Genomic DNA, 461373 nt, shown 5'->3' on the forward strand with positions numbered 1-461373 from the left:
CGGGAAGACGACGCTGCTGAGCGCCCTGCTGGGGCTGGTCGGGCCCAGGGAGCGGATCGTGCTCGCGGAGGACTCGGCCGAGCTGAGGCCCGATCACCCGCACGTCGTACGGCTGGAGAGCCGGCCCGCGAACCAGGAGGGCGCCGGGCTGGTCACGCTGGAGGACCTCGTACGGCAGGCGCTGCGGATGCGGCCGGACCGGCTGGTCGTGGGGGAGGTGCGCGGGCCTGAGGTCCTGGACCTGCTGGCGGCCCTCAACACCGGCCACGAGGGCGGCTGTGGGACGGTCCACGCCAACGCCGCGTCCGGCGTGCCCGCCCGCCTCGAAGCGCTCGGTACCGCCGCCGGGCTCGACCGGGCCGCGCTGCACAGCCAGTTGGCGGCGGCCCTGTCGGTCGTCCTGCACCTCGTACGGGACGGGAGCGGGCGGCGCAGGATCGCCGAGGTGCACGTCCTGGAGCGGGACCCCGCCGGGCTCGTACGGACCGTGCCGGCGCTGCGGTGGGGCGCCGAGGCGTTCGTCCAGGAGACCGGGTGGGCGCGGCTGCGGGAGCTGCTCGGGGGTGAGGGCGCGTGACGTCGGCGTACGAGCTGTCCCTGGGCGCGGCCGTCGCGTGCGCCGGGGTCGTGTTCTGGACCGTCGGGGAGCAGCGGCAAGGGGTCCGGCGGGCTCGGCTGCTGCTCGCCGGGGGCGGGGTCGTCGTGGACGGAGGGTGGGACGCCGGGCGGGAGTGGCGGCGGGTGCGGGAGCGGTGGCGGGTCGAGTGGTGGGCGCCTGTCGTCGGGGTCGCCTTCGGGGTGTTCGGGGCATCTGTGCTGCCGGTGCTCGCCGGGGTCGCCGCGGTGCCGCTCGTACGGAGGCTGCGGCTGGCCGCCGAGGCTCGCCGGGAGCGTGAGAACCGGGTCAACGCGGTGATCGGGCTGTGCTCGGTCCTCGCCGGGGAGGTGCGGGCGGGGCGGCAGCCCGGGGAGGCGCTGTCGCTGGCCGCGCGGGAGTCCGCCGGGCTCGACGAGGCGCGGGCGGGGGTGCTGGCCGCTGCGCGGTTCGGCGGGGATGTGCCGGCCGCCCTCGCGGTTGCCGCTCGGCAGCCCGGCGCGGAAGGGCTGCTGGGGCTCGCCGCGTGCTGGCGGGTCGCCGTCGACCAGGGGGCCGGGCTTGCTGCCGGGCTCGATCGGGTGGAGGAGGCGTTGCGTGCGGAGCGGGACCAACGGGCGGATCTGCGGGCTCAGTTGGCTGGGCCTCGGGCGACTGCGGTGATGCTGGCGGGGTTGCCGGTGGTGGGGTTGGGGCTGGGGGCGGCGGTCGGGGCGGATCCGTTGGGGGTGTTGCTGCACTCCGGGGTGGGGGTGGGGTGCCTGGTGGTGGGCGGGGTGTTGGAGGCGGCGGGGGTGTGGTGGGTGGCTCGGATCGTTCGGGGGGCGGAGGTGGGGTGAGGGGTGCGGGCGGGGCTTTGGGGCGGGGTTCGGGTCGGGAGGTGATGGGGCGAGAGGCCGGTTCGGGTCGGAGGTCGGGAGGTGACGGGATGCGGCAAGTCGGTTCGGGATGCGGAGGTTCGGGAGGTGAGGGCTGTGCGGGCGGGTGGTGGTCGGGGAGTTTCGGAGGGGTTCGGAGAGAGGCGGTGTGACGTGTCGGGCGTGCTGGGGTTCAGGCGGTTCGTGGGGTTCGGAGAGGTGGTGGCCGGGTGAGTCAGGAAGTTGTCCACAGGCTGGGGGTGGCCCTTGGGGTGCTTGCGGTGCTCGGGTGGGGGCTGCGGGGTGTGGAGAAGGTTCGGCGGGAGCGGAGGGTTCGGCGGCGGCTCGCGGAGTTGATGGCTTTGCGGATGGTGGCCGAGGCGAGTGTGCCGAGGGTGCGGGTGTGGGAGCTGGGGCGGCGGTGGGGGCTTGAGGCGGGGGTTGTGGGGGTCGCCTGGGTGCTCGTCGGTGGGGGGCTCGGGGGCGTGCTCGGGGTGGTGGGGGCCGTCGGAGTGTGGCGGTGGCGGCGGGGGCGGGAGAGGAGCGCCGGGGAGCCTGGGGAGGTGGTCGATGCGGTCGCTGCGGCTCGGCAGCTTCCCTTGGCCGCAGATCTGTTGGCCGCGTGCGTTGCCGCCGGGGCCGGGCCTGTCGTCGCGGCTCAGGCCGTGGGGGAGGCGCTGGGCGGGCCCGTCGGGGAGGGGCTTGCCCGGGGGGCCGCCGAGGTGCGGCTCGGGGGTGAACCCGGGGACGCGTGGGGGCGGTTGGCCCGGGTGCCGGGGGCGGAGGGGTTGGCTCGGCTTCTTGAGCGGGCCGATGTGTCCGGGGTGCCTGCGGCTGTGCCTGTGGCGCGGCTTGCGGCGGACGCGCGGGCGGAGCGGTTGCGGTCGGCCACGGCTCGGGCCCGGCGGGCGGGAGTGTTGGTCACGGCTCCGGTGGGGCTGTGCTTTCTGCCGGCGTTCGTGGTGATGGGGGTGGTGCCGGTGATGGTCGGGCTGGCGGGAGGGGTGATGGGCGGGTGAGCGAGGTGGCGTGAGGGTGGAGCGAGTGGTTGAGAGCGGTGTGAAGCGATGAGAGATGGACTGTTGGAGGTCGGGATGTATCAGGTTGGGATGGGTCGGGTCGGTGCGAGTTCGGTCGGGGTGGATCAGGCCGAGAGGGATCAGGCCGGTGCGGGGCAGGGTGGTGCGACTCTGCTCGGTGCGAGCCGGGTCGGTGCGAGTCAGGTTGGGGCGAGCCCGGTTGGGATGGGGCAGGCCGAGGTGTGGCGGGCTGTGTGGGCTCGGGTGCGTGGGTGGGGGTGTCGGGTGCGTGCCCGGAGGAGTGGGCGGGATGCCGGGATGGCCACCTCGGAGTACGCGGTTGGAATCTTGGTCGCCGTTGCGTTCGCGATGGCCTTCTACAAGGTCGTGACCAGTGACGCCGTGTCCGGGCAACTGGCCGCGATCGTTTCGAGGGCGCTCAGTGCGACGGTGTGAGCGGGATCGGGGGTTCGTCACCGCCGAGGCGGCCGTGGTGTTGCCGGTGCTGGTCGCGTTTGCGATGGCGTTGGTCTGGGGGCTGCTTGCGGTGGTCGTGCAGATCCGGTGTGTGGATGCGGCGAGTGCCGGTGCGCGGGCCGCTGCGCGGGAGGAGACCGAGGAGGTGGTCGTCCGGGTGGTCCGGGCGACCGCCCCTCGGGGCGCGCGGGTGTCTGTCGGGCGGGAGGGGGATCAGGTTCGGGTGGTCGTCGTTGCCAAGCCGGTCGGGTTCGGGGGGTTGCCGTTCGAGGTGCGGGAGGAGGCTGTTGCCGTGGCTGAGGGGGTGGGGCGGTGAAACGGGGGTCTCGGGATCGGGGGTCCGCGAGCGTGTGGGGCGTCGTGGTCGTCGCCGTGCTGTGTGTCGTGTTCGGGGCGGTGCTGGCGTTGGGCCAGGCCGTCGTCGTACGGCACCGGGCGGCCGGTGGGGCGGATCTCGCGGCGTTGGCGGGGGCGGGAAGGGCGCTGGAGGGGGCGGAGGTGGCCTGTGAGCGGGCTCGGGGGGTGGCTCGGGCTCAGGGCGGGCGGGTGGTGCGGTGTTCGGTGACGGGGGGTGTCGTGGATCTGACGGTGGTGGTGGGGGCGGGGCCGTTCGAGGCGGAGGGGCGGGCACGGGCGGGGGTTGTGGAGGAGGGGGGTGAGTAGGCGCGGGTTCGTCGGTGCTGGTTGCGCGCACGCGGCGGAGCCCAGCCGACTCGGGCCCGCCGTCAGCCCTTTCGCGTGCTGGTCGCGCGCACGCGGCGGAGCCGGTACATCGATACAGCCCGCGCCCCTCGGGGGTGACCGCATCCCGCGATGTTCAGTGCTGGGGGTGTTTGAGGCGGGGCGGTCGGGTCGTGGTCCGGTGCGGGTTCGTCGTGGCTTGTCGCGCCCGCGCGGCGGGAGCCGCACATCGGTACAGTCCCGCGCCTCTGAGGGAGTCGGTGGCTTCCCGCGATGGAGGGGGTCGGTGCGGGGCTGTTGTGGTTGTTCGCGCCCGTGCGGCCCTGCACCCCAGAAGGGATGGCTGCTCCCCGCGTTGTTCGGTGCTGGGGGTTGGGCGAGGCGGGTCGGGTGTGGGTCCGTGGTTGTTCGCGCTCGCGCTGCGGAGCCGCGCATCGGTGCAGCCCCGCGCCCCGAGGGAGTTGGACCGTTCGCCGTTCAGCCGCCCGCGCCTTCACGCCCCCATTTCGCCCCGCACGCCCCAACCTCACCCCTTCGCGCCCCCGTCCACCCCTTCACACCCCCGCAGCAGCTCCCCCAACAGCCGTATCGCCCCCCGCTTGTGCAGCGGCTCGTTGCCGTTGCCGCACTTGGGGGACTGGATGCAGGACGGGCAGCCCGCCTCGCAGGGGCAGGCTCTGATGGCCTCCAGGGTGGCCGTCAGCCAGGTGCTCGCCGTGTGGAAGGCGCGTTCCGAGAAGCCCGCGCCGCCCGGGTGGCCGTCGTACACGAAGACCGTCGGCAGGAGCGTGTCCGGGTGCAGCGGGATCGAGACGCCGCCGATGTCCCAGCGGTCGCAGGTCGCGAAGAGGGGGAGCATGCCGATGGAGGCGTGCTCGGCGGCGTGGAGGGCGCCTCCCAGGATCTCCGGGGAGATGTTGGCGTGGTCGAGCTGGGACTCCGTCACCGTCCACCAGACCGCGCGGGTGCGCAGTGTCCGGGGCGGCAGATCCAGCTTCGTCTCGCCCAGCACCTCGCCCGTCAGGACCCTGCGGCGCAGGAACGACACGACCTGGTTCGTCACCTCCACCGAGCCGTAGTGCAACGTCCCCTCGCCCCAAGGGATCTCGGCGTCGACGGACAGCACCGCGACAGCCGTCGTATCCCGGGCGATCGTCGAGTACGGCGGGTTGGCCTCCTCGACCAACGCCGTGGAGTCGTCGAGATCCAGCGCGCGCACGAGATACGTACGGCCCTGATGCAGGTGCACGGCCCCTTCGTGGACGCTCGTGTGCGCGGACCCGGCGTCGACGGTGCCCAGGAGCCGCCCCGTACCCGCCTCGACGATCTGGACCGGCGTACCCCCCTCGCCCCGGATGTCGGCGAGGTCGGCGGCCCGTTCCCGGCGTGTCCAGTGCCACGCCTTGGTGCGCCGGCGCAGCAGCCGCGCGGCCTCCAGCTGGGGGAGGAGATCCTTGACGGAGGGGCCGAAGAGCGAGAAGTCCTCCTCGGTGAGCGGAAGTTCCGAGGCAGCCGCACACAGGTGAGGCGCCAGGACGTACGGGTTGTCGGGGTCGAGGACCGTCGACTCGACGGGCTGGTCGAACAGCGCCTCGGGATGGTGGACGAGGAACGTGTCCAGCGGATCGTCCCGCGCGACGAGGACCGCGAGCGCCCCCTCACCGCCCCGCCCCGCACGCCCCGCCTGCTGCCACAGGGACGCGCGGGTGCCGGGGTACCCGGCGATGAGGACGGCGTCGAGCCCGGAGACGTCCACGCCCAGCTCCAGGGCCGTCGTGGCGGCAAGACCGAGCAGCTCCCCGGAGTGCAGCGCCTGTTCGAGCGCCCGCCGCTCCTCGGGCAGGTACCCGCCCCGGTACGCGGCCACCCGCCGCGCGAGCGACCGGTCGACCTCGGAGAGCCGCTCCTGGGCGATGACGGAGATCAGCTCGGCCCCGCGCCGGGAGCGCACGAAGGCGACCGTACGCGCCCCCTGGACCGCGAGGTCGGTCAGCAGGTCGGCGGTCTCGGCTATCGCCGTACGCCGCACCGGCGCGCCCTTCTCGCCGTGCAGGTCGGTCAGCGGCGGCTCCCAGAGGGCGAAGACCAGCTCGCCGCGTGGGGAGGCGTCGTCGGCGACCTCGACGACCGGCAGGCCCGTCAGGCGCCCGGCGGTGACCGCGGGCTCGGCGGCGGTCGCGGAGGCCAGCAGGAACACCGGGGAGGAGCCGTACCGCGCGCACAGCCGCCGCAGCCGGCGCAGGACTTGGGCGACGTGGGAGCCGAACACGCCCCGGTAGGTGTGACATTCGTCCACCACGACGTACTTCAGGGACTTCAGGAACGAGGACCAGCGCGGGTGCGAGGGGAGGATGCCGCGGTGCAGCATGTCGGGGTTGGTGAGGACGTACGTGCCGTACTGGCGGACCCACTCCCGCTCCTCGACCGGAGTGTCACCGTCGTACACGGCAGGACGCACCGCGGTGCCGAGAGGTTGTGAAAGTTCCTTCACGGATCGGAGCTGATCCGCCGCCAGCGCCTTCGTCGGCGCGAGGTAGAGAGCCGTCGCGCCACGGCCGTTGGGGGCCTCGGAGCCGTCCAGGAGGGCCGACAGGACCGGTACCAGATAAGCCAGCGACTTGCCCGAGGCGGTGCCTGTGGCAACGATCACCGACTCGCCGTCCAGGGCGTGTTCGGCGGCCAGCGCCTGGTGCGCCCAGGGGTGTTCGATGCCGTACTCCCGTACGGCCGCGACCACTTCCGCGCGGATCCGGTGCGGCCAGACGGCATGACGGCCCGCGCGCGGGGGCAAGTGCTCCGTATGGGTGATGCGCGAGGCACGGTCGGACCCCGCGGCGAGGCTGTGCAGCAGCGCCTGCGGCGAGGGTCGATCGGATCGGTGATTCTTGGCCATCGGCACCGAGTGTGTCACCGGCGTGACGGACAATGGAGCGAAGGCGTCGTGCACGCCTGCCGGTAAGTGATTGAATGCCATCGCGGCTGGCGAACCGTCCAGGGGCTCCTGCCTAGGTGTCCCGAGGGGCGACCGCTCGATAGCAAGGTGCTGGAGGATCCGTGGACCTGTCCCTGTCGACCGAGACCATCGGCGATCGCACGATCGTCAAGGTCGGTGGCGAAATCGACGTATATACCGCGCCCAAGCTGCGCGAGCAGCTGGTCGAGCTGGTGAACGACGGGAATTTCCACCTCGTCGTGGACATGGAGGGCGTGGACTTCCTCGACTCCACCGGGCTCGGCGTTCTGGTCGGCGGCCTCAAGCGTGTGCGTGCCCACGAGGGCTCGCTGCGCCTGGTCTGCAACCAGGAGCGCATTCTGAAGATCTTCCGGATCACGGGGCTCACCAAGGTGTTCCCGATCCACACCTCGGTCACGGAAGCCGTCGAGGCCACCGACTGACCTCCGCCCACCAGCGGTACGACGAACTGAACAACCGGGGGGACCGGGCCGCCGTACACCGGCGGTCCGGCCTTCCCACAAGCACGTCCGTAGTTCCGAGGGGGACGCATGGCCACCGTTGAACTCCGCTTCAGCGCGCTGCCCGAGCACGTCAGGACCGCCCGACTGGTGGCGGCAGCGGTGGCGCGCAGGGCCGGAGTGGACGAGGCCGTACTCGACGAGGTCCGGCTCGCCGTCGGCGAGGCCTGTACGCGCGCGGTGGGGCTCCACCAGAGCGCGGGCCTCACCGCACCCGTACAGGTCGCGCTGATCGAGGAGGAGAAGCAGTTCTCCATCGAGGTCGGCGACGAGGCGTCGGTCACCGCCCCCGGTGACGGGTCGCCGGGCGGCGCGGAGACCGAGGAGGACGACATGGGCCTCGCGGTCATCAGCGGGCTCGTGGACGACGTCCAGGTCACGCCGGGTCTCATCCGGATGACGTGGCCGACGACACCGGCGTAATACGACAGCAGTGCTGAAGGGCCCCCTGAGTGGGGCCCTTCGGCATGTGCGGACCCGGTGATTAACACTTACAGTGGATTCGTCAAAAGAATCTTAATGCCCCCGTCGCATTACTTGACGCGGCGGCGAATTCTGCCTGCCGCGCACTGTATTGATCGGGTTCCGGTACCTACAATCCGTCCACATCTCAGGAGCTCAGCCCAAACGTCAAGGAGGACGAATGGCGGAGCTGACCGACGGAAATCGTGTCCTGGTGGCGGTGATCGCTGTCGTGGCGCTCGCCGCCCTGGTGGTCGCGGGTGTGCTGGTGCGCCAGGTACTGGCTGCCGGCGAGGGCACCGACAGCATGAAGAAGATCGCGGCGGCGGTCCAGGAAGGCGCGAACGCGTATCTCGCCAGGCAGTTGCGCACGCTCGGTGTATTCGCGGTGATCGTGTTCTTCCTGTTGATGTTGCTCCCCGCCGACGACTGGAATCAACGGGCCGGAAGGTCGGCTTTCTTTCTGGTCGGCGCGGGGTTCTCGGCGGCCACCGGCTATATCGGCATGTGGCTCGCGGTGCGCAGCAATGTACGGGTCGCGGCGGCGGCCAGAGAAGCGACTCCGGCCGAGGGGGAGCCGGAAAAGGATCTCACCGCCGTATCTCATAAAGCGATGAAGATCGCATTCCGTACCGGCGGTGTGGTCGGCATGTTCACCGTCGGCCTCGGCCTGTTCGGTGCCTCCTGCGTCGTCCTCGTCTACGCGGCCGACGCCCCCAAGGTCCTGGAGGGCTTCGGCCTCGGCGCCGCTCTCATCGCCATGTTCATGAGGGTCGGCGGCGGCATCTTCACCAAGGCCGCCGATGTCGGCGCCGACCTGGTCGGCAAGGTCGAGAAGGGCATCCCGGAGGACGACCCCCGCAACGCCGCGACCATCGCCGACAACGTGGGCGACAACGTCGGCGACTGCGCGGGCATGGCCGCCGACCTCTTCGAGTCGTACGCCGTGACGCTGGTCGCCGCGCTGATCCTCGGCAAGGCCGCCTTCGGCGACGCGGGGCTCGCGTTCCCGCTGCTCGTCCCGGCGATCGGGGTGGTCACCGCCATGATCGGCATCTTCGCGGTGGCCCCCCGCCGCACCGACCGCAGCGGCATGAGCGCCATCAACCGCGGCTTCTTCATCTCGGCTGTGATCTCCCTCGCACTCGTCGCCGTCGCCGTCTTCGTCTACCTGCCGGGTTCGTACGGCGACCTGGACGGCGTCACCGACACCGCGATCAGCGGCCGGGGCGGCGATCCGCGGATCCTCGCGCTGGTCGCCGTCGCGATCGGGATCGTGCTGGCCGCGCTCATCCAGCAGCTCACCGGCTACTTCACGGAGACCACCCGCAGGCCCGTGCAGGACATCGGCAAGACGTCCCTCACGGGCCCCGCGACGGTCGTCCTGGCCGGGATCTCCATCGGCCTCGAATCGGCCGTCTACACCGCCCTCCTGATCGGCCTGGGGGTCTACGGCGCGTTCCTGCTCGGCGGTACGTCGATCATGCTCGCCCTGTTCGCGGTCGCGCTGGCCGGGACGGGGCTGCTGACGACCGTCGGCGTCATCGTCGCCATGGACACCTTCGGGCCCGTCTCCGACAACGCGCAGGGCATCGCGGAGATGTCCGGCGACGTCCAGGGCGCGGGCGCGCAGGTGCTCACCAACCTCGACGCCGTCGGCAACACCACCAAGGCCATCACCAAGGGCATCGCCATCGCCACCGCCGTACTCGCCGCCTCGGCGCTCTTCGGGTCGTACCGGGACGCCATCACCACGGGCGCGCGGGACGTCGGCGAGAAGCTCAGCGGGGATGGCGCGCCGATGAGCCTGATGATGGACATCTCGCAGCCCAACAACCTCGTCGGGCTGATCGCCGGCGCGGCCGTCGTCTTCCTGTTCTCCGGGCTCGCGATCAACGCCGTGTCCCGGTCGGCCGGTTCGGTCGTCTACGAGGTGCGGCGGCAGTTCCGGGAGAGGCCCGGGATCATGGACTACACGGAGACACCCGAGTACGGCCGGGTCGTCGACATCTGTACCAAGGACGCGCTCAGAGAGTTGACGACGCCGGGTCTGCTCGCCGTCATGGCGCCCGTCTTCGTCGGGTTCACGCTCGGCGTCGGGGCGCTCGGCGCGTACCTCGCGGGGGCGATCGGGACGGGCACGCTGATGGCCGTCTTCCTCGCGAACTCCGGGGGCGCCTGGGACAACGCCAAGAAGCTCGTCGAGGACGGCCACTACGGCGGCAAGGGCAGCGAGGCGCACGCCGCGACCGTCATCGGCGACACCGTCGGCGACCCCTTCAAGGACACCGCCGGGCCCGCCATCAACCCCCTGCTGAAGGTCATGAACCTCGTCTCCCTGCTGATCGCTCCCGCCGTGATCAAGTTCTCGTACGGCGCGGACAAGAGCGTCGGGATACGGGTGCTGATCTCGGTGCTGTCCCTCGCGGTGATCGTGGGCGCGGTGTACGTGTCCAAGCGGCGCGGGATCGCGGTGGGGGACGAGGAGGAGTCCGAGGAGGCGACAGGCGCGCACCATAGGGCGGCCGTTACGTAAGTTCTGTACAGAACGTCGTCCCTATAGGGCGGGCGGTCCGTGTGTGGGCCGCCCGCCCTTGCGCGCCGTGAGGCTTCTCTCCCGAGAGCGGGGGAGCGGGTGTGGGGGACAAAGGTCCCGATAGCCCCCTATAGAGGCCGCTCTCCCGACGGTGAGGGTCCGGTCGGCGTGTATGTTTCCGTGGCCGAGAGCCAAGGAAGGGACCGATCCGGTGAACAAGAAGCTTGCGGCCGCACTGTCCGGCGGTGCGGTCCTGATACTGACGCTGTCGGGTTGCAGCAACCAGAAGAACAACGAGGTCGACAAGGACCTCGTCGCCTGGGCCGGGAAGCTCTGCTCCGACATCCCCGCCCTCAAGGCCAAGATCGACACGGCCGGCGCCTCCATCCAGAAGGTCTCCACCAACGGCCTCCCGCCGAAGGAGGTCCAGCAGACGCTGTCCCTCGCCTTCCAGCAGCAGGCCGACGGCTACAAGGGGCTCGCCGACGCCATCAGCTCCGCCGGGGCGCCGCCCGGGGTCGAGAACGGCGCCACGAAGCAGCAGAACGCCGTCACGGCGCTCACCTCGCTGTCCACGTCGTACGCCGGGCTCAAGACCAAGACGGACGCGCTCGACACGAAGAGCGAGGCCAAGTTCTCCGTCGGGCTCGAAGCGGTGGCCTCCGACCTGAAGACGCTCAAGACCAGCGACACGGCGCTGACGGACCTGGAGACCGGGGACGTCAAGCGGGCGATGGTCGAACAGGACACCTGCAAGCAGACGGCGGCACCCTCGGCGCCGGCCGACGCGGGAACGCCCTCGGCTCCGGCGGCCTCGCCGTCGCCGTCGGGGTCCGCGACGGGTGCGGCCAAGGGGTAGCCGCCCCCGCGCGTGCGTACGGGGGACAATGAGCGGGTGAGTGAAGTCACCCCCTCCCCGCTGCCCTCGTCCGACCACGTCGATGTGACCGTCCGGCTGCGGGAGGCGCTGCTCGCGGCCTCCTTCACCGCCGACGGGCTCCTCGACCTGCTCGGCGCCCCCGCATACACGGCGCTGGCCCGCAGCGAGACGGTGCCCGCCCTGCGCGCGACACGCGGCGACACGCCGCTGGAGGCCCTCGTACGGCTCTTCCTGTTGCAGCGGACCGTGCCCCACGCGCGCGTGGCCAGCGTCCTGCCGGTGGACGCGTGCGTCGAGAGCGGCTGGCTCACGCGCGCGGGCGACACGGTCGCGGCGACCGTCGACGTACGGCCCTACGGCGGGCCCGACGGCGAGGACTGGTTCGTCGTGTCCGACCTCGGGTGCGCGGTCGGCGGGGCGGGCGGCATCGGGAAGCGGGCCGACGCCGGTGTCGTCCTCGGCGTCGGCGGCGCCTCCACGACGCTCGCCGGGATCACCGTCCGCACGCCCGTCGGCGCCGCGCTCGACCTCGGCACCGGGTCCGGCATCCAGGCCCTGCACGCCGCCCGGCACGCCACGCGCGTGACGGCCACCGACCTCAACCCGCGCGCGCTGCACATCACCGCCCTCACGCTCGCCCTGTCCGGCGCCCCGGCGGCCGACCTGCGCGCGGGCTCGCTGTACGAGCCGCTGCGCGACGACGAGTCGTACGACCTGATCGTCTCCAACCCGCCCTTCGTGATCTCCCCGGGCGCGCGCCTGACGTACCGGGACGGCGGGATGGGCGGCGACGACCTGTGCCGCGCGCTCGTCCAGGGCGCGGGCGTGCGGCTGAACGAGGGCGGGTACGCGCAGTTCCTCGCCAACTGGCAGCACGTCGAGGGCGAGGACTGGCAGGACCGGCTGCGCTCGTGGATCCCGCGCGGGTGCGACGCGTGGGTCGTCCAGCGCGAGGTCCAGGACGTCACCCAGTACGCCGAACTGTGGCTGCGCGACGCCGGGGACCACCGGGACGATCCGACGGCCTACGAGGCGCGCTACGACGCCTGGCTGGACGAGTTCGAGGCGCGCAAGGTGAAGGCCGTCGGGTTCGGGTGGATCACCCTGCGCAAGGCCGCCGCCGCCGAGCCGTCCGTCACCGTCGAGGAGTGGCCGCACTCCGTCGAGCAGCCCCTCGGGGACGCGATCCGCGCCCACTTCGACCGCGTCGACTACCTCCGCGCCCACGACGACGCGGCCCTCCTCGCCGCGCGGTTCAAGCTGGCCGCCGAGGTCGTCCAGGAACAGGTCGGCCTGCCCGGCGCCGAGGACCCCGAACACGTCGTCCTGCGCCAGCACCGGGGCATGCGCCGGGCCACCAAGGTCGACACCGTCGGCGCCGGGTTCGCGGGCGTGTGCGACGGCTCGCTGGCCGCCGGCGTGATCCTCGACGCGATCGCCCAGCTCCTCGGCGAGGACCAGGTCGTCCTGCGCGACCGCACGCCCGCGCAGATCCGGATGCTGGTGGAGCAGGGGTTCCTGGAGCCGGTGGCCGGGGACTGAGGCGGGGCGCTCGGCCTCGGCTGCGGCCCGCGCGCGGAAGTCGGCCGGAAAGGCACCCGCGCGCGGGTGGTGTGTGCCCGGCGTGTGCGTCGGTGCGCCGGGGTTCCCTCCGGGTCCGAGGGAGCGTCCGAGCGGTGTTCACCTGAGGTTCGCCGGGGTGCCGTCCGGGCGTGGCAGGGTCCGGCGCAGCCGCACGCGCGTGCGGGGCGACGAGGGGGCGTGGACGGGCATGGAGAGTGGGCCGGCGATCTTCGCGGGGGCGGTGTTCGCGCTGTTCGGGGGCGGGTTGTTGGTGTGGACGACCGTACGCGCGCGCCAGCGGCAGCCGGTCGCCCAGGGGGTCGGGCAAGGGGTCGCGGTGACGTTCGCCACGGCCGCCGCCGTGGCGTCGCTGGCCGTCGCGGCGTGGTGCCTCACGCGGGTCTGAGCGCGCGCACGGTGCGGCGCGGGGTCACCGCGCGCGGGAGCGCCGTACCGGACGACGGGGCGGGGCGGCGGTGGCCGTCCTGAATACGTCGGTCGGCACTCCGGGCGGCAGGAATGGCGGTAGTCGGGTTACCGTTCGAGTGGCCGTTGCGGGCTTTTCCCGTTTGACACGGGGGCGGGAGGTACCGTCACACTCCGCAGCGTCACCATGACCGTGCCCCGGGACGAAGCCTGGGGAGGCCCCCAGCGTCGATCCGGAGAGAAGAGCGAAGTTGTCCCCGACAAGCGAGACCGCGAAGGGCGGCAGGCGACTCGTCATCGTCGAGTCGCCCGCCAAGGCGAAGACGATCAAGGGCTATCTCGGCCCCGGATACATCGTCGAGGCCAGCGTCGGGCACATCCGCGACCTTCCGAGCGGCGCCGCCGAGGTGCCGGAGAAGTACACCGGCGAGGTGCGCCGCCTCGGCGTGGACGTCGAGAACGACTTCCAGCCCATCTATGTGATCAACGCCGACAAGCGCGCGCAGGTCAAGAAGTTGAAGGACCTCCTCAAGGAGTCCGACGAACTCTTCCTGGCCACCGATGAGGACCGCGAGGGCGAGGCCATCGCGTGGCACCTCCAGCAGGTCCTCAAGCCGACGATCCCGGTCAAGCGGATGGTCTTCCACGAGATCACCAAGGACGCGATCCGGGCCGCCGTCGCCAACCCGCGCCAGCTCAACCAGAAGCTCGTCGACGCCCAGGAGACCCGCCGCATCCTCGACCGCCTCTACGGCTACGAGGTCTCGCCGGTCCTGTGGAAGAAGGTCATGCCGAAGCTGTCGGCGGGCCGCGTCCAGTCCGTCGCGACACGACTCGTGGTCGAGCGGGAACGCGAGCGCATCGCTTTTCGTTCTGCTGAGTACTGGGACCTGACGGGGACCTTCGCGACCGGCCGCGCCGGGGACTCGTCGGACCCGTCGTCGCTGGTCGCCCGCCTCCAGACCGTCGACGGCAGGCGGGTCGCGCAGGGCCGCGACTTCGACTCCCTGGGACAACTCAAGAGCGAGCAGATCCTCCACCTCGACGAGGCGAACGCCCGCGCCCTGGCCGCCGCCCTGGAAGAGACCCGGTTCGCCGTCCGGTCGGTCGAGTCCAAGCCGTACCGCCGCTCGCCGTACGCCCCCTTCCGCACGACGACCCTCCAGCAGGAGGCCAGCCGCAAGCTCGGCTTCGGCGCGAAGGCGACCATGCAGGTGGCGCAGAAGCTGTACGAGAACGGCTTCATCACCTACATGCGTACGGACTCGACGACCCTCAGCGACACGGCGATCAACGCGGCCCGCGCGCAGGTCACGCAGCTCTACGGCGCCGACTACCTCCCCTCCGCCCCGCGCACGTACGCCGGCAAGGTCAAGAACGCGCAGGAGGCGCACGAGGCGATCCGCCCCTCGGGTGATCGTTTCCGCACCCCCGCGGAGACGGGCCTGACCGGCGACCAGTTCCGCCTCTACGAGCTGATCTGGAAGCGCACGGTCGCCTCCCAGATGAAGGACGCCACCGGCAACAGCGTCACCGTCAAGATCGGCGGCACCGCTGCCGACGGCCGGGACGTCGAGTTCACCGCCTCCGGCAAGACGATCACCTTCCACGGCTTCCTGAAGGCGTACGTCGAGGGCGCGGACGACCCGAACGCCGAACTGGACGACCGCGAGCGGCGCCTCCCGCAGGTCACCGAGGGCGACCCGCTGACCGCAGAGGAGATCACGGTCGACGGGCACGCGACGAAGCCTCCGGCGCGCTACACCGAGGCGTCTCTCGTCAAGGAGCTCGAAGAGCGCGAGATCGGCCGCCCGTCGACGTACGCGTCGATCATCGGGACCATCCTCGACCGTGGCTACGTCTTCAAGAAGGGCACGGCGCTCGTCCCGTCGTTCCTGTCCTTCGCCGTCGTCAACCTCCTGGAGAAGCACTTCGGGCGGCTCGTCGACTACGACTTCACCGCCCGGATGGAGGACGACCTCGACCGCATCGCGCGCGGCGAGGCGAAGTCCGTGCCGTGGCTCAAGCGGTTCTACTTCGGCGAGGGCACCGGCGCGGCGGGCGGAGCGGCCGACGCGGGCAACGGCGACGGTGACCACCTCGGCGGGCTCAAGGAGCTGGTGACCGACCTCGGCGCGATCGATGCGCGCGAGGTGTCGTCGTTCCCCGTCGGCAGCGGGATCGTCCTGCGGGTCGGGCGGTACGGGCCGTACATCGAGCGCGGGGAGAAGGACGCCGAGGGGCACCAGCGCGCGGACATCCCCGAGGACCTCGCGCCGGACGAGCTGTCCGTCGAGATGGCCGAGGAACTCCTCGCGAAGCCCTCCGGGGACTTCGAGCTGGGCACCGACCCCGTCTCCGGGCACCAGATCATCGCGCGGGACGGCCGGTACGGGCCGTACGTCACCGAGGTGCTGCCCGAGGGGACGCCGAAGACCGGGAAGAACGCGGTCAAGCCGCGCACCGCCTCGCTCTTCAAGTCGATGGCCCTCGACACGGTCACCCTCGATGACGCGCTCAAGCTGATGTCCCTCCCGCGCGTGGTGGGCGCCGACGCCGAGGGCGTCGAGATCACCGCGCAGAACGGGCGCTACGGGCCGTACCTCAAGAAGGGCACCGACTCGCGGTCCCTCCAGACCGAGGACCAGCTCTTCACGATCACCCTCGAAGAGGCGCTGGAGATCTACTCCCAGCCCAAGCAGCGGGGGCGTGCCGCCGCCAAGCCGCCGCTGAAGGAGCTCGGCGCGGACCCCGTCAGCGGGAAGCCCGTCGTCGTCAAGGACGGCCGGTTCGGGCCGTACGTCACCGACGGGGAGACCAACGCGACGCTGCGGTCCGGCGACAGCGTCGAGGAGATCACCCCCGAGCGCGGCTATGAACTCCTCGCGGAGAAGCGGGCGAAGGCGCCGGTGAAGAAGACCGCGAAGAAGGCGCCCGCCAAGAAGGCTCCGGCTAAGAAGGCGGCGGCGACGAAGACGGCTGCCGCGAAGAAGACGGCGGCCAAGAAGACGACCACCGCGAAGAAGACGGCGACGGCTGCGACGGCTGCGGCGAAGAAGAGCGCTGCTTCCCGGGCGGCTGCGGAGGACTGAGCGAGGGACAGGGTCCCGTGTCGCGCCGAGGGTGGCGTGGCGCGGGGCTCTGTCGTTTCCGGGTGCCGGGTGCCGGGTGCCGGGTGCCGGGTCGGGGTGCGGGGGAGTGGTGGGGTTTTGGTGCGGGTTCGGTGGGGGCCGAGGTCGGGCGAGAGTGGTCGTATGGGGTGGGCTGTCAGTGGGGGCGGATAGGCTGAAAGCATGACGCGAGCCGAGCAGCCGACGGGCCTTCACCCGGCAGAGAATGACGCCCTGGTGGTGGACTCACGCGAGCGCGCCGTGCGGGCGTTGCTCAGGCAGCCGCAGTTGCGGCGGTTGTGGAGTGCGCAGCTGGTGGGCGGGGTGGGGGATGCCCTCGCCGTCCTGGTGCTGGTGTTCCTCACGCTCCAGGCCGTCGTCGCCCAGGATTCGCTGGGGGGCGGGTACCGAGGGGCGGCGCTGTCCGTCGCGCTCGTGCTCGGCGTGCGCGCCGCGGCCACCGTCCTGTTCGGCGCCGTCCTGCTCGGCCCGCTGACCTCGCTCACCTCCCCCGACGGCCCGCTGGACCGCCGCTGGACGATGGCCGGTGCGGACGGCGTGCGCGCGGTGCTGCTGATCGTCGCGCCCCTGTGGATCGACTGGACGCCGGGCAACGCGCTGGTGCTGCTGCTGGCGACGGTCTTCGTGACCGGCATCGCCGAGCGGCTGTGGACCGTCGCGCGCGAGGGCGCCGCGCCCGCGCTGCTGCCGGCGCCGCCGCCGGAGGGGGCGACCGTACGGCCGCTCCCGGACCACATGGACGCCCTGCGCCGCCTGTCGCTGCGTACGAGCTTCGCGGCGATCCCGCTCGGCGGCGCCGTCCTGATCGCGGCCGGTCTGGTGAACGTCCTGCTGGGCGCCGGTGTCGCCTGGTTCGACCAGCACCAGGCGGCGCTTGCGTCGTACGTCGCGGCGGGCCTGTTCGCCGCGTCCCTGTCGGTCGTCTCCGCGCTGGAACTGCCCAAGGTGCGCACCCCGCGCGCGCGGTCCCCGCTGGAGGGCCTGCGCCGCCCGCGCGCGGGCACCGGCACCGAGACCGGCCGCACCGGCGCGATCCCGCTGCTGGTGACGGCCTGCGGCGCCGTCGCGGGCGCGATCGCCGCCGCCGTGGCGGTGTCGGTCCTCCAGGCCGTCGACCTGGGCGGCGGCCCGATCTCGTACGGCCTGCTCGTCCTCGGCCTGACCGGCGGGGTCGTCGTCGGCATCCGTACGGCGGCCAAGATCCTGCCCGCGCTGTCGCGCCGCCGCCTGCTGGCGCTGGCCATCGCGGTCACCGGCGTGGCGCTGCTCGCCGCCGGGCTCGTCCCGGACAACGCGACGGTCCTGCTGCTCGCCGCCCTCGCGGGCGTGGGCGCGGGTGTCGCCGCGAACACCGGGCACGCGCTGCTCGACCAGGAGACCGAGGACAGCCGCCGCGCGCGGGTCACCGAGCACCTCCACGCGGTCGTCCGGGTCTTCGTCGGGTTCGCCGCGCTGATCGCGCCCCTCGTGGCCGCGCTGATCGGCCCGCACCGCCTGGAGAGCGGCCGGTTCGTCTTCGTGCACGGTGGCGCCGCGTTCACGCTGATGCTGGTCGGCGCGCTGCTGCTGCCCGTCGCCGCGCTGGTCCTCGCCAAGGTCGACGACCGCTCCGGCGTCCCCCTGCGCCAGGACCTGCGCGACGCGCTGCTCGGCGGCTCGGAACCCGCCACCGCGCCCGCCACGACCGGCTTCTTCATCGCCCTGGAGGGCGGCGACGGCGCCGGCAAGTCCACCCAGGCCGAGGCGCTCGCCGAGTGGATAAGGGCCAAGGGCCACGAGGTCGTCCTCACCCGCGAGCCCGGCGCGACGCCGGTCGGCAAGCGGCTGCGCTCGATCCTCCTCGACGTCTCCTCGGCCGGCCTCTCGCACCGCGCGGAGGCGCTGCTGTACGCCGCCGACCGCGCCGAGCACGTCGACACCGTCGTACGGCCCGCTCTGGAGCGCGGCGCCGTCGTCATCACCGACCGGTACGTCGACTCCTCCGTCGCCTACCAGGGCGCCGGGCGCGACCTGTCGCCGGTCGAGATCGCGCGCATTTCGCGCTGGGCGACCGACGGTCTCGTACCGCATCTGACCGTCCTGCTCGACGTCTCGCCGGAGACCGCGCGCGAGCGGTTCACCGAGGCGCCGGACCGGCTGGAGTCGGAGCCCGCCGAGTTCCACGCGCGCGTGCGGTCCGGTTTCCTCACGCTCGCCGCCGCCGACCCCGGGCGCTACCTCGTCGTCGACGCGGGCCAGGAGCCCGAGTCCGTGACGACCGTCGTCCGCGCGCGGCTCGACCAGCTGCTGCCGCTGTCCGAGGCCGAGATCAAGGCCCAGGAGGAGGCGCGCAGGAAGGCCGAGGAGGACGCCCGGCGCAAGGCCGAGGAAGAGGCCGCCCGCAAGGCCGAGGAGGAGCGTCTGGAGCGCGAGCGCCAGGAGCAGCTCGCCAAGCTCCGTGCCGAGGAGGAGGAGCGCAAGCGGCGCGAGCTGGAGGAGGCGCAGCGGCGCGAGGCCGAACGGCAGGCCGAGGAGGCGCGCGTGCGCGCGGAGGAAGCGCGCAGGCGGGCCGAGGAGGAGCGGGTGCGGCTCCTCGCGGAGGAGAAGGCGCGCGCCGAGGAAGAGGCGCGGCGTGCCGTCGAGGCGGAGCGGCGTCGTCAGCAGGCCGAGGAGGAGGCGCGGCTGCGTGCCGAGGCCGAGGCTCGGCGAGTTGAGAAGCAGCGGCGGGCGGAGGAGGCGTTGGTGCGGGCCGAGGAGGCGCGGCGGGCTGCTGAGGCGGCGGCTGCCGCTGCTGCGGCCGGGCCTCGGACGCCGGCGCACGGTACGCCTGTCGTGGGCGGAGGGTGGCCTGCTGTCGGTGAGCCCGGGACCGGTGCGGGGGCGGTGAGTTGGCCTGCTGCGCGTGGGGGTGCCGGAGGGGCTTCTGAGGGGCGGGATGTGCGGACCGAGTCCGGGGAGTCGGCGGCTTGGCCTGTGGCTCGGGGTGGGTCTGGGACGGGGGCAGGTGCCGGGTCTGGGGTCGGTTCCGGTGCTGGTTCTGGTGCCGGGAAGAAGGGGGCTTGGCCTGCTCCTTCCGAGGCGGTCACCGTGCCTACGCCTGCGGTGACGCCGGAGGAGGCTGGGCGGGGGCGGGACGTCGAGGAGACGGCCGTGCTGCCGCCGGTTCGGCTGGTGAAGGACGACGTGGCTTCGGGGCCGGGTGACGTGACGGCCGAGCTGCCTCAGCCGTCCGCTTCCGCGCGGCCGTCCTGGGCTGTGGACGCGGATGCGGAGGAGACGGCCGTGCTGCCGCCGGTTCCTGGCGCGGGGCCTGCTGATCGGGTGCCGCCGGGGTTCTTCCGGGAGGAGCGGGAGGATCGTACGCGGGAGTTGCCTCAGGTGGACGAGAGCGGGGCGCCTCGTCGGCGGCCTCGGTCCGACTGGGCCGAGGAGACGCCGTTGGATGATCTGCCGTCGTTGGCCGATGAGTTGTTGGGGTCTCGGCGGGATGAGGACGAGGGTGGGCGTCGGCGGTAGGTAGGCGCATCACGGGGTGCCGCAACCTGTCGTACGGCGGGTGCGGCGCCTTCGTGGTTTCTCGAGCCCCTGAAGATGTGGGCTGGTCTTCGTTTGTCAGTGGCGCCACGCACAATGGAACCCGCAGCGCCGAGTGGGACGAAACGGAAGGCGGTCGGCCAGGTGAGTGTGTGGGACGACCTTGTCGGGCAGGAGCGGGTCAGTGAGCAGTTGGGGGCCGCTGCTCGGGACGCCGACGCGTTCGTGACCGCCGCCACCACCGGTGCGCCGCCTCCCGAGGCCTCCTCGATGACGCACGCCTGGCTGTTCACCGGGCCTCCCGGGGCCGGTCGTACGCAGGTGGCGCGGGCGTTCGCGGCGGCGTTGCAGTGCGTCAGTCCGGACCGGGCGCTGGGGGGCGCGCCGGGGTGCGGGTTCTGCGACGGGTGTCATACGGCGTTGATCGGGACGCACGCGGACGTGACGACCGTCGCCGCCGTCGGTACGCAGATCCTCGCGGAGGACATGCGGGACACGGTCAGGAAGTCGTTCACGTCCCCGGCGACCGGCCGCTGGCAGATCATCCTCGTCGAGGACGCGGAACGGCTGAACGAGAAGTCGGCGAACGCGGTGCTGAAGGCCGTCGAGGAACCGGCGCCGCGTACCGTCTGGCTGCTGTGCGCGCCGTCCCTCGAAGACGTCCTGCCGACGATCCGCTCCCGCTGCCGGCACCTCAACCTGAGTACGCCGTCCGTCGCCGCCGTCGCCGACATGCTGGTCCGGCGCGAGGGCATCGCGCCGGACGTCGCGGCCTCCGCCGCGCGCGCGACGCAGGGGCACGTCGACCGCGCGCGGCGCCTCGCGACCGACCCGGCCGCGCGGGAGCGGCGCGCGTCCGTGCTGAAGCTGCCGCTGCGGGTCGGTGAGATCGGCGGCGCGCTGAAGGCCGCGCAGGAACTCGTCGACGCGGCGGCCGAGGACGCGAAGGTGCTCGCCGAGGAGGTCGACGTGAAGGAGACCGACGAGCTGAAGGCAGCGCTCGGCGCGACCCAGGGCAGCCGGATGCCGCGCGGCACCGCCGGGGTGATGAAGGACCTGGAGGACAAGCAGAAGCGCCGCCGGACCCGTACCCAGCGCGACAGCCTCGACGTCGCGCTCACCGACCTCACGGCCTTCTACCGCGACGTCCTCGCCCTCCAGCTCGGCACGCGGGTCGCCCTCGCCAACGCGGACGCGGAGGACACGCTGGAGCGGCTCGCCCGGGAGGGGTCCGCGGAGGCTACGTTGCGGCGGATCGAGGCGATCGGGGCGTGCCGGGTGGCGCTGGACCGGAACGTGGCGCCGTTGCTGGCGGTGGAGGCGATGACGATGGCGCTGCGGGCGGGCTGAGGTTTTCCGGGCCTGCCTCGATCGCCTTGACGTCACCGTGAGTTGACTGACTGTCACTCGTACGGGGTGAATCCCGGGCGAATCGTGTTCGTGTCGTCGCTCAGCGTTACTCTCGGTGTATGAGTCTCAGCCGCCTCCTCCGACCGCCCACCGCCCTGATCGCGTCGCTCGCCTCGGCGGCGCTGCTGCTGAGCGGCTGTTCCACCGGGGGTGCCGCCTCGGTTGCCGACGCCGCGCGGGCCGAGCTGGTGGCGCTGCCGAAGGCCACGCCGGCCGAGCTGTCGTCGTACTACGGGCAGAAGCTGCGGTGGCGCAGCTGCGGGGTGCCGGGCTTCGAGTGCTCGACGATGAAGGCGCCGCTGGACTACGCGAAGCCGGCGCAGGGGGACGTGCGGCTCGCGGTGGCCCGGAAGAAGGCCACGGGTCCGGGCAAGCGGCTGGGATCGCTGCTGGTCAACCCCGGCGGGCCGGGCGGCTCGGCGGTCGGCTACCTCCAGCAGTACGCCGGTCTCGGCTACCCGGCGCCGGTGCGCGCGCGGTACGACATGGTCGCCGTCGACCCGCGCGGGGTCGCCCGCAGCGAACCCGTGGAGTGTCTCGACGGGCGCGCGATGGACGCGTACACGCAGACCGACACGACCCCCGACGACCAGCGGGAGATGGACGCGCTGGTGGGGGCGTACCAGAAGTTCGCGGAGGGCTGCGGCGCCGACGCGCCCAAGCTGCTGCGGCACGTGTCGACCGTCGAGGCCGCGCGCGACATGGACATCCTGCGCGCGTCGCTGGGCGACCCGAAGCTGACGTACGTGGGCGCGTCGTACGGCACGTTCCTCGGCGCGACGTACGCGGGCCTGTTCCCCGACCGGGTCGGCCGCCTCGTTCTCGACGGCGCGATGGACCCCTCCCTGACCGCCCGCCGGATGAACCTCGACCAGACCGCCGGCTTCGAGACGGCGTTCCAGTCCTTCGCGAAGGACTGCGTACGGCACCCCGACTGCCCCCTCAGCGGCACACCCGCGCAGGTCGGCGCGGGCCTGAAGGCGTTCTTCCGGCGCCTCGACGCGCACCCGATCCCCACGGGCGACGCGGACGGCCGCAAGCTGGGCGAGGCCCTCGCGACGACCGGCGTGATCGCCGCGATGTACGACGAGAGCACGTGGGAACAGCTCCGCGAGGCTCTCTCGTCCGCGATCCGCGAGAACGACGGCGCCGGTCTCCTCGTCCTCTCCGACAGCTACTACGAACGCGACTCCACGGGCCGCTACGCCAACCTCATGTCCGCCAACGCGGCGGTGAACTGCCTCGACCTCCCCTCGGCGTACTCCACGCCCGACGAGGTGCGCGCGGCCCTCCCCGCCTTCGAGAAGGCGTCCCCCGTCTTCGGCGAGGGCATGGGCTGGGCGTCCCTGACCTGCGCGTACTGGCCGGTGGGCGCGACCGGCACCCCGCACCGCATCACCGCGCAGGGCTCCGCGCCGATCCTCGTCGTCGGCACGGTCCGCGATCCCGCGACGCCCTACCGCTGGGCCGAGTCCCTAGCGGGCCAGCTCTCCGCCGGGCACCTCCTGACGTACGACGGCGACGGGCACACGGCGTACGGGCGCGGCAGCAAATGCATCGACTCGGCGATCGACACCTACCTCCTCACGGGAGCCGTCCCAGCGCCCGGCAAGCGCTGCTCCTGACCCCATCAGGGGTGGTCGGAGCACCCTTCGGAACTGTGTAGACTTAACCCCGTTGCTGACCGCACCATGGTGCGAACGGCGCGCCGCCTTAGCTCAGATGGCCAGAGCAACGCACTCGTAATGCGTAGGTCTCGGGTTCGAATCCCGAAGGCGGCTCAGATCAAGCCCAGGTCACATCTCTTGTGACCTGGGCTTTCTGTTTGAGTGCCGCGTGAGGCTCAGTCGCGGCGTCCCGCGCCATGCAGCAGCGTGTCGACGATGCGTGTGGCCAGGGCGTCCGGGTTCTGGGCGTCCTGGTCCTCGTGGGCGTCGGGGCCGTGCAGGGCCTCGCCGATGAGGGCGTAGTAGACGCGGCGGGTCCACTCCAGGTCTGCTGCGGGGTCGAGGAGTCCCTCGTGCTGGGCCCGGGCGAGGAAGGTCAGGGACCGGGCGTTGATCTCCGTCCAGACGTCCTCGGCGGTGTCGTTCTGGGCCAGGGGATTGCCGAGTGTGAATCGCCAGGCGCCTTTGACGCGCAGTGTGTTCGCGGTGGCGCGGTGCAGGGCGACCAGTGGGGGAGCGGTGTCCAGGTGGGCGTCGTCGATGGCGTCGGTGAGCTGCTGCTTCGCGGAAGCGGCCAGTGCCTCGATGAGGGCCTGGCGGTTGGCGAATCGGCGGTGCACCGTCGTCCTGGCCAGGCCCGCGGCCTCGGCGATCTGTTCCATCGGCGCGCCGGGGTCCTCGGCGAGCACTCTCTCGGCCGCCTCCAGGATCGCGCGCACGCTGCGTTCGGCATCAGCCCGCAGAGCTCGCCCCATGGCGTCTCCCTTCCCGTCGTTTCTCTGAAGAAGGTACTCCCGAGCTGCACCTTTTCCATAAACTGCGACAGTGATGTTGCGGTTAACTCGATAATGGGTACTCTGGAGATGCGGTTTCCGTCAGGAAGCGTGCAATCGCTGTGGACATGATCAGAACCTCAGGAGTCCGTGATGGACACGAAACGACCCGTAGCACTCGTGACAGGCGCGTCCTCCGGCATCGGAGAAGCCACCGCCCTCGCCCTCGTCGAAGCGGGCTTCGAGGTGATCGGAACCAGCCGGAACACCGCGAAAGTCGCCCCCCGGGACGGCGTGACCTTCCTCGACCTCGACGTGAGCAGCGACGACTCGGTCGCCACGCTGGTCCGACAGGTCATCGACCGGTTCGGCCGCATCGACGTCCTGGTCAACAACGCCGGCATCGGCTCGTCGGGCGCCACCGAGGAGAGCTCCCTGGCGCAGCACCGGCACGTCCTCGACGTCAATGTCCTCGGCGTCGTCCGCATGACGAAGGCCGTCCTGCCGCACATGCGCGCCCAGGGCCGTGGCCGCATCGTCAACCTGTCGTCGATCTACGGGTTCGTTCCCCAGCCCTTCATGGCCGCCTATATCGCGTCCAAGCACGCGGTCGAGGGGTACTCCGAGTCCGTGGACCACGAGGTCCGTGAACACGGCGTACGGGTTTTGCTCGTCGAGCCCGGCGGGACCAGTACCGCGTTCGAGGGCAACCTCGTGCAGCCCGACACCCCGCTGCCGGTCTACGCGGAGCAGCGGCGCACCGTCGACGAGGTGATCGCCGGGGCGGTCACCGGCGGCGATGCCCCCGCCGTCGTCGCCCGGGCCGTCGTCGCGGCGGCCACGGCGCGCAGGCCGAGGCTGCGCACCACGGCGGGACCGCTCGCCCGACGCCTCAGCCTGCTGCGCCGGGTGGCTCCCGCCCGGGTTTTCGACCGGCAGATGCGCAAGTTCAACGGGCTGACACTCGTGCGTACCTCGTGACGGCAGGACGCCCCGGGCCTCGCGCCGCTCAGGACGCCGTCCACGTCTGGTTGTCCCGCCCGTTGCACTCCCACAGCACAGCCCCCGTCCCGCTCGCGCCGCCGAAGATGTCGACGCACTTCGCGGACTCGGTGGCGACGAGCTGCGTACCGGTGAGGCGGAAGCGCTGGCTCGCGGAACCGGTGCAGGTGGAGAGCTGGATCTCGGTGCGGTCCTCGGAGGAACCGCCGGCCACGGTCATGCACTTGCCGGCGGCGCGGGCCGTTCCCTCGGTGAACTGCCAGCGCTGGGAGGCGGAACCGTCACAGGCTGACTGGAAGAGCTGGAGGCCCTCGGTGCCCGCTCCGCTGCTGAGACATTTGCCCGAGGCGGCGACGACCAGTGTGCGGCCGGGAGCACTGGGGGAGGGGGAGCCGGCGCTCGGGGCGGGGGCGGTGGCCTTGTTCTCGGGGGCGGAGTCCTGCTGTCCGCCCGTGGCGGAGGGGGAGGGGGTTGCGGACGGGGCGCGGCTGGGTGTCGGGGAGTCGGACGGTGAGACGGTGGGGGACGGGGACGACGGGGCCGGAGACGATGACGGGGCCGGGGTCGTCCCGCCGCCGGGGAGCGGATCGGCCGTCGCGTTCTCCGGCTCCTGGGCGAGGGTGAGGACCAGAGCGGCCGTGGCGAGTGCGACGACGACGGCTGTCACGGCCAGCAGGAGGGTGCGGCGCCTGGAGCGGTCCTTGCGAGGAGCGCCGAGGCCGGTGGTGACGTCCAGCTGAGGAGGGCCGGGGTCGGGAGGCACCTGAGTTCGGGCTACAGGCGTACGGTTCTCCGCCGCGGCCAGCAGCAACCGCTCGGCCTCCTCCCCCGACAGCCGGTCCTCCGGCTTCGGCGCGAGCAGCCCCCGTATCAGCGGCGTAAGACCTCCGGCGTCCCGCACCTCCGGCGGCGGCTCCATCGCGATGGCGTACATCGTCTCCGTCACCGACCGCCGCAGGAACGGCGACCGGCCGTCCACGGCCTGGAACAGCGTCGCGCCGAGCGCCCACAGGTCCGCCTCGGGACCGGGAGCCGCGCCCACCAGCCGCTCGGGAGCCATGAAGTCGACGGAACCGACGAGCTGACCGGTCCGGGTGAGCCCGGGAGTCTCGACGGCCTGGGCGATCCCGAAGTCGGTGAGGACGACCCGGCCCCCCTCGGTGAGCAGCACGTTCGCCGGCTTCACATCCCGGTGCAGCACCCCCGCGCCGTGCGCCGCGCGCAACGCCGCCAGCACGCCTGCGCCGATCCTGGCGGCTTCGGACGGTGCGAGCGGGCCCTTCGCGGCGACCAGTTCGGCGAGGGTGACGGACGGGACGTACTCCATGACGATGACCGGGCGGCCCTCGTCGTCCACGACGTCGTGCACGACGACGACGTTCGGATGGCTGATCCGCGCCGCGCTGCGTGCCTCCCGCCGGGTCCGCTCGTACAGCGTCGCCAGCTCGCTCTCGTCGAGATGCGGCTGCGGGTGCAACTGCTTCACGGCGACGACCCGCGCGAGCGACTCGTCCCGCGCCCGCCACACCGTGGCCATCCCGCCACGCCCGATGCGGTCGAGGACGCGGTACCGGCCGGCGATCAGCCGTCCTTCGTCGGACACCGTGATTTCCTCATCAGGTCGGGGGAGCGCTCAGGTCACGCCGGTCAACGCCCTTGCTCTGAGCCCCTGTTGAGGAGCACGTCGCCAGTCGATGGGGGCGATCCTACGGTGGATGTCGTACGCCGTCCGGCGGTAATGGCAGAGTGCTGAGCACATGGCGTGTGATTGTCTCCTGCCGGGACCGTCCCCGAGTGAGCCGTCCCGGACGGATGGGTAGAGGAATCGCGTCCAGGGGTGTCGTATGAGAGGCGTCGTATGAGGGTCGAACTTCCGCCGGAGCCCGTGCACTTCGTGAACCGGTATCGGGAACGGGAGCGTGTGGTGAGGGCGGTGGAGGAGTGGCGGGGGAGCGGTCGGCCGCTGGTGGTGGCGTTCAGTGGGCCGGCGGGGCTGGGGAAGACCGAGTTGGCGCGGCTGGTCGCGCGGACCGTGCTGGACCGGTATCCGGACGGGGTCCTCACCGTCGACCTCGACGACCATCGCGTGGGCGGCACCCTCGACCCCGGCGACGTCCTCGCCCAGCTGCTGCGCTCGTTCGGTGTCGAACCCGCCCTGGTGGAACCGCAGTTCAAGGCGCGCTGCCGCCAGTACTGGAACCTCACGGCGGACAGACGGTTCGTGCTGCTCCTCGACAACGCCCGGTACGCCTCGGAGGTCGTCCCCCTCCTGCCCGCGTCCGGCGCGTGTGCCGTCCTCGTCGCGAGCCCCGGCCCGCTGTACGGCCTGGAGGACGGCGCCGCCGTCGACCTCGCGCTGCCCCCGCTGGACGAGGACGCGGCGACGCAGCTCCTCGAACTCGTCGCCAGGGACCCGAGGTTGGCCGAGGACCCCGAGTCCGTACGGGCCCTCGTCCACCTCTGCGACGGCCTGCCCGCCGCGCTGCACGTCGCGGGCAACTGGATCCGCGCGCACCGCCTGCGCCCGCTCGCCCGCCTGCTCCCCGAACTGCGCGGTGAGTGGGACGAGAAGGGAGTACCCGGCGTCGAGCGCGTCTGGGACACGGCGTACGGCGGACTTTCGCACCCCGCGTCCCTCCTGTACCGCCTGCTGCCCCACCACCCCGGCCCCACCTTCACGCCGGCCTCCGCGACCGCGCTGCTCGGCCTCGGCGAGGACGCGTGCCACGCCGCGCTGGAGGAACTCCACCGGGCGGGGTTGCTGAACCTCGACGAGGGCACGCGCCTGCGGTTCCCCGGGCCGCTGCACGCGCACGCGCTGCGCCGGGGCCGCGCGGACGGCGAAGAGACCGACGCCGGCCGGGTGCGGGTCCTGCGGTGGTACGTACGGCAGGCCCAGCGGGCCGATCTCCTCGTCGCCGGGCGGCGGTTGACCGTCGGCGACACCTTCCCGGCGCTGCCGGACACGCCGGACGCCGAGGTCGACGCCGACTGGCTGTACGGCGAGCGGCACGCCCTCTTCGCGTGTCTACGGCTCGCGCACGCAAGGGAGTTGGACGCCGAGGCGGTCGCGCTCGCCGAGCCCGTCTGGACGTACGCGCTCGACCATCCCCACCAGTCCGACGTCGTCGAGGCGTTCCGGCTCGCCGTCGACTCCGCCGTACGGCATGGGGCGCGGGCCGACTGGATCGTCCGGACGCGGCTCCAACTCGCGCGCCCGCTCTGGGAGTCGGGGCAACTCGACGAGGCCGGGCGGGAGCTGGACGCGGCCGAGGCGGCGGCGGGGCTGCTCGGGGACGGGGACGCCAGACTCCGGGGGTCTGTCGCGGAGTCCAAGGGGATGCTGTTGGGAGTGCGGGGTGAATGGGGGGCCGCTGTGCGGGAGTTCGAGAAGTCGCTCGCCATCCATGCGGCTGTGCCCAATCCGTACGGTGTGCTGCTCCAGACCTATCGGATCGGTGAAGCCCGGGCGTGGCTGGGGGAGTTGGAGATCGCCCGGGAGTTGCTGACCGAGGCTCGCGCGGCGGCGGTCGAGCAGAAGAGGGAGCGGATCGCGGCGCGGATCTCCTTCGCCCTGGGGGGAGTTGTGCTGCGGCTCGGGGAGGTCGACGAGGCTCGGGAGCTGTACGAGGGGGCGTTGGGGCGGGCTCTTCGGCGCGGGTCCCAGTCTGAACAGGCGCGGGTGCATGGGGCGTTGGCGGAGTTGGAGGCGGGTGCCGGGCGGGAGGCGGAGGCCGCTGGGCATCGGGAGGCCGTGGAGAAGATCAGGCGGAAGAACGGGATCAGCCCAAAGTCCGCACCGTGAGGGCCCGCAGCTGAAAGGGGCCCGGTCATACGGGCGTTGCGGCTTCGGCCTCGGTCGCTCGTCGTACTCGTACCGTGAACTGCCGTTCCCCCACCAGGCAGTTGAACTCCACCGGCTCACCGTCCCAGCCGTTCGACCACACGTGTGCCGCCGACACCGCGACCGCCGGGTCGACGTACGTGATGCGGCCGGGGGCCTCGGTGTGCGGCTCTATCCGTACCACGTACGGGAGTTCGCGGTCCCGGAACCTCAACAGGCCCTCGCCGGTGGGGTGGACGACCCCGGCGGTGCGGCAGCCGGGGTACTCGTCCAGGGCGTGGCGGGTCCAGCCGTCGGACGTCCAGGTCGGGGCGCCGGGGAGGGGGCGGCGGTACAACACCCCTGCGGAACGGGTGAGTTGCTCGCTCGACGTGCCGTGTTCCGCCGCGAGGTGGTGGCCCGGCGGGCCGAGGCCGACGGGGTGGCGGGCGATGCGTACGCCGGTGGGGGTGAGGCCGGCGTGGGTGTCGAAGGCCGTCGGGAGACGGAGGGACGGGGCGGGGTCGGGGAGGAGGCGGACCCGGGGCACCGAAGGGGGCGGGGCGAGGTCGAGGAGGGCGTACAGCTCGGCGCGCAGGCGGTCCAGGGCGTGGCCCTGGTGCGCGAACGCGGCTTGTGTCGCTGGGAGGGTGGCGCCGGGGCGGTAGGCGCGGAGGGCGGCCGGGAGCGTCGTACGGCTCAACTCCGGTACCGCGCGCAGGAGTACGTCCATGGGGCTGCCCGGGATCAGCTCCGGGCCGCCGTCCGTCGCCGCGAGGACCGGGCGGTCTCCCAGGGATGCGAAGTACAGGGCCGTCGAGCCGTGGTCGGTGACCAGCGCGTCGGCGGCGATCAGGGTTGACGCCCACTTCTCGCGGGGCGCGGCGAGGATCATGCCCGCGTCGAGGGCGGGGGAGAGGCGTTCGGTGAGGTCGTACGTGCTGAGGCGGCTGTGTTCGTTGGGGTGCACGATCAGGGCCAACTGGTACTCGTCGTACGGGAGTTGGGCCGCGAGTTCGGCGGGGAGGTCCGGGTGGCGGGCCAGCAGGGACTCCTTGCCCCAGGTCGAGGTCAGGGCGAGGAGGGTGCGGGAGCCGGTGCCGAGCGCCGCGCGGTAGCGGTCGCGCAGGGGGCGGGAAGCCAGGAGGCGTTCGAGGGTGGGGTCTCCTACGACGCCGGCCCGCCTGGCCGCGTGCGGGTCGGCCGAGGCGAGGCGGGTGACCTGGCCGGGGTGGGCCATGGCGTGCAGGGCGATCGGGGCGCGGCTCAGGTAGGCCGGGTCCAGTCCCGACGCCGAGTCCGCCGAGCCCTCCTCGCGGATCGTCTTGCTGAACCCCGCGCCGTGCGGCAACAGCACGTGCGTACCGCTCAGTTGGCCCAGCTCGCCCTTCGGGCTGGCGGTGACGACAAGCTCGTACACCTCCTTGCGGGCCTGCTCCCACGGGACGGTCCGGCCGCCCAGGGCGTCGACGACGGCCAGCGCGTCCACGCCGAAGTCCGAGCCGGGGACGAGGGTGAAGCAGCGCGTGATCCTGGAGTCACCGGCGAAGACCGGGACGACATCCAGGAGCCGGTACAGGGCGACCGCGGAGCGGGCGGCGAACAGCACCCTCGTCATGCCGGGGTTTTCGCAGGTGGGGAGGGGCTCCGGGGGGCCTGCGAGGACGGTGGCATGAGTCGATCGTAACCCTCACCCTCGCGGCGGAGATCGGGAAAGATGACCGCATGAGCGAATGGGGAGTCGCCCTGATAGCCGCGGGTTCCGCGGTCGCGGGCAGCATCGTCACCGGTTGGTACGCCCGCGGCGCCGGCATCCGGCAGGCCGAGGCGGCGCGGCACGCGGGGGACCGCCAAGCCGAGGCGCTCCTGGAATCCGTACGGATCACGGTCCGCGCGGACGCCGAGCAGCGCGCCCGCGCCGAACGCCGCCGCGTCTACGCGGAGTTCCTCGCGGCGGCGGAGGCGAGGATCCTCACGGAGCGGACGGGGCGGGGCGGCGCCGAGGACGAGGCGGCGTTCCAGCGGGCCCTCGGCCTGATCCTCCTCGAAGGCCCGGCGCCGGTCGCGGAGGCGGCCCGGGGGATCGCCGGGGCCTTGCGTGGGCATGTGTCGCCGGACGAGTTGGAGGGGGCGAAGTCGGCGTTCATCGGGGCGGCTCGGGAGGCTTCGGGGGGTACGGGGTGACGGTGGCCGGAGGGGGCTGCGGGCTGCGGATGGCGTGACCGGGCGTCCGGCGGTGACCGGCTGGCCAGCGCGACCGGCCGGCCCCAGCCACCCGCCGTATCCGTACTCGAATCCGCCCCCGATCCAAACCCGTGCAAAAAGGAGGTAAAGCAACCCACTCGTCCGACAACGCGCGCCCTTGAGGCAACATCTTGGTGAACGGTCGGCGCCGATGGTGAGAATGGGTGCCCGGCCGGCCGGGAACAGGGACGTGGAACAGGGGAGTGCAGCCGTGGTGGAGCCGAGGATCGCGGTTGCCGTGGTGACGATGGGGAACCGGCCCGACGAGGTCGACGCCCTGCTGGAGTCCGTGGCGAAGCAGAGCCTCGCGCCCGCGCGGATCGTGATCGTGGGGAACGGCTGCCGGCTGCCGGAGTTCACGGACCGGCTCGCTCTTCCGGGTGAGGTCACGCTGATCGAACTGGACGAGAACCTGGGCTGTCCGGGTGGCCGCAACGAGGCGCTGGCGCGGCTGCGGGAGTTCGGTGACGTGGACGTCGTCGTGGATCTCGACGACGACGGCCTGCTGCCCGACCCCGACACCCTGCGCGGCGTACGGGACCTGTTCGCCGCGGACGACGAGCTCGGCATCGTCGGCTTCCGCATCGCGGACGAGCACGGGGAGACGGCCCGCCGCCATGTCCCGCGCCCCGGGAATCCGGACCCCATGGACGGCGGGTACGTCACCGGGTTCCTCGGCGGCGGGCACGCCCTCAGCATGCGGATGCTCGCGCAGACCGGCGACTGGCCCGCCGAGTTCTTCTTCGCGCACGAGGAGACGGACCTCGCGTGGCGGGCGACCGACGCGGGCTGGAAGATCCTCTACGCCCCCGAGCTGCTGCTCCAACACCCCAAGACGTCCCCCGCGCGGCACGCGATCTACTACCGGGTCACCGCCCGCAACCGCGTCTGGCTGGTCCGCCGCAACCTCCCCCTCCCGCTGATCCCCGTCCACCTCGGCATCTGGCTCGCGGTCACCCTCCTGCGCACCCGCTCCCTCGCGGGCCTGCGCGCATGGTTCGCGGGCTTCGCGGAGGGCGTCCGCCAGCCGGCGGGGCCACGGCGGCCGATGCGGTGGCGGACGGTGTGGAAGCTGACGAGGCTGGGCCGCCCGCCGATCATCTGAACGCCGGTCGAATGGACGCGGGTTGGCTGGACGGCGGTCGGCTGAGCTCTCGGCGTTCGCGCCCGGCCCGTACGAGCCCCGGGCATTCGCGCCCCCGCCGCCCGATGCCCCGCCCCCCGAGGGCCGTCCGCCGTGTCGGGGCGGCCGGTGTTCGGTCACCCGGCGGGCCGTTCCCGCTCCCCCCTCACTTCGCGTCCGCATAGCACTCCACCACCGCCGTGCTGAACGGGAACCTCACCGGCGTCTCCCCGAACGTCAGCCGGGCCGCCAGCATCGACGCCTCCCGGATCGCCGACACCACTGCCTCCGCCTCGTCCTCGGGACAGTGCACGATCACCTCGTCGTGCTGGAAGAAGACCAGTTCCGCCGCCATTCCCGCGCACGCCTGCCGGAGGGCGGCCAGCAGCAGGAGGGCCCAGTCCGCCGCGCTGCCCTGGACGACGAAGTTGCGGGTGAAGCGGCCCCGCGCGCGGGCGTTGGTCGAGGCGTAGCCCGGCACCCAGGCCGACGGGGACTCCTCGACCGGGATGCCCGCCTCGTCCCCTGTGCCCTCCGCGTCCTCGCCGGTCGCCGCGGGCGGGCACGTACGGCCCAGCCACGTGCGCACCAGCCGGCCCTCCTCGCCCGCGCGGGCCGCCTCGTCGACGTACTCCACCGCGCGCGGGAAGCGGCGGCGCAGGGCTGCGAGATTCTTGAGGCCGTCGCCGGAGGTCTGGCCGTACACCGCGCCGAGGACGGCGAGTTTGGCCTGGTCGCGGTCGCCGGAGAAGGCGCGGTCGGACACCTCCTGGTACAGGTCGCTCGCCCGGCCCGCGACCTCCATCAGCCCGGGGTCGCGGGAGATCGCGGCGAGGATCCTCGGCTCCATCTGGTCCGCGTCCGCGACGACGAGCCGCCAGCCGGGGTCCGCGACGACCGCGCGCCGGATCACCTTCGGGATCTGGAGCGCGCCCCCGCCGTTCGTCACCCAGCGCCCCGTGACCGTGCCGCCCGCGAGGAATTCCGGGCGGAAGCGGCCGTCGCGGACCCAGTCCTGGAGCCAGCTCCAGCCGTGCGCCACCCAGATGCGGTACAGCTTCTTGTACTCGATCAGCGGCGCCACGGCCGGGTGGTCGATGGTCTCGATCTCCCACCGCCGGGTCGACTTGACCTTGATCCCGGCCTGCGCGAACGCCTTGACGACGTCGGCGGGGAGGTCGGGCCGTACGCGCCTGCCGAACGCGGCGGAGACCTGGTCCGCGAGTTCGGCGAGGCGGCGGGGTTCGCCGCCGCCCGCGTACCGCTCGCCGAGCAGTTCGCCCAGGACGCTGCGGTGGACGTCCGCGCGCCAGGGCAGCCCCGCCGCGTTCATCTCGGTCGCGACGAGCGTCCCCGCCGACTCCGCCGCCGTCAGCAGGCGCATCCGCGCGGGGTGCTCCGCCAGGTCGTGGCGGCGCATCTGGTCCCGGTACACCTCCACGAGCTCCCCGACCGAGAGCCGCGCGCGGGCCTCGCCCGGCTCGAACAGGGAGGGCTGGGCGCCCGGCTCTACGGCCCGTACGGGCAGGTCAGCCGGTACGGCGGTGCCCCGCAAGCGCGCGAGCGCGGCCCACGCCGACTTCGGCGACCCGAACCTTCCCTCGTGCCCCAGCAGCAGGTTCTCGGCGACCTCCACGTCGTAACACCGCTCCACGCGGGCGCCTGCGGCGACGACCCCCGCGTACACCTCCGCGCTGCTCCGCCACACCCACCGCCCCACGTCCCCCCGCTTCCGCACGGCCTCCCCCACACTCGCCTCCCGCACGACGTCCCCCGTCAGCACGCCGTCACCCCCGAGGGGGGCGACCTCCACGCCACCTCCCTCGCCCGGCACCAGAACCCAGCGATCACTCATACGCCGAGTGTGGCAGGCGGGACTGACAACGCCGTGAAATGGGTGGTAACGGTAGAAAAGGGGGCGTCGGGTGGGTGGGGTGGAGATACGGACGGCGCTCCGTCGAGGGGCGCGAGGTCGGGTGGCCGTCGCTGGGCGCGGAGGGGGCGACTGTCCTGAGGGGGCAAGTGCCCGAGGGGGCGTGCCCGAGGCGACTGGCCCCGAGGTGACCGGCCCTGAGGCGGCCGGGTCCGAGGTGACCGGCCCGGAGGTGACCGGCCCGGAAGTAACCGGCCCGGAGGTGACCAGGGTCGAGGTGACCGGGGCCCGAGGCGGCCTGCGTCCGAGGCGGCCAGCGCCCGAGGATGCCTGCGTCACGACTCTCGCCCGTGCCGAGGAAGCCGAGGCATAGGCCCTTGCCGATGCCGAGGCCATCGGCGAATACCTCAAGGCCGAGGCCACCAGCCTCACCAGCGAGCTTGCCGCGACAGCCGTCCCCGGCATCCCCGCCCTCAGCAGCTCCGTACCGACCCGGCCCGGACGAACCCCCGGCCCGCCCCGAACCAGCCCGCCCCGTCCCCGGCCGCCCCTCCGGTCACCCCTTCTTCTGGATCGTCACCGTCGCCAGCACCTCCGCCACGAACCCCTCCACCCCCGGCTTCGTGACGCCCAGTCCGCTGAGAGGGCCCGCGCCGTTCTCGTGCTCAAGCAGCGCCAGCAGGATGTGTTCCGTGCCGATGTAGTTGTGGCCCAGGCGCAGGGCCTCACGGAAGGTGAGTTCGAGGACCTTCTTGCCCGCCGCGCTGTACGGCAGGAGGTCGGGGGACTCGGCGGACGCCGGGAGCGTCGCGACGGCGGCCTCGCGGACGGCCTCCAGGGACGTACCCTGCGCGGCCAGCGCCTTCGCGGCGATCGCCTCCGGCTCGGAGAGCAGGCCGAGGGTGATGTGCGCGGGGAGCGTCTCCACCGAGCCCGCGTTCTTCGCCTCCGTGTCCGCCGCGACCAGGACGTTGCGCGCGCGGGGCGTGAAGCGGGCGAAGTCGATGTCCAGGTCCTCCGAGTCCTTGGGGACGAAGCGTTTCTGGGCGGCCTGGCGGGTGACGCCCATGCTGCGGCCGATGTCGGTCCAGGACGCGCCGGAGCGGCGTGCCTGGTCGACGAAGTGGCCGATGAGGTGGTCGGCGACGTCCCCGAGGTGCTCGCCGGCGAGGACCGCGTCCTGGAGCTGGTCGAGGGGTTCGGGGTGGACCTTCTTGATGGCGACGATGAGGTCGTCGAGACGGACGGATGACGTGATGTTCTCGGGCTCGGTCATGTGTCAACCGTAAGTTGACACCCCTTGAGTGTCAACCTTGGGTTGACGATATTGAGCCACTACGCGCGCGGGCCGGAGAACGCAGAGATCGCGCTCCACGCGCGCGTGCACGGGAGACGACGCCGACCCGCCCTCCCGCGCGCGTGCGCCCCAGCGCCGTCGCCCTCCTACGCGCGCGTGCCCCCCAAACCCACCCCGTGACACCATCACCGAGTGAGCCAGCCCCACCCCACCCTCGCCAAAGCCCTCGCGACAGCCCTGTACGACACCACGGACGCCACCCTCGACACCGCCGCCTCCCTCCTCGCCGCCGACCCCACCACGGACCCCGGCCTCAAGGCCAAGGGCGAGGAGCTCCTCGCGACGGCCTGGACGAGGGGCTGGCAGCCCGCCGACCTCGTACGGCTCACCCGCCGCGACCTGGACGACGTACACGTCCGTCACCTCGCCGCCCTGATCCGCGCGCAGGCGGGTAACGACCGCGCGCGGGGTCCGCGTTGGAAGGCTCAGCTGGAGGCGCTCCCGGTGGAACCGGCGCCCCCGGCGGACAGGTTCACGCAGGCCACGGCGGTCCTGGAGCTGTACCGCCGCCTCCTGCGCCTGCCCACGCTGGAGCCCCTGACCGAGCCGCGCCGGCCCACCCGCGCGGGCGCGGACCGTACGCTCACCCGGATCCGCGCGCTGCTCGCGAAGGCGGAGGCGACGACGTACCCGCAGGAGGCGGAGGCGCTCACCGCGAAGGCGCAGGAGCTGATGGCGCGGCACAGTGTGGACGAGGCGCTGGTCGACGCGGCGGCGCCCGCGCCGGACGCGCCCGCGGCCTGCCGTATCGGCGTGGAGCCGCCGTACGAGCAGGCGAAGGCGATCCTGCTGGACGCGGTGGCGGAGGCGAACCACTGCCGGTCGGTGTGGAACGAAGGTTTCTGCTTCTCGACGGTGGTCGGTTTCGAGGCGGATCTGGAGGCGGTGGAGCTGCTCTACACCTCGCTCCTGATCCAGGCCCAGACGGCGATGGCCCGCGCGGAGGCGGCGCAACGGGCGTCCGGCCGCAAACGCACGAAAACGTTCCGCCAGTCCTTCCTCGCGGCCTACGCACACCGCATGGGCACGCGCCTGGCGGAGGCGACCCGCACACAGATCCCGGAAAACCTGCTCCCGGTTCTCGCGACGCGCGACGTAGCGGTGGTCAACGCGACGGACGAACTGTTCCCGCACACGGTCAGCACGAGGCTGCGGGGGATCACGGACGAGGCGGGATGGGTCGAGGGGGCGGAGGCGGCGGACCGGGCGAGGGTGGGGGAGTGGCGGGGGTTGCCGGGGGCGTGAGGGTTGCGCGGTGCGCGGGCCGTCAAGCGTGGCGCGAGCCTGCCAAAGCGAGGGCGCGAGCCCGTCAAGCGGGCACGAGCCCTTTAAGCGGGGGCGAGTCCATCAAGCGTGGCGCGCCTTGATGCGCCCGCGCACCTCGCCAGCGACTGCACGGCCCTCAAGCGGGGCCCAAGCCCGCCAAGCGCGGCGCGGCCGTGCAAGGCCGGGCCGCGTAGCGCGTGCCGCTGGGGGCCTGGCGCGAGTCGTCCCGCCGTCGGCCTAGCCACACCTCTACGCCCTCCGAGCCTCAGCTCCGACCGGGCAAGGCCCGGGCTGTGGAGCGCGTACCGCCGGGCCCGGCGCGAGCCGCCTCGCCGTCGGCCTCCGGCCCGACCGCACCCCTACGACTCCCCGAGTCTCAGCTCCGGCCCACCCGCCCCGAGCCCGCCAAGCGTGGCGCGGCCGAGCAAGGCCGGGCCGCGTAGCGCGTGCCGCTGGGGGCCTGGCGCGAGTCGTCCCGCCGTCGGCCTAGCCACACCTCTACGCCCCCTGAGCCTCAGCTCCGACCGGGCAAGGCCCGGGCTGTGGAGCGCGTACCGCCGGGCCCGGTGTGAGCTGCCCCTCGCCGTCGGCCTCCGGCACGACCGCACTCCTACGACCCCCGAGTCTCAGCCCCGGCCCACCCGCCCCGGGCCCGCCAAGCGTGGTGCGGCCGAGCAAGGCCGAGCTGTGAAGCGCGTACCGCCGGGCCTGGCGCGAGCCATCCTGCTGTCGGCCTCTGGCCCGACCGCGCCTTTACGACCCCCCTGAGCCTCAGCCCCGGCCGAGCAAGGCCCGGGCCGTGTAGCGCGTGCCACTGAGGGCTCAGCGCGAGCCGCCCCGCTGTCGGCCTCCGGCTCAACCGCACCTTTACGACCCCCGGTCTCAGCTCCGACCGGGCAAGGCCCGGGCCGTGTAGCGCGTACCGCCGGGGGCCCGGCGCGAGCCGCCCCTCGCCGTTGGCCCTCGGCCCGACCGCACCCCTACGACCCCCGAGCCTCAGCCCCGGCCCACCCGCCCCAAGCCCCCGTCTCAGTCCCCAGCCTGCTGGAACCCGCTAACCGTCGCGTCCGGCGTCTTCGTGTCCTTCAGTACGACATCCCCGTACGACCAGTCGAACTCCTTGCCCGACCCCTCCGCGAGTCCGAACTCCAGCTTCTTCGCCGCGATCGCCTTGTCGCCGTCACCGCGCGTGTACGTGATCGTGAAGGAGGCCGTGCCCTGGGCCGGCAGGGGCACCGTCTGGGCGACCGCCGCCGGGTCTTGGGGGACGGCGACGGACGTGTCGCCCGCCTTCAGCTGGACCTTGGGGAAGCCGGCCAGCGAGCACTCGGCGCCGGTGTTGGTGATCGTGAACGTCACGTTGCCGCTGTCCCCGACACCGGGAGCCGCGTTGACGGGGCCGGCCTGCGTGTCCAGCTTGTCGACGGCGCAGGTGGAGCCGCCGGCGGCAGGCGCGGACGCCGACGGCGTCGTACCGGAGTCGGCGTTCTTGTCGTCGTCACCGCCCCCGGAACAAGCAGAAAGTAGAAGGGCCGCAGAGAAAGCGGCGACGCTGAGGCGGAGCGGAACGGCGCGCATGAACTGATCCCTAGGAACGAGTGACGTTGCTCAGGGGGATCATCCCCTACCCCAGCCCCCCGGTCGGCACACCCGACGGCAGCACGCTCCCGTCCGCCTTGGTGTACGTCTCCTTCCCCACACTCCCCGTCCAGGTCACGACCAGTTTCTCCGCATCGACGGAGTCGACCATCCCGGTCGTACGGTCCTTGTTCCCGGTGAGACAGGTGAGGTGGATCATCCGCATCCCGGCCTCCTCACCGGCGGTCCCGTTGCAGACGGTGCCACCGGTCGCGTACAGCGTCGCCTTGCCGCCCTCGACCATGAGAACGACGGCCTGCCCACCGGCGCTACCGAGCCAGCTGCCGGCGAGGGGGGTGGACGCGGACGGAGAGGGGGCGGCGGTGGTGGTGGAAGCCGTCGACGGCTCGGGCGAGGGCGACGAGGAATCCCCGCCACCACTGCTGCACCCGGCCATGAGTACGACCCCCACCACCAGACCCACGCCACGCAAGCCCACTGAAGCCACCGCACACTCCAAGCGCTAGAAGCCGAGAACGACGGCAAGCTACCAGCCGCATCAGGCACGGGACTTGGAACCAACTGTGAGTGGACTTACCTAGGGGCGCGGGGCTGTGTCTATTTGCGGCTACCGCCGCGTGGGCGCGACCAACCACGACGGCGCCGCACCCGAAAGACCACCTACCAGGAACTCTTCCGAACCCCCGGCAGATACCCCGCATGCGCCTGCCCCCGCAAACTCACCCGAGACAACCCGAACGCCCGGAAATACCCCCGAGGCCGCCCATCCACCTGATCCCGATTCCGCACCCGAGTAGCACTCGCATCCCGAGGCTGCCGCTCCAACTCCCGCCGAGCCGCAGCCCGTTCCTCCTCCGAGGACGACGGCCGCCGAATGACCTCCTTCAACTCGGCCCGCCGCTCGGCATACCGAGCAACAACCTCCTGCCGCCGAAGATTCGCCGCGATCTTGCTCTTCTTCGCCATCAGACCCGCACCCCCCGAGCCCGAATCCGGGCCACCGCAGCCTCGACCCCGATGGAGTCGACCGTCTTGATCCCCTTGGTGCTCAACCGGAGCCGCACGTAACGGCCTTCACCCGGCAACCAGTACCGCTTCGACTGGATGTTGGGATCGAACCGCCGCGAAGTCCGCCGGTGGGAGTGCGAGATGCGGTTCCCGAACCCCGGCTGCGCCCCCGTCAGCATGCAGTGCGCCGACATGAGTGACCTACCTCTCTCGATCGACTATCGCTAATGGAATTCATTTTCAGTAAGATACCAGCATGGCACGCAACGAACTCCGCCCGGTCATCAAGCTCCGCTCCACGGCGGGGACCGGCTACACGTACGTCACCCGCAAGAACCGCCGCAACGACCCGGACCGTATGACCCTGCGCAAGTACGACCCGAGGGTCGGCCGCCACGTCGACTTCCGAGAGGAGCGCTAGAGACATGCGTAAGGCAATCCACCCGGCGTACGGGCCCGTCGTCTTCCGTGACCGTGCCGCGAACTACGCCTTCCTGACCCGCTCGACGATGACGAGCGAGAAGACGATCGAGTGGGAGGACGGCGCGACGTACCCGGTCGTCGACGTCGAGATCTCGAACGTCAGCCACCCCTTCTATACGGGTACGGCCCGAGTCCTGGACACGGCCGGCCGCGTCGAACGCTTCGAGAAGCGCTACGGAAAGCGGGCCGGCGCGTGACCCTGTCCGTGGCGATCGTCGGCGGGCTCCACACGGAGGCCCGCAAGGCGACGGTCGCCCAACTCCTCAGGGACGTACCGGGAAGCGTGGTCCTGCACCACGACCTCGCTACGGCGACGGCGGGCACGGTCATCCGCACGATCCACGACGAGACGGGCCTGGTCGCCGCAGGCGAGGCCCCGCTGTCGAACGACTGCGCCTGCTGCGCGCTGCGCGAGGACCTGGTCCCGGAACTCCGCCGCCTGGAGGACGCGGGCACGACGACCCTGGCGATCGTAGAACTCTGGGACTCGGTGGAACCGAAGGCGATGGCGGAGGTGGTGGCGGCCTCAGGCCTGACGGTCACCTCGGTCATCACGGCGATCGACCCGGCCCTGCTCATCCCATACCTGGGCAACGGCGACGACTTGTCGGAACGAGGCCTGGCGGCAGCCCCCACGGACCAACGCACGGTGGCAGACACGTTCGCCCGCCAACTGGAGTACGCCCCGGTCCTGGCAATAGTCGACTCCCCCGAAGCGGACGACGAGGACCGCGAGTTGCTGACCCAACTCCACCCAACGGCCCGCCAGGTCCCCGTGACGGGCGGCCACCTAGGAGGGGACCTGGCGGGCATCACGGACGAGGACTGGGCGAGGTTCCTGTCGGATGCGCAAGCAGATGCACCTGCACAGGACAACGAACCTCAGGCTGGCGCAGCCAGGGGCGCGGGGCTGGATCAATTTGCGGCTCCGCCGCGGGGCGCGACAAGCCACGACGACGCCGCACCAGCCGAAGCACCTCAGCCTGACGCTTTTAGGGGCGCGGGGCTGGATCAATTTGCGGCTCCGCCGCGGGGCGCGAGCAACCACGAACAAGCCGCACCCGCCGAAGCACCTCAGCCACCCACGGACCTCAGGGGCGCGGGGAACTGCGCGAACAGCCACAACGCACCCGCACCCGCCGAAGCACCTCAACCCACCCCCCTCGCCCGCGAAGCCCTCGCCGGCTTCGACGTAGAAGCCGCAGCCGCAGCCCAACACCCCGCCTCCGCCCTCCTCCCCTCAGACGCCGACAACCACGGCGTCTCCACCTTCGTCTGGCACAGAGCCCGCCCCTTCCACCCGGAACGCCTCTACGAAGCACTCGAAGACCTGACCTGCGCGGCAGCGCGCAGCAGGGGCCGCTTCTGGCTGGCTGACAAGCCGGACACCCTCCTCCACTGGGACGCGGCAGGCGGAGCACTCTGCGTAGAGGCCGCAGGCCCTTGGCTCGCGTCACTCCCGGACGCAGCCTGGGACATGGTCCCCCCGACCAGACGAGCAGCCGCAGCCCTGGACTGGCACCCAGAACACGGCGACTGCTGCCAGCACTTGGTGTTCACCTCCCCCGGCCTGGACCGCGACGGCCTCGAACACCTCCTGGAGCACTGCCTGTTGACGGACGCCGAGTACGAGGCGGGCCGCACGGCGTGGCAGAACCTCCCGCCCGCCTTCGACACCCTCCTGGAGATCTGATGCCCCCGCGCAAGCTCGACCGCAAGCCCCAGAAGCCCCGCCCCAATCCCTTGGACCAGGCGAAGATCACGTACATCGACTACAAGGACACCGACCTGCTGCGGAAGTTCATCTCGGACCGGGGCAAGATCCGCAGCCGCCGGGTCACGAGGATCACGGCCCAGCAGCAGCGCCAGGTATCGCGCGCGATCAAGAACGCGAGGGAGATGGCGCTACTCCCGTACGTGTCGAAGTAGTTCACGCGGAACCCCCCGAAGGGGCGGGTGGCTTACGGGAGTTGTCCCGTGAAGCCGCCCGCCCCTCGCGTCATCCCCGGCTACGACGGCCCCGGCACCCGCAGCCGGAAAGGCCCCCAAGTCCTAAGTACCCCACCCGACTTGGGCCCCTGCAACGGCCGTAGCCCGCGTCCGCACCCACAACACCCCCACCACGCCCGCACCTCGACGCACCCGGTTTCCCCACACCCGCGCCGTAGGGTGCCGCAAGTGGAGCCTCCCGGTCCGCCGGACGGTCGTGATCCGGCCAACAACCGGACTGGACCAATCGGTTGAAGACAGGAACACCGAGGCCCCGGCGTGCGTCTTGATAGATGGAGCGCCCTGGAACGTGCTCGGTAAAACGTGCGTCAAACCTGTAACCGCGACGGCACGCCGCGTGCACGTGCATCTGCTCACGCATCTGCACATGAACGGAGTTATGATCCGGACAGTTGACCACTGCACCAACGGCCGCAAGAGCCAGTGCACCAGCAGGGAGCGACCTGTGGACCACGACGTTGACGGGGGACGCGACGTGTACAACGGCATGACGGCCACGCAGTTGCACGGGGTGGCCTGGCAGAAGAGCAGGCACAGCAACTCGCAGGGAAACTGCGTGGAGTTCGCGCGCCTGCCCGGCGGCGACGTCGCGGTGCGCAACTCGCGCTTCCCGGACGGACCCGCGCTGGTCTACACGCGCGCGGAGATAGAGGCGATGCTGCTCGGCGTCAAGGACGGTGAGTTCGACCACCTGATCGCAGGCTGAGAGCGGCCGTTCCGGGAGACGGACGGCCGCTCTCCGTATACGACACGCCGGTGACGCGCGTAGAACTCGCGCGCCCGGCGTCGTACGTATCCGTACGTCACTCGGCGGGGGTGCCGAGCCCGAAGAGGGCCCACACGACCTTGCCGCCGAGCGCGCCGGCCAGCGGGTGCCAGCCCCAGCTGTCGGCGAAGGAGTCGACGAGGAAGAGGCCGCGCCCGGACTCCGCCGCGAAGTCGTCGGTCTCGCGCGCCTCGGGCGTCGTACGGCCCGGGTCGCGCACCGCGCACACGAGCCGTCCGGTCCACCGCATCAAGTGCAGCCGCACGGGCGGCTGGTGGTCGTCGGAGCCGTTCGACTCGGCCTGGGCGGACGGCAGTCCGTGCCGCAGCGCGTTGGTGACCAGTTCGGAGACGACGAGACAGATGTCGTCGAAGCGGTCGCCGACGTCCCACTGTCCGAGCGTGCGGCGGGTGAACTGCCGTGCCTCGCGCACTGCTTCGAGGCGGGCGGGCAGAGCGCAGGAGGCGGCGTTGGACACGGCCGCGGGATCCAGCGGCGGAAGGCCCTGCCGTAATGGCTTGAGCATGGTCGATCCATTCGTCCCCATGCGAGGCACTCCCGGGAATTCGCGTGTCGTTGCGATGCAGCGGTGGCGCGAGACCATGTTTTCGGATGCGACCGGCGGATGCAAGGGCAGATGCACGTGCACGTGACCGAAATGAGCCGCCCGTGGGGGTTGTTGGTCATTTTTTCCGCCAACTTCTCGCACAACTCTCCCTCCCGTCTTGCTTTCACACCCCCCTCCTCCGGGGTAACCCCACCTGTGAGCTTTGGCTTCTTTCCGTCTCTGTAATCAGGTGAGTACTGCTCGGAGTGTTTTAGTGGCAGACTTCGGCCCCTGGAGACGGTTGGGGAGGCTTGGCGAACGTGAGCGCGGGAGAGCCCGGATCGGTGGTGCGACGCATGCTGCTCGGCTCGCAACTCAGGCGGCTGCGCGAGTCGCGCGGCATCACACGCGAGGCCGCGGGTTACTCGATCCGCGCCTCCGAGTCCAAGATCAGTCGGATGGAGCTGGGCCGGGTGAGCTTCAAGACGCGGGACGTAGAGGACCTGCTGACGCTGTACGGCATCACGGACGACACCGAGCGCGCGGCCCTCGTCGGCCTCGCCCGGGAGACCAACGTGGCCGGATGGTGGCACAGTTACTCCGACGTCCTGCCGTCCTGGTTCCCCACCTACGTCGGCCTCGAAGGCGCCGCCTCCCTCATCCGGTCGTACGAGGTGCAGTTCGTGCCCGGCCTCCTCCAGACCGAGGCGTACGCGCACGCGGTCGTCGCGCGCGGCATGCGGGGCGCCTCGATCGCCGACATCGACCGCCGCGTCGCGCTGCGCCTGGAGCGCCAGAAGTACCTCGTCGCCGAGAACCCGCCGGACGTCCACATCGTCCTGGACGAGGCCGGATTGCGCCGTCCCTACGGCGACCGCGAGGTGATGCGCGGCCAGCTCCAGCACCTCATCGACGTCTCCGAGCGGCCCAACGTCCGCCTCCAGGTGATGCCGTTCAGCTTCGGCGGCCACGCGGCCGAGTCCGGCGCGTTCAGCATCCTCAGCTTTCCCGAGTCCGACCTCTCGGACGTCGTGTACCTGGAGCAGCTCACCAGCGCGCTGTATCTCGACAAACGTGAGGACGTCGCGCAGTACGAGCAGGTTCTGCGTGAACTCCAGGACGACAGCCCGTCGCCCGCGGAGAGCCGCGACCTCCTGCGCGGTCTGCTGCAACTCTCGTAACTCGCCCGTCAGTTGAACCGTCAGGCAGCACCCTCCGTGCGATAGGGAAAACCCTATAAACACCGCGCGGATGCTTGCCTGTTGAACATCTGCCCCTACAACGGCCCCTATTCGTCAGTACGATGACGTGTGATCAGCTTGAACGGCTGTTCGGGAGACGGATCGCGGGGGTCCGCCTCCACTGCTTCGGCCTGCTCCGGCTGCTTCGGCACTGCTTCGGCGGCAAGGATTGAGGGATCACATGTCGTCCTCCGACTTCACCGACCTGGCACGGCAGTTCATCGATGGCGAATGGCGTTCCGGCACGGGTTCCTGGGACATCATCGACGTCAATCCGTACGACGGGGTCAAGCTCGCGTCGATCACCATCGCGACGATCGACGAGGTCGACCAGGCGTACCGGTCCGCGGAGCGGGCGCAGCGCGAGTGGGCCACGACCAACCCCTATGCCCGCCGTGACGTCTTCGAGCGGGTCCTTCGACTCGTGGAAGACCGCGAGCAGTTGATCACGGACTTCATCGTCGCCGAACTCGGCGGCACGCATCTCAAGGCGCGCTTCGAGATCGGGCTCGCGAAGGAATTCCTGCGTGAGGCCGCGCAGTTGACGCTTCGCCTCGAAGGGCGGCTGCTTCCCTCACCCATCGAGGGCAAGGAGAATCGCCTCTACCGGGAGCCGGTTGGGGTCGTCGGCGTCATCAGCCCCTTCAACTTCCCGTTCCTGCTGTCGATCAAGCCGGTCGCGTCGGCGCTGGCCCTGGGCAACGCGGTGGTGGTGAAGCCGCACCAGGAGACGCCGATCGTCGGCGGCACGCTGATCGCCAAGTTCTTCGAGGACGCGGGGCTGCCCGCCGGGCTGTTGAACGTCGTCCTGACGGACATCGCCGAGATCGGCGACGCGTTCATCGAGCACCCCGTCCCCAAGGTCATCTCCTTCACCGGGTCCGACAAGATCGGGCGGCACGTCGCGACGGTGTGTGCGGCTCAACTCAAGCGGACGGTCCTGGAGTTGGGCGGCAACAGCGCGCTGGTCGTCCTCGACGACGCGGACGTCGACTACGCGGTCGACGCGGCCGTCTTCAGCCGGTACGTCGATCAGGGCCAGGTCTGCATGGCCGCGAACCGGGTCCTCGTCGACCGTTCCGTGGCCGACGAGTTCACGGAGAAGTTCGTCGCGAAGGTCAAGACGCTCAAGACCGGCGACCCCAGCGACCCCCAGACCGTCATCGGGCCGGTCATCAACTCCCTTCAGGCGAACGCGGTCACGGCCGCGGTGGATCAGGCGGTCGCGGAGGGCGCCACGGTCCTGGTCCGGGGTGAGACCACCAACAACCTTGTGGAACCGTCGGTGTTGACGGACGTGCCGAGCCACTCGGCGCTCCTGCACAAGGAGATTTTCGGCCCCGTCGCGCTGCTTGTCCCCTTCGACGGGGAGGAGGAGGCGATCCGGATCGTCAACGACTCTCCGTACGGGTTGAGTGGCGCCGTCCATACGGCCGACGTCGAGCGTGGGGTGACCTTCGCGAAGCGGATCGATACGGGGATGTTCCACGTCAACGACGGGACGATCCATGACGAGCCGCTGATTCCGTTCGGGGGCGAGAAGCACTCCGGAATAGGCCGCCTGAACGGTGAACCGACGTTGGACGCCTTCACGACCCTGAAGTGGATCTCGGTCCAGCGGGGCCGGAGCAAGTTCCCCTTCTGACAGCTCAGTTGTCGCCTTCGGCGTCGTAGGTCACGGGGATCCGCTCGCCCCGGCTCTCGGCGATCCGCCGCAGGTCGGTCATGGACTCACGCATCCGCGCGATCAGGAACCTCAACTGGTCCTCGGTGACCTTGCGGTCGCTCAGCAGATCCTTGGCGTGCTCCAACAGGTCGCCGGCCATACCGAGTTGAGCGGCCTCGACACGATCGGCGAGCCGGGAGACGTAACCGCCCTCGCGGGTGGTCATCAGGTAGCAGGGCTGGTTGAGGTCGTTGGCCCAGGGGAGGAGGCGGCGGACGGGCTCTTCGGGGGTGGCGGACATGGGGGATCTCGCTTTCTGTGGCGAACTGGTCACACTGTGCGGGGTGGAGAGCTAGCCTCGCTAGTCAAAAGCGGGTGACCCGGCGTTTGTCACGAAGGGGGCGAAGGGGATGGGTCGTAACAGGTACGGGGTGTGGCTCAAGAAGCGGCGGGAGGAAGTGGGCCTCACGCAGCAGGAGTTGGCCGACAAGGTGCATGTGAGCCGGACGTACATCGCGCATATCGAGACGGGGCGGAGGGTGCCCTCGGAAGAGGACGCGCGACGACTGGACCAGGCACTGAGCGCGCACGGAGCACTGACCGACTTCCGGCCGCAGGATGAGGGTGAGGTCGAGGAGTACTTCGCGCCGGTCCTGGAACTCGAACGACAGGCGGTGCAGATCTGGGAGTACGCGGAGGGGTTCTTCCCCGGTCTCCTCCAGACGGAGCGGTACGCGCACGCGCTTTTCGGGAGGGCGTTCCCTCCGATCACCGAGGAGGAGCGTTACAAGCGCGTTGTCACCCGCCTCGACCGAGCGAAGATCCTCGGGAACCCCACGACCCCCGTACTCTGGGCGCTGCTGGACGAGGGCCTGCTGCGGCGACCCATGGCCCCCGTCGACATCATGGCCGAGCAGATTACGCACGTCGCTGATCTCGCGGAGAGTGAGCGCATCCGAGTCCACGTGCTCCCGTTCGGCGCGGGTTACAACCCGCTGATGGGCGGCGCACTCACGCTGATGTGGTTCCAGGATCAGCCGCCGATGGCCTACACCGAGGGCCACGCGATGGGCCGGACGCACGACTCCCCGGCGGTGGTCCAGCGTTACCAGCATCGCTACGATCTTGCCCTGAGTGATGCCCTGCCGCTCAAAGAGTCAGTGGCCATGCTCAGGGCAACTGCTAAGGAGCACGAACATCGTGACTGACCAGACCTGGCGAAAGTCGTCCTACAGCGGTGTCGAGAGCAACAGTTGCTTGGAAGTCCTCGACGACCACCCCTCGGGCGTCCCGGTCCGCGATTCCAAGTTGGCTGAAGGCCCAGCTCTGTTGGTGGGGCCGTCGGCCTGGACGTCGTTCATCGCGTCGGTGAAGGAACGCACGAGCCACGCCTGACCGCACCTGGCGCAAGTCAACCTACAGCGACAACAACGCCGGTTCCTGCCCCTGGAAGTCCTCGACGGTCACCCCACCTCCGTCCCGGTCCGCGCCCCCACCCTCCTCATCCCGGCCTCCGCCTGGACCCCCTTCATCGCAGCCGTCAGGACTTCCCCCCTCCACCCCTGACCGCACACGCCCCCGTCCCCCCGGGCAGCCGCCGCCGATTCCGCGCCACCCACCCGTACACAACCCGCGCACACCTCCGCACCCCCGGCAGCCGCACCACCGCCCCCACCACCTGCCACCCCACCGACGCGGACGACCCCACATACCTCCCCAACGCCTCAGCCCCACCGGCGAGAACCACACCCCCGCGCATCAACAACACCTCCCGGTTGAGCCGTTCAAGCTGCGCCGAGGTCAACTCCCCGTCCAGGAACTGCCAGGGCACAGCCTCAACCACCGGCGAGGCCATCCCCCGCATCCGATCAACGGCAACCTGACAGAACCCACAGTCCCCGTCGTACACAAGCACCGGCATCGACATATCCCCGCCTCCTCAAGCCGCATCGGTCTGGTGCGCGGTGAACGACACCTGCGTATCGTCATCGTCGAGCGCGATGTTCAGCGTCGCGTCCAATGCCTTCGCCAGCTTGGCGAGCAGCGGCAGAGTGGGGACCGTGTCGGACCCCTCGATGCGTGAGACCTTCGCCTGGCTGAGTCCCGACCGCTCGGCCAACTCGCTCTGTGTGAGCCCGAGTTCGGTGCGCCGGTCGTACACGGCCTTCGCGAGCGCCATGGACATCCGGATCTCGTGCCGCGCCTCGGCGATATCTTCGGCCTCGGTGAACCCTTCGGTGAGCTTGCGTTCCCGCAACGTCTTCCAACGGCTGTGGCTCATCGCTCGACCTCTCCTCTCTCGATGACGCGGACGAACTCCTCGTGCGCGGGTCCATGCTCCGCCTCGCAGATCTTCCGCGCGAGCTTGGCACGCTCGACCTCGGCTTCCTCCCGCATCCGCGTCTTGCGGAAGACGGTCAGCAGGACGGCGGTGCGGTCGGGGGTGAGCCAGTAAGTGATCCGTATCGCGGCGCCGTCGAGGGTGGGCCGCAACTCCCGGACCCCGTCGCCGAGATGACGCGCGTACGGCTCACCCAGAGCGGCGGCGTACTCGGCGAGCAGCCCCACGTATTCGTCGACCTTGAGGAAGTGCTTGGCGGGGAGAGCTTCCAGCCAGGCCCGCACTTCCGGTTCCAACTCGATGGCGAAGAGCGCATCCACATCGCCACGCTATATGTCGTCGACGACATATTCAAGGCGGCTGGGTCGAGGCCGATCGAGACGTTCTCCGCCTCCGCGACCGGCTGTAGCGCATGGCGGCCAGGATCTGACCTATATCCCCCCTACCTTCAGAGATGTCAGGCAGAACCGCCCCCGGCGAAAGGCACCCCCCATGGTCACCCACGTCCCCTCCGAAACCCCCGGCGACGAGGTCGGCGCCCTCCTCGCGTTCCTCGAAGAGCAGCGCGGCGGCATCCGTCGGTCCGTGCTCGGCCTCACCGCGGAGCAAGCCGCCTCGAAACCCAGCGCCAGCGACCTCTCCCTCTCCGGCATCGTCAAACACGTCGCCGAGGTCGAACAGTTCTGGGTCGCCCTGGCGAAGGCGGAGGCGCCGGCCGTGCAGCGGGACGCCTCGAACTGGCACGAGTGTTTCCAGCTCGTCGGCGACGAGACCGTCGAGGGACAGCTCGCGTACTGGGAGAAGGTCGCCGCCGATACCGAGGCGTTCGTCAGGGCAGCCGACAGCCTCGACCGAACCTTCGCGCTCCCGGACCAGCCCTGGTTCCCGCCGGAGGGCCGCGTCTCCCTGCGCTGGCTGCTGCTGCACCTCATCCGCGAGACGGCAAGGCACGCCGGCCACGCCGACGTCGTACGGGAATCCCTCGACGGCAAGACCGCCTTCGAGCTGGTCGCGCTCGCGGCGAAAAGCTGACCCCATAACCTGGACCCCATGTCAGCGATCCGCCTCCTCGTGCTGAACGCCGTCCGTCAGCACGGCCGGGCCCACGGCTACCAGGTCCGCAGCGACCTGGAGTACTGGGGCGCGCACGAGTGGTCCAACGCGAAGCCCGGCTCGATCTACCACGCCCTGAAACAGCTGGCGAAACAGGGCTACCTGCACGAGCACGAGATCGCCCCCTCGACGGTCGGCGGCCCCCCGCGTACGGAGTACGAGATCACGGCCGCCGGCAACGAGGAGTACCTCCGCCTCGTACGCGACGCGCTGACCGCGTACGACCAGAAGACGGACGTCAAATCCGCGGCCCTCGGCAGCATGGTCGACCTCCCGAGGGCCGAGGTCGTCGCGCTCCTGGGGGAGCGGATCCGGCGCATCGCCGGCTGGCGGACGTCCGTGACGGACTACTACATCCCCGAGGACGGCCCCGAACCGCTCGGCCACATCGGCGAGATCATGAACTTCTGGATCCACACGGCGGACGGCGAGGCCGAGTGGACGAGGGGCCTGATCGCGCGGATCGAGAAGGGCGCGTACGTGTTCGCGGGGGAGGGCGAGCCGTTCGTGGGCGTGCTGACGGAGGGGCAGGAGAACCCGTACGCGACGGGGGAGAGGCACCCCGGGGACGCGCGGTAGCCCGACAGGAGCGTACGGATCTCCCTCAGGGCGCCCTGGCTAATCAAGTTTGACCAATCCCCCCGACCCCGCTACCTTCAACCGGCATCGACTAGTCAACCTTGACTAACAAGGGAGCCCCCGTGACCGACCCGGCGATCACCGTCGACGGCGCACGCAAGTCCTACGGCCCGAAACCCGCCCTCGACGGCCTCGACCTCACCGTCCCGCGCGGCGAGGTCCACGCGGTCCTCGGCCCCAACGGCGCCGGCAAGACCACCCTCGTCCGCATCCTCGCCACCCTCCTGCGCCCCGACGCCGGCCGCGTCGAGGTCGCGGGCCATGACGTCGTACGCCACCCCCGCGAGGTCCGCCGCCGCATCGGCCTCCTCGGTCAACACGCCGCGCTGGACGAGGACTTGGACGGCCGCCAGAACCTGGAGATGTTCGCCCGCCTCCACCACCTCGGCGCCCACCGCGCCCGCGCCCGCGCCGCCGAACTCCTCACCCGCTTCGACCTCACGGACACCGGCCGCAAACCGGTCACCGCGTACAGCGGCGGCATGCGGCGCCGCCTCGACCTCGCCGCGTCCCTGATCACCGACCCGGAGGTCCTCTACCTCGACGAACCCACGACCGGCCTCGACCCCCGGGGCCGCGCGGAGGTGTGGGCGTCCGTCCGCGCACTCGCCGCCGCCGGTACGACGGTCCTCCTGACGACCCAGTACCTGGAGGAGGCCGACCAGCTCGCCGGCCGCATCTCGGTCGTCGACGCGGGCAGGGTGGTCGCGCAGGGTACGGCGGACTCCCTGAAGACGGCGACGGGAGGCGACCGCATCGACGTGGTCCTGCGCGACGCGGGCCAACTCGGCGAGGCGGTCGCTGTGTTGCGGCTGACCGGCGTCTCGGTCGACGCGGACCGCCGGCTGCTGAGCGCCCCGGTGACCGACCGGATGGCCGCGCTCGCCGGGGTCGTACGCGGTCTGTCGGACGCCGGGATCGAGGCGGAGGACATCGCGCTGCGGCGGCCGACGCTGGACGAGGTGTTTCTGCACATCACGGGGGATGCGCGGGGGGTGAGCGGCGGGGGAGCGCCGCCGCCGAGCCCGACGTCCACCCTTGACGGCACGGAGGTCGCCGCATGATCTACGCCCTCACCGACTCCTGGACCATGACCCGCCGCGAACTCTCCCACTGGGCCCGCCAGCCCGGCCGGATCGTCGCCGGGCTCCTCTTCCCCGTGATGCTGCTCCTGATGTTCGGCTACCTCATGGGCGGCGGACGCGGGGTGCGTGGCGACTACCTCGACTACCTCCTCCCCGGCATGCTCGCCCTGACCATGGTGTTCGGCCTGGAGAACACGATGGTCGCGGTGACGCGGGACCTCGACAAGGGCGTCATCGACCGCTTCCGCTCGCTGCCGATGGCGGACGGCGCGGTCCTGGTGGGCAGGGCCTGTGCGGACATGCTCAGCTCGACGATCGGCGCACTGGCCCTGATGACCATGGGCCTGGCGCTGGGCTGGCGCCCCGACACAACGCCCTGGTCCTTCCTGGCGGCCCTGTCCCTCCTGCTACTCCTCCGCTTCGCGATGCTGTGGATAGGCATCCACCTGGCCCTGATCGCAGGCAAACCGGAAATGATCCAGACGGTCCAGATCCTGGTCTGGCCAATAGGTTTCCTCTCCAACGCGCTGGCCACCCCGGAGGCGATGCCGGGCTGGTTGGGCACAGCGGTGGCCTGGAACCCGCTATCCCAAACAGCAACGGCGGTAAGGCACTTGTACGGAACCCCAGGAGCGGAGGCCCCCCCACATGTGGACGGCGGTGGCATGGCCACTGGGCTTGCTGGCGGTGTTCTTCCCCCTGGCGGTGAGGAGGTTCGGCCGCATGAGGTAGGCGGGGTTGTGCTTTCCGGCGGCGCGAGGGACAGCCGCCACTCTCTTCGCCGACGGCTGGCCAGCACCTCCATGGACGCGAGGGAGATCCGCTGACTTTCCCCCGACGACTGGGTCGCGCCCGCAGAGACGCAGAGCGTGCCCGCTGACTCTTCCTCGAGAGCTGAGCTGCGCCCTCAGGGACGCAGGCGTGGCCCGCTGACTTTCCTCCGACGACTGGGTCGCGCCCGCAGAGACGCAGAGCGTGCCCGCTGACTCTTCCTCGAGAGCTGAGCTGCGCCCTCAGGGACGCAGGCGTGGCCCGCTGACTTTTCCCCGACGGCTGAGCCGCGTCCTCAGGGGTGCGAGGGTGGTTCGCCACTTCTCACCGACGGCTGGGCAGCGTTCTCGGGGGACACGGGAGCGATCCGCCGCTTTCTCCACCGACGGCCACCCAAGTCCCTTAGGGGCGCGGGGAACTGCGCGACAAGCCACGACGGCGCCGCACCCACCACACAACCTTTCGCCGCACCCCCCTCAGTGATGAAACCCAGTCGCCGCCCCCTTGTCCCGCGTCAGCGGCTGCGGCTGCCGCCGCAACTCCGGCACCAACTGACTCAAGTCCTCGAAGAACAACTCCGCCAGATCCTGGGAGAACCCGTTCCGGCAGACAACCCGCAGCACCGACAAGTCCTCCCGGTTGGCCGGAAACGTATACGCCGGCACCAGCCACCCCTTCTCCCGCAGCCGCCGGGACACGTCGAAGACGTCGTACGACGTGACGTGCTCGGCGGTCGTGAAGGCGAACACCGGCAGCTCGTCCCCGCGCGTGAGAAGCCGGAAATCCCCCAACGACTCGATCTTCCCGGCGAGGCCCAGCGCAACGTCCCGCGTGGACTGCTGAACCGCCCGATACCCATCCCTCCCGAGCCGCAGGAACGAGTAGTACTGGGCGACAACCTGCGCCCCGGGACGGGAGAAGTTCAGCGCGAACGTAGGCATGTCACCCCCCAGATAGTTCACCCGGAACACCAGCTCCTCCGGCAGCGCCTCCTTGTCCCGCCACAACGCCCACCCCACCCCGGGATACACCAGCCCGTACTTGTGCCCGGACGTATTGATGGACGCCACCCGAGGCAACCGGAAGTCCCACACCAACTCCTCGTCGAGGAACGGCGCGACCATCCCACCCGACGCCCCGTCCACATGCACCGGCACATCGATCCCGGTCTTCTCCTGCAACGAGTCCAGCGCAGCGCACAGCTCGGCGATCGGCTCGTAGGACCCGTCGAACGTGGACCCCAGAATCCCCACGACCCCGATCGTGTTCTCGTCGCACAACTCCGCAGCGGCCTCCGGATCAAGATGGAACCGGTCCCCCTCCATGGGCACCTGCCGAGCCTCCACCTCCCAGAAATTGCAGAACTTCTCCCAGCAGACCTGGACGTTCACCCCCATGACGAGGTTGGGCCGGGCGGAACCGGGATACCGGTCGGCGTTCCGCGCGGCCCACCGCCGCTTGAGGGCCATCCCGGCGAGCATGCACGCCTCACTGGACCCGGTCGTCGAACACCCCACCGCCGCGGAGGGATCCGGCGCGTTCCACAGATCCGCCAGCATCGCCACACACCGCCGCTCCAGCTCGGCGGTCCGCGGATACTCGTCCTTGTCGATCATGTTCTTGTCACTGCACTCGGCCATCAGCACACCGGCCTGAGGCTCCATCCACGTCGTGACGAACGTGGCGAGATTCAGCCGCGAGTTCCCGTCGAGCATCAGCTCGTCATGCACCAGCTGATAAGCGGTCGACGGCGGCATCGGCCCCTCCGCGAGCCGATGCTTCGGCGGCGCCTCGCTCATCCCGCCCACCGGATCGGCCTCCCCGAAGAACGGGTTCACCGACAACGCCCGCTCCTCGTGCTTCCTCGGCCCCTCATGCAACGCCATGTCCGCCTCCCACCAGCCCGTCTGCCCAATGAACGTTCGTCACGATTGCCCAGTTCCCGAAATCCACACTTGCACCTGACGCAACGTGAGGCCCCACAGTGAAACGCGACCGAGAACGAACAGGAGCCCGACGTGACGTACTCCGTAGGACAGGTGGCCGAGTTCGCGGGCATCACTGTCCGCACCCTCCACCACTACGACGCGATCGGCCTTCTCCCCCCGACCGACCGCACCTCGACGGGCCACCGCCGCTACACGGAATCCGACCTCGACCGCCTCCAGCGCCTGCTCTTCTACCGAGAGCTCGGCTTCCCCCTGGAGGAGATCGCCACGCTCCTGGACGACCCCGAAACCGACCCCGCGCAGCACCTGCGCCGCCAGCGAGATCTCCTCGCCGCGCGCATCACCCGGCTCCAAAAAATGGCCGAAGCCGTTCAACAAGCCCTGGAGGCACGCACCATGGGAATCAACCTCACCCCTCAAGAACGCTTCGAGGTCTTCGGCGACAAGGACCCCGACCAGTACGCCGACGAGGCCGCCGAACGCTGGGGAGGCACCGACACGTACGCGGAGAGCATGCGCCGCACGGCCACGTACACGAAGGACGACTGGCAGCGCCTGAAGGCCGAGATGGACACCTGGGAGTCCCGCTACACGACCCTGGTCGCGGCGGGCACGCCCCCGGAGAGCGACGAGGCGGTGTCCCTCGCGGAGGAACACCGCCTGCACATCACTCGGTGGTACTTCGACTGCCCGTACGAGCTGCACACGTGCTTCGCGGACATGTACGTCTCGGACGAGCGCTTCAAGGTGTACTACGACGGGATGGGGGAGGGCCTGGCGGAACACCTGAGGGCCGCGATCAGGGAGAACGCGAACCGACACGTGTCCTAGGCCCTGCCCTCACTCCCGCGCCAGCACCACCGCCGTCCCGTACGCGCACACCTCCGTCCCGACGTCCGCCGCCTCCGTCACGTCGAAGCGGAACGCCAGCACCGCGTTCGCCCCGCGCGCGCGTGCCTGCTCGATCAGCCGTTGCATCGCCTCGTTGCGGGTCTCCACGAGCGTTTTCGTCAGACCTTTCAGCTCACCGCCGATCAGCGACTTCAGGCCCGCCCCGATCTGGCTGCCGATGTGCCGGGAGCGGACCGTGAGGCCGAACACCTCCCCGATCACCTGATCCACCCGATATCCGGGCACATCGTTCGTGGTCACGACCAGTACGTCCGGCTGGGGCCCCTGCCCGCCGCCGTAGTCCTCGATACTCATGTCCACAGCTTTGCCCCAGCGCGCGCACAGTGCATCCTGGGTACCCGCCTGGAACCTGGCCCGGGGCGGCTGCGTTGATACGTTTGGGAGCGCAGTCCCGTCATCAGCCCCCGCCAGCTTCGTACCCTCACAGCAGGAGCCACATCCCCGTGATCACGCTCGCTCTCGGCCCCGAGTGGCTCAGCCCGGACTATCTGATCGAGACGTTCGCCCTGCCGGGCATTCTGCTGATCGTCTTCGCGGAGTCGGGCCTGTTCGCCTTCCTCCCGGGCGACTCCCTGCTGTTCACGGCGGGCCTCTTCGTGGCCCAGGGGAAGTACATCGACCAGCCCCTGTGGCTGGTCTGCACGCTGATCGTGGCGGCGGCGATCATCGGTGACCAGGTCGGTTACATGATCGGCAAGTTCCTCGGCCCGAAACTCTTCAGCCGCCCGAACTCCAAGCTCTTCAAGAAGGAGAACCTGGACAAGGCGCACGAGTTCATGGAGAAGTACGGTCCGAAGGCGATCGTCCTGGCCCGCTTCGTGCCGATCGTCCGCACGTTCGCGCCGATCGTCGCAGGCGCCGGTCGTATGAAGTACCGCACGTTCCTGTCGTACAACATCATCGGCGGCGTCGCCTGGGGCACGGGCGTGACCCTGGCCGGCTACTGGCTGGGCCAGATCGAGTTCATCCGCAAGAACGTCGAGTCGATCCTGATCCTGATCGTGCTCCTGTCGGTCGTCCCGATCATCATCGAGTTCCTGCGCGAGCGCTCGAAGAAGAAGCGCGCGGCGGCCCAGCAGCCCACCACCCCGCAGCCGCAGTTCCAGGCCCCCCAGCAGCACATGGACGACGCGACGACCCAACTGCGCCGCATCCCGCAGCCGGACGCCCAACAGCAGCCGTACGACAACGGAAACGCCAACGGCCAGTACTACGGCGGCCAGCAGCAGCAACAGCAGCAGTACGGCGGCGGCTACTACGACAACAACCAGCAGCAGTACCCGTACGGCCAGCAGCCCCAGCAACCGAACCAGCAGGGCTACTCGCAGAACGGCTACCCGCAGAACTGACCGGGCCCGGTCAGAACCCGCGCGTGCGCTTCGCGGACTTCCGCTTCTCCACGGAAACCCGCAGGAACAGCCGGGAAATCTCCGACCCGAGATTGACCCCGATGGCGATGGCCATGGCAAGCGCCGCCGCCTTCGACAACCCCACCATCCCCCGATCCACCTCGTGCTGCGCGATGGACAGCAGCCCGAAGTAGGTGGCGGACCCGGGCAGCAGGGGCCCGATCGCGGCGGTCGTGTAGGGCAGGGCGGACGTGAACCGGTAGCGCGCGAGAAGCTGCCCGAACAACCCCACCAGCCCCGCAGCAGCAGCCGTCGACACCACCGCCGACAGCTGCCCGGCGTGATGCATCGCCCCGTACACGCACCACGCCACACCCCCGTTGAGCGTCGCCGCGAGCACCGTCGACCGCTCCTGCTGCAACAGCACCGCGAACGTCAGCGACAGCATCATCGCCGCGCCGATCTGCCACCCGGGCCGGTCGGCGGTGACGAGCGCGGCGTCGGGATTGAGCCGCGCCCCGAGGTTGACGCCGATGTAGAGCACGGCGAGCACCCCGACGACGATGCCGACGAAGAAGTACATGACCTCCAGCAGGCGCGCGGCGGCGGTGATGTAGAACCCGGTGAGCCCGTCCTGCACGCCGGCGACCAGCGCGCGCCCGGGGAGCAGCGCGAACAGACCACCGGTGATGACGGCGGACGCGGCGACGTCCACGCGCGCGAGCGTGAGAGCGACGCCGATCGCCGCGGGCGGCAGCGCGGCGACGAGGAACTGGTAGAACTCCGGCAGCCCCCGCCCCGCGAGGAGCCACGCGAGCCGGTCCCCGAGGACGGCCCCGAGCGCGGCGGCGACGAACACGAGCGCGTCACCCCCGACGAGCACGGACGCGGCCCCGGCGAGCAGCCCACTCGCGGACGTCAGCACCCAGGTCGGGTACGGGTGCCGGTTGCGCCGCATCTCCGCGAGGCGCCTGTAGGCCTCCTCAAGGCTCAGATGGGCCTCGGGGTCACTGAGGTCCCCCACGAGCCGGAAAACGGCTGCCAGGCGCGTGTAGTCCGTTCCCCGGCGCCGTACGATCCGCGTCGCGGTCACCGGATCCTCGACGAGCGAGGGCTGGTAGGAGATCGATACGAGCGTGAAGGTGACGTTCGGCTCGCACCGGTCGAGCCCGTACGACCGGCAGACCGCGAACATCGCCGCCTCGACGTCCTCCGCGCCCTCGCCGCCGGCCAGCAGCAGTTCGCCGATGCGCAGAGTGAGGTCCAGCACGCGCGGGACGGCCGGTCCGTCGTCGTCCGTGTGCTTCGACGGCGTCTCCGGCGCGGGCCGCTCGGTCACCGGCATGCGCAGCATCGTGCGCATCCGGTCCTGCCAGGGCGCGTCCTTCGTGAGGCTGACGAGGGGTATCCCGGCGGGCGGGGTGAACGCGGGCGGCGCGCTGTAGCCGCTCGGCGTGCTGAACGCAGAGCCCTCCGGCTCACCGGACGGCTTCGGGGCGTCCAGACCCTTCGGGACGGCGAACTCCGAGGTCGTCTCCGACTCGCTCGCTCTGGGCGCGTCCAGTCCTACCGGGAGCGCGAACTCGGAGGTGATCTCCGGGTCGTACGCACTGCGCGCCTCGTCCGACCGCGGCTTGCGGTCCACCGTCTCCGACACTGAGAAACGCTCCCTGGAACGACACCTTCCGTCTCGGCCCTCAGTATGCGCACAGACAGACGAAAGGGCCGCACGCGTACGCACGCGCGCGGCCCTTCACCACGAGTCCCAGGGGTGCTCAGTGGCCGCCCTCGTCCTGGAAGCGCTTGTAGGACCGCTCGATCTCCGCCTCGGCCTCCGTACGGCCGACCCAGTCGGCGCCCTCTACGGACTTGCCGGGCTCCAGGTCCTTGTAGACCTCGAAGAAGTGCTGGATCTCCAGGCGGTCGAACTCCGAGACGTGGTGGATGTCACGCAGGTGCTCCACGCGCGGGTCGGTCGCCGGGACACACAGCAGCTTGTCGTCGCCGCCTGCCTCGTCCGTCATCCGGAACATGCCGATCGCGCGGCACTTGATGAGGCAGCCCGGGAACGTCGGCTCGTCCAGGATGACGAGGGCGTCCAGCGGGTCGCCGTCCTCGCCGAGCGTGTTCTCGACGAATCCGTAGTCGGTCGGGTACGCGGTCGAGGTGAAGAGTCGACGGTCCAGGCGGATCCGACCGGTCTCGTGGTCCACCTCGTACTTGTTGCGCGAACCCTTCGGGATCTCGATCGTGACGTCGAACTCCACCGGTTGCTCCTCCATGATCAGCACATACTTCGGGTGGTTAAGTGTCCCTCACGCCGACGTGTGATCGCGAAAGGGGCTGGTGGCAGTGCCGGAGCCAAGACCGAGGCAGGCCACGGGCCCCAACTCCGACGAGGCGGAAAAGAGGGTATCCGCCCTGCTCGCGGGGGCGGACGGGGTGGGTGGTTCGCGGGTTGACGAGGCGGATTCCCCGGTGACCGAGGAGGGTGGCGTGACGGGTTCGCCTGTCGACGAGGAGGGTGGGTCGGTGGGTTCGGCTGCCGACGAGGCGGATGGGCCGGAGAGTTCCCCGCAGGCTGAGGCGGAGCCGTCTGCTGACGAGGAGGCAGTGGGTTCGCAACTGGCCGAGGAGGCAGGGACTTCGCAGGCTGAGGCAGAAGAGCCGGCGCGTTCGCCTGCCGCCGAGGCGGACGGGCCGAAGCTCTCCACCCCGGCCGAGGCGGGTTCGCCTGCCGCCGAGGCGGGTGAGGCAGAGCGCTCATCCCTCACCGAGGCGGACGGGTCGGTGGAGTCCCCGCCGGTCGAGACGGGTGCGTCGGCGCGTTCGTCCGTCGGCAAGGCGGATGAGGCAGCGCAGGCTTCAGGGGCCGAGAAGGCTGAGGCAGAAGAACCGGTGGGTTCGGCTGCCGATGAGGCGGATCGGCCGGAGCGCTCCCCGCTGGCGGAGGCGGATGGCGCGGCGGGTTCAGCTGTCGGCGAGATTGACGAGGCTGTGGGTTCCCCGTCGGCCGAAGCGGATGAGGCAGCGCACCCTCTGCGGGCCGAGGCGCGCGAGGCGGTGGGCTCTTCGTCGGCCGAGACGGATGAGGCGGCGGGTTCGCTTCCGGTCCAGGCGGGTTCGGCTGTCGGTGAGGGGGCGCCGCTGGCCGAGGTGGGCGGGTCGGTGGGTTCGTCCGCCGGAGAGGCTGACCGGGCGGCGGGTTCGCCGCCGGTCGAGGTGGGCGGTGTGGCGGGTTCGGCTGCTGGCGAGGCGGATGGGGCCGTGGGTCCGGCTGTCGGCGAGGGGGACAGGGCAGAGGGCTCCCCGCCGGTCGCGGCTGACCGGGCGGTGGGGTCTTCGCTCGCCGCTGCCGTTGCTGCCGTGCGTTCGCCACTGGTCAAGGCCGCCGGGGTCGTGCGGCCCCCGCTCGGTAAGGCTGCCGCGGCCGTGGGGCCCGGACTCGGTAAGGCCGTTGCCGCTGTGCGGCCCGGGCTCGGTAAGGCCGTGCGTGCGGTGAAGCCGGGGGTTCGGGGGGTCTCGGCGTACGTCGTGACACTGAAAGAGGCCGTTCGGCCGCAGGCTGCCGACGTGTCGGCCCGGCGGACGCTGCGGTACTCCGCCGGGGCCGCCGGGATCGGGCTGGTGCTGGCCGTGGGGGCGGCGACCGTCGCGGGGCCCTGGGACTCCAGCGGGCAGCGGACCGCCGAGCGTGAGCGGGCCGGCGCGATCGCGGATCACGGGCGGGGCTCGGCCGGTACGACGGGGCAGGCGCCGAAACCCGCCCCGAGCGCCCTCTCCGTCCTCACGGGCCTCGGGAGCGCCGCGGGTACCGCCAAGGCCCCCGCGCCCGCCACAGGAGCCCTCACGGCCGTTCTGGGCCCTCTCCTCGCCGACCCGGCGCTCGTCCGGCACGCCGCGGCGGTCGTGGACGTGTCCACCGGCAAGCTCCTGTACGGCTCCGGCGCGACCACCCCGCTGACCCCCGCGTCCACCACCAAGATCGCCACGGCCGTCGCCGCGCTCTCGGCGATGGGCCCCGACCACCGCTTCGTCACCCGCGCGGCCCTCGAACCCGACACCCGCGAACTCGTCCTCGTCGGCGGCGGCGACCCGACGCTCACCGCACGCGCGGACGCACAGGGCTGGGCCAGCCTGCGCACGCTCGCGAAGTCGACGGCGGCGGCCCTCAAGAAGCGCGGCCTGACGGACGTGACCATCTCGTACGACACGACCCTGTACGTCGGCCCCGACCGCCACCCCATCGGCAAGAACCCCAACCTCGCGCGCGTGGTCGCCCTCACGGCCGACGAGGGCCGCCCGGACGACTCGACCAGCGGCGCCGTGGAACGCGTACCGGACCCGGCGCAGGACGCGACGGCGAAGTTCGCGGGCTTCCTGGAGGCCGAGGGCGTCCGGACGAAGGCCCCGGGCCCCTCGAAGGCGACGTCCCGCGCGCAGACGCTGGCGACGGTCAGCTCGCCCCCCTTGCCGGCCCTGGTCGAACGCATGCTCACGAACAGCGACAACGACATCGCCGAGGCCCTGGCCCGCCAGACGGCCCTGGCGACCGGCGTCCGTCCGGACTTCGCGGGCGCGGGCGAGGCGATCACGGCCCAACTGAAAAAACTGGGCCTCCCCGTGGCCGGAGTTTCGATCAAAGACGGAAGCGGCCTGGACAGATCCGATCGTCTGACCCCCGCCCTCCTGGCCGCCCTCCTGACGACATCGGCGAACCCCGCGCACCCGAACCTCCGCCCCGTCCTCACCGGCCTCCCGGTCGCGGGCTTCACCGGAACCCTGAGCACCCGCTACTCGAACGAGGCGGCAGGAGTGGTCCGGGCGAAGACCGGCACCCTGACGGGCGTCAACGCGCTGGCGGGCACGGTCGTCGACAGGGAGGGCCGCCAACTGGCCTTCGCGTTCCTGGCCTCGGACACGACGGACCCGGACGCGGCCCAGGCGGCCCTGGACCGAACGGCGTCGGCGCTGGCGAACTGCGGCTGCGCCTGAAGCCCGCCCGCAGCCCCCGGACCCGTACCCGCCCCCTCCACGCCCTGCCCGTTGTCGGACCGCTCACGTACGGTTGACGGCATGACGAGCATCGGTGCTTCTTCCGGGATGGTCGACTGGAATCTCGCGGTGGCGACCGCGACCCGCCTCGTGCGCCCCGGCCCAGAGGTCAGCCGGGACGAAGCGCGGCAGATCGTCGCGGAACTGCGGCGGTACGCGAAGGCGTCGGAGGGCCACGTCCGCGGATTCACCCGGATGGGGACGGAGGACGGGCACGACACCCCCGTACTGGTGGTGGACCGGCCGGGCTGGGTGAAGGCGAACGTCGCGGGGTTCCGCGAGGTCCTGCGCCCCCTGCTCGACAAGATGCAGGAGCGCAGGGGGAGTTCACCCGGCGGCGCGGTCCTGGGCGCGGTCGGCGGCAAGGTGACCGGCGTCGAACTGGGCATGCTGCTGTCGTTCCTGTCGTCGCGGGTGCTGGGCCAGTACGAGACGTTCGCGCCGGCGACGAGGGACCTCCCGGCGGGCTCGAACGGCGGCGGCAGGCTGCTGCTGGTCGCCCCGAACATCGTCCACGTGGAACGCGAACTGGACGTGGACCCGCACGACTTCAGGCTCTGGGTGTGCCTGCACGAGGAGACGCACCGCACCCAGTTCTCGGCCGTCCCGTGGCTGAGGGACCACCTGGAGGGCGAGATCCAGTCGTTCCTCGGCGAGACGGACGTGGACCCGTCGACGTTCCTGGAGCGCATCAGGGAGGCGGCGCAGTCGCTCGCGGGGGGCCGCCCGGAGGGCGAGGAGGACGACGGCGGACGCTCGCTGGTGGAGCTGGTGCAGTCGCCCGCGCAGCGGGAGATCCTGGCCCGGCTGACAGCGGTGATGTCGCTGCTCGAAGGGCACGCCGACTTCGTGATGGACGGCGTGGGCCCGGAGGTCGTACCGACGGTCGCGGAGATCCGCGAGAAGTTCCAGCAGCGCAGGGCGAAGGGCGCCTCCCGGCTGGACATCGCGCTGCGCAGGCTGCTCGGCCTGGACGCGAAGATGAAGCAGTACCGCGACGGCGAGCGCTTCGTGCGCGCGGTGGTCGACCAGGTCGGCATGGACGGCTTCAACCGCGTGTGGACGTCCCCGAACACGCTCCCCACGAAGGCGGAGATCGCGAAACCGGCGGACTGGGTGGCGCGCGTGCACCGGAAGGCCGATATGTGAGCTGACGGCAGGGAAACGCCGTAGCAATCACCCGTCCGAGGGACCGTGAGCCACCGGAAGGCGTGCAATGCTCAGGGAGCGGCCCGGCTCTGTCACCATCTACACACTCTGAGTGACATAGCTCGGGTACACCCCCCGAAAAACCTCATGAAGGGAACCGGACATGGGTCCCCATCCTGCGGTCGCGGCGATACGCCTGGCGGTCCGCCGCGTCCTCCACGACATCCTCAACGAGAACGAACACCCCGCGCCCCCCTCCCCACCGCTCGTGCTGGTGGCCTGCTCCGGCGGCGCCGACTCCATGGCGCTCGCCTCGGCGCTCTCCTTCGAAGCCCCCCGCCTCGGTCTGCGCGCGGGCGGCGTCACCGTCGACCACGGCCTCCAGACCGGCTCCGCCGACCGCGCGCACGAGGTCGTCCAGCGGCTGCGCGAACTCGGCCTCGACCCCGTCGAGTCGGCCGCCGTCACGGTCGGCCGCGAGGGAGGCCCGGAAGCCGCCGCCCGCGACGCCCGCTACAGCGCCCTGGACGACGCCGCCGTACGCCACGGCGCGACGGCCGTCCTCCTCGGGCACACCCGCGACGACCAGGCCGAGACCGTCCTGCTGGGCCTCGCACGCGGCTCCGGCATCCGCTCCCTGTCGGGCATGGCCGCGGTCTCGGGGGCCGGCGGCCGTTACCGGCGCCCCTTCCTCCAGCTCGACCGGCAGACCGCGCGCAAGGCGTGCATGGTCCAGTCGCTGCCCGTCTGGGACGACCCGCACAACGCCGACCCCGCCTACACGCGCTCGCGCCTGCGCCACGAGGGCCTGCCCGCCCTGGAGAAGGCCCTCGGCAAAGGCGTCGTCGAGGCGCTCGCCCGCACCGCCCAGCTCTCCCGGGACGACGCCGACGCCCTCGACAGCTGGGCGCGCCAGGCCGAGGCGTCCGTACGGGACGCTGCGGGCCTCCTGGAGTGCGCCAAGCTCTACGCCCTGCCGCCCGCCGTGCGCCGCCGCATCCTGCGTACCGCGGCCATCGAGGCGGGCGCCCCGGCCGGTTCCCTCTTCGCCCGGCACATCGAGGAGGTCGACCGGCTGATCACCGGCTGGCGCGGCCAGAAGGCCATCAACCTGCCGGGCAAGGTCGTCGCCCAGCGGCAGGGTGGCAGACTGGTCATCCGGCAGGGCTGAGAGACCCGCCCCTCCTGACGGGGGTGGTGGCCGGCGGGACGACCGACGAAAGTGATGCGGGTGGACGCGAACGACATGGGTGCCGACCTTCAGCAGGTACTCATCAGCAAGGAAGAGATCGACGCCAAGCTCGTCGAGCTGGCCGCGAAGATCGACGCGGAGTACGCGGGCAAGGACCTGCTCATCGTCGGCGTCCTCAAGGGCGCGGTGATGGTCATGGCCGACCTCGCGCGCGCGCTGTCCACCCCGGTCACGATGGACTGGATGGCGGTGTCCTCGTACGGCGCGGGCACCCAGTCCTCCGGCGTCGTGCGGATCCTCAAGGACCTCGACACCGACATCAAGGGCCGGCACGTCCTCATCGTTGAGGACATCATCGACTCCGGCCTGACCCTGTCGTGGCTGCTGTCCAACCTCGGCTCGCGCGAGCCCGAGTCGCTGAAGGTGTGCACGCTGCTGCGCAAGCCCGACGCGGCGAAGGTCGCCATCGACGTCGAGTGGGTCGGCTTCGACATCCCGAACGAGTTCGTCGTCGGATACGGCCTGGACTACGCGGAGAAATACCGCAACCTGCCGTTCGTCGGTACGCTCGCGCCGCACGTCTACGGCGGCTGAGAACCCCGTTCGACGGGAATACGGCGCGGTCGGGAACCCCGGCGGGATTCGCGCCGTTGGAGCATGCAGACGGCACTGCCGGAACCTGAGTGCGGCTGTGGCCGCCCAGGCTGGGGTACCGTCGGAAGAACTGTCTTATCAAACTCACTATGGCAGGAGGGACGGGGCGGCTCCGCTCCGTGTGGATGGACGTGAAGCGATACTTCCGTGGGCCGGTCATGTGGATCGTGCTGGCCGTCCTTGCCGTGGTCGTGTTGATGCAGGTCGTCGGCTCGTCCGGCGGCTACAAGACGGTGGACACCGGCCAGGTCGTCCAGGCGATCAACGACAACAAGGTCAAATCAGCCAAGATCACCACCGGCGACGAGCAGACCATCAAGGTCACGCTCAAGTCCGGCGAGAAGATCAAGGGCAGCTCGAAGATCCAGGCGAGCTACATCGGCGACCAGGGCGTGACCATCGCCGGCACGCTACAGAGCAAATACCAGGACAAGCAGATCCCCGACGGGTACACCGTCTCGCCGACCAAGCAGAACGCCTTCGTCGGCATCCTGCTCTCCCTGCTCCCCTTCGTCCTCATCGTCGTCGTCTTCCTGTTCCTGATGAATCAGATGCAGGGCGGCGGCTCCCGGGTGATGAACTTCGGCAAGTCGAAGGCCAAACTCATCACCAAGGACACCCCGAAGACGACGTTCTCGGACGTCGCGGGATGTGACGAAGCGGTCGAGGAACTGCACGAGATCAAGGAGTTCCTCCAGGAGCCGGCCAAGTTCCAGGCCGTCGGCGCCAAGATTCCCAAGGGCGTGCTCCTCTACGGCCGTCCCGGCACCGGCAAGACGCTCCTCGCGCGCGCCGTCGCCGGCGAGGCGGGCGTCCCCTTCTACTCGATCTCGGGTTCCGACTTCGTCGAGATGTTCGTCGGCGTCGGTGCCTCCCGGGTCCGTGACCTCTTCGAGCAGGCCAAGGCGAACGCCCCGGCGATCGTCTTCGTCGACGAGATCGACGCGGTCGGCCGCCATCGCGGCGCCGGCCTCGGCGGTGGTCACGACGAGCGCGAGCAGACGCTGAACCAGCTGCTCGTCGAGATGGACGGCTTCGACGTCAAGGGCGGCGTGATCCTCATCGCCGCGACGAACCGGCCCGACATCCTCGACCCGGCGCTGCTGCGCCCGGGCCGCTTCGACCGGCAGATCGCGGTCGACCCGCCGGACCTCCAGGGCCGTCTGGAGATCCTCAAGGTCCACCAGAAGGGCAAGCCGGTCGCGCCGGACGTCGACCTCGCGGCCGTCGCCCGCCGCACCCCGGGCTTCACCGGCGCGGACCTGAGCAACGTCCTCAACGAGGCCGCCCTGCTCACCGCCCGCAGCGACAAGAAGCTCATCGACAACGCGTCGCTCGACGAGGCGATCGACCGTGTGGTCGCGGGCCCGCAGAAGCGGACCCGGATCATGTCGGACAAGGAGAAGAAGATCACCGCGTACCACGAGGGCGGACACGCCCTGGTCGCGGCGGCTTCTCCGAACTCCGACCCCGTCCACAAGATCACCATCCTGAGCCGCGGGCGCGCCCTCGGCTACACGATGGTGCTCCCGGACGAGGACAAGTACTCGACCACCCGTAACGAGATGCTCGACCAGCTCGCGTACATGCTGGGCGGGCGCGCGGCCGAGGAACTGGTCTTCCACGACCCGACCACGGGCGCCTCGAACGACATCGAGAAGGCCACGGCGACGGCTCGCGCGATGGTCACCCAGTACGGCATGACCGAGCGGCTCGGCGCCATCAAGTTCGGCGGCGACAACAGCGAGCCCTTCCTCGGCCGTGAGATGTCCCACCAGCGCGACTACTCGGAAGAGGTCGCCGCCCTGGTGGACGAAGAGGTCAAAAAACTGATCGAGAATGCGCATAACGAAGCCTGGGAAATCCTGGTGGAGAACCGCGACGTCCTCGACAACCTCGTTCTCGCGCTGCTGGAGAAGGAGACGCTCGGCAAGGAGGAGATCGCCGAGATCTTCACCGCGATCCACAAGCGGCCCGCGCGGCCCGCGTGGACCGGTTCCTCCCGCCGTACCCCGTCGACCCGTCCGCCGGTGCTCTCCCCCAAGGAGCTGGCCCTGACGAACGGTGCGAACGGATCCTCGGCCGCGGCGATCACCGCCAAGGCATCGGTCGCCGAACCCGCCCCGGCGGTCGAGGCACCCGAGGACCGCACGGACGGCTGACACCGGGCCCGAAATGGATGCCGCACCCCCCAGGACCTAGCCTGGGGGGTGCGGCGTTTTTCAGCCGCAGGGCGCAGGCCCGCAGCTCAGACGCGTGACCCACACGCGCGACCCGCACAGGAACGAGGCAGCCACATGACCGACCCCGTGACACTGGACGGCGAGGGCACCATCGGCGAGTTCGACGAGAAACGCGCCGAGAACGCCGTACGCGAACTCCTCCTCGCGGTCGGCGAGGACCCGGACCGGGAGGGCCTGAGGGAGACGCCGGGGCGGGTGGCGCGGGCGTACCGGGAGATATTCGCGGGGCTGTGGCAGAAGCCGGCGGACGTGCTGACCACGACGTTCGACCTCGGGCACGACGAGATGGTGCTCGTGAAGGACATCGAGGTGATGTCCAGCTGTGAGCACCATCTGGTGCCGTTCGTCGGGGTCGCGCACGTCGGGTACATCCCGTCCGCCGACGGGAAGATCACCGGGCTGTCGAAGCTCGCCCGGCTCGTCGACGTCTTCGCGCGCCGGCCGCAGGTGCAGGAGCGGCTCACCACGCAGATCGCCGACTCGCTGATGCAGATCCTGGAGCCGCGCGGTGTGATCGTCGTCGTCGAGTGCGAGCACATGTGCATGACGATGCGGGGGGTGCGCAAGCCGGGCGCGAAGACCATCACCTCGGCCGTGCGCGGTCAGCTGCGGGACCCCGCGACGCGCAACGAGGCGATGAGCCTGATCATGGCGCGCTGAGCGGGCCTCCCGGGGTGGTTCAGGCCGCCGAGGGCTGGCCGTTGCCGTTCGCGCGGTCGTCGTCCTCCGGGAGGCGGCAGACGCGTTCCAGGAAGATCGCGGCCAGTATGACGGCGAGGCCCGCGAGGACCGAGAAGCCGGCGTAGATGGCCTGGTCGCGGCGGGCCGGGATGTCGAGGGACTCCAGCAGGAAGACGCCCACGCCGCCGTAGATCCCGGCGACGAGGGCGGCGACCAGGGCGCTCGCCTGGCCGAAGACGACCGCGCGGGCGGCCATCAGGAGGTCGACGCCCTTGGCGCCGGGGCGGCGCTCGCGCTGGGCCTTCAGGCGGGCGCGCAGCGAGAGTGCGGTGGCCAGCAGGACGGCCGCGATCAGGGCGAGCACGATGGGGGCGGCCAGCGGGACGCTGGGGAGGGTCCCGACCGAGTTCCAGAGGCGGGCGCCCGCCCAGGACAGGATCGCGGCGACGGCGAACACGCCGGCCAGCACCCTGATGCGCAGCTCTCTCACGGTGTCCCTTCGGCTCCCCCGGGGGTCCGCGGGAGCCTCCCGCGGACGCAGTGTCGTCACCGACCTTAACGACTACGCGGGCAGGTGGAGTTCCAGGTCCGCCCGGGGAACGACACCTTCCCGGCCGACCTCGCCGAGCAGCTCGGCGACCGCGCCGCGGCCCGGCAGCTTGGCGTCCGGATCGACGTCGTACCAGGGGGCCAGCACGAACGCCCGCTCGTGCGCGCGCGGGTGCGGGAGGGTCAGCTTCGGGTCGTCGTCGACGACCTCCGCGTACGTCACGATGTCGACGTCCAGCGTGCGCGCGCCCCAGCGCTCGGCGCGCACCCGGTCGAACGCCTCCTCCACCGCGTGCGCCCGCTCCAGGAGGGACGACGGGGGGAGCGTCGTCTTCAGGACGACCACCGCGTTGAAGTACGACGGCTGGCTCGCCGGGTCGACGCCCCAGGGCTCCGTCTCGTACACCGGTGAGACGGCCTTGATCCGGACGCCCGGGGTGTCCTCCAGGGCGTCCACGGCGCCCTGGAGGGTCTCCAGGCGGTTGCCGAGGTTGGAGCCGAGGGACAGGACGGCCCACTGGGGGTTGTGCAGTGTGGTGTCGGCGGCGTCGACCTGCTCGACGACGGACGCGGGCACCGGCTGGACGGTCGGGTCGGCAGGCGGCCTCATGCTCGGCTCCGGGTGATCGTGACGGTCACGTCGTCGAAGGGGACGGTGATCGGGGCGTCCGGCTTGTGGACGCGGACCTCGACCTCCTCGACCCCGTCGTGCTTCAGGCAGGTCTGCGCGATGCGCTCGGCGAGCGTCTCGATGAGGTTGACCGGCTCGCCCTCGACGACGGCCACGACCTCCTCGGCCACGATGCCGTAGTGCACGGTCTTCGCCAGGTCGTCGTCGGCCGCGGCCGGGCGGGTGTCCAGGCCCAGCACGAGGTCCACGACGAAGGTCTGGCCCTCCTCGCGTTCCTTGGGGAACACCCCGTGGTGCCCGCGGGCCTTCAGGCCGCTGAGCGCGACACGATCCACGCGAATCACTCCTGCAAGTCGTCGGTCGGCGGACGGCCGCCGCCCTGGTCGGGCGGCTCACCGGCCTCGGATTCGAATCTACCCGCGAGCACTGACAGCGCCGGTCCGCGGGGGACGCGGGGCCGGGCCGGGGCCGGGGGGACGCGTCACCGACTCCCTTGACCGACCCCGCCGCTGACGGGTCGGTAGCCGCCCCTACCCACGGGTTCGTGATTCCAACCACTTCTTGCTCCCTGTGGGGGGCGTGCGGGGGCGGATCCCGGTCAGGACGCCGGCTCGTCGTCCTCCTCGGCCGCGTCGTCGTCGTTCTCCGCGAGCACCGGGGAGGCGTGGTGGGACCACAGCTTCCAGCCGTCCGGGGTGCGCCGGAACACGTTCGTCGCGACGACGACCTGCCCCACCAGCGGTCCCAGCTCCTCCCCGGCGGCCGGTGCGGGGCCGCCGGAGAGGATGTTCTCCGAGCAGGTCACCAGGGCGGTGTCCCCGGTCACCGACACGTGCACGTCCGTGAGGAAGAACTGGATGTAGTCCGTGTTCGCCATGATCAGCGCGTACGACCGCAGCACCTCGCCGCGCCCGGTCAGCACCGGCCACCCCGGGTGCACGCAGGACACCACCCCGGCGTCCGCCGGGTCGTGGTACTCCTCGTCGACCCCCAGGTCCGAGGGGGTCAGCCAGAGCGCCGACACGCCCTCGAAGTCGCCGCGTTCCAGCGCCTCGTAGAACGCCGTGTTGGCGGCCTCGACCTGCTCGACGTCGGTGTGGGGCGCGCTCACCGGTCTCCTTCCGGGTGTCCGCTGCGGGCGCCCTCGACGGCGCGCGCGACGCGTACGGCGTCCGCCGTGGCCCGCACCTCGTGCACGCGTACGGCCCACGCGCCCGCCTGCGCGGCGAGCGCGGAGACCGCCGCCGTCGCCGCGTCGCGCTCGCGCGCGGGGGGCGGGCCATCGGGGCCGGCCAGGACGCGGCCCAGGAAGCGCTTGCGGGAGGCGGCGACCAGCACGGGGTGGCCGAGGGCGCGCAGGCGGTCGAGGTGGGCGAGGAGGGTCAGGTCGTGCTCGGCCTCCTTCGAGAAGCCGAGCCCGGGGTCGACGACGATCCGGTCCGGCGCGACGCCGCCCGCGAGAACGGCGTCCACGCGCGCGCGCAGTTCGTCCATGACTTCGGCCACGACGTCCTCGTACACGCCGTGGATCGTCGCGCCCTCCAGGAAGCCGCGCCAGTGCATGACGACGAAGGGGGCGTCCGAGGCGGCGAGGACGGGGATCATCGCGGGGTCGGCGAGGCCGCCGCTGACGTCGTTCACCAGGCGCGCGCCCGCGGCGAGGGCCTGCTCGGCGACCGACGCGCGCATGGTGTCCACGGAGACCACGACGCCCTCGGAGGCCAGCCCGCGCACCACCGGGACGACCCGGCGCAGCTCCTCGGCCTCGTCCACCCGGCGTGCGCCGGGGCGCGTCGACTCGCCGCCGACGTCCACCAGGTCCGCGCCCTCGGCGACCAGGTCCAGGCCGCGCTTCACGCCGGCCGTCGTGTCGAACCAGCGTCCGCCGTCGGAGAAGGAGTCCGGGGTGACGTTCACGACCCCCATCACCGCGCAGCGGTCCCATTCGGGGAGTCCGGTGACGCGCCCGCGTTGCTTGCTCATGCGTTCAGCGTAGGCCCCGGGGGGAGGCGGGAGCGCGGGTCGGGGTGGGGCGTGCGGGGGTGGGTACGTCGGGACGGGGCCGTACCGTCGTAACGCGAAACGGCGACGTCGCGACGAAACCGTATCGTCGTGACGCCGCCGTACCGTCGGCACCGTTGCGTCCTGTCCTACGCGGCGCGCACATCCCCCTCGGTCACGTGCGCACAGGGGCGCGCGGGCGTGGGGGAGCGGCGCAGGAAGCGGGGGAGGGGGATGGCCAGGTCGACGAAGCCCTCGGCCTGCATGGCGGCGATGCCGATGCGGGGGAGGTCGCCGGAATTGCGGTAGACGACGAAGCGGGGCTCCCAGCGGGGCTGGAACTTCGCGTTGAACTTGTAGAGGGACTCGATCTGGAACCAGCGGGAGAGGAACACGAGCAGCCCGCGCCAGGCGCGCAGGACGGGCCCGGCGCCGATCTTCTCCCCGCGCGCGAGCGCGGAGCGGAACATCGCGAAGTTGAGGGACACGCGCGTGACGCCGAACTTCGGGGCGGCCTGGAGGGCCGCGACGATGAGCAGCTCGTTCATGCCGGGGTCGGCGGAGCGGTCGCGGCGCATCAGGTCGAGCGAGGCGCCGTCGGTGCCCCACGGGACGAAGTGCAGGATCGCCTTCAGGTCGCCGTAGGAGTCGGTGATGTCGTCGGCCTTGTGCGCGGTCGCGATCAGGCAGTCGCCGTCGGAGGGGTCGCCGATGCGGCCCAGGGCCATCGAGAAGCCGCGCTCGGTGCTGGTGCCGCGCCAGTCGTCGGCGGCCCGGCGGATGCGCTCCAGCTCGGCGTCGCCGAGGTCACGGATGCGACGGACGCGGGTCTCGTACCCGGCGCGCTCGATGCGCTTGACCATCTGCCGGACGTTGCGCATCGCGCGGCCGGCCAGCGAGAAATCCGCGACGTCGACCACCGCCTCGTCGCCGAGCTCCAGCGCGTCCAGGCCGGTCTCGCGGGTCCAGACCTCGCCGCCGGTCTCCGAGCAGCCCATCACGGCCGGGGTCCAGGAGTGGGCCTTGGCCTCGTCCATGAACCGCTCGATCGCGCCCGGCCACGCCTCGACGTCCCCGATGGGGTCGCCGCTGGCGAGCATCACGCCGGAGACCACGCGGTAGGTGACGGCGGCCTTCCCGCTGGGCGAGAAGACGACGGCCTTGTCACGGCGCAGCGCGAAGTGGCCCAGCGAGTCGCGGCGGCCGTGCTTGTCCAGCAGCGCGCGCAGCTTCGTCTCGTCCTCCTCGGTGAGCTGCGCGGCCGGGTGCTCGGGGCGGAAGGCCAGGTAGATCGTGGTGAGCGCGGTCACCCAGCCCAGCGCGCCCAGGGAGAAGGCGACCGTCCAGGAGGTGTTGCCCGCGTAGTCCACCGGCCCCTCGAAGCCGAACAGGCCGTACACCACGTGCGTCAGCCGGTCGGCCACGCTCGGGTCGCCGACCATCCGCTCCGAGTGGACGCTGACGATGACCATGCCCAGAGCGAGGGAGCCCGCGCCCATGAGGATGAAGTTGGCCAGCGCCCGCCAGCGGCTGCGCGGATCGGGCAGCGCGTCGAACTGGTCGCGGTAGACGATCAGCGCGATCAGCAGCGCGACCGAGATGATCACGCCCACGGGGGAGTGGCGGTACGTGAACTGCGCCGCCGCGCCCGCCGGGAGCAGAGCCACCGCCGCGCGCCACGCGCGCCGCTTGCCGCGCTTCAGGCCGTGCGCGAGCAGCAGCAGCAGGATGCCCGCGCTGAGCGAGAGAGCCGCCGCGAACGGGCCGAACGACCCGGGCAGCACTTCCGCGAGCGTGTGCATACGGCTGTGGCGGAACCGCGGGAACACGCCCGCAGCGACGTCCAGCAGTCCTACGACGGCACACGCTCTGCCGACGAGAACCGGAACGGACTCGGGGCGCGGACCTCGCAGAACGCGCCGTACGCGACTTGATCGGATCGGAACCCCACCCGACATTTCCCCATCTTCCCTGACAGACATCGCATCCCGTAGTTCCGCGAGTGACTTTGATCCCGGTGCCGTAGGTGGCCGAACCGGCGACATTGCGCCCTCTAGGACGGTGTCTCGGGGAGAGAGGTTCACTCACATCCCCAAAGCGGCTCCAAAGGTCAGGGAAAGACCGGGACAAGCCCTCGCGAAGAAGTGTGGAAAGCGCGGGCGCCCGGCGAGGAAAGCGCAGGCAGGGAACGCCCTATGGGTCTTACGAGCAACAAGGTGCTGGTGCTGGCGATCGTGTGCGCCGCACTGCTGTTCATCGGCACGGTCTGGCTGTGGCCGCGGCTGGCACGGCGCGGGGTCGTCCCCGTCGCCGGGCGCGTCGGCCTGCTGCTCGCCACCCAGGTGGCGCTCTTCGCGGCGGTGGGCCTCGCGGCCAACCAGGCGTTCGGCTTCTACGCCAGCTGGGCCGACCTCTTCGGCAAGGAGAACGGCCAGGGGGTGGTCGTCGACCACGCCTCCGGCGGCGGCCCGGCCAGCGCCCTCAAGGTCCTCGACGAACAGCGCGTGGAGGGACCCGCCGGCGGCCCGCAGGCGCGCGGGCAGATACAGAAGGTCTCCATAGTCGGCCGGACGACGCACATCGCGTCCCCCGCGTACGTGTACCTGCCGCCGGAGTACTTCCAGCCGCAGTACCGCACGCGCGCGTTCCCGGCGGCGGTCGTCCTGACGGGGTACCCGGGTACGGCGCAGGCGCTCGTCGACAAGCTGGACTTCCCGCGCACCGCGCGGGACCTCGCCCGGGACGGGAAGATGCAGCCGATGATCCTGGTGATGCTGCGGCCGACCGTCGCGCCCCCGCGCGACACGGAGTGCGTCGACGTCCCGCGCGGGCCCCAGACGGAGTCGTTCTTCGCGAAGGACCTGCCCGTCGCGATCGCCTCGCACTACCGGGTCGCGAAGAAGTGGGGCGTCATCGGGGACTCCACGGGCGGGTACTGCGCCCTGAAGCTCGCGATGCACCACCCCGGGGTGTTCGCCGCGGGCGCGGGCCTCTCGCCGTACTACAAGGCGCCCATCGACCCCACCACGGGCGATCTGTTCCAGGGGAACGGGACGCTGAAGAACGAGGCGGACCTGAAGTGGTTCCTCAAACACCGTCCCGCGCCGGACACCTCACTGCTCGTCACCAGCAGCAAGGAGGGCGAGGCGAACTACAAGGCGACCCTGAAGTTCATCGATCTGGTGAAGGCGACGAACCGTACGCACATCTCGTCGATCATCCTCGACAGCGGCGGTCACAACTTCAACACATGGCGACGGGAGATTCCGGCCACCCTTCAGTGGGTCAGCGGGCGGCTGACACAACCGTGAGTCCCGCGCGCGGGCGCGCGACGGGCCTGCACGGGACGGCTGTTCAGGCCCTCGCGGCGCACTCCGACCGGAAATGATCTTGGATTTCGCCCGCCCCTCCGCACGCTCCGGCCGGAATTCATTTCTCCTGTCGTGCGAAGGTTTCGGGATGGCTGTGTTTTTACGGGGCGGGGCGCCAACGCATCCCTACGCGCGGTAAGTTTCTGGCCATGCCACGTGGACGTCACCGCCATTCACCGCCTTTGCACAGGCTGCTGCCCCCGTCGGCGATCGCTGGCGTCTCCCTCGTCTGCGCGTTCGGGCCCTGGTTGTTCTCCGATACGGCCGTACTGCGCGTGATAGCCGCGTTCGCCGCGGCCGTCGCCGTCGTCGGTGCGGCCGTCCTGCGGCGCTGGGACGCGCAGGCGGGCAAGACGGTCGCCGACCTCTCGCGCGCGCGGGTCAGCGACGAGTGGCGCTACGAGGAGCGGGTCGCCGAGCTGGAGACCGACCTGGAGGAGTCCCGCGAGCTGCGCGGCAAGCTGGAGCAACGCCTGCGCGCGAAGCGGGCCGAGCTGGCGGGGCTGCGCAATGAGCACGCGGCGCTGCTGCGGCGGTACGCGAACGCGGAGACCGAGCGGGCCAGTGCGCTGGAGGGGCGGCGGCGGTTGGAGCTGGAGGCGTTGACGCCGGTTGAGGGCGAGGGAGCTGAGGCTGAGGTTGCTGAGAGCGCCGTTGCCGTTGCCGTCGAGCCTGCGGTTCCGGGGCTGTTCTCGCCCGAGGGGTCGAAGCTGTTCCTGCGGGCTGCGGAGGCGCTGGGCCGGTTCGAGAGGCCGGGGGCGGCTGAGGGGGGCTCAGCGGAGGGTGCTGCGGGGGCTGTTGAGGCCGGTGTTGCCAAGGGGGCCGTCAAGGGCGGTGCTGGTGACGTGTTGTCCAAGGGTGGTTCGCCCAAGGCCGGTTCGCCGGTGAAGGGTGACGGGCCGTCGGGCGGTGGCTCTCCCCAGGGTGACGGTCCCGAGGGCGGCGAGCCCGTGGCGGAGGACGAGGGCGAGGGGAAGACCGAGGCGGCCGACGCGCAGGAGCACGCGGTCGCCGGGTCCACGGGGCGCGAGGAGCGGTACGAGGCACTCCGCGACGGAGTGTCCGAGGCGAACGGCATCCCCGCGCGGGACGACGCCTCCCAGGAGAGCACCTCTGCGGCACTGGACGTGCGCACCCGCGACGTCCCCGCGCGGGGGACCGACGCCGCTGCCGAGCCCGCGCGCGGAACCGTCGAGGTCCCGCAGCAGCCCGCCCACGCCCTCGAACCCGCGCACGCGACGGGCATCCCGCAGCAGACGTCCACCTCCGGCGAGATCGTCCGCCGCCCCGCCGGCCACTTCGCGGTGCCGACCGCCGTCGCCGTCGTACCCGGCGAGCCTGTCCGCCGCCCCGCGATCGAGGGCGGCTTCGACTTCTTCGGCACGAAGCAGGACGACGGACCCGCGGCGCTGGAGGCGGTCCAGAACGAGGACCTCGCCGACGTGGTAGGCCAGGAGGCCCTGGCCCTGCACAAGGCCGAATCGGAGGCGGAGTTCAAGCCCGCCGACGAGACGTCCCGAGCCGTGGGCCAGGTCGTCGACCTGACGTCCCACGACGAGACCGAGCAACTGGACCTCCAGGGCCTGCGCAGCGCGGCGTACTGACGGCACGTCGACGTTCACCGGGGGCTGTACGGACCGCCGACCAGCGGTCCGTACAGCCCCCGAGGCATTTCCTCAGGCCATCCACCGGTCCGGCGGTGCGTCGTGGCGGCTGGTGCGGGAGCGTTCCGACTGGTCGGCGAGGAGGGCGGCGGCCTCGTGGGCGTCTCTCAGGCGGGCGGAAACGGTCTCGTTCGCCCCGGTGTCCACGTGAACGCCGGCGAGCCGCCAGAGCCGCCCCCAGGGCCCTTGGGTGAGCCGTACGCTCTGGACCTTCGCGTGGGGGACGAGGGCGAGGTGGCGGCGGAGGATGCCGTGCCGGGAGGCGAAGACCTGGTCGGTGACGGCGATGCCGTAGCCGCGCCACCACCACGGCGCGATGCGGCCCGCACGTTTCGGCGGGCGGGAGAGGACACCGGGGACGGCCACGCCAGGAAGCACACGCGCGATGACGGCCTCGGCGGCGGCCCGCGGCGCGACTGGCACGAGCAGCGAGTTCGCGGACCCGGCGACGTCCAGCTCGACCCGTACCCACCCGAGCCGCCGCCACAGCAGGGGCTCGACGATCCGCACGGTCTGCACGCGCCCGGGCGGCACCGTCTCGTGGGACCGGTCGAGCAGCCCGTGGTCGAGCCGCAGCCCGTCGGGAGACTCCCCGACGGTCCAGTCGTACTCGGTGACGAACCGCCCCACGGTCCCCGCCCCGGCGGCCCCCAGCATCGGCAGCCCGGCGACGAGGGCGGTCCACCAGTTCGTCGCCATCCACAGAAACGGCACCAGCACCGCCGCCCCGAGCAGCGCGACCCACGTACCCCCCGACAGCAGGCGCGCGATCAGGAGGTCGCGCGGCGGCACCCGCAGCAGCTCGCGCGTGGGCGCCTCTCCCACCTCGTGCGCGGTCTCGGGCGCGAACCCGGCCGCGCGCGCGAGGAGTTCGGCCCGCAGCGCCCGCGCGTGAGGCTCCCCCAGAAACGCCAGTTCGTCCTTGTCGTCGGTCCCTATGACATCGAGCCGCAGCTTCGCGACGCCCGCCACGCGCGCGAGGAGCGGCTGCGAGATGTCGATCGCCTGCACCCGCTCCAGCCGGATGTGCGCGGTACGCCGGAACACCAGCCCCGTACGGATGCGCAGTTCGGTGTCGGTCACCGAGAAGTGCGTGAACCACCAGCTGAGGAACCCGTACAGCGCGGACGCGGGGACGACGACGGCGATCGCGATCAGCAGGGTCGTCGACGTCAGCCGGGTGAGCTGCTCCTGCGCCTGGCCGGGATCGTGGACCGCCCACCCCGCGAGGACGGCGACCGGCGCCCACGCGCGCCGGAACGGCGTCACGGGGTGCAGCCGGTGCTCGACGACCGGCGCGGCCGGTTTCTCCAGGCTCACGGCGTCCTGAGCGCCCGGCGTCGTCACAGCCCCGCCGATCGGGCCTCGCCCAGCTCGGTGAGCCGGTCGCGCAGCCGCTCGGCCTCCGCCGGGTCGAGCCCCGGGATGGTCGCGTCGGTCGCGGCGGCGGCCGTGTGCAACTGGACGCTGGCGAGCCCGAAGTACCGCTCGACGGGCCCGGAGGTGACCTCCACGAGCTGCATCCGCCCGTACGGCACGACGGTCTCCTCGCGCCACAGCACGCCCCGGCTGATCAGCAGGTCGTCCGCGCGCTCGGCGTACCGCCAGGACCGCCAGTTGCGGCCCAGCAGCACCCAGCCCCACGCGACGGCCGCGAGCGGCAGCACCGCGACCAGCGCCCACGCGGGGGCGACGAAGAGCCACAGGCACACCCCCAGGGCGACTGCGGCGCCCCCCAGCCACACCACCAGCAACAGCCGCCGCATCCGCAGCAGTCCCGGCGGAAGCCCGGTCCACGCCGGCTCCGCCCTCTCAGCGCCCCGCGGGCTCCCCGTCTCCATACGGCCAGCGTACGTAGGGGAGACTGGAACCATGACTCCTACGACGGAGACCACGGTCGGGATCGGCGGGGCGGCGGAGAGCACCGACATGGTGTTGAACATCGGCCCGCAGCACCCCTCCACGCACGGCGTGCTCAGACTGCGGCTGGTGCTGGACGGCGAGCGGATCGTCCACGCGGAGCCCGTCATCGGGTACATGCACCGGGGCGCGGAGAAGCTCTTCGAGGCCCGTGACTACCGTCAGATCATCATGCTGGCGAACCGGCACGACTGGCTGTCGGCGTTCTCCAACGAGCTGGGCGTCGTGCTCGCCGTGGAGCGCATGCTCGGCATGGAGGTCCCCGCGCGCGCGGTGTGGACGCGCACGCTCCTCGCGGAGCTGAACCGGGTCCTCAACCACCTGATGTTCCTCGGCTCGTACCCGCTGGAACTCGGCGGGATCACACCGGTGTTCTACGCGTTCCGCGAGCGGGAGGTCCTCCAGAACGTGATGGAGGAGGTCTCCGGCGGGCGCATGCACTACATGTTCAACCGGGTCGGCGGCCTCAAGGAGGACCTCCCGGCCGGCTGGACCTCCCGCGCGCGTGCGGCGGTCGCCGCCGTCCGCTCCCGGATGGACGTCTTCGACGACCTGGTCCTCGGCAACGAGATCTTCCGGGGTCGCACCCGGGGGGTCGGCGTCCTGTCGGCCGACGCCGTGCACGCGTACGGCGTGAGCGGGCCCATCGCGCGCGCGTCGGGCGTCGACCTCGACCTGCGCCGCGACGAGCCCTACCTCGCGTACGGGGACCTCCAGGACGTCCTGGAGGTCGTCACCCGGCGGGAGGGCGACTGTCTCGCCCGCTTCGAGTCCCTCCTGGAGCAGACCCACAACGCGCTCGTCCTCGCGGACGCCTGCCTCGACCGCATCGCCGCCCTTCCGCCGGGCCCGATCAACCAGCGCCTCCCGAAGGTCCTCAAGGCCCCCGAGGGCCACACCTACGCCTGGACCGAGAACCCCCTCGGCATCAACGGCTACTACCTCGTCAGCAAGGGCGAGAAGACCCCGTACCGGCTCAAGCTGCGCTCCGCGTCGTACAACAACATCCAGGCGCTGACGGAACTGCTGCCGGGGACGCTGGTCGCGGACATGGTGGCGATCCTGGGGTCGATGTTTTTTGTCGTGGGAGACATCGACAAGTAAGTCGGTTGGAAAAACCCGACCGACCCTCCCTAGAGGGCGAGTGGGTCCGGAATCCCGACCGACTGCACGAGCCAGCCGAAGTCGCCCAGCCCTCCCTGCGCGGTGAGTTCGGCGGCCTCCCCGACCGCCGCCAGCGCGCGCACGTACGCGGAGGGGTCGGTGGACGCCAGCGCGAGGGGCGGCCGTACGCCGGTGACGCCCAGGGCGCGCAGCGCGGCCCGCTGGGTGTGCAGCGCCGCCGGTACGGGTACGGCGTCCGCGCACGCGTCCAGCGCCACGTGCGCCGTGATGTCGCACGTCCCGTCCGGCACCGGGACGACCTCGCGCCCCGCGCGGAACCCGGTGAGCGTCCCGAAGGGCGGCCGGGAATCCACCGCGTGCGCGTAGTCCACCGCCACGGCGAGCCCCCGGTCGACGCGGGCGACGGCAGACGCCCAGGCGCGGTCCCGGGGGAGGCCGATCTCCGCGCGCAGGCCCTCCTCGGCGTCCAGGGGCCACCAGCGCGCCAGCCACTCGGCGTCCTCGCCGGACACGGGCGGGCCGAGGCATTCGGTGCCGTCAGGGCCGACGAGGACGACCCGGGGGACGCCGTCGGCGTCCGTCTCGACGACGTCCAGGGGCACGTTGTCCAGCCACTCGTTGGCGAACAGGAGCCCGGTGACGCCGCGCGGCGCCTCGGCGGTCCAGGTGATCCGCTCGTCCGTCCCTGGGGGCCGGGCGGCGATCTCGACGGCCCACGCGCGCGTGCGCGCCGCGACGTCGTGCGGCAGAGCCGCCAGCACCCCCGTCACCAGTTCGCCCCGGCCGGCGCCGACGTCCACGAAGTCCAGCGCCCGGGGCCGGCCGAGCGCCTCGTCCACCCGGGTCAGCAGCGCGGCCACGGAGCGGGCGTAGAGCGCCGAGGCGTGGACGGAGGTCCGGAAGTGACCGGCGGGGCCCTCGGGGCGCCGGTAGAAGCCCTCAGGGCCGTACAGGGCCCTCTCGGCGGCCGTCCGCCACCCGTGCCACGAGGCCGTCTCCACGCCGCTCACCTCCCCGGCCGCCCGCCCAGACTATGCGTACAGCTGATCACTCCCTCCACCTTGCGGAGTACGCGAGCGCTATACGGATCGGTCCTCCGGTTGACCCACAGGGGCATCACGCATCCCTACGCTGGGTTACGTGCAGCGCCTCTACGACTTCTTCCGCAGGCACCCGACCGGGGTGGACGGCTTCTGGGCCGTGGTCCTCTTCGGGTTCGCCATGGTCACGGAGACGGCACGCCACGAGGTCGGGCGCACGGACTCCCTGCCGGTGGTGGTGCCGACGGTCGTCGCGCTGTGCCTGGTGATGACCCTGCGCAGGCGGCTGCCGGAGGCCATGCTGGTGCTCGCGGCGGTCGCGGGCTGCGCGCAGCTCGTGCTGGGCGTCGGGGTCAACGTGGCGAACTTCGCGATGCTGATGATCGTCTACACGGTCGCGGCGGTCGGCGCCCGCTGGGCGTCGCGGGTGGCGCTCGCCATGGGCGTGTGCGCGGCGACGGCGGCGCAGCTGCGCTGGCCGGACGACGTGAGCGAGAGCGCCAACATCGTCACCGTCGTCTTCCTGACCGTGCCGTTCGTCCTCGCGTGGGTGCTGGGCGACTCGATGCGCACCCGGCGCGCGTACCTCGCGCAGCTGGAGGAGCGCGCCGCCCGTCTGGAGCGCGAGCGCGAGGCGCAGGCGAAGGTCGCCGTCGCCGCCGAGCGTGCGCGCATCGCGCGCGAGCTGCACGACGTGGTCGCGCACAACGTGTCCGTGATGGTCGTCCAGGCCGACGGCGCCGCGTACGTCCTGGACGCCGCCCCGGACCAGGCGAAGAAGGCCCTGGAGACCATCTCGTCGACCGGCCGCCAGGCGCTCGCGGAGATGCGCCGCCTGCTGGGCGTCCTGCGCACCGGGGAGCACCGGGAGGGCGGCGAGTACGTCCCGCAGCCGGACGTCGAGCAGATCGAGGACCTGGTCCAGCAGTGCCGGGGTTCGGGGCTGCCCGTCGACTTCAAGGTCGAGGGGACCGCGCGCCCGCTGCCGAGCGGCGTCGAGCTGACCGCGTACCGCATCGTCCAGGAGGCGCTGACCAACACGCGCAAGCACGGCGGCCCGAACGCGGGCGCCAGCGTGCGGCTGGTCTACTTCGACGACGGCCTCGGCCTGCTCGTCGAGGACGACGGCAAGGGCGCCCCGCACGAGCTGTACGAGGAGGGCGGCGCCGACGGGCAGGGGCACGGCCTGATCGGCATGCGCGAGCGCGTCGGTATGGTCGGCGGGACCCTGGACGCCGGTCCGCGCCCCGGGGGAGGCTTCCGCATCAGCGTGCTGCTCCCGCTCAAACCGGCGCACTGACACGCCCCGCTGACACCTGTCACGAACGCCCGACCCGAACGCATGGACATGGAAACGGAAGAGGACCCGATGGCGATCCGCGTGATGCTCGTCGACGACCAGGTGCTGCTGCGCACCGGGTTCCGGATGGTGCTCGCCGCCCAGCCGGACATGGAGGTCGTCGCGGAGGCGGGCGACGGGGTCGAGGCGCTCCAGGTGGTGCGGTCCACGGAGGTCGACGTCGTCCTCATGGACGTACGGATGCCGAAGCTGGACGGCGTGGAGGCGACCCGGCGCATCTGCGAGGAGCCCGACCCGCCGAAGGTGCTCATCCTGACGACGTTCGACCTCGACGAGTACGCGTTCTCCGGGCTGAAGGCGGGCGCCTCCGGGTTCATGCTGAAGGACGTGCCCCCGGGGGAGCTGCTCGCCGCGATCCGCTCCGTGCACAGCGGTGACGCGGTCGTCGCCCCCTCCACGACCCGCCGCCTCCTCGACCGGTTCGCGCCGATGCTGCCCAGCTCCGGGCGCGCCCCCGAGCACAAGGAGCTGGAGCGCCTCACGGAGCGCGAGCGCGAGGTGATGATCCTCGTCGCCCAGGGCCTGTCCAACGGGGAGATCGCCGCCAGACTGGTGCTGTCCGAGGCGACCGTCAAGACGCACGTCGGGCGCATCCTCACCAAGCTGGGCCTGCGCGACCGCGTGCAGGTCGTCGTCCTCGCCTACGAGACGGGCCTCGTGCGCGCGGGCGGGGGCCACGCCTGAGGGCGCTGCCCTCTGGCGTCTAGCGGAGGATGCCCTCCAGGAAGTCGCTGCCCAGGCGGGCCACCAGGGCGACGTCCAGCTGGTGCAGGACGTATCTGCCGCGCCGGCGGGTCGTGATGAGGCCGGCCTTCTTGAGGGCGGCGAGGTGGCGGGAGATCTCCGGCGCGGACATGGTGTGGATCCGGGCGAGTTCGGTCGTCGTGTACGCGCTGCGCGCGAGGTTGCGGCACAGCTGCATGCGGACGGGGTGGGACAGCGCGTTCATCCGCAGGGTGAGCAGCTCGACCGAGGGCACCGAGTCGGGGGCCGGGGAGTGGGCGGGGTAGTGCAGCAGGGGGCGCCAGCCCTCGCGGTGCAGGACGTTCAGGTGCGGGCGGCCCAGGCTCGTCGGGATCAGCAGCAGACCGGCGTCCCGCGCGGACGTACGGCTCTCGACGAGCTTGTCGACGACGATCCGCCCGCGCGCCTCGTCGAGCCGTACGGCGGGGGAGACCGCGGCGAGCGCCTCCGCGGGCCCGCGCCGGTGCAGGATCTGCGTCTTGTGCCGGGCGTCGGCGGCGAGCTGGTGGCTCAGCCGCTCCCAGGTCTCCGCGAAGAACGCCTCGTCGCAGTCCTCCAGGAAGCGCCGCAGCCACGCGCGCATGCCGAGCGGGTCGTCGAGCAGCCGGCGCGCGAACGCGAGCTGCCGGGGCCCGCGCGAGGCGGCCAGGTCCAGGACGCGGGTCCGCAGGACGGGGTCCGCGAGGACGCCCGGCGCCGGGCAGTCGCACGAGGGGCACGCGAACTCCAGCGCCGCGTCCACGAACTGGTCGTCCGACAGCTTGTCCAGCAGCGTCAGATCCTCGGCGAGGGTCTCCCCGGGGAGCGCGCCCGGGACGCCCGCGCAGGCGAGGAACAGGTCCGAGAACACCGTCCGCCACAGGAAGTCCGCCTCGCACATCCGGTCGGCCAGATGCGGATCGAGCGCCGCGAGGACGCTCCCCGTCCACCCCTGGATGCCCGGGTGGTGCCCCGGCTCCGACAGGGCGTGCAGCGCCATGCCGAGCTCGGCCAGCGGCGACGGGACGAAGGCCACCTGCTCGGGCCGGACCCCGGCGAAGTCGATGCTCACGCTCATGCGCCCATGGTGCACCCCACCACTGACAACGCCCCGCCGATTGACGCCGACCGTCAATCGGCGGCCCCCTCGGGCAGCCGCGCCACGAACTCGGCGACCGCCCGCTTCACGTCCTCCACGCCCCACGCGAGGCCCGCCTCCCGCACGGAGACCTCCGTGTACGACAGCCCGGGCCCCTTCTCGTCCCAGGGCGACGCGAACAGGAGCGTGCCGGTCTCCTCGGACTGACGCACCGCCGCCTCCGAGAGGGTGTCCGGGCCGTACGGCAGCCAGAGCTGGAACTCGTGGGTGTGCGGCACCCGCGGGTGCACGCGGAACCAGGGCACCCCCGCCTGCGTGAACCCCTCCCGCAGGGCGTCGGCCACCACGCGCGCGTGGGTGACGTACTCCGGCAGCCGGGGCAGCTCGCGGTCGAGGCCCGCCAGCGCGGTGAGGGCGGCGGGGAACTGGTGGAAGAGCGTGCCGCCGTAGCGGTGGCGCCACGCCCCGGCCTCCGAGACCAGCGTCTGCGGGCCCGCGAGGACGGCGCCGCTCAGCCCGTCGAGGGACTTGTACAGGGACACGTACACGCTGTCCGCGAGGGCGGCGATCTCCTCCAGGGGGCGGCCGAAGTGGGTGACCGACTCCCACAGGCGCGCGCCGTCGAAGTGCACCACCGCGTCGCGCTCGCGCGCGGCGGCCACTGTCGCCGTCAGCTCCTCCCAGGACGGCAGCACGAACCCGGCGTCCCGCAGGGGCAGTTCCAGCGCGAGCGTCCCGAAGGGCTCCTCAGCCTCGCGCACCTCCTGCGCCGTCGGCAGCCGGGGCTCGTCCGTCAGGTGCACCGGCCGCAGCCCGGTGACCTGGCTGAGCGCGTCCCGCTCGTGCACCTCCAGGTGGGCCAGCGGATGCACGGCCACCGAGCGCACGCCGGTACGCCCCGCCCAGCACCGCAGCGCGACCTGCTGGGCCATCGTGCCGGTCGGGAAGAACACGGCGGCCTCCATGCCCAGCAGCCCCGCGATCCGCTTCTCCAGGGCGGTCACGACGCCGTTGCCGTACACGTCCGCGCGCTCGTCGAGGTCGTACCCCTCGGCCGCCTCCTGGAGATGCGCCATGCGCTCGCGCAGGGAGGCCCGGGACAGGGGGCGGGACAGGACGTGTACGGCTTCGCGCTGGGCCGTCGTGCGCCGCTCGCGCAGCTGCTCGGCGGGGGACTCGTCGGCCTGGTGGCCTGGCGTGGAGGTCATGCCCGGATCATGCCGTGCGACGGCGTGTGCGGGCATCCGCAATATGCACAGCCTGTGGACAACCGGCCGCCCCGGAACAGATCGCGTTAACATGACGAGAAATCGTCCGGTACCCAGATGCGGACTGGAACGGGAAGGCCGCCGTCGCGTGACTACAGTGCACCAGCCAGACCCAAGAGACCGCCCCGCGCGGCTCACCGTCGGCGTCGTCGGCGCCGGCCGGGTGGGCCCCGCCCTCGCCGCGTCCCTCCAGCTCGCCGGACACCGCCCGGTGGCCGTCTCCGGCGTCTCCGACGCCTCGCGGGGGCGCGCGGCCCTCATGCTGCCGGACGTGCCCCTGACGACCCCCGAGGACGTCCTGAGCCGCGCCGACCTGGTCCTGCTGACCGTCCCGGACGACGCGCTGCCCGCCCTCGTGCAGGGCCTCGCCGACACCGGCGCGGTCCGCCCCGGCCAGCTCATCGCGCACACCTCGGGGCGCTACGGGGCACGGGTCCTCGACCCCGCCCTGCGCGCGGGCGCCCTGCCGCTCGCCCTGCACCCGGCGATGACGTTCACCGGCACGCCGGTCGACGTCCAGCGCCTCGCCGGCTGCTCCTTCGGCGTCACCGCCCCCGACGAACTGCGCCTCGCCGCCGAGGCCCTCGTCATCGAGATGGGCGGCGAACCCGAGTGGATCGCCGAGGAGAACCGCCCGCTCTACCACGCGGCCCTCGCGCTGGGCGCCAACCACCTCGTCACGCTGGTCGCCCAGTCCATGGAGCTGCTGCGCGAGGCGGGCGTCGAGGCGCCCGACCGGATGCTCGGCCCGCTCCTGGGCGCCGCCCTGGACAACGCGCTGCGCTCCGGCGACGCCGCCCTCACCGGGCCGGTCGCGCGCGGGGACGCGGGCACGGTCGCCGCGCACGTCGGGGAGCTGCGCAAGCACGCGCCCCAGACCGTCGCCGGCTACCTCGCGATGGCCCGCGCCACCGCCGACCGCGCGCTCGCGCACGGCCTGCTGAAGCCGGAGCTGGCGCAGGACCTTCTCGGGGTGCTGGCAGGCGGCGTCGGCCCGAACGGCACGCCCGGCACCGAAGGAGACGCCCGATGAGCCTCGCCCTGCTGCGCACCGCCGCGGAACTGGACGCCCGCGCCCGTACGCGTGCCGTCGTCATGACCATGGGCGCCCTCCACGACGGCCACGCCACCCTCGTCCGCGCCGCGCGCGAGATCGCCGGACCGGACGGCGAGGTCGTCGTCACCGTCTTCGTCAACCCTCTCCAGTTCGGCAAGGGCGAGGACCTCGACCGCTACCCGCGCACCCTGGACGCCGACCTGAAGATCGCCGAGGAGGCCGGCGCGGACGCCGTGTTCGCGCCCTTTGCCGACGAGGTCTACCCGGGCGGCGAACCCCAGGTCCGCATTAGCGCGGGACCCATGGGCGAGCGCCTCGAAGGCGCCGTACGCCCGGGGCACTTCGACGGCATGCTGACGGTCGTCGCGAAGCTCCTGCACCTCACGCGCCCAGGCGTCGCGCTGTTCGGCCAGAAGGACGCCCAGCAGCTCGCCCTGATCCGGCGCATGGTGCGCGACCTGAACTTCGGCGTGGAGATCGTCGCCGTCCCGACGGTCCGCGAGGACGACGGCTTCGCCCTCTCCAGCCGCAACCGCTACCTCTCGCCCCAGGAGCGCCGCACCGGACTCGCCCTCTCGCGCGCGCTGTTCGCGGGCCGCGACCGGCACGCCGCGCAGGAAGCCTTGCGCGCCCGCGCGCGGGAGGTGCCCGCCACCCAGGCGCGCGCACAGGCGCTGAGCGCGATCGGCGAGTCCCGCGCGGCGGCCGACACGCACGCCGTCGCCCAGGCCGCCGCAGGCGCCGCGGGCATCCGCGCCGCCGCGCGCACGGTGCTCGACGAGGCCGCCCGCTTCGATCCACCGCTCGCGCTGGACTACCTCGCACTCGTCGACCCCGCCGACTTCACGGAGATCGGGGACGACTTCACCGGCGAGGCCGTCCTCGCCGTCGCCGCCCGGGTGGGGACGACCCGGCTGATCGACAACCTCCCGCTGACCTTCGGAGCCGCCTCGTGAGCACCACAGGCATACGCCCGCCCGCCGCCCACCTCCCCCGCCTGCACGCACCCGCGCCGGGCTGGTCGATCGCCGCCGACGTCGTGGTCATCGGCTCCGGCGTGGCCGGCCTGACCGCGGCCCTGCGCTGCGAGGCCGCAGGGCTCAACACGGTCGTCGTCACCAAGGCCCGCCTCGACGACGGCTCCACGCGCTGGGCGCAGGGCGGCATAGCGGCGGCCCTCGGGGAGGGCGACACCCCCGAGCAGCACCTCGACGACACCCTCGTCGCCGGCGCGGGCCTGTGCGACGAGGACGCCGTACGCATCCTTGTCACCGAGGGCCCCGACGCCGTACGGCGGCTCATCGCGACCGGCGCGCACTTCGACGAGTCCGCCGAAGGCGACCTGGAACTCACACGTGAGGGCGGCCACCACCGCCGCCGCATCGTGCACGCGGGAGGTGACGCGACCGGAGCGGAGGTCTCCCGCGCGCTCGTCGAGGCCGTCCGCGCGCGCGGGATGCGCACCGTCGAGAACGCGCTCGCCCTGGACCTCCTGACCGACGCGGACGGCCGCACGGCGGGTGTGACCCTGCACGTGATGGGCGAGGGCCAGCACGACGGCGTGGGAGCCGTCCACGCACCCGCCGTGGTCCTCGCGACCGGCGGCATCGGCCAGGTGTTCTCCGCGACGACCAACCCGTCCGTGGCGACCGGCGACGGCGTCGCACTCGCCCTGCGCGCGGGTGCGGAGGTCAGCGACCTGGAGTTCGTCCAGTTCCACCCGACGGTGCTGTTCCTCGGCGCCGACGCGGAGGGACAGCAGCCCCTCGTCTCCGAGGCCGTACGCGGCGAGGGAGCGCACCTGGTCGACGCGGACGGCGTGCGCTTCATGACCGGCCAGCACGAACTGGGGGAGCTGGCACCCCGGGACATCGTCGCCAAGGGCATCATGCGGCGCATGCAGGAACTCGGCGCCGAGCACATGTACCTCGACGCCCGGCACTTCGGCGCGGACATGTGGGAGCACCGCTTCCCGACGATCCTGGCCGCCTGCCGCGCGCACGGCATCGACCCCGTCCAGGAGCCGATCCCGGTCGCCCCGGCCGCGCACCACGCCTCCGGCGGCGTGCGCACCGACTCCCGGGGCCGCACGACCGTACCGGGCCTGTACGCGTGCGGAGAGGTCGCCTGCACCGGCGTCCACGGCGCCAACCGGCTCGCCTCCAACTCCCTCCTGGAGGGCCTGGTCTACGCCGAGCGCATCGCCGCCGACATCGCCGAGGACCTCGCGCAGACCGGCCCCCACGCGCGCGTGCCCGCCCCCGTCGAGACCCCGCAGACCCCCGCGCACCCCCTCCTCGCACCCGAGGAGCGGTTCGCGATCCAGCGGATCATGAGCGACGGCGCCGGTGTGCTGCGCTCCGCCGCCTCCCTGGAGCAGGCCGCCGACCGGCTCGACGCGCTCCACGCGCACGCGCGGGACGCTCTCGACGAGAACGGCAAGACCGCCGAACCCGGCGTCGACACCTGGGAGGCCACCAACCTCCTGTGCGTCGCCCGCGTCCTGGTCGCCGCCGCGCGCCTGCGCGAGGAGACCCGCGGCTGCCACTGGCGCGAGGACCACGCCGACCGCGACGACGACGCCTGGCGCCGCCACATCGTCGTACGGCTGAACCCGGACCGCTCGCTCGCCGTGCACCCCACGGACACCGCCGACTTCCCCCCGACCCAGCGCCCCCAGGAGCAGTGACCGAAGTGAGCAACGACCTTCCCCTCGTAGAGAACGGCGGCTGCGGTGACGGCTGCGCGTGCGCGGCCGAGGGCGACGCCGAGTACGCCGAGTACCTGGAGTGCGGGCTCGACCCCGCGCTCGCCGCGCTGCTCACCAATGCGGGGCTCGACCCCGTCGAGGTCGAGGACATCGCGAACGTGGCGATCCAGGAGGACCTCGCGCACGGCGTGGACGTGACGACCGTCGCGACCATCCCCGAGGAGGCCGTCTCCACCGCCGACTTCGTCGCGCGCGAGGCGGGCGTCGTCGCGGGCCTGAGGGTCGCCGAGGCCGTCGTCTCCATCGTCTGCACGGACGAGTTCGAGGTCGAGCGGCACGTCGAGGACGGCGACCGGGTCGAGGCCGGGCAGACGCTGCTGTCGGTCACCTCGCGCACGCGCGATCTGCTCACCGCCGAGCGCAGCGCCCTCAACCTGCTGTGCCGGCTGTCCGGGATCGCGACCGCCACGCGCGCGTGGGCCGACGCGCTGGAGGGCACGCAGGCGCGTGTCCGCGACACCCGCAAGACGACGCCGGGGCTGCGGGCCCTGGAGAAGTTCGCCGTGCGCTGCGGCGGGGGCGTCAACCACCGCATGTCGCTCTCCGACGCCGCGCTGGTGAAGGACAACCACGTCGTGGCCGCCGGGGGCGTCTCGCAGGCGTTCAAGGCCGTCCGCGAGGCCTTCCCCGACGTCCCCGTCGAGGTCGAGGTCGACACCCTCCACCAGCTGCGCGAAGTCGTCGACGCGGGCGCCGACCTCATCCTGCTCGACAACTTCACGCCCGGTGAGTGCGAGGAGGCCGTCGGGATCGTCGGCGGGCGGGCGCTGCTCGAAGCGTCCGGGCGGCTCACGCTCGACAACGCGCGCGCGTACGCCGGCACCGGGGTCGACTTCCTCGCCGTCGGGGCGCTCACCCACTCCTCGCCGATCCTCGACATCGGCCTCGACCTGCGTGAGGCGGAGTGAAGCGATGCTTCTGACCATCGACGTCGGCAACACGCACACCACCCTCGGGCTGTTCGACGGGGAGGAGATCGTCGAGCACTGGCGGATCTCCACGGACGCGCGCCGGACGGCCGACGAACTCGCCGTCCTCCTCCAAGGGCTGATGGGCATGCATCCCCTGCTCGGGGACGAGCTCGGCGACGGCATCGACGGGATCGCGATCTGCGCGACCGTCCCCTCGGTGCTGCACGAACTCCGTGAGGTCACCCGCAGGTACTACGGGGACGTCCCCGCCGTACTGGTGGAGCCCGGCGTCAAGACCGGCGTGCCGATCCTCACCGACAACCCCAAGGAGGTCGGCGCCGACCGCATCATCAACGCCGTCGCCGCCGTCGAGCTGTACGGGGGGCCCGCCGTCGTCGTCGACTTCGGGACGGCGACCACCTTCGACGCGGTGTCCGCGCGCGGGGAGTACGTCGGCGGCGTCATCGCCCCCGGCATCGAGATCTCCGTCGAGGCGCTCGGCGTCAGAGGGGCCCAGCTGCGCAAGATCGAGGTCGCCCGGCCGCGGAGCGTCATCGGCAAGAACACCGTCGAGGCCATGCAGTCCGGGATCGTCTACGGGTTCGCCGGGCAGGTCGACGGGGTGGTCCAGCGGATGATCCGCGAACTCGCCACCGACCCCGAGGACGTCACGGTCATCGCGACGGGCGGCCTGGCGCCGATGGTCCTCGGCGAGGCGTCGGTGATCGACGAGCACGAGCCGTGGCTGACGCTGATCGGGCTGCGGTTGGTGTACGAACGGAACGTCTCGCGGATGTGAAAGGCACGCGCCACGCCTGAGGAATATGTCGAATTTGTCTGATTAGCGCGTATCGTTGCCGCATGCCCACGCCATACGGATCCCGCGGCGGCATGGCGTTCGGTGCGGAGGAGCTGCGTGTGCTCCGTCGCGCTCTCGCCCTCGCCCTTCACCCCGGTCCCGCCTCGGCAGAGGACATCCAGGACTGTCATCGGCTGGCGACGTCTCTCGACGAGGCGCTGCGCGAAGCCGCTCGGTTGCGGACGTTCCTGGTGGCCGACCTCGCTCGGTACCGGGCGGCGCTGCCCGGTACGGCAGCCGGGTACCTGACGTTGCTGGAGGAGGTGCTGGGCGCCGGGTACCGGCCCGAGCCCGACGACCTCGCCGCGCTGCGGGCCCTGCGGGGCAACCCGCTCGCGGCGACCCTCCTGAGCCGCTGCCAGGTGCTGGCCGAGCAGGACGTCCGCAGCCGGCTGGCCCGCAGGACCACCCGCCATGCCGTCCCCGCGCCGCTCACGCCCGCTCCGGCGGTCCCGCCCTCCCGTACCCGCCTCCTGGCCCTCCCGGGCGGCCTGTCGCCCGACGGCGGCTTCGAGGAGGTCTCGGGGGAGGAGCCGCCGGCCCCGCAGAAGCGCCCGGCGACCGGCCCGGCGGACGAGCCGGCCGAGCCCGCGGCCCCCGACCCCGCCCGGCGCCCCATCCCGACGCCCGGCGAGGTCTTCCCCCGCCGCAAGCCGACCCCGACCCCACCCCCGGCCGACCCGGAGGAGCGCCTCGCGGCGGGCTGAAGCCCCACCGGACGCGTTTTCCCGCCCCGCCCTCGAAACCCCGGCCCGTTCACGGCCGGCACGAGGGCGGGGTTCTTGTGTGGCGACTCCCGGACCGTCCCGGGAATGTCCGGCTCTGTCGTGCGGCCCGCGCGGGTGTGCGTGAGGTCCGTCCCTATAGGGCGTCGCGGCGGGGCGTCCTGCGGAACGCGTTTCGTTCTCTGAAGCGGCTATCCGTGTGTTTCGCGGCGGGCTCCGGCGCCGTTCGAGCGGGGCTATAGGCGGCGGTGAACGCGTCCGGCAATGCGGCGTCTTGCCGGGTTCCCCGGGATTCGAGGGGAGAAGCGAGGGCCGGAGTAGTCATCGAACGCTCACTGATCGTGGTGACCGGGTTCGCGGGAGAAATTGACCGGACCGTGCTCGCGGGAGCGCTCTCGGTGGGCGATGTTCGCGATCCGGCCGCGTTTGGGAGCCCTCCCGTTTCCCCGGCCCGGCTTCTTCCCGGCTCGGAATCGTCGGGGTCCGGGATTTTCCGGCCTCGGTTTTACCGGTTCCGGTCCCCTGGGGCCTGCATTTCCCGGGCATGAGGGTCACGGATTCCCTGGCCGGCCACGGCGCACGCGTGATCGCCGGGAACGCCGGACCGCACGGGCGGGGCCGCGAGGATACCCGGACGACCTTGAGCGGGGCTCGGAGTTTTCAAAAGCTCTGGAATGCCGCCCCGGGATCCGCCGATCCGCCGGACGGAACACCCCCGAGGGGTACGTACGGCCCCCACCTGGGCGTCCCGGCCTTCCCGACCCCGCCCGGATGTCCGCTTTCTCCGTGGCTACCCTGGATCCATGGACTACGTCTCCGCGCTCGTGCCCCCCGTCGTCATGGCCGTGCTCTTCATCGGCTTGATCCGCGTGATCGTGAAGACCCAGGGCGGGGCCAACAAGGCCAAGGAGGACGCGGCCGTCGACGCGGCGCTCGCGCGCGCGGAGGCGGCCCGGCAGGCGGGCGCCGGCCGCGCCGAGGACTGAGGGCACCTCACCGTCGTAAGCATCATTTGTTCTTGTGCCTCCCGAAAGATCCCGTTTCGGGAGGTGAATGACGGAATCTCCCGTTATTGTGCTGAGCGTGCCTCGCCCATTGGGAGAACTCGAAGACGCGGTCATGACGCGGGTGTGGAAGTGGAACCGCCCGGTGACCGTCCGGGAAGTCCTGGAAGACCTCCAGCAGGAACGGTCCATCGCCTACACCACGGTGATGACCGTTTTGGACAATCTCCATCAGAAGGGCTGGGTCCGCCGGGAGTCGGAGAGCCGGGCCTATCGCTATGAGGCGGTCTCCACGCGCGCGGCGTACGCCGCCGCCCTCATGAACGACGCGTGGAGCCAGAGCGACAACCCCGCCGCCGCCCTCGTCGCCTTCTTCGGGATGATGAGCGAGGAACAGCGCGAGGCCCTGCGGGACGCCGTACGGATGGTCCAGGGGCCGGAGACGCCTGCGCGCAGCCCCGGCGCGGCGGCCGAGAACGCCGGGCGATAGCGTCCGGCACATGTCAGCGCACAACCCTCCGGCGCAGAAGCCTCCCGTCAAAGCCATCACCGTCCGGCGCGCGCGGACCGGCGACGTCCCCGCCGTACGCACACTCCTCGACGACTACACGCGCGGGCGCATCCTCCTCGACAAAGCGACGGTGACGCTTTACGAGGACATCCAGGAGTTCTGGGTCGCGGAACGGGACGACAACGCCGAGGTCGTCGGCTGCGGGGCGCTGCACGTCATGTGGGAAGACCTCGCGGAAGTTCGTACTCTCGCCGTCCAGCCCGGCCTGAAGGGCTCCGGTGTCGGGCATCAGTTGCTGGAGAAGTTGCTGCACACGGCGCGCTGGCTCGGTGTTCGCCGGGTTTTCTGTCTGACCTTCGAAGTGGACTTCTTCGGCAAGCACGGCTTCGTGGAGATCGGCGAGACACCGGTGGACACCGATGTCTACGCGGAGCTGCTCCGTTCCTATGACGAGGGCGTCGCCGAGTTCCTCGGACTCGAACGAGTGAAACCGAACACCTTGGGCAACAGCCGGATGCTTCTGCATCTGTGATCGACCTTGCCCAAGGGTCCTATGTCCGAAACGCGCACGTTTCCGGTCGGGGCGGGGGGCCGGTCTCTCCCAGGGGTTTGTGTTTTCCCGGCAAAAGCGGTTTGCTTTCCGACGTACTGCGTAGTGCATATAACTAGGGGCGGTGAAACGGCGGACGCCGCAGAGCCTCGGCCCTCACGTTATCGATGAAAGGAATACCCGGTGGCACAGAAGGTTCAGGTCCTTCTTGTCGACGACCTCGACGGCGGCGAGGCGGACGAGACCGTGACGTTCGCTCTGGACGGCAAGACCTACGAGATCGATCTCACGACGGCCAATGCGGACAAGCTGCGCGGCCTTCTCGACGCGTATGTGAAGGGCGGCCGGCGCACCGGTGGCCGTGCTTCCGGCGGGCGCGGAAAGGCCCGTGCCGCGGCCGGCGGCAACCAGGACACCGCGCAGATCCGCGCCTGGGCGAAGGAGAACGGCTACGACGTCAACGACCGCGGCCGTGTTCCCGCGACCATCCGCGAGGCCTACGAGAAGGCCAACGGCTGAGCGCTCGCGCTCCGCAGGCGGACACGGTGCGCATGAGTCGCCAGCGTGTCCACCAGACGTACGAGACCGGGGGCGCCCTCATCGACCCCCGGCGCCGACATCGTCGGCAGCGAGGATTCCTCGCGACCCGGAACGGGGGGCCGCAGCCACACGGCGGCCCCCTGTACAGCACCCCGGCGCAGCGCCCCCGGCGGCAGCGGAGCGAGCACACTCCCGCCCGCCCCGACCGCGACGAGGTCCAGCGGCAGCGCGCCCCACTCCAGCCACCGCAGAATCCCCGGCACCTCCTCGGCCCCACCCGCCGCGACCAGGAACCCCATCCGGTCGCCGTGCACGAGGACGGGCCCCACGGAGGCCGGGCCCCCTTGAACCCCGTGCCTCCCCGCCGCCCCCGCCGTGAGGTGTTCCAGCGTCGCCAGCCCCGCCTCCCTCGGGACCTCCAGGACGTCGAAGTCGCGGCCCGTGATTAGTCGTACCGGGGATCCGGGCACTGTCGGCCAGCCCAGGTCGTTCTCGTACCAACCGCGGAATTCAGGGCGGGGACCGGGCGGACGGCGTGGGGAGGGGACCGTGGTGACAGAGGTGAGCGTGGGGCCGACGGGCGAGCCGGGCGTGGGGGGAGAGCCAACCATGACAAGTGCAACCGTGCGGAGGGGCCGCGAGTTACGCTGGGTGGCTCAGTGGCTGCGCAGTGTGCGCGAGAGGGGGGTGTGGGGCCATGCGGGCGGGCGCAAGGTTGTTCGCCCGTAGCGGAGGGAACCGGTGCGTACGGCATGGACTGTCGGTGCCGGCGGGTAAGACATCCCTAGTGGGAGGGGGCGACGCGCAGAAAAGGCCGTCCCGCGTTCGCCATCGGCGTACTGGCGACCGGGGTAAGTGCCTGGCCTGCGGGAACATCGTCTCGCACCATCAGGTTGGAGCAGATGTCGGCGTTAGGGGTCGGGAGACCGCACCAGGTCCCCGCTCCCGCGGAGGTGATCCGGACGGTGTCGGCAGTTGGAATGAGCGGTCCCCGCTTGCGGGACTAAGCTGCGGAAGGACAGCGAGGGGAGCGTCCCCTCATTGCCTGACCGCTCTGAGGAGCGATTAACGATGTTCGAGAGGTTCACCGACCGCGCGCGGCGGGTTGTCGTCCTGGCTCAGGAAGAAGCCCGGATGCTCAACCACAACTACATCGGCACCGAGCACATCCTCCTGGGCCTGATCCACGAGGGTGAGGGTGTCGCCGCAAAGGCCCTGGAGAGCCTCGGCATTTCGCTTGAGGCGGTCCGTCAGCAGGTGGAGGAGATCATCGGTCAGGGCCAGCAGGCCCCGTCCGGGCACATCCCCTTCACCCCCCGTGCCAAGAAGGTCCTGGAGCTGTCGCTCCGCGAGGCTCTTCAGCTGGGCCACAACTACATCGGCACGGAGCACATCCTGCTCGGCCTGATCCGCGAGGGCGAGGGCGTCGCCGCCCAGGTCCTCGTCAAGCTGGGCGCAGACCTCAACCGGGTCCGGCAGCAGGTCATCCAGTTGCTCTCCGGCTACCAGCAGAGCAAGGAGACCGCCACCGCCGGCGGCCCCGCCGAGGGCACGCCCTCGACCTCGCTCGTCCTCGACCAGTTCGGCCGGAACCTCACCCAGGCCGCTCGTGAGTCCAAGCTCGACCCGGTCATCGGGCGCGAGAAGGAGATCGAGCGGGTCATGCAGGTGCTGTCCCGCCGCACCAAGAACAACCCGGTCCTCATCGGTGAGCCCGGCGTCGGTAAGACCGCCGTCGTCGAGGGCCTCGCCCAGGCCATCGTCAAGGGCGAGGTGCCCGAGACCCTCAAGGACAAGCACCTCTACACCCTGGACCTCGGCGCCCTGGTCGCGGGCTCCCGCTACCGCGGTGACTTCGAGGAGCGCCTGAAGAAGGTCCTCAAGGAGATCCGCACCCGCGGCGACATCATCCTGTTCATCGACGAGCTGCACACGCTCGTCGGCGCGGGTGCCGCCGAGGGCGCGATCGACGCCGCCTCGATCCTCAAGCCGATGCTGGCGCGCGGTGAGCTCCAGACCATCGGTGCCACCACGCTCGACGAGTACCGCAAGCACCTGGAGAAGGACGCCGCGCTGGAGCGCCGCTTCCAGCCCATCCAGGTCGCCGAGCCCTCGCTGCCGCACACCATCGAGATCCTCAAGGGTCTGCGCGACCGGTACGAGGCCCACCACCGCGTCTCCATCACGGACGAGGCGCTGGTCCAGGCCGCGACCCTGGCCGACCGGTACATCTCGGACCGCTTCCTCCCGGACAAGGCGATCGACCTGATCGACGAGGCCGGCTCCCGGATGCGCATCCGCCGGATGACCGCGCCGCCGGACCTGCGCGAGTTCGACGAGAAGATCGCGGGCGTGCGCCGCGACAAGGAGTCCGCGATCGACTCGCAGGACTTCGAGAAGGCCGCCTCCCTGCGCGACAAGGAGAAGCAGCTCCTCGCCGCGAAGGCCAAGCGGGAGAAGGAGTGGAAGGCCGGCGACATGGACGTCGTCGCCGAGGTCGACGGCGAGCTGATCGCCGAGGTCCTCGCGACCGCCACCGGCATCCCGGTCTTCAAGCTCACCGAGGAGGAGTCGTCCCGCCTGCTGCGCATGGAGGACGAGCTCCACAAGCGGGTCATCGGCCAGAAGGACGCCGTCAAGGCGCTCTCCAAGGCGATCCGCCGTACCCGTGCCGGTCTGAAGGACCCGAAGCGTCCGGGCGGTTCGTTCATCTTCGCCGGTCCGTCCGGTGTCGGTAAGACCGAGCTGTCCAAGGCGCTCGCCGAGTTCCTCTTCGGCGACGAGGACGCGCTGATCTCCCTCGACATGTCGGAGTTCAGCGAGAAGCACACGGTCTCGCGGCTCTTCGGCTCGCCCCCCGGCTACGTCGGGTACGAGGAGGGCGGCCAGCTCACCGAGAAGGTGCGCCGCAAGCCGTTCTCCGTCGTCCTCTTCGACGAGGTCGAGAAGGCCCACCCGGACATCTTCAACTCGCTGCTCCAGATCCTGGAGGACGGTCGCCTGACCGACTCCCAGGGCCGGGTCGTGGACTTCAAGAACACGGTCATCATCATGACGACCAACCTCGGCACCCGGGACATCTCCAAGGGCTTCAACCTGGGCTTCGCCGCCACGGGCGACACCAAGTCCAACTACGAGCGCATGAAGAACAAGGTCTCGGACGAGCTGAAGCAGCACTTCCGTCCCGAGTTCCTCAACCGTGTCGACGACGTGGTCGTCTTCCCGCAGCTCACGCAGGCGGACATCCTCCAGATCGTCGACCTCATGGTCGGCAAGGTGGACGAGCGCCTCAAGGACCGCGACATGGGCATCGAGCTGTCCCAGGCGTCCAAGGAGCTGCTGTCCAAGAAGGGCTACGACCCCGTCCTGGGCGCCCGGCCGCTGCGCCGGACCATCCAGCGGGAGATCGAGGACACGCTCTCGGAGAAGATCCTCTTCGGCGAGCTGCGCCCCGGTCACATCGTGGTCGTCGACGTCGAGGGCGAGGGTGAGACCGCGACCTTCACCTTCCGCGGCGAGGAGAAGTCGGCGCTGCCCGACGTCCCGCCGATCGAGCAGGCGGCCGGCGGTGGCGGGCCGAACCTGAGCAAGGAGGCGTAAGCCTCAGCCTCCGGCGGATCAGCCGTACGAAAGGGGGGCCGGTGCTTTCGAGCACCGGCCCCCCTTCTCGCTGTGTCTACGAGAGCTGGCCGTCGTAGTCCGGCAGCTTGAACGTCTTCTCGGCGTGGCCGCCCGAGAGGTCGGTGGCGCTGTTGCCGATGTTCGCGATGATCGTGTAGCCCTTGTTCTCGATGTCGGCGCGCTGGGCGGTCTTGTACGCGGCGACGTCCTTGAAGAGGTCGAGGAAGCCGCGGACGTACAGGCCGGAGACCTGGTAGCCGACGTGCTTGAGGTTGTAGTCGGTGACCGCCTTGATGATGCCGGGCCGGGCGGTGACGAAGAACAGGGAGACGCCGTGCTCCTGCGCGTACTTCGCGACGTCCAGGACGGGCTTGTTGGCCGGCTGCGGGTAGCTGAAGCCGAAGTCGGTCTCCAGCGTGGTGTTGTCGATGTCGAGGACGATCGCCTGCTTCTCGCCGGACCCGGCGGCGGCGATACGGTTCTTCAGGTACGGCAGGGCCTGGTCCATCACGGCCTGGCAGTCGGTCTGCCAGGTCGCGTAGTCGACGTCCGCTGCTGCGGCGGCGACGGCGGAGGTGCTGGTGGCCGTAGCGGCCTGGGCGCCGGCCGGGACGGCGAGGGCCGTCACCGCGGTCGCCGCGACGACCGTCAGGCCGATGCGGCGCGTCCAGGTGCCTCTGGTCATGTGTGGGGTCCTCTCGCGTCCTTGCGCTGCCTTGTCGTGGGCATGGTGGTGGGTGGGAGTGGCTTGAGGGGAACCAGCGGGTTACTGGACGGTAGATGGTGCTGAGAGGCGCGTCACAGACCCGTGCGCGCATCGTGACCAGGGTCACAACTCGCCCTGGTCCGGGGTTCCTTGGGGCGGGAGGCCGGTGATGTGCCGCATAGGGCGCGCGTCACGTACTAGGCGGAATAGTGGCGCGGCGGGCTTGGGGGTTCTGTCCTGATCGGGGCTGTTTGTGGTGACGTACTAGCTTCTGTCGTAGGTCACCCGTTTGGGGGTCCGAGGGGGCGCGGGTTACCAAGGGAGGGTCCACCCGGCCGGGTCCGTACGGCGGGTGGCTTTTCTGTCCCCGACCTCACGAGGTACTCGATGTCCCCGCGCGCTTTCCTCCGCTCCCTCCGCACGTCCCCGCTCCGCACCCGCGTGGCCGTCGGCGCCACCGCAGTCGGCGCCGCGGCCGTGCTGGGGAGCGCGGGGACGGCGTCCGCCGCGACCGCGGCCTGGGTCGACCCGGTGAAGTCGTACACCCTCTCCGCGAGCTACGCGCAGTCCGGCAGCCTGTGGTCCGCCAAGCACAGCGGGCAGGACTTCGCGGTGCCGACCGGCACGGCCGTCGTCGCCGCGCACGGCGGTACGGTGGTCAAGGCGGGGCCCGGCGGTGCCGGGGACGGGTCCGCGTACGGCAACGCGATCGTGATCAGGCACTCCAGCGGGGTGTACTCGCAGTACGCGCACCTGTCGCGGGTCGACGTGAAGGTGGGGCAGACCGTCTCCACCGGCCAGCGGATCGGGCTGTCCGGCAGTACCGGGAACTCGACCGGGCCGCACCTGCACTTCGAGATCCGTACGACGGCGAACTACGGCTCGGCGGTGGACCCGGTGGCGTTCCTGCGTACGAAGGGTGTGACGGTCTGAGGCGTTGACCTCTGACGGGCGCTGATCCGAGGGGCTGATCCAGGGGCGCGTTTCCGGCGCCCCTCTTCAGCGTTTCGCGTTCTCGTGCGCCTGGGTCACCAGGTCCACCGCGACCTCCAGCACCGCCGCGCGCTTCTCCTCCGGCTCGCCCTCGAAGTCCTGGAGCAGGAACATCCCGGCGTGCAGTGTGAAGATCGCACTGACGCAGCGGACCTGTTCGGTCAGGGGCGCGTCGGGGTCGGTGATGATGTCGCGCAGGCCCCGCATGCGGTCCTTGAAGGAGTCGCCGATCTGGAGTTCGCGGACGGTCGCCTGGTTCTCCTGCATGAAGCGGAACAGGGGGGCGGCGTCGGCGAGGTGGCGGCTGTAGCGCCGGACGATCTCCCGCTTGGTCTCCAGGGTGTGCGGCTGCTGCGAGCCCCATTCGATCAGTTCCTGGATCGGCTTCGTCAGATCGTCGAAGATGCTGACGAGGATCTCTTCCTTCGTCTTGAAGTGGTAGTACAGGGCCGCTTTGGTGACGTCGAGGCGCTCGGCGATCTCGCGGAGCGACGTCTTCTCGTACCCCTGCTCGGCGAAGAGTTCGAGCGCGATGTCCTGGATGCGCTGGCGCGTGTTGCCGCGCCGCTGCTGCTTGGTGCCGTCCATGGTGGCGCCCATTGTCCAACTCCTCGCGCTTGCGTGAGAACCCGGGTGGTCACCCTGGCCGGATGGTTGCCTTGGGAGAAAACTTACTTGACGACCGGCTAGTTACGGGTCTACCTTCCCCAGTGTATCGAACTAGCCGGGCGGCAAGTAAGTGGCCAGCCGGGGGGAGTGGGAACCAATGGCGGACACACAGAGCGTCACACCGGTGACCGGGGACGCAGTACAACGGGCGGCGGGGTCGGCCGCCGCAGCCTCGGTGCCGGCGGCACCGCAGGACAAGCAGCCGAGAAGCGTACGGGTCGTCCTGCTCGCGCTCATGATCACGATGATGCTCGCGATGCTGGACAACATGATCGTGGGTACGGCGATGCCGACGATCGTCGGCGACCTGGGCGGCCTCGAACACCTCTCGTGGGTGGTCACCGCGTACACCCTCGCGACCGCGGCCTCCACCCCGATCTGGGGCAAGCTCGGTGACATGTACGGCCGCAAGGCCACCTTCATGACCTCCATCGTCATCTTCCTGATCGGCTCCGCGCTCAGCGGCATGGCGCAGGACATGGGCCAACTGATCGCCTTCCGGGCCGTTCAGGGTCTCGGCGCCGGCGGTCTGATGGTCGGCGTGATGGCGATCATCGGCGACCTCGTGCCGCCCCGCGAGCGCGGCAAGTACCAGGGCATGATGGCCGGCGTCATGGCGCTCGCCATGATCGGCGGGCCCCTCGTCGGCGGCACGATCACCGACCACTGGGGCTGGCGCTGGGCCTTCTACATCAACCTGCCGCTCGGCGTCGTCGCGCTGGGCCTCATCAGCGTCGTGCTCCACCTGCCGCGCAAGCGGTCGCAGGCGCGGATCGACTACCTCGGCGCCGCGCTGCTGACCGTCGGCATCACCTCCACCGTGCTGGTCACGACCTGGGGCGGTACGGAGTACGCGTGGACGTCCGCGCGGATCATGGAGCTGATCGCGATCGGCGTCGCCTCGCTCGTCGGGTTCGTGTTCTGGCAGAAGAAGGCGGCCGAGCCGATCCTGCCGCTGCACATCTTCCGCAGCCGCAACTTCACGCTGATGTCCGTCATCGGGTTCGTCACCGGGTTCGTGATGTTCGGTGCGACGCTCTTCCTGCCGCTGTACCAGCAGTCCGTGCAGGGCGCGTCCGCGACCAACTCCGGGCTGCTGCTCCTGCCGATGCTCGGCGCGATGCTCGTCACCTCCATGGTCGCCGGGCGGATCACCACCAGCACCGGGCGCTACAAGATCTTCCCCGTCGCGGGCAGCGTGCTGATGATCGTCGGGCTGTACCTGCTGTCGACCATGGACACCGGGACCTCGCGGCTCATGTCCGGGGTCTTCATGGCCGTCGTCGGGCTCGGCATGGGGTGCCTCATGCAGATCACGATGCTGGTCGCGCAGAACAGCGTCGAGATGAAGGACATGGGCGTCGCGTCGTCCTCCGCGACCCTCTTCCGGACGCTGGGTTCGTCGTTCGGCGTCGCCATCATGGGCGCGCTGTTCAACAACCGGGTCCAGGACGTCATGTCCGAGCGCGCGGGTGCGCTGGGGTCCAAGGTCACCGAGGCGTCCGCGCAGCTCGACGCTGCGAGCCTCGCGAAGCTGCCTGCCGCGGCTCGGGAGGCGTACCAGTACGCCGTCTCCTCCGGCAGCCACTCCGCCTTCCTCCTCGGCGCCGTGATCGCCGTGATCTCGCTGGTCGCGGCGGTCTTCGTGAAGGAGGTTCCGCTGCGGGGGGCCGGGGGGCCGGCAGCGGAGGACGGGCCGGCGAAGCCTGCGGCTCCGGTGGTGGAGCCGGTGTGACGCGGGGTGGTTCGACGCGGGTCGCTCTGTGATGCCGTTCGCGGTGTGACGCGGTTCTGAACGAAGGCCTTCCGGTTGGTGTCCGCCGCCGGGGGGCCTTTCGCGTTGTCGGGGGCGTTGGCAGGTGTTCTGCGTGGCGCCCCGGTGGTGTCACGGCAGCATCGGGTAGCTGCCCGTGTTCGTCGGGGCGTGTTCCGGGAGCCAGAGGACGGCTACCGCGCCCTCGGCGGGGATGTGGTCGGGAGCGGCCGGGGGGCGGACGTTGCGGAAGGTGAGGCGGGCGCCCAGGACGCGGGACTGGCCCGCGGCGATCGTGAGGCCGAGGCCGTGGCCCTGGACGGAGCGGTCGGTGCTGCCGGTGCGGAAGCGGCTCGGGCCGTCGGCGAGGAGCGCCTCGGGGAACCCGGGGCCGTGGTCGCGGACGCGGATGACCCGGCCCTCGACGGTGACCTCGATGGGCGGCTTGCCGTGCCGCGCGGCGTTCGTCAGGAGGTTGAGCAGGACGCGCTCCAGGCGCCGGGGGTCGGTCGTGACCTCCGACTCGTGCACCACCCTGACCCGCACCGCGGGGTCCTTCGCGGCCACCCGCCGGGTGACGAACTCGCCCAGCATGATGTCCTGAAGCTCCGCCCGCTCGGAGGCGCCGTCGAGGCGGGCCACCTCCAGCACGTCCTCGACCAGTGTCCGCATCGCCTTCGCACGGTCCAGGACCAGCTCCGTGGGCCGCCCGGGCGGCAGGAGCTCGGCCGCCGTCAGCAGCCCCGTCACCGGCGTCCGCAGCTCGTGCGCGATGTCCGCGGTCACCCGGCGCTCGGCCTCCAGCCGCTGCTGGAGCGCGTCCGCCATGGCGTCCACCGCGCTCGCGAGGTCGTCGGTCTCGTCCCGGACGACTCCGCCGATCGCGTCCCGCACCCGGACCTCCGACTCGCCCCTGGCCACCTGGTTCGCGGCGGCGGCAGCCTTGCGCAGCCGCCGTGACAACTGGCCGCCGATCAGCACGCCGAGCGCGCTGCCGCCGAGGACGACCGCTATCGAGCCGATGATCAGGGCCTGGTCGAGGTCGTTGAGGATGTCGGTGCTGCGGTCGGTGAACCCCGTGTGCAGGGAGAGCACCTTGCCGTCCTTCACCGGCACGGCAGCCCAGATGTCCGGTCCCCCGCCTCTGCGGTCGGAGACGAACGTCGCCCGCCGCCCTTCCACCACCTTGCCCCGCAGCTCCGGCGGCAGGTCCCGGTCGTTGATCTTGACGCCGGGGAAGTTCGGGCGGCCCGACACCTCGTAGTTGCGCTGGGCGATCTGGACCCGCTCGTCGGCCAGGTCGCGCGCGTTGTCCAGCATCGACACGCGCGCCGCGTTGTGCACGACCAGGCTCAGCACGATCGCGATCAACGCGCCCACCAGGGCGATCGCCGCGCTCAGCTTCCACCGAAGGCCCGTACGGATGTCCGCGCGCTCCCAGAGCGCCGACACCTGCTTCCGGATCATCCCCGCACCCCCGCCCCGCTCAGGCCTTCAGCTTGTAGCCGAAGCCGCGGACCGTCTCGATGCGGTCCTGGCCGATCTTGGTCCGCAGCCGCTGGACGTGGACGTCCACGACTCTGGTGTCCCCGCCCCAGCCGTAGTCCCAGACGCGCTCCAGGAGCTTGTCGCGCGACAGGACCGTCCCCGGCGCGGAGGAGAACTCCAGGAGCAGGCGCATCTCCGTCGGCGTGAGCGCGACGGGGACGCCCGCCTTCCTGACCTCCATGCCCTCCGTGTCGATCTCCAGGTCGCCGAAGGTCAGCACGCCCCCGGCGGCCGGGGCGTCGGACTCGGCGCGGTCGCCCCCGCCCGCGTGGCCGAAGCGGCGCAGGACCGCGCGGATGCGGGCGACCAGGACGGCGCCGTCGAAGGGTTTGGTCACGTAGTCGTCCGCGCCGGCCTCCAGGCCGAGGACGACGTCGATGGAGTCGGCGCGCGCGGAGAGCATGATCACCGGCACGGTCGACTCGTCACGGATGCGCCGGCACAGGCTCACGCCGTCCAGGCCGGGCACCATCACGTCCAGCAGGGCGATGTCGGGGCGGTCGGCCCGGAACGCGTCGAGGCCCGACAGGCCGTCGGGCATGGCGGTGACCGCGAAGCCGTCCCGCTCCAGGGCGAGCTGGGTGGCCTCGCGGATGACGTCGTCGTCCTCGACGAACAGCACATGTGTCTGGTCTGCCATCCGGGTGCTCTCACAGTCCTCGTGGGGGTCTCTTGTCGGTCGTACGTGCTCGGCGCGGGGCCTCCCACCAAGGGGACGCTCCGTCGGCCCGGTCCGTTCACCGGCGCTTTCACTCGTACATCGTTCCGAGCACCCCGATCGGTTCTCACCACCGGAGATTTTTTCGCCGACTTTGATTTCCGCAGGTCAGCGACGCGCCGTCAAGACGCCGAAAGTCCAGGAAGCATGGCCGGTCGGCGGTTGCTTCCCAGCTGATCGGCCATCGGGCGGCCCCGCCGACGCGCCCGGTGCCACCGCCTCAACCCCCACCCGGGGCAGGCGTGGCCTCCGTCCCCGTGTTCCCGTACTCCGTGTGCGTGCTGTATTTCTTCGCGAACTCGCTTGCGTTCCACGCGTACGTGATCACGGTCTCCCCGGACGGGTTGGAGACCGGGTCGTCCTTGGCGTACACCTGCTTCGTCACGACGAGATAGCCGCGGTCTATCTCGGCGTAGACGGGCGGCTCCTCGGCCTTGAAGACGTTCTGGTAGCGGCCGTCCTTCTCGTGGTAGACGTACGAGCCGACCCCGACCGCGTCCGTGCAGGTGAGGACGTTGACCACGATGTCGGTCGCGGCGCCGCCGGTCAGGTTGCCGTACTCCACGTCGACCGGGTACTGGTCGGCGACGCACGGCTTCAGCTCGCGCTTGACCTCGGTGGAGACCGCGGGGTCGTCCTTGACGAGGCTGACCGCGTCGATGTCCTTCGGGTCGGAGTAGCCGCCTGGCGAGGGCGTCGCCCCGACGACCGCCTCGGCGTGGGCCGGGCCCTCGTCGCGCGCGCCGGTGCCACCGGTCCCGCAGGCGGAGGCGCACAGGGCGAGGACGGCGAGCACGGACACGCCCGTGATCGCCGCCTGGAAGGTCCCGTGGACCGCAGGTGGTTCCGGCTCGGTCAGGCCGCCGCGCAACGCTCCCGCTCCTCACGCTCCAGCGCGCGTGCGTCCAGATCGCGCGCCTCCAGCTCCTCACGGAGCCGGGCGAGCGCCCGGTGCAGCGTGCTCTTGACCGTCCCGGCCGACATCCCGAGGGCGGCGGCCGTCTCTTCGGTGGACATCTGCTCCCAGTGTCGCAGGACCACGACACTGCGCTGCTTCGGCGCCAGCACCTTCATCGCGTCCATCAACAGGGCGCGGTCCGCGTGCTGTTCGGTGGCGTCCTCGACCGAGGCGTCCGGGAGCTGCTCGGTGGGCACCTCCTCCAGCTTGCGCGCCCGCCACCACTCCGTCCGGGTGTTGATCATGACTCGGCGCAGGTAGGCGTCCGCGAGGCGCTTGTCCGCGATGCCGTCCCAGCGGCCGTACGTGCGCGCCAGCGCCGTCTGGAGGAGGTCCTGGGCGTCCACGGGGTCCGGGACCAGGCGGCGGGCGCTGCGCAACAGCGCGTCCTGCCGCGTGCGGACGTACTCCTCGAAACCGAGCACCTCGCTGTGCGCCATGTCCAACCGCCTCCGATCCCCGTTCCGGCCGACTTACGTGCCGGTTTCCCGCTTGTGGTCTGTGGCCCCGCGTCTCGCCGGGGCATGGAAAAGAAGCTACGGAGCTGTTGTCACGGCACTGTGCGGAGCAGCCTGCGGCGAGCGCTCGGCTGTCCGTCGGTTGTGTAACGGACCGCGGATCGGATACAAGAAGTGGGGGTTTTGATGCGCCTATGTGGTGATTTGGGATGAGAATGGGTGTGACACAGCCGGAGGATCCGCTGTGACGCGGGGCCTCCGGCTGTGAGGTGACCGTGAATCAGATCGAGGGGTTCAGGTGCGCGGCAGGCGGTACAGGCCGCCCGCGAGCGGCTCCACCAGACCGTCCGAGACGAGGCCGTCGAGCGCCCGCGCGCGCTGCACCGGTTCGTGCCACACCCGGTCGAGCGCGGACTGCGGCACGGGAGCGTGCGCCTCGCGCAGGACGGCGAGCAGCTTGCCGCGCACCTGGCGGTCCGTCCCGGCGTACGTCTGACCCTTGCGCGGCGGGCCCTCGTGCTCCGGCTTGCCCGCGAGGCGCCAGGCGCAGCTCGCGGCGATCGGGCAGCGGTGGCAGGTCTCGTTGCGCGCGGTGCACACCAGGGCGCCCAGTTCCATGGAGGCGGCGGCCCAGCGCGCGGCCGTCGGCTCGTCGTCCGGCAGCAACGCGCGTGCGAGCTTGCGCTCGGCGGCCGTCGTCGCGTTCGGCGGGTACTGCACGCCGGTCACCGCGCGCGCGAAGACACGGCGGACGTTGGTGTCCAGGACGGCGTGCCGGCGGCCGTACGCGAAGGAGGCGACCGCCGCGGCCGTGTACTCGCCGATGCCGGGCAGCGCGAGGAGCTGTGTGTGGTCGGCGGGGACGTCGCCGCCGTGCCGTTCCGTTATGGCCACGGCGGCGCCGTGCAGGCGCAGGGCGCGGCGCGGGTAGCCGAGCCGGCCCCAGGCGCGCACGGCCTCGCCGGGGGCCTCGGTGGCCAGGTCGGCGGGGCGCGGCCAGCGGGCCAGCCACTGCTCGTAGACGGGCAGGACGCGGCTGACGGGCGTCTGCTGGAGCATGAACTCGCTGACCATCACGCCCCACGCGCCCGCTTCGGGGCGCCGCCAGGGCAGGTCGCGGGCGTGCTCGTCGAACCAGTCGATGACCGGGGCGTGCAGGTGGGCTCCGGTGCTCTCGACCGGCTGTTCCTCACGCGCGCGGGCTCTGGGGGGCAGGCTGTCGGCGGCGTCGGAAGGGGTGGTGTGCGGGGGCTTCGTGGGCGCAGTCATGGCTCTTCGATCCTGCCATGGGAAGGGGTGCACGCGTGCGTGCCGTCACCCGGGGGAGGGGCGCACGCGTACGCGCGCGGGGCGTCGCCCTCCGTCCCATGGCCAAAGGTGCAAGGGGTGCGATTGTGAACGAGTAGGGCGCCAGGGGGCGTTGCGGCGGGCGCGACCGGGATGATGATCCGGAAAAGTTGTGGTTCAGGCGGCGGGTGGGGACGGCGAACGCCGCGATCTCTCGTACAGTTTGCGCCGTGGGATCTCTGCGCAATCCGGTCGGGCCGCTTCCCTCCACCATCTACTGGCGACGGAGGGCCGTACTGCTGTCCGTGCTGGCCCTGTTGACGCTTCTGGTCGCCTGGATCGTCCTGTCGGGCGGCGGCGGCAAGAAGAACGGCGCCGAGGGGTCCAACGGCAAGAATCCCGCCTCCTCGATCACCCCGGGGCCGTCCGCCTCGGGCCCGGCGATCAGCCAACACCCGGGCGGACGCGACGAGTCGACGCCCGGCGACGCCAACGGGTCGGCCTCCGGCGGGAGTTCGGACGGCGGCGGCTCCGGATCGGACACCGGCTCCGGCGGCACGGGCGGCACCGCCACCTCCGGCGGCTCGGGCGACGACGGCTCCAACGGCAGTGGCAGCGGCAGTGCCGGCACCGCCCTCCCGGCAAGCACCGCGCTCCCCAACTGCACGGCCAGCGTGGTCACCTGGACCCTCAGCAGCGTCAGCAACACCTACTCGCCCGACCAGACGCCGACGTTCCGCCTTACCGCGCGCAACAGCTCCGGCAGCGACTGCAAGGTCGACCTCGGCCCGAAGAACACCGTCCTGACGATCACCCAGACCGACAGCGACGACACGTACTGGGCCTCCGACGACTGCCCCAAGGCCACCGGCAGCGCCCTGTACCGCGTCCCCGCCGGCGCCGCCTTCACGTACACCCTGAAGTGGGACCGCAAACCGAGCGCCCCCGAGTGCGCCACCCCGCCCGCCGGCCTCGCGAGCGCCGGCACCTACCTCGTCGAGGCGAAGGCCCCGGGATTCGCGAAGGCACAGACGTCGTTCGTCCTGGAGGCGGACTGACGGCTCGTCGCCACCGCGCGCGAGAGATCGTCGTACGACCGTCCAGGGGCCGTTTTCCGGGGCGCTCGCCCCTTATCGCCGGTGAGGGGCTCCCCGAGCCCCTCACGCGCCGTCAGACGTAGCGCTCCAGGATCGACGACTCCGCCAGCCGGGACAGCCCCTCGCGGACGCTGCGCGCGCGGGCCTCGCCCACGCCGTCGACGGCCTGGAGGTCGTCCACACTCGCCGCCAGCAGCTTCTGGAGGCCGCCGAAGTGCTCCACCAGCCGGTCGATGATCGCGCCCGGCAGCCGGGGCACCTTCGCCAGCAGCCGGAAACCGCGCGGGGAGACCGCCGAGTCGAGCGCCTCCGGGGAGGCCGTGTAGCCCAGCGCGCGGGCGACGGTGGACATTTCGAGCAGCTCCGCGTGGGTCAGCGCGTCCAGCTCGGACAGCGCCTCGTCGACCGTACGGGAACGTTTCGCGGTCGGCTCCGGGACGTAGTCCCGCACCACCAGCTCGCGCTCCGGCTCCACGCCCGCGATCAGCTCGTCGAGCTGGAGGGCCAGCAGGCGGCCGTCCGTGCCCAGTTCGACGACGTACTCGGCGATCTCCGTCGCGATCCGGCGGACCATCTCCAGGCGCTGGGCGACCGCCGAGACGTCCCGGACCGTCACCAGGTCCTCGATCTCCAGCGCCGACAGCGTCCCCGCGACCTCGTCCAGGCGCAGCTTGTAGCGCTCCAGGGTCGCCAGCGCCTGGTTCGCGCGCGACAGGATCGCCGCCGAGTCCTCCAGGACCCGCCGCTGGCCGTCCACGTACAGGGCGATCAGGCGCATCGACTGGGAGACCGACACGACCGGGAAACCCACCTGCTTGGAGACGCGGTCGGCGGTGCGGTGCCGGGTGCCCGTCTCCTCGGTGGGGATCGTCGGGTCCGGGACCAGCTGCACGCCCGCGCGCAGGATCTTCGACAGGTCCGAGGAGACGACGATCCCGCCGTCCAGCTTGCACAGCTCGCGCAGCCGGGTCGCCGAGAACTCGACGTCCAGCACGAACCCGCCGGTGCACATCGCCTCGACCGTCCGGTCGGAGCCCAGCACGATCAGGCCGCCCGTGTTGCCGCGCAGGATGCGCTCCAGGCCGTCCCGCAGGGCCGTGCCGGGAGCGACCGCGCTCAGCGAGGCGCGCATCAGGGCATCGGAACCGGCGTTCCCACCGGACTTTCCGGGAGCCGCCGCCCGGTCATTGGCTGCCACTGCACTCCTCCGGTCACAGGATCTGGGTGCTCCCGCCTGCGCACACGGTTCGTACGGACGGGCGAGACCAGGGCAAAGTCTACCGGCGGTCCTCCTCGCTCTGGGGGGCCTGTCGGCGACGCGAGCGCGGGAGCACGCGCAGGGCGTCCCCTATGTCGGCGACTTCCACGACCTTCATCCCGGCCGGGACCTTCCCCGGGTCGCCCGGCACCAGCGCGTGCGTGAAGCCCAGACGGTGCGCCTCCGAGAGCCTGCGCTGCACGCCGGTCACCCGGCGCACCTCGCCCGCCAGGCCCACCTCGCCGATCGCCACCAGGTTCTTCGGCAGCGGGGTGTCGCTCGCGGCAGACGCCAGCGCGAGGGCGATCGCCAGGTCCGCGGCCGGCTCCGACAGGCGTACGCCGCCCACCGTCGCCGAGTAGATGTCTCGCTTGCCCAGCGCGCTGATCCGGCCGCGCTGCTCCAGGACCGCCAGCATCATCGACACCCGCGACGTCTCCAGGCCCGACGTCGTCCGGCGCGGGGTGGGGATCTGCGTGTCCACGGTCAGCGCCTGCACCTCCGCGACCAGCGGGCGGCGGCCCTCCAGAGTGACCGTCAGACACGTGCCCGGCACCGGCTCGGCGCGGCGGGTCAGGAACAGGCCGCTGGGGTCCGCGAGGCCCGTGATCCCCTCGTCGTGCAGCTCGAAGCAGCCGACCTCGTCCGTCGCGCCGTAGCGGTTCTTGACGCCCCGCACCAGGCGCAGGCGCGCGTGCCGGTCGCCCTCGAAGGACAGGACCACGTCCACCAGGTGCTCCAGCAGGCGCGGGCCCGCGATCGCGCCGTCCTTCGTGACATGGCCCACCAGGAGCGTCGACATGCCGCGCTCCTTCGAGACGCGGATCAGGGCACTGGCCACCTCGCGCACCTGCGCCATGCCGCCCGGGGCGCCGTCGATCTCCGGGGAGGCGATCGTCTGCACCGAGTCCAGGATCAGCAGCGACGGCTTCACCGCGTCCAGGTGGCCCAGGACCGCCGCCAGGTCCGTCTCCGCCGCCAGGTACAGGTCGTCGGCCAGCGCGCCGATGCGGTCCGCGCGCAGGCGCACCTGGCTCGCCGACTCCTCGCCCGTCACGTACAGCGTGCGGTGCTCGTCGCTCGCCGACTTCGCCGCGACATCCAGCAGCAGCGTCGACTTGCCCACGCCGGGCTCGCCCGCGAGGAGCACCACCGCGCCGGGGACCAGGCCGCCGCCCAGCACGCGGTCCAGCTCCGGCACACCCGTCGTCCGCGCCGTCGCCTGCCTGCCGTCCACCTGGCCGATCGGCAGCGCGGAGGACGTCACCCGGCCCGGCGCCGTCGTGCGCACCGCCGGCGCGCCGTACTCCTCGACCGTCCCCCACGCCTGGCACTCCGGGCACCGGCCGAGCCACTTGGCCGTCTGCCAGCCGCATTCCGTGCAGCGGTAGGAGGGACGGTCCTTGGTGGTCTTCGTACGGGCAGCCATGGGAGGAACGGTAACCTCCGGCACCGACAGCGCGGCCGGCCTGTGGACAACCGAGGGCGCGAACCGGTCGCGTCACCCCGGGAAACGGCCACGGGAGAGCGCCCGGTGTCCCCTATTGAGGGATCGTTTCACCCGTATGGATTAAAAGGGCTCAAGGTTCGGGATCGGGGCGTCGCGAGGCGCCTACGGTCGCACGGGTGATGAGCACGAGTCCGGAGACCTCGCCCCGTACGACCGGCGCGCACCGGGAGCGACGGGAGGCGCGTGACCGTGAGGCGGCGCACACGCTGGCCGAGCGCCCGCCCGCGCGCTACGAGCCGTACCTCGACGGCCTGTTCACGTACTGCCTGGCCGTCCTGTGCGACCACGACGCGGCCGTCGCCACCCTCGGGGACGCGCTGGCCTTCGCCGAGCGGCGCGGGCACCGGATGCCGGACGAGGGCGGCGAGCTGCGGGCCTGGCTGTACGCGCTCGCGCGCTGGTCGTGTCTGCGGCGGCTGACGCAGGCCAAGCAGAAACGTCATGCCTCCGGGGAGCGGACCGAGGCGCCCGCGCCTGACGACGCCGACCACGCAGTCCGGGAGCAGCAGCGCCGCGAACTCGCCCTGCTCGCCTGGCCGGAGGCCGCCGGCACCAGCCCGGAGCAGCGCGAGGCGCTCGAACTCGCCGTACGGCACCGGCTCAGCGCGCCCGAGGTCGCCGCCGTCCTCGGCAAGGAGCCCGCCGCCACGCGCGAGCTGCTCTCCTCCGCCGCCTGCGAGGTCGAGCGCACGCGCGCGGCGCTCGCCGTCGTCGAGACCGGCGACTGCCCCGGCGTCGCCCGCCTCGCCGACGGCCACCACCTGGTGCTCAGCGCGGCCCTGCGGCGCGAACTCGTCCGGCACGTCGACGACTGCCCGCGCTGCCGGCGGGCCGCAGAGCGCGCCGTCCCCGGGCGCTGGCCCGGCGCGGCGGTGACGCCCGCCGAACTGCCCGTCCTGGAGGCGCCCCGTTCGGCGCTGTACGTCGCGATGTCGCACGTCTCGCGCGCGCGAGGCGTCGCCGCGCCCCGGTACGACCGGCGCGGGTTCCCCATGGACCCCAAGGACCGTGCCGCCCGGCGCGACCGGCTGCGCGCGCGTGCGGTGACGACGACCGTCGTCGCCACCGTCGTCGCCGCGCCGGTGCTCGCCCTGTGGGCCGCCTATCGAGGCGAGCCCCTCGGGGAGGGTGCCGAGGGCAGCGTCCCGCGCGCGAGCGAGGCGCAGCGGCCCGGCGCGCTCGGGGGTGAGGCGGGGGGCGACTACCAGAGCGCGGGCAACACGGGCGCGCGGTCCGGCGCTGATCGTGCGGACGGGGGGCGGCCCGACGTGTCCGTCGAGGTCATCAGCGTCACGGGCGCGGGCACGAAGGGGGCCGCGCGGCTCACCGTCACCGCCGCCGGGAGCGGCGACACGACCCTCGTCACGCTGACCGCCGCGCGCGACGGGGGGCCGGTGCGGTGGTCCGCCACGACCGGTTCCGCGTGGCTGTACCTCAGCAAGTCCTCCGGGACCCTCGACCCCGGTGAGTCGATCACCGTCAAGATCTACGTCGACCCTCTCCGCGAGCCCTCCGGCGCCTGGCACGCGCGCGTGGCGATCGCTCCGGCGGGCGCGATCGTCTCGATCACCGGGTACGGACCCGTCCCGAGCACCCCCGGCACGCCGCCCCCGTCGTCCGGCCCGTCCCCGACACCGACCGCCTCACCGTCGCCCTCGGCCACTGCGAGCACGCCGCCGACGAACTCTCCCGAACCGTCCCCGAGCGAGTCGTCCGCCGACCCCGGGAGCCCGTCGCCGTCGGAGGGCGGCGGGGAGCCGACGCCGGCGGCTTCGTAGGGGGCCGGCAGGGGCTCACCCGCCCGCCGTCCTCCCCGCGCGTACGCGCGATGCCCCCGACACCCGGCCCTCGCGCGCGTGTCCGCCCCCCTGCGCCCGGTTTGACGTAAATGTGGGCCGGGCTCGGGTGTGGGGTGCTGTGGTGCGGGAATTCGCAAGGAGGCGTATGCGCGCGGGGGAGAGGGGGACCGGTGGGCGGATGGTCAGGGGGTCGGGTCCGCGGGGTGGGGGGCCACCAGGGGGAGGTGGGAGGCCAGGCGGGCCTCGCAGAGCTCGACGAGGCGGTCGTAGCCGGCCTTGCCCATCAGCTCCGTCAGTTCGGGGCGGTACGTGACGTAGACGGGGTCTCCCGCGCCGTGCGCGGACGTCGCGGAGGTGCACCACCAGTGGAGGTCGTGGCCGCCGGGACCCCAGCCGCGGCGGTCGTACTCGCCGATGGAGACCTGGAGGATCCGGGTGTCGTCGGGGCGGTCGATCCAGTCGTACGTCCGGCGCACGGGCAGCTGCCAGCAGACGTCCGGCTTGGTCTCCAGGGGCTCACGGCCCTCCTGGAGCGCCAGGATGTGCAGCGAGCACCCCGCGCCGCCCGCGAAGCCGGGACGGTTCTGGAAGATGCAGGAGCCGTTGTACGGGCGCGTCTGGCGGGAGCCCTCGTCGTCCTTGGAGACCCAGCCGCCGCTCTGCCCCTCGGCGTGGTGCTGCCAGATCTCGGGCGTGAGCCGCGCCACATACCCGGCGACGCGCTTCTCGTCCTCGGCGTCGGAGAAGTGGGCGCCCAGCGTGCAGCAGCCGTCGTCCGCGCGGCCCGCCTGGATGCCCTGGCAGCCGCTGCCGAAGATGCAGGTCCAGCGGGAGGTCAGCCAGGTCAGGTCGCAGCGGAAGATCTGCTCGTCGTCCGCGGGATCCGGGAACTCGACCCACGCGCGCGCGAAGTCGAGCCCCTTCTCGTCGCTCTTCAGAGCCTGCTTCTTCGATGACTTCGCCGGCGAAGAACTCCCCGACGACGCGCCCGCCTTGTCGCCCTTGGGTGACTTCTCCGGCTTTTCCCGGTTCTCGCTCTTCGCCTTTTTCGTCTTTGGCACGGGACCAGGGTAAGTCGCCGCGGCCGTCTCACGGCACAGACGGAGGGACGGAGGACGGAGCCACTGGCAGTAGCGTTCTTTACATGAGACTCGGTGTCCTCGACGTGGGATCGAACACGGTGCATCTGCTGGTGGTGGACGCACACCCGGGCGCGCGCCCGCTGCCCGCGCACTCGCACAAGGCGGAGCTGCGCCTCGCCCAACTCCTCGACGCGGACGGGGCGATCGGCCCCGACGGCGTCGACAGGCTCGTCGGCGTCGTCCAGGACGCGCTCCAGGCCGCCGAGGACAAGGGCGTCGAGGACCTCCTGCCGTTCGCCACGTCCGCCGTGCGCGAGGCCAGCAACGCGGACGACGTCCTCGCGCGCGTGCACGAGGAGACCGGCGTCGAACTCCAGGTCCTGACCGGCGCGGAGGAGGCCCGGCTGACCTTCCTCGCGGCCCGCCGCTGGTTCGGCTGGTCCGCCGGCAAGCTGCTCGTCCTCGACATCGGCGGCGGCTCCCTGGAGATCGCCTACGGCATCGACGAGGAGCCCGACGCGGCCGTCTCCCTCCCGCTCGGCGCGGGCCGCCTCACCGCCGGCTGGCTGCCGGGCGACCCGCCGGGAGCGGAGCCCATAAGGGCGCTACGGCGCCATGCGCGCGCGCAGATCGCCCGTACGGTCGGTGAGTTCAGCCGCTTCGGTGCCCCCGACCACGTCGTCGCGACGTCCAAGACGTTCAAGCAGCTCGCCCGCATCGCCGGCGCCGCGCGCTCCACCGACGGCCTCTACGCGCAGCGCGAACTCAAGCGCGAGTCCCTCGAAGCGTGGGTGCCCCGGCTCGCCGGCATGACCGTCGCCCAGCGCGCCGAACTCCCCGGCGTCTCCGAGGGCCGCGCCGGCCAGCTCCTCGCCGGAGCCCTCGTCGCGGAGGGCGTCATGGACCTCTTCGGCGTCGAGACCCTGGAGATCTGCCCCTGGGCGCTGCGCGAAGGGGTCATCCTGCGGCGGCTGGACCACATGCCGGCGGTGTAGCGCGGGCGGGGCGCGTGCGGTGGTGCGAGGCGCGCGCAGTGCGTGAAGTGCGCCACCCTTGCTCCGCCCGGCTTCCCCGGCCGAAGGGCGCGCCTCGCGCACGCGCGGGTCCGTACGGCCGGCCCCTCTGTCCCTGTTCGGAGGGCGTCCGGGTGCCGGGACCGGCCTCACGCGTGTGCGCGTGGTCGGAAGCAGGGGCTCGCGGAGGGAGCCCGGGGACCCGGCCTCGGTGCCCGGCGGGGCCCCGTACGCTGTCCCTCGTGGCAGAACCAGTGGTGCGCATCCCGGATGCGAAGGTCGCTCTGTCCACGGCCTCGGTGTATCCGGAGTCGACGGCGACGGCCTTCGAGATCGCCGCGCGCCTCGGGTACGACGGGGTCGAGGTGATGGTGTGGAACGACCCCGTGAGTCAGGACGTCGAGGCGCTCAGGCGGCTCAGTGACTACCACCGGATGCCGATCCTCGCCGTCCACGCGCCCTGTCTGCTGATCACGCAGCGGGTCTGGTCGACCGACCCCTGGACCAAGCTCCAGCGCGCACGCGCGGCGGCCGAGAAGCTCGGGGCGAGCACGGTCGTCGTACACCCGCCGTTTCGCTGGCAGCGCCAGTACGCGCGGGACTTCGTCCAGGGGATCTGGCGGATGGCCGACGAGACGGACGTCCGGTTCGCCGTCGAGAACATGTACCCCTGGCGCTATCGGGACCGCGAGATGCTCGCGTACGCGCCCGACTGGGACGTCACCAAGGACGACTACCGGCACTTCACGATCGACCTCAGCCACGCGGCGACGTCCCGTACCGAGGCGATGGACATGGTCGACCGGATGGGCGACCGCCTCGGGCACGTCCACCTGGCCGACGGCCTCGGCTCCAACAAGGACGAGCACCTGGTCCCGGGCCGCGGCACCCAGCCCTGCGCGGAACTCCTGGAGCGCCTGGCCCTCACGGGCTTCGACGGCCACGTCGTCATCGAGGTCAACACGCGCCGCGCGATGTCCGCCGCGGAACGCGAGGCCGACCTGGCGGAGGCCCTCGCCTTCACCCGCCTCCACCTCGCCTCGGCGCTGAAGGTCCCCCGCAGATGACCGACGGCACACCCGCCCCGCCGCCCCCGGAGCGGCCGGCGGAACCGGCCACGCGCCTCACCCCGGGCAACGACCCCGCCAAGGCCCCTCAGGCCGCCCCAGACGCCCCGTCAGCCCCCGAGGCACCCCCCGGCACCCCGGCGTCTCCTCAAGCTGCTCAGCCCGCCTCAGACGCCCCGCGAGCCTCCGAGGCATCCGCCACCACCCCCGCAGCCCCCGAAGTCCCCCAAGGCCCCCCTGAGCCCCCCTCAACCCCCCGCCGCCGAGGCCGCCCCCGCCTTACCGAGGCCGCGACCGGTGAGACGCGGGAGAAGATCCTCGCCGTCGCCCGGGAGGAGTTCTCCGAGCGCGGGTACGAGAAGACGTCCGTACGCGGCATCGCCAAGGCCGCCGGCGTCGACTCCGCCCTCGTGCACCACTACTTCGGCACCAAGGAGCAGATGTTCGGGGCGGCGGTCGAGGACGCCGTCGGGCCCGTGCTGAACGCGCCGGACCTCCTCGTCGACGTCCCGCTCGAAGAGACCGGCGAGCGGTTCGCGCGGTTCGTGTTCGGGGTCTGGGAGAACCCGACGACCCGTACGCCGCTGCTCGCGATCCTGCGTTCCGCGGTCACCAACGAGACCGCCGCCGCCGTCTTCCGCCGCCTGATCGCCTCCCAGCTCCTGCGCCGCGTCGCCGCGCGCGTGGACCTGCCCGACGCGGAACTCCGCGCGGAACTCGCCGCCGCGCAGCTCGTCGGCTGCGCGCTGCTCCGGTACGTCATCAAGGTCGAGCCGCTCGCCTCGGCGGACGTGGAACAGCTCATCGCGCGCGTGGCACCCGTCGTACAGGGCCACCTGACCGCGCCGTGAGGCGCACCTGACAACCCCGCTCCACGCCCGACACCGCCCAGCCCCGAGATGTACATCCCGCATTCCGGACGCCCCGTCCCGCCCTCTGGATGACCGGCGTACGCTCGATGACAGCCCTATCTGCCTGAAGGAGCGAGCGACGATGCCCGAGCTGAGGTCCCGCACAGTCACCCACGGCCGCAACATGGCAGGCGCACGCGCGCTGATGCGGGCGTCCGGTGTACCCGGCGCGGACATCGGCCGGAAGCCGATCATCGCGGTGGCGAACAGCTTCACGGAGTTCGTGCCGGGGCACACGCACCTCCAGCCGGTCGGCCGGATCGTCAGCGAGGCGATCGTCGCGGCCGGCGGCATCCCGCGCGAGTTCAACACGATCGCCGTGGACGACGGCATCGCGATGGGCCACGGCGGGATGCTCTACAGCCTGCCCTCGCGCGACCTGATCGCGGACAGCGTCGAGTACATGGTCGAGGCGCACTGCGCGGACGCGCTGGTGTGCATCTCCAACTGCGACAAGATCACCCCGGGGATGCTGAACGCGGCCCTCAGGCTGAACATCCCGACGGTGTTCGTCTCCGGCGGCCCGATGGAGTCCGGCCGCGCGACCCTGGTCGACGGCTCGGTCCGCACGCTCGACCTGGTCGACGCGATCTCGGACGCGGTGAACGACAAGATCTCCGACGAGGACATCGCCCGCATCGAGGAGAACGCCTGCCCCACCTGCGGCTCGTGTTCCGGCATGTTCACCGCCAACTCGATGAACTGCCTGACCGAGGCGATCGGCCTCTCCCTGCCGGGCAACGGCTCCGTGCTGGCCACCCACACCGCGCGCAAGCAGTTGTACGTGGACGCCGCGCGGACGGTCATGGACATCACCCGCAGGTACTACGAGCAGGACGACACGACGGTACTGCCCCGTTCCGTCGCCTCCCTCGCGGCGTTCGAGAACGCGATGGCGCTCGACATCGCCATGGGCGGCTCGACGAACACGATCCTGCACCTGCTGGCCGCCGCCCAGGAGGCGGAGGTCCCCTTCGGCCTGGAGCAGATCGACGCGGTCTCCCGGCGCGTGCCGTGCCTCGCGAAGGTGGCCCCCAACGTCGCCAAGAACCGCACGTACTACATGGAGGACGTGCACCGCGCGGGAGGCATCCCGGCGCTGATGGGCGAGCTGCACCGCGCGGGCCTGCTGAACGAGGACGTGTACTCCGTCCACAGCCCCTCCCTGGCCGACTGGCTGAAGACCTGGGACGTCCGGGGCGGCTCGCCCTCCCCGGAGGCCGTCGAGCTGTGGCACGCCGCGCCCGGGTGCGTGCGCTCCGCCGAGGCGTTCTCCCAGTCGGAGCGCTGGGACACCCTCGACGAGGACGCCGAGGGCGGCTGCATCCGCTCCGCCGAGCACGCGTACTCCAAGGACGGCGGCCTGGCCGTCCTGAAGGGCAACCTGGCCGTCGACGGGGCCGTGGTGAAGACCGCGGGCGTCGACGAGTCCATCTGGACCTTCGAGGGCCCCGCGGTCGTCTGCGAGTCGCAGGAGGAGGCCGTCCAGAAGATCCTCCTCAAGGAGATCAAGGAGGGCGACGTCGTCGTCATCCGCTACGAGGGCCCCAAGGGCGGCCCCGGCATGCAGGAGATGCTCTACCCGACCTCGTACCTCAAGGGCCGCGGCCTCGGCAAGGCGTGCGCCCTGGTGACGGACGGCCGCTTCTCCGGCGGCACCTCGGGCCTGTCCATCGGCCACGCCTCCCCCGAGGCGGCCGGCGGCGGCACGATCGCCCTCGTCGAGGACGGCGACCGCATCCGCATCGACATCCCGGGCCGCTCGATCGAGCTCCTGGTGGACGACGCCGAACTGGCCCGCCGCGAGGCCGCCCTGAACGGCGTCTACGCCCCCAAGAACCGCGAACGCAAGGTCTCCGCCGCCCTGCGCGCGTACGCGGCGATGGCCACCAGCGCCGACAAGGGCGCCGTCCGCGACGTGTCCAAGCTGGGCTGACCGCTTTCGGTACGACTTTCGGTACGACGGACCGGGGCCCCCTTCCGCTTCTGCGCGAAGGGGGCCCCGGTCCGTCGTCAAGGGAGCGCCGGCGTCGCCTTACTGCCCCGGCGTGTCGTCCTCGGCCACCGAGAACACCGTCCCGTCCGGCGCGCCCGCGTACACGCGCCCGTCGACCGCCTGGGGCGCCGGCAGGGCGGCGGCGACCTCGTCGGGACGGCTGCCGGTGCGCAGGGTCGTCGTGCCGAGGAGGCGTCCCGCGCGCGCGTCGACGATCAGCAGCCGGCCGTCGGCGCCGCTGAAGTACACGCGCGCGCCGTCCGCCGCGAGGTCGGAGCCACGGCTCACGGACGTCTGGAGCGACCACACCTGCGTGCCCGTGCCGAGGTCCACGGCGGCCAGGGAGCCGTCGTAGCCCAGGAGGTAGACCTTCTCGCCGGCCACCGTCGCGCGCGCCTGCGTGAGGGCGACGTCCAGCGGCACCTTCAGGGACTTGCCCGTCGCTGGGGAGTAGCGGACCACTGCGCCGGTCTCGCCGTAGTCGGCGCCGCCCTTGAGGAGGACGAGGTCCTCGCCCGCGCGCCCGACCGGGGTGAGCGCGCCGGTCAGCTTGGCCTCCCAGCGGACCGCGCCCGTCGTCGGGTCGAGTGCGGTGACCCGCGTGCGCGTGCCGTCGGCGGAGACGTTCGCCGCGTACGCGAGCCGGTCGCCCCGGAACGACGCGAACACCGGCAGGCGCTGGCCCTCGATCCGCTTGGTCCACAGGTCCTTGCCGTTCGCGCCGTCGACGGCCGTGACCTTGCCGTTCGACGCGGTCAGCAGCAGCGCGCCGCCCGCGTGGCAGACGCCGGAGTACCCGGAGACGTCCCGCTGCCAGCGCGTCGCGCCGGTCGCCGGGTCCAGGGCGAGGGCGCGGCTGCCCGAGCGGGTGACGACCTGGACGAGGCCGCTCTCGACGACCGGTGCGCGGCCCGGGGTGTCGTCGGCGGCCAGCGCGTGCCGCCACAGCACACGGCCGTCGTTCGCGTCGAGCGCCGAGACCAGACTCCGCTGAGCGCACAGGAGCCGCCCTGAGGCGTACGTGCAGCGCGGGAGGGACCCCGAGTCGTCCGGCGCCGGTTTTGTCGCCCAGGGGGCGAATGCGGCCGTTCTGGAGGGTGTTGTGCGCGGAGCGGCGCTGCTCGTGCCGTCCACGATGCGCAGACCGACGAAACCGCCGCCCGCGAGGACGGCGACGGCGGCACCGGCGAGGATCACCTTCCCGCGTCTGCGCCCCTTGCGGGGCTCCACCGGGACCGGCTCGGGCGCGCGGGCCGGGGTGGGCGTCCCGGCCGTCTCGGGGTCGGTCTCCGGCACGCGCCTGCTCGGGACGAACGTCTGCGTGTCGTACGACGCCGCCACCGACCGCAGCTCGCGCATCAGCTCGTCCGGCGTGGGCCGGTCCTCGGGCTCCTTCGCGAGGCAGCGCAGCACCAGGGGCGCGAGGTTCTCCGGCACGCCCGCGAGCTCCGGCTCGTCGTGCACCACCTGGTACGCCACGATGTACGGGCTGTCCGAGTCGAACGGGCCGCGTCCCGTCGCCGCGTGCACCAGCACCGAGCCCAGCGCGAAGATGTCCGCCGCCGGGCCCACCTCGCGCGGGCGCCGGAACTGCTCCGGCGCCATGAAGGGCGGCGTTCCGATCAATTTGCCCGTCTCGGTGCGCAGTTCGCTGTCCTTCGGGCGCGAGATCCCGAAGTCGATCACCTTCGGGCCGTCCTCGGCCAGCAGCACGTTGCTCGGCTTGAGATCGCGGTGCACCACGCCCACGCGGTGGATGTCCCGCAGCGCCTCCGCCAGCCCAGCCATCAGTCTGCGCAGCTTCGGCGGGGGCATCGGGCCGTTCCGCTTGACCTCCTCGGCCAGCGTCGGACCGGGGATGAACAGCGTCGCCATCCACGGCCGTTCCGCGTCCGGGTCGGCGTCCACGACCGGCGCGGTGAACGCGCCGCTTACCCGCCGCGCGGCGCCGACCTCCTGCCGGAAACGGCTCCTGAACTCGGGGTCCTTCGCGAACTCGCCGTGTACGACCTTCACCGCGAGCTTCAGCCCCGACGTACTGCGCGCGAGGTGCACGACCCCCATGCCGCCCGCGCCCAGACGTGACTCCAGGAGGTAGTGGCCGGCGTACTCGGGAAGTTCCGCTTCCACGCCCGCTCCGCTGTCCCTCCGTGGCGCCATGGAACCACCCCCGTGCTGTCTCGGCGCCTGGAGCCTAGTCGATGACACGTACGGGACAGAGGCGGGCCGTTGGCCGAGGTGTACGAATCTCGTACGCGTGTTTCGAACGCCGATCCGCGGGTATCAACGGGGTCCCATGGTCGTCATGGGAATTCACGGGGATGTTTCACGGGGGGAGAGTTCTTCATGTCTGTCGACGAGGCCGCCGAGGCGGTGGAGACCGAGGAGCAGGCCGGTCTGGCGCAGGTGTACTACCCGGTCGCGCCGGACACCCAGCTCAACGTCCGCAACGGTCCGGGCACCAACTACTCCATCGTCAAGGTCCTGCCGCTCAACACGCGCGTGCCGGTCAACTGCCAGATCCCGGGGACGACGGTGTCCGGGTACTACGGCACCACGAACATCTGGGACAACATCGGGAACGGGGAGTTCGTCTCGGACTCGTACGTGAAGACCGGGAGCGACGGGTACATCGCACCTCGCTGCAACTTCTGAGCGGACCGGGGGAGTCGGGGGCGCGGCGGGGGTGAGCCGGAGGGTACGGGGGTGAGGCGGGCCGTCGGGGGAGGGGGCTGGGGCGTTCGCGGGGGCGGGCGGGTTGCGAGGCCGGGGGGCCTTGCTGGGCGGGGCTCGTTGCGAGCCCGGCCACCCGCACGCGTACCCGTCCACGCCGCCGCCTCCCCACCCCCGTACCCGCCCGCATCTCCGCCTCCCGGCCACGCCCTTGCCGCGCCCCGCCCGGAAGCCCGCCCCCGCCCGGCGCCATAATCGTCCCGTGAGCGACGAAAACGGCAGCCCGGACACGGGGGACCTCCCGGACGGGGGCGCGGGGCCTCGTCCCGAACCCCTGCGCTTCTTCGGCACGACGTGGGTGAACCACGACGACGGCTACACGGCACGCCGGATCGCCGTCGCCGTGGGCGCCCCGATCGTCACCGTCGCCGCCTGCTTCGTGCTGCGGTTCGCGTACGAGGGCCTCGCGATCGCCGACATCGGCCGCTTCGTGACCGTCCTGCTCGTGGTCATGTTCGCGGGGTGCAGCGCGCTGGCCTTCGGCCACACCTGGGACGGCTTCCGCAAACGCCCCGACCCCGCCCGCCAGTCCTCCCTCCGAGGCCTCCTGACGATCGGCTTCCTCGGCTCCCTCCTCGCGTACACGTTCCGCGCCTTCCAGGAGGCCCCCGGCGAACAACTCCACCGCGAGGAGTACGAGGCGGCACGCGAACGCCACGAGCGCCGAGCGGTACGCAGGACGGGGAACCCGGCGAAGAAACGCCGGAAGGGCTGAGGGGAGCGGCGGGGGCCACGCGGTTGCCGTCAGCTTTGCCTGCGAGGGGGCCTGGCTGAGAGCCGGGGGGGCAGTACTCAGGGCTTGAGCGGCGCGACGGTGCCGGTTCGGGAGGAGCCGGACCGACGGAACGCCTTTCCGACGACGGGCGGACGTCGCACGCTTGCTCGGAGGCCGCAGCGCTCCGCCGCGCGGGCGCGGAAGAGGGATGGCCGGCTCTCCGTCTACGCGTTCGCGTCCGCAGGACGGCGTGAAAGGCCGAGGGGACCCCTGAGGGCCAACACGACGAGGCCGCTGCGCAAGGCGCCCGCGCGCGTGAGTACGCCGCGCTTGGCGCGGGCGAAGTCCAAGGGCCGAACGAGGTCTCGCGCGCGCGTGCGCAAGAAGGAAGGAGGGACGCGGTACATGGCGCCGGTGCCCTCCAAAAACTCCCGCGCGCGGACGGTCGCCCAGCACGTGCCACGCGCAGGCAACGCAAGGGGAGCCTCCCGCGCGCGTACGCGGTGATGCGGAACAGCCTCGAAGGCACGCGGCTCTCCGCGCGTGCCACGCCGTCGATGACACCGCTCGCCCCACACATCCCGCACGCACATACGCGTCGGCCCTTCGACGACAGCCCCCTCCCACAAGCCCCCGGCGGCCGAGCCCCCGCTGTGCCGCCCGCGCCGGGGTGGTCGAACCGGAGGTAGCCGTCAGCCCGAAGCCCTCGCCCGCACAGACCGCCCGGCACCTCCCGCGCGTCACCGTCTCCCGACGAGTCGCCATCCCCTCCCACCCATGCGTGTATAACGCGGCATCGAGCCCTTGGCCCCCACGCGCGCATGCCCCATACACGCCGGCGCGCGCTCATCAGCGCGGACTCCACAGCACCCAAGCCCGCCGTACCCCATTTCCTGCTCCGGCACCGCCAAGCGCCCCCCGCTCACACCAAAACCCGGTTCCCCCCACCCCAACCCCCCAGCCACCATGGCCCCATGACCGCTTCCCCGCACAGCCCCACCCGAGCCCGCTCCTTCGACAGCGCGGCGGCGCAATACGCGGCCAACCGGCCCTCCTACCCGGCGGAACTGCTGGACACGATCGAGGAGTTGGCGGGACGCCGGTTCGTGGGGTCGATCGTGGGAGACGTAGGTGCGGGAACCGGTATTTCGACGCGAGTGTTGTACGAGAGGGGCGCGAACGTCGTCGGCGTGGAACCCGGCGACGGGATGGCGGCGGAGTTCCGGCGGACGCTGCCGGACGTACCCCTCGTACGGGGCGACGGAAACAACCTCCCTTTCCGCGACGGCAGCATCGACTTCCTCACGTACGCCCAGTCCTGGCACTGGACGGACCCGAACCGCGCGGTCCCGGAGGCGCTGCGGGTACTGCGCCCGGGCGGCGCACTGGCGTTGTGGTGGAACACGACGCCGTACGACGTCGCATGGCTGGCGGCGCAGGCGCGGCGCCTGGGGCGGCACTTCGGCATCGACGTCGAGGACGAGAAGGCCCGCGCGACGCGTACGGACCTGGCCGACCCGACCGGCACCCTCACCTTCACCCGCCGAACCATCCGCTGGAGCCGCAGCATCCCCCTGGACACACACCTGGCGAACATCGGCAGCCACTCGGCGTTCCTGGTCGACACACAGGAGCGCACAACGACGTTCCTCACCACCGAACGCGCCCACCTCCTGACCGAGTTCCCCGACGCCACAGTGGAGGAGACGTACGACGTAACCCTGCTCCTGGCCCAACGCACAACCACCTGACGCCCCCGGACCACACCACGGCCCCGAGACCCCCCCGCCGCACCCATACGGCGGGAGAGCCGCAACCGGCGAGCCCGCCCCTGCCTGACCCGTACGGCGGGAGAGCCGCAAACAGCGCGCCCACCCCCACCGCCCTCGTACGGCGGGAGACCCGCAACTGGCGAGCCTGCCCCTGCCTCCCCCTCCGGACGGCGGGTGAGCCGCAACCGGCGAGCCCGCCCCGCCTGACCGGCATGGCGGGAGAGCCGCGAACGGCGGGTCCGCCCCCGCCGCACCGGCATGGCGGGTGGGTCGCGTACGGCGGGGAGTGGGGTGTCGGGGGTGCGGCGCAGCCCGTCGCTTACGAAGACAGCAGCGCACGGCTCGGTCTACCCCACTGGCCAACACCACCCGCGACGGGCTCGCCGCACCCCGGCACCCCGGCACCCCGGCACCCCCGGCACCCCCGGCACCCCCGGCACCCCGACCCACCCACAACCCCCCGCGCCCCAGCGACGTACCGCCCCCTCACCCCACACCCCGGAAACCACCTCCCGCCGCCCCTCGACCCACCCCTCCAACGCAGCCGCACACGCATGATCCACATGCCGCAGCCCACCCAGCTCCAACCGCACCTCCCGATCCCCCGGCAACCCCTCCAACGCATCGAGCAACTTCGGCAACCGCAGAAACGTCGCATGCCCGACGACCCGAACCACCAGCCCCCGTCCCCCGATCCTCAATCTCGACCTGCACATGACTGATCTCCCAGGCCGTCTTGGCAACGGCAAGCGCCAGCCCGATCAGAACGCCCTCGAAGAGGTTCCCGAGGACGATCGCGACGGCGGTCACGGCGAGGACGAGAACCTCCCCACGATCCGTACGCCACAGCGCCCGAACCTGCCGCACGGGCAGCAGCCCGCACCCGGCGTGGATGAGAAGCGCCGCGAGGGCGGCGACGGGTATCAGCCCGAGCACGCCCGGTACAAAACAACAAAGAGCAGCAGCCAGACACCGTGCAGCACCCGAGACGCCCCCGTACGAACTCCCCAGAGGCCGTGCCCCGCACGATCACGGCGGCCATAGGCAGCGCCCCCAGCAGCCCGCACACCACGTTCCCCGCGCCCTGCGCCAACAACTCCTTGTCGTACTCGGCCCTCCCGTCGTGCAGCCGGTCCACGCTGAACAGCGACTCCGCCGAAGCGACCAGCGCGAACGCGACGACGGTCCCGACCACCCCGACCTCCGCAAGCCGCCCCACGTCGGCCAGCCCCGGCACCCGGACGGCCTCCCACACCCCCGCACCTCGACCCGCCGCACATCCAGCCCGAAACCACCGGTCACCGCAGCCGCGAGCACGACCGCCACGAGCGGCGCGGGAACAAGCCCGGACCCCGCCGCCACCGCCCCCACAGCAGCAGTACGACCAGGGTCGCACCCCCACTGACAACGCCCCGGGATCCGCCCGCCCCGGCAGCTCCACCAGCCCCGCGAGCCTGCCGAGCCCGTCCGACGGCGCGCCCACGTCCCCGAGCGCGTACACCTGCCCGGCGACCAGGACGAGCCCGATCCCGGCGAGCATCCCGTGCACGACGGCGACGGACACGGCCCGGAACCACCGCCCGAGCCGCAGCGCCCCGAGCCCCAGCTGAAGCACCCCGGCGGCGAACACGAGGACGCCGAGCACATGGAGCCCGTACGTGTGGACGGCCTCGTACACGAGCACGGTCAGCCCGGCGGCAGGCCCGCTGACCCGGAGACCGCTCCCCGGCAGCGCCCCGCGACGAGCCCGCCGACGATGCCGGTGACCAGCCCCAGCTCGGGCGGCACCCCGAGGCCAACGCGACGCCCACACACAGGGGCAGCGCGACGAGGAACACGACGAGTGAAGCGGACAGATCGGCCTTGCGTACGCCACGGCGCATCTCGGCAGCACCTCCGGTCGGCAACGGGAGACGCGTGGGCGCCATACCCGGGGAGGGGCACGGCAGCTTCGTACGAACGCCACGCGCGACCCGGAACCCCGCCGTTCCGCGCATGAATTCCATTGTCGGCAAGCCGAGTCGGCCGCGCACCGGCTCCCGGGCGGCGCGCGGGGTGATCGGGAGCGGGAAGGGCGCGCGAGTCCTTGACGACCCACCCCGCCGAGAGCATTATTCAGCACATGATGAATAAAAGCTCCGGCATCCCCGAAGCGCCACCCGACACCCCCGCCATCCACGCCGCCTCCCCTCACCGTCACCCGAGGCCCCCGCGAAGTCCTCCACGCCCTCGGCTTCACCGTCCCGCGAGGCCAGATCACCGGACTCCTCGGCCCCTCCGGCTGCGGCAAGACAACCCTCATGCGGGCGATCGTCGGCACGCAGGCCAAGGTCACCGGCACCCTGGACGTCCTCGGCCGCCCCGCCGCCACCCCGCGCTGCGCAGCCGCATCGGATACGTCACCCAAGCCCCGTCCGTGTACGACGACCTGACGATCCGGCAGAACCTCGACTACTTCGCGGCGATCCTCACCCCGGCCGCCCCGCACGCCGCCCGCCGCGCGGACGTCGACCGCGTCCTGGACGACGTCGACCTCACCTCCCACGCGAACTCCCTCGCCGGGAACCTCTCCGGCGGCCAGCGCAGCCGCGTCTCCCTCGCCGTCGCCCTCCTCGGCACCCCCGAACTCCTCGTCCTCGACGAACCCACCGTCGGCCTCGACCCCGTCCTGCGCCGCGACCTGTGGACCCTCTTCCACGACATCGCCGCAGCTCACGGCACCACTCTGATCATCTCCTCGCACGTCATGGACGAGGCCGAACGCTGCCACCGCCTCCTCCTCATGCGCGCGGGCGAACTCCTCGCCGACGACACCCCGGGCGCCCTGCGCATCCGCACCTCCACCGACACCGTCGAAGCCGCCTTCCTCCACCTGGTCGACGAAGCGACCGAGGCCGCCGCGAGAAAGGCACTGTGCGATGACCACGGCACCCGCACCCACCCGCGTCCTGACCGCCGCCCGCACCACCGCGACCGCCGCCCGCGTCCTGCGCCAGCTCCGCCACGACCCGCGCACGATCGCCCTGCTCCTGCTCATCCCCTGCCTGATGCTGGTCCTGCTGCGCTACGTCTTCGACGGCAGCCCCCGCACCTTCGACAACATCGGCGCCTCCCTCCTCGGGGTCTTCCCGCTGATCACGATGTTCCTGGTCACCTCCATCGCCACCCTCCGCGAACGCACCTCAGGCACCCTCGAACGCCTCCTCGCGATGCCGCTCGGCAAGGCCGACCTGATCGCCGGATACGCCCTCGCGTTCGGCGCGCTGGCCATCCTCCAGTCCGCGCTCGCCACCGGCCTCGCCGTCTGGTTCCTCGGCCTCGACGTCACCGGCAGCCCCTGGCTCCTGCTGCTCGTCGCCCTCCTGGACGCCCTCCTCGGCACCGCGCTCGGCCTCTTCGTCTCCGCGTTCGCGGCCTCCGAGTTCCAGGCCGTCCAGTTCATGCCGGCGGTGATCTTCCCCCAGCTCCTCCTCTGCGGCCTCTTCACCCCGAGGGACGCGATGCACCCCGTCCTCGAAGCGATCTCCGACGTCCTGCCCATGTCGTACGCCGTCGACGGCATGAACGAGATCCTCCGCCACACCGACCTGACGGCCGCGTTCGTCCGCGACGTCCTCGTGGTCGCCGGCTGCGCCCTGCTGGTCCTCGGCCTCGGCGCCGCGACCCTGCGCCGCCGCACCCGGTGAACCGCCGTGTTCCGCCAGCCGGACAGCGCTCCCCGCCCCCGCACCCGGTGCGAGGATGGCGGCATGAGCCAGAAAGTCGCAGTCCTCGGCACCGGAAAGATCGGCGAAGCCCTGCTCAGCGGGATGATCCGAGGCGGCTGGGCCCCGGCCGACCTCCTGGTCACCGCCCGCCGCCCGGAGCGCGCCGAGGAACTCCGCGCCCGCTACGGCGTCACCCCGGTCACCAACCCGGAAGCCGCCAAGACCGCCGACACCCTGATCCTCACCGTCAAGCCGCAGGACATGGGCACGCTGCTCGACGAACTCGCCCCGCACGTCCCCGCCGACCGCCTCGTCATCAGCGGCGCCGCCGGTATCCCCACCTCCTTCTTCGAGGAGCGCCTCTCACCGGGCACCGGTCGTCCGTGTCATGACGAACACGCCCGCGCTCGTCGACGAGGCCATGTCCGTCATCTCCGCCGGCACCCACGCCACCGACGACCACCTCGCGCACGCCGAGGAGATCTTCGGCGCCGTCGGCAAGACCCTGCGCGTCCCCGAGTCCCAGCAGGACGCCTGCACCGCGCTCTCCGGCTCCCCGGCGTACTTCTTCTACCTGGTCGAAGCCATGACCGACGCCGGGATCCTGCTCGGCCTCCCGCGCGACAAGGCCCACGACCTCATCGTCCAGTCGGCCATCGGCGCCGCCGTGATGCTCCGCGACAGCGGCGAACACCCCGTCAAGCTCCGCGAGAACGTCACCTCCCCGGCCGGTACCACCATCAGCGCCATCCGCGAACTGGAGAACCACGGCGTACGCGCCGCCCCTCATCGCCGCCCTCGAAGCGGCCCGCGACCGCAGCCGCGAGCTCGCCTCCGGAAAGAAGGACTAACCCTCCGAGGGAACGCCGGTGAGGATCGGTGCGGCTGCTCGACCCGGTTCGAGCAGCCCGATCGCACGGTAGGCGGCGTCCACCGTCGGCCGCGCCATGGCCCTCGCCCTCTCCGCCCCGTCCCGCAACACCCCTTCCACATGTCCTGGTTCCGCGCACAACTCCTTGTGTCTGGCCTGCACGGGCCGCAAAGTCTCGATCACAGCCTCGGCAGTGTCCGCTTTGAGTGCTCCGTACGACTTGTGAACGCCTGACAGATCCTCAGGGTTCCCGCCCGTGCACGCCGCGAGGATCTCCAGCAGATTCGCGACGCCGGGACCGCACGGTCGTACACGACCTCCCGCCCGCTGTCCGTGACGGCGCGCAGCACCTTCTTGCGGATCGTGTCGGGCTCGTCGAGGAGATAGACGATGCCCGGACCGAAATCGTCGGACTTCCCCATCTTCGACAGCGGATCCTGAAGGTTCATGACCCGCGCGGCAACCCCGGATGCGTCGCCTTCGGTACGACGAACGTATGGCCGTACCGCTGGTTGAACCGCACCGCCAGATCCCGCGCCAGCTCCACGTGCTGCGCCTGGTCGTCACCGACCGGCACCTCGTCCGTCCCGTACGCCAGGATGTCCGCGGCCATCAGCACCGGATACGTCAGCAGCGACAGCCGCACACTCCCGCCCCGCGCCTGCTCCCGCCGCGCCTTCTCCTTGTACTGGATCATCCGCCGCATCTCGCCGTCGGTCGCGACGCACTCCATGACGTACGACAGCCGCGCGTGCTCGTCGACATGGCTCTGTACGAAGAGAGTGCACAGCCGCGGATCCAGCCCCGTCGCGAGCAGCAGCGTCGCCGCCTGCCGGCTGAGCCTGCGCGCGCGCGGGATCGTGGTCCACGGTCAGGGCATGCAGGTCCACGACGCAGAAGACCGCGTCGGACCGGTGCTGGTCGGCCTCGGCCCACTGCCGCATGGCCCCCAGGTAGTTCCCCAGTGTCAGGTGCCCGGTCGGCTTGATCCCGCTGAAGACCCTCGTCATCCCCACTCCTCCTGATCCGGACCGCCGACCCGGTCGGCCCCCGCGATCCTGGAGAGGAAACGAGAACGGCCGCCGAGGCGGCGGCCGTTGATGCGTACGTGAGTACAGGCCGCCGTCAGGCGGCCCACCACTGCTGGGTGTACGTACGCGTTGTCATGGGGCTAGCGTACGCCTCCGGGGTGCCCTCGGGGAGGAGTTGACACCCCCGGAGCCGGTACGTAGTGTTCTCCGAGTTGTCCAGCGTGAGCGCCGACTCCGGTCGGTCCCCGGACAGCCATTCCACAAGTACCAACCAACACTCGACCTGGTGTCGTGTCTTTGGCGTGCGTATTTGCGAAATGAGGAATCCACGTTCGAAAGGGCGCGCCCCCGATTGGCTTCGGGGGGGAATCCGCTAAAGTCTCACTCGTCGGAACGGCCCAAGGGCCAGGAAGACAACCCCCGCTGACTGGGAATCAGACGCCGAAAGGATCTGATAGAGTCGGAACCGCCGGAAAGGGAAACGCGAGAGCGAGAACCTGGAAAGCACCGAGAGGAAATCGGATCGAGAAAAGATCTGATAGAGTCGGAAACGAAGGGAAGCCCGGAGGAAAGCCCGAGAGGGTGAGTACAAAGGAAGCGTCCGTTCCTTGAGAACTCAACAGCGTGCCAAAAATCAACGCCAGATTAGTTGATACCCCGTCCCTGGCCGATGGCCGAGGATGAGGTTCCTTTGAAACAAACACAGCGAGGACGCTGTGAACGGTCGGATCATTCCTCCGATCGTTCCGCTCTTCTGTGTTGTGCACCGGATTACCGGTAAACATTCACGGAGAGTTTGATCCTGGCTCAGGACGAACGCTGGCGGCGTGCTTAACACATGCAAGTCGAACGATGAAGCCCTTCGGGGTGGATTAGTGGCGAACGGGTGAGTAACACGTGGGCAATCTGCCCTTCACTCTGGGACAAGCCCTGGAAACGGGGTCTAATACCGGATATCACTCCTGCCTGCATGGGCGGGGGTCGAAAGCTCCGGCGGTGAAGGATGAGCCCGCGGCCTATCAGCTTGTTGGTGAGGTAATGGCTCACCAAGGCGACGACGGGTAGCCGGCCTGAGAGGGCGACCGGCCACACTGGGACTGAGACACGGCCCAGACTCCTACGGGAGGCAGCAGTGGGGAATATTGCACAATGGGCGGAAGCCTGATGCAGCGACGCCGCGTGAGGGATGACGGCCTTCGGGTTAAACCTCTTTCAGCAGGGAAGAAGCGAAAGTGACGGTACCTGCAGAAGAAGCGCCGGCTAACTACGTGCCAGCAGCCGCGGTAATACGTAGGGCGCAAGCGTTGTCCGGAATTATTGGGCGTAAAGAGCTCGTAGGCGGCTTGTCGCGTCGGATGAAAGCCCGGGGCTTAACCCCGGGTCTGCATTCGATACGGGCAGGCTAGAGTTCGGTAGGGGAGATCGGAATTCCTGGTGTAGCGGTGAAATGCGCAGATATCAGGAGGAACACCGGTGGCGAAGGCGGATCTCTGGGCCGATACTGACGCTGAGGAGCGAAAGCGTGGGGAGCGAACAGGATTAGATACCCTGGTAGTCCACGCCGTAAACGGTGGGAACTAGGTGTTGGCGACATTCCACGTCGTCGGTGCCGCAGCTAACGCATTAAGTTCCCCGCCTGGGGAGTACGGCCGCAAGGCTAAAACTCAAAGGAATTGACGGGGCCCGCACAAGCAGCGGAGCATGTGGCTTAATTCGACGCAACGCGAAGAACCTTACCAAGGCTTGACATACACCGGAAACGGCCAGAGATGGTCGCCCCCTTGTGGTCGGTGTACAGGTGGTGCATGGCTGTCGTCAGCTCGTGTCGTGAGATGTTGGGTTAAGTCCCGCAACGAGCGCAACCCTTGTCCTGTGTTGCCAGCGTGCCCTTCGGGGTGACGGGGACTCACAGGAGACCGCCGGGGTCAACTCGGAGGAAGGTGGGGACGACGTCAAGTCATCATGCCCCTTATGTCTTGGGCTGCACACGTGCTACAATGGCAGGTACAAAGAGCTGCGAAACCGTGAGGTGGAGCGAATCTCAAAAAGCCTGTCTCAGTTCGGATTGGGGTCTGCAACTCGACCCCATGAAGTCGGAGTTGCTAGTAATCGCAGATCAGCATTGCTGCGGTGAATACGTTCCCGGGCCTTGTACACACCGCCCGTCACGTCACGAAAGTCGGTAACACCCGAAGCCGGTGGCCCAACCCCTTGTGGGAGGGAGCTGTCGAAGGTGGGACTGGCGATTGGGACGAAGTCGTAACAAGGTAGCCGTACCGGAAGGTGCGGCTGGATCACCTCCTTTCTAAGGAGCATCTAGCTGTCGCAAGGCAGCCAGGGCCATAACGCAGGCGAACGTTCTGCGGTGGTTGCTCATGGGTGGAACGTTGATTATTCGGCCGGAACATCGGGTCGGAGGCTGCAAGTACTGCTCTTAGGGGCGTGGAAAGCATGATCTCCGGACGGGAGTCTGGTCGGGCACGCTGTTGGGTGTCTGAGGGAATGAACCCCCTCATGATGCCGACCCCGGTAAAAATCCGTGTGAGCGGGTTGTGACGGGTGGTTGGTCGTTGTTTGAGAACTGCACAGTGGACGCGAGCATCTGTGGCCAAGTTTTTAAGGGCGCACGGTGGATGCCTTGGCACCAGGAACCGATGAAGGACGTGGGAGGCCACGATAGTCCCCGGGGAGCCGTCAACCAGGCTTTGATCCGGGGTTTCCGAATGGGGAAACCCGGCAGTCGTCATGGGCTGTCACCCATACCTGAACACATAGGGTATGTGGAGGGAACGAGGGGAAGTGAAACATCTCAGTACCCTCAGGAAGAGAAAACAACCGTGATTCCGGGAGTAGTGGCGAGCGAAACCGGATGAGGCCAAACCTACGACGTGTGAGACCCGGCAGGGGTTGCGTCGTGGGGTTGTGGGATCTCTCTTTCACAGTCTGCCGGCTGTGAGGCGAGTCAGAAACCGTTGATGTAGGCGAAGGACATGCGAAAGGTCCGGCGTAGAGGGTAAGACCCCGTAGTCGAAACGTCAACGGCTCGTTTTGAGACACCCAAGTAGCACGGGGCCCGAGAAATCCCGTGTGAATCTGGCGGGACCACCCGCTAAGCCTAAATATTCCCTGGTGACCGATAGCGGATAGTACCGTGAGGGAATGGTGAAAAGTACCGCGGGAGCGGAGTGAAATAGTACCTGAAACCGTGTGCCTACAAGCCGTGGGAGCGTCGCTGTATGTGCTTGCACATGCAGTCGTGACTGCGTGCCTTTTGAAGAATGAGCCTGCGAGTTTGCGGTGTGTTGCGAGGTTAACCCGGGTGGGGTAGCCGTAGCGAAAGCGAGTCCGAACAGGGCGATTCAGTAGCACGCTCAAGACCCGAAGCGGAGTGATCTAGCCATGGGCAGGTTGAAGCGGAGGTAAGACTTCGTGGAGGACCGAACCCACCAGGGTTGAAAACCTGGGGATGACCTGTGGTTAGGGGTGAAAGGCCAATCAAACTCCGTGATAGCTGGTTCTCCCCGAAATGCATTTAGGTGCAGCGTCGTGTGTTTTTGCCGGAGGTAGAGCACTGGATAGGCGATGGGCCCTACCGGGTTACTGACCTTAGCCAAACTCCGAATGCCGGTAAGTGAGAGCGCGGCAGTGAGACTGTGGGGGATAAGCTCCATGGTCGAGAGGGAAACAGCCCAGAGCATCGACTAAGGCCCCTAAGCGTACGCTAAGTGGGAAAGGATGTGGAGTCGCAGAGACAACCAGGAGGTTGGCTTAGAAGCAGCCACCCTTGAAAGAGTGCGTAATAGCTCACTGGTCTAGTGATTCCGCGCCGACAATGTAGCGGGGCTCAAGCGTACCGCCGAAGTCGTGTCATTGCAGCATATAGGGCCAACGCCTGCTGTGATGGGTAGGGGAGCGTCGTGTGCCGGGTGAAGCTGCGCCGGAAGGCAGTGGTGGACGGTTCACGAGTGAGAATGCAGGCATGAGTAGCGATTCACACGTGGGAAACGTGTGCGCCGATTGACTAAGGGTTCCTGGGTCAAGCTGATCTGCCCAGGGTAAGTCGGGACCTAAGGCGAGGCCGACAGGCGTAGTCGATGGATAACCGGTTGATATTCCGGTACCCGCTGTGAAGCGTCAAACATCGAATCCAGTGATGCTAAGGCCGTGAAGCCGTTCCGGACCCTTCGGGGAAAGGAAAGTGGTGGAGCCGCTGAACCGATCTGGTAGTAGGTGAGTGATGGGGTGACGCAGGAAGGTAGTCCAGCCCGGGCGATGGTAGTCCCGGGGTAAGGGTGTAGGCCGAGTGGTAGGCAAATCCGCCGCTCATCAAGGCTGAGACCTGATGCCGAGCCGATTGTGGTGAAGTGGATGATCCTATGCTGTCGAGAAAGCCTCTAGCGAGTTTCATGGCGGCCCGTACCCTAAACCGACTCAGGTGGTCAGGTAGAGAATACCGAGGCGTTCGGGTGAACTATGGTTAAGGAACTCGGCAAAATGCCCCCGTAACTTCGGGAGAAGGGGGCCATCACTGGTGAGAGGACTTGCTCCTTGAGCTGGGGGTGGCCGCAGAGACCAGCGAGAAGCGACTGTTTACTAAAAACACAGGTCCGTGCGAAGCCGTAAGGCGATGTATACGGACTGACGCCTGCCCGGTGCTGGAACGTTAAGGGGACCGGTTAGTCACATTTCGGTGTGGCGAAGCTGAGAACTTAAGCGCCAGTAAACGGCGGTGGTAACTATAACCATCCTAAGGTAGCGAAATTCCTTGTCGGGTAAGTTCCGACCTGCACGAATGGCGTAACGACTTCTCGACTGTCTCAACCATAGGCCCGGTGAAATTGCACTACGAGTAAAGATGCTCGTTTCGCGCAGCAGGACGGAAAGACCCCGGGACCTTTACTACAGTTTGATATTGGTGTTCGGTTCGGCTTGTGTAGGATAGCTGGGAGACTTTGAAGTCCATACGCCAGTATGGGTGGAGTCGTCGTTGAAATACCAGTCTGGTCGTGCTGGATGTCTAACCTGGGTCCGTGATCCGGATCAGGGACAGTGTCTGATGGGTAGTTTAACTGGGGCGGTTGCCTCCTAAAGAGTAACGGAGGCGCCCAAAGGTTCCCTCAGCCTGGTTGGTAATCAGGTGTTGAGTGTAAGTGCACAAGGGAGCTTGACTGTGAGACCGACGGGTCGAGCAGGGACGAAAGTCGGGACTAGTGATCCGGCGGTGGCTTGTGGAAGCGCCGTCGCTCAACGGATAAAAGGTACCCCGGGGATAACAGGCTGATCTTCCCCAAGAGTCCATATCGACGGGATGGTTTGGCACCTCGATGTCGGCTCGTCGCATCCTGGGGCTGGAGTCGGTCCCAAGGGTTGGGCTGTTCGCCCATTAAAGCGGTACGCGAGCTGGGTTTAGAACGTCGTGAGACAGTTCGGTCCCTATCCGCTGCGCGCGCAGGAACATTGAGAAGGGCTGTCCCTAGTACGAGAGGACCGGGACGGACGAACCTCTGGTGTGCCAGTTGTTCTGCCAAGGGCATGGCTGGTTGGCTACGTTCGGGAGGGATAACCGCTGAAAGCATCTAAGCGGGAAGCCTGCTTCGAGATGAGTGTTCCCACCTCCTTGAGAGGGTAAGGCTCCCAGTAGACGACTGGGTTGATAGGCCAGATCTGGAAGCACCGTAAGGTGTGGAGGTGACTGGTACTAATAGGCCGAGGGCTTGTCCTCAGTTGCTCGCGTCCACTGTGTTGGTTCTGAAACCACGAACAACCCCGTATGGCCATATACGGTGCGGTTGATGTGTTTCATAGTGTTTCGGTGGTTATAGCGTGAGGGAAACGCCCGGTTACATTCCGAACCCGGAAGCTAAGCCTTACAGCGCCGATGGTACTGCAGGGGGACCCTGTGGGGAGAGTAGGACGCCGCCGAACAATCATTTGGGAAACCCCGCATCTTATGGTGCGGGGGTTTTCTGCGTTTAGGGTTGGTGTATGCGCTACGACCTGGTGATCTTCGACAACGACGGGGTGCTCGTCGACAGCGAGCCCATTTCCAATCGGCTGCTCGCCGAATATCTCACCGAGGTCGGGCATCCGACGTCGTACGAGGAGTCGATCCGGGACTACATGGGGTCCGCGATGCACCGGATTCACGATCTGGTGCTGGAGCGGACCGGGGAGCGGTTGCCGGAGGGGTTCGACGAGGTTTTTCATGGCCGGGTGTTCGCCGCGTTCGAGCGGGAGCTGAAGCCGGTCGCGGGGATCGTGGAGGTGCTGGAGCGGCTGGTGGCGGCGGGGGTGCCGTACTGCGTGGGGTCGTCCGGGAGTCATGAGCGGATCCGGGTGGGGCATCGGGTGGCCGGGCTCGACCGGTTCTTCGGGGAGGGGCGGGTGTTCAGCGCGGAGGATGTGGGGCGGGGGAAGCCGGCGCCGGATCTGTTCCTGTACGCGGCCGAGCGGATGGGGGCGGCGCCGGGGCGGTGCGTGGTCGTCGAGGACTCGCCGCTCGGGGTGCGGGCGGGGGTGGCGGCCGGGATGGACGTACTCGGCTTCACCGCGATGACGCCCGCCGAGCGGCTCGTGGGGGCCTCGCGGATGTATGCCGAGCCGGGGGAACTGGTCGAGCTGCTGCTCGGGTGAGGGCGGGGCCGTTGAGAGCTGAGCTAAATTCATCTTTGGCTTGATCTACCCATGAGTACGCCGGGGCCCTACGCTCGCCGCCATGACAGAAGTGCTGCGGCGCGGTAGGGCCTCGTTGGCGTTCAGCTTTTTTGCCCATGGGGCCGCGTTCGCTCTGCTGGTGACCCGGATTCCGGCGATCCAGGATCGGTACGGGATCTCCGACGGGCTGTTGCCGGTGTATCTGGCGGCCGTGCCTGTGCTGGCCGGGGTCGGGAGCGTGGCGTCCGAGCGGGTTGTGCGGCGGGCGTCGTCCAGGGTTGTCCTGCGGTGGGCCCAGCCTGTCGTTCTGCTCGCCCTGGTGGGGGTCGGGGCGGGGCACGGGGCCGTTCAACTCGCCGCCGCTCTTGCCGTGTTCGGGCTTTCGCTCGGGGCGCTCGACGCGACGATGAACATGCTGGGGGTGAGCCTTCAGCGGGCGTACGGGCGCAGCATCATGCTCAGTTTCCACGCGGCGTTCAGTCTTGGGGGGATCGTCGGGTCCTCGCTCGCCTGGGTCGGTGCGCACTGGGAGTTGGAGCTGTGGGTGCTCTATCTGCCCGTCGTCTGTGTGCTGTTGCCGGCCGCGCTGCTCGGGAGCCGGTGGTATGTCGACGGGCGTACGGGAGTTGAGGCCCCCGAGGAGGGTGCCAAGAGCGGGGACGGGCTCGCCTTCCGGGTGTTGCTGCCGCTCTGCCTCGTCATGGCGTTCGCCTATATCGGGGACTCCACCGTGTCCAACTGGAGTGCCAAGTACCTCCAGGACGTGCTGGGGAGTTCCGAGCAGCTCTCGACCGTGCCGTACAACGTCTACATGGTGACCATGCTCGTCGGGCGGGCCATCGGGGACTACGGGGTGCGGCGGTTCGGGGCCGTTGTCGTCGTGCGGGTCGGGGCCCTGGTCGCCGCCGGGGGGTTCGTCGTGGTCGCCGGGGCGCCGGGGGCCTGGGTGGGGATGGTGGGGTTCACGCTCGTGGGGGTGGGGCTGTGTGTGATCGTGCCGCAGACGTTCGCGGCTGCCGGGCGGTTGTTCCCCGGGGCCTCCGATGCCGCCGTCGCTCGGCTCAACATCTTCAACTACGTCGGGTTTCTGGTGGGTTCGCCGCTCGTGGGGGTGATCGGGGACGCCTGGAGCTATCGGGCCGCCATGCTCGTGCCCATGGGGTTGGTGCTGGTGACCGTCCTGTATGCCCGGTCGTTCGAGACGCGGGGGGACCGATACGGTGGCGGGCATGAGCGGGCGCGCACAGTTGATGTGGGATGAAGCGGTCACCGGGTACGACTTCGGGGACGGGCATCCGATGGATCCCGTACGGCTTGAGCTGACGCGGGGGTTGGTGGCGGCGCTCGGGCTGGACCGGGAGGTCGATGTCGTCTCGGCCAAGGCCGCCGGGGAGTCGACTCTGCGGCTTGTGCATCGGGAGGACTACATCGAGGCCGTGAAGGCGGCCTCCTTGGATCCTCGGGTCGCCGATCAGTCGTACGGGATCGGGACCGTCGACGATCCTGCGTTCGCCGGTATGCACGAAGTCAGTTCCCTCATCGCAGGGTTGTCCGTCGGGGCTGCCGAGGCTGTGTGGCGGGGGGACGTCTTGCACGCCGTCAACTTTGCTGGGGGGCTTCATCATGCGATGCCCGGTGGGGCCGCCGGGTTCTGTATCTACAACGATGCGGCTCTTGCCATCGCGCGGTTGCTGGAGCTGGGGGCCGAGCGGGTCGTCTACATCGACGTCGATGTGCATCACGGGGACGGGGTGCAGGCCGCGTTCTGGGAGGATCCTCGGGTTCTGACCATCTCGCTGCATGAACATCCTCGTACGTTGTTTCCGCAGACCGGGTGGGCTGAGGAGACGGGGGCGGCCGGGGTTGCCGAGGGGTCTGCTGTGAATGTGGCGTTGCCTGCGGGGACCGGGGATGCGGGGTGGGTGCGGGCGTTTCACTCCGTGGTGCCGGAGTTGGTGGCGGAGTTTCGGCCCGATGTGGTGGTCAGTCAGCATGGTGCCGATACGCATTTCGAGGATCCGTTGGCTCATCTCGCGGTTTCTCTCGATGCGCAGCGGGCTGTTCAGGTGGCCTGTCATGAGTTGGCCCATGAATACGCCGGGGGGAAGTGGGTCGCTTTGGGTGGGGGTGGGTATTCCGTCGTGGATGTTGTTCCTCGGTCCTGGGCGCATTTGGTGGGGATTGCCGCAGGGAAGGAGGTGTCGCCGGATGCGGTGATTCCTGAGGGGTGGCGGGAACAAGTCTTTGCTCGGACTCGGCAGTTGGCGCCTGCTCGGATGAGTGATGGGCGGTGGCCGGTGAAGTGGGCTTCCTGGGAGGCGGGGTACGACCCTGGGGATCGGGTGGATCAGGCGGTGCTGGCGGCTCGGCGGGCGGTGTTTCCGTTGCGGGGGTTGTTGGCGTAGAGATTTCCTCGCCCCCGCCGCCCCTACCCGTCCCATCCTCAAGGGGCGCTGCCCCTTGGACCCCGGGGTGGGTGGGGGAGGTGGGGGAAGCTGGCTGTGGGTGGGTGGTGATCGGCCCTGAAGGGGCCTCGTCCTCAAACGCCGGACGGGCTGAGAGCGCCGGGTGCGGTCTCGTTCTTGAGCGGCGGACCGGCTGGATGGGGATGGGCTGGGGTTCGTTGGTTGGGGGTCTTCGGGTAAGCCGGTGTGGGGTTACTCCAACCAGGTTGTGGGGGGACTGAGTTCCGGACGTGGGGGTGCGGGGTTCGGGAGGATTCTGGGGTGTTCAGTGCTGAGGAGCTTGCGGGTTATCTCGTTGATGTGGGGATTTCGGGGGCCGTGTCCACCACCCGGGAGCGGAGTCTGCGGAATTATCGGTTGTTCGGGGTGGGGGATCCTCGGGTGCGGTTGGGGGTGGTGACCAGGGGGGAGTGGGGGGTGCGGGAAGTGCTGGGGGTCATGGTTGAGGGGTGTGGGGTTTCGGACGATCTGCGGGTGGTTTCAGGGCAGGATTGGGTGGAGCCCCTGAAGACCGTCGCCGCGCTCGACGCGTTTGCGGATCGGATCAGGAATGTTGCGCTCTGTAACGGTGCCGTGTTGGTGGGGACGGGACATCCGGGGCGGTTAGGGGGGTTTTACCGGGGGATCGTGGACGCCTTGTCGACGGCGGGATGTGAAGTGCTCACACCTGCGAAGGGTCTCTCTGTCGACATAACGACCCGGTTCGGTCTACGCACGCACATCCTCCAGTACGTACGAGGAGTCGGCCGGCTCCTCGAACCGGGCGTCGAACGCGCCGGTTGCGCGACCGGCGTGCACACGCATTCCCCGCTGCCGGTTCGGCTCGCGCTGGAGGCCCTCGCGGCGTCCGGCGGGCGGCTGCCGGACCTGGTCATCGGGGACCACGGCTGGGTCTGCGGAGCAGGTCAGCTGGGGTTTGAGGCCATTGGGCTGGCCGATGCCGATGACCCCGCGGTGTTCGTGGGGCAGGCCGAGGGGATCGTGTCCGTCGCCGTTCCGGTTGATGACGGCGTGCGGTCCGATTACTACTTGCCGCTTACCCGCTACGTACTCAATCGAGCGTGTCTGTCACAGTAGGACTGCCTTGGGGTGCACCTCTTCCCCACTCGCATCACCCGCCCCTACATTGGGGAGTGAGCACGCAACGACGAAGAGTCACCGGAAGGGGAAGCCGGTGACCGTCGAGTGCGGAAGGTTCAGGTGTTGTCATGGCAGCTGATCGGCCTCTCAACGAGGTTGTGTTCCTTACCGTGGCGGAAGTCGCCGCGGTGATGCGCGTTTCGAAGATGACCGTGTACCGCCTGGTGCACAGCGGTCATCTGCCCGCGATCAGGGTGGGGCGGTCCTTCCGCGTCCCCGAACAAGCGGTGCACGAGTACCTCCGCGAGAGTTATGTGGGGGTGGAAACCGCCTGACGGCTGACCTGGGGGGGATCAGCACAGAGCACTTCCGATCTCCCCCGACCCCCTCGATTACGACCTCAGCGCGCGGACGGGTAGGCTGGCCCCTCGTAGGTCGTGTGGGCCCCGGCGCCCAGCACCGAGTGATGAGAAGTGAGCGAGGGTAAGTCGTGGGCTCTGTCATTAAGAAGCGGCGTAAGCGGATGGCGAAGAAGAAGCACCGCAAGCTGCTGAAGCGGACGCGCGTCCAGCGCCGTAACAAGAAGTAAGCCCGAGCGCTTACTAATTGAATCGGCGCGCGTCGCGTACGCGTGGTGTGGCCCCCATCGGATATTCCGGCGGGGGCCACCCGCATATCCGGCCATGCTTGCCTCGGGCAGTCATCACAGCGCAACACCGAACCGCTAGGTTGGCACCCAACACCAGGCCCTGGAAGAAAGGCGCTGATCTTGGGGAAGGTCGTGCTTGTCACCGGAGTGGCCCGCAGGCTGGGGGGACGGTTCGTACGGCGGATCCAGCGCGATCCCGGCGTGGACCGGGTGATCGGGGTGGACGTCGTACGGCCCGAGCACTCCCTCGGGGGCGCCGACTTCGTCCAGGCGGACATCCGCCAGCCGACCATCGCCCGGGTGCTGGCGGAGAGCGGCGCCGACACGGTCGTCCACATGGACGTGACCGGCACCCCTCTCGGCAGCGGGAGCCGGACGTCGGTCAAGGAGACCAACGTCATCGGGACGATGCAGCTGCTGGGGGCCTGTCAGAAGGCGCCCGGCGTCAAGCGGCTCGTCGTGAAGTCGAGTACGAACGTGTACGGGTCCGCGTCGCGCGATCCGGCCGTGTTCACGGAGTCGACGGCCGCGAAGTCGCTGCCGAGCGGCGGGTTCGCGAAGGACGCCGTCGAGGTCGAGGGGTACGTACGCGGGTTCGCGCGGCGGCGGCCCGATGTGGCCGTGTGCGTGCTGCGGTTCGCCAACATCCTCGGGCCCGGCGCCGAGACGCCGCTCGCCTCGTACTTCGAACTGCCCGTGCTGCCCACGGTGTTCGGGTACGACCCGCGGCTCCAGTTCGTGCACGAGGACGACGTCATCGAGGTGCTGCGGATCGCGTCGTACGACCCGGCGCGCGGGACGTTGAACAGCGGGACGTTCAACATCGCGGGGGACGGGGTGCTGCTGCTGTCGCAGTGTTCGCGGCGGCTCGGGCGGCCCACCGTGCCGCTGCTGCTGCCAGCCGTCACCTGGGCGGGGTCGCTGGTGCGCACGCTCGGGATGACCGACTTCTCGCCCGAGCAGATCCGGCTGCTGACGCACGGGCGGGTGGTGTCGACGACGCTGATGCGCGAGACGCTCGGGTTCTCGCCGGCGTACACGACCGCCGGGACCTTCGCGGACTTCGCGCGCAGCCAGGGGTCCGGGCTGCTGCCGCCGGAGCTGGTCGGTGACGCCGTCGACCGGGTCGCGGCGCTGGTCCCGCCGAAGACGCCGAACTTTCCGACGCCGAGCGCGAACTGAGGAGCGTGTCCACGATGGCGGACGCCAAGGTCATCCCGTTCGACGACGACAGGTCCCGTACGGGGACGGCGACGCGGCCCGCGCGGCGCCGGGGCGGGCTCGGGAAGCGGGAGGCGCGGAACGGCGAGGTCCAGCCCCTGCCCATCAGGGCTCCTGAGCGCGATGATGTTCCTGTGACACCACAGGAGCCGCGGTCCGTCGAGCGGCGTATCGCGGGCGGGCTGTCGTTCCTGCGGCGGCGGCTGACCGGGGAGTACGAGGTCGACGACTTCGGCTTCGACGAGGAGCTCACCGACCAGGTCCTGATGTCGCTGCTGCGGCCGGTGTACGAGAAATACTTCCGGGTCGAGGTGAAGGGCATCGAGAACATCCCCTCCGAAGGGGGTGCGCTGATCGTCGCCAACCACTCCGGGACGCTTCCGCTGGACGGGCTGATGATGCAGGTCGCCGTCCACGACAACCACCCCGCCGACCGCCATCTCCGGCTGCTGGCCGCCGACTTGGTCTTCGGCCTGCCGGTCGTCAACGAACTCGCGCGCAAGCTCGGACACACGCTCGCGTGCGCGGAGGACGCCGACCGACTCCTCGGCCAGGGCGAGTTGGTCGGCGTCATGCCGGAAGGCTTCAAGGGCCTCGGCAAGCCCTTCGGTGAACGCTACAAACTCCAGCGCTTCGGCAGAGGCGGCTTCGTCTCGACGGCCCTGCGCAAGGGGGCGCCGATCATCCCGTGCTCGATCGTGGGCGCGGAGGAGATCTACCCGATGATCGGCAACGCGAAGACCTTGGCGCGGGTCCTGGGCTTCCCGTACTTCCCGATCACGCCGACGTTTCCGTGGCTGGGCCCGCTGGGCGCCGTTCCGCTCCCGACCAAGTGGACGATCCAGTTCGGTGAGCCGATCCCGACGGACGGGTATCCGCCGGAGGCGGCCGAGGACCCGATGCTGATGTTCAACCTGACGGACCAGGTGCGGGAGCAGATCCAGCACACGCTGTACAAGTTGCTGGTGCAGCGCCGGTCGGTGTTCTTCTAGGCGGCTCGGCGAGTGGGTGCGGGGAGCCGCCGGACGGAGTTCGGCGCAGCCGTGCGAAGCCCGCGGAGCGGTGCGAGGGCGGCAGACAGGAGGGGCCAAGTTGCTGGTGCAGCGGCGGTCGGTGTTCTTCTAGGGCGGGTACGACGATGGGGCGCCCCGACTTCGAGTCGGGGCGCCCCATCGTCGTACTAGTCCACGTCCTCGCTGTCGATGCCCAGGCCGGGGAGGAGGCCGGGGACGAGCGGGGGGATCGTGACGTCGGGGGGTGTGGTGGGGAGGGCGGGGGTGGTGGGGAGGTTCTTCGGGGGGTCCAGGAGGTTGCCGCCGGTGTTGCTGTCGAGGAAGCCGTCGTCGGACGGGGTGGCGGGGGCGGCCGGGGTGGTCGAGTGGCCTGGAGTGGTGTGGTCCGGGGTGGAGTGGCCCGGGGTCGGGGAGGTGGGGGTGGTGGTGCCCGGGGTGGTGGTGCCCGGGGTGGTGGTGCCCGGGGTGGTGGTGCGGGGGGTCGTCGAGCCGGGGGACGGGGGTGGCGGGAGGAGCGACTGGAGGGGGGCCACCTCCTCGTCCATCGCGTCGAAGACCAGCGTGACCTGCTCGCCGACGTCCCCCAGCTGGACCGGGAGGTGGTCGCGCAGGGCGCCCCAGGTCTCGCGGTGGGACTGGGCGAAGGCGGAGAGGGCGCGCATCGGGCCCAGGGACTCCGGGTCGCGCTCGTACGCCTCGTGCAGGAGGCGGTGGCCCTCCGTCGCGTCGTGGGTCATGCCCGAGAGGGTGCGGCGGATCTCGCCCAGCGACTCGTGGTCGAGGTGGGCGCCCCGGCCCCGGTCGAGGAGGCGGCGCGCTTCGTTCAGGCGCGTCGACGCCTGGTCCAGGTACGCCTGGCCGCGCTCCGTGTCGTCGTCCGTCAGGTAGGTCAGCTTGAAGTCCTCGATGCCGCGCTTCAGGCCGTACAGCGAGTCGCCCGGCAGCGCGTCCGAACTCGCCGCCGCGACCCCGCCGAAGGCGCCCGCGGCGACGCCGACGCTCAGGCCGCCGGCCGTGAGGCCCTTGGCCAGGCGCCCGCGCGGGCGGAGCTTGCCCAGCGACCGGTGTTTCGCGGCGCGGTGACCGCGCTGTTCCGGTACGGAGGGGGCCTCACCCCCTTGCAGCATCGCTTCCATCGCGGCGACCAACTGCGCCCGGTGGACGACCTTGACCTCGGGGTCCAGCTGCGGCTTCGGCAGCTCCGCCAGGTCCGCCGTCAGGGACAGCAGCGTGTCCTGCTCGGTGCGGTCGGCGGCGGCCGGTGCCGGCGGTGATCCCTCGGGCTGCTCGGCCGCCGTGCCCTGGTCCGAATCCTCCAGGGCCTGGGCGAAGGCGTTCGCCCGCCGGTGTGCCGATACGTTCGCGATCACTGGCGGCACCTCCTCTCGTCATCACGGTCGACTCCCCTGGGGGTCGGAGGGTTGCACGTCCTCGACCGGTTCCCCACGATCGGGTGACCGGGGGCGGGCGGAACGTGACCACAGGGAGCCTGTATCCCGCTCAACGAATGGCGCGGCACTTGGGTTACGGACTGAGGATGATCGGATCGGGAAGTCAACGGACTTTCACTGAAAGTGAGTTGGCGGGAGGTTTCGGTTACCGGGCGTCTTCCGGCAGGAGCCGGGCGAGGGTACGGACGGCCCGGTACTGGAGCGTTTTGATCGCGCCCTCGTTCTTGCCCATCACCCGCGCGGTCTCCGCGACCGACAGGCCCTGGAGGAAGCGGAGCGTCACGCACTCCTGCTGCTGGGGGTTCAGGCGGCGCACCGCGTCCAGGAGCGCCGCGTTCGACAACGACTCCAGGACCGAGTCCTCCGGGGAGCGCTCGACCTCGTTCGCGTCGAGCATCTCTCCCGTCGTCACCTCCAGGCGGAAGCGGCTCGACTTGAAGTGGTCGGCTACGAGGTTCCTTGCGATCGTCACCAGCCAGGCGCCGAAGTCACGGCCCTGCCAGGTGAAGGTGCCGATCCTTCTGAGTGCGCGCAGGAACGTCTCGCTCGTCAGGTCCTCGGCGGTGGCCTTTCCGCCCACCCGGTAGTAGATGTACCGGTAGACCGTGTCGCTGTACTGGTCGTACAGGCAGCCGAAGGCTTCCGCCTCGCCGGACTGCGCGCGTTCCACCAGGTCCATCATGCGGGCGCTGTCGCTGTCCGCGGCGGGGCGGCGGGCGGCGGGTGCGGTCGTGCGACCGCGCCTGCCGACGGTGGTGCCGCCGTCGGCGAGCGCGTAGCACGCGCCGACGGGGGTGGCGGTGGCGAAGGCGGGGACGCCGAACGCGGGGGGGACACAGCCGCGCAGCGTTTCCTTTAGCGTCGCGATCGAATCGCGCAGCGTAGCCAGGCCCGAGGCGTCAACCCCGACGTGTGGGTACACGGGACTCCCAGAGGCAGAGCTTCCATCACGTGCAGTGCGGGACCGATCACCTGTTGCAGTGGTGGGCGGGTTCCGGAATGCGTTTGAGGAGAATAACGCTTCGTGAAGGCCCTGCTACGCCGAGTTGCTCAAAACTTCGATTACGTCGGGTTTGTGACCGATTGACGTCGAATCAAGTTCACTGTTCCGACCGGGGGTTGATCGAAAAAGATCGGCTTCGGGGGTGGTTCGGGGCGTGTTGAGCCGGGTGCGGGCAGCGTTGTGGCTTGTCGCGCCGTTCCCCGCGCCCCTAAACGCCAACTGCTCGCGCGTGGGATGCGAGTTGACGTTTGCTGGGGCTTGTGAGGGGTTGCTGACGGGACGGCTACGACGATTTTCGGGCCGTCGGATAATCGCGTGGGGTGTGGGGGGTGTTGTGGCTTGTCGTGCCCCGCGGCGGAGCCGCTGATGGATGCAGCCCCGCGCCCCTGAACGCCAACTGCTCTCGGGCGGGATGCGAGTTGACGGCTACGGTGATTTTCCGGCCGTCGGATAATCGCCTAGCTCGGCCGGTGTCTGAGCTTCAACTACCGCTTTCTGCGGCTCAATGCGATCGCCGCCGCCGTGCCGCCCGCCACCGCGCCTACGCCTGCCGCCGCCGGGATGCCTACGCGGGCCGCCTTGCGGCCTGTGCGGTAGTCGCGTAGGCGCCAGTCCAGTTTGCGGGCGTGTTTGCGGAGTTTGGTGTCGGGGTTGATGGCGTAGGGGTGGCCTACCAGGGAGAGCATGGGGATGTCGTTGTGGCTGTCGCTGTACGCGGCGCAGCGGGTCAGGTCCAGGGATTCCGCTGCGGCCAGGGCACGTACCGCTTCCGCTTTGGCCGGGCCGTGGAGGAGTTCGCCCACCAGGCGGCCCGTGTAGATGCCGTCCACCGACTCCGCGACCGTGCCCAGTGCTCCCGTCAGGCCCAGGCGGCGCGCGATGACGCGGGCGATCTCGATGGGGGCCGCTGTGACCAGCCACACCTTCTGGCCCGCGTCCAGGTGGGCCTGGGCGAGGGCGCGGGTGCCCGGCCAGATGCGGTCGGCGAGGTACTCGTCGTAGATCTCCTCGCCGATCGACTGGAGCTCGGCGACCCGGTGGCCCTTCACGATGGACAGGGCCGAGTCGCGGGCGTCCTGCATGTGCTCGGGGTCCTCGTGGCCGGCCATGCGGAAGTACGCCTGCTGCCAGGCGAAGCGGGCGAGGTCGCGGGTCTCGAAGAACTTGCGTTTGTAGAGGCCACGGCCGAAGTGGAAGAGGGCCGCGCCCTGCATGACCGTGTTGTCGAGGTCGAAGAACGCGGCGGCCTTGTCGTCGCCCTGGACAGGGAAATCGGGTTCCTTGTCCTCAGCGGTCTGCGTCTCCTCGTCCTCCTTGGAGGACTTGCGCGCAGCCTCAGCCGACGCTTCACCTGCCAACACGCTCCGTGCCGTGGCTGAGCGCCTACGGGGAGTGAGCCATCCGAGAGCGGCCATGTCGTGAGCATAGCCAGTCCATCGGACACGTTCCGGATCGGTGGGGTTCGGATGGTGTGAACTCTCCACGACCGCACCGTTAAAGAGCGCGGCGAGGGCCGGACAATGGGCCGTATGACTCCGCTCTTCCGGCGCAAGCCCGCCGCACCGAAGCACGTCACCCTGATCGGCAAGCCCGACTGCCACCTCTGTGAGGACGCCGAGGCGGTGGTGGCCAGGGTGTGCGGGGAGCTGGACGTGGTGTGGGAGAAGAAGGACATCCAGCAGGACGCCGCACTTCACGACGCCTACTGGGAGCAGATTCCGGTCGTTCTGGTGGACGGGAAGCAGCACACGTTCTGGCGCGTGGACGAGGCCCGGTTGCGGAAGGCACTGACCAGCTAGTCCAAAGACGTACGAATGTCGCTTAGGATCGATGGCCAGGTGGTCTTGGGGGCGGGATTCATGAGGAGCGTGAGCTGTTTTGCCCCCAGGAGTGAAACGCGTGACCCCGGTCACGTTGGCCGGGCAAATCGGACACCATCTTTGTGCACGCGTTCACAAAGACATAGCCTGCTTTCGACGGGGCGGTCCGGGGACGTACGACCGCCCAGAGCCCCGCGCAACCCGCAGGAGCACCGTGGCAACTGGCCGAACTCACCGACCGGCGACCCGTAGCCGAGGGATTCCCGAGGCCACTGTCGCCAGGCTTCCGCTGTACCTCCGTGCCCTGACCGCGTTGTCGGAGCGCTCGGTGCCCACGGTCTCCTCCGAGGAGCTCGCGGCGGCGGCGGGGGTCAACTCCGCCAAGCTGCGCAAGGACTTCTCGTACCTGGGGTCGTACGGAACGCGCGGTGTCGGCTACGACGTCGAGTATCTCGTCTACCAGATCTCCCGCGAGCTGGGCCTCACCCAGGACTGGCCGGTCGTCATCGTCGGCATCGGTAACCTCGGCGCCGCCCTCGCCAACTACGGCGGGTTCGCCTCGCGCGGGTTCCGTGTCGCCGCTCTCATCGACGCCGACCCGGCCATGGAGGGCCGCCAGGTCGCCGGCATCGCCGTACGCCACAGCGACGACCTGGAGCGGATCATCCAGGACAACGGTGTGTCCATCGGCGTCATCACCACCCCGCCGAGCGTCGCGCAGCAGGTGTGCGACCGGCTCGTGGCCGCCGGGGTGACATCCATCCTGAACTTCGCGCCGACCGTGCTGACCGTCCCCGACGGGGTCGACGTCCGCAAGGTCGACCTCTCGATCGAGCTCCAGATCCTCGCCTTCCACGAGCAGCGCAAGGCCGGTGAGATCGCCGAGAACGCGACCGCCGCCGCGCAGGGCGACTCCCCCGAGGGACCTGACGGGGACGTCCCCGCCGTGATGCCGGCATGAGTCTCCTCGTCGTCGGCCTGAGCCACCGCAGCGCTCCCGTGAGCGTCCTGGAGCGGGCCTCGCTCGGTCAGGACGCGCAGGTCAAGCTGCTCCAGGACACGGTCGCCGCGGACCCGGCCGCCGAGGCCGCCGTCCTCGCCACCTGCAACCGGATCGAGCTGTACGCCGACGTGGACAAGTTCCACGCCGGGGTCGCCGAGCTGTCGACGCTGCTCGCGCAGCACAGCGGGGTCGGGCTCGACGAGCTGACGCCGTACCTGTACGTGCATTACGAGGACCGCGCCGTCCACCACATGTTCTCCGTGGCGTGCGGGCTCGACTCCATGGTCGTCGGCGAGGGGCAGATCCTCGGGCAGCTGAAGGACTCGCTGGCCAAGGCGCAGGAGCTGCACAGCGCCGGGCGGCTGATGAACGACCTCTTCCAGCAGGCGCTGCGGGTCGGGAAGCGGGCGCACTCCGAGACCGGGATCGACCGGGCCGGACAGTCGCTGGTCACCTTCGGGCTTGAGCAACTCGCCCGCGAGACGCCGGTCGAGGAGTGGGTGCGAGGGAAGAAGGCGCTGGTCATCGGCGCCGGATCGATGTCCTCGCTGGCCGCCGCGACGCTCGCGCGCGCCGGGGTCGGCGAGATCGTCGTCGCCAACCGGACGCACGACCGCGCCGAGCGCCTCGTACAGATACTGGCCGACGGTACGGACGTGACGGCCCGCGCGGTCCCGATGGAATCGGTGCCGGGCGAGCTGGCACGGGCCGATCTGGTGGTCTCCTGTACGGGGGCGACGGGGCTGGTGCTCACCGGTGAGGACGTCGCTCGCGCCGTCGAGGGGCGTACGGAGGCGGTTGTCCGCGGCGCCGTACCCGCGCCGCGCGCCGTCAAACCGCTACAGACCGAAGAGTCCTGTCCCCTCGACCTCGGCGCCGTCCAGCAGGGCTTCTCCGTCGCCGGAGATGCCGCCGTCGCCGGGATGGACGCGGCCACGCTGGAGCAGCACGCCGCGTGGGTCGACAACGGGAGCGTGGACCGGCGGGCCGACAAGGAGGCCGAGCTGATCTCGGCGCTCGCGCAGACCGCCGCGACCGTCGGCCGCATTCCCGAGCGGCGCCGTCCCGAAACGGCGGACGTCGTCTCCGCCGAAGCCGAACCCGCACTGTGCCTGCTCGACCTCGCGATGCCCCGCGACATCGACGCCGCCGCCCACCGCGTGGGCGGGGTGCGGCTGGTGGACATCGAGTCGCTGGCCGAGGCCAGCGCGGACGCGCCGATGGCGTCCGACGTGGACCAGGTCCGGCGGATCGTGTCGGACGAAGTGAACGCCTTCGGTGCCGCGCAGCGCGCCGCGCACATCACGCCGACCGTCGTCGCCCTGCGGACGATGGCCGCCGACGTGGTGGCCGGCGAGATCGCGCGCCTCGAAGGACGGCTCCCCGGGCTCGACGACAGGCACCGGGCCGAGATCACCCAGACCGTGCGGCGCGTCGTCGACAAACTCCTGCACGCGCCGACCGTACGGGTCAAGCAGCTCGCGGCGGAACCCGGCGGCGCCGGGTACGCGGACGCGCTGCGCACCCTGTTCGACCTCGACCAGGAGACGGTCGCCGCCGTGTCCCGGGCAACGGATGAGAAGGACCCGGAATGAGTGACAAGGCGCTGAGACTGGGGACGAGGCGGAGCAGACTCGCCCTCGCCCAGTCCCGGCAGGTGGCCGAGGCGGTGAGTCAGGTGACCGGGCGTCCGGTCGAACTCGTCGAGATCACGACGTACGGCGACACCTCCCGCGAACACCTCGCCCAGATCGGCGGGACCGGCGTGTTCGTCACCGCGCTGCGCGACGCGCTGCTCGCGGGCGAGGTCGACTTCGCCGTTCACTCGCTGAAGGACCTGCCGACGGCGCAGCCCGAGGGGCTGACGCTGGCGGCCGTACCCGTGCGCGAGGACCCGCGCGACGTCCTCGTCGCCCGGGACGCGCTGAAGCTGACCGATCTGCCCCGCGCGGCGCGGATCGGGACCGGTTCGCCGCGCAGGGCGGCCCAGTTGAACGCGTACGCCCGTGCGCACGGTCTTGAGTTCGAGCTGGTCGCGATCCGGGGGAACGTCGACACCCGGATCCGGTACGTCCACGACGGTGAGCTGGACGCGGTCGTGCTGGCCGCCGCCGGGCTCAACCGGATGGGGCGCGCCGACGAAGTCACCGACTTCCTGTCGATAGACGCGGTTCTGCCCGCCCCCGGCCAGGGGGCACTGGCGATCGAGTGCGCGGCGTCCGACGCCGACCTCGTCGCCGCGCTCGGCGAACTCGACGACCCGTTCACACGGGCCGCCGTAACGGCCGAGCGGTCACTGCTCGCCGCCCTGGAGGCCGGTTGCAGCGCACCTGTGGGTGCGTTGGCCGACCTGCTGGCCGACGGGCAGATTGTCAAGGAAATGCGCCTGCGGGGGGTTGTCGGTACCACCGACGGTTCCCGTACGGTGCAGCTGTCCACCACCGGTCCCGTGCCCGAGACGCATGACCAGGCAACGACGCTCGGTCGCGAGCTCGCCGCCGAGATGCTTGCCCAGGGCGCGGCCGGTCTGATGGGGGAGCGAGCACATTGAGCCCCACCACCCTTCCCTCCGGCCTGGACCACGGGCACGTCACCTTTCTGGGTGCCGGACCCGGGGATCCGGGACTGCTGACTCTGCGCGCCGTGGAGGCGCTGGCGAGCGCGGACGTCCTCGTCGCCGAGCACGAGGTGCTCGACGTCGTCCGGACGCACGCGCGGACCGGCGTCTCCGTCGTGCCCACGGACCCCGCCCCGGGCACGATCGCACCACAGCCAACGGTAGTTGACAGCGCGTCAGCGACCGTGGCGCTTCCCGTGGTGCGGGATGCGGCACATCTTGTCATGGAGGCCGCGCGGGGCGGCAGGCGGGTCGTCCGTGCGGTCTCGGGCGACCCGGGACTTGATACGTACGCCGCCGCCGAAATGCTCGCCTGCGCTTCCGCGGGTGTGCCGTTCGAGGTGGTGCCCGGTGTGGCCGCCGCCGTCGGGGTGCCGGCCTATGCCGGTGTGCCGCTGCGGGACGCCCAGGGCGCGGACGTCCGGTTCGTGGACGCCCGTACCGCCTCCGACCGGTGCTGGACCGAGGTGGGGGCGTCCGACGGGACGCTCGTCGTCTCGACCTCGCTGGATGCCGTCGCCGCCGCCGCGGGGGAGCTGGTCTCCGCCGGGCGCAAGCCGGATACGCCTTTGACGGTGACCGTCGCCGGGACCACCACCCGGCAGCGGACCTGGTGCGCGACCCTCGGGACCATCGCGCAGACCCTCAAGCAGGCGAAGGTGCTGCCCTCGCCTGATGGGTGGCGGCCCGTGATAGCCGTCGTGGGGGAGCGGTCCGCTCCCGCCCAGCGGGATCAGCTCGCGTGGTTCGAGTCGAAGCCGTTGTTCGGGTGGAAGGTGCTTGTTCCTCGTACGAAGGAGCAGGCGGGCTCTCTCTCCGAGCAGCTCCGTTCTTACGGCGCTGTGCCGCACGAGGTGCCCACCATCGCCGTCGAGCCGCCCCGGACGCCCCAGCAGATGGAGCGTGCCGTCAAGGGGCTCGTCACCGGGCGGTACGAGTGGATCGCGTTCACCTCGGTTAACGCCGTCAAGGCTGTGCGGGAGAAGTTCGAGGAGTACGGGCTCGATGCCCGTGCCTTTGCCGGGATCAAGGTCGCGGCTGTGGGCGAGCAGACCGCCAAGGCGTTGATCGCCTTCGGCGTGAAGCCCGACCTGGTGCCCAGCGGGGAGCAGTCCGCCGCCGGGTTGCTGGAGGACTGGCCTCCCTACGACCCCGTCTTCGATCCGATCGACCGGGTGTTCCTGCCTCGGGCCGACATCGCCACCGAGACGCTGGTCGCCGGGCTCATCGACCTCGGGTGGGAGGTGGATGACGTGACCGCTTATCGGACGGTTCGTGCTTCGCCGCCGCCTGCCGAGACCCGGGAGGCGATCAAGGGGGGTGGGTTCGACGCGGTGCTGTTCACCTCGTCGTCCACCGTGCGGAACCTGGTCGGGATCGCCGGGAAGCCGCACAACGTGACGGTGATCGCCTGTATCGGGCCGGCCACCGCCAAGACCGCCGAGGAGCATGGGCTTCGGGTCGACGTGATGGCTCCTGAGCCGTCCGCGCAGAAGTTGGCGGAGGCGTTGGCGGAGTTCGGGGTGCGGCGTCGGATGGCCGCGCTGGATGCCGGGGACCCTGTTACGCGGCCGAGCGAGCGGCGGCCCGGGGGGCGGCGGCGCCGGGCCACCTGATGTGAAAGACGGCGGAGCGCGCTATTTCCTCGCGGGGGGCTGCGAGGGGGTGGGGCGCTCCGCCGTCGGCCTTTGCTGTGAGCGGCCGTTGACCATGGTCCGGGGTGCGCTTCGGGGTTGTCGTTGGCGAGGCGTCCACGGTTGGTTGGCGTGGCGTCCACCGGGTTGCGGCGGGAATGTGTGCTGCTGCAAGGTCGGGTCTCGTCAAGCTCGGCAACTCGTGAACGGGGAACGCTTTGCGCAAGAAACTGGCCGCTTTGCTCGGTACGGCGGTTCTGGCGGGCGCGGTGACGGTGGTGGGGCTGCCGGCCTCCGCCTCGGCCGCGACCATGCCGTCCGCGTGTCCGAAGGAGCTCATCCTGCCGGTGCCGGTGACGGAGAAGGCCACGACGAACGTCAACCTCCGCAGCGGGCCCAAGAGCGGCGCCACCTCGAAGGGACTGCTCACGAAGGGGACGAAGTTCGACCTGTACTGCTCGTCGGGCGGCTCGCAGTCCTGGGGGTACGGGAAGGTGCTCGCCGGGGCCAACAAGGGCAAGTGGGGTTGGGTCGCCGAGAGGTACCTGAAGCAGGTCTGAGATCGACACCGCGTCGGCAAAGGTGCTCCCGGGGCGGGCGTAGCTTAGGGATATGTCTACGTACGCTTCCTTTCCCGGCTCCCGGCCCCGGCGGCTTCGTACCTCTCCCGTGATGCGGCGGATGGTCGCGGAGACGCGGCTGCACCCGGCGGACTTCATCCTTCCCGCGTTCGTGCGGGAGGGGGTGGCCGAGCCCGTGCCGATCCAGGCGATGCCGGGGGTCGTGCAGCACACGCGGGACAGTCTCAAGAAGGCCGCCGTCGAGGCCGTCGAGGCCGGGGTCTCCGGGATCATGCTCTTCGGGGTGCCGGAGGAGTCGAAGAAGGACGCGTACGGCACGCCGGGGACCGACCCCGACGGGATCCTCCAGGTCGCCCTGCGCGACGTACGCGCCGAGGTCGGTGACGAGCTGCTGGTCATGTCCGACCTCTGCCTCGACGAGACCACCGATCACGGGCACTGCGGGGTCCTCGACGAGCAGGGGCGCGTCGACAACGACGCCACACTGGAGCGGTACGCCGAGATGGCCCAGGTCCAGGCCGACGCGGGCGCCCATGTCGTGGGCCCCAGCGGGATGATGGACGGCCAGATCGGCGTCGTCCGTGACGCGCTCGACCAGATCGGGCGGGAGGACGTGGCGATCCTGGCGTACACGGCGAAGTATTCCTCCGCGTTCTACGGGCCGTTCCGCGAGGCGGTCGGGTCGTCGCTGCGGGGCGACCGCAAGACGTACCAGCAGGACCCCGCCAACTGGCGTGAATCCCTGCGGGAGTTGGCCCTCGACGTGGAGGAGGGCGCCGACCTGGTGATGGTCAAGCCCGCCGGTCCCTACCTCGACATCCTCGCCCGCGTCTCCGACGCCGTCGACCTTCCCGTCGTCGCCTACCAGATCTCCGGTGAGTACTCCATGGTCGAGGCCGCCGCCGAGAAGGGGTGGATCGACCGGGACCGCGCGATCTTCGAGACGCTGACCGGGATCCGGCGGGCGGGGGCGCGGAACATTCTGACGTACTGGGCGGTGGAGGCGGCTCGGAAGCTGGAGGGGTGGCAGTGAGGTGAGTAACTCAACTGCCGTGAGCCGTTAGGTAGTTGGAGGAATTTTCGGCTCGGGGTGAGGAGACTGTCGTGCCTGGTGATGCGCTTGAGGTGGATCCCGCCGAGTTGCGGCGGCGGATCGATACGACCAAGGCGCATCCCGCGCGGGTCTATGACGTGTTCCTCGGGGGGAAGGACAACTATCCCGTCGATCGGGAGGCCGCCGCTGCGGGGCTTGTCGCCAATCCTCGGGGGTATCTCGATGTGCGGCACAACCGGGACTTCATGCGGCGGGCTGTGACTCGGCTTGTCGGAGAGGGAGTTCGGCAGTTTCTTGATGTGGGGACCGGGTTGCCCACCGGGGAGAACGTGCATCAGATCGCCCAGCGGGTGGTTCCCGAGGCTCGGGTCGTGTACGTCGACAACGATCCCGTGGTGCTCGCGCACGCGCGGGCGTTGCTGACTTCGGGGGCCGAGGGGCGTACCGATTACATCGACGCGGATCTGAGCGAGCCGGGGCGGATTCTTGAACTCGCCGCGCAGACGCTGGACTTCAGCGAGCCGGTTGCCCTTGTCCTCGTCGCCGTTCTGCACTTCGTCGAGGACGAGCAGGCCTATCCGATCGTGCGGGAGCTGGTGGAGGCGTTGCCTGCCGGGAGTCGGCTCGTGCTGAGTCATCTCACCGACGAGATGCATCCGGGGCCCACACGGGCGGTCCAACGGACGTACACCGAGCGGGGGTTCACGTTCGTGTTCCGGTCCAAGGCCGAGGTGGAGCGGTTCTTCGACGAGACGCCGGGGCTCGCTCTCGACTCGCCTCCCGGTGTCGTGCCGGTGCATCAGTGGCATCCGGGGGCCGCGCCGCTGCCGCCCGCCATCGAGGCGGAGGCGTTCGAGGCGCTGGACGACATCGAGAAGATCCGGTACCGGGACATCAACGATGTGACGGACGACGACATCAACGTGTACGGGGCTACGGGGACCGTCAGTCGATGACGTGCCGCAGGTAGGTGGCGGGGTCGTCGAGGTAGCGGCGCCAGTGGTCCACCAGCTCCAGTTCGGGCCAGGTCGTTCTGCGCAGGCCGTGTTCGCCGACCTCGATGATGTCCGCGCCGGGGAGGGCGGTCAGGAGCGGGGAGTGGGTGGCGCAGATGACCTGGCCGCCGGATCTCGTCAAGTGGTCGATGTGGCCCAGGAGTTCCAGGCAGGACGTGAAGGAGAGGGCCGCCTCCGGCTCGTCCATGACGTAGAGGCCCGCGTGGTGGAACTTGCCTCGGAACGCGGCGAGGAAGCCTTCGCCGTGGCTGACCTCGTTCGGGGCGAAGCCCTCTCTGTCCAGGGCGTCCAGCGCGGTTTCGGCGCGGAGGAAGAAGCCCCTTCTCGCCGACCAACTGGACATCATGCGGCGGCCGTTGGGGGTCGCGTCGAGCTTGAGGCGTTGGCCCAAGGGGGACTTGGGGCGGTGGCTGGCGTACTTCCAGTCGTGGGAGCCGCCCCAGGGGTCCAGGCCGAAGGACTCCGCGATGGCTTCGACGAGGGTGGATTTTCCCGAGCCGTTCTCGCCGACCAGGAAGGTCACCGGGGCGGTCAGGCGGAGGCCGGTTGCCAGGAGGTCTGCGACGCAGGGGACGGACCAGGGCCATTCGAGGGCGCCGGTGTCGTCCTTGTCGTCCGGGGTGGTGTGGGCGTACACGCGGTCGATGATCACGGGGTCAGTCCCACCAGAAGTGCCAACTCGGGGCGCCGATCAGGTCCTTGGCGTACGCCTCGATCGTGCCCGAGCCCTGCTCGATGTTGTCCGGGCAGAAGGCGTAGTGCTCGGCGGCGATCGCCTCCGCCTCCTCCTGCGTGGCGGGCGGGGCGGCGACCGAGACGGCCAGGGTGGCGAAGCCGATGGCCACGACGCGGGCGCCGAAGCGGTCCTCCCACGTGCGCAGGACCGCGCAGAGGCGGGCCACGTCGTTCTCGTGGTTGAGGGGGCCCGTCCAGCCGATCGCGGCCGGGATGTCGGCGGAGCGGCGCGCGGGGACGAGGGCGAGGTGGGGCGCGGTGAACCAGGTTCTGTCCTTCGACTCCGAGATGTCGTCCGCGAGTTGGGTGGCTCGTGTGTCGGGGTCGGCGGTCGGGGTGGTGGCGGGGGCGAGGCCGGGCCAGGTGTGGGTGAAGGGGGCGCGCGGGTCGGCGTCGTACTCGTCCTCCACGGTCTCCCAGAACTCCGCGAGGACGTCCTCCGCGTCGTGGTCCCCCGGGTACGACGCCGCGTCCGGGTCCAGTTCCCAACCCTGGCGCTCCTCCCAGTGGTTGGCCACGTCCACGAGTACCGGGAGGAGGCCCGCCTGGCTCGCCTGGGCGCCGAGCGCCGTCCAGTTGCCGGAGGACGAGGGCTGGTTCGCGTACCACAGCAGGGGCTGCGGCCAGTTGGCGTCCACCAGCTTGCCCGGCGGGAGTCGGAGGCCCAGTTTGCGGCCGCTCGGGTCCGACGCGAGCTGGGGGAGGGGGTTCGGGAGAGTCGCCATGTCTGTGACTTTAGGCGGCGGCACTGACAATCGGGGCGGGTGTGTCAGGTGAGGGGGGTTTCGGTGTGGAGGCCCTTGGTGTCCGTGCCGGTGAAGAGGGAGACGTGGCCATCCGCCCAGCGGACGATGACGTCGTTGGCGGTCGTGTTCGCGGTGAAGGCGCCGGCGGTGACCAGAGTGGCGTTCTTCCAGGGGGAGTTCGGGGGCTGGAGCTGGGTTTCTGCGGGGAGGGCTTGGGGCGTCAGGCCGGGGTAGAGGGTCGTCTCGCCGTCGCTCCAGCGGACGATGACGTCGTCGGTGGGGCTGCTGGTGACCGTGGCCGTGGTGAGCTGGCCTGCGTGGGGCCAGGTGGCGTTCTTGGCGGTGATCTGGGTCTGGTCGCTCAGGCCGTTGGTGGCGAGGTCGGCGTAGAGGGAGACGTGGCCGTCCTTGAAGGTGACGAGGAGGTCGTCGCGGTTGCCGCCGGGGGTGAAGCGTCCGCCGGTCATGAGCTGGACCGTGTCGCGCCACAACGCGGTCTGGGGCGGGGCGAGTTGTTTCTCGCCGTGGAAGCCCTGGGGGTCGACGGTCGGGTAGAGGGTCATCTCGCCGTCGGTCCAGCGCACGGCCAGTCCGTCGGTCTTTCCGCCGGTGTTGACGGTGGTGAGGGAGACGGCCTTGGCCCAGATGCTTTTGCTGGGGGCGAGTTGGTACTCGGCGGTGAAGGGGTGGGTGGTGTCGCCGCCCTGGTAGAGGGTGACCCTTCCGTCGTCCCACCGAACGATCAGGTCCATGTGACGGGAGCCGCCGGGGGAGCCGCCGGTGAAGTAGCCCGCCGTCATGCCCACCGCGTGCTTCCAGACGGCGGGGGCGAAGTCGGGCAGCACCAGGGTCTTGTACGGCGGTCTCGCGCCCACCGTTCGGTGCGCCGCCGCGTCGTTGAACAGGGCCTGCGCGTCCTTGCCGAACAGCGGGGCGTACGTCACCCAGTCGTCGTTCGCGTCGTTGCCGCCGCCGTTGTAGCCGCCGGTGGCGCCGATGACCTTGCCGGTTCCCCGGGTCGGGTCGTAGTCCTTGATCCAGGGGCCGCCGGAGACGCCGCCGTAGAAGCCCGTGCACGCCATCTTCAACTGGCCGTAGCCCGGCAGGCGTTGGGTGGTGACCGGGCAACGGATCGGGTTGTGGCGGGGGTTGACCTTCTCCGCGCTGGGGTAGCCGAGGACGGTCACGCGCTGCGTGTAGCCCGTGGCCGTCGCCGTGAACGTCAGCGCGCCCGTGACGTCCTCCAGGCGTTTGCCCCTGCTGTTGGGTGCCGTCTGCGTGAAGGCCAGGTCCAGGTCCGAGACCGGCTTCTTCGTGTTCGACACGTAGCGGGGGTCTATGTAGACGCGGGTGACCGGGAAGACGCCGTACGGCTGCGAGGCTGCGGGCTTGCCGCTCACGTATCTCGGTACGAAGATCCGGTGCGTGGCCTTTTGGAGGCCTGTGCCGCAGTGGCCTGCCGTCAGGACGATGTCCTTGGCGGCCGTGTGGACGACGCTGCCTGTGCAGAACGTGCTTTTGCCGCCCAGGGGTTTGCTGTCGAAGAAGAACGTGCCGACTGTGGGGTGGCCGGCGAAGTGTTCTGGGCGGGGGGTGCCGGGGGGTGGGGTGCTGTGGGGGGTGACGGCGTCGGTGTGTGCGTGGGGGGTGGCCGCGTCGGTGTGCGCGCGGGGCGCGGAGGGGGTGGCCGTCGGGACGGCGTCGGTCATGCGGTCCGCCGTCCAGTACTGCTCTTCTTCGCGCAGGCTCGGGGTGGCTGGGCGGGGCGGGGTGGTCCGGGGGGTGGTCTGTTGTGCCGTGTCCGTGGGTGGTGCGGAGGAGGCGGGGGCCGTGCTGAGCGCGGTTGCGCTCAGGGTCAGCGCGAGGACCGGGAGCCAGGCGTGTCTGGAGCGCAAGGGGACGTCTTTCGGTCTCGGGGAGGCGCCGGACGCGCCGTGCGGGGCCTGGAGGGGTGCCGAACTTCCTTCCGGGTTCGAGTGATTATAGGGTCGGTGTCGAGATTGGCTCCGTACGCGGGGTGTGCGGGGTTTCGGGCGTATGGAGAGCGGGCGGCGGACGTGAAAGTGATCGCGTCCGGTGCCGCGGTCGGACGGGGAATCATGGGCGGGTGGGCTCGACAGCCCCGGGCTTCGAATCCTGGCTGCCTGCACATGTGCTGAGGCGGACTACGACGTGCACGAAATGGCCATGCACCGTAGCGGTCGAGGCGTGAACACGCGTCTTGCGGCAGCCAAGTCGGGCACTCAACAGCGTTCGCTGTGGCCCGTCCGGTCCGTTGCCGATGGCGGAGCAGAGTCGCGCCGCAGGCCGCTTTGGATGTTCTTCCGCTCGGTGCGGAGTTTCTCCAGGACGCGGGCCACGTGCTTCTCGACGGTGCGGGGGGACAGGAACAGGGTCTGGGCGATGTCCTGGTTGGTGGCGCCGTCGGCGAGGAGCTTGGCGACTTCCCGTTCACGGGGTGACAGTTCGCTGCCGTAGCCGCGGCGTCCCGGTCGCCGCGATGTCTGGACACCGAGTTCGCGCAGGCGGCGCTGGCAGCGTGCGGCGTCGCCGGTCGCGCCGAGTTCGGTGAAGCCGTGTGCGGCGTCGGCCAGGTGCGTCGTCGCGTCTTCGGGAGACGAGGGGGTCAGGGCTTCGCCCCGGCGTTCGGCGGCCTTGGCGACCTCGTAGGGGCGGCCGATGTCCTGCCATCTGTGCTGTGCCTCGGCGAAGTGCTCGGCGGCCCGCGCCGGGTCGGTGGCGCGGAGCAACAGGCCTCGGGTCAGGGCCAGTTCGGCCTGGGCGGCCGGCGCGTCGCGGTCGTACAGGTCCGACTCGGCCTCCGCCACGAGTCGTTCGGCCGACGCGTGGTGCCCGCAGGCCAGCGCGGCCTCGGCCGCGACCGGGACGAGGTCCAGGGTCCGGGTCCAGGTCCTGAGTCCTCGCACCATCGACAGCGCGGGTTCGGCGATCGCCCAGGCCGCCTGTGGGTCACCCTCGGCGAGCCGGACCGCGGCGAGCGCGGCGGCGATCCTGATGCTCACGTCCACCTCGCTCGTGCCGTCGGCGGCTGTCGCCGCGGTGGCGAAGTGGTCGTGGGCCCGCCGTCCCTGGGCGAAGGCGAGGTGTCCCCGGCACAGAGCCCGGTCCACGTCGATCTGCTTCACGTCGGGGTGGGCCTGCGCCAGGGCCGCGTAATCCTCCTCCAGCCGGGTCCAGCGCCCGGCCAGCAGGTCCAGGCGCAGCTCCGCGACGCGGGGGAGGCACTCGATGCGCCCGTGGGTTGCGTGTTCGAGCAAGTCCTCGACCTCGCGCAGCAGAGCGCGGGCCCGCCGGTCGTGGCCGAGCTGGAGCGCTACCTCGGCGAGGGCGTACAGCGCGTAGGCGGCGTCGCGCGGCACCGCTCCGGCGTCGTCTCGGCGCGGCAGCTTCTCCAGCAGCGGCCAGACGGCGGGATCACCGTCCCGGGCCATCAGGATGAGCCGGTTGATCTGGACCAGTCTCCGGCTCCTCTCGTCGGCGCCGTCGCGGACGGTCCGCTCGGCTCGGCCCTGCCAGTCCCACGCGTGCGCGGCGGCACCGTCCCGCTCGTTGAGGGCCAGGTTGAACATCGCCATGGCCGCCTTGTCCGGCTGGGTGGCCGCCAACTCGTCGGCGGCGTGGGCGAGTTCGCGGAAACCGGCCGGGTCGGCGCCGACGTTGAGCATGACCAGACCGAGCCCCAGGCGGATCTCGCCCCGGGTGGCCTCCGGCAGCCGCGGATCGTCCAGCACCGATCCCAGCTCGCGGACGGTCACGGCGTAGTCGACGCCGTAGTTGACGATCCGGGCGAGCGTGAGCGCGGCCCGGGACCGCCGCTCGGTGTCCACGTGGGGTCGGTCCAGGACCCGGTGCAGGAGGGTGGCCGCGGTGCCGGTGTCGCCGAGCGCGACGGCCTGGTCGACGGCCTGCTCGATCTGGTCGAGCCACCCCTCCTGGTCGCCGGTGGCCAGCGTGTGGCGGGCGATCTGCACCAGCGGGAGGGGGGCGTGGGTCCGGAGCTCGTCGATGGCCCGCCGGTGCAGGCGGGCCCGGCGAGGCCACGGGATGTGCCGGTAGGCGACCTGCTGGGCCAGCACGTGACGGAAGCTGTAGCGGCCGGTGTCGGTCACGCGCAGCACCGCCGCCCGCAGCGCGTCGACCAGCCCCTCGGCCGCCGCGTCACCGTCCAGGCCGGCGACCTCGGCCAGCAGTTCTTCGGTGGCCGGTACGGCCAGCACCGCCGCCGCGTCCACGACCGCGCCGCCGATCGGCGACAGCGAGTTCAGCCGTTCGGTGACCGCTTCCCGCAGACCGGTGGGCACTTCGGCCCGCTCCAGCTCCCTGACGTCGCGACACGCCTGGTCCCGTAGCGTGATCAGGTCTTCCTCGGCGACCAGCGGCAGGCCCTCGCTGCGGCGGTGGAGCACGGCGCACAGCTCTGGAGTGGCATGGCTGCCCAGCGCCGCGCCGGCGAGATCCGCCACGTCGGTCTCGGTCAGGGGCGACAGCCGGATCACCGTGCCGTTGGTGCCGGGTGGCGGGCGGTAGGCGGCGCCCAGGGCCCCGGCCCCGGTCGGCAGGTCCTCGGCCCGGTAGGTGACCACCAGGACGAACCGGTCGGGCAGGTCGCGGGCGAGCAGCAGGAGCAGTTCGCGGGTGGCGTCGTCGGCCCAGTGCAGGTCCTCGACGACCAGGATCACCCGGCCGACCGCGTCGAGCACGGAGCGTACGGCCTGGATCAACTGGTGGCGCAGCGCACCTGGGTGGCCCGGTGTGGCGGGCGCCGGCGGTAGGCGGTCGGCCAGGTCGGGCAGCAGCGGGGCCAGTGCCCCGGCCGTCGGCGGCAGCCCGGTGGCCGGCAGCCACGGACCGACCTTGCCGAGCGCGTCCACCACCGGCCCGTACGGCAGGGGTTCGCGCAGTGGGCAGCAGAAGCCCGTCACCACCCGCCACCCCTCGGTCTTCAGGATCGCGGTGGCCTCGCGTACCAACCGGGACTTGCCCATGCCGGCCTCGCCCTCGATCATGACGACCGCAGGCGACCGTCTGGTGACGGTGAGTAGCAGATCGAGTTCCTGGCGACGGCCGACGAACCTGAAACCCCGGCCAGGACCGGGGGAACCTTGCTGGTCAGCCACCTGAGTACCGTCCCTTGCGGACACATCCTGGCTCGACTGGGTGACGGAAGGTGACCGGCGGAGGCTGGTCGGCCCGCCATCGTCGGCGGTACCCACTTTATTGCGGCTGCCTACCCATTCAATGCGTTTGTGACGCGTTCCTCATACCCGTCCTGAAGCGGCCGTCTACCCATTCAATGTGTCCCCCATTGTTTCGGCCTGCCCCTTATCCGCATCGTCGATGCCATCCACTCACTCCCCGACACGGAGAGCTCATGTTCAATCGAGCAGCAACGCGTCTGCCCCTATGGCGGATGCGCTACCGGATATCAGCACTCGCGGCGTTCCTCGCCGCCGTCGCGATCGTCCTGATCCAGACCGTCGCCTCGACCAGCCCGGCGCGCGCGGCGGGGTTCTGGGACTGCCCGCGAGGCTTCGGCAACTCCTCCTCGTGTTCCAACATCGTCAACAACGACACCGTCAACGAACGGCAGTTGCCGGCCCAGGTGTACCGCGGGGACTCGCGGACGCCGTACGAGATCTTCACCAACGGCTTCACGGCGGTCGGTACCAACTACGACATGCGGAGCCACCTGCAAGGCCGCGACGGCAGCGGCTACATCTCCACGAGCGCGGACCTGTCGCAGGCGGAACGCTTCGCCAGCAGCCAGGGTGGCCGCAATCTGGGTGCGGCGATGGCGAATCCCAGCTGCCGGACCGGCCGCCCGGTCGCGACGTGGACTCCCTTTCCGGGGATGGGCTGGACGCTGACCGGTCAGTGCACCAGCAGCTGGGTGGAGGCGGACACCTACGTGTACGTCATCGACTCCCACATGGCGCGGAACGCTCTCTACACCGACGACCAGGTGCGAGGAGATGTCGCGCTCCAGCGCTTCGGGGGCCAGCAGGAGTGGGCGTACATCCACCACATCGACCGCACCGCGATCATCGGCGTGCGCGTGTACCGCATGCGGGAGCGAGTCGTCAACGGCCAGCTCGACTACCGGAGCCGGACGTTCACGTACGACCGCTTCGTCGGCAATCCCCACCATGCCGAGGCGCGGGCCGCCTATGACCCGAGCTCCGACCCGGGCGCCCGCTTCAACAGGGACACCTACCTCGGCGTGCCCGCGATCGCGGCGAACCCGTACACCCGCGGCTGCAGTGCGATCAACCGGTGCAGGGACGGTAATGGCTGAGACCGGCTCGACTCTCGACACAGCCGGCCACGCAGACGACGCCGTGATCGCCCGCCCCTCGGACCCAAGGAAGATCATGCTGGAAAACGCATCAGCAGCGCCGCGCCGTATGCGCTCCGCGCTGCGGGAGCGGCCGGGCGCCGCCCTGCTCGCCGTCCTGTCGCTCGTGCTGGCGGGCGGGTCGCTGCTGCCGGCCGCCGCCGCACAAGCCGACACCGCCACTGCCACCGCCACTGGTTCCGACTGGGAGGAGGTGGTGGAACTCGCGGGCTACAACCACGCCCTGACCGCGTTCGACGACCCGAAGAGCGGCCCGACGATCATCTTCCCGTCCGACTACACCGGTGACATCAACAACCTGCAACACCCGAGCGACTGGACCGACTCCACCGGCGCCACGCCGACCAGTTGGCCCACCCCCGCGACCGCCAAAAGCGCCAGGTTCACGCAGGACCAGCTCAACAGCGTGCAGAACGCGGTCCTCGACGCCATCCAGCCCGGCGACGACACCACCACCTACTCCCTGGCCGCCGCCTACGACGGCGCGAGCGACCGGGTGATCGTGCAGACCAACGCCCCCTCGTCCGTCACCGACCCGCTGACCGCCAAGTACTCCGACCAGGTCGCCATCCAGGGCCCGCCCGCGAGCACCCCGCCCCCCATGTGCACGCAGCAGATCTCGCTCACGTCCAACCCCGGCAACACCCATGGCGCGACCGCGGCGAGCGACCAGTTGCAGGCCCTGGCCGACTACAACTGCGCCCTGTCCGCCTACCAGGACCCGAACACCGGCCCGGTGATCACCTTCCCGTCCGACTACGCCGGTGACACCAACAACCTGCAGATCCCGCAGCACTGGACCGACTCCAACGGCAACACCCCGACCAGTTGGCCCACTCCGACCGTCACCCGCAGCGCCAAGTTCACCGCCGCGCAGGTCCAGAAGATCATCGTCTCCGCCGTCGCGCAGATCGAGCCGGTCGGCTCGACGATCTACTACGCCGCCGCCCACTACGACGGGCTGAGCGACCGGATCGTGGTGGACACCGACGCCCCCTCCTCGGTCACCGACCCGCTGGTGGCCGCCTACCCCGACCAGGTCACCATCGCCGGCCAGAAGGCCCCGGCGATCCAGATCACCAACAAGCACAGCAGCCTCGACCTGGGGATCGACGGCGCCTCCACCACGCCCGGCGGCGCGGTCGTGCAGCAGAGCGCGGACACCACCGCCAACCAGCAGTGGCGGCTGATCGACGCCGGCAACGGCCAGTACAAGCTCAAGAACGTCAACAGCGGCCTGCTGCTCGGCATGGCCGGCGGCTCCGGCAACCCGGGCGCCAACGCCGTGCAATGGGGCGACGACGGCCACGACGACCACCTGTGGCAGGTGACCGACGCCGGCCACGGCTACGTCAAGCTGGTCAACGTGCGCAGCGGACTGCCGTTGGACGTCGCCGGAGCCTCGACCGACCCCGGAGCGAGCGCGCTCCAGAACACCGACAACGGGGCCGATTCCGAGCTCTGGCAGCTGACTCCGATCAGTTGACGAGTGGCGCCGAACCGGCACGGGTTGCGCGCATCTGTCGTGCGCGACCCGTGCCTTGGCGACGGCCTGGGGGTGGGTGGTTACGGGGTCAGCAGGGGGAGGGAGTTGAGGTGTTCCTCCGGGACGTCGAACGCGTCCGTGAGAGTTGTGAGGTGGGGGGCCAGGTACGTCGTGAGGGTTGCCCGGGCTGTTGGGAGTGCGCGGGTCTGGTCCGGCGTGAATGCGCCCTCCGCGAGGAGCAGGCCCTCGTACGGCTGGAGGTGGCGTAGGAGGAACAGGGCGTGCAGGGCGGTCAGTTCGGGGGAGTCCGCTCGTGTGCATGCCCTTGCGAACGCGTCCGACGCCTGGGCGAGTGCGTGCGTTTCCACCAGGGTCAGTGCCGGGAGCGCCGCGTTGTTCCAGCGGGCGAAGGCGCCGCCCTTGGTGCCGGGGGCGCGGAGGGCTGTGCGGGCCGTCTGGTGCCAGTGGCGTTCGGCGGTGGAGAGGGCCCTGCGGAGAAACGTTACGTCCGTTACGCTCTCGGCTCCCGTCGCCTTCGGCTGCTCCTCGGCGAGGTCGTGGGCGAAGAGCATCTCCGCGCCGGCCTTCGACCAGACGGCGAGGTTGTCGCCCTCGGCGGTGATCGCGCCCTCCGCGTTCGCGGGGTAGTCGGCGAGGCCGTTCACGGGGAACAGGCCGCGTGCGCCGCAGCGTTCGCGGCATTCCGTGACGATGTCGCGGGCTTGGTAGGTGATCCAGCCCTTCGCGATGGCCACGAGGCGCTCCGCTGCGGGGCGGTCGGGGGTGAGGGGGTGGGTGGGTGAGTGGATGGGCCACTGGTCCGCCTGGGCTGTGGCGGCGGGTGGTTCGGTGGATGAGTGGCTGAGCCTCTGGTCCGGTACGAGTGGTTCGGTGGGTGAGTGGTTCAGCCACTGGTCCGCCGAGGGCGCGGCGGCGGGTGGCTCGGTGGCCGAGTGGCTGAGCCACTTGCCCGCCGCGTCAGCCTTGCCCACCGCATCGACCGGCCCAGTGGCCGAGTGGCTGAGCCACTCATCCATCACCGCCCGGTGCAGGAACGTCATCGCGTACGCCGTTGCCACGCGGGCCAGCAGGCGGCTGTGGTGGGTGGTGTATGCCGAGATCGGGATGCGGGTGGTGCCGCCGGTCGGGGCCGAGACCTTGCGGTGTTCGGCGTAGCGGGCCGCTACCGTCAGGGCTGCTCGGGCGCCGCCCAAGGTGCTTGCGCTCATGCAGAGTTTGCCGGTGGTGACTCGGTCGATTGCTGTGAGGAAGCGTTTCCTTGGGCTGCCCAGGAGGCTCTTGATCGTGCCGTCGGGTTGTAGGCGGCCGTGGGGGCCCTGGATGAGGGACGTGCGGGGGAGGGGGACGTTTGTGAAGGTGGTGGTGCAGTGGTCTACCGGGCTGCCGATACGTTCCGGCAAGGGGGTGATCGTGATGCCGGGGAGGGGGGTGCCCGTTGAGTCCGTCAGGGGGGTGAGGAAGAGGAAGACGCCCTCGTCGCGGCCGTTCGTCAGGAGGCGGGCCGCTACTACCGCCGTTTTCGCGCCCCCGGCGGGACTCGTGTTCGGCATGAACTTTGCCGCGCCCGGGTGCGGGGTGTGGAGGGTGAACGCGTCGGTGGCGCGGTCGTACGTCGCCGTTGTTTCCAGTGCGGAGGCGTCGTTGCCGTGGGCCTCCTCCGTGCAGAGGAACGTTCCGGTGCGGGTGAGGTTCGTGAACGGGGTCAGGTCCCGGGGTGGGGAGTCCTGGTCGTCCAAGATGCTTCCGAGGAATAGGTTGTAGTGAATGCCCGCTACCGTTGCCGTCGCGCCGTCCACAACCGACGTCCACTCGTGCAGCGCGGCGAGGTGGCGGGGGTTGTTCGCCAAGTGCTCGGCGGGGAAGGGGAGTTGGTCGTGTACGTGGCGCAGGCGGTCGTATGTCAGCCGCCACCGTTCCTCGGTCGTCGCGTGGGGGCGGTGGCGGAAGACGGGGTGCGTGATGGTGTGGCGGTGGGTGGTGTGGACGCCGTCCTCGAAGAGGAGTTCTCGCAGCGTGGGGCGTGTTGTGGTGATCAACATGCCCCGTCTATCTGCGAGATGGGGTCTCAGGTAACGATCTTGCGGGTTACAGGTTGGTGGTGAAGGCGGCCCAAGTCGTGGGCGCGAGCTGGAGGGTGGGGCTCGCGGACTCGGGGTTCTTGGAGTCGCGGATGTGGATGGTGCCGGGGCACTCGGCCACTTCGACGCACTGGCCGCCCTCGTCGCCGCTGTAGCTCGACTTCCGCCAGGAGAGGGCGACTTCGAGGCAGGCGCCGCCTTCGCTGCCGCTGTACGTCGACTTGAACCACTGGAGTGCTTCGGTGCTCATTGTTCTCCTAGCAAGCTGTCCAGCATGCGCTTGGACTCTTCGACGTCGCGGGCCTGTGTCCGCAGCATCGCATATTTGCCTTCCAGGATGGACATCTCATCGGGGTCCGAAACCCAGTGACTGCCGCGCTGTCCCTCGGCGTACGCGAGGCGTTGGTGGTCCTCGGTTTCGAGGAGGGTGAACGGGCCGTTCAGTCCGGCGTGATGAGGGCTCGCCAGCGGCAGGATCTGGATCGTCACGTTGGGCCGGTCCGCGAGTTCCCGCAGGTGGCGGAGTTGCCGTTGCCTTATGGCCGGGCCGCCGACCATGATGTGCAGGATCGGCTCCCAGATGATGAAGCTCATCGTGAGCGGGGTCTCGCGCTCGAAGATCGCCAGACGCTCGACGCGGCCCGCCAACTTCGTCTGGATCTCCGCCTCGTCGTATGCGGGGGTGCGCTCCCGCAGGACGGCCTCTGCGAACTCCTCCGTCTGAAGCAGGCCGGGCATCACGAAACAGTCGTACCAGCACAGCACGATCGACGAGCGCTCGTGGTCGATGTACAGCTCTGCGTACATCGGGTACTGGTCGATCTCCGGCAGGTTCTCCGCGCCCTCCTCGAACACCCCTTTCGTTCCAAGGGCCTTGTCGAGCTTCCGGCCGATGTCCGGCTTCAGGGGCCGTCGGCCCTGCTCGATGGAGGCGATGGTCTCGTCGTCGACCTTGACGATCTCCGCGAGCTCGACCTGCGTGTAGCCACTCGCGCGGCGGGCGGCGGCGAGCTGCCTGCCCAGCATCTTCATCGAAGTCTGGTTCTTTGGCCTTGACGGCTTCCTCGGACTCATGTTGGCCTCTATCCCCCGGAGTTGGGCGCGGCTCACCCGTACACACCCGTACGAAATCCGGCGTACGGGCTGGCAGGGTGTTCAACCGTAGTGATCCCGCGCCACTCTCGCCCCGTGAACGGAACAACTCAACGGCCGTTGCTGCGAGAGAGGTGCTTCCGCCGTGACCGGCGGTCCGTGCCTGCCGCGCGGCGGTTCGCCTTGGAAACGCTTACCGGTTGGGGGCTCGCTTCGTCCGAGCGGGCCCATGATGTCCTGCTGTGCGTCAGCGAGTTGGCGACCAACGCGCTGCTGCACGGGGTGCCGAGGGGGAGGCAGTTCCTGCTGTCGCTCCGGCGGGACGGGGACAGTGTCGTCGTCGAGGTCCACGACAGCGGGGACGGGGTGCCGCGTATCGCGCAGGGGCGCGACGGGGACGAGGGAGGGCGGGGGCTCGTGCTGGTCGCCGCGCTCAGTTCGAGGTGGGGGGTGAGGGAGCGGGTGATCGGCAAGGTGGTGTGGTGCGAGTTCCCCTTGCGGTGCTGAGAGCTGCGGTGCGTCAGGTGCGGGTCTGCTGATCCTGGGCCGCCAACTGCGCCTTCAGCCACGCCGGTTCGGGGTTGACGTACGGGTGGTCCGCGATGAAGACCGTCGGGACCGTCTCGTTGCCGTCGTTCGCCGCCCGTACCGTTGCCGCCGCCTCGGGGTCGGTCCAGATGTTGACCCAGTGGACACGGTGGGCGTCGGGGCCGAGGCGGATGCGGAGGCGGGCGCAGTACTTGCAGCCGGGGCGCCAATAGACGATCGGGCGGCCGTCGTCGGCGCTCCGGGCTGCGGCCTCGGTGGTCGAAGTGGGGAAGATCAGCGGGGAGTTGATGACCGCGAGGACGGCGAACAGGAGCGCGAAGGCTATCGCCGCCACCGGATTCTCCCTCGTCAGCAGGCCTGTTGCCGCGGTCGTGCCGCAGATGGCCAAGAGGGCGGGGAGGATCCAGGCGCGGTTCATGAGGACGCAGGGTATCCAGCGGTCAGCGGGAGCGTTCCGCCAGGGTGAGCAGGAGGTGCGCGGACTCCGGATGGTGGAAGTCGGAGTGCGCGCCGGTGGGGTTGAGGGGGCTGCCCCGGTAGAGCCAGTCCGCGTCGACGTTCACCAGGCGGTGGTCCAGGGCGAGTTGGGGGTAGGGGACGGTCGTCCGCAGCAGCTTCGTACTGAACTGCGGTACGGGGGCCGCGCCCGCGCCCGAGTGGCCGATGCCGGGCGCCTTCTCGGCGCGCAGGTGCCAGAAGCCCGTCGCCCGGTCCCAGCGGGAGTGCGTGAGGACGAGGGGGCCGCGCAGCGGGGCGCCCGGGTGGGTCGGCGTGGGGAACAGGGTGTCGAAGTGGGTCGTGAACGCGTCGCGTGGGGCGGCCATTTGGAAGATCAGCATGCTGTCGACGGTGAACGGCCGGCGGGGGTCGTACGGGGTGCTCCAGCCCAGCGTCTTCGGTGGCTCGGCGGCCCGCTGCACGGCCTCGCACAGGAACCGGCCGCCGAAGGAGTGGCCCATCAGGTGGAGGTACTTGCCGGAACGGCCCGCGAGGACCGGGGGCGCCTTGGGATCGCCGCGTTCCCCGTCCAGATACCCCAGCAAGTGCCCTATGACGTACGGCGCGTGGCCCTTGCCCTCCGCGCTCATCGCGTGCGCGCGGTCGCGGATGCGGGTGTAACCGCCCTTGAGCTTCGAGAGACTTGAGGAGGGCCAGCGGACGACGACGCACCAGGGGCGGTAGCCGTCGGCCTTGAGGCCGGGGTAGCGGTCGGGGGATTTCGCGTACAACTCGACGGCCTGGCCCAGGAGTTGGGTCGCCGCTTTCGTCGCCTGGGCGGGTGGGGTCTGCCAGCCGTGGACGTAGACGTGGATGTCGGTGGCCCAGGTGGGGAGGGGGAGGAGGGTGGCGAGGTGGTCGGCCACGCGGTTGACGGGGACGGGGGTGCCCTTGCCCGTCGTCAGGCGGCCCTGTTTGTCGAGGTCGATCTCGGCGGGCTTCGGGGCGGGGGCGGGCTTGCGTCGTTTCACGAGGCCAGGTCCAGTCTGCTGTCGATGCCGCAGTTCAACCCGTACGTGAGAGCCAGCGGGTTGTGGTACTTCTCGGCGAAGTCCCGCACCAGGGACTGGCTGATCTCCCCGGCGGTGCGCTCACCCGCGAGGTACGACTCCAGGAACTCGTACGCGTACTCCGCCGCGAACACCTGCGGTACGTCGATCTGCGGGGCCAGCACCCCCACCGCGCCCATCTCGATCAGCTCCTGGCCGAGGTGCTTGAGCGCGCCCGGGGCGCCCGCCCGGCCGGTGTGGCAGGCGTTGAGGAGGACGAAGGGCTTGAAGCGGGCCTGCGAGGTGCGCGGGATGCCGAAGCGCCGGAACTCGACCGCGGGGCCGTCCACATGCTCGTCGTCGGTGAGCCGTACCGACAGGCACGTCCCCGAGGCGCCGTTGTCCGCGAAGTGGCCGTGGCACCAGAAGTACATGAGGTCCTCGGCGAGGATGCGCACGGCGAGCGCGTCGAGGAGTTCGCTGCCCTTGGTCCGTACGGTCAACCGGGTCCGGTTCTCCAGGAGTTGATGCACCTCGGGCGCCCGGCCCACCTCGTCCAGCGCCGTGTCCTTGTTGAGGCTGGTCGCCGCCCGGTCGCGCACGGCGAGCGGCGCGTGGTCCCAGGGATGCCGGTCGTTCTGCTCGACCTGGTGCCGGTGCCCGAGGAACGCCTCCCACGGGCTCCCGCACCCGCCCGGGTCAACTGCCAGCATCGGCCAGGGGAGTTGGACCTCGGAATCGAACGTCACGCGCAGCGGCTCGGGTCGGGTCAGCGCGTCCATGAGGAAGTCCCGTACGCCGGTCAGGCGCGGGTTGTGGCCGTGGAGCAGCTTCGTCAGCAGCCCGTACCCCTCGCGTGCGAGCCGCGCCACCAACTCGTCGGTGACAGGGGCGAACTTGCTGAGGTCGACGGTCTCGGTGAGCGGGTAGCCGCCGACCTGCTCGCCGTACGAGCCGTCCGGGCTCTGGTGGTGCACGACCAGGTCGCTCCACAACGCCCGCAGCCGCGCGCCCAGTTGCCACAGGACGGTCGCCGGGGTCTCCAAGTCGGCCCGGAACCAGCCCTCTTGCCCTTTCACAACGATCAGGAGCTGCTCGGCGCTGCGGTACGTCAGGATCACGCGCAGCTCGCCGTCGCCCTGTCCTGGTGGTTCCCCCGTGTAGCCGTGGGCCGGGTCGCGGACCGTCTCCACCGCCATGTCCACCGTCATCGAGCCGGGCCCTTCCTTTCCTCGCTGTCCTCGCTGACTGCGACCACCGTCTTGATCTCCTGGAGCGCGAACCCCGAGGCGTGGTCGTACATCGTGAAGTGCACCTCGTGGGCGCCGGGTTCACGCGCGGTCAGTTCGAAACGCAGGGCGCCGCCGGGCTCGTACTCCGCCGTCGGCGGGTCGACCGTCGCCTTCGTGCGGCAGCCCGCGATCACCATCACGCGCGCCAACTCCCGTCGGCCGCGCTGCCGTTCGAGGCGGAGTTCCAGGTGGGCTGGGGTGTTCGTGGCGGGCTCGTCGGTCAGGAGGGTGACGCGGGCGCGCCAGGCGGGGCGTGCCGTGCGCAGGCGCCAGGCGAGTTCCTGGACCGTGGGGTGGTCGGCGCCGAGGGCCTCCGCGTGGCGGGCGACGACGTCCTCGGGGACCTCGTCGATGCCCGACTCCAGGCAGGTGAAGGCGAGTTCGGCGAGGGCTTCGAGGGTGCTGGGATGGTGCGGGCCGAGGACCCGCGAGCGGCCGTCGTACACCGCTTCGAGGAGAGCCATGGCCTCCCGAGGGCTGTCCAGGGTGCGCGCGACCAGGACGGCGAGCGTGGGGAGCGGAGCCTCGTAACCGGTCGCGAAGACGTCCAGGAACCGGCCGAGGCGGACCGACTCCTCGTCGTCCTCCTGGACCGGACGGGATTCCTCGTGGACCCGTGCGATGTCCCGCGCGGTGTCGGGCAGGCCACCCGGGTAGTGGCGCAGCAGCTCCGCGAGGACCTCCGCCGCCTCCTGCCGCGCACCGTCCTGGAGGAGGGCGTGCGTGAGGACCGGGAGCAGACGCAGCGCGTACCAGTGGCCGGGGCCGAAGGTCCGGCGGGCGTGCTCGACCAGCTCGCGGGCTGTTCGCACGGCACGTCCCGGCACCCCCGCGTCGGCCGTCAGCCAGGCGAGGAGGCCGCGTACCCAGAAGACCCCAGGGTGTTCCTCGGGGAGTTCCGCCTCGCAGCGCGCGAGGTGCTCCGTCAGGATCTGGGCGGCGCGCCAGGTGTCTCCCGCCTGCCAGCAGGCACAGGCGAGGACGATCCGCAGATCGAGCGTCCTCGGATGGCTCTCCCCCCGCACCCGCTCGCTGTCCGCCAGCAGCGCCTCGGCCTCCCGCAGGCAGCGCAGCCGGTCCCCGGAGCGGCGCAGCGTCCACACCAGGGACCTGCGCAGGTCGAACACGTCGGCGTGATCGGCGCCGGAGGCCCGGGTCCAGTCGGCCAGCAGCTCCGTACTCTCCCGCAGAGCGAGCGCGGTACGGCCCTGCGCGGAGTGCACCTGGGCGAGCCGGCCGCGCGCGGTGAGGGTGTGCCGGTGAGCGGGGCCCAGGACCCGGGTGCAGTCCGCCACCAGCCGCTCGGCCGCCTCCTGGGTACGAGCCGCCTCCGCCGGACTCGACGACGTCCAGACGAGGTACTGGCGGACCCCGAAGGTGCGGATGTGGTCGGGACCGTGGATGCGCTCGTGGTCGGACAGCAGGGCCTTCAGGTCGCGCAGCGCTCCGATACGGTCCCCGGCGTACCGCCGGCTCTCGGCCAGGGAGATCCTGGTGGCGAGGGTGTCCCGGTGGTCCGCGCCCAGCACCCGCGTGCGGTCCGCCACCAGGTCCTCGAAGGCGGCGACCGCGCGCTCCAGATGGACCCCCTCCCGCAGCGCGGACGCCAGCGACGCGCGGGCCTCCAGCGCGAGATGGTGGTCCGGTCCGCCGAGCCGGGTACGGATCTCCACCAGCTCCTCGAACCCGATGATCGCGCGCTGGTGCTGACCCGACCGCATCCACGTGTGGGCGAGCTGCGCGCGGACCCCGACGGTCGTGACGTGCTCGCGGCCACGGACCCGGGACTGGTCGGCGAGCAGCGCCTCGGCCAGCGCCGCCGCCCGCTGGTAGGCACCCGCCACGCAGTGTCCCCACACCAGGTCGCCGCGGAACGTGAGCACGGACGGACGATGCGGACCGCCGCGCCGGACGGCGTCCGCCACGACGGCCTCCAGCAGGGCCAGGGACTCCGCGTGGGCGCCGGCGGTGCGGCGCACCAGGGCGAGGTCGCGGCGGGCCCGCAGCGTGCGCGGGTGGTCGGCTCCCCGCAGCCGGGTCCAGGACGCCACGGCCTCCTTGTAGAGGACGGCGGCCCGCGTGTGATCGCCCGCTGCCGAGCAGGCATTGGCCAGGTTCTCGCGGATCAGGAGAGTTTCCGGCGCCTCGGCGCCCAGGATGCGGCAGCGGTCGTCGAGCAGCGCGGAGAAGTCCGCCACGGCGTCCGCGTGGTCACCCGCGCCCAGCCTGGCCAGAGCGAGTCCGTTGCGGGCGTGCAGCGTCTCGGCGGCCTCCGCGCCGAGCACCCGGGAACGGTCGGCCACCAGGCCGGCGGACGCCGACACGGCCTGGCGGAACTCGCCGGCCGAGCGCATCACCCAGGCCCGCCAGCTCCTGGTGTGCAGGGTCTGCGGATGGTCGGGACCCAGGAGCCGGGCACGGTCGGCGGTCAGGGCGTCGAAGATCTCCGCAGCCTCCCGGTGGTTCCCGGCGGCCCGGTGCGCCTCCCCGAGCCGCTCGCGCGTGTAGAGGGTGGCGGGATGCGCCGCTCCCTGGAAACCCTCGCGGTCCGCGGCCAGTTGCTCGAAGAGGCGCAGCGCCGTGAGGTGGTCGTCCTCCTCCAGATACACCTCGGCGAGGTCCGACCGGGCGTTCAGGACGGTGGGATGGCCGGGACGCAGGAAATCGGCGAGATCCGCCAGCAGGCGCCGCAGCCCCTCGACCGCTCCACGGTGGTCACCGGCCAGCTGGCGGGTCCGTGCCAGGTACTGGCGGGCGTTCAGGCTGCGCGGGTGCGCGGGCCCCAGGACGCGGGTGCGGTCCTCGACGACCTTCTCGAAGATCTGGATCGCCCGCCCGTGGCTGCCGTTGGAGCGGTGGGCGAAACCCAGGTTGGCGTGGGCCGTGAGGGTGTCGGGGTGATCCCGGCCCTGCATGTGGGTACGGACCTCGACCAGCTCGGTGCGCTCCCGGATCGCCGCGCGGTGGTCCCCGGCCAGCTGCCGGGTGAAGGCGAGATCACCCCGGCAGCGCAGCGTCTCGACGTGGTGCTCTCCCCGGACCCGTACGAAGTCGGCGATCAGCTTCTCGTAGGCGGTCGCCGCCCGGCCGTGGTCGGCGCGGTTGCGGTGGGCCGTGGCGACGTCGTCACGGAAGTCGAGCGTCGCCGGATGGTCGGGGCCCTGGAAGCGGGCGCTGTCCGCGGCCAGGGACTCGAACTCGGGAAGCGCCTTGTGGTGCCCCTCCGCGCCGGCCAGGGCGTAGGCCAGCTGCTGACGGCAGCGCAGGGTGTCGGGATGGTCGGGTCCCTGCACCCGGGTGCGGTCGGCGACCAGCGCGCGGTACCGCGCCACCGCCGTACGCGGATCACCGGCCGCCTGGTGGGCGGCGGCCAGCCAGCCCCGGCAGTTCAGCGTCTCGGGATGGTCGGCGCCGCGCGCCTTCAGCCGCGCCGCCACGGCTTGGGCGTACAGGTCCAGGGCCTTGCGGTGATCGCCCGCGGCCTGGTGGGCGTAGGCGAGGTTGCTGAGGGAGGCGAGGATGTCGGGGTGGTCGGCGGGCAGGACCCGGGGGAGGACCTCGGCCAGGGCCTCGAACTCCCGGACGGCGTCCGCGTGACGCCCGGCGCTCTGGAGCGCGTAGGCCAGACTGCTGCGGGCGGTCAGCGTCTCGGGAGCCTCGGGGAAGTGCCGCTGCCGGTGGGCGACCGTCGCGGTCAGCTCGGTGACCGCCCGGGTCACCTCCCCCGCCTTGCGGTAGGCGTAGGCGAGGCGTTCACGGGCGGTGAGCGTCTCGGGAGCCTCGGCGCCGTGCAGCCGGTGACGGTCGAGATAGACGTCCTTGCACAGGCCCAGGGCCTTGGCGGGATCACCCGCCTTGGCGTGCAGCTCCGCCAGCAGGTCGCGGTCGGTCAGGGTGACGTCCGCGTCCTCGCCGTGCAGAACGGTGTCGGCCTCCACCACCTGGGTCATCAACGGGATCGCCAGGACGTGCTGTTCCCGGGAGATCAGCTCCGCCGCACCCTTGCGGTACATGTCCGTCACGCGGGGGTCGGCGGTGGCGGCCGGACCGGACTCGGCGAGCGCCTGGACGTGGACGAGAACCGTCCGCTCGGCCGACGGGTGGGCCGCGAGCGCGCGTTCCATTCCGTCACGGGCCGTCAACGCCCCTGGGGAGTCGGCGAGTTGGAGAGAGCTGCGGACCAGCCGGTGCAGGAGGAGACCGGCCGGGGTGGAGGTGATGAGGTGGAAGTCCGTCAGGGCGTCCAGAGCCGCCTCGACCTCCCGGCGGGGCTCGGGCCACTGGTCCAGGACCTCGCGGGGTACGGCCTCCGGCGCACACCAGGCGAGGGCGTGCAGGAGCGGCACCGAGAGCGGATGGTCGTGGCGGATGCTCTCCAGGCTGGTCCGCCAGATCTGGGCGATCTTCTCGCCGACCGGGTCGGTGTCGTCGTCGAGACCCTCGGCATCGGCCAGCCGGGAGCGGTAACCGGCCAGTCCGGTACGGGTCTCGCGGAGGTAGGCACCCGCCTGGGCCAGGGCCAGAGGGAGACAGCCGAGGTCCTCGATCAGGCGTTCCGCCGTCCTGCGGTCGGCGGGAGTGTCCTCGTCGAGTCCGGCCGTCCTGCGGAGCAGGTCGTACGCGTTCTCGGGGGCCAGGACGTCCAGCGAGATCAGATGGGACTGGTCCGGCCAGCCTCTGCGGTGCCGGGTGGTGACCAGCTGGTGGCCCCGGCCGAGGAGGCGGCCCAGATAGGGGGTGAGGTGCTCCGGCCGCTCCACGTTGTCGTAGATCAGCAGCCAGTCCGTGTGCTCGTGCAGCCAGAGCAGGGAGAACTCGGCGCACTCGTTCGGCGAAGCGGTACGGGACCAGGGCGGGTGGAGGTGGTGTGCCAGCTCGGCCAGGCCGGTGGCTGTCCGGGCCTCCGTCTCGGCGGGGATCCGCCAGATCAAGGAGTACGGGTCCGCGCGTCGCGCGTGCGCGTAGCGCAGGGCGAGGGTGGTCTTGCCCGTCCCCGCGGCGCCGACCAGGAGGGAGACGGCGTTGTCCCTCGCGGGAGACGGTCCGCCGCTCGACAGCAACGCGTCCTGTAATCGGCCGAGTTCGGTCTCGCGGCCGATGAAGGGCTCCGCCGGGAGCGGCGGGAGGTTGTGCAGGCCGGGAGGCGGCGAGAGACGCGCGGCAGCCTGGCGTACGGCATACGGGAGCACCGTCGCGGGCTGTTCGGTGTGCGGGTCGACGGGGAGCCGGGAGCCGTCGGAGTCGTGTTCCGACGTCGCGGTACCGCTGTACGGCACGGCCGGGCGCGCGGCTCGTTCGTCGACGGTGATGGCCATGTCTCCCCCGCATCCATCGCGCTGTCAACGGTACTTTGCCGCAGGGGAGTTGTCACCGCCGGTGACTTCGGGGAAACCCTTGCGGGAATCCGAGGGCACCGGCGGTGTGGAGCCTCAGAGCTTTTCCGGCGTCCTGATGCCCAGGAGCGCCATGCCCTGGTGCAGGGTGCGGGCCGTGAGGTCGATCAGGAAGAGGCGGTTCTCCTTCTGGGCCGGGGTGTCGGCCTTCAGGACCAGGCACTGGTCGTAGAACGTCGTGAGGTGGCTCGCCAACTGGTACAGGTACGCGGCGAGTTTGTGCGGCTCGTAGGACGCCGCCACCTCCAGGACCGTCTCCGCGAACTGGTCCAGGTGCAGGCCCAACGCCCGCTCCGCCGGGGCGAGTTCCAGGTCCGGGTGGGGCGTCGGGGTCGCGCCGTCCGCCTTGCGGAGGATCGACTGGATACGGGCGTACGCGTACTGGAGGTAGACCGACGTGTCGCCGTTGAGCGAGACCATCTGGTCCAGGTCGAACTTGTAGTCGCGCACGGCCGACGTCGACAGGTCGGCGTACTTGACCGCGCCGATCCCGACGTACCGGCCGTTCTCGACGATCTCCTCCTCCGTGAGGCCGATCTTCACCGCCTTGTCGCGGACGACGGCGGTCGCGCGGTCGACGGCCTCGTCGAGGAGGTCCTCCAGCTTGACCGTCTCGCCCGCACGCGTCTTGAACGGCTTGCCGTCCTTGCCGAGGATCGTGCCGAACGCGAGCTGGAAGGCGGTGACGTCGTCGCTGAGCCAGCCGGCGCGGCGGGCCGTCTCGAAGACCATCTTGAAGTGCAGCGACTGGCGCGCGTCGACGACGTAGAGGAGGTTGTTCGCCTTCAGGCCGAAGACGCGGTCGCGGATCGCCGAGAGGTCGGTCGCCGCGTAGCCGAAGCCGCCGTCCGACTTCTGGACGATCAGCGGGACCGGGTTGCCGTCGGGGCCCTTGATGTCGTCGAAGAAGACACAGAGGGCACCCTCCGAGCGGACCGCCACGCCGGACTCCTCCAGCAGGCGGCACGTCTCGTGGAGCATGTCGTTGTAGCCGCTCTCGCCGACGATGTCGGCGTCGCGGACCTCCATGTCCAGCTTCTCGAAGACGGAGAAGAAGTAGATCTTCGACTCGTCGACGAACTTCTGCCAGGTGGCGAGCGTGGCCGCTTCGCCCGCCTGGAGGTCGACGACCCTGCGCCGGGCGCGAGTCTTGAACTCCTCGTCGGAGTCGAAGAGTTTGCGCGCCGTCTTGTAGAGGCGGTCCAGGTTGGACATCGCCTCCTCGCCGGTGATCTCGCCGTCCTTGTGGTCCAGTTCGTTCGGGTGCTCGTCCAAGTACTGGATGAGCATGCCGAATTGGGTTCCCCAGTCGCCGATGTGGTGCCTGCGGACCACGTTCTCGCCGGTGAACTCCAGGAGTTGGACCACCGCGTCGCCGATCACCGCCGAGCGGAGGTGACCGACGTGCATCTCCTTCGCCACGTTCGGCTGCGCGTAGTCGACGACCGTCGTGCCCGGGTGGGGCGCGTACGGGACGCCGAGGCGGCCGGTGTCGTCCGCGTAGCGCGCCGCGAGGTTGTCGGTGATCGCCCTGTCCGCGATGGTGATGTTGAGGAAGCCGGGGCCGGAGACCTCGATGTCCTTGATGACGGCGGGAGCGGCATCCGGGGAGGCGTCGGGCGTTGTCAGGTTCGCGACCACCTGCGTCGCCAGCTCGCGCGGGTTGGCCTTCGCCTTCTTCGCCAGCGCGAGGACACCGTTGGCCTGGTAGTCCGCCCGGTCGCTGCGTCGCAGCAGCGGGTCCGCTCCGGCTGCCTCCGGCAGGGTGGCCGAGAGGGCGGACGCGAGGTGCTGCTGGACGGAGTCGCTCAGGGACGTGACCGAGGCCATGGGGTGGGTGCCGTTCTCCTCGTGGGGATGGATATACCCCTCCAGTATCCCATGGGCGGTAAAGCGATTTTCGGGACTCAGGGTCACCGGCGTAAGGAGTACATAAGCGTTCACTTCGGTCGATGTGTGGGTCTGGTGTACGAATCCAGGCGCCATTGCCTACTGATCAGTTGCGGACTGTCATGTTGACCATGAAGCCCCCCACCAAGAAACTCCGGGCTGCGCTGGTCACGGCCGCTGCCGCCGGGCTCGCTCTCGTCACCGCGTCCGGTGCCTCCGCTACGCCCTCGTACGCCTCGTACACCACCCCCTCCTTCGGTTCCGCGCATCGCGTGACCACCGCCGCCGACGGTCAGAAGTTCGACCTGCGACTCGGCGCGTTCAACACCTCGCTGCCCGCGTCGGGCGGGACCGTCGATGTCGCCGGGTACGGGTACAACCGGGCGCAGGGCATCTTCCTGGCCTTCTGTGTCGTACCCAAGGGTGTAGTCGTCGGGCACCCTGAGACGTACACCACCCTGCCCACGCCCTGTCTCGGCGGGCGGGAGTCGACCGACGGGTCCGCCCGTCGGATCACCGACACGGGTACGGGTACCCCCGGGGTCACCCTCCCCTACCAGGAGGGTGGGTCCTTCCTGACCGACCTCAAGATCAAGCCGCAGATCGCCGACGGCGTGACCTGCGGGGTGAACGGGGTGCAGTGCGCGATCGTGACGCGGGCCGACTTCACTGCCACGGCTGACCGGTCGTACGACCAGTACATCCCGGTGAACTTCGGCTGAGGTTTCCGCATCTTCATCGGCGTCCCCCTCGGGGGGCGCCGATACCCGTTTTCGTGGTTTGGGTGCCTCCTGGGAGAATGGGACGGTCAGCCGTGATTCCCCGAGGAATCCCAGAACACAGAGGACGTGCCGATCGTGGCTCAGAGCACCGAGACCACCGACTGGGTCTCCCGTTTCGCGGACGAGGTCATCGAGGAGTCGGAGCGTCGAGCCCCCGGCAAACGTGTCGTCGTCGCGTCCGGGCTCTCCCCCTCGGGGCCGATCCACCTGGGCAACCTCCGCGAGGTCATGACCCCCCACCTGGTCGCGGACGAGATCCGTCGCCGGGGGCGCGAGGTCCGTCACCTCATCTCCTGGGACGACTACGACCGCTACCGCAAGGTTCCCGCGGGGGTCCCCGGGGTCGACGAGACGTGGGCCGAGCACATCGGCAAGCCGCTGACCTCCGTACCCGCGCCCGCCGGATCGGCGTACCCGAACTGGGCCGAGCACTTCAAGGCGGCCATGGTCGCGGCGCTCGGCGAGCTGGGTGTCGAGTTCGACGGGATCAGCCAGACCGAGCAGTACACCTCCGGCGTCTACCGCGAGCAGGTGCTGCACGCGATGCGCCACCGCGCCGACATCGACGCGATCCTCGACCAGTACCGGACCAAGAAGGCCCCGGCCAAGCAGTCCCAGAAGCCTCTGGACGAGGCCGAGTTGGAGGCCGCCGAGGGGTCCGGCGCGGCCGGTGAGGACGACGGGTCCACCGGGTCCGCCGGGTACTTCCCGTACAAGCCGTACTGCGGCAACTGCGAGAAGGACCTCACGACCGTCACCGCGTACGACGACGACAGCACCGAGCTGACGTACACGTGCACCGCGTGCGCGTTCTCCGAGACCGTGCGGCTCAGCGAGTTCAACCGGGGCAAGCTGGTCTGGAAGGTCGACTGGCCGATGCGGTGGGCGTACGAGGGCGTCGTCTTCGAGCCGTCCGGCGTCGACCACTCCTCGCCGGGGTCGTCGTTCCAGGTCGGCGGGCAGATCGTCGGGATCTTCGGCGGGCAGCAGCCGATCGGGCCGATGTACGCGTTCGTCGGGATCTCCGGGATGGCGAAGATGTCGTCCTCCAAGGGCGGGGTGCCGACGCCCGGGGACGCGCTGCGGATCATGGAACCGCAGCTGCTGCGGTGGCTGTACGCGCGCCGTCGGCCCAACCAGTCGTTCAAGATCGCCTTCGACCAGGAGATCCAGCGGCTGTACGACGAGTGGGACAAGCTGGTTCTCAAGGTGGAGGACGGGTCGGCTCTGCCGGGGGACGTCGCCGCGTACTCGCGGGCCGTCGGTACGGCTGCCGGTGAACTCGGTGGTACGGCGCGGCCGTTGCCGTACCGGACGCTCGCGTCCGTCGCCGACATCACCGCCGGGCACCAGGACCAGGCGCTGCGGATTCTGTCCGAGCTGGACCCGGCTCACCCTCTGGTAGCACTCGACGACGTACGTCCCCGGTACGACAAGGCGGAGGCGTGGATCAACACGCACGTGCCCGCCGACCAGCGGACCATCGTGCGGGCCGAGGCGGACGTCGATCTGCTGAAGTCCCTCGACGAGGCCGCCCAGCAGAGCCTGCGGCTGCTGCTCGACGGGCTCGCCTCGAACTGGTCCCTCGACGGGCTGACCCACCTCGTGTACGGGGTACCCAAGGTGCAGGCCGGGTTCTCCGCCGACGCGACGCCGAAGGAACTGCCGGCCGAGATCAAGACGGCTCAGCGGACGTTCTTCGCGCTGCTGTACCACCTGCTGGTCGGGCGGGACACGGGGCCTCGGCTGCCTACGCTGCTGCTTGCCGTCGGGCAGGAGCGGGTGCGGGTACTGCTCGGGGAGTAACCGGGTAGTCCTTTGTAGCTAGCTCGCGCGAAAGGGAGCCTCCTCCGAAGAGGGGCTCCCTTTTTGCTGCCTTCTACGCGATGTGGTCGTCCATGACCTCCGCCGTGTGGCGGTTCTGGAAGCGCAGGACCATGCGCTTCGCCTCGGCGTCCGAGAGGGAGATGCCGTGGGTGGCCTCGACGTTGTCGCTGAACTCGCGGGGAGTGGGGTAGCTGCCGTCTATCGACTGCTTGAAGATGCCGTAGAACGACTCCTCGTCCGGCGCGGGAGGTTCCGTGCCGCCGCCCTCGCCGAGTTCGCGGGTACGGCCGGGGCCCGACGGGATCGGGAACGTGCCGGTCTCCTCGGGGGAGACCTCCTCCGGCGGGGGCTCCTGCTGGTACTGGGCCTCGTACTGTTCCGCCTGCACCTGCTGGGCGTACCAATCGGCGTACGCGGCCTCGGGGTTGTAGTTCGGGTCGTAGCCACCCTGGTACGCGACCTCGGCCGGGGCCTTCTTGAACCAGGGGCTCGCGTCGGGGCCCGACTCGGGCTGCTCGTCCGGGAGTTGCTGCGGATCCGGCTGCGAGGCCTGCTGCGCGTCCGGCTGTTGCTCCGGCTGCTGCTGCGGTGCCGCCGGGTTCTGCGACGGCTGCTGCTGCGCCGCCTGCCCGGGCTGCGGGCCCGCCTGCGCGGGGAGTTGAGGGCGCTGCCCCTCCGCCGCCGAGGCCAACGAGGCCGCCGTAGCCGGGAGTTCCTCCTGCTGGAGCACCGGCGCCGGGGGCAGCAGCCGCGGCTCTATGCCCGCCGCCGAGAGGCCCGCCGGGGCCGTCTCCGAGAGGGGCACGCCGTACCGCGCCAGGCGCAGCGGCATCAGGGACTCCACCGGAGCCTTGCGGCGCCAGGCACGGCCGAAGCGCGAGTGCAGGCGCGCCTGGTAGACGAGGCGATCCTGTTCGAGCTTGATCACCTGGTCGTAGGAACGCAGCTCCCACAGCTTCATACGGCGCCACAGGAGGAACGTCGGCACCGGCGAGAGCAGCCAGCGCGTCAGACGGACCCCCTCCATGTGCTTGTCCGCCGTGATGTCCGCCATCCGGCCGATCGCGTGCCGGGCCGCCTCGACCGCGACCACGAACAGCACCGGGATCACCGCGTGCATCCCGACACCGAGCGGATCGGGCCAGGCCGCCGCGCCGTTGAAGGCGATCGTCGCCATCGTCAGCAGCCACGCCGTCTGCCGCAGCAGCGGGAAGGGGATACGGATCCACGTCAGGAGCAGATCCAGGGCCAGCAGGACGCAGATCCCCGCGTCGATGCCGATCGGGAAGACGTAACTGAAGTTCCCGAAGCCCTTCTTGATCGCCAGCTCGCGGACCGCCGCGTAGGAACCGGCGAAGCCGATACCGGCGATGACCACGGCGCCGGCCACGACCACGCCGATGAGCACGCGGTGCATCCGGGTCAATTGGATCGGCGCGGCCACCCGTTACTCCCCTTCGCTTTCCTGTCGTTGCGCGCAACAGGGTGGCACATGTGTGCGTCGTACGTGTCGTCGGACCGTCAGCTCTTGACGGCGGAAGCGGACGCGGACGGGGTGGCGGAAGGCTTCGCCGGCGGGGTCGCCGCAGGTGAACTCGGCTGCACCGTACCGCCGTTGGCCTTCTTCACCGCCGCAACGACTTCCTTCGCCGTCTGCTGCGCGAGCTTCATCAACTCGGCCGGGTCCGGGGCCTTGTCACCCGCGAAACCAGCGCCGTTGTAGTCGACCGTGACGACGACGTTCTCGGTGCGCGTCACCACCGTCTGCTGCTTGAAGGCGCCTTCCTTCTTCTTCTGGTCATAGCTGACGGCCGTCGCCGCGTCCCCTATCCCGGCCGCCGCACTCGACTTGACGTTCGTCGCGCCCTGCACCGACTTCGCGTCGTCCAACTGCCGGGTGAAATACTTCTGCGCCTGCTGATCGGCGTCCCCGGCAACGGAGTTGGAGTCGAAACGCAGCAACGAGACGCTGAGCCAGCGGTACTGCGAGCCCTTCACACCGTTGTCGCTCAGGCTGTCCCAGGTGCAGCCCGAACGCGTGCCCACCTCGCCCGACGCCGACTTCTTGCCCGACTTCGCCTTCGGCACCGTGTCGTCGAGGGTGTCCTCCGACAGGGCCTTGCAGGCGTCCGGCAACGTGGCGTACACCGCCGCCTTCAGCGTGGGGGACGGGGAAGCGCCGTCCGACGGCGTCGTCGCCGTACCCCCCGAGGACGACTGCTGGGAGTCACCCGCGTTCGCGGCGCTGCCGCCACCGCCGCCCGAGTCCGAGGAGCAGCCCGCCGCGAACAGCAGCACCGGGAGTGCCCCTGCCGCGAGAGCGCGGCTCAGGTTCCGGGCGCGCTTCGTCCGCCGGTCGTGCTGGTCATCTCGCTGGGCTCGTCGCTGCATGGTTCCTTCACTCATGACGCTGGTGGTTCCTGCGGGTCTGAACGGGTCCGAGGGGCCACGGTACGCGGTGAAGAAGCTGTGCGGTCTCCTTTCGATCTCTTCGCGGACGGGCCTACGGCGGCTGCCCGGGCCGTCGGTCAGCCGAGCCTGTCGGCCAGTTGAGCCGCGAGTTTCCGGGCCTTGTCCTGCATTTCCTTACTGTCCGGGACCGTGCCGAGCGTCGCCGGCTGCTCCTCGTACTGGACCGTCACGATCACGTTGGACGTGCGGAACGCCACAGTCACCGTGCGCTGCTTCGCCGTCGAGCCGGAGCTCGTGAGGGCGTCGTCGACGAACGCCTCGTCGCCCAGGTCGTCCAGGACGCGGGGCTGTACCTCTGCGGTAGGGGTGGTAGGGGAGGGGGACACGCTCGTGCTGGGGGAAGCGCTGGACGTGGGAGTACCACTGGGGGTGGGGGTACCGGGGGTACTTGAGGGGGAGGCCAGCGTCGGGCTCGGGCTCGGGGACACCGGGGCCGGGAGGTCCGCCGCGATCTGCTTCTTCGCGAACAGCGCCTGCGCCTGTGTGTCGTCGCTCACCGCGTTGTCGTACGAGACCACACGCTCGAAGTCCACCGACAAGTGGTCCGTCGCCGCCGTCGACTCCACCTTCCAGCGACAGCCCACCCGGCGGTCCGTGTCGTACGTCAGGGTGGGGGTACCCGCGTACGCCTTCTGCTGCTGCGCCGGGTCCATGAGCTGCTTGATGCCCGGCAGGAGGGCGTCCAGCGTGCCCCGGGCGACCGCGCCGCACGCCTCCGGGAGCGTCGCGTACCGGCCCGGCTGCGCCGCCGCGCTCGTCGTACCGCTGTCGCCCGGGTTCGAGTTGTCCGTCGAGCCGCCGTCGTCCGAGCCGCCTGTGCAGCCGGCCAGCAGCGCCACGAGGAGGGCTGCCGCGCCGGGGACGTACGCCTTGCGCTGCACGGGGGCTCCTTAAGCGAGGGGTTGTGCCGGTGGGGGGTTCCAGTGTCCCCCGGCGGGAATTTCGGTTGCCGGGGGAGGGTGGCACCTGACGACAATGTGTATCGCACGCGACACCTCGGACGCCGGTCCGGCATCCGTTTCGTCGGCTCTGACGCCGGTTTTGCGTATCCGGTCCTGGGGCGTTCTTTGTCGTGTTCGCGCGCTTTTCTGTTGCTGGGGGAATGAGGAAGTCATGTCGTACGTGGAGATGCCGGGCGCGCGGGTGCCCATTCGGATGTGGACGGACCCCGCCGCCGTCGAGGATGTCGCGCTCCAGCAGCTGCGCAATGTCTCGACGCTGCCGTGGATCAAGGGGCTCGCCGTCATGCCCGACGTCCACTACGGCAAGGGGGCGACTGTCGGGTCCGTCATCGCTATGCAGGGGGCTGTGTGTCCTGCTGCTGTGGGAGTGGACATCGGGTGTGGGATGTCTGCCGTGAAGACGTCGTTGACCGCCAATGATCTGCCGGGGGATCTGTCTCGGTTGCGGTCGAAGGTGGAGGCGGCGATTCCGGTGGGGCGGGGGATGCATGAGGATCCCGTTGATCCGGGGCAGTTTCATGGGCTTGCCACTGCTAGGTGGGATGGGTTCTGGGAGCGGTTCGATGGGGTGGCGGATGCGGTGAAGTTTCGCGAGGAGCGGGCAATCCGACAAATGGGGACACTTGGGGCCGGCAACCACTTCATAGAGCTGTGTGTGGACACGGAGAGTTCCGTCTGGCTGATGCTGCATTCCGGTTCCCGCAACATCGGTAAGGAACTCGCTGAGCACCACATCGGGATTGCGCAGAAGCTTCCGCATAATCAGGGGCTTGTCGATCGGGATCTTGCGGTCTTTGTCTCCGACACTCCTCAGATGGCCGCCTACCGTAACGACCTCTTCTGGGCTCAGGAGTACGCGAAGTACAACCGGACGCTGATGATGGCTCTGCTGAAGGACGTCGTCCGCAAGGAGTTCAAGAAGGCGAAGCCGACCTTCGAGGCCGAGATTTCCTGCCATCACAACTACGTGGCGGAGGAGCGGTACGACGGGATGGATCTGCTGGTGACCCGTAAGGGTGCCATCCGTGCCGGCTCCGGGGACTTCGGGATCATCCCGGGGTCCATGGGTACGGGGTCCTACATCGTGAAGGGTCTCGGGAACCCGCTCGCCTTCAACTCCGCCTCCCACGGGGCCGGTCGGCGGATGAGCCGTAATGCCGCCAAGCGGCGGTTCTCCGTCGCCGATCTGGAGGAGCAGACGCGGGGGGTGGAGTGCCGTAAGGACTCCGGGGTCGTGGATGAGATTCCGGGGGCTTACAAGCCCATCGACCAGGTCATCGATCAGCAGCGGGATCTGGTGGAGGTCGTGGCGAAGTTGAAGCAGGTGGTGTGCGTCAAGGGCTAGGAACGGCGATGGGCGCGGCGATTGTGGGCCGCGCCCATTTCTGTCGCTCAGTCCGGGAGTGGCACGATGCCGTGCAGCAGTTTCCAGCGGCGGTTCTGGCAAGGGCTCTGGGAGTAGCCGAGTTCAGCTGCCGCGTGGACGATGGTGGGTGCGGTGAGGAGAATGCGGTCCATTTCGGGAGTCCACTCGATGCGTGGGGGCTTGATTTTCATGCCTGCCGGACGGGTCCAGGAACTGAGCGAATCTGCGGCGTTCTGCTTCCGCTCCAGTGAGAGACAATCGGGGTAGTAGAGGTCGGCTGCCAGCTTCTGGGCGTTTTCTTTGATGTAGAGGATGTTGTAGATGTCGTCGCGGGCGTTGCGTTTGAGGGTGCGTTCGGCTCCTGTCACGTCTCGTGCGTAGTCGCGCAGGTGGGACGCGATGGCGGTGCTCGCCGTGGTGAGGGAGACGAAGGGGAAACCCTGGCTGGTGAAGCCGACCGAGCCGTCTGCGTCGATGAGGCCGCGTAGGTAGTCACGGAGCCTTTTCAGCGTTGACGCTCCAGGGTGAGGATGGCTGCGGCGATGGCGGTCATGCGATTGGGGCTGCAGCGGGCCCGGCGGAAAATGCGCCAGGACTTCAGCCTTGCGATGCTCCGTTCGACCGGTGCCCGTGCCGCTGACAGCGCCCGGTTGATCGTCTGCTGGGTCGTGGTGAGGTCCCGGTTCGGGAGCCGTCTGATCGGTGTGGTCACCCAGGGGCCGGCGCCAATGTAGGCGCGGTCGGCGAGGATCGGAACGCCCTGGCGTTCGCAGATCCGGATGATGCGGTGGGTGCGGGCCGCGGTCAGGTCATGGGTGCGGCCGGGCAGCGCCGGCGAGATCCACAGCAGGTTGCCGGTGGGATCGGTCACGACCTGCACGTTCACGCCGTGGCGGCGGTGCTTCTGTGAGAAGTCGGCCCGGCTGTCGCCGACGCGGTCGCACTCGGCGAGGGTTCCGTCGAGCAGGACATGGTCGGGATCGGTCTCGCGCAGGACCCGCAGCAGTCCGGGAGCCCGGCCGGACAGGTGTTGGACGACGGCCTTGACGTAGGCGTGGGCGGTGCCGACGGATATACCGAAGCCGGCCGCGATCTGCGCGAGCGTGTCGTGGCGGCGAAGATAGACCAGGCCCACGAGGGCACGCTGGTGAGGCGGCAGCTTGCAGCGTCGGTCACCCTCACGGGTGACGATGAGCATGGATACCCACTCGACCAGAGCGTGCGGCAGGTCGAGTGCGGCAGGATGGGGAACCAACAGGGCTCCTGCGCCGATGGGTTGAGACTTCGAACACCTCCCTCAACGGCGCGGGAGCCTTGTGCGTTGCGGTCCTCATCCCGACTCGGCCTAGGCCGTTTCGTTTGGATCACCGGGCGGACCAGAGGAAGATGCCTGCGATGTGGAGTCCGGCCAGGTAGATGGTGGCGGTCTTTTCGTAGCGGGTGGCGATGCCGCGCCATTGCTTGAGGCGGTTGATGCACCGCTCGACGGTGTTGCGCTGCTTGTAGGTCTCGCGGTCGAAGGCCGGTGGCCTGCCGCCCCGGCTGCCCCGACGTAGCCGGTGTGCGCGCTGGTCGGCGGGGACCGGGATCACTGCGCGGATGCCGCGCTTGCGCAGGTGCTCGCGGATCGCGCGGGAGGAGTACGCCTTGTCGGCCAGGACCAGGTCCGGCCTGGTGCGGGGCCGTCCTCGCCGGCGGGGAACGCGCAGGCGCGCCATGACGTCGGTGAAGGCGGGTGCGTCACCGGCCTGGCCTGGGGTGAGGACGAACGCCAGAGGCCGGCAGCGGGCATCGGCAGCGAGGTGGATCTTCGTGGTCAGTCCGCCGCGGGACCGGCCGATGGCGTGGTCGTCGGGTTCGCCGGCCGGGGCCCCTTTTTGCGGGCCCCGGCTGCGTGCTGGTGGGCTCGCACGATCGTGGAGTCGACCGAGACGGCCCAGTTGAGGTCCTCGTCCGCGTCGGCCTGGGCCACCAGTGCGGTGAAGACCCGCTCCCATGTGCCGTCGACGGCCCACATCCGCAGCCGGTTGTAGACCCCTCGCCAGTTGCCGTACTTCTCCGGCAGGTGAACCCACTGGGTTCCGGTCTGGAACTTGAAGGCGATCGCGTCGATCACCTCACGATGGTCCCGCCACCGGCCACCTCGCTTCGGCGTCCGGTCCGGGAGCAACGGCTCGATCCGCGCCCACTGCGCATCAGTCAACGGCACACCCGGACCAACGACCGACTGATCCAAACGAAACTACCTAGGTCACTCGATCAGTGGCCACTCTGAAAGAGCTCACGGTGCTCGTAGCGACCGTTCGGCGGGGCTATCGTCTTCGACTTTCGGCCGTAGGGCAGGCCGAGCTTGTTCAGTTTGGTTCTGGCTTCCAGGGAGCAGAGGCTCCAGATCGCCGCGGTGTGGACCTCGGCGAAGTTTGTGGAGCGGGTGCGTTCCCTGATGCTGGTGTAGTAGGGCGTCAACTTCTGGAAGCTGCGGAGCAGTTCGATGTCCTTGGCGCTGATCTCGACGTGCAGGCGCCCCTTCTTGCCCGCTCCTTGCGCGAGGTGGCCGTCCGCCTGCAAGAAGCCGAACATGTACGCGTACTCGGGGACCGTGAGGTCCATGAACTGGTGGGTCGTAGGCTCGCACTCAGCCATAGGGAAGCGTCAACTCCCTTGCTGGTCAGGCACTCTGCCGGGGTGTTGCCCGGCTGAGGGCCGTCGATCTGGTGTTGTGTCGCGAGCCTAGGTCGACTGTTCTTGGGTCGATCGAGTGATCGACGCGATTCACCCGTTCGGGTTAATGGTGGGTCGTTTCTTCAGAGGAACGTCCAAGGGGTTACTTCGCGTGGCGTACGGCGTAGATCATGACGAAGGCGATGATGTGGATGACGAAGAAGAAGTAGGCGAGGTAGATCCAGACCTGGCGTTCGTTCTTCGTTTCTCGGGCTAAGGACTGTCCCGTAAATGATCTTCGAGCTGTCTCGGGCGTGGTTGGCCGTCGTGCGGGCCGCTCGTCTATCCGGCGAGGGCGAGGTTGTGTATCCGGGCGATGCCGAGCATGGCGTGGTGGACGCCATCGCCTTTGAGGCGGCAGTCGCGGAGGATCTTCCAGGTCTTCATGCGGGCGAAGACGTGCTCGACGCGGGCGCGGACCTGCTTGTGGGACTTGTTGTGTGCTTCCTTCCAGTCCGGAAGGTCTTCGCCCTTGCGCCGGCGGTGGGGCATGACGAGCCCGGTCCCGGGATAGCCGCCGTCGGCGATCGTCATGGTCTTGCCGACAGCGGCTTTGGCGCCGGATTCCTCCCACGCCTTGCAGTCGTTGCGGTTTCCGGCGAGAGGCCGGCCCACCACGACGACCAGGCGGGTGTCGGCGTCGATGACGACCTGATGGTTGGTCGAGTACCGGTAGTTCTTGGACTGCTCCGCGACCGTGTGGTCCCGGGTGGGGACCAGGGTGCCGTCCACGATGAGCACGGTGTCCTTGGCGAACCGCTTGCGGGGCTGGAGCGCGAGCATCGGCCCGAGGTGGTCGATGATGCGGTCGGCTGCCGACTTGGACACCCCGAAGAGCGGGGCGAGCTGGCGCATCGTCAAGTTCGTGCGCCAGTACGCCGCGACCAGCAGAGCCCGGTCCTCCAGCGGGAGGCTCCACGGCCGGCCCTTGCGGACCGCATCCGCACCTTCGCGCCGCAGTACGGTCACCAGCTTGCCGAACAGGCGGGGGCTCAGCCCGGTGAACGGGGCTATCCAGGACGGCTCCGACGCCGTGATCACACCAGACACATCAAGATCATCTCACCCGTGACCAGCAGTTACGGGACAGCCCTTAGGCGGCGGAGTTCTGCGGCGCGTTCCGGGGTGACCTCGGGGGTCGGTGCCTCGGGGGGTGATGTCGGGGCGTCCGGTGTGGGGTGGTTCGTGGGGCGGGGGTTCTCGTGGTCCGGCATCAGAGTTCCCGGTGGACCTTTGTGTTGGAGGCCTGGGCTCGGGGGCGGAGGATCAGGAGGTCTACGTTCACGTGGCTGGGGCGGGTGATCGTCCAGGTGATCGTGTCCGCTACGTCGTCCGCGGTGAGGGGTTCTGCCACTCCCTCGTACACCTTTGCCGCCTTTTCCTTGTCGCCGCCGAAGCGGGTCAGGGCGAATTCGTCCGTCTTCACCATGCCGGGGGCGATCTCGATTACTCGGATCGGTTTGCCGACGATTTCCAGGCGGAGGGTTTCCGCTAGGACGTGGGTGCCGTGTTTTGCCGCGACGTAGCCGGCGCCGCCCTCGTACGTGCCGTGGCCCGCCGTCGAGGAGACGATCACGATCGTGCCGTCGCCGCTTGCCTCCAGCTTGGGGAGGAGGGCTTGGGTGAGGTTCAGGGTGCCGATGACGTTCGTCTCGTACATCGTGCGCCAGTCGTCCGGGTTGCCGGTTGCTACCGGGTCGCTGCCGAGGGCTCCGCCGGCGTTGTTGACCAGGACGCCGATCTTCTCGAACGCCGTTGCGAATTCGTCCACCGCCGCGCGGTCCGTGACGTCCAGGGTGTACGCCGTTGCTGCGCCGCCCGCGTCCGTGATCTCCTTCGCCAGCGCCTCTATCCGGTCCTCCCTCCTCGCGGTGAGGACCACTCGGTAGCCGGCCTCCGCCAGTTTGCGGGCGGTCTCGGCGCCGATACCGCTGCTGGCGCCGGTGACTACGGCGATGCGGGATGCGGGGGAGGGCATGTACGGCTCCTGGGGTGGGGCGGGCGTGGCTCTTCCAGGGTAGGTGGGGGTGGGGGGTGGCTGTGTGGGGGTGTGTGCGGGTTCGTTGTGGCTGGTCGCGCAGTTCCCCGCGCCCCTGAGGTTGGTGGGGGTGAGTGTTGGTTCGTCGGGTGCGGGTCGGTGGGTGTGCGGCTGCGGATTGGTGGTGGGCGGTGCTCGTAGCTGAGTGGGGTGTGCTTCACCTGTTGGGCGGTGCCTGTCCTGTGGGGTCTGTGGGATACATCCCCGTACGACCTTCGGTGGACCGAGGAGTGATGTATGCGCAGGGTTCTGACGGCTGTGGTGGCTGCTGTGGTGGGTTCGGTGTTCGGGGGTGGGGTGGCTGTGGCTGGTCCTCAAGGGGGAGGGGTATGGGGGGTGGTTCCTGAGGCTGATCTCTCGTACCACGGGGCCGCTGTCATGGGTGGGGGGCGGATGGAGGTGCGGGTCGCTCCGCGGAACCATGGGCCCTCGGGGGTTGCCGACTCTGCCGTGCGGCTGCGGTGGTCCGTGCCGCTTGCCGCGGGGATGCAGGGGTTGCCCGGTGGGTGTGTGCGGGTGGGGACTGCCGAGGTGGTGTGCCGTACGGGGGCGCTCGCGGCGGATGCGGCGGGGGAGCGGATCGAGGTGGGGGTGCGGCTGCGGGGGCGGCCCGAGGAGGTTGTGCTGGAGGTGGAGACGGTGTGGAGCGGGGGGACGGTGGACCGGAATCGGGAGAACGATCGGCAGCGGGTGTTGGTGCTGGATACGGGGGACGTCTACTACTTCTGAGGGACGGGGGTACGGGGGTGGTGGGGCGCGGGTGTCCGGGCGCGGCGCCCCCGAGGTACGGCGTTCGCCGGGGTCCGGCGTTTGCCTGGTTACGGGGGTGTCTGGGCGTGGCGTCCCCGGGGTACGGCGTTCGCCGGGATCTGGCGTTTGCCTGGTTACGGGGGTGTCTGGGCGTGGCGTCCCCGGGGTACGGCGTTCGCTGGGATCCGGCGCTTGCCTGGTTACGGGGCTTGCGGGGCCGGAGTTCTGGGCGGGGCGAGGCGTTCGCCGGGGTGCGGCGCTTGCAGGGCCGGGGTGTCCGGGCGCGGCGCGCCCCTGGGGTGGGGGCTCAGGGGTGGGGCGCGGTGGTGTGCCTCTTTACGCCCCCTGCGTCAGGTTCTCGGCCTGCTCAAGGCTCCGCGTCGAGTTCCCGGCCTCGGGCTGTCCGCGTCAGGCTTCCGGCCTTCTCGGGCTGCCCGTGTCATGCTTTTGCCCTTCTCGGGCCACCTGCGTCAGGCTTCCGGCCCTTCGGAGCGCCCGCGTCAGCCGCTGGTTCCTCGGACCGCCTGTCTCAGTCGTCGGCCCTTCGGGCCGCCTGTCTCAGTCGCCGCTCCCTCGGGCCGCCCGCGTCAGCCGCCGGTTTCTCGGGCCGCCTGTCTCAGTCGCCGCTCCCTTGGAGCGCCCGCGTCAGCCGCCGGTTTCTCGGGCCGCCCGCCTCAGCCGCCGGCCCCCCGGACCGCCCGCCTCAGCCCCCGCCCCCTCAACCCGTTCCGTGGGTTTCCTCTGTGTCGTAGTTCTGGCGGGCCGCGTGGACCTCGTCCATGTGGGTTTCCGCCCAGGTTTTTACGGCCGTGAGGAGGTGGGCGAGGCTGTGGCCCAGTGGGGTCAGTTCGTAGTCGACGCGGATCGGGACCGCGGGGGTCAGTTCGCGGGTGAGGATGCCGTCTCGTTCCAGGGCGCGGAGCGTTTGGGTGAGCATTTTGGGGCTTACGCCGGCCAGTTTGCGGGCCAGGCCGCTGTAGCGGAGGGGGCCGGGGGCCAGCGCGCAGACGACCAGGCCGGCCCATTTGTCGCCGAGGCGGCCCAGGAGCTGGTTCGTGGGGCAGTCCTTGATGAACGCGTCGTACTCGTTGCGTGCCTGGGCTTGGCGCTGGGCCGCTGTCGTGGTCGCCATGGCTCACCTTTCGGGGAGGTACGCACTCCTGGGTAACTACTTCCCGTCGGATAGTAACTGTTCCTAGGGTCGTGGCAGCGGGTCGGGGGAGATTCCCCAAGTCGGCCTGGAATTAAGGGAGTTGCTGTCATGCGTGCTGTCGTGGTCCGGGAGTTCGGTGGTCCGGACGTCGTGGAGGTCGTCGAGACGGAGGTGCCCGAGCCGGGTGCGCGGGAGGTGCGGATCAGGGTGGCCGCCGCCGCGCTGAACCCCGCCGACGTCGCCGTACGGAGTGGGATGTTCGGGGGTGCCGGGAAGCAGGTGGGGCTCGGGTGGGACGTCGCCGGAGTGGTGGACGCGGCCGGGGTCGCGAGCGTGTGGGCGCCGGGGGACCGGGTTGTCGCTCTCGATCACGGGATCTCTCAACCGCTGGGCGCGCAGGCGGAGTTCGTGGTCGTCCCCGTCGACGCGGTCGCCCTCGCGCCGGCCGGGGTCGACGAAGTGCCCGCGTCCACGCTGCCGTTGAACGGGCTGACCGCACTCCAGGGCCTGGACGCACTGGAGTTGAGGGCCGGGCAGTCGTTGCTGGTGACCGGTGCCGCCGGGGGCGTGGGGGCGTTCGCCGCTCAACTCGCCGCGCATCGGGGGGTGTCGGTGACGGGGCTCGCGCGGGAGCGGGACGCCGAGTACGTCCGGGGGCTCGGGGGCGTGGAGTTCGCCGCTTCCGTGGAGGGCGAGTTCGACGCCGTGTTCGATACGGCCGTGCTGGGGGAGGCCGCGCTGGGGTGGGTGCGGGACGGGGGCGCGTATATGGGGGTGATGCCGCACGGCGAGCCCGCTTCCGTGCGGGGCGTCCGGACCTCCGCCGTGCAGGTCGTCGCGGACGGGGCGCAGTTGGCCGGGCTGGTGAAGCTGATGGAGGAGGGCGTGCTGACGACCCGGGTCGCCGGGACGTACCCGCTGGAGGAGGCGGGCGCCGCGCACGCGCGGTTCGCGGAGGGCGGGGTCGGGGGGAGGCTCGTGCTGGTCCCGTAGAGGGATGGTCGTACGACTTCAGTGCAGTGTCTGGACGTACGCCTCCGGGGGTACCCCCACGGTCTTGGTGAACGCGCGGATCAGGTGGGACTGGTCGGCGTAGCCGAGGTCTGCGGCGAGGGTGGGCCAGTCGGGGGCGTGCGCGGCCTGGTCGAGGGCCTCGTGGAGGCGGTAGCGGAGGATCGTCCACTTCGGGGTGACGCCGACGTGGGTGGCGAAGAGGCGCTGGAGGGAGCGGGGGGAGAGACCGGCGGCGTCCGCGACGTCCGAGACCTTGCGGAGCTCCCGGGTCTCACGGATCTGGGCGACGAGGCGGGTGGCCAGGGGGATCTGGGGGTCGGGGGTGAGGGGGAGGGCGAGGAAGTGGGCGTCGAGGACGGCGATGCGGGGGCCGTCGTCGCCGGGGGTGGTGAGGTCCAGGGCGGGGAGGAGGGTGGCGAGGGGATCGCGGAGGGCCTCTCGGGGTGGGTTCCGCGCCGCGTCGCGTACGGCCTCCGGCTCCGCTGCGCCCCGTACGGCCGCCTCGCGCACCGCCTCGGACGTTGCCTTGCGCGCCGCCCCATGCGCCGCCTCGGACGCGGCCTCGTGCCTGGCTTCGGACGTCGCCTCGGGCATTGCCTCGCGCGTTGCTTCGTGCCCGGTCTCGCGCGCCGCCTTCGATGTCGTCTCGGATGCGTCCTCGTGCCTGGCCTCGGACGTAGTCCCGGACGTCGTCCCGCGTGTCGCCTCGTGCCCGGTCTCGCGCGCTGACTTGGACGTCGGCTCGGACACGGCCGCATGTCCGGCCTCGGACGTCGCCCCGCGCGTCGCCTCATACCCGGCCTCCGACGTCGCTCCGCGCCCCGCCTCCGACGCCACCCCGGACACCACCCCGCGCCCCGCCATCCGCCCCGGCCCCCGTATCCCCCCTCCCGCCGCCTCCTCGACCGCCTCGTCCAGCGGCAGCACCCTCCCCGTCCACCACCCCGCCGCCACCCCCGGCGCGAACGCCCTGATCGCCCCCGGGCGGAACTTCACCCCGCACACCCTTCCCCTCCCCGTGAGGGTCCTGGTGTACAACCCCCGGGGTATGCCGGTCAGCTCCGCGTACGGGGCGCCCCCATCCTCGTCCCACTGGAAAGTGATGTTCACCGCCGGGTGCGGGATCACTCTGGAGGTGTACGGGGTGGGGAGGTCCCAGTCGATCAGCCAGTAGCGGTCTATGTACGGGCGGAGCGGGGGCGCCGGGAGGTGGCGGCGGAAGTGGACGTGGGTGAGGAGGGTCGCCGGGTCGACGATGCCTCGGGTGTCCTGGGGGGCCGCCATCGGGGCATCGTATGCCTGGGAATACCTCTGGAGAGGGACGCGTTCCGGCGGTATAGTTCAAGCGTCAACTACTTGGAGAGTGAGCGGGCATGCAGTTCGGGATCTTCACCGTCGGGGACGTCACGCCCGACCCCACGACCGGGCGGACGCCGAGCGAGCGCGAGCGGATCAAGGCGATGGTCGCCATCGCCCTCAAGGCGGAGGAGGTCGGGCTCGACGTCTTCGCGACCGGGGAGCACCACAATCCGCCGTTCGTGCCGTCCTCGCCGACCACCATGCTCGGGTACGTCGCCGCGCGGACCGAGAAGCTGATTCTCTCCACCTCCACGACGCTGATCACCACGAACGACCCGGTGAAGATCGCCGAGGACTTCGCGATGCTCCAGCACCTCGCCGACGGGCGCGTCGACCTGATGATGGGGCGCGGGAACACGGGGCCGGTCTATCCGTGGTTCGGGCAGGACATCCGCGAGGGCATCAACCTCGCGATCGAGAACTACGCGTTGCTGCGGCGGCTGTGGCGCGAGGATGTCGTTAACTGGGAAGGGAAATTCCGTACGGCGCTCCAGGGATTCACGTCCACGCCCCGGCCGCTCGACGAGGTGCCGCCGTTCGTCTGGCACGGTTCCATCCGGTCGCCGGAGATCGCGGAGCAGGCCGCTTATTACGGGGACGGGTTCTTCCACAACAACATCTTCTGGCCGGCCGATCACACGAAGCGGATGATCGAGCTGTACCGGGCGCGGTTCGCCCACTACGGGCACGGGACGCCGGAACAGGCGATCGTCGGTCTCGGCGGGCATGTCTTCATGCGGCGCAATTCGCAGGACGCGATGCGGGAATTCCGGCCGTATTTCGATGTTGCGCCGGTCTACGGGCACGGGCCCTCGCTGGAGGACTTCTCCACGCAGACCCCGCTGACCGTGGGAACGCCGGAGCAGGTCATCGAGAAGACGCTGCGTTTCCGGGAGTACGCCGGGGACTACCAGCGGCAGCTGTTCCTCGTCGACCATGCCGGGCTGCCGTTGAAGACGGTGCTCGAACAGCTCGACATGCTCGGGGAAGAGGTCGTTCCGGTGCTGCGGAAGGAATTCGCCGTGGGGCGCGGGGCGAATGTTCCCGAGGCGCCCACGCACGAATCGCTGCTGGCCGCGAAGAACGCAGCGAACAACACCGCGAACAACACCGCGAAGAACTCCGAGGAGGCCGCCGTATGAAACTCGTCGTCGTTTCCGCCGGGCTGAGCGTTCCCTCGTCCACCCGGCTGCTCGGGGAACGGCTCTCCGCCGCCGTCGAGCGGTCCGTACCCGGTATCGAGGTGGAATTCGTCGAGCTGCGGGAACTCGCCGTGGAGATCGCGCACGCATTCGTGAACGGTTTCCCGGGGACCGGGCTGCGGGCCGCGTTCGACTCCGTCGTCGGCGCCGATGCGCTGATCGCGGTCACCCCCGTCTTCTCGGGCTCGTACAGCGGCCTGTTCAAGTCCTTCTTCGACCTCCTCGACAAGGACTCCCTCGCCGGGAAGCCGGTCCTGGTCGCGGCGACCGGCGGCACGGCCCGCCACTCCCTCGTCCTCGACCACGCCCTGCGCCCCCTCTTCGCCTACCTGCGCGCTGTCGTCCTGCCGACCGGCGTCTACGCGGCCTCGGAGGACTGGGGCGCGGAGGGCCTGCCGGCCCGGATCGAGCGGGCGGCCGGGGAACTGGGCGCGCTGCTCCAGGGCTCCTCCGGGGTACGGCCGCCGCGGCCGAGGGACGAGTTCGCCATCGACGTACCGTTCGCGGAGCGGCTGGCGGCGCTCGGCGGGGGCGGCCCGGAGTGACGGCGGTCCGTGTTCGTCGTTTCGTCGTACGGACCGCGCGCTTCCGGAATTTCCGGGGTTCGGTTGTCTTCGGGACGGTGAGAGGCAGGTAAAAAGGGTGATCGTCATGCCGGTCGTCGCGGTGGGATAGGCGTTCGGCTTGGCAGACTGGGCGGGTGCCTCAGACCGTGTTGCTTGCCGAAGACGACCGAGCCATCCGCCATGCCCTGGAGCGGGCGCTGACGCTGGAGGGATATCAGGTCACGGCGGTGGCGGACGGGGTGGAAGCGCTCGCGCACGCGCACAAGTCGCCGCCGGACGTGCTGGTGCTCGACGTGATGATGCCCGGGATCGACGGGCTCCAGGTGTGCCGGGTGCTGCGGGCCGAAGGGGACCGGACGCCGATCCTCATGCTGACCGCGCTGGTCGAGACCGCTGACCGGATCGCCGGGCTCGACGCCGGGGCCGACGACTACGTCGTCAAGCCCTTCGACGTCGAGGAGGTCTTCGCGCGGCTCCGGGCGCTGATGCGGCGCAGCGGCACCGGCCCCGTCGCCCCGGCGAGCGCCGTCCCCGTGCCGAAGGAGCCGCCCGTGTCCGACCGGCACATCGAGGCCGCGGGGCTGCGGATGGACCCCCAGGCGCGCCGGGCCTGGCGCGGGGCGCGGGAACTCGAACTCACCCGGACCGAATTCGAACTCCTCGAACTCCTCGTCCGGAATTCGGGGATCGTTCTCGACCATTCCACTATCTACGACCGTATCTGGGGATACGACTTCGGGCCCGGTTCGAAGAATCTCGCCGTCTATGTGGGATATCTGCGGCGGAAACTCGACGAGCCCGGTGCACCTCAGCTGATTCACACCGTCCGAGGTGTGGGGTACGTCCTCAGGGAGGACTGAGTGGACCGGCTGCGCCGGCTGCTCGCGCACCGGCGTCCGGGGCTCGCCGCGCTCGGTACGACGTTCGCCGTGTCGTTCGCGGCGGTCACCGCGGTCGTGACGATGCTGGTCGGCATCCTGTCGTACAACGCCGCGGCGCGGCTCGTGCGGGTCGATCAGCAGACCGTGTTCAGCGAGGTCGTCCAGGATCTGCGTGACGAGGTCCGGCAGCAGAAGATGACGCCGGAGGACTTCTCGTCGTCGGCGCCCGGGCACGATCTCGTGCGGCCCGCCCGGACGAACGTGCAGGTGCTCGGGTCCGGTGGGCAGGTCGTCGATCCCGGGCAGCCGAAGTTGCCCGTCACCGATGCGGACCGGGAGATCGCGGTGGCCAAGGTCGCCGGAACTCTCGTCGAGCACAAGGACGTTGACGTCGGCAGTGACGTCTATCGCGTCGCCACCGTCTCCCTCGGGCGGGGCTGGGGTGCCGTTCAGGTCGCCCAGGAGTTCAGCGGTACCGAGGACTTGTTGCGCAACCTTCAGCAACGCACCTTTCTGCTCATGGGAGTTGTCGTCACCGCCGCCGGGCTGTTCGGCTGGTGGCTGGCTCGCCGGATCACCCGGAGGCTTGTCGTTCTCACCATGGCTGCGGAGGACGTCGCCCGAACTCGCCGTCTGGGTATCCAAGTTCCCGTCACCGGGTACGACGAGGTCGGGCGGCTCGGGCGTGCCTTCGACCGGATGCTCGGGCGGCTTGCGCAGTCCGAGGAGGATCAGCGGCGGCTCGTCCAGGACGCGGGGCATGAGTTGCGTACGCCGTTGACCTCGCTGCGTACGAATATCTCGCTGCTGCGGCGGATAGACGAACTCCCGCTCTCCACAAGGGAGGAGCTGGTTGCCGACCTTGGGCAGGAGGCGCGTGAGCTGACCGATCTCGTCAACGAGCTCGTCGATCTTGCGGCGGGGCAGTCCGATGCCGAGCCGCCTCAGCGGGTTGACCTTGCGGACATCGCGGAGGAGGTTGCCGGGGTTGTGCGGCGGCGTAGTGGGCGCGAGATCGTCGTACGTGTCAGTGGTGATACGAGCACCGATGGGCGGCCGGGGTCGCTTCAGCGGGCTGTGTCCAATCTGGTTGAGAACGCGACCAAGTTCGACCGGGACGGGAAGGGGCCGATCGAGATCAGCGTGACCGGGCCTGCGCGGCCCGGGACCGTGCGGGTGGAGGTGCTGGATCGGGGGCCCGGGATCGCGGAGGACGATCTGATGCGGGTGTTCGACCGGTTCTATCGGGCGGCTGATGCGCGGTCGTTGCCCGGGTCGGGGTTGGGGTTGTCGATCGTGCGGGAGGTGGCGTTGTCGCATGGGGGGACGCCGTATGCGCATCGGCGGGCGGGGGGTGGGTCGGTGATCGGGTTCACGGTCGGGGGTGGGTGAGGCGGTGTAGGGCGGCGAGTACGGGGGGTGCGAGCGTGTTCGGGTGGGTGGTGTCGTGCAGTAGGTGGTCCACTCCCGGTAGTGGTACGCGGCCCGGGCCGGTGGTCTGCGCTTGACGTAGGGCTGTGGTCAGGGCGTTTGTTGTGGTGCAGGGGATCTGGGCGTCGTTCGTGCCGCATGTCAGGAGCACTCTGGTTTCTGGGCGGAGTGCGGCTGCGGTGTCCGGTGGGTTGATGGCGTCGTCGGTCTGGATGAATCGGGCGCTTGGGCCCTGGAATGCCTCGAAGAGTCGGGCTATCGCGGGGGGTAGGTCGGTGGTGTCTACCGGTTGGTGTGTGCGTAGGGCTGTGATGGCGGTGTCGATGGCCGCGTCGATGGTGCGTTGCTGTTCCGGGGTGAAGTGGCCCTGGCGGGTTGCTTCGGCTACCTGGGACTTGAGTTGGAGTGCGATCAGGTCCAGTAGGCGGAGTGCCTGTGGTTGTAGGAGTGCGAGGCCCTCCGGGCGGGGGTGGACGGTGCTGCCCAGTAGGAGTGCTGTTAGCGCGCCCTCGCTGTGGCCGACGATCAGTAGCGTGTGCGGGTTGGTTTCCGGTTGGTCGCGCAATGTCTCGTAGGCGGTCTGTGCCTGGCGGATGAAGGCCGGGTAGTCGAGGGTTTCCGGGTGGGTCTGGTAGGTGCCGAGGCCGGTGCGGCCGGTGCCGTACTTGTCGAACCGGAGGGTGGCGATTTTGTCCCTGGCGAGGGCGTCGGCCAGTTGGGACAGGGTGTTCGGCGTGGATGCGGGGGGCTGGTTGCCGTTGCGGTCGGTGGGGCCGCTGCCGGGTAGGAGGAGGGCTGCGCGTAGGCGTTGGCCGGTGTGGTGTTCGGGGATGTGGAGGGTGCCGTATGTGGTGGTGCCGTCGGTTGTGAAGGTGATTTCGCGGGTGGTGGCGGGTACGAGGGTGGGGGTGGCGGTGGTGGGGTTGGTGCGGGTGCGTTGTGGCTGGTCGCGCAGTTCCCCGCGCCCCTTAGGTTGGAGGGGGTGACTGTGGGTTGTCGGGTGCGGGTCGGTGAGGGCTGAGGGGGTGGGTCCGGTGGGGCTGGTGCGGGTTTGTTGTGGCTGGTCGCGCTCACGCGGCGGTAGCCGCATGTCAGATACAGTCCCGCGCCCCTTAGGTTGGTGGGGGTGGATGTGGGTTCGTTGGGTGCGGGTCGCCGTGGGCGGGGTCGCGGTGGCCGAGATCGTCGTGGCCGGGGTCGCGGTGGCCGGGGTGGCCGTGGCGGCGGTCAAGGCCAGCACCGTTGCCGTTAAGAGGTGGAACATCGGGCCGCCTCCTCTCAGGCGAGAGCCTTTTCGATCAGGGTGACCGTTGCGCGAGGGTCGGCTACCTGGAGGATCAGGCGCCTGTAGCGCTCGTCGGCTAGTTCGATCACTATCGCCTTTGCGGGGTCCTTGACGTCCCAGAAGTTTTTTTCGCCGTCCTGGTGGAAGGTGCCTGCTGTGATGACGCCGGGGACGTGGGAGCCCGGTGCGCGGATTCCCTTGGGGTCCGTGGTGATGCCGGGGTCGGCTGTTGCGCCTCGGACGTTGGTCAGGGGGATCGTCAGGCTGCCCTTGAAGGCCCAGAGTTTGTCCAGGCCCTCGATCACCACGACCAGGTTGTCGCCGTCGATGCGTATCAGTGCCATGCCGGGTTCTCTTTTCAGGTGAGAGGGCCTAGGGCGCTTCTGATGGATCTCCGCGGCGTCGCGACGCCCGGCACGCACTCTCGCCGCACCGCGCGAAAGCCCCCGTAGCTCCGCTACGAAGACTTCCACGCGGCACACCGAGAGCACGCACCGAACGCCGCTCCTTCTCCCACGGATATCCATCAGAAGCGCCCTAGGTGCTGGGTCAGTGCGGTGGCGACGCCGGTGGGGGTGCCGCGTAGGAGGATGCCCAGTGCGGCGGCGGTGAGGGCTGCGGCCAGGTCGGTGGGGACGTCGAGCGCGTCGGCGATTGTTCGGTCGACTGTGGCCAGCGCGGTTGTTACCTCGGACGCGACCTCCTCGTCCACCGGGGCGCGTTCTACCGCTGCCAGGAGCAGCAGGCCGAGGTCTGCCGACGTGATGAGTCGCAGTACGGTCGCGGCGTCCGGTGCGTCGGCCAGGGCGTCGAGCAGCGGGCGGACGTCGTCGGTCAGGTGGCGGCGCAGGGCGATCAGGTAGAGGCCCCGTTTGCTGCCGAACGTCTTGTACAGGCTGTTGCGGTGTACGCCTAGGTGGCTGACCAGGTCGTCTACGGACACGCCGTCGTACGCGCGCCCGCCGAACAGGTTCACGGCGGCGCGTACCGCTTCGTCCTCGTCGAATGCTCTTGGCCTGCCCATGCCCCCTACGGTAGACAGTTGAGGAACGATCGGTCAAGAACGATCGTTCCTTAATTGGTCTCGTACTTGGGAGGGATGTGCGCGTGTACACCGAGGCGGAGGCCGCTGTGCTGGCGGCGGTCGATGAAGCGGCGTTGGGGCGGACCTTGATGGAGCTGGTCGCCGTGCCGAGTGTGACGGGGAGTGCGGCCGAGTCGGAGATCCAGCGGGTGCTGGCGCGGAAGCTGGAGCGGCTGGGGGCTTCCGACGTCGATCTGTGGGCCATGGATCTGGGGGAGTTGTACGCCGATCCGGGGTTTCCCGGGCTTGAGGTGGAGCGGGACGAGGCGTGGGGGTTGGTGGGGTACTTCGGGGGGCCGGGGGAGGGGGCCGGGCTGATACTTCAGGGCCACGTCGATGTCGTACCTGCGGGGGATCCCGGTGCCTGGGACGGGGACCCCTTCGTGCCTCGGGTGCGCGGGGATCTCGTGTACGGGCGCGGGGCCTGTGACATGAAGGCCGGGATCGCCGCGCAGCTCGCCGTGCTCGGGGCCCTGCGGGAGTCCGGGGTGCGGCTTCGGGGGCGGCTCGGGGTGCACTTCGTCGTGGGGGAGGAGGACGGGGGGATCGGGGCGTTCGGGACGTTGAAGCGGGGGCATACCGGGGGTGCCTGCGTCATCTCCGAGCCGACCGGGGGGACCATCGTCACCGCCAACGCCGGGGCGTTGACCTTTCGGCTCGCCGTCAACGGGCTTGCGGCGCACGCGAGTTCGCGGGAGCGGGGGGTGAGTGCGCTCGATGCGTTTCTGCCGGTTCACCGGGCGTTGGGGGAGCTTGAGGCCGAGCGCAATCGGGACGTCGATCCGCTGCTCGCCGAGTATCCGATTCCTTACGCGCTCTCCGTCGGGACCGTCCGTGCCGGTGACTGGGCCAGCAGCGTGCCCGATCTCCTGGTCGCCGAGGGGCGGTTGGGGGTGCGGCTCGGGGAGGAACCCGCGCTGGCGCGTGCCGCGTTCGAGGCGCGGGTCGCTGAAGTCTGCGCTCAAGATGCGTGGTTGAGGGACCATCCTGTGGAAGTCACCTGGCCCGGAGGGCAGTTCGCGAGCGGGCGGCTTCCCGCCGGGCACCGGCTCCTGGATCTCGTCCAGCGCGCCCACGCCGATGCGAACGGGGGTGCCGTACCGCGCGAGCGCGGGGCGACGTACGGCAGCGATCTCCGCCATTACGCCGGGGCCGGGATTCCCACGCTTCAGTTCGGTCCTGGGGACATCGGCGTCGCGCACAGTGCGCGGGAGGCCGTGTCGGTGAGGGAGACGGTGGGGGTGGCCAGGGCGCTGGCGCTGGCGGTGGTGCGGGAGTTGGGGACGGTGTGAGGGGCGGCGCGCACTCCGACTTACGGCGCCCAGTCCCACGTACCGCGCGCGCTCCGACGTACCGCGCGCTCCGGCGACGTACCCCGCGCGCATCCCGACGTACCCCGCCCAGTGCTACGTACCCCGCGCACCCCCCGTACCGTACGCACCCCGTCGTACCCGTGTAATACCCCCGAGCCACCCGCCTAGAAAGCCGCCGTCGACCCCATGGTCTGGGTACTAGTACCCGTACCCCCCGCAGACGTCCCCGCCGTCGTCCCCTTGCTCTCCGTCATGAACGTCTTCCAGCCGCCCGCCGGGGCTTGGCCGACGTCCAGGGTGCGCAGCTTCTCCAGGACCTCCGGCTTCTGGACGTCTATCCAGTCCGTGAACTGGCGGAAGGAGACCATGCGGACGTCGGCGCCCTTCTCCTTCTCCGCGGCGATGTGCTTGAACGCCTCCTCGACGGAGTCCATGTAGATGCCGCCGTTCCAGTGTTCGAAGTGGTTGCCGATGAAGAAGGGGGCGCGGTTGGTGGTGTACGCGCGCTCGAAGCCCTGGATGTAGGCGCCGGCGGACTGCTTGCGCCAGCCCGGGTAGTTGTGGGCCGGGGCCTTCGTGGAGTTGAGGGACTGGTTGGCCATCATGTTGTAGTCCATGGACAGGACCTCGAACTTGCGGCCGGGGAAAGGTATCGCCTGGAGCGGGAAGTCCCAGATGCCGTGTCGTTTCTTCGGCCAGACCTGGCGGCCACCCGGCGAGGACGCGTCGTAGCGCCAGCCCAGCTCACGGGCGGTCGGCAGCAGGTTGTCCTGGCCGAGGAGGCACGGCGTGCGCGCGCCGACGAGTTCCTTCTCGTAGTCGAACGGGAGCGACGGCATGTCGGTCCACCCCGTGTTCGTCCGCCACTCCTTGACGAACGCCTTCGCCTGGTCGATCTCGCTGCGCCACTGCTTGGGCGTCCAGAACTTCACCGAGCCGTGCGCCTCACCGCAGAAGTGCCCGTTGAAGTGCGTGCCTATCTCGTGCCCCTCCAGCCAGGCGCGGCGGACGTTCGTGAGGGTCGCCTTGACGTGGTCGTCCGAGAGGTAGCCGATGTCGGAGGCGCCGCGCCGGTTGTTCGGCGGCTCGTACAGCCGCTTCTTGCTCTCGGGGAGCAGATAGAGCCCGGAGAGGAAGAACGTCATGGACGCGCCGTGCTCCCTGGCGAGGTCCAGGAAGCGGGGGAAGAGGCCGTTGCCGACCTCGCCCGCGCCGTCCCACGAGAAGATCACGAACTGCGGGGGCTCCTGGCCGGCCTCCAGCGGCACGGGCTTGGCCGGCTGGTGCGGCTGCTTGCCGGTGAACGACGTCGAGCCGTCCCCGATCGGCCGCGCCGGCGCGCTGGGACTGGCGCTGCCCTTGGGGGAGCCGCTCGCGGAGGGGCCGCCGTCCCCGGAGTCGGATCCGGAGGAGGTGCCGCAGCCGGTCAGTCCCGCCGCCGCGGCGGCGCCCGCACCGAGTCCGAGGGCTCCCCGTCGGGTGAGATTGCGCATGGAGCTGTCCCGTTCGTCGCACTGTCTCTGGTGGGTCACTCATTCAGAGGACGTATCGAACGACGAGGTTCCCGGAGAAGTTCCGGGTTTGGTAACAGGAGCAACCTTTTTCGGCCGTTACCGCAAGAGGTGACAGCCGTTACCGCAAGATCCTTACGCGCCGAAGGCCTTGTCCTTACCCTTCACCGGCTTCGCACCCGCACGCAGATGCGCGGGCACCAGGTCGATCGCGGGCTCGGAGTACCCGACGGAGACGATGCGGTCCCCCTCGTACGTGAAGGTCGTCAGCGAGGCCAGCGTGCACTGCCGCTTGCGCGGGTCGTGCCACAGGCGGCGGCGCTCGACGTACGAACGCACGATCCAGATCGGCAGCTGGTGGCTGACCAGCACGGCTTCGTGGCCGCGCGCCTGGTCACGTGCCGCGTCCAGCGCGCCCTTCATCCGGACGACCTGGTCGACGTACGGCTCTCCCCAGGACGGCTTGAACGGATTGACGAGATGCGGCCAGTTGCCCGGTTTCTTGAGCGCGCCGTCGCCTACGCCGAACGTCTTGCCCTGGAAGAAGTTGCCCGCCTCGATCAGCCGCGCGTCGGACGCGAGGTCCAGGCCGTGCGCCTTCGCGATCGGGGTCGCCGTCTCCTGCGCGCGCTCCAGCGGGGACGCGACGACGTACGTGACGTCCCGGGGCGCGAGGTGCTCGGCGACCCGGTCGGCCATCTGCCGTCCCAGCTCGGAGAGGTGGTAGCCGGGCAGGCGGCCGTACAGGATGCCGTCCGGGTTGTGCACCTCGCCGTGCCGCATCAGGTGGACGACGGTGAGTTCCTTGGCTGTGCTCATGCTGCCGTGGCCTCCGCGGCTGCTCTGGCCGCCGCCGGGAGGGCGTCGGCGATCTTCTGTACGGCGCGCTCGTCGTGCGCCGTCGACACGAACCACGACTCGAACGACGACGGCGGCAGGTAGACGCCGTTCGCCAGGAGGGAGTGGAAGAACGCGGTGAAGCGGTACGACTCCTGCGCCTTCGCGTCCTCGTAATTGCGCACCGGGCGGTCGGTGAAGAACACCGAGAACATGTTGGAGGCGCTCTGCACGGTGTGTGCGACGCCCTCCTTGGCCAGGGCCTGCGAGACCAGTGCCTGGAGCTGCTCCGATACGGCGCCGAGTTCGGCGTACGCCGCGTCGTCCAGGAGCTTCAGCTGGGCGAGGCCCGCGGCCGTCGCGACCGGGTTTCCCGAGAGGGTGCCCGCCTGGTACACCGGGCCGGCGGGGGCCAGGTACGCCATGACGTCTGCGCGTCCGCCGAACGCCGCTGCCGGGAAGCCGCCGCCCATCACCTTGCCGAAGGTCATGAGGTCCGGTACTACGCCGTCTACGCCGAACCAGCCCGCCCTGCTCGTGCGGAAGCCCGTCATCACCTCGTCCGAGATGTACAGCGCGCCGTTCTCCGTGCACAGGTCCTTGAGGCCCTGGTTGAAGCCCGGTAGGGGGGGTACTACGCCCATGTTGCCCGGGGACGCCTCCGTGATCACGCACGCGATCTCGCCCTGGTGCAGGCGGAATGCCTCACGTACGGCGTCGAGGTCGTTGTAGGGGAGGACGATCGTGTCGCCGGCCTGTGCGCCTGTGACGCCCGGGGTGTCCGGGAGCGCGAAGGTGGCCAGGCCGGAGCCTGCCGCTGCTAGCAGCGCGTCTACGTGGCCGTGGTAGCAGCCTGCGAACTTCACGATCTTCGCTCGGCGGGTGAAGCCTCGGGCCAGGCGGATCGCGGACATCGTCGCCTCGGTGCCGCTGGAGACCAGGCGGACCTGTTCCAGGGGGGCGATGCGGGTCACCATCTCCTCGGCGAGTGCTACCTCTCCCTCGCCGGGGGTGCCGAAGGAGGTGCCCCTCGCTACGGCTTCCTGTACGGCGGCGATGACCTCCGGGTGGGAGTGGCCCAGGATCATCGGGCCCCACGAGCAGACCAGGTCCACGTACTCGCGGCCGTCGGCGTCCGTGAGGTAGGGGCCGGTGCCGGAGACCATGAAACGGGGGGTGCCGCCGACGGCCTTGAAGGCGCGGACGGGGGAGTTCACGCCGCCGGGGGTGACGGTGGAGGCTCGGGTGAAGAGGGCCTGGGAGGCGGGGGCGGTGTAGGGGTAGGGGGGTTCGGTCATGGTTGGGGGGTCTCCGGCTTGCTGGGGGTGGGGCGAGGTCGGGCGGGGTGAGACCTCCTCAGGGTAGGCCAGGGGGTGGGGGAGGGGGCGGGGTGTCCCGGGGCGGGGTTGAGGGCCCTGCGGGCGCGCGACTGGTTTGTGGGTGGGGTCGGGGTGCCGGGGTGCGGCGAGCCCGTCGCGGGTGGTGTTGGCCAGTGGGGTAGACCGAGCCGTGGGCTGCTGTCTTCGTAAGCGACGGGCTGCGCCGCACCCCCGGCACCCCGCTCCCCGCCGTTTGCGGCTCTCCCGGCGTGCGGGGCAGGCCGGGGCGGGCCTGCCGGTTGCGGGTCTCCCGCCGTACGGGTGTGGCGGGGCGGGCTCGCCGGGTGCGGGTCTCCCGTCGTACGGGGCCAGGCGGGGCGGGGGTTCGGTGGGGTGCCCTAAGGGTGTCGTCGGAGTGTTCCGTGTGGGCCGGGGCAGGTGTTGGCGGGGCCTCCGTCGCTGTATCTCCGGGCAGTGTTCGGGATCTGAGAAACTGGGATCTGATACATACAGCTCACACGGGCCGTACTGAACGGGGACCGGGACGATCCCGCGGACAGGATGTTTCACCGCACGTTTCGGCGGGCGGCCGTGGGGGAGGTCACTGACACGATGATCGGGTTGCGCGGGCGGTACCGCGCGTCCTAGAAAAGCAGTCGGGTGGAGATATGCATCGCGGTGGCGGACTGGGCGAGGGGACCGATGACCTGGGTCCTCGTCGTGCCCGGCGGGGAAGGCACCGGCGCGACGCGGAGGAAGCAGACGAAGCACAGCAGACATTTCAGGCACAGGGCGAGTCCGAGGAGATCGGTCGGCTGATCCGACCCCGGACCGACCGCCTCACGGCGGGGAGCGGGAACGGTGGTCGGGTGGGCGTGACGTACAAGTACTTCGGTGCCCCCGACGGCGCTACGGCGGCCCGCGTCCCCATCTCGATGCGCCCCGAGGAACTCGGCGGCGACGAGCTGGGCATGAACGGCATGTTCACGAAGATCAAGCCGGAGACGATGGCGGCGATGGTCCTCACGGGCATCGAGGGCGTCCCCCTCCACAAGGTCCCGCCGCTCGAACTCGTCGTCCTGCACCCCGACTACGCGGTGGTCAAGCTGCCGATGACGGTCGTCGATCCCCTGCGGGACATAGGCGAGGAGGCGGTCGGGGCGGCGGCCTTCATCTGGTCGACGGTTCCTGATCGTGGGGGGCCTCGGGATGCGTTCAATGTGTATCAACTGCTGCATGAGTGGCAGGACTTCAGCCATCGGTTGCATGAGGCGGGGCATCAGCCGTATTGCCTGGTGTGGCCCTGAGCGGTCGCCGGGAGCTGTTCGGTGGCTGTGAGGGGGCGTTCTGTCCCGGAAACCCCGTCTGAAATGCGGGTTTTCGGGTGGGAGGGGGGTGTGCAAGATCCTCAGAACGGGCATGCGAAACTTTTCACATGAGTGCCGCCAGCCGTGTGTTCCGGCGTTCGAACAGCGCCTTCGAGAAGAGGTTCCCGTCGCGTCGGGCCGTCCTGATGGCGGCCGGTGCCGCCGTGGGAGGGCTGGTGCTGTCCGCGTGTTCGTCGGGGGGGACGTCCGGCGGAGGCGGGGACACGCACTTCGTGATGGGGACCGACGGGATCGCCCGGGTGAAGGCGGGGCAGCGGGACGCGGTGCCCGACCTGTCGGGGGAGACGGTGGCCGGGCCGCGGCTCGACCTCGCCTCGTACAAGGGCAAGGTCGTCGTACTGAACGTGTGGGGGTCCTGGTGCTCGCCCTGCCGGGCCGAGGCGCCGGGGTTCCAGAAGGTGTCGGAGAGCCTCAAGAGCAAGGGCGTCCAGTTCGTCGGGATCAACACCCGGGACGCGAACAACGCCAACGCGCTCGCCTTCGAGAAGCAGATGGGGGTGACGTACCCGAGCCTGTCGGACCCGACGGGGAAGCTGCTGCTGCGCTTCAAGAAGGGGACGCTGAACCTCCAGTCGATCCCGTCCACGCTGGTCATCGACCGTGAGGGCAAGGTCGCCGCGCGCTCGCTGTCGCCGCTGAGCGAGGAGCGGTTGCGCGAGATGATCGACCCGGTGCTCGCGGAGAAGGCGTGAACACGATCGCCGTGGGTGAGATGAACGGGACCGTCCTCAACGGCGCCCTGATACTGGCGCTGCCGATCGCGTTGCTCGGCGGTCTCGTCTCCTTCTTCTCGCCGTGCGTGCTTCCCCTCGTACCCGGCTATCTGTCGTACGTCACAGGTATCAGCGGTACGGATCTCGCCGAGGCGCGCCGGGGGCGGATGGTCGCCGGGGCCTCGCTGTTCGTGCTCGGGTTCACGGTCGTGTTCGTGTCGAGCGGCGCGCTCTTCGGGTACTTCGGGGACACCCTCCAGGCCAACAGGGACGTCCTGTCGAAGGTGCTCGGCGTGCTCATGGTCCTCATGGGTGTGTTCTTCATGGGGCTCATGCCGTGGATGACGGCGCGGGAGTTCCGTATCCACAAGCGTCCGATCAGCGGGCTGGTCGGGGCGCCGCTGCTGGGGGCGCTGTTCGGGATCGGGTGGACGCCGTGCATCGGGCCGACGCTCGCGTCCGTGCTCGCGCTGTCCTCGCAGCAGTCCAGTGCCGGGCGCGGGGCGATTCTGACCGTCGCCTACTGTCTTGGTCTGGGCGTACCGTTCGTGCTCGCGGCGGTCGCCTTCCGCAAGGCGCTGGGGGCCTTCTCCTGGGTCAAGCGGCACTACGTCTGGGTGATGCGGATCGGCGGCACGATGATGATCGTGACCGGTCTGCTGCTGCTGACCGGTGTCTGGGACGGCATGGTGCAGGACATGCAGTCCTGGTCCAACGGCTTCGTTGTAGGGATCTGATCCATGGGCAAGACCGGTCCGACGCCGACGGACGAGGCTTCTGCGGGGGCTGCTTCTGCGGACGCCGCAGGGGTGGACGCCGCTTCGGGTGAGGCGGAGGCGGGGGCCGCCGCCAAGGACGCCGCCGCGCAAGAGGCCGCTTCGAGCGAAGCCCGCGAGGCCGCGAGCACCAAACTCTCCACCGCCCCCGAAGAGTCCCTCAACCTCCCCGCGCTCGGCGTCATCGGCTGGGCCCGCTGGTTCTGGCGCCAGCTCACCTCGATGCGGGTCGCACTGCTCCTGCTCCTGATGCTGGCGCTCGCCGCGATCCCCGGCTCGCTGATCCCGCAGACCGGCAGCGACGCGACGAAGGTCGCCGACTTCCGCAAGGCGCACACCACGCTGGCGCCGATCTACGACCGGGTCGGCCTCTTCCACGTCTACGGCTCGGTGTGGTTCTCGGCGATCTACATCCTGCTGTTCGTCTCCCTGATCGGCTGCATCGTCCCGCGCACCTGGCAGTTCGTCGGCCAGCTGCGCTCCCGGCCGCCGGGGGCACCCAAAAGGCTGACGAGACTTCCGGCGTACACCTCGTGGCGTACGGCGGCTAGCCCCGAAGAGGTACGCGAGACCGCGCTCGCCCTGCTGAAGAAGCGCCGGTTCCGCGCACACGTCGTCGGGGACGCCGTCTCCGCCGAGAAGGGGTACTTCCGGGAGGTCGGCAACCTCGCCTTCCACATCGCGCTGATCGTCCTGCTGGTCGCGTTCGCGTGGGGGCAGCTCTTCAAATCGGAGGGCAACAAGCTGATCGTCGAGGGCGACGGCTTCTCGAACGTGCTGCCTCAGTACGACGACTTCAAGTCCGGCAACCTCTTCGACACCGGCGAGGACCTGGTCCCGTTCAGCTTCGAACTCAAGAAGTTCACGGGTACGTACGAGCTGACCGGGCCCAACCGTGGTACCCCCCGTACCTACGAGGCAGCCCTCACGTACAGCGAGGGTGCGTACGGCAAGGACAAGCAGACCGTCGTCAAGGTCAACCACCCGCTGGAGATCGGCGACGCGAAGGTCTACCTCACCGCGCACGGGTACGCCCCCGTCGTCACCGTCCGCGACGGCAAGGGTGACGTCGTCTACAGCGACGCGATCCCGCTGCTGCCGCTCGACAACAACGTCACGTCCTCCGGTGTCGTCAAGGTCATGGACGGCTACAAGGACGCGAAGGGCAAGACCGAGCAGCTCGGGTTCCAGCTCTTCTTCCTGCCGACGTACATGAAGGGGAACGAGGTGGCGTCGGCCTTCCCCGCGCTGCTCAACCCGATCATGAACGTCGTCGGCTACCACGGTGACCTCGGCGTCGACTCCGGGATCCCGCAGAGCGTGTACCAGCTCGACAAGTCCCACATGAAGGAGTTCAAGGACGCGAAGGGCGCGCAGCTGCGGGAGAACCTGACGCCGGGCAAGACGATGACGCTGCCGAACGGCGCCGGGACCATCACCTACGAGGGCACCAAGGAGTGGGCGAACTTCCAGGTCGTCCAGGATCCGGGGGGCGGCTGGGCGCTGGCCGGGGCGCTCGCCGCGATCTTCGGTCTCGCCGCGTCGCTGTTCGTGCAGCGGCGCCGGGTGTGGGTGCGCGCGGTGGCCGGGCCCGACGGGGTGACGGTCGTCGAGATGGCGGGCCTCGGGCGGAGCGAGTCGGCGAAGGTGCCGGAGGAGCTGGGGGCGCTGGCGGACGGGGTGTACGCGCGGGCGCCGGGGGTGGCGGAGGACGAGGGTGAGGCTGACGGCGGGGCCGGGGCTGATGCCGGGTCCGATGCCGGCGCCGATACCGGGTCCGAGTCCCTCTCAGGTACTACCTCCACCGTCGCCGGCACGGCCTCCCCCTCAGGTACTACCTCCGAGGTCTCCCCCGACGCCGACGCCGACGCCGAGCCCGTGACCGCCGCCGAGCCCGCGACCACCCCAGATTCCGACGACCCCGACGTACCCCCTACCCCCCAAGCTGTCCCTCCCGAAGGGTCTGAGAAGTGACTCTCGCCGCCGCGACCAACGAACACCTCGCCAACATCAGCAACACGCTGATCTACTCCTCGATGGCCGTCTACACCCTCGCGTTCTTCGCGTACATCGCCGAGTGGCTCTTCGGCAGCCGCAGCAAGGTCGGCCGTACGGCCGCCGCGCTGACCCCGGCCGCCACCGCCGCCGCGAAGCAGGCACCGGCCGTCACGGTCAAGAAGGCCGGCGGGACCGCCGTACTGGAGCGGCCGGAGGTCGTCGTCCGCTCCGCCTCCGGCGCGCGCGACGTGCCGGACGGGCCCGGGGCGCACGGCGGGGACGAGCAGGGTGATCTCTACGGCCGGATCGCGATCTCCCTCACGATCCTCGCCTTCCTCGTCGAGCTGACCGGCGTGATCACGCGCGCGGCGTCGGTGGAGCGGGCGCCGTGGGGCAACATGTACGAGTTCAACATCACGTTCTCGACGGTCGCGGTCGGCGTGTACCTCACGCTGCTGGCGCTGCGGAAGAACGTCCGCTGGCTCGGCCTGTTCCTCATCACAACGGTCCTGCTGGACCTGGGACTTGCGGTCACCGTGCTCTACACGGCCAGCGACCAGCTCGTCCCGGCGCTGCACTCGTACTGGCTGTACATCCACGTCTCGACGGCCATCCTCTGCGGCGCGGTCTTCTACGTCGGCGCGGTCGCCACGATCCTGTACCTCTTCAAGGACTCCTACGAGAACAAGCTCGCGACCGGCGGAACGCCCGGCAAGTTCGCGAACTCGGTGCTCGACCGGCTCCCCGCGTCCGCGTCCCTCGACAAGTTCGCGTACCGCGTGAACGCGGCGGTCTTCCCGCTGTGGACGTTCACGATCATCGCCGGCGCGATCTGGGCGGGCGACGCGTGGGGCCGCTACTGGGGCTGGGACCCCAAGGAGACCTGGTCCTTCATCACGTGGGTCGGCTACGCCTGCTACCTGCACGCCCGAGCCACCGCCGGCTGGAAGGGCCGCAAGGCCGCGTACCTCGCCCTGCTCGCCTTCGGCTGCTGGCTGTTCAACTACTACGGCGTCAACATCTTCGTGACCGGGAAGCACTCGTACGCGGGGGTCTGACCGTCGGCTGCGAGGGGCCGGTTCCTGTGACTCAGGTCACGGGAACCGGCCTTTGTCGTACGACAGTTGAAGGGTGTGGACACGAATCTGCGAAGACGCATCCGCGCGGGGGACCACGATGCCTTCGGCGAACTCTTCGACGCCTGCGCGCGCTCCGTCTACAACCACGCGTACCGCCTGACCGGCGACTGGTCGAGCGCCGAGGACATCGTCTCGCTGACCTTCCTGGAGGCGTGGCGACTGCGGGAGTCACTCGATGGGGAGGGGGGTCCTGTACGGCCGTGGCTGCTGGGGATCGCGACGAACGTGGCGCGTAATACCCGTAGGACCGTACGGCGCCATGCCGCCGCGATGTCCCGTCTCCCGAGGGGCGAACCCGTGGCGGACTTCGCCGACGAGATCGCGGGCCGCCTCGACGACGCCGCCCAACTCGCCCTCGTCCAGGAGGCGTTACGGCGACTGCGGCGCCCCGAGCGGGAGGTGCTGGCCCTGTGCGTCTGGTCCGGCCTCGACTACGCGTCGGCGGCGCAGGCGCTCGGCGTACCTGTCGGCACGGTCCGCTCCCGCCTCTCGCGGGCCCGGAAAAAACTCGCGAAACATATGGAACTCCCGCACACCGAACGACAGATGAAAGGTGACCGCGCACCTGCGGTCGGCCCCTTGAAGGAGGGAAACCGATGACACAGCTTCCCGAGCGTGACCTTCCACCGGGCCGTCACCTACTCCTCAAGGAGCATCTGATGACCGAGATCCGTACGGAGCCGGCGCGGGCCGGCGTGAAGTGGCGGCGGCCCGCCTTCGCCGCCGCGGCCGTGGCGACCGCCGCGGCCATCGCGTTCACGGTCCTGCCGTCCTCCGGCCTCGGCTCCGGTTCCGGTTCCGGTTCCGGGGACGCCACGCCCTCGCCGCCCAGCAAGCAGGTCGTCGCCCTGCTGGAGGACATGGCGATGGCCGCCGAGTCGGGCACGCCGTACGGGGAGGTGCGCGACGACCAGTTCGTGTACGTCGAGAGTCGGGTGTCGTACTTCAGCGCCAGCGACGGCAAGATCACCGTCCCTCCGCTGCACCGGCAGGAGATCTGGACGTCGGTGGACGGCCTGCACACCGGGCTGAAGCGCGAGGCGGGGGAGAAGCCGATGGACCTCCCGCCGGACGTGAGGCCGGGCGGCCCCGGCTGGGAGGCGTCCGCCTTCTACAACCACCTCAAGACCCTCCCCGTCACCGCCGACCGGATGTGGGACTACCTCTACGAGACCGCGCCGAAGTACAGCGAACAGGAGACCTACCAGGCGATGTTCGTGCTGGCCGGCGACCTGCTGGTCAACTCGGTCATGCCGCCGGAACAGGGCGCCGCGCTCTTCAGGGCCGTCGCCCGTATCCCCGGCGTAACTCTCGCGGGGGACGCCGTCGACGCGGCGGGCCGCCCTGGGGTCGGCGTCTCCCGCAAGGACCCCGACAACCCCACCCGGGACGAGTGGATCTTCGACCTCAGGACCCACGCGTTCCTGGGTGAACGCAGCGTCGCCACCTCCGGCCACTCCGGCGTGAAGAAGGGAACCGTCACGAGCAACACGGCCGTCCTGCGCCGCGCGATCGTCGACAAGCCCGGCCAACGCCCCTGACCCCTACGACGGCGGCAGGCACTCCCTGGCCGGTGGTCTCCCCTCCGGCCAGGCGATCCGGACGAACCTGTTGCCGCCCCCGGCCGTCAGTTCCACGATCGGTACGGCCTTGTCGTACGGGTTCCCGTGTGCGTCGAGGCAGATCCAGCCGCTGGCGCCGCTCACCCGCAACGAGCCTTTCACCTGGGGCCATTGGAGGCCGACGTCCGTCAAGGGCGGGACTGTGCCGCCCTCCGGTGTGGCCTCGCGGACGCCCTTCACCGCGAGGGTCATCGCGTCGTAGCCGATGATCAACTGGCCGTCGTCGAGGGCGACTTCGCCGATCGGGCCGACGGGGGCGCGCTCGGCGCGGGTGATCAGGTCGGTGAGGGTCTTCATGTCGGTGGCCGAACCACCCGGCGTTGAAGGGGGAGTTGAGGTCCACGCGTCGGGGTGGGCGAGAGCCGAGTAGCGGACGGAGAGGTTGCGGGACAGGGCCCTGCGGTCGAGCCCCTTGTCGCCCTCCAGGTAGGACCCCTCGTCGCCGGTGAGGACCGTGAACCTGCGGTCCTGGCACCCCCGTCCCCCCAACGCGTTGATGAACTGCCGGAGTTGGATGTGCCGCCCGGCGAACAGGATCGTGTCGGTGCCGGGGGACGTGTCGCAGACGAGGTGGGTGATCTGCCGGAAGGTGTTCGCGGTGGTGCCCTCCTGGCTCCGGTCGGCGGGCGGCGTGAAGGGCTGGGGTTCGTAGGGCGAGCCCTTGATGAGCGCGGCGAACGAGTTCTGGAGGGTCCGGGTGTACGGGTCACCCGGCTTGTCGTAGACGAGGATCGCCTTCCCGGCCCCGACCTTCGCGAAGGAGGCCAGCGCGCGGGCCTCGTCCGTGTTGGTCGGCGAGACCCGCGCGAGCCCGGGGAAGGGGTCGCGCCCGCCCTGCCCGTTGGCGAGGTTGTCGGCGGTGATGGACGCGCCGACGACGGGGATGCCGCGCCGGGTCAGCTCGGCGACGGCGGCCTTGTTCGCGTCGGTGCTGGTACCGACCCCGGTGACGGCCCGCAGCCGGTCCCCGGACTCGGTCATCGCGGCCAGCCGGTCCACCATCGGCTCCCAATGCTCGCTGGTGGCACCGGGGTTGGCGAGCACCAGCCGGATCGCCGGAGTCTGCCCGTTGGCGGCGTGGTTGGCCTGCCACTGCGCCAAGTAGGCGCCCTGCAACTCGTGCTGGACGTCTTGCAGCGTGGACGGCGCGCTCGCGGAGAACGGCAGCATCAGCGCGACGGTGACGTACGAACCCTCCTTGAGGCGCTCGTTCTCCGCCGCGATCGCCCGTACGGAGTCCCGGAGTTGGGGCTTGCCGAAGTCGTACGCCGACGCCGTCACCCCGACGCACTCGGAGCTGCCCGCCGGCCGGGAGATCCCCGGCGCGCAGGAGCGGTTCTCCGACAGCAGCACCCGCGTACCGATCACGATCCCGGCCACCAGCGCGGCCGAGACCAGGATCGCGGCGTACCGGTAGAGCCGGATCTGCCAGACCTCGCGCAGCCACCGCACCATCAGACGTCCCCCTCGTCCTCGTCGTCGTCCTCGTCCGGAAGGCTCAACGGCCGCCCGGCCAGCGCGTCCGCGGGCCACGCCCGGGACGTCGCGAAGAGCAGCGCGCCCCCGGCGGGGCGCAGGTCGGAGAGCTGTTCCAGTTCGAACCTGAGCCGGTCGCAGACGCGCGGGTCGGGCAGCACGAGCGGATCGCTCACCTGCCACACCGCGTGCAGCAGCCGCCGTACCCGCAGGTGCAACCCGGCGTTCTCCGGGGGCAGTTGACCGACCGTGTCCCGGCGGCCCAGCGCGATCGCCACCCGCTGGTCCTCGGGCCCGAAGCGGGGTGCCGAGGCCACGAACCGCAGGGTGTCCAGCCAGGCGCGGACCGGCAACACGGCGAAGCCGTCCCGGAGTTCGGCGACCGCGCCGTCCGTGTCGCCGAGGGCGAGCTCGTGGTGGAGCCGGTAGACGGCGTGGTCGGTGGCGTAGTGCCGGATCAACACCTCATGCACGTCACGCCACTTGGTGAGCTGATGCAGCCGGAGCAGCAGCAGCGTACGGACGAACCGGTCGCCGACGAAGTGCCCCGGCTCCTGCGCGACCCCCTCCGCGAGGAGCCGCGCGCGCAGGGTCCGTACGCCGGACGAGCCGAAGTCGTCCGGGAGCCCGGCGGCGGCGAGCGCCACGGCGGAGTCGTGGTCGTGGGCTGCGGCGAGGACGGTCAGCTCGTCGAGGCGGTCGGCGGGGACGAGGCGGCGCAGGAGTTCGCCGTACGCGGGGAGGGGGTCCTCGTCGTTCAGGTGGACGGGCTCGGTGAGCAGGCTCGTCAACGAGCCCGCGTGGTCCGGGTGTTGGCGGGCGGCGGTCGCCGTGAGGACGATGCCGAGGGGGTTTCCGCCGGTCAAGCGGTGGGCGGCGTGGGGGAGTTGGGGCGGGTAGGGGAAGTCGTCGCAGACGGCGCCGACGATGTGGAGGGTGTCGTCGGGGGAGAGCGGAGGGAGCGGCACGGCGAGCGCCCCTGCCGCGAGCGCCCCTCCGAGCGTCCCCCCGCCGAGTGTCCCGGTCGACGGCGCCCCACCTCCCGGCGCCCCGACCGCTCCCACCCCCGCCGCCCCCGACACCCGTGCCACTTCGGCCAGTTCACGCCGTACCGCCCCCGCAGGCACCCCCCTCCCGCGCACGGTCGCGACGAACACCGCCGGATCGGCGACCCCCTCCGCGCGGTCCCGCAGCACCGCGTCCAGCAGCCCGGGTCCCGCAGCCCCACCCGCGTTGTCGAGCAGCACCACCGGCCGCCCGATCCGCGTCAGATGCGACCCGATCCCGCTGTACCCCTCCGCGAGATCCGCCAACAGGGCCCGCACCAGCCACCGTTCGGCGTGTTCGCGCGAGGCCCCGCCCGCTCTGAAGTTCCCGGACAGGAGCAGCAGCCCCCGCTGGGCGTTGCCGCCCGCGTTCGGGTACGCCCGGTACCAGGTCGACGGGCGCTGCTCCTTGCGGGAGGTCACCCCCTCCGACAGCGCCTCCAGCGTCGCCTCGACGGCGGCGGCGAGGTACGGCCCCTGCCCGGTCGCGGCGGCGATCACCTTCGCGGCGACCCGCGAGGCCCAACGCCCGGCCAGCGAAAGGCGGGAGCGGTGCTCGTTGAGCAGGAGGATGCGGGTCAGTTCGCGCCGGATGCGCTCGGAGTCGGAGCCGCCGCTCCACTCGCCGGCCCGCACCGCGACCAGCCCCGCCGTGAGCCTCGGGAACGTCAACTGGCCTGCCGCGCGCACCGGTTCGGTGAGCTGCTCGGCGATCACCAGCAGGGCCTGCCAGAGAGGGGACCAGGACTCGGTGCTCTCCTCGTGCGGGGGCGCCGCGAACTGGGCGTCCTCGCAGTCGACGCGGGCGAGCGGGGTGCGCTTGCGCGGTTCCCCCTTGCGGGTGCGCTCGGTGTACGACGCCTCGACCTCGTCCAGGACGGCCGTCTTGCCGAGTCCGCGCCCGCCCGTCAGCACCAACACCGGCTGGACGCCCGGGTATTCGGACTTGACGGTGAGGTGTTCGTCCGGCCGCAGCCCGATCAGCCGGGGCAGCAGCCCCGGCGGCTGTGCCTCGAACAGGGCACCCCGGCCATGCAGTTGTCCGTGCACCACGCCTCCCCCCAGAGCGGTGGTCCTGCACGCAAGGGTAAAGACGGAAGAGAGGTACGGAACAGACGGTGGCGTACAACAACCGTGAAACGGTCTGTCCCACCAGCCCGTCGCGCCCCAAAGGCCCCTGCCCACCGGTCCGTTGGGCACCAGAAAGCCCCGGGCCCGCCCAAATGGACGGACCCGGGGCTCTGGTGGCGCTAGATGCTTAGCGCAGGTCGAAGCGGTCCAGCTCGGCGACCTTCACCCACGCGGCGACGAAGTCCTTGACGAACTTCTCCTTCGCGTCGTCGCTCGCGTACACCTCGGCCAGCGCACGCAGCTCGGAGTTGGAGCCGAAGACCAGGTCGGCGCGGGTGCCGGTCCACTTGACCTCGCCGTCGACGCGGCCCTCGAACGCGGTCTGGGAGGCGTCGGTGCCCTTCCAGGCCGTCCCCAGGTCGAGCAGGTTGACGAAGAAGTCGTTCGACAGGACGCCCGGGTTGTCCGTGAGGACGCCGGCCTTGGTCTCGCCGTGCGAGACGCCCAGCGCGCGCAACCCGCCGACCAGGACGGTCAGTTCGGGGGCGCTCAGGGTGAGCAGGTTCGCGCGGTCCAGGAGCAGGTACTCGGCGGGGAGGCGGTTGGCCTTGCCGTAGTAGTTGCGGAAACCGTCGGCGCCCGGCTCCAGCGCCGCGAACGACTCGGCGTCCGTGTGCTCGTCGCCCGCGTCGACACGGCCCGGGGTGAACGGCACCTCGACGTCGTACCCGCCGTCCTTGGCGGCCTTCTCGACCGCGGCGACGCCGCCGAGGACGATCAGGTCGGCGATCGAGACCTTCTTCGCGCCCTGCGCGTCGAAGTCGGCCTTCACGCCCTCCAGGACCCGCAGGACCTGGGCGAGCTGCTCGGGCTCGTTCGCTTCCCAACTGCGCTGCGGCTCAAGGCGGATACGGGCGCCGTTGGCACCACCGCGCTTGTCGCTGCCGCGGAACGTGGACGCGGACGCCCAGGCCACGGAGGCGAGTTGAGCGACCGTCAGGTCCGAGGCGAGGATCTTCGCCTTGAGCGCGGTGACGTCGGCGGCGTCGATCGCCTCGCCCTCGGCGGCCGGCAGCGGGTCCTGCCAGATCAGCGTCTCGGCGGGGACCTCCGGGCCCAAGTGCAGGGACTTCGGGCCGAGGTCACGGTGCGTCAGCTTGTACCAGGCGCGGGCGAACGCGTCCGCGAACTGGTCCGGGTTCTCCAGGAAGCGGCGGGAGATCGGCCCGTACACCGGGTCGAAGCGCAGCGCCAGGTCCGACGTCAGCATGTTCGGCGCGATCTTCTTGTTCGGGTCGTGCGCCGAGGGGACCGTGCCCTCGCCCGCGCCGCCCTTCGGCTTCCACTGCTTGGCGCCGGCCGGGGACTCGGTCAGCTCCCACTCGAAGCTGAAGAGGTTCCAGAAGAAATTGTTCGACCACTTGGTCGGCGTGGAGGTCCAAGTGACCTCCAGGCCCGAGGAGATGGTGTCCGCGCCGTGGCCGGTGCCGTAGCTGTTCTTCCAGCCGAGGCCCTGCTCGTCCATCGGCGCGCCCTCGGGGTCGGGGCCGACGTTCGGACCGTCGGGGGCCGCGCCGTGGGTCTTGCCGAAGGTGTGGCCACCGGCGATGAGGGCGACGGTCTCCTCGTCGTCCATCGCCATCCGGCGGAACGTCTCACGGATGTCGCGGGCCGAGGCCAGCGGGTCCGGATTGCCGTTCGGGCCCTCGGGGTTGACGTAGATGAGGCCCATCTGCACGGCGCCCAGGGGCTGTTCGAGCTCGCGGTCGCCGGTGTAGCGCTGGTCGTCGAGCCAGGTGGTCTCGGGACCCCAGTACACGTCCTCCTCGGACTCCCAGACGTCCTCGCGGCCACCGGAGAAGCCGAACGTCGTGAAGCCCATCGACTCCAGGGCGACGTTGCCGGCGAGGATCATCAGGTCGGCCCAGGACAGGCTCTGGCCGTACTTCTTCTTCACCGGCCACAGCAGGCGGCGGGCCTTGTCCAGGTTGACGTTGTCCGGCCAGGAGTTGAGCGGCGCGAAGCGCTGCTGGCCGGCGCCGGCGCCGCCGCGGCCGTCGCTGATGCGGTAGGTGCCGGCCGAGTGCCAGGCCATCCGGATCATGAACGGGCCGTAGTGGCCGAAGTCCGCGGGCCACCAGTCCTTCGAGTCGGTCAGGACCGCCTCGATGTCCCGCTTCACGGCGGGCAGGTCCAGGGCCTCGAACGCCGCGGCGTAGTCGAACTCCTCACCGAGCGGGTTCGCGACGGCGGGGTTCTTGGCGAGGATCTTCAGGTTGAGCCGGTCCGGCCACCACTGACGGTTCCCGCCGCCCTGCGTGGGGTGAGCGGCACGGCCGCCGTGTGCCACGGGGCACTTTGCTTCTTCGGCGTTCTCGGACATGGGGGAATCCTTTCGAGACTGAGCGACGGTCCGCGCTCAGGCAGCGCTGGAGGAGGTGGAGCAGGCGGGGCACAGGCCCCAGTAGACGACCTCGGCCTCGTCGATCGCGAAGCCGTGGTCGTCCGAAGCGGTCAGACAGGGGGTATGTCCCACCGCGCAGTCCACGTCGACGACGGTCCCACACGTCCTGCATATGAGGTGGTGGTGGTTGTCGCCGACGCGGCCCTCGAACCGGGCGGGGCTGCCCGCCGGCTCGATGCGCCGGATGAGTCCGGCCGCGGTGAGCGCGTGCAGCGCCTCGTACACGGCCTGGACGGAGACATGACCCACGCGCTCGCGCACCCCGGTGGCGATGGCCTCGACGCCCAGGTGGTCGCCGGCGCGGACGGCGTCGAGCAGCGCGACCCGGGCGGCCGTCACCCGCAGGCCGACGGCGCGCAGCTCCTCGGCGGGGGTGGGGGGGGCGGATCCGGTCATGGGCCCCAACCTACCCCGCTAAAGGCGAACGATTCAAGAAAAGGAGCTGTACAAGTTTGGTGAGGGAGGAATACCTGAGGTGTAGGGCGGTAGTACGGGAGAGTGTCCCCATGGATCACACGGCGCGTGCGCGCGCATGGCTCGATACGGCGGTGGCGGAGGCCAGGACCGGGCTGCGCGAGGGCGGCATCCCGATCGGCGCCGCGCTCTACGGCCCCGACGGCACCCTCCTCGGGCGGGGCCACAACCGGCGCGTCCAGACGACGACCCCTCGATGCACGCGGAGACCTCCGCCTTCCGCGCGGCCGGACGGCAGCGGTCGTACACGGGTACGACCATGGTGACCACCCTCTCGCCCTGCTGGTACTGCTCCGGGCTGGTGAGACAGTTCGGGATCTCGCGGGTGGTGATCGGGGAGGCGACGACGTTCTCCGGCGGCCACGAGTGGCTGGCCGAGCACGGGGTGGAGATCGTCGTGCTGGACGACCCGGAGTGCGTAACCCTGATGAGGGACTTCATCGCCGGGAACCCGGCCCTGTGGAATGAGGACATCGGTGAGTAGGACGACCCCTCGTATCCCCACGATCGATCTCCACCCGTGGGTGGAGGGCGACCCCGAGACCCGCCGCGGCATCGCCCGCACGGTCGACGAAGCACTCCAGACCGCCGGATTCCTCCTGGTCACCGGCCACGGGGTCGACGCCGGGCTGCGCGCCCGGGTGCGCGCCGCGGCCCGCGAGTTCTTCCTGCTGCCGGCCGCTGCGAAGCAGCCGTACGCCGCCGAGGTCGGCGGACGCGGCTGGCTCGCGCAGGGAGCCGAGGCCAACGGGTACGCCGAGGGTACAAAGACCCCGCCCGACCTGAAGGAGTCGCTCACCTTCGCCAACGACGTGCCGTACGACGACCCGGTCGTCGACGCGGAGTGGTGCGCGCCCAACGTGTGGCCCCAAGAGGTGCCGGAGCTGCGGGAGTTGTGCGAGGAGTACCTGGGCCGGATGGCGGCGCTGGAGAAGGAACTCCTGCTGTTGCTGGGCGAGGCGCTCGGCCTGGAACCCGACTTCTTCAGCCGCCACATGGACCACCCGACCTACGGGTTCAACATCAACTGGTACCCCGGCACCGACGTCGTCGGCGCCCCTCACCCCGGGCAGTTCCGCATCGGCCCGCACACCGACTTCGGCACGGTCACGATCCTCGACCGCCAGGCGGGCAAGGGCGGCCTCCAGGTCTGGACGGAGACCGGCGGCTGGGAGGACGCGCCGTACGACCCCGCCGCGTTCACCGTCAACATCGGTGACCTGATGGCCCGTTGGACCGGCGACCGCTGGCGCTCCGGCCGCCACCGAGTCCTCCCGCCCCCCTCCGAAGCGCCCAGCGAGGAGCTGATGTCCCTCGTCTACTTCGGCGAGTGCACACCGGGGACACGGGTGGAGTCGGTACCGGCGCCGGTGGGGAGGGTGGCGTACGAACCGGTCGACTCGCACGGGTACTTGAGGGAGAAGCTGGACTCGATCACGGTGAAGTGAGCGCAGCCCCTGCCGGGCTCACTTCTTCCGCTTCTTGTGCGGACGCTCCCTCCGCAGTTCCTGCCGGCTCGCGTCCAGGTCGTCGAGGAGGGAGCGCAGGGGGCGGCGGGTGAGGATCGCGTTGTGTTCGATGTGGACCGTCGCCAGGGTGGAGAGGCTGACGGAGAGGAGGCGCAGGCCGTCGCTGCCGTACTCCTTGAGGACCAGGTCGGCGACGCGCGACGCGCGGGCGGCTACGCGCTCCTCGGGGAACAACCCGACGGTGTGGCGCAGGAGTTCGGTGGTGATACGGGAGATGTCGGGGAGGATCCGCATGAGCTCCACGGAGTCCGCCTCCTCCTCGTCGCTCCAGGTCTCGTCGTCCCACGCGCTGCTCAGATCCAGACCCATGGCCGCCCTCCCGCTCGCCTTGCCCGTCGTCTCGGACCGTACGCCCACGATCCGTTCATGCCACGGGAGTTGAGGAAATTGCCCTCGAACGAAGGAACTTCTCCCGCTCTGGACAATTCCCGGCGAATTTTGACACGGTGAGACGCGTCGGCCGCGATGCGCATACGTGGCCCATTCCGCCGCGCCTCTCGCGCCCGGCGGCAATTCCCGTGCAGCGACAGGAGTTTCCGCATGCCCATCGCCCACTACCTCGCCCAGAGCCCGTACAGCACCCCGGGAGCCCAGGCCGCCCAGTACGCCGGGCTCCCCGCCGACCCGGCCCGACTGGCCCGCGTCGTACGGGACTTGCTGATCCACCGCGGCGAAGGCGACCTGTTCGCGTACGCCATTCCCGAGGACCGACTGCACGACGACGCCGAAACCCGTTACGTGGACGGCATCCTGGGAATTCTCGCCGCCCGCTCCGAGGCCCCGCTCGGAAAACCCCGGCCACCCGCCGAGCGATTCGTCGGCGTCTGCCGGGACTTCGCGCTCCTGTACTGCTCAATGCTGCGCCACACCGGCACCCCGGCCCGAATCCGCTCGGGCTTCGCGGACTATTTCGGCACCGACGGCTTCCACGGCGACCACGTCGTCACGGAGTACTGGGACGCGGACCGAGGCCGCTGGCTCCTCGCGGACCCCCAACTCGCCGACCCGGACATCACCCGCCACTGGAACGCCGACTTCGACCCGCTGGACGTCCCCCGCACCCGCTTCCTCACGGCCGGCACAGCCTGGCGCATGATCCGCGAACAGGGCGCGGACCACCGGGAGTTCGGCCTCCACCCCCCTCAGGAGGGACCCCTGTGGGGTGAACGCTTCGTCGCGGGCAACGTCCGCCTCGACCTCGCCGACCTCAACAGGGTGGAGACCCTGCTGTGGGACGTCTGGGGCCTCGACCACACGGACCACGATCAGGACCAGACCCTCGACGAGGAGGCCCGCGCGGTGTACGACCGTGCCGCCGCCGTCATCGCGGGCGACGAGGTGCCGTACGCCGAGGCCCGCGCCCTCTTCACCGGGGACGACGTGCTGCGCACCCCGGAGACGGTCCTGAGCCTGGCCCCCTACAACGGGCCTACCCGGGTAACTCTCAGGAGCCAGGTCAGCTCGCGAGACTGTCCGCGCTGACGGTCTCGGGCCCCAGGTCGGGCGTGTCCGGGCTGACGGAGAACGCCGTGTCCCCGGTCACCGCCACGATCGCGTCGCCGACCAGCGTCAGGGTCGGCACGACGTTCTCCGGCGCCCCGGCCGGGTCCTGGAGCTTGTCCGTCGTCCACATCACGTTCCCCGTGGAGACTTCGAGCGAGAGGAGCCGCCCGTACCGGTTGACGAGGAAGAGGCTGCCGAACGTCCGGGACCACACCGGCTTCGACAGGTTCTCGACCTGCGTGTCCGACTGCCACACCAGCTCCCCGGTGCCCGTGGCGACCGCGCTCACCGTCCCGTCCGGCCGGACGAAGTACACGGTCGAGCCGACCAGCGTCGCCGTACCCCGTATGGTCTGGCTGAGGCGCGTCCGGGTGACGGCCCCGCTCGCCGGGTCCACCCGGAGGAACGTCGTGTACGCCTCGTCCAGCCCGCCCAGCGACTGCTGCTCCGCGTCCTTCGACTGGACGAACAGCGGCTTCCCGGCGAGGTCCCCCAGAGGTACTACCGCCGTAGGCAGCGTGGCGAGTTCCCGCGAGCCGTCCTCGCCGAGTTGCAGCAGACTCCAGTCCCCGGACGCCGGGTCGTCCTGGTTGCTGCACAGACCGTAGGGGGAACCGTGTAGTACCAGCGGGGTACACCGCGTGCCCGCCGACGACTTCGTCGAGCTCCGCCACAGGTCCTTGCCGGACTTCGCGTCGATGCCGATCAGCTGGGAGTGGTCCGTCGACAGGGCCAGGACACCGCCGTCGAACAGGACGGCGGGCTGCGTCGCGTCGACGGACCGGGTCCAGCGCCGCTCACCGGTCTTCGCGTCGAGCGCGACCAACTGCCACTCGATGACGTCCCCGGACGACTCGACGGGCGGGTTCTCGTAGACGTACACGAATCCGTCCCGCACCCCCAACGGCCGCGCGGACTGCGGGCTCACCCCGAACCGCCAGGTCACGCGCCCCGTCCCGGCATCCATCCGGGCGACCGTGAAACCGCTGCCCGTGCAGTACACGGCGGCCTTGTCGGGGACACAGCCCGGCCGGTCGTGGCTGGACAACCGGTCCTGGTCGGCGGCGGACACGGCCCGCGTGAGATTCGTACGCCACGGCGACCAGCCCTCGGGCAGGGACAGCACGGGGGTGTCGACGACGTCGGAACTGCCCGAGGAGGAGTTGCTGTCGACGCCCAGGTTCCACATCACGGCCACGATGCCCACGACGCCGACGGCAGCGGTGGTGAGGAGCCGGCGGGGCAGACGCCGCCCGCCGAGGCGGGGCAGGCCAGGTCTGAGGCGGCGCCGAACTGCCGGACGCCGCTTGAGAATTGACAGTCGGCGGCGGGGGGACGCCACGACCGCTTGCGTCGGCGCGTCGTACGGGATGCCCTCGGGCTCGGTGTGATCGCCGGGCGGCGGCGGGGTGGGCACGGCGGGCGCGGTGTCCGGCAGGGTCTTGAACAGCCGCTGCAACTCGGCGAGTTGGGGACGCTCCTCCGGGTCCTTGATCAGGCACCGCTCGACCATGCTCCGCAGCGGTTCCGTCACCCCGTCCAACGACGGTTCCTCGTGCATGACTTGATACACCGTCAAGTACGGGCTCTCGCCGTCGAACGGACGGGTCCCCGTCGCCGCGTACACCAGCAGCGAGCCCAGCGAGAACACGTCCGAGGCGGCCGTCACCTCACGGGGCGAGGTGAACTGCTCCGGGGACATGAAGGGCGGCGTGCCCATCAGGCGGCCGGTAATCGTGAGCGTCTGGTTGTCGGCGGCGCGGGAGATGCCGAAGTCGATGACGCGGGGGCCGTCCTCGGCCATCAGGACGTTGCTCGGCTTCAGGTCGCGGTGCACGACCCCGGCCCGGTGGATGTCCTTGAGCGCCTCCGTCAGGCCGAGCGCCAGAACCCGCAACTCCCGCCCGCCGAGCGGGCCTTGACCGGCGACCACCTCGGAGAGCGTGGGGCCCGGGACATACAGCGTCGCCATCCACGGCACCTCGGCGTCCGGGTCCGCGTCCACCACCGGCGCGGTGAACGCGCCGCTCACCCGCCGCGCCGCCTGGACCTCCTGCCGGAAACGGGCCCGGAACTCCTCGTCCTGCGCGTACTGCGCGTGCACGACCTTCACCGCGACCTGCCGCCCCGACGGCGAGTGCGCCAGGTGGACGACCCCCATACCGCCGCTGCCGAGCCGCTCGGCGAGCGTGTACCCGCCGATGGAGACGACGGACCCCGATTCCCCGCTGCTCGGCGGCATGTACGGTCGCCCTTCCCGAAGATCCCTGCGCGGCTTGGGTGTTGTTTGGGGGATCAGCCTAGAGCCTGGGGGCTTGCGGGTGGAGTGAGGGTGGGGCGGGCAGGCCCGCCGAGCGGCGGCCCCGTCCCCGTCACCTCACCGCCCGTCCGCCTCCCGCGCCGTCCGTTCCAGCCGCTCCCGGTACTCCTCCCACCAACTCCCGTCCACCTCCGGCACGTTGGACTTGTCCGCCAGCTCCCCGGCCGAACCGTCCAGGAGTTCGCGGACGATGTCCGCGTGGCCCGCGTGGCGGCTCGTGTCGGCGCAGACGCGGGTGAGGAGGTGGTGGAGGGTGGCCGCCCGGCGCTCTTCTGGCCACCAGGGGACCAAGCCGACCGCGTCCAGGGGGAGTTCGGCGACCGTCGCGGCCGTGTGGGCCCAGGCGGCGCGGTACAGGCCGACGATGTCCGCGCGGGACTCCTCGGCGGTCGCCCACATGTCCGAGTTCAGCTCGGAGTCCTGCGTGTACCACCAGGGCGGCGGGTCCTCCGTGTAGTACGGCCGCCCGAACGTGTCGCCGAAATAGCCGAGTTCGATGCCCGCGCAGTGCTTGACCAGGCCCAGCAGATTGGTGCCGGTCGGGGTGAGCGGCCGGCGTACGTCGTACTCGCCGAGTCCTTCCAGCTTCCACAGCAGGGAGTCGCGGGCCTCCTGCAAGTACCGCAGCAGGTCCGCCTTCGGGCCGGGAAGAGTCGTCTCCGTCATGCCGCGCAGCCTGCCATCCGGCACTGACAACCCCCTCCGGACGACGCTCAGTCCGCGTCCTTCTTCGGGTCCTCGTCCTTGCCCTGGGGGTCCTTGCTCCGCAACTCCTCCTCGCGGCGCCGCAGATCGGCCTCCCACTCCTTGAGGAGCGCCTCGTCCTTCTGGTTCTCCTCCTTGAGGGAGTTCAGGAACTCGGGGTTGTCGTCGGGCGCCACCCACGTCGTGCGGTGGTCGCGGTGCCACTCGGAGGGGGTACGGCCACCGGTCGGCGGCGTACGCACCTTGCCCGTCACGAGCCACGCGATCGAGCCCGCCAGCGGGAACAGCAGGATGATGAAGACCCAGGCGACCTTGGGAAGGTGCCGCACCTCGTCCTCGGGCGTGTTCAGGCAGTCGATGAACGCGAAGATCATCAGCGCCAGCGGAACCAGGAACAACAGCAGTCTGAGCATCGGGCGGGTTCCCCCAGGAAACGGCGTCGGGGCCCGGTGGCCCCGGTGTCGGGGCCAGGGTAACGGCTGGGGAAAATCCGGCGCAGGGGGCGGGGACACCCATAGGTATTAGACGGGTACCCCGCACGTACGACGGGCCCCTGCGCGGGTCCGTCGAGTGGCTCGGCGATACTGGGACGCATGGCTTACGACGATCTTCGCTCCCTGCTCAGGGCCCTGGAACGCGAGGGCGACCTCAAGCGCGTGAAAGCCGAGGTCGACCCCTATCTGGAGGTCGGGGAGATCGTCGACCGCGTCCAGAAGGCGGGCGGCCCGGCGCTGCTCTTCGAGAACGTGAAGGGCTCGGCGATGCCGCTGGCCATGAACGTCTTCGGCACCGACCGCCGCCTCCTCAAGGCCCTCGGCCTCAAGTCGTACGCGGAGATCACCGAGCGGATCGGCGGCCTCCTGCGCCCCGAGCTGCCGCAGGGCTTCATCGGCGTCCGCGAGGCCTTCGGCAAGCTCGGCGCGATGACCCACGTACCGCCGAAGAAGGTCAAGGACGCGCCGGTCCAGGAGGTAGTACTCCAGGGTGACGACGTCGACCTGGAGCAGCTGCCGGCCCTGTTCACCTGGCCGCAGGACGGCGGCTCCTTCTTCAACCTGGGGCTGACCCACACGAAGGACCCCGAGAGCGGCGTACGCAATCTCGGTCTGTACCGCCTCCAGCGCCACGACAAGCGCACGATCGGCATGCACTGGCAGATCCACAAGGACAGCCGCAACCACTACCAGGTCGCCGCCCGCAAGGGTGAGCGGCTGCCGGTCGCGATCGCCTTCGGGTGCCCGCCCGCCGTGACGTACGCGTCCACCGCACCCCTTCCGGGTGACATCGACGAGTACCTCTTCGCCGGCTTCCTCGCGGGCAAGCGGATCGAGATGGTGGACTGCAAGACCGTACCCCTCCAGGTCCCCGCTACCGCAGAGGTAGTACTCGAGGGCTGGCTGGAGCCCGGCGAGATGCTTCCCGAGGGGCCCTTCGGGGACCACACCGGGTTCTACACGCCGCAGGAGCCGTTCCCCGCGCTGACCATCGACTGCGTGACGATGCGCAAGCGGCCGTTGCTCCAGTCCATCGTCGTGGGGCGGCCCCCTACCGAGGACGGACCCCTCGGGCGGGCCACGGAGCGGTTCTTCCTGCCGCTGCTGAAGATCATCGTGCCGGACATCGTGGACTACCACCTGCCCGAGGCGGGCGGCTTCCACAACTGCGCGATCGTCTCGATCGACAAGAAGTACCCCAAGCACGCGCAGAAGGTGATGCACGCGATCTGGGGCGCCCACATGATGTCCCTGACCAAGCTGATCGTGATCGTCGACTCCGACTGCGACGTCCACGACCTGCACGAAGTCGCGTGGCGGGCCCTCGGCAACACGGACTACGCCCGTGACCTCAGCATCGTCGAAGGCCCCGTCGACCACCTCGATCACGCCTCCTACCAGCAGTTCTGGGGCGGCAAGGCCGGGATCGACGCGACGAAGAAGTGGCCCGAGGAGGGGTACACGCGGGACGGCGGCTGGCCGGAGATGGTCCTGTCGGACCCGGAGACGGCGGCGACGGTGGACCGGCGCTGGAAGGAGTACGGCCTGTGAGCGCGTCCGCCGCCGCGGTGCCCCAGCCGGGGCGTACGAAAGCCTTTCTGCGCCTCGTCATGATCGAGCACTCGATCTTCGCGCTGCCCTTCGCGTACATCGCCGCCCTCACCGCGATGTTCCAGCTCGACCGGAACATCCACTGGGGCCGGCTGCTGCTCGTGACGGTCTGCATGGTCGGGCTGCGGACGTTCGCGATGGCCGTCAACCGGATCATCGACCGGGAGATCGACGCGCGCAATCCCCGTACGGCGCAGCGTGAGCTGGTGACGGGGGCGATGTCGGTACGGCACGCGTGGACCGGCGCGCTGATCGCCGTCGTCATCTTCCTCGGCTCGGCCGCGCTGCTGAACCCGCTGTGCCTGGCGCTCGCGCCCGTCGCCGTCATCCCGATGGTGGTATACCCGTACGGCAAAAGGTTTACGAACTACCCCCAGGCGATCCTCGGTCTGGCCCAGGCGATGGGCCCGATCGGCGGCTGGCTCGCGATCACCGGCGAGTGGTCCTGGGACGCGGTGATCCTCGGTCTCGCGGTCGGCGTCTGGATCGGTGGCTTCGACCTCATCTACGCCTGTCAGGACATCGACACGGACCGCGAGACGGGCGTCCTGTCGGTCCCGGCCCGCTTCGGTATCCCGGCGGCGGTCTGGTCGGCCCGCGTGTGCCACGCCCTCACGACAGCCCTGTTCGTCTGGTACGCCCTGGCCACGGACGCGGGCGCGTTCTTCTGGCTGGGCCTCTTGGTCGTCGCGGGCGCCTTCGTCTACGAGCACACGATCGTCCGCCCCCACGACCTCTCCCGCCTCAACCGGGCGTTCTTCTCGGTGAACGGCTTCATCGGCATCGCGCTGTTCGCGTGCGCGCTGCTGGATCTGCTGGTCCGGGGACTTACGGTCTGACGGTGTGAGCAGGGTGCGATTCCCGTGAGCGGCCCGCACCCCCAACTCGCGTGCCGTACCGCCGGAGTACTACCCCGCAGGTAGGGGTCCCCGGCGTACACCTCCGGGGGTATCGGCGAGCCCTCCGTCCCCACCCCCGCCCTCCCCGTCGACCGCAAGGGCCCCGGCCGGTCCTGAACCTCTTCATGCCCGCCGGTACGCTCAAGGTGTGAACGCAGGAGAAACGCAGCGCGTGCCTTGGATCGTGGGGGTGTCGGGGGCGTCGGGGACGCCGTATGCCGGCGCTGTCCTGCGTGCGTTGCTGGCAGCGGGCGAGTGTGTCGACCTCGTCGTCAGCCGGGCCTCGCGGCTCACTCTGCTGGACGAGACGGGGATCTCGTTCCGGGACGGGCACTGGCGCGAGGATCTGGGGGAGTGGCTCGGCAGGGGTGCGGACGGCAAACCTCAGAGCTACGACGTCGAGCTGGACCGCGTACGGTACTGGCCGGCTGGTGACCTCGCCGCGGGCCCGTCCTCGGGGTCGTACCCCTCCAGGGGGATGATCATCGTGCCCGCGTCGACGGCCTGCGTCGCCGGAGTCGCCCTCGGTCTGTCGAAGGACCTCCTCCAGCGCGCGGCGAGCGTCACCCTCAAGGAGCGCAGGCCGCTGGTCGTCGCCGTCCGGGAGACCCCGCTGAACGGCCAGACCCTGCGCCATCTCGTCACCCTGGACGACGCGGGCGCGAGCGTGGTCCCCACCTCGCCCGCCTTCTACGCCGGCGCGACCCACATCCAGGACCTGGTCGACTTCGTCGCCGGCCGGATCCTGGACTCGGCGGGCGTCCCGCACGGCCTCTACCACCGGTGGAAGGGCGAACTCGGTGGCGGCGGGGGCGGCGACGGCCGCGTACCCGGGGGCGCGCGCGCCGACTGAGCGCCGCTCCCTGCATCACACACGCCCCGTACGGGTCTACCCGGGTAGTACGGGAGACCGACCCGGCGGCAGGGGAACCGGAGGCCCGTGGGGGACCCTCCGTACCGTCACGGGCACACATCAGGAACCTCGCAGATCCCTTCGAGCGCGAACGGATCTCTCATCGGAAGGCGCGAATCGCATGGACGCCGTGGACAGGCAGCTCATCCAGGCCCTGAGGGAGAACGGCCGGGCCTCCTACGCGGAGCTGGGACGCCTCGTCGGCCTGTCGGGACCCAGCGTCACCGACCGCATCAACCGGCTGGAGGCGGCCGGCGTCATCACCGGCTACCGGGCCACCGTGGACTCCGCCTCCCTCGGCCTCGGCGTCACCGCCCTGATCGGCATCTCCCTCTCGGACGCCGCCGACCACGAGGACGTCGCCCGCCGCATGAAGGACTTCGGCGAGATCGAGGACTGCTGGTTCATCGCCGGCGACGACTCGTTCATGCTCAAGGTGCGGGCGGGCGACGTGGACGGCCTGGAGCGCATCATCCGCCGCCTGTCGGGGACGAAGGGGGTATCCCGTACCCGTACGACCATCGTCCTGTCGACGAAGTGGGAGAACCGGGTGGGGGCGCTGCCCGAGGAGGTCTGAGGGGGACTACGGGAGGGGGGTAGTACACGCAGGGGTACCTTTGGGGGAGCTGTCGTACGAAAGGTGGAGGCATGGACGTCGGGCTCAAGCGCGAGCTGGAGGAGAAGGTCCGCTCCGGCGAGCGGCTGACCCGCGAGGACGGCATCGCCCTGTACGCGTCGGACGACCTGGCCTGGCTCGGCGGTCTGGCGCACGAGGTGCGGACGCGCAAGAACGGCGACGTCGTCCACTTCAACGTCAACCGCCACCTCAACATGACCAACGTGTGCACGGCGTCGTGCGCGTACTGCTCGTTCCAGCGCAAGCCGGGCGAGAAGGACGCGTACACGATGCGCATCGAGGAGGCCGTCCGGCTGGCGACGGAGATGGAGTCGGAGAACCTCACCGAGCTCCACATCGTCAACGGCCTGCACCCCAACCTCCCCTGGAGGTACTACCCCCGGTCCCTGCGTGAGCTGAAGGCGGCTCTCCCGAACGTCTCGCTGAAGGCGTTCACGGCGACGGAGATCCACCACTTCGAGACGATCTCCGGCCTGTCCGCCTCCGAGATCCTCGACGAACTCATCGACGCGGGCCTGGAGTCGCTGACCGGCGGCGGCGCCGAGATCTTCGACTGGGAGGTCCGGCAGCACATCGTCGACCACCGCACCCACTGGGAGGACTGGTCGCGCATCCACCGCCTGGCGCACGAGAAGGGTCTCAAGACCCCGTGCACCATGCTGTACGGCCACATCGAGGAGCACCGCCACCGCGTCGACCACGTGCTGCGGCTGCGTGAACTCCAGGACGAGACCGGCGGGTTCCAGGTCTTCATCCCGCTGCGCTACCAGCACGACTTCGTCGACCTGAAGGACGGCAAGGTCCGCAACCGCCTCCAGGAGCGCACCCGGATGGCGACCGGCGCCGAGTCCCTGAAGACGTTCGCGGTCTCCCGCCTCCTCTTCGACAACGTCCCGCACGTCAAGGTCTTCTGGGTGATGCACGGCGTGCAGACCGCCCAACTCGCCCTCCAGCACGGCGCGGACGACATGGACGGCTCGGTCGTCGAGTACAAGATCACTCACGACGCGGACAACTTCGGCACCCCGAACAAGCTGACCCGCGAGGACCTCCTCGACCTGATCCGCGACGCCGGTTTCCGCCCGGTGGAGCGCAACACGCGCTACGAGATCATCCGCGAGTACGACGGCGCGGACCCGCTGCGCCGCGAGTCGCCGCAGCCGATGCGGCTGTGACCCAGTAGTCATTCAGTACTCACCGGGTAATACCTACGATGTACTGGTGTCCCTTACTTTCACTCTCGACCCCTCCGTCACCCCCGACCTCCGCGACGGCGTCCTCGACCTCTGGACGGACGTCTCCAACGCGGGCGGCGCCGTCGGCTTCGTCGCCCCGGTCGACCGCGAGACCGTCCGCCCGGCGCTGCTGAAGCACCTCGCGGAGATGGCGGAGGGCCGCGTCCACCTGCTGGTCGGGCACGACGAGACGGGCAAGGTCGCCGCGACCGCCTTCCTCAGCCTCAACACCCACCGCCTGATGGCGCACTGGCTGTGGCTCTACACGGTGATGGTCCACCCCTCCCACCAGGGCCAGGGGTACGGCCACGACCTGCTCGCCGCCGCCGAGTCCGCCGCCCGCTCCCTCGACGGCATCGAGGCGATCCGCCTCACCTGCCGGGGCGGCCTCGGCCTGGAGCGGTTCTACGGGTCCTACGGCTACAAGGAGGTCGGCCGCATACCGGACGCGATCCGGGTGGCTCCCGGGGACGACCGGGACGACATCGTCATGCTGCTCCCCCTCCTCTGACCCCCGTCCAAGATCGCCCGTACGGCGTGGTTGACTGGACGACGGACCTTTTCGAACCGGAAGAGTGGATTGCCATGCTCCGCTACACGCTGATGCGCCTCGGGATCTTCGTGGGCTGCCTCGGGGTCGTCTGGGGTCTCGCCTACACCGGAATCGTCCCGCGCGGTCTCGGCGACTCCAACGGCATGTGGCTCGTGCTGCTCGCGCTGGTCCTCTCCGCGCCGATCAGTTTCGTGGTCCTGCGCGGGGAGCGGGACCGCGCCTCCGAGAACGTCGTCGCGCGCGTGGACCGGATGAAGGCCAACCTGGAGGCCAACCGCACCCAGGAGGACGCCGAGATCGACGAGGCGGCGCCGCGCGTGCAGGGCCGGACCTCCTGACCCACGCGGTCTGCGGTCTTGGCCGGCGGTTGATCCAAGCATCGCCGCCCGCAGGGGAGTTGAACCGGCGGACAGGCCCTAACCTTGGCCCATGGGTGCCGTGAAGACCAAGCGGATGCCGCGCGCGGTCCGTGAGCAGCAGATGCTGGACGCCGCAGTGCGGATCTTCGGACGCCGGGGCTACATGGCCGCCTCGATGGACGAGATAGCCGAACTCGCTGGTGTCTCCAAGCCGTTGGTGTACCTGTACCTCAACTCCAAGGACGACCTCTTCACCGCGTGCATCCGCCGTGAGGCCGCCGCGCTGATCGCCGCGATCCGCTCCGCGATCGCCACGGACCTGCCCGCCGACCGCCAACTCTGGGACGGGCTGCGGGCGTTCTTCGCGCACACCGCCGAGCACCAGGATGCCTGGTCGGTCCTCCATCTCCAGGCCCGTACCCACGGCGAGGGGTTCGCCCGCGAGGTCGCCGCGATGCGCGAGGAGATCGTCGCCTTCGTCACGGGCCTGATCGTCGCCGCGGCCCGCGAGGCCCACCGCGACCCCGACCTCCCCGAGCGCGAGGTCGCGGGCCTCGCGGTGGCGTTGGTGGGCGCGGCCGAGTCCCTGGCGGACTGGGCGAAAACGACGGAGGGCGTCACCGCGCGGGAGGCGGCGACGACGCTGATGAACTTCGCGTGGTCGGGGCTGTCGAACTTGATGGAGGGCCGACGGACGTGGTCGGCACCGGAGCAGGGGGCGGAGTAGCTCGCGGGTAGCACCCGGGTAGTCCCCAGGGTGCCCCTCGGGCACGGCTCCCGGGCGGCGCGTAGCTCTGGGGTAGTCCCCGGGTACCCCTCGCCCGCCTCAGGACCCCTCCACCAGCGGGTCCACCCGCCCGCTCACATGCACCCTCCCCACCTCCCCGTCCCGCGCCCTCTCCCGCAGCTCGAACCGCCCCCCGTCCGACGCGAACACCACAGCGGACGGCAGCAGCACCGGTGCCCGGAACTCCGCCCGTACCCGCACCGCCGGTGGCGTCCCGTGTGCGGCGAGGCAGCGGGCGGCCGTCCACATGCCGTGCGCGATGGCGCGGGGGAACCCGAAGAGGCGTGCGGTGAAGGCGTAGAGGTGGATGGGGTTGCGGTCCCCGGAAGACGCCGCGTACCGCCGGCCCACGTCTCCGGCGAGCCGCCACTCGTCGAGCACGGGGAGAGGCCGAGCCCCTGAAGGGGCGTCAACTCCCTTGCCTGAACCGCCTTTCGTCCGGCTCCGTGCCAGATACGTGCTCCGCGACTCCCACACGACCTCCCCGCCCCGCCGCAACTCGGTGACGACCGTCGCCTCGGTCCCCCGGCGATGCGGCGCCAACTCCGCGACGTGCACGCCGAGTTCGTACACCCCGGTCGCCGCGAGCGTCCCGTACCGGCTGATCTCGATGGACGTGTGCACGAGCCCCAGCAGCGGCAGCGGAAAACTCCGCGCGCTCATCAGCCGCATGGCCAGCGGAAACCCGAGGACATGCGGATAGGTCACCGGCAACGAGTCGTCCCCGGTGGCGAACCCGCAGACGCGTTCGTACGCCGACAGCCGCGCGAGATCGATCCGCAGCCCGGGAACGACGACCCGCTCCCGCGCGAACTCGGCGTCGGGGAGCGGCCGTTTGAAGGGGGAGAGGAGCGCACCCCGGACGAAGGACGGGGCCAGCGAGGGGACGGCGGCGAGCGTCGGCATCAAGCCCCCAGCAGACTCTGGCCGCAGACCCGCACGACCTGCCCGTTGACGGCCCCGGACGCCGGATGCGCGAGCCAGGCCGTCGTCTCGGCGACGTCCGCCGGAATCCCGCCCTGCGCAAGGGAGTTCATCCGCCGCCCGGCCTCCCGGATGAACAGCGGCACGGCGGCGGTCATCTTCGTCTCGATGAACCCGGGCGCGACGGCGTTCACGGTCACCCCGTGTTCGGCGAGCGCGCGCGGCGCGAGCGCCCGTACGAGACCGGCGATCCCGGCCTTGCTGGCCCCGTAGTTGGTCTGCCCGGCGTTCCCCGCGAGCCCGGCGATGGACGCGGTCGCGACGATCCGCCCGCCCGGCCGCAGCGCCCCCTTCCCGAGCAGCGCGTCGGTGGTGCGCAGCACACTCGCGAGGTTGACGTCGAGCACCGAACTCCACCGCTCGGCGGGCATGTTGACCAGCCGCCGGTCGCGGGTGATCCCGGCGTTGTGGATCAACACGTCGAGCCCGTCCGGGAGTTCGGCGGCGATCCGCTCCCCGGCGTCGGCGGCGGTGATGTCCAGTGCGAGGGCCCGCCCGCCGAGCCGTGACGCGAGCCGCCGCGCCTCGTCCTCGGCCTGCGGCACGTCGAGCACGACGACCTCGGCCCCGTCCCTGGCGAGCGTCTCGGCGACGGCCGCACCGATCCCCCGTGCACCCCCGGTGACCAGCGCGATCCGCCCCGCGAGAGGCCGCTCCCAGTCCCCGGCGAACGCCTCGCCGCCGCCCACCTCGACCACCTGCCCGCTGACGTACGCGGACTTGGGCGAGAGCAGGAACCGCAGCGTCGACTCGGCGGCCCCGGCGTCGGTGACCCGCACGAGGTTCACGGTCCGGCCGCGCCCGATCTCCTTGCCCAGCGACCGTGTGAACCCTTCCAACGCCTGCTGCACGGCGGCCTGTTGATGATCGGCGGCGTCAAGTGGCGCCCCCAGCACGACGATTCGCCCGCTCGCGGCGACGGACCGGACGACGGGATGCAGGGCGGCGTGCACCTCGGCGAGCGTCTCGAGGTCCCGCACCCCGGCCGCGTCGAGGACGACCGCCGCCGGATCGCCGGAGCCGGTGCCAAGTCCCGTACGGGCGAGGACGGGTGAGAGGTCCAGTGTCGACGTGCCGGCCGTAAGGTGAACCAAGGTGCCGGTGAGGGACGGGCGTTCGGGTGAGAAGCGCAGGAGCGCAGCGGGCTGCGGCAGGCCGAGCCGGCGGGTGAGGAAACGGCCGGGTGCGGTGGCGGTGAAGCTCAGATAGCGGTCGGCCATGTACGTCTCCCAAGGTCTCGCACGGGCCCGGCGGAATTACTTACTCCGGAGTAAGGTTACCTGGGGTAAGTCTAGGTCAAGGGTGAGGAGCAGGTCGAGATGAGTCCCCTGGAGCTGGTGCGCGACGGCGAGTCGAAGCCCCCGGTCGAGCCCCCGCGCGCCCGCCGGGTCGCGGTGATCGGAGGCGCCCGCACCCCCTTCGCGCGCTCCGACGGCCCCTACGCGACCGCCTCCAACCAGGAGATGCTCACAGCCGCCGTGAACGGCCTCGCCCTGCGCCACGGCCTCGATGTCCCAGGCGTGGTGGGCGAGTTCGTCGCCGGGGCGGTCCTCAAGCACAGCCGCGACTTCAACCTCGCCCGCGAGACGCTCCTCGGCTCGAAGCTGGACGCGCGGACCCCGGCCTACGACATCCAGCAGGCGTGCGGCACCGGCCTCCAGGCGATCATCGCCGCCGCCAACAAGATCGCCCTCGGGCAGACGGACTCGGCCGTCGCGGGCGGCGTCGACACCGCGAGCGACGCCCCGCTCGGCGTCAACGACGACCTGCGCCGCATCCTGCTGGAGGTCCGCCGCGCCAAGTCGGCGGGCGCCCGCCTCAAGGCCCTGGCGAAGATCCGCCCCGGCCACCTGGTCCCCGAGATCCCGCGCAACTCCGAGCCCCGCACCGGGCTTTCGATGGGCGAGCACGCGGCGGTCACCGCCCGCACCTGGGGCATCTCCCGTGCGGAACAGGACGAGTTGGCGGCCACGAGCCACCAACGCCTCGCGGAGGCCTACGAGAGCGGCTTCTTCGACGACCTCGTCGTCCCCTTCCGGGGCCTTCGGCGCGACCAGAACCTGCGCCCCGACTCGACGGTGGAGAAACTCGCCGCGCTCAAGCCGGTGTTCGGCACCGACGGACCCAACCCGACGATGACGGCGGGCAATTCGACGCCCCTCACCGACGGCGCGGCGGTCGTGCTCCTCGCCTCCGAAGAGTGGGCGGAGACGCGGGGGTTGGAGCCGCTGGCGTACCTCACGGCGTACGAGACGGCGGCGGTTGACTTCGTACGCGGTGACGTCGCCGGCGGGGAGGACGGCCTGCTGATGGCCCCCGCCTACGCCGTACCGCGCATGCTGGAGCGAACGGGCCTCGGTATAGGGGACTTTGACTTCGTGGAGATCCACGAGGCGTTCGCCTCACAGGTGTTGGCGACGCTGGCCGCCTGGGAGAAGCAGGGGCTCGCGCCGGTAGACCGCGAGCGGCTCAACGTCACCGGCTCGTCCCTGGCGACCGGTCACCCCTTCGCGGCGACGGGCGCCCGGATCGTCGCGACGCTGGCCAAGCTGCTAGCCGAACGGGACGCCCCCGGGCGGGGGTTGATCTCCATCTGCGCCGCCGGGGGACAGGGGGTGACCGCGATCCTGGAGCGAACGTGACACTTCCTCACATAACCTCGATACTGCACAGCCCCGCCCCCGGACCACCTCCCGATCCTCACAGGCCCCCCACGTCAGCACCGTACGATCACCGTGCCTAACCGCTGGTAACCGCGTCCCCCGAGGCCCCCAGGCTGAACGCCTCGGTGCACGAGGCCCGTATGTCCTGCAGCAAGCGTTTTTTCCGCTGCGTGCCCAGGGAGCCGCCCGTGTCCACCTCGTACCCCTCGTCGGCCGACTACGCCGACGGCGCTCCCCCCGCCCTCGTCGAGCCCGAGGTCCGGCGGCTCGACGGAGTCGTCCGCGAGGCGGCCGTACCGGCGCTCGCGCCGCCCGTCACCCACGGCTCCCTCGCGGAACTCCCGTACGACAACGCGGCGGTGGCGCCCGGCCAGATCGTCCTCAGCCGCCGCGACGCCGAGGGGCGTTGGAGCGACGTGACGGCGGCGCAGTTCGCGGCGCAGGTCCACGCCGTCGCCAAGGGGCTGATCGCCGAGGGGCTGATGCCGGGGGACCGGCTCGCGATCATGGCCCGTACGACGTACGAGTGGACGCTCCTCGACTTCGCGGCGTGGGCGGCCGGACTCGTCACCGTCCCGGTGTACCCGACCTCGTCGGTCTTCCAGGTCCGATGGATACTTCAGGACTCCGGCGCCGTAGCTCTCGTGACCGAGACCCTCGGGCAGGCCTCGGCCATCGGGCCCGAGCTGGACCGGCTGCCCGACCTGCGGCACATCTGGGTGATGGAGAAAGGGCACGTGGAGCGGCTCGCGGAGGCCGGGGCGCACGTCCCCGACGCCGAGGTGGAGATCCGCAGGGGGATGCTGATCCCCGACACCCTGTGCACCCTGGTCTACACCTCAGGTACTACGGGACGACCCAAGGGCTGCGCCATCACCCACGGCAATTTCTTCGCCGAGGTGGACAACGCGATCGAGCTTCTCCACCCGGTCTTCAAGGCGCAGGGCATCGAGGTCTCCGTCCTGCTCTTCCTGCCGATGTCGCACGTCTTCGGCCGGATGGTCGCCATCGCCGCCGTCCGCGCCCGGGTCCGCCTCGGCCACGCGCCGAGCATCAAGTCCGAGCAACTCCTCCCGGATCTCGCCGCGTTCAAGCCGACCTGCCTGCTCGCGATCCCCTACATGCTGGAGAAGGTCTTCAACGTGGCGCGGGCCCGCGCCGAGGCGGGCGGCCGGGTCACCTCCTTCGACCGGGCCGTGTCCGTGGCCCGCCGCTACGGCGAGGCCGTCGAGGCGCAGAAGACCGGCACCGGCTCGGGCCCCGGCGCGGCCCTGCGCACCGCCCGCACCTTCTACGACCCCCTGGTCTACCGCCGGATCCGCAACGCCATGGGCGGCCGGGTCCGGCACGCCATCTGCGGCGGCTCCCCGCTCGGCCGCCGCCTCTCCTCCTTCTACCTCGGCGCCGGAATCGAGATCTACGAGGGGTACGGCCTCACCGAGACGACCGGCGCGACGACGGTGACGCCGCCCCTCAAACCCCGTCTGGGGACGGTCGGTTGGCCCATGCCGGGCACGCGCATCCGGATCGCGGCGGACGGCGAGATCCTCATCGCCGGGGAGCATGTCCTGCGCGGCTACTGGGACCCGTCCGCCGGAGGCGTCGTCCCCGCCGCGCCCGACGGGTGGTTGCCGACCGGTGACATAGGGGAGTTGGACGACGAGGGCTACCTCACGATCACCGGCCGCAAGAAGGAAATGATCATCACGGCGGGCGGAAAGAGCGTCGCCCCGGCGCCACTTGAGGACTGGCTCCGCTCCCACCCCCTGATCTCCCAGTGCATGGTCCTCGGCGACGGCCGCCCCTACGTCTCCGCCCTCATCACCCTCGACCCCGAAGGCGTCACCCACTGGCGCCGCATGAACGGCAAGCACCCCGTCCCCGCCGAACTCCTCATCGGTGACGAGGAGTTGGAGTCCCTCCTGCAACGCGCCGTCGACGATGCCAACAAACTCGTCTCCCGCCCCGAATCCATCAGGAAGTTCGCAGTTCTGCCCACCGACTTCACCGAAACGGCAGGCCACTTGACGCCGTCGATGAAACTCAGGAGGGCGACGATCCTGCGGGACTTCTCGGACGTCGTCGAGGGCTTGTACGAGCAGCGGTGACGGGGGTGCCGGGGCCGTGACGCTGTGGAGCTCGGGGTTATGACGAGAACCCCCCGTCGCTCTTGAGGAGTTGACCGTTGACCCACTGGCCCTCGGGGGAGCACAGGAAGCCGACGAGGTGTGCGGTGTCCTGCGGAGTGCCCGTACGGCCCAGGGGAGTTCGCGCGAGCACCGACGCACGGATCCCGTCGTTCATCCAACCCGTGTCCACCGGGCCGGGGTTGACCACGTTCGCCGTGATCCCGAGGTGGGCCAGCTCGTGCGCGGCGGCCTGCGTGATGCGGTCCAGGGCGCCCTTGCTCGCGCCGTACGGCAGGTTGTGCACGGTGTGGTCGCTGGTCAGGGCGACGATACGGCCCGTGCCGTGCGGGGCGTCGAAGCGGCGGCCGAACTCGCGGATCAGCAGCCAGCTCGCCCGCGCGTTGACCGCGAAGTGCAGGTCGAAGCTCTCCACGCTGGTGTCGAGGATCCCCGAGTCGACGCTCTCGCAGTGGCACATCACCAGCGCGGTGACCTTGCCGAGCCGCTCCTCGACCTCGTCGAAGATCCTTGCCGGGGACTCGGGTTGAGCGAGGTCCGCCTCGACGGCGTGCACGGCGGCACCCCGCTCCACGAGCCCCGCCGCGATCACCTCCGCCGCGTCAGGCTCCCGTCCCCAGGCCATACGGTCGTCGTACGGCGTCCAGTGCGTGAACGCGATGTCCCAGCCGGAGTCGGCGAGTCGAGCCGCGATCCCCGCCCCGATGCCGACCGTCCGGCCCACTCCGGTGAGCAGGGCGAGCGGGCGGGAAGGCGTAGTCCTCATGGACGAGGATGGTCCGGCAGGCCCGGCGCCGCCGCAAACGCTTTTCCGTCCGTCAGCACCTCCGCCAACTCCTCCGCGAACGCGGTGAGCCGCTCCAGCTCCGGCCCGCCCCGCGCCACCCGGAACCCATGCCGCCTCGCCCAGAACGCGGCCTGCACGGCGTGGAGTTGGGCCCAGCGCCGCAGGCGCTCCCGCTCGACTCCGGCCGCCTCGCCGAAGACGTCCAGGAGCCGCAGCGTCGCCGCCCGCAGATCCGGCGCGACCAGCAGCGAGAACGCCCGCGTCTTCAGGAAGTTCGCCCCGTCGTAACCCTGGTCACCCGCATACCCCTTGGGATCCACGGCGAGCCACGGCTCCCGCTCGGCGCGCAGGATGTTACGGGCATGCAGGTCACCATGGACGAGGGTGTCGGGCTGATCCCGGCCGAGGTCCCGCACGGTGGCGCGCGCGAAGTCGAGGACGCGGGCGGGGATGTTGTGCTCCAACTCCCCGGCATCCACGACAAGTTGCTCGGCCCATTCGTCGGCGCGTTCGCTGAGCCGGGGCAGATGGGCGGGCGCGGGCACCGCGAGCCGCCGGCTGAGCTGCCCGGCGACCGACGCGATGAGGTCCTCGTCGGTCTCGCTCTCGCCCAGCGTCGCCGACCCGACCCGCTCCAGCAGCATCGCGAACCGCGCGTCGTCCCGCTCGTACAGCAGAACGGCCCCCTGCCCCGCCCAGGCGGCGAAGGCGTCGGGCTCGTGGACATTGCCGGGGTGAGGGAAGGAGACCTTCAGTACGGCAGGCCCGTGGCTCTCACGTACGACGGGTACGACGAGCCCGACCCCGCCGAACATCAGCTCACCGTCGACAGCGCAGCTCCAGCGGTCGAGCAACTCGGTGACGATCCCGGGGAGTTCGGAGATCCAGCGCTCGCCGGTCGCGCCCTCGCGGGCGACGGTGTTCCGGGCGAGGATTTCGGGCACCTCGATCATCAGGGCACTCTAGTCCGGCACTTCGGGCGGGAGGCGTACGGCCTGCTCACCGCCGCGAGTCCACACTCAGCGCGGGAGGCGTACCGCCTCTTCGTCGCCGCGAGTCCGCACTCCGCGCGGGAGAGGCACCGCCTGTTCGCCGCCCCGAGTCCGCCGTTGCCGCAGCTCCACGACCAGTTCCGCGAACGCCCGCGCGGGCGGGCTCAACGCGTCCCAGCGCCGCATCGCCCAACCGACGGGCAGGGGACGCAGATCCGGCAGCGGCACGAGCCGCAACGCCCCCGCGCCGGACGCCACCAGCCCCGGCAACGCCGGTACCACCGCCCGGCCCACCCCCACCTCGGCGAGCAGCAACGCCGTGTCCCAGTCGGCGACGCTCGTGTCGTACGCGAACCGGACCCCCAACTCCGCGCAGGCGGCGTCCAGATGGGCGGCCGAGGTGGAGTTCGGGGGCAGGCGGATCAGCCGTATGCCGTCCAACTCCCCTGCGCTCAGGGACTTTCGCCGAGCGAACTCGTCGTCCTCGCGCACCGCGAGCATCCACGGCAGCTCCACCACCCGGCGCTGCTCGATGCCGCGTACCGGCGGTCCCAGCGTGATCCACGCGAGATCGAGCGTGCCGTCCGCGAGCGCTTCGAAGCTGCCCCGGCCCGAACTCACCGTGCGGAATTCGAGGTTGACGTTCGGATGCCGCTGGCGGAAGGCGACGACCGCGTCCGACATGAAGTGCCGCACGGTGGTGGCGCCGGTGGCGAGCCGTACGTATCCCCGGCCGCCGTCGACGAGATCCTTCAACTCCCGTGCGGCCAGGTCGAGTCCGGCGATCCCGTCCCGCGCGGCCCGCTCCAGGATCCGCCCGGCCTGCGTCACCGCGACTCCCCGGGGCCGCCGCTCCAGCAGCCCCACCCCGAACTCCCGCTCCAGCCGCTTCACATGCTGACTGACCGCCGACTGCGTACACCCAGACTCCCGTGCCACAGCGCTCAGACTCCCGGCCCGGCACACAGCGACGAACACCCGCAGATCTTCTAGCGTCATACCCCCAAGCAAACACTAGAGTCCAGCAACAAATCCCAAGGATTGACTCCCCCTTCCCGCTCGTACGACGATTTCCCCGGGCCCACGGCGGCAACCCGCTCCCCACCCGGGAGGGAGCGGGTGCCGACCATTTCCCCGACGAGCAGGGGAACGCATGAAGAGACAGGAACCGACCGCAACCCCAAGGGAGTTGAGCGCAGCCGCAGCTACCGCACCCGCTGGGCGATCAGGAACGCGTGCGGTGTCTTCTCCTCCTCCATCGGCTCCCGGACCGTGCGCGACAGCATCGTGAAACCGGCCTCCGTCAGCAGCCCCTCCATGAACTCCGGGCGGCGGCGCAGGAAGTCGATGGCGACCGGGTGACCCCAGGGCTGGTCGTAGTGGCGGGGTTCGTCGCCGACCTGGAAGGCGAGGAGGAGGTGGCCGCCGGGGGCGAGGGCGCGGTGGAAACCCTCGAAGAGACGGGGCAGTTCGGGTGACGGCGTGTGGATGGACGAGTACCAGCACATGACGCCGTCGAGCGAGCCGTCCGGGAAGGGGAGGTCGAGCATCGAGCCCTGTTCGAAGCGGATTCCGGGGTTCTCGCGGCGGGCCACCGCGAGCATCGACTCCGACAGGTCGAGCCCGGAGATGTCCAGACCGAGCCCGGCGAGGCGCCCCGTGGACCGACCGGGCCCGCACCCGAGGTCGGCCACCTTCCCACCCGCGCCCACGAGTTCGGCGTACACCCCGAGTACGGCCCGCTCCAGCGGCCTCTTGACCAGCTCGTCCTGGAACCGCTCGGAGTAGTCCTCGGCGATGGCGTCGTAGAAGGTACGGGTGGTGGTGAGGAAGTCAGTCATGGCGGGTGACCCTAACCGGTACCACTGACAACGCCCCGGGGCTCAGCGTCCGATACCTGAGAGCCAGTCGGCGCTGCCCCTCTCAGCCCACCCCCAACCCCCGTAGTACCGCGGTAGTACCCGCCGCCCCCAGCACCACCACCACGAACGGCGCCCTCCGCCAGGCCAGCCCGACCCCCACCAGTACCCCCAGCGGACGAGCCCACCCCGAGAACCCGCCCCCCTCGGTCAGCGCCCCCGTCGCCAGCAGGGCGACCAGCAGCACGACCGCCCCGGCGGACAGCAGCTCCTGGACCCGCGCCGGCAGCGTGACCCGCCCGTGCAGGAGAGGCCCCGTCAGCCGGAAGGCGTACGTCCCGAGAGCCAGGACGAGGACGGTGACGACGGTCGGACTCACGGGGTCACCTCAGGGTCGTACAGGAAGAGCCCCAGAAGAGCTACGAGGACAGGTACCCCGGTGGGGAGGAGCGGGGTCGCCGCGAGGGCGAGGACCGCGCCGAGGGCGACAGGCCGGCGGACGCGGGAGTCCTTGCGGAGGGTGGGTACGACGAGCGCCGCGAGGATCGCGGGAAAGGCCGCGTCGAGCCCGTACCGGGAGGTGTCCCCCAGCGCCTGCCCCGCGAGCGCGCCGATGACGACGGCCGTGTTCCATACGGCGAACAGCGCGAGCCCGGACGTCCAGAACGCGGCGCGGCGGCGGGCCGGGTCGGACCGGGCGAGGGTGAAGGCGACCGTCTCGTCCGTGACGAGGTGCGCGCCGAGCAGCCGGGTGAACGGCCCGCGGCCGATGTCCCCGGCGACGGCGAGGCTGTAGGCGACGGTACGGGTGTTGAGGGCGAGCCCGGTCGCGGCGGCGGCCAGCGGACCGCCCCCGGCGAGCAGTACGCCGACCGCGCTGAACTGGGCCGATCCCCCGTACACGGCCAGGGACATGACGACCGGCACCCAGACCGGCAGCCCGCCGCTCACGGCGATCGCGCCGAAGGACACCCCGACGACCCCGCTGGCGAGGCAGACGAGGAGGACGTCCCGCAGGAGGGTGGAGTCGTCCGGTGATACCTGCGGACTACCCCCGGACGGGGTAACCCTGGAGAGTGTTCGGCGTGGAGAACGCATGTTCTCTAAAATGAACGCCAGGGCGACCGTTCGTCAAGGCGAACGTTCGTACTCGTACAGCGAACGGAGTGGAAGCGTGAGTGAACCCCTGGAGTGGCTCGCGGCCTCGCTGAAGCGGGAGCGCGCCAGGACCGGGCTGTCCCTGTCCGAACTGGCCAAGCGCGCGGGGATCGCGAAGTCCACGCTGTCCCAGCTGGAGGCGGCGAGCGGGAACCCGGGGATGGAGACGATCTGGGCGCTGGCGGTGGCGCTCGGCGTCCCGTTCAGCGTGCTCGTCGAACCGCCCTCGGCGCCCGTCCAGGTCGTCCGCGCGGGGGAGGGTCCCAAGGTGCACTCCGAACAGTCCAGTTATCTCGCGACGTTGTTGTCCGCGAGTCCGCCGGGAGCACGCCGGGACATTTACTACGTATGGCTGGAACCGGGCACTGTCCGGGAATCCGAACCGCATATCCCCGGCACCGTGGAACACATCGTGGTCACCGAGGGAAGCGTGAAAGCGGGGCCGCGCGGGGAGGGTGTGGAGGTCGGTCCGGGGGATTATCTGTCGTATCGCGGAGATGTGCCGCACATGTACGAGGCGACGGCGGCCGGAACGAAGTTCGTGCTCGTCATGCAGCACACGTGAACGGGAAATGAATTCGGCTCCGCGGGGCCGGCCCGCTAGGGGCGCCGGGAGAAAGGCAGGAGCCCCGTCGCCGGAAGGCGCGGGGCTCCTTGGGTGGTGCTTCTCAGACTGCGATCACGCTGCCGGTTCCGGCAGTCGCCCGGCGGATCAGACCGGGGTGACGTTCTCCGCCTGCGGGCCCTTCGGGCCCTGGGTCACGTCGAAGGAAACCTGCTGGTTCTCTTCGAGGGAACGGAAACCCGAGGCGTTGATCGCGGAGTAGTGGACGAAGACGTCAGGGCCGCCGCCTTCTTGGGCGATGAAACCAAAGCCCTTTTCGGCGTTGAACCACTTCACGGTTCCGGTAGCCATAAGCCCTCCTTGGGCTCAAAGGGTCGCCCTGCTCCAGAACCTGCAAGTGTGAAAACAGTGCTGCACAACTGCAAACTTCCGAAAACGTCGAGAGCCCGCGGTCACATGCTCCGCAGGCTCTGTACTGCAAGGGAAACCAAACTGCAACTTGCGGCGAGCCTAGCACGCAGGCAGCCGAAAGCGATAGAGGTCAAGATCACGTCACTCGGATGTTTGAAACGCCCGGGCAATGGTTGACACCGGGGTGCGGCGGGGCGTGATGTGAACGGATCGGAGAGTCCGCTGATACCGGTAAGACCCCAGGGGGATCGTGGGGGGTGACTCAGCAGCGTACCCGACCGGGGTCTAGCCTCGCGATGTGGACAATTCTCGCACCCGGCCGCGCGTCGGCCACATCCAGTTCCTCAACTGCCTGCCTCTGTACTGGGGTCTCGCGAGAACGGGCACGCTGCTCGATCTTGAGCTGACCAAGGACACCCCCGAGAAGCTCAGCGAGCGGCTCGTGCAGGGCGACCTCGACATCGGCCCCATCACCCTCGTCGAGTTCCTGCGCAACGCCGACGACCTGGTGGCCTTCCCCGACATCGCGGTCGGCTGCGACGGGCCCGTCATGTCCTGCGTGATCGTCTCGCAGGTTCCCCTCGACCAGCTGGACGGCGCCCGCGTCGCCCTCGGCTCGACCTCCCGTACCTCCGTACGGCTCGCCCAGCTCCTGCTCGCCGAGCGGTACGGCGTAACTCCCGAGTACTACACCTGCCCCCCGGACCTGAGTCTGATGATGCAGGAGGCCGATGCCGCCGTCCTCATCGGCGACGCCGCCCTGCGCGCCAACCTCCTCGACGGGCCGCGCTACGGGCTCCAGGTCCACGACCTCGGCGCGCTCTGGAAAGAGTGGACCGGCCTCCCCTTCGTCTTCGCCGTCTGGGCCGCCCGCCGCGACTACCTCGAACGCGAGCCCGAGCTCACCCGCGAGGTCCACCGCGCCTTCCTCGCCTCCCGCAACCTCTCCCTCGACGAGGTCGGCAAGGTCGCCGAACAGGCCGCCCGCTGGGAGGAGTTCGACGAGACGATCCTGGAGCAGTACTTCACCACCCTCGACTTCCGCTTCGGCGCACCGCAGTTGGCGGCCGTCACGGAGTTCGCGCGCCGGGTGGGCCCGACGACCGGCTTCCCGGCGGACGTCAACGTGGAACTGCTGACGCCGTAGGCGTATCGGCGTTCAGCGCCGTCCCATCCACTGCTCCTCATCGAGCAACTTCCGCAGCCGGGGCGAGAGTTCGGGTACGGCGGCCCCCGCCGCCTGCGCCCGCGCGACCGTCTCGACGTACGCCAGCGCCTCCTTGCGCAGCCGCTCCTTCTCCTTGCCCTGTCTGCTCCCGGCGAGCCAGACCCAGATCGCGAGGGGGACGAGGACCAGGGCGAGGTAGCCGAGGGTCACGCCTTGCCACCAGCCGTAGGCGGCGCCGATCAGGGCCGCGATGACGAAGAGACAGCCGGCCTCGTCGTGCCAGCCGCCCTGGTCGGCGATCTTCTCGTACGCGGCGACGGCGTCGGGGACCGGCGGGACGGTGTGGACGGCGTAGGGGTTCGGGGTGCCGGGTGCGGCGCCGGGGGGCTGGTAGCCGTAGGGGCCCGCGGGGGTGCCCGGGGCCTGGCGGCCGTAGGGACCGGCGGCGTACGGTCCCGCTGGAGTACTAGGGGTATGAGACGGCTCACCGCCCGTCGGCCGGTACGTCGGTACCGGTGTCGTCGGCTTGGTACCTCCGTACTCCGACCGCCCCTCCAGCCACGCGGGTACGTGGGTCACCGGCAGCCCCCGCGACCGGGCGACGCCGAGGACGTGCCGGTAGCCGGCCAGCGCCGGATGCCCCAACTCCCTCTTCCAGCGGGCCCGCACGGATATCAGGCAGACGATCCCGGCCGCGAGGATCGGTACGGCGGGCCCGTAGGCGAGCGCCGGGTTCTCCGCGAGTGCGGGGACCTCCGGGCCGATGAACGGCCACACCCCGCCGACCAGCAGCGCGAGCCCGCCGAGCCATACGAGCGGGCCGCGCTGACTCCGATGCAGCGCCTCCCGCCGCTCCTCGAACATCGCGGTCACGGCCCGGTCGTCCGTGTAGTCCACGCCGTACTGCGCGCTGATGGTCCGCACCGACGCCAGGACGGTCGGCTCGGAGGCCAGGGTGGCTCCGTTGATCGGAAGAAGGTCCATTTCGGGATCATGGCACGGGAGTTGGCTGGCTCTCATGGGGGAATCGTGGGGGAGTGATGGCCGGGGTGGGGCAGGATCGGTCCGTGGTGAGCGAGTTGTGGGTGATCGCCGTAGCGGCGGCGGTGTGGGGTGCGCTGGCGGGCGGGGTACTACCCCGAGCGGCGTACCGGTTCTCCGTACCTCTGGAGTACCCCCCGGAGGACTCCTCGCAGGAGGAGAGCGACGGCTGGCGGCGGGAGTGTCCCGAGGGACATCCCCTGCGCGGCTGGCTCGGGCCCGCGCGGTGCCGGACCTGCGGCCCGTACGACTCACCCCGTACCCCCTACGTACTACTCACCGCGCTCCTCTCCACCCTCCTCGCCCTGGCCACCGGCCTCCGCCCCGAACTCGCGGCCTGGCTCCTGCTCGCCCCCGCCTGGGTGCTGCTCGCGGTGGTGGACGTCCGGGTGCGACGTCTACCGGACCCGCTGACCTGGGGCCTCGCGGTCGCCGCGCCCGCGCTGCTGGGGGTGGCCGCGCTGGTCCCGGACCACGCCGGGGAGTGGACGACCGCGCTGCTCGGGGCCGTCGTCCTCGGCGCCGCGATCCTCGTCCTGCACCTGCTGAACCCGGAGGGGATGGGGTACGGGGACGCGAAACTCGCGGTCGGGCTGGGGGCCGTACTGGGGTGGTACGGGTGGGACACGGTGCTGCTCGGTGCGTTCGCCGGGTTCGCGCTCGGGGCCGGGTACGGGGGAGTGCTCGCCGTGGTCCGCAGGTCGGGGAGGGGTACGACCATCGCGTTCGGGCCGTTCCTGATCGCCGGGGCGGTGCTGGGGGTGGTGTCGGGAGCCTGGACGGCCTGACCGTAGTCCCCTCATACCTCTGGCGTACGCTGGACCGGTCCATCCACAACCCTTACGAAAGGGACGCCCGGTGACCGAGAAGGCCGACCTCCAGTCTGTCCTTGACCGTGCCGCAGCCGGTGGACGGATCACCCCCGAGGAGGCGCTCGTCCTCTACCGGGACGCCCCCCTGCACGCGCTCGGCGCCGCCGCCGACGCCGTACGCCGTAAGAGGTACGCGGGTACCGAGCACATCGCGACGTACATCATCGAGCGGAACATCAACTACACGAACGTGTGTGTCACGGCGTGCAAGTTCTGCGCGTTCTACGCCCCGCCGACGGCCAAGGACAAGGGCTGGACCCGCGACCTGGACGACATCCTGCGCCGGTGCGCGGAGACCGTCGAGCTCGGCGGGACGCAGATCATGTTCCAGGGCGGGCACCACCCGGACTACGGGGTGGAGTACTACGAGGAGCACTTCGCGGCGATCAAGAAGGCGTTCCCGCAGCTGGTCATCCACTCCCTCGGGGCCTCCGAGGTCGAGCACATGGCCAGGATCTCCAAGGTGAGCGTCGAGGAGGCGATCCGGCGGATCAACGCGGCCGGACTCGACTCCTTCGCGGGCGCCGGCGCGGAGTTGCTCCCCGAGCGGCCCCGCAAGGCCATCGCGCCGCTCAAGGAGTCCGGCGAGCGCTGGCTGGAGATCATGGAGACGGCGCACAACCTGGGCGTCGAGTCCACCTCCACGATGCTCATGGGCACCGGCGAGACCAACGCCGAACGCATCGAGCACCTGCGGATGATCCGCGACGTCCAGGACCGCACGGGCGGCTTCCGCGCGTTCATCCCGTACCTCTACCAGCCGCAGAACAACCACCTGAAGGGCCGCACGCAGGCCACGATCTTCGAGTACCTGCGGATGATCGCCATTTCGCGCCTCTTCATGGACAACATCGCCCACATCCAGGGGTCTTGGCTCACCACGGGCCAGGACGCGGGCCAACTCACCCTGCACTACGGCGCGGACGACCTCGGCTCGATCATGCTGGAGGAGAACGTCGTCTCGGCGGCCGGTGCCAAGCACCGCTCCAACCTCCAGGAAATGATCGACATGATCCGCTCGGCGGGCCGCGTCCCGGCGCAGCGCGCCACGACGTACGAGCACCTCGTCGTCCACGACGACCCCGCCAACGACCCGGTGGACAAGCGGGTGGTGTCCCACATCTCCTCCACGGCGATCGAAGGCGGCACCGCACACCCCGAGTTGAAGATCCTGACGTCCAACTAGGCACCCGGTGCTGACGATTCACACCGCGCCCCTGCTGCTGCCGGTAGGGGCGCCCCCGGTCGAGAACGGCGCGGTCGCGGTGGCCGGCGACCGCGTCACGGCCTTCGGCGCGTACGACGACGTCGTGGCCGTCGCCCCGGCCGCGCGGGTGCGCCGCTGGCCCGGCACCCTCACCCCCGGCCTGCGCCAGTGGCACCCCCTGTGGCTGCTGCGCCGCTGCTACCACCCCGACCCGCGCGAGGCCGACGAGCTGGGTGAACTCCCCCTCTGGGGCGAGGAGTTGGCCGCACTGGAACTGTCCGAGGCCCGCTGGTCCGGCAGCGTACGGCGCGGTATCCAGCGGATGATGGCTCACGGTACGACGGCCGTCGCGGCACCCGGCGCCCGCTTCACCGACCCCCTCGTCGCACCGGCGATCGCCCGCTCGGGCCTGGCCGTTGTCACCATCGAGGGTGCTCCCGGCCAACTGCTCGGCGAGCGGCCCGACTTGGACCCGTTCGCCGAGGGGTACGACCTGCCCGGCACCGTGCACGCGCCGCTGGCCGTCGGAGGCCGGGCCGACCTCGCCGTGTTCGACGTCCCCGACGAAGCCGCCCTCACCGCGAAGGGCGCCGCCACCTGCGTGGCCACCGTCGTCAACGGGCGTCTGCTGTACCGGAGTCGGTGAACTCGGGGGAGCGGGGGCCGGGTTGGCGCGCTAACCCGCGAGCGCCTTGCCGAACGCCCCCGAACTCTGGTCCACCCCACTGCAATTGGTCGCCGCGTCGTTCTGGCCGACGGTGTCCGACGCGCACTGCTGGTCGCGGAACGTCGACCACATCGACACCCACGAGACCCCCTTCTCCTCGGCGAACGACCGGAGTTGGGCCGCGTCGGAGAGGGTGAAGGTCTCGTTCGCGATGTCGTTGACGCCGATCATCGAGGTCAGCGCGAGGCCGTGCCAGGCGGACTCGTCGGTGGTGCCGAAGACGGACTTCAGCTGGGTGTGCGTGGCCGTCGCGGAGGTGATCGCGTAGTCGCCCATGTCCCCGGTGTAGGTCTCGCTGTAGTTCATGGTCATGATGTTGACCGTGGCGACCTGGACGTCGTACTTGTTCGCGGAGGCGAGCAGCGCGAGGCCGTCCGCGTCGAGGCCGGAGGGCATCACCGGCAGGGTGAAGGTGACCTCCAACTCGGGGCGGTCCTTCTGGAGTTGGGCGATCGCCTGGGAGCGCCGGGCGACCGAGGCACTGTCGGTGAGGGTGGTGCCCTCGATGTCGAAGTCGGCCTGCGTCGAACCCGCCGCGTCCAGCGCCGCGCCGTACGCCGCCGCCAGCTTCGAGGCGCTGGTGCAGACCGTCGCCAGCTCCTTGCCGGAGGCGCCGCCGAAGGAGACCCGGACGCTCGAACCGGACGCGGTCAGTTTGGATATCCGGGACTTCACCGCCGTATCGCCGACGGCCGTCGTCCCGTTCCACTTCGCCGTGCACGTGCTGCCGTCGGAGATCACGAACGCCAGGTTGTATGTCGCCGGGGAGCCCGCCGAGTCGTTGGCGGACGCTTCCGTAGCACTCACGTAGGGGGCGTACCTCGTGGTGGTAGGGGATACCGAAGGGCTGGGGAAGGGCGACTCCGGTTCCGCCGCCCCCGCCGCCGCGTCCGACGTCGTACCGGAGTCGGACGAACAGCCCGCCACGGCCAGCGCGAACAGACAGGTCAGCCCGGACAGCGGCACCAGGAAACTCCGCATCGCGTGTAAGCACCCACTTTCGTGATTTCTGTCTCGGTGGAGAGAGCAGCGCCGAAACAAAAGGGGTTTCCGGCGGAACGGTCAACTCTGCCGTGCCGGACGGGCGTCGCGTAGGCGTTTTCCCTGTTCTCTCAGCAAAAGGACAGATTCGAACGTTTCTCATGGGTCTCTCACACGGAAGACGGAGTTTGGTCCACATAAACGCTCCTTAATGTCCAGGGAATGCAATCCGAGCCTGCCATCGAAAGCCGTGCGGCCACTCGCGGACGGCGACGCAAACGCGGCGCCGGGCCCGTGTTCGTCGACAACTCCGGGCGCAGGTCCAAGGCGCTGCGCCGGATCGGCCTCCTCGTCGGCGTCGGCTGCCTCGCCTACGCCGTGATCCTCGGCGCCGCGTTCATGGGGTGGGGGTCCTCGCTGACGCCGTCCTCTCTGCTGCCGTTTGGCCGGGGCGACCAGGTCGGCGCACCCAGGGGCGTACCGACGGGCGCGCCCACCGGCTCCCCGCCCGCGCTCCCCTCGGGCGCCACCCCGACGTCCGCCCCGTCCCCGTCCGCATCTCCGTCCGCCTCCGCGTCGGCCGGCTGACCGGGTCCGGTCGACCGGCCCAACTCCGGCCGCTCGACCCGCAGTTGGCGAACTGGCCGCAGAACCCCGGGAGTTCAGGGCGACAGACCGGAACGGACCGGTACCGAACGGAACATAGAGGCACCACCATGGCTACGACGACGTCCCCCCGAGGCCGCCGCCGCGCCCCCTCCCGCATCGGCCGGGCAGCGGGCAAGGCGGCGGCGCTCCAGAAACCGAGGGTCATCCTCGCGCTGCTGCTCCTGCTCGCGCTGACCAGCGTGATGCTCCTCGACGGCTATCTGCGCGCCGAGGTCGGCGGCGACGAGCGGGTGCGGACCGGCGCCGGCTCCGACAAGGTGCCGGAGAAGATTCTCGACGGCGGGCCGATCCTCACCTTCCGGGGCGGCCAGGCCGCTACGGTCTCCGTCCCCGACAGGACGATCGCGCTGACCTTCGACGACGGGCCGAACCCGACCTGGACCCCGCAGGTCCTGGCGATCCTTCGGAAGTACGACATACCCGCGACGTTCTTCCTGGTCGGCTCGATGGTGTCGCGTTATCCGGGCATCGTGAAGGAGATGGTCGACGACGGGAACGAGGTCGGCATCCACACCTTCACCCACGTGGACCTCTCGTACCAGTCCGGCGCCCGCGTCAACCGCGAGATGCAGCAGACCCAGTTGGCGCTGGCCGGTGCCGCCGGTATCACCACGACCCTTTTCCGGGCGCCCTATTCCTCCGAGACCGACGCCATCGACAATTACAGCTGGCCCGTGTACCAGAAACTCGGAGAAGACGGTTACACCAGCGTTTTCGTCGACACCGACTCCGACGACTGGAAGAAACCGGGCGTCTCGAAGATCATCCAGTGGGCTACGCCGGAGGACGGAAAGGGCGCGTCGGTCCTTTTCCACGATGCCGGTGGGGAGCGGTCGCAGACCATTGCCGCGCTGCCGACGTACATCGAGCGGATGCGGGCCGAGGGGTACGCGTTCACGACGATCAGCGGGGTGCTGGAGAAGGAGAACGGGCGACGAGGTCAGCAGTCCGGTGGCGCCCCGAACGGTGACACCGCCGACCCCCTCCAGGCCGCCCACCGCGAGGCCACCGGCGTCACCCTCTACGAGGGCAAGGCTCTCATCGCCGCCGTGACGCTCGCCGAATGGACGGTGCCCACGCTCTCCGTCGGCCTCATGGTCGTAGGCGTCGCGGTGCTGGGCCGGTTCGGGATGATGTTCGTCCTCGCGCGGCGGCACTACCGCAAACGCCATAGGCGCAGGTTCAGTTGGGGGCCCGAGGTGACCCGGCGGGTCAGTGTGGTCGTCCCCGCGTACAACGAGAAGAAGTGCATCGCCAACACCCTGGGATCGCTGGCGCGCAGCACGCACCCGATCGAGGTCATCGTCGTCGACGACGGTTCCACGGACGGGACTTCGGAGATCGCGCGGGACGCCGCGACGCGGCTCGGCATGGACAACGTACGCGTCGTCCGGCAGGAGAACGCAGGGAAGCCCGCCGCGCTCAACAACGGGGTGCGCAGCGCCAGTTGCGACATCGTCGTCATGATGGACGGCGACACCGTCTTCGAGCCGGACGCCGTGCACCAGTTGGTGCAGCCGTTCGCCGATCCCGGGGTCGGGGCGGTCGCCGGGAACGCGAAGGTCGGGAACCGGAACACGGTCATCGGGGCCTGGCAGCACATCGAGTACGTCATGGGGTTCAACCTCGACCGGCGGATGTACGACCTGCTGCGCTGCATGCCGACGATCCCCGGCGCGATCGGGGCGTTCCGGCGGGACGCGGTGCTCCAGGCCGGCGGGATGAGCGAGGACACCCTCGCCGAGGACACGGACATCACCATCGCCATGCACCGCGCCGGGTGGCAGGTCGTCTACCAGGAGCACGCGCGGGCCTGGACCGAGGCGCCCGGCTCGCTCAAGCAGCTCTGGTCGCAGCGGTACCGGTGGTCCTACGGGACCATGCAGGCACTCTGGAAACACCGCAAGTCCCTTACGGACAAGGGGCCTTCGGGGCGTTTCGGGCGGGTCGGGATGCCGCTGGTCGTGCTCTTCCAGATCGTGACGCCCGTCTTCGCGCCGCTCATCGACGTGTTCACCGTCTACTCGATGGTCTTCGTCGACCTCCGGGCCGCGCTGCTCGCCTGGTTCGCCGTCCTCGGGGTCCAACTCCTGTGCGCGGCCTACGCGTTCCGGCTCGACCGGGAGCAGTACCGGTACCTGTGGATGATGCCGCTCCAGCAACTCGCCTACCGGCAGATGATGTACCTCGTCCTCATCCACTCCTGCATCACGGCGCTGACCGGTGGGCGGCTGCGGTGGCAGAAGCTGAAGCGGACCGGCGAGGTCGGGACTCCGGCGGGGGCGAGCTGATGGGGGCGCATCGGAAGGGGGGTTCCGTTGGGGTGGTCACGGAGGCGGCGGGGCCGGGGCACGGGGCCGAGGCTGCAGTCCCCCAACGCCCCTCCAGGGACCGGTACTTCGACACCCTCAGAGCCCTCGCCCTCATCCGCGTCGTCGCCTATCACACCTTCGGCTGGGCCTGGGCCGGCATGGTGTTCCCCTCCATGGGGGTCATGTTCGGGCTCGCCGGGACGCTCATGGCGAAGTCGCTGGAGCGGCCCGCGCTGAAGGTCGTGCGGAGCCGGCTGCGGAGGCTGTTGCCGCCGTTCTGGTTCTGGGGCGTCTTCGTGGTGCTCGCGATGCTCGTCCACGGCTGGATGCCGGGGTGGCAGATCGTCTTCTGGGTCGTACCTCTGGGGGACCCGCCGGGTAATCCCTGGGGGGTACAGGCGTGGGAGATCCTCTGGTACCTGCGGACCTACCTGTGGTTCGTCCTCCTCTCGCCGGTCCTCCTCAGGGTGTTCCGGCTCGCCCCCGTCGCCGTCCTGCTCTCCGCCCTCGCGCCGGTCCTCGTCCTCCACTTCCTGTGGGAGCCGCCGGACAACCGCTTCGGCGACGCGCTGACCGACCTCGCGACGTTCCTGTTCTGCTGGGTTCTCGGGTTCGCGCACCGGGACGGGGTACTACGACGGCTGAAGCCGCTCGCCGTGATCGTGCTGTCGCTGGCCGCGATCGGGTTCGGGGGCTGGTACGCCCTCACCCGTCAGGGGGAGACCGGGTCGTACGACCTCGACGACATACCCCTCGCGCAGGCGTTCTGGTCCGCCGGGTACGTCACTCTCCTGATGTACGCGACGTCGTACTTCGGGGTCGATCTCGCCGGGCTCGCGAAGCATCGGCGGCTCGACCGGGTCGTCACCGTGTTCAACGCCCGCGCGGTGACGATCTACCTGTGGCACGAGATCGCGCTCATCCTCGCGGTGCCGGTGGTCGACCGGTTCTGGGACGTCCCCGCGTTCGAGAAGTGGCTCCCTCTGGAGAGCCAGTGGTTCATGTTCGGGGTCGGGTGGGTGCTGATCGTCGTGTTCGTGCTGCTGTGCGGGTGGGTGGAGGACGTGGCCGGGAAGAGGAAACCCCGGCTGCTGCCGTGAGGTGCCCTGAGGTTCCCTGAGGGAGGCTGCAAGAATGGCCGGGTGACCCGCGCATCCCTGGACAAGCAGCCGCACGAAGTCGCCTCGATGTTCGACAACGTGGCGGAACGGTACGACCTCACCAACGACGTGCTGTCCCTCGGGCAGGACCGGCGGTGGCGCAAGGAGGTCGCGCGGGCGGTGGATGCTCGGCCGGCACAGAAGATCCTTGATCTCGCTGCCGGTACGGGTACCTCCTCGCTGCCGTTCGCGCAGGCCGGGGCGTATGTCGTGCCGTGCGACTTCTCGCTCGGGATGCTTCAGGTCGGTAAGGGGCGGAACTCCTGGTTGCCGTTCACTGCGGGGGACGCTACGCGGCTGCCGTTCAAGGACGACACGTTCGATGCGGTGACGATCTCGTTCGGGCTGCGGAATGTGCAGGACTTCGATGCGGCGCTTCGCGAGATGTACCGGGTTACCCGGCCTGGGGGGCGGGTGGTGATCTGTGAGTTCTCGCATCCGACGTGGGCGCCGTTCCGGACCGTCTACACGGAGTATTTGATGCGGGCGTTGCCTCCGGTGGCTCGTGCTGTGTCGTCCAATCCGGATGCGTATGTGTATCTTGCCGAGTCCATTCGGGCGTGGCCCGATCAGCCTGCGTTGGCCTCTCGGTTGCGGGAGGCGGGGTGGGGGAAGGTGGCTTGGCGGAATCTCACGGGGGGTGTTGTGACGTTGCACCGGGGATTTAAGGGATGACGCTCCGGGGTGGGGTGTGCGGATAGCTGTGCGGCTGCGGGTTCGTTGTGGCTGGTCGCGCAGTTCCCCGCGCCCCTAGATGGGCCTGCGGCCCATCGGGGCGTTGTCCGCGCCGTGCGTTTCCCGTGCCGTGCAGTACCCACGCCGTGCACTACCCCCCTACCCGTAGTCCCCTTACCCCAGTAGTACCCCCTACCCCAGCGCCATCGGCATCTCCCGCCCCCCGTACCCCACCGCCGCATACCGCTCCCCCGGCTCCTCCAGTTCCCGTTGGAAGCCTCCGCCTCCCGGGCGGGGTATGCGCGGCTCGTGGACTCCTGCTCCGCCCCCGCCCTCCCCCTCGCCGAAGTCGAACCAGATCGAGACGACCGCGCCGCGTGGGACCTCCGCGCCGGGTGGGGGGTACTGGCGTACTACGTAGTCCACGACCGTGCGGAGGAAGTCCGGGCGGTCGGGGGTGGCCAGGAGTACGCCATGGGCCTGGGCCCTCTCGCGTGCGTCCATCGCCATCAGGCCGACCAGACGCGGGACATGTACTTCGGATGTTTTGGGTGGTATGAGCACAGATGTCACCCCCAGCGGTACTGGAAGGGTAACCGCCGAAGGGGGCCATCCGGAAGCGCTGTGCGACAATTTCGCGGCGCTTGGCTACTGAGAGTTACTGCTTTCGAGATCGAGGCGGTAGCAGTGACCCGTGCGGCTGGAGTCGGGCGTGGTGAAGACCTCCCCGAGCCGCATCCCGAGCCGCCGCGTCACCGCGATCGACCGCTTGTTGCGGGCGTCGACCATCGCGACGACCCCCCGTACGCCCGCCGACCGCACCCGCTCCAGCGTCATCTGCGCGGCGGCGGTGACGTACCCCCTGCCCCAGTACTCCCGGCCGAGCCGCCAGCCGATCTCGATCTCGCCCACCGGACCCCACGCGAGGGGCCACGGCTGGGCCCCGGTGAAGCCGATCACCCGGCCCTCGCGGTCGAGCATGGTCCACAGGCAGAAGCCGTGCTCGGCGTCGTGCCGCCGCTGGCGTGCCGTCAGCTCCTCGTACTCCGAGAGTTCTGCCGCTCTACCTCCGTGGTACTCCATGACGTCCGGGTGGGCGAAGGTCCGGTGCCAGGCGACGGCGTCCTCGTCGGTGGGGACACGCAGCCGTACTACGGGAAGAGCCAGGTTCACGGGGGCAACCCTTCAGCCGGGTGATCAATTCTGCTGAATAGACTGCCCATGTCCAGTGCCGGTCGGCACGCAGATTCCGAACTTGGGGAGATCCCGCCGTGACCGTCGTGACTGATCCTCACTCCGAAAACACCGCGCCTCTCTCCGGGAACACCGCCGATGTGATCGTCGTCGGTGCGGGACCGGCCGGTTCCACGACCGCGTACTACCTCGCCAAGGCCGGGCTCGACGTCCTCCTGCTGGAGAAGACCGAGTTCCCCCGCGAGAAGGTCTGCGGCGACGGCCTCACGCCGCGCGCCACGAAACAGCTCGTCGCCATGGGGATCGACATCTCCGAGGAGGCCGGCTGGCTGCGCAACAAGGGCCTCAGGATCATCGGCGGCGGCGTACGGCTCCAACTCGACTGGCCGGAGCTGGCGTCGTACCCGGACTACGGACTCGTCCGCAAGCGCGACGACTTCGACGAGCAGCTCGCCCGGCAGGCGCAGAAGGCGGGGGCGCGGCTGTACGAGCGGTGCAACGTGGGTGCGCCGATCCGCGACGACCGCACCGGCCGAATCACCGGCGTACACGCGAAGTTGGGGGAGGAGAAGCGCGAAGTCACCTTCCACGCGCCCCTGGTGGTCGCCGCCGACGGCAACTCCACGCGGCTTTCCCTCGCGATGGGGCTGCACCGGCGCGAGGACCGGCCGATGGGGGTCGCCGTCCGGACGTACTTCGAGAGCCCCCGGCACGAGGACGACTACCTGGAGTCCTGGCTGGAGCTGTGGGACCGGCGCGGGGCCGAGGACCGGCTCCTGCCCGGGTACGGGTGGATCTTCGGCATGGGCGACGGGACCTCCAACGTCGGGCTCGGGGTCCTCAACACGTCCGGTTCCTTCAAGGAGTTGGACTGGCGCGAGGTGCTCAAGGCGTGGTGCGCGTCCATGCCCGAGGAGTGGGGGTACACGCCGGAGCACATGACCGGGCCCATCCGCGGGGCCGCGCTGCCGATGGCCTTCAACCGTCAACCCCACTACACCAAGGGGCTGTTGCTCGTCGGTGACGCCGGTGGGCTGGTCAACCCCTTCAACGGCGAGGGCATCGCGTACGCCATGGAGTCCGGGCAGATCGCCGCGGACGTCATCGTCCAGGCGCACGCGCGCGCCACGCCGGCGCAGCGGGAGATCGCGCTCCAGCGGTATCCGCAGGTGCTCAAGGACACGTACGGGGGGTACTACACGCTGGGCCGCGCCTTCGTGAAGCTCATCGGGAATCCGAAGGTCATGAAGATCGCGGCCCAGCGGGGGCTGACTCACCCGTTGCTGATGAAGTTCACGCTGAAGATGCTGGCGAACTTGACGGATCCCTCCGGGGGTGACGCGATGGACCGGATCATCAATGGGCTGAGCAAGGTGGCTCCCAAGGCGTAGAGGGGTAGTACCAAGGGGGTGCCGCGTTGTGCCGGTGGGCGAGTGCGGCGCCTTCGTGGCTTGTCGCGCAGTTCCCCGCGCCCCTTAAGGGCGTTGCCCCAAAGCCTCCTCATTTGCTGCCCTTTGTGCCATCACCACTTCCCTGCGGTCCGTCATCTGCCGCAGGGCTACCTTGCGGTCCCGCTTCGACAGCCGGTCCAGATACACGTGCCCGTTCACATGGTCCGTCTCATGCGCCAGGCACCGCGCGAAGTACCCGGTCCCCTCGATCGTGACGGGGGTACCGGTCCGGTCCAGGCCGTGGACGATGGCCATGTCCGGGCGCGGTACGTCCATCACCGCGCCCGGCACGGAGAGGCAGCCCTCGTCGTCGTCCAGGAGGCGGCGGCCAGCCGTGGGGAGGGGCGCGAGGACCGGGTTGACGATGTGGCCGACATGGCGGACGCCCTCGTCGTCGGGGCAGTCGTACACGAACAGGCGCAGATCGACGCCCACTTGGTTCGCCGCGAGGCCCGCGCCGTTCGCGAGGTACATCGTCAGGAACATGTCGTCGATCAGCGCGGCGAGGTCGGGACCGAACTCGGTGACGTCACGGCACGGCTTGTGCAGGACCTCTTCGCCGACCTCGGTGATCCGGCGTACGCGACCCTGCCGGGCCTCGGGTGCGTGGCGCGGGTACGCGTCGACCGCGCGGCCCTGGACGAAAACGCTGGGCATGTCTGTCTCTCCCTCTGCCTGCCGATCGCTCGTCGATCGGTGCGAGGGGAGGAACGCGCCGGACGCGGCTGAAGTTCCGTACGAGGAAGGGCCGCTGCCCCCGAGCGGCTGCGGCCCTGCACCTCAGGTATTACCCGGGTAGTACCCCCGGCTCAGAGCACCCGCACCGCACCGCTCGCCGGATACCCGGAGAGCTCCTGGATGACGACCCCCTTGGAGGGGTTCGCCGCGTCGAGGTACTTCCCGCCGCCGAGGTAGACGCCGACGTGGTACGCCGACCCCTTGGCACCCCAGTACAGGATGTCGCCGACCTGGATGTTCGACAGGGACACGTCGGTCCCGAAGTTCGACTGGTCCTCGGAGACGCGCGGCAGGTCGACACCGACCTCCCGGAACGCGGCCTGCACGAGCCCGGAGCAGTCCCAGGCGTTGGGCCCGGTGCCACCGAGGACGTACGCGTCGCCGACCTGCGCCTTGAGGAAGGCGATGACGGTCGCGACGCTGCCGCTGGCCGGCGCGGAGACACTGCCGGAGTCCGAGGAGCCGCTGCTCAGGCTCGCGCGGGTCTCGGAGCGGGACACGGCCTCCTCTGCGGCGGCCTTGCGGGCCTCCTCGGCGGCCTTCTTCTTGGCCTCGGCCTGCTTCGCAGCGGCCAGGTCCTTCGCGGCCTCCTTGGCGGCAGCGGCAGCCGCGGAGTCGCGCTCGGCCTGGAGCTGGTAGTTGGCAGCGGCCTGCTGCGTGAACTGCGCGGCCTGCTCGACCTGCGCGGACAGGTCGGCGGTCAGCGTGGGCAGTTCCAGCGTCTGCGTCACCGTCGCGTCGGCAGCGTTGGCCGAACCCGCCGCGGTGGCGACGGCCAGCGTGCCGAGGACACCACTGGCGACGCCGGCCCGCACCGCGATCGAGGACGCGTTGCGGCGGGGTTTTCGGTGGCTACGTATGTGAGCGGTGTGGGACATGAGTCCAACCGGTATCAGGAGCTCCTCCATACCTACAAGGAACGTGTCCTGCGCCACACTTGTTCAATCGATGCCCCAACTTCCGTGCACCGATTTCTTTATTGACGCCGTAACGGACATTGCGGACCTGGGCGTTCAGGGCCGTGATCACTGCCTTTCGCTGTTACGCCCGAATTGCCCGCTGCCTACCACTCGTTGAGGTCGTTGGCCAAGCCTGGCTTCGGAGGGGTTCGTTCCGATGTGGTGCAGGTCACGGAACGGTTACCGGAACGCCCGCGTCCGGCGCTCGTGAATGTGTGCACGCGTCCACACTCGCGGCCGGTTCCCTCTGACGTGTGAACGGGGTCCCCTATCAACCCCCTTCGTCCAGGGCCAATTTGGATGCAAGGGAACTCTCTTGATATAGAGACGCCCCCTCCGGACCGTCACTGACGAGCGAAAATGTCACCCCTCGTGATCACTTCGGCGCCTCGCGTGTCAAGATCCGTACCGATATGACTTCATGATCCTTCGTCAGGTGGTGGAGATCACAAAGCTTGTGCAATACCCCGTGTCGCAGATCACAGAGCGACAGGCATAGGATGCGGGGCAGTTGGGCTTGTGACCTGCTTCACATGTTCGCGATCTTCGCGGTTCACCCAATGTTTCTCATGCAACCCGCCAACAGTCAGTGCCGACTGAGAGGAGCGAGGAGCGGTGAACGCCTATGCGCCCATCCTCGTACTGGGAGCCCTCGGGGCAGGCTTTGCGATCTTCTCCGTGATCATGGCCTCGCTCATCGGGCCGAAGCGCTACAACCGCGCGAAGCTCGAAGCCTACGAATGCGGAATCGAGCCGACCCCCACGCCGGCCGGCGGCGGGCGTTTCCCCATCAAGTACTACCTGACGGCGATGCTCTTCATCGTCTTCGACATCGAGATCGTCTTCCTCTACCCCTGGGCCGTCACCTTCGACGCCCTGGGTGTCTTCGGGCTCGTGGAGATGCTGCTCTTCGTGCTCACCGTCTTCGTCGCCTACGCGTACGTCTGGCGGCGCGGCGGCCTGGAATGGGACTGAGGGGCCTTTAGCCATGGGACTCGAAGAAAAGCTGCCGAGCGGCTTCCTGCTGACCACCGTCGAACAGGCCGCGGGCTGGGTGCGCAAGGCGTCCGTCTTCCCCGCCACCTTCGGCCTCGCCTGCTGCGCCATCGAGATGATGACGACCGGAGCCGGGCGCTACGACCTCGCCCGCTTCGGCATGGAGGTCTTCCGGGGCTCGCCCCGCCAGGCCGACCTGATGATCGTCGCCGGCCGGGTCAGCCAGAAGATGGCGCCGGTCCTCCGCCAGGTCTACGACCAGATGCCGAACCCCAAGTGGGTCATCTCCATGGGGGTGTGCGCGTCCTCGGGCGGCATGTTCAACAACTACGCGATCGTCCAGGGCGTCGACCACATCGTCCCCGTGGACATCTACCTGCCCGGCTGCCCGCCGCGCCCCGAGATGCTGATGGACGCGATCCTCAAGCTCCACCAGAAGATCCAGCACACCAAGCTCGGAGTGAACGCGGAGGAAGCGGCCCGCGAGGCGGAGGAGGCGGCGCTCAAAGCGCTCCCCCTCATCGAGATGAAGGGGCTGCTGCGATGAGCGACACCGCTCCCGAGGACGCCGCCCCCGAAGGCGCCTCCAACCTCCCCGACCAGCGCGGCGACCAGGGCGAGGAGATCCGCGTCCAGCGCGGCATGTTCGGCGCGAACAACGGCGGCGACACCTCCGGATACGGCGGCCTGGTCCGCTCGGTCCGCCTGCCGGGCGCCTCGACGCGTCCGTACGGCGGCTGGTTCGACGAGGTCGCCGACGAACTCGAAGGCGCCCTGGAGGAACAGGGGTTGCTCCCGGACAACGCGATCGAGAAGACGGTCGTCGACCGGGACGAACTCACCTTCCACGTCGAGCGCGAGCACCTGGAGCGCGTCGCCCGCACCCTGCGCGACGACCCGGCGCTGCGCTTCGAGCTGTGCACCGGCGTCAGCGGCGTCCACTACCCGCACGACAAGGGCCGCGAGCTGCACGCCGTCTACCACCTGCGCTCGATCACCCACAACCGGCTGATCCGCCTGGAGGTCAGCGCCCCGGACGCCGACCCGCGCATCCCGTCCCTCGTCCCCGTCTACCCGACGAACGACTGGCACGAGCGCGAGACGTACGACTTCTTCGGGATCGTCTTCGACGGCCACCCGGCCCTGACGCGGATCATGATGCCGGACGACTGGCAGGGCCACCCGCAGCGCAAGGACTACCCCCTCGGCGGCATCCCCGTCGAGTACAAGGGCGCCCAGATCCCGGCTCCGGACCAGCGGAGGTCGTACTCGTGAGCACGTCGCACGCAACTCCCCGTGAGACCACGGAAGGCTCCGTCTACACGGTCACCGGAGGCGACTGGGACGAGATCGTCCAGTCCGCGGCCCGCGCCGACGACGAGCGCATCGTCGTCAACATGGGCCCCCAGCACCCCTCCACGCACGGTGTGCTCCGCCTCATCCTGGAGATCGACGGCGAGACGGTCACCGAGGCCCGTTGCGGCATCGGCTACCTGCACACCGGCATCGAGAAGAACCTCGAGTTCCGTACGTGGACGCAGGGCACGACCTTCGTCACGCGCATGGACTACCTGACGTCCTTCTTCAACGAGACCGCCTACTGTCTCGCCGTCGAGAAGCTCCTCGGCATCGAGGACCAGATCCCCGACCGCGCCACCCTGATCCGGGTGCTCCTGATGGAGCTGAACCGGCTCTCCTCGCACCTGGTGTGCATCGCCACCGGCGGCATGGAACTCGGCGCCACCACGATCATGATCTACGGATTCCGCGATCGAGAAATGATTCTCGACATCTACGAGCTCATCACGGGCCTGCGGATGAACCACGCGTACATCCGCCCCGGCGGACTCGCACAGGACCTGCCGCCCGGCGCGGTGGACCAGATCCGCGAGTTCGTGAAGAAGATGAAGAAGAACCTCCCGGAGTACGACAAGCTCGCCACCGGGAACCCCATCTTCAAGGCCCGGATGCAGAACGTCGGCCACCTCGACCTGGCCGGCTGCATGGCCCTCGGCGCCACCGGCCCGATCCTGCGCTCCACCGGCCTCCCGCACGACCTGCGCAAGGCGCAGCCCTACTGCGGGTACGAGACCTTCGAGTTCGACGTCCCGACCGCCGACACCTGCGACTCCTACGGGCGCTTCCTGATCCGCCTGGAGGAGATGCGCCAGTCGCTGCGCATCGTCGAGCAGTGCCTGGACCGGCTCCAGCCGGGCCCGGTCATGGTCGGCGACAAGAAGATCGCCTGGCCCGCCCAACTGGCCCTCGGGCCGGACGGGTTGGGGAACTCCCTCGACCACATCAAGAAGATCATGGGCACCTCCATGGAGGCCCTGATCCACCACTTCAAGCTGGTCACCGAGGGCTTCAGGGTCCCGCCGGGACAGGCGTACGCCGCCGTCGAGTCCCCCAAGGGCGAACTCGGCGTGCACGCCGTGTCCGACGGGGGCACCCGCCCCTTCCGGGTCCACTTCCGCGACCCGTCCTTCACCAACCTGCAAGCCATGGCGGCGATGTGCGAGGGCGGCCAGGTCGCCGACGTGATCGTCGCCGTCGCGTCCATCGACCCCGTGATGGGAGGCGTCGACCGGTGACCACCAGTTCCTCCGGCGTCGGCCTGGGCATGCCCGAACTGCCCGCCGCCCCCTACCCGGACGACGTACGGGCCCGCCTGGAGGCGGACGCGCGCGAGGTGATCGCCCGCTACCCCGACTCCCGCTCCGCGCTCCTGCCGCTGCTGCACCTCGTGCAGTCCGAGGAGGGCCATGTCACCCGCACCGGGATGAAGTTCTGCGCGGACGTGCTGGGCCTGACCACGGCCGAGGTCACCGCCGTCGCGACCTTCTACACCATGTATCGGCGCCGGCCCAGCGGCGACTACCAGGTCGGCGTCTGCACCAACACGCTGTGCGCGGTGATGGGCGGCGACGCGATCTTCGACTCGCTCCAGGAGCACCTGGGCGTCGGGAACTCGGAGACCACGGACGACGGGAAGGTCACGCTGGAGCACATCGAGTGCAACGCGGCCTGCGACTTCGCGCCCGTCGTGATGGTCAACTGGGAGTTCTTCGACAACCAGACCGTCGAGAGCGCGAAACGCCTCGTCGACGACCTGCGGGCCGGCCGGACGGTGTCCCCCACGCGCGGGGCGCCGCTGTGCACCTTCAAGGACACCGCCCGCATCCTGGCGGGCTTCCCCGACGAGCGCGAGGGCGCGGTCGAGGCGGGCGGCGGTGCGGGACCCGCCTCGCTGGTGGGCCTCCGCCTGGCCAGGGGAGAGACCGCACCCGCGCGCGTGGTCCACCCGCGTGAGGAACCCGGGCACCGGCCCGCCGCCGAGGAGGGGGAGGGATGACGTTGGCACCCGAACTGAAGGACAGCAGCCCCGAGAAGCTGCTGGCACCCGTGCTGTCGGCCTTCTGGGACGAGGAGCGGTCCTGGTCGCTCGACGTGTACCGGAGGCACGAGGGGTACGAAGGGTTGCGCAAGGCCCTCGCCATGTCGCCGGACGACCTGATCGCGTACGTCAAGGACTCCGGACTTAGGGGGCGCGGCGGTGCTGGGTTCCCGACGGGGATGAAATGGCAGTTCATTCCCCAGGGTGATGGCAAACCGCACTATCTAGTTGTCAACGCCGACGAATCGGAGCCGGGGACCTGCAAGGACATCCCGCTCCTCTTCGCGAACCCGCACAGCCTCATCGAGGGCATCGTCATCGCGTGTTGGGCCATCAGGTCGTCTCATGCCTTCATCTATCTGCGGGGTGAAGTCGTCCCAGTCCTGCGGCGGTTGCACGAGGCCGTACGCGAGGCGTACGCGGCGGGCTATCTCGGCGAGAACATCCTGGGCAGCGGGCTCGATCTCCAGCTCACCGTCCACGCCGGCGCCGGCGCGTACATCTGCGGTGAGGAGACCGCGCTGCTCGACTCGCTCGAAGGCCGCCGGGGTCAACCGCGGCTGCGTCCTCCCTTCCCTGCCGTCGAGGGGCTCTATGCCTGCCCCACTGTCGTGAACAACGTCGAGTCCATCGCGTCGGTTCCCGCGATCCTGAATCGCGGAAAAGAATGGTTCCGCTCGATGGGCAGCGAGAAGTCCCCGGGCTTCACGCTGTACTCCCTCTCCGGCCACGTCGCGAGCCCCGGCCAGTACGAGGCGCCGCTCGGCATCACGCTGCGTCAGCTGCTGGAGATGAGCGGCGGGATGCGCCCCGGGCACCGGCTGAAGTTCTGGACGCCGGGCGGCTCCTCCACGCCGATGTTCACCGACGAGCACCTCGACGTCCCCCTCGACTACGAGGGCGTCGGCGCGGCCGGCTCGATGCTCGGCACGAAGGCGCTCCAGTGCTTCGACGAGACGACCTGCGTGGTGCGCGCGGTGACCCGGTGGACCGAGTTCTACGCCCACGAGTCCTGCGGCAAGTGCACGCCCTGCCGCGAAGGCACCTACTGGCTCGTGCAGTTGCTGCGCGACATCGAGGCCGGCAAGGGCGTCATGGGCGACCTCGACAAGCTGAACGACATCGCCGACAACATCAACGGCAAGTCGTTCTGCGCCCTCGGCGACGGCGCCGCCTCGCCGATCTTCTCCTCGCTGAAGTACTTCCGCGAGGAGTACGAGCAGCACATCACCGGCCGGGGCTGCCCCTTCGACCCGGCCAAGTCGACGGCCTGGGCGGACCGCCCGGAGGTGAACGCATGACGGTGACCACCAATGCCCCCGCAGGCGGCGGAGAGGCGGCGGTGCCGCGGGAAGATCTCGTGACGCTGACGATCGACGGCGCCGAGATCAGCGTGCCCAAGGGCACTCTGGTCATCCGCGCCGCCGAACAGCTCGGCATCGAGATCCCCCGGTTCTGCGACCACCCCCTCCTCGACCCGGCCGGCGCCTGCCGGCAGTGCATCGTCGAGGTCGAGGGCCAGCGCAAGCCGATGGCGTCCTGCACGATCAGCTGCACCGACGGCATGGTCGTCAAGACCCACCTCACCTCCCCGGTCGCCGAGAAGGCCCAGCACGGCGTGATGGAGCTGCTGCTCATCAACCACCCGCTGGACTGCCCGGTCTGCGACAAGGGTGGCGAGTGCCCGCTCCAGAACCAGGCCATGTCGCACGGGCAGGCGGAGTCCCGCTTCGAGGGCCGCAAGCGGACGTACGAGAAGCCGGTGCCGATCTCCGCGCAGGTGCTGCTGGACCGTGAGCGGTGCGTCCTGTGCGCGCGCTGCACGCGGTTCTCCAACCAGGTCGCCGGCGACCCGATGATCGAGCTGCTCGAACGGGGCGCCCTCCAGCAGGTCGGTACGGGCGAAGGTGATCCGTTCGAGTCGTACTTCTCCGGGAACACGATCCAGATCTGTCCCGTCGGCGCGCTCACCTCGGCCGCGTACCGGTTCCGTTCGCGCCCCTTCGACCTGGTGTCGTCGCCCTCGGTGTGCGAGCACTGCGCGGGCGGCTGCGCGACCCGTACGGACCACCGGCGCGGGAAGGTCATGCGGCGGCTCGCCGAGAACGACCCCGAGGTCAACGAGGAGTGGATCTGCGACAAGGGGCGCTTCGGGTTCCGGTACGCGCAAGCGCGCGACCGCCTGGAGACGCCGCTGATCCGCAACCCCGAGGGCGACCTGGAGCCCGCCTCCTGGCCGGAGGCCCTCCAGATCGCAGCTCAAGGACTGCTCGCCTCGCGCGGGCGCACGGGCGTGCTGACCGGTGGCCGGCTCACCGTCGAGGACGCGTACGCGTACAGCAAGTTCGCGCGCGTGGCGCTCAATACGCACGACATCGACTTCCGCGCACGCGTGCACAGCGGCGAGGAGGCCGACTTCCTGGCCTCCCAGGTCGCCGGACGCGGCCGGGACCTCGACGGCACGGGCGTGTCGTACGGCGCGCTGGAGAAGGCTCCGGTCGTCCTGCTGGTCGGGTTCGAGTCCGAGGAGGAGGCGCCCGGCGTCTTCCTGCGGCTGCGCAAGGCGTGGCGCAGGACCGGGCTCAAGGTGTTCTCGCTGGCCACGCACGCGACGCGCGGGCTGGAGAAGGCGGGCGGCACGCTGCTGCCGGCCGCTCCCGGCACCGAGGCCGAGTGGCTGGACGCCCTCGCGGCCGGCAGCGGCCTGGAGACGCCCGGTGGGGCCGCCGCCGAGGCTCTGAGGGCCGAGGGCGCCGTCATCGTCGTAGGGGAGCGCCTGGCGGGCGTCGCGGGGGGTCTCACGGCCGCCGTGCGGGCCGCTGCGGCGACCGGGGCGCGGCTCGTGTGGATCCCGCGCCGGGCCGGTGAGCGCGGCGCCCTGGAGGCCGGTGCGCTGCCCGCGCTGCTGCCCGGCGGACGCCCGGCGACCGACCCGCGCGCGCGGGAGGAGGTCGCCGCCGTCTGGGGGCTCGCCGAACTCCCGCACGGGTACGGCCGCGACACCGGCCAGATCGTCGAGGCCGCCGTCGCCGGGGAACTCCAGGCGCTGCTGGTGGCCGGCGTCGAGGTCGCCGACCTGCCCGACCCCACGCGTGCGCGTACGGCGCTCGACGAGGTCGGCTTCGTGGTCTCCCTGGAGCTGCGGCCCAGCGAGGTCACCCGGCGCGCGGACGTCGTCCTGCCGGTCGCCGCGGTCGCCGAGAAGCCGGGCGCGTTCCTCAACTGGGAGGGCAGGGTGCGGTTCTTCGACGCCGCGCTCAAGCCCGAGCAGATGACGCGCCGCCTGCCCCCGAGCGACGCGCGCGTGCTCCAGATGCTGGCCGACGCCATGGACGTACACCTCGGTCTGCCCGACCTGCGCACCACGCGCGCGGAGATCGACCGGCTCGGCGCCTGGGACGGGCAGCGGGCCGCCGAGCCGAACGAGACCGGGGGAGCGCTCCCGAGGCCCGCCGCCGGGGAGGCCGTCCTCGCGGGGCACCGGCTCCTCCTCGACCAGGGGCTTCTCCAGGAGGGCGACACGGCGCTCGCCGCGACCCGGCACGCCTCCTACGCGCGCGTGTCGGCCGCCACAGCAGCCGAGGCGGGCGTCGAGGACGGCGGCCTGCTGGCCGTCACCGGCGCGGCCGGGACCGTCGAACTGCCGCTGGCCGTCACCGAGATGCCCGACCGGGTGGTGTGGCTCCCGCTCAACTCGGCGGGGGCGGGCGTCGCTTCGGACACCGGGGCCCGGCCCGGAACCCTCGTCCGTATCGGCCCGGCGACGCCCGCCGACGCCCCCAAGGAGGTGGAGGCATGAGCCCGTACCTCGCGGCGGAAGACCTCTCGATGTTCGGCCGTGACCCCTGGTGGCTGGTCGTCGTCAAGGCGGTGTTCTGCTTCGCGTTCCTGATGGTGACCGTGCTGTTCTCCATCGTCTGGGAGCGCAAGGTCGTCGCCTGGATGCAGTTGCGCGTCGGACCCAACCGGCACGGCCCCTGGGGCATGCTCCAGTCGCTCGCCGACGGCATCAAGCTGATGCTGAAGGAAGACGTCATCGTCAAGCGCGCGGACAAGGTCGTCTACGTCCTCGCGCCGGTCGTCGCCGCGATCCCCGCGTTCATGGCGATCGCGGTGATCCCCTTCGGCCCGGCCGGCAACGAGATCTCGATCTTCGGCCACCGTACGACGATGCAGCTCACCGACCTGCCGATCGCGATGCTGTACATCCTCGCGGTCGCCTCGGTCGGCATCTACGGCATCGTGCTCGCGGGCTGGAGCTCCGGGTCGACGTACCCGCTGCTCGGCGGCCTGCGGTCGGCCGCGCAGATGATCTCGTACGAGATCGCGATGGGCGCCGCGTTCGCCTCGGTGTTCCTGTACTCGGGGTCGATGTCGACGTCGACGATCGTCGAGCAGCAGAGCGACCGCTGGTACATCCTGCTGCTGCCGGTCTCGTTCATCCTGTACATCGTCACCATGGTGGGCGAGACCAACCGCGCCCCCTTCGACATGCCGGAGTCCGAGGGCGACCTCGTCGGCGGCTTCAACACCGAGTACTCGTCGATCAAGTTCGCGATGTTCATGCTCGCCGAGTACGTCAACATGGTGACCGTCTCGGCCGTCGCCACCACCCTCTTCCTCGGCGGCTGGCGGGCCCCCTGGCCGATCAGCGGTTTCTGGGAGGGCGCGAACCACGGCTGGTGGCCGATGCTCTGGTTCGTCGTCAAGGTGCAGCTCCTGCTGTTCTTCTTCATCTGGCTGCGCGGCACGCTCCCGCGCGTGCGCTACGACCAGCTGATGAAGCTCGGCTGGAAGGTGCTGCTGCCGGTCTCGATGGTGTGGCTGATGCTCGTCGCCACCATGCGGACCCTGCGCAACGAGAACTACGGCTTCACCGACATCGCCCTGTACGTGGCCGGCGGGCTGATCGCCGTCCTGCTGATCTCCTTCGTCGCCGACGTCTTCCGCGACAAGGCGAGGAAGGGCGCCGAAGTCCCCGCCGAACCGGTCGGGTTCGACCCGATGGCGGGCGGGTTCCCGGTGCCGCCGCTGCCCGGACAGGAGCTTCCGCCGGTGCCCCGGCGCCGGTCCCGCCAGGACCGGGAGCTGATTGTCAGTGGTGGGGTCGATACTCAGAGTGACGGACCTCGTGACGGAAAGGAGGCGTCCGATGGCTGAGGAGCCCAAGGAGACCACACCCGGTTTCCAGAACCCCGTCGCCGGCTTCGGCGTGACCTTCAAGGCCATGTTCAAGAAGCGGCTCACCGAGCAGTACCCGGAGCAGCAGAAGACCACCGCACCGCGGTTCCACGGACGGCATCAGCTCAACCGCCATCCGGACGGCCTGGAGAAGTGCGTCGGCTGCGAACTGTGCGCCTGGGCCTGCCCCGCCGACGCGATCTACGTCGAGGGCGCGGACAACACCGACGAGGAGCGCTACTCCCCGGGCGAGCGCTACGGCCGCGTCTACCAGATCAACTACGCCCGCTGCATCCTGTGCGGCCTGTGCATCGAGGCGTGCCCCACGCGCGCGCTGACGATGACCAACGAGTTCGAACTGGCCGACTCCAGCCGCGAGAACCTCATCTACACCAAGGAACAGCTCCTCGCGGGCCTCGACGACAACATGGTCGACACGCCCCACGCGATCTACCCGGGGACCGACGAACAGGACTACTACCGGGGGCTGGTGACCGAAGCGGCGCCCGGTACGGAACGCCAGGTCGCCGTCTCCAAGGGCGAGGAGCCTGAGGAAGAGGTGGTGGACGCATGAGCGCGCTGGCCGCGTACTCCACCTCCACCGGCGAGGCGTTCCAGTTCTGGACGCTCGGTACGGTTGCGGTGATCGGTGCCCTGTGCACCGTCTTCATGAAGCGCGCCGTCCACAGCGCCCTCTGTCTCGCCGGGACCATGATCATCCTGGCGGTGTTCTACCTCGCCAACGGCGCCTACTTCCTCGGCATCGTGCAGATCGTCGTCTACACGGGCGCGATCATGATGCTGTTCCTGTTCGTCGTGATGCTGGTCGGCGTCACCGCCGCCGACTCCCTGAAGGAGACCATCAAGGGCCAGCGCTGGCTCGCCCTGCTGAGCGGCCTCGGCTTCGGGGTCCTGCTGGTCGGCGGCATCGGGAACGCCTCGCTGAGCGAGTTCAACGGCCTCGCGCAGGCGAACGCGAACGGCAACGTGGAGGGCCTCGCGACCCTCATCTTCACGAAGTACGTGTTCGCCTTCGAGATCACCGGCGCGCTGCTCATCACGGCGGCCGTCGGCGCGATGGTCCTCACCCACCGCGAGCGCACCGAGCGCACGCTGACCCAGCGCGAACTGGCCGAGCGGCGCGTGCGCGAGGGCAAGCACCTCCCGCCGCTCCCGGCCCCCGGCGTGTACGCGCGGCACAACGCCGTCGACATCGCGGGCCTGCTGCCCGACGGGACGCCGTCCGAACTGACCGTCAGCAAGACCCTGCGTGAGCGCGGCCAGGTCCGGGACGTGTCCACGGAGGCGATCGCCGACCTCAAGGCCCTCCAGCAGCGCTCCGAGGAGCGCCTGGAGCGCGACGAGATCGAGCCGCCCTTCCGGCGCGAGGCGCGCGAGACGCGCGAGGCTGAGGAGGCGTCGCAGTGAACCCGGTCAACTACCTGTACCTCGCCGCCCTGTTGTTCACGATCGGCGCGACCGGAGTGCTCATCCGGCGCAACGCGATCGTCGTCTTCATGTGCATCGAGCTGATGCTGAACGCCTGCAACCTCGCGTTCGTCGCCTTCTCCCGGATGCACGGCAACCTCGACGGCCAGATCATCGCCTTCTTCACGATGGTCGTCGCCGCGGCGGAGGTCGTGGTCGGACTCGCGATCATCGTGTCGCTGTTCCGCTCCCGCCACTCGGCCTCGGTCGACGACGCCAGCCTGATGAAGCTGTAAGGGGTCGGAAGAAACGTGGAGAACCTCATCGCGCTGCTGATCGCGGCGCCCCTGCTCGGAGCGGCCGTCCTGCTCACCGGAGGCCGCCGGCTCGACGCCGTCGGCCACTGGATCGGCACGCTCCTGTCGGCCGTCTCCTTCGTGTTCGGCCTGATCCTCTTCGCGGACCTGCTCGGCAAGGACGCCGAGCACCGCACGCTCCACCAGCACCTGTTCAGCTGGATCCCCGTCGAGGGCTTCCAGGCGGACGTCGCGTTCCGCCTGGACCAGCTGTCCATGACGTTCGTGCTGCTGATCACGGGCGTCGGTTCGCTGATCCACCTGTACTCGATCGGGTACATGGAGCACGACGACCGGCGCCGCCGCTTCTTCGGCTACCTGAACCTGTTCCTCGCGGCGATGCTGATCCTGGTCCTCGCCGACAACTACCTCCTGCTGTACGTCGGCTGGGAGGGCGTGGGCCTCGCCTCGTTCCTGCTCATCGGGTTCTGGCAGCACAAGCCCAGCGCCGCGACGGCCGCCAAGAAGGCGTTCCTGGTCAACCGGGTCGGCGACATGGGCCTGTCGATCGCGATCATGCTGATGTTCACGACCTTCGGGACGTTCGCCTTCGGCCCGCTGCTCGGCACGCACACCGACCCCGGTGTCGCCGCCGACGCGAGCGAGGGCAAGCTCACCGCGATCGCCCTGATGCTGCTGCTGGCGGCCTGCGGCAAGTCCGCGCAGGTGCCGCTCCAGTCCTGGCTCGGGGACGCCATGGAGGGCCCGACGCCCGTGTCGGCGCTCATCCACGCGGCGACGATGGTCACCGCGGGCGTGTACCTGATCGTCCGCTCGGCGGCTGTCTTCGACGCGGCGCCGGACGCGCAGCTCGTCGTCACCATCGTCGGCGCGGTCACGCTGCTGTTCGGTGCGATCGTCGGTTGCGCGAAGGACGACATCAAGAAGGCCCTCGCCGGGTCGACGATGTCGCAGATCGGGTACATGGTCCTCGCGGCCGGCCTCGGCCCCATCGGGTACGTCTACGCGATCATGCACCTGGTGACGCACGGCTTCTTCAAGGCCGGGCTCTTCCTCGGCGCCGGTTCCGTCATGCACGGCATGAACGACGAGGTCGACATGCGCAAGTACGGCGGCCTGCGCAAGCACATGCCGGTCACGTTCATCACCTTCGGCCTCGGCTACCTCGCGATCATCGGGTTCCCCGGTCTGTCCGGCTTCTTCTCCAAGGACAAGATCATCGAGGCGGCGTTCGCCAAGGGCGGCACCGAGGGCTGGATCCTCGGCGGCGCGGCCCTGCTGGGGGCGGCCGTCACGGCGTTCTACATGACGCGCGTGATGCTGATGACGTTCTTCGGCGAGAAGCGCTGGCAGCCGGACGAGAACGGCAACGAACCGCACCCGCACGAGTCCCCGAGGTCCATGACGATCCCCATGATCGTCCTCGCCTTCGGATCGGTCTTCGCGGGCGGCCTGTTCAGCGTCGGCGACCGCTTCCTGCACTGGCTGGAGCCGATCACCGGACATGACCACGGCGACGCGCCCATCAGCGCCGCGACGGTCACCTCGGCGACGGTCGCCGTCATGGTCGTGGGCGTCGCCCTGGCGTACCTCCAGTACGGCCGCAGGCCCGTCCCGGTCGTCGCCCCGCGCGGGTCGCTGCTCACCCGGGCCGCCCGCCGCGACCTCCTCCAGGACGACTTCAACCACGTCGTGCTGGTGCGCGGCGGCGAGCACCTCACGCGCTCGCTGGTGTACGTCGACCACACCCTGGTCGACGGCGTCGTCAACGGCACGGCGGCCGGCTTCGGCGGCCTGTCCGGACGGCTGCGCCGCCTCCAGAACGGCTTCGCGCGCTCCTACGCGGTCTCGATGTTCGGCGGCGCGGCGGTCCTGGTCGCCGCGACGCTGCTGATGAGGGCGGTCTGATACCGATGTCCTTTCCCCTGCTGACAGCGACGGCGGTGCTCCCGGCCGTGGGAGCCATCGCCACGGCCGCGGTGCCGGCCGCGAGGCGCAATGCGGCGAAGTCGCTCGCGCTGCTGGTCTCGCTCGGCACGCTCGCCCTCGCGATCGCGATCCTGGTCCGCTTCGACCCCGACGGGGACCGCTACCAGTTCACCGAGTCCCACCCCTGGATCAAGGACTTCGGGGTCCGCTACGAACTGGGCGTCGACGGCATCGCGGTGGCGCTCATCGCGCTGACCGCGCTGCTGATGCCGTTCATCATCCTGGCCGGCTGGAACGACGCCGACCCGCTGGAGACCGGCAGCAAGCGCTGGCGGCCCACCCAGGGCTTCTTCGCGCTGATCCTGGCCGTCGAGGCGATGGTGATCATCTCCTTCGCGGCCACCGACGTCTTCCTCTTCTACATCTTCTTCGAGGCCATGCTCATCCCGATGTACTTCCTCATCGGAGGCTTCGGGGACCGCGCGCACGAGCACGGCGAGGAGGCGGCGTCCACCCAACGGTCGTACGCGGCCGTCAAGTTCCTGCTCTACAACCTGGTCGGCGGCCTCATCATGCTGGCCGCCGTGATCGGCCTGTACGTGGTCGCGGGCAACTTCAGCCTCCAGGACATCGCCGCCGCGCGGGCCAACGGCTCGCTCGACATGGCGACCAACACCGAGCGCTGGCTGTTCCTCGGCTTCTTCTTCGCCTTCGCGGTGAAGGCCCCGCTGTGGCCGCTGCACACCTGGCTGCCGAACGCGATGGGCGAGGCCACGGCCCCGGTCGCCGTCCTCATCACGGCCGTCGTCGACAAGGTCGGCACGTTCGCGATGCTCCGGTTCTGTCTGCAACTCTTCCCGGAGGCGTCGAAGTGGGCAACTCCGGTCATTCTCGTTCTCGCCCTGATCAGCATCATCTACGGCGCCCTGCTCGCCGTCGGCCAGCGTGACATCAAGCGGCTGGTCGCCTACGCGTCGATCTCGCACTTCGGGTTCATCGTGCTCGGCATCTTCGCGATGACCAGCCAGGGCCAGTCCGGGGCGACGCTCTACATGGTCAACCACGGCATCTCGACGGCCGCCCTGATGCTCGTCGCCGGGTTCCTGATCTCCCGGCGCGGCTCGCGGCTCATCGCCGACTACGGCGGCGTCCAGAAGGTCGCGCCGGTGCTCGCCGGGACGTTCCTGATCGGCGGCCTCGCCACCCTCTCGCTGCCGGGCCTCGCGCCCTTCGTGAGCGAGTTCCTGGTGCTGGTCGGCGCGTTCGCGCGCTATCCCGTCGTAGGGATCATCGCCACCTTCGGGATCGTGCTCGCCGCGCTGTACACGCTCGTCCTCTACCAGCGGACGATGACCGGCCCGGTGAAGCCCGAGGTCGCGTCGATGCCGGACCTGAAGATCAGGGAGATCGCGGTCGTCACGCCGCTGATCGTCCTGCTCGTCGTCCTCGGCGTCTATCCGAAGCCGATCGCGGACGTCGTCAACCCGGCGGTCAAGCAGACCTTGTCCGACGTGAACAAGAAGGACCCCCAGCCTGAGGTGGAGGCGGCCCGGTGAGCGCAACAGCCGTCCACAGCCTGTGGACAACGGCGGCCGAACCGATCGCGAAGATCGACGCGCCGAAGATCGAATACGGGCAATTGTCGCCCACCCTGATCGTCTTGGGCGCGGCGGTCGTCGGGATCCTCGTCGAGGCGTTCGTGCCACGGAAGTCCCGTTACTACGCCCAGCTGTTCGTCTCCGTCGTCGCCCTGTGCGCCGCGTTCGCGGCGGTCGTCGCCCTCGCGGCGAAGGGGTACGGCACCACGCGCGCGGGGATCGCCGCGATGGGCGCCATCGCCGTCGACGGGCCCGCGCTGTTCCTCCAGGGCACGATCCTGCTCTCCGCCCTGGTCGGCCTGTTCACCTTCGCCGAGCGGCGCCTCGACCCCGAGGTGCACGGCAACCGGGTCGACTCGTTCGCCGCACAGGGCGCCTCCGTACCCGGCAGCGACAGCGAACAGGCCGCCGTCAAGGCCGGGTTCACGACCACCGAGGTCTTCCCGCTGCTGCTCTTCGCGGTCGCGGGCATGCTGGTCTTCCCGGCCGCCAACGACCTGCTGACGCTCTTCATCGCGCTGGAGGTCTTCTCCCTCCCGCTGTACCTGCTGTGCGCGCTCGCGCGCCGCAAGCGGCTCATGTCGCAGGAAGCGGCCGTCAAGTACTTCCTGCTCGGCTCGTTCGCCTCCGCGTTCACGCTGTTCGGCATCGCGCTGCTGTACGGGTACGCCGGTTCCGTCTCCTACGGCACCATCGCGCAGGTCGTCGACGGCACGGTCAAGTCCGTCGACCCCGCGCTCGCGGACACCATGGGCAACGACGCGCTGCTCCTCATCGGGGCCGCGCTGCTCGTCATGGGCCTGCTCTTCAAGGTCGGCGCCGTGCCGTTCCACATGTGGACGCCGGACGTCTACCAGGGTGCCCCGACGCCGGTCACCGGGTTCATGGCCGCCGCCACCAAGGTCGCCGCGTTCGGGGCGCTGCTGCGGGTCCTGTACGTGATCCTGCCGGGGCTGCGGTGGGACTGGCGGCCGGTGATGTGGGGCGTGGCCATCGTCACGATGCTGGGGGGCGCGATCGTCGCGATCACCCAGACCGACATCAAGCGGCTCCTCGCGTACTCGTCCATCGCGCACGCGGGGTTCATCCTCGCGGGTGTCATCGCGACGACGCCCGACGGGGTCTCCTCGGTGCTCTTCTACCTGGCCGCGTACTCCTTCGTGACGATCGGCGCGTTCGCCGTGGTCACGCTGGTCCGCGACGCCGGGGGCGAGGCGACCCACCTGTCCAAGTGGGCGGGCCTGGGCCGCCGTTCACCCCTGGTCGCCGCCGTCTTCGCCGTGTTCCTGCTGGCCTTCGCCGGCATCCCGCTGACCTCAGGGTTCGCGGGGAAGTTCGCCGTCTTCAAGGCCGCGGCTGAAGGGGGTGCGGCGCCGCTCGTCGTGGTCGGTGTGATCTCGTCCGCCATCGCCGCGTTCTTCTACATCCGGGTGATCGTCCTGATGTTCTTCAGCGAGCCGCGCCCGGACGGACCGACGGTCGCCGTGCCCTCGCCGTTGACCATGACCGCGATCGGGGTGGGGGTGGCGGTGACGCTCGTGCTCGGGGTGGCGCCGCAGTACTTCCTCGATCTGGCGGGGCAGGCGGGGGTGTTCGTGCGCTGAGCGGTGGTTCGGGTGTACGTCGGTCCGGTGCCCTTCTTCCGGGGGGTGCCGGGCCGTCGGTGTGTCGGGGGGTGGGTGCGGGTGTGCGGTTCTCGGGGCGGCCTGTGGATAACTCTGTGGGTGTCGGTGCGGGGGCCTATCGTGGGGGGTACGTGGAGGCAGTGGTTCGAGGGACGACGGGTGGGATCGGCGTGATGGCGGAGGCGGTAGGGGTGGAAGGCGTGGTGGCCGGGGCCGGGGTCGGTGCGGAGGAGAGCGAGGCGCTCGCCGTGCTGCGGCGGGTGTTCGGGTACGACAGCTTCCGGGGCGAGCAGGAAGCGGTCGTCGATCATGTGGTCGGCGGCGGGGACGCGGTCGTGCTGATGCCGACCGGCGGTGGCAAGTCGCTCTGCTATCAGATTCCCTCGCTGGTCAGAGCCGGTACGGGGATCGTCGTATCGCCGCTCATCGCGCTCATGCAGGACCAGGTCGACGCCCTGCGCGCCGTGGGCGTGCGCGCCGGGTTCATCAACTCGACGCAGGACTTCGACGAACGCCGCCTCGTGGAGGCCGAGTACGCCGCCGGCGAGCTGGACCTGCTCTACCTCGCGCCCGAGCGGCTGCGCCTCGACAGCACGCTGGAGCTGCTCTCGCGCGGCAAGATCGCCGTCTTCGCGATCGACGAGGCGCACTGCGTCTCCCAGTGGGGCCACGACTTCCGCCCCGACTATCTGGCCCTGTCCCTCCTGGGCGAGCGCTGGCCCGACGTCCCGCGCATCGCGCTGACGGCGACGGCGACGGAGGCCACGCACCAGGAGATCGTCCAGCGCCTGGGCATGCCGGACGCCCGGCACTTCGTCGCCAGTTTCGACCGGCCCAACATCCAGTACCGCATCGTCCCGAAGGCCGACCCGAAGAAGCAGCTCCTAGCGTTCCTGCGCGAGGAGCACGCGGGCGACGCGGGCATCGTGTACTGCCTCTCGCGCAACTCGGTCGAGAAGACCGCCGAGTTCCTGGTGAACAACGGCATCGCGGCCGTGCCGTACCACGCCGGGCTCGACGCGGGCACCCGCGCCAGGCACCAGTCCCGGTTCCTGCGCGAGGACGGCCTCACCGTCGTCGCGACCATCGCCTTCGGCATGGGCATCGACAAGCCGGACGTCCGCTTCGTCGCCCACCTCGACCTGCCGAAGTCCGTCGAGGGGTACTACCAGGAGACCGGCCGCGCGGGGCGTGACGGACAGCCGTCCACGGCGTGGATGGCGTACGGCCTCAACGACGTCATCCAGCAGCGCAAGATGATCCAGTCCAGTGAGGGGGACGAGGCGTTCCGGCGCCGCGCGCAGTCCCACCTCGACGCGATGCTCGCGCTGTGCGAGACCGCGCGGTGCCGGCGCGGCCAGCTCCTCAACTACTTCGGCCAGGACCCCGACCCCGTCGGCTGCGGCAACTGCGACACGTGCCTGACCCCGCCGGAGACGTGGGACGGCACGGTCGCCGCGCAGAAGGTCCTCTCCACCGTCGTCCGCCTCCAGCGCGAGCGCGGGCAGAAGTTCGGCGCGGTCCAGATCATCGACATCCTGCTCGGCAAGCGCACGGCCAAGGTCATCCAGTTCGACCACGACCAGCTCTCCGTCTTCGGCATCGGGCAGGACCTCGCGGACGGCGAATGGCGGGGCGTCATCCGGCAGATGCTGGCGCAGGGGCTGCTCGCGGTCGAGGGCGAGTACGGGACGCTGGTCCTCACCGAGGGCAGTGGCACGGTGCTGCGGCGCGAGCGGGACGTGCCGTTGCGCAAGGAGCCGAAGCGGGCGACGGTCGCCAAGACGTCCTCCTCCGGTTCCGGGAAGAGCGGCAAGGCCAAGGCGGCGGTCGTCGAACTGCCGGGCCACCTTCAGCCCGCGTTCGAGGCGTTGCGCGCGTGGCGTGCGGAGCAGGCTCGTGAGCAGGGGGTCCCGGCGTACGTGATCTTCCACGACGCGACCCTCCGCGAGATCGTCTCCGCGTGGCCGTCGTCGGTGCGGGAGTTGGCGGGGATCAGTGGGGTGGGGGAGAAGAAGCTGGTGACCTATGGCGAGGGGGTCGTGGCGGCGCTGGCGGAGCTGGGTGGGGCGCCGGGGGGTGGTGGCGGCGAGGTGAAGCCGGCTCCGGTGACGCAGGGGTCCGTACCGGCGCAGGCGACGCAGGGTTCCGCATCGGCGGAGGACGACTTCTGGGGCGAGATGGAGGAGGAGCCGGACTGGACGTAGGGGGCGGGTGGCTGTGGCTGTGGCTGTGGCGTTCGCGTGGGCGTAGGGGGCTGCGCGCGGCCGTGGCGTCCCCGGTGCCCCGAGCCTCCCCCGCGCCGCCTACGTCAGCGCCGACAACCCCGGCGCGAACGTGATCAGCAGCGGCAGCAGGGGGATCAGCGCGGCCACCGTCGTCGTCAGGGCCCGGTGTCGGCGCAGCAGGCGCGGGGGCGGCTGGAGGAGGCGGTCCACGCGTTCGCCGAGGAGGCGGTGGCTGGAGGCGCAGGAGAGGACGCCCCGGTGCTGGTTGAGCTCGATGAGGGCCAGGGCGGTCGTGAGGTGCCCGCAGCGCCGTGACGCCGTGTCGTCCGCGGCGAGTTCGACGAGGCGGTGGGTCTGGTCGCAGAAGTGGGCGAAGAGGGGGACGCGGGGGAAGCCGGTCGCGAGGGCCGTCGAGAGGTGCAGCAGCCAGTCGTGGTGGGCGCGCGCGTGCCCCTTCTCGTGGGTGAGGACGGCGTCGAGCTGGTGCGCGGTGAGCCGGTTCAGCGCGCCCGTGGTGACGATCAGCTGGGGCGGGCTGCCGGGCAGCCACCAGGCGTCCGGGTACTCGTCCTCCAGGACGAGGAGGGGCCCGCGCGCGGAGGGCAGGCCCGCCGGGAGGTCCGGCGCGCGCTCCCGCAGCAACGCCCGGTCGCGGACGCGCCGCCGCCGGGCCTCGACCAGCTCCCGCCCGAGCATCGCCGTCGTCCAGGCGGCCCCGCACGCCAGCAGCAGCGTCAGGACGACCGCCCACACAGGCGCGGCCGACAGGTCGTACGCCTCGGTCACCTCCCGGGGCGCGGGCGCGAAGAGCTGTGTACGGACCGTGTGGAAGACCGCGGCGACGCCCAGCGTCAACGCGGTGACGCAGCACAGCAGTACGGTCGCCACGAGGCACTGCCACACCCACAGCCCCACCACGGGCTCCCGCTCCGGCCACCGCGCCCGCGTCAGCGCGCGCGGCACCGGCACCGCGGCCGTCAGCCCGACGGCGCTCAGCAGAAGCAGACAGATGGTCATCCCACGGTTTCCGGATTCTGCTCGGAGGACGTACACGGTTGTGCGGTGAACCAGCAGGCCGGCGTCACGCTGTCACGCTCCCCGACCCGGCCGGGCGGCATCCCGGCCTCACGGGTCCTCGCGGCCAGTATGACCGCGAGCCCCGACGCCGTCAGCCCCTTGGCGGCGAGGCGCGCGGGCGGCCGTATCCCCGGCTCGGGGCGGACAGCACCCCACACACCTCACACACCCCAACAGTCCGTACACGACACCCCTTTAGGTCGGATACGGGAAGTTATCCACAGGCTGGGACGCAATCTTGACGGAGCGGTGCGAACGGGGAGACTCTGGGCGGGTGCCGGAGGGCCTCGGGGAGGGAGCTCTCGCTGGGCGCATCTGGGGGGCGGATGGCCGAAGGGGAGGCCGGCCGGGGGTCGGCGGGTCGTGGCGTACGGCAGGGCGGGACGGGAGCAGGGACCCGGCTCGCGCGGCTGGAGGCGACGATGCGCGGCAGACTCGGCCGGGAATGCGTGTACGTGCCGTCGTGCCGGTTCGGGCTGTACGTGGCGCTGCGCCACTGGTGCCCGCCCGGCGGACGGGTCCTGATGTCGCCGGTCAACGACGACGTGATCTTCTTCGTGGTGCTCGCGGCGGGCCTGCGGCCCGTCCAGGCCCCCCTGAGGCCGCTGGACGCGTCGATCGACGTGGACGCGGTCCCGGAGGCCACCTGGGGCACCCTGTCCGCCGTACTGACGACGAACCTGTACGGCAACCCGGACGACGCCCCGCGCCTGCGCGCGAGGTGCGACGCGCTCGGCATCCCGCTGTTCGAGGACGGCGCGCACGCGATCGGCAGCGAGGCGGGCGGCAGGGCGGTCGGCGCGTGGGGCGACGCCTCCGTGTTCAGCCTGTCGAAGCACGTCGGCGCGAAGGCGGGCGGGTTCCTGTCCTGCGCGGACGCGGGTCTGCGCGACGCCCTGGAGAAGGCCCGCGAGGACCTGCTGCTTCCCGCGCGGCCGACGGCCGAACTGGCGTACGCCGTACGGCCGTACGCGGAGGCCGCCGTACGCGGTCTCGGCCTGCGCCGGGCCGCCTGGGCCACCCTGCGGCTGCTGGGGCGGATGGAGCGCGAGGAGATCCGGATGCCGCTGCGGCCGGCGGACCTCGCGCGCGCGGGCGCCACCGCCACCGGCCTGGCCGCGTACGACCCGTGGGTCCGCGTCGACATGCACGACTACCGCCTGAGCGCCGGGAACGGCCGCCTCGCGCGCGTGGGGCGCAAGCTGGACCGTCTGGACGGTGTGCTGACGGCCTGCCGGGAGGGTACGGAGCGTCTCCTCGCGACGCCGTGGGCGCGCGCGGGCGACGGCCCGCCGCAGCCCCTCTTCCGGGTCCCCCTGTTCGTCGAGGACCGGGACGCCGCGCGGGAGGCGCTCGCGCGCCGGGGGATCGTCGTCGGGTACCTGTACGACCCGCCGCTGGACGACTACGCGGGCGCGGAGTTCACGGACGTGTCGCCGGACCCGTCCGGGGCGCGCTGGTTCGCGCGGCACGCGCTGCCGGTCGACCCCCTGCGCGCGCGTGAGGTGATCGCGGCGCTGACGGAGGCGGGGGTGGCACCCGCGCGTGCACCGGGAGGGACCCGTGACTGAGACGCGGGCCGAACCCAGACAGCGCGCGGCGGCCGGTGCGCGCGAGGAGACGAAGGACGCGCCCGCGCGCGGGGGCCCCGACTCCCTCTTCAGGAACGCCTACTTCCTGATGCTCAGCACGGGCGTCTCCGCCGTCCTGGGCCTCGGGTTCTGGCTGGTCGCCGCCCGCTACTACTCCGAGGAGGCCGTCGGGCAGGGCTCCGCCGCCATCGCCGCGATGCGGCTGCTCGCGAGCATCACGGCGACGACGATGATCGGCGCGGTCGTCCGGTTCGTCCCGCGCGCGGGGCGGGCGACGGGGGCGCTGGTGTGGCGCGCGTACGCGGCGAGTTCGGTGGTCGTGGTGATCGCCGCGTGCGTGTTCCTGCTGACGCTCGACCTGTGGGGGGCCTCGTACGCGCCCCTGGGGACGCCCGCCGCCGGCGCGGTGTTCGTCGTCGCGTGCGTCGCGTGGGCGCTGCTGACGCTCCAGGACGGGGTGCTGACGGGGCTGCGCAAGGCCCTGTGGGTGCCCGTCGGCAACGCCGTGTTCTCCATCGGCAAGCTGATCCTGCTCGCCGTGTTCGCGACCGCGCTGCCGGCGCTCGGCATCTTCGTCTCCTGGGCCGCCGCGATCGCCCTGTCGACGGTGCCGCTCGGCTGGCTGATCTTCCGCCGGCTGATCCCGCGCCAGCAGGCCGCCGACCGGCACGTCGAGCCGCCGCGTCTGCGCGAGATGGGCCGCTTCCTCGCGGGCGACTCGCTGGGCGCGCTGTTCAGCCTCGCGATGATCAACCTGCTGCCGGTGATGGTCGCCGTGCGCTTCAGCGCGGCGGAGAACGGCTACTTCTACGTCGCGTACACCGTCGGCGGCACGATGGAGTTCATGGCCATCAACATGGCCTCCTCGCTCACCGCGCACGCCTCCCACGACCCCCGTCACCTCGCCGACGGCGTACGGGGCGCGCTGCGCCGGATGACGCTGCTCCTCGTACCCGTCGTCCTCGTGCTGGTGCTGTTCGCGCCGCGCATCCTCATGCCGTTCGACGAGAACTACGCCGAGCACGGGACGACGGTGCTGCGGCTGCTGGCCCTCGGGGCGCTGCCTCGGGTCGTGGTCGAGCTGTACATCGGGGTGCTGCGGGTGCAGGGGCGGACGGGGATGCTCGCCGCGCTCCAGGGGGCGATGTGTGCGCTGGTGCTCGGGTGTGCGGCGGTGTTGTTCGGGCCCGCTGGGATCGCGGGGGCGGGGTGGGCGGTGCTGCTCGGGATGACGTTGATCGCGGGGGTGTCGGTGGTGGGGTTGCGGGCGGCGCTGCGGCCGGAGGGGGCGGGGTGGGGGCGCTCTGCGCGGGCTTCGGGGTCGGCGCCGGGTTCGGTGTCGGCGCTGGCCTCGGCCTCCGCGCCTGCGCCTGCGCTGGAGTCCGCTCATCGGCTCGGCGCGACCGCCGGGTATGCGACGGCCTCCGGGTACGGGACGAGCTGGGCTCGGCGGGCGGCTGTCGCGGACGAGGACACCGTGCCGTTGTTCATCGGGTGGCCGGGGTACGAGCGGGAGGCGCTGGAGGCGGACACGCTGGCGGTGATCGTGTGGCCGCAGGGGCGGGGTGGAGGTGTGTCGGCGGCGGGGGTGCGGTCGGGGGTCGTACCTGGGTACTACCCGGGTACGCCTCCGGGGTCGGCCTCCGAGCTGTCCTCGGGGTCGTCGTCCGAGTCCTCCTCGGGGCCGCCTGCGGGTGGGCTCCTCGGTGGGCGGGGCGTCGAACCGGCGTACGGGGCGCGGGGATTGTGGTCCGAGAAGGGGCAGCGGTGGCTGCGGGGCGGGGTGTGGACGGCGCTCGTCGCCGCTGTTGTTGTGTTCGCCTTCGGGGTGCGGGATCTGCCGTGGCTGCGGTCCTCGGGTACTACGGGTACGGCGTCCGGGTCCGTCACCGGGCGGGCGATGCTCGACGCGCTGCCCTGGACGGCGCTCGGCGCCGGGCTCGTGCTGCTCCTGCTGTACGCCGGGGCGGTGACGCTCGGTCTGCGGCGCGATCCGTGGCTGCCGGGGACGGTGCTGGGGGCCGTGGTCCTCGCGCTGTACGCCGTACCGGTCTCGCTGGGGCGGGAACCGGAGGCGGTGGGCGGGACGTTCTATACGGAAACGGCGCGATTCCTCGCGGAGGCGATGGGGCTCGACGGGCCCGTACCGCTGCTGCGCTGGGCGCCGCCGCTGTGCCAACTGCTGTGCCTCGTCGCGCTGTCGCAGGTGCTCGCCCGGCTGGGGGAGCGGCTGCGGCTGCCCTGGACGGCGCGCTGGGGGCTCGTCTATCTCGCCGCCCTGGGGGGCTGGGCGTGGCGAGAGGCCCTGGCGCCCTTCGCGCCGCCGACTCTCGCCGCGCTCTTCGTCCTCGCCGTGCTCCTCTCGCTCCACCGCGCCCCACCGCGCCCCACGACCTGATCCAACGCCGAACGACAGGGGGGAACCGTCGTGCGCACACCGAACCAGAGAACCGGACCGGACCCGGCCAAGGGCTCCCAGAGCGCCGAGACGTCCCACCCGAACACAGACACCTCGGAACCACCCGGCGCGGGGCCGGACGAGGGGGGTACGGGTGCGCCGGGGGGCGAACGGGGGGAGGGGACACGGAAGTTGAGGCTTGGTGGGGTGGGTGAGCCGTGGGGTGGTGCCCGGGAGTCGGGGGCGGGCGAGGGGTTCGACGGTGCGGGGCGGGTGGGTGCGGGTGAGGGCGGGGCGCCGGGGGGTGCCGGGGAGTCTGGGGCGAGCGAGCGGTTTGGCGTCGCCGGGGAGGCGGGGGCGGGCGAGGAGTTCGGCGGTGCGGGGGAGCTGGGGACGGGGGAGCGGCTCGGCAGTGTCGGGCAGTTGGGGCGGGGGGAGCGGGGCGGTGGTGCCGGGCGGGTGGGCGAGGGGGAGGCCGGGGGCGGGGAGCCGAGGGGGGCTGGTTCTCCGGGCTCGGAGGGCGGGGTGGCGGAGAGGGGTGCGGAGCCGGGGGGCGGCGGAGTTGGGGGGATGGGTTCGGGTGAACCGCTGGGCGAGGGCGGGGGGTTGAGGGGCGCCGCTCGGGTGGGCGTGGGCGAGGGTGGAGAGCCGGGGAGCGCTGTTTGGGCGGGTGCGGGCGAGACCCGAGAGTCGGGGGGTGCTGCTTGGCCGGATGATCCTGGGGCTGGGGCTGGGGCTGGGGCTGGGGCTGGGGGCGCGGGTGCGGGCGTGGTGCCGGGGCACGGCGCTGTTGCGGGGACGGGGTCGGGTGAACCGCTGGGCGGGGGCGGGGGGTTGAGGGGCGCTGCTCGGGCGGGCGAGGCCGGAGAGCCGGGGAGTGCTGCTCGGGCGGGTGCGGGCGAGACCCGAGAGTCGGGGGGCGCTGCTTGGCCGGATGATCCCGGGGCCGGGGCCGGGGCCGGGGCCGGGGCTGGTGCTGGTGCTGGTGCTGGTGCGGTGGGCGCGGGCATGGTGCCGGGGCACGGCGCTGTTGGGGGGGCGGGGCCGAGTGAACCACTGGGCGTGGGTGAGGAGTTGGAGGATGCCGCTCGGGTGGATGTGGGCTTCGCCGAGTCCTCGGGGAGCCGGGGGCGTTCCGCGCGTGCGGGGCAGGTGCGGGTTGTTCGTTGGCCTGAGGCTGCGGGGCAAGGGGGCGCGGGGGAGTGGGGCGAGGCCGGTGGGGAGTCCGTGGAGGCCGAGAGGGAGGTAGAGCGGGGGTCCAGGGGCGTGACGCAGTGGGTTGCGGGAGCTGCCGGGGCCGGGCCTGGGGGGCGGTCGGGCGGTGTCCTCGGTGAAGCCGAAGTCGGCTTCGGGGTACGGGAGTCCGACGTCTCCGCCTCTCCCTTCGGTGGTCCTGTGGGTTCCTCGGAGGGCCCGAGGGCCGTGGTTCCTTCGGGGGAGCCGGGGCCGTCCTCAGGTTCCGTAGTCCCTCCGGGGGGCCCGGTGTCGTACCCAGGTGTGTCCCCCCTGGGGCGTACGGAGCCGTCCGTGGCCCCGCCGAGCACCCCCGTCACCGCCCTCGCCGAGGACCCCGTCACCGATCTCGCCGACCTCCCGCCCGCGCGCCCCTGGTACCACTCGGCGTTGTGGCCCGCGGCGGGGCTGGCCGGGGCGATGGGGCTGTGGGCGTACGCCGTGCGGCACACGGACGTCGGGGAGTTGGACGACTTCGGGCTGCTCACGGCGCTGCACCCGGCGTTCTGGGCGGGCCTGGTCGTGCTGACGGCCGGGTTCTGGTCCACGCTCGTCAACTCCCGCCGCAGGCACCCCGCTTGGGCACCGGCGTACGTCATCGGCCTGTTGGTGATGGAGCGCGCGACGCAGGCCGTCCTGTACCCCACCCCCCTGTACGCCTGGGCGTGGAAACACGACGCGGTGATCGACCACCTCCTCACCGCGGGCCGCCTCCAGGGCTCGGACACCCTCGGCGACATGGCCGTCTACGACCAGTGGCCCGGCTTCTTCGCGGCGCAGGCAACTCTCGTACGGCTCCTGGGAGTCGACTCGGCGGCCCAGCTCATGGCGTGGTGGCCCCTCGTCTCCAGCCTGATGCTGCTGCTCCCCCTGCTGCTGATCTACCGCACGTTCACGGAGGACAGGCGCCTGGTCTGGACGGCGGTATGGCTCTTCTACGTAGCCAACTGGGTGGGCCAGGACTACTTCTCCCCCCAGTCCGTCGCCTTCGCCCTCCACCTCGGCGTACTCGCCGTAGTCCTCAGGAGGTACGCCACCCCCCGTACCCCCGACGCCCGCTCCCGCGCGGCCGTATGGACCGTCGTCCTCACCCTGTTCGTCGTGGGGATCGTCATCTCCCACCAGCTCACCCCGGGCATGCTGGTGATCTCCCTCGCGGTCCTCTTCTTCGCGCGCCGCTACCGCGACAGGGTCCCGATCGTCACCACGGTCGTCATCTTCCTCGCCTGGTGCCTGACCGCCGCGCTGCCGTTCCTGTCCGCGACGATGCCGGACATGCTGCGCTCGGTCGGCGACATCGGCGGCAACGTCGAGACGGGCTACGGCGCCACCCCCACCGGCACGGGCGCGATCGCGACCTCCTGGGCCGCCCGCCTGCTGTCCGCGTCGGTGATCCTGCTCGCGGCGCTCGGCGCCTGGCGCCAACCGGTGCTGCGCCACCGGGCGTTGCCCCTGCTGCTGCTCGCGATCGCCCCGCTGCCGATGTTCGCGGCGAGCAGCTACGGCAGCGAGATGATCTTCCGCGTCCTGATGTTCATGCTCCCCGGCGCCGCGTTCTTCGCGGCGGCGGCGCTCATGCCGCAGGTCAGAACCCTCACGGCGACGGAACTCAACCCCCGTACGCGCCAACGGCGTTACACCTGGCTACCGCTCGCGGCCCTGCTCGCCGGCACGCTCGCGTTCGTCCCGAGCTACTCCGGCAAGGACCGCATCAGCTACTTCCCGCCCGCCGAGGTGCACCTCGTCCAGCAGGTCTTCGACCGCGCCCCGGAGGGCTCCCTGGTCGTCGCGGCGGACCGCAACTACCCACTGGCGTACGCAGATTACTGGCGCGTCGACCACTACTGGTTCCTCGACGACTCGCGCGCGCACGTGGACAAGATCCTGCGGAACCCGGCGGCGACGCTCGCCAGTGACATGTCGGCCGTCGACTCCCCGGCCCGCGCGTATCTGGTCCTGTCCCAGGGCCAGTACGCCGACTCGGAGATGAACGGCCTCCTCACGAAAGCCCAGTTGGACCACATCCGCGCCTCGGTCGCCGCGTCACCCCTGTTCGAACGGGTCGCGGGCAACGGCGCGGGGGTGGCGTACGTGCTGAAGGAGACGGCCCGATGACCCCGCAGGAACTCGTCGTCCGGATGGCGGCCCCGTTCGCCGGCTGGCTCGCCGTCAGCTCCCTCGCGCTGCCCGGCGGATCCCCGCTCAGAGTCGCCGCCGTCGTGCTGTTCCTGGCGGCGGGGCCGGGCGGGGCCCTGGTCAGAATCTGCGGGCCCGCGCTCGCGGCGCGGCCCGCCGAGGGTCCCGTCGAAGGCCGCGACCCGGCCTTCGCACGCCACTCCGACCTCCTGGAGCGGCTGATGCTGACCGTCTTCGTCAGCGTGTCCGCCGTCCTGGTCGTCGGGACGGTGTTCATCGCCACGCACGCCTTCAGCGCGCAGCGCGTCCTGCTCACCCTGACGCTGCTGACCACCATCGCGGCGTTCTGCCCGCGCCTGCGCGCCTCCCCGCGGACTGTGAAAGGTACTGCCCTGTGAGGTGGCTCCACCGTTTACGACCTGCCCGCCGACGACCGGTCTACCGCTCAGGTACGACGGGCCGGCGTACCCCGGGGGTACCCCGTACCCCTCCCTCTCACGGACGACACCGGGGACGACCCCGCCCCCGCCCCCGGCGCCTCGCCCTCACCGCCGTACTCACCGCGGGCGTCACCCTCACCGCCGTACTGCTCCTGAGGGACGACTCCTCCGGCGACCAGGATCGGGGCGGCTCCCGGCCCACCACCCAGGGCGGCCGGTGCGCGCCGACGGCTCTGCTCGAACCGCCCTGCGGGGCCTGGTTCGGCGCGTTCGTGCCGCACGACAAGGACGACCTTCCCGAGAAGGTGAAGGGGTACGAGCGGCAGATCGGCCGCCCCCTCGACATCGTCTACACGTACCACGACATGTCCCTGGTCCAAGGGGCGCGCAGGGAAGGCCAGTTGCTCACCGACGAGGAACGCGAGGTCGGCAAGGACCGGCTCCTGCTGCTCTCCTGGGAGAGCAAGGTCTGGGGCGGTACGGCGGCCCAGCAGCCCACCTGGAAGCAGATCAGCGCCGGTGACCTCGACGACTCGGTGATCGACGTCCAGGCCGAGCGGATCAAGGCGTACGGGAAGAAGGTGTTCCTCTCCTTCGACCTGGAGATGGATACGCGTACCCCGGACAGCGGAACTCCCGAGGACTACGTACGGGCCTACCGGCACATCCACGACCGGTTCCGCGAACTCGGCGTCACCAACGTCGTGTGGACCTGGATCACCACCGGGTACCTGGGCCACGCCGACCTCATCAAACGGATGTACCCCGGTGACGACTACGTCGACTGGGTGGCCTACAACCAGTACAACTACTACCGGTGCCACAAGGCCGGCTGGCTCTCCTTCGCCCAGACCCAGCAGGCCACGCACGACTGGATGCGCAGGAACATCTCCGACGACAAACCGCTGATGCTCTCCGAGTTCGGCACCGCGGACGACCCGGCCCGCCCCGCCCGCCAGGCCGACTGGTACGCCGAGGTCCCCTCGGTCCTCAAGAAGCTGACCGGCGTCAAGGCGGCCCTCCAGTGGAACTACCGCGACCCCGGCCCGAACTGCGACTTGGCCGTGGCCAACTCCCGGGCCTGGTCGAGCCTGCGCGAGGCGGTCTCCGACCCGTACCTGAACCAGCCCCTGAAGTAGTACACGGGGACTACCGGGGCGGGGTGCTCCCCCCGCCCCTTCAGCGCCTCCCGATACCTGAGGGGTAGACGGTTAATACCCGAGAGCCACCCCCGCCCCACCCTCGCCACCAGCGCCGCACTCACCCCGCGAACACCGGCCCCTTCACCGCCGCCCGCCCCTTCCGGTACCACCGCCACGCCACCGTCCGGGGCGCATCCCGGTACGGCGCGATACGCGCCTCCCTACCCGAGAGCCAGTCGGCGACGTCCCCGACGGTATGACTCCGCCGCACGATCAGCCGCGCGATCCGGTGCGTCTCGTCCCGCTCCGAACTGAGCGCGTGCCGTACGGCGGTCGCCGTCTCGTACCCGGCGGCTGCCGCCATCCGGCGCACCCGGCGGTCGTTGTAGCCGTGCGGGTAGGCGAGATGACGGACGCGGTGACCGAGGGCGTCCTCCAGCACGGCGCGGGAATGGCGCAGTTCGTGCGCGAGGTCCCGGGGCGCGAGGGTGTCGAGCTGCGCGTGGGTGACGGTGTGGCTGCCGATCTCCATCCCGGCCCGCTCCAACTCCCGTACGCCGCCCAGCGACATCATCGGCGCGGGCGGCAACAGGCTGCGCCCGCCCGGGGTGATGGCGCCGGTCGTGAGGTACGCGGTCGCGGTGAGCCCCCGCGCGAACACCGCCTCGGCGGTCGGCCCCGGCAGGTCCGCGAACCCGTCGTCGAACGTCAGCAGCACCGGCCTCGGCGGCAACGCCGCCCGCCCGGCGAGGAAGTCGGCGAGCGCACTGATCGTGACCGGCGTACGGCCACTGTCGACGACCGCGTCCAGATGCGCGCCGAACAGCTTCGGCGTCATGGTGAACTCCGCGATCCAGTCGGGGGGTTCCTCCATCACGGCGTGGTAGAGGAACACGGGGATGACACCCTCGTCCCCGTCCCCCGCAGGTACGACGCCCTCGTCCCTCCCGGGTATGCCCCCCTCGCCCCCGCTCACCGCGCCGCTCCCCGCCCCCACGCCGCACGCAACGCCCACCGCGCCCGCAGATACCCGACCGGGCCGTACAACATCCCGCGCCGCTGGAGCCTCGACAGCCGCCGGGGCCACGGATGATCCCGGTCCCCGTGCACACCCGGCCCGGCAGAAGCCGGACGCGCCGTCGAGTCCCCCCGACCCCCCTCCACCCCACGGCTCGCCGTCAACGCCCGCGCATAAGCCACCCCCTTGGGCAACCTGGCGAGGAACCCCGGCACCAGCCCGGGACTGTTGACCAGCACCGCCGTCAAATACGCCCCCAGCCCCGCCCCGTACCCGTACGCCTGCGTCTCCAGGTCCCGCCACGTCTCCCGGTGGTGGTGCCAGACCAGCGCGTACGGCGTGTAGTGCAGCCGGTACCCGCGCGCCAGCACCCGGACGAAGCCGTACAGGTCGTCACCCCCGCGAGCCAGGGTGCCGGCCCCGGTCGCCGGGTCGAAGCCCCGTACCTCGCGTAGTACCCGGGTACGGAACGCCATGCTGGCCCCCGACCCGAACCGCCCGGCGGTGAAGGGGAACAGGGGCTCGTCGGCGGGCGGCGCGGCGGGGTCGTACGTCCTCGGCACGAATCCCTTCGAGAAGCCGCCGTGGCTCTCCAGGAGGACCTGGGCCGGGGTGCGCAGCCGTGCGGGCAGGATCAGGCCCGTCGTGCAGCCGAGGCCCGGATCGGCGGCGAACGGCGAGGTCAGCTCGGTGAGCCAGCGCGGATCGGCGACGACGTCGTCGTCCGTGAACGCCACGACCTCCCCGCGCGCCGCGGCCACCCCCCGGTTGTGCGCGACCGCGAGCCCCGGCACCGGCTCGCACACGTACCTCACCCGCTCGGCGTACTTCTCCCGTACGAGATCCCGAGTAGCCCTCGTCGCGGGCGCGTTGTCCACCACCACGATCTCGAACCGCGGATGATCCTGCGCGAGCATCGAGTCGAGCGCGTGCACCAGCTTGCCGGTCCGCTCGCGGGTGGCGATGACGACGGTGGTGTACGGCGGTGGAGGCCCGGTCGCCGGCTCGGTGGTGTCCTCCAACTGGCCCACCCCCTGAGCCAGTTCACTGAGTGTCGCCTTCGGGTCCGCCCCCTCCGGGACCTCCCCGAGGAGCGTGCCGACCGGCCGTCCCTCCCTGCGGACCAGCACGAACACCGGCCCCGAGGTCACCGGCGGGCTGCCAGGACCGGGTCTCAGGACCGCACCCCCGCCGGTCAGGTCCAGCTCACCGACCTGGACGGGCCGGACGGCGAGGAAGCGCCGTATCTCGTCTCGTACCTGGGACGTACGGGTCGTACGGGACATGAACCCCCCTGATGTCATGAGCCCTCAGGTATCACCCTGCGGCGTCACCCCTGTGCTGCCCGCCGCGCCGTTCAATCCCCCCGCTGCCCGGAACCCTCCCGCTGCCGCCCCGCCCCCCGAAGCCGCCCGGCGCTCTTCAGCGCGCGCGCCGCAGCGCTCGCGAGCCGTGGGCGCCCGCGCACGAAGTGGTGCGCCCGGCGCGAGGGTTCACGGCTCAGCCAGTAGAGCGCCGCCCCCACCCCCGGCCGCGTCCACGCACCCTCGTACACGGGGATCTCGCCGGTCTTCAGCGCGTCCTTGTACTCGGCGGCCCCCCGCCCGAGATCCAGCGTCCCGATGCCCTCCGCAGCCGCCGCCTCGGCCATCCGCAGATGCAGCACGAGCCCTGGCGAGAACTTCGCGAACTCCGTGTCGTACGACGGGAACCAGCAGGCCAGGACGGTCGACGAGCGCAGCCCGAAGTGCGCGGCGACGGGCCGCTCCCCGGCGTACAGGACGGAGAGCGTGCCGGCGCACTCCGGCGCGCGGGTGTCGGCGAGGCGTGCGACCAGGCGCGTGATCCACTCCTGCGCGAACCGGTCACGCCGGCCGGTGCGGCGGTACTGCGCCGACTTCCACGCCATGAGCGTGCGCAGCGCGGCCGGGTCCCGCTCGTCGAACACGAACCTCAACTCGCCCGCCTGACGCCCGAGTCGGCGCTCCTTGGCGAGCGTCGTCCGCAGGAACTTCGGGGACTGGCCGCGCAGGACGGACGCGTACGCGTCGTAGCCCTTCTCGACGTCGATGACGTATGCGGCGTACTCGGCGGCGGCGTGCGGGACGAACAGGCCCTGTTCCGCCTCCAGGTTGTCGAAGGCGAAGCTCGACAGGGCGCAGGCCCGCATCAACTCGGCGGCGTCCAGGCCGAGTCCGGGTGCCAGGATCGCGCCCTGGGCGTCCGACACGCCGTGCGCGAGGGCCTGGCCCATGCCGAGCGCGCCGCGCTCGTGGGGGAGGAACCCGACGGGTTCGCGCCCCTCGTACACCACCGCGACCCGCGTACGCGCCCGTACGCGCCCCACGGCCTCGGCGAACTCCGGTTCCATGAACGGATTGCGCGGAGCCGGTGAAGCGGCCCGCAGGGCCCGCCACCGCTCGCGCTCCCCCTCGCCCAACTCCTGCGCGCGCAGCACACGAATGCGCCCACTGTTCAACCTGACCCCCCGATCAAGTCCCCCCTGGACACAGGGACCGTACCCCTCCGGACGGGACCAGCGGTAGATAGCGCCCCATGTTGTTGCCAACTGGTGCAGTCTTCGCAGAACCGTTGGCATTTCGATGGCGATTCGATGACGAACGCCGTTCCGATGTCCTCATCGTCGTCCCGCGCGGGTGCGCGCTGATCGGAACGGGCCTCCTCGCGCGCGGGAGGTGCGAGACGGGCCGTCGGGCCTCCCGGAGGCGGTGCGGTCCGTATTCTCTGATCATGGCCGCACCCACCACCCCCGCTTCCGGCACGCGCGCGTACGCCCTCGTCGCCACCGACCTGGACGGCACGCTCCTGCGCGCCGACGACACCTTCTCCGACCGCTCGCTGAGCGCCCTCCAGCGGGTCGTGGAGGCCGGCGCGCGGCACCTGGTGGTGACCGGCCGCCCGGCCCCCCGGGTGCGCCCGCTGCTGGAGATCCTGCGGGGCAGAGGGCTCGCGGTGTGCGGCCAGGGAGCGCAGGTGTACGACGCCGGCGCGGACCGCCTGCTGTGGTCGGTCACGCTGGACCGGGAACTCGCGGAGACCGCGCTCGGCAAGATCGAGGCGGAGGTCGGCCAGGTGTACGCGGCCGTCGACCAGGACGGCGTGGACGGGCTGACGCTGATTGAACCGGGCTACCTGATGCCGCACCCGACGCTCCCCGCGCTGCGCGTGGGACGCCGCGAGGACCTGTGGTGCGAGCCGATCAGCAAGGTGCTGCTGCGTCACCCCGCGCTGACGGACGACGAGTTGGCGGCCACCGCGCGCGCGGCGGTCGGTTCGCTCGCCACGGTGACCATGTCGGGGCCCGGCACGGTCGAGCTCCAGCCGAGCGGCGTCACGAAGGCCACGGGCCTCGCGCTGGCCGCCGAACGCCTCGGGATCGCCCCCGAGGACACGGTCGCCTTCGGGGACATGCCGAACGACATCCCGATGTTCGAGTGGTCCGCGTACGGGGTCGCGATGGCCAACGCGCACCCCGAACTCAAGGCCGTCGCCGACGAGGTGACGTTCTCGAACGAGGAGGACGGGGTGGCGACCGTTCTTGAACGGATGTTTCCGTAACGCGCCCCCTATAGGGGCCCCGATCCGAAACCGGGGCTCCTACAGGGACGCCGATCTCCCGGAGGGCGTCCGGGAGGGACGGTCAGTACGCGCCGTACACGTTGTCGATCGACCCGTACACCGCCGCCGCGTAGTTGCACGCGGCGGTGATGTTCGCGATCGGGTCGTACGGGTCGTACGCCGTCCCGGCGACGTGGTACGCCTGGAAGGTCGGGTCGATGACCTGGAGCAGACCCTTGGAGGGCGTGCCGGCGGCGGCGTTGGAGTCCCAGTCGTTGATGGCCCAGGGGTTGCCGGAGGACTCGCGGATGATGTTGCGGTAGATGCCGTCGTAGCTGCCCGGGATGCCCTTCTGGGCCATGATCGCGAGGGATTCGCGGATCCAGCCGTCCAGGGTGTTCGGGTACCCGGCGACCGTGGACGACGAGGGGCCGGTGGCGGCGGAGGCGCTGGTCGCGCCGGCGATCGGGAGGGCGAGCAGGGCCGTGCCGGTGGCGGCGACGGCGAGGGCCCTGGCGAGACGCTTCTTGCGGATTGCGGGCATGGCGGTGTTCCTCTCCGGCGCCTGCGAGGTGAGCTGTCGGGTTCGGGCGGGGAGGTGCCCGGCCGGCCACCGGGGGCGGTGGCGCGGCTTCACCCCGAGCCGCTCCGGAGACGTGTCCGGCGCGGCGTACTACCTGGGTCCCCCGCTCCTGCCGTACGCGAGTGGTCGTGGATGAGGTGGTGAAGGGCGGCGGCAGGATTAGGCGTCCGCCCGACTCGGCGGAACGTATGCGAGAGCACATGTCCGGAACAAGTGCCCGATTCACATCTCGCCCCTATTGACCTCTGCCTGAGGCGTATGAGGTGCTTGATCCTTTGCGACCGCCAAGTGTCAACTCGCCAGCAGGGGCAAGGGGGAAGAGGGGCGGGGGAGAAGTGGCCGGAGGAAGTGCCCGTGACTCAACTCACGAAATAGCAATAACGGCAAAATGGACACAAGGTGACCATTTCTCAAGATGGCACGCCTTATTTACCAATAAGCTGCATAACGGGCGTGATCCGATAGCGCCCGTGCTGTAACCGTGGGGGCTATCGGTGATCGAAACGTGACCGGATACGCTGACTTGAGTGATGGCAGCGACCTATCGACAAACCGTGTAATCGCCAACAGTCGCCAGTGGGCAACAGCAGACAGGAGATCCCTCGTGACCGTCGTCGGGCCGTTCGGGCTGAGCGTGCGGGACCAGGCACTGGAGGCCGATGTCCAGGCAGGACTGGCTGCCGTCGAGGAGGGTCTGCTCGAAGCCACCAAGAGCGAGGTCCCCTTCATCACGGAGGCCGCGCAGCACCTCGTGCGCGCGGGAGGCAAACGTTTCCGGCCACTCCTGGTGATGCTCGCGGCGCAGTTCGGCGATCCGTACGCGCCCGGTGTCGTGCCGTCCGCCGTGGGCGTCGAGCTCACGCACCTCGCCACGCTGTACCACGACGACGTCATGGACGAGGCCGAGGTCCGGCGCGGGGTGGCCAGCGCCAACACCCGCTGGGGCAACTCCGTCGCCGTCCTCACGGGTGACTTCCTCTTCGCGCGCGCGTCCCAGATCCTCGCCGACCTCGGGCCCGAGGTCGTCCGCATCCAGGCCGAGGCGTTCGAACGGCTCGTCACCGGCCAGATCCTGGAGACCGCGGGCCCCACGGACGGCCGTGACCCCGTCGACCACTACCTCGACGTCCTCGCCGGCAAGACCGGCTCCCTCGTCGCCGTCTCCTGCCGCTTCGGCGCGATGACCTCCGGCGCGGACGAGACGGTCGTGGACGTCCTCACGCAGTACGGCGAACGCCTCGGCGTCGCCTTCCAGCTCGCGGACGACGTCCTCGACATCGCCTCCGACTCCCACGAGTCCGGCAAGACCCCCGGCACGGACCTGCGCGAGGGCATCTCCACGCTCCCCGTCCTGCGCCTGCGCGAGCGCGCCGCCCGCCTCGGCCTTGCCGAGGACATCGCCCTGTGCGAACTCCTCGACTCCGACCTCACGGACGACACCCGCCACGCCGAGGCCCTCACGGCGCTGCGCGCCCACCCAGCCCTCGAACAGGCCCGCCGCGACACGGTCCGCTACGCGGAGGAGGCCCGCGCGGCCCTGGCACCCCTGGCGGAGTGCGACGCGAAGGTGGCGCTGGTGGAGATGTGCGACGCGGTGGTGCACCGGGCGGGGTGAGGTGGGCGGGGTCGGCCCGGTGCTGTGGGCTGGCCCCCAGGTACGACCCCGCGACCCCTGAGAGAAGTACGGGGTGCCGGTGGGGCGTGTCATACCGCAGGAGTACGTGGAGTTGGCTCTGCGGGGTGACGCCGGTGACGGGTCCGGTTTGGTGTCATGGATGCAGACGCAGGACCACTGCTCACCGATTCGGGTGAGAATGGCGGTCGGGGTGGGTTGCCCAGAGACGCCCACCGGCCGCCGCCGACGACGGAGGTAAGGCAGACATGGCACCGAACGCATCCGACGACCCCCGGACCCCGCTCACGGAGGCCGACGCGGACGAGGCGAGGTCCCGCCGCCGCAGGACGGCCGCCCGGTACGTCGTTCCGGTCACCGTCGTGGGCATGGCCGCCGCCACCATCGGCCTCGTCCCCGCCATCGCCAACTCCGGCGACCCCGACCTCCCCAAGATCACCGCCCAGCAGCTCCTGGACAAGGTCGCCGCGTCGGACGTCCAGCAGCTCTCCGGCACGGTGAAGATCACGACGGACCTGGGCCTCCCCAACCTCGGAGGCATGGAGAGCAGCCTCCTCTCCGGCGCGACCCAGTCCTCGGACACCTCCGCGGCCGACCCCACCGCCAAGCTGACGGAGCTGGCCGCGGGCACGCACACGCTGCGCGTCGCGACGGACGGCCCCGAGAAGCAGAAGCTCTCCCTGCTGGAGAACGCGGCGGAGTACAGCCTGATCCACAACGGCAAGAACGTCTGGGGCTACGACAGCAAGTCGAACGAGGTCTACCACTCGACGCTCTCCGAGGAGGCCCGCAAGGACTCCCAGGCCCCGGCGACCCCGAAGGACCTCACGGAAGAGACCCTGAAGGCGATAGACCCGACGACGTCGGTGACGGTGGACGGCACGGTCCACGTGGCGGGCCGCGACGCCTACAAGCTCCTCGTCACGCCCAAGCAGTCCGGCTCGACGGTCGGCGCGATCAGCATCGCGGTGGACGCGAAGACGGGCCTGCCCCTCAAGTTCACGCTCACCCCGAGGAGCGGCGGCGCGGCCGTGATCGACGCCGGCTTCACTCAGGTCAGCTTCGACAAGCCGGCCGCCTCCACCTTCGACTTCACCGCCCCCAAGGGCGCGAAGGTCACCGAGGGCGACACGATCCACGGCGACAAGGGCAAGGACGCCCCCGGCAAGGACGGACTCGGCAAGGGCGCCCTCGGCGAGGACCTCACGGGCCTGAACGTCCTGGGCAAGGGCTGGACCACCATCGCCGCGTACGACACGGGCAAGGAGCAGGGCGTCCCCTCCTCCTCCGACTTCCCCGACGCCGGCGCCCTCGGCGGCTTCCTCGGCTCCTTCGGCGACAAGGTCTCCGGCGACTTCGGCAAGGGCACGGTCTTCTCCACCCGCCTGGTCAACGCCCTGATCACGGACAACGGCAAGGTCTACGTCGGCGCGGTCACCAAGGACGCCCTGGTGAAGGCGGCCGAGGGCAAGTAAGTACGGTTAGAGGGAGTACGACCACCGCGTCGTCACGGGATCGGGGGAGCCATGCCACAGCCGTCCACCACGGAGCCGGACCCGCAGCCCGCCAAGGCTCCGGGACCGGCGGCCCCCTCCGAGGGCCCGGCTCCCGCTCCCGACGACGCCGTCATCCACACCCACGCCCTCACCAAGCGCTTCCGCGGCGGCCAACTGGCCGTCGACTCCCTCGACCTGACCGTCCCCCGGGGCAGCGTCTTCGGGTTCCTCGGCCCGAACGGCTCGGGCAAGACGACGACGATCAGGATGCTGATGGGCCTGATCGCACCGACCTCGGGGACGGCGAGGGTGCTGGGCAGGCCCATGCCGGGCGCGGGCCGCAAGGTCCTGCCGGAGGTGGGCGCGCTGATCGAGGGCCCCGCGCTGTACGGCTTCCTGTCGGGCCGCGACAACCTCGTCCGGTACGACGCGGCGGACCCGACGGCCGACCCGCGCACCCGGAGCCACCGGGTCGCGTCGGCGCTGGAGCGGGTCGGGCTGACAGCGGCGGCCGGCAAGAAGGCGCGGGCGTACTCGCTGGGCATGAAGCAGCGCCTGGGCCTCGCGGCGGCGCTCCTCCAACCCAGGCGCCTGCTGGTGCTGGACGAGCCGACGAACGGCCTCGACCCGCAGGGCATGCGGGAGATCCGCGCGCTGATCAGGGAGCTGGCGGCGGACGGCACGACGGTCTTCCTCTCCTCCCATCTCCTGGACGAGATCGAGCAGGTGTGTACGCACGCGGCGGTGATGGCGCGCGGCCGGCTGATCGTCCAGGGCGAGGTGGGCGAGCTGGCGGCGCGCACGCGCGGCCGGCTGGTGGTGACGACGCCGGACCCGGCGGACGCGGCGCGCGTGCTGAAGGAACAGGGCCTCGCGGACGTGACGTCGGAGGGCGAGCGGGTCACCGCGGAGCCGCCGGAGCGCGACCTCGCGGAGGTGAACGCGGCACTGGTGGGCGCGGGCGTCAGGGTGCGCGGCTTCACCCTGCGGCGGGCCTCGCTGGAGGACGCGTTCGTGGAGCTGACCGGAGAGGGATTCGATGTCGCGGGTTGAGACGGCACCGGCGGTGCGGGCGCCGAGCCCGCTGTGGACGCTGGGCCTGCTGCGCAGCGAGCTGGCGATCACGCTGCGCCGCTGGCGGACGCTGGCTCTGCTCGGCGTCCTCGCGGCGGTCCCGGTGCTGGTCGGCATCGCCGTACGGATCGAGACGGGCGACGGTTCCTCGGGCGGCGGGCCCGGTCCCGGCGGCGGGGAGGGTGGGCCCGCGTTCATCTCGCAGGTCACCAACAACGGGCTGTTCCTGGTGTTCACGGCGCTGGCGGCGACCCTGCCGTTCTTCCTGCCGATGGCCGTGGGCGTGATCGCCGGGGACGCGATCGCGGGCGAGGCGAGCGCGGGGACGCTGCGCTATCTGCTGGTCGCCCCCGCGGGCCGTACCCGGCTGCTGCTCACGAAGTACGTGACGACGATGGTGTTCTGCCTGATCGCGACCCTGGTGGTGGCGGTCTCCGCGCTCGCGGTCGGGGCGCTGCTCTTCCCGCTCGGCGACCTGACGACGATCTCCGGCACGCGCATCACGTTCGCCGAGGGCCTGTGGCGGGCCTTCCTGATCGCACTGGTGGTCGCCGCGTCCCTGATGGGCGTAGCGGCCCTGGGCCTCTTCATCTCCACCCTGACCAACAGCGGCATCGCCGCGATGGCAACGACGGTGGGCCTCCTGATCACGGTCCAGATCATCGACCAGATCCCCCAGCTCCACGCCGTCCACCCCTACCTCTTCCCCCACTACTGGCTCTCTTTCGCCGACCTGATGAGAGAACCGATCTACTGGCCGGACCTCCAGAAAAACCTGGGCCTCCAGGCCCTGTACGCAGCAACATTCGGCTCAGCAGCGTGGGCCCGCTTCACGGCGAAGGACATCACGGCCTGATCCATCACCCACGTACCTGCGGCACCCCGCGCCGCACCACAGCGAACCCGCACCCACCCACCATCACCACCCCCCCTCACCCCACCTCATCCGGAAACCGCGCCAACGGCGCCTCCCCCGAGAAGAACCCCTTCGCCCGCGCCACAGCCTCCCCGTCCTTGAGGACATCCTCCCGATCGGTCCCGTTCCCGAGCAGCACCCCGCCGAAGCGCATCCTCATGAACGCGGCGGTGTGATGCAGGGTCCCGGCAAGAGGGTCGGCGAGGGACGCGCGAGAGGCGTACGCGGTGACCCCCCAGAGCGTGCGCCCGGCCATCGCCCCCCGGAAATCCACCCCGGGCACCCGCAGCCACCCCGACCAGTGGTCGAGGTACCGCTTCGTGAGCCCGGAGACGGAGTACCAGTACAGCGGCGAGGCGATGACGAGGTCGGTCGCGGCGAGGGTGGCGTCGAGGAGATACCGCGCGTTGGGGTCGGCCGGCGCCGCGTACCCCTCGTCGTGCCGCAGATCGGCGAAGTCGGGAAGCGGCCGGTCGACGAGCCGGACCCACTCCTGCTCGACCCCCTCGGGCAACTGCTCGGCGGCGCGGCGCGCGAGGAGCTCGGTGTTCCCGCCCTGACGACTGCTGCCGAGCAGGAACAGGAAACGACGGTTCGTCATGACGACCCCCCAGAGATCAGATGAGGAGTGATTATATGCGCGCGCAAGAATCGAGGCGGATGGCCGAAACGGAACCCCACCCCACCCCCACACACCGCCCTCACCTCAGCTCCCAGGGCAACAAGGAGGCCACGGCAAGCAGCACTCCCTCCTCCCCCCGACGCCCCACGATCTGCAACCCCAGCGGACACCCGTCCGCCCCCACCCCCGCGGGCACACTCACCGCCGGATGCCCACTGAGATTGAACGCCCAGGTCAGAGCAGTGGAGTACCGCTCACCAGGCCCTTCATGCCCATGAGCCGCATGAGGAGTCACCGGCGTCAACACCAGATCCACGCGCCGAAACACCTCGTCCAACCGCCGATCATTGACCTCCCGCACCCCGACGCCACCCGCACCCGACGTCCCCACCCCCCGAACCCCCAACCACGCCTCCGCCGGATCCTCCAACCCCACCGACCCCCCGACGAGCCGCACACCCCCCGCCCCCACCAACCGCCCCACAGCCGCCCGAGCCACCCCCACCGGCTCCGCATCACACCCGGCAAACCCCAGATCCGCGGACCAGACAGCATCCACCCCCCGCCCCACCCCCGCCACAGCCTCCCCGGACAACACCCCCCAACACGCAGCCGCATCCCCCGCCTCCCGGGCGAAGAACCCCGGCGCAGCGAGCCCCGTACGATCCGGACTCGCCAACCGCCCGTTCCCCACCTTCATCCCGAACACCCCGCACCAGGCGGCAGGAATCCGCACGGATCCGGCCCCGTCACTCCCAGTAGCCAGGGGTACTACCCCCGAGGCCACGGCAACAGCGGACCCGGCGGACGACCCCCCGGGCGTCCGGTCGTACCGCCAGGGGTTGACGGTACGACCATGCCGCCCGACCCCCCAGGTCCGCCAGGGCGTCCCCGCCCCAGGCACAGCGGTACGCCCCACAGGAACGCACCCGGCGTCGAAGAGAGCCCCCCACTCGGACCGCCCCCCTTTGACGGCGATCGGCACCCCGGCCAACGGCAACCACTCCCCGTCCCGCACCCGAGCGTCCACGGCACGCGCCCAAACGCCCGCCTGAGCCCCCCACACCTCCCGAAACATGCACAGCACCGGATCAATCCGCTCCAGCCGCTCCAGGGCCCCCTCCAGCACCTCCACGGCACTCACGGCCCCCGACCGAACGGCGGCGGAGATCGCAACGGCGCTACCGGGCGGCGACAAGCTCACGGCGCCCCGAGATCCAGCAGCAACGCCATGACCCCCACGAGCGTGGCCCCACTGACGATCTCCCGCCGCCGGATCATCCCGGCGAGAGAGGAGAGCGGCACCCACTCCACCCGGTCGGACTCGTTGCGCTCGGTAGGAGCCCCGACCCACCGCGCATCGTCCGTACGGAACACATGATGCCGCGTGTCACTGACACCGGCGGCGGGCTCCGAGTAGATCAACTCCCGTACGCTGCCCGGCCGCCACCCCGTCTCCTCCTCCAGCTCCCGCGCACCCGCGCGTGCGGGCGTCTCCCCGTCCTCGACGAGCCCCATCGGCAGCTCCCACCCCCACGCGTCCGTGAGGAACCGGTGCCGCCACATCATCAGCACGCGCGCGTCGTCGACCGCCGCGAGCACGGCGAGGTCGCGCAGCCGCACCGCGTGGTACTCCGTACGGGTGCCGTCGGGCCGTTCGACGTCCAGCGCGCGCAGGCGTACCCACGGCGTGTCGTACAGCGGTCGTTCGCCGTGCACGGTCCAGCGCATGAGACCCCCCGGGGATACGTCGTACGGTCGTCTCATCCTCGGCGAACCCGCCTTGTGGATCAACGGCGTTGTGTACGGCGCCGGATTCCGGCCAGGTATCTGGAACGAGGCTGTGACGTCCCGGTGACGCGAGTGCCGGGGCCGAGCGGCCATACTCGCCAGTAAGCGTGTTATCGGATCGTGACGCGCGGAACGCCGGTTCCCCGGCAGAACCGAGTGAGGAACACATGTCCCGACCCAGCCGAGAGCCCCAGTCCGGGCCCGCCGTGATGGCGCCGGTGCCGATCGACGTCAGGGTCGCGACGGCCGCCGGCCGGGACACCGCGTCCGTCGACGGGGTCCCGCTCACCGCCCCGCAGGGCGAGGAGATCAAGTACGCGGTCCTCGCCCACCTGCGCCGCATCGCCGTGGCCACCGGCCACCCGGTCCTGGCCACGATCCACGACGAACGCAGCGGCTACGCCGTCCCCCTCCAGATCGCCCCGGACGGCTCCAGCACCCTCACGGCAGAACCGACACCGCTCCCGCCGCCGGCCGCGTACGCCGATGAGGCCCCCTCCGCCGCACAGCACCCGGCGCCGACGGACGACGTGTACGCCGACGAGGCTCCCGCACCGGGCACCGTCACCGCACCGACCGGAGTCTTCGGCCCGCCCCCGGAGATGGACCACCTCGAACCCCAGGAGTGGCCCGAAGCCGAGCCGGAGCCCTCGTACGACACTCCCGAACCCCTCGCCCCGCTGCCGTCCCCCCTGCTCGACACCCGCCCCCAGCCCGTCCCCCTCGACGCGCCCCCGTCCCGCCCCACCCGCGCGCCCCTCCTCGACCCGGCGGCCACCGCCCCGGAGCCCTCCCCGAAGCACACGCCCGCGCGCGGGTTCGACGCGGTGGCCGAAGCCGTCCTCGGGGACGACCCCCGGGAGGCCGACGGCGCGGAGCCGGGACCGCTCGCGGGACCGGTGGCCCGGATCAACGAGGCCGTCCGCGCGGGCCGCATCGACACGGCGGCGGGACTGGCGGAACAGACGGTGACCGACGCGTCCGCGGCGCTCGGCGCGGACCACCCCGAGGTGCTGCGCCTGCGGGAACTCGCCGCGTACATCGCGTACTTGGCCGGCGACCCGGTCCGCGCCTTCCACGTCTCCCTCGACGTCGCGCGCGCCCACTGCCACGCGGGCGACGCCGAGGCCGCGTACGGCAACGTGCAGAGCGCCGCGACGGCCTGGCGTGCCGTACGGGAACCCGTCCAGGGCCTGAACCTCGGCAGCGAGCTCCTCGGCCTGTGGACCACCCTCGCCACCGAGGGCGGCCCGGCGGCCGAGGACCCCTCGGCCCTGGACTCCGCCAGGTCCCGCATGCTGCGGCTGGCGGAACGGGCGGCGGCCGTACGGTGACGTAGCGTCGCTACACCCTCGTCACGACGCTACGGCCCCGTCCGACGTGTCAGGACGACAGCGTCCACACCGCGTACGCCGCCGCGTCCGAGTTCCGGTCCAGCGCCGTGTCGTTGATGTTGGCGGTCGTGTCGCACGACGAGTGGTAGCAGCGGTCGAACGCCTGCCCCGACGTACCGCCCCACTTGGCGGCCTGGGCGGCGGTCTTGGTGCGCTCGGCGCCGGTGAAGAGCCCGCCGACCGGGATGCCCGCGCTGTCGAAGGGGGCGTGGTCGGAGCGGCCGTCGCCCTCCGTCTCGATCTCCGTGGAGACGCCGATCCCCGCGAAGTAGTCCTTGAAGGTCTTCTCGATCGTGGGGTCGTCGTCGTAGACGAAGTACCCCGGGTTGGGGGAGGCGATCATGTCGAAGTTGAGGTAGCCGCTGATCTTGGCGCGGTTCGTGGCGGAGAGGCTGTTGACGTAGTTCCGGGAGCCGACGATGCCGAGCTCCTCGGCGCCCCACCAGGCGAATCTCAGGTGCTTGGTGGGCTGGTAGTTCGCGCGGGACACGGCGAGGGCGATCTCCAGGATCGCGGAGGAGCCCGAGCCGTTGTCGTTGATGCCGGCGCCGGAGGTCACGCTGTCCAGGTGTGACCCAGACATGACAACCTGATTCGCGTCTCCGCCGGGCCAGTCGGCTATCAGGTTGTAGCCGGTCCTGCCGGAGGACGTGAACTGCTGGACGGTGGTGGTGAATCCGGCCGCGTCCAGCTTGCCCTTCACGTAGTTGACCGAGGCGAGGTAGCCGGCCCGGCCGTGCGCGCGGTTGCCGCCGTTGGCCGTCGCGATCGACTGCAACTGGCTGAGGTGCGCCTTCACGTTGGCCACGGGGATGTCGGGTGCGGCGGCCAGCGTCCCGGTGCCGGATGCCGCACCGGCGGCCGACGACCCGGTGACACCGGTGGCGAACAGGGTGACACCCGCGACGACCGCGGCGGCCGACGCCCGCGCGGAGACAGAGAGCTTCATGGTGGGGGGCTCCGGAATCCAGTCCTGGTGGTGCCCCGTGCGGGGTTTCCGCAGGGGGACCACAGTTGATGAGGTGAGTGGATGGTGAAGCCGAGGTCAACGCGGAGTCAAGAGGGCCTTGAGGAAAGGGAGTTGGGGCGAGAACGGGAGAAACCACCGCAACGCACCTGACCCGCACGCACCCTTACCCGTATCTGACAACCCGCCCCTTTCGCCGCCTCACCCCGTACCCCCTGGGTACTACTCGCCGTCCCCTCGCCGGTCGTACTCCTCGCGCGCCGCCGCCACCTCCCCCTGATGCTCCTCCGTCCACAGCACCAGCGACTGGACGGTCGCGTGCAGCGTCACCCCGAGCGCCGTCAGCTCGTACTCCACCTTCGGCGGCACCACGGGATACACGGTCCGCCGCACCAGTCCGTCCCGCTCCAGCTGCCGCAGCGTCACCGTCAGCATCCGCTGGCTGACCCCGTCGATCTCCCGCCGCAACTGCGTGAACCGGAGCCGCCGGTTGTCGAGCAGGGCGATGACCAGCAGCGACCACTTGTCGGCGATCCGGTCGAGGATCTGCCGCACCTCGCAGTCCTCCCGCACGTCCCACTGGAACGGATCGGCGTCGCAGGGCTCGATGGTTCCCGCGGGGTAACCGGGTGACTCCGAAGTGCCTTCTTCCATGCCCGCTGATGCTGCCGCAGGCTGAGGACGGTTACAAGAGGGAACCGTCCCTCGCCGAAGGGCTGACCCACCCCTGACTCTCGGGTCCTACCCCGCTACCTCTGGAGTACCCCCATGCCTGCCCGAACCCGCCCGTTACTCCTGCTCGTCCTCTGCGGGACGATCTTCCTGGAGGGTGCGGACATCGCGATGATGGCGATCGCCGTCCCCGCCATCCGCGCCGACCTCGCCCTCCCCACGGACACCGCCGCGTGGGTGATGAGCGCGTACGTCCTCGGGTACGCCGGCTTCACGCTGCTCGGCGGCCGAGCGGCGGATCTCCTGGGCCGCAGACGCATGTTCCTGGTCTGGCTGACGGTCTTCCTCGCCTTCTCCGGCCTCGGCGGCTTTGCCCAGGACGGCTGGACCCTGATCGCCGCGAGGTTCGTGACGGGAGTCGCCGCCGCGTTCATGACCCCGGCCGCGCTGTCGCTGATCACGACGTCGTACGAGGAGGGCCCGGCCCGCGACAAGGCGCTCATGATCTTCGCGGGTACGGCGGCGGGCGGCTTCTCGCTCGGCATGGTGACCGGCGGCCTCCTCACCGGACTCGGCTGGCGCTGGGTCTTCTTCGCCCCGGTCCTGTTCGCGGCGGTCCTCCTCGCGGGCGCGGTGAGACTGATCCCGGCGACACCTGCGCCGCCGCGCAGTACCCGAGAGCTGGACCTCCCCGGCGCCCTCCTCGCCGCCGCGACGATGCTGACGGCCGCCTACACCGTCGTACGCCTGGAGTACGGCACCGAGAACTGGCGGGTGACAGTGGCGTCCGGGTTGACGGCGATCGTCCTGGGGTTCGTGTTCGTGACGGTCGAGCGCCGGACCAGGCACCCCCTCGTACGCCTCGGCATCCTCCGGGAGGGGGAGGTCCTGCGGTCCGGGCTCGGTGCGCTGCTGTTCGTGGGCGCCTTCTTCGGCTTCCAGTTCGTCGTCACCCTGTACCTCCAGGAGCTGCGCGGCTGGTCGTCGCTCCAGACCGCGCTGGCCCTGGTGGTGATGGGCTGCGACGCGATCCTCGCCCCGACGCTCACACCGCGGCTGGTCGCCCGGTTCGGCAACGCCCGCGTGATCACCGGCGGCTTCGTGTGCGCGACAGCGGCGTACGGGACGTTCCTCCCTCTCGGGAGGGACTGGTCGTACGCCGCGATGCTCCCCGCCCTGTTCCTCGCCGGGCTCGCGTTCGCCCTGGCCTACGGCCCCCTGACGATCGCCGCGACCGACGGCGTCCACCCCCGCGAACAGGGCCTCGCCAGTGGCCTCCTGCACACCTCGACCCAGTTCGGCTCGGCGCTCGGCATCTCCGCGGTGACCGCGGTCTACGGCTTGGCGGCGGGCGGCATCGGCTCGGCGTCCCCCTCGGGTACTACCCCTGCGGAGCCAGGAGCGCTCACCCCCGAAGCCACGCTCTCCGCCTTCCGCGCGGCGCTCACCGTCCCCGTCGCGATGGCCGCGCTCGGCGCGCTGATCTCGCTCCTCGCCCTGCGCGCCGTACGCCACGCGTCCCCCGTGAGGAGGGCGAGCGCCAGCCACACCAGCCCGAAGCCCGCCCACCGCTCGGGCGGCATCTCCTCACCGAAGTAGACGACCCCGAGCAGGAACTGGAACACCGGCGCGAGGTACTGGAGCAGCCCCAGCGTGGACAGCGGAACCCGGATCGCCGCCGCACCGAAGCAGACGAGGGGTACGGCGGTGACGATGCCGGTCGACGCGAGCAGCGCGGCGTGCCCGGTGCCCTCGCTCGCGAACGTCGACCCGCCGTGCGCGCTCAGCCACGCCAGATACCCGAGCGCGGGCAGGAACTGCACGGCGGTCTCGGCGGCCAGCGACTCGACCCCGCCGAGGTTGACCTTCTTCTTGACCAGCCCGTACGTCGCGAAGGAGAACGCGAGGACCAGCGAGATCCACGGCAGCCGCCCGTACCCGACGGTCAGGACGACGACGGCGGCGAACCCGACGCCCACCGCCACCCACTGCACGGGCCGCATCCGCTCCTTCAGCAGCAGGACGCCCATCGCGATGGTGACCAGCGGGTTGATGAAGTACCCGAGGGACGCCTCCACGACGTGCCCGGCGTTGACCGACCAGATGTACACGCCCCAGTTGACGGTGATCACCGACGCGGCGACCACGACCAGCGCGAGCCGCTTCGGCTGCCGGAGCAGCTCCTTCGCCCACGCCCAGCGCCGTACGACGAGCAGCGCGCCGGCGACCACGGCGAGCGACCACACCATCCGGTGGGCCAGGATCTCCACCGACCCGGCGGGTTTCAGCAGCGGCCAGTACAGCGGGACGAGCCCCCACATCCCGTAGGCGGCGACCCCGTTCACCATCCCTATTCGCTGCTCGCCCTTGGACATCCCGCCCACGACACCTCCCGCTCACCCCACCGGCCCGCACCGTACGGACGCGGGACGAAGGTAGCGGGGGAGGGGCGGGGATGTCATGCGCGTATCGGGATACGGTCATGACGGCGCTTCGGGTACTACCCGGGTACGACCACGGGGTGCACGAGCGACGCCCATCCGCGTCCCCCGTACACCCCGTCATACCCGCGAGGTCGTACCTCCGAGGGCCTCTCCACCCCGGCGGTCAGCCCCGCGCTCAGCCCTTCAGCGCCACCGTGATCGCCTCGGCGAGCGGCGTCGCCGGGCGCCCGATCAGCCGGGACAGGTCGCCCGACGTGATCTCCAGCTCGCCCTTCTCGATGGACGCGTCGACCCCGGCGAGGATCTGGGCGACCGGCTCGGGCAGCCCGGCCCCGACGAGGATGCCGGCGAGGACGTCGGTGGTGACCGCGTTGTAGACGATCTCCTTGCCGGTCTGCGCGCTCAGCTCGGCGGCGTACTCGGCGAAGCCCCACGCGACGTCGCTGCCCAGCTCGTACGTCTGGTTCTCGTGCCCCTCACCGGTCAGCACGGCGACGGCCGCAGCCGCGTAGTCCGCGCGGGAGGCGGAGGAGACGCGCCCCTCGCCGGCCGCCGCGACGACCGCGCTGTGCTCCAGGACGGGGGCCAGGTTCTCGGTGTAGTTCTCGTGGTACCAGCCGTTGCGCAGCAGCGCGTACGTCACCCCGGAGGCGAGCAGCGCCTTCTCGGTGGCCCGGTGGTCGTCCCCGAGCGCGGCCGTCAGGGAGCCCGGCGCGCTGGTGTACGCCAGCAGAGCCACGCCGGCCGCCTTCGCGGCGTCGATGACGACCTGGTGCTGGCCGGGCCGGTCGTTGCCGACCTCGCTGCCCGAGATCAGCAGGACCTTGTCCCCGGCGGCGAGGACGCCGTCGAAGGTCGCGGGGGCGTTGTAGTCGGCGACGGCGAGCTTGACGCCGCGCGCCGCGAGGTCCGCGGCCTTGGCCTCGTCGCGTACGACGGCCGTGATCTGCTCCGCGGGAACCTTCTCCAGCAACTGCTCCACGACGTGGCGGCCGAGGTGTCCGGTGGCTCCGGTGACGACGATGCTCATGGGTTCACAACTCCTTGTGGGGTGCTCTGCGCACTAACCCTAGGAGCTGCGCTAACCAAAGGAAAGTACCCACTTTGAAGTAAGCTACCGGCATGTCGGTAACCAAGGAGACCAGCGCCCCGCGCTTCACGGACCTCGTGCGGACCCACCAGGAACTCGACAGCGCGATGTGCCCCCAGCGCCTGGTGCTGGAGCACGTCACGAGCCGCTGGGGCGTCCTCGTCCTGCTCAACCTCCTGGACCGCCCGTACCGCTTCAGCGAACTGCGCCGCGCGATCGGCAGGGTCAGCGAGAAGATGCTCACCCAGACCCTCCAGACCCTGGAGCGCGACGGCATGGTCCACCGCGAGGCCCACGCGGTCATCCCGCCCCGCGTCGACTACTCCCTCACCCCCCTCGGCCGCGAGGCCGCCGAACGCGTCCGCGAGGTCGCCGAGTGGACCCAGGCCCGCCTGGACCGGGTCATGGCGGCCCGCGAGGAGTACGACGCGCGCCGCGAGGAGCGGGCGGCGGGGTGAGTCCCGAAGCCTCGGACCCACCCCGCCGCGGCGGACGTCAGCCCACCACCGTCCACGTGTCCCCGCCCGCCAGCAGCGCCGCGAGGTCACCCTTCCCGCGCTGCTCGACGGCCGTGTCCAGCTGATCGGCCATCAGGCTGTCGTACACGGGCCGTTCCACGGACCGCAGCACCCCGATCGGCGTGTGGTGCAGCGTCTGCGGGTCGGCGAGCCGGGAGAGCGCGAAGGCGGTCGTCGGGGACTCGGCGTGCGCGTCGTGCACGAGGAGATCCGCCTCGTTCTCCGGGGTGACGTCGACGACCTGTAGCTCTCCGGTACGACGGTCCCGTACGACCCCCCGCGTGCCGTCCGCGCCGAAGCGCACCTGCTGCCCGTGTTCGAGCCGGATCACCGCCTCCTGGGCCGCCTCCCGGTCCTTGAACGACTCGAACGCCCCGTCGTTGAAGATGTTGCAGTTCTGGTAGATCTCGATCAGCGCGGTCCCCGGATGCGCGGCGGCCTGCCGCAGCACCTCCGTCAGGTGCTTGCGGTCGGAGTCGATGGTCCGCGCCACGAACGACGCCTCCGCGCCGAGCGCCAGCGACACCGGGTTGAAGGGCGCGTCCAGCGACCCCATCGGCGTCGACTTCGTGATCTTCCCTACCTCCGAGGTAGGGGAGTACTGCCCCTTCGTCAGCCCGTAGATCCGGTTGTTGAACAGCAGGATCTTCAGGTTGACGTTGCGCCGCAGCGCGTGGATGAGGTGGTTGCCGCCGATCGAGAGCGCGTCCCCGTCCCCGGTCACCACCCACACGCTCAGGTCCCGCCGCGACGACGCGAGCCCCGTCGCGATCGCGGGCGCGCGCCCGTGGATGGAGTGCATGCCGTAGGTGTTCATGTAGTACGGGAACCGCGACGAGCAGCCGATCCCCGACACGAAGACGATGTTCTCCTTCGCCAGCCCCAGCTCGGGCATGAAGCCCTGCACGGCCGCCAGGATCGCGTAGTCCCCGCAGCCGGGGCACCAGCGCACCTCCTGGTCCGACTTGAAGTCCTTCATGGCCTGTTTCGCCTCGGCCCTCGGGACCAGTTGGAGCAGCGGATTCGCCTCGGACACCTGCGTCGGCTCAGCCATCGATGGCCTCCTTGAGCGCCGTGGCGAGCTGCTCCGCCTTGAACGGCATGCCGTTGACCTGGTTGTAGGAGTGGGCGTCGACCAGGTACCTCGCCCGGACGAGCAGGGCGAGCTGACCGAGGTTCATCTCGGGGATCACCACCTTGTCGTACCCCTTGAGTACGACACCGAGGTTCTTCGGGAAGGGGTTCAGATGCCGCAGGTGCGCCTGCGCGATGGCCTCCCCGGCCGTCCTGAGCCGGCGCACGGCGGCCGTGATCGGGCCGTACGTCGACCCCCAGCCGAGCACCAGCGTGCGCGCGCCGTCCGGGTCGTCGACCTCGATGTCCGGGACGTCGATCCCGTCGATCTTGGCCTGCCGGGTGCGGACCATGAAGTCGTGGTTGGCGGGGTCGTAGGAGATGTTGCCCGTGCCGTCCTGCTTCTCGATGCCGCCGATGCGGTGCTCAAGACCGGGCGTGCCGGGGACGGCCCACGGGCGCGCGAGGGTGAGCGGGTCGCGCTTGTACGGCCAGAACACCTCCGTGCCGTCCGCGAGCCGGTGGTTGGGCCCCTGCGCGAACCGCACGGCCAGGTCGGGCAGTTCGTCGACCTCGGGGACCCGCCAGGGCTCGGAGCCGTTGGCCAGGTAGCCGTCCGACAGGAGCATCACCGGCGTGCGGTACGTCAGCGCGATACGGGCCGCCTCCAGCGCCGCGTCGAAGCAGTCCGCGGGCGTGCGCGGGGCGACGATCGGCACCGGCGCCTCGCCGTTGCGGCCGAACATCGCCTGGAGCAGGTCGGCCTGCTCGGTCTTGGTCGGCAGGCCGGTGGAGGGCCCGCCGCGCTGGATGTCGACGATCAGCAGCGGCAGTTCGAGCGATACGGCGAGGCCGATCGTCTCACTCTTGAGAGCTACGCCGGGCCCCGACGTCGTCGTCACCGCGAGGGAGCCCCCGAAGGCCGCCCCCAGCGCCGCGCCGATGCCGGCGATCTCGTCCTCCGCCTGGAACGAGCGCACGCCGAAGTTCTTGTGCCGCGACAGCTCGTGCAGGATGTCCGAGGCCGGGGTGATCGGGTACGAGCCGAGGAACAGCGGCAGGTCCGCCTGGCGGGAGGCCGCGATCAACCCGTACGCGAGCGCGAGGTTGCCGGAGATGTTGCGGTAGACGCCCGGCGGGAACGCGGTGGTCGCCGGCGCGATCTCGTAGGAGACCGCGAAGTCCTCCGTCGTCTCGCCGAAGTTCCAGCCCGCGCGGAAGGCCGTCAGGTTCGCCTCGGCGATCTGCGGCTTCTTCGCGAACTTCGCCTTCAGGAACCGCTCCGTGCCCTCCGTGGGCCGGTGGTACATCCATGACAAGAGGCCGAGCGCGAACATGTTCTTGCTGCGCTCGGCCTCTTTGCGGGTGAGGTCGAAATCCTTGAGGGCCTCGACCGTCAACGTCGTCAGTGGCACCGGATGGAGGTGGTAGCCGTCCAGCGAGCCGTCCTCCAGCGGGTTCTCGCCGTATCCCACCTTCTGCATCGCCCGTTTGGTGAATTCATCGGTATTGACGATGATCTCCGCGCCGCGCGGCAGGTCCCCCACGTTCGCCTTCAGCGCCGCCGGGTTCATCGCCACCAGCACATTGGGCGCATCACCCGGCGTCAGGATGTCGTGGTCCGCGAAGTGCAGCTGGAAGCTCGACACCCCGGGCAGCGTCCCTGCGGGAGCCCTGATCTCGGCCGGGAAGTTCGGCAGCGTGGACAGATCGTTCCCGAACGACGCCGTCTCCGAGGTGAACCGGTCACCCGTGAGCTGCATCCCGTCGCCCGAGTCCCCCGCGAACCTGATGATCACCCGGTCGACACGGCGTACGTCCTTCGCCGTCCCGCCCGGTTTGCGCTGCTCTCCCACGACGGCTTCGTCGGCCTGCTCCGCCGGGCTGCTGACCTGACTGGTCACTGAACTGGACCTCCTTCGAGGCGGCTGTCCGGGAGCTGCCTTCCCGAAGGCCCTCCCAGATCAAGCCTACGACTGTGAGGGTCGCCCGCCCTCGGCCATTCGGCCGATCATCGTGCGCGGATCACCGCCGTACGACGGCCGGACGCCCCGGCTTGTCATGATCTACCGCTCGCTCCGTTCCTCGTCGGTCGCCACACACGGTCATTGCCAATGTCAAGCAACTACAGTGCTACCCCGTCACGAGTTCAGGTAGGTCAGAACCGCGAGAACGCGGCGGTGATCCCCGTCACTGGGCGACAGACCGAGCTTCAGGAAGATGTTGCTGACGTGCTTCTCGACGGCCCCGTCGCTGACCACGAGCTGTCTGGCGACCGCCGAGTTGGTCCGTCCTTCAGCCATTAGGCCTAGTACTTCCCGCTCCCGGGGGGTGAGTCCGGCCAGCACGTCCTGTTTGCGGCTACGGCCGAGCAGTTGGGCGACGACCTCGGGATCCAGCGCCGTACCCCCGCGCGCGACGCGTACGACGGCGTCCACGAACTCGCGGACCTCCGCCACCCGGTCCTTCAGCAGGTACCCCACCCCGCGGCTGGAACCGGCCAGCAGTTCGGTGGCGTAACGCTCCTCCACGTACTGTGACAGCACCAGCACCCCGAGCCCCGGATGGGCCTTGCGGAGCTGTACGGCGGCCCGCACCCCTTCATCCGTGTGCGTCGGCGGCATGCGTACGTCCGCCACGACCACGTCCGGCAGCGCCCCTTCGGCGGCCAGTTCCGTGATCGTCTTGACGAGCGCCTCCCCGTCCCCGACCCCGGCGACCACATCGTGCCCCCGGTCGGTGAGCAGTCTGGTCAGCCCCTCCCGCAACAAAACCGAGTCCTCCGCGATGACGACTCGCACTCTGTCCTCCACGACTTCGGCTCCCCCGGTAGCTGTACGGCTGCGTGCGCACCCAGCATCCCAGGCCCGGAGCCGAACGGATCGTCTCTTAGGACGATCGGATCGCCGGGGAGGCGTTTCGATCCCTTCTTCAGGACGACGTTTCGGTCCCCCAGAGACAGCGTTCCGGTCAGGAACGGTCACACCTGACCGTTCCTGACCGGAACAACACCCCCATGGACGACGATCAGATCCGCTCCGACCGCCACGGCAGCTCCGCCGTCACCCGCGTCGGCCCCCCGGCCGGCGAGTCCACCACCAGGATCCCGTCCACCGCGTCCAGCCGTCCCGCGAGCCCGGCGAGACCGGACCCCGCGGAGGTGTCGGCGCCGCCCACCCCGTTGTCGACGACCTGGAGCATCAGCCGATTCTCCACCCGCCACACGTCCACCGACGCCATCGTCGCGCGCGCGTGCTTGCTGATGTTCTGGAGCAGCTCGGAGACGGTGAAGTAGGCGATCCCCTCGATGGCCGGCGCGGGCCGCTCGACGAGGTCCACGTCCACCTGTACCGGAACCGTGCAGCGGGAGGCGATGGAGGAGAGCGCCGCGTCCAGGCCCCGGTCCGTGAGCACCGCCGGGTGGATGCCGCGCGCCAGGTCACGCAGCTCCTGCAATGCCGTCTTCACCTCGCCGTGCGCCTCCGCGACCATCCGCGCGGCTTCCTGCGGGTCCTCGCGGAGCTTCTCCTTCGCCAGGCCCAGATCCATCGCCAGGCTCACCAGGCGGGCCTGGGCGCCGTCGTGCAGGTCCCGCTCGATGCGGCGCAGGTCGGCCGCCGCCGTGTCCACCACGACACCCCGGTCCGACTCCAGCTCCACCACGCGCGAGGCCAGCCGCGAGGGGCCCAGCAGGCCGTGCACCATCAGCCGGTCCACCGTCGTCAGCGCCCGCACGATCCACGGCGTGACCATCGTGAACACCAGGCCGATCAGCGCGGTGACCGTGATCTCGAAGGGGTTGTCCAGGTAGATCCGGTGCCCGTCGTCGCCGTACAGCTGGAGGCCGTCCTGGCCGCCGTACATCGGGAACAGCCAGAACCACAGCGGGTACGTCAGCATCATCCAGCCGATCGACCACACCGTCACCGAGACGGTGAACGTGAAGACCGCCCACGGCAGTTGCAGCAGCGAGTACAGCGCGTGCCGCCACGACGCGCCGTCCCGCAGGACCGCGCCCACCCACCCCATCAGGCTCCGCTTACGGGGCCGCAGCGGCGCCGGGTCACCGATCTCCATGCCGAGCAGACCGCGCGCGCGGGCCCGCTCCAGCGCCCCGAAACCCCGGCCGCCCGCCAGCGCGACGGCCAGCAGGGGCACCCCGAGGAACGACACCATCAGGCCGACGCCCACCGACAGCATCGTCACCGTGTAACTGAAGAACACGATGCTGATCGGCAGGCTCAGCAGGACGTACCCGAACTCCCGCCAGCTGCGCCCCTCGAACGGCGCCCGCAGCGCCGCCGGCAGCCGATGGCGCCGCTCGGGCTCCCCGTACTCCCCGTAGCTCCCGTACCCCACGCCCTGCATGGCCATGGCTCCGTCCCGTTCCGCTCGTCGTGCACCGTCTGCCGTACGACCAGCTTCGCGGGAGGGGGTCGCTGGAGCCATGGAGTCCGTCGGCGTCTCGGGTGGGGGGTTATCCCTACCCAGGCTTTGGAGAGAGCCCGCGTCATACCCGTAGCCCCCACAGTCGTACGACCGTGAGGGCTACGAGCGACCTCATACCTACGAGCTACCTCCGCAGTACCCCCGGAGTACTAGCTCCGCAGAGCTACCCCCGATCCCGCCACGGCAGCTCCGCCGTCACCGTCGTACCGCCCCCCGGCGGCGAGTCCACGACGAACAGACCGTCGACGGCGTCCAGCCGGTCCGCCAGCCCCCGCATCCCCGTCCCCTTGTCGAGGCTCGCGCCCCCCTGCCCGTCGTCGCTGACCTGGATCAGCAGCCGCTCGTCGGACCGCCACACGTCCACCGAAGCGGACCGCGCGCCACTGTGCTTGCTGATGTTCTGGAGCAGCTCGGAGACCGTGAAGTAGGCGATCCCCTCGATGGCCGGCGCGGGCCTGGTCGGCAGGTCGGCGGTGACCTTCACCGGGACCGTGCAGCGGGAGGCGACGGAGGAGAGCGCCGCGTCGAGCCCCCGGTCCGTGAGGACCGCCGGGTGGATGCCCCGCGCCAGGTCACGCAACTCCTGCAAGGCGAGCTTCACTTCACCGTGCGCCTCCGCGACCATCTCCGCCGCCGTGTCCGGGTCTTCGAGCAGCTTCTCCTTGGCCAGCCCGAGCCCCATCGCGAGGTTGACGAGCCGCGCCTGCGCCCCGTCGTGCAGATCCCGCTCGATGCGTCGCAGGTCCGCCGCGGCCGTGTCCACCACGACGCCCCGGTCCGACTCCAACTCCGCGATCCGGCGCTCCAGTTCGTCCGACGGCGACAGCAGCGCCCGCACCATCGCCCGGTCCACGTTCGCGAACGCCCGTGCCAGATAAGGGAGTAGGGGCCACGCCACGAACAGCGAGGTGATGGCGACCGTGAACGTGAAGATGCCCCACGGCAGCCTGATCACGTCGTACAGCACCGTCCGCCAGCCGACCGGGTCCTTCAGCGCCGTCCACAGCACCGGCAGGAACCCGCGCCCCCGGCGCCACGGCACCTTCGACGGCTCCTCCACCCGCACCCCGAGCAGCACCCGCGCCCGCGTCCGCTCGAACCGGCCCATCACCCGCGCGCCCATCAGCCCGAACGCCAGTAACGGCAGCCCGACGACGGTCACCGTCAGCCCCGAGCCGACGGCCAGCATCGTCACGGCGTACGTGAAACCGGTCAGCGCGACCGGCAGGTTGAGCACGAGATGGGTGATCTCCTTCCACGTCACCGCGTCGAGAGCGGGACGCGGGGGAGGGAGGGGCTCGTCGGGAGCCAGGGGTTTCGCGGTCATACAAGTCAGCCTGCCGTGTGCCGGGCGGCGACGCCATGACGTTCCCTACCGGCGGGCCCGGGGGAAAACCCCACCTACCTCGGAAGTGGCGTGACGACCCGCTTACCGTCCCTTTAGCAGGGCCTAGACTCCCGTGAGTACGTGCCGCGGTACGGACAGCGGACAACAGGCAGCTCAGACAGCACTGACAGCTCGGCAGCGAAGGGACGGACGTGCGGGAATCGACCGGCGCCCCGGGGACCGCGCTCGCGGCGGACTACTTCCAGTCGTACTCGGCCGTCGGACTGCTCGCCGTCGTCGGCGTGCTGTTCGTGGCCGTGGCGTTCGGCGCGAGCCGCCTGCTGCGGCCCGTCGTCCCGACGCCGGAGAAACTCATGACGTACGAGTGCGGCGTCGACCCGGTCGGCGAGGGCTGGGCTCATACCCAGGTCCGGTACTACGTCTACGCCTTCCTGTACGTCATCTTCGCCGTCGACTCCATCTTCCTCTTCCCGTGGGCGACGGTCTTCGCCGCCGAGGGCTACGGCGCGACCACACTCGCCGAGATGTTCATCTTCCTGGGGTTCCTGACCGTGGGCCTGCTCTACGCATACAAGAAGGGCGTCCTGGAATGGACGTGACACCGGGGTCGGCCGGAGGGACTACGGGTATGACGGGTACTACGGGTACGACAGGTACGACGCCGGCGAGCGAGGCCGCTGCCGTAGCCCCGTCACCCGTGTACCTCCCCGAGCCCAAACGCCTCGGCGCGCTCGCCCGGCTCGCCCCCGAGCCCATGAAGGTCGTCCTCAACTGGGGCCGCCGCTACTCCCTGTGGGTCTTCAACTTCGGCCTCGCCTGCTGCGCGATCGAGTTCATCGCCGCGTCCATGGCCCGCCACGACTTCATCCGCCTCGGCGTGATCCCGTTCGCGCCGGGACCCCGCCAGGCCGACCTGATGGTCGTCTCCGGCACGGTCACCGACAAGATGGCGCCGGCCGTGAAGCGGCTGTACGAGCAGATGCCCGAGCCGAAGTACGTCATCTCCTTCGGCGCCTGCTCCAACTGTGGCGGCCCGTACTGGGACTCGTACTCGGTGACCAAGGGCGTCGACCAGATCATCCCCGTCGACGTGTACGTCCCCGGCTGCCCGCCCCGCCCCGAGGCGCTGCTCCAGGGCATCCTGAAGCTCCAGGAGAAGATTGCCCGCGAGTCCCTGGCCGACCGCTACGGCACCCGCCCCTCCCCGGCCGCCCTCCAGAGCGGCCTGCTCCCGGCCCCCGAGCCGAAGGGCACCCCGCGATGACCACCGGCTGGCTCCCGGCCCCCGTCCAGGACCTCTTCGGCCCCGACGCCGTCGCGGACGAGTCGTACGACGTCCTCACGGTCGACGTCCCCCCGGCCGCCTGGCTCACCGCGCTGCGTACCGCCCGTACGGCCCTGACCTGCACGTACTTCGACTGGCTCAGCGCCGTCGACGAACCCGGCACGGGCTTCCGCGTAGCCGCACACGTAGTCGCGCTCTCCCCCCTCCGCCGCCTCCTCCTGCGTACGACGGTCCCGCACGCGTCCCCGGCCCTCCCCACAGCCGTCGACATCTACGCGGGCGCCGCCTGGCACGAACGCGAGACCCACGAAATGTTCGGCGTGGTCTTCACGGACCACCCCTCCCTCACGCACCTCCTCCTCCCGGACACCTTCGAAGGCCACCCCCTGCGCAAGGACTTCGTCCTGGTGGCCAGAGCCGCCAAACCCTGGCCCGGCGCCAAGGACCCAGGCGAGTCGGACCACGCATCCCCCAAACGTCGCCAGCCCCTCCCCCCAGGAGTCCCGGACCCCAACGAATGGGGCCCCCAGAAGGGCCAACTCCCCACCCCACCCTCCCGCCGCCCCCGCCCCACGCCGGGGACTCCCACGCCGGGGGCCCCCACACCGGTGGGTTCCGCAACAGCGGGCGCCACACCCGAGGGCCCTGCAACAGCGGTCGCCACACCTGCGGCCCCACCTGCGGGTGCCACAACCACCCCGCCCACACCCCGTCCCGACCGCCCGGCCCGCCGCACCCGCTCGGCATCACAGGGCTCGGCCAGCCAAACGAACCCCACCGAAACTCCCACCCCGGAAGCCACAACATCTCCGGGTGCCCGCCGCACCCGTTCGGCTTCCGAGGGTTCGGTGAGTCAAGCGGGCCCGGCTGGAGTCCCCACCTCGGAGGGCACGACGGCTCCGGGTGCCCGCCGTACCCGCTCGGTCTCCGAGGGTTCGGTGAGTCAAGCGGGCCCGGCCGGAAGCCCCACTCTGGAGGGCGCAACGCCTCCGGGTGCCCGCCGCAACCGCTCGGCCTCCGACGGTTCCGCGAGCCAAACAGGCACCACCGGCACTCCGCCCCCGGAGACAACGACCCCCGACGGCCGCCCCGCCCGCCGCAACCGCTCGGCGTCGCAGGGTTCGGCCAGCCAGTCGCTGGGTACGGCGGGAGTTTCGGAAACCGACAGCGGTACGACGGCCCCCACAGCGGACGCCCCGACCCCAGCCGCTCCTGACACGACACCCGATACACCCCCGGCAACCACCACCCCCCGAAGCGCCGACGCCCCCTGGCACCACGCCCGCCCGGCCTTCGACGCCCCACCCCCTGGCGAACCGGCCCCCAACACCCGGGCCCCAGAGCCCACTCCCGAAGCCGAGCGACCGGGCACCTCTGGCACTCCGGCCCCAGGGCCGACTCCCGCAGCTGAACAACCGGGCATCCCAGCTCCGGAGCCCACCCCCGAAGCTGGACGACCGGGCACCCCCGGCACTCCGACCCCAGTGCCGACCCCCGCAGCTGAACAACCCGGCACCCCGACTCCAGAGCCCACCCCCGAAGCCGGACGACCGGAAACCCCCGGCACCACCCCGAAACCCCCGGCCCCCGAACCCCCCGCCGAAGACGACGACACCCCCTCGGGAGGCCCGCAGTGAACGACGCGCTCGACGTCACTCTGCGTCTGCTGATCGTCTTCGTCGTCTTCCTCACCTTCCCCCTCCTCGTGGGTCAGACGGAACACAAGGTCATGGCCCACATGCAGGGCCGCCTCGGCCCCATGTACGCGGGCGGCTTCCACGGCTGGGCCCAACTCGTCGCCGACGGAGTCAAGTTCGCGCAGAAGGAGGACATCGTCCCGGCGGGCGCGGACCGCCGCGTCTTCCAGCTCGCCCCGGCCGTGGCCCTGCTGCCGTACCTCCTCGTCCTGCTCGCGATCCCGATCGGCCCCGGCGAGGGCGCGGTCGGCCAGGTCCTGGACGCCGGGATCTTCTTCGTCCTGGCCGTGATGGGCGTCGGCGTCCTCGGCTCCCTCATGGCCGGCTGGGCCAGCGCCAACAAGTTCTCCCTCCTCGGCGGCCTGCGCACCGCCGCCCAGCTCCTCGCCTACGAACTCCCGATGCTCCTCACCGCCGCCTCCGTCGCGATGGCGGCCGGCACGGTCTCCCTGCCCGGCATCCTCGACGCCTTCGAGTGGTGGTGGCTGCCCTGGCAACTCGTCGGCGCGATCGTCTTCTTCATCGCCGGCCTCGCCGAACTCCAGCGCCCGCCCTTCGACATGCCCGTCGCCGACTCGGAGATCATCTTCGGCGCCTACACCGAGTACACCGGCCTGCGCTTCGCCCTCTTCCTGCTCGCCGAGTACGCCGGCATCGTCGTCCTGTGCGGCCTCACCACCGTCCTCTTCCTGGGCGGCTGGCACGGCCCCTGGGGCGCCGACGGCCTCGGCTGGGTGTGGACCCTCCTGAAAACCGCCCTCCTCGCCTTCGTCGTGATCTGGCTCCGCGTCACCTATCCCCGCCTGCGCGAGGACCAGCTCCAGAAGCTCTCCTGGACCCTCCTCGTCCCCCTCTCCCTCGCCCAGATCGCCGTCACCGGCGTCGTCAAGGTGGTGATCTCCTAGTGCCTCCGATCCCCGGCTCCGGCCTGGCCAAGGGTCTGGCCGTCACCCTCCGCACGATGACCCGCCGGTCCGTCACCGAGCAGTACCCCGACGTCCAGCCCGACCTCCCGCCCCGCACCCGAGGCGTCATCGGCCTGTTCGAGGAGAACTGCACGGTCTGCATGCTCTGCGCCCGCGAGTGCCCCGACTGGTGCATCTACATCGACTCCCACAAGGAGACGATCCCCGCCGCCGCGCCCGGTGGCCGCGAGCGCAGCCGCAACGTCCTCGACCGTTTCGCCATCGACTTCTCCCTCTGCATGTACTGCGGTATCTGCATCGAGGTCTGCCCCTTCGACGCCCTCTTCTGGTCCCCCGAGTTCGAGTACGCCGAGACCGACATCCGCGACCTCACCCACGAGCGGGACAAACTCCGCGAGTGGATGTGGACGGTCCCGCCCCCACCCCCGCTGGACCCCGGCGCGGAGGAACCGAAGGAACTGGCAGCGGCCCGCAAGACGGCGGAGAAACTGACCGCCACCCAACAGCCCACGCCCACCGGCCCCGCCCCCACCGACCCCCCGGGAGGCCGGCGGTGACTCTCGCCCAAGCGCCGCACGGCTTTCTCTCGCCGACCGGTGTCGAGGTCGCGTTCCTGCTGGTCGGCCTGCTGACCCTCGGCGCCGCCCTGGTGACCGTGACCACCAGACAGCTGGTGCACGCGGCTCTCTGGCTGGTCGTGGCCCTCGGAGGACTCGCCGTCGAATACCTGCTGCTGACGGCGGAGTTCATCGCCTGGGTGCAGGTCCTCATCTATGTCGGTTCCGTGGTCGTCCTCCTTCTCTTCGGTCTGATGCTCACCCGCGCCCCCATCGGCCGCTCCCCGGACGCCGATTCCGGGAACCGGTGGCCCGCCCTCGCGGTCGCGGCCGTCGCCGCCATCGCCCTGGTCTGGGTGGTCGCCGACGCCTTCCGCACCACCTGGATCGACCTCGACGGCCCGGCGGCCGGCTCCACGAAGGTCACCGGCGAGAGCCTCTTCCGGCACTGGGTCCTGCCCTTCGAGGCCCTCTCCGTCCTCCTCCTCGCGGCACTGGTCGGCGCGATCGTCCTGTCCCGCAAAGCGAAAGCGGATACGAGCTCTCCCCCCGAGAACGCCCGGCCGGTCACGCAGAGTTCCCATCCGGTCACAGATTTCGAAAAAACTTCGCGGCCCCCGAAATCCCCCGCCGACCCCAACCCCCCGACCGAGCAGGAAGGCGCCCGCTGATGCACCTCGCCTACCCCGCCGTCCTCTCGGCCCTCCTCTTCTGCACCGGCCTCTACGGAGTCCTGGCCCGCCGCAACGCGATCCTGGTCCTGATGTCGGTCGAGCTGATGCTCAACGCGGTCAACCTCAACCTCGTCGCCTTCGACGTCTGGCTCAGCAAGACCGCCGAGGGCACCCTCCACTCCGGCCAGGCCCTCACCCTGTTCACCATCGCGATCGCCGCGGCGGAGATCGGCATCGGCCTCGCGATCGTCCTCGCCGTGTACCGCAACCGAGGCACCTCGGACATCGACAGACTCCGCGACACAGCGGAGACCCCGGAGAACACCACGCACCCGAGGGACGAGAAGGCCGAGGCCGCCGCGTGACCACGACCACCCTCGCCGCCCTCGTCCCCCTCCTGCCGTTCCTCGGCGCACTCGCCGGCCTCCTCCTGGGCCGCACGGCCCCCGGCTACGTCCGCCCCCTGGCCGTCCTGCCCCCGCTCACCGCCCTCGCGCTGGCCGCCCTGGTCGCCGTGCGCCAGGGAGGCGGCGCCGCCGTCGACGCGGCGACGGAACTCACCCCCACCGGCTCCATCCCCGTCGAGCTCGCCCTGCACATCGACGGCTTCGCGGCCCTCGTCGCCGTCCTGGTCGCCCTCGTCGCGACCTGCGTACAGATCTACTCGACCGGCTACCTCCGCGACGACCCCCGCTACCCCTCGTACGCGGCCCTCGTCTCCCTGTTCACCGCCGCGATGCTCCTGGTCGTCTACTCGGGCGACCTGATCGTGCTCCTCGTCGGCTGGGAGGTCATGGGCATCTGCTCGTACTTCCTGGTCGGCCACTACTGGGAGACCCCCGAGGCGCGCGCCGCGTCGATCAAGGCGTTCCTGGTCACGAAGCTCGGCGACGTCCCGTTCCTGATCGGCCTGTTCGCGCTGGCCACGGACGCCGGGTCGTTCCGGATCACGACGATCCTCGACGCCGTCACGCACGGCGGCCTGGACCACCCGACCCTGATCGCCCTGCTGCTCCTCGCGGGCGTGGCCGGCAAGTCGGCGCAGTTCCCGCTGCACACCTGGCTCCCGGACGCGATGGCGGGCCCCACGCCCGTCTCCGCGCTGATCCACGCCGCGACGATGGTCGCCGCCGGCGTCTACTTCGTCGCCCGCCTGCTGCCGGTCTTCGAGGCGTCGCACGCCGCCATGGGAGTCCTCGCGGTGATGGCCGCCGTGACGATGCTCGGCTCCGGACTCGCCGCGCTCGCGCAGGACGACATCAAACGCGTCCTCGCCTACTCGACGATCGGCCAGCTCGGCTACATGACCGGCGCCCTCGCCGTCGGCGACCGCGGCGCCGCCGTCTTCCACCTCCTGTCCCACGGCGCCTTCAAGGCGCTGCTGTTCCTCGCGGCCGGCGCGGTCATCCACGCGGCCGGTACGAACTCCCTGGCCGCCCTGTCCCGTACGAGCGGCCTGCGCGCCCGCGTGCCGGACGCGTACTGGACGATGACCGTGGCGCTCCTCGCGCTCGCCGCGATCCCGCCGTTCAGCGGCTTCTTCTCCAAGGAGTCCGTCCTCGGCGCCGCCGAACACGTCGTCACCGGCCACACCGAGCACGCCCCCGCCGCCGCGGGCTGGACCGTCCTCGTCGCCGCCCTGCTCACCGCCCTCCTGACCGCCGCCTACGCGGCCCGCCTGTGGCTGCTCGCCTTCCACGGCCGGGGCCCCGAAGCCCCCGACCACGGCCGCCAGCCTCTGTCGATGACCGTCGTCCTCTGGGTCCTCGCCCTCCCGTCCCTGGCTCTCGGCGGCCTCGCCTACGCCACGCTTCCCGACTGGTTCGACGGCACCTCCCTCGCCCCGACCCTCACCACCTCCGTCCTCGGCACGGGCTTCGCCCTGGTCGGCGCCCTGATCACGTACGGCGCCTGGCGCCACCTGACGGCCACCGCCGCCCGGGACCCCGCCGACCCCGGACGCCTCCTGCTCGGCCCCCTGCACCGCCACGCGGCCACCGGCTTCCACCTGGACGCCGTCTACGACGCCCTGTTCGTGCGCCCGGTCCAGTCCGCCGCGCGCCTGGTCCGCTTCCTCGACCGCGAGGTCGTCGACGGCTACGTGGGCGGCGCCGCCGCCCTGCCCCGCTGGCTCGGCACCGCCGTACGGCGGGCCCAGACCGGCAACGTCCAGACCTATGTGAGCGCCCTGCTCGCCGGCACCGTCGTCCTCGCGGTGACCGTCCTTCTCGTCGCCTCGGGAGGGTGAGCGGCCGTGATCGGTATCAACGAGTCCGTGATGCAGTTCCTTCTGGCGTTCACCGTCGCCGGCCCACTCCTCGGCGCCGTCGCCGCCCTCCTGCCCGCCCCGCCGGGGCTGAAGGGGAAATCACCGGACCAGGCGGTACTGCGCCACGGCGTGACCGTGACCGGCGCCGTCCTCGTCGCAGCGATCGCCCTCGCGCTGGGCTTCGACCACGACCACCCCTCGAAGATGCAGGCCGGCACCGACATCAGCTGGATCCCCGCACTCGACGTACGCATCCACCTCGGCATCGACGGCATCTCCCTCCCGCTGCTGGTCCTGACCGCGCTGCTGACCTTCCTGTGCGCGCTGTACTCCTACTTCAAGCCGCCCGCGGGCCCGTCCCCGAAGGCGTTCGTCGCCCTGCTGCTCCTCCTGGAGGGCGGCACCCTCGCCACCTTCGCCGTCCTCGACCTCCTCCTGTTCTTCCTCGCCTTCGAGACCGTCCTCATCCCGATGTACTTCCTCATCGCCCGCTGGGGCGGCGAGGACCGGACCCGCGCGGCCTGGAAATTCATCCTCTACACGCTGCTCGGCTCCGTCGTCATGCTCCTCGGCCTGCTTCTGATCGGCGTCAAAGCGGGCACATTCGACATGGTCGCACTCGCCACTGACAACGGCCGGTCCCTGACCACATCCGTGCAGGTCACCGCCGCTTTGGCGATCGGTCTAGGGCTCGCCGTGAAGACCCCGATGTGGCCCCTGCACAGCTGGCTCCCCGACGCCCACACCGCCGCCCCGACCACCGGCTCGGTCCTGCTCGCCGGCGTCCTGCTCAAGATGGGCACCTACGGGTTCGTCCGCATCCTCCTGCCCGTCGCCCCGGACGGCCTGCGCACCTTCGCGCCCTACCTCGCCGCCTTCGCCGTCGTCGGGATCGTCTACGGCTCCCTGGCCTGCCTCGCCCTGGTCAGGCCCGGCGCGAACGGCGACCTCAAACGCCTCATCGCCTACTCCTCCGTCGGCCACATGGGCTTCGTCCTGCTGGGCATCGCGTCCATGACACCGACCGGCGTGAACGGCGCCCTGTTCGCGAACATCGCCCACGGCCTCATCACCGGCCTGCTGTTCTTCCTCGTCGGCGCCCTCAAGGACCGCACCGGCAGCACCGACCTCGACACCCTCGCCCGGCAGACCGGAGCGGCCCTGTACGGCCGCGCGCCGCGCCTGGGCGGGCTCCTCGCGTTCGCCGCCGTCGCCTCCCTCGGACTGCCCGGACTCGCCGGGTTCTGGGGCGAGATGCTGGCCCTGTTCGGCGCCTTCGACCCCGCGAGCGACCTCAGCCGCCCGGCCTTCCTGACCTTCACGGCGATCGCCGCCTTCGGCACCCTCCTGACGGCCGCCTATCTCCTGCTCGTCGTCCGGCGCGTGTGCATGGGCGCCGTCCCGCAGGACGCCCCGCACCTCACGGACGTACGCGCGTACGAGTTCGCGGCCTGGACCCCGCTCGTCGTCCTCACCGTCGTCGGCGGCCTGTGGCCCAAGGCCCTCCTCGGGCTCACCGACCCGGCCGTGCAGCAGCTCCTCGCAGGAGGCCCCCGATGAGCGCCCTCGCGCAGTCCGTCGTCCAGTCGGTCGACTGGACGGCGATCGCCCCGCCGACCGGCACGGCCGTCGTCGGCCTCGCCGTCCTGGTCGCCGACCTGTTCCTCCCGGACGCGAGGAAGCACCTCCTGGGCTGGTTCTCCGTCGCCGGACTCGCCGCCGCCACGGCCCTCCTGCTGCCCCTCCTGGACGGCGACCGCGCCACCTTCTGCGCGGCCGGCGACCCGCGCGCGTGCAGCTACACAGCGGACCGCTTCACCCTCGTCGTCCAGTTCCTGGTGCTCGGCGGCGCCCTCCTGACCGCCCTCCTGTCCGTCACCGCCCTCAAGGACGAGCGCAAGACGCTGCCCGCAGGGGAGTACTGGTTCCTGCTGCTGTCCTCCGCCGCCGGCGCCGCCCTGCTGCCCGCCTCCCGCGACCTCGCCACCCTGATCGTCGCCCTGGAGGTCGCCTCCCTGCCCGCCTTCGCGCTGGTCGGCATCCGCCACGGCGACAAACGCTCCTCCGAAGCGGCCCTGAAGTTCTTCCTGTCGTCCGTCACAGCCACCGCCGTCAGCCTCCTGGGCATCAGCTTCGTGTACGCCACGACAGGCACCCTCTACCTCACCCAGGTGGCCGAACGCATCCAGGACGTCGACGGCCAGTTCCACACCCTGGCCCAGACAGGCGTCGTCCTCACCCTCGTCGGCTTCGCCTTCAAGACGGCCGCCGTCCCGTTCCACTTCTGGGTCCCCGACACGTACACGGGCGCGCCCCTGCCGATCGCCGCCTACCTGTCGGTCGTCGGCAAGGCCGTCGGTCTCTCCGGCCTGATCCTCGTCACCGTGGTCGCCCTCCCCTCGTACGGCGACGTCTGGGGCCCCGCCCTCGCGGGCCTCGCCGCGCTCACCATGACCGTCGGCAACGCCGCCGCCCTGCGCCAGCACGCCACGCGCGCGTACAGCGCGGTACGCCTCCTCGCCTGGTCCTCCGTGGGCCAGGCCGGCTACCTCCTCGTACCGATCGCCTCGGCCGCCTACACGGACGACGCCGCCCGCGCCGTGGGCTCCACCCTCGCGTACGCCCTCATGTACGCCGCCGTGAACCTCGGCGCGTTCGCCGTGGCCGCCCTGGTGGCCCGTCAGAGCCCCGCCAACCGCCTCACGGACTACCGGGGCCTGTACGCCCGCAGCCCGCTCTCCGCGCTCCTGCTGGGCTTCTTCCTGCTCTGCCTCGCCGGCCTGCCGCCCGGCGTCATCGGCCTCTTCGCGAAGGTCACCGTCTTCTCGGCCGCCGTCGACGCGGGCCTCGGCTGGCTCGCCGTCGTCATGGCCGTCAACGTCGTGATCGCCCTCTTCTACTACCTCCGCTGGACGGCCCTGCTGTTCGCCGCGCCCGAGGGAGAGCCGGTACGGCACCGCGTCCCGGCCCCGCTGACGGCCGCGCTCACCCTCACGGCCACCGCCGGCGTCGTCCTGTCCGGGGCGCCCCAGCTGGTCCTGCGGTTCGCCGACACCACCCTGTTCTGAGGCCTCACCCGGACGGCCGAAACCCTCGCGCCCGCGTGCGCGAGGGAACTCGTGGCGCTCGCCTGGCGTTGACACGGACAGGAGGGTCCACTGGACGTGACACCAGAAGGACCGCAGATCAGCGAGCAAAGGGTTCCCCTGCCGCACGACCTGGAGGGAGTACCGTGCACCGCCGGCACAACGGGCTCAGGACCGCAGTACTCCTCGGGGGGCTGTCCGCACTCATCGTCGTCATCGGCGGTTTCTTCGGCCGGACCGGGCTGATCATCGCCGTCCTGATCGCCCTCGGCACCAACGCGTACGCGTACTGGAACAGCGACAAGCTGGCTCTACGCGCGATGCGCGCGCGCCCGGTGAGCGAGTTCGAGGCCCCCGCCCTGTACCGGATGGTCCGCGAACTCTCCACGCAGGCGCGCCAGCCGATGCCCCGCCTGTACATCTCGCCGACCGAGGCGCCCAACGCCTTCGCGACCGGCCGCAACCCGCGCAACGCGGCCGTGTGCTGCACGGACGGCATCATGCGCCTCCTCGACGAACGCGAGCTGCGCGGCGTCATCGGGCACGAGCTGAGCCACGTCTACAACCGCGACATCCTCATCTCCTCGGTCGCCGGGGCGCTCGCCTCGGTGATCGTCTTCCTGGCGAACTTCGCCTGGCTGATCCCCATCGGCCGCTCCGACGACGACGACGGCCCCGGCATCATCGGCGTGCTCCTGCTGTCGCTCCTCGGACCGCTCGCCGCCAGCCTCATCCAGCTCGCCATCAGCCGCTCCCGCGAGTACGAGGCCGACGCCTCCGGGGCGCAGCTCACCGGCGATCCGCTCGCCCTCGCGAGCGCGCTGCGCAAGCTCGAACTCGGCACCCAGCAGCTTCCGCTGCCGCCCGAGCCCCGGATCGAGACCGCGAGCCACATGATGATCGCGAACCCCTTCCGTCCGGGGCAGGGATTCTCCAAGATGTTCTCGACGCACCCACCTATGGCGGAGCGGATCGCCCGCCTGGAGAAGATGGCAGGTCGCCAGTCGTGAAGACCATCCTCAACGTCGTCTGGCTCGTCCTGAGCGGATTCTGGCTCTTCCTCGCCTACCTCGGCGCGGGCCTCCTCCTCTGCATCACGATCATCGGCATCCCCTTCGGGATCGCCGCCTTCCGCATCGGCGTCTACGCCCTGTGGCCCTTCGGCCGCACCACCGTCGAACGCCGCGACGCGGGCGCGCCGTCCTGCGTCGGCAACGTCCTGTGGCTCGTCCTGGCCGGCTGGTGGCTGGCCCTGGGCCACATCGTCACCGGCCTCCTCCTGTGCGTCACGATCATCGGCATCCCGTTCGGCATCGCCAACTTCAAGCTCATCCCCGTCTCCCTCATGCCCCTGGGCCGCGAGATCGTCCCGACGGACGAACCGTTCGGCGCCCGCTGAACCCTGCCGGGGCGGGGGACAGCCACTTCGGGGTGAGCGAGTTGTCCACAGGCCCGGGGTTATCCACAGGTCAGGGCGATTGTCAGTGGCGGCGTGCACGATGAATCCATGACCGAGCACGAGCAGTCGCTGACCCGGGTGCTGAGGAAGGCCCGCACCACCCGGCCCCAGGGCCGGAGTTCACTCCCCGCCGCCGTGGACGCCGAGGGCGCCTGGTACCTGGACCCGCCGAGCCTCGCGCAGTGGCTGGAGGACCAGGTGGAGGAGAAGGGCTGGTACGGGGAGCCGGACGACGACACCGAGACGGCCCCGTGGGCGGAGTTCCGGATACGTACGGGGGCGGCCCGCTGAGAGCTCACCCCCTCCCCGGCACCCACCCCCGCCGCACCCCGTACACCACCGCCCCCAGCACCAGCACCCCCGCCCCGGACACCACCGACACCCAAGGAAGGGAGAACGCCAGCAGCAGACACCCCGCGAGACCGACCACCGGCACCAGGCGCGCGAGCGGCGCCGGGGACAGGGTCCACGCCGAGGCGTTGGCCACCGCGTAGTAGAGGAGGACACCGAAGGAGGAGAAACCGATCGCGCCGCGGACGTCGAGGGTGGCGGCCAGGACGGCGACGACCGCGCCGACGGCGAGTTCGGCACGGTGGGGGACCTGGAAGCGGGGGTGGACGGCGGACAGGGCCCCGGGGAGATGCCGGTCACGGGCCATCGCGAGGGTCGTCCGGGAGACCCCCAGGATCAGGGCGAGCAGCGATCCCAGCGCGGCGACGGCCGCACCGGCCCGCACCACGGGGACCAGACCGGGCACGCCCGCCGCACGCACCGCGTCCACCAGCGGAGCACCCGCCCCGCCCAGCCCGTCGACACCGAGCACCGAGAGGACGGCGACCGCCACACACCCGTACACCACCAGCGTGACGCCCAGGGCGAGCGGGATCGCCCGGGGGATCGTGCGCGACGGATCCCGCACCTCCTCGCCCAGGGTCGCGATCCGCGCGTACCCCGCGAAGGCGAAGAACAGCAGCCCGGCGGCCTGGAGCAGCCCGCCCGCCCCACCGGAGAACCCGATGTCCGCCGGCCCCGCGCCGGACCTCTCGGCACCCTCCGCCCCCAGGCACATGGCCACGACAGCCACCAGGACCGCCAGCACCACGGCCACGACCGCCCGTGTCACCCACGCCGACTTCTGGACGCCGCCGTAGTTCACCGCCGTCAGCACCAGGACCGACGCGACCGCCACCGCGTGCGCGTGGGCCGGCCAGACGTACAGCCCCACGGTCAGCGCCATCGCCGCGCACGACGCCGTCTTCCCGACGACGAAGGCCCACCCGGCGAGGTACCCCCAGAACGCGCCGAGGCGCTCCCGGCCGTAGACGTACGTACCACCCGAGGCCGGATAGCGGGCGGCCAGCCGGGCGGAGGCGGTCGCGTTGCAGTAGGCGATCACGGCGGCGAGCGCGAGGGCGGGCAGCAGACCGGTACCGGCGACCCGCGCGGCGGGCCCCAGGGCGACGAACACACCGGCGCCGATCATCGCCCCGAGCCCGATCACGACGGCGTCCCCGAGCCCCAGGGTGCGGCGGAGTCCGGTGGGGGAGCCGGAGGGGACGGTCATGGGTGGCGCCTTCCGGAGAGGGGGTGCCTCGGGGTGGCGAGGGCCGGGCGGGCCGGCGCGTGTGTCATGGGCCGCACCCTAATGACCGGAGGAACCGGCGCGTACCGGCGCGACGTCGTCCACACCAACACAGGACGAACGCACGTGCGGCGGCGGGTGCGGGACGCGCCACTTTCACCGGACCCACACGGCAGGAACAGCGGACGCACAGCGCGGAAGGGCAGGTTCGGGGCATGGGCATCGTCAGTTGGATCATCCTGGGACTGTTGGCCGGAGTCGTCGCCAAGGTCCTGTTGCCGGGCCGCGACCCGGGCGGCCTCATCGGCACGACCCTCATCGGCGTCGCGGGCGCGTTCGTCGGCGGCTGGATCTCGGCGCGCTGGCTGGACCACCCGGTGACGAAGGACTTCTACGACGGCGCGACCTGGGCGGCGGCGATCGGCGGCTCGCTGGTGCTGCTGATCGTCTACCGGCTCCTGTTCGGCAACTCGCGGGACTGAACCACGCGGAACCGAACCCCCGGACACGCCAGAAGGGCGGGCGCCGAGGCACCCGCCCTTCTGGCCCACCGGCCCACGGACTACCGGTAGTTCACGAACTGGAGCGCGAAGTCGAAGTCCTGGCCCTTCAGCAGCGCGATGACGGTCTGGAGATCGTCACGGCTCTTGGAGCTGACGCGCAGTTCCTCACCCTGGACCTGGGCCTTGATGCCCTTGGGGCCCTCGTCGCGGATGAGCTTGGCGACCTTCTTCGCGTTGTCCTGCGAGATGCCCTCCTTGACCTCGGCGAAGAGCTTGTACTCCTTGCCGGAGAGCTGCGGTTCGCCCGCCTCCAGCGCCTTCAGCGAGATCCCGCGCTTGATGAGCTTCGACTGGAAGACGTCGAGGACAGCCATGACCCGGTCCTCGGAGTTCGCCTCCATCAGGATCTTCTCGCCGGACCACGAGATCGAGGCACCCACGCCCTTGAAGTCGTAGCGCTGCGAGATCTCCTTGCCGGCCTGGTTGAGGGCGTTGTCGACCTCCTGCCGCTCGACCTTCGAGACGATGTCGAAACTGGAGTCGGCCATGTCCTGTGGCTCCTTGTATCAGGGGGCGTGTCGAGTGCGTGGCGGCGTCCTCGGGGGCCCGTGCCTGTCCCGGCACAGCCCCGGCCACGTCCGGACAAGCCTAGCCACCCGATCACCTCCGGGCGCAGCTCAATCGGGTGGCGGACCACCCCTCCCCATCGGGTATTGTTTACGTCGTTGCCAGGGAACACCGCCGAAAAGCGGCTGGACCAGGTGACAAACCCCCGGCGGTGTGCCCGAGCGGCCAAAGGGAGCAGACTGTAAATCTGCCGGCTCAGCCTTCCCAGGTTCGAATCCTGGCGCCGCCACACGGGAACGCAAGGGCCCGTGATCCACTCAAGCAGTGGGTCACGGGCCCTTCGTCATGTGCGCCGCCGCGACGGGCTCATGAAGAAGATCACACCCTCTGAGGCACACTGACCTCATGTCCAGCCGCCGCAGAACCTGCCCCGAGTGCCGCCGCGAGATCGCCGTCGTCGCCGGACGGTTCGCCCGGCACGACCCGCCCGGCGCCCGCGCGGCCGGCGAGCTGACGTCCTGCCCCGGCTCCCGCAGCCAAGCCCAACTCGGCGCCGCCCAGCCGTCGCTGGACGGCTTCACGGTCCCCGAGTTCCCGGGCCAGATGCCCCTCTTCTGACCCGCGCACCACGCCGTACGAGCACCCACCACCGCACACCCTCAGCCGTACAACGCCCCTGAGGACCCGTCAGTTCCCCGCCACCGACTTCACCGCCACGGACACCGGCGCGGAACCCCCCACCAGCTCCAGCGTCAGCCCCGCCGTAGCCGGTGTCTCCAGCAGCTCCGCGAGTACGGCGGCCACATCGTCGCGCGGGATCATGCCGCGCCCCGTACGCGCCTCCAGGCGCACCAGCCCGGTCCCGGCGTCGTCGGTGAGACCCCCGGGCCGCAGGACGGTCCAGTCGAGGGCGCCCAGGCTCTGGACGTACGCGTCGGCGGCCCCCTTCGCGCGCAGGTAGGCGTCGAAGATCTCGTCCCCGGCATGCCCGGCGTCCGCGCCCATCGAGGACACGACGAGGAACCGGCGCACGCCCGCGCGTACGGCCGCGTCGGCGAAGAGAACCGCCGCCCCCTTGTCGACGGTGTCCTTGCGCGCGACCCCGCTGCCCGGCCCCGCACCCGCCGCGAACACGGCCGCGTCGGCGCCCCGGAGAACCCCGGCGACCTCCTCGGCGGACGCCGACTCCAGGTCCAGGACGACCGGTTCGGCATCGGCCGCGCGTAGATCGTCCCCCTGCTCGGCCTTGCGGATGATCCCCACGACCTCGTCCCCGCGCGCGGCGAGCAACCGCTCCAGCCGCAACGCGATCTGACCATGACCTCCGGCGATGACAATGCGCATGCTGTCGACCGTACGCCCGGGAAGCCCCGTCCGCCGCACGACTCCCCTTAAGTGTGACGGTCGGTAAATATGCTCACGAGCCACCACGCCACACAGCCCCCTCGGCGCCCCCACCGCCCCCTACGACACCTCCCCCCGCCCCTGCCGAGGCAACCCCAACTCCGCGGCCACAGCCGAATTGCAGTACTCCCGCACCGCACTCGTCCGAGCCACCACCCGCCCCCGATGAATCACGATCCGGCTGTAGGCGAGCGACAGCGCCCCCGCGAGCCGCTCCCCCCGAACCGCCAGCAACTCGGCCGGAAACCCCGCCTCCACCCGCACCTCGGGCAACCCGAGCACCGCACGCGCGGACGCGCTGACGGCGTCGTACGCGTCCTCGGGCCGCAACCCCTCGCGCGAGGCCAGCAGATACGCGGCCTCCAGCGGATCACCGCGCCCCACGGGGTTGGAGACATCCCGCAGCGCCCCGCTCCCGGCGGCGACCCGCACCCCCGCCGCCCGCAGGAGCCGCACGGGAGCCGTCCCGCGGCCCTCCACGGCCCCGCAGGAGCCCTGGGGGAGGCAGACGACGGTGACGCCCGCGGCGGCGAGCTGGTCGGCCGTACGGGAGGCGTGCTCGGCGGGCAGCGCCCCGCAGGGGCCGAGCGTGACGCCGGGCCGCAGGCCCCCGCACTGCGCGGCGATGCGCGCGAGGCGCCCGGGGTCGGCGGCGTCGGTGTGCAGGTCGACCGGGCAGCCGTGCTCGGCGGCGACCTCCAGGACGGCCTGGACGTACCCCGTCGGATCGGGGTCGAGGTCGGGGCAGCCGCCCACCACGGAGGCGCCCATCTTCAGCGCGTCCCGCAGCATCGCGAGTCCGTCCGCGCCGGCCACCCCGGTCAGCAGCCGGGGCACCGCCACGGTCGTCAGCTCCGCGAGCCCGCGCAGCGAACGCCGCGCCTGGAGGACGGCGCCGAGCGCGCCGAGCCCCTGGACGTCGCCCACGCGCACGTGCGCGCGCAGGGCGGTCGCGCCGTGGCCGAGCTGGAGGAGGGCCGCCTCGGTGGCGCGCCGCTGGACGTCCTCGGGGGCGTACGACACCGGCCCGTCCGTGTCGGCGGACAGCGCGGTGTCCGCGTGCGCGTGCGGTTCGGCGGGGGCGGGGAGCAGGAGGTAGCCGGAGAGATCGACGCGGCCCCCGCGCGCGGGAGGGCCGGTCAGGCTGCCCGCCGTACCGACGGCCTCGATCCGCCCGCCGCCCAGCCGTACGTCCACGGTCCTGCCGTCGGTGAGCCGGGCGCCGCACAGCAGGAGGGCCGACGGGTCCTGCTGAGGGCCGGAGGGCGACGACGGGGACGGCTGCGGCTGACTGTCGGGCATCGCGCTCCCGGGGCTCCAGGGTGGCAGAGGAAGATCACACAGAGTGAGTCGAGCCTAGGGCGGTCGTCCGGCGCTGTCAGGGAGGGACGAAATAGTCGTACCGGTGTGGTCCGCCGTGCGGGGGAGGCCCCGGAGACCCTTGCGGCAGGCCGGAAACCGGGGCCGCACAGGGCCCGACAACGGATTTGGGTGTACGCCCGAGGAGCGTGTAATGTCTTCCTCGCTCGCCCCAATAGCTCAGTCGGTAGAGCGTCTCCATGGTAAGGAGAAGGTCTACGGTTCGATTCCGTATTGGGGCTCTGGTGAGAGAGGTTCCCGCCGCGAGGCGGGAACGGATCTCATCACAGCGGTGTAGCTCAGTCGGTAGAGCAAGCGGCTCATAATCGCTGTGTCACCGGTTCAAGTCCGGTCACCGCTACGAGTAGTAGCCGATTGTGGGGTCGGTCCTCCAGTCGGCTACTCTTTCATGCGTTAATCATTTCTACCCGTTTCGTCAAGGAGCACTCACGTGGCTGCCACCGACGTCCGCCCGAAGATCACGCTGGCCTGCGTGGAGTGCAAGGAGCGGAACTACATCACCAAGAAGAACCGGCGCAACAACCCGGACCGACTGGAGATGAAGAAGCACTGCCCGCGTTGCAACGCGCACACCGCGCACCGCGAAACGCGATAAATCAGGCTCGTACGTGAGGCCGTCCCCGAGAGATCGGGGGCGGCCTCACGTCGTTGAACAGGTAGTACCGGTCAGTAGAGCAACCAGAGAGGTGCCGGGCCCATGGCGCTCGACCAGTCCTTCGTGGGGCGGAGCTACCCGCCCACCGAGCCCTACGAGGTGGGCCGGGAGAAGATCCGCGAGTTCGCGGTGGCGATCGGTGACGACCACCCCGCGTACACGGACCCCGAGGCCGCGAAGGCGCTCGGTCACCCGGACGTGATCGCCCCGCCGACGTTCGTGTTCTCCATCACCTTCAAGGCCGCCGGACAGGTCATCGAGGACCCCCAGCTGGGCCTCGACTACAGCCGCGTCGTGCACGGCGACCAGAAGTTCACGTACGTCCGCCCCGTGCGCGCGGGCGACCGGCTGAGCGTCACCAGCACCATCGAGGCCGTCAAGTCGATGGCCGGCAATGACATCGTGGACATCCGCGGCGAGGTCCACGACGAGGCCGGCGAGCACGTCGTGACCGCCTGGACCAAGCTCGTGGCCCGCGCGGCCACCGAGGAGGCGTGAGGAATCCCATGACGGCGAAGATTTCTTACGACGAGGTCGAGGTCGGCACCGAACTGCCCGCCCGCACTTTCCCCGTGACCCGCGCCACGCTCGTGCGTTACGCGGGCGCCTCCGGCGACTTCAACCCGATCCACTGGAACGAGCGGTTCGCCAAGGAGGTGGGCCTCCCGGACGTCATCGCGCACGGCATGTTCACCATGGCCGAGGCGGTCCGCGTCGTCACCGACTGGACCGGTGACCCCGGCGCGGTCGTCGACTACGGCGTCCGCTTCACCAGGCCCGTCGTCGTCCCCAACGACGACGAGGGCGCCCTCATCGAGGTCACCGCCAAGGTCGCCGCCAAGCTCGACGACAACACGGTCCGCGTCGACCTCACCGTCACCAGCGCCGGCCAGAAGGTCCTCGGCATGTCCCGGGCGGTCGTCCGCCTGGCCTGAGGTTTTCCGTGCGACAGGCGCGCACGCGTACGGCGATGTAAGGGGCGTTCTCCAGGGCGAGGCGCCCCTTACACGTGCCCGGCGGGGGACCGGCGTTGTCAGTGCCGTCTCGTAGGCTTGGCCGCGTGCTCGAACTTCACGACGCTCCGCTCGCCCCGCTGACCACGTTCCGGCTCGGCGGCCCCGCCTCCCGCCTGGTGACCGCCACCACCGACGCCGAGGTGATCGAGGCCGTGCGCGAGGCCGACGCGGCAGGAACCCCCCTGCTGATCGTCGGCGGCGGCTCCAACCTCGTCGTCGGGGACAAGGGCTTCGACGGCACGGCCCTGCGCATCGCCACGCGCGGGAGCGAGCTGAGCGGTACGACGCTGGAGCTGGCCGCGGGCGAGGTGTGGACCGACGCCGTCGCGCGCGCGGTGGACGCCGGGCTCGCCGGGATCGAGTGCCTCGCCGGGATCCCCGGGTCGGCGGGCGCGACGCCGATCCAGAACGTCGGGGCGTACGGCCAGGAGGTCTCCTCGACGATCACCGAGGTCGTCGCCTACGACCGGCGCGCGGGCGAGACGGTCACGCTGTCCGCCGCCGAGTGCGCCTTCTCGTACCGCCACAGCCGTTTCAAGGCGGACCCCGAGCGGTACGTCGTCCTGCGCGTGCGGTTCGCTCTGGAGGACGCGGGCGGGCTGTCGGCGCCCCTGAAGTACGCCGAGACCGCGCGGGCGCTCGGCGTCGAGGCGGGGGAGCGGGTCGCGCTCGGCGCCGCGCGCGAGACGGTGCTCAAGCTGCGCGCGGGCAAGGGGATGGTGCTGGACCCCGAGGACCACGACACCTGGTCCGCCGGGTCCTTCTTCACCAACCCGATCCTCGCGGACGCCGAGTTCGCGGCGTTCCGCGCGCGCGTGGGGGAGCGGCTCGGCGAGGGCACCGAACCGCCCGCCTACCCGGCGGGGGAGGGGCACACGAAGACGTCCGCCGCGTGGCTCATCGACCGCGCCGGCTTCACGAAGGGGTACGGCCCCGGCCCCGCGCGCCTGTCCACGAAGCACACCCTCGCCCTCACGAACCGGGGCACCGCCACCACGGAGGACCTCCTCGCGCTGGCCCGCGAGATCGTCGCCGGGGTGGAGACGGCGTTCGGGGTGACGCTGGTGAACGAGCCGGTGATGGTGGGCGTCAGCCTCTGAAAGGGGCACGCCCTCAGTACGCCACCCCCACCCCCTGCTTCACCGTCCCCGCCTCCCCGATCATCCCCAGCATCGCGTGCGCCACATCCGCCCGCCCGATGAACCTCCCCGCGCGCGGGAAGCCGCCGATCACCTTGCGGTAGACGCCCGTGAGGGGCTTGTCCTGGAGGCGGGGCGGGCGGACGAACGTCCAGTCCGTCGTGGAGCGGGCGACGTCCGCCTCCATCTCGCGCAGGTCGTCGTAGACGGGGCGCAGGATCGCGGAGACGGCACGGATCATCGCCCGGTCGAGGAGGCCGTCGTCCGCCGGGGCGGGGCCCACGGGGGCGGCGCTGACCAGCAGGAACCGGCGTACGTCCGTCGACTCCAGGGCCTTCAGAGCCGTACGGGTCAGGCGGGTGGCGACGCCGGCGTCCGACCGGCCGCGGGGGCCGAGGCCGGAGAGGACGGCGTCGCGGCCGGTCAGCGCGGGGAGCAGGGCCTCCGGGTCGGTGAGGTCGGCGCGGACGACCTCCAGGTGTGTGCCGGTGACGGTGAGGCGGGCCGGGTCGCGGACGACCGCGGTGACCTCGTGGCCGGAGTCGAGGGCCTGGCGGACGATCTCGCGGCCGATGCCGCCGGTCGCGCCCAGGACGGTGAGTTTCATGGTGGACCCCCAGTGGGAATGAGGTGAGTGAGTGCTCACTCACCCTGTCTTCTCCTAGAGTGGGTAAGTAATCACTCACCCGTCAAGTGCCGACACCGAACGGATGTCCCCCATGGAACCCAGGCCCACCCGAGCGCGCATCCTCGACGCCGCCCACGACCTGATGCGTACGGTCGGGCTCGCCCGGGCCACCACCAAGGAGATCGCGAGAGCGGCCGGCTGCTCCGAGGCGGCCCTCTACAAGCACTTCGACAGCAAGGAGGACCTCTTCGTCCAGGTCCTCACGGAACGCCTCCCGCAGCTGACGCCCCTCCTCGGCAGCCTCGCCGCGGAGCCCGGCCGGGGCACGCTGGAGGAGAACCTCACCGAGATCGCCCACCAGGCGTCCCTCTTCTACGACGAGAGCTTCCCGATCGCCGCGTCCCTCTACGCGGAGCCCAGCCTCAAGCAGCGGCACGACCGGGCGATGCGCGAGAGGGGCAGAGGCCCGCACGTCCCCATCGGCCTCCTCGACGCGTACCTCCGCGCGGAGCAGACCCTCGGCCGCGTCCACCCGGACACCGACACCTTCGCCGCGGCGTCCCTCCTCCTCGGCGCCTGCGCACAGCGCGCGTTCGCGTACGAGGCGGCGGACACGCGCCCCGACACGGCGACGTTCGCGTCCCGCCTCGCCCGCACGCTCCTCGCGGGCATCACGGGACCCGCAGGAGAGGCCGGGCCCGACGGGGCAACGAGGTTGGCGGAAACGGCCGGAGCCGCCGAGGCACCCTAGGGAGACCGCCCTCAGGACACCGGCGCCGCCAACCAGTCGTCCACCCCGGACAACAGCTTCCCCCTGACCCCCTCCGGCGCCGCCGACCCCCGGATCGACTGCCGCGCCAGTTCCGCCAGTTCCTCGTCCGTGAACCCGTGGTACCGCCGGGCGATCTCGTACTGCGCGGCCAGCCGGGAGCCGAACAGCAGCGGGTCGTCCGCGCCCAGCGCCATCGGCACGCCGGCGTCGTACAGCACCCGCAGGGGCACGTCCTCCGGCTTCTCGTACACGCCCAGGGCGACGTTGGACGCGGGGCAGACCTCGCAGGTCACCCCCCGCTCCGCGAGGCGCTTCAGCAGGCGGGGGTCCTCCGCCGCGCGGACCCCGTGGCCGATGCGGGTCGCGTGGAGGTCGTCCAGGCAGTCGCGGATGGAGAAGGCGCCGGCCAGCTCGCCGCCGTGGGGCGCGGACAGCAGGCCCCCCTCGCGGGCGATCGCGAACGCCCGGTCGAAGTCGCGGGCCAGGCCCCGGCGTTCGTCGTTGGAGAGGCCGAAGCCGACGACGCCCCGCTCGGCGTAGCGGACGGCGAGCCGGGCGAGCGTACGGGCGTCCAGCGGGTGCTTCATCCGGTTCGCGGCGACCAGCACCCGCATCCCGATCCCGAGGTCGCGCGAGGTCGTCTCCACCGCGTCCAGGATGATCTCCAGCGCCGGGATGAGCCCGCCCAGCCGGGGCGCGTACGAGGTGGGGTCGACCTGGATCTCCAGCCACCCGGAGCCGTCCCGGACATCCTCCTCGGCGGCCTCGCGCACGAGGCGCCGGATGTCGTCGGGCTCACGCAGGCACGAGCGCGCAGCGTCGTACAGCCGCTGGAAGCGGAACCAGCCCCGTTCGTCCGTAGCCCTCAGCTGCGGCGGCTCCCCGCTGGTCAGCGCCTCGGTCAGCGCCTCAGGCAGCCGTACCCCGTACTTGTCGGCCAGTTCCAGCACGGTCGCGGGCCGCATCGAGCCGGTGAAGTGCAGGTGCAGATGGGCTTTGGGGAGTTGAGAGAGATCACGTACACACGGGGGGTTCGGGGGGCTCCCCCCTGAAAGGCTCAGCATTCGCCGATACTGCCGTACGCGGGTGAGGCGCGGGTAATCGGTTCCCCGAACGTGGGTTTGCTCGCACACACCAGCGGGCCGCCTCCCCGGAGGAAGGCGGCCCGCACGGTGATGTCCTACTTGGCCTCGGCCAGCAGCTTCTGGAGCCGCGAGACGCCCTCGACGAGGTCCTCGTCGCCCAGCGCGTACGACAGCCGCAGATAACCGGGTGTGCCGAACGCCTCACCGGGTACGACCGCGACCTCGGCCTCCTCCAGGATCAGCTCGGCCAGCTCCACCGAGGAGGCGGGCCGCCGGCCCCGGATCTCCTTGCCGAGCAGCTCCTTCACGGACGGGTACGCGTAGAACGCGCCCTCGGGCACCGGGCAGAACACGCCGTCGATCTCGTTGAGCATCGCGACGATCGTCTTGCGCCGCCGGTCGAAGGCGACCTTCATCTCCTCGACGGCCGTGAGGTCACCGGAGACCGCGGCGAGCGCGGCGACCTGGGCGACGTTGGAGACGTTGGACGTGGCGTGCGACTGGAGGTTGGTCGCGGCCTTGACGACGTCCTTGGGGCCGATGACCCAGCCGACCCGCCAGCCGGTCATGGCGTACGTCTTGGCGACGCCGTTGACGACGATCGTCTTGTCGGCCAGCTCGGGCACGACCACCGGGAGCGAGTGGAACTCCGCGTCGCCGTACACGAGGTGCTCGTAGATCTCGTCCGTCAGGACCCACAGGCCGTGCTCGGCGGCCCAGCGGCCGATCTCCTCGACCTGCGCGCGCGTGTAGACCGCGCCGGTCGGGTTGGAGGGGGAGACGAAGAGCAGGACCTTGGTGTTCGCGGTCCGCGCGGCCTCCAGCTGCTCGACCGAGACGCGGTAGCCGGTCGTCTCGTCGGCGACGACCTCGACCGGGACACCGCCGGCGAGACGGATCGACTCGGGGTAGGTCGTCCAGTACGGCGCCGGGACGATGACCTCGTCGCCCGGGTCGAGGATCGCGGCGAACGCCTCGTAGATGGCCTGCTTGCCGCCGTTGGTGACGAGGATCTGGGACGCGTCGACCTCGTAGCCCGAGTCGCGCAGGGTCTTCGCGGCGATCGCGGCCTTCAGCTCGGGCAGGCCGCCCGCCGGGGTGTAGCGGTGGTACTTGGGGTTCTTGCAGGCCTCGACGGCCGCCTCGACGATGTAGTCGGGGGTCGGGAAGTCGGGCTCACCCGCGCCGAAACCGATCACCGGACGCCCGGCGGCCTTCAGGGCCTTCGCCTTGGCGTCCACGGCGAGGGTCGCGGATTCGGAGATCGCGCCGATGCGGGCCGAGACCCGGCGTTCGGTGGGAGAGGTTGCAGCGCTCATGCGGCCCATGTTTTCAGACCCGCAACACCGGCGGCACGCCGGTTTCACGTACTGGGCAACGCGAGGCCACGCCCGGGTGAACCGACGGAACATCAGACCGAGACCGATCAAGAGCGCTTCGCGTTCGACGCCGGGCTCAGGAGCACGTACACTCATCCGTCGTTGGCCCTCTACAGCCGTGCCACCAGCGGTGCACACCAAGCACCCGCGTGGATACGGTAGGTTGGGGGACGGACAAAGGGTCGTAGCTCAATTGGTAGAGCACTGGTCTCCAAAACCAGCGGTTGGGGGTTCAAGTCCCTCCGGCCCTGCTTCACACTCCTTCAGGATGTGTGCGCAGGTATACACAGCATTGCACCGTCGTGCGGCTCAGACCGGGCGCGGCACGGCCACGACCCGGGAACAGGTGAGGACGAATGGCGGATGCCGTGGGCTCCATCGATACGCCTGATGCCCAGGACGAAGCGCCTGAGAGCAAGAAGAAGGCGCGCAAGGGCGGAAAGCGCGCCAAGCGAGGCCCGCTGAAGCGTCTGGCCCTCTTCTACCGCCAGATCGTCGCCGAGCTGCGCAAGGTAGTCTGGCCGACGCGCAATCAGCTCACCACCTACACCACCGTGGTGATCGTCTTCGTGGTCATCATGATCGGTCTGGTCACGGTGATCGACTACGGTCTCAGCCATGCCGCCAAGTACGTCTTCGGCTGATGCCGATTAGCGAAGGGCGCCGAGGAAACCGGCGCCCCTTTCGCATGTTCCACCCTTATGCATCCCAGGAAGAAGCAGCCACGTGTCTGACCAGAACCTGAACGACGACCACGAAGCTGTCGAGGCCGTCGAGTCCGTCGACGACGAGCTCGACATCGTCGAGGGCGCGGACGAGGACCTGGACGAGGTGGAGGCTGCCGACGCCGAGGCCGGCGAGGCCGCTGAAGAGGACGCCGTCCACCTCGAAGAGGAAGAGGACGCCGACCTCGAAGAGGACGCCGCCCTTGAAGAAGACGCCGACCTTGAAGAAGGCGATGAGGAGGACGAGTCCGGCGGCGACGTCGAGACCGCTCCCGTCGACCCCGTCGAGGCCCTCCGCGAGGAGCTGCGCACCCTCCCCGGCGAGTGGTACGTCATCCACACCTACGCCGGTTACGAGAACCGCGTGAAGACCAACCTGGAGCAGCGCGCCGTCTCGCTGAACGTCGAGGACTTCATCTTCCAGGCCGAGGTGCCGCAGGAAGAGGTCGCCCAGATCAAGAACGGCGAGCGCAAGACGGTCCGGCAGAACAAGCTTCCCGGGTACGTCCTGGTCCGGATGGACCTCACGAACGAGTCCTGGGGCGTCGTCCGCAACACCCCCGGCGTCACCGGCTTCGTGGGCAACGCGTACGACCCCTACCCGCTGACGCTGGACGAGATCGTCAAGATGCTCGCGCCCGAGGCGGAGGAGAAGGCGGCCCGCGAGGCGGCCGAGGCCGAGGGTAAGCCGGCGCCGTCGCGCAAGCTTGAGGTCCAGGTGCTGGACTTCGAGGTCGGCGACTCGGTCACCGTCACGGACGGCCCGTTCGCCACGCTCCAGGCCACGATCAACGAGATCAACGCCGACTCCAAGAAGGTCAAGGGCCTGGTGGAGATCTTCGGCCGCGAGACCCCGGTCGAGCTGTCCTTCGACCAGATCCAGAAGAACTAGCTCTTTCTGGAAGACACACTTCCGGCCAGGTCAGACAGGCTGTCACAGCTTGTCTGACCTGCTCGGTTTTTGGCCGCACACCTATACCCGTTATCGTTGTGCGGTATGCCTGCGTCCGGGTGATTCCCGAGCACGGGCAGGACCCGAATCGAAAGGACCCGGAGAGCTATGCCTCCCAAGAAGAAGAAGGTCACGGGGCTCATCAAGCTCCAGATCAACGCCGGTGCGGCGAACCCCGCCCCGCCGGTCGGCCCCGCGCTCGGTCAGCACGGCGTCAACATCATGGAGTTCTGCAAGGCCTACAACGCCGCGACCGAGTCGCAGCGTGGCTGGGTCATCCCGGTGGAGATCACGGTCTACGAGGACCGCTCCTTCACCTTCGTGACCAAGACTCCGCCGGCCGCGAAGATGATCCTCAAGGCCGCCGGTGTCGAGAAGGGCTCGGGCGAGCCGCACAAGACCAAGGTCGCCAAGATCACCGAGGCGCAGGTCCGCGAGATCGCCACGACCAAGCTCCCCGACCTCAACGCCAACGACCTGGACGCCGCGGCGAAGATCATCGCCGGCACCGCGCGCTCCATGGGCGTCGTCGTCGAGGGCTGACCTCACCCCCCTTCACCGCAGATATGTGGGAGGGCCTGCTCGGCCCTGAACCACGACTCCAGAACCTCACAGGAGCAGTAATGAGCAAGCGCAGCAAGGCCCTTCGCGCTGCGGACGCCAAGATCGACCGGGAGAAGCTGTACGCCCCGCTCGAGGCCGTCCGTCTCGCCAAGGAGACCTCCACCTCGAAGTTCGACGGCACCGTCGAGGTCGCCTTCCGCCTGGGTGTCGACCCGCGCAAGGCCGACCAGATGGTCCGTGGCACCGTGAACCTGCCGCACGGCACCGGCAAGACCGCCCGGGTCCTGGTCTTCGCGACCGGTGACCGTGCTGCTGCCGCGGAAGCCGCTGGCGCCGACATCGTCGGCTCCGACGAACTGATCGACGAGGTCGCCAAGGGCCGCCTGGACTTCGACGCCGTCGTCGCCACCCCGGACCTCATGGGCAAGGTCGGCCGCCTCGGCCGCGTGCTCGGTCCGCGTGGTCTGATGCCGAACCCGAAGACCGGCACCGTCACTCCGGACGTCGTCAAGGCCGTCACGGACATCAAGGGCGGCAAGATCGAGTTCCGCGTCGACAAGCACTCGAACCTGCACTTCATCATCGGCAAGACGTCCTTCGAGGACGAGAAGCTGGTGGAGAACTACGCCGCGGCGCTCGACGAGATCACGCGTCTCAAGCCGTCCGCCGCGAAGGGTCGGTACATCAAGAAGGCCGCGATCAGCACCACGATCGGCCCCGGCGTTCCGGTCGACCCCAACCGCACCCGCAACCTCCTCACCGAGGAGGACCCGGCCGCGGTCTGAGCCTCACCGCTCACCTCGTAGTCGGACACGGGCCCCACGCCTTCGGGTGTGGGGCCCGTTCCCGTTGTCGGTGGCCTGGGTTAACGTGCGGGAACGGAGATCGCACAGGGGTGGTGGGACGGATGGCGCGGGTGGGGCTGTGGGGGGCGACCGTGGCCCTGCTGGTGGGGAGCGTCGCGTGTACGACGCCACAGCCGCAGGCCGGGGGTACCACGGCGGCGGCGAGCGCGCCGGTCAAGGCCCTGCGCGGCGCCGAGCGGGCCACCACGGACGCCGGGTCGGCCAAGGTCGAGTCGAGCACGGCGATGGGGAAGGTGATGTCCCTGACGGCCGAGGGCGCGGTGTCGTGGGCGCGGGGGTTCACGGGGACGCTCGTGCTGACCTACACCGGGGGCAGCGTCGCCGAGACCATGCGGGAGGCGGGCGTGTCCTCGACGGAGGCCCGCTATCTGCCGGACGCGTACTACGCGCGCACGGGCGCCCGGCTCGCGAAGGAGGCCGGCGGCAAGCAGTGGGTGCGGTACGCGTACGCCGATCTGGAGCGCCTCGCGGGCGGCGCCGGCGCGTACATCCAGGACCAGCTCCGGCACACGGCCCCCAGCCGCGCGGTGAAGCTCCTGCTGGCCTCGGGGGACGTGCGCGAGGTCGGCCGGGAGACGGTGCGGGGGCGGCGTACGACGCACTACTCGGGGGCCGTGGACTCCGACGCGTCCAGTGTGACGACCGAGCGCGTGGACGTGTGGGTGGACGAGCGGAACCTGCTGGTGAAGAAGGTGGAGAAGGGCGTCACCGCGGACGGGGCGTACAGCCAGACCGCGTACTACGGGGAGTACGGCACGAAGGTGGCCGTCGAGCGGCCTCCGGCGAAGGACACCGCGGACTTCTCGGAGCTGGTGCGGGAACTCTCGGGCGGGTGAAAACGTCGGGGACAGTAAAGGGAGTCTCGGACTAAGGTTCTACACAGGTAAAGCAAATGAAGGGGAGTCTGGGGAGGCTCCTCGGGATGTGGGGGGTACTTGTGAACGTCCGGAAGAAGACCGCCGCCGCCGGTGTGACCGCTCTGGTGCTGACCGGCGCCGTGGCCTGCGGGAACGCGTCCGACACCGTGGAGCGGACGGCGGCCCAGGCGCTGACGGCGTCGTTCAAGAAGACCTCGGAGGCCAAGTCCGCGAAGGTCAGCATGACCATGTCGATGCCGAAGGCCATGGAGGGCGGCGGCGACACGACGATGACCGGCGTCATGGGCTGGGACCCGACCGTGCTGGACGTCACGATGAAGGGCGACGGTCTCACGGGCGAGCCCGGTGCCCCCGAGAGCGTCCGCATGATCATGGCGGACAACGTCATGTACATGGACATGGGCGCCTCGCCGGACATGGCCGAGATGACGGACGGCAAGCGCTGGATGAAGCTCGACATGATGGCCGCCGCGAAGGCCAGTGGCGACAAGGCGCTCCAGAAGCAGGCGACCGCGGGCCTGGAGAACATGAACCAGAGCCCGGTGGACCAGCTCGCCCTGCTGCTCGAATCGCCGAACATCAAGCACATCGGCAGCGAGAAGATCGACGGCGTTGAGGCGGAGCACTACAAGGGCCTGCTCACGGTCAAGGAGATGATGGCGTCCAACAAGTCGCTGGACGTCCTGGACTCCGCCGACCGCGACAAGCTCCTCAAGGGCATCGAGAAGTCCGGCTTCACGGGCTACGACACGGACGTCTGGGTCAACAAGGACGACCTCCCGGTCCGGATGGACGTCGTCATGGACCACCCCGACGGCGCGCTCAAGATGAGCATGAAGCTCTCCGACTACGGCGCGCAGGCCAAGGTCACGCCGCCGGCCGCCAAGGACACCTTCGACCTGATGGACATGTTCAAGAACCTCGGCGACAAGCTGAAGGGCCTGGACAAGGACCTGGAGGGGCTGGACGCCGGGGACCTCGACCTCCAGGACCTGGAGAACACCCCGGCGAGCTGAGCCGCGTAGGGAACCTCATCGTCGTACGACCGGATTTGCCCCGCGCCGATCCGGTCGCGTACTCTCCTCGAGAAGCCAAAGACCGCTGGTCGTTGCCGTGTGTCCGTCAGGATGTGCGGTGGCCGAAGGATCCGCTGATATGCGGACGACCCGCGCAGGTGTTCGTGGAAGTGCTCCCGGAGTTCGCCGCCCCAGCGGTGTGCGAGTCCCGGTCGAGCAACGCCCCGTGCGCCTGCGCCGGGGCGTTTCGTTTTCTCCAGCCCCTTCCGAGCGGTCTCATCACCCGGAAGGAGGCCACGCTTATGGCAAGGCCCGACAAGGCTGCCGCGGTAGCCGAGTTGACGGAGCAGTTCCGCAGCTCGAACGCCGCCGTGCTGACCGAGTACCGGGGTCTCACCGTGGCGCAGCTCAAGACGCTGCGCCGTTCGCTCGGTGCTGACGCCCAGTACGCCGTGGTGAAGAACACGCTGACCAAGATCGCGGCCAACGAGGCCGGGATCTCGACGCTCGACGACCTGTTCAACGGTCCGACGGCAGTCGCCTTCATCACCGGTGACCCGGTGACGTCGGCGAAGGGTCTTCGTGACTTCGCCAAGGACAACCCGAACCTCGTCATCAAGGGCGGTGTCCTTGACGGCAAGGCGCTGTCCGCCGACGAGATCAAGAAGCTCGCGGACCTCGAGTCCCGCGAGGTTCTGCTCGCCAAGCTGGCGGGCGCCATGAAGGGCAAGCAGACGCAGGCTGCACAGCTCTTCCAGGCGCTTCCGTCGAAGCTCGTCCGCACCGTGGACGCGCTTCGTGCCAAGCGGGACGAGCAGGGCGGTGCCGAGTAACTCGGCTCGCATCATGACCGCCGCGTGAGGCAACTGCCGTAGCGCGTAGGTCGTAGCGGGCCGAACGTACGCCCGCCAGACATGTACATCCCGGCACCAGCCGAATGAGAAGTGGAAGGAGCAGCCACCATGGCGCTCACCCAGGACGAACTGCTCGCCGAGTTCGAGGGCATGACCCTCATCCAGCTCTCCGAGTTCGTGAAGGCGTTCGAGGAGAAGTTCGACGTCACCGCCGCCGCCGCGGTCGCCGCCGCCCCGGCCGGCCCGGCCGCCGTCGCCGAGGCGCCGGAGGAGAAGGACGAGTTCGACGTCATCCTCACGGGTGCCGGCGACAAGAAGATCCAGGTCATCAAGGTCGTGCGCGAGCTCACCTCCCTGGGCCTCAAGGAGGCCAAGGACCTGGTCGACGGTGCGCCGAAGGCCGTCGTCGAGAAGGTCGCCAAGGACGCCGCCGAGAAGGCCGCCGAGGCCCTCAAGGGCGCCGGCGCCTCGGTCGAGGTCAAGTAACACCTTCCGAGCCTCGGAAAGAGTCTCGGAACCCGTCTCGAAAAACAGTCCGCGAGGGCTGTAACGCGAGCACCGCGAAGAGCGATCATCCATCCGGGTGGTCGCTCTTCGGCGTTCCTGGAAGGGTGGCCACGGTTACCTTGAACCCCTGTTCACGAGGGGTATGGTGATCTTCGTCGTGTCTCCGGACACCCTCTGTTCGGGCGGGGGGCTCTTGACGAACAGCACGCAGCGCGCAATTCTCAGGACGCGTCGTCACAAGGATCCGAATCCGAGGCATGGATCGGCGGCGAAGAGGGCAGGATGACCGTGCATTGAGGGCAAGCGCGCCGAGGGCTGTGAGTGACGACGAGGGCTGTTGAAAATCGGGGCTGGACATCAGTGTGCCGAGTGGCTACACTGACCCTTTGCGCTGCCTGTTAGCTATCCCCTGCCCGTCACCAGGGGTCTGCCCTCACTTGAGCATCAGCGACTGAAACGGCCCTGACCTGGGAATTTCTGTCGTCTGGTGCGCCGGGGAGGGGCCGGGAAGCGCGTAGTGAGTCCGAGCCCTCGGAAGGACCCCCTCTTGGCCGCCTCGCGCACCGCCTCGACCGCGAATACGAACAACGCCGCCAGCACTGCCCCGCTGCGCATCTCTTTTGCAAAGATCAGGGAGCCTCTCGAGGTTCCGAACCTGCTCGCACTCCAGACCGAGAGCTTCGACTGGCTGCTCGGCAACACTGCCTGGCAGAGCCGCGTCGAGGCGGCTCTGGAGTCCGGTCAGGACGTCCCCACCAAGTCCGGCCTGGAGGAGATCTTCGAGGAGATCTCCCCGATCGAGGACTTCTCCGGGTCGATGTCGCTGACCTTCCGCGACCACCGCTTCGAGCCGCCGAAGAACTCCATCGACGAGTGCAAGGAGCGCGACTTCACGTTCGCCGCACCGCTCTTCGTCACCGCGGAGTTCACCAACAACGAGACCGGTGAGATCAAGTCCCAGACGGTCTTCATGGGCGACTTCCCGCTCATGACCGGCAAGGGCACCTTCGTCATCAACGGCACCGAGCGTGTCGTCGTGTCGCAGCTCGTGCGCTCGCCCGGTGTCTACTTCGACTCCTCCATCGACAAGACGTCCGACAAGGACATCTTCTCCGCGAAGATCATCCCGTCCCGGGGTGCCTGGCTGGAGATGGAGATCGACAAGCGCGACATGGTCGGTGTCCGCATCGACCGCAAGCGCAAGCAGTCCGTGACCGTCCTCCTCAAGGCCCTCGGCTACACGACCGAGCAGATCCTCGAGGAGTTCGGCGAGTACGAGTCGATGCGCGCCACCCTGGAGAAGGACCACACCCAGGGCCAGGACGACGCGCTGCTCGACATCTACCGCAAGCTCCGTCCGGGCGAGCCGCCGACCCGTGAGGCCGCGCAGACGCTGCTCGAGAACCTCTACTTCAACCCGAAGCGCTACGACCTCGCGAAGGTCGGCCGCTACAAGGTCAACAAGAAGCTCGCGGCGGACGCGCCGCTCGACGCCGGTGTGCTGACCGTCGAGGACGTCATCGCGACGATCAAGTACCTCGTCAAGCTGCACGCGGGCGAGACCGAGACGGTCGGCGACAGCGGTCAGACGATCGTCGTCGAGACCGACGACATCGACCACTTCGGCAACCGCCGTCTGCGGTCGGTCGGCGAGCTGATCCAGAACCAGGTCCGTACGGGTCTCGCCCGTATGGAGCGGGTCGTGCGTGAGCGCATGACCACCCAGGACGTCGAGGCGATCACGCCGCAGACCCTGATCAACATCCGGCCGGTCGTCGCCTCCATCAAGGAGTTCTTCGGCACCAGCCAGCTGTCGCAGTTCATGGACCAGAACAACCCGCTGTCGGGTCTCACCCACAAGCGCCGTCTGTCGGCGCTCGGCCCGGGTGGTCTCTCCCGTGAGCGGGCCGGCTTCGAGGTCCGTGACGTGCACCCCTCGCACTACGGCCGCATGTGCCCGATCGAGACCCCTGAAGGCCCGAACATCGGTCTGATCGGCTCGCTCGCCTCCTACGGCCGCGTCAACGCGTTCGGTTTCGTCGAGACGCCGTACCGCAAGGTCATCGAGGGCATCGTCACCGACGACGTCGACTACCTGACCGCCGACGAGGAGGACCGCTTCGTCATCGCGCAGGCCAACGCCACGCTCGACGACGACCTGCGCTTCACCGAGAACCGCGTCCTGGTCCGCCGTCGTGGCGGCGAGGTCGACTACGTCCCCGGTGACGAGGTCGACTACATGGACGTCTCGCCGCGCCAGATGGTGTCGGTCGCGACCGCCATGATCCCGTTCCTCGAGCACGACGACGCCAACCGTGCCCTCATGGGCGCGAACATGATGCGTCAGGCCGTCCCGCTCATCAAGAGCGAGGCCCCGCTCGTCGGCACCGGCATGGAGTACCGCTCCGCCGTCGACGCCGGTGACGTCGTCAAGGCCGAGAAGCCCGGTGTGGTCCAGGAGGTCTCCGCGGACTACATCACCACGGCGAACGACGACGGCACGTACATCACGTACCGCCTGCACAAGTTCTCCCGCTCCAACCAGGGCACCTCGGTCAACCAGAAGGTCATCGTCGACGAGGGCGACCGGATCATCGCCGGCCAGGTCCTGGCCGACGGTCCGGCCACCGAGAACGGCGAGATGGCGCTCGGCAAGAACCTGCTGGTCGCGTTCATGCCGTGGGAGGGCCACAACTACGAGGACGCGATCATCCTGTCGCAGCGCCTCGTGCAGGACGACGTCCTCTCCTCGATCCACATCGAGGAGCACGAGGTCGACGCCCGTGACACCAAGCTCGGCCCCGAGGAGATCACCCGGGACATCCCGAACGTCTCCGAGGAGGTCCTCGCGGACCTCGACGAGCGCGGCATCATCCGCATCGGTGCCGAGGTCGTCGCCGGTGACATCCTGGTCGGCAAGGTCACGCCCAAGGGCGAGACCGAGCTGACGCCGGAGGAGCGGCTGCTGCGCGCGATCTTCGGTGAGAAGGCGCGTGAGGTCCGTGACACCTCGCTGAAGGTGCCGCACGGCGAGATCGGCAAGATCATCGGCGTACGCGTCTTCGACCGCGAGGAGGGCGACGAGCTGCCGCCCGGTGTCAACCAGCTGGTGCGTGTGTACGTCGCGCAGAAGCGGAAGATCACCGACGGTGACAAGCTCGCCGGTCGTCACGGCAACAAGGGTGTCATCTCCAAGATCCTGCCGATCGAGGACATGCCGTTCCTTGAGGACGGCACGCCGGTCGACATCATCCTCAACCCGCTGGGTGTGCCGTCCCGAATGAACCCGGGACAGGTGCTGGAGATCCACCTCGGCTGGCTCGCCAGCCGTGGCTGGGACGTCTCCGGGCTCGCCGAGGACTGGGCCAAGCGCCTCCAGGTCATCGGCGCCGACCAGGTCGCCCCCGGCACCAACGTCGCCACCCCGGTGTTCGACGGTGCGCGTGAGGACGAGCTCGCGGGTCTGCTGAACCACACCATCCCGAACCGCGACGGCGACCGCATGGTGCAGCCGACCGGCAAGGCGCGGCTGTTCGACGGCCGCAGCGGTGAGCCGTTCCCGGACCCGGTGTCCATCGGCTACATGTACATCCTCAAGCTCCACCACCTGGTCGACGACAAGCTGCACGCCCGGTCGACCGGTCCGTACTCGATGATCACCCAGCAGCCGCTGGGTGGTAAGGCCCAGTTCGGTGGCCAGCGCTTCGGTGAGATGGAGGTGTGGGCGCTGGAGGCTTATGGCGCCGCGTACGCCCTCCAGGAGCTGCTGACCATCAAGTCCGACGACGTGACCGGCCGCGTGAAGGTCTACGAGGCCATCGTCAAGGGCGAGAACATCCCCGAGCCGGGCATCCCCGAGTCCTTCAAGGTGCTCATCAAGGAGATGCAGTCCCTGTGCCTCAACGTGGAGGTGCTGTCCTCGGACGGCATGTCCATCGAGATGCGCGACACCGACGAGGACGTCTTCCGCGCTGCGGAAGAGCTCGGCATCGACCTGTCCCGGCGCGAGCCGAGCAGCGTCGAAGAGGTCTGACGGGAGTTCGGCCGGGTTCCCAGTGAACCCGGCCGGCCCCAGGACCCCCGTTTCAGACCCCATGACTGACAACCCTGAGAGGGATTGACGCATAGTGCTCGACGTCAACTTCTTCGACGAGCTTCGGATCGGCCTGGCCACCGCGGATGACATCCGCCAGTGGAGCCACGGCGAGGTCAAGAAGCCCGAGACGATCAACTACCGCACCCTGAAGCCGGAAAAGGACGGGCTCTTCTGCGAGAAGATCTTCGGTCCGACCCGGGACTGGGAGTGCTACTGCGGCAAGTACAAGCGTGTCCGCTTCAAGGGCATCATCTGTGAGCGCTGTGGCGTCGAGGTCACCCGCGCCAAGGTGCGCCGTGAGCGGATGGGCCACATCGAGCTGGCCGCTCCCGTCACCCACATCTGGTACTTCAAGGGCGTCCCGTCGCGCCTGGGCTACCTGCTCGACCTCGCCCCGAAGGACCTGGAGAAGGTCATCTACTTCGCGGCGTACATGATCACGTACGTCGACGACGAGCGCCGTACCCGTGACCTGCCCTCCCTGGAGGCGCACGTCTCCGTCGAGCGGCAGCAGATCGAGAACCGCCGGGACTCCGACCTGGAGGCTCGCGCCAAGAAGCTGGAAGGCGACCTGGCCGAGCTGGAGGCCGAGGGTGCCAAGTCCGACGTGCGCCGCAAGGTGCGCGAAGGCGCCGAGCGGGAGATGAAGCAGCTGCGCGACCGTTCGCAGCGCGAGATCGACCGCCTCGACGAGGTCTGGGCCCGGTTCAAGAACCTCAAGGTCCAGGACCTCGAAGGCGACGAGCTGCTCTACCGCGAGCTGCGCGACCGGTTCGGCACCTACTTCGACGGCTCGATGGGCGCCGCCGCGCTGCAGAAGCGGCTGGAGTCCTTCGACCTCGAAGAAGAGGCCGAGCGCCTCCGCGAGATCATCCGCACCGGCAAGGGCCAGAAGAAGACCCGTGCGCTCAAGCGCCTCAAGGTCGTCTCCGCGTTCCTCCAGACCAGCAACAGCCCCAAGGGCATGGTGCTGGACTGCGTCCCGGTCATCCCGCCGGACCTCCGCCCGATGGTGCAGCTGGACGGTGGCCGCTTCGCGACCTCCGACCTGAACGACCTGTACCGCCGTGTGATCAACCGCAACAACCGCCTGAAGCGGCTTCTCGACCTCGGTGCGCCCGAGATCATCGTGAACAACGAGAAGCGCATGCTCCAGGAGGCCGTGGACGCCCTCTTCGACAACGGTCGTCGTGGTCGCCCGGTCACCGGTCCCGGCAACCGCCCGCTGAAGTCCCTGAGCGACATGCTCAAGGGCAAGCAGGGCCGTTTCCGTCAGAACCTCCTCGGCAAGCGTGTGGACTACTCCGCGCGTTCCGTGATCGTCGTCGGTCCGCAGCTCAAGCTGCACCAGTGCGGTCTGCCGAAGGCCATGGCGCTGGAGCTCTTCAAGCCGTTCGTCATGAAGCGCCTGGTCGACCTGAACCACGCGCAGAACATCAAGTCGGCCAAGCGCATGGTCGAGCGTGGCCGCACCGTCGTGTACGACGTCCTCGAAGAGGTCATCGCCGAGCACCCGGTGCTGCTGAACCGTGCGCCCACCCTGCACCGCCTCGGCATCCAGGCCTTCGAGCCGCAGCTCGTCGAGGGCAAGGCCATCCAGATCCACCCGCTCGTCTGCACCGCGTTCAACGCGGACTTCGACGGTGACCAGATGGCCGTCCACCTGCCGCTCTCCGCGGAGGCGCAGGCCGAGGCCCGCATCCTGATGCTGTCCTCGAACAACATCCTCAAGCCCGCCGACGGGCGTCCGGTGACGATGCCGACCCAGGACATGGTCCTCGGTCTGTTCTTCCTCACCACCGACGGCGAGCTGCGCGACACCAAGGGCGAGGACCGTTCCTTCTCCTCGGTGCCCGAGGCGATCATGGCGTTCGACGCCGGGGAGCTCGCGCTCCAGTCGCCGGTCGACATCCGCTTCCCGGTGGGCACCATCCCGCCGCGTGGCTGGACGCCGCCGGTGCGCGAGGCGGACGAGCCGGAGTGGCAGCAGGGTGACAGCTTCCGGCTGCGCACCACGCTGGGCCGCGCGCTCTTCAACGAGCTGCTGCCCGAGGACTACCCGTTCGTCGACTACTCGGTGGGCAAGAAGCAGCTCTCCGAGATCGTCAACGACCTCGCCGAGCGCTACCCCAAGGTGATCGTCGCCGCGACGCTGGACAACCTGAAGGCGGCCGGCTTCCACTGGGCGACCCGTTCCGGTGTCACCGTGGCCATCTCCGACGTCGTCGTCCCTGAGGCGAAGAAGGAGATCGTCGCCGGGTACGAGGCCAAGGACGAGAAGGTCCAGAAGCAGTACGAGCGCGGTCTGATCACCAAGGAAGAGCGCACCCAGGAGCTCATCCAGATCTGGACGCAGGCGACCAACGAGGTCGCCGAGGCGATGAACGCGAACTTCCCCAAGACGAACCCCATCTTCATGATGGTTGACTCGGGTGCCCGAGGAAACATGATGCAGATGCGGCAGATCGCCGGTATGCGTGGTCTGGTGTCGAACGCGAAGAACGAGACCATCCCGCGTCCGATCAAGGCCTCGTTCCGTGAGGGCCTGTCCGTGCTGGAGTACTTCATCTCCACCCACGGTGCCCGTAAGGGTCTCGCCGACACCGCCCTGCGTACCGCCGACTCGGGTTACCTGACCCGTCGTCTGGTGGACGTCTCGCAGGACGTCATCATCCGCGAGGAGGACTGCGGCACCGACCGCGGCCTCAAGCTGGCCATCGCCGAGCGCGGCGAGGACGGCGTGCTGCGCAAGACGGAGAACGTCGAGACGTCCGTCTACGCCCGGATGCTCGCCGAGGACATCACCGTCGACGGCCGTGTGCTGGCCCCGGCCAACACCGACCTCGGTGACGTCCTCATCGACGAGCTGGTCCTGCACGGCATCGAAGAGGTCAAGACCCGCTCGATCCTGACCTGCGAGTCGCACGTCGGCACCTGTGCCTTCTGCTACGGCCGCTCGCTGGCCACCGGCAAGCTGGTCGACATCGGTGAGGCGGTCGGCATCATCGCCGCGCAGTCCATCGGTGAGCCCGGTACCCAGCTGACGATGCGTACCTTCCACACCGGTGGTGTGGCCGGTGACGACATCACCCAGGGTCTGCCGCGTGTCGTCGAGCTCTTCGAGGCGCGTACGCCGAAGGGTGTCGCCCCGATCTCCGAGGCCCAGGGCCGGGTGCGGATCGAGGAGACCGAGAAGACCAAGAAGATCGTCATCACGCCGGACGACGGCAGCGACGAGACGGCGTTCCCGATCTCGAAGCGTGCACGTCTGCTGGTCAGTGAGGGTGAGCACGTCGAGGTGGGCCAGAAGCTCACGGTCGGCGCGACCAACCCCCACGACGTGCTGCGCATCCTCGGTCAGCGTGCCGTCCAGGTCCACCTGGTCGGCGAGGTCCAGAAGGTCTACAACTCGCAGGGCGTGTCGATCCACGACAAGCACATCGAGATCATCATCCGGCAGATGCTGCGCCGGGTGACGATCATCGAGTCCGGCGACGCGGAGCTCCTGCCGGGCGAGCTGGTCGAGCGGTCGAAGTTCGAGACCGAGAACCGTCGGGTCGTCCAGGAGGGCGGTCACCCGGCCTCCGGTCGTCCGCAGCTCATGGGTATCACCAAGGCCTCGCTGGCCACGGAGTCCTGGCTGTCCGCGGCGTCCTTCCAGGAGACGACGAGGGTCCTGACGGACGCGGCGATCAACGCCAAGTCCGACAGCCTCATCGGGCTCAAGGAGAACGTCATCATCGGTAAGCTCATCCCGGCCGGTACGGGTCTGTCCCGCTACCGCAACATCCGGGTCGAGCCGACCGAGGAAGCCAAGGCCGCGATGTACTCGGCCGTCGGTTACGACGACATCGACTACTCGCCGTTCGGCACGGGCTCCGGCCAGGCCGTTCCGCTGGAGGACTACGACTACGGTCCGTACAACCAGTAGGGCTCAGGGCTCGGTAGTGCTTGAAGGGCGGTCACTCCTCGGGGGTGGCCGCCCTTCGGCGTGTCAGCGCGGCGGGCCGGGGTACCGGTGGAGGTGGTGCAGCCGCGTGTAGTGGTCCGGGTGCGAGGAGAGCAGCCTGGCGAGGGTCCCGGCCGCCGGTTTCACGCCCGGGTGGGTGGCGTCGGCCCGCTCCTCCTGCTCGTGCAGTTTCTCCAGGACGGCGGCCAGCATCGGGGCGAAACCCAGCGCCGCCGCGTGCCGGTCGGCCTGGAGCTCGGAGCGCCTGCTGACGGCGGCGAGCGCGTACGGGACGGCCAGCAGGAGCAGCGGCAGACCGTACAGGCTGCTGATCGTCGTCAGCGCGATACCGCCGATGACCAGCACGGCGATGGAGACGCCGACGCAGCCGAAGGACCGCGACACCTTGTACACGAGGCCGAGGACCACCTTCAGGGCCCGCCAGGCGAGCCGGCCGGGCAGCGCGTACCAGTGGCCGAGCAGGCCGGACCAGGCGTGGCCGCCGACGTGGTGACCGAGTTCGTGCGCCATGACGGCGGCGAGTTCGCCGTTGGGGAGTTCGTTCATGGCGAAGCGGGTGACGCCGACGATGTGGCCGGCCGCGGCGACCGCGTTCAGGCTGTCGCTGTCCTCCACCCACAGTTCGTAGGTGCGGCCGTCCACACCCGCGCGGGCGGTGACCTCGTTCCAGACCGGTTCGAGTTTGGCTCGTTCTCGCGGAGTGGGGTGGCGCAGATGGAGCAGATAGCGCGCCAGGGCGCTTTCCGTGGGCCGGTGGAACATGAGTGCGCCGCTCGCGAGCCACGCCAGCACCACGACGACGGCGAGTTCCCGGAAGAGCATCGACACGAGGACGACGACGGACAGGCTGCACAGGAAGTTCGGCAGGTGGAGCAGCAGGCTGCCGACGGCGGTGACATCGGTCCGGCGCTGGTCCTTGCGGAGGTGGACGCGGCCCCGCTCGGTGCTGATGTGGTGCGGGTGGACGGGGGGCGCGGTGGGCTCGGGCGACGGGGCCTGCGGGTACTGCGGCGCCTGTGGGTACGGGGGAGGCTCCGGTGGCTGCTGAGTCATGTGGGTTCCAGTCGGTAGCGTCGGTCGGGGACGGTGTGCGGCGGCTCAGCCGATCAGCAGGGACGCGGGGAGCAGGGCCGTGCCGAGGCAGAAGGCGGTCAGGCCGACGCGGATCCACCCGTGCTTGCGGGCGGCGATACGGCTCGACTCGGTGAGGGCCGTGGTGAGGGCGGCTGCCGGGTCGCGTTCCGTGTCGGCGAGCGCGGGCTCCAGCCGGCCCTGGCGGACCGCTTGGCGGATGTCGCCGAAGTACGTCAGCGGCAGGCCCGGTGCCCACGAGCCGGTGCGGTAGCGCGGGAGCACGGCGAGGAGCAGGGCGAGGAGGGAGCCGGTGAGGAGGCCGGTCCCCGACCACCACAGCACGGCTCCCGGGGCGGACAGCGCGGTCGGTGTCCAGTTCCGTCCGGCGAGGAGGCCGCTGAACATCCCGGCCGTCATGCCCAGCGCGGCGACCAGTACGGCCGCCTTGCTGTCGGCGCGCGCTATCTCGGTGCGCAGATCGGCGAGGAGGCGCTCGCACAGGCGGAGGCGTTCGGCGGAGTCCGCCGGGGCGGGTATCGGGCCGACGGCGGTCATGTGGCGCTCGCCTGCCGGGGGGCGTCCGGCGGCCCGTCGTCTCCGGGCGGCGTCTGTACGGGCAGCGTGGGGGTGTTGCCGTATCCGGGTGGGGGCTGCCAGGCCGGGGGGTGCGGTGGTACGGGAGGGGGAGCGGGGGTTCCCTGGTACGGCGCCGGGGGGTACGGCGGGATGGGTGGCGTCCAGGTGGGGGTGGGCTGCGCGTCCTGCGGTTCGGCGGGGATGGGCGGGGTCCAGGCCGGGGTAGGGGGCTGCGTGCCCTGCGGTTCAGAGGGGGGCGCGGGTTGTGCCTCAGGCGTCGGCGCGGGACGAGGGCCGGGCAGGGGGTGGGGCTCCGGGGTGGGGGTCTGCTGTGCCTGCGTCGGCTGGGCTTCGGTCGGGGCGATGAGGGGTGGGGGCTGGGGGACGCCCGGGAGGCGCTGGTTGAGGATGTCGCTCACCGTGCGCAGCGCGAGCTTCTTGGGGCCCTCCAGTTCGTAGTTCTCGGGCGTGCCGTCGCTCAGGAGCTGGCTCACGAGGTCCATCTGGGCCTGGATCATGCGGAGCTGGTCCTCGCGCATCGTGTTCATGACCAGCTGGGAGTCCTCGGGGTGCTGCGCGAGGTGCAGGGCCCAGGCCTGGACGCCGCCCTGGGACAGGTGCCACTGGTAGAAGCTGATCTTCTCGGCCTCGACGCGCTGCAACTCCAGCAGGTGCTGTCCCTGCCGCATCGCGAGCGCGTGCTGCCAGTCCTGCTGCTGGAGGGCGAGTTCCTGCTGCCGTCCGCCGTACTCCATGGCCCGGTCGAGCTGGAGCCGGTCCTGCTGCCGGGCACGGCGGTCCATCTCGGCGTCGACGCGCATGCCGTGCTCCGTCGCGCGGATCTGCTCGTACGCGCTGTGGTCGATGGTCTGGAGCCGGCGCTGGTGGTCGATGGCCTCCTGGTCGCGGCGTAGCCGCAGCGTCCAGGCGACCCGCAGCCCCGCGCTCTCCCCGAGCACGGTGACCGCTCGCAGCAGTTCGTACTCGGCGTCGGCGCTGTCGGCGACGGCGAAGCGCCGGGTCACCGGTCTGGCCGCCTGCTGCAACTCGCCGAGCAGCAGCCTCGGTACGTCCCGGTGTCCGCTGACCACGAACCGGGCCGGGTCGAGGACCTGCCAGGACAGGTCGACCGAGGCGGTGAACTCGAACGCGTCGTTGTCGCTGGGCAGCGCCAGTTCGGCGGTGAAGGGGTGCACCCCCATGTCCACCTCGTACACGGAGGTGTAGCGCTTCGCCGCGATCTCGCCGCGGGTGGGGCGCCGGGGCGGCAGGAAGGGGTCGTAGCCGCCCTTCGGGGTGGTGAAGACCAGCGCGTGGTCCATGCGGACCAGCGGCTTGAGGTTGAGGTCGAGGCGGCCCAACTGGCGCACGGTGAGCACCGGGTCGACCAGCGCGGTGTGCCGGTCCGCGGGCTGCTGCCACTCGGGCGGTCGGGAGAAAGCGGGCATGGTGGAGGTCTCCTCGGTACGGGTCAGCGGGGCGGCAGGACGGCCAGCAGGCGGGACGCCACCCCGGGCGGGGGACTGCCGTCCTCGCCGGGCATGGTCCGCAGCAGATGGCTCAGCCGCTGGTGTTCGGCGGACGTGGTGACGAGCCGGGGGAGCAGGGCGGCGAGCGCCCACTCGGCCGCCTTGGACCGGTCGGCGGTCAGGACCCATTTCCGCAGGACGGTCAGCGCGTCGTCGGTGGTCCCCGGGTCGGCGAGCGCGGCCCGCCACAGGGCGGGGACGCCGTCGCCGACCCCGGTGTCGGCCGCCGCGCGGGCGTACCAGGCCAGGACCAGCGGATCGCCCTGGGGCGCGTCCCCTTCCGTGTGCTCGCAGGCGCTCAGGAAGCCGTTGAGCGTCAGCTCGCGCACCGGCCGGTCGTCGTTCATCCGGGCCAGCAGCTCGGCGAGGGCGCGGTCGCCGGTGGGGGAGAGCAGCAGCAGGTCCACGGCGGCGGCGAGTTCGTCCAGGATCTCGGTGTCGAGGTCGTCGGGGTCGTCCTCGTACAGCCGGTGTACGGCTTTGCGCAGCGCGGCGAGCGCCTGTTCGGGGCGTTCCGGGCCGAGGAGGCCGTAGGCGCGGACGGCCACCCAGCGCAGCCGGGGGTCGGTGCCCTCGCACCAGCCGTCGAGGATGCGCGGGACGTGCGGTGTGCCGATGAGGTGCGCGAGGGTCAGCGCGCTCACCGCGACCTGCCGCTGCCGGAACGGCTTGGACGTCCCCCACGGCTCGATGACCAGCGCCATCGCCGAGGGCAGGTCGGTGAGGGCCAGGACCGCGACGGTCGACGCGGCGCGGGTGCGGACCAGGGGGCGGCCGTCGTCGGCGAGCTTGCGCAGCCAGCCGATCAGCGCGGGGCGGGCGGACGGATGGCCCGTCCACGCCTCGCGCAGCAGGACGTACGAGATCCGCTCGTCGACGAACCTGGCCTTCTGCTGGGGCACCGGACCCCACTCGGTGTGCTCGTCCTCCTCGAACCTCTCCGCGCGGGCGAGCTGGAGCCGCTTGCCGATGTGGGTGCCGAAGACCGGGACCTCGGGGGCGAGGGAGTGGTTCCAGGTTTCCTGGAGGAGGCGGTAGAGCAGGTCGCTGACCTCGGCGGTGAGGGCGTACGGACCGCCGTCGAACGCGGCGAGGGCCACCAGGAACGCCTTGTCCCGCAGGTGGATCGACGCCTCGTCCTCCTCGAACCACTCCTGGACCTGGCTCTCCAGCGACACCAGCGAGAACTGCGCGACCGCGTCCGCGCCCACCTCGCCGCGCGCGTACCGGGTGAGGTGCTGGGCGAAGGCCGCGACCTCGCGCAGCTGGTGCCCCCGCCGCAGGAACTCGGTGACGTCCGGGAGGCCGAGCAGCTCGGCCGCGGTCCCGGCGTCGGTGCGGGCCGTCAGGTGCGCGGCGAGGACGTCGGCGGCGGCGGGCGGCTGCCAGGACGCGACGAACGGCACGCTGTCGAGGACGGCGGTGAGGTCGACGGTGATGACCAGGTAGCCGTGCTCCCCGAGCCGGTCGCGGGCGGCGAGCAGGTGGGGTTCGCGCAGCGGGCGGTCGCGGCGGGTGACCACGTCGCACATGACGTACCCGCGCGAGGGGTCCGCCGCGTCGTCGGGGGTGTCGGGGGCGGTGACCTGGTCGGCCAGGTCACCCGGCGCGACGCCGCCGTCCAGCGCGCGGACGCTCGTGAGGCCGAGCCGGTGCAGCAGCATCAGCGCGGCCGTACGGCGGCCGGTGAAGCGGGCGCCGGACAGGACGAGGACGTGGTCGCGGCGCAGCCGGTCGAGCAGGCCGGTGACGACGGTCTCGTCGGCGGTGAAGTCCTCGTGCAGCCGCTCCAGGGTGCTCGCCGGGATCTCGCCGGAGGCGGCGGCCCGGGACGAGAAGCCGGTCATGGAGAACTGGTAGACCGTCTTGGTCCCGATGACGAAGTCGCCGCCGACGCTGTTGCCGGTGACGTTGTTCTGGTCGCCGTCGACCGTGCCGCCGCCGAAGCGGGCCTGGGCGCCGATGCTCATGCTGCGCGGGCTGTGGTCGACCAGGTCCCGCCGGGCCGACCAGGCTTTCTGCGGCTGGTCGAGTTCCTCGGGCTCCTCCTCCCCGCCCTCTGCGCGCGCCTCGTCCGCCGGAGCGGGGCCGGCCTGCTGCTGCGGTTCGGCCGTGCTCACGAACTCTCACCGCGCTTGTGGACCGAGCCGATGACGAAGTCGCCGCCGACGCTGTTGCCGGTGACGTTGTTCTGGTCGCGGCCGACGCTGCCGATGGCGGGGGCCGGTGCTTTCGTCTGCTCCTGCCGGGGCGGTACCGCGCCGGTCGGCACCGGGCCGTGCAGCCATGCCGTCAGCGGTCCGTTCTTGCTGTCCACGGTCACCTCGTGGAACTCCTCCTTCGGGATGCTGGTGTGGTCGTGCCGGACGACTCCGGCGTACACGGCCTGCGAGACGCACAGCGCGAAGTCGTCGGCGCGCTTCTTCAGCGCCTGCCGCAGGACGTCCGCGTCGAGCAGCCGGCAGGCGTGGTTCAGGTCGGAGCCGACCCAGCCGTCGTGCTCGTCCACCGCGACCCAGCCGGTGGCGACGACACCGCGCAGCCGGATCTGCGCCGAACGCGACGCCATCCGGTTGACCGAGCGCAGCTGCGCCGGCACCCCGGTGAGCAGGCTGCGCAGCAGCGCCGTGACCGGGGCGCTCGACTCGACGAGCTCCATCACGGAGTCCCCGCGGTCCGCGCGCAGCCGGAGCGTCTCGTCGATGCCGGCGCCTTCGAGCGCGCGGTCGGCGATGTCGTAGAGCATCCGGCGCAGGTACGCCTGCTCCACGTCGTCACGGTCGCTGTACGCCTCGATGTCCAGCAGCAGGATGGTGCGGTGCACGGGGTCGGTCATGGTCGCCTCTCCGAAGGGGCCGGTGCGAGGCAACAGCGTGGCGTTCGCGTGACCCGAGCGGTGAGGGCGGATGACTCACTCGTTCTGTGACCGTGTGCACAGAACGACTGCTGGGGACGGTGTGGTCACTCTTCGCGAGGGCCCTGGGGCGAGGGGATTCCCGGGAGTTCCATCGCCGCGATCCGGCGCAGCACGTCCGGCCTGCGGATCAGCAGCGTCCGGCGGCCCGTGATCACCGCCTCCTTGTCGCGCAGCTCCCGCAGCAGCCGCTGCACCATCTCCCGGGACGCGCCGACCGACCCCGCCAGCTCCTGCTTGCTCAACGGGACGGCGAGCTCGACGCCCCCCTCGGCGCGGCGGCCGTGCGTGCGGGCCAGGTCCAGCAGCAGGACGGCGAAACGCTGGCGCACGCTCATCGAGGCGAACTCCAGGCGGCGCCGGTCCGCCGCGCGCGTGCGGTCCGCCGTCAGGCCGAGGAGCGCGAAGGACACGGCGGGGAAGCGGCCCAGGAACTCCTTGAAACGCTCGTGCTCCACGGCGACCGCCTCCACCGGTTCCAGCGCCGTCACCGTCGCCGAGCGGGGGCGGCCGGTGAGTGCCGCCGACTCCCCGACGATGTCTCCCGGGCCGCGCAGGGCGAGGAGGGCCTCGTAGCCGTTCGCCGCCGATGCCGTCACCTTCGTCCAGCCGCGCACCAGGAACAGGACGTGGGAGGACGGTTCGTGCTGGTGGATGAGGACCATGCGGGCCGTGAAGTCCAGCCGGCGGCCGAGGCTCAGCATCGCCGAGCGGTCCTTCGTCTCCAGCCGGGCCAGGAAGGGCACCCGGTCGTCCAGGCCTCCGTCGTCCGGTGAGTACACCGCCGTGCTTGTCACTCTTGCCCCCGATTTCCTCGCAGCGGACCGGTCAACGTACTGAAAGCGCAAGGTCGTCGGGCCGGGAAGAGCGCGAATCGGCCAGCGTTTCCGGATACGTGCCAGGGGAGGGGCGTGCGGGGTGGGCGTGATTCTTTTGGAGGTGGCGTCGTCGGGTGGAACTGTGGGCGGGTGTCGGGCGTTGGGGGATGATAGGGGTAAGTGAAGTGCCGTCCGGGGGAGGTCCCGTGTCGTATCCGACGCCGTGGCAGCCGTGGCAGCCGGCTCAAGGGCAGGGTGGGCAGCAAGGTCCTTCGGGGATGCAGCAGGGGATGCTGGCGTCCACGGCTGACCGGGAGCGGGCTGTCGATGTGCTGCGGGCCGGGTTCAGTGAGGGGCGGTTGCAGGCGGATGAGCTGGAGAAGCGGGTTGCTCGGGCGTATCAGGCGCGGACCGTGGGGGAGCTGTCGCTGATCGTTTCCGATCTGCCTCAGGGGCCTGCGCCTGTGCAGCAGTTCGGGCCGCCGCAGGGGTATGTGCCGCGGACGTTTCGGCCCATGCCTGCGCCGCCGACGAACGGTAAGGCTGTCGGGGCGTTGGTGTGTGGGGTGCTGACGACCATGACGATGGGGTTGACCGGGATTCCTGCGGTGATCCTCGGGCACACGGCTCGGACCGAGATTCAGCGGACCGGGGAGGGTGGGGAGGGATTCGCCATGGCGGGGATCATTCTCGGGTGGCTGTCTATTGCTGGGTGGGCTGCGTTTATTTTGTTGATGGTGCTGATCGCGGCGTAGGGGGTAGGCCGGGGAGGGGGGCTGGGGTGCGTCGGCGGGTGCGGGTGCGGGTGCGTTGTGGCTTGTCGCGCAGTTCCCCGCGCCCCTAAAAGACGTGGTTGCTGTGGCGCGGTCGTGCGGTGGTAGTCGCGGATGGATCAGGCCCGGGCCTCTGGAAAGGCGTGGTTGCTGTGGCGTGGTCGTGCGGTGGTGGCCGCGAATGGATCAGGCTCGCGCTCCTGAAAGGCGTGGTTGCGTTCGCGCGGTGGTAGCCGCGAATGGATACGGCCCCGCGCTCCTGGAAAGGCGTGGCTGCTGTGTCGCGTTCGCGCGGCGGTAGTCGCGGATGGATCAGGCCCGGGCCTCTGGAAAGGCGTGGTTGCTGTGGCGCGGTCGTGCGGTGGTAGCCGCGAATGGATCAGGCTCGCGCTCCTGGAAAGGCGTGGTTGCGCGGTGGTAGTCGCGAATGGATCAGGCTCGCGCTCCTGGAAAGGCGTGGTTGCGCGGTGGTAGTCGCGAATGGATCAGGCTCGCGCTCCTGGAAAGGCGTGGTTGCGCGGTGGTAGTCGCGAATGGATACGGCCCCGCGCTCCTGGAAAGGCGTGGCTGCTGTATCGCGTTCGTGCGGCGGTAGCCGCAGATCGATTCAGCCCCGTGCCCCTGAGAGACGCTGTCTACGGGATGCCCAGTTCGAACATCAAGTAGTGCGCGTACCAACCCGACGCCACCGCGAACGTTCCGAACAGCGTCGCCAGCGTCGTCCACCTCAAGCGGCCCAGTGCCATCGCCGGGGCCAGTAGCAACGGGAACGCCGGGAGCAAGTACCTCGGGGTGTTCGCGAACATCTGTTGCGTGCCCAGGACCGTGATGATCGATGCCAGCGTGTACGCGACCAGGACCAGTGGAGGCTTCGCTCGTAGCATCAGGGCGATCAAGAATGGGAGCGTCAGGACCAGGAGTACCGCGATCAGGTCCGGCGTAGGGAACGCGAACAAGTAGTCCGTCTTGCCGACCGCCGTGTTGCGCAGGACGTCGAACGTGTAGGCGCCGAAGTCGAAGTAGTGCGCCCAGCCCTCGCGCTGGAGCGTGAAGTACGCCGTGAGGTCGCCCATGCTGAGGCCGACCCAGGTGATGTACGTCAGCAGGCCCAGCGGCGCCGCGATCATCGCGTACACCGGGCCGGCGATGCCGTGTTCCCGGCGGGTTTCGCGGCGGGCCAGCGTTACCAGCGCCGCCAACCCCACCGCACCGATGAGCGCAGCCGACGTAGGACGGTTCAGGCCCGCCAGGAACGCGAGCAGGCCCGCCGCCACCCAGCGGCGTTTCATCACGTACCAGCAGGTCCAGGACGCGATGGCGACGAAGAGGGACTCGGAGTAGACGGCCCACTCGACGCCGGCGCCGGGGACGATGGCCCACAGGCCCGCGGCGATCGTGCCCGCGCGGGGGCCCGCCAGCAGGGAGATCACCGCGTAGATGCCCGCCGCGGCGATGAAGGAGCTGACGACCGAGACCAGGATCGCGGAGCCGTAGAGGCCGAGGCCGGTGATCTCCGAGGTGCCGCGGATCAGGGCCGGGAAGAGGGGGAAGAAGGCGACCGAGTCCTGCTGGACGGTGAACATGCCGCCCGGCGCGAGGTGCTGGAGGGGCTTCGGGTCGTACCCCTTTTCGGCGACCTGGAGGTACCACCAGCCGTCCCAGGTGGACAGGACGTCCCACCAGTGCGCGCCGCCGCCGAAGCGCGGATCCCTGGTTTTGTAGTCCCCGGTCCACTCCAGGAGGTACGCGAAGACGCCAAGCCCGACCAGCTTGCAGACGCCGTACAGCGCGAGCGGGGGAAGGTACGGTCGTACCCCGTCGGGCACCGCGAAGCGGCGCGGTGGCTCAGGCGCCGTCACCACGGAGTCGGTCGCGGTCGTACTCATGAGCGGGTTCCCCCCTAGGCATAAGATCGCACCAGAGTCGCACATCCGCTCCACAGGTTCGGGAGGGGCGCGTGGACCCAAGAGACGACAGGCAGGACGATGGCATACCGGGCGCGCCGGTGGTGCTTTCGGTCGTCGTGCCGATGTTCAACGAGGAAGAGGCGCTGCCCGCGCTCGTGAGCAGACTCCGGCCGGTTCTCGACGGGCTCGGGGCGTACGAGGTCGTGGCCGTGGACGACGGCAGTTCGGACCGTACCGCCGTTCTGCTGGACGCCTTCCGGCTGGGATGGCCCGAGCTGAGGGTCATCACGCTGCGGAGGAACTCCGGGCACCAGGCCGCGCTGACCGCCGGTCTCGACCGGGCGCTCGGCGCCTACACGGTCAGTATCGACGCCGACCTCCAGGACCCCCCGGAGAAGATCCCGGAGATGCTGGACCTGGCGCGCAAAGACCGACTCGACATCGTGTACGGCATCCGCGCCGACCGCGCCACCGACACCGGCTTCAAGCGCTGGACGGCGTCCCTCTACTACCGCCTCGTACGGCGTCTCGCGGGCCCCTCCGTCCCCGCGCAGGCCGGTGACTTCCGTCTCCTCAGCCGCGCCGCCGTGGACGCCCTGAAGGCCCTCCCCGACCAGCAGCGGGTGTACCGGCTGCTGGTGCCCTGGCTGGGTTTCCCGAGCGGCGAGGTGACGTACGAGCGGGAGGCGCGGACGGCGGGCCACAGCAAGTACCCGCTGGGCCGGATGATCCGGCTGGCGGTGGACAGTGTGACGGGATTCTCGGCGGCGCCGCTGAGGATCGCGACCTGGCTCGGGGCGTTCGCGTTCCTGGTGTGCCTGGGTCTCATCGGCTACACGCTGTGGGCGCACGCGTACGAGGAGACGGTCCCGGGCTGGACGTCCCTGTTCACCGGCGTCCTGTTCATCGGCGCTGTTCAGCTGATCTGCGTGGGGCTGCTGGGGGAGTACGTGGGCCGGATCTACACGGCGGTGCAGAACAGACCGACGTACTTCGTGGCCACCGATACACACGCCGATACACACGCCGATGCACACGCCGAGACCGAGGTCCGGACGAAGTCCTGAAATCACCGGCGTGTCGTGTCCTGCGTATTCGTTTTGACCGAAGTCGGTGTGCTGGGTACGCTCAGACCTTGTGCCTGGGGTGTGCCCTGGCTCCTGTGCGTGCCTTCGAACCGCACACGAGCCGTGTACGGCCACCGCGATCCGCGCCTCTTCCCGCCTCACGGCGGGGGTGTGCCGGGTCCGACACACCCGACCGCGTGGGTCGGCGACGTTCCAGGTTAGCTTCACCATCGGCACACAGAAACCGGAGAAGTAGTGCCTACGATCCAGCAGCTGGTCCGGAAGGGCCGGCAGGACAAGGTCGAGAAGAACAAGACGCCCGCGCTCGAGGGTTCGCCCCAGCGCCGTGGCGTCTGCACGCGTGTGTTCACGACCACCCCGAAGAAGCCGAACTCGGCCCTGCGTAAGGTCGCGCGTGTGCGTCTGACCAGCGGTATCGAGGTCACTGCTTACATTCCGGGTGAGGGACACAACCTGCAGGAGCACTCCATCGTGCTCGTGCGTGGTGGCCGTGTGAAGGACCTGCCCGGTGTTCGCTACAAGATCATCCGCGGTTCGCTTGACACGCAGGGCGTCAAGAACCGCAAGCAGGCCCGCAGCCGCTACGGCGCCAAGAAGGAGAAGTAGAAAATGCCTCGTAAGGGCCCCGCCCCGAAGCGCCCGGTCATCATCGACCCGGTCTACGCCTCTCCTCTGGTGACCTCCCTCATCAACAAGGTGCTGATGAACGGCAAGCGCTCCACCGCCGAGCGCATCGTCTACGGCGCCATGGAGGGTCTGCGTGAGAAGACGGGCAACGACCCGATCATCACGCTGAAGCGCGCGCTGGAGAACATCAAGCCGACGCTCGAAGTCAAGTCCCGCCGTGTCGGTGGTGCGACGTACCAGGTCCCGATCGAGGTCAAGCCCGGTCGTGCCAACACGCTCGCGCTGCGCTGGCTCGTCGGTTACTCCCGCGCCCGTCGCGAGAAGACCATGACCGAGCGCCTGCTCAACGAGCTTCTCGACGCTTCGAACGGCCTCGGTGCGGCCGTCAAGAAGCGCGAGGACACGCACAAGATGGCCGAGTCCAACAAGGCCTTCGCGCACTACCGCTGGTAGTCGCAGACCCCATCGAGACCGAGAGAAGACCGAGCCCTCATGGCTACCACTTCACTTGACCTGGCCAAGGTCCGCAACATCGGGATCATGGCCCACATCGACGCGGGCAAGACGACCACCACCGAGCGGATCCTCTTCTACACCGGCGTCAGCTACAAGATCGGTGAGGTCCACGACGGCGCCGCCACGATGGACTGGATGGAGCAGGAGCAGGAGCGTGGCATCACGATCACCTCTGCTGCCACCACCTGTCACTGGCCGCTCGAGGACGACGACTACACGATCAACATCATCGACACCCCCGGGCACGTCGACTTCACGGTCGAGGTGGAGCGTTCGCTCCGCGTGCTCGACGGTGCTGTCACGGTGTTCGACGGTGTCGCCGGTGTGGAGCCGCAGTCCGAGACGGTGTGGCGTCAGGCCGACCGTTACGGCGTGCCGCGCATCTGCTTCGTGAACAAGCTGGACCGTACGGGTGCCGAGTTCCACCGCTGCGTGGACATGATCTCGGACCGCCTGGGCGCCGTCCCGCTCATCATGCAGCTCCCGATCGGCTCCGAGATGGACTTCCAGGGCGTTGTGGACCTCGTCCGCATGAAGGCGCTCGTGTGGTCCGCCGAGGCGGCGAAGGGCGAGATGTACGACGTCGTCGACATCCCCGCCACGCACGTCGAGGCCGCGGACGAGTACCGCAACAAGCTGATCGAGGCCGTCGCCGACTACGACGACGAGATCATGGAGCTTTTCCTTGAGGGCGAAGAGCCTTCCGAGGAGCAGCTCTACGCCGCGATCCGCAAGGTCACCATCGCCTCCGGCAAGTCCGACGGCGTGACGGTCACCCCCGTGTTCTGCGGCACCGCGTTCAAGAACAAGGGCGTCCAGCCCCTGCTCGACGCGGTCGTGCGCTACCTGCCGACTCCGCTCGACGTCGAGGCCATCGAAGGCCACGCCGTCAACAACGCGGAGGAGATCGTCAAGCGCAAGCCGTCCAACGACGAGCCGCTGTCCGCGCTGGCGTTCAAGATCATGAGCGACCCGCACCTCGGCAAGCTCACCTTCGTCCGGGTCTACTCGGGCCGCCTGGAGTCCGGCACTGCCGTGCTGAACTCCGTCAAGGGCAAGAAGGAGCGCATCGGCAAGATCTACCGCATGCACGCGAACAAGCGTGAGGAGATCGACGCGGTGGGCGCCGGCGACATCGTCGCCGTCATGGGCCTGAAGCAGACCACCACCGGTGAGACGCTGTGCGACGACAAGCAGCCGGTGATCCTGGAGTCCATGGACTTCCCGGCGCCGGTCATCCAGGTCGCCATCGAGCCCAAGTCCAAGGGTGACCAGGAGAAGCTGGGTATCGCGATCCAGCGTCTCGCGGAGGAGGACCCCTCCTTCCAGGTCCACTCGGACGAGGAGACCGGCCAGACCATCATCGGCGGTATGGGCGAGCTGCACCTTGAGGTGCTCGTCGACCGTATGCGCCGTGAGTTCAAGGTCGAGGCCAACGTCGGCAAGCCGCAGGTCGCGTACCGTGAGACGATCCGTAAGGTCGTCGAGCGCGTGGACTACACCCACAAGAAGCAGACCGGTGGTACCGGTCAGTTCGCCAAGGTGCAGATCGCGATCGAGCCCATCGAGGGCGGCGACACGTCGTACGAGTTCGTGAACAAGGTCACCGGTGGCCGTATCCCGAAGGAGTACATCCCTTCGGTGGACGCCGGTGCTCAGGAGGCCATGCAGTTCGGCATCCTCGCGGGCTACGAGATGACGGGTGTCCGCGTCACGCTGCTCGACGGTGGCTACCACGAGGTCGACTCCTCCGAGCTGGCGTTCAAGATCGCCGGTTCCCAGGCGTTCAAGGAGGCCGCCCGCAAGGCCGGTCCCGTGCTCCTGGAGCCGATGATGTCCGTGGAGGTGACCACCCCCGAGGACTACATGGGTGAGGTCATCGGCGACATCAACTCCCGCCGTGGCCAGATCCAGGCCATGGAGGAGCGGGCCGGTGCCCGCGTCGTGAAGGGCCTCGTGCCCCTCTCGGAGATGTTCGGTTACGTCGGCGACCTGCGCAGCAAGACGTCCGGCCGGGCCAGCTACTCCATGCAGTTCGACTCCTACGCCGAGGTTCCCCGGAACGTCGCCGAGGAGATCATCGCGAAGGCCAAGGGCGAGTAACGCACCGCGTTCGCACGCCGTAGGCTTGACCCCGGTGTCTCACGGGCTGTTCCTCCGCATTCGTGGCGGAACGGCCCGGGGCCCGGGACCCAACAGCAAAGATCACCTGGCGCCGATGAATCCAAGGCGTACAGAACCACTCCAGGAGGACCCCAGTGGCGAAGGCGAAGTTCGAGCGGACTAAGCCGCACGTCAACATCGGCACCATCGGTCACATCGACCACGGTAAGACGACCCTCACGGCCGCCATTACCAAGGTGCTGCACGACGCGTACCCGGACCTGAACGAGGCCACCGCGTTCGACAACATCGACAAGGCGCCGGAAGAGCGTCAGCGCGGTATCACCATCTCCATCGCGCACGTCGAGTACCAGACCGAGGCGCGCCACTACGCGCACGTCGACTGCCCCGGTCACGCGGACTACATCAAGAACATGATCACGGGTGCCGCGCAGATGGACGGCGCGATCCTCGTGGTCGCCGCCACCGACGGCCCGATGCCGCAGACGAAGGAGCACGTCCTCCTGGCCCGCCAGGTCGGCGTCCCCTACATCGTCGTCGCGCTGAACAAGGCCGACATGGTGGACGACGAGGAGATCCTGGAGCTCGTCGAGCTCGAGGTCCGTGAGCTCCTCTCCGAGTACGAGTTCCCGGGCGACGACCTTCCGGTCGTCCAGGTCTCCGCGCTCAAGGCCCTTGAGGGCGACGAGAAGTGGGCCGGTACCGTCCTCGACCTGATGAAGGCCGTCGACGAGAACATCCCGCAGCCGGCGCGTGACGTCGAGAAGCCGTTCCTCATGCCGATCGAGGACGTCTTCACGATCACCGGCCGTGGCACGGTCGTCACCGGCCGTATCGAGCGTGGTGTCCTCAAGGTCAACGAGACCGTCGACATCATCGGCATCAAGACCGAGAAGACCACCACCACGGTCACCGGTATCGAGATGTTCCGCAAGCTGCTCGACGAGGGCCAGGCGGGCGAGAACGTCGGTCTGCTCCTCCGTGGCATCAAGCGCGAGGACGTCGAGCGCGGCCAGGTCATCATCAAGCCGGGCTCGGTCACGCCGCACACCTCCTTCGAGGCCACGGCGTACATCCTGTCGAAGGACGAGGGTGGTCGTCACACCCCCTTCTTCAACAACTACCGTCCGCAGTTCTACTTCCGTACGACGGACGTGACCGGCGTCGTGACCCTCCCCGAGGGCACCGAGATGGTCATGCCCGGCGACAACACCGACATGTCGGTTGAGCTGATCCAGCCCATCGCCATGGAGGAGGGCCTCAAGTTCGCCATCCGTGAGGGTGGTCGTACGGTGGGCGCCGGCCAGGTCACCAAGATCAAGGCCTAGTTCTTACCTGGCCCTCGGGCCGCACTGGTCTTCGGGCCGCTTGGGAAAACCCGTACGACTTCGGTCGTGCGGGTTTTCTCTTTCCGTTCACCTTGAGTTATGGGGGCTCCGTAAGGTGACGGGCGATGACTGGCCTGACCTTCACTCAGCGTTCACAGCCGTCGGTGTCCGTGCCGGTGCGGCGGCCCCGGCTGTACGTCCTCGACGGGCTGCGGCTGCTCGCCGCGCTCTTCGTCGCGCTGCACCATTTCGCGGGGACCGCTCGCGCCGACCGGCCCGGCAATCCCATCTGGGACCGGCCCGTCTCCGAGATCATGCCGAACGTGTTCCGGGTCGCCTCGTACGGCTGGATCGGCGTCGAGATCTTCTTCGTCATCAGCGGGTTCGTGATCTGCATGTCCTGCTGGGGGCGGACTCCCCGGCAGTTCTTCGTCTCCCGGGTGATCCGGCTGTACCCGGCGTACTGGTTCGCGATTCTCTTCACGACCGGGGTGCTTGCGGCGTTCCCGGGGGTCTGGGAGAGGCTCGCTCCGCGCGAGGTGCTCGTCAATCTCACGATGCTTCAGTCGGGGTCGCGGGTCGGGAATGTCGACGGGGTGTACTGGACGCTCTGGGCTGAACTCCGGTTCTATCTGCTGTTCCTGGTGGTCGTCGCGGTCGGGCTCAGCTATCGGCGGGTCGTGCTGTTCTGCTGCCTCTGGGGGGCCGCCGCGATGCTCGCGCCCTCTGCCGGGTGGCCCTTGTTCTCGTTGATCGCCAATCCCGACGGTGCCTGGTACTTCATCGCCGGGCTCGCGCTGTATCTCATGTACCGGTTCGGGCAGGACCTGTTGTTGTGGGGCATTCTCGGGATGGCCTGGCTGATGGGGCAGCAGGAGATCGGGCATCGGATCGACAATGTCGAGGGGGTGTCCGGGTGGCGGGGGGCCGTTCTCATCTTCACCGTGTTCCTGCTCGTCATGGTCGCCATCGCGCTCGGCAAGCTGGACCGGGTGCGGGGGAAGTGGCTCGTCACGGCTGGGGCGATCACGTATCCGCTGTATCTGCTGCACTACGCCGCCGGTACGACGTTGATCAGCCGACTCCGTGACGATCTCGACGCGCGGCTGCTGATCTGTGTCGTGCTCGCCGGGTTCATGGTGTTGAGCTGGGGTGTGCATCGGGTGGTCGAGCGGCCTCTCGCCGGGGTCATCAAGCGGGGGTTGGACTCGTCCTTCGCTCGGCTGAAGGGGTGAGTCTTCGGGCGGGACGTTTCGAAGGACTTCGAAATGCGTGACTCGGGAATCCGGGCGCATCAGGGTGGTCGTACTCAGCTGTTTTCTCCAACGGGGGAAGGACCACCATGCGCAAGCTCAGGAACGCCGTCGCCGCGCTCGGCACGGCCGCGGCCATGACCGGGCTGCTCTTCGCGACCAGCACGCCCGCTTCCGCGAGCGGGGAGTGGTGCAACAACCAGACCTGCTTCTCCATCAACACGAACGGCCGGTACGTCGGGAAGATCGAGACCTCCGTCTGGTCCAGCAACATCAGCAACCGTGACATCAAGACGCACATCTGGAGCACGAACGGCCAGATCAACCTCTGGACCAAGGTGGAGAACGTTCCGGCGTGGACGACGTACCGGGACTACAAGAACATCAACCAGAACTTCCCGCCGGGGACGCGGATCTGTGTCGAGGGGTGGCACGACGGCCGTAGCGTCGGTCTTCCGTGCGTGACGATCACTGACTGAGCCCGTGTTCTGAGCGGCCCGGTGGGGACGGGGGTCCCACTGGGCCGCTTCTATATTGGGGTCCTCCGCTGAGAAGGGGTACGAGGACATGGGCCGCCTGCGCGACAAGTTCACGGGCACGATCCGCCCCGCCGAGGGGTCTACGCCGGTCCCCCTCCCCGACCTCCGCGCCGCGCTCCGCGCCCTCGACGTCCCCTTCACGGTCCGAGCCCCACGCCTCGACGAGAAGGCCGACCTGGTCGCCGAGTGGTCCACCCCTCACCGGGTTCGCCTGCGGATACGGATGCGGTTCGATGCTGGGCGGGGGGAGGTGCGGGTGCTGGAGGAGCGGTGGGAGAGGTCGGGGGTGCTGGGGAATCGGCGGTATGGGCGGGGGCCGGGGAGGGTGGTTGTGTGGAGTGCGGGGGAGCGGTTTGACTCGGGGGAGATGCGGGGGGCGTTGACGGGGGTTGTGGTGGGGGCGGGGTGGGTTTGGCGGGGGGTGTTGGTGGGGTGGTGAGGGGCTAGAAGCCCAGGTACGTGATCTGTACGACGTAGACGCACTCGGCGCGGACGACGATCTGGTACGAGAACATTCCGCCCGGTACGGGGATGTCGCCGCCCTTCGGGTCTGCGTCCGTGGCGGCGCGTCCGTGGACGTGGAGTGCCTCGGCGGCGCGGACGAGTTCCTCGGCCTTGTGTGTGACGTGGGTGAGGAATGCGGCGGGGGCCGAGCGGGCCGTTTCCTCGGCGCCGAAGGCGTACTCCCACTTCCAGCTCACCCGCGTACGGCCCTCATCGCCTCGTCCAGGACCCTGCTCAACTCCTCCAGCGCCTCGCGGGCGGTCAGCGCGTCCGGGTGTTCTAGGCCGGCTTCTGCGGTGGCCCGGCGTGCGGACAGGTCTGGGCGGCGGGCGATCTCGATCTCTCTGGCCCAGGTGAGGACCCAGCTCTGTACGGGGCTGAGGGACTGCCACTCGACGGCCTTCGCGAACGCCTCGTCCTTGCTGGCCTGCATCTCCTTCAGCCGCCCCGGAGCGACGACGGCGAGCGCCGCACGCAGGGCCTCCGGCGTCTGCTCGGGACGCGGGATCAGCTCGTGTCCGTGGTCGGCCTGAGTGCTCATCGTGTCCTCCAGGGGATGCCCAGGCCAGGTTATCCATCTCAGGCCGGGGAGCGTCGGTTCTGCGGAGGCGGGCATGGGGTGCCTTGTCATTTGTCGTACCTCGGGAGGCCGTCCGTCGAGATCGTCCAGTTGGCGATGGTGACGTCCTCGCCGTAGATGAAGTCTTTGCGGGTGGCGTAGCGGGGGCCCTCCAGGGTGGGGTGGATGTCTGTGAAGACTGCGCCTGTTGCTGTGCGGGGGTCGAAGATGGCGTAGACCGGGATGCCGATCAAGGGGTAGTCGCGGAGTTTCGTGACCCAGTCGTTGGCCGGGTTGGAGCGGGAGACGACCTCGATGGCGGCAATGAGGGTGCGGGGGTCGAAGGATCCTTGGCCCTCCATGTCCGTCCACTTGATGACGATGCAGTCCGGGCGGCGGAGGATGCCGTTCGGTTCTGATTCGACGTCCGGTTTTCCTGTGTGGGCGACCGTGTCTTCCGGGAGTTGGGCGTCCAGGCGTCTGCGGATGAGGGCGTGGGTTAGTTCGTGGCGGCCGGAGGGGTCTCGGAGGTCGTGGACTAGGCCCTCGCGGGTGATTTCTAAGGTGCCGGGGATGTTGTCGTCCAGGGAGTCGATGGCTGTTCGCATTGCTTGGTAGCGGTGGGAGGTCATGCGGCTTTCTGGTGGGGTGTGCAGTCCCGGCAGCGGGTGCCCTGGGGGGCTCGGATTGCTCTGTCGCAGCCGTCGCAGGTCGTGACCGGGTGGGGGCGGGGGGCCGTGGGAGGGAGCGGTGGGGGGATGTGGTCTGTGAGGCGGTGGGAGAGGAGGGCGGGGGCGTGGTGGAGGGGGGTGGGGAGGGTTGTGGTCAAGGTGGTGCGGATTTTTTCTAGGGGGACGCCTCTCTCCAGCCAGGTGGCTACCGCCGGGGTCAGTGTTGTTACGTCCTTGCGGCGGAGTAGGAGGCGGGCGTCCGTTAGGTGGAGGGTTTTGAGGAGTGCTTCTGCCGATTCGTGGTGTTCGGGGGTGTGCGTGGTGGGGGTGGGGAGTGGGGGTTTTGGTTTGGGCGGGGCTGTGGGTACGGGGGGTGGCGGCTCCACCTGCGGTTTCGGTGCGCGTTGCTTCGGTGGTGCCGGGGGCTTGCCCCCGTACGCCCCCGGGTTGTTGTACGACACCGTCCGCGTCACCACATGGCCCGACGCCAGCCGTACCCGTACCCGGCGGAGGTAGCCGTACCTCTCCAGTTCGCGCAGCGCGCGGGCGATTCGTACCTCGCCCTCGTCGAACTTCTCGTTGAGGGTTTTGATGTCGACTCGGGTGCCTGGTGGGAGCGACTGGATGTGGGTTGCCAGGCCGATCGCCGTGAGGCTGAGGTCGGTGTGTTGGGCGAGGTGGTTGCCGATCACCGTGAAGTGGGAGCGGTGGGGGGCGGTGATGTGGGCGACGCCGTGGGGTGGGAAGGCGGTGGGGAGGGGGAGGTGGTCGTACGAGGGCGCGTTAATGTCTTCTTTAGCCATCGGGAAGGGTCAAGTCTTCCTAGGTGGTCAGGCCCTCGTTCGGGATTGCGAGTCCCGGCGGGGGCCGACTTTTTGTGTGGTGGCGCGAGCATAGGGCAGGGCACTTTTGCGGTGTCAAGCTTTGGGGTGAGCTTCGGGGGCGGGGGACGGAGGGGGTTTGGAAGGGTACTTTCCACCCCCGGTACTTACAGGTGGTTGACCCCGCGCCCGCCCGAACTCCCGCCCACCGGTACGCCGTTCCCCGCGCGCCGGTCGTTGCGGAGACCGATCTCCGCCCACACGGTCTTGCGAGGGGTGGGGCCGAACGACACGCCCCACCTCGCGGTGAGCGCCTCGACCAGTGCGAGGCCTCGGCCCGACTCGCCCTCCTCCAAAGGGGGTTCGTGGCGCGGCACCGCGTCGTCGCGCGTGTCGGTCACCTCCAGGCGGAGCGTCTCGCCGAGGACGTACATCGCGACGCGGAAGTCCCTGCCGGGGACACGTCCGTGCGTCGCCGCGTTGTTCGCCAACTCGGCGATCACCTGCTGCGCCGGGTACAACGGGAGCCCCCAGCAACGGAGTTGTTCCGTGACGAGGAGCCTTGCGAGGCGTGCACCCCGGCGCGTGGGGGAGAGTTGCACGCAGAAGGTGTGGGCGGGGAGGGGGGCTGAGGTCTGGGGAGATTCGCTGTTCACGTGACCCAGGGTGGCGGGAAGTGGCTAGCGTTATCGGCTACTTGGCGACTGCGTACGGTAACTGTCTTGGCGCTGTCCAGTGGTGTCTAGGGCGTCTAGGCCGTTGTTTGGGTACCTGGCGTCGCGAGGAGGTCACGGTACGCAGTGAAAGGGCGGGCCATGTCGGAGAGCGTTCAGCAGCAGGGCAACGAGGCCGAGGAGGAGCCGGGTTGGGCTCCGGACCCGGACGACGAGTGGGGCAAGGCGGTACTGGAGACCGCCGGACGGCAGATCAAGAAGCGGCGCGAGAACAAGGGGATGAAGGCGGCCGAGTTCGGTAGGCGCGTCAACTACACCGAGGACATGGTGTACAAGATCGAGCGTGGGGAGCGGATCCCCGGGCCGGGGTTCCTGGACCTCGCTGACCAGGTGCTGGAGGCGCAGGGGACGATCGCGATCCTCAAGGAGGACGTGGAGAAGGTCAAGTACCCCAAGAAGGTGCGGGACTTGAAGGCGAACGAGGGGAAGGCTGTCGAGATCTCGGTGTACGAGGGCAACACTCTTCCGGGGTTGTTGCAGACGCGTGAGCACATGGAGGTGCTGCTCCGGGCCTGGAAGCCGACCCGTACGCCGAAGGACGTAGAGCGGCTGCTGGCTGCACGGATGGCCCGGAAGTCGGTCTTCGAGCGGGACCCGGCGCCTTCGATGACCTTCGTGGTGGAAGAGGCGGTTCTGCTGCGCAGGGTTGGGGGCACAATGGCTTGGAAGCGTCAGCTCGAACACTTGCTGGAGGTAGGGCGGTTGGACTTCGTCACCCTCCAGCTCATGCTGACCAACTCCGATCCTCATCCCGGGCTGGACGGCAAGATGGAGCTGTTCAAGTTCGCGGACGGAACGGCGGTCGGTCGCGCGGACAGCCTGTTCCTCGGTAGGCCCACCAGGGAACCGAAACAACTCCGCGTCGTCGAGTTGCAATATGGGACGATCCGAGCGCTGGCTCTCCCGCCCCGGGAGACGCTGGCCCACGTTGAACGACTGCTGGGAGAAACATGATCCGCAAGGCCCTCGCCGGTGACCCTTCCGAACTGGCGTGGTTCAAGAGCAGTTACAGCGGCGGCACCAACGGTGAGTCCTGCGTCGAGGTAGCCCTCAACTGGTTCAAGAGCTCCTACAGCGGCGGAACCAGCGGCGAGGACTGCATCGAGATCGCCACCACCCCCACCTGCGTACACATCCGCGACTCCAAGCTCCCGGACACCAGCCCCACCTTCCAGGTCACCCCCACCACCTGGTCCACCTTCGTCACCCACACCACCTCCCACTGACCCTGCCGTCAGGCGGCCTGGGACGTGAAGCTCACCGACAGATCGCTGTCCGGCGTGATGTCCAGGTGGAGGGTGGACTCCAGGGCCGTGGCCAGGCGTTCGAGCAGCGGGATCGTGGGAGTCGCGCCGCCGTGTTCCAACCGGGAGACGGCGGCCTGAGTCATTCCCGCGCGCTCGGCCAGCCGCGCCTGCGTCATACCCAGTGCCGTACGGCGATCCCGGACGGCCTTCCCGAACAGGTAGGCCCGGCGGGCCTCCTGGTATCCCTCACGGGACCGGTCGGCGTCGGTGATCTCCCAACGGGCGTGGCTCATGGCGTGTCCTCCGGGAAGCGGTCGTAGACGGTGTGGGCGGGCGGGTGCTCGGCTTCGCAGGTTTTCTGCGCCAGGAGAGCGCGTTGTACCTCCGCTGTCTCCTGGCGTTGTGTCTTGGGGAAGACGGTGAGAAACACGATGCGGCGGTTCGGCGCGAGCCAGTAGGTGATGCGGTAATGCTGCTGCCCGAGGCGGAACCGGAGCTCCCGGACCTTGCCGCCGAGGTGGCGGCTGTAGGGCTCGTCCAGTATCCCGTCGAAGTCGACGAGGAGGTCGGCGTAGAACATGACCCGCCCGTGGTCATGCGGCGTCAGGGTGTCCAGCCACTTCTCGACCTCTGGTTCGAGTTCGATGGTGTACCGCGAGCCTTTCATGCATACGACGGTATATAGCGTTGATGGTATGTGCAAGGTGATGGGGCTGCTGAGCCGGTTCGGGCGGGGCCTAGCTGACAGACTGGGGTACCTGACCTGGTCGGTGCGATGAAAGAGGTAACCGGTGGAAGGGCCCCGTCTGGAGGAGGTGCGGCTGACCTCGTTCAAGAGCTTCACCGGCCAGCGGCTGCCCTTGCAGGACCTCACGGTGTTGATCGGGCGGAACGGGAGTGGGAAGTCCAACGCGCTGGATGCGTTGATGGTGTTGGCGAGGCTGGCTTCGGGGGAGTCGGTGCGGGATGCGTTGGACGGGCCTCGGGGTGTGGAGTCGATCAGGGGTGGGGTCGAGGGGTGTGCTCCACTGGGGGAGGACTCGTTCCAGATCGGGTGTCGGGTGCGGCAAGGGGAGGCCGTGTTCGATCTGGACGTCAAGGTCGAGGTGCGGCCCGAGGTGAAGATCGTTCGGGAGGAACTTGTCGCCGTCGAAGGGGTGTCGTACGGGAATCGGCGGTTGAGGGGGCAGGCGTTGCTGACTGGTGGTGAAGGGAAAGGGCAGCATCTGGGAGGCCGCTCAATCACCTTTGACAATCTCGAAGACCGACTGCTGACCAGCCTGACTCCTCTTATCCGCGCCACCCGTGCGGGACAGCTGGTTCACCGGGCTGCCGACACCGTCCTCACCGCCCTCCGCGAAGTCTTCCTCCTCGACCCCGTTCCCCACCTCATGCGGAGCTACGTCAACGAGCGGGACTCCGAGCTGCGGCGCAGTGCCGACAACCTGAGTGCCGTCGTCGCGCGGCTCGAAGAGACCGAGCCGGACGCCTTTCACCGGCTCACCGACCTTGTCGCCGGCATGCCGGAGTACCCCGTCAAGGGGGTCGGGTTCGTTGTCACGGGGCTCGGCGACGTACAGCTTCTGCTCAGTGAGTCCGGGTACCACGGCGCCGATCACGACGTTCCCGCCCGCCTCCTCAGCGACGGCATGCTCCGGTTCCTCGCCTTCGGTACCGCCTTCCTCAGCAGCCGACGGCACCTCGTCATCGAGGAGATCGAGAACGGGCTGTATCCGACGCAGGCCGCTCGGGTCCTGGACCTGATGAAGGAGGAGACCCGGCGTCGCCGTATCGACGTCCTCTTCACCACGCACAGCCCGGCGCTGCTCAACTCCCTCACCGCGGACGACCACGCGGGCGTCATCGTGTGCAGCCGCGATCCGGAGACCGGCGAGAGCCTGTTGACCCCGTTGCCCGAACTCCCCGGGTACGTCGACCTGTTGGCCGCCGGGGACCTCGGAGACGCCGTGGCCAAGGGGCGGTTGCCCGACGCCGTGCGGCCACGCGACACGGGAAGCGGCAGCATCGAGGACTTCTTGAGGAGCCTGTGAGTACCCGACCCGGACTGGCGCTGCCCGTCGTCGACTTCCTCGACACGTCCGTCTTCGTCGAGATCCTCGACGTACCCGGCAGGAACGAGCACCGCGCCGACATCGTCGTAGAGATGGAGAAACGACGTCAGGCGGGCGTCCGCTTCGTCCTTCCCACCGCGACCGTCATCGAGACCGGCAACCATGTCTTCCAGGTCAAGGACGGTTCAGCGCGCCGGAGTTGTGCGCACAGCTTCATGCGGCTCCTGCGCCTGACCGCAGACGGTACGGCGCCGTGGGTCCTCCACGAACGGACCTGGAACGCGGCCTTCCTCGCCGCCCTCTGCGACGGCGGCTGCACCGGCATGGACCTCGCCGAACACGCCGTCCGCCAGCAACTTGGCACCGGCGACCTCAGCATCGTCGCCGAACGCGACCTGTACGCCTCGCGGTTGCGGGCGGAGGTTCGGATCTGGACGTTGGAGGCGACGATGGGGACTTGGGCGGGGATACCTGGGTGAGGAGTCGGGGGCTGTTCGGCGCGGGAGTGCTTTCGGCTCAGTCGACGTCCACGCTCCATCGCACGCCGTGCGGCTCCAACGCCCTCAGGAAGTCCGCCGGTTCGAATGCCTGTGACGGTGCCAGTACTCCGGCCGGTGGTGCGTCCGCCACCAGGCGCAGTGCCCCTTCCACCGCGATCACCGCCGTCATGCCGTAGCCGTCCACACCCGTCACCGAGCCCTGTGCGTGGCTTCCGTCCCGGCCCACGGCGTACGCGGCCATCAGCCAGCGCGACGCGCGCCGCGCCGCCGGGTCCGGGCCCTCGGGCAAGCTTGCGACCAACTCCTCCGTGACCGCCCCGAACAGTGGCACCACCTCCTCGCGCATCACCGCGTCGATCCGGCCCGCCCGGACATGCCGTGGCACGGTGATCACGCCCGGCAGCGCGAACGGTGCCACCTTGATGTCCCCCTCCTCGCCCTCGGGAACCGGCACCGTCGCGCGGTCACCGGGCGTGTGCTCGGCGCCGTCGCGCCAGGCGCCGTCCGTCCACACCAGTCCGGGGCCGCCGCTCCACAACTTCCGGTTGGCCAGGGCCGTACGAGCGGTGCCGCGCGAGACCGCGCCCGGGCGCCGTAGATCCGCGATCGTCAGTTCCGCCAGGTCGGCGTGGAGGGCCTCGGCGGTGAGGTGGGCGATCAGGTCGCCCGGGCCGCCGTCGTCCGCGAGCGCGGGGACCACGCAGATCCCTGCCTGCCGGGCCGGGTCGCCGTACGTGTCGAAGATCCGCTTCAGGTACGACTGTTCGCCGTTGGTGTCGACGTAGTGGCAGCCGGAGGCGATGGCGGCTCGTACCACCGGTTCGCCGAACAGCTCGAACGGCGCTACGCAGTTGACCACTGCGGCACAGTCGGCGAACGCCGCCGCCAGCGCTGAGGGATCTTCGACCCCGGCGTGCCGTACCTCCGTGCGGGGTACGCCCTCGGCAGCCATTCGTAGCCGGTTCTCGTCGCGGCCCACCAGGACGACCGGGGCACCCCGGCGCGCCAGTTCCGCTACCACCAGTCGTCCCGTGAAGCCGCTTGCTCCGTACACCGCGATCTTTTTCATGACCGCCACGCTAGGAGCGATGCGCCGGGACTCTGAATGCCCAGCCGTCCCTGATTCATGCCTGATCGTCCTGTGCCAAGTCCTACCGGAGGACGCTAGGGTCGGGGCATGGACGTGCTGAGCGATGCCGTCACCGCCATGCGTACCGGGCGGCCCCACTCCTCCCGGACCCGCTGGGACGCTCCCTGGGGTGTCCGCTTCGCCCCCTTCGCGGGTGCCGGGTTCCACGTCGTGCTGCAAGGCTCCTGCTGGGTGTTGCCGCATCGTGCGGAACCCGTCCGGCTCGGCGTCGGCGACATCGCGCTGCTTCCGCACGGCACCAGTCACGCACTCGCCGACGACCCCGCGACGCCGCTGCGCGAGGCCGCCGCCCCCGGTTCCCTGCCCCCGTCCCCTGACGGCATCCCGGCGGACACCATCCTGCTGTGCGGCGCCTATCTGCTCGACCAGGACCGACGGCACCCGCTGCTCGCCGAACTCCCCGAGGTGGTGCACCTGTCCTCCCGGGTGGGAGCCCATCCCGAACTGCGCGCCGTCATCGACCTCTTGGGCGCCGAGCTGGACCGTCCCCGCGAGGGCAGCGGGGCCGTCGTCCCGGCGCTCCTGGACACGCTGCTGCTGTACACGCTGCGCGCCTGGCACGACGAGCAGAATCTGGGCGGCCGGCCGTCGGAGGGGTGGGCCGCCGCGCTGCACGACCCCGCGATCGCCGCTGCCCTGCGCGCCATCCACCAAGACCCCGGCCGCGCCTGGACCGTGCAGTCGCTGGCCGCCGTCGCGGGCCTGTCCCGCTCGCCGTTCGCCCGCCGCTTCACCGCGCTCGTCGGGAGCCCGCCGCTGGGGTATCTGACCTGGTGGCGGATGACGACCGCTGCGGGGCTGCTGCGCGGCGACGATCGGCCCGTCCAGCGCGTGGCGGAACAGGTGGGCTATGTCTCGGAGTTCGCGTTCGGCAAAGCGTTCAAGCGGGCCTACGGTACTTCGCCGGGCCGCTATCGGCGCCACGGGGGCGGCTCCGCGCGGGAAGCGGTCGGCTCAGGAACGCCACCACGTCTGGACGGAGCACCGGATGAACGGGGGTTGCGCGGCTAACCCCTGCCTGTCGCATCTTCGGCGCGGCCCGTCGTAGCGGCGGGTTCTATCCGTCTCGCAGGAGTGATGCCGCCGTGTCCGCGCTCTTCTACAAGTTCCTGATCGTGCTCTTCGACAAGTTCCTCATCCCGACCGTAGTCGGCCTGGCCGTCAGCGTTCTAGTCGGCGCAGTCGAGCTCTACCGGCGTCGCCGGACCACCCCGGCACCGCCCCGCGTGCTGCGGCGCTTCCGTCTGCTTGGAACCGCCGGTGCCGACGGCACTCCCCTGTACTACGAGACGACCCGGGCCCCCGGCAGCATCGTCACCCGCCGGGTCGACGGCCTGCCTCAACGCTTCGAGTTGACCGATGCCCCGCTGGGCGACGGAACGTACGCCGCCGAACCTCTCGACCATCTGTAGGACGACCAGAGGATGGAAGGTGAGGGAGAGGGCATGAGCGACTTGTACCCGGACGTGGTTGCTTCCGGTGGGCTCGGGGCCGCTGTGCGGGAGGTTGCGCGGCGGCGGGGGCGTGATGTCGGGGTGCCGGATTGGGCCATCGACTACGTCACGGTCCCGACGACCAGGGGGTACGTGTCGGTCGATCTGTCCGACGAGGAGCGTCTCTTCCGGGTGCGCGTCCACATCCCCGGCTTCTCGTGGGGGATCGGGGCCACGGACGATCTCGGGCTCCTCGTCGACGTGATCGCCGCGTGGCGGGACGGCGTGCCGTTCGACGTGCTGGCCGGGGAGTTCGCGTTCCTGGAGCTGGACGAATTCGCCGGCGCGCTCGACCGGGGGGAGCCGACCGCCGCTCAGTGGACCAACCTTCTGGGCTCCGAACCCGGGGACCTTCTGCGCCTCCTCCACGCGGACGACGTGCTGCGGAACATGTTCCCGACGATCACGCACGGCGCCGTACGCCTGCGGGTGGACCCGATGAACTGGCTGAGCCGTCAGATCCTGGTGTTCGAGGAGCGCGAAGGGCACTACTCGGTCGCGCGGCCCCCGGGCACGGCCTGGACGGAGGTCATGGCCGCCGACCTCATCCCCCACCTGAGGGCGGCTCTCGGCAAAGACGGGTGAACGCCTAGGGCTGCGCGGACGGTTCTGGCCAAGTTGTGGCGGAGTCTTTTCGGTTTCTCCACATTCTCCGTGGTCTCCGGGCGTGAGGGCGAGTAATCCCTTGCCCTGGCCCGTCCCCCCGTGGCTATCGTGAGCGCCGCACGTCTGTTCGAGGGGGCCGACCACCCTCTCGTGTGGCATGCACATGTCCTATGGGGGGATATTTTTTGCGACGCAGATCGCTCACGTCTGCCATCACATCCATCGCCGCTCTGGCCGTCCTGTGCGGCCTCGCCGTCCCGCCGAGTCAAGCGGCCGAGCAGCGCGTCACCGGCGCGGGTGACTCGTACGACGGGTTCGACAGCAAGGCCGCGGAGCAGGTGCGCGCGGACCAGTGCGTGGCCGTCGACGCTCTGCGCAAGGGGGGAGCGAATCTTTTCGCGCTCGCGCAGGGCGCTCTGACGTTGCCGGACGATCAGCTGCATCAGAAGCTCGACCGGGATCTCTTCGACACGAGTACTCCGCTGCATCAGGCGTACAACGCGGACGCCGCGAGCAGCGACCAGTGGGGGAAGAAGGCCCAGGACCAGGAACTCGCCTGGAACGGCGCGGTCTCCTCGCTGAGTTTCTACTCGCAGCGGGACGGCGCTTGGGGGATCTTCGAGCGGACCGGCCTCGTACCGTGGCTGTGGCAGTCGTACTCGAAGTCCATCGACCTGTTCTCGCCCTTCTACGAGCCGTCCCCCACCGCCGACAGGGCGACGAAGACGGCCGCGCTCGCGGTCGGCGACCCGCAGTACACCTCCGCCGGCACGCCCGCCGAGCGCGAGGCGTGGAAGCTGTGGCAGAAGAACTCCGGGGAGATCAAGCCCAACGTCCTGTTCGTGCCGAGGGTGTTCGCGGACGACGCGCGGATCTTCCTGTCGGCGGGCGGCTTCCCGCGTACCGGTACGACCCCGGACACCCCGGAGTTCCGTATCGCCGTCGAGGACCTCAAGTCCCGTTTCGCGTCGTGCAGTTGGCACGCGCCCATCGACCCGAACCGGGTCCTCGGCAAGGAGGTCGCGCAGGCGTCCGCCGAGTGGCAGCGGGAGATCGCCGCGCAGGCCGCGCCGCGTCAGCAGATCCTCGCCGCCTCCGCGACCGCCACGAAGGCGTTGCAGGAAGGCACGTACACGCTGGGGCAGTTGGTCGGGCAGTCGTGGCTCGCCGACTACGCGACCCGCTGGCAGGACTACTGGTCCGCCGGGGGCGTGGGGTGGATCGGCGACAGCGCCGTGACGGTCGAGGTGCCCGGCGCGAAGGGCAACTGCCTCGACGTCGCGGGCAGCGGCAAGACCGACGGCACCCCCGTACAGATCTATACGTGCAACGGCAGCGCGGCTCAGCAGTGGACGCTCGAAGGCGGCGGGGGAGACCTGCATCTGCGCAGCGTCGTCTCGCAGCGGTGCCTGGACATCGGCACGAACGGTACGAAGATCCAGATCACCGAGTGCTACAAGACCAACGGGCAGTCCTGGCAAGGCAATCCGCGCGCCGCTGCGCCGCTGAAGAGCGCGACCACGGGCAAGTGCCTGGACCTGGCGAACTTCACGAAGGGCACGGACGCGCGGCTGGCGGACTGCAAGACCCCCGTCCCGGCCGCCCAGAACTTCCTCATCAAGCCGTCCGGCCACCAGGGTTCGGGCTCCCCGCTGTACCCGAAGAAGGCGGAGTTCGACAAGGCGAAGAAGGTCGTCGCCGATGCGCAGGCGACGGCGAAGAAGCAACTCCCTCTCCTGAAGGCGCAGTTGGACGGCGCGCGCAAGGCGGCCACTGCGTCGGACACGGCCCTTCAGACCGCGTACGGCATCGCTGACGCCGCCGGTGCGCCGCGCGGCCGTGGGCTGCTCGTCGGGATGCAGAAGGCGCAGGTCACCAAGGGGGCGGTGGCCGCGCTGACGGCGTTGGTCAAGGCGGGGGAGACCGCCGAGGCCGCGACCCGCGCAGCCGCCGCCGACAGCGAGACCGTCGCGCAGCGGGCGTTGGCGCAGGCCGCGCAGTCCAAGGCGGAGTTCCGGCGAGAAGCCGCGCGTACCGCCGAGTTGCAGGCGAAGGCCGCCTCCGACGCGGCCCTCATGCACCGGGACAACGCGAAGAAGGACAAGGAGACCGCCGAGGCGAAGCTCTCGGTCGCCCTGAAGGCCGAGGGGGACGCCAAGGCCGCCGCTGCCGATGCGCGGGCCAAGCGGCTCGGCGCCGAGGCGGAGGAGAAGACGGCGCTCGCGGAGCAGAAGAACGCCGCCGCTAAGCAGGCCGAGGCGAGCCGGCTCAAGGAGACGGCTCAAGGCGAGGCGGCTGCCGCGCAGTCCTCGCGGGAGCGGGCCTCCGCCGCCGAGGCGACGGCTTCCGCCCGTCGGGACGATGCGGTCAAGGCGCGGGACAAGGCGCGGGATGCGCGGGACGACGCGTGGGGGGCGGAGCAGAAGGCCGACGCTCTGCGGGCCAAGGCGGATGCGAAGGAGGCGTACGCGCAGTCGCTGGACGCCGGGGACGCTGCTGACGCGGCTCGTGCTGCCGCCGATGCGGCCGACCGGCACGCCGGGGACGCGGAAGCGGCGGCGGGCCGGGCTCGTACGGCCGCTGATGCGGCTGGGCGTGCCGCTGCTGACGCCGATGCCGCCGCGACCCGTGCCGAGGCTGCGGCCGGGCGGGCGCGTGCGGATGCGGACGGGGCTCAGGCGGCTCGGCTGCGGGCCGATGCCGCGGTGAAGACGGCGACCTCCGCGGTCGCGGACGCCATCGAGGCTGCTGGGCATGCGGCTGGGGAGGCCGATGCGGCTGTTGCTCAGGCCGCTGCGGCGGAGAGGCTGGCTCGTACGGCTCGGGAAGAGGCGAACGGGGCGCGCGAGGAGGCCGCCAAGGCGGTCGCCGCCTCTGCGAAGGCTGCCGGGTTCGCGTACGTCACGGCTCAGGCCGCTGCTGATGCCGGCGCGGCTGCATCTGCCGTCGCCGATCCCGCCAACGACGCGATCCAGATCGGGTCCGTGTACGCCGAGAACGATTCGGCGGCCTCGCTGGTGGTGCTGACCGGGCAGGCGTCCAAGACGATCGCCGAGCAGCAGCGGGCTGTTGCGGAGGCGCATGCGCGGAACGCTGCCGCTGAGGCTTCGGCCGCGAAGAATCTGGCTGAGCAGGCCAAGGGGGATGCGAAACAGGCGTACGTCCATGCTGCTGGCGCCGCTGGGTATGCCTCGACGGCTCGGGGCTACGCGAAGGAGGCGCTCGGGTACTCGGCGGATGCGGCCAAAGCGGCTGCTGCGGCGTCCGCTTCGCTGACTCGGACGGTGCAGTACGAGCGGCAGGCTGCGGTGGATGCGTCTGCGGCCGATGCTGCTGCTGGGCGGGCTGAGGGGTATGCCGTCTCGGCTCGGGCTGCTGCTGATCGGGCTGCGTTGGATGCTTCGGCTGCGCGTGCCGCTGCGGCTGAGGCGGAGCGGGCGGCTGCGGAGGCTCGGGCTGCTGCTGAGCGGGCGGATGTGGCTGCTGCCGAGGCCGAGCGGGCTGCGAAGGATGCGGACAAGTACGCGGAGGAGGCGCAGGAAGCGGCGGAGTCCGCTGAGCGCAAGGGGGCCAACGAGCAGGTCAAGAACGGTGCCGGGACCGGGGTCGGCGGCACGTTCTACGTCGTCGACGAAGACAGCGTCGAGATCACCAACACCCGGCAGAAGAACGACTGCGTCATCGACATCGGCTTCGGTGGCTGCACCGTCACCTTCGAGGTCACCTTCAGCGCCACGGTCGACTTCTTCTTCTGCGCCGACCCTGCCGTACCCGCCACTGCTTCGGGTTGTCCGTCCGAAGACACGATCCTGGTCAAGACCGAACGCTTCACCGGCATGAAGAAGGACGTCACCGAGTACTTCAGCAAGCTCGACATCCTTCAGCAGACGGTCGTCTACCAGATCCTCAAGGCCGTCCTCGTCCAGGACTTCCTCGACTGCTGGCACGGCAGCGCGAGCGGCTGCGCCTGGGCCGCGAGCAACTTCATTCCGGGGAAGGCATTCGCGAAGATCGCCGAGGCGCTCAACGCGCTGGACGCCGCGCTCAAGACCGGCATCGGTGTCGCCGACGCGTTTAAGGCGCTGAAGAAACTGGACGTCGATCCAGCGACACTGGCCAAGATCGAGAACACCGTCAACCTCTTCGAGGACCTGGCGACGTCCTGCAAGGTCAACAGCTTTCCAGGGCACACCTTGGTGCTGATGGCGGACGGCAGCCGCATGGCGATCAGTGAAGTACGCACAGGCGACCGGGTCTTGGCCGAGGATCCCAAGACCGGCGAACAGCGGCCGCAGACGGTCAGCGCCACCTTCGCGCACGACACGGACCGGCTGATCGACATCACCTTCGCCGACGGAAGCACGTTGTCCAGTACAGCGGGGCATCGGGTCTTCGTCGTCGACCGAGGCTGGGTGCGGGTGGCGGAGCTGCACAGGAATGACCAACTACGGTCAGCTGACGGAGCGGTCCACTCCGTCAGCGAACTGCGAGATCTGGCGAACCTGGAACCCCGCGAGGTCTATGACCTCACCGTTGACGGTCTGCACACCTTCTACGTGCGCACCGATGGCCCTCACGCGGATGACCTGCTGGTTCACAACTGTGCGAACCTTGCCGACGAACTGGAATTCCCGAAGAGCGGGGCCCATACGCTGAGCCGGCATGTGAATGTGACTCCGGAGGAAGCCAAGGCTTTCGCTCTTGAGAACAAGCGAAGGGGACTGGAGCCCATCAGTGCGGTGTGGACCGACGGGGATATTGCTCAGCAGGCGGTCGACCGGGTTCTCTCCCATTACTTCTTCCCCAACGGTAAGCGCAGGGGAGCCAGCTTTGATGCGCTGGATAATTTTCTCAGCCAGCGCGGACAGTGGAGAGGGAAGACCGAGTTCCCCATAACGGGGAAGTGGGACGAGTATGACTCTCTGGGTAGGGTGTACGACGCCGATGGCAACTGGGAGGCCGCTGGCAACGGGGTTCGCGTGATACTCAAGAGGCTACCGGGTGAGCGCGGGCACAGCGGATTCATCGTCTACACGGCGTACCCGCTCAAAAAGCCCTAGATTTTCTTTTGCGTTGACAATGTGAGGAATTAATGGCACGGAGACGTGAGCGCCTTGGTGAAATCTACGAAAGGGACTTTGGTCTCACCGCGCTCGCGGAGAGAGTCTATGACTCGGTCGCGAGGGTTGATGAGGCGCAAGTGCTGGAACTCGCCGCAGAGGTGGCCGATGACTGTGATGGTGAAGGTGCCATCGAGCTCGGTGCGGATCTGCACTGCCTGCTGGAATCCGATCTTCCTGAAAGCGTGATGCGCGCAGCATGGGTCGCGGCCACACGTCAACGTTTCGATCCCGCGTATTTCGGAGTGAATATGCGTGACTGGATCGGTCGACTCTCAAGCCTGTACCCATTCAAGCTTCGCCGGGTCCGGTCGGAGTCTGCGGCACCACAAATAGGTGAGCTGGAGCTATGTGAAGCCGTGGTGCTGGAAATTCGCCACTCCGCACCCGAGTTGGCTCGGGCGCTGACAGGGGACGGTCTCTCGGCCTCGTCTCTCGAATCGGTTCCCGAGGCTCTGGAAAAGGTTGTCGGGGAATGTGACGGGGAGCTCGGTTTCCGCCTGTTCTTGAGGGTCTTGAAAGTGTATGGCGTGTCGGTTTCAAAAGATCAATATGGCCGTCTGATGGAACTCGACACCAGGCTTCGGTATCCAGGTCCATTGGTGTATGAGGGTTTGAACGTGAAATGGCCTCCCATCGACACGAAGAGGAGAGAAGGAGTCGGCGACTTCGGATTTTCGGAACTTGCGTCATGGTTCTCAGGGGAGTGGTGCGACCGAACAATGGAGGAAACCGTCCAGCGAGCTGCGGCCAATGATGATACCGCCGATCCCCCCGGCTCGGCTGCGGCCTTTCTGCTCCAAGATGCTCTCCGCTTTCTGGATTCTTCGCTGCCCTCCAGCGTGATCACCGTCCTGTGGCTGGCCGCATCGGACCGAGGTTTTAACCTGGACCGAATGGATTTGGATGCGCGAGACTGGCTCGAAACGATCGTGGAGGCGTGTCGCGAACGCCTACGAGAGGCCGCTCCGTCGTACACACTCGTCATGCAGCCTGTTCAGGAACAACTGGTCGGCCCTGTGCTCCGAGAAATCCGTGACGTGACTCCGCTGCTGGCGAACCGGGTAGTGAGTCCTGGCTGGCATGAGGTTCCGGGCGAGGCCGTCGTGGAAGCGTTGGAGCAGGTCGCCACCCAAGTAGATCCTGATCTCGGATACAGACTGCTGATCAGAATCCTTCAGGTGTTGGCTGTGCCGTTGAGAGCGGAGCAGTACGTCCGCTATCAGGTACTTGGAAGGCAATTCGGCTACGGAGAGTTTCACATCGGCGAGTTGGAACTTCTGGTGCATCACGGATGAGCAGCGGTGAGTGTGGGAAGTGAGGCCTTCCGTCCCGGCGCTCACCAGTTCTTCCGGCTTACTCCCGGTCGGTGGCTGTTCGCTGTGTGGGTGCGCACACCCGACGGTTTCGGGGGTTGTGTCCAAGGGGTCCCCCGGTGGTGGGAGCGGTGCCATGATGAGGGGTATGGCTGAGGGGGAAGCGGTACCTGTATCGGGCTGGCGGGTTCGGTACGACGGGAGTCGGGGCGATGTCGACGCGCTGAAGGCGTGGCTGGAGCGGGAAGAGGCGCTCAGCGGGCTGGTGCGTATCGAGGAGCGGTCCCGGTCCGGTGCGGGGCCCGAACACATGGGGTCCCAGACGGAGTTGGTGCTGCTGGTGATCGGCACCGTCGCCAATCTGACGACCATCGGCGCCTCCGCCAGCGCCTCGGTGCGTGCCTGGAGGGCCAACCGTGAGCGCGTGACCGGGGATACGACTCCCGAAGCGACGGTGGAACCGCTGGATCCCGACCAGGAGTAATCCGGTGAGCGGCTTCGACCCTCGGGGGAAGGTCAACCGGGCACTGCTGGTCGGCGTCTCCGAGTACGACCACACCCAACCCGATGAACCGGGCGGCGTACCCGGACAGTTGGGCGCCGTCCTGCACAACTGCAAGGGACTGCGCGACGTCCTGGAGCGCGGCGGAGTGTTCGGCCGGCGTGAAGTGGTCGTGCAGCATTCCCCGTACCAGGACCACTTCGCGGAGACGCTGCACCAGGTCGCGCAGGAGACCGAAGGGCTGCTGCTGTTCTACTTCGCCGGGCACGGCATCGTGAACACGAAAGGCGACGAGCTGTACCTCCAGATGCGCAACGCGCGCATCGTGCACGGCGCCGAGCGGGCGTTCTCGGGCGCCGTCCACTTCGGACTCGTCCTCGCCGAACTGGCCGCGAGCCGGGCCGAGCGGGTCGTGGTGATCCTCGACTGCTGCTACTCGGGGAACGCGGCCCACATGCCGAGCAGCAGCCTCGGCGACGACCGGCGCCGCCGTCAGATCCTGCTGCTGATGAGCGCGCAACCCAACCAGCTCACCGACCCCGGTGACCACCGCAGAGCGACCCCCTTCACCCGCGAGCTGGTCCAAGTCCTCGGCGGACAGGGTGAGTTGTGGCTCTCCACGGTGTACGAGGGGCTGAAGGAGCGGATGCGTGCGGCAGGCGTCCGTACCGTCCACCACGACGAGGTGCAGATGCCGCAGGGGGTGTGGGAGCCCGGGGAGGACGTGTTGCTGGCGGGTGCCGAAGGCCCATCCGCACCCGCACTCGCACCCGCTTCCGCGACACCTCCCGCCTCCGTCCTGTTCCTGCCTCCGACGACGACCTCGGAGCTTCCTCGGCCGAGGCGCGCCAACCCCCTCCGCACCCTCTTCCACCACGGCAGCCGCTTCGTCCTCACCCTGGCGCTCACCGCCCTCGCGACCGTTGGCGGCGTCGCCGGGATCGTCGCACTCGTCGGGGACGAGGACACCGGGTGCGCGCCGCCGCTCCAGCTGCGGGTGCTGACCGACCCCGACCTGGAACCGGTGCTGACCGCCGCCGCGAACACCTACACCGAGTCGCCGGAGAACACCCGGGACGGGTGCAGGAGGAGTGGGATCGGGGTGTACAGCGCGCGGGTCACCGATGCGGTGGCGGGGTTACGGGAGCGTACGAATTATTGGTGGCGGCCGTCCGGCAGGGAGGGCGACCCGCAGCCGCAGCGGGACATCGGTCCCCAGCCCGACGTGTGGATCCCGGCGACCCGCGCGGACCTCGAACGCGCCGCACAGGACCCGTACGACCAGAACTCCGCCGAACTCCACGCGGAGGACGGCCCGTTCGCGTACTCCCCCGTCGTCCTCGCCGCCGCCGGCACCGTCCCCGGACAGCGCACCGGCCGGTCCCTCGCCGCGATGGCCGTGGACCTGGAGACCGGCGGGAGCGACGTCCGCCGCCCCGACCCGGAGTCCACGGACGCGGCGCTGTTCGCGACGATGGGCCTGTACGGGGAGCCGCCCGACGCCCGCGCCGGTGAGCACCGCGTCGCGTACGCCGGACCCCCCGCCCGCTCCGCCGCCGACCTGCTGTGCGCCGCCTCCCCGGACCGGCGAAGCGCGCTCCTCGTACCGGAGTTCACGCTGCGCAACGAAGCCGACTGCCCCTGGGGCGGGCTGCAACCGCGTACCGCGCTGTACCCGGACGACGTACCGGGCCTGACCCCCACGTTCGTCCGCGTGACCTGGACCCCCGCCCACCGGGACACCGAGGCGCGCGACGAGGCGGTGCGCAGGTTCAGGGACTGGCTGACCGGCGACAAGGGGAAGGCGGAACTCGGCAGGCACGGCCTGCGCTCGGCCGACCCCGGCCACGCGCTGCTCGGCACGGCGCCCCGGGGATCCCAGACCGACCTCGTCGACCAGAAGTCCGCCGAGGCGACCGCCATGAACGCGACGCTGGAGCGGTACCGCAACGCCGGCGGATCCGGCCAGGTGCTGTTCCTGCTGGACAGCTCCGGATCCATGGCCAACCTGTGGCAGGGGCTGAGCAACGGACCCGGACTGATCCAGCAGTCGCTGGGCGGGCTCGGCGCGAAGGACCAGTACGGGGTGTGGGCGGTGGCCGGGAGGACCGGCCGTACCCACACCGACCTGCTGCGCTTCGGATCGCACGCGCGCGCCGCCGCCGTACACGCCCTGGAGGCCGCGCGCGAGGCGGGAGCGCGGGGGGACCAGGCGGACCCGTACCGGGCGCTGCGCGACGCGCTGGAGTTCATGAAGCGGCAGGGCGTGGACAGCGAGCGGCCCCGGCAGATCGTGTACGTCACCGACGACGAGGACAACGACCGGCTGACCGGGCAGAACCTGGAGGATCTGCGGGAGCTGGCCCGCACCGCGGGGACACCGGTGACCATGGTGTCGCTGGCGACCGGCGGCTGCGAGGAGGGCCGGGCCGATGCGGTCGTCGCCGCCGCCTCCGAAGGCCGCTGCCTGGACCCCGGCGACGATCCGGCGGCCTCCCTGCGGGACGAGGTCGCGCGCACGGGAACGGGGGAGGGATGACGCGGCGCACCTGGCTCGCGGCTCTGCTGCTGACGGCCACCGCCTGCACCGGCGGCGGCGCGTCTCCCGAGCAGCCGGTGGCCGGGCCGGACGAGCACCGGATCGTCGTCGCCAGCGGGCGGGACGTCACGGACGGCATCCGGCAGCGGCTCATCGACGCGTGGAACGCGCGCCAGGCGCCCGGCGGTTACCGGGCGGCCCTCGTCGAACTCCCCGGCTCCGCCGACCAGCAGCGCAGCCAGCTGCTCGGCGCGCTCCAGTCCGGGAGCAGCTCCTACGACGTCGTCAACCTGGACGTCACCTGGGTGCCGGAGTTCGCCGCGGCGAAGCTCGTGCAGCCGCTGCCGGACGACGCCGTGCGCGACCCCGCCGACCTCGTCGGGCCCGTGGACGAGACGTCGTTCTGGGGCGGGGAGCGGTACGCCGTGCCGTTCAACAGCGATGTGGGGCTGCTGTACTACCGGCGCGACCAGGTCGGGGGTGAGCTGGGGCCCGTCGTCACCTGGGCCGGGGTGCAGCGGTACATCGACGCCGTGCGCGGCAAGCGGATCCCCGGCTGGGAGGCGGGCTGGACCACTCAGCTCGCTCCCTACGAGGGGCGGACCGTCAACGCGATCGAGGCGTTCGCCTCCGCCGTGGAGGGTCTGGAGATCACCGACGGGAAGGGCAGGTACCGGGCCACCGAGGGCCAACTGGCCAAAGGCGTCGAGGAGTTGCGTGCCCGTACGGCGGAGGTCCTGCCGCGTGCGTACACCTCGAACGAGTCCGATTCGCTCAGCGACTTCACGCAGGGGAAGACCACGTTCCTGCGCAACTGGCCCTACGCGTACCCCGCGTTGTCCCAGACCTTCAAGGGAGCCCTCGGGGTGACGCAGCTGCCGGGAAAGGCGGTGCTAGGCGGCCAGAACCTCGCGATGACCCGGTCCGTCTCCGGGGAGAAGGCCGCGAGGACCGCCGACCTGATCAGGTTCCTCACCGACGCCGACAGCGAACGGTGCCTGCTGTACGCCGGGTTCGCGGCGACGCGGGAGTCCTCGTACCGGGCGACGACCCGTTGCACGTACGTCGACACCTCGGGCTCGGAGAGCACCGGCGAGAGCCCCGACCGCTGGAGCCCGGAACAGGAACGGTTCGGCCGGGACGTCCTGCTGCCGGCGCTGCGCGGGGCGGTTCCCCGGCCACGTACTCCGCTGTACGGGGCGCTCACGCAGACGTTCACGGAGGAGCTTGCGCCGCTGTTCACGAGCGGGGCGGATCCGGCGGCGGTGGCTAAGGCGTTGGATGAGGCGTTGCGACGCGAACTGCCTTGAGGGCGTGGGGTCTTCACTTGTGCCCGTACGTCTGGAGAACCGCCAGCGCGTACGCGACCCGGGGGTCCAGCCGGTGCGGGGTGTAGTGGTAGGTCCTGCTCAGGCCCCGGTAGTCCAGCGCCAGGCCGGTGCGTGGTGTGCGCCAGCGGGTGCGGACGGGGCGGCCGAACGTGTAGTCGTCCGTCGTGCCGTCGACGTAGGCGTAGAGCATCATGCAGAGCGCGAAGAGGAACCACACGGGGGCGGTGCCGGTGTGGATCAGCCAGGCGTACCAGGTGCCCTCCTTGCCCGTGACCGGGTCCGGTACGCCCGTGAGGTGCGCGGACCAGCGGACCCGGCGCGGCCAGGGCAGGACCCGGCCGGGGCGGCGGGTGATACGGGCCAGGTGGGTGCCGTCGGGGGCGTGGACGTCGTAGGTGTCCGCGCCGGCCGGGCGGACCGAGCACCAGGGGGTGCCGCTCGGGCCGTCGTGGATCCAGAGCGGCAGCGGGACGGCCCCCTTCGCCTCCGCGGACCGCGATGCGATGACCCGGGCCAGCGGGGGGTCCTCGGGGCGCTGCGGGGCTCGGAGCCGGATCGCCGCCACCGTCTCGGCGTCGGCGGGCAGACCCGGCGCCGGCGGACCGGAGACCGGAACGGGGTTGTTCACGGAGACCGCGAACGTGTACGAGGCGTCGTGCATGGGGCTATCCAAACGGGTTGACGGTCGCCAGACGGCCCACGACCGCGCGCGCCTGGTCGTACTTCTCGTGGATCTGCTCCGACGCGAACTGGACGTCCTCGGTGGCGTGGCGCACACCCTCTTTGTAGAGGTCCTTCGCGCCGAGTGCCGCCTCGTAGCCGCGTGCCGTCCAGGAACGGGGATCGATGTAGCGGCCGACTGTCTGGCCGGCGTCGTCCACGATCGGCTTGACGGAGTCCGCGAGCGCCGGGACCCGTCCCAGCGGGGTGTGCTCGATCAGCTGGGGCATGAGCTTCTGGAACGGCATGTCGGTGATCCCCGCGCCGGGCCGGTAGAGGTTGCGGTCACCGAATTCCTTGGCCACGGCGACCTTGAGGCGGTCTCCCAGCGTGTCCGCGGTGATGTGGATCGCGTCCGCCTTGCGGCCGAACGCGCCGACGTTGCGCATCACCCATTTCTCGGCGTCCTCACCCAGCTTCGCGGTTCCTCCGGCGTGCTCGATGATGTTGGACGCCCGCTTCCAGGAATCGGCCGCCTTCACCCCGAAGTCCGTCACCCGCATCGGAATCTTGACGCCGGTGAACATCCCCTTGCCGACCTTCCCCACCCGCGCGAGGTCGCCGAACGGGATGAAGCCGGCCACGTCGAGACCGATGTCCAGCCAGTTGCCCTTCTTCGCGCCGGCCGCCCAGCCGACTCCGTGGGCGAGGAGGGCGCCGCCGTTCAGGACCATGCCGATGCCCTCGAAGACCACGGCGCCGATGAGGGTCTCGGAGGTGATGACCGCCAGGACGTCACAGGCGGCGCTGGCGTAGCCGAGCCAGTCGCCGATCCGGTAGATCGTGTCGGCGTGCTTCTGGACCCACTTCCACAGGTCGCCGGCGAGGTCGCCGAGCTGCTCGGCCACGTCCTCGAACAGGTCCTTGAGCTTGTCGAGCAGGGACTTGCCGGGTGCCGCCTCGGCGGCCTTGCGGAGCTTTTCGGCGGCCTGGTGGGCCGTGGCCCGGTGGTCCTGCTGAAGCCGGCGCGCCTTCTCGACGACCGCGTCGAGTTCGGCGCTCGCCTCGGTGACGCGCTTCGTCGCGTGGTCCAGGCGCCGCTGGGCGTCGCGGAGTTCCTCGCCCGTGGGGAAGGTCTGTCCGGCGAGCTTCAGGTCCGGGTCGGCCTTCGCCGCGGCCAGAGTCCTGCGGGAGTCCTCGGCCTCCTCCTCGTAGAGCCGGGCCGTGCCCTGGAACTCCGTCAGCCGTGACTCCCAGGTGCGCAGGGCGTGCGCGGCGTCGGCCATCGAGTCATGGGCGTTGTCCAGATACCTCGGGAGGGCACCGGTCGTCTTCGCGAACGCGGCTGCTCCCTCGCCGGTCCAGGCGCCGTTCGTCCTGCCCAGCCGGGTCAGGGTGGCGTGAGCGTCGTAGAGCTGTCTGGCCGTGCTGGTCAGCGAGGTGACCAGCCGGTGCACCGAGGCGGGGTCGCCGGGGGCGGGGTCGAAGCCGAGCGCGTCGTACGTCTCAGGCGTGTTCATGGAGCGGTCTCCTCGGCGCGGTCAGTAGGCGCGGAAGGGGGAGGGGGTGACGGCGGGCTCCCGCGCAGGGTTCTCCGGCTCGAAGACCACGGTGTCCGCGATGTCCGCGAGGATCGCCTGGCAGCGGAAGAGGTCCTGGACGTCGGGGGTGCTCAGGCACAGGAGCAGGACGTGGTCCTCGGAGGGGAACGGGAGCCACACCTCGATCCGTACGAAGTGCTGCTCCTGCTCACCCTCCGGCAGTTCCCAGACGGCGCGGGAAGCGGCGACGTGAACGACTGCGGGGCCCGCGGGGAGGGAGACCGGCCGGGTCTCGCCGCCCTCGTTCGCCCTGTCCAGGGCCTGGGCGATGCCCATGGCGGTGAACTGGGGGTCAGGGTTGTCCAGTTCGCGCACGCTGACCGTGAGCGTGGCCCGGCTGACGCGCTCGGGCGGCTCGGTGCCGTCCGCGCTGCCGCCGACCGGGAAGACACCGAGCGCGTTGTAGACGACACCGCCCTCGACGAGGGTCTGCGCGCCGGCCGTGTACGCGGCCTTGGTGAACAGGCGCAGCGGCTCCAGATCCGCGCGCTCGCCCCAGTAGTCGTGGGCGAACCGCCGCATCTGCTCGTCGAACGAGTCCTCGGCGGTGCCCAGCGGGACGGCGTGGAACTCCGGCTGGACCTGGAAGGAGATCGCCGCGGAGGTCATCGGTCACCCGCCCGCATGGTCTTGTCGACCGCCTGCACCGCAGAGACGAGCTTCACCACCTCGTCCTCCGTGCCCTGGTAGAGCCGGCCCGCCTGCGCAACCTTCTCGGTGACGCCGCTCGTCGCGTCGGCGATCAGTTTGATGCCGTGTCCCCACTTGGCCTGGAAGTGGTGGCAGGCGTCTTCGAGTTCGCCGGAGCCGGTGCCGGAGGGACCGATGTCCTCCAGCTCCCGCATGGTGGTGCGCATGCCGCCCGCGCACTCGGCGAGGTCGACGATCAGCTTGGCGAGCGCCTCGAAATCGACCTTGTGACCATCGGCCATCCTTGCTGTGCTCCCCGTGAGGTTGGCTGAGGGTGTGATCATCACACGGGGTCGGATCGCAGGTCGGGCGGGCCCTCGCCGCTCCCCGCAGAGGCACACGAAAGTTCCACGGGGTCTCCACCCGGGTGCGTCTCAGCCCGTCCGATGCCGGTCGTGGAGTACCGCCAAGGCGTACGCCACGCGCGTGTCCAGGTGTTCCGGGCGGTGGTGGTAGACCGCCTTGATGCCCCGGAAGGCGAGCGCGGGGCGGGAGTGGGGGGCTCGCCAGCGGGTTTGTTCGGGGGGCTTCAGGTCCAGGTCGAGGTCCGGGAGGTCGTCGAAGAGGAAGGCCAGGGCGAGGGCGATGAGGGCGTAGAGGAGGATCAGGGGGAAGGCGAGGACGTAGAGGCACCAGGCGTACGCGGTTCCCCGGCGGCCGGTGAGGGTGGGGGAGGTGGGGAGCAGGACCGTCCAGCGGGTCCGGCGCGGCCAGGGGAGGAGGCGGCGGGGGCGGTGCATGACGCGGGCCAGGGGGGTGGCGTCGGGCGCCAGTACGTCGTACACGTCCCGGTAGGCGTCCTGGACGTGGGCGATCGTGCACAGGAGGGTGTCGTCGGGGGCGCTGTGCAGGGAGTACAGGGGCGGTCCGGCGCGAGGCGTGGAGACCCGGGCCAGCTGGGTGCCGTCGGGGACGCGGGTCAGGGTCGAGCGCGGTATGTGGTCCGGCGTCGCGGGTCCGGGGTCCGGGGTGACTGCGAACGTATCCGGCACGGCGTGAAGCTCCCCTGCGTTTGAGCTGCGTCACTCTAGGGGTATGCTCCCCGACCCGATTGGCGGACCCGACCCCCCGTATGGCAGACTAGCGGGGTTGCTCGGTCGAGTGTTGATGCTGTGCGCCTCCCGCCGGGAGGACCGGAAGCGAGTCCCACAGTACTCGTCGCCTTAACTGCCCCAAGGGCAGCGCTGGGGCGGACGTACGGGAATCTTTCGGGAAGTGCGGTGCGGTACCGGCCAGGGGCTCGGTGGAAATCCTCGTAGATGGATGGTTCCCCTTGGGAACTTTTGTTGGCGAGGGTGCGACACGCCCGACCGCGTGGGTCGGAGCGAAGAGTGGAAACCATCGGGTTCCGGAGCGAAGAAGAACAGGACTACTGAGTAGCCATGGCGGGACAGAAGATCCGCATCCGGCTCAAGGCCTACGACCACGAGGTCATCGACTCCTCGGCGAAGAAGATCGTCGAGACGGTGACGCGCACTGGTGCGTCGGTCGCGGGCCCGGTGCCGCTGCCCACTGAGAAGAACGTGTACTGCGTCATCAAGTCGCCGCACAAGTACAAGGACTCGCGCGAGCACTTCGAGATGCGCACGCACAAGCGCCTGATCGACATTCTCGACCCGACGCCCAAGACCGTTGACTCTCTGATGCGACTCGACCTCCCGGCCGGTGTCGACATCGAGATCAAGCTCTGAAGGCCGGTGATCTGAGTAATGGCTAAGCAGATCAAGGGCATCCTGGGCGAGAAGCTCGGCATGACGCAGGTGTGGGACGAGAACAACCGTGTTGTTCCGGTCACCGTCGTCAAGGCCGGCCCCAACGTCGTCACCCAGGTCCGTACGAACGACGTCGACGGCTACGAGTCGGTCCAGATCGCCTTCGGCGAGATCGACCCGCGCAAGGTGAACAAGCCCCTCAAGGGCCACTTCGCCAAGGCCGACGTCACCCCCCGTCGTCACCTCGTCGAGATCCGCACCGCGGACGCCTCCGAGTACACGCTGGGCCAGGAGATCTCCGCCGAGGTCTTCGAGGCCGGCGTGAAGGTCGACGTCACCGGCAAGAGCAAGGGCAAGGGCTTCGCCGGTGTCATGAAGCGTCACAACTTCAAGGGCCTCGGCGCCGGTCACGGCACCCAGCGCAAGCACCGCTCTCCCGGCTCCATCGGTGGCTGCGCCACCCCGGGCCGCGTGTTCAAGGGCCTCCGCATGGCGGGTCGCATGGGCAACGAGCGTGTCACCACCCAGAACCTGACCGTCCACGCCGTTGACGCGGAGAAGGGTCTGCTGCTCATCAAGGGCGCCGTCCCCGGTCCGAACGGCGGCCTCGTCCTGGTCCGCACCGCGGCCAAGGGGGCCTGAGGTACCGATGAGCACTGTTGACATCCTTTCGCCTGCCGGCGAGAAGACCGGAAGCGTCGAACTCCCCGCGGAGATCTTCGGCGTGGAGAAGGTCAGCATCCCGCTGATCCACCAGGTCGTCGTCGCGCAGAACGCGGCTGCCCGCCAGGGCACGCACAAGACCAAGACCCGTGGCGAAGTCCGTGGTGGTGGCAAGAAGCCTTACCGCCAGAAGGGCACCGGCCGCGCCCGTCAGGGCTCGACCCGCGCGCCGCAGTTCGCCGGCGGTGGCGTCGTGCACGGCCCCCAGCCGCGCGACTACTCGCAGCGGACGCCCAAGAAGATGAAGGCCGCGGCCCTGCGCCACGCCCTCACCGACCGGGCCCGCCACAACCGCATCCACGTCGTCACCGGCGTGATCGCGGGCGAGACCCCGTCCACGAAGGCCGCTCGCACGCTGTTCGGCAAGATCTCGGAGCGCAAGAACCTGCTCCTGGTCGTCGACCGCGCCGACGAGGCCGCGTGGCTGTCCGCCCGCAACCTGCCCCAGGTCCACATCCTGGAGCCGGGCCAGCTGAACACGTACGACGTGATCGTCTCGGACGACGTGGTCTTCACCCAGGCCGCTCTCGAGTCCTTCGTCGCCGGCCCGAAGGCCAACGACATCGAAGGGACTGAGGTCTGAGATGGCTATCCGTCACCCCTCTATCGCCCCCAAGGCGGCGAAGGCCGCCAAGGCCGCGCGCGTCGCCAAGGCGAAGCGCCACGAGGCCGAGGGCAAGAACACCGTCGTCACCCCGCTCAGCAAGTCCTTCACGGACCCCCGTGACGTGCTGCTGAAGCCGGTCGTGTCGGAGAAGAGCTACGCGCTCCTCGACGAGGGCAAGTACACGTTCGTCGTGGCCCCCGGCGCCAACAAGACCCAGATCAAGCAGGCCGTCCAGGCGGTCTTCTCGGTCAAGGTCACCGGCGTCAACACGATCAACCGCCAGGGCAAGCGCAAGCGCACCAAGACCGGTTTCGGTAAGCGTGCGGACACCAAGCGCGCGATCGTGACCCTGGCCGAGGGCGACCGTATCGACATCTTCGGCGGTCCGACCGCGTAAGCGGGTCGGATCGTCCGATATCGGACGAGGACTGAGAAATGGGAATCCGCAAGTACAAGCCGACTACGCCGGGCCGTCGTGGCTCCAGCGTCGCCGACTTCGTCGAGGTCACGCGGTCCACGCCGGAGAAGTCGCTGGTCCGCCCGCTGCACAGCAAGGGCGGTCGTAACAACTCCGGTCGTGTGACCGTTCGCCACCAGGGTGGCGGACACAAGCGCGCCTACCGCGTGATCGACTTCCGTCGTCACGACAAGGACGGCGTGCCGGCGAAGGTCGCGCACATCGAGTACGACCCCAACCGCACCGCGCGCATCGCGCTGCTGCACTACGCCGACGGCGAGAAGCGCTACATCATCGCGCCGCGCGGCCTGACGCAGGGCGACCGCGTCGAGAACGGTCCCGGGGCCGACATCAAGCCCGGCAACAACCTGGCGCTCCGCAACATCCCGGTCGGTACCACGATCCACGCGATCGAGCTCCGTCCCGGTGGCGGCGCCAAGTTCGCCCGCTCCGCCGGTGCCTCGGTGCAGCTGCTCGCGAAGGAGGGCTCGATGGCCCACCTCCGCATGCCCTCCGGCGAGATCCGCCTGGTCGACCAGCGCTGCCGCGCCACGGTCGGCGAGGTCGGCAACGCCGAGCAGAGCAACATCAACTGGGGCAAGGCCGGCCGTAAGCGCTGGTTGGGCGTTCGCCCGACCGTGCGTGGCGTGGCGATGAACCCGGTCGACCACCCGCACGGTGGTGGTGAGGGCAAGACCTCCGGTGGTCGCCACCCGGTCTCCCCGTGGGGTCAGAAGGAGGGTCGTACTCGCTCGCCCAAGAAGGCGTCGAGCAAGTACATCGTCCGCCGCCGCAAGACGAACAAGAAGCGCTAGGAGCGGGTTTAGATGCCGCGCAGTCTCAAGAAGGGACCCTTCGTCGACGGCCACCTGATCAAAAAGGTGGACGCCCAGAACGAAGCCGGTTCCAAGAACGTCATCAAGACCTGGTCCCGTCGCTCCATGATCATCCCGGCGATGCTCGGGCACACGATCGCGGTGCACAACGGCAAGATCCACATCCCGGTGTTCGTCACCGAGTCGATGGTCGGCCACAAGCTCGGCGAGTTCTCGCCGACGCGCACCTTCCGGGGTCACGTCAAGGACGACCGGAAGTCGAAGCGCCGCTAAGCGCGGATCGCATCAGACACGTAAGTAACTGAGAGGGACAACCATGGAAGCCAGGGCCCAGGCGCGGTACATCCGCGTTACGCCCATGAAGGCCCGCCGCGTGGTGGACCTTATCCGTGGCATGGACGCCACGGAGGCTCAGGCGGTCCTGCGATTCGCCCCGCAGGCCGCTTCCGAGCCCGTCGGCAAGGTGCTGGACAGCGCCATCGCCAACGCCGCTCACAACTACGACCACCCCGACGCCACGTCGCTGTTCATCAGCGAGGCGTACGTCGACGAGGGCCCGACCCTGAAGCGGTTCCGTCCGCGCGCCCAGGGCCGTGCCTACCGGATCCGCAAGCGGACCAGCCACATCACCGTGGTCGTCAGCAGCAAGGAAGGAACCCGGTAATGGGCCAGAAGGTTAACCCGCATGGGTTCCGGCTCGGCATCACCACGGACTTCAAGTCCCGGTGGTACGCCGACAAGTCGTACAAGGAGTACGTCGGCGAGGACGTCGCCATCCGTCGGATGATGACGTCCGGCATGGAGCGCGCCGGTATCTCGAAGGTTGAGATCGAGCGCACCCGTGACCGCGTCCGCGTCGACATCCACACCGCGCGTCCGGGCATCGTCATCGGCCGCCGCGGCGCCGAGGCCGACCGTATCCGCGGTGACCTGGAGAAGCTGACCAAGAAGCAGGTCCAGCTCAACATCCTTGAGGTCAAGAACCCGGAGACGGACGCTCAGCTGGTGGCCCAGGCCGTCGCCGAGCAGCTGTCCTCCCGCGTCTCCTTCCGCCGTGCCATGCGCAAGAGCATGCAGTCGGCGATGAAGGCCGGCGCCAAGGGCATCAAGATCCAGTGCGGTGGCCGTCTCGGCGGCGCCGAGATGTCCCGCTCGGAGTTCTACCGCGAGGGCCGTGTGCCCCTGCACACGCTCCGCGCGAACGTGGACTACGGCTTCTTCGAGGCCAAGACGACCTTCGGCCGTATCGGTGTGAAGGTCTGGATCTACAAGGGCGACGTCAAGAACATCGCCGAGGTCCGCGCCGAGAACGCCGCAGCCCGCGCCGGCAACCGCCCGGCCCGTGGCGGTGCCAACGACCGTCCGGCCCGTGGTGGCCGTGGCGGCGGTGGCGGCGAGCGTGGCGGTCGCGGTCGTAAGCCGCAGCAGGCAGCCGCTGCCGAGGCCCCCGTGGCCGAGGCTCCGGCCGCTGCTCCGGCTGCCGAAAGCACCGGAACGGAGGCCTGACCGACATGCTGATCCCCCGTAGGGTCAAGCACCGCAAGCAGCACCACCCCAAGCGGGACGGCGCTGCCAAGGGCGGCACGCAGGTGTCGTTCGGCGAGTACGGCATTCAGGCCCTTACCCCGGCCTACGTGACGAACCGTCAGATCGAGGCCGCTCGTATCGCCATGACGCGTCACATCAAGCGTGGCGGCAAGGTCTGGATCAACATCTACCCGGACCGTCCCCTCACCAAGAAGCCCGCCGAGACCCGCATGGGTTCCGGTAAGGGTTCCCCGGAGTGGTGGATCGCCAACGTCAAGCCCGGACGCGTGATGTTCGAGCTGTCGTACCCCAACGAGAAGATCGCCCGTGAGGCGCTGACTCGTGCGGCCCACAAGCTGCCGATGAAGTGCCGGATCGTCAAGCGCGAGGCAGGTGAAGCGTGATGTCGGCCGGTACCAAGGCGTCCGAGCTGCGCGAACTGGGTGACGAGGAGCTTCTCGCGAAGCTCCGCGAAGCCAAGGAAGAGCTGTTCAACCTCCGCTTCCAGGCGGCGACGGGCCAGCTCGAGAACCACGGTCGGCTCAAGGCCGTCCGTAAGGACATCGCGCGGATCTACACCCTGATGCGTGAGCGCGAGCTGGGCATCGAGACGGTGGAGAGCGCCTGATGAGCGAGAACAACGTGACTGAGCAGACCGCAGAGGCCCGCGGCTTCCGCAAGACCCGTGAGGGTCTCGTCGTCAGCGACAAGATGGACAAGACCGTCGTCGTCGCCGTCGAGGACCGCGTGAAGCACGCTCTGTACGGCAAGGTCATCCGCCGTACGAACAAGCTCAAGGCTCACGACGAGCAGAACGCCGCCGGCGTCGGCGACCGTGTCCTCCTGATGGAGACCCGGCCGCTGTCCGCCACGAAGCGGTGGCGCATCGTCGAGATCCTCGAGAAGGCCAAGTAAATCTCCTGCTGGGCATTCCCCGCAGGACGGTTCCGCCAGGCTCCGGGAGCCGCTCGCTGAGCGGCTCCCGGGGAACCGGCAGACACACAGGAGATAGACGTGATCCAGCAGGAGTCGCGACTGCGCGTCGCCGACAACACTGGTGCGAAGGAAATCCTTTGCATCCGTGTGCTCGGTGGCTCCGGTCGCCGCTACGCGGGCATCGGTGACGTCATCGTTGCCACCGTCAAGGACGCGATCCCGGGCGGCAACGTGAAGAAGGGCGATGTCGTCAAGGCGGTCATCGTGCGCACCGTCAAGGAGCGCCGTCGTCCGGACGGCTCGTACATCCGCTTCGACGAGAACGCCGCCGTCATTCTGAAGAACGACGGTGACCCTCGTGGTACCCGCATCTTCGGCCCCGTCGGGCGTGAGCTGCGCGAGAAGAAGTTCATGAAGATCATCTCGCTGGCCCCGGAGGTGCTGTAAGCATGAAGATCAAGAAGGGCGACCTGGTCCAGGTCATCACCGGTAAGGACAAGGGCAAGCAGGGCAAGGTCATCGCGGCCTTCCCCCGCGAGGACCGGGTCCTGGTCGAGGGTGTCAACCGGGTCAAGAAGCACACCAAGGCCGGTCCGACCGCTGGCGGTTCGCAGGCCGGCGGCATCGTCACGACCGAGGCGCCCGTCCACGTCTCCAACGTCCAGCTGGTCGTTGAGAAGGACGGCAAGAAGGTCGTCACGCGTGTCGGTTACCGCTTCGACGACGAGGGCAACAAGGTTCGCGTTGCCAAGCGGACGGGTGAGGACATCTGATGGCTACCACCACCACTCCGCGTCTCAAGACGAAGTACCGCGAGGAGATCGCGGGCAAGCTGCAGGACGAGTTCACCTACGAGAACGTCATGCAGATCCCCGGCCTCGTGAAGATCGTGGTCAACATGGGTGTCGGCGACGCCGCCCGTGACTCGAAGCTGATCGAGGGCGCGATCCGCGACCTCTCCACGATCACCGGCCAGAAGCCGCAGGTCACCAAGGCCCGCAAGTCCATCGCGCAGTTCAAGCTGCGTGAGGGCCAGCCGATCGGTGCCCACGTCACGCTCCGCGGCGACCGCATGTGGGAGTTCCTGGACCGCACCCTGTCGCTCGCGCTTCCGCGCATCCGCGACTTCCGTGGCCTGTCTCCCAAGCAGTTCGACGGCCGTGGCAACTACACCTTCGGTCTCACGGAGCAGGTCATGTTCCACGAGATCGACCAGGACAAGATCGACCGCGTCCGGGGTATGGACATCACCGTGGTGACCACGGCGACCAACGACGCTGAGGGCCGTGCGCTCCTTCGTCACCTCGGCTTCCCGTTCAAGGAGGCGTGAGCATGGCGAAGAAGGCTCTGATCGCTAAGGCTGCTCGCAAGCCCAAGTTCGGTGTGCGCGCGTACACCCGCTGCCAGCGCTGCGGCCGTCCGCACTCCGTGTACCGCAAGTTCGGCCTGTGCCGTGTGTGCCTTCGTGAGATGGCTCACCGCGGCGAGCTGCCGGGCGTGACCAAGAGCTCCTGGTAGTCCCGCACTTAGGGATTCCAGAGGCTCTCGGTAAGCACTGGGCGTGTCAGGCGCCCCCCTCTCCATGGCTTAGGCTTGGAGGGTTGGGCGCCTGACAGTCGCCCGTACGACTTACTACGCCGTAGGTCCCCGCACCGCACCCGTCCCGCCACCGAGTGGGGAGAGGGATGGCGCATACAGGAAACCCCGGCGAGAGAGGCCGAAGGCCAATTCATGACCATGACTGACCCGATCGCAGACATGTTGACGCGTCTGCGGAACGCGAACTCGGCGTACCACGATTCCGTGACCATGCCGGCTTCGAAGATCAAGTCCCACATCGCGGAGATCCTCCAGCAGGAGGGCTTCATCACGGGCTGGAAGGTCGAGGACGCCGAAGTCGGCAAGAACCTCACCATCGAGCTCAAGTTCGGCCCGAACCGTGAACGCTCCATCGCGGGCATCAAGCGGATCTCCAAGCCCGGTCTCCGGGTTTACGCGAAGTCCACCTCCCTGCCGAAGGTGCTGGGCGGCCTCGGCGTGGCGATCATCTCCACGTCGCACGGGCTCCTCACCGAAAAGCAGGCCGGCAAGAAGGGCGTGGGTGGGGAAGTCCTCGCCTACGTCTGGTAGCAGAAGGGAACGGAGGAAACAGCTATGTCGCGTATCGGCAAGCTCCCCATCGCGGTTCCCGCCGGCGTGGACGTCACCATCGACGGCCGCACGGTGAAGGTCAAGGGCCCCAAGGGCGAGCTGACCCACACCGTTGCAGCTCCGATCGACATCGCCAAGGGCGAGGACGGCGTGCTGAGCGTCACCCGCCCCAACGACGAGCGTCAGAGCAAGGCCCTGCACGGCCTGTCCCGCACGCTGGTGGCGAACATGATCACCGGCGTGACCCAGGGTTACGTGAAGAAGCTCGAGATCAGCGGTGTCGGTTACCGAGTCGCCGCCAAGGGCACCAACCTTGAGTTCGCTCTCGGTTACAGCCACCCGATCGTGGTCGAGGCCCCCGAGGGGATCACCTTCAAGGTGGAGAACCCGACCCACTTCCAGGTCGAGGGCATCGACAAGCAGAAGGTCGGCGAGGTTGCGGCGAACATCCGCAAGCTGCGCAAGCCTGACCCGTACAAGGCCAAGGGTGTCAAGTACGAGGGCGAAGTCATCCGCCGCAAGGTCGGAAAGGCGGGTAAGTAAGCCATGGCATACGGACAGAAGATCCTGAAGGGCGACGCCTACAAGCGCGCCGCGATCAAGCGCCGTCACCTGCGCATCCGCAAGCGGATCAACGGTACGGAAGAGCGTCCTCGTCTGGTCGTTACCCGCTCCAACCGCCACATCGTGGCCCAGGTGATCGACGACCTCAAGGGGCACACCCTTGCGTCGGCGTCCACCCTGGACACCTCGATCCGCGGTGGCGAGGGCGACAAGTCGGCCCAGGCCAAGCAGGTCGGCGCCCTGGTCGCCGAGCGTGCCAAGGCCGCCGGTGTCGAGGCCGTGGTGTTCGACCGTGGTGGCAACCAGTACGCCGGGCGCATCGCCGCCCTGGCGGACGCCGCCCGCGAAGCCGGGCTCAAGTTCTGAGCCGCTCGTAGCTAGCGGAAAGAGAGAGGTAATCCAATGGCTGGACCCCAGCGCCGTGGAAGCGGTGCCGGTGGCGGCGAGCGGCGGGACCGTAAGGGTCGTGACGGTGGCGCAGCTGCCGCCGAGAAGACCGCGTACGTCGAGCGTGTCGTCGCGATCAACCGTGTCGCCAAGGTTGTCAAGGGTGGCCGTCGCTTCAGCTTCACCGCGCTCGTCGTGGTGGGCGACGGTGACGGCACCGTAGGTGTCGGTTACGGCAAGGCCAAGGAGGTGCCGGCCGCCATCGCCAAGGGTGTTGAGGAGGCCAAGAAGCACTTCTTCAAGGTCCCCCGTATCCAGGGCACCATCCCGCACCCGATCACGGGCGAGAAGGCCGCGGGCGTCGTCCTGCTCAAGCCTGCCTCCCCCGGTACCGGCGTCATCGCCGGTGGCCCGGTGCGTGCCGTGCTGGAGTGCGCGGGCGTGCACGACATCCTGTCGAAGTCGCTCGGCTCGTCCAACGCGATCAACATCGTCCACGCGACGGTGGAGGCCCTCAAGGGTCTCCAGCGTCCGGAGGAGATCGCGGCTCGCCGTGGCCTCCCCCTGGAGGACGTCGCCCCCGCGGCTCTGCTGCGGGCGCGTGCCGGGGCTGGTGCTGCGTAATGGCCCGCCTCAAGATCACGCAGACGAAGTCCTACATCGGCAGCAAGCAGAACCACCGTGACACGCTGCGTTCGCTCGGGCTCAAGCGCCTGAACGACGTCGTCGTCAAGGAGGATCGTCCCGAGTTCCGCGGCATGGTGCACACCGTCCGCCACCTCGTGACGGTCGAGGAGGTCGACTGATCATGGCGGAGAACAGCCCGCTCAAGATCCACAACCTCCGTCCGGCCCCCGGCGCCAAGACCGCCAAGACCCGTGTGGGTCGTGGTGAGGCGTCGAAGGGTAAGACGGCAGGCCGTGGTACCAAGGGTACGAAGGCCCGTTACCAGGTTCCGGAGCGCTTCGAGGGTGGCCAGATGCCCCTCCACATGCGTCTTCCGAAGCTGAAGGGCTTCCGGAACCCGTTCAAGACCGAGTTCCAGGTTGTCAACCTCGACAAGCTGGCGGCCCTCTACCCCGAGGGTGGCGAAGTCACCGTCGAGGGTCTGGTGGCCAAGGGCGCGGTTCGCAAGAACAGCCTCGTCAAGGTCCTCGGCCAGGGTGAGCTCTCCGTGGCGCTGCAGGTGACGGTCGACGCCGTCTCCGGCTCCGCCAAGGAGAAGATCACCGCCGCCGGCGGCACGGTCACCGAGCTCGTCTGATCACCTCAGGCGCCTCGATGACATGAGCGATCCCGACCGGGGATACCCCACAAAAGGGGTATCCCCGGTCGGTCGTTCCAGAGGGGGCAGTGTCGCCGGTAAGGTGGCCTGCGCTGTCTGTTATTCAGCACCGTCATCAACCAACCGTCGAACCTCAGACCGTCACCCTTGACGCAGATGCGCGGGGGTCGCAGGAGGCACCGTGCTCACCGCGTTCGCCCGGGCGTTCAAGACGCCCGACCTGCGCAAGAAGCTGCTCTTCACGCTCGGTATCGTCGTGGCCTACCGGGTCGGTACCCACGTCCCGATCCCCGGCGTCGACTATAAGTCCGTCCAGCAGTGCGTGGACGAGGCGTCCGGCAACCAGAGCCTCTTCGGGCTGATCAACATGTTCAGCGGCGGCGCGCTGCTCCAGATCACGATCTTCGCGCTCGGGATCATGCCGTACATCACGGCGAGCATCATCCTCCAACTGCTGACCGTCGTGATCCCGCGCCTGGAAGCCCTCAAGAAGGAAGGGTCGGCGGGTACCGCGAAGATCACGCAGTACACCCGCTACCTGACCGTGGCGCTCGCCATCCTTCAGGGCACCGGTCTCGTCGCCACCGCCCGCAGCGGCTCCCTCTTCTCCGGCTGCTCCGTCGCGAGCAACATCGTCCCGGACCGCGACATCTTCTCCACCATCGTGATGGTCATCTGCATGACCGCCGGTACGGCCCTCGTCATGTGGCTCGGTGAGCTCATCACCGACCGCGGCATCGGCAACGGCATGTCCATCCTGATGTTCATCTCGATCGCCGCGACCTTCCCCTCCGCGCTCTGGGGCATCAAGAAGCAGGGCACCCTGGCGGGCGGCTGGATCGAGTTCGGCACCGTCATCGCGGTCGGCCTCGTCATGGTCGGCCTCGTCGTCTTCGTCGAGCAGGCCCAGCGGCGCATTCCCGTCCAGTACGCGAAGCGCATGATCGGCCGCCGGTCCTACGGCGGTACGTCGACCTACATCCCCCTCAAGGTGAACCAGGCGGGCGTCATCCCCGTCATCTTCGCCTCGTCGCTGCTCTACATCCCGGCGCTGATCGTCCAGTTCTCCAACTCGCAGGCCGAGTGGGCGACCTGGGTCACCCGCAATCTCGCCGACACAGCGGCGCCGGTGCACATCGCGCTGTACTTCCTGCTGATCGTGTTCTTCGCCTTCTTCTACGTCGCGATTTCCTTCAACCCCGAGGAAGTTGCCGACAACATGAAGAAGTATGGTGGATTCATCCCGGGCATCCGGGCTGGCCGACCGACCGCTGAGTACCTCTCCTACGTACTCAACCGGATCACCTGGCCGGGTTCGCTGTACTTGGGCCTGATCGCTCTCGTCCCGACGATGGCGTTGGCTGGTTTCGGGGCAAACCAGAACTTCCCGTTCGGCGGTACCAGCATCCTGATCATCGTGGGTGTCGGTCTGGAGACCGTGAAGCAGATCGAGAGCCAGCTCCAGCAGCGCAATTACGAAGGGTTCCTCCGCTGATGCGAATCGTCCTCGTCGGGCCGCCGGGTGCCGGGAAGGGTACGCAGGCCGCGTTCCTCGCCAAGAACCTGTCGATCCCGCACATCTCCACGGGTGATCTCTTCCGCGCCAACATCAGCCGGCAGACCGAGCTCGGGAAGCTCGCCAAGTCCTACATGGACGCGGGCAACCTGGTGCCGGACGAGGTCACCATCGGGATGGCCAAGGACCGCATGGAGCAGCCGGACGCCGAGGGCGGTTTCCTCCTCGACGGCTTCCCGCGCAACGTCTCGCAGGCCGAGGCGCTCGACGAGATGCTCCGCACCGAGTCCATGAAGCTGGACGCGGTGCTGGACCTGGAGGTCCCCGAGGAGGAGGTCGTCAAGCGGATCGCCGGTCGGCGGATCTGCCGCGAGGACTCCAGCCACGTCTTCCACGTGACGTACAGCCCGCCGAAGCGTGACGGTGTCTGCGACGTCTGCGGCGGCGAGCTGTACCAGCGCGACGACGACTCCGAGGACACCGTCCGTACGCGGCTGGAGGTCTACCACACGCAGACCGAGCCGATCATCGACTACTACAAGTCCCAGGGGCTGGTCGTCACCATCTCCGCGCTGGGCAAGGTCGACGAGGTCACGGCGCGTGCGATGGAAGCGCTCCAGGGCGAGTAGGCCCCGGTTATTCGCATCGAGCCCCCGCTCGTCCCTCAGGGACGGCGGGGGCTTCTTTGTGCGCGCTCTGTCTTTGGGTGGGCTTTGCTGAAACATCAGATAGTCGTGGACATGCAAGATCCCGATGGATAAGGTCGTGCCGACCAACGGGGGAAACGGTGGTCGGCAGGGCCAACTTCCGTATGCCCCCGTGCAGTTGAGCCGTTCTCGGCTCTCACAACGGGGAGAAGATTCATGAAGACCGCAATCAAGCGCGCGGGCATCGTCGCCGCCTCCGCCGCCGTCGCCATCGGGTTCGCGTCCTCGCCGGCCATGGCGAGCAACGTCAGCATCAGCCTGCCGAACAGCCGCGGGACGATGACCTTCATCGACGACGGCGACAAGTTCCGCGTCTGTGACACCCGCGTCGACGACCACGGGGTCACCGGGTACGTCCGGCAGCTCCGCGCCGACGGCCGCATCGTCACCATCCTGACCATCGACGACGGTGGCGACAACGGCTGCGACACGAAGGAGACCGACCTCCTCGGCCGTACGCCGCACGACATGGTGCTCTGCTGGAACGGCGGCGGTGCCTGTGTCGTCTCGCCGGTGATCCGCGAGAGCTGAGCCCTCCAGTTCCCTCCGAAGCCCCGGTCGAGTGCACCGACCGGGGCTTCGGCGTACGTCTGTGCGTGGGCGTATCCTGAGGTGCCGAAAACGACCGTGGCCCAGGAGGCGCAACCCAGCATGGTGCAGATCAAGAGTCCCGAGCAGATTGCCAAGATGCGGGTGGCGGGGCTCGTCGTGGCGGCGATCCACGCTGCCACTCGGGAAGCCGCTGTGCCGGGGGCGTCCACCCGCGACCTCGACGAGGTGGCCCGCAAGGTGCTCGCGGAGCACGGGGCCAAGTCCAACTTCCTCGGGTACGGCGGATTCCCGGCGACCATCTGCACGTCCGTGAACGACGTCGTCGTCCACGGCATCCCCTCCGACGAGGTCGTCCTCAAGTCCGGGGACATCATCTCCATCGACTGCGGGGCGATCGTGGACGGGTGGCACGGGGACGCCGCGTACACCGCGTTCGTCGGCTCCGGGCACGCTCCCGAACTGGTCGAGCTGTCCCGGGTGACCGAGGAGTCCATGTGGGCCGGGATCGCCGCGATGAAGGCGGGCAGCCGGCTGGTCGACGTCTCGCGGGCCATCGAGACGTACATCCGGCGCCAGCCGAAGCCCGGTGGCGGCCGGTACGGGATCATCGAGGACTACGGCGGGCACGGCATCGGTACGGAGATGCACATGGACCCGCATCTCCTGAACTACGTCGAGCGCAAGCGCGGCAAGGGCCCCAAGCTGGTCCCCGGCTTCTGCCTCGCGATCGAGCCGATGGTGTCGCTCGGCACCCCGAAGACCGAGGTCCTCGCGGACGACTGGACGGTCATCACGACCGACGGCACGTGGTCGTCCCACTGGGAGCACAGCGTGGCCCTCACGGAGGCCGGGCCCCTGGTCCTGACGGCTCCGGACGGCGGCAAGGCGAAACTGGCGGAGTACGGGGTGACGGCGGCTCCCGATCCGCTGGCCTGACGTCCTCCTCTCCCGTCCTTCGGGGGCGTGTGGGGCTGTTTGGGGGAAAAGGGGGGTTGGGGATCTTCGTTGGGGGGCATCCTTCTCGATTCGTCTTTCTGGGTGGGGTGACGTAGACTGACGCGTCGGCTTTCGTGCATTCGTGTGTCTGGAATGCGGCAGCGGGAGTCGATCAAGGTAGTCGATTCGAAGGGCGAAGCGTGGCCAAGAAGCAAGGTGCCATCGAGATCGAGGGCACTGTCGTCGAGTCTCTTCCGAACGCGATGTTCAAGGTAGAGCTCCAGAACGGCCACCAGGTCCTGGCCCACATCAGCGGCAAGATGCGGATGCACTACATCCGTATCCTCCCTGACGACCGGGTCGTTGTGGAGCTTTCTCCGTACGACCTGACCCGTGGCCGGATCGTCTACCGCTACAAGTAGATCTTGCCCGCATCCCGCTCACGCGGGGTGGTGGCACTGACCCGGAGAACCTCAATCCCATGAAGGTCAAGCCGAGCGTCAAGAAGATCTGCGACAAGTGCAGGGTGATCCGCCGTCACGGCCGGGTCATGGTCATTTGCGAGAACCCGCGCCACAAGCAGCGCCAGGGCTGACCGCAACCCGATCCACCCCTCTGCATCCGCAGAATCTTCGCGCGACGCGAGCTGAATTGTTCATACGCAGGACCCAGACGGCCGAGCCGTCTGACACCCCCGGTTCGGAGGCCGGGGACCCGGTTCGTACCTAGTACGGCGAGCTGGGAGGCGGTCCTGTGGAAGACCTCCGACGATCACCAGGAGCCATTTAATGGCACGCGTTTCCGGTGTTGACATCCCGCGCGAAAAGCGTGTGGAAGTCGCCCTCACCTACGTGTTCGGCATCGGCCGGACCCTCTCGCAAGAGACGCTGGCTGCGACCGGCATCAACCCCGACACCCGCGTCCGCGACCTGAGCGAAGAGCAGCTCGTCGCGATCCGCGAGTACGTGGACGCCAACATCAAGACCGAGGGTGACCTCCGTCGCGAGGTCCAGGCCGACATCCGCCGCAAGGTCGAGATCGGCTGCTACCAGGGTCTGCGGCACCGCCGTGGCCTGCCCGTCCGCGGGCAGCGCACCAGCACGAACGCTCGTACCCGCAAGGGCCCGCGTCGCGCCATCGCCGGCAAGAAGAAGCCGGGCAAGAAGTAGTCCTCAGCGGACAACGCTTCATCAGCGGTCTTCGCTGTAGGACCGACCACCTCCCCGTAGGAGTTTGTAGATGCCCCCCAAGGGTCGTCAGGGCGCTGCCAAGAAGGTGCGCCGCAAGGAAAAGAAGAACGTCGCGCACGGCCAGGCGCACATCAAGAGCACGTTCAACAACACGATCGTGTCCATCACGGACCCGGCCGGAAACGTGATCTCGTGGGCCTCCGCCGGTCACGTCGGCTTCAAGGGCTCCCGCAAGTCCACGCCGTTCGCCGCGCAGATGGCCGCCGAGTCGGCTGCCCGTCGCGCGCAGGAGCACGGCATGCGCAAGGTCGACGTGTTCGTCAAGGGCCCGGGTGCCGGTCGTGAGACCGCGATCCGTTCCCTCCAGGCCACTGGCCTTGAGGTCGGCTCGATCCAGGACGTCACGCCCACCCCGCACAACGGCTGCCGTCCGCCCAAGCGTCGCCGCGTCTGATCTTTGGCGCAGGCCGTTTGGTCTGAGGTTTCCGGGCGGTACGGCTCTTTCGGGCCGTATCGCCCGTACCCTTGTAGTACAGAGTCGGGCGTCAAATAGCGGGCGCCCACAACTGAAGGATTCACCACATGCTGATCGCTCAGCGTCCGTCGTTGACCGAAGAGGTCGTCGACGAGTTCCGCTCCCGGTTCGTCATCGAGCCGCTGGAGCCGGGGTTCGGCTACACCCTCGGCAACTCCCTGCGTCGTACGCTCCTCTCCTCGATCCCGGGTGCGGCTGTCACGTCCATCCGTATCGACGGCGTCCTGCACGAGTTCACCACCGTGCCGGGTGTCAAGGAGGACGTCACCGACCTGATCCTCAACATCAAGCAGCTCGTCGTCTCCTCCGAGCACGATGAGCCCGTCGTGATGTACCTGCGCAAGCAGGGCCCGGGTCTGGTCACCGCCGCCGACATCGCGCCGCCGGCCGGTGTCGAGGTGCACAACCCCGACCTCGTCCTCGCCACGCTCAACGGCAAGGGCAAGCTGGAGATGGAGCTGACGGTCGAGCGTGGCCGCGGTTACGTCTCCGCCGTGCAGAACAAGCAGGTCGGTCAGGAGATCGGGCGTATTCCGGTCGACTCGATCTACTCGCCGGTTCTCAAGGTCACGTACAAGGTCGAGGCGACTCGTGTCGAGCAGCGCACCGACTTCGACAAGCTGATCGTGGACGTCGAGACCAAGCAGGCGATGCGTCCTCGTGACGCCATGGCCTCTGCCGGTAAGACGCTGGTCGAGCTGTTCGGGCTTGCTCGTGAGCTGAACATCGACGCCGAGGGTATCGACATGGGGCCGTCCCCCACGGATGCCGCTCTCGCCGCTGATCTGGCGCTGCCGATCGAGGAGCTTGAGCTCACGGTTCGGTCGTACAACTGCCTCAAGCGTGAGGGCATCCACTCTGTGGGTGAGCTCGTTGCTCGGTCCGAGGCTGACCTGCTCGACATTCGTAACTTCGGTGCGAAGTCGATCGACGAGGTCAAGGCGAAGCTGGCCGGTATGGGTCTCGCGCTCAAGGACTCGCCTCCCGGGTTCGACCCGACCGCCGCGGCTGACGCCTTTGGCGCCGACGATGACGCGGACGCGGGTTTCGTGGAGACCGAGCAGTACTGATCTAAGAGCTCGGGCCATCCGGTTCGTGCTTGGGTGCGGGTGCGCTGTGGCTTGTCGCGCAGTTCCCCGCGCCCCTAAGGGCGATGCCCCTTTCCGGAGTTTCGTAAGAAGCCTCGGATCTCTGACAGGCGACCGTCTGCTCAGATACTGACCCCGGTACCTCGTACGGCCGGGGCAGACACCTCAGGAGAATGAAATGCCCAAGCCCACCAAGGGTGCCCGTCTCGGTGGTAGTGCTTCTCACGAGAAGCTGCTTCTGGCGAACCTTGCCAAGTCGCTCTTCGAGCACGGTCGGATCACCACGACCGAGGCGAAGGCGCGTCGGCTGCGGCCGTACGCCGAGCGGCTGGTGACCAAGGCGAAGAAGGGTGACCTTCACAACCGTCGCCAGGTGCTTCAGGTCATCACGGACAAGAGCATCGTCCACACGCTCTTCACCGAGATCGGCCCGCGGTACGAGAACCGTCCCGGTGGTTACACCCGTATCACCAAGATCGGTAACCGTCGTGGCGACAACGCGCCCATGGCTGTCATCGAGCTGGTCGAGGCGCTGACGGTTGCGCAGCAGGCGACGGGTGAGGCCGAGGCCGCGACGAAGCGCGCGGTCAAGGAGGCCGACGAGGCCAAGGCTGTCGAGGAGACCAAGGTCGAGGAGACCGAGGCCACCGAGGAGTCGAAGGACGCGTAAGCGTTCGGCAGGTGTTGTACGGGCCCGCTCCTTCACAGGAGCGGGCCCGTTCTCTTTTCCTGAGAGGAACTTTCCCGTGAGTGATGACGTGCGGACCGGGTTCGTACGGGTTCGGCTCGACCTTTCCTACGACGGCACCGGATTTCACGGGTGGGCCAAGCAGGCCGGGGGGAAGCGGACCGTTCAGGGGGAGGTTGAGGATGCTCTGCGGACCGTTACGCGGTCCGGGGAGGTTGGGTACGACCTCACCGTTGCGGGGCGTACCGATGCCGGGGTGCATGCTCGGGGGCAGGTTGCTCATGTTGATCTGCCTGAGGCTGTGTGGGGGGAGCATCGGGAGAAGTTGCTCAAGCGGCTCGCCGGGCGGTTGAGCAAGGATGTGCGGGTGTGGGGGGTTGCTGAGGCTCCTGCCGGGTTCAATGCTCGGTTCGCGGCTCTGTGGCGGCGGTACGTGTATCGCGTGGGGGATCAGGCCGGTGGGGTCGATCCGTTGCTTCGGAGTCATGTGCTGTGGCACGACTGGCCGTTGGACGTCGCCGTGATGGATGCCGCCGCCAAGTCACTTGTCGGGGAGCATGACTTCGCCGCCTACGCCAAGAAGCGGGAAGGCGCTTCCACCGTGCGGGAGATCTTCGACTTCGGGGTGCGGCGGCGGGACGACGGGGTGGTCGAGGTCGAGGTGCGGGCCGATGCCTTCTGTCACAACCAAGTGCGGTCGATGGTGGGGGCGTTGCTGTTCGTGGGGGACGGGCATCGGGATGCGGGGTGGCCCCGGCGGGTGTTGGACGCCGGGGTGCGCGACAGCGCCGTACACGTCGTACGGCCGAACGGGCTGACGTTGGAGGAAGTCGCTTACCCGGCGGACGAGTTGCTTGCCGAGAGGCAGGTGCAGGCGCGCCGGGTGCGGGGGGTTGTGCACGTCGGTCGGGCTTCCCGGACGTGATGAAGATCTCAGGCGTTACGACGTGGCCGCCGCTGATGCCTGGGTCTCGCCGCGGCGGTTGATCTGCTGGAACGTGAACTCCGCGAGGGTGTCGCCCGCCGCGAAGACGGCCGTGTCGGTCTTCGTGACGTTCTTGCCGTTCGTGAAGCCCGAGACCGTGAAGTAGGCGTACCGGCCGTAGGAGTTGGTGGTCGAGCGGCAGATCGCGCCGTTGCAGAAGGCGGCTATGCCGTTGCCGGACAGGGGCTTCACGAAGCTCTTGTCGTCCGCGTCCTTCTTCGCCTTCAGGGCCTGCGCCTCGGTGTCGAAGACGGCCACGCCGACCGTCGTCGCTATGCCGTCCTTCACGTACGTGACGCGCATCAGGCGGGTGCAGCCGTTGTCCTTCAGGACCTTCGGGAGCGAGCCCTGGGAGCCGCTGTCGCAGGCGGGGCTGTCGGCGGACGGGCCCTTGCGGAACGTGCCGCCCGTGAGGGTGACCTGGGTGCCCGGGAAGAGGAGGTGCGGGCCGTTGGGCGCCGTGTCCTTCGTCTTGTCCGAGATGAACTCCTTCGGGTTCAGCGGCGGCGGGGCCGTCGTCGGCGCGAAGGAGGGGGCCGAGGAGGCGCTCGGCAGGTCGCCGCCGGCCGCGGGCAGGGACGACGTCGGCTTGTTCGCCGTACCGCCGCCGTTCGCCGAGACCACGGCCATCGCCACGGCCGTACCGATCGCGACGGTCGCCGCGGCGCCGCCGCCGATCAGGAAGATCCGCTTGCGCCTGTTGCGCTTCTCCGAGGACTCCGCGAGGGCGGCCCAGTCGGGGCCGCTCGGGCCGGTGCTCTCACCGTTCCACGGCTGCTGGGAGTTCGGTTTCCACGGATCCCACTGGGACGGAGGTCCCCCCTGCCCATAGCTCATGCGCCGCATCCTAGACGGGGCGACACACCGGTGGGGCAGCCTCGGGAAGCTTTGAAACCCACTCACCCGTAGATGTCGTGTTTGGGTGTGAGGGAGTTCCCAGGAAGGGCGCGGGCGGGGGCGGGAGGGCTCGTTTTGACCCGCCCGTGGGGGCCCGGGTACTCTGGCTAGTCGTTGTGTATTGGCTTCCTCGTTTCCACGCGAGAGAGCCTTACCTAGGTTCCCTGGAGCAGTTTCCAGTGGGCGGCATACGGGCAGTGTTCCCGGCCATTGTCGTCCCCAACTGCACGATCGCTTCAGTGATGCCATGTGTCAGCACCCCATCCCTGAAGAAGAAGGCTGCTAAGTGCGTACGTACAGCCCCAAGCCCGGCGATGTGACTCGCCAGTGGCACGTCATCGACGCCCAGGACATCGTCCTGGGCCGTCTCGCCAGCACCACCGCGTCCATCCTGCGCGGCAAGCACAAGGCGATCTACGCGCCCCACGTCGACACCGGTGACTTCGTCATCATCATCAACGCCGACAAGGTGCACCTCTCCGGCAACAAGCGGACCCAGAAGATGGCGTACCGCCACAGCGGCTACCCGGGCGGTCTGCGCTCGGTCCGCTACGACGAGCTGCTGGACAAGAACCCGGAGAAGGCCATCGAGAAGGCCGTCAAGGGGATGCTCCCGAAGAACACGCTGGGCCGTCAGATGCTCTCGAAGCTGAAGGTCTACAGGGGTGACCAGCACCCGCACGGCGCGCAGCAGCCGCAGCCGTTCGTGATCACCCAGGTCGCGCAGTAATTCCGGCCACGCAGACCATTCACTAGCCAAGAGAAGCTGAGGAAACACCGTGGCTGAGACCACTGCCGAGCAGCCGCTCGACAACGACGTCGACATCGAGAACGTCGACATCGAGAGCTACACCACCGAGTCCGAGGTCGTCGTGGAGGGTGACTACACCTCCGAGTCCCTCGCGGGTCGTTTCGGTGACCCCCAGCCGGCCGCCGGCCTGGGCCGCCGCAAGAACGCCATCGCCCGTGTCCGGATCGTTCCGGGTACCGGCAAGTGGAAGATCAACGGTCGCACCCTTGAGGACTACTTCCCCAACAAGGTGCACCAGCAGGAAGTCAACGAGCCCTTCAAGGTTCTTGAGCTCGAAGGCCGTTACGACGTCATCGCGCGTATCGGTGGTGGCGGTGTCTCCGGGCAGGCCGGTGCGCTGCGTCTCGGTGTCGCTCGTGCGCTGAACGAGGCCGACGTCGACAACAACCGTGGTGCGCTGAAGAAGGCGGGCTTCCTGCGTCGTGACGACCGTGCGGTCGAGCGTAAGAAGGCCGGTCTGAAGAAGGCTCGTAAGGCTCCGCAGTACAGCAAGCGCTAGGCTCCGCCGGGGGCGCCGTTTTCGGCCGCCGGTCCGTTGTGGCTGGTCGCGCAGTTCCCCGCGCCCCTGGGGGGTGGCAGCTTCGCTGCCTACCCCTTATCGCTTGTTCGAATGCCCCGGCGGCACGCCCGTGCTGTCGGGGCATTCGTTTATTGCTGCCTTGGGCGTATAACGGCACAAGACGCTCATAGGCTCATGTGATCGGATGATCTCCGTAAGTGACGCTTCCTCAGGAGGACAAGTGGGACGACTCTTCGGTACCGACGGCGTGCGTGGAGTGGCCAACGCGGATCTGACTGCCGAGATGGCGCTCGGTCTGTCTGTCGCGGCTGCTCATGTGCTTGCCGAGGCGGGTACGTTCGAGGGGCATCGGCCCACCGCTGTCGTCGGGCGGGATCCTCGGGCGTCCGGGGAGTTTCTCGAAGCGGCCGTTGTTGCGGGGTTGGCCAGTGCCGGGGTGGATGTGCTCAAGGTCGGGGTGCTGCCCACCCCTGCCGTGGCTTATCTCACGGGTGTTCTTGGCGCCGATCTCGGTGTCATGCTCTCCGCCAGCCACAACGCCATGCCCGACAACGGGGTCAAGTTCTTCGCTCGTGGTGGGCACAAGCTTGCGGACGATCTTGAGGATCGGATCGAGGCCGTGTACGAGAGCCATCGGCATGGTGAGCCCTGGTCGCGGCCCACGGGGAGCGGGGTCGGGCGGGTTCGTTCCTACGGCGAAGGGTTCGATCGGTACGTCGCCCATCTCATCGGGGTGCTGCCCAATCGGCTCGACGGGCTGAAGATCGTCCTCGACGAGGCGCATGGCGCTGCCGCTCGGGTGTCGCCGGAGGCGTTCTCCCGTGCCGGGGCTGAGGTTGTCACCATTGGTGCCGAGCCTGATGGGCTCAACATCAATGACGGGTACGGGTCCACCCATCTCTCCAAGATCAGGGACGCGGTTCTTTCCCACGGTGCTGATTTCGGGATCGCGCATGATGGGGACGCGGATCGGTGTCTTGCCGTCGATCACACCGGGGAGGAGGTCGACGGGGATCAGATTCTTGCGGTGCTCGCGCTGGATATGCGGGAACGGGGGGTTCTGCGGGCCGACACCGTTGTCGCTACCGTCATGTCCAACCTCGGGTTCAAGCTTGCGCTTGAGCGGGAGGGGTTGTCTCTTGTGCAGACCGCTGTGGGGGATCGGTATGTGCTGGAGTCCATGAAGGAGCATGGGTACGCGCTCGGGGGGGAGCAGTCCGGGCACGTCATCATTCTTGATCATGCGACTACGGGGGACGGGACGCTTACGGGGCTGATGTTGGCGGCTCGGGTGGTCTCCAGCGGTAAGTCTCTGCGCGACCTTGCTGGTGTCATGCAGCGTCTGCCGCAGGTTTTGATCAACGTCCCTGATGTGGATCGGTCTCGGGTGTCTACGTCGGCGGAGCTGGCGGCGGCTGTCACCGAGGCGGAGCGGGAGTTGGGGGCGACGGGGAGGGTTCTGTTGCGGCCCTCTGGTACGGAGCCGTTGGTTCGGGTCATGGTGGAGGCGGCGGATCAGGGGCAGGCGCAGTCGGTGGCGTCGCGGTTGGCGGATGCGGTGAAGTCGGCGCTGGGGTAGGTGCCGTGCCGGGTTCGGGAGGGGTGGGGCTGTGCGCGGCGGGGTGCGGGTGCGTCGTGGCTTGTCGCGCAGTTCCCCGCGCCCCTGGGAGGTGGGGTGCTGCTCGGTGGTTGGGTGCAGGTCCGTCGTGGTTACTCGCGCAGTTCCCCGCGCCCCTAAAAACGTGGTGCGGGCCGGTGGTTGAGTGCGGGTGCGTCGTGGTTGCTCGCGCAGTTCCCCGCGCCCCTAAAAGACGTGGTTCCGTTCGGCAACCGGCAACCGGCAACCGGCAACCGGCAACCGGCAACCGGCAACCGGCTGCGTTGTAGTTGCTCTTGCGGCGGTAGCCGCGCATGTATGTGTTTCGCTGCTCGCAGTTGACCGCCGGTCCGCGCCCCGTCTTTTAGGGGCGCGGGGAACTGCGCGATCAGCCACGATGCTCCCGCAGTTGGCTACCCTCCCCCGCCCACCCCTTGCCTCCTCCACAGCCACTTCTGCACCAGCAGCGTTATTACCCCGGCCAGCACGATGCCCAAGAGGTTCAGTAGGAGTTGGGCCGTTGAGCCCCAGGTTTGGCTGGGGTCTCCGTATGTGAGGGCTACCGCTGCGTTTGCTGCTGCTGGGACTGTGGTGACCGAGATCGCTACTCCTACCAGGGCTCCCGATTTTGCTGATGTCAGGGAGAGGGTGCCTGCTGCTCCTGCCAGGAGCGCTACTACGAAGCTGAACGCGTCCGGCGCGTAGACGAACGCCGTGTTGGGGCGGTCGCCCTCCAGGTCGGACTCGTGGAACTGGTGTGTTGCGTCCATGAGCCAGCTGAAGGCAACTGTTAGGACCATTGCCACCGCGAAGCCGACCAAGAGGGCGGTCAGGGCGCGGAGCGCTAGGCGTGGGGCCTTGCGGACGATCGAGGTTGATAGCGCTGCCAGGGGGCCGAACTCCGGGCCCACCGCCATCGCGCCGACGATCAGGATCGCGTTGTCCAGCACGACTCCGCACGCCGCGATCATCGTCGCCAGCGTGAGGAAAGCGACGTACGTCCAGGAGAGCGTCGACTCCTCGTGGGTCGCGTCGGTGAGGTGTTCCCACAGGACCGCGTCCGCCCCCTCGCCCGGCGCCTCCGCTTCCGCCTTGTCCGCGCGGAGGGACAGGGAGAGGTCGATGTTCTCTACGGCGATGGAACCCGTGCGGTCCAGGCCGAGGTCTTGGAGGGCCGTGAGGAGTCCGTCGCCGGCCTCGCGGGCGACGTCGCACAGGACGACGTCGCCGGCGGGGTTGCGGGCGGCGCCGGGGAGGACGACCAGGTGGGTGGTGCCCACCGTCTTCTCGATGAGGCGGACCGCGTCGTCCGTGGTGTCGGGCGGGGTGATGAGGCGCAGGTGCAGCATCGGCGGCTTTCAGAGTTTGCGCAGGTGCAGGCGCTGGACCTTGTGGTCGGGCCCTTTGCGGACGATCAGGGTCGCACGGCCACGGGTCGGGGCGATGTTCTCCAGCAGGTTGGGCTTGTTGATGGTGCGCCAGAGGGTGCGGGCGTAGTCGAGGGCCTCGGGCTCGGAGACCTGCGTGTACTTGCGGAAGTACGAGTCCGGGTCCTGGAAAGCCGTGGCCCGGAGCTTGCGGAACCGGTTGAGGTACCAGCGCTCGATGTCGTCGGCGGCGGCGTCGACGTACACGCTGAAGTCGAAGTAGTCCGCGAGCCCGACCCGCGTACGGCCGTCCGTGCCCGGCAGGGCCGGCTGGAGGACGTTGAGGCCCTCGACGATGAGGATGTCGGGGCGGCGGACCGTCAGTTTCTCGTCCGGGACGATGTCGTAGATCAGGTGGGAGTAGACGGGGGCCGTCACCTCGTCCTTGCCCGCCTTGATGTCGGCGACGAAGCGTGTCAGGGCGCGGCGGTCGTACGACTCGGGGAAGCCCTTGCGGGACATCAGGCCCCGGGACTCCAGTTCGCGGGTGGGCAGCAGGAAGCCGTCCGTCGTGACCAGCTCGACGCGGGGGTGTTCCGGCCAGCGGGACAGGAGCGCCTGGAGGAGGCGGGCCACGGTGGACTTTCCTACGGCGACCGAACCGGCGACGCCTATCACGAACGGCGTACCCGACTGGGAACCCCGTTCGCCCAGGAACGTGTTGAGCGCGCCCCGCAGGCCGTCCGTGGCACCGACGTACAGGTTGAGGAGGCGGGAGAGCGGGAGGTAGATGTCCCGCACCTCGTCCAGGTCGATGACGTCGCCGAGGCCGCGCAGCTTCTCGACCTCCTCCGCCGTCAGTGACAGGGGGGTTTTGTTCCGCAGCGCGCTCCACTCGGAGCGGGTGAGGTCGAGGTAGGGAGTCGCCTCCGGCCTGTGCCGGTGGGCGCTCCGGGGGATCGGGGAGACCGGAGAGATCACAGTCCATTGTTAACGGAGTTTGAACGGGGCGGGAGGTGGGGTCCGTCACGCCGGGGGCCAAGTCGCGTACAACCGTTGCTGTGTGCCGGCTGTCCAACGGGGCACTTCGGGCTGCATGGGAGATGAGGGGGCGCGGTATGCGTGGTGGGCCAGGCGTGGTGAGAGCGTTCGCGGTGGGGGCCGTGGCGGTGTTGCTGGGGGCCGTCGGGGTGACGGGGGCCGGGGCGGAGACGGCTTCTCCCTCGCCGTCCATTTCCGGATCGCCGTCGCCGTCCGTGTCGCCGTCGTCCAGCGGGTCGCCGTCCGCGCGGGCCGTCGCCGATCCCGTGGACGTGCGGATGTCGATCGGCTTCCCGCCCGGCGATGTCGCTCCCGGCAGCCGGGTCTTCCTCACGGCCAAGGCGGCGATCGTCAGTGGGGCGCCGGCCAAGCTGACGGCGGTCTTCCGGATTCCGGCCGGGATGGAGTACCTCTCCGACCAGTCGGACCATGACGAGACCAAGGAGTGCGCGAACTCCGCCGACAAGCGGACCGTGACCTGTACGTCGCAGTACACCCCGGCGCATGGGCTGTCGTACCGGCTCCAGATGATGCTCAGTGACCATGTGAAGCCCGGCACCGACCTGCCGATCACTGCCACGGCCGCCACCGGCGACGAGCCGGACGCGAATCCGGCCGACAACACGGCGTCGACGACCCTCCAGGTGCGTACGGGGGCCGACTTCGGGGTGAAGTGGTTCTCCCCGAAGACGTCCGTGAAGCCGGGGGAGTCGGTCACGACGAAGCTGGTCGTCACCAACCACTCCGACCGGACCTCTCGGGGGCCCGGGGGCGTGGAGATGTCGACCCTCAACGCCGGCCAGCCGCTCTGGCCGTACGAGTCGCCCGGACTGCCCTGCTGGGCCGACAACTACCACTGGATCTGCGAGTGGGAGGCGGGGTTCGCCCCGGGGGAGAGCCGCACCTTCGTCTTCAAGTGGCGGTTCCCCGCCGACAGCGCCGGGAAGACGGTGCAGGCGTGGGCCGGGACCCTCTTCGACGACGCCGACGACCCGGTGCGCGGCAACGACAGCGATGAGCTGGTCTTCAAGATCGGCAAGGTGTCCGGTACGCCGTCGCCGACACCCAGCGCTTCCGCCTCCGTCTCCGCTTCTCCCACGCCGACCTCCACGCCCACTCCCGCGCCGTCGGGGCTCGGCGGGGGCGGCAACCTCGCGGCCACCGGTGCCGGGGTCGGGCCCGAGGTGCTGGGCGGGGCCGTTGGGATGGTCGTCGTCGGGGGTGCGCTGTTCGTTCTCGTGCAGAGGCGGAGGCGGGTGCGGTGATGCTCGGGCGGGGAGTGTGGGTCGCTGCGGCGGCCGGGGTGGCGGTGGTGTCGCTGGCCGTGGGGCCGGTGGCTCGGGCGGAGGGGGGTTCGGGGTCGCCGTCTCCTTCGCCGTCGTCGTCCTCGTCGTCTGAGGGGCCGGGTACGCCGTCGCCGTCCGGGACGGGTACGTCCAGTCCGGCGCCGTCCGTGTCGCCGTCCGCGTCCGCGCGGGCCGAGCCTCATATCGACGCCACCACCCGGATGTGGCCCGACCTCGGGACCCTCTGGGCCGGGGAGTCGTTCGGGATCTGGGCCATCGCGGAGAACCTCTACGACACGACGCCGCAGCTCGCGCTGAAGCTGACGTTGCCCGAGGGGGTGACGTACGAGGGGAACATGGCCGGGCAGACGAACGGGACCTGTACGCCGTCCGGGGCGCGGGTGTTGACCTGTCTCGCCGATGACGGGAACACCAAGGAGGTCACGGCGAAGATCAAGGTCAAGGTCGGTGCCGGGCTGCCGCCGATGACCGACCTGAAGTTCACGGCGGTCGCGGACATCGGGGACACCGTCGACCCCAACCCCTCGAACAACAGCATCGATTCGACGGTCACCGTCATGGAGAAGGCCGATGTCGGGGTCGAGTGGAGCATGACGCCGTCGGGGCCCGTCGCGGCCGGGACGGAGGTGAAGACCGTGTTCACCGTGACCAACCACGGGCCCGGGGTCTCGCGGGTCGGGACCGTGAAGTTCTATCCGGGGTTCGACTACTGGCCCACGAGCGCGCCGGTGTATCCGCCGTGCTGGACCGATCCCGGGGTGATCATCTGCGACCGGGCGGGGGACATGGCGCCGGGGGAGACCTTCTCGTACACGTTCACGTGGAAGTTCCCGAAGAAGGCGGTGGGGACGACGTACCGGATGCGGGGTGAGCTGTACGGGGCCAGTCGGCACGATCCCGTCGCCGCGAACGACCAGGCGGATGCGGTGTTCAGGATCGTGAAGGCGGGGGCTTCGGCCGGGCCCACACCGTCGGCGTCCGCCACGCCTTCCTCGCGGCCCGCGCCCGCGCCTTCGGCCGCCGGGGGCGGGGGGAATCTCGCGTCCACCGGGGCCGGGGGTCTGGGGCCGGTGCTGTGGGGTGCGGTGGGGGCGGTCGTCCTCGGCGGGGCGCTGTTCGCGGTGGTGGGGACCAGGGTGCGACGACGTGCTCTGGACGAGCGGTAGAGGACTGAGGGAGGAACGGGATGTCTGTACGAGGGGGACGTGCCGCTGTTGCGGTGGGCGCGGCGGCGTTGGCGTTGCTGGCGGGGCCGGGGGCGGGGGCCTGGGCGGCGGACGGGGGTGGGCCGGGGGCGGCTGGGTCTGGGTTTGGCTCTGCCGGGGCCGGGGCCGGACCCGGGGCGGAGTTGGCGGGGCAGGGGGCTGCCGGGGCGAGGTCGGTCGGGGCCGGTCGAGGGCCGGGCGGGTCGGGGGCGGCCGGGGTCGGGGCGGGGGAGGCGTTGGGTGGTGTGCCCGCGCCTGGGGCGGGTGGGACCGGGTCGGGGGCCGGGTCTGCCGGGTCCGAGGTCCGGGCTGGGGAGGCGTCGAGTGGGACGCCGGCACCTGGGGCGGGTGGCGTGCCCGTGCCGGGGGCGGGGATTGAGCCGGTGCCCGGTACCGCGCCCGAGCCCGAGCCCGGGGCTGAGCCTGCGCCCGTGCCCGGTGGTGTACCCGCTCCTGCGCCGGATGGTGTACCCGCGCCTGGTGCCGGGGGCGGGCCGGGTAAGGCGCCCGTACCGGTCGATGTCATATCGCGGCTCTACCCCGACGACGACCTCATCGCGCCCGGCCGGCCGCTGGACATCCGGGCCGTCGCGGACGTCGAGAAGGGGAGCGTGACGAAGCTCGGGCTCACCTTGAAGCTGCCCGCCGGGGTCACGTACGTGAAGGATCTCGACAACGCGAGCAACGGGGTCTGCAAGCCGTCCGCCGACGGGCGGAGCGTCAGCTGTGTGCCGGCCCAGGGGCTGGAGCTGCTGTCGGCGTACCTGCGGGTCAAGGTCGGTGCGGACGTGGCGCCCGGTACGGAGCTGGTGTTCACCACGACCGCCGATATCGGGGACGCGGTCGACAGCGCGCCGGAGAACAACGTCGCGTCGGCGAAGGTCGGGGTCAGGGTGCCCGCCGACCTCGGGATCGAGTGGACCACCGCGCCCAAGGGGCCGGTGAAGGTCGGTGAGTCCGTGCCGACGGAGGTGACCGTCACCAACCACGGTCCCGGGCCGGTCCGGGTCAATGCCGCACACCTCAATATCGGTTTCGACTACTGGCCCGAGCTCGGTTACGACAGTGCCTGTGTGGCCGACCCGGGTGTCCTGTACTGCGACATCGAGAAGGACCTCGAACGCGGCGAGTCCGTGAAGTTCGCGTTCACCTGGAAGTTCCCCAAGAAGGCGGCGGGTACGGTCTTCCGGGTGCCGACCCGGATCTACAGCTCCAGCCCGCTGGACGGCAACCGGACGAACGACCGTACGGAGCTGGTGTTCAGGATCGCGAAGCCGGGGACTCCGAAGCCCACCCCCACTCCGACCCCGACCACCTCGCCGTCGTCGATGCCGTCCCCGGCGGGCGGCGGAGGCCAACTCGCCGCGACCGGCGCCGGGTTCCCGGTGGCCGGGCTCACGGCGGGCGCGGGTGCGCTGGTCCTGACGGGCGGCGCACTCGTCGTACGGCGGCGGCGTTCGTCGTAAGGCGTTCTCGTGAGGTCTGTTCCCGCCGGGGTGCGAAAACCCGGCGGGAATTTCCGATATCGGGCACGCTGGACCCTGTTTTGGTGCTGGAACCGGCCTAGGCTGCCGCGCATGTGCGGAATCGTGGGATACGTGGGGTCTCAGTCGGCGCTCGATGTCGTGATGGGGGGACTGAAGCGGCTGGAGTATCGCGGGTACGACTCGGCAGGGGTGGCCGTGCCTGCGGACGGGGGGCTCGCCTCCGCCAAGCGGGCCGGGAAGCTCGTCAATCTGGAGAAGGAACTGGTGCAGCGGCCGTTGCCGGCCGGGGGGACGGGGATCGGGCACACGCGGTGGGCGACCCATGGCGGGCCGACCGACGCCAACGCCCATCCGCACCTCGACAACGCCGGCCGCGTCGCCGTCGTCCACAACGGGATCATCGAGAACTTCGCCGCGCTGCGGGCCGAACTCGCCGAGCGCGGGCACGCGTTGGTGTCCGAGACCGACACCGAGGTCGTCGCGCACCTGCTCGCCGAGGAGTTCTCGGGGTGCGCGGACCTCGCGGAGGCGATGCGGCTCGTGTGCCGGCGCCTGGAGGGCGCGTTCACGCTGGTCGCCGTGCACGCGGACGAGCCGGACGTCGTCGTCGGCGCCCGGCGCAACTCGCCGCTGGTCGTGGGGGTCGGCGAGGGGGAGGCGTTCCTCGCGTCCGACGTCGCCGCGTTCATCGCGCACACCCGCTCCGCGATCGAGCTGGGGCAGGACCAGGTCGTCGAGCTGCGCCGCGACCGGGTCACCGTCACCGGGTTCGACGGGGCGCCGGCCGCCGTCCGCTCGTACCACGTCGACTGGGACGCCTCCGCCGCCGAGAAGGGCGGGTACGACTACTTCATGCTCAAGGAGATCGCCGAGCAGCCGAAGGCGGTCGCCGACACGCTGCTCGGGCGGATCGACGGTGCCGGGTCGCTCGTGCTCGACGAAGTCCGTATCTCCGCCTCCGAGTTGAGGGAGGTCGACAAGGTCGTCATCGTCGCCTGCGGGACCGCCTTCCACGCCGGGCTCATCGCGAAGTACGCGATCGAGCACTGGACGCGGATTCCCTGTGAGGTGGAGCTGGCGAGCGAGTTCCGGTACCGGGATCCCATTCTCGACGGGCGGTCGCTGGTCATCGCGATCTCGCAGTCGGGGGAGACGATGGACACGCTGATGGCGCTGCGGCACGCCCGCGAGCAGGGGTCCAAGGTGCTCGCCATCTGCAACACCAACGGGTCGACCATCCCCCGCGAGTCCGACGCCGTCCTCTACACGCACGCCGGGCCCGAGGTCGCCGTCGCCTCCACCAAGGCGTTCCTGACGCAGCTCGTCGCCTGCTACCTCGTCGCCCTGTACCTCGGGCAGGTGCGCGGGACGAAGTGGGGGGACGAGATCCGGGCCGTCGTGCGGGACCTCGCGCGGATCTCCGGGGAGGTCGAGCGGGTGCTCGAAACGATGGAGCCCGTACGGGAGTTGGCGCGGTCGCTGGCCGACAAGAAGACGGTGCTGTTCCTCGGGCGGCATGTGGGATACCCCGTCGCGCTGGAAGGGGCGCTGAAACTCAAGGAGTTGGCGTACATGCACGCCGAGGGGTTCGCTGCGGGGGAGTTGAAGCACGGGCCCATCGCCCTCATCGAGGACGACCTTCCCGTCGTCGTGGTCGTGCCCTCGCCCCGGGGGCGGTCCGTGCTGCACGACAAGATCGTGTCCAACATCCAGGAGATCCGGGCGCGGGGGGCTCGGACGATCGTCATCGCGGAGGAGGGGGACGAGGCGGTGGTGCCGTACGCGGATCATCTCGTGCGGATTCCCGCTACGCCGACGTTGCTTCAACCGCTGGTGGCCACCGTGCCGTTGCAGGTGTTCGCGTGTGAGCTGGCTACGGCTCGGGGGAACGAGGTGGATCAGCCTCGGAACCTGGCGAAGTCGGTGACGGTGGAGTAGGGGGCGGGGTCGGCCCGTCGGGGGAGTCCGGCGGGCCGTCGCTTTTTGGAGCTCGGGGTCAGGCGACCGTCATTCCGCCGTCCACCGGCAGGATCGAGCCCGTGACGTACTCCGCGCCGATCAGGTAGCGGATCGCCTCCGCGACGTCCGCCGGGTCGCCGACCCTGCCCGCCGGGACCGTGTCGGCCGCCGCCTTGAACTGGGCCTGCCTGGCGTCCTCCGGGAGGAAGGACCACCACGGGGTGTCGACGGCTCCGGGGGAGACCGCGTTGACGCGGACGGGGGCGAGTTCGGCGGCCAGGGGAGACACGGCGCGCTCGATCGCGCCGTTCACCGCGGCCAGCGCGGTCGTGCCGGCCAGGGCCGAGCGGGCCGTGGCCGCCGAGAGGAGGGTGATCGAGCCCGTGACCTCGGCCTGCTGGATCGCGAACAGGTACGGGAACAGCTTGCCCTCGAACGCGGCGCGTACGTCGGTGAGTTCGACGTCGGCGAGGGGGCCGAGGCCGACCGCGCCGGGGCTGAACGCGAGGACCAGGTGGTCGATCGGGCCGGTCCGGGTGAAGAACTCCGCGACCTCGGTCTCGTCGGTGGCGTCCAGACGTACCGCCGTCGCCGGGATGTCGCGCGCGGCGTCGAGCCTCGCGGGGTCGCGGCCCGTGACGGTCACCTCCGCGCCGTCCGCCGCGAGCGCCTTCGCCGTGGCGAGGCCTATGCCGGAGGTTCCGCCCATGATCACTACACGCATGACAGTGCACCTTCTTTTCGGGACGTGGCGTCTCGTTTTTATATCGAGACGTGTCGTCTTGTAAAGTGGCGGGCATGACGGGTGAACGACGGCCGGGCAGGCCGCGCAGTGCGCAGGCGCGGGGGGCGGTGCTCGCGGCGGCGATGGAGGGGCTGCGGGAGCACGGGTTCGCCGCGCTGACCATCGAGGGGATCGCCGCGCGGGCGGGGGTGGGGAAGCAGACGATCTACCGCTGGTGGCCGTCGAAGGCGGACGTGGTCCTCGATGCGCTGCTCGATCGCGTGGAGGAGGGGATTCCGGTGCCGGACGAGGGGTCGTTGGCGGCGGATCTCACGGCGTTCCTCGCCGCGACGTTCAGGGAGAGCCATCATCGTCCCGTCCTGGTGGGGTTGATGGCTCAGGCCCTGCTCGATCCGGTCTTCGCGGCGGCCTTCCGGGAGCGGTTCCTGTTCAGCCGGCGGGCGGTGTTGCGGGAGTTGCTGGACCGGGCGGTGGGGCGGGGGGAGGTCGCGGGGGATGTGGACCCGGAGCTGCTGATCGACACGGTGTACGGGGTGTTGTGGTACCGGATGATGCTGGGGCACGCGGCGTTGGACGAGGCGGCGAGCCGGGAGCTGGCGGCGCTGGTGGTGAAGGCGGCGGGGTGAGGCGGGGTCGCGCGCCGGGGTGTATCCGGTCCGGCGCGCGACGTGGAGCGGCTAGGCGATGCCCGTACCGACTCCCTTGCCCTCGTCGTTGGTGTTGTCGCCCCAGTACTCGTAGACGATGACGGTGACGGGGGTTTCCTCGATGTAGTAGTTGCCCTGGATCGACGCGCAGTGGCCGTCGTTGGACGGGTCGGACTGGATGAGCCAGACGCTCGTGCCGTTGTTGTTGCCGTAGACCTGGGCCCTGATGCCGCGCCCGTCCGACTTGTTGTCGCAGACGGTGAGCTTCTCGATGCCGGGCTGGCCGTTGAGGTCGGCGTCGAAGAACGCGGCTCCGCTGCGGTTGGTGGTGTAGACCCAGCCGCTGTTTTCGGATGCCTGTGCCTGGGTGCCGAGGCCCATCGTGGCGGTCAGGGCGAGCCCGGCGACGAGCGAGGCGTTTCTCACGGCTTTCATGGTTTCCTCCCGTTGGCGTGAAGAGGTTGACGTGAAGGTGCCGACTATCCGGGGAGGGGAGGGCGTCTGTCGTTGGCGGAGCGTCCACACTTGATTGGCGAAGCGTCCAGGGCTGCGCGGTGGCTTGGAGGATGTGACACAGGTTCTTACGCGCCGCGTCCGCTCACGTTCCGCCACGCTTCCGGCAGCGCCTCCGCCACGTCGTACGCCGTGGTCGGCGCCCCCTTCGCCGCGAACCGCCCCGCGAGGCCGTGCAGGTACGCGCCCGTGCTTGCCGCGTCCAGTGGTGGCAGGCCCGCCGCCAGGAGGGAGCCCGTGAGGCCGGACAGGACGTCGCCGCTGCCTGCTGTTGCCAGCCAGGGGGTGCCTGTGGGGTTTACCCGTACCGTGCCTGTCGCGTTGGCGATCAGGGTGGTTGCTCCCTTGAGGAGGACCGTCGCCTTGTAGCGTGCCGCCAACTCCCTTGCCGCTGACAGGCGTTCGGCCTCCACCTGGTCCCGGGGGATGCCCAGGAGGGCTGCCGCCTCGCCCGCGTGCGGGGTGAGCAGGGTCGGTGCTGTGCGGCTGCGTACCGTTGCCGCGTCCGCCAGGCGTAGGCCGTCCGCGTCGATCAGGACGGGGACGTCGTCCAGGGCGAGGATCTCGGCGACCGGGCCCGCGTCGTCGCCGGCGCCCGGGCCCGTCACCCAGGCCTGGACGCGGCCCGCGTTCTTCGGGCCCCGGTCCGTGACCAGGGTCTCCGGGAAGCGGGCGAGGACCGCGTCCCCGGCGGGGCCGACGTACCGTACCGCTCCCGCGCCGCCCCGTAGCGCCCCGGCGACGGCGAGGACCGCGGCGCCGGGGTAGCGCCCCGAGCCTGCCGCGATGCCGACAACTCCCCTGCGGTACTTGTCACTTGACGCGCCGGGGCGGGGGAGGAGGTGGGCGACGTCGGCGTGCTGGAGGGCCTCGGCGTCGGGGTTCTCGGGCAGGTCTAGGCCGATGTCGACTAGGCGGACGACTCCGGCGTACTCCCGTGCGGGGTCGATCAGCAGGCCCGGCTTGTGCGTGCCGAATGTGACCGTCAGGTCGGCGCGGACGGCTGCGCCGGGGACCTCGCCGGTGTCCGCGTCTACGCCGCTGGGGAGGTCGACGGCGATGACGGGGACGCGGAACTCCTCGACGACGCGCACGACTTGCGCGGCGTCCTCCCTCAACCCGCCTCGGCCGCCGATGCCTACGATGCCGTCGACGACCAAGTCGGCGTTGCGGACGGCGAGTTCGGCGCCGTCGGTTCCGGTGACCCGACCCCCGGCCCGCACCAGCGCCTGGAGTCCCCCCTCGTGCACCTTGAGTGGCGACAACAGCACGGCCGTCACCCCCGCGCCCCGCCGCGCGAGCCGGGCGCCCGCGTACAGCGCGTCGCCCCCGTTGTCCCCGCTTCCGACGAGCAGTACGACCCGCCGCCCGTACACCCGCCCCATCAACTCCCCACAGGCAACGGCAAGTCCAGCGGCGGCCCGCTGCATCAACGCCCCCTCGGGCACGCGGGCCATCAACTCGCCCTCGACTCGGCGGACGGTCTCTACGCGGTAAGCGGTACGCATGCGTCCAGTCTGCACCGGGCGGGTGGGGTGGGGGAGGAGGCGGGGGTGTCCCCGGGGCGGGGTTGAGGGCCCTGCGGGCGCGCGGGGGGTTTGGGGGTGGGTCGGGGGTGCCGGGGGTGCGGCGAGCCCGTCGCGGACGGTGTTGGGCGGTGGGGTGGACCGAGCCGTGGGCTGTGGTCTTCGTAAGCGACGGGCTGCGCCGCACCCCCGGCACCCCGCTTCCCGCCGTACGCGGCTCTCCCGCTATACGGGACAGGCCGGGACGGACCCGCCATTCACGGCCCGCCCGCCATGCCGGTCAGGCGGGGCGGGCTCGCCGGTTGCGGCTCTCCCGCCGTCTGGGTGCGGTGGGGGTGGGCCCGCCGGTTGCGGGTCTCCCGCCGTACGAGGGAGGCGGGGCGGGCGCGCTGTTTGCGGGTCTCCCGCCGTACGGGTCAGGCAGGGGCGGGCTCGCCGTTCGCGGGTCTCCCGCCGTACGGGGCAGGCCGAGGCGGACCCGCCGTCCGCCGGTCTTCCGCCGTCCGGGGCAGGCGGGGCGGGCTCGCCGGGTGCGGCTCTCCCGCCGTGCGGGTGCATTCCGAGGGTGGAGAGGTGGGGGGTCGGTGACCCGAGGGGTTGGGTGGCGCTTGTGTCATTGGGGGTGGGGCCGCTCTGAGGGGCTGCGGGGTGGGCTTGGCCTGGGAGTCGTTGGCCGTAGGGCGGGTTTGGCCAGAGGCAGCGTGTGTGGGGCGATCGGGCTCGTCGGGCGGGGGTTGTGCCGCTGGGAGGGGCGTACCTCGGGGCGGTGAGTTGTGGGGTGGGTTTGGAGCGGGAGCGGGAGCGGGAGCGGCGAGGCGAGGGGCTGGCGAGCCGGGTGGTGCTCGTGTCGCTGGGGGCCATGACGGAAGCGGTGGGCTGAGCGGTGGGCCTGGCCCGGGGGTGCTGATCTGTTGGGCGGGTCTGGTGCGGGGGCGGTGAGTTGCGGGGTGGGTCGGACCGAGAGCGGCGCGTTGCTGTGGACGCTCGTGCGGTGGCTCGGGGTGGTGGCATGGATTGCGCAGCCCTCCGAAGCGCCCGCGCTCGGGTCGGTGCCATGGGGCTCGCCGTCTTCGAAGTGCTCGCGCTCGGCGCGGTGAGCTGTGAGGTGAGTCCAGTCCGGGGCGGTGAGTTGTGGGTGGGCCTCGGGTTCTGGCTGGTCGCCGCCTGCTACTGCTCCGAGGAGGCCGTCGGGCAGGGCTCCGCCGCCATCGCCGCGATGCGGCTGCTCGCGAGCATCACGGCGACGGCGATGATCGGCGCGGTCGTCCGGTTCGTCCCGTGCGTGGGGGCGGGCTCATTCCGAGAACCGTGGGCTGCCGGTGAACCTCCCCCGAGAGCGGTGCGCTGGTGCGGTCGCTCGGGGTGGTGGCATGACCTCGCCGCCTTCGAAGCCGTAGCCCCGAAACGCCTGCCTGTCCGTTCGCCGAGTCCGTCCACCTGCCTGTCCGTTCGCCTGTGCACGCCCGACTTACCCCCCGCTGCGAAAACCCCTTGCCCTCCCACCACCCACCACGGTTACGATCCCCTCGATGACTACCTCTTCTCTCATGAGATTGGGGGCCCCGTCCGCTCAAGGTGAGTGCTGATGGCACCTCACCTCACGGACGGCACCCTCTTCTGGCCGCGAGTACGTCGTTACGCCGTACCGCCTGCCATGATCAAGACCGCTACGGCTCGCCGGGAGACCGGGGACTGGGCCGGGGCCTGTGCTGCGGCGCGTGTGGAAGTGGACCTGGATCTCGGGTCTGCGAAACGGGCGTACGGCACGGCAGTGGTGACTCAACTCCGTTCAGATCTACGGCACTTCGCGCCCGATCTGCTGCGCTGGCACATGCCGAGGGCCGCGCCGGACGGTCTTCTGAGGCCGGCCCTGACTATTCCGCTGGCCCGGTACGACGCGGATGGTCGACCCCTGTGGCTCGTCGTTCGTACGCCGCCCGCGTGGGCGGATGCGGGGCAGCGTCTGAGCCTTGCGCTGTGGGACGGCGATCTTGCCGGGGATGTGCTGGCCCGGCGTCATCCACACCCCCACCCCAGCCGACGTTTCCGTCTCGACCTGCACCGGCATCTGTGGGACGCCCGCAGGGTCGGTGAACTGGCGGAACGCTCGTCCGCCGACGACCAGCACGCGACGCGTCGCTGGCTTGCCGAGGCTGCCTTCCTGCTGGATGCCGAGGGGCTTCCGGCGGGGCCGGTGGAAGTGCGGGCGGGTGGGTGGCGGGGGGTGGTGGATACACGGGAATCGCTGCCAGGGGGTGGGGAGTTCGCGGCGTACGGTGAACCGGGTGGCGGGGTGCGGGGGTTCGCATCGCGCGTCGAACGTCCGGGCCGCGTAGGCGAGTTCGCTTTGTGCGCCGAATCGGCGGGCTGGGTGAGGGAGTTCGCGTCGCATGCCGAGCAGTTGGACCGTGTAAGCGGGTTTGTGTCGCATGCCGAGCACTCGGGCCGTGTAAGCGGGTTTGTGTCTCGCGCCGAACCACCGGGCCGTGTAAGCGGGTTTGTGTCGGGCCTCGAACCGCCGGGCCGCCTAGGCAAGTTCGCGTCGGACCTCGAATCGCCGCGCCACGTAAGCGAGTTCGCGTCCTACCCCGGATCACCCGGCCACCCGAGCGAGTTCGCCTCGTACATCGAACTGCCCCCTCCCGTACGGGAGTTCACGCCTCCCCCGCGCACCCTCCCTCTCCTCCCCGACGCCTCCACCCACCCCCTCCCCGACCTCGTCCTCCTCCGCGCGGGCGCCATCGATCCCGGTGACCTGCATCCCCTCGTCGCCGACGCGTTGGCTCCCGGGTGTCCTCGTCCCTCCACCCCGCCGCCCGATCAATCGCACCGCTTCGTCGACTGCCGGGGCGAGCGGCACCGTATCGGCTTCGTCGGGGGTGTGCTCGCGCCGCTCGATCACTCGCCCGAACAGCTCCGCCGGGAGGCGCTGTTGATGGCGTTGGCCGGAACTCCCTTGCCCTGTCTGCGTGTTATCGACGAGGCGCATCGTCGGCCTGATTGCCTGACCGGTGTTCGGGAGCGGCTGGAGCACGGGGACATCGCCGGTGCGCTCGATGTCGTGGAGGAACTCCTCGGTCCTGGCGCCGTGTTGAGGGACGGGCCGCTCAAGGACGCGTTGGCGGAGGCGGCCGAGCGGCGGGTCGTGTACGGGCTGTACCGGGCCGGGTTGGGCGAGGGCGCGCCCGAGCGTACGCGGGAGCAGTGGACCGGGCGGAGGCGCCGGCCTCGGCGGTACTCGCGGCGGCCTCAGCTCAAGAAGTAAGCCCAAGAAGTAAGCCCAAGAAGTAAGTCCCACCCCGCTGTTCAACCCTTCCCTTTCCGGTCCGAGTGGACCCCTTCTCCCCGAAACGGTGATCACCCATGCCCGAAAACTCTCAACTCTCCCTCGCCGACGATCTGTTGGCCCTCCTCTCCGACACGAACACCGAACCCCGCCCCGACATGCAGCTGGAGGCGTTGACCCTCGCCGTCGCCGCCGATCTCCCCGTCCTCCTCTGGGGCGAGCCCGGTATCGGCAAGACCGCCGCGCTCAATCAGCTCGCCGAGTCCCTCGGGCTCCCCCTCACGACCGTCATCGCCAGCGTCCACGAACCCTCCGACTTCTCGGGGCTGCCGGTCGTCGGTGACGACCCCGCCGTCCAGGGTGTCCCGATGGCCCCGCCCGACTGGGCGGTCCAACTCGTGCGCGCCGGGAAGGGGTTGCTCTTCCTCGACGAGCTGTCCACCGCGCCGCCCGCCGTCCAGGCCGCGCTGCTGCGGCTCGTGCTGGAGCGGCGGATCGGTACGTTGCGGCTGCCGGCCGGCGTACGGATCGTGGCCGCCGCGAATCCGAGGTCCTCGGCGGCGGACGGGTGGGAGCTGAGCGCTCCGCTCGCGAACCGGTTCGTGCACCTTCAGTGGGTGCACGATCATGAGGTCGTCGTGCGGGGGCTCGGTGGGACGTGGCCGCGTGCGAGCCTTCCCGTGCTTGACGCCGGGCGGCTGGCCGAGGCGGTCGAGTATGCGCGGCGCGCGGTGTGCGGGTTGCTGGAGGTGCGGCCGAAGCTGGTGCATCAGTTGCCGAGCGCGGAGACCCGGCGGGGTGGTGCGTGGCCCTCGCCGCGGAGTTGGGACATGGCGCTGCGGTTGATCGCGTTCGCGCGGGCTGCGGGGTCGTCCCGGGAGGTGCTGTCGTTCCTCGTCCGGGGGACCGTCGGTGACGGGCCCGGCCTCGAACTCCTCGCCTGCGTCGACCGCATGGACCTGCCGGACCCGGAGACGGTCCTCGCGGACCCTGCCAACGCCGAGTTGCCCCGCCGGGGTGACCTCCGTCAGGCGGTCCTGGACGGCGTCGTCGAGGCGGTCCGCAACCGGCCGACGCGGGCTCGGTGGGATTCGGCGTGGTCGGTGCTGGTGCGTGCGCTGGAGACGGGGGCACCGGATCTGGTTGTCGTGCCGGCGACGACGTTGGCTTCGTTGCGGGAGGAGGAGTGGGAGGTGCCGGGGGAGATTGAGCGGTTGGCGGGGGTGGTGGAGTTGTCGCGGGGGGCGGATCGGGTGATGGCCCGGGTTATGGGCAAGGAGAAGGCGGGGGTGGGGCGTTGAGGGGGGAGGTGGCGGGGGTGACTTCGACGCCGGATCAGGGTTGGACGGGGGGTCAGGTGGCGGGCGGGACTTCAGCGCCGGATCGGGGTTGGACGGGGGATCAGGCGGCGGGTGTGGCTTCGACGCCGGGTCAGGGGCGGACCGGGGGCTGGGTTACGGGTGTGGCTTCGACGCCGGATCAGGGCCGGACCGGGGACCAGGCTGCGGGTGGGACTTCGGCGCCGGGTCAGAGCTGGGCGGGGGATCAGATGATGAGCGGGACCCGTATGCCGGACCACCCGGCGAGTGTGAACTCAACGCCGGGGCAGGCCCGTACGCCGGGTCACTCGGCGGGGGCGACTCCGACGCCGGACCGGGCTCGTACGCCGGACCACCCGGCGGGTGCGACCCCGACGCCGGACCGGGCCCGTACGCCGGACCACCCGGCGGCTGCGACCCCGACGCCGGACCAGGCCCGTACGCCCGACCAGGTGGCGACCCCGGCGCCGGACCAGGCCCGTACCCCGGGCCACCCCACCAGCCCACCCCCGACGCCGGACCCCACCCCCACCCCGGACCAGACAACCACCCTGCCCCCAACCCCAGTTCGCGGACCCACCCCCGTACCGCCCCGCCCCCTCGACACCGACAAGCTCTACACCGCCCGCCTCCAAGCCGCCCGCGCCCGCCCCTACCTCGCCTCCGCCCTCTTCGCGCTGCACGTCGTCCCGACGGACACCGTGCCGACGATGGCCGTGGACGGGTACTGGCGTTGTTACGTGTCGCCGGGGTTCGTGGAGCGGATGCCGGTGGAGGAGTTGGCCGGGGTGTGGGTGCACGAGGTGTCGCATTTGCTGCGGGATCATCATGGGCGCGGTGACCGGTTCGCGAAGGAGCAGGGGCTCGACGGGCCGGGGGAGCGGCTGCGGATGAACATCGCGGCGGACATGGAGATCAACGACGACATCTACGGCGACGGGCTGGAGCGCCCGAGGGGCGCGGTGACCCCCGCCCGGCTGGAGCTGCCGGAGGGGCTCCTCATGGAGGAGTACCTGCGCCGGTTCCAGCTCAAGACGTACGACAGTGACATCGCCTGGCTCGACTGCGGCAGCGGCGCGGACGGCCGTCGACGCGGCTGGGACCTCGGCGCGGACGGCGCCGACGGGCTCACCGCGCAGCAGCGGGACGCCGTACGGTACCGGGTCGCCCAGGCGATCAAGGGCCGCCCCGGGGACGCGCCCGAGGGCTGGAAACGCTGGGCGAAAGACGCCTTCCACCCGCCCCAGCCCTGGCTGCGCCTCCTCGGCGCGGCGTTGCGCTCCGCCGTCTCCGGTGCGGGCGCGGGCCAGGACTACACGTACGGCCGCCCGTCGCGCCGCGCGTCCTCGCTCCCCGGCATCGTCCTGCCCAGCCTCCGCCGCCACCCGCCCCGCGTCGCCGTCGTCATCGACACGTCCGGCTCGGTCAGCGACGCGGAACTCGGCAGCGCGCTCCTCGAAGTCGCCGCGATCACCAGGGCGGTGGGCGGACGCCGGGACCTGGTCACGGTGGTGGCCTGCGACGCGGCGGCCCACGTCGCCCACCCCCTGTGCCGGGCGGAGGACATCCCCTTGATCGGAGGCGGCGGCACGAATCTCTGCGAGGGCTTCGCGGCGGCTCTGCGCACGCGCCCCGACGTGGTGGTGGCCCTGACGGACGGCCAGACCCCGTGGCCGCCCCAACCCCCGTGCCGCACGGTCGTCGGCCTCTTCCCCCGTACGGGGAGGGGGAGTTGGCGCGAGACGGACCCCGAGTACGTCCCGGAGGGGCCGCCGGAGTGGGCGAAGGTGGTGGAGATCGGGTGAGGTGACGGGGTTCGGGGAGACGAGCGGCGGTCCGATTGTCGTACCGCCGAAGCTGACCACGTACACCAAGCCACCCCCGTCCCCCCACCCCTACCCCTCCGCGATCACCACCGCCGAAGCCACCCCCGCGTCATGACTCAGCGACACATGCCACCCCGTCACCCCCAACGCCTCGGCCCGCGCCGCCACACTCCCCCTCACCCGCAGCCGAGGCTGCCCACTCGCCTCGACATACACCTCCGCGTCGGTCCACAACAGCCCCCCCGGCGCCCCCAGTGCCTTCGCCAACGCCTCCTTCGCCGCGAAGCGCGCCGCGAGGGACGCAGGCCCCCGGCGTTCGCCGTTCGGGAGGAGGAGTTCGCTGTCCAGGAAGAGGCGCGCGGCGAGACCCGGCGTGCGTTGCAGGGACGTCGCGAAGCGGTCGATCTCGGCCACGTCGATGCCGACTCCGATGATGCTCATGCCGAGCACTTTAAGGTTCGACCGGGCTGTTACCCTGCGGCGTCTTGAAACAGATGTACGAATCAGGCCAGGGGTGGGGACAGAGTGGGCGGCGCAGAGCCGAGTTTTGACACGTACGACAACACGCCCGAGTTGATCCCCTTGCGGGACGCGGCGTACGCGGGGGACTGGGCCGCCGTGCGGGCGTTCTTCGGGCGGCTGGGCAGCGTGGACGACATGATCACCGCGCTCAACTCCATCGCAGAGACACCCGGCGTCGAGCGCTGGCTGGAGCGCGCCGCAGCCGACTTCCCCGCCGACCCCCTGCCGCGAACCCTCCTCGCCAAGCGCTACGTGATCATCGGCTGGGACATCCGCAGCGCCGCGCTCGCGAAGGACGTGTCCCGGGAACAGTTCGACCAGTTCCACGCCTGGCTGCGCCGGGCGGAGCAACTCCTCATCCAGGTCTGCGCGGAACAGCCTTCGTACGCCCCCGCCTGGTACATCCGCATCACCCTCGCCCGTGGCCTGGAACTCGGCACCACCGAGGCCCGCCGCCGCTACGACCGCCTCCGCGCGCACCACCCGCACGTGTACGGCGCCCAGGCCGCCCTCCTCCAGCAGCTCTGCCCGAAGTGGGGCGGCACCTGGGAGGAGGCGCACGGCTTCGCCGCCGAGGCGACCCGCGAGGCCCCCGACGGCGCCCCGACCGGCGTCCTCGTCGCCGACGCGCACATCGAGCACTGGCTGTCGCTGGAGGGGCAGGGCGGACCGTACCTGCGCGGCCTGAACGTCCTCCACGACCTGCGCAACGCCGCCGCCATCTCCGTACGGCACCCGGCGTACCGCCCCGACCTCTCCAGCCTCTACGCGCACGGCACCTTCGCGCTGGCCTTCTCCCTCGGCGGCCACCACGCCGACGCCGCCCCCCACTTCGCCGCACTCGGCGACCGGGCCGCCGGCCCCTGGTCCTACCTGTCCGACCCGAAAGCCGCGTTCCGCAGGTACCGCAAGTCCGCGCGAGAGGCGGTCGCCCGATGAACAGCACGGTCACGCAGGGCATCCCGACCCTCTACGCCCCCGGCACGTCGTCCTCCGAGATCACCGCCGGCCTCATGTTCCGCGTCGGCCGCGCCGACGAGACCCTCGCCACCGCCGGCCTCACCCACCTCGTCGAACACCTCGCGCTGCACCGCCTCGGCCTGTCCGACCTGCACTACAACGGCGCGACGGCGAACACGTACACCCTCTTCCACGTCACCGGCACCGAGGCCGAGGTCGTCACGTACCTCAACAGCGTCTGCGCGTCCCTGCGCGAACTGCCGCTGGAGCGGCTGGAGACGGAGAAGGAGATCCTGCGTACGGAGGCGGCGGGGCGCGGCGGGTCCTCGCAGCTGCCGCTGTGGCGGTACGGGGCGCAGGGCTACGGCCTCAGCAGCTACACCGAGCTGGGCACCTGGAGCCTCACGCCGGACGCCGTCCGCTACTGGGCGCAGACCAGGTTCACCCGCGACAACGCGGTCCTCTGGCTCACCGGCGACCACGTCCCCGCCGGCCTCGACCTCACCCTCCCGCCGGGCACCCGCATCCCCGCGCCGCCCGCCTCCGACGCGCTGCCCGTCACCCCGGCGTACGTCCACGGCGACGACGGCACGGTCGTCCTGTCCGCAGTGGTCCGCCGCTCCGCCGCCGCCATGGTCTTCGCCGACCTCTTCGGCCGCGCCCTCTTCCACGACCTGCGCCAGGAGGGGGGTTACTCGTACCAGGCGGACGCGGACTACTCCGTACGGGACGCGTCGCACGCCACGATCACCGCGTACGCCGACGCGCTCCCGAAGAAGCAGGACGCGGTGGTCGGCGGCTTCGTCGACACGCTGGCCCGCCTGCGCGCGGGCACGTTCACCCAACAGGAACTGGACTCGTCCCGCGCCCGCGTCGCCAAGCAGTACGACGACCCCGGCGCGGGCCTCCTCCCCGGCAACGCGCTCAGCATCCTGCTGGGGCGCCCGGTGACGACGGTCGAGGAACGCCGCTCGGAACTCCACGCCGTAACCCTCGCGGACGTCCACGAAGTCGCCCAGGAGACCTGGTCCAACGCGCTGATGCAGGTGCCGGGGAGGGGCGTCGACTGGGCGGGCTTCACCTTGGCCCCGCAGTACTCCTCGACAACGGTCACCGGTACGACGCACCCCTCACCGGACGGCGTCACCCTCACGATCGGCCCGGACGGCGTCTCGCTGACCACCCCCCGAGGCCCGGTCACCGTCCACTACGCGACCTGCGCCGCCATGACCACCCGCCCCGACGGCTCCCGCTCCCTCACGGGCCACGACGGCTTCTCGGTAACGGTGGAACCGACCCTCTACAAGGGCGTCACCCCGGACCGCATAGCGGCGATCGACGCGGCGATCCCGTCGCACCTGGTGGTCCACCTCCCGCCCCGCGACCCGGCGAACATCCCGCAACCTCGGCGTGCAACTCCGTCTACACCCGGGAAGTCCACCCCAGGGTGGACGCTGGGCCTGTGGGCGGTCGGTCTGATCGCCGCGTTCTGGGCCCTGCTCGCGGTGATCATCACCACGGACAGCACGTCCACGGCGGACGTGATCGTGACGGTGTGGATCATGTGGGTGCCGATGGCGGCGGGGACGCTGGCGCTGTATCAGGCGAGACGCCTGCGCCGCTGAGCCTCTACGCCGCGTCCCGTACGTCCAAGGGTTCACCGGCGCCGCTCTCCGGCTCCTCCGCCGAAGCCATCGGCACCGGAGTCGGCGCCCGGGGAGGCAACGACACCGCCTCCGCCGCGGCGCCCGCCGCGAGAAGCTCACGCATAGACACAACCGGCACGGACATGGACGCCTCCAGCGGGTCGGGGGCGAGCGTGGAGGGCTACTTAGGTAGACCTAACCACGAACTGGATACCATATGACCACGCCCGATGCCGGGGACGCAATATTTTGCCGACAACGCGTCGGAACGTTCACGCGCGCAGCACACCGTCCAGGTCGACGCCGCTCCACCGGGCCCCCAGCCCGCGCAGCGACACGTGCCGGACCTCGTCCGTCGTGTCCCCGACCGCCCGCCGGATGCCGATCACGAGCCGGTCGTCCGTCAGCTCCTCGACCTTCCCCTCCCCCCACTCCACGACGATCACCGAGTCGGGGAGCGAGACGTCGAGGTCGAGGTCCTCCATCTCGTCGAGCCCGCCGCCGAGGCGGTACGCGTCGACGTGGACGAGCGGCGGACCCTCACCCAGGGACGGGTGCACGCGGGCGATGACGAACGTCGGCGAGGTCACGGCCCCCCGTACGCCGAGCCCCTCGCCGAGTCCCCGCGTGAGCGTCGTCTTCCCGGCCCCCAACTCCCCGTCCAGCATGACGAGATCCCCGGCGCGCAGGATCGAGGCGAGCCGGAGACCGAGGTCGCGCATCTGCTCGGGGGACGTGACGGTCAGCTCAACCAGGTTGTGCGGTGCTGCTTCCATAGCCGCCAACGGTAGCCCCCGCCGGAAACGCCCCGGCCCGCATGAGCAGGTCGGCGATCCGGTCGGTGACCACCTCGGGGTGCTCCAGCATGACCAGGTGCCCGGCGTCGGGGACGAGCACCAACTCCGCGTCCGGCAGCAGATCCGCGATGGCCTCGCTGTGCTCGCTGGGCGTCACCAGATCCCCCACCCCCGCGAGCACCAGCACCGGCATCTCCCGGAACCACACCAGCGCCTCGGTCTTGTCGTGCTCCGTGAACGCCGGATAGAACTCGGCGACGACATCGATGGTCGTCCCCTCGATCATCCGCTCCGCGAACCGCGCGACAGCGGGATCGACGTCCCGCGAGGAGAACGAGTACCGCTTGATGATCCCGGCGAAGATCTCGGCGGTGGCCCGCCGCCCCTTCTCGACGAGCGCGGCCTGCTGCCCGAGCACCTTCAGGACCCCCGGAAGCACCCGCCGCACGGCGTTGACCCCGGCCGCCGGCAGCCCGTAGTTGACCTCCCCGAGCCGCCCGGAGGACGTCCCGACGAAGGCGGTCGCGACGACCCGCTCCCGTACGAATTCGGGGAACTGATCGGCGAGCGCCATGACGGTCATCCCGCCCATGGAGTGCCCCACGAGCACGACCGGCCCCTCCGGCACCGCCGCGTCGATGACGGCCTTCAGATCCCGCCCCAGCTGATCGATGCTGACCGGCGCCCCGTCCTGGAGCTGCGCGACCCCGTGCGCCGACCGCCCATGACTGCGCTGGTCCCAGTGCACGGTCCGTACGACACCCCGCAGCGCCGCCCGCTGGAAGTGCCACGAGTCCTGGGTCAGGCAGTACCCGTGACTGAAGACGACGGTCACGGGAGCCGGCGCCTTACGGCCGAACAGGCGCCGCCGCCGGGGCGCGGGCCCGCCCTCGGGCTCGACGTCGTCCACCTCGTAGTACAGCTCGGTGCCGTCATCGGCGTACGCCTTGCCGGGGGTGCCGCGCAGCGCGCCGTACGGACCGGTCGAATCCAGCGCGAGCTGCGCCTTCCTGCGCATCCCGCGCCCGACGGTCATCCGCTCCAGGGCGACCCCGGCGGCGGCGCCCGCCGCGATCACCCCTATCGCGGCGCCCGCGATACCGGTCGCGCGGCGCCAGTTGCCCGCGGCGTCCCCCGTGGCGGAGACGATCGCCTCCACACCGCTCTCGCTCACGTACCGCTCCTCTCCACCGGATGACTACCCATTGACGTAGACGCGGGGAACACGCGCGGAGATGCGGGTCACGATCTCGTACCCGATGGTCCCCGCGGCCTGCGCCCAGTCCTCGGCAGTAGGTTCCCCACGATCACCCGGCCCGAACAGAACCGCCTCCGCACCGGCCTCGACCTCGTCACCTCCGAGGTCCACGACGAACTGGTCCATCGCGATCCGCCCGGCGGCCGTCCGCCACTTCCCGCCGATCAGCACGGGTCCGGCGCCGGACGCGTGGCGGGGTACGCCGTCGCCGTAGCCCAGCGGGACCAGCGCGAGGGTCGTCTCGCCGGGGGTGACGTAGTGGTGGCCGTAGCTGACGCCGTGTCCGCCGGGTACGTGCTTGACCAGCGCGACCGGCGCCGTGAGCGTCATCGCCGGGCGCAGGCCCAGATCGGCGGGGGCGCCGAGGTCCGGGCTCGGGGAGAGGCCGTACATCGCGATGCCCGGCCGGACGAGGTCGTAGTGCGCCTCGGGGAGGGTGAGGGTGGCGGGGGAGTTCGCGATGTGGCGGACCTCGGGGCGTACGCCGTGCGCTTCCGCGTACGCCGTCATCTCGCGGAAACGGTCCAACTGGGCCTGGACGGAGGGGTGTCCGGGTTCGTCCGCGCAGGCGAGGTGCGACCAGAGGCCGACGATGCGTACGGCGCCGGCGCGCTCGGCGTCCCGTGCGTGGCGGACGAGGTCGGACCAGTCGGAGGGTTGGCTGCCGCCTCGGCCTAGGCCGGTGTCGGCTTTGAGGTGGACGCGGGCTGTGCTGTTTGCGGCTTTTGCGGCTTGGGTGACTTCGGTGAGCGCCCACAGCGCGCTCACCGACACGTCGATGCCGGCCTCGATGGCCTCACGCCAGGGGGCTCCCGGCGTCCACAGCCAGCACATGATCCGTACGTGGTCGGGGAGACCGGCTTTTTTTACGAGGGCCAGCGCCTCTTCCGGCGTAGCCGTACCCACCCACGTCGCGCCCGCCTCCACCGCCGCGCGGGCGCACGGGATCGCGCCGTGGCCGTACCCGTCGGCCTTCACGACCGCCATGAAGGCCGCGCCGGGTGCCTTCACCCGCAGCGCGCGTACGTTCGCTCGCAGCGCCGCCAGGTCGATCACCGCCCTGGGGCGCGCCCGTTCCGTCTCTCTCATCGCCCCCAGTCTCTCAGAGCCGCCTCTTCCCCCAGACGTACACCCGGTCGCCCTTCTTGAGCACGCCCCAGAGCTTGCGGGCGTCGGGGACGGTGAGATTGACGCAGCCCATCGAGCCGACGGTCGTGTGAATGCTGCCGTAAACGGCATGGAATGCCTGGCCGCCACTGAAGAACTGGGAATACGGCATCGGGGTGTTGTACAGCGTGGAGACGTGGTTCTTGTGCCGCCAGTAAATCTTGAACCAGCCGGTGCGGGTCGGGTGTGCCTTTCTGCCGCTCCGCATGGAGACGGGGCCGAAGACGACTTTATTGCCCTTCTGTACCCAGGTGATCTGCCGGGTGAGATCCACACACGCGATGCGGTATTTCCTGACGGGGCATTTCTTCGCCGCGTTCGGTTTCTTCTTGGCGGAGAGGAGTTGCATCCGTTTCCAGGTGACTGGTCCGGCGAATCCAATAGCTGGCTTGATCTTCTGCTTCTTCTGGAACGCCTTGATGGCCTTGCAGTCTTTCGTCGACTGTTTCCCGTCGACTTTCAGCTTCAGCCATCGTTCGATCTGCCGCTGATAGGGGCCGGTTTTCTTGGTGCAGCTGATACGGGCGACGGCTTCGCCGAGGGGGACGTATTCGACGAGGTCGTAGGCGTTGGGGGCGGCGTCTGGGGGTTCGGTGGCGTCTTCTTCAGCGCCGGGTACGTACGTCTTTGGCGCCAGCACCTGATCCGGGGTGTCGACCAGCGCGGTCTGCTTGACGCCGGGCACGAGGTCTTCTTCCGGGACGGGGGCGGCGTTGGCTTGGGCGCTGGGCAACAAGACGACGCCGGCCAGCATCAGGGCGAGGGGGATACGTCTGCTCATCACGTGATCAGACGTAACGCCCCGGGCGCCGAGAGCCGTGTAGGGCACGCGGTGGGGTCACCCGGAACGCGGAGTGGCCTCACACCTCGGCGAACGGATCCCCGAGAACCCCGGCAAGCCGAACGAGGCCGGGGGTGCCGCTGTCATCGACCATCACGTAGAGGGTGTAGGCCCACCCTCGCGAAGTAGACGCCGTATCTGGCGTGGTCCTGCTCCCAGGCGGTGTCGCGGGGGTCCATGCGGTGAGCCTAGGGCGGCGGAGTCACTCGTACCGCTCCCAACTGTGCCCGCCCCGATGCCCTTCCGTCAGCCAGCACGCGTCGCCCTTTTCCGGCCCCCGCGAGACGCAATACGGCAACTGTTCCACTTTCACGTTCTGAGGGTCCGACCACGTGATCCACACCGAGCCGCTCGCTTTTGCCGAGAGGTCCCTCAAAAGGCAGGTGTGCGTGCCGTACTTGTGCTTGTCCAGTTCGCAGCTGACGTAGTCCGGAATCGGCTCCTCGTCCGGCCGGCCGTCCGGGTATTTCAGTGCGGCTTCCTTCAGTTCGTCCGGGACGACGATGGTGGCGGGGCAGAGCATCATGCAACCTCCTTGACTTTCTGGGTCGTTCTGGTCACACGATGGACTATCGGCCCGTACGGTTGAAGGGTTCTGAGGTTTCCAATAGCCCTGGAAAGCAGGTGAATTGAACAGGTGAACGATGAATCGGAGCCTGTGGACGGACTGGAGTGGTTCGGGAGGGAGGTGGCGGCGGCGCTGGAGCACAAGGGGGCGACGCAGAGGGCTTTGGCCGTGGCTACCGGGTACAAGGAGCCGTACGTATCCAAGGTCGTGAACGGGAAAGCGCTGGCGTCACAGCACTTCGCGGACGAGTGCGACTGCTTCTTCAACACGCCGGGGTCGTTCGGGCGGTTGTTGGTGCGGGTGAGCGAGCGGGGGAACCCCGGGTGGTTCGTGCCGTACGTGCAGTTGGAGAAGGAAGCCGCTGAGATCGAGGACTACAGCACCACGTTCGTCATGGGCCTGCTCCAGACGCCGGAGTACGCGGAAGCGGTCTACCGAGCGGGATATCCGCACCAGACCGACAACGAGATCAAGTCGCGCGTGGACCTCCGTATGCACAGGCGGGAGATCCTGGAGCGGGAGGCTCCTCCGTCACTGTGGGTCATCCTCAACGAAGCCGTGCTGCGTACGGTGGTTGGCGATCGCGGCGTCATGGCGGGCCAGTTGGAGCACCTCGCTGTGATGGCGGCGTTTCCGCACGTCACAGTTCAGGTTCTCACCTTCGGAGCAGGGGCCCCGGCGTCCAGTAAGTCGTTTAACCTGCTTACGCAAGATGACGGGGCGAGGGTCTTGTACTCGGAGACCGCTGGCAGGGGTTTCGTCAACGACTCCGCGTCTGACGTGCGGAAGTGGTCGGACATCTACAACCGGCTCCGCGCGGCGGCGGAGTCCGAGGCACGCTCCCTCGCTCTGATCCGTTCGATCATGGAGGAGTACGCCAGATGAGCAACACCCTCGACCCTCGTGCCCTTACGTGGGTCAAGTCCACCTACAGCGACGCAGAGGGTGGCCAGTGCATCGAGTGGTCCCCCTCGTACGCGCACGCCCACGGCGTCGTCCCCGTCCGCGACAGCAAGACCCCGAGCGGCTCGCCCCTCATGCTCACGCTTGAGAGCTTCACCAGCCTCGTCCGCAGCCTCAAGGCATAGGAGCAGTCCATGGTCTGGGTCAGGTCCACCTACTGCGACGGCGACGGCGGCGAATGCGTCGAGTGGTCCCCCTCGTACGCGTACGCGCACGGCATCGTCCCCGTCCGCGACAGCAAGACCCCGACCAGCCCACCCCTCCTGCTCACCCCCACCGCCTTCACCGGCCTCCTCACCCTCGCCCGACTTTCCTGACCCCCAGGAAAGTCGGGACGGCCCTACCGGATCACCACCACCCGGCGTCCCACTGTCGCGAAGTCCCACATCGCGTCCCCGTCCGGGCGGGTCTCCCGGATGCCGCCCGTCTTGACCATCGTGTCGCCGGCGGGCAGGGCACCGTTCACCGCCGCGCTGAAGCCGATCGCCATGCCGTCGGGGGTCGCCGCGAAGCGGACCACGTGTTCGATGTGCGTGCCGTCCGTCGCGGTGACCGCGTTCGCGCGGGAGGAGACGGTGTGCGGGCCGAGCTTGGGGTCGACGCCGCCGGGGTAGACGCGGAACGTGCGCGTGACCTTGCCGGTTTCGTCGACGAGCCAGACCCGGTCGTCGTCGACGGAGTACACGACCCGCTGGCCCGCACCCGAGTTCACCGGCAGCGCGTCGGGGTGCTTCACATCGCGCGGTGCCTTCGACGCGGCCGTCGGGAGGGGCCGGTTCAGGTCGCCCGGCGACTGCGCCGACGCCTGCCACGCCAGCACCCCCACCGTCGTGATCGCCGCTGCCGTGAGCCCGGCCACGAATCCCGCGCTGCTGCTTGTCACCTGCGCCCACCTCTGTACGTAAACGTCCGTTTTCGCGTCGGACGCTAGCAGCAGCGGACGTACACGACCTTCGCGCGCCGTAGGCTGTTCGCGTGCTCTTGCTCGCTCTGGATACCGCCACCCCCGCAGTCACCGTCGCCCTGCACGACGGCGGCGAGACCGTCGCCGCGTCGAGTCAGGTGGACGCGCGCCGGCACGGTGAGCTGTTGTTGCCGACCGTGGACCGTGTGCTGGCCGAGGCGGGGGTGAGACTGGACGCCGTGACGGGGATCGTCGTGGGGACGGGCCCGGGGCCGTACACGGGGCTCAGAGTGGGGCTGATGACGGCGGACACGTTCGGGCTCGCGCTGGGCGTGCCGGTGTACGGCGTATGCACGCTGGACGGCCTGGCGTACGAGGCGGAGGTCGACGGCCCCTTCGTGGTCGCGACGGACGCGCGGCGCAAGGAGGTGTACTGGGCGCGGTACGCGGACCGGCGTACGCGGGTGAGCGGACCGGCGGTGGACCGCCCCGCCGAGGTCGCGCAGGAGGTCCCGGCGTACGGCGCGGGCACGCTGCTGTACCCGGAGCACTTCCAGGTCGTCCCCGGCCCGGAACACGTCTCGGCGGCGGCGCTCGCCGCGCTGGCGGCCGAGCGGCTCGCGGCAGGCATCGAGCTGGACGAACCCCGCCCCCTGTACCTGCGCCGCCCCGACGCCCAGGTCCCCAAGAACTACAAGGTGGTCACACCGAAGTGACCGAGCCCGTGTTGCGTGAGATGCGCTGGTGGGACATCGATCCCGTGCTGGAGCTGGAGCGTGCCCTGTTCCCCGAGGACGCGTGGTCGCGGGGGATGTTCTGGTCGGAGCTGGCCCATGCGCGGGGGCCGGAGGCGAACCGGCGGTACGTGGTGGCTCTGGGAACCGACGACCGGATCATCGGGTACGCCGGACTCGCGGCGGCCGGCGACCTCGCCGACGTACAGACCATCGCCGTGTCCCGAGACCACTGGGGCACCGGCCTCGGCGGCCGACTCCTCACCGAACTCCTCCGCGCCGCAACGGAGTTCGAGTGCCCGGAGGTCATGCTGGAGTGCCGCGTCGACAACCTCCGCGCCCAGAAGCTGTACGAGCGCTACGGCTTCGAGCCGATCGGCTTCCGGCGCGGCTACTACCAGCCGGGGAACGTGGACGCGCTGGTGATGCGCCGCCCCGACCCCGCAGCAACTCCCGTACGAGGAACCGAGAACGATGACTGACGAACCCCTGGTCCTGGGGATCGAGACCTCCTGCGACGAGACCGGTGTCGGGATCGTCCGCGGGACCACCCTGCTCGCGGACGCGGTCGCCTCGTCCGTCGACGAGCACGCCCGCTTCGGCGGCGTCGTCCCCGAAGTCGCCTCGCGCGCACACCTGGAGGCGATGGTCCCGACGATCCAACGGGCCCTGAAGGACGCCGGGGTGAGCGCGAAGGACCTGGACGGCATCGCCGTCACGGCGGGTCCGGGCCTCGCGGGCGCCCTGCTGGTCGGCGTCTCGGCGGCGAAGGCGTACGCGTACGCGCTGGGCAAGCCGCTGTACGGCGTCAACCACCTGGCCTCGCACATCTGCGTCGACCAGCTGGAGCACGGCCCGCTCCCCGAGCCGACGATGGCGCTCCTGGTCTCCGGCGGGCACTCCTCGCTGCTGCTCTCCAGCGACATCACGTCGGACGTCCGGCCGCTGGGCGCGACGATCGACGACGCGGCGGGCGAGGCGTTCGACAAGATCGCGCGCGTGCTGAACCTGGGCTTCCCGGGGGGTCCGGTCATCGACCGGTACGCACGCGAGGGCGACCCCAACTCCATCGCTTTCCCCCGGGGGTTGACCGGTTCGCGCGACCCCGCGTACGACTTCTCCTTCTCCGGTCTCAAGACGTCCGTGGCCCGCTGGATCGAGGCGAAGCGGGCGGCGGGGGAGGAGGTGCCGGTACGCGATGTGGCGGCGTCCTTCCAGGAGGCGGTGGTGGACGTGCTGACGCGCAAGGCGGTACGGGCGTGCCGGGACGAGGGCGTCGACCACCTGATGATCGGCGGCGGTGTCGCGGCCAACACCCGGCTGCGGGCGCTGGCTCAGGAGCGGTGCGAGGCCGCCGGGATTCAACTCCGGGTGCCCCGGCCGAAGTTGTGCACGGACAACGGGGCGATGGTCGCGGCGCTGGGCGCGGAGATGGTGGCGCGGAACCGGGCCGCCTCGGACTGGGACCTGTCGGCGGACTCGTCGCTGCCGGTCACCGATCCCCACGTCCCAGGCCACTCTCACGACCACGTTCACGAGATCAGCAAGGGCAACCTGTACGGATGACAGTCGCGTTGATGTGGGAGGCCAGGGCGGCGGCAGGCCGTGGCGAAGAACTCCTCGCCTGGGCCCGCCGCCAGCCCCTCCCCTCGTCTCCCCTCCGTCGGGAGACGTTCCGCGCCCCCCAGGACCGGGTGCTGGTCATCACCTGGTGGGACGCGGAGTACGACGCACCGCTGCCCGAACTCCCGGAGCCGGAGGGGGAGTTGGTCACCCGCGCGGTGCATCGGTGGCGGTTCGAGACGGTCGACTAGTCGACGGCGACCGGGCAGGTGAGCCGCCGGTCCACCCCCAACTCCCGTACCTCCCCGGCGAGTTCGAGCTGAACGGCATGGCGCGTGTCCGCGCTGGACGCCCCCAACCGCAGCTCCAGCGCCCCGGGTTCGACGATCCGCCGCCCGCTGCGGTCCGTGAACGCCGACAGATCCGCGTGGAACGTGAACGTCACCCGACGGGACTCACCCGGCGCCAACTCCACCCGCCGGTACCCGATCAGGCGTACGTCGGGCCGCGTCACCGCAGCCACCGGGTCGTGCAGATAGAGCTGGACGACCTCGGTACCGGCCACGTCCCCGGCGTTGCGGACGGTCACGCCGACGTCGTACGAACCGTCGGTCGAGATCGCCGCCCCCTCCCCGAAGCCCTCCCACACGAACTCCGTGTACGACCGCCCATGTCCGAACGGGTACAGGGGAGTCGGGTCGAGGTTGCTCACCTCGCCCTTGAGCCCCAGCGGCGGCTGGAGGTACGTCCACGGCTGCCCCCCGGTCACGCGCGGCACGCTCACCGGCAGCCGCCCGGACGGATTGACGCGCCCCGACAGCACCCCCGCGACCGCAGGCCCGCCCTCCTCCCCGGGGAAGAACGCCTCGACGACCGCCCCGAGCCGCCCGTGCCACCGCCCCAGCGCGTACGGCCGCCCGGCGAGCATCACCAGCACCACCGGAACCCCGGTGGCGACGAGCGCGTCCAGCAACTCCGCCTGGACACCCGGCAGTCGGAGATCCTCCGCGTCACACCCCTCCCCGGAGGTCCCCCGCCCGAACAGCCCGGCCCGGTCGCCGAGGACGGCGACACAGACGTCCGCCTCGGACGCGCGCGCCACGGCCTCGTCGAAGCCGCCGGTGTCGGGCTCGTCGACCCCGCACCCTTCGGCGAACGTGACCTTGGCGTCGGGCAGTTCACCGCGCAGCGCCTCCAACACCGTAGGAATCTCGATGCCGTTGACGACCCCGGGGTGGTGGGGCAGGACGTGGGACGGGAAGGAGTAGCACCCGAGCATCGCGAGCGCGTCGGCGGCGCGCGGACCGACGACCGCGATCCGCGTGTCCGGCGCGAGCGGCAGGATGCCGTCCGGGTTGTCGAGCAACACGACGGATTCCTCGGCGAGTTGGCGCGCGACCGCCCGGTTCTGCGCCGAGTCCAGCTCGACCGGGTCCGCGTGGACCGGCGCCCAGTCCTCGTCCAGGAGCCCCAGCTCGCACTTCTGGAGGAGGACCCGCCGGACAGCGTTGTCCACCAACTCCTCCGGCACAGAGCCTTCCTGAACGGCCGTCAGGAGCGGCTTGCCGTAGCAATTCAGCGTCGGCAGCTCGACGTCGATGCCGGCGGCGAGCGCCGCGTGGGCCGCCTGCGCGGGCGTACCGGCGACGCGGTGCAGGCTCTCCAGGAAGCCGACCGCGAAGTAGTCGGAGACGACCGTGCCGGTGAACCCCCAGGTCTCGCGCAGGAGTTGGGTGAGAAGTTCGGGGTCGGCGGAGGCGGGGACGCCGTCGCGCTCGGTGTAGGACGGCATGACCGAGCGGGCGCCGCCCTCGCGGATCGCCATCTCGAAGGGCGGCAGCGTGACGTCCGCGAACTCGCGGGTGCCCGCGCGCACAGGAGCCAGGTTGCGGGCGCCCGCGGAGGACGCGTACCCGGCGAAGTGCTTCAGCGTGGCGACCACGCCGGCCGACTCCAGGCCCCGTACATAGGCCGTGCCGACCGTGCCGACGAGGTACGGGTCCTCGCCGATCGTCTCCTCGACGCGGCCCCAGCGGGCGTCGCGCACGACGTCCAGGACGGGGGCGAGGCCCTGGTGGACGCCGACCGAGCGCAGGTCGTGGCCGATGCGCGCGGCCATCCTCTCGACCAGGTCCGGGTCGAAGGAGGCGCCCCAGGAGAGGGGGACCGGGTAGGCGGTGGCCTGCCAGGCGGTGAAGCCGGCGAGGCACTCCTCGTGGGCGAGCGCGGGGATGCCGAAGCGGTTCGCGGCGACCAGACGGCGCTGCGCCTCGGCGAGGGCGCGGGCACCGGCCGTCGGGTCGACGGGGGCGGTGCCGAAGGGGCGGGTCAGCTGGCCGAGGCCGTGCGAGACCAGCTCGTCCCAGTCGTAATCGGCGGTCATGTCGGACTGATGGGGTGCGACTCCGCCGTCCTCGGTGTCGGCGCCCACCCAGACGCCGTACAGCTGGGCGGTCTTCTCCTGGAGGGTCATCCGGGAGATGAGGTCGTCGACCCGTGCGGCGGCGGGCAGGGAGGGGTCGCGCCAGGGCGCGCGCTCGGGGGCCGAGCCGGTCTCGGAGGCGGTGGTCATGAAGCTCCTGTCAGAGGTCGGTGAGCCACCAGTCGGACGATCTCGCGCAGCCATTGCGCGAATGTTTCGAGATTAATTCCGAATGTTCCGGGAACCTATGGCGCCGCACGGGGTTCGTCAAGAGGGTGCGCGGGGATACGATCGCCGCCATGACACCCTCGGACCCCGCTGAAACGCGGCCACAGACCGCGACCCTCGCGGAGATCGCCCGCGAGGCCGGCGTCTCCGCGCCGACTGTTTCGAAGGTCCTCAACGGCAGAGCCGACGTCGCACCCGGCACCCGGACCCGCGTCGAGGACCTGCTGCGCGCCCACGGCTACCGGCGCCGGCGGGCCGAGGCGACCCGCTCCCCCCTCATCGACCTGGTCTTCCACGAGCTGGAGAGCGCCTGGGCGCTGGAGGTCATCCGGGGCGTGGAGAACGTCGCGCGCGACGCCGGCCTCAGCGTCGTACTGAGCGAGAGTGCGGGCCGGCTCACCCCCGGCCGGACCTGGGCCGACCAGGTCGCCGCCCGCCGTCCGCACGGCGTGATCCTCGTCCTGTCCGGCCTCGACGAGTCCCAGCGCGCGCTCCTGACCAGCCGTTCCGTACCGTTCGTCGTCATGGACCCGGCGGGCGACCCCGGCGCGGACGTCCCCTCGATCGGCGCCACCAACTGGCAGGGCGGCCTCGCCGCCACCCGCCACCTGGTCGAACTCGGCCACCGCCGGATCGGCGCGATCACCGGGCCGCCGCAGATGATGTGCAGCCGCGCGCGCATCGACGGCTACCGCGCCGCGCTGGAGACCGCCGGGCTGCCGGTCGAGCCCGACCTCATCCGTACGGGGGACTTCCACCACGACACCGGCTACCGCGTGGGCCGCGAACTCCTCGCCCGGCCCGACCGCCCCACCGCCGTCTTCGCCGGCAACGACCTCCAGGCCCTCGGCCTGTACGAGGCCGCGCGCGAGCTGGGGCTGCGCATCCCCGAGGACCTCAGCGTCGTCGGCTTCGACGATCTGCCGGTCGCGCGGTGGGTGGGGCCGCCGCTGACGACCGTACGGCAGCCGCTCACCGAGATGGCCGAGGCGGCGGCGCGGCTCGTGCTGGAGCTGGGGCGGTCGGACAACGGGAGCGCGGAGGGGCCTGCGGCTACGCGGGTGGAGCTGGCGACGAGCTTGGTGGTGCGGTCGAGTACGGGGGTGCCGCCGCTGGCCGGAAGCTGATGTATTGACGGGTCCGACGGGTGCCCCCACACTCCTCCGAAGTCAATCGGTTGCACAACCGAAACTTTCGGAGGCACCCGCAATGAGATCCTCCTCTCGATCACGCCTGCCCGCTCTGCTCTCCGGTGCGGTGACCGTCGCCGCCCTGCTCACCGCTACGGCCGCACCCGCCCAGGCCGCCGACACCCCCCTGCGCGACCTCGGTGCGGCGAAGGGGAAAGTCATCGGTACGGCCGTGACCGGCTCCAAACTCACCGGTGTCTACGGCGACTTGGCCGGCGCCCAGTTCTCCTCGCTGACCCCCGGCAACGCCATGAAGTGGGGGTCCGTCGAACCCAACCAAGGCACCTTCAACTGGGCCGAGGCCGACCAGATCGTCGACTTCGCCGAGGCACACGGGCAGAAGGTGCGCGGCCACACCCTCGTCTGGCACAACCAGAACCCGAACTGGCTCACCAACGGGAGCTGGACGCCTGCCCAGTTGAGCACGCTGCTCCAGAACCACATCAACACCGAGGTGGGGCGGTACAAGGGGCGGATCGCCGCGTGGGACGTCGTCAACGAGGCGTTCAACGAGGACGGTACGTACCGGCCGACCCTCTGGTACAACGGGCTCGGCGTCGACTACATCGCCAATGCGCTGACCTGGGCGCATGCCGCCGACCCTGACGCCAAGCTCTACATCAACGACTACAACGTCGAGGGCGTCAACGCGAAGTCCAACGCCCTGTACAACCTGGTCAGTTCGCTGAAACAGAGGGGCGTGCCGATCGATGGGGTCGGGCTTCAGGCGCACTTGATCCTCGGGCAGGTTCCGTCGACGTTCCAGCAGAACATCCAGCGGTTCGCGGATCTGGGGGTCGATGTCGCGATCACCGAGCTGGACATCCGGATGAACTTGCCGTCCGACGCGGGCAAGTTGGCTCAGCAGAAGGCCGACTACAAGGCGGTGACCGCTGCTTGTGTGGCTGTTGCGCGGTGCGTGAACCTCACGGTGTGGGGGTTCACCGACTCCGATTCGTGGGTGGAGTCGACGTTCCCTGGGCAGGGGGCGGCTACGCCGTACGACGCCAACTATCAGCCCAAGCCTGCGTATTACGGGATCTCCGAGGCGCTCGGGGGGACCTCCACTCCGCCGACGGGGGCCTGCAAGGCGACGTACAGCGTGACCAGTCAGTGGAACACCGGGTTCACGGGGAACGTGGTGATCTCCTGCTCGGGGGCGGCTCTGTCGTCGTGGCGGGCGACGTGGAACTTCGGCGCCGGGCAGACGGTGACACAGGCGTGGAACGCGGTGTGTACGCAGTCGGGGGCGGGCGTGTCGTGTGCCAACGCGTCGTACAACGGGACTGTGCCGGACGGGGGTTCGGTGTCGTTCGGGTTCAACGGGGCGTGGAGTGGGAGCAATCCGGTGCCGACGGTGACCGTGTCCTGACGCTGGGTGTGGCTGGGGCGTGAGATTTTCCGAAGAAACAGTCTCAGCGCCCCTTTCCTTACAGCGCGTTGACATTCCGGACTTATGTTCGTTGTGTGACGCGAAACGAGGAGCAGGGCGACGAAGGCAGACAGGTGAGCCGGCGATCCAGGGTTCTGAAGATCGTCGGCCTCACCCTGGCGGGCGTGTTGGTGCTCGGTGTGGCGGCCGGGGGGTGGGCCTACTGGCATCTCGACTCCAACATCAAGAGCGTCGACATCGACCAGGCGCTCGGCGAGGACCGGCCTGCGCGGGCGATGGTCACGCCGTCGCCGTCCGCGTCGCCTCTGCCCACCGGGTCCCTCAACATCCTTGTCCTCGGGTCCGATTCGCGAACGGGCAAGGAGAACAAGGAGCTTGGCGGGGGGCCCGAGGGGGGTGCCCGCTCCGATACGGCGATGGTCGTTCACCTCGACGCGGGGCGTACGGCGGCGACTGTCGTCAGCATTCCCCGCGACACCCTTGTCACCCGGCCGTCCTGTCCTCGTGACTCGGGTGGGTCGACCAAGGTTGCCCACAGCGTCATGTTCAACACTGCGTACGAGGTCGGTGGGCCTGTCTGTGCGGTCAAGACCGTGGAGCAGATGACCGGCGTTCGCATGGACCACTACATCGAGGTCGACTTCGCCGGGTTCGCGAAACTTGTCGACTCGCTCGGGGGTGTCACTGTCACGACCACCGAGGACATCCACGACTCCGACAGTCACCTTCAACTCGACGCTGGTACACATCACTTGGACGGGAAGACGGCGCTCGCGTTCGCCCGAACCCGCCATGGCATCGGCGACGGCAGCGACTTGGGCCGAATAGGTCTCCAACAGACGCTGGTGAAGGCCCTGTTGACCCAGATCTCCCACCTGAACCTGCTGAGCAGCCCGACGAAGCTGTACGGAGTCGCCGACGCGGTGACCGGGAGTCTGACCACTGACACGGGGTTGAGTTCTCTGTCCGACCTGATGGAACTGGGGCAGAGCGTCAGGGGGTTGGCGGTGCAGAACCTGACGACCGTGATGATGCCGGTGGTGCTGGCACCGTCGGATCCGAACAGGGTGGTGGCGAAGGAGCCGGCGGCGAGTGAGTTGTGGGGGTCGTTGAGGTAGGGGGTGCTGTGGGGGGTGGGTGCGGGTTCAGGCTTTTGCATTTCCGCCTGCGGCGGGGGGTGTGGTGGTGCGGGTGGGTGGGGTGCGTGGGCGGCGTTCGTGTTCGGGGAGGTCTGCGGCGTCGGTGCTTGCGGCGGTGGCGGGGCCCTGAAAAATTTCCTCGGGATTTTCCGGTGAGCCTGTCGATGTGGGCGAGTCCTGTTCGACGTACCTATGAAAGGCGGGGAACGACCCCGCCCCGTACCCGAGGAGTCACCATGCCCCGCTACCTGTCCCTCGTGAAGATCGACGAAGCGACCGCCCCCGCGGAGGGCCCCAGCCCCGACCTGATGCAACGCATGGGCGACCTCATCGAGGAGATCACCAAGGCAGGCGTCATGCTCGACACCGCAGGCCTCCTCCCGAGCGCCCAGGGCACCCGCGTCCACTGGCAGTCCGGCAAGATCTCCATCACGGACGGCCCCTTCACCGAGGCGAAGGAGGTCGTGGGCGGCTACGCGATCATGCAGTGCAAGGACAAGGCGGAGGCGTTGCACTGGGCGGAGCGGTTCCTGCGGGTCCACGAGGAGTACTGGACGGTGACGTGCGAGGTGCGGGAGATCGCGGAAGGCTGAGGGGGTGGGGGGCTGGGGGCGAAGCTGAGAGGCGGGGGCGAGGGCGGAGGGCAGGGAGTGCCGAAGGCACAACCCGGCCCCGCCTCGGCCTTCGGCCCCGCCTCGGCCTTCGGCCCCGCCTCGGCCTTCGGCCCCGCCTCGGCCTTCGGCGGCGTACGAACGGATCGCCGAAGCCCCGAGCATCACCTCGTCTTTCAGGGGCGCGGGGCTGTATCGATATGCGGCTACCGCCGCGCGGGCGCGAACAACCACGACGGCGCCGCACCTGCCCACTCGCAGCCCCACCCACCCCCCAATGTCAGTCCCACGGTGTTTCATGGTGAACCGTGGACCCGCACCGCACCGACGCCCCCCGCACCACCCTGGAAACCGTCTTCCGCCTCGAATCCCCCCGGATCATCGCAACAGTCACCCGCCTCGTCAGAGACATCGGCATCGCCGAGGAACTCGCCCAGGACGCCCTCGTCGCCGCACTGGAGCAGTGGCCGAGGGACGGCGTCCCGGACAACCCCGGCGCCTGGCTGACCGCGACCGCGAGACGCCGCGCCGTGGACCTGATCCGGCGCCGGGAGACGTACGCCCGAAAGCTCGCGGAGATCGGCCGGGACCTGGAAGAAACGGCCCCACCGGCGTCGTACGAGGACGAGGACGCCGACGACTTCGACGACGACGTCCTGAGGCTCGTCTTCATGGCCTGCCACCCCGTACTGTCGCCGGAGTCCCGCACCACCCTGACATTGAGACTCCTCGGCGGCCTCACAACCGCCGAGATCGCGAGAGCGTACCTCGCCCCGGAACCGACGATCGCGCAACGCATCGTCCGGGCAAAACGCACCCTGGCCACCCGCAACGTCGCCTTCGAGGTCCCCCACGGCCCCGACAGAGCCGCCCGCCTGGACTCCGTACTGGACGTCATCTACCTGATCTTCAACGAGGGTTACGCCGCGACGGCGGGAGACGACTGGCTGCGCCCCTCCCTCTGCGAGGACGCCCTCCGCCTGTCCAGACAACTCACCGCCCTGATGCCGAAGGAACCCGAAGTCCACGCCCTGGCCTCGCTGTTGGAGTTCCAGGCGTCCCGCACCCCGGCCCGCACAGCCCCCGACGGCACCCCCGTCCTCCTCCGCGACCAGGACCGCCACCGCTGGAACCGCCTCCTGATCACCCGCGGCATCGAGGCCCTGACCCGAGCCCGCACCACGACGACCGGCACCCCGGGCCGCTACACCCTCCAGGCGACGATCGCCGCATGCCACGCCCACGCGACGACGTACGAGGAGACGGACTGGCCGACGATCACCCGCCTGTACGACGCCTTGGCGGCCCGATTCCCGTCCCCGGTGGTGGAGTTGAACCGAGCAGTGGCCCTCTCGATGACGGAGGGCCCCGCAGCAGCCCTCACCCTCCTCGACACCCTCGCCACCGAACCCGCCCTGAAGGACTACCACTTGCTCCCCAGCGTCCGAGGAGACCTCCTGGACCGCCTGGGCCGCAAGGCGGAAGCCCGCACAGAATTCGAACGCGCGGCAACCCTGACGGCCAACGCGAGAGAACAGGCCCTGCTGAGAAACCGCGCCGCGAACTGACGTACCCCGAAGGGGGTTTCACCGACGCCCCCCGCTGTCACAATCGGCGGAATGAGGGGGTATCTCGCACTGGACAGCGCGTCGGTGGTCACCGCCCTGGGCGGACTCCTGGCCGCACTGATCGCAGCGGGAATCGCCCTGTGGCAGGTCCAGCGCGCCCAGAGCCTGGAACGCGAGAAGATCCAGCTCGAACTCTCCTCCCAACTCCGCCTGAAGGAACAGGAGTGGGACCACGAACGCCAGTTGACGGAACGCGAGAGGCGAAGGGCCGAACGGGACGCGACCCGCGAGATCGAGCAAGCGGCGGCCCGCGTCGCCGAACGCCGCTCCACCCTGGAGGACGCGGCGGCCCTGTACTGCGCACGCCTCGTCCAGGAACTCTCCACCCTGAAGATCCTCGACATGTCGCGCCCGCTGCGACTGGAGCGGCTGTACGTCCAGGTCGGCGTCCAGGAACAGCAGCCGCTGAGGTTCCTGTCGGCGGACGAACTGGACCGCGACGACCGGTACTTGCCCCCGGATCCGTACGGAGGATCCGCCGACAGGAGCAGCCACCCGGACTTCGTGACCCCTTCGTACCTAGGGCCCGCCGACCCCACCCGCCCGCGCGACGACGCGGACCGGCCTCAGAACGAACGGGACCGGCACCGCCGCGCCCAGGCCCGCGCCGCCGCCGAAGCCCGCGCCACCGCCGTCCACACCTACGCCCCGCTCGACGCCCTCACCCGCTACCGCCGCATCGTGGTCGTCGGCGACCCCGGCGCAGGCAAGACCACCATGCTCCGCCACCTCGCCCTGCGCCTGGCCACGGACTCACCCCAACTCCCGGCGTACGTAGAACTGTTCCGGTTCGTAGAGAGCCAACACACCTCCCTGCTCGACTACTTGGCGGAGACCTGGTCCGACCACTACGGATTCGACGACGCCCGCGACTACCTCATGGAGAAACTCGCCGACGGCACCGCCGTGTTGCTCCTCGACGGCCTCGACGAAGTCCTCGGCGGCGAGAACGCCCAGGACGCGGAGAACGCCTACCGCAGGGTCACCACCGAGATCGCCCGCCTCTCAACTCGCTTCCCCCGCGCCCCCCTTGCCACGACCTGCCGCCGCCAGGGCTGGCGCGGCGGCCTCCCCCAGTTCCAGGTCCTGGAGGCCCTCGACTTCGAGTGGCCGCAGATCGAGACGTTCGTCGCGAACTGGTTCGGTACGACGGACCGCCGCCGCGCCGGCCTCGTACGCGCCCTCTCGGCGAACGGCCGGCTCCAAACCCTCGCCGCGAACCCCCTGTTGCTCAGCCTCATCGCGATCGTCTACGAACGCGACCTCGAACTCCCCGAACGCCGCGCCGCGTTGTACCAGCGCTGCGTCGAAGTCCTGCTGCGTGAATGGGACGCGCACCGCGAGATCACCCGCTACAGCCGCTTCACCACCGACCGCAAACAGGACCTCCTCAAGGAACTCGCCCGCCACTACCACCAGCGCGGCCTGCGCTACTTCCCCGAGGACGACCTCCTCGACCGGATCGGCCGCTTCCTCCCCACGATCGACCTCGACCCCGCCGACAGCCGCACGATCCTCGACGAGATCAGCACCCAGTACGGCTTGCTGAAGCCGCAGGCCCACGGCTGGTACGGCTTCCTCCACCTCACGCTCCAGGAACACTTCACGGCGGCGGCCCTCCTGGAGCGGGGCGCGGAGGGCATCCAGCAAGCGGTCGGCGCGCGTTACGACCCGTGGTGGGAGGAGGTGATCCTGTTGCTCGCGGGCGCGTTGCCGGACGCGACGCCGTTGCTGGCGGGGGTGTTGCAGCTCGGGGAGCGCCGGGACGTCGACCTGCTCGACCTGCCCGACGACGACTTCTTCCATACGGATCTGCTGCTGGCGGCGCGGTGCCTGACGGGGAGCCCGCGCGTGGCGGACGTCGGGCTGCGGCGGCACATAGTGGCCGCCGTATGGGAGTTGCTGGATCGTTCCCCGCATCCGGACGAGAAGCGGCGGGCAGCCGAGGCGTTGGTGGGGGTGCTGCGGTCGGACGAGCAACTCGACGACGTCATTGCGTACATCTGTGACGGCCGGCGGGAGGACGGGGCACGGATCGCGTTGGTCCAGGCGCTGGAGGCGCATGGCGGGCGGCGGGTGGGGGAGCGGTTGTTGGGGGCATTCGCTTTATGTCGGGGGGAGTTGAGGGATGCGTTGATCTCGGCGCTCGGGACGTTGCGGGTGGCGGGGGCGGCGGGGGTGCTGCGGGCGGAGCTGGAGGGGGCGCTGGAATTAGCCGAGCGCTCCTCGCTGAACCACTCGCAGCCCGCCGCACGCGTCGCTCTGATCCTGCGTGCGCTCGGCCCGGAGCACACGCCGACCGATCTCCTGCTGCGTGCGCTCGGAGCGTGCAGGGGCCTTTACGCCAACCCGGTCGCACCCGTGGTGCGTGAACTCCTCAAGGGGCGGGAGGAGTTCGGACTGGCCGAGCGGCTCCTGCACCACCTCGACCTGCACTGGTCGGGCGACGACATCGCCCCCGCCTACCTGGATTCGGCCGGTGACGACGGGGTGCGGGCCCTGCTCGACCGGATCCTGGCAGCAGGCATGAGAGACAGCGACCAGCCCATGCGGGCCGTACGCGACCATGTCGCCGGGAGACACGGGCATCTCCACCGGGACGCGCTGCTCGACCTCGTCCACCGCAACGCCGTGGGCGTCCAGGTCCGCATCCTGGCTCTGGAAGCCCTCGACCACTGCCCCGGCGACCCCAGCGAACTCGACGGACTCCTCGACCACTACGACATGCGGGTCCGGGCGGCCACCGCCGCGACCCTCGCCGCGTGGGGTGCGCCGGTGCGCCTCGACGTCATCCGGACGGCGATCCTCAGCAACCGGACCGTGCCCGGCGTGCAGGGGGACGACTTCGTCTGGGACCCCGACCGGATCGTCACCGCGCTGACGCCGTACGGCCTCGACGGCATCGTCGCCGACCTGCGCTCCCGCGTGGAACTCTCAGACATCACCCGCGCGGACGCCGCCCGCCCCTGGCTGTACGTCCTCTCGCCGGAGGACGAGGTCGACCACTACCTGGACCGGTTGCGCCGGGGGCAGCCCGGGGGGATCAGTTCGGTCCCCGCCCGCGTTCCCCCCTCCCGGGCCGAGGCCGTCTTCCGCTACTTCCAGGACACCCCGAGCGCGGCCACCAGCCAGCACGGCTACTACCGGCTCCTCCTCACCCGCACCGCCACCGCCGCCGAAGGCCCCACCGCCGTCACCTGGCTCACCCGCTTCCTCCCCGGCGGCGACCTCGCAGGCCCCCACTTCCCCCAAGCCCACCACCACGCCTACGAAGCCGCCCGCAGAGCCCGCGTCCGCATCCTCCGCGACCGCACCATCCAGCCCATCCCCGTCACACAGGCCGCCCCACCAACATCACCGGCGCCCCCGCCACCCGCGTAAGAAAAACCGTCGCCGAGTTAGCCCCCCGCAGCTTCACCTTCTTCCGCAGTTCCTCCGGCTCCACCGCCGACCCCCGCTTCTTCACGGTCAGCACCCCCACCTCCCGCTCCCGCAGCAACGCCCGCAACTTCTTGACGTTGAACGGCAGTTGGTCGGTGATCTCGTACGCGGATGCGTACGGGGTCGGCCGCAGCTCGTCCGACGTGACGTACGCGATCGTCTCGTCGATCAGCCCGCCCCCGTCGAGCCCGGCGGCGACATCCGCGACCAGGTGCGCGCGGATGACGGCGCCGTCCGGCTCGTACAGATAACGCCCCACGGGCCGTACGGACGGATTCGGCAGCCCGGCGCCCAGCAGCGTGTCCCCCTCAGGTAGCAGGGTCGCCCGTACCGCTCCAGGGGTAGTACCGAACCACACCACCGCCTCCTTCACGTCCCCGCCGTCCGAGATCCACTCCGCCTCGGCGTCCTCGGGAAGCGCCTCGTGCGGAACGCCGGGCGCGATCTTCAGGGCCGCGACCCGCGCCGTACGGGCCGCCCCGATGGCCCAGGACAGCGGCGGCGAGTACGCCTCGGGGTCGAAGATCCGACCCCGCCCGCCCCGCCGGGCCGGGTCGACGAACACGGCGTCGTACGGCCCCGTATCGACGTCGACGACGTCCGCCTCCCGCACCTCGATGAACTCCGCGAGCCCCAGCGCCTCGGCGTTCGCGCGGGCGACGGCGACGGTGAACGGGTCCCGGTCGACGGCCAGCACCTTGATCCCGGCCCGCGCGAGCGCGATCGCGTCGCCGCCGATCCCGCAGCACAGGTCGACGAGCGAGGTCACCCCCAACTCCGCGAACCGCCGCGCGCGGTACGAGGCGACGCTCGCCCGGGTGGCCTGCTCGACCCCGTTGGGCGTGAAGAACATCCGCCCGGCGTCCTCGGCCCCGAACTTCACCACCGCGCGGTCCCGCAGCCGGGCCTGCCCCAGCGCGGCGGACACGAGGTCCGCCGGATGCTCCCGCCGGAGCCGGGTCGCCACCGCCAGTTCGTCACCGGGCGACGTCCCGCGCACTTCTTCCAGAAGAGCGCGGCCTTGGGGGGTGAGGAGGGGCGCGAGGTCGTTCACCGGGTCATTGTCCCCGGCCCGCGCCGCCCCCTGTACGCCACCCGAAGGATCGCCGCACCCCACCCGCAGTGTCGGCCCGGACCCACCCCCCTCGCCTGTAAAGATCCCGCACCATGGAACTAGTGGGACAAAAATACAAAAAGCGTACGTCGCGGGTGAACAGGATCCGAAGCGGCGTGACCGTCCTCGCGGTCGCCGCGATCGCGTCCGGCTGCGCGCAGGGGGAGCGGCCGGCGGGGGAGAGCAGGCCGGCGGCCGGCCAGGAGGCGGGTGCGGCCCGGGCCCGCCCGCCGATGTCGTCCGCCGAGAGGCTCCGCTCGGAGCAGGCGGCACGCGTCGCGGTGGCGAAGAAGTGGGGCCTGAAGCGGGTCCCCCTCACGCCCCCCGCCCCGCCCGCGAAGAAACCGGAGATCACGACGCGGGACGGCTTCGAGGTCGACGACCACGAGGAGTTGGGCCTCCCGCCGGTCTTCACGACCGTCCCCACCAAGGAGAAGGTCCTCTTCCTCACGATCGACGACGGCGCCGAGAAGGACCCCGCGTTCCTGCGGATGATGACCGAACTGAAGGTCCCGTACACCGCGTTCCTCTCCGACTACCTGGTCAAGGAGGACTACAGGTACTTCAAGAAGATGCAGGACGCGGGCGTCGTCCTGAACAACCACACCCTCCACCACCCGTACCTCCCAGGTATGTCGTACCAGCGGCAGAAACACGAGATCTGCGGCATGCAGGACGTCATCCAGAAGCACTACGGCAAGCGCCCCCTGCTCTTCCGGCCCCCGTACGGCAACTACAACCAGGACACCCTGCGCGCCGCGAAGGCCTGCGGCGTGAAGTACGCCCCACTCTGGGACGAGGAGGTCTTCGTCGACCACTGGGAGTACCGCGAGTGGGACCGCGACCTCCACCCCGGCGACATCGTCCTGAGCCACTTCCGGGGCCGGGACGACTGGAAGGGCACGATGCCCGACATGGTCCGCCGGTTCCTGAACATGGTCACCGAGAAGGGGTACGCCGTGGGACGCCTGGAGGACTACCTGTGAGAACGCGGGGGCCGGTGGCGGCCGTCCTGCTCGTGGCCCTGGCACTCACCACCGGCTGCGCCCAGTCCGTCGACCCGATCGAACGCCTCGGCAAGAAGGCGGCGGAACGCGTCCACGGCTCCCACCCGTCCGGCGCGGAGCAACCGGCGTACCGCCGCTGGGGGCTGACGAAGCCGCTGGCTCCCGCACCGGAGAGGACGGGGTCCCCCGGAGGTACTACGGGTGCTACGGGTACGGGGGGTACTACGCGGGCACGGGTCACCCCCGGGTCCCCCGCAGGTACTACGGGTACGGGGGGTACTGGGGGTACGGCGAGCCCGACGCGACCGCCCGCCACGACCACCCCCGTACCCGTAGTCCTGGACCACATCCCCACCCCCGACCGCGTCGTCTTCCTCACCTACGACGACGGCGCCGAACGCGACCCCCGCTTCATCGACATGGTCCGCGAACTCCGCCTCCCGGTCAGCATGTTCCTCACGGACAGCGTCGTAGGCCCCGGCTACGGACACTTCGCCCGCCTCCAGTCCGTGGGCGC

Annotated in this window: 422 protein-coding genes, 5 tRNA genes, 3 rRNA genes, 9 pseudogenes and 1 riboswitch (1 of these 440 only partly in view); of the genes and pseudogenes, 279 read left to right on the forward strand and 160 right to left on the reverse strand. The window is 70.1% G+C overall.

Features of this window, described 5'->3' with window-relative positions; genetic code table 11:
• The 6 genes from J8M50_RS26945 to J8M50_RS26970 form a co-directional block, all read left to right on the forward strand.
• The coding region (locus J8M50_RS26945) for an ATPase, T2SS/T4P/T4SS family (protein ID WP_040837961.1) at positions 1-577 on the forward strand (577 nt) is incomplete at its 5' end.
• Positions 574-1434 carry a type II secretion system F family protein gene (locus J8M50_RS26950; RefSeq protein ID WP_010358434.1) on the forward strand — a complete coding sequence of 287 codons (861 nt, stop codon included), beginning with the start codon at positions 574-576 and terminating at the stop codon, positions 1432-1434. The genes J8M50_RS26945 and J8M50_RS26950, both read left to right, overlap by 4 nt.
• Positions 1435-1682: 248 nt before the next feature.
• Positions 1683-2471 (forward strand): type II secretion system F family protein, encoded by a 789-nt coding sequence (locus J8M50_RS26955; RefSeq protein ID WP_010358433.1) that lies wholly within the window; start codon positions 1683-1685, stop codon positions 2469-2471.
• A gap of 318 nt (positions 2472-2789) precedes the next feature.
• On the forward strand, positions 2790-2927 hold the full coding sequence (locus tag J8M50_RS50160; protein WP_370516984.1) for a DUF4244 domain-containing protein: 138 nt from the start codon (positions 2790-2792) through the stop codon (positions 2925-2927).
• Positions 2914-3264, forward strand: a complete 351-nt coding sequence (locus tag J8M50_RS26965) for a TadE family type IV pilus minor pilin (protein ID WP_010358431.1) — start codon at positions 2914-2916, stop codon at positions 3262-3264. The genes J8M50_RS50160 and J8M50_RS26965 overlap by 14 nt, the downstream gene beginning before the upstream one ends.
• Positions 3261-3611 (forward strand): Rv3654c family TadE-like protein, encoded by a 351-nt coding sequence (locus J8M50_RS26970; RefSeq protein ID WP_029184430.1) that lies wholly within the window; start codon positions 3261-3263, stop codon positions 3609-3611. The genes J8M50_RS26965 and J8M50_RS26970 overlap by 4 nt, the downstream gene beginning before the upstream one ends.
• A 544-nt stretch (positions 3612-4155) precedes the next feature.
• Here the strand turns inward: J8M50_RS26970 and sftH are convergent.
• A complete protein-coding gene (gene sftH / locus J8M50_RS26975; protein WP_075661354.1) occupies positions 4156-6603 on the reverse strand; it encodes a DEAD/DEAH box helicase in 2448 nt (815 codons plus the stop codon).
• Between the two features lie 80 nt (positions 6604-6683).
• On the opposite strand from sftH, the gene J8M50_RS26980 reads away from it, so the two are divergent.
• The 11 genes from J8M50_RS26980 to J8M50_RS27030 all read left to right on the forward strand — a co-directional run bounded on the left by J8M50_RS26980 (position 6684) and on the right by J8M50_RS27030 (position 22805).
• Positions 6684-7025 (forward strand): STAS domain-containing protein, encoded by a 342-nt coding sequence (locus J8M50_RS26980; protein WP_010358428.1) that lies wholly within the window; start codon positions 6684-6686, stop codon positions 7023-7025.
• A 108-nt stretch (positions 7026-7133) separates the two neighbouring features.
• Positions 7134-7526, forward strand: coding sequence for an ATP-binding protein (locus tag J8M50_RS26985; RefSeq protein ID WP_010358427.1), 393 nt, complete (start codon positions 7134-7136; stop codon positions 7524-7526).
• 220 nt (positions 7527-7746) lie between these two features.
• Positions 7747-10101, forward strand: a complete 2355-nt coding sequence (locus J8M50_RS26990; RefSeq protein ID WP_010358426.1) for a sodium-translocating pyrophosphatase — start codon at positions 7747-7749, stop codon at positions 10099-10101.
• Between the two features lie 211 nt (positions 10102-10312).
• On the forward strand, positions 10313-10960 hold the full coding sequence (locus tag J8M50_RS26995; protein WP_010358425.1) for a hypothetical protein: 648 nt from the start codon (positions 10313-10315) through the stop codon (positions 10958-10960).
• 36 nt (positions 10961-10996) lie between these two features.
• Positions 10997-12523, forward strand: a complete 1527-nt coding sequence (locus J8M50_RS27000; protein WP_010358424.1) for a DUF7059 domain-containing protein — start codon at positions 10997-10999, stop codon at positions 12521-12523.
• Between the two features lie 229 nt (positions 12524-12752).
• Positions 12753-12950, forward strand: a complete 198-nt coding sequence (locus J8M50_RS27005; RefSeq protein WP_029184428.1) for a hypothetical protein — start codon at positions 12753-12755, stop codon at positions 12948-12950.
• 271 nt (positions 12951-13221) lie between these two features.
• The gene (gene topA, locus J8M50_RS27010; protein WP_010358422.1) at positions 13222-16062 is read left to right on the forward strand and encodes a type I DNA topoisomerase; all 2841 of its coding nucleotides are present in this window, start codon (positions 13222-13224) and stop codon (positions 16060-16062) included.
• A 201-nt stretch (positions 16063-16263) separates the two neighbouring features.
• Positions 16264-19596, forward strand: a complete 3333-nt coding sequence (gene tmk / locus J8M50_RS27015) for a dTMP kinase (protein ID WP_010358421.1) — start codon at positions 16264-16266, stop codon at positions 19594-19596.
• Positions 19597-19758: 162 nt separating this feature from the next.
• Complete coding sequence (locus J8M50_RS27020; RefSeq protein ID WP_010358420.1) at positions 19759-20964, forward strand: DNA polymerase III subunit delta'; 1206 nt, start codon at positions 19759-19761, stop codon at positions 20962-20964.
• Between the two features lie 119 nt (positions 20965-21083).
• The gene (locus J8M50_RS27025) at positions 21084-22649 is read left to right on the forward strand and encodes an alpha/beta hydrolase (RefSeq protein WP_010358419.1); all 1566 of its coding nucleotides are present in this window, start codon (positions 21084-21086) and stop codon (positions 22647-22649) included.
• Between the two features lie 82 nt (positions 22650-22731).
• Positions 22732-22805 (forward strand) — tRNA-Thr (locus tag J8M50_RS27030).
• Positions 22806-22867: 62 nt separating this feature from the next.
• Here J8M50_RS27030 and J8M50_RS27035 read toward each other — a convergent pair.
• Positions 22868-23446 (reverse strand): TetR/AcrR family transcriptional regulator, encoded by a 579-nt coding sequence (locus tag J8M50_RS27035; protein ID WP_010358418.1) that lies wholly within the window; start codon positions 23444-23446, stop codon positions 22868-22870.
• Between the two features lie 171 nt (positions 23447-23617).
• Here J8M50_RS27035 and J8M50_RS27040 point away from each other — a divergent pair, with 171 nt between their 5' ends.
• The gene (locus J8M50_RS27040; RefSeq protein WP_010358417.1) at positions 23618-24445 is read left to right on the forward strand and encodes an oxidoreductase; all 828 of its coding nucleotides are present in this window, start codon (positions 23618-23620) and stop codon (positions 24443-24445) included.
• A 28-nt stretch (positions 24446-24473) separates the two neighbouring features.
• Here J8M50_RS27040 and J8M50_RS27045 read toward each other — a convergent pair whose 3' ends face one another.
• Positions 24474-26069 carry a serine/threonine protein kinase gene (locus J8M50_RS27045; RefSeq protein WP_010358416.1) on the reverse strand — a complete coding sequence of 532 codons (1596 nt, stop codon included), beginning with the start codon at positions 26067-26069 and terminating at the stop codon, positions 24474-24476.
• Positions 26070-26324: 255 nt separating this feature from the next.
• On the opposite strand from J8M50_RS27045, the gene J8M50_RS27050 reads away from it, so the two are divergent.
• Positions 26325-28271, forward strand: coding sequence for an NB-ARC domain-containing protein (locus tag J8M50_RS27050; protein WP_010358415.1), 1947 nt, complete (start codon positions 26325-26327; stop codon positions 28269-28271).
• A 25-nt stretch (positions 28272-28296) separates the two neighbouring features.
• Here the strand turns inward: J8M50_RS27050 and J8M50_RS27055 are convergent, their stop codons facing one another.
• Positions 28297-29907, reverse strand: a complete 1611-nt coding sequence (locus J8M50_RS27055) for a hypothetical protein (protein ID WP_010358414.1) — start codon at positions 29905-29907, stop codon at positions 28297-28299.
• 107 nt (positions 29908-30014) lie between these two features.
• Here J8M50_RS27055 and J8M50_RS27060 point away from each other — a divergent pair, with 107 nt between their 5' ends.
• Both J8M50_RS27060 and J8M50_RS27065 read left to right on the forward strand, forming a co-directional pair.
• Positions 30015-30473 (forward strand): hypothetical protein, encoded by a 459-nt coding sequence (locus tag J8M50_RS27060; protein WP_010358412.1) that lies wholly within the window; start codon positions 30015-30017, stop codon positions 30471-30473.
• A gap of 271 nt (positions 30474-30744) precedes the next feature.
• A complete protein-coding gene (locus J8M50_RS27065) occupies positions 30745-31638 on the forward strand; it encodes a glycosyltransferase family 2 protein (protein WP_010358411.1) in 894 nt (297 codons plus the stop codon).
• A 184-nt stretch (positions 31639-31822) separates the two neighbouring features.
• Here the strand turns inward: J8M50_RS27065 and J8M50_RS27070 are convergent, their stop codons facing one another.
• Complete coding sequence (locus J8M50_RS27070; RefSeq protein ID WP_029184426.1) at positions 31823-33511, reverse strand: bifunctional 3'-5' exonuclease/DNA polymerase; 1689 nt, start codon at positions 33509-33511, stop codon at positions 31823-31825.
• A gap of 574 nt (positions 33512-34085) precedes the next feature.
• Positions 34086-34805 (reverse strand): Clp protease N-terminal domain-containing protein, encoded by a 720-nt coding sequence (locus J8M50_RS27075; protein WP_010358409.1) that lies wholly within the window; start codon positions 34803-34805, stop codon positions 34086-34088.
• A gap of 213 nt (positions 34806-35018) precedes the next feature.
• Here J8M50_RS27075 and J8M50_RS27080 point away from each other — a divergent pair, with 213 nt between their 5' ends.
• Positions 35019-36131, forward strand: coding sequence for a DUF2786 domain-containing protein (locus J8M50_RS27080; RefSeq protein WP_010358408.1), 1113 nt, complete (start codon positions 35019-35021; stop codon positions 36129-36131).
• 1050 nt (positions 36132-37181) lie between these two features.
• Here J8M50_RS27080 and J8M50_RS27085 read toward each other — a convergent pair.
• From J8M50_RS27085 to rpmB, 4 genes are all read right to left on the reverse strand, one after another.
• Positions 37182-37730, reverse strand: coding sequence for a DUF4232 domain-containing protein (locus J8M50_RS27085; RefSeq protein ID WP_010351409.1), 549 nt, complete (start codon positions 37728-37730; stop codon positions 37182-37184).
• Between the two features lie 46 nt (positions 37731-37776).
• A complete protein-coding gene (locus tag J8M50_RS27090; protein ID WP_223786340.1) occupies positions 37777-38238 on the reverse strand; it encodes a hypothetical protein in 462 nt (153 codons plus the stop codon).
• Between the two features lie 173 nt (positions 38239-38411).
• Positions 38412-38717 (reverse strand): 30S ribosomal protein S14, encoded by a 306-nt coding sequence (gene rpsN / locus J8M50_RS27095; protein ID WP_010351411.1) that lies wholly within the window; start codon positions 38715-38717, stop codon positions 38412-38414.
• Complete coding sequence (rpmB, locus tag J8M50_RS27100; protein ID WP_010351412.1) at positions 38717-38953, reverse strand: 50S ribosomal protein L28; 237 nt, start codon at positions 38951-38953, stop codon at positions 38717-38719. Before rpmB ends, rpsN begins: the two co-directional genes overlap by 1 nt.
• Before the next feature lie 62 nt (positions 38954-39015).
• On the opposite strand from rpmB, the gene rpmG (J8M50_RS27105) reads away from it, so the two are divergent.
• The 5 genes from rpmG (J8M50_RS27105) to J8M50_RS27125 all read left to right on the forward strand — a co-directional run bounded on the left by rpmG (J8M50_RS27105) (position 39016) and on the right by J8M50_RS27125 (position 41958).
• On the forward strand, positions 39016-39180 hold the full coding sequence (rpmG, locus tag J8M50_RS27105) for a 50S ribosomal protein L33 (RefSeq protein WP_010351413.1): 165 nt from the start codon (positions 39016-39018) through the stop codon (positions 39178-39180).
• A gap of 4 nt (positions 39181-39184) precedes the next feature.
• Positions 39185-39439: a type B 50S ribosomal protein L31 gene (locus tag J8M50_RS27110; RefSeq protein WP_010351414.1), complete on the forward strand. Its 255-nt coding sequence runs from the start codon at positions 39185-39187 to the stop codon at positions 39437-39439.
• Positions 39436-40935 carry a CobW family GTP-binding protein gene (locus J8M50_RS27115; RefSeq protein ID WP_010351415.1) on the forward strand — a complete coding sequence of 500 codons (1500 nt, stop codon included), beginning with the start codon at positions 39436-39438 and terminating at the stop codon, positions 40933-40935. The genes J8M50_RS27110 and J8M50_RS27115 overlap by 4 nt, the downstream gene beginning before the upstream one ends.
• Entirely contained in the window at positions 40935-41171 is a 237-nt protein-coding gene (gene rpsR / locus J8M50_RS27120) for a 30S ribosomal protein S18 (RefSeq protein WP_010351416.1), read from the forward strand. Before J8M50_RS27115 ends, rpsR begins: the two co-directional genes overlap by 1 nt.
• Before the next feature lie 526 nt (positions 41172-41697).
• Positions 41698-41958 carry a DUF397 domain-containing protein gene (locus J8M50_RS27125; RefSeq protein WP_010351418.1) on the forward strand — a complete coding sequence of 87 codons (261 nt, stop codon included), beginning with the start codon at positions 41698-41700 and terminating at the stop codon, positions 41956-41958.
• A gap of 97 nt (positions 41959-42055) precedes the next feature.
• Here the strand turns inward: J8M50_RS27125 and J8M50_RS27130 are convergent, their stop codons facing one another.
• Positions 42056-42544, reverse strand: a complete 489-nt coding sequence (locus J8M50_RS27130; protein ID WP_040835590.1) for an ATP-binding protein — start codon at positions 42542-42544, stop codon at positions 42056-42058.
• Between the two features lie 365 nt (positions 42545-42909).
• Here J8M50_RS27130 and J8M50_RS27135 point away from each other — a divergent pair, with 365 nt between their 5' ends.
• A complete protein-coding gene (locus tag J8M50_RS27135; protein WP_492012140.1) occupies positions 42910-43746 on the forward strand; it encodes a Sco1979 family transcriptional regulator in 837 nt (278 codons plus the stop codon).
• A gap of 241 nt (positions 43747-43987) precedes the next feature.
• A complete protein-coding gene (locus J8M50_RS27140; protein WP_010351421.1) occupies positions 43988-45451 on the forward strand; it encodes an aldehyde dehydrogenase family protein in 1464 nt (487 codons plus the stop codon).
• Positions 45452-45455: 4 nt separating this feature from the next.
• Here J8M50_RS27140 and J8M50_RS27145 read toward each other — a convergent pair whose 3' ends face one another.
• Positions 45456-45773 carry a hypothetical protein gene (locus J8M50_RS27145; protein ID WP_010351422.1) on the reverse strand — a complete coding sequence of 106 codons (318 nt, stop codon included), beginning with the start codon at positions 45771-45773 and terminating at the stop codon, positions 45456-45458.
• A 109-nt stretch (positions 45774-45882) separates the two neighbouring features.
• Between J8M50_RS27145 and J8M50_RS27150 the strand changes: the two genes are divergently transcribed.
• Both J8M50_RS27150 and J8M50_RS27155 read left to right on the forward strand, forming a co-directional pair.
• Complete coding sequence (locus J8M50_RS27150) at positions 45883-46680, forward strand: helix-turn-helix domain-containing protein (protein ID WP_010351423.1); 798 nt, start codon at positions 45883-45885, stop codon at positions 46678-46680.
• A complete protein-coding gene (locus J8M50_RS27155; protein ID WP_010351424.1) occupies positions 46673-46867 on the forward strand; it encodes a DUF397 domain-containing protein in 195 nt (64 codons plus the stop codon). Before J8M50_RS27150 ends, J8M50_RS27155 begins: the two co-directional genes overlap by 8 nt.
• Positions 46868-47012: 145 nt before the next feature.
• Here J8M50_RS27155 and J8M50_RS27165 read toward each other — a convergent pair whose 3' ends face one another.
• The 3 genes from J8M50_RS27165 to J8M50_RS27175 are packed head-to-tail and all read right to left on the reverse strand — an operon-like array spanning position 47013 to position 48133.
• Complete coding sequence (locus J8M50_RS27165) at positions 47013-47399, reverse strand: thiol-disulfide oxidoreductase DCC family protein (protein WP_010351425.1); 387 nt, start codon at positions 47397-47399, stop codon at positions 47013-47015.
• A 12-nt stretch (positions 47400-47411) separates the two neighbouring features.
• The gene (locus J8M50_RS27170) at positions 47412-47753 is read right to left on the reverse strand and encodes a helix-turn-helix transcriptional regulator (protein ID WP_010351426.1); all 342 of its coding nucleotides are present in this window, start codon (positions 47751-47753) and stop codon (positions 47412-47414) included.
• Positions 47750-48133 carry a type II toxin-antitoxin system RelE/ParE family toxin gene (locus tag J8M50_RS27175; RefSeq protein ID WP_010351427.1) on the reverse strand — a complete coding sequence of 128 codons (384 nt, stop codon included), beginning with the start codon at positions 48131-48133 and terminating at the stop codon, positions 47750-47752. Before J8M50_RS27175 ends, J8M50_RS27170 begins: the two co-directional genes overlap by 4 nt.
• A 172-nt stretch (positions 48134-48305) precedes the next feature.
• On the opposite strand from J8M50_RS27175, the gene J8M50_RS27180 reads away from it, so the two are divergent.
• The 4 genes and pseudogenes from J8M50_RS27180 to J8M50_RS27195 all read left to right on the forward strand — a co-directional run bounded on the left by J8M50_RS27180 (position 48306) and on the right by J8M50_RS27195 (position 51382).
• Positions 48306-48845, forward strand: a complete 540-nt coding sequence (locus tag J8M50_RS27180) for a DinB family protein (RefSeq protein WP_010351428.1) — start codon at positions 48306-48308, stop codon at positions 48843-48845.
• A gap of 18 nt (positions 48846-48863) precedes the next feature.
• Positions 48864-49505 carry a PadR family transcriptional regulator gene (locus tag J8M50_RS27185; RefSeq protein ID WP_010351429.1) on the forward strand — a complete coding sequence of 214 codons (642 nt, stop codon included), beginning with the start codon at positions 48864-48866 and terminating at the stop codon, positions 49503-49505.
• A gap of 122 nt (positions 49506-49627) precedes the next feature.
• Positions 49628-50629 (forward strand): daunorubicin resistance protein DrrA family ABC transporter ATP-binding protein, encoded by a 1002-nt coding sequence (locus tag J8M50_RS27190; RefSeq protein WP_010351430.1) that lies wholly within the window; start codon positions 49628-49630, stop codon positions 50627-50629.
• Positions 50626-51382, forward strand: a pseudogene (locus J8M50_RS27195) (ABC transporter permease). The gene J8M50_RS27190 and the pseudogene J8M50_RS27195 overlap by 4 nt, the downstream one beginning before the upstream one ends.
• Positions 51383-51897: 515 nt before the next feature.
• On the opposite strand, the gene gad reads toward J8M50_RS27195, so the two are convergent.
• The gene (gene gad, locus J8M50_RS27200; protein ID WP_010351433.1) at positions 51898-53307 is read right to left on the reverse strand and encodes a glutamate decarboxylase; all 1410 of its coding nucleotides are present in this window, start codon (positions 53305-53307) and stop codon (positions 51898-51900) included.
• 132 nt (positions 53308-53439) lie between these two features.
• On the opposite strand from gad, the gene J8M50_RS27205 reads away from it, so the two are divergent.
• A complete protein-coding gene (locus tag J8M50_RS27205) occupies positions 53440-54201 on the forward strand; it encodes a MerR family transcriptional regulator (RefSeq protein ID WP_010351434.1) in 762 nt (253 codons plus the stop codon).
• 9 nt (positions 54202-54210) lie between these two features.
• Here J8M50_RS27205 and J8M50_RS27210 read toward each other — a convergent pair whose 3' ends face one another.
• Positions 54211-54576: a YbjQ family protein gene (locus tag J8M50_RS27210; protein ID WP_010351435.1), complete on the reverse strand. Its 366-nt coding sequence runs from the start codon at positions 54574-54576 to the stop codon at positions 54211-54213.
• Positions 54577-54725: 149 nt separating this feature from the next.
• Between J8M50_RS27210 and J8M50_RS27215 the strand changes: the two genes are divergently transcribed.
• Positions 54726-55631, forward strand: a complete 906-nt coding sequence (locus J8M50_RS27215) for a DedA family protein (RefSeq protein ID WP_010351436.1) — start codon at positions 54726-54728, stop codon at positions 55629-55631.
• Positions 55632-55641: 10 nt separating this feature from the next.
• On the opposite strand, the gene J8M50_RS27220 is transcribed toward J8M50_RS27215, so the two are convergent.
• Complete coding sequence (locus J8M50_RS27220; RefSeq protein WP_010351437.1) at positions 55642-57288, reverse strand: threonine/serine exporter family protein; 1647 nt, start codon at positions 57286-57288, stop codon at positions 55642-55644.
• A 118-nt stretch (positions 57289-57406) separates the two neighbouring features.
• Complete coding sequence (locus tag J8M50_RS27225; protein WP_010351438.1) at positions 57407-57898, reverse strand: inorganic diphosphatase; 492 nt, start codon at positions 57896-57898, stop codon at positions 57407-57409.
• A gap of 229 nt (positions 57899-58127) precedes the next feature.
• Here J8M50_RS27225 and dacB point away from each other — a divergent pair, with 229 nt between their 5' ends.
• The 6 genes from dacB to folE all read left to right on the forward strand — a co-directional run bounded on the left by dacB (position 58128) and on the right by folE (position 66584).
• The gene (gene dacB / locus J8M50_RS49780) at positions 58128-60626 is read left to right on the forward strand and encodes a D-alanyl-D-alanine carboxypeptidase/D-alanyl-D-alanine endopeptidase (protein WP_306080742.1); all 2499 of its coding nucleotides are present in this window, start codon (positions 58128-58130) and stop codon (positions 60624-60626) included.
• An 81-nt stretch (positions 60627-60707) separates the two neighbouring features.
• The gene (locus tag J8M50_RS27235; protein ID WP_075661340.1) at positions 60708-61835 is read left to right on the forward strand and encodes an Rv3626c family coenzyme F420 biosynthesis-associated protein; all 1128 of its coding nucleotides are present in this window, start codon (positions 60708-60710) and stop codon (positions 61833-61835) included.
• A gap of 163 nt (positions 61836-61998) precedes the next feature.
• Complete coding sequence (gene tilS / locus J8M50_RS27240; protein ID WP_010351441.1) at positions 61999-63006, forward strand: tRNA lysidine(34) synthetase TilS; 1008 nt, start codon at positions 61999-62001, stop codon at positions 63004-63006.
• A gap of 54 nt (positions 63007-63060) precedes the next feature.
• Positions 63061-63621 carry a hypoxanthine phosphoribosyltransferase gene (gene hpt / locus J8M50_RS27245; protein ID WP_040835593.1) on the forward strand — a complete coding sequence of 187 codons (561 nt, stop codon included), beginning with the start codon at positions 63061-63063 and terminating at the stop codon, positions 63619-63621.
• Positions 63622-63806: 185 nt separating this feature from the next.
• A complete protein-coding gene (gene ftsH / locus J8M50_RS27250) occupies positions 63807-65843 on the forward strand; it encodes an ATP-dependent zinc metalloprotease FtsH (RefSeq protein ID WP_010351443.1) in 2037 nt (678 codons plus the stop codon).
• Between the two features lie 135 nt (positions 65844-65978).
• Positions 65979-66584 carry a GTP cyclohydrolase I FolE gene (gene folE, locus J8M50_RS27255; protein ID WP_010351444.1) on the forward strand — a complete coding sequence of 202 codons (606 nt, stop codon included), beginning with the start codon at positions 65979-65981 and terminating at the stop codon, positions 66582-66584.
• 19 nt (positions 66585-66603) lie between these two features.
• Here the strand turns inward: folE and J8M50_RS27260 are convergent, their stop codons facing one another.
• The 6 genes from J8M50_RS27260 to J8M50_RS27285 all read right to left on the reverse strand — a co-directional run bounded on the left by J8M50_RS27260 (position 66604) and on the right by J8M50_RS27285 (position 71744).
• A complete protein-coding gene (locus J8M50_RS27260; RefSeq protein WP_010351445.1) occupies positions 66604-67095 on the reverse strand; it encodes a DUF3180 domain-containing protein in 492 nt (163 codons plus the stop codon).
• 72 nt (positions 67096-67167) lie between these two features.
• Positions 67168-67764 carry a 2-amino-4-hydroxy-6-hydroxymethyldihydropteridine diphosphokinase gene (gene folK / locus J8M50_RS27265; protein WP_010351446.1) on the reverse strand — a complete coding sequence of 199 codons (597 nt, stop codon included), beginning with the start codon at positions 67762-67764 and terminating at the stop codon, positions 67168-67170.
• A complete protein-coding gene (gene folB, locus J8M50_RS27270; RefSeq protein WP_010351447.1) occupies positions 67761-68120 on the reverse strand; it encodes a dihydroneopterin aldolase in 360 nt (119 codons plus the stop codon). Before folB ends, folK begins: the two co-directional genes overlap by 4 nt.
• 263 nt (positions 68121-68383) lie before the next feature.
• Positions 68384-68896 carry a nuclear transport factor 2 family protein gene (locus J8M50_RS27275; RefSeq protein WP_010351448.1) on the reverse strand — a complete coding sequence of 171 codons (513 nt, stop codon included), beginning with the start codon at positions 68894-68896 and terminating at the stop codon, positions 68384-68386.
• Positions 68893-69768, reverse strand: coding sequence for a dihydropteroate synthase (folP, locus tag J8M50_RS27280; RefSeq protein WP_010351449.1), 876 nt, complete (start codon positions 69766-69768; stop codon positions 68893-68895). Before folP ends, J8M50_RS27275 begins: the two co-directional genes overlap by 4 nt.
• A 167-nt stretch (positions 69769-69935) precedes the next feature.
• A complete protein-coding gene (locus J8M50_RS27285) occupies positions 69936-71744 on the reverse strand; it encodes a phosphatidylglycerol lysyltransferase domain-containing protein (protein WP_029183531.1) in 1809 nt (602 codons plus the stop codon).
• Positions 71745-71981: 237 nt separating this feature from the next.
• Between J8M50_RS27285 and J8M50_RS27290 the strand changes: the two genes are divergently transcribed.
• Complete coding sequence (locus J8M50_RS27290) at positions 71982-73097, forward strand: alpha/beta hydrolase (protein WP_010351451.1); 1116 nt, start codon at positions 71982-71984, stop codon at positions 73095-73097.
• A 209-nt stretch (positions 73098-73306) separates the two neighbouring features.
• Complete coding sequence (locus J8M50_RS27295; protein WP_029183532.1) at positions 73307-74761, forward strand: hypothetical protein; 1455 nt, start codon at positions 73307-73309, stop codon at positions 74759-74761.
• A gap of 72 nt (positions 74762-74833) precedes the next feature.
• Here J8M50_RS27295 and J8M50_RS27300 read toward each other — a convergent pair whose 3' ends face one another.
• Both J8M50_RS27300 and J8M50_RS27305 read right to left on the reverse strand, forming a co-directional pair.
• Entirely contained in the window at positions 74834-76168 is a 1335-nt protein-coding gene (locus J8M50_RS27300; RefSeq protein WP_010351453.1) for a PH domain-containing protein, read from the reverse strand.
• On the reverse strand, positions 76165-76662 hold the full coding sequence (locus J8M50_RS27305) for a PH domain-containing protein (protein ID WP_029183533.1): 498 nt from the start codon (positions 76660-76662) through the stop codon (positions 76165-76167). Before J8M50_RS27305 ends, J8M50_RS27300 begins: the two co-directional genes overlap by 4 nt.
• 31 nt (positions 76663-76693) lie before the next feature.
• On the opposite strand from J8M50_RS27305, the gene J8M50_RS27310 reads away from it, so the two are divergent.
• Positions 76694-77845, forward strand: a complete 1152-nt coding sequence (locus J8M50_RS27310) for an NADH-quinone oxidoreductase subunit D (RefSeq protein ID WP_010351455.1) — start codon at positions 76694-76696, stop codon at positions 77843-77845.
• A gap of 29 nt (positions 77846-77874) precedes the next feature.
• Here the strand turns inward: J8M50_RS27310 and J8M50_RS27315 are convergent, their stop codons facing one another.
• Entirely contained in the window at positions 77875-78867 is a 993-nt protein-coding gene (locus J8M50_RS27315; RefSeq protein ID WP_010351456.1) for an SAM-dependent methyltransferase, read from the reverse strand.
• A 139-nt stretch (positions 78868-79006) separates the two neighbouring features.
• Between J8M50_RS27315 and J8M50_RS27320 the strand changes: the two genes are divergently transcribed.
• Positions 79007-80206: a sensor histidine kinase gene (locus tag J8M50_RS27320; protein WP_010351457.1), complete on the forward strand. Its 1200-nt coding sequence runs from the start codon at positions 79007-79009 to the stop codon at positions 80204-80206.
• Positions 80207-80275: 69 nt separating this feature from the next.
• Complete coding sequence (locus tag J8M50_RS27325; protein ID WP_010351458.1) at positions 80276-80950, forward strand: response regulator; 675 nt, start codon at positions 80276-80278, stop codon at positions 80948-80950.
• Between the two features lie 19 nt (positions 80951-80969).
• Here the strand turns inward: J8M50_RS27325 and J8M50_RS27330 are convergent, their stop codons facing one another.
• The gene (locus tag J8M50_RS27330; RefSeq protein WP_010351459.1) at positions 80970-82067 is read right to left on the reverse strand and encodes a DUF5937 family protein; all 1098 of its coding nucleotides are present in this window, start codon (positions 82065-82067) and stop codon (positions 80970-80972) included.
• A 53-nt stretch (positions 82068-82120) separates the two neighbouring features.
• On the reverse strand, positions 82121-83296 hold the full coding sequence (locus J8M50_RS27335; RefSeq protein WP_010351460.1) for a threonine aldolase family protein: 1176 nt from the start codon (positions 83294-83296) through the stop codon (positions 82121-82123).
• Between the two features lie 148 nt (positions 83297-83444).
• On the opposite strand from J8M50_RS27335, the gene J8M50_RS27340 reads away from it, so the two are divergent.
• The 10 genes from J8M50_RS27340 to J8M50_RS27385 all read left to right on the forward strand — a co-directional run bounded on the left by J8M50_RS27340 (position 83445) and on the right by J8M50_RS27385 (position 92262).
• Positions 83445-84389, forward strand: a complete 945-nt coding sequence (locus tag J8M50_RS27340; RefSeq protein WP_029183534.1) for a Rossmann-like and DUF2520 domain-containing protein — start codon at positions 83445-83447, stop codon at positions 84387-84389.
• Positions 84386-85369 carry a pantoate--beta-alanine ligase gene (panC, locus tag J8M50_RS27345; RefSeq protein ID WP_010351463.1) on the forward strand — a complete coding sequence of 328 codons (984 nt, stop codon included), beginning with the start codon at positions 84386-84388 and terminating at the stop codon, positions 85367-85369. Before J8M50_RS27340 ends, panC begins: the two co-directional genes overlap by 4 nt.
• Positions 85366-87102, forward strand: coding sequence for an L-aspartate oxidase (locus J8M50_RS27350; RefSeq protein WP_010351464.1), 1737 nt, complete (start codon positions 85366-85368; stop codon positions 87100-87102). Before panC ends, J8M50_RS27350 begins: the two co-directional genes overlap by 4 nt.
• Positions 87099-88091, forward strand: a complete 993-nt coding sequence (nadC, locus tag J8M50_RS27355) for a carboxylating nicotinate-nucleotide diphosphorylase (RefSeq protein WP_010351465.1) — start codon at positions 87099-87101, stop codon at positions 88089-88091. Before J8M50_RS27350 ends, nadC begins: the two co-directional genes overlap by 4 nt.
• A 4-nt stretch (positions 88092-88095) precedes the next feature.
• On the forward strand, positions 88096-88893 hold the full coding sequence (locus J8M50_RS27360; RefSeq protein ID WP_010351467.1) for a type III pantothenate kinase: 798 nt from the start codon (positions 88096-88098) through the stop codon (positions 88891-88893).
• A gap of 92 nt (positions 88894-88985) precedes the next feature.
• Entirely contained in the window at positions 88986-89660 is a 675-nt protein-coding gene (locus J8M50_RS27365; protein ID WP_010351468.1) for a hypothetical protein, read from the forward strand.
• Positions 89661-90481: 821 nt separating this feature from the next.
• Positions 90482-90664, forward strand: a complete 183-nt coding sequence (locus J8M50_RS27370; protein ID WP_010351469.1) for a hypothetical protein — start codon at positions 90482-90484, stop codon at positions 90662-90664.
• Between the two features lie 109 nt (positions 90665-90773).
• Positions 90774-91172: a BlaI/MecI/CopY family transcriptional regulator gene (locus J8M50_RS27375; RefSeq protein WP_029183535.1), complete on the forward strand. Its 399-nt coding sequence runs from the start codon at positions 90774-90776 to the stop codon at positions 91170-91172.
• Between the two features lie 10 nt (positions 91173-91182).
• On the forward strand, positions 91183-91725 hold the full coding sequence (locus J8M50_RS27380) for an amino-acid N-acetyltransferase (RefSeq protein ID WP_010351471.1): 543 nt from the start codon (positions 91183-91185) through the stop codon (positions 91723-91725).
• A 201-nt stretch (positions 91726-91926) separates the two neighbouring features.
• A complete protein-coding gene (locus J8M50_RS27385) occupies positions 91927-92262 on the forward strand; it encodes a histone-like nucleoid-structuring protein Lsr2 (protein ID WP_010351472.1) in 336 nt (111 codons plus the stop codon).
• On the opposite strand, the gene J8M50_RS27390 is transcribed toward J8M50_RS27385, so the two are convergent.
• Positions 92241-92894, reverse strand: a complete 654-nt coding sequence (locus J8M50_RS27390) for an SCO3374 family protein (RefSeq protein ID WP_075661332.1) — start codon at positions 92892-92894, stop codon at positions 92241-92243. The two genes, J8M50_RS27385 and J8M50_RS27390, sit on opposite strands and share 22 nt — an antisense overlap.
• Before the next feature lie 460 nt (positions 92895-93354).
• On the opposite strand from J8M50_RS27390, the gene J8M50_RS27395 reads away from it, so the two are divergent.
• Positions 93355-95883 carry an ATP-dependent Clp protease ATP-binding subunit gene (locus J8M50_RS27395; RefSeq protein ID WP_010351474.1) on the forward strand — a complete coding sequence of 843 codons (2529 nt, stop codon included), beginning with the start codon at positions 93355-93357 and terminating at the stop codon, positions 95881-95883.
• Positions 95884-95959: 76 nt separating this feature from the next.
• On the opposite strand, the gene J8M50_RS27400 is transcribed toward J8M50_RS27395, so the two are convergent.
• Positions 95960-96589: an HAD family acid phosphatase gene (locus J8M50_RS27400; RefSeq protein WP_010351475.1), complete on the reverse strand. Its 630-nt coding sequence runs from the start codon at positions 96587-96589 to the stop codon at positions 95960-95962.
• A gap of 408 nt (positions 96590-96997) precedes the next feature.
• Here J8M50_RS27400 and J8M50_RS27405 point away from each other — a divergent pair, with 408 nt between their 5' ends.
• Positions 96998-97543, forward strand: a complete 546-nt coding sequence (locus J8M50_RS27405) for a M23 family metallopeptidase (RefSeq protein ID WP_010351476.1) — start codon at positions 96998-97000, stop codon at positions 97541-97543.
• A gap of 66 nt (positions 97544-97609) precedes the next feature.
• Here J8M50_RS27405 and J8M50_RS27410 read toward each other — a convergent pair whose 3' ends face one another.
• Complete coding sequence (locus J8M50_RS27410) at positions 97610-98203, reverse strand: TetR/AcrR family transcriptional regulator (RefSeq protein ID WP_010351477.1); 594 nt, start codon at positions 98201-98203, stop codon at positions 97610-97612.
• Positions 98204-98369: 166 nt separating this feature from the next.
• Here J8M50_RS27410 and J8M50_RS27415 point away from each other — a divergent pair, with 166 nt between their 5' ends.
• On the forward strand, positions 98370-100007 hold the full coding sequence (locus J8M50_RS27415; RefSeq protein ID WP_010351478.1) for an MDR family MFS transporter: 1638 nt from the start codon (positions 98370-98372) through the stop codon (positions 100005-100007).
• A gap of 150 nt (positions 100008-100157) precedes the next feature.
• Here J8M50_RS27415 and cseC read toward each other — a convergent pair whose 3' ends face one another.
• From cseC to J8M50_RS27440, 5 genes are all read right to left on the reverse strand, one after another.
• A complete protein-coding gene (gene cseC / locus J8M50_RS27420) occupies positions 100158-101492 on the reverse strand; it encodes a two-component system sensor histidine kinase CseC (protein WP_010351479.1) in 1335 nt (444 codons plus the stop codon).
• Between the two features lie 19 nt (positions 101493-101511).
• Entirely contained in the window at positions 101512-102213 is a 702-nt protein-coding gene (cseB, locus tag J8M50_RS27425) for a two-component system response regulator CseB (RefSeq protein WP_010351480.1), read from the reverse strand.
• Positions 102214-102511: 298 nt separating this feature from the next.
• Positions 102512-103162: a hypothetical protein gene (locus J8M50_RS27430; RefSeq protein WP_010351481.1), complete on the reverse strand. Its 651-nt coding sequence runs from the start codon at positions 103160-103162 to the stop codon at positions 102512-102514.
• Positions 103147-103689, reverse strand: a complete 543-nt coding sequence (locus J8M50_RS27435; RefSeq protein ID WP_010351482.1) for a SigE family RNA polymerase sigma factor — start codon at positions 103687-103689, stop codon at positions 103147-103149. Before J8M50_RS27435 ends, J8M50_RS27430 begins: the two co-directional genes overlap by 16 nt.
• 312 nt (positions 103690-104001) lie before the next feature.
• On the reverse strand, positions 104002-104976 hold the full coding sequence (locus J8M50_RS27440; protein WP_010351483.1) for an HhH-GPD family protein: 975 nt from the start codon (positions 104974-104976) through the stop codon (positions 104002-104004).
• A gap of 248 nt (positions 104977-105224) precedes the next feature.
• On the opposite strand from J8M50_RS27440, the gene J8M50_RS27445 reads away from it, so the two are divergent.
• On the forward strand, positions 105225-106052 hold the full coding sequence (locus J8M50_RS27445; protein ID WP_075661329.1) for a hypothetical protein: 828 nt from the start codon (positions 105225-105227) through the stop codon (positions 106050-106052).
• 112 nt (positions 106053-106164) lie between these two features.
• On the opposite strand, the gene disA is transcribed toward J8M50_RS27445, so the two are convergent.
• Together disA and radA are read right to left on the reverse strand one after the other, a co-directional pair.
• Positions 106165-107289, reverse strand: a complete 1125-nt coding sequence (disA, locus tag J8M50_RS27450) for a DNA integrity scanning diadenylate cyclase DisA (protein WP_029183537.1) — start codon at positions 107287-107289, stop codon at positions 106165-106167.
• A gap of 79 nt (positions 107290-107368) precedes the next feature.
• Positions 107369-108778, reverse strand: coding sequence for a DNA repair protein RadA (radA, locus tag J8M50_RS27455; protein WP_010351488.1), 1410 nt, complete (start codon positions 108776-108778; stop codon positions 107369-107371).
• Positions 108779-108978: 200 nt separating this feature from the next.
• Between radA and J8M50_RS27460 the strand changes: the two genes are divergently transcribed.
• Positions 108979-110637: a BACON domain-containing protein gene (locus J8M50_RS27460; RefSeq protein ID WP_010351489.1), complete on the forward strand. Its 1659-nt coding sequence runs from the start codon at positions 108979-108981 to the stop codon at positions 110635-110637.
• Positions 110638-110840: 203 nt separating this feature from the next.
• Here J8M50_RS27460 and J8M50_RS27465 read toward each other — a convergent pair whose 3' ends face one another.
• On the reverse strand, positions 110841-111596 hold the full coding sequence (locus tag J8M50_RS27465) for a DUF3109 family protein (RefSeq protein ID WP_050987148.1): 756 nt from the start codon (positions 111594-111596) through the stop codon (positions 110841-110843).
• 206 nt (positions 111597-111802) lie between these two features.
• Between J8M50_RS27465 and J8M50_RS27470 the strand changes: the two genes are divergently transcribed.
• From J8M50_RS27470 to ilvD, 4 genes and pseudogenes are all read left to right on the forward strand, one after another.
• Positions 111803-112735: a Ppx/GppA family phosphatase gene (locus J8M50_RS27470; protein WP_010351492.1), complete on the forward strand. Its 933-nt coding sequence runs from the start codon at positions 111803-111805 to the stop codon at positions 112733-112735.
• Positions 112736-112995: 260 nt separating this feature from the next.
• Positions 112996-113820, forward strand: coding sequence for a sugar phosphate isomerase/epimerase family protein (locus J8M50_RS27475; protein ID WP_029183539.1), 825 nt, complete (start codon positions 112996-112998; stop codon positions 113818-113820).
• Positions 113821-114071: 251 nt separating this feature from the next.
• A pseudogene (locus tag J8M50_RS27480) lies at positions 114072-114671 on the forward strand (TetR/AcrR family transcriptional regulator); the annotation flags it as partial.
• A gap of 142 nt (positions 114672-114813) precedes the next feature.
• The gene (ilvD, locus tag J8M50_RS27485) at positions 114814-116667 is read left to right on the forward strand and encodes a dihydroxy-acid dehydratase (RefSeq protein WP_010351495.1); all 1854 of its coding nucleotides are present in this window, start codon (positions 114814-114816) and stop codon (positions 116665-116667) included.
• A gap of 99 nt (positions 116668-116766) precedes the next feature.
• Here ilvD and J8M50_RS27490 read toward each other — a convergent pair whose 3' ends face one another.
• The gene (locus tag J8M50_RS27490) at positions 116767-118887 is read right to left on the reverse strand and encodes a serine/threonine-protein kinase (protein WP_040835597.1); all 2121 of its coding nucleotides are present in this window, start codon (positions 118885-118887) and stop codon (positions 116767-116769) included.
• Between the two features lie 186 nt (positions 118888-119073).
• On the opposite strand from J8M50_RS27490, the gene J8M50_RS27495 reads away from it, so the two are divergent.
• The 3 genes from J8M50_RS27495 (at position 119074) to J8M50_RS27505 (ending at position 121926) form a co-directional block, all read left to right on the forward strand.
• Positions 119074-119382: a peptidase gene (locus J8M50_RS27495; protein ID WP_010351497.1), complete on the forward strand. Its 309-nt coding sequence runs from the start codon at positions 119074-119076 to the stop codon at positions 119380-119382.
• 280 nt (positions 119383-119662) lie between these two features.
• Positions 119663-120175 (forward strand): membrane protein, encoded by a 513-nt coding sequence (locus tag J8M50_RS27500; protein WP_010351498.1) that lies wholly within the window; start codon positions 119663-119665, stop codon positions 120173-120175.
• A 974-nt stretch (positions 120176-121149) separates the two neighbouring features.
• Complete coding sequence (locus tag J8M50_RS27505; RefSeq protein WP_010351500.1) at positions 121150-121926, forward strand: class I SAM-dependent methyltransferase; 777 nt, start codon at positions 121150-121152, stop codon at positions 121924-121926.
• A gap of 533 nt (positions 121927-122459) precedes the next feature.
• On the opposite strand, the pseudogene J8M50_RS27510 reads toward J8M50_RS27505, so the two are convergent.
• A pseudogene (locus J8M50_RS27510) lies at positions 122460-123830 on the reverse strand (SulP family inorganic anion transporter); the annotation flags it as partial.
• 239 nt (positions 123831-124069) lie between these two features.
• Here J8M50_RS27510 and J8M50_RS27515 point away from each other — a divergent pair.
• The 3 genes and pseudogenes from J8M50_RS27515 to proC form a co-directional block, all read left to right on the forward strand.
• A pseudogene (locus J8M50_RS27515) lies at positions 124070-124855 on the forward strand (ABC transporter ATP-binding protein); the annotation flags it as partial.
• Positions 124856-124865: 10 nt separating this feature from the next.
• Positions 124866-125633, forward strand: a complete 768-nt coding sequence (locus J8M50_RS27520) for an ABC transporter permease (RefSeq protein ID WP_010351503.1) — start codon at positions 124866-124868, stop codon at positions 125631-125633.
• A gap of 63 nt (positions 125634-125696) precedes the next feature.
• Positions 125697-126505 (forward strand): annotated as a pseudogene (gene proC / locus J8M50_RS27525) (pyrroline-5-carboxylate reductase).
• Here proC and trpS read toward each other — a convergent pair.
• A pseudogene (gene trpS / locus J8M50_RS27530) lies at positions 126502-127535 on the reverse strand (tryptophan--tRNA ligase). The pseudogenes proC and trpS overlap by 4 nt on opposite strands.
• An 805-nt stretch (positions 127536-128340) precedes the next feature.
• Here trpS and J8M50_RS27535 point away from each other — a divergent pair.
• The 11 genes from J8M50_RS27535 to J8M50_RS27585 all read left to right on the forward strand — a co-directional run bounded on the left by J8M50_RS27535 (position 128341) and on the right by J8M50_RS27585 (position 140617).
• A 16S ribosomal RNA gene (locus J8M50_RS27535) occupies positions 128341-129861 on the forward strand.
• Positions 129862-130162: 301 nt separating this feature from the next.
• Positions 130163-133278, forward strand: a 23S ribosomal RNA gene (locus J8M50_RS27540).
• A gap of 86 nt (positions 133279-133364) precedes the next feature.
• Positions 133365-133481 (forward strand): 5S ribosomal RNA (gene rrf / locus J8M50_RS27545).
• Together the 16S, 23S and 5S rRNA genes form the textbook arrangement of a ribosomal RNA operon.
• 60 nt (positions 133482-133541) lie before the next feature.
• Entirely contained in the window at positions 133542-134189 is a 648-nt protein-coding gene (locus tag J8M50_RS27550) for an HAD family hydrolase (protein ID WP_010351061.1), read from the forward strand.
• A gap of 82 nt (positions 134190-134271) precedes the next feature.
• Positions 134272-135471, forward strand: a complete 1200-nt coding sequence (locus J8M50_RS27555; RefSeq protein WP_029183470.1) for an MFS transporter — start codon at positions 134272-134274, stop codon at positions 135469-135471.
• On the forward strand, positions 135440-136615 hold the full coding sequence (locus J8M50_RS27560) for an acetoin utilization protein AcuC (protein WP_010351064.1): 1176 nt from the start codon (positions 135440-135442) through the stop codon (positions 136613-136615). The genes J8M50_RS27555 and J8M50_RS27560 overlap by 32 nt, the downstream gene beginning before the upstream one ends.
• 321 nt (positions 136616-136936) lie before the next feature.
• Positions 136937-137752 carry a phosphatase gene (locus J8M50_RS27565; protein ID WP_010351065.1) on the forward strand — a complete coding sequence of 272 codons (816 nt, stop codon included), beginning with the start codon at positions 136937-136939 and terminating at the stop codon, positions 137750-137752.
• 131 nt (positions 137753-137883) lie between these two features.
• A complete protein-coding gene (locus J8M50_RS27570) occupies positions 137884-138090 on the forward strand; it encodes a helix-turn-helix domain-containing protein (protein WP_010351066.1) in 207 nt (68 codons plus the stop codon).
• A gap of 155 nt (positions 138091-138245) precedes the next feature.
• Positions 138246-138344 (forward strand): 30S ribosomal protein bS22, encoded by a 99-nt coding sequence (locus tag J8M50_RS27575; RefSeq protein WP_003948845.1) that lies wholly within the window; start codon positions 138246-138248, stop codon positions 138342-138344.
• Between the two features lie 180 nt (positions 138345-138524).
• On the forward strand, positions 138525-139586 hold the full coding sequence (locus tag J8M50_RS27580; protein ID WP_010351067.1) for an NAD-dependent epimerase/dehydratase family protein: 1062 nt from the start codon (positions 138525-138527) through the stop codon (positions 139584-139586).
• A gap of 14 nt (positions 139587-139600) precedes the next feature.
• Entirely contained in the window at positions 139601-140617 is a 1017-nt protein-coding gene (locus tag J8M50_RS27585; RefSeq protein ID WP_010351068.1) for a lysophospholipid acyltransferase family protein, read from the forward strand.
• Between the two features lie 188 nt (positions 140618-140805).
• Here J8M50_RS27585 and J8M50_RS27590 read toward each other — a convergent pair whose 3' ends face one another.
• The 3 genes from J8M50_RS27590 to J8M50_RS27600 all read right to left on the reverse strand — a co-directional run bounded on the left by J8M50_RS27590 (position 140806) and on the right by J8M50_RS27600 (position 144507).
• Positions 140806-142008: a DUF5667 domain-containing protein gene (locus J8M50_RS27590; protein WP_010351069.1), complete on the reverse strand. Its 1203-nt coding sequence runs from the start codon at positions 142006-142008 to the stop codon at positions 140806-140808.
• 226 nt (positions 142009-142234) lie between these two features.
• Positions 142235-143011 (reverse strand): ECF subfamily RNA polymerase sigma factor, BldN family, encoded by a 777-nt coding sequence (locus tag J8M50_RS27595; protein WP_010351070.1) that lies wholly within the window; start codon positions 143009-143011, stop codon positions 142235-142237.
• A 566-nt stretch (positions 143012-143577) separates the two neighbouring features.
• Positions 143578-144507, reverse strand: a complete 930-nt coding sequence (locus J8M50_RS27600; RefSeq protein WP_075661321.1) for an HAD family hydrolase — start codon at positions 144505-144507, stop codon at positions 143578-143580.
• 105 nt (positions 144508-144612) lie between these two features.
• Here J8M50_RS27600 and J8M50_RS27605 point away from each other — a divergent pair, with 105 nt between their 5' ends.
• The 8 genes from J8M50_RS27605 (at position 144613) to J8M50_RS27640 (ending at position 152757) form a co-directional block, all read left to right on the forward strand.
• On the forward strand, positions 144613-144891 hold the full coding sequence (locus J8M50_RS27605) for a glutaredoxin family protein (RefSeq protein WP_029183471.1): 279 nt from the start codon (positions 144613-144615) through the stop codon (positions 144889-144891).
• A gap of 235 nt (positions 144892-145126) precedes the next feature.
• Complete coding sequence (locus J8M50_RS27610) at positions 145127-145873, forward strand: redox-sensing transcriptional repressor Rex (RefSeq protein ID WP_010351073.1); 747 nt, start codon at positions 145127-145129, stop codon at positions 145871-145873.
• The gene (locus tag J8M50_RS27615; protein ID WP_010351074.1) at positions 145870-147510 is read left to right on the forward strand and encodes a glutamyl-tRNA reductase; all 1641 of its coding nucleotides are present in this window, start codon (positions 145870-145872) and stop codon (positions 147508-147510) included. Before J8M50_RS27610 ends, J8M50_RS27615 begins: the two co-directional genes overlap by 4 nt.
• Positions 147507-148466, forward strand: coding sequence for a hydroxymethylbilane synthase (hemC, locus tag J8M50_RS27620; protein WP_010351075.1), 960 nt, complete (start codon positions 147507-147509; stop codon positions 148464-148466). Before J8M50_RS27615 ends, hemC begins: the two co-directional genes overlap by 4 nt.
• Entirely contained in the window at positions 148463-150148 is a 1686-nt protein-coding gene (locus tag J8M50_RS27625; RefSeq protein ID WP_010351076.1) for a bifunctional uroporphyrinogen-III C-methyltransferase/uroporphyrinogen-III synthase, read from the forward strand. Before hemC ends, J8M50_RS27625 begins: the two co-directional genes overlap by 4 nt.
• Positions 150149-150384: 236 nt before the next feature.
• Positions 150385-150726, forward strand: coding sequence for an SH3 domain-containing protein (locus J8M50_RS27630; RefSeq protein WP_010351078.1), 342 nt, complete (start codon positions 150385-150387; stop codon positions 150724-150726).
• A gap of 52 nt (positions 150727-150778) precedes the next feature.
• Positions 150779-151780: a porphobilinogen synthase gene (hemB, locus tag J8M50_RS27635; protein WP_029183473.1), complete on the forward strand. Its 1002-nt coding sequence runs from the start codon at positions 150779-150781 to the stop codon at positions 151778-151780.
• 71 nt (positions 151781-151851) lie between these two features.
• Entirely contained in the window at positions 151852-152757 is a 906-nt protein-coding gene (locus J8M50_RS27640) for an SAM-dependent methyltransferase (RefSeq protein WP_010351081.1), read from the forward strand.
• Here the strand turns inward: J8M50_RS27640 and J8M50_RS27645 are convergent.
• The 4 genes from J8M50_RS27645 to J8M50_RS49785 all read right to left on the reverse strand — a co-directional run bounded on the left by J8M50_RS27645 (position 152747) and on the right by J8M50_RS49785 (position 159436).
• Positions 152747-153469: an AAA family ATPase gene (locus J8M50_RS27645; RefSeq protein ID WP_010351082.1), complete on the reverse strand. Its 723-nt coding sequence runs from the start codon at positions 153467-153469 to the stop codon at positions 152747-152749. The genes J8M50_RS27640 and J8M50_RS27645 overlap by 11 nt on opposite strands.
• 4 nt (positions 153470-153473) lie before the next feature.
• Positions 153474-154277: a DUF4253 domain-containing protein gene (locus tag J8M50_RS27650; protein ID WP_010351083.1), complete on the reverse strand. Its 804-nt coding sequence runs from the start codon at positions 154275-154277 to the stop codon at positions 153474-153476.
• Between the two features lie 44 nt (positions 154278-154321).
• Positions 154322-156193, reverse strand: coding sequence for a trypsin-like serine peptidase (locus J8M50_RS27655; protein WP_141655535.1), 1872 nt, complete (start codon positions 156191-156193; stop codon positions 154322-154324).
• Between the two features lie 348 nt (positions 156194-156541).
• Positions 156542-159436, reverse strand: a complete 2895-nt coding sequence (locus J8M50_RS49785; RefSeq protein ID WP_050987134.1) for an ATP-binding protein — start codon at positions 159434-159436, stop codon at positions 156542-156544.
• Positions 159437-159690: 254 nt separating this feature from the next.
• Between J8M50_RS49785 and J8M50_RS27665 the strand changes: the two genes are divergently transcribed.
• A complete protein-coding gene (locus tag J8M50_RS27665) occupies positions 159691-160614 on the forward strand; it encodes a hypothetical protein (protein WP_158002771.1) in 924 nt (307 codons plus the stop codon).
• Between the two features lie 76 nt (positions 160615-160690).
• Positions 160691-162160 (forward strand): RICIN domain-containing protein, encoded by a 1470-nt coding sequence (locus J8M50_RS27670; protein ID WP_141655536.1) that lies wholly within the window; start codon positions 160691-160693, stop codon positions 162158-162160.
• Positions 162161-162240: 80 nt separating this feature from the next.
• On the opposite strand, the gene J8M50_RS27675 is transcribed toward J8M50_RS27670, so the two are convergent.
• From J8M50_RS27675 to J8M50_RS27685, 3 genes are read right to left on the reverse strand one after another with little or no spacing between them, the layout of a single operon-like run.
• On the reverse strand, positions 162241-164220 hold the full coding sequence (locus J8M50_RS27675) for an acyl-CoA dehydrogenase family protein (protein WP_010351091.1): 1980 nt from the start codon (positions 164218-164220) through the stop codon (positions 162241-162243).
• Between the two features lie 46 nt (positions 164221-164266).
• The gene (locus J8M50_RS27680; RefSeq protein WP_010351092.1) at positions 164267-164509 is read right to left on the reverse strand and encodes a DUF397 domain-containing protein; all 243 of its coding nucleotides are present in this window, start codon (positions 164507-164509) and stop codon (positions 164267-164269) included.
• Complete coding sequence (locus tag J8M50_RS27685) at positions 164506-165291, reverse strand: helix-turn-helix domain-containing protein (protein WP_010351093.1); 786 nt, start codon at positions 165289-165291, stop codon at positions 164506-164508. The genes J8M50_RS27680 and J8M50_RS27685 overlap by 4 nt, the downstream gene beginning before the upstream one ends.
• A 156-nt stretch (positions 165292-165447) precedes the next feature.
• Between J8M50_RS27685 and J8M50_RS27690 the strand changes: the two genes are divergently transcribed.
• The gene (locus J8M50_RS27690; protein WP_029183476.1) at positions 165448-165858 is read left to right on the forward strand and encodes an ATP-binding protein; all 411 of its coding nucleotides are present in this window, start codon (positions 165448-165450) and stop codon (positions 165856-165858) included.
• A gap of 13 nt (positions 165859-165871) precedes the next feature.
• Here the strand turns inward: J8M50_RS27690 and J8M50_RS27695 are convergent, their stop codons facing one another.
• The 5 genes from J8M50_RS27695 to argS form a co-directional block, all read right to left on the reverse strand.
• The gene (locus tag J8M50_RS27695; protein ID WP_010351095.1) at positions 165872-166318 is read right to left on the reverse strand and encodes a glutaredoxin domain-containing protein; all 447 of its coding nucleotides are present in this window, start codon (positions 166316-166318) and stop codon (positions 165872-165874) included.
• Between the two features lie 22 nt (positions 166319-166340).
• Positions 166341-167369, reverse strand: coding sequence for a hypothetical protein (locus tag J8M50_RS27700; protein WP_010351096.1), 1029 nt, complete (start codon positions 167367-167369; stop codon positions 166341-166343).
• Positions 167366-168598, reverse strand: coding sequence for a CHAT domain-containing protein (locus J8M50_RS27705; RefSeq protein WP_010351097.1), 1233 nt, complete (start codon positions 168596-168598; stop codon positions 167366-167368). Before J8M50_RS27705 ends, J8M50_RS27700 begins: the two co-directional genes overlap by 4 nt.
• A complete protein-coding gene (gene fxsT / locus J8M50_RS27710) occupies positions 168595-173994 on the reverse strand; it encodes an FxSxx-COOH system tetratricopeptide repeat protein (protein WP_010351099.1) in 5400 nt (1799 codons plus the stop codon). The genes J8M50_RS27705 and fxsT overlap by 4 nt, the downstream gene beginning before the upstream one ends.
• Positions 173995-174108: 114 nt before the next feature.
• Positions 174109-175902, reverse strand: a complete 1794-nt coding sequence (gene argS, locus J8M50_RS27715) for an arginine--tRNA ligase (protein WP_010351100.1) — start codon at positions 175900-175902, stop codon at positions 174109-174111.
• Positions 175903-176093: 191 nt separating this feature from the next.
• On the opposite strand from argS, the gene J8M50_RS27720 reads away from it, so the two are divergent.
• Entirely contained in the window at positions 176094-176684 is a 591-nt protein-coding gene (locus tag J8M50_RS27720) for a hypothetical protein (RefSeq protein WP_223786342.1), read from the forward strand.
• A 126-nt stretch (positions 176685-176810) separates the two neighbouring features.
• Positions 176811-178550 (forward strand): lysine--tRNA ligase, encoded by a 1740-nt coding sequence (gene lysS / locus J8M50_RS27725; protein WP_010351103.1) that lies wholly within the window; start codon positions 176811-176813, stop codon positions 178548-178550.
• Positions 178551-178623: 73 nt separating this feature from the next.
• On the opposite strand, the gene J8M50_RS27730 is transcribed toward lysS, so the two are convergent.
• From J8M50_RS27730 to J8M50_RS27740, 3 genes are all read right to left on the reverse strand, one after another.
• On the reverse strand, positions 178624-180015 hold the full coding sequence (locus tag J8M50_RS27730; protein WP_010351104.1) for a DUF2637 domain-containing protein: 1392 nt from the start codon (positions 180013-180015) through the stop codon (positions 178624-178626).
• Positions 180016-180092: 77 nt separating this feature from the next.
• Positions 180093-180977, reverse strand: a complete 885-nt coding sequence (locus J8M50_RS27735) for a DUF3558 domain-containing protein (protein ID WP_078480468.1) — start codon at positions 180975-180977, stop codon at positions 180093-180095.
• 122 nt (positions 180978-181099) lie between these two features.
• On the reverse strand, positions 181100-181924 hold the full coding sequence (locus J8M50_RS27740) for a hypothetical protein (RefSeq protein ID WP_010351106.1): 825 nt from the start codon (positions 181922-181924) through the stop codon (positions 181100-181102).
• Between the two features lie 232 nt (positions 181925-182156).
• Between J8M50_RS27740 and J8M50_RS27745 the strand changes: the two genes are divergently transcribed.
• A complete protein-coding gene (locus tag J8M50_RS27745) occupies positions 182157-183350 on the forward strand; it encodes an RtcB family protein (RefSeq protein ID WP_010351107.1) in 1194 nt (397 codons plus the stop codon).
• Between the two features lie 47 nt (positions 183351-183397).
• On the opposite strand, the gene J8M50_RS27750 is transcribed toward J8M50_RS27745, so the two are convergent.
• From J8M50_RS27750 to J8M50_RS27780, 7 genes are all read right to left on the reverse strand, one after another.
• On the reverse strand, positions 183398-183964 hold the full coding sequence (locus tag J8M50_RS27750) for an LAGLIDADG family homing endonuclease (protein WP_100216666.1): 567 nt from the start codon (positions 183962-183964) through the stop codon (positions 183398-183400).
• Complete coding sequence (locus J8M50_RS27755) at positions 183877-184626, reverse strand: IS5/IS1182 family transposase (protein ID WP_010351109.1); 750 nt, start codon at positions 184624-184626, stop codon at positions 183877-183879. The genes J8M50_RS27750 and J8M50_RS27755 overlap by 88 nt, the downstream gene beginning before the upstream one ends.
• 109 nt (positions 184627-184735) lie before the next feature.
• A protein-coding gene (locus J8M50_RS27760; protein ID WP_370516674.1) for an IS5 family transposase occupies positions 184736-185580 on the reverse strand; the annotation gives its coding sequence in 2 pieces (ribosomal slippage) (positions 184736-185241 and positions 185241-185580; 846 coding nt in all).
• Between the two features lie 50 nt (positions 185581-185630).
• The gene (locus J8M50_RS27765; RefSeq protein WP_010360246.1) at positions 185631-186014 is read right to left on the reverse strand and encodes a hypothetical protein; all 384 of its coding nucleotides are present in this window, start codon (positions 186012-186014) and stop codon (positions 185631-185633) included.
• 181 nt (positions 186015-186195) lie between these two features.
• Positions 186196-186378 (reverse strand): hypothetical protein, encoded by a 183-nt coding sequence (locus tag J8M50_RS50165; RefSeq protein ID WP_075693795.1) that lies wholly within the window; start codon positions 186376-186378, stop codon positions 186196-186198.
• Positions 186375-187142, reverse strand: coding sequence for an IS5/IS1182 family transposase (locus tag J8M50_RS27775; protein ID WP_029183378.1), 768 nt, complete (start codon positions 187140-187142; stop codon positions 186375-186377). Before J8M50_RS27775 ends, J8M50_RS50165 begins: the two co-directional genes overlap by 4 nt.
• Positions 187143-187305: 163 nt before the next feature.
• Positions 187306-188070, reverse strand: coding sequence for an SDR family NAD(P)-dependent oxidoreductase (locus J8M50_RS27780; protein WP_010353907.1), 765 nt, complete (start codon positions 188068-188070; stop codon positions 187306-187308).
• Positions 188071-188367: 297 nt separating this feature from the next.
• Here J8M50_RS27780 and J8M50_RS27785 point away from each other — a divergent pair, with 297 nt between their 5' ends.
• The gene (locus J8M50_RS27785) at positions 188368-188859 is read left to right on the forward strand and encodes a hypothetical protein (protein ID WP_029183887.1); all 492 of its coding nucleotides are present in this window, start codon (positions 188368-188370) and stop codon (positions 188857-188859) included.
• A 739-nt stretch (positions 188860-189598) separates the two neighbouring features.
• Here J8M50_RS27785 and J8M50_RS27790 read toward each other — a convergent pair.
• Positions 189599-190012 carry a winged helix-turn-helix transcriptional regulator gene (locus J8M50_RS27790; RefSeq protein ID WP_010353909.1) on the reverse strand — a complete coding sequence of 138 codons (414 nt, stop codon included), beginning with the start codon at positions 190010-190012 and terminating at the stop codon, positions 189599-189601.
• 129 nt (positions 190013-190141) lie between these two features.
• On the opposite strand from J8M50_RS27790, the gene J8M50_RS27795 reads away from it, so the two are divergent.
• Positions 190142-191026 carry an NADP-dependent oxidoreductase gene (locus J8M50_RS27795; RefSeq protein WP_010353910.1) on the forward strand — a complete coding sequence of 295 codons (885 nt, stop codon included), beginning with the start codon at positions 190142-190144 and terminating at the stop codon, positions 191024-191026.
• Positions 191027-191044: 18 nt separating this feature from the next.
• Here the strand turns inward: J8M50_RS27795 and J8M50_RS49790 are convergent, their stop codons facing one another.
• A complete protein-coding gene (locus J8M50_RS49790; RefSeq protein ID WP_010353911.1) occupies positions 191045-192331 on the reverse strand; it encodes a DUF6597 domain-containing transcriptional factor in 1287 nt (428 codons plus the stop codon).
• Positions 192332-192420: 89 nt separating this feature from the next.
• Here J8M50_RS49790 and J8M50_RS27810 point away from each other — a divergent pair, with 89 nt between their 5' ends.
• From J8M50_RS27810 to J8M50_RS27825, 4 genes are all read left to right on the forward strand, one after another.
• A complete protein-coding gene (locus J8M50_RS27810) occupies positions 192421-193548 on the forward strand; it encodes an LLM class flavin-dependent oxidoreductase (RefSeq protein ID WP_010353912.1) in 1128 nt (375 codons plus the stop codon).
• Complete coding sequence (locus J8M50_RS27815; protein WP_010353913.1) at positions 193545-194153, forward strand: FMN reductase; 609 nt, start codon at positions 193545-193547, stop codon at positions 194151-194153. Before J8M50_RS27810 ends, J8M50_RS27815 begins: the two co-directional genes overlap by 4 nt.
• A 155-nt stretch (positions 194154-194308) precedes the next feature.
• Entirely contained in the window at positions 194309-195034 is a 726-nt protein-coding gene (locus J8M50_RS27820) for a response regulator transcription factor (protein ID WP_010353914.1), read from the forward strand.
• Complete coding sequence (locus J8M50_RS27825; RefSeq protein ID WP_010353915.1) at positions 195035-196447, forward strand: sensor histidine kinase; 1413 nt, start codon at positions 195035-195037, stop codon at positions 196445-196447.
• On the opposite strand, the gene J8M50_RS27830 is transcribed toward J8M50_RS27825, so the two are convergent.
• From J8M50_RS27830 to J8M50_RS27840, 3 genes are all read right to left on the reverse strand, one after another.
• Positions 196428-197750, reverse strand: coding sequence for an alpha/beta hydrolase (locus J8M50_RS27830; RefSeq protein ID WP_223786343.1), 1323 nt, complete (start codon positions 197748-197750; stop codon positions 196428-196430). The genes J8M50_RS27825 and J8M50_RS27830 overlap by 20 nt on opposite strands.
• 14 nt (positions 197751-197764) lie before the next feature.
• Entirely contained in the window at positions 197765-198115 is a 351-nt protein-coding gene (locus tag J8M50_RS27835; protein WP_010353917.1) for a hypothetical protein, read from the reverse strand.
• A 182-nt stretch (positions 198116-198297) separates the two neighbouring features.
• Complete coding sequence (locus J8M50_RS27840) at positions 198298-198795, reverse strand: TetR/AcrR family transcriptional regulator (RefSeq protein ID WP_029183888.1); 498 nt, start codon at positions 198793-198795, stop codon at positions 198298-198300.
• A 77-nt stretch (positions 198796-198872) separates the two neighbouring features.
• Here J8M50_RS27840 and J8M50_RS27845 point away from each other — a divergent pair, with 77 nt between their 5' ends.
• Positions 198873-200147, forward strand: a complete 1275-nt coding sequence (locus J8M50_RS27845) for an ArgE/DapE family deacylase (protein ID WP_010353919.1) — start codon at positions 198873-198875, stop codon at positions 200145-200147.
• A gap of 185 nt (positions 200148-200332) precedes the next feature.
• On the opposite strand, the gene J8M50_RS27850 is transcribed toward J8M50_RS27845, so the two are convergent.
• The 3 genes from J8M50_RS27850 to hemL all read right to left on the reverse strand — a co-directional run bounded on the left by J8M50_RS27850 (position 200333) and on the right by hemL (position 203814).
• Positions 200333-201661 (reverse strand): polysaccharide deacetylase family protein, encoded by a 1329-nt coding sequence (locus tag J8M50_RS27850; protein WP_010353920.1) that lies wholly within the window; start codon positions 201659-201661, stop codon positions 200333-200335.
• 153 nt (positions 201662-201814) lie between these two features.
• Positions 201815-202498, reverse strand: a complete 684-nt coding sequence (locus J8M50_RS27855; RefSeq protein WP_010353921.1) for a histidine phosphatase family protein — start codon at positions 202496-202498, stop codon at positions 201815-201817.
• Complete coding sequence (hemL, locus tag J8M50_RS27860; protein ID WP_010353922.1) at positions 202495-203814, reverse strand: glutamate-1-semialdehyde 2,1-aminomutase; 1320 nt, start codon at positions 203812-203814, stop codon at positions 202495-202497. The genes J8M50_RS27855 and hemL overlap by 4 nt, the downstream gene beginning before the upstream one ends.
• 689 nt (positions 203815-204503) lie before the next feature.
• Between hemL and J8M50_RS27865 the strand changes: the two genes are divergently transcribed.
• The 7 genes from J8M50_RS27865 to J8M50_RS27895 all read left to right on the forward strand — a co-directional run bounded on the left by J8M50_RS27865 (position 204504) and on the right by J8M50_RS27895 (position 211390).
• Positions 204504-205142, forward strand: a complete 639-nt coding sequence (locus J8M50_RS27865; RefSeq protein ID WP_178854957.1) for a hypothetical protein — start codon at positions 204504-204506, stop codon at positions 205140-205142.
• Positions 205143-205270: 128 nt separating this feature from the next.
• Positions 205271-205915 carry a TlpA family protein disulfide reductase gene (locus J8M50_RS27870; RefSeq protein ID WP_010353924.1) on the forward strand — a complete coding sequence of 215 codons (645 nt, stop codon included), beginning with the start codon at positions 205271-205273 and terminating at the stop codon, positions 205913-205915.
• A 20-nt stretch (positions 205916-205935) separates the two neighbouring features.
• Positions 205936-206673, forward strand: coding sequence for a cytochrome c biogenesis CcdA family protein (locus tag J8M50_RS27875; RefSeq protein WP_040836568.1), 738 nt, complete (start codon positions 205936-205938; stop codon positions 206671-206673).
• 3 nt (positions 206674-206676) lie between these two features.
• Positions 206677-208686, forward strand: coding sequence for a cytochrome c biogenesis protein ResB (gene resB, locus J8M50_RS27880; RefSeq protein WP_078480779.1), 2010 nt, complete (start codon positions 206677-206679; stop codon positions 208684-208686).
• On the forward strand, positions 208683-209768 hold the full coding sequence (gene ccsB, locus J8M50_RS27885) for a c-type cytochrome biogenesis protein CcsB (protein WP_010353927.1): 1086 nt from the start codon (positions 208683-208685) through the stop codon (positions 209766-209768). The genes resB and ccsB overlap by 4 nt, the downstream gene beginning before the upstream one ends.
• A 75-nt stretch (positions 209769-209843) precedes the next feature.
• Complete coding sequence (locus J8M50_RS27890) at positions 209844-210449, forward strand: RNA polymerase sigma factor (RefSeq protein WP_010353928.1); 606 nt, start codon at positions 209844-209846, stop codon at positions 210447-210449.
• Positions 210446-211390: a CU044_5270 family protein gene (locus J8M50_RS27895; RefSeq protein ID WP_040836541.1), complete on the forward strand. Its 945-nt coding sequence runs from the start codon at positions 210446-210448 to the stop codon at positions 211388-211390. Before J8M50_RS27890 ends, J8M50_RS27895 begins: the two co-directional genes overlap by 4 nt.
• Before the next feature lie 3 nt (positions 211391-211393).
• Here J8M50_RS27895 and J8M50_RS27900 read toward each other — a convergent pair whose 3' ends face one another.
• From J8M50_RS27900 to J8M50_RS27915, 4 genes are all read right to left on the reverse strand, one after another.
• Positions 211394-212926, reverse strand: a complete 1533-nt coding sequence (locus J8M50_RS27900; RefSeq protein ID WP_010353930.1) for an ABC transporter substrate-binding protein — start codon at positions 212924-212926, stop codon at positions 211394-211396.
• Positions 212926-215046, reverse strand: a complete 2121-nt coding sequence (locus tag J8M50_RS27905) for a hypothetical protein (protein WP_010353931.1) — start codon at positions 215044-215046, stop codon at positions 212926-212928. The genes J8M50_RS27900 and J8M50_RS27905 overlap by 1 nt, the downstream gene beginning before the upstream one ends.
• Before the next feature lie 205 nt (positions 215047-215251).
• Positions 215252-217447, reverse strand: a complete 2196-nt coding sequence (gene katG, locus J8M50_RS27910; protein ID WP_010353932.1) for a catalase/peroxidase HPI — start codon at positions 217445-217447, stop codon at positions 215252-215254.
• A 36-nt stretch (positions 217448-217483) separates the two neighbouring features.
• Positions 217484-217924: a Fur family transcriptional regulator gene (locus tag J8M50_RS27915; RefSeq protein WP_010353933.1), complete on the reverse strand. Its 441-nt coding sequence runs from the start codon at positions 217922-217924 to the stop codon at positions 217484-217486.
• A 110-nt stretch (positions 217925-218034) separates the two neighbouring features.
• On the opposite strand from J8M50_RS27915, the pseudogene J8M50_RS27920 reads away from it, so the two are divergent.
• A pseudogene (locus tag J8M50_RS27920) lies at positions 218035-218486 on the forward strand (nucleoside deaminase).
• A complete protein-coding gene (locus J8M50_RS27925) occupies positions 218467-219450 on the forward strand; it encodes an isopenicillin N synthase family dioxygenase (RefSeq protein ID WP_029183890.1) in 984 nt (327 codons plus the stop codon). The pseudogene J8M50_RS27920 and the gene J8M50_RS27925 overlap by 20 nt, the downstream one beginning before the upstream one ends.
• Positions 219451-219468: 18 nt before the next feature.
• Here the strand turns inward: J8M50_RS27925 and J8M50_RS27930 are convergent, their stop codons facing one another.
• A complete protein-coding gene (locus J8M50_RS27930) occupies positions 219469-219840 on the reverse strand; it encodes a hypothetical protein (RefSeq protein WP_010353935.1) in 372 nt (123 codons plus the stop codon).
• A gap of 231 nt (positions 219841-220071) precedes the next feature.
• Between J8M50_RS27930 and J8M50_RS27935 the strand changes: the two genes are divergently transcribed.
• Positions 220072-221013, forward strand: a complete 942-nt coding sequence (locus J8M50_RS27935; RefSeq protein ID WP_010353936.1) for a transglutaminase family protein — start codon at positions 220072-220074, stop codon at positions 221011-221013.
• Here J8M50_RS27935 and J8M50_RS27940 read toward each other — a convergent pair.
• The 3 genes from J8M50_RS27940 to J8M50_RS27950 form a co-directional block, all read right to left on the reverse strand.
• Complete coding sequence (locus J8M50_RS27940; RefSeq protein ID WP_010353937.1) at positions 220988-223276, reverse strand: serine/threonine-protein kinase; 2289 nt, start codon at positions 223274-223276, stop codon at positions 220988-220990. The two genes, J8M50_RS27935 and J8M50_RS27940, sit on opposite strands and share 26 nt — an antisense overlap.
• Before the next feature lie 135 nt (positions 223277-223411).
• Positions 223412-224020: a DinB family protein gene (locus J8M50_RS27945; RefSeq protein WP_010353938.1), complete on the reverse strand. Its 609-nt coding sequence runs from the start codon at positions 224018-224020 to the stop codon at positions 223412-223414.
• 47 nt (positions 224021-224067) lie between these two features.
• Positions 224068-224472 (reverse strand): PLD nuclease N-terminal domain-containing protein, encoded by a 405-nt coding sequence (locus J8M50_RS27950; protein WP_010353939.1) that lies wholly within the window; start codon positions 224470-224472, stop codon positions 224068-224070.
• A gap of 180 nt (positions 224473-224652) precedes the next feature.
• Here J8M50_RS27950 and J8M50_RS27955 point away from each other — a divergent pair, with 180 nt between their 5' ends.
• The 8 genes from J8M50_RS27955 (at position 224653) to J8M50_RS27990 (ending at position 231487) form a co-directional block, all read left to right on the forward strand.
• Complete coding sequence (locus J8M50_RS27955) at positions 224653-226104, forward strand: menaquinone biosynthesis decarboxylase (RefSeq protein ID WP_010353940.1); 1452 nt, start codon at positions 224653-224655, stop codon at positions 226102-226104.
• Positions 226101-227003: a menaquinone biosynthesis prenyltransferase MqnP gene (gene mqnP / locus J8M50_RS27960; protein ID WP_010353941.1), complete on the forward strand. Its 903-nt coding sequence runs from the start codon at positions 226101-226103 to the stop codon at positions 227001-227003. Before J8M50_RS27955 ends, mqnP begins: the two co-directional genes overlap by 4 nt.
• 232 nt (positions 227004-227235) lie before the next feature.
• Complete coding sequence (locus J8M50_RS27965) at positions 227236-227916, forward strand: UbiX family flavin prenyltransferase (RefSeq protein WP_010353942.1); 681 nt, start codon at positions 227236-227238, stop codon at positions 227914-227916.
• A gap of 181 nt (positions 227917-228097) precedes the next feature.
• Positions 228098-228553 carry an Lrp/AsnC family transcriptional regulator gene (locus tag J8M50_RS27970; RefSeq protein ID WP_010353943.1) on the forward strand — a complete coding sequence of 152 codons (456 nt, stop codon included), beginning with the start codon at positions 228098-228100 and terminating at the stop codon, positions 228551-228553.
• Between the two features lie 71 nt (positions 228554-228624).
• Positions 228625-229788, forward strand: a complete 1164-nt coding sequence (mqnE, locus tag J8M50_RS27975; RefSeq protein ID WP_010353944.1) for an aminofutalosine synthase MqnE — start codon at positions 228625-228627, stop codon at positions 229786-229788.
• Between the two features lie 46 nt (positions 229789-229834).
• On the forward strand, positions 229835-230359 hold the full coding sequence (locus tag J8M50_RS27980) for a GNAT family N-acetyltransferase (protein ID WP_010353945.1): 525 nt from the start codon (positions 229835-229837) through the stop codon (positions 230357-230359).
• Between the two features lie 74 nt (positions 230360-230433).
• Positions 230434-230739, forward strand: a complete 306-nt coding sequence (locus J8M50_RS27985) for a DUF4229 domain-containing protein (protein ID WP_010353946.1) — start codon at positions 230434-230436, stop codon at positions 230737-230739.
• A 91-nt stretch (positions 230740-230830) separates the two neighbouring features.
• Entirely contained in the window at positions 230831-231487 is a 657-nt protein-coding gene (locus J8M50_RS27990; RefSeq protein ID WP_010353947.1) for a TetR/AcrR family transcriptional regulator, read from the forward strand.
• 99 nt (positions 231488-231586) lie between these two features.
• Here the strand turns inward: J8M50_RS27990 and J8M50_RS27995 are convergent, their stop codons facing one another.
• Both J8M50_RS27995 and J8M50_RS28000 read right to left on the reverse strand, forming a co-directional pair.
• A complete protein-coding gene (locus tag J8M50_RS27995) occupies positions 231587-232453 on the reverse strand; it encodes a MaoC family dehydratase (RefSeq protein ID WP_010353948.1) in 867 nt (288 codons plus the stop codon).
• Entirely contained in the window at positions 232453-233751 is a 1299-nt protein-coding gene (locus tag J8M50_RS28000; RefSeq protein WP_010353949.1) for a 3-oxoacyl-ACP reductase, read from the reverse strand. The genes J8M50_RS27995 and J8M50_RS28000 overlap by 1 nt, the downstream gene beginning before the upstream one ends.
• A gap of 99 nt (positions 233752-233850) precedes the next feature.
• Here J8M50_RS28000 and J8M50_RS28005 point away from each other — a divergent pair, with 99 nt between their 5' ends.
• Complete coding sequence (locus tag J8M50_RS28005) at positions 233851-235173, forward strand: acetyl-CoA C-acetyltransferase (RefSeq protein ID WP_010353950.1); 1323 nt, start codon at positions 233851-233853, stop codon at positions 235171-235173.
• A 209-nt stretch (positions 235174-235382) separates the two neighbouring features.
• Positions 235383-237302 (forward strand): AMP-dependent synthetase/ligase, encoded by a 1920-nt coding sequence (locus J8M50_RS28010; RefSeq protein ID WP_010353951.1) that lies wholly within the window; start codon positions 235383-235385, stop codon positions 237300-237302.
• Between the two features lie 37 nt (positions 237303-237339).
• Here the strand turns inward: J8M50_RS28010 and J8M50_RS28015 are convergent, their stop codons facing one another.
• The 6 genes from J8M50_RS28015 to J8M50_RS28040 all read right to left on the reverse strand — a co-directional run bounded on the left by J8M50_RS28015 (position 237340) and on the right by J8M50_RS28040 (position 242077).
• Entirely contained in the window at positions 237340-238107 is a 768-nt protein-coding gene (locus tag J8M50_RS28015) for an SDR family oxidoreductase (RefSeq protein ID WP_010353952.1), read from the reverse strand.
• Entirely contained in the window at positions 238104-239081 is a 978-nt protein-coding gene (locus J8M50_RS28020) for an aminoglycoside phosphotransferase family protein (protein ID WP_010353953.1), read from the reverse strand. The genes J8M50_RS28015 and J8M50_RS28020 overlap by 4 nt, the downstream gene beginning before the upstream one ends.
• A gap of 66 nt (positions 239082-239147) precedes the next feature.
• Positions 239148-240119, reverse strand: coding sequence for a LysR family transcriptional regulator (locus J8M50_RS28025; RefSeq protein WP_050987225.1), 972 nt, complete (start codon positions 240117-240119; stop codon positions 239148-239150).
• Positions 240120-240325: 206 nt separating this feature from the next.
• Positions 240326-240961, reverse strand: a complete 636-nt coding sequence (locus tag J8M50_RS28030; protein ID WP_010353955.1) for a class I SAM-dependent DNA methyltransferase — start codon at positions 240959-240961, stop codon at positions 240326-240328.
• 82 nt (positions 240962-241043) lie between these two features.
• Positions 241044-241358: an AzlD domain-containing protein gene (locus J8M50_RS28035; protein WP_010353956.1), complete on the reverse strand. Its 315-nt coding sequence runs from the start codon at positions 241356-241358 to the stop codon at positions 241044-241046.
• Positions 241355-242077, reverse strand: coding sequence for an AzlC family ABC transporter permease (locus J8M50_RS28040; RefSeq protein ID WP_029183893.1), 723 nt, complete (start codon positions 242075-242077; stop codon positions 241355-241357). Before J8M50_RS28040 ends, J8M50_RS28035 begins: the two co-directional genes overlap by 4 nt.
• A 76-nt stretch (positions 242078-242153) precedes the next feature.
• Here J8M50_RS28040 and J8M50_RS28045 point away from each other — a divergent pair, with 76 nt between their 5' ends.
• Complete coding sequence (locus J8M50_RS28045) at positions 242154-242702, forward strand: helix-turn-helix domain-containing protein (protein ID WP_010353958.1); 549 nt, start codon at positions 242154-242156, stop codon at positions 242700-242702.
• Positions 242703-242849: 147 nt separating this feature from the next.
• Here the strand turns inward: J8M50_RS28045 and J8M50_RS28050 are convergent, their stop codons facing one another.
• Positions 242850-243053, reverse strand: coding sequence for a cold-shock protein (locus J8M50_RS28050; protein WP_003992177.1), 204 nt, complete (start codon positions 243051-243053; stop codon positions 242850-242852).
• A 358-nt stretch (positions 243054-243411) separates the two neighbouring features.
• On the opposite strand from J8M50_RS28050, the gene J8M50_RS28055 reads away from it, so the two are divergent.
• Positions 243412-244260: a menaquinone biosynthetic enzyme MqnA/MqnD family protein gene (locus J8M50_RS28055; RefSeq protein ID WP_010353959.1), complete on the forward strand. Its 849-nt coding sequence runs from the start codon at positions 243412-243414 to the stop codon at positions 244258-244260.
• 12 nt (positions 244261-244272) lie between these two features.
• On the opposite strand, the gene J8M50_RS28060 is transcribed toward J8M50_RS28055, so the two are convergent.
• Positions 244273-245265, reverse strand: a complete 993-nt coding sequence (locus J8M50_RS28060; RefSeq protein WP_010353960.1) for a hypothetical protein — start codon at positions 245263-245265, stop codon at positions 244273-244275.
• A gap of 56 nt (positions 245266-245321) precedes the next feature.
• Here J8M50_RS28060 and J8M50_RS28065 point away from each other — a divergent pair, with 56 nt between their 5' ends.
• The 3 genes from J8M50_RS28065 (at position 245322) to J8M50_RS28075 (ending at position 248047) form a co-directional block, all read left to right on the forward strand.
• Complete coding sequence (locus J8M50_RS28065) at positions 245322-246110, forward strand: prepilin peptidase (protein WP_010353961.1); 789 nt, start codon at positions 245322-245324, stop codon at positions 246108-246110.
• A 70-nt stretch (positions 246111-246180) separates the two neighbouring features.
• Positions 246181-247380, forward strand: coding sequence for a cyclic dehypoxanthinyl futalosine synthase (gene mqnC, locus J8M50_RS28070; protein WP_010353962.1), 1200 nt, complete (start codon positions 246181-246183; stop codon positions 247378-247380).
• Positions 247381-247387: 7 nt separating this feature from the next.
• A complete protein-coding gene (locus J8M50_RS28075) occupies positions 247388-248047 on the forward strand; it encodes a hypothetical protein (protein ID WP_010353963.1) in 660 nt (219 codons plus the stop codon).
• A gap of 30 nt (positions 248048-248077) precedes the next feature.
• On the opposite strand, the gene J8M50_RS28080 is transcribed toward J8M50_RS28075, so the two are convergent.
• Positions 248078-249109, reverse strand: a complete 1032-nt coding sequence (locus J8M50_RS28080) for a chitinase (RefSeq protein WP_010353964.1) — start codon at positions 249107-249109, stop codon at positions 248078-248080.
• Between the two features lie 222 nt (positions 249110-249331).
• On the opposite strand from J8M50_RS28080, the gene J8M50_RS28085 reads away from it, so the two are divergent.
• The 4 genes from J8M50_RS28085 to J8M50_RS28100 all read left to right on the forward strand — a co-directional run bounded on the left by J8M50_RS28085 (position 249332) and on the right by J8M50_RS28100 (position 253925).
• The gene (locus tag J8M50_RS28085; RefSeq protein WP_075661313.1) at positions 249332-249697 is read left to right on the forward strand and encodes a hypothetical protein; all 366 of its coding nucleotides are present in this window, start codon (positions 249332-249334) and stop codon (positions 249695-249697) included.
• Positions 249698-249825: 128 nt separating this feature from the next.
• On the forward strand, positions 249826-252069 hold the full coding sequence (locus J8M50_RS28090) for a bifunctional polysaccharide deacetylase/glycosyltransferase family 2 protein (protein WP_010353966.1): 2244 nt from the start codon (positions 249826-249828) through the stop codon (positions 252067-252069).
• The gene (locus tag J8M50_RS28095; RefSeq protein WP_075692939.1) at positions 252069-253190 is read left to right on the forward strand and encodes an acyltransferase family protein; all 1122 of its coding nucleotides are present in this window, start codon (positions 252069-252071) and stop codon (positions 253188-253190) included. Before J8M50_RS28090 ends, J8M50_RS28095 begins: the two co-directional genes overlap by 1 nt.
• 42 nt (positions 253191-253232) lie before the next feature.
• Complete coding sequence (locus J8M50_RS28100) at positions 253233-253925, forward strand: demethylmenaquinone methyltransferase (RefSeq protein ID WP_010353968.1); 693 nt, start codon at positions 253233-253235, stop codon at positions 253923-253925.
• A gap of 192 nt (positions 253926-254117) precedes the next feature.
• On the opposite strand, the gene J8M50_RS28105 is transcribed toward J8M50_RS28100, so the two are convergent.
• Together J8M50_RS28105 and J8M50_RS28110 are read right to left on the reverse strand one after the other, a co-directional pair.
• On the reverse strand, positions 254118-254489 hold the full coding sequence (locus J8M50_RS28105; protein WP_075692937.1) for a PASTA domain-containing protein: 372 nt from the start codon (positions 254487-254489) through the stop codon (positions 254118-254120).
• An 84-nt stretch (positions 254490-254573) separates the two neighbouring features.
• A complete protein-coding gene (locus tag J8M50_RS28110) occupies positions 254574-255098 on the reverse strand; it encodes a GNAT family N-acetyltransferase (RefSeq protein ID WP_010353970.1) in 525 nt (174 codons plus the stop codon).
• Positions 255099-255196: 98 nt separating this feature from the next.
• Between J8M50_RS28110 and J8M50_RS28115 the strand changes: the two genes are divergently transcribed.
• The gene (locus tag J8M50_RS28115) at positions 255197-256510 is read left to right on the forward strand and encodes a geranylgeranyl reductase family protein (protein ID WP_010353971.1); all 1314 of its coding nucleotides are present in this window, start codon (positions 255197-255199) and stop codon (positions 256508-256510) included.
• A gap of 84 nt (positions 256511-256594) precedes the next feature.
• Here the strand turns inward: J8M50_RS28115 and def are convergent, their stop codons facing one another.
• Both def and J8M50_RS28125 read right to left on the reverse strand, forming a co-directional pair.
• Positions 256595-257227, reverse strand: coding sequence for a peptide deformylase (gene def / locus J8M50_RS28120; protein ID WP_010353972.1), 633 nt, complete (start codon positions 257225-257227; stop codon positions 256595-256597).
• A gap of 152 nt (positions 257228-257379) precedes the next feature.
• On the reverse strand, positions 257380-258216 hold the full coding sequence (locus J8M50_RS28125) for a C40 family peptidase (protein ID WP_010353973.1): 837 nt from the start codon (positions 258214-258216) through the stop codon (positions 257380-257382).
• Between the two features lie 666 nt (positions 258217-258882).
• Between J8M50_RS28125 and J8M50_RS28130 the strand changes: the two genes are divergently transcribed.
• The 15 genes from J8M50_RS28130 (at position 258883) to recQ (ending at position 276945) form a co-directional block, all read left to right on the forward strand.
• Positions 258883-259242, forward strand: a complete 360-nt coding sequence (locus J8M50_RS28130; protein ID WP_005476348.1) for an NADH-quinone oxidoreductase subunit A — start codon at positions 258883-258885, stop codon at positions 259240-259242.
• Between the two features lie 13 nt (positions 259243-259255).
• A complete protein-coding gene (locus J8M50_RS28135; protein WP_010353976.1) occupies positions 259256-259810 on the forward strand; it encodes a NuoB/complex I 20 kDa subunit family protein in 555 nt (184 codons plus the stop codon).
• Positions 259807-260538 (forward strand): NADH-quinone oxidoreductase subunit C, encoded by a 732-nt coding sequence (locus J8M50_RS28140; RefSeq protein ID WP_010353978.1) that lies wholly within the window; start codon positions 259807-259809, stop codon positions 260536-260538. The genes J8M50_RS28135 and J8M50_RS28140 overlap by 4 nt, the downstream gene beginning before the upstream one ends.
• Entirely contained in the window at positions 260535-261857 is a 1323-nt protein-coding gene (locus J8M50_RS28145) for an NADH-quinone oxidoreductase subunit D (RefSeq protein WP_010353979.1), read from the forward strand. Before J8M50_RS28140 ends, J8M50_RS28145 begins: the two co-directional genes overlap by 4 nt.
• Positions 261854-262618, forward strand: coding sequence for an NADH-quinone oxidoreductase subunit NuoE (gene nuoE / locus J8M50_RS28150; protein WP_010353980.1), 765 nt, complete (start codon positions 261854-261856; stop codon positions 262616-262618). The genes J8M50_RS28145 and nuoE overlap by 4 nt, the downstream gene beginning before the upstream one ends.
• Positions 262615-263961 (forward strand): NADH-quinone oxidoreductase subunit NuoF, encoded by a 1347-nt coding sequence (nuoF, locus tag J8M50_RS28155; RefSeq protein ID WP_010353981.1) that lies wholly within the window; start codon positions 262615-262617, stop codon positions 263959-263961. Before nuoE ends, nuoF begins: the two co-directional genes overlap by 4 nt.
• On the forward strand, positions 263958-266459 hold the full coding sequence (locus J8M50_RS28160; protein WP_010353982.1) for an NADH-quinone oxidoreductase subunit G: 2502 nt from the start codon (positions 263958-263960) through the stop codon (positions 266457-266459). Before nuoF ends, J8M50_RS28160 begins: the two co-directional genes overlap by 4 nt.
• A complete protein-coding gene (gene nuoH / locus J8M50_RS28165) occupies positions 266456-267820 on the forward strand; it encodes an NADH-quinone oxidoreductase subunit NuoH (protein ID WP_010353984.1) in 1365 nt (454 codons plus the stop codon). Before J8M50_RS28160 ends, nuoH begins: the two co-directional genes overlap by 4 nt.
• Entirely contained in the window at positions 267813-268415 is a 603-nt protein-coding gene (gene nuoI / locus J8M50_RS28170) for an NADH-quinone oxidoreductase subunit NuoI (protein ID WP_010353985.1), read from the forward strand. Before nuoH ends, nuoI begins: the two co-directional genes overlap by 8 nt.
• Complete coding sequence (locus tag J8M50_RS28175; protein ID WP_010353986.1) at positions 268412-269269, forward strand: NADH-quinone oxidoreductase subunit J; 858 nt, start codon at positions 268412-268414, stop codon at positions 269267-269269. The genes nuoI and J8M50_RS28175 overlap by 4 nt, the downstream gene beginning before the upstream one ends.
• Positions 269266-269565 carry an NADH-quinone oxidoreductase subunit NuoK gene (nuoK, locus tag J8M50_RS28180; protein ID WP_003974374.1) on the forward strand — a complete coding sequence of 100 codons (300 nt, stop codon included), beginning with the start codon at positions 269266-269268 and terminating at the stop codon, positions 269563-269565. The genes J8M50_RS28175 and nuoK (J8M50_RS28180) overlap by 4 nt, the downstream gene beginning before the upstream one ends.
• A 15-nt stretch (positions 269566-269580) precedes the next feature.
• Positions 269581-271494, forward strand: a complete 1914-nt coding sequence (nuoL, locus tag J8M50_RS28185) for an NADH-quinone oxidoreductase subunit L (RefSeq protein ID WP_010353988.1) — start codon at positions 269581-269583, stop codon at positions 271492-271494.
• A 5-nt stretch (positions 271495-271499) separates the two neighbouring features.
• On the forward strand, positions 271500-273071 hold the full coding sequence (locus J8M50_RS28190) for an NADH-quinone oxidoreductase subunit M (RefSeq protein WP_010353990.1): 1572 nt from the start codon (positions 271500-271502) through the stop codon (positions 273069-273071).
• Positions 273068-274717 (forward strand): NADH-quinone oxidoreductase subunit NuoN, encoded by a 1650-nt coding sequence (nuoN, locus tag J8M50_RS28195; RefSeq protein ID WP_010353991.1) that lies wholly within the window; start codon positions 273068-273070, stop codon positions 274715-274717. The genes J8M50_RS28190 and nuoN overlap by 4 nt, the downstream gene beginning before the upstream one ends.
• 194 nt (positions 274718-274911) lie before the next feature.
• Positions 274912-276945 carry a DNA helicase RecQ gene (recQ, locus tag J8M50_RS28200; protein WP_010353992.1) on the forward strand — a complete coding sequence of 678 codons (2034 nt, stop codon included), beginning with the start codon at positions 274912-274914 and terminating at the stop codon, positions 276943-276945.
• Positions 276946-277044: 99 nt separating this feature from the next.
• Here recQ and J8M50_RS28205 read toward each other — a convergent pair whose 3' ends face one another.
• On the reverse strand, positions 277045-277983 hold the full coding sequence (locus J8M50_RS28205) for a M56 family metallopeptidase (RefSeq protein ID WP_010353993.1): 939 nt from the start codon (positions 277981-277983) through the stop codon (positions 277045-277047).
• A gap of 386 nt (positions 277984-278369) precedes the next feature.
• Between J8M50_RS28205 and J8M50_RS28210 the strand changes: the two genes are divergently transcribed.
• From J8M50_RS28210 to J8M50_RS28230, 5 genes are all read left to right on the forward strand, one after another.
• A complete protein-coding gene (locus tag J8M50_RS28210; RefSeq protein WP_075692933.1) occupies positions 278370-279614 on the forward strand; it encodes a DegT/DnrJ/EryC1/StrS family aminotransferase in 1245 nt (414 codons plus the stop codon).
• 109 nt (positions 279615-279723) lie between these two features.
• The gene (locus J8M50_RS28215) at positions 279724-282033 is read left to right on the forward strand and encodes a lipopolysaccharide biosynthesis protein (RefSeq protein ID WP_372462336.1); all 2310 of its coding nucleotides are present in this window, start codon (positions 279724-279726) and stop codon (positions 282031-282033) included.
• Between the two features lie 1527 nt (positions 282034-283560).
• The gene (locus tag J8M50_RS28220; RefSeq protein WP_010354355.1) at positions 283561-285381 is read left to right on the forward strand and encodes a hypothetical protein; all 1821 of its coding nucleotides are present in this window, start codon (positions 283561-283563) and stop codon (positions 285379-285381) included.
• Positions 285378-285800 (forward strand): hypothetical protein, encoded by a 423-nt coding sequence (locus J8M50_RS28225; protein ID WP_010354354.1) that lies wholly within the window; start codon positions 285378-285380, stop codon positions 285798-285800. The genes J8M50_RS28220 and J8M50_RS28225 overlap by 4 nt, the downstream gene beginning before the upstream one ends.
• Positions 285797-286981 carry a glycoside hydrolase family 26 protein gene (locus tag J8M50_RS28230; protein WP_010354353.1) on the forward strand — a complete coding sequence of 395 codons (1185 nt, stop codon included), beginning with the start codon at positions 285797-285799 and terminating at the stop codon, positions 286979-286981. Before J8M50_RS28225 ends, J8M50_RS28230 begins: the two co-directional genes overlap by 4 nt.
• Before the next feature lie 121 nt (positions 286982-287102).
• Here J8M50_RS28230 and J8M50_RS28235 read toward each other — a convergent pair whose 3' ends face one another.
• The 3 genes from J8M50_RS28235 to J8M50_RS28245 form a co-directional block, all read right to left on the reverse strand.
• Positions 287103-287858, reverse strand: coding sequence for a polysaccharide deacetylase family protein (locus J8M50_RS28235; protein WP_178854955.1), 756 nt, complete (start codon positions 287856-287858; stop codon positions 287103-287105).
• Positions 287859-287956: 98 nt separating this feature from the next.
• Complete coding sequence (locus J8M50_RS28240; protein WP_010354351.1) at positions 287957-289288, reverse strand: glycosyltransferase family 2 protein; 1332 nt, start codon at positions 289286-289288, stop codon at positions 287957-287959.
• Between the two features lie 71 nt (positions 289289-289359).
• Positions 289360-290481: a GNAT family N-acetyltransferase gene (locus tag J8M50_RS28245; protein ID WP_050987237.1), complete on the reverse strand. Its 1122-nt coding sequence runs from the start codon at positions 290479-290481 to the stop codon at positions 289360-289362.
• 272 nt (positions 290482-290753) lie between these two features.
• On the opposite strand from J8M50_RS28245, the gene J8M50_RS28250 reads away from it, so the two are divergent.
• The gene (locus J8M50_RS28250; protein WP_010354349.1) at positions 290754-291581 is read left to right on the forward strand and encodes a Cof-type HAD-IIB family hydrolase; all 828 of its coding nucleotides are present in this window, start codon (positions 290754-290756) and stop codon (positions 291579-291581) included.
• 82 nt (positions 291582-291663) lie between these two features.
• On the opposite strand, the gene J8M50_RS28255 is transcribed toward J8M50_RS28250, so the two are convergent.
• Positions 291664-292125, reverse strand: a complete 462-nt coding sequence (locus J8M50_RS28255) for a transglycosylase SLT domain-containing protein (RefSeq protein ID WP_010354348.1) — start codon at positions 292123-292125, stop codon at positions 291664-291666.
• Positions 292126-292130: 5 nt separating this feature from the next.
• Positions 292131-292303: riboswitch (cyclic di-AMP (ydaO/yuaA leader) on the reverse strand.
• Between the two features lie 465 nt (positions 292304-292768).
• Here J8M50_RS28255 and J8M50_RS28260 point away from each other — a divergent pair.
• From J8M50_RS28260 to J8M50_RS28275, 4 genes are all read left to right on the forward strand, one after another.
• On the forward strand, positions 292769-293779 hold the full coding sequence (locus tag J8M50_RS28260) for a polyprenyl synthetase family protein (RefSeq protein ID WP_010354347.1): 1011 nt from the start codon (positions 292769-292771) through the stop codon (positions 293777-293779).
• Positions 293780-294045: 266 nt separating this feature from the next.
• Entirely contained in the window at positions 294046-295272 is a 1227-nt protein-coding gene (locus J8M50_RS28265) for a LolA family protein (RefSeq protein ID WP_010354345.1), read from the forward strand.
• 51 nt (positions 295273-295323) lie between these two features.
• On the forward strand, positions 295324-296346 hold the full coding sequence (locus tag J8M50_RS28270; RefSeq protein ID WP_010354344.1) for an ABC transporter ATP-binding protein: 1023 nt from the start codon (positions 295324-295326) through the stop codon (positions 296344-296346).
• On the forward strand, positions 296333-297223 hold the full coding sequence (locus J8M50_RS28275) for an ABC transporter permease (RefSeq protein ID WP_010354343.1): 891 nt from the start codon (positions 296333-296335) through the stop codon (positions 297221-297223). The genes J8M50_RS28270 and J8M50_RS28275 overlap by 14 nt, the downstream gene beginning before the upstream one ends.
• A 76-nt stretch (positions 297224-297299) precedes the next feature.
• On the opposite strand, the gene J8M50_RS28280 is transcribed toward J8M50_RS28275, so the two are convergent.
• From J8M50_RS28280 to J8M50_RS28290, 3 genes are all read right to left on the reverse strand, one after another.
• Positions 297300-297884: a flavodoxin family protein gene (locus J8M50_RS28280; protein ID WP_010354342.1), complete on the reverse strand. Its 585-nt coding sequence runs from the start codon at positions 297882-297884 to the stop codon at positions 297300-297302.
• A 100-nt stretch (positions 297885-297984) separates the two neighbouring features.
• The gene (locus J8M50_RS28285) at positions 297985-299049 is read right to left on the reverse strand and encodes an amidase (RefSeq protein WP_119611455.1); all 1065 of its coding nucleotides are present in this window, start codon (positions 299047-299049) and stop codon (positions 297985-297987) included.
• A 56-nt stretch (positions 299050-299105) separates the two neighbouring features.
• Positions 299106-299636, reverse strand: coding sequence for an NUDIX hydrolase (locus J8M50_RS28290; protein ID WP_010354339.1), 531 nt, complete (start codon positions 299634-299636; stop codon positions 299106-299108).
• A gap of 227 nt (positions 299637-299863) precedes the next feature.
• Between J8M50_RS28290 and J8M50_RS28295 the strand changes: the two genes are divergently transcribed.
• A complete protein-coding gene (locus J8M50_RS28295) occupies positions 299864-301030 on the forward strand; it encodes a hypothetical protein (RefSeq protein WP_029183936.1) in 1167 nt (388 codons plus the stop codon).
• 49 nt (positions 301031-301079) lie between these two features.
• On the opposite strand, the gene J8M50_RS28300 is transcribed toward J8M50_RS28295, so the two are convergent.
• Both J8M50_RS28300 and J8M50_RS28305 read right to left on the reverse strand, forming a co-directional pair.
• The gene (locus J8M50_RS28300) at positions 301080-302039 is read right to left on the reverse strand and encodes a M28 family metallopeptidase (RefSeq protein WP_010354337.1); all 960 of its coding nucleotides are present in this window, start codon (positions 302037-302039) and stop codon (positions 301080-301082) included.
• 240 nt (positions 302040-302279) lie between these two features.
• Positions 302280-302711: a winged helix-turn-helix transcriptional regulator gene (locus tag J8M50_RS28305; protein ID WP_010354336.1), complete on the reverse strand. Its 432-nt coding sequence runs from the start codon at positions 302709-302711 to the stop codon at positions 302280-302282.
• A 192-nt stretch (positions 302712-302903) separates the two neighbouring features.
• Between J8M50_RS28305 and J8M50_RS28310 the strand changes: the two are divergent.
• Positions 302904-303983, forward strand: a pseudogene (locus J8M50_RS28310) (MFS transporter); the annotation flags it as partial.
• Positions 303984-304063: 80 nt separating this feature from the next.
• Here the strand turns inward: J8M50_RS28310 and rarD are convergent.
• Positions 304064-305104 carry an EamA family transporter RarD gene (gene rarD, locus J8M50_RS28315; protein WP_370516819.1) on the reverse strand — a complete coding sequence of 347 codons (1041 nt, stop codon included), beginning with the start codon at positions 305102-305104 and terminating at the stop codon, positions 304064-304066.
• Between the two features lie 244 nt (positions 305105-305348).
• Positions 305349-306203: an SDR family oxidoreductase gene (locus J8M50_RS28320; RefSeq protein ID WP_010354333.1), complete on the reverse strand. Its 855-nt coding sequence runs from the start codon at positions 306201-306203 to the stop codon at positions 305349-305351.
• A 92-nt stretch (positions 306204-306295) separates the two neighbouring features.
• On the opposite strand from J8M50_RS28320, the gene J8M50_RS28325 reads away from it, so the two are divergent.
• Positions 306296-306721, forward strand: a complete 426-nt coding sequence (locus J8M50_RS28325; protein ID WP_010354332.1) for a winged helix-turn-helix transcriptional regulator — start codon at positions 306296-306298, stop codon at positions 306719-306721.
• 37 nt (positions 306722-306758) lie between these two features.
• Here the strand turns inward: J8M50_RS28325 and J8M50_RS28330 are convergent, their stop codons facing one another.
• The 5 genes from J8M50_RS28330 to J8M50_RS28350 all read right to left on the reverse strand — a co-directional run bounded on the left by J8M50_RS28330 (position 306759) and on the right by J8M50_RS28350 (position 313631).
• On the reverse strand, positions 306759-307835 hold the full coding sequence (locus J8M50_RS28330) for a 2-oxoacid:ferredoxin oxidoreductase subunit beta (protein ID WP_010354331.1): 1077 nt from the start codon (positions 307833-307835) through the stop codon (positions 306759-306761).
• Positions 307828-309759, reverse strand: coding sequence for a 2-oxoacid:acceptor oxidoreductase subunit alpha (locus tag J8M50_RS28335; RefSeq protein ID WP_010354330.1), 1932 nt, complete (start codon positions 309757-309759; stop codon positions 307828-307830). The genes J8M50_RS28330 and J8M50_RS28335 overlap by 8 nt, the downstream gene beginning before the upstream one ends.
• A gap of 237 nt (positions 309760-309996) precedes the next feature.
• Positions 309997-310656 (reverse strand): response regulator transcription factor, encoded by a 660-nt coding sequence (locus J8M50_RS28340; RefSeq protein WP_010354329.1) that lies wholly within the window; start codon positions 310654-310656, stop codon positions 309997-309999.
• 226 nt (positions 310657-310882) lie between these two features.
• Positions 310883-312229 carry a sensor histidine kinase gene (locus tag J8M50_RS28345; protein ID WP_010354328.1) on the reverse strand — a complete coding sequence of 449 codons (1347 nt, stop codon included), beginning with the start codon at positions 312227-312229 and terminating at the stop codon, positions 310883-310885.
• A gap of 238 nt (positions 312230-312467) precedes the next feature.
• On the reverse strand, positions 312468-313631 hold the full coding sequence (locus J8M50_RS28350; protein ID WP_010354327.1) for a sensor histidine kinase: 1164 nt from the start codon (positions 313629-313631) through the stop codon (positions 312468-312470).
• Between the two features lie 212 nt (positions 313632-313843).
• Here J8M50_RS28350 and J8M50_RS28355 point away from each other — a divergent pair, with 212 nt between their 5' ends.
• The 13 genes from J8M50_RS28355 (at position 313844) to J8M50_RS28415 (ending at position 325896) form a co-directional block, all read left to right on the forward strand.
• Positions 313844-314251, forward strand: coding sequence for an NADH-quinone oxidoreductase subunit A (locus tag J8M50_RS28355; RefSeq protein ID WP_010354326.1), 408 nt, complete (start codon positions 313844-313846; stop codon positions 314249-314251).
• Positions 314252-314280: 29 nt separating this feature from the next.
• A complete protein-coding gene (locus tag J8M50_RS28360) occupies positions 314281-314916 on the forward strand; it encodes an NADH-quinone oxidoreductase subunit B (protein WP_075661302.1) in 636 nt (211 codons plus the stop codon).
• Entirely contained in the window at positions 314913-316574 is a 1662-nt protein-coding gene (locus J8M50_RS28365; protein ID WP_010354324.1) for an NADH-quinone oxidoreductase subunit C, read from the forward strand. The genes J8M50_RS28360 and J8M50_RS28365 overlap by 4 nt, the downstream gene beginning before the upstream one ends.
• Positions 316571-317539, forward strand: a complete 969-nt coding sequence (locus J8M50_RS28370; protein WP_010354322.1) for a complex I subunit 1/NuoH family protein — start codon at positions 316571-316573, stop codon at positions 317537-317539. The genes J8M50_RS28365 and J8M50_RS28370 overlap by 4 nt, the downstream gene beginning before the upstream one ends.
• Positions 317539-318117, forward strand: a complete 579-nt coding sequence (locus J8M50_RS28375; protein ID WP_010354320.1) for a NuoI/complex I 23 kDa subunit family protein — start codon at positions 317539-317541, stop codon at positions 318115-318117. Before J8M50_RS28370 ends, J8M50_RS28375 begins: the two co-directional genes overlap by 1 nt.
• On the forward strand, positions 318114-318788 hold the full coding sequence (locus J8M50_RS28380; protein WP_075661301.1) for an NADH-quinone oxidoreductase subunit J family protein: 675 nt from the start codon (positions 318114-318116) through the stop codon (positions 318786-318788). The genes J8M50_RS28375 and J8M50_RS28380 overlap by 4 nt, the downstream gene beginning before the upstream one ends.
• Positions 318788-319156 (forward strand): NADH-quinone oxidoreductase subunit NuoK, encoded by a 369-nt coding sequence (gene nuoK, locus J8M50_RS28385; RefSeq protein WP_010354317.1) that lies wholly within the window; start codon positions 318788-318790, stop codon positions 319154-319156. The genes J8M50_RS28380 and nuoK (J8M50_RS28385) overlap by 1 nt, the downstream gene beginning before the upstream one ends.
• A complete protein-coding gene (locus J8M50_RS28390) occupies positions 319153-321039 on the forward strand; it encodes an NADH-quinone oxidoreductase subunit 5 family protein (protein WP_010354316.1) in 1887 nt (628 codons plus the stop codon). The genes nuoK (J8M50_RS28385) and J8M50_RS28390 overlap by 4 nt, the downstream gene beginning before the upstream one ends.
• A gap of 6 nt (positions 321040-321045) precedes the next feature.
• Complete coding sequence (locus J8M50_RS28395; RefSeq protein ID WP_010354315.1) at positions 321046-322620, forward strand: NADH-quinone oxidoreductase subunit M; 1575 nt, start codon at positions 321046-321048, stop codon at positions 322618-322620.
• Complete coding sequence (locus J8M50_RS28400) at positions 322617-324128, forward strand: NADH-quinone oxidoreductase subunit N (RefSeq protein ID WP_010354314.1); 1512 nt, start codon at positions 322617-322619, stop codon at positions 324126-324128. The genes J8M50_RS28395 and J8M50_RS28400 overlap by 4 nt, the downstream gene beginning before the upstream one ends.
• Before the next feature lie 164 nt (positions 324129-324292).
• Complete coding sequence (htpX, locus tag J8M50_RS28405) at positions 324293-325156, forward strand: zinc metalloprotease HtpX (protein ID WP_010354313.1); 864 nt, start codon at positions 324293-324295, stop codon at positions 325154-325156.
• Entirely contained in the window at positions 325153-325545 is a 393-nt protein-coding gene (locus J8M50_RS28410; protein ID WP_010354312.1) for a YccF domain-containing protein, read from the forward strand. Before htpX ends, J8M50_RS28410 begins: the two co-directional genes overlap by 4 nt.
• A 108-nt stretch (positions 325546-325653) precedes the next feature.
• Positions 325654-325896 (forward strand): hypothetical protein, encoded by a 243-nt coding sequence (locus tag J8M50_RS28415; RefSeq protein WP_010354311.1) that lies wholly within the window; start codon positions 325654-325656, stop codon positions 325894-325896.
• Between the two features lie 4 nt (positions 325897-325900).
• On the opposite strand, the gene J8M50_RS28420 is transcribed toward J8M50_RS28415, so the two are convergent.
• Positions 325901-327169 (reverse strand): APC family permease, encoded by a 1269-nt coding sequence (locus tag J8M50_RS28420; protein WP_010354310.1) that lies wholly within the window; start codon positions 327167-327169, stop codon positions 325901-325903.
• Between the two features lie 233 nt (positions 327170-327402).
• On the opposite strand from J8M50_RS28420, the gene J8M50_RS28425 reads away from it, so the two are divergent.
• On the forward strand, positions 327403-327669 hold the full coding sequence (locus J8M50_RS28425) for a GlsB/YeaQ/YmgE family stress response membrane protein (protein ID WP_010354309.1): 267 nt from the start codon (positions 327403-327405) through the stop codon (positions 327667-327669).
• Between the two features lie 80 nt (positions 327670-327749).
• On the opposite strand, the gene J8M50_RS28430 is transcribed toward J8M50_RS28425, so the two are convergent.
• The gene (locus J8M50_RS28430) at positions 327750-328238 is read right to left on the reverse strand and encodes a YajQ family cyclic di-GMP-binding protein (RefSeq protein WP_010354308.1); all 489 of its coding nucleotides are present in this window, start codon (positions 328236-328238) and stop codon (positions 327750-327752) included.
• A gap of 226 nt (positions 328239-328464) precedes the next feature.
• On the opposite strand from J8M50_RS28430, the gene J8M50_RS28435 reads away from it, so the two are divergent.
• Together J8M50_RS28435 and J8M50_RS28440 are read left to right on the forward strand one after the other, a co-directional pair.
• Positions 328465-328546 (forward strand) — tRNA-Tyr (locus J8M50_RS28435).
• 116 nt (positions 328547-328662) lie between these two features.
• Positions 328663-328875, forward strand: a complete 213-nt coding sequence (locus J8M50_RS28440; protein ID WP_010354307.1) for a hypothetical protein — start codon at positions 328663-328665, stop codon at positions 328873-328875.
• A 69-nt stretch (positions 328876-328944) separates the two neighbouring features.
• On the opposite strand, the gene J8M50_RS28445 is transcribed toward J8M50_RS28440, so the two are convergent.
• Together J8M50_RS28445 and J8M50_RS28450 are read right to left on the reverse strand one after the other, a co-directional pair.
• On the reverse strand, positions 328945-329601 hold the full coding sequence (locus J8M50_RS28445; RefSeq protein WP_010354306.1) for an SDR family oxidoreductase: 657 nt from the start codon (positions 329599-329601) through the stop codon (positions 328945-328947).
• A gap of 120 nt (positions 329602-329721) precedes the next feature.
• A complete protein-coding gene (locus tag J8M50_RS28450; RefSeq protein ID WP_010354305.1) occupies positions 329722-330963 on the reverse strand; it encodes an amidohydrolase family protein in 1242 nt (413 codons plus the stop codon).
• 226 nt (positions 330964-331189) lie between these two features.
• Here J8M50_RS28450 and J8M50_RS28455 point away from each other — a divergent pair.
• The 6 genes from J8M50_RS28455 (at position 331190) to J8M50_RS28480 (ending at position 333812) form a co-directional block, all read left to right on the forward strand.
• A tRNA-Thr gene (locus J8M50_RS28455) sits at positions 331190-331262 on the forward strand.
• Between the two features lie 46 nt (positions 331263-331308).
• Positions 331309-331381, forward strand: a tRNA-Met gene (locus tag J8M50_RS28460).
• Positions 331382-331471: 90 nt separating this feature from the next.
• A complete protein-coding gene (rpmG, locus tag J8M50_RS28465; RefSeq protein ID WP_003948671.1) occupies positions 331472-331636 on the forward strand; it encodes a 50S ribosomal protein L33 in 165 nt (54 codons plus the stop codon).
• Positions 331637-331738: 102 nt separating this feature from the next.
• Complete coding sequence (locus J8M50_RS28470; protein ID WP_010354302.1) at positions 331739-332194, forward strand: MaoC family dehydratase N-terminal domain-containing protein; 456 nt, start codon at positions 331739-331741, stop codon at positions 332192-332194.
• Between the two features lie 8 nt (positions 332195-332202).
• Positions 332203-332631 (forward strand): MaoC family dehydratase, encoded by a 429-nt coding sequence (locus tag J8M50_RS28475; RefSeq protein WP_010354301.1) that lies wholly within the window; start codon positions 332203-332205, stop codon positions 332629-332631.
• 125 nt (positions 332632-332756) lie between these two features.
• Positions 332757-333812, forward strand: a complete 1056-nt coding sequence (locus J8M50_RS28480; RefSeq protein WP_010354300.1) for a UDP-N-acetylmuramate dehydrogenase — start codon at positions 332757-332759, stop codon at positions 333810-333812.
• A gap of 13 nt (positions 333813-333825) precedes the next feature.
• Here J8M50_RS28480 and J8M50_RS28485 read toward each other — a convergent pair whose 3' ends face one another.
• On the reverse strand, positions 333826-334458 hold the full coding sequence (locus tag J8M50_RS28485) for an NAD(P)-dependent oxidoreductase (protein WP_010354299.1): 633 nt from the start codon (positions 334456-334458) through the stop codon (positions 333826-333828).
• A 112-nt stretch (positions 334459-334570) separates the two neighbouring features.
• Between J8M50_RS28485 and J8M50_RS28490 the strand changes: the two genes are divergently transcribed.
• Entirely contained in the window at positions 334571-335230 is a 660-nt protein-coding gene (locus J8M50_RS28490; RefSeq protein WP_010354298.1) for a TetR/AcrR family transcriptional regulator, read from the forward strand.
• 11 nt (positions 335231-335241) lie between these two features.
• On the opposite strand, the gene J8M50_RS28495 is transcribed toward J8M50_RS28490, so the two are convergent.
• Together J8M50_RS28495 and J8M50_RS28500 are read right to left on the reverse strand one after the other, a co-directional pair.
• Entirely contained in the window at positions 335242-336315 is a 1074-nt protein-coding gene (locus J8M50_RS28495; protein ID WP_050987236.1) for an adenosine deaminase, read from the reverse strand.
• 116 nt (positions 336316-336431) lie between these two features.
• Entirely contained in the window at positions 336432-337655 is a 1224-nt protein-coding gene (locus tag J8M50_RS28500) for a pyridoxal phosphate-dependent aminotransferase (protein ID WP_010354296.1), read from the reverse strand.
• A gap of 238 nt (positions 337656-337893) precedes the next feature.
• On the opposite strand from J8M50_RS28500, the gene J8M50_RS28505 reads away from it, so the two are divergent.
• The 11 genes from J8M50_RS28505 (at position 337894) to J8M50_RS28555 (ending at position 352104) form a co-directional block, all read left to right on the forward strand.
• Positions 337894-337966, forward strand: a tRNA-Trp gene (locus J8M50_RS28505).
• 105 nt (positions 337967-338071) lie between these two features.
• Entirely contained in the window at positions 338072-338359 is a 288-nt protein-coding gene (secE, locus tag J8M50_RS28510; RefSeq protein WP_010354295.1) for a preprotein translocase subunit SecE, read from the forward strand.
• Between the two features lie 82 nt (positions 338360-338441).
• Positions 338442-339332, forward strand: a complete 891-nt coding sequence (nusG, locus tag J8M50_RS28515) for a transcription termination/antitermination protein NusG (protein ID WP_010354294.1) — start codon at positions 338442-338444, stop codon at positions 339330-339332.
• Between the two features lie 168 nt (positions 339333-339500).
• On the forward strand, positions 339501-339935 hold the full coding sequence (rplK, locus tag J8M50_RS28520) for a 50S ribosomal protein L11 (protein ID WP_010354293.1): 435 nt from the start codon (positions 339501-339503) through the stop codon (positions 339933-339935).
• Between the two features lie 80 nt (positions 339936-340015).
• Positions 340016-340741, forward strand: a complete 726-nt coding sequence (gene rplA / locus J8M50_RS28525; RefSeq protein WP_010354292.1) for a 50S ribosomal protein L1 — start codon at positions 340016-340018, stop codon at positions 340739-340741.
• 122 nt (positions 340742-340863) lie between these two features.
• Positions 340864-341658, forward strand: coding sequence for an SCO4651 family lipoprotein (locus J8M50_RS28530; protein WP_075661297.1), 795 nt, complete (start codon positions 340864-340866; stop codon positions 341656-341658).
• Between the two features lie 86 nt (positions 341659-341744).
• Entirely contained in the window at positions 341745-342716 is a 972-nt protein-coding gene (locus tag J8M50_RS28535; RefSeq protein WP_010354290.1) for an SCO4651 family lipoprotein, read from the forward strand.
• 302 nt (positions 342717-343018) lie between these two features.
• Positions 343019-343549 (forward strand): 50S ribosomal protein L10, encoded by a 531-nt coding sequence (gene rplJ / locus J8M50_RS28540; RefSeq protein ID WP_010354288.1) that lies wholly within the window; start codon positions 343019-343021, stop codon positions 343547-343549.
• Between the two features lie 129 nt (positions 343550-343678).
• Positions 343679-344056: a 50S ribosomal protein L7/L12 gene (gene rplL, locus J8M50_RS28545; RefSeq protein ID WP_010354287.1), complete on the forward strand. Its 378-nt coding sequence runs from the start codon at positions 343679-343681 to the stop codon at positions 344054-344056.
• A gap of 568 nt (positions 344057-344624) precedes the next feature.
• Entirely contained in the window at positions 344625-348110 is a 3486-nt protein-coding gene (rpoB, locus tag J8M50_RS28550; protein WP_010354285.1) for a DNA-directed RNA polymerase subunit beta, read from the forward strand.
• Positions 348111-348204: 94 nt separating this feature from the next.
• The gene (locus J8M50_RS28555) at positions 348205-352104 is read left to right on the forward strand and encodes a DNA-directed RNA polymerase subunit beta' (protein ID WP_010354284.1); all 3900 of its coding nucleotides are present in this window, start codon (positions 348205-348207) and stop codon (positions 352102-352104) included.
• Positions 352105-352167: 63 nt separating this feature from the next.
• On the opposite strand, the gene J8M50_RS28560 is transcribed toward J8M50_RS28555, so the two are convergent.
• From J8M50_RS28560 to J8M50_RS28585, 6 genes are all read right to left on the reverse strand, one after another.
• Entirely contained in the window at positions 352168-353196 is a 1029-nt protein-coding gene (locus J8M50_RS28560) for a M48 family metalloprotease (RefSeq protein WP_010354282.1), read from the reverse strand.
• 45 nt (positions 353197-353241) lie between these two features.
• A complete protein-coding gene (locus tag J8M50_RS28565) occupies positions 353242-353772 on the reverse strand; it encodes a Pycsar system effector family protein (RefSeq protein ID WP_010354281.1) in 531 nt (176 codons plus the stop codon).
• Entirely contained in the window at positions 353769-355241 is a 1473-nt protein-coding gene (locus J8M50_RS28570) for a hypothetical protein (protein WP_010354280.1), read from the reverse strand. Before J8M50_RS28570 ends, J8M50_RS28565 begins: the two co-directional genes overlap by 4 nt.
• Before the next feature lie 23 nt (positions 355242-355264).
• The gene (locus tag J8M50_RS28575) at positions 355265-357442 is read right to left on the reverse strand and encodes a hypothetical protein (RefSeq protein ID WP_010354279.1); all 2178 of its coding nucleotides are present in this window, start codon (positions 357440-357442) and stop codon (positions 355265-355267) included.
• Positions 357439-358158, reverse strand: coding sequence for a hypothetical protein (locus J8M50_RS28580; RefSeq protein WP_010354278.1), 720 nt, complete (start codon positions 358156-358158; stop codon positions 357439-357441). The genes J8M50_RS28575 and J8M50_RS28580 overlap by 4 nt, the downstream gene beginning before the upstream one ends.
• 125 nt (positions 358159-358283) lie before the next feature.
• Complete coding sequence (locus J8M50_RS28585; RefSeq protein ID WP_010354277.1) at positions 358284-359033, reverse strand: Crp/Fnr family transcriptional regulator; 750 nt, start codon at positions 359031-359033, stop codon at positions 358284-358286.
• 299 nt (positions 359034-359332) lie between these two features.
• Between J8M50_RS28585 and J8M50_RS28590 the strand changes: the two genes are divergently transcribed.
• Complete coding sequence (locus J8M50_RS28590; RefSeq protein ID WP_010354276.1) at positions 359333-359809, forward strand: DUF1707 and DUF4190 domain-containing protein; 477 nt, start codon at positions 359333-359335, stop codon at positions 359807-359809.
• A 653-nt stretch (positions 359810-360462) separates the two neighbouring features.
• On the opposite strand, the gene J8M50_RS28595 is transcribed toward J8M50_RS28590, so the two are convergent.
• Positions 360463-361713, reverse strand: coding sequence for a glycosyltransferase family 39 protein (locus tag J8M50_RS28595; RefSeq protein WP_010354275.1), 1251 nt, complete (start codon positions 361711-361713; stop codon positions 360463-360465).
• 71 nt (positions 361714-361784) lie between these two features.
• On the opposite strand from J8M50_RS28595, the gene J8M50_RS28600 reads away from it, so the two are divergent.
• From J8M50_RS28600 to J8M50_RS28635, 8 genes are all read left to right on the forward strand, one after another.
• Positions 361785-362801: a glycosyltransferase family 2 protein gene (locus J8M50_RS28600; RefSeq protein ID WP_223786347.1), complete on the forward strand. Its 1017-nt coding sequence runs from the start codon at positions 361785-361787 to the stop codon at positions 362799-362801.
• Positions 362802-363056: 255 nt separating this feature from the next.
• Positions 363057-363428 carry a 30S ribosomal protein S12 gene (rpsL, locus tag J8M50_RS28605; protein ID WP_003948652.1) on the forward strand — a complete coding sequence of 124 codons (372 nt, stop codon included), beginning with the start codon at positions 363057-363059 and terminating at the stop codon, positions 363426-363428.
• Between the two features lie 3 nt (positions 363429-363431).
• Entirely contained in the window at positions 363432-363902 is a 471-nt protein-coding gene (rpsG, locus tag J8M50_RS28610; RefSeq protein ID WP_010354273.1) for a 30S ribosomal protein S7, read from the forward strand.
• 39 nt (positions 363903-363941) lie between these two features.
• Positions 363942-366068, forward strand: a complete 2127-nt coding sequence (fusA, locus tag J8M50_RS28615) for an elongation factor G (protein WP_010354272.1) — start codon at positions 363942-363944, stop codon at positions 366066-366068.
• A 155-nt stretch (positions 366069-366223) separates the two neighbouring features.
• Positions 366224-367417, forward strand: a complete 1194-nt coding sequence (gene tuf / locus J8M50_RS28620) for an elongation factor Tu (protein WP_010354271.1) — start codon at positions 366224-366226, stop codon at positions 367415-367417.
• Positions 367418-367542: 125 nt separating this feature from the next.
• Positions 367543-368652, forward strand: coding sequence for an acyltransferase family protein (locus J8M50_RS28625; protein ID WP_010354270.1), 1110 nt, complete (start codon positions 367543-367545; stop codon positions 368650-368652).
• A gap of 107 nt (positions 368653-368759) precedes the next feature.
• Positions 368760-369149 (forward strand): hypothetical protein, encoded by a 390-nt coding sequence (locus J8M50_RS28630; protein WP_010354269.1) that lies wholly within the window; start codon positions 368760-368762, stop codon positions 369147-369149.
• Between the two features lie 55 nt (positions 369150-369204).
• Positions 369205-369648 carry a hypothetical protein gene (locus J8M50_RS28635; RefSeq protein ID WP_050987235.1) on the forward strand — a complete coding sequence of 148 codons (444 nt, stop codon included), beginning with the start codon at positions 369205-369207 and terminating at the stop codon, positions 369646-369648.
• Between the two features lie 4 nt (positions 369649-369652).
• On the opposite strand, the gene J8M50_RS28640 is transcribed toward J8M50_RS28635, so the two are convergent.
• From J8M50_RS28640 to J8M50_RS28660, 5 genes are all read right to left on the reverse strand, one after another.
• Complete coding sequence (locus tag J8M50_RS28640; RefSeq protein ID WP_010354266.1) at positions 369653-369910, reverse strand: hypothetical protein; 258 nt, start codon at positions 369908-369910, stop codon at positions 369653-369655.
• A complete protein-coding gene (locus tag J8M50_RS28645; protein WP_010354264.1) occupies positions 369907-370254 on the reverse strand; it encodes a hypothetical protein in 348 nt (115 codons plus the stop codon). Before J8M50_RS28645 ends, J8M50_RS28640 begins: the two co-directional genes overlap by 4 nt.
• An 86-nt stretch (positions 370255-370340) precedes the next feature.
• Positions 370341-370904 carry a Uma2 family endonuclease gene (locus tag J8M50_RS28650; protein ID WP_029183929.1) on the reverse strand — a complete coding sequence of 188 codons (564 nt, stop codon included), beginning with the start codon at positions 370902-370904 and terminating at the stop codon, positions 370341-370343.
• Positions 370901-371746 (reverse strand): hypothetical protein, encoded by an 846-nt coding sequence (locus J8M50_RS28655; protein ID WP_078480811.1) that lies wholly within the window; start codon positions 371744-371746, stop codon positions 370901-370903. The genes J8M50_RS28650 and J8M50_RS28655 overlap by 4 nt, the downstream gene beginning before the upstream one ends.
• 185 nt (positions 371747-371931) lie before the next feature.
• Positions 371932-372420 carry an ATP-binding protein gene (locus tag J8M50_RS28660; protein ID WP_029183928.1) on the reverse strand — a complete coding sequence of 163 codons (489 nt, stop codon included), beginning with the start codon at positions 372418-372420 and terminating at the stop codon, positions 371932-371934.
• 159 nt (positions 372421-372579) lie between these two features.
• On the opposite strand from J8M50_RS28660, the gene J8M50_RS28665 reads away from it, so the two are divergent.
• On the forward strand, positions 372580-373452 hold the full coding sequence (locus J8M50_RS28665) for a helix-turn-helix domain-containing protein (RefSeq protein ID WP_010354260.1): 873 nt from the start codon (positions 372580-372582) through the stop codon (positions 373450-373452).
• Entirely contained in the window at positions 373449-373724 is a 276-nt protein-coding gene (locus J8M50_RS28670; RefSeq protein ID WP_010354259.1) for a DUF397 domain-containing protein, read from the forward strand. Before J8M50_RS28665 ends, J8M50_RS28670 begins: the two co-directional genes overlap by 4 nt.
• An 8-nt stretch (positions 373725-373732) precedes the next feature.
• Here the strand turns inward: J8M50_RS28670 and J8M50_RS28675 are convergent, their stop codons facing one another.
• Positions 373733-374038, reverse strand: a complete 306-nt coding sequence (locus J8M50_RS28675) for a helix-turn-helix domain-containing protein (RefSeq protein ID WP_010354258.1) — start codon at positions 374036-374038, stop codon at positions 373733-373735.
• On the reverse strand, positions 374035-374412 hold the full coding sequence (locus J8M50_RS28680; protein ID WP_010354257.1) for a type II toxin-antitoxin system RelE/ParE family toxin: 378 nt from the start codon (positions 374410-374412) through the stop codon (positions 374035-374037). The genes J8M50_RS28675 and J8M50_RS28680 overlap by 4 nt, the downstream gene beginning before the upstream one ends.
• 124 nt (positions 374413-374536) lie before the next feature.
• Between J8M50_RS28680 and J8M50_RS28685 the strand changes: the two genes are divergently transcribed.
• Positions 374537-375796, forward strand: a complete 1260-nt coding sequence (locus J8M50_RS28685; RefSeq protein ID WP_010354256.1) for an AAA family ATPase — start codon at positions 374537-374539, stop codon at positions 375794-375796.
• Positions 375793-376296: a hypothetical protein gene (locus J8M50_RS28690; protein WP_010354255.1), complete on the forward strand. Its 504-nt coding sequence runs from the start codon at positions 375793-375795 to the stop codon at positions 376294-376296. Before J8M50_RS28685 ends, J8M50_RS28690 begins: the two co-directional genes overlap by 4 nt.
• A 37-nt stretch (positions 376297-376333) precedes the next feature.
• On the opposite strand, the gene J8M50_RS28695 is transcribed toward J8M50_RS28690, so the two are convergent.
• On the reverse strand, positions 376334-377386 hold the full coding sequence (locus J8M50_RS28695) for a saccharopine dehydrogenase family protein (RefSeq protein ID WP_040836692.1): 1053 nt from the start codon (positions 377384-377386) through the stop codon (positions 376334-376336).
• Positions 377387-377494: 108 nt separating this feature from the next.
• Between J8M50_RS28695 and J8M50_RS28700 the strand changes: the two genes are divergently transcribed.
• The 8 genes from J8M50_RS28700 (at position 377495) to J8M50_RS28735 (ending at position 390353) form a co-directional block, all read left to right on the forward strand.
• The gene (locus J8M50_RS28700; RefSeq protein ID WP_010354253.1) at positions 377495-378478 is read left to right on the forward strand and encodes an AraC family transcriptional regulator; all 984 of its coding nucleotides are present in this window, start codon (positions 377495-377497) and stop codon (positions 378476-378478) included.
• Positions 378479-378552: 74 nt separating this feature from the next.
• Positions 378553-378879 carry a hypothetical protein gene (locus J8M50_RS28705; RefSeq protein ID WP_010354252.1) on the forward strand — a complete coding sequence of 109 codons (327 nt, stop codon included), beginning with the start codon at positions 378553-378555 and terminating at the stop codon, positions 378877-378879.
• 33 nt (positions 378880-378912) lie between these two features.
• Positions 378913-379545 carry a hypothetical protein gene (locus J8M50_RS28710; protein ID WP_010354251.1) on the forward strand — a complete coding sequence of 211 codons (633 nt, stop codon included), beginning with the start codon at positions 378913-378915 and terminating at the stop codon, positions 379543-379545.
• A 206-nt stretch (positions 379546-379751) separates the two neighbouring features.
• Entirely contained in the window at positions 379752-384626 is a 4875-nt protein-coding gene (locus tag J8M50_RS28715; RefSeq protein WP_010354250.1) for a polymorphic toxin-type HINT domain-containing protein, read from the forward strand.
• A gap of 140 nt (positions 384627-384766) precedes the next feature.
• Positions 384767-385984: a hypothetical protein gene (locus J8M50_RS28720; RefSeq protein WP_223786348.1), complete on the forward strand. Its 1218-nt coding sequence runs from the start codon at positions 384767-384769 to the stop codon at positions 385982-385984.
• A gap of 166 nt (positions 385985-386150) precedes the next feature.
• Positions 386151-386486, forward strand: a complete 336-nt coding sequence (locus J8M50_RS28725) for an effector-associated constant component EACC1 (RefSeq protein ID WP_040836686.1) — start codon at positions 386151-386153, stop codon at positions 386484-386486.
• 4 nt (positions 386487-386490) lie between these two features.
• Positions 386491-389043 carry a caspase family protein gene (locus J8M50_RS28730; protein ID WP_010354246.1) on the forward strand — a complete coding sequence of 851 codons (2553 nt, stop codon included), beginning with the start codon at positions 386491-386493 and terminating at the stop codon, positions 389041-389043.
• Positions 389040-390353 (forward strand): extracellular solute-binding protein, encoded by a 1314-nt coding sequence (locus J8M50_RS28735; RefSeq protein WP_010354245.1) that lies wholly within the window; start codon positions 389040-389042, stop codon positions 390351-390353. The genes J8M50_RS28730 and J8M50_RS28735 overlap by 4 nt, the downstream gene beginning before the upstream one ends.
• A gap of 13 nt (positions 390354-390366) precedes the next feature.
• On the opposite strand, the gene J8M50_RS28740 is transcribed toward J8M50_RS28735, so the two are convergent.
• From J8M50_RS28740 to J8M50_RS28760, 5 genes are all read right to left on the reverse strand, one after another.
• Positions 390367-391035 (reverse strand): hypothetical protein, encoded by a 669-nt coding sequence (locus tag J8M50_RS28740; protein WP_010354244.1) that lies wholly within the window; start codon positions 391033-391035, stop codon positions 390367-390369.
• 4 nt (positions 391036-391039) lie between these two features.
• On the reverse strand, positions 391040-392554 hold the full coding sequence (locus J8M50_RS28745; RefSeq protein ID WP_010354243.1) for a hypothetical protein: 1515 nt from the start codon (positions 392552-392554) through the stop codon (positions 391040-391042).
• A gap of 21 nt (positions 392555-392575) precedes the next feature.
• Positions 392576-393244 (reverse strand): hypothetical protein, encoded by a 669-nt coding sequence (locus tag J8M50_RS28750; RefSeq protein WP_010354242.1) that lies wholly within the window; start codon positions 393242-393244, stop codon positions 392576-392578.
• Complete coding sequence (locus J8M50_RS28755; protein ID WP_010354241.1) at positions 393241-393567, reverse strand: DUF6317 family protein; 327 nt, start codon at positions 393565-393567, stop codon at positions 393241-393243. The genes J8M50_RS28750 and J8M50_RS28755 overlap by 4 nt, the downstream gene beginning before the upstream one ends.
• Positions 393568-393699: 132 nt before the next feature.
• Positions 393700-394317: a hypothetical protein gene (locus J8M50_RS28760; RefSeq protein WP_010354240.1), complete on the reverse strand. Its 618-nt coding sequence runs from the start codon at positions 394315-394317 to the stop codon at positions 393700-393702.
• Positions 394318-394707: 390 nt separating this feature from the next.
• Between J8M50_RS28760 and rpsJ the strand changes: the two genes are divergently transcribed.
• The 32 genes from rpsJ (at position 394708) to truA (ending at position 412647) form a co-directional block, all read left to right on the forward strand.
• Positions 394708-395016: a 30S ribosomal protein S10 gene (gene rpsJ / locus J8M50_RS28765; protein WP_003948644.1), complete on the forward strand. Its 309-nt coding sequence runs from the start codon at positions 394708-394710 to the stop codon at positions 395014-395016.
• Between the two features lie 18 nt (positions 395017-395034).
• Positions 395035-395679 (forward strand): 50S ribosomal protein L3, encoded by a 645-nt coding sequence (gene rplC, locus J8M50_RS28770; protein WP_005481233.1) that lies wholly within the window; start codon positions 395035-395037, stop codon positions 395677-395679.
• A 7-nt stretch (positions 395680-395686) separates the two neighbouring features.
• Positions 395687-396343 carry a 50S ribosomal protein L4 gene (gene rplD / locus J8M50_RS28775; RefSeq protein WP_010354239.1) on the forward strand — a complete coding sequence of 219 codons (657 nt, stop codon included), beginning with the start codon at positions 395687-395689 and terminating at the stop codon, positions 396341-396343.
• 1 nt (position 396344) lies between these two features.
• A complete protein-coding gene (gene rplW / locus J8M50_RS28780; RefSeq protein ID WP_010354238.1) occupies positions 396345-396764 on the forward strand; it encodes a 50S ribosomal protein L23 in 420 nt (139 codons plus the stop codon).
• 38 nt (positions 396765-396802) lie between these two features.
• Positions 396803-397639, forward strand: coding sequence for a 50S ribosomal protein L2 (gene rplB / locus J8M50_RS28785; RefSeq protein ID WP_010354237.1), 837 nt, complete (start codon positions 396803-396805; stop codon positions 397637-397639).
• 12 nt (positions 397640-397651) lie between these two features.
• Positions 397652-397933 (forward strand): 30S ribosomal protein S19, encoded by a 282-nt coding sequence (gene rpsS, locus J8M50_RS28790; RefSeq protein WP_010354236.1) that lies wholly within the window; start codon positions 397652-397654, stop codon positions 397931-397933.
• A gap of 43 nt (positions 397934-397976) precedes the next feature.
• Complete coding sequence (gene rplV, locus J8M50_RS28795; RefSeq protein ID WP_010354235.1) at positions 397977-398324, forward strand: 50S ribosomal protein L22; 348 nt, start codon at positions 397977-397979, stop codon at positions 398322-398324.
• A complete protein-coding gene (gene rpsC / locus J8M50_RS28800) occupies positions 398324-399166 on the forward strand; it encodes a 30S ribosomal protein S3 (RefSeq protein ID WP_010354234.1) in 843 nt (280 codons plus the stop codon). The genes rplV and rpsC overlap by 1 nt, the downstream gene beginning before the upstream one ends.
• 5 nt (positions 399167-399171) lie before the next feature.
• Positions 399172-399591 (forward strand): 50S ribosomal protein L16, encoded by a 420-nt coding sequence (rplP, locus tag J8M50_RS28805; RefSeq protein WP_010354233.1) that lies wholly within the window; start codon positions 399172-399174, stop codon positions 399589-399591.
• Complete coding sequence (gene rpmC, locus J8M50_RS28810) at positions 399591-399815, forward strand: 50S ribosomal protein L29 (protein ID WP_003998824.1); 225 nt, start codon at positions 399591-399593, stop codon at positions 399813-399815. The genes rplP and rpmC overlap by 1 nt, the downstream gene beginning before the upstream one ends.
• On the forward strand, positions 399815-400102 hold the full coding sequence (gene rpsQ / locus J8M50_RS28815; RefSeq protein WP_010354232.1) for a 30S ribosomal protein S17: 288 nt from the start codon (positions 399815-399817) through the stop codon (positions 400100-400102). The genes rpmC and rpsQ overlap by 1 nt, the downstream gene beginning before the upstream one ends.
• A 99-nt stretch (positions 400103-400201) precedes the next feature.
• Positions 400202-400570, forward strand: coding sequence for a 50S ribosomal protein L14 (gene rplN, locus J8M50_RS28820; RefSeq protein WP_003998823.1), 369 nt, complete (start codon positions 400202-400204; stop codon positions 400568-400570).
• Positions 400571-400572: 2 nt separating this feature from the next.
• The gene (rplX, locus tag J8M50_RS28825) at positions 400573-400896 is read left to right on the forward strand and encodes a 50S ribosomal protein L24 (RefSeq protein WP_010354230.1); all 324 of its coding nucleotides are present in this window, start codon (positions 400573-400575) and stop codon (positions 400894-400896) included.
• Positions 400896-401453 (forward strand): 50S ribosomal protein L5, encoded by a 558-nt coding sequence (gene rplE / locus J8M50_RS28830; RefSeq protein ID WP_010354229.1) that lies wholly within the window; start codon positions 400896-400898, stop codon positions 401451-401453. The genes rplX and rplE overlap by 1 nt, the downstream gene beginning before the upstream one ends.
• Before the next feature lie 2 nt (positions 401454-401455).
• Complete coding sequence (locus J8M50_RS28835; RefSeq protein WP_003956452.1) at positions 401456-401641, forward strand: type Z 30S ribosomal protein S14; 186 nt, start codon at positions 401456-401458, stop codon at positions 401639-401641.
• A 213-nt stretch (positions 401642-401854) separates the two neighbouring features.
• A complete protein-coding gene (rpsH, locus tag J8M50_RS28840; protein WP_010354228.1) occupies positions 401855-402253 on the forward strand; it encodes a 30S ribosomal protein S8 in 399 nt (132 codons plus the stop codon).
• A gap of 24 nt (positions 402254-402277) precedes the next feature.
• Positions 402278-402817 carry a 50S ribosomal protein L6 gene (gene rplF, locus J8M50_RS28845; protein WP_010354227.1) on the forward strand — a complete coding sequence of 180 codons (540 nt, stop codon included), beginning with the start codon at positions 402278-402280 and terminating at the stop codon, positions 402815-402817.
• Positions 402818-402820: 3 nt separating this feature from the next.
• Complete coding sequence (gene rplR / locus J8M50_RS28850; RefSeq protein WP_010354226.1) at positions 402821-403204, forward strand: 50S ribosomal protein L18; 384 nt, start codon at positions 402821-402823, stop codon at positions 403202-403204.
• A gap of 36 nt (positions 403205-403240) precedes the next feature.
• On the forward strand, positions 403241-403849 hold the full coding sequence (gene rpsE, locus J8M50_RS28855) for a 30S ribosomal protein S5 (protein ID WP_010354225.1): 609 nt from the start codon (positions 403241-403243) through the stop codon (positions 403847-403849).
• Positions 403849-404031, forward strand: a complete 183-nt coding sequence (rpmD, locus tag J8M50_RS28860) for a 50S ribosomal protein L30 (protein WP_005313525.1) — start codon at positions 403849-403851, stop codon at positions 404029-404031. The genes rpsE and rpmD overlap by 1 nt, the downstream gene beginning before the upstream one ends.
• Positions 404032-404033: 2 nt before the next feature.
• Positions 404034-404489 (forward strand): 50S ribosomal protein L15, encoded by a 456-nt coding sequence (rplO, locus tag J8M50_RS28865; RefSeq protein WP_010354224.1) that lies wholly within the window; start codon positions 404034-404036, stop codon positions 404487-404489.
• 202 nt (positions 404490-404691) lie between these two features.
• Complete coding sequence (gene secY, locus J8M50_RS28870) at positions 404692-406005, forward strand: preprotein translocase subunit SecY (protein ID WP_010354223.1); 1314 nt, start codon at positions 404692-404694, stop codon at positions 406003-406005.
• On the forward strand, positions 406005-406655 hold the full coding sequence (locus J8M50_RS28875; RefSeq protein WP_010354222.1) for an adenylate kinase: 651 nt from the start codon (positions 406005-406007) through the stop codon (positions 406653-406655). The genes secY and J8M50_RS28875 overlap by 1 nt, the downstream gene beginning before the upstream one ends.
• A gap of 234 nt (positions 406656-406889) precedes the next feature.
• Entirely contained in the window at positions 406890-407264 is a 375-nt protein-coding gene (locus J8M50_RS28880; RefSeq protein WP_010354221.1) for a hypothetical protein, read from the forward strand.
• A 120-nt stretch (positions 407265-407384) separates the two neighbouring features.
• A complete protein-coding gene (map, locus tag J8M50_RS28885; RefSeq protein ID WP_010354220.1) occupies positions 407385-408221 on the forward strand; it encodes a type I methionyl aminopeptidase in 837 nt (278 codons plus the stop codon).
• 200 nt (positions 408222-408421) lie between these two features.
• Positions 408422-408643, forward strand: a complete 222-nt coding sequence (gene infA, locus J8M50_RS28890) for a translation initiation factor IF-1 (RefSeq protein ID WP_003948620.1) — start codon at positions 408422-408424, stop codon at positions 408641-408643.
• Between the two features lie 59 nt (positions 408644-408702).
• Complete coding sequence (rpmJ, locus tag J8M50_RS28895) at positions 408703-408816, forward strand: 50S ribosomal protein L36 (protein ID WP_003998809.1); 114 nt, start codon at positions 408703-408705, stop codon at positions 408814-408816.
• A gap of 193 nt (positions 408817-409009) precedes the next feature.
• The gene (gene rpsM / locus J8M50_RS28900; protein WP_010354219.1) at positions 409010-409390 is read left to right on the forward strand and encodes a 30S ribosomal protein S13; all 381 of its coding nucleotides are present in this window, start codon (positions 409010-409012) and stop codon (positions 409388-409390) included.
• A gap of 70 nt (positions 409391-409460) precedes the next feature.
• Complete coding sequence (rpsK, locus tag J8M50_RS28905) at positions 409461-409865, forward strand: 30S ribosomal protein S11 (protein WP_010354218.1); 405 nt, start codon at positions 409461-409463, stop codon at positions 409863-409865.
• Between the two features lie 128 nt (positions 409866-409993).
• Positions 409994-411016, forward strand: a complete 1023-nt coding sequence (locus tag J8M50_RS28910) for a DNA-directed RNA polymerase subunit alpha (protein WP_003966937.1) — start codon at positions 409994-409996, stop codon at positions 411014-411016.
• A 196-nt stretch (positions 411017-411212) separates the two neighbouring features.
• On the forward strand, positions 411213-411704 hold the full coding sequence (rplQ, locus tag J8M50_RS28915) for a 50S ribosomal protein L17 (protein ID WP_010354217.1): 492 nt from the start codon (positions 411213-411215) through the stop codon (positions 411702-411704).
• Between the two features lie 76 nt (positions 411705-411780).
• Positions 411781-412647: a tRNA pseudouridine(38-40) synthase TruA gene (truA, locus tag J8M50_RS28920; RefSeq protein ID WP_010354216.1), complete on the forward strand. Its 867-nt coding sequence runs from the start codon at positions 411781-411783 to the stop codon at positions 412645-412647.
• 15 nt (positions 412648-412662) lie between these two features.
• On the opposite strand, the gene J8M50_RS28925 is transcribed toward truA, so the two are convergent.
• Positions 412663-413544: a hypothetical protein gene (locus tag J8M50_RS28925; RefSeq protein ID WP_010354215.1), complete on the reverse strand. Its 882-nt coding sequence runs from the start codon at positions 413542-413544 to the stop codon at positions 412663-412665.
• A gap of 346 nt (positions 413545-413890) precedes the next feature.
• On the opposite strand from J8M50_RS28925, the gene rplM reads away from it, so the two are divergent.
• The 3 genes from rplM (at position 413891) to glmM (ending at position 416514) form a co-directional block, all read left to right on the forward strand.
• The gene (gene rplM, locus J8M50_RS28930; RefSeq protein ID WP_010354214.1) at positions 413891-414334 is read left to right on the forward strand and encodes a 50S ribosomal protein L13; all 444 of its coding nucleotides are present in this window, start codon (positions 413891-413893) and stop codon (positions 414332-414334) included.
• 49 nt (positions 414335-414383) lie between these two features.
• Positions 414384-414914, forward strand: a complete 531-nt coding sequence (gene rpsI / locus J8M50_RS28935) for a 30S ribosomal protein S9 (RefSeq protein WP_010354213.1) — start codon at positions 414384-414386, stop codon at positions 414912-414914.
• Between the two features lie 241 nt (positions 414915-415155).
• Positions 415156-416514 carry a phosphoglucosamine mutase gene (gene glmM / locus J8M50_RS28940; RefSeq protein WP_010354212.1) on the forward strand — a complete coding sequence of 453 codons (1359 nt, stop codon included), beginning with the start codon at positions 415156-415158 and terminating at the stop codon, positions 416512-416514.
• Positions 416515-416945: 431 nt separating this feature from the next.
• Here glmM and J8M50_RS28945 read toward each other — a convergent pair whose 3' ends face one another.
• Both J8M50_RS28945 and coaA read right to left on the reverse strand, forming a co-directional pair.
• Positions 416946-417881: a DUF389 domain-containing protein gene (locus tag J8M50_RS28945; protein WP_010354211.1), complete on the reverse strand. Its 936-nt coding sequence runs from the start codon at positions 417879-417881 to the stop codon at positions 416946-416948.
• A 9-nt stretch (positions 417882-417890) separates the two neighbouring features.
• Complete coding sequence (coaA, locus tag J8M50_RS28950; RefSeq protein ID WP_010354210.1) at positions 417891-418880, reverse strand: type I pantothenate kinase; 990 nt, start codon at positions 418878-418880, stop codon at positions 417891-417893.
• Positions 418881-419035: 155 nt separating this feature from the next.
• On the opposite strand from coaA, the gene J8M50_RS28955 reads away from it, so the two are divergent.
• From J8M50_RS28955 to glmS, 4 genes are all read left to right on the forward strand, one after another.
• A complete protein-coding gene (locus J8M50_RS28955; RefSeq protein WP_059045783.1) occupies positions 419036-420205 on the forward strand; it encodes a hypothetical protein in 1170 nt (389 codons plus the stop codon).
• Complete coding sequence (locus J8M50_RS28960; protein ID WP_141655586.1) at positions 420205-421413, forward strand: COG1361 family protein; 1209 nt, start codon at positions 420205-420207, stop codon at positions 421411-421413. Before J8M50_RS28955 ends, J8M50_RS28960 begins: the two co-directional genes overlap by 1 nt.
• A gap of 470 nt (positions 421414-421883) precedes the next feature.
• A complete protein-coding gene (locus J8M50_RS28965) occupies positions 421884-422918 on the forward strand; it encodes a COG1361 family protein (protein ID WP_010351711.1) in 1035 nt (344 codons plus the stop codon).
• A gap of 111 nt (positions 422919-423029) precedes the next feature.
• Positions 423030-424877, forward strand: a complete 1848-nt coding sequence (gene glmS, locus J8M50_RS28970; RefSeq protein WP_010351712.1) for a glutamine--fructose-6-phosphate transaminase (isomerizing) — start codon at positions 423030-423032, stop codon at positions 424875-424877.
• Positions 424878-424935: 58 nt separating this feature from the next.
• Here the strand turns inward: glmS and J8M50_RS28975 are convergent, their stop codons facing one another.
• A complete protein-coding gene (locus J8M50_RS28975) occupies positions 424936-425622 on the reverse strand; it encodes an SDR family oxidoreductase (RefSeq protein ID WP_010351713.1) in 687 nt (228 codons plus the stop codon).
• 74 nt (positions 425623-425696) lie between these two features.
• Here J8M50_RS28975 and J8M50_RS28980 point away from each other — a divergent pair, with 74 nt between their 5' ends.
• Positions 425697-426269 carry a TetR/AcrR family transcriptional regulator gene (locus J8M50_RS28980; protein ID WP_029183571.1) on the forward strand — a complete coding sequence of 191 codons (573 nt, stop codon included), beginning with the start codon at positions 425697-425699 and terminating at the stop codon, positions 426267-426269.
• Between the two features lie 51 nt (positions 426270-426320).
• On the opposite strand, the gene J8M50_RS28985 is transcribed toward J8M50_RS28980, so the two are convergent.
• Both J8M50_RS28985 and J8M50_RS28990 read right to left on the reverse strand, forming a co-directional pair.
• Positions 426321-426725: a hypothetical protein gene (locus tag J8M50_RS28985; RefSeq protein ID WP_010351715.1), complete on the reverse strand. Its 405-nt coding sequence runs from the start codon at positions 426723-426725 to the stop codon at positions 426321-426323.
• 146 nt (positions 426726-426871) lie between these two features.
• A complete protein-coding gene (locus J8M50_RS28990) occupies positions 426872-428311 on the reverse strand; it encodes a bifunctional ADP-dependent NAD(P)H-hydrate dehydratase/NAD(P)H-hydrate epimerase (RefSeq protein WP_029183572.1) in 1440 nt (479 codons plus the stop codon).
• Between the two features lie 1153 nt (positions 428312-429464).
• On the opposite strand from J8M50_RS28990, the pseudogene J8M50_RS50170 reads away from it, so the two are divergent.
• From J8M50_RS50170 to J8M50_RS29010, 4 genes and pseudogenes are all read left to right on the forward strand, one after another.
• Positions 429465-429647, forward strand: a pseudogene (locus tag J8M50_RS50170) (hypothetical protein); the annotation flags it as partial.
• A 267-nt stretch (positions 429648-429914) separates the two neighbouring features.
• Entirely contained in the window at positions 429915-431594 is a 1680-nt protein-coding gene (locus tag J8M50_RS50175) for a hypothetical protein (RefSeq protein ID WP_010351719.1), read from the forward strand.
• 98 nt (positions 431595-431692) lie between these two features.
• Positions 431693-432916 (forward strand): AAA family ATPase, encoded by a 1224-nt coding sequence (locus J8M50_RS29005; RefSeq protein ID WP_010351720.1) that lies wholly within the window; start codon positions 431693-431695, stop codon positions 432914-432916.
• A 569-nt stretch (positions 432917-433485) separates the two neighbouring features.
• The gene (locus J8M50_RS29010) at positions 433486-434739 is read left to right on the forward strand and encodes a vWA domain-containing protein (RefSeq protein WP_075692916.1); all 1254 of its coding nucleotides are present in this window, start codon (positions 433486-433488) and stop codon (positions 434737-434739) included.
• A gap of 90 nt (positions 434740-434829) precedes the next feature.
• On the opposite strand, the gene J8M50_RS29015 is transcribed toward J8M50_RS29010, so the two are convergent.
• A complete protein-coding gene (locus tag J8M50_RS29015; protein ID WP_029183573.1) occupies positions 434830-435201 on the reverse strand; it encodes a holo-ACP synthase in 372 nt (123 codons plus the stop codon).
• 84 nt (positions 435202-435285) lie between these two features.
• Between J8M50_RS29015 and J8M50_RS29020 the strand changes: the two genes are divergently transcribed.
• Entirely contained in the window at positions 435286-436221 is a 936-nt protein-coding gene (locus J8M50_RS29020) for a hypothetical protein (protein WP_010351723.1), read from the forward strand.
• Complete coding sequence (locus J8M50_RS29025; protein WP_010351724.1) at positions 436218-437867, forward strand: M16 family metallopeptidase; 1650 nt, start codon at positions 436218-436220, stop codon at positions 437865-437867. The genes J8M50_RS29020 and J8M50_RS29025 overlap by 4 nt, the downstream gene beginning before the upstream one ends.
• A gap of 4 nt (positions 437868-437871) precedes the next feature.
• Here the strand turns inward: J8M50_RS29025 and J8M50_RS29030 are convergent, their stop codons facing one another.
• From J8M50_RS29030 to J8M50_RS29055, 6 genes are all read right to left on the reverse strand, one after another.
• Positions 437872-438012 (reverse strand): hypothetical protein, encoded by a 141-nt coding sequence (locus tag J8M50_RS29030; protein ID WP_162138044.1) that lies wholly within the window; start codon positions 438010-438012, stop codon positions 437872-437874.
• 148 nt (positions 438013-438160) lie between these two features.
• A complete protein-coding gene (gene tsaE / locus J8M50_RS29035; protein ID WP_010351725.1) occupies positions 438161-438664 on the reverse strand; it encodes a tRNA (adenosine(37)-N6)-threonylcarbamoyltransferase complex ATPase subunit type 1 TsaE in 504 nt (167 codons plus the stop codon).
• Complete coding sequence (locus J8M50_RS29040; RefSeq protein ID WP_010351726.1) at positions 438636-439859, reverse strand: alpha/beta fold hydrolase; 1224 nt, start codon at positions 439857-439859, stop codon at positions 438636-438638. The genes tsaE and J8M50_RS29040 overlap by 29 nt, the downstream gene beginning before the upstream one ends.
• 24 nt (positions 439860-439883) lie before the next feature.
• The gene (alr, locus tag J8M50_RS29045; protein ID WP_010351727.1) at positions 439884-441032 is read right to left on the reverse strand and encodes an alanine racemase; all 1149 of its coding nucleotides are present in this window, start codon (positions 441030-441032) and stop codon (positions 439884-439886) included.
• A gap of 13 nt (positions 441033-441045) precedes the next feature.
• The gene (locus tag J8M50_RS29050; RefSeq protein WP_040835697.1) at positions 441046-441891 is read right to left on the reverse strand and encodes a L,D-transpeptidase family protein; all 846 of its coding nucleotides are present in this window, start codon (positions 441889-441891) and stop codon (positions 441046-441048) included.
• Positions 441892-442153: 262 nt separating this feature from the next.
• Entirely contained in the window at positions 442154-442477 is a 324-nt protein-coding gene (locus tag J8M50_RS29055; RefSeq protein WP_010351729.1) for a hypothetical protein, read from the reverse strand.
• 111 nt (positions 442478-442588) lie between these two features.
• On the opposite strand from J8M50_RS29055, the gene J8M50_RS29060 reads away from it, so the two are divergent.
• From J8M50_RS29060 to J8M50_RS29070, 3 genes are read left to right on the forward strand one after another with little or no spacing between them, the layout of a single operon-like run.
• On the forward strand, positions 442589-443404 hold the full coding sequence (locus tag J8M50_RS29060) for a helix-turn-helix domain-containing protein (protein ID WP_370516609.1): 816 nt from the start codon (positions 442589-442591) through the stop codon (positions 443402-443404).
• Complete coding sequence (locus tag J8M50_RS29065) at positions 443401-443607, forward strand: DUF397 domain-containing protein (protein ID WP_010351731.1); 207 nt, start codon at positions 443401-443403, stop codon at positions 443605-443607. Before J8M50_RS29060 ends, J8M50_RS29065 begins: the two co-directional genes overlap by 4 nt.
• Positions 443608-443616: 9 nt before the next feature.
• A complete protein-coding gene (locus J8M50_RS29070; protein WP_010351732.1) occupies positions 443617-443799 on the forward strand; it encodes a DUF397 domain-containing protein in 183 nt (60 codons plus the stop codon).
• A 23-nt stretch (positions 443800-443822) separates the two neighbouring features.
• Here the strand turns inward: J8M50_RS29070 and J8M50_RS29075 are convergent, their stop codons facing one another.
• A complete protein-coding gene (locus J8M50_RS29075) occupies positions 443823-444365 on the reverse strand; it encodes a hypothetical protein (protein WP_100216689.1) in 543 nt (180 codons plus the stop codon).
• Positions 444366-444457: 92 nt separating this feature from the next.
• Here J8M50_RS29075 and tsaB point away from each other — a divergent pair, with 92 nt between their 5' ends.
• From tsaB to J8M50_RS29095, 4 genes are read left to right on the forward strand one after another with little or no spacing between them, the layout of a single operon-like run.
• Positions 444458-445102: a tRNA (adenosine(37)-N6)-threonylcarbamoyltransferase complex dimerization subunit type 1 TsaB gene (gene tsaB, locus J8M50_RS29080; RefSeq protein ID WP_010351735.1), complete on the forward strand. Its 645-nt coding sequence runs from the start codon at positions 444458-444460 to the stop codon at positions 445100-445102.
• Positions 445099-445602 (forward strand): ribosomal protein S18-alanine N-acetyltransferase, encoded by a 504-nt coding sequence (rimI, locus tag J8M50_RS29085; protein ID WP_010351736.1) that lies wholly within the window; start codon positions 445099-445101, stop codon positions 445600-445602. The genes tsaB and rimI overlap by 4 nt, the downstream gene beginning before the upstream one ends.
• Entirely contained in the window at positions 445595-446686 is a 1092-nt protein-coding gene (gene tsaD, locus J8M50_RS29090; RefSeq protein ID WP_010351737.1) for a tRNA (adenosine(37)-N6)-threonylcarbamoyltransferase complex transferase subunit TsaD, read from the forward strand. Before rimI ends, tsaD begins: the two co-directional genes overlap by 8 nt.
• Positions 446683-446934: a hypothetical protein gene (locus J8M50_RS29095; protein WP_029183575.1), complete on the forward strand. Its 252-nt coding sequence runs from the start codon at positions 446683-446685 to the stop codon at positions 446932-446934. Before tsaD ends, J8M50_RS29095 begins: the two co-directional genes overlap by 4 nt.
• On the opposite strand, the gene J8M50_RS29100 is transcribed toward J8M50_RS29095, so the two are convergent.
• A complete protein-coding gene (locus J8M50_RS29100; protein WP_010351739.1) occupies positions 446931-449255 on the reverse strand; it encodes a beta-xylosidase/alpha-l-arabinosidase in 2325 nt (774 codons plus the stop codon). The two genes, J8M50_RS29095 and J8M50_RS29100, sit on opposite strands and share 4 nt — an antisense overlap.
• Before the next feature lie 149 nt (positions 449256-449404).
• Between J8M50_RS29100 and J8M50_RS29105 the strand changes: the two genes are divergently transcribed.
• From J8M50_RS29105 to J8M50_RS49305, 6 genes are all read left to right on the forward strand, one after another.
• Positions 449405-450460 (forward strand): LacI family DNA-binding transcriptional regulator, encoded by a 1056-nt coding sequence (locus J8M50_RS29105; protein ID WP_010351740.1) that lies wholly within the window; start codon positions 449405-449407, stop codon positions 450458-450460.
• Positions 450461-450542: 82 nt separating this feature from the next.
• Complete coding sequence (locus J8M50_RS29110) at positions 450543-451895, forward strand: glycoside hydrolase family 10 protein (protein WP_029183576.1); 1353 nt, start codon at positions 450543-450545, stop codon at positions 451893-451895.
• A gap of 95 nt (positions 451896-451990) precedes the next feature.
• Positions 451991-453034, forward strand: coding sequence for an LCP family protein (locus J8M50_RS29115; protein WP_050987155.1), 1044 nt, complete (start codon positions 451991-451993; stop codon positions 453032-453034).
• A gap of 257 nt (positions 453035-453291) precedes the next feature.
• Positions 453292-453648 carry a YciI family protein gene (locus J8M50_RS29120; protein WP_010351743.1) on the forward strand — a complete coding sequence of 119 codons (357 nt, stop codon included), beginning with the start codon at positions 453292-453294 and terminating at the stop codon, positions 453646-453648.
• Between the two features lie 326 nt (positions 453649-453974).
• Positions 453975-455234 (forward strand): RNA polymerase sigma factor, encoded by a 1260-nt coding sequence (locus J8M50_RS29125; protein WP_010351744.1) that lies wholly within the window; start codon positions 453975-453977, stop codon positions 455232-455234.
• 51 nt (positions 455235-455285) lie between these two features.
• Positions 455286-458675 (forward strand): NACHT domain-containing protein, encoded by a 3390-nt coding sequence (locus J8M50_RS49305; protein ID WP_010351745.1) that lies wholly within the window; start codon positions 455286-455288, stop codon positions 458673-458675.
• Here J8M50_RS49305 and J8M50_RS29140 read toward each other — a convergent pair.
• A complete protein-coding gene (locus J8M50_RS29140; protein ID WP_029183578.1) occupies positions 458626-459789 on the reverse strand; it encodes a THUMP-like domain-containing protein in 1164 nt (387 codons plus the stop codon). The genes J8M50_RS49305 and J8M50_RS29140 overlap by 50 nt on opposite strands.
• A 113-nt stretch (positions 459790-459902) precedes the next feature.
• Here J8M50_RS29140 and J8M50_RS29145 point away from each other — a divergent pair, with 113 nt between their 5' ends.
• Positions 459903-460835 (forward strand): polysaccharide deacetylase family protein, encoded by a 933-nt coding sequence (locus J8M50_RS29145; RefSeq protein ID WP_078480524.1) that lies wholly within the window; start codon positions 459903-459905, stop codon positions 460833-460835.
• On the forward strand, positions 460832-461373 hold the 5' portion of the coding sequence (locus J8M50_RS29150) for a polysaccharide deacetylase family protein (RefSeq protein ID WP_029183580.1). Its footprint extends 391 nt past the window's final position; only the first 542 of its 933 coding nucleotides appear in the window; it begins with the start codon at positions 460832-460834; the stop codon falls past the right edge of the window. The genes J8M50_RS29145 and J8M50_RS29150 overlap by 4 nt, the downstream gene beginning before the upstream one ends.

The sequence above is a fragment of the Streptomyces acidiscabies genome (genome assembly GCF_020010905.1).
In the GTDB taxonomy this organism is placed as follows: Bacteria; Actinomycetota; Actinomycetes; order Streptomycetales; family Streptomycetaceae; genus Streptomyces; species Streptomyces acidiscabies.

Bases quoted from the DNA above. Each gene is read 5' to 3' on its own strand.
- J8M50_RS50160 (WP_370516984.1), top strand. From the start codon at position 2,790: ATGGCCACCTCGGAGTACGCGGTTGGAATCTTGGTCGCCGTTGCGTTC.
- sftH (WP_075661354.1), bottom strand. From the start codon at position 6,603: ATGGCATTCAATCACTTACCGGCAGGCGTGCACGACGCCTTCGCTCCA.
- J8M50_RS26985 (WP_010358427.1), top strand. From the start codon at position 7,134: ATGGCCACCGTTGAACTCCGCTTCAGCGCGCTGCCCGAGCACGTCAGG.
- J8M50_RS26990 (WP_010358426.1), top strand. From the start codon at position 7,747: ATGGCGGAGCTGACCGACGGAAATCGTGTCCTGGTGGCGGTGATCGCT.
- J8M50_RS27005 (WP_029184428.1), top strand. From the start codon at position 12,753: ATGGAGAGTGGGCCGGCGATCTTCGCGGGGGCGGTGTTCGCGCTGTTC.
- tmk (WP_010358421.1), top strand. From the start codon at position 16,264: ATGACGCGAGCCGAGCAGCCGACGGGCCTTCACCCGGCAGAGAATGAC.
- J8M50_RS27025 (WP_010358419.1), top strand. From the start codon at position 21,084: ATGAGTCTCAGCCGCCTCCTCCGACCGCCCACCGCCCTGATCGCGTCG.
- J8M50_RS27035 (WP_010358418.1), bottom strand. From the start codon at position 23,446: ATGGGGCGAGCTCTGCGGGCTGATGCCGAACGCAGCGTGCGCGCGATC.
- J8M50_RS27040 (WP_010358417.1), top strand. From the start codon at position 23,618: ATGGACACGAAACGACCCGTAGCACTCGTGACAGGCGCGTCCTCCGGC.
- J8M50_RS27050 (WP_010358415.1), top strand. From the start codon at position 26,325: ATGAGGGTCGAACTTCCGCCGGAGCCCGTGCACTTCGTGAACCGGTAT.
- J8M50_RS27055 (WP_010358414.1), bottom strand. From the start codon at position 29,907: ATGACGAGGGTGCTGTTCGCCGCCCGCTCCGCGGTCGCCCTGTACCGG.
- J8M50_RS27060 (WP_010358412.1), top strand. From the start codon at position 30,015: ATGAGCGAATGGGGAGTCGCCCTGATAGCCGCGGGTTCCGCGGTCGCG.
- J8M50_RS27070 (WP_029184426.1), bottom strand. From the start codon at position 33,511: ATGAGTGATCGCTGGGTTCTGGTGCCGGGCGAGGGAGGTGGCGTGGAG.
- J8M50_RS27075 (WP_010358409.1), bottom strand. From the start codon at position 34,805: ATGACCGAGCCCGAGAACATCACGTCATCCGTCCGTCTCGACGACCTC.
- J8M50_RS27085 (WP_010351409.1), bottom strand. From the start codon at position 37,730: ATGCGCGCCGTTCCGCTCCGCCTCAGCGTCGCCGCTTTCTCTGCGGCC.
- rpsN (WP_010351411.1), bottom strand. From the start codon at position 38,717: ATGGCGAAGAAGAGCAAGATCGCGGCGAATCTTCGGCGGCAGGAGGTT.
- rpmB (WP_010351412.1), bottom strand. From the start codon at position 38,953: ATGTCGGCGCACTGCATGCTGACGGGGGCGCAGCCGGGGTTCGGGAAC.
- rpmG (WP_010351413.1), top strand. From the start codon at position 39,016: ATGGCACGCAACGAACTCCGCCCGGTCATCAAGCTCCGCTCCACGGCG.
- J8M50_RS27110 (WP_010351414.1), top strand. From the start codon at position 39,185: ATGCGTAAGGCAATCCACCCGGCGTACGGGCCCGTCGTCTTCCGTGAC.
- rpsR (WP_010351416.1), top strand. From the start codon at position 40,935: ATGCCCCCGCGCAAGCTCGACCGCAAGCCCCAGAAGCCCCGCCCCAAT.
- J8M50_RS27130 (WP_040835590.1), bottom strand. From the start codon at position 42,544: ATGCTCAAGCCATTACGGCAGGGCCTTCCGCCGCTGGATCCCGCGGCC.
- J8M50_RS27140 (WP_010351421.1), top strand. From the start codon at position 43,988: ATGTCGTCCTCCGACTTCACCGACCTGGCACGGCAGTTCATCGATGGC.
- J8M50_RS27145 (WP_010351422.1), bottom strand. From the start codon at position 45,773: ATGTCCGCCACCCCCGAAGAGCCCGTCCGCCGCCTCCTCCCCTGGGCC.
- J8M50_RS27150 (WP_010351423.1), top strand. From the start codon at position 45,883: ATGGGTCGTAACAGGTACGGGGTGTGGCTCAAGAAGCGGCGGGAGGAA.
- J8M50_RS27165 (WP_010351425.1), bottom strand. From the start codon at position 47,399: ATGTCGATGCCGGTGCTTGTGTACGACGGGGACTGTGGGTTCTGTCAG.
- J8M50_RS27170 (WP_010351426.1), bottom strand. From the start codon at position 47,753: ATGAGCCACAGCCGTTGGAAGACGTTGCGGGAACGCAAGCTCACCGAA.
- J8M50_RS27180 (WP_010351428.1), top strand. From the start codon at position 48,306: ATGGTCACCCACGTCCCCTCCGAAACCCCCGGCGACGAGGTCGGCGCC.
- J8M50_RS27185 (WP_010351429.1), top strand. From the start codon at position 48,864: ATGTCAGCGATCCGCCTCCTCGTGCTGAACGCCGTCCGTCAGCACGGC.
- gad (WP_010351433.1), bottom strand. From the start codon at position 53,307: ATGGCGTTGCATGAGGGGCCGAGGAAGCACGAGGAGCGGGCGTTGTCG.
- J8M50_RS27210 (WP_010351435.1), bottom strand. From the start codon at position 54,576: ATGAGTATCGAGGACTACGGCGGCGGGCAGGGGCCCCAGCCGGACGTA.
- J8M50_RS27235 (WP_075661340.1), top strand. From the start codon at position 60,708: ATGACGAGCATCGGTGCTTCTTCCGGGATGGTCGACTGGAATCTCGCG.
- tilS (WP_010351441.1), top strand. From the start codon at position 61,999: ATGGGTCCCCATCCTGCGGTCGCGGCGATACGCCTGGCGGTCCGCCGC.
- hpt (WP_040835593.1), top strand. From the start codon at position 63,061: ATGCGGGTGGACGCGAACGACATGGGTGCCGACCTTCAGCAGGTACTC.
- ftsH (WP_010351443.1), top strand. From the start codon at position 63,807: ATGGACGTGAAGCGATACTTCCGTGGGCCGGTCATGTGGATCGTGCTG.
- folE (WP_010351444.1), top strand. From the start codon at position 65,979: ATGACCGACCCCGTGACACTGGACGGCGAGGGCACCATCGGCGAGTTC.
- folK (WP_010351446.1), bottom strand. From the start codon at position 67,764: ATGAGGCCGCCTGCCGACCCGACCGTCCAGCCGGTGCCCGCGTCCGTC.
- folP (WP_010351449.1), bottom strand. From the start codon at position 69,768: ATGAGCAAGCAACGCGGGCGCGTCACCGGACTCCCCGAATGGGACCGC.
- J8M50_RS27285 (WP_029183531.1), bottom strand. From the start codon at position 71,744: ATGTCGGGTGGGGTTCCGATCCGATCAAGTCGCGTACGGCGCGTTCTG.
- J8M50_RS27290 (WP_010351451.1), top strand. From the start codon at position 71,982: ATGGGTCTTACGAGCAACAAGGTGCTGGTGCTGGCGATCGTGTGCGCC.
- J8M50_RS27295 (WP_029183532.1), top strand. From the start codon at position 73,307: ATGCCACGTGGACGTCACCGCCATTCACCGCCTTTGCACAGGCTGCTG.
- J8M50_RS27305 (WP_029183533.1), bottom strand. From the start codon at position 76,662: ATGGAGACGGGGAGCCCGCGGGGCGCTGAGAGGGCGGAGCCGGCGTGG.
- J8M50_RS27310 (WP_010351455.1), top strand. From the start codon at position 76,694: ATGACTCCTACGACGGAGACCACGGTCGGGATCGGCGGGGCGGCGGAG.
- J8M50_RS27325 (WP_010351458.1), top strand. From the start codon at position 80,276: ATGGCGATCCGCGTGATGCTCGTCGACGACCAGGTGCTGCTGCGCACC.
- J8M50_RS27330 (WP_010351459.1), bottom strand. From the start codon at position 82,067: ATGAGCGTGAGCATCGACTTCGCCGGGGTCCGGCCCGAGCAGGTGGCC.
- J8M50_RS27335 (WP_010351460.1), bottom strand. From the start codon at position 83,296: ATGACCTCCACGCCAGGCCACCAGGCCGACGAGTCCCCCGCCGAGCAG.
- panC (WP_010351463.1), top strand. From the start codon at position 84,386: ATGAGCCTCGCCCTGCTGCGCACCGCCGCGGAACTGGACGCCCGCGCC.
- J8M50_RS27360 (WP_010351467.1), top strand. From the start codon at position 88,096: ATGCTTCTGACCATCGACGTCGGCAACACGCACACCACCCTCGGGCTG.
- J8M50_RS27365 (WP_010351468.1), top strand. From the start codon at position 88,986: ATGGCGTTCGGTGCGGAGGAGCTGCGTGTGCTCCGTCGCGCTCTCGCC.
- J8M50_RS27370 (WP_010351469.1), top strand. From the start codon at position 90,482: ATGGACTACGTCTCCGCGCTCGTGCCCCCCGTCGTCATGGCCGTGCTC.
- J8M50_RS27380 (WP_010351471.1), top strand. From the start codon at position 91,183: ATGTCAGCGCACAACCCTCCGGCGCAGAAGCCTCCCGTCAAAGCCATC.
- J8M50_RS27390 (WP_075661332.1), bottom strand. From the start codon at position 92,894: ATGGTTGGCTCTCCCCCCACGCCCGGCTCGCCCGTCGGCCCCACGCTC.
- J8M50_RS27395 (WP_010351474.1), top strand. From the start codon at position 93,355: ATGTTCGAGAGGTTCACCGACCGCGCGCGGCGGGTTGTCGTCCTGGCT.
- J8M50_RS27400 (WP_010351475.1), bottom strand. From the start codon at position 96,589: ATGACCAGAGGCACCTGGACGCGCCGCATCGGCCTGACGGTCGTCGCG.
- J8M50_RS27405 (WP_010351476.1), top strand. From the start codon at position 96,998: ATGTCCCCGCGCGCTTTCCTCCGCTCCCTCCGCACGTCCCCGCTCCGC.
- J8M50_RS27410 (WP_010351477.1), bottom strand. From the start codon at position 98,203: ATGGGCGCCACCATGGACGGCACCAAGCAGCAGCGGCGCGGCAACACG.
- J8M50_RS27415 (WP_010351478.1), top strand. From the start codon at position 98,370: ATGGCGGACACACAGAGCGTCACACCGGTGACCGGGGACGCAGTACAA.
- cseC (WP_010351479.1), bottom strand. From the start codon at position 101,492: ATGATCCGGAAGCAGGTGTCGGCGCTCTGGGAGCGCGCGGACATCCGT.
- cseB (WP_010351480.1), bottom strand. From the start codon at position 102,213: ATGGCAGACCAGACACATGTGCTGTTCGTCGAGGACGACGACGTCATC.
- J8M50_RS27435 (WP_010351482.1), bottom strand. From the start codon at position 103,689: ATGGCGCACAGCGAGGTGCTCGGTTTCGAGGAGTACGTCCGCACGCGG.
- J8M50_RS27440 (WP_010351483.1), bottom strand. From the start codon at position 104,976: ATGACTGCGCCCACGAAGCCCCCGCACACCACCCCTTCCGACGCCGCC.
- radA (WP_010351488.1), bottom strand. From the start codon at position 108,778: ATGGCTGCCCGTACGAAGACCACCAAGGACCGTCCCTCCTACCGCTGC.
- J8M50_RS27460 (WP_010351489.1), top strand. From the start codon at position 108,979: ATGAGCACGAGTCCGGAGACCTCGCCCCGTACGACCGGCGCGCACCGG.
- J8M50_RS27470 (WP_010351492.1), top strand. From the start codon at position 111,803: ATGAGACTCGGTGTCCTCGACGTGGGATCGAACACGGTGCATCTGCTG.
- ilvD (WP_010351495.1), top strand. From the start codon at position 114,814: ATGCCCGAGCTGAGGTCCCGCACAGTCACCCACGGCCGCAACATGGCA.
- J8M50_RS27490 (WP_040835597.1), bottom strand. From the start codon at position 118,887: ATGGCGCCACGGAGGGACAGCGGAGCGGGCGTGGAAGCGGAACTTCCC.
- J8M50_RS27495 (WP_010351497.1), top strand. From the start codon at position 119,074: ATGTCTGTCGACGAGGCCGCCGAGGCGGTGGAGACCGAGGAGCAGGCC.
- J8M50_RS27505 (WP_010351500.1), top strand. From the start codon at position 121,150: ATGACCGCTTCCCCGCACAGCCCCACCCGAGCCCGCTCCTTCGACAGC.
- J8M50_RS27520 (WP_010351503.1), top strand. From the start codon at position 124,866: ATGACCACGGCACCCGCACCCACCCGCGTCCTGACCGCCGCCCGCACC.
- J8M50_RS27550 (WP_010351061.1), top strand. From the start codon at position 133,542: ATGCGCTACGACCTGGTGATCTTCGACAACGACGGGGTGCTCGTCGAC.
- J8M50_RS27555 (WP_029183470.1), top strand. From the start codon at position 134,272: ATGACAGAAGTGCTGCGGCGCGGTAGGGCCTCGTTGGCGTTCAGCTTT.
- J8M50_RS27560 (WP_010351064.1), top strand. From the start codon at position 135,440: ATGAGCGGGCGCGCACAGTTGATGTGGGATGAAGCGGTCACCGGGTAC.
- J8M50_RS27570 (WP_010351066.1), top strand. From the start codon at position 137,884: ATGGCAGCTGATCGGCCTCTCAACGAGGTTGTGTTCCTTACCGTGGCG.
- J8M50_RS27585 (WP_010351068.1), top strand. From the start codon at position 139,601: ATGGCGGACGCCAAGGTCATCCCGTTCGACGACGACAGGTCCCGTACG.
- J8M50_RS27600 (WP_075661321.1), bottom strand. From the start codon at position 144,507: ATGGCCGCTCTCGGATGGCTCACTCCCCGTAGGCGCTCAGCCACGGCA.
- J8M50_RS27605 (WP_029183471.1), top strand. From the start codon at position 144,613: ATGGGCCGTATGACTCCGCTCTTCCGGCGCAAGCCCGCCGCACCGAAG.
- J8M50_RS27615 (WP_010351074.1), top strand. From the start codon at position 145,870: ATGAGTCTCCTCGTCGTCGGCCTGAGCCACCGCAGCGCTCCCGTGAGC.
- hemC (WP_010351075.1), top strand. From the start codon at position 147,507: ATGAGTGACAAGGCGCTGAGACTGGGGACGAGGCGGAGCAGACTCGCC.
- hemB (WP_029183473.1), top strand. From the start codon at position 150,779: ATGTCTACGTACGCTTCCTTTCCCGGCTCCCGGCCCCGGCGGCTTCGT.
- J8M50_RS27650 (WP_010351083.1), bottom strand. From the start codon at position 154,277: ATGGCGACTCTCCCGAACCCCCTCCCCCAGCTCGCGTCGGACCCGAGC.
- J8M50_RS27665 (WP_158002771.1), top strand. From the start codon at position 159,691: ATGTTCAATCGAGCAGCAACGCGTCTGCCCCTATGGCGGATGCGCTAC.
- J8M50_RS27670 (WP_141655536.1), top strand. From the start codon at position 160,691: ATGCTGGAAAACGCATCAGCAGCGCCGCGCCGTATGCGCTCCGCGCTG.
- J8M50_RS27675 (WP_010351091.1), bottom strand. From the start codon at position 164,220: ATGTTGATCACCACAACACGCCCCACGCTGCGAGAACTCCTCTTCGAG.
- J8M50_RS27680 (WP_010351092.1), bottom strand. From the start codon at position 164,509: ATGAGCACCGAAGCACTCCAGTGGTTCAAGTCGACGTACAGCGGCAGC.
- J8M50_RS27685 (WP_010351093.1), bottom strand. From the start codon at position 165,291: ATGAAGATGCTGGGCAGGCAGCTCGCCGCCGCCCGCCGCGCGAGTGGC.
- J8M50_RS27695 (WP_010351095.1), bottom strand. From the start codon at position 166,318: ATGAACCGCGCCTGGATCCTCCCCGCCCTCTTGGCCATCTGCGGCACG.
- J8M50_RS27705 (WP_010351097.1), bottom strand. From the start codon at position 168,598: ATGACGGTGGACATGGCGGTGGAGACGGTCCGCGACCCGGCCCACGGC.
- fxsT (WP_010351099.1), bottom strand. From the start codon at position 173,994: ATGGCCATCACCGTCGACGAACGAGCCGCGCGCCCGGCCGTGCCGTAC.
- argS (WP_010351100.1), bottom strand. From the start codon at position 175,902: ATGGCCTCGGTCACGTCCCTGAGCGACTCCGTCCAGCAGCACCTCGCG.
- J8M50_RS27720 (WP_223786342.1), top strand. From the start codon at position 176,094: ATGAAGCCCCCCACCAAGAAACTCCGGGCTGCGCTGGTCACGGCCGCT.
- J8M50_RS27735 (WP_078480468.1), bottom strand. From the start codon at position 180,977: ATGAGTGAAGGAACCATGCAGCGACGAGCCCAGCGAGATGACCAGCAC.
- J8M50_RS27745 (WP_010351107.1), top strand. From the start codon at position 182,157: ATGTCGTACGTGGAGATGCCGGGCGCGCGGGTGCCCATTCGGATGTGG.
- J8M50_RS27765 (WP_010360246.1), bottom strand. From the start codon at position 186,014: ATGGCTGAGTGCGAGCCTACGACCCACCAGTTCATGGACCTCACGGTC.
- J8M50_RS27780 (WP_010353907.1), bottom strand. From the start codon at position 188,070: ATGCCCTCCCCCGCATCCCGCATCGCCGTAGTCACCGGCGCCAGCAGC.
- J8M50_RS27785 (WP_029183887.1), top strand. From the start codon at position 188,368: ATGCGCAGGGTTCTGACGGCTGTGGTGGCTGCTGTGGTGGGTTCGGTG.
- J8M50_RS27790 (WP_010353909.1), bottom strand. From the start codon at position 190,012: ATGGCGACCACGACAGCGGCCCAGCGCCAAGCCCAGGCACGCAACGAG.
- J8M50_RS27795 (WP_010353910.1), top strand. From the start codon at position 190,142: ATGCGTGCTGTCGTGGTCCGGGAGTTCGGTGGTCCGGACGTCGTGGAG.
- J8M50_RS49790 (WP_010353911.1), bottom strand. From the start codon at position 192,331: ATGGCGGCCCCCCAGGACACCCGAGGCATCGTCGACCCGGCGACCCTC.
- J8M50_RS27810 (WP_010353912.1), top strand. From the start codon at position 192,421: ATGCAGTTCGGGATCTTCACCGTCGGGGACGTCACGCCCGACCCCACG.
- J8M50_RS27815 (WP_010353913.1), top strand. From the start codon at position 193,545: ATGAAACTCGTCGTCGTTTCCGCCGGGCTGAGCGTTCCCTCGTCCACC.
- J8M50_RS27830 (WP_223786343.1), bottom strand. From the start codon at position 197,750: ATGTTCCACCTCTTAACGGCAACGGTGCTGGCCTTGACCGCCGCCACG.
- J8M50_RS27835 (WP_010353917.1), bottom strand. From the start codon at position 198,115: ATGGCACTGATACGCATCGACGGCGACAACCTGGTCGTGGTGATCGAG.
- J8M50_RS27840 (WP_029183888.1), bottom strand. From the start codon at position 198,795: ATGGGCAGGCCAAGAGCATTCGACGAGGACGAAGCGGTACGCGCCGCC.
- J8M50_RS27850 (WP_010353920.1), bottom strand. From the start codon at position 201,661: ATGCGCAATCTCACCCGACGGGGAGCCCTCGGACTCGGTGCGGGCGCC.
- J8M50_RS27855 (WP_010353921.1), bottom strand. From the start codon at position 202,498: ATGAGCACAGCCAAGGAACTCACCGTCGTCCACCTGATGCGGCACGGC.
- hemL (WP_010353922.1), bottom strand. From the start codon at position 203,814: ATGACCGAACCCCCCTACCCCTACACCGCCCCCGCCTCCCAGGCCCTC.
- J8M50_RS27865 (WP_178854957.1), top strand. From the start codon at position 204,504: ATGCATCGCGGTGGCGGACTGGGCGAGGGGACCGATGACCTGGGTCCT.
- J8M50_RS27870 (WP_010353924.1), top strand. From the start codon at position 205,271: ATGAGTGCCGCCAGCCGTGTGTTCCGGCGTTCGAACAGCGCCTTCGAG.
- J8M50_RS27875 (WP_040836568.1), top strand. From the start codon at position 205,936: ATGAACGGGACCGTCCTCAACGGCGCCCTGATACTGGCGCTGCCGATC.
- resB (WP_078480779.1), top strand. From the start codon at position 206,677: ATGGGCAAGACCGGTCCGACGCCGACGGACGAGGCTTCTGCGGGGGCT.
- J8M50_RS27895 (WP_040836541.1), top strand. From the start codon at position 210,446: ATGACACAGCTTCCCGAGCGTGACCTTCCACCGGGCCGTCACCTACTC.
- J8M50_RS27900 (WP_010353930.1), bottom strand. From the start codon at position 212,926: ATGGTGCGGTGGCTGCGCGAGGTCTGGCAGATCCGGCTCTACCGGTAC.
- katG (WP_010353932.1), bottom strand. From the start codon at position 217,447: ATGTCCGAGAACGCCGAAGAAGCAAAGTGCCCCGTGGCACACGGCGGC.
- J8M50_RS27915 (WP_010353933.1), bottom strand. From the start codon at position 217,924: ATGACCGGATCCGCCCCCCCCACCCCCGCCGAGGAGCTGCGCGCCGTC.
- J8M50_RS27925 (WP_029183890.1), top strand. From the start codon at position 218,467: ATGAGGACATCGGTGAGTAGGACGACCCCTCGTATCCCCACGATCGAT.
- J8M50_RS27930 (WP_010353935.1), bottom strand. From the start codon at position 219,840: ATGGGTCTGGATCTGAGCAGCGCGTGGGACGACGAGACCTGGAGCGAC.
- J8M50_RS27935 (WP_010353936.1), top strand. From the start codon at position 220,072: ATGCCCATCGCCCACTACCTCGCCCAGAGCCCGTACAGCACCCCGGGA.
- J8M50_RS27940 (WP_010353937.1), bottom strand. From the start codon at position 223,276: ATGCCGCCGAGCAGCGGGGAATCGGGGTCCGTCGTCTCCATCGGCGGG.
- J8M50_RS27945 (WP_010353938.1), bottom strand. From the start codon at position 224,020: ATGACGGAGACGACTCTTCCCGGCCCGAAGGCGGACCTGCTGCGGTAC.
- J8M50_RS27950 (WP_010353939.1), bottom strand. From the start codon at position 224,472: ATGCTCAGACTGCTGTTGTTCCTGGTTCCGCTGGCGCTGATGATCTTC.
- J8M50_RS27955 (WP_010353940.1), top strand. From the start codon at position 224,653: ATGGCTTACGACGATCTTCGCTCCCTGCTCAGGGCCCTGGAACGCGAG.
- J8M50_RS27970 (WP_010353943.1), top strand. From the start codon at position 228,098: ATGGACGCCGTGGACAGGCAGCTCATCCAGGCCCTGAGGGAGAACGGC.
- mqnE (WP_010353944.1), top strand. From the start codon at position 228,625: ATGGACGTCGGGCTCAAGCGCGAGCTGGAGGAGAAGGTCCGCTCCGGC.
- J8M50_RS27985 (WP_010353946.1), top strand. From the start codon at position 230,434: ATGCTCCGCTACACGCTGATGCGCCTCGGGATCTTCGTGGGCTGCCTC.
- J8M50_RS27990 (WP_010353947.1), top strand. From the start codon at position 230,831: ATGGGTGCCGTGAAGACCAAGCGGATGCCGCGCGCGGTCCGTGAGCAG.
- J8M50_RS27995 (WP_010353948.1), bottom strand. From the start codon at position 232,453: ATGCCGACGCTCGCCGCCGTCCCCTCGCTGGCCCCGTCCTTCGTCCGG.
- J8M50_RS28000 (WP_010353949.1), bottom strand. From the start codon at position 233,751: ATGGCCGACCGCTATCTGAGCTTCACCGCCACCGCACCCGGCCGTTTC.
- J8M50_RS28005 (WP_010353950.1), top strand. From the start codon at position 233,851: ATGAGTCCCCTGGAGCTGGTGCGCGACGGCGAGTCGAAGCCCCCGGTC.
- J8M50_RS28015 (WP_010353952.1), bottom strand. From the start codon at position 238,107: ATGAGGACTACGCCTTCCCGCCCGCTCGCCCTGCTCACCGGAGTGGGC.
- J8M50_RS28020 (WP_010353953.1), bottom strand. From the start codon at position 239,081: ATGATCGAGGTGCCCGAAATCCTCGCCCGGAACACCGTCGCCCGCGAG.
- J8M50_RS28025 (WP_050987225.1), bottom strand. From the start codon at position 240,119: ATGACGCTAGAAGATCTGCGGGTGTTCGTCGCTGTGTGCCGGGCCGGG.
- J8M50_RS28030 (WP_010353955.1), bottom strand. From the start codon at position 240,961: ATGACTGACTTCCTCACCACCACCCGTACCTTCTACGACGCCATCGCC.
- J8M50_RS28040 (WP_029183893.1), bottom strand. From the start codon at position 242,077: ATGCGTTCTCCACGCCGAACACTCTCCAGGGTTACCCCGTCCGGGGGT.
- J8M50_RS28050 (WP_003992177.1), bottom strand. From the start codon at position 243,053: ATGGCTACCGGAACCGTGAAGTGGTTCAACGCCGAAAAGGGCTTTGGT.
- J8M50_RS28060 (WP_010353960.1), bottom strand. From the start codon at position 245,265: ATGGACCTTCTTCCGATCAACGGAGCCACCCTGGCCTCCGAGCCGACC.
- J8M50_RS28065 (WP_010353961.1), top strand. From the start codon at position 245,322: ATGGCCGGGGTGGGGCAGGATCGGTCCGTGGTGAGCGAGTTGTGGGTG.
- J8M50_RS28080 (WP_010353964.1), bottom strand. From the start codon at position 249,109: ATGCGGAGTTTCCTGGTGCCGCTGTCCGGGCTGACCTGTCTGTTCGCG.
- J8M50_RS28085 (WP_075661313.1), top strand. From the start codon at position 249,332: ATGCAATCCGAGCCTGCCATCGAAAGCCGTGCGGCCACTCGCGGACGG.
- J8M50_RS28090 (WP_010353966.1), top strand. From the start codon at position 249,826: ATGGCTACGACGACGTCCCCCCGAGGCCGCCGCCGCGCCCCCTCCCGC.
- J8M50_RS28095 (WP_075692939.1), top strand. From the start codon at position 252,069: ATGGGGGCGCATCGGAAGGGGGGTTCCGTTGGGGTGGTCACGGAGGCG.
- def (WP_010353972.1), bottom strand. From the start codon at position 257,227: ATGCCCAGCGTTTTCGTCCAGGGCCGCGCGGTCGACGCGTACCCGCGC.
- J8M50_RS28125 (WP_010353973.1), bottom strand. From the start codon at position 258,216: ATGGAGGAGCTCCTGATACCGGTTGGACTCATGTCCCACACCGCTCAC.
- J8M50_RS28135 (WP_010353976.1), top strand. From the start codon at position 259,256: ATGGGACTCGAAGAAAAGCTGCCGAGCGGCTTCCTGCTGACCACCGTC.
- J8M50_RS28140 (WP_010353978.1), top strand. From the start codon at position 259,807: ATGAGCGACACCGCTCCCGAGGACGCCGCCCCCGAAGGCGCCTCCAAC.
- nuoF (WP_010353981.1), top strand. From the start codon at position 262,615: ATGACGTTGGCACCCGAACTGAAGGACAGCAGCCCCGAGAAGCTGCTG.
- J8M50_RS28160 (WP_010353982.1), top strand. From the start codon at position 263,958: ATGACGGTGACCACCAATGCCCCCGCAGGCGGCGGAGAGGCGGCGGTG.
- nuoH (WP_010353984.1), top strand. From the start codon at position 266,456: ATGAGCCCGTACCTCGCGGCGGAAGACCTCTCGATGTTCGGCCGTGAC.
- nuoI (WP_010353985.1), top strand. From the start codon at position 267,813: ATGGCTGAGGAGCCCAAGGAGACCACACCCGGTTTCCAGAACCCCGTC.
- J8M50_RS28175 (WP_010353986.1), top strand. From the start codon at position 268,412: ATGAGCGCGCTGGCCGCGTACTCCACCTCCACCGGCGAGGCGTTCCAG.
- J8M50_RS28190 (WP_010353990.1), top strand. From the start codon at position 271,500: ATGTCCTTTCCCCTGCTGACAGCGACGGCGGTGCTCCCGGCCGTGGGA.
- recQ (WP_010353992.1), top strand. From the start codon at position 274,912: ATGGCGGAGGCGGTAGGGGTGGAAGGCGTGGTGGCCGGGGCCGGGGTC.
- J8M50_RS28205 (WP_010353993.1), bottom strand. From the start codon at position 277,983: ATGACCATCTGTCTGCTTCTGCTGAGCGCCGTCGGGCTGACGGCCGCG.
- J8M50_RS28210 (WP_075692933.1), top strand. From the start codon at position 278,370: ATGGCCGAAGGGGAGGCCGGCCGGGGGTCGGCGGGTCGTGGCGTACGG.
- J8M50_RS28215 (WP_372462336.1), top strand. From the start codon at position 279,724: ATGCTCAGCACGGGCGTCTCCGCCGTCCTGGGCCTCGGGTTCTGGCTG.
- J8M50_RS28225 (WP_010354354.1), top strand. From the start codon at position 285,378: ATGACCCCGCAGGAACTCGTCGTCCGGATGGCGGCCCCGTTCGCCGGC.
- J8M50_RS28235 (WP_178854955.1), bottom strand. From the start codon at position 287,858: ATGGAGGAACCCCCCGACTGGATCGCGGAGTTCACCATGACGCCGAAG.
- J8M50_RS28240 (WP_010354351.1), bottom strand. From the start codon at position 289,288: ATGTCCCGTACGACCCGTACGTCCCAGGTACGAGACGAGATACGGCGC.
- J8M50_RS28250 (WP_010354349.1), top strand. From the start codon at position 290,754: ATGGCCGCACCCACCACCCCCGCTTCCGGCACGCGCGCGTACGCCCTC.
- J8M50_RS28255 (WP_010354348.1), bottom strand. From the start codon at position 292,125: ATGCCCGCAATCCGCAAGAAGCGTCTCGCCAGGGCCCTCGCCGTCGCC.
- J8M50_RS28265 (WP_010354345.1), top strand. From the start codon at position 294,046: ATGGCACCGAACGCATCCGACGACCCCCGGACCCCGCTCACGGAGGCC.
- J8M50_RS28270 (WP_010354344.1), top strand. From the start codon at position 295,324: ATGCCACAGCCGTCCACCACGGAGCCGGACCCGCAGCCCGCCAAGGCT.
- J8M50_RS28275 (WP_010354343.1), top strand. From the start codon at position 296,333: ATGTCGCGGGTTGAGACGGCACCGGCGGTGCGGGCGCCGAGCCCGCTG.
- J8M50_RS28280 (WP_010354342.1), bottom strand. From the start codon at position 297,884: ATGACGAACCGTCGTTTCCTGTTCCTGCTCGGCAGCAGTCGTCAGGGC.
- J8M50_RS28290 (WP_010354339.1), bottom strand. From the start codon at position 299,636: ATGCGCTGGACCGTGCACGGCGAACGACCGCTGTACGACACGCCGTGG.
- J8M50_RS28295 (WP_029183936.1), top strand. From the start codon at position 299,864: ATGTCCCGACCCAGCCGAGAGCCCCAGTCCGGGCCCGCCGTGATGGCG.
- J8M50_RS28300 (WP_010354337.1), bottom strand. From the start codon at position 302,039: ATGAAGCTCTCTGTCTCCGCGCGGGCGTCGGCCGCCGCGGTCGTCGCG.
- J8M50_RS28305 (WP_010354336.1), bottom strand. From the start codon at position 302,711: ATGGAAGAAGGCACTTCGGAGTCACCCGGTTACCCCGCGGGAACCATC.
- rarD (WP_370516819.1), bottom strand. From the start codon at position 305,104: ATGTCCAAGGGCGAGCAGCGAATAGGGATGGTGAACGGGGTCGCCGCC.
- J8M50_RS28320 (WP_010354333.1), bottom strand. From the start codon at position 306,203: ATGAGCATCGTCGTCACCGGAGCCACCGGACACCTCGGCCGCCACGTC.
- J8M50_RS28325 (WP_010354332.1), top strand. From the start codon at position 306,296: ATGTCGGTAACCAAGGAGACCAGCGCCCCGCGCTTCACGGACCTCGTG.
- J8M50_RS28330 (WP_010354331.1), bottom strand. From the start codon at position 307,835: ATGGCTGAGCCGACGCAGGTGTCCGAGGCGAATCCGCTGCTCCAACTG.
- J8M50_RS28345 (WP_010354328.1), bottom strand. From the start codon at position 312,229: ATGGCCATGCAGGGCGTGGGGTACGGGAGCTACGGGGAGTACGGGGAG.
- J8M50_RS28350 (WP_010354327.1), bottom strand. From the start codon at position 313,631: ATGACCGCGAAACCCCTGGCTCCCGACGAGCCCCTCCCTCCCCCGCGT.
- J8M50_RS28360 (WP_075661302.1), top strand. From the start codon at position 314,281: ATGACGGGTACTACGGGTACGACAGGTACGACGCCGGCGAGCGAGGCC.
- J8M50_RS28365 (WP_010354324.1), top strand. From the start codon at position 314,913: ATGACCACCGGCTGGCTCCCGGCCCCCGTCCAGGACCTCTTCGGCCCC.
- nuoK (WP_010354317.1), top strand. From the start codon at position 318,788: ATGCACCTCGCCTACCCCGCCGTCCTCTCGGCCCTCCTCTTCTGCACC.
- J8M50_RS28400 (WP_010354314.1), top strand. From the start codon at position 322,617: ATGAGCGCCCTCGCGCAGTCCGTCGTCCAGTCGGTCGACTGGACGGCG.
- J8M50_RS28415 (WP_010354311.1), top strand. From the start codon at position 325,654: ATGACCGAGCACGAGCAGTCGCTGACCCGGGTGCTGAGGAAGGCCCGC.
- J8M50_RS28420 (WP_010354310.1), bottom strand. From the start codon at position 327,169: ATGACCGTCCCCTCCGGCTCCCCCACCGGACTCCGCCGCACCCTGGGG.
- J8M50_RS28425 (WP_010354309.1), top strand. From the start codon at position 327,403: ATGGGCATCGTCAGTTGGATCATCCTGGGACTGTTGGCCGGAGTCGTC.
- J8M50_RS28430 (WP_010354308.1), bottom strand. From the start codon at position 328,238: ATGGCCGACTCCAGTTTCGACATCGTCTCGAAGGTCGAGCGGCAGGAG.
- J8M50_RS28440 (WP_010354307.1), top strand. From the start codon at position 328,663: ATGTCCAGCCGCCGCAGAACCTGCCCCGAGTGCCGCCGCGAGATCGCC.
- J8M50_RS28445 (WP_010354306.1), bottom strand. From the start codon at position 329,601: ATGCGCATTGTCATCGCCGGAGGTCATGGTCAGATCGCGTTGCGGCTG.
- J8M50_RS28450 (WP_010354305.1), bottom strand. From the start codon at position 330,963: ATGCCCGACAGTCAGCCGCAGCCGTCCCCGTCGTCGCCCTCCGGCCCT.
- J8M50_RS28470 (WP_010354302.1), top strand. From the start codon at position 331,739: ATGGCGCTCGACCAGTCCTTCGTGGGGCGGAGCTACCCGCCCACCGAG.
- J8M50_RS28475 (WP_010354301.1), top strand. From the start codon at position 332,203: ATGACGGCGAAGATTTCTTACGACGAGGTCGAGGTCGGCACCGAACTG.
- J8M50_RS28485 (WP_010354299.1), bottom strand. From the start codon at position 334,458: ATGAAACTCACCGTCCTGGGCGCGACCGGCGGCATCGGCCGCGAGATC.
- J8M50_RS28490 (WP_010354298.1), top strand. From the start codon at position 334,571: ATGGAACCCAGGCCCACCCGAGCGCGCATCCTCGACGCCGCCCACGAC.
- J8M50_RS28495 (WP_050987236.1), bottom strand. From the start codon at position 336,315: ATGCTGAGCCTTTCAGGGGGGAGCCCCCCGAACCCCCCGTGTGTACGT.
- J8M50_RS28500 (WP_010354296.1), bottom strand. From the start codon at position 337,655: ATGAGCGCTGCAACCTCTCCCACCGAACGCCGGGTCTCGGCCCGCATC.
- secE (WP_010354295.1), top strand. From the start codon at position 338,072: ATGGCGGATGCCGTGGGCTCCATCGATACGCCTGATGCCCAGGACGAA.
- rplK (WP_010354293.1), top strand. From the start codon at position 339,501: ATGCCTCCCAAGAAGAAGAAGGTCACGGGGCTCATCAAGCTCCAGATC.
- rplA (WP_010354292.1), top strand. From the start codon at position 340,016: ATGAGCAAGCGCAGCAAGGCCCTTCGCGCTGCGGACGCCAAGATCGAC.
- J8M50_RS28530 (WP_075661297.1), top strand. From the start codon at position 340,864: ATGGCGCGGGTGGGGCTGTGGGGGGCGACCGTGGCCCTGCTGGTGGGG.
- J8M50_RS28535 (WP_010354290.1), top strand. From the start codon at position 341,745: ATGTGGGGGGTACTTGTGAACGTCCGGAAGAAGACCGCCGCCGCCGGT.
- rplJ (WP_010354288.1), top strand. From the start codon at position 343,019: ATGGCAAGGCCCGACAAGGCTGCCGCGGTAGCCGAGTTGACGGAGCAG.
- rplL (WP_010354287.1), top strand. From the start codon at position 343,679: ATGGCGCTCACCCAGGACGAACTGCTCGCCGAGTTCGAGGGCATGACC.
- J8M50_RS28560 (WP_010354282.1), bottom strand. From the start codon at position 353,196: ATGACTCAGCAGCCACCGGAGCCTCCCCCGTACCCACAGGCGCCGCAG.
- J8M50_RS28565 (WP_010354281.1), bottom strand. From the start codon at position 353,772: ATGACCGCCGTCGGCCCGATACCCGCCCCGGCGGACTCCGCCGAACGC.
- J8M50_RS28570 (WP_010354280.1), bottom strand. From the start codon at position 355,241: ATGCCCGCTTTCTCCCGACCGCCCGAGTGGCAGCAGCCCGCGGACCGG.
- J8M50_RS28580 (WP_010354278.1), bottom strand. From the start codon at position 358,158: ATGACCGACCCCGTGCACCGCACCATCCTGCTGCTGGACATCGAGGCG.
- J8M50_RS28590 (WP_010354276.1), top strand. From the start codon at position 359,333: ATGCAGCAGGGGATGCTGGCGTCCACGGCTGACCGGGAGCGGGCTGTC.
- J8M50_RS28595 (WP_010354275.1), bottom strand. From the start codon at position 361,713: ATGAGTACGACCGCGACCGACTCCGTGGTGACGGCGCCTGAGCCACCG.
- rpsG (WP_010354273.1), top strand. From the start codon at position 363,432: ATGCCTCGTAAGGGCCCCGCCCCGAAGCGCCCGGTCATCATCGACCCG.
- fusA (WP_010354272.1), top strand. From the start codon at position 363,942: ATGGCTACCACTTCACTTGACCTGGCCAAGGTCCGCAACATCGGGATC.
- J8M50_RS28625 (WP_010354270.1), top strand. From the start codon at position 367,543: ATGACTGGCCTGACCTTCACTCAGCGTTCACAGCCGTCGGTGTCCGTG.
- J8M50_RS28630 (WP_010354269.1), top strand. From the start codon at position 368,760: ATGCGCAAGCTCAGGAACGCCGTCGCCGCGCTCGGCACGGCCGCGGCC.
- J8M50_RS28645 (WP_010354264.1), bottom strand. From the start codon at position 370,254: ATGAGCACTCAGGCCGACCACGGACACGAGCTGATCCCGCGTCCCGAG.
- J8M50_RS28650 (WP_029183929.1), bottom strand. From the start codon at position 370,904: ATGACCTCCCACCGCTACCAAGCAATGCGAACAGCCATCGACTCCCTG.
- J8M50_RS28655 (WP_078480811.1), bottom strand. From the start codon at position 371,746: ATGGCTAAAGAAGACATTAACGCGCCCTCGTACGACCACCTCCCCCTC.
- J8M50_RS28665 (WP_010354260.1), top strand. From the start codon at position 372,580: ATGTCGGAGAGCGTTCAGCAGCAGGGCAACGAGGCCGAGGAGGAGCCG.
- J8M50_RS28670 (WP_010354259.1), top strand. From the start codon at position 373,449: ATGATCCGCAAGGCCCTCGCCGGTGACCCTTCCGAACTGGCGTGGTTC.
- J8M50_RS28675 (WP_010354258.1), bottom strand. From the start codon at position 374,038: ATGAGCCACGCCCGTTGGGAGATCACCGACGCCGACCGGTCCCGTGAG.
- J8M50_RS28680 (WP_010354257.1), bottom strand. From the start codon at position 374,412: ATGAAAGGCTCGCGGTACACCATCGAACTCGAACCAGAGGTCGAGAAG.
- J8M50_RS28695 (WP_040836692.1), bottom strand. From the start codon at position 377,386: ATGAAAAAGATCGCGGTGTACGGAGCAAGCGGCTTCACGGGACGACTG.
- J8M50_RS28700 (WP_010354253.1), top strand. From the start codon at position 377,495: ATGGACGTGCTGAGCGATGCCGTCACCGCCATGCGTACCGGGCGGCCC.
- J8M50_RS28710 (WP_010354251.1), top strand. From the start codon at position 378,913: ATGAGCGACTTGTACCCGGACGTGGTTGCTTCCGGTGGGCTCGGGGCC.
- J8M50_RS28725 (WP_040836686.1), top strand. From the start codon at position 386,151: ATGGCTGAGGGGGAAGCGGTACCTGTATCGGGCTGGCGGGTTCGGTAC.
- J8M50_RS28735 (WP_010354245.1), top strand. From the start codon at position 389,040: ATGACGCGGCGCACCTGGCTCGCGGCTCTGCTGCTGACGGCCACCGCC.
- J8M50_RS28740 (WP_010354244.1), bottom strand. From the start codon at position 391,035: ATGCACGACGCCTCGTACACGTTCGCGGTCTCCGTGAACAACCCCGTT.
- J8M50_RS28745 (WP_010354243.1), bottom strand. From the start codon at position 392,554: ATGAACACGCCTGAGACGTACGACGCGCTCGGCTTCGACCCCGCCCCC.
- J8M50_RS28750 (WP_010354242.1), bottom strand. From the start codon at position 393,244: ATGACCTCCGCGGCGATCTCCTTCCAGGTCCAGCCGGAGTTCCACGCC.
- J8M50_RS28755 (WP_010354241.1), bottom strand. From the start codon at position 393,567: ATGGCCGATGGTCACAAGGTCGATTTCGAGGCGCTCGCCAAGCTGATC.
- rpsJ (WP_003948644.1), top strand. From the start codon at position 394,708: ATGGCGGGACAGAAGATCCGCATCCGGCTCAAGGCCTACGACCACGAG.
- rplC (WP_005481233.1), top strand. From the start codon at position 395,035: ATGGCTAAGCAGATCAAGGGCATCCTGGGCGAGAAGCTCGGCATGACG.
- rplD (WP_010354239.1), top strand. From the start codon at position 395,687: ATGAGCACTGTTGACATCCTTTCGCCTGCCGGCGAGAAGACCGGAAGC.
- rplW (WP_010354238.1), top strand. From the start codon at position 396,345: ATGGCTATCCGTCACCCCTCTATCGCCCCCAAGGCGGCGAAGGCCGCC.
- rplB (WP_010354237.1), top strand. From the start codon at position 396,803: ATGGGAATCCGCAAGTACAAGCCGACTACGCCGGGCCGTCGTGGCTCC.
- rpsS (WP_010354236.1), top strand. From the start codon at position 397,652: ATGCCGCGCAGTCTCAAGAAGGGACCCTTCGTCGACGGCCACCTGATC.
- rplV (WP_010354235.1), top strand. From the start codon at position 397,977: ATGGAAGCCAGGGCCCAGGCGCGGTACATCCGCGTTACGCCCATGAAG.
- rpsC (WP_010354234.1), top strand. From the start codon at position 398,324: ATGGGCCAGAAGGTTAACCCGCATGGGTTCCGGCTCGGCATCACCACG.
- rplP (WP_010354233.1), top strand. From the start codon at position 399,172: ATGCTGATCCCCCGTAGGGTCAAGCACCGCAAGCAGCACCACCCCAAG.
- rpmC (WP_003998824.1), top strand. From the start codon at position 399,591: ATGTCGGCCGGTACCAAGGCGTCCGAGCTGCGCGAACTGGGTGACGAG.
- rpsQ (WP_010354232.1), top strand. From the start codon at position 399,815: ATGAGCGAGAACAACGTGACTGAGCAGACCGCAGAGGCCCGCGGCTTC.
- rplX (WP_010354230.1), top strand. From the start codon at position 400,573: ATGAAGATCAAGAAGGGCGACCTGGTCCAGGTCATCACCGGTAAGGAC.
- rplE (WP_010354229.1), top strand. From the start codon at position 400,896: ATGGCTACCACCACCACTCCGCGTCTCAAGACGAAGTACCGCGAGGAG.
- J8M50_RS28835 (WP_003956452.1), top strand. From the start codon at position 401,456: ATGGCGAAGAAGGCTCTGATCGCTAAGGCTGCTCGCAAGCCCAAGTTC.
- rpsH (WP_010354228.1), top strand. From the start codon at position 401,855: ATGACCATGACTGACCCGATCGCAGACATGTTGACGCGTCTGCGGAAC.
- rplF (WP_010354227.1), top strand. From the start codon at position 402,278: ATGTCGCGTATCGGCAAGCTCCCCATCGCGGTTCCCGCCGGCGTGGAC.
- rplR (WP_010354226.1), top strand. From the start codon at position 402,821: ATGGCATACGGACAGAAGATCCTGAAGGGCGACGCCTACAAGCGCGCC.
- rpsE (WP_010354225.1), top strand. From the start codon at position 403,241: ATGGCTGGACCCCAGCGCCGTGGAAGCGGTGCCGGTGGCGGCGAGCGG.
- rpmD (WP_005313525.1), top strand. From the start codon at position 403,849: ATGGCCCGCCTCAAGATCACGCAGACGAAGTCCTACATCGGCAGCAAG.
- rplO (WP_010354224.1), top strand. From the start codon at position 404,034: ATGGCGGAGAACAGCCCGCTCAAGATCCACAACCTCCGTCCGGCCCCC.
- J8M50_RS28875 (WP_010354222.1), top strand. From the start codon at position 406,005: ATGCGAATCGTCCTCGTCGGGCCGCCGGGTGCCGGGAAGGGTACGCAG.
- J8M50_RS28880 (WP_010354221.1), top strand. From the start codon at position 406,890: ATGAAGACCGCAATCAAGCGCGCGGGCATCGTCGCCGCCTCCGCCGCC.
- map (WP_010354220.1), top strand. From the start codon at position 407,385: ATGGTGCAGATCAAGAGTCCCGAGCAGATTGCCAAGATGCGGGTGGCG.
- rpmJ (WP_003998809.1), top strand. From the start codon at position 408,703: ATGAAGGTCAAGCCGAGCGTCAAGAAGATCTGCGACAAGTGCAGGGTG.
- rpsM (WP_010354219.1), top strand. From the start codon at position 409,010: ATGGCACGCGTTTCCGGTGTTGACATCCCGCGCGAAAAGCGTGTGGAA.
- rpsK (WP_010354218.1), top strand. From the start codon at position 409,461: ATGCCCCCCAAGGGTCGTCAGGGCGCTGCCAAGAAGGTGCGCCGCAAG.
- J8M50_RS28910 (WP_003966937.1), top strand. From the start codon at position 409,994: ATGCTGATCGCTCAGCGTCCGTCGTTGACCGAAGAGGTCGTCGACGAG.
- rplQ (WP_010354217.1), top strand. From the start codon at position 411,213: ATGCCCAAGCCCACCAAGGGTGCCCGTCTCGGTGGTAGTGCTTCTCAC.
- J8M50_RS28925 (WP_010354215.1), bottom strand. From the start codon at position 413,544: ATGAGCTATGGGCAGGGGGGACCTCCGTCCCAGTGGGATCCGTGGAAA.
- J8M50_RS28945 (WP_010354211.1), bottom strand. From the start codon at position 417,881: ATGCTGCACCTGCGCCTCATCACCCCGCCCGACACCACGGACGACGCG.
- J8M50_RS28960 (WP_141655586.1), top strand. From the start codon at position 420,205: ATGCTCGGGCGGGGAGTGTGGGTCGCTGCGGCGGCCGGGGTGGCGGTG.
- glmS (WP_010351712.1), top strand. From the start codon at position 423,030: ATGTGCGGAATCGTGGGATACGTGGGGTCTCAGTCGGCGCTCGATGTC.
- J8M50_RS28975 (WP_010351713.1), bottom strand. From the start codon at position 425,622: ATGCGTGTAGTGATCATGGGCGGAACCTCCGGCATAGGCCTCGCCACG.
- J8M50_RS28980 (WP_029183571.1), top strand. From the start codon at position 425,697: ATGACGGGTGAACGACGGCCGGGCAGGCCGCGCAGTGCGCAGGCGCGG.
- J8M50_RS28985 (WP_010351715.1), bottom strand. From the start codon at position 426,725: ATGAAAGCCGTGAGAAACGCCTCGCTCGTCGCCGGGCTCGCCCTGACC.
- J8M50_RS28990 (WP_029183572.1), bottom strand. From the start codon at position 428,311: ATGCGTACCGCTTACCGCGTAGAGACCGTCCGCCGAGTCGAGGGCGAG.
- J8M50_RS50175 (WP_010351719.1), top strand. From the start codon at position 429,915: ATGGCACCTCACCTCACGGACGGCACCCTCTTCTGGCCGCGAGTACGT.
- J8M50_RS29005 (WP_010351720.1), top strand. From the start codon at position 431,693: ATGCCCGAAAACTCTCAACTCTCCCTCGCCGACGATCTGTTGGCCCTC.
- J8M50_RS29015 (WP_029183573.1), bottom strand. From the start codon at position 435,201: ATGAGCATCATCGGAGTCGGCATCGACGTGGCCGAGATCGACCGCTTC.
- J8M50_RS29025 (WP_010351724.1), top strand. From the start codon at position 436,218: ATGAACAGCACGGTCACGCAGGGCATCCCGACCCTCTACGCCCCCGGC.
- J8M50_RS29030 (WP_162138044.1), bottom strand. From the start codon at position 438,012: ATGCGTGAGCTTCTCGCGGCGGGCGCCGCGGCGGAGGCGGTGTCGTTG.
- tsaE (WP_010351725.1), bottom strand. From the start codon at position 438,664: ATGGAAGCAGCACCGCACAACCTGGTTGAGCTGACCGTCACGTCCCCC.
- alr (WP_010351727.1), bottom strand. From the start codon at position 441,032: ATGAGAGAGACGGAACGGGCGCGCCCCAGGGCGGTGATCGACCTGGCG.
- J8M50_RS29050 (WP_040835697.1), bottom strand. From the start codon at position 441,891: ATGAGCAGACGTATCCCCCTCGCCCTGATGCTGGCCGGCGTCGTCTTG.
- J8M50_RS29055 (WP_010351729.1), bottom strand. From the start codon at position 442,477: ATGATGCTCTGCCCCGCCACCATCGTCGTCCCGGACGAACTGAAGGAA.
- J8M50_RS29065 (WP_010351731.1), top strand. From the start codon at position 443,401: ATGAGCAACACCCTCGACCCTCGTGCCCTTACGTGGGTCAAGTCCACC.
- J8M50_RS29070 (WP_010351732.1), top strand. From the start codon at position 443,617: ATGGTCTGGGTCAGGTCCACCTACTGCGACGGCGACGGCGGCGAATGC.
- tsaD (WP_010351737.1), top strand. From the start codon at position 445,595: ATGACTGACGAACCCCTGGTCCTGGGGATCGAGACCTCCTGCGACGAG.
- J8M50_RS29095 (WP_029183575.1), top strand. From the start codon at position 446,683: ATGACAGTCGCGTTGATGTGGGAGGCCAGGGCGGCGGCAGGCCGTGGC.
- J8M50_RS29100 (WP_010351739.1), bottom strand. From the start codon at position 449,255: ATGACCACCGCCTCCGAGACCGGCTCGGCCCCCGAGCGCGCGCCCTGG.
- J8M50_RS29105 (WP_010351740.1), top strand. From the start codon at position 449,405: ATGACACCCTCGGACCCCGCTGAAACGCGGCCACAGACCGCGACCCTC.
- J8M50_RS29110 (WP_029183576.1), top strand. From the start codon at position 450,543: ATGAGATCCTCCTCTCGATCACGCCTGCCCGCTCTGCTCTCCGGTGCG.
- J8M50_RS29120 (WP_010351743.1), top strand. From the start codon at position 453,292: ATGCCCCGCTACCTGTCCCTCGTGAAGATCGACGAAGCGACCGCCCCC.
- J8M50_RS49305 (WP_010351745.1), top strand. From the start codon at position 455,286: ATGAGGGGGTATCTCGCACTGGACAGCGCGTCGGTGGTCACCGCCCTG.
- J8M50_RS29145 (WP_078480524.1), top strand. From the start codon at position 459,903: ATGGAACTAGTGGGACAAAAATACAAAAAGCGTACGTCGCGGGTGAAC.